This is a genomic window from Pseudoroseicyclus sp. H15 (assembly GCF_054353345.1).
In genome coordinates this window covers 216,753-646,887 of record NZ_JBTHJE010000005.1, presented here as the reverse complement: position 1 = coordinate 646,887, position 430,135 = coordinate 216,753, and the positions used below count along the sequence as shown (strand labels likewise).

Here is a 430,135-nt window from a genome sequence, read left to right as displayed (position 1 = left end):
TAATGTCGCGCTTGCCGATGGACCGCAGTGCGGCACTGATCCGGCGCTCCGTGTTGTCGGTCGCGGTCATCGGGTCCAGACCGATCTGACCGTAGATCGAGATCTCCGCGTCATCGCCCCGGGCGGCCGCGACGACGGTCGGATCGAACGCATCCACCGTGTCCTCCGGTGCCTCGAACACCAGCGCCTCGGATTTCTGGAACGCCTTGATCTCAGGCAGCTTGCGGAGGCTCATCGTCATTTCCTTTGGGAAGGGTGGCCGCGCTCAGGCGGGGCGGCAGGTTGTCGCTGTGCGGCAGGTCCAGCCAGCCGCGGACCTCGTCGACTTCGAGGAAGGGTTGGTGCCCGCCGGCGCCGAGACCCTTGGCGAAGAAATCGGCCTGGTCCTTCATCGAGCCGCGCAGAAGCGCACCGGCGTTGAACTTGGCCTCGTAGATCTCCTGCTCGTCCTCGGTGAGCAGGTCGCGTTCGATGGCCTGCTGCCAGGCCTCGAACCAGGGCGAGAGCCCGTAGCGCACGAAGAACTGGCCGAGCACATCGATGCCCGAGCCCCAGGACGTGTCGTCGACGGCCAGCAGCGGACGCGGCACACCGAAGGGCCGGGCGATCTCCTCGATCTGCAGCTTGCGCTGCGCGGTGGCTTCACTGTCCCGGCCGGACATCCCGCCCCCATCGAGCTCCATGCCCTCCTCGAGGATCTTGGTCCGGTGGGCGTTCGACGCGCCCTCGTGCTCGGCCATGCTGTCGCGCAGGCGCTCGAAGGCCTCGGGCGAGAGCTTGCCCGGGTGCCTTAGCACCTGGCCCGCAATCACCCCCTGCCGGAAGAGCCGCGCCGAGGCGCGCTCCGCCTGAAGCGCAAGACCGATGGCTTCGGCCGCCTGGCGCACGAGCGACAGGCCGGTGATGCCGTCCTCGCTCATCCCGTAGCGCAGGTGGAAGATGTCGCGGCCCGAGTAGACCGCCTCGCCCTGCCCGTCGCGGCGCACGCGGTATTCGAGGCTCCAGTCGGGCCGCTGCTTGACCGTCACGCGGGCATTGGCGATCGGCACCAGCTGGATCACACGGGGCCCGCTCATCACCTTCAGCGCAAAAGCGTCCCCATCGATGAGGGCGCGCTGCTGCATCAGCGAGCGGAACTCGAAGGCGGTCTGCCAGGCGTTGGGGCGGCGGTGCAGGAGGCGGAAGAGCGGATGGTCCGACGCCTTCTCGGCATCCGCCTTGCGGTGCAGGTGCAGCGGCAGCATGCCGACGGCGAAGCTGATGAGCGAGACGCAGCGCAGGACCGTGGTGTTGCGCAGCGCCGTCTTCGCGTTGACCGAGGCCCCGGATTGGGTCTGGGTCCCGGCCCCGCCACGGATGAACTCCAGCAAGCGCGGATCGTCGAGGCTCATGAACTCGCCGCCCTCGCCGGCCATGGCACGCGGGCCGGCACCGGGCGCTGCGGCTGTTGGAGCGGGCGCAGACTTGAAGAGACCTAGGAAGCCCACGTCGTCAGACCACCAGGATCCCGCGGGAGTCGTAGACGGAGGGGCCCTTCCCCACCGGATTGCGGGCCATCAGCTGGAAGGCGTTGAAGCCCGCAACGAGCGGGTCGATCTTGGCCTTGCCGGCCGCTTCCTTGGTCACCACGACGGCCGACCCCCTCTGTTCGGTTTTGGCATTGCCCAGCACCCAGTCCATCATCGGCTGCCCGTAGTGCCGGACTTTTTTGGCCTTCAGGGCCCGCTCCATCCCCCAGATCGCGGGCGAGAGCCGGTAGCCCTGCCCGATCGCGACCATCTGGCCGTCGGCGATGCCCAGGGCGTCGAGCTCATCGACGATGGCCGAGACGCCCGCCGGGTCGAGCCCGATCGCCGCCTTCTCGGGCAGCAGATCCGCATCGAGCAGCCGGCCCACGATCTCGGCGATCTCCTCGATGTCGCCGGCAGGATTGTCCGGCCCGAGTATGACCAGGTCGCCGTCCTTTTCGAAATCGAGGAGGCGGGCGGAGATTTCTTTGCGCCGTTCGAACACGTCGGACTGCGCCCAGGCCCGGAACCAGGCGATCCATTCGCTGGTCTCGCGATCGCGCCCGAAGACAGAGAGGCCGAGGAGGTCATCGAGGCCGCCGCCGTCGATGCCCACGACCGCCACCTCGACGCGAGCGATGAGCGCTTCGAGGGCGGCGAGCCCCGTCGGCGCATCCTCGGCACGGCCTCGGCCTGTGCCACAGAAGCTCGCGCCGGCCCAGTACTCGGCCCCGATCCAGCTGTCGCCCTTGAGGCCGACGCCCACCTCGACATTAAAATGCTGCGAGGCGAGCAGCGCCAGGGCGGCGGGGCCGTCTTCGGTTGCGGCGCGGAGTTGATCGGCCAGGAAGGTCCCGTCGACAGAGACGCCAAGATTGGGATTCACGAGGCCCCAGGTCTCGGGGTTGCGCCAATCCTCGGCGAGGTCCGGCGGCAGCTCGTAGAGCACCGGCAGGATCGGCAGCTCGATCTTTCCGTCGCGCACCGCCCGGGCCCGCGTCAGCTCCGCCTTGAAGACCCCCGCCGGCGGCTCCTTCGACTGCGTCGTGATCTGCATCAGGAAGCCATCGGGCCGGGAGGCGAGCGCGCCGCGGATCTCGATGAAGACATCCGCCGCCTTCGACTTCTTGGCGAACTCATGCGTCTCATCGATCAGCGTGTAGGTCGCCTTGCCCCCGGTGATAGCGTCGGTGTCCGCCGCCTTGATGGCAATTTCCGCGCGGCTCACCAGGTGGGTGATCGTCCGCATGTGCTCGCGGACATGGAAGAGTTTTTCAAGCTCGGCATCGGCCCGGATGATGCCCCAGGCCTGCTTGAAGGCAATTTTGGCGATCGTCATCGTCGGCGCGATCAGCAGCAGCTCCGCCTCGGGCCGCTCGTTGAGGATGGCCGCGGTCACGATGATCGCGGCCGCCATGGCGCTCTTGGCGTTCTTCTTGGGCACGAGGAGAAAAATCTCGCGCAGCATGCGCCGCTTGGTCTCGCGGTCGTAGGAACCGAAGATGGCCCGCACCAGGTCGAAGACCCAAGGCTCGCAGGCCTCGCCATTGGTCGGCATGCCCGGCACATCGGGGATGCGCAGCCGCTTGAAGATCCGCACCGCTCGCTCGGCCTCGGCGTCGAAGAGCGGCAGCTCCGGCATCGGCGTGCGCCGGTCCCGGATCATGTCTTGCCAGGCCGGGACGGCGGTGGCCCAGGCGGCGGAGCGGACAGGCGCGCTCATCAGTGCGGCTTCGCCTGGGGCCCGAGATGCCCGAGGAGATCATCGCCCCAGGCATCGCCGCCGGCGGACTTGGCCTCCGCCAGGCGCGCCGCCTTCTTGCCCGGCGCCACCGGCGCCTCCTCTTCGCCTTCGGCCTGGCGCTCGGCGATGTTGCGATCGGCGGCGAGGCGGGCGTCGCGGTCGAGCATGTCGCGGAGCTGGCGCATATGCGAGGCGCTACCTTCCTCCAGCGCGGCCCGGGCCGTCTTCGCGAAGATCGAAAGTTCGAGCCGCTCTCGGGCTGTGTCGCGGATCTTGAGGGTGGATCTAAAATACCGCTTCAGCGACGGCACCGAGATCCCCACCGCTTTTGCGATGCGCTCGTTCGCCCAGCCCCGCACCAGGGCTGCTTCCACCATGTCCCGGTCTTCCGGGGTGATCTCCAGAGCCGGCCGCCCACGCTTGCCGTGGCGGTCCCTGACGGGATTGCCGAAGAGGTCGGTCTCTCGATCGTCCGAAAACTTCGTCATGGCTCGAAAAAATTCTCCGCGTGGGGGAATGGTGCCGGTCTAGGCCGGAAGGCCCTCCGGACTTTTGCCCCCCCTCCCCCTCAGCGGCGGCGGCGGGAGGCGGCCTCTTCCCTCTGCTTTGCCCCGTCGTGGCAGGTCGTGCAGAGGCATTGCAGGTTGCCTTCATCCCAGAACAGCGCCTCGTCACCCCGATGCGGGATGACGTGGTCGGCGACGAGGAGCGAGGTGTCCGCCTCCAGTCTGTGGCACCGGCGGCAGGTGAAGAGATCGCGGGTCAGCACCTTCCAGCGAAGACGCTGCCAGCGGGCCGTCTTGTAGAGATGGCGCAGCGGGTTGGTCCGCCGCTCTTCCACATCTCTCGGCAGAAAGCCCAGGCGCGCCGGCGCGCGGCGCAGCTCGGGCTTGAGCGTCTTGAGCCGACCCATCAGGTCAGATCGCGATTCGGAATGTCAGGACATAGCTTACGCACTGGCGCTGCCGGGACCCTATCGGGGGAAGGCAGGCTGCGGGCACGACCGGCATCTAGGCCTGGTGCGACCACTACGTCGGACGTTTCCATCGCCGTAGCCCTCATGTCAAGCCCGGGCGGCACGGGCATGCAGAGGATCAAGGCGGACAGGAACCGAGCGCCCGAGCATTTTGACCTCGGCGACAAGGCGCATGTCCCGATCCTCTCCAGCATCGATGAGGCAACGGAAGGTGGCAAGGGAACCGGCGAAGCTGCCTCCCACGATGTCGAGCAGGTCACCCGGCTGGTACTCATCCACCCGCTCACCCGCACGGATCGCATTCATGCGCTCCGTGAAGTCGCGCTCGATCTGCGCCAGCTTCGGTCCGACCCGCGGGACATCCCGCCGAGGGATCGCCAGCATCGTGGATGCCATCAGAGGGTGGTCGACCACAGTGCGCCAGGTCTCTGTGGGCAGCTCCGGCAGGAACACATAGTTCGGCCAGACCGGGCGGCTGACCGGCTGAGGCCTGCGCCGCTTGCCGATCCGCCGTGCCTGGACCTCGCACGGCACCCGCGCATCGATGCCCGCCGCCCGCAGATCAGCCGCCACATCCAGCTCGCGGCCGGTCCGCGCATATCCGATCCACCACGTCACGCCGCAGTCCCCTTCTGTTTCGCCAGCTCGTCGATCAGGGCCTCCGCCCAGGCGCGCTGCGCCTTGTAGGCGCGGGCCCATGCCACGTCGTCATCTGTCAGCGACCAGCCGCCCGCCTCGCGCTCTTCGATCAGGGCAAGGCGCCGGCCATTCTCCTGCGCCCGCTCCAGGATCAGCTGCCGGTCGCCCGGCTTGTAGGGCGGCACGCGCTTGCGCTCGAAGAACTGCGCCGTCTCCACGAGCGTGCCCGCCGCCCGGGCGCGCGGCCCCTCAACCGAGGCGAACCAGCTGCGCAGGGCCGGCAGCTCGGCCAGCGGGCGGGGGCGGACGATCTGTGCCAGGCCCCGGAAGGTGGCCATCGAGGGCCAGATGTCGCGCTTGGCCCCATCGCCATGCACCTCGACCATCCGGCGCAGCGTCTTCAGATCGTCGTCGCTCAGATAGGCCAGGTCGTCGGCCAGACCGTCGAGAAGGCGGCCATGCGCCTCGGCATCTTCGCCGCGCTTCGTCCGGAAGCCGAGCGGCGCGTAAAGCAGGCGCCGCACCCGGTCGCGGTTGGATTCTGTCTCAGCCATGTCTTGCCCCTTTCTCAGCCGTCCCACCTCACCGCTCTCGCTCCCCGCAGTGTCCGGAGCGGAACGTCTTATTCTCATTTCTGATTCTGACTCTAGGAGCGGACTGTCCGGGAGTGTCCGGCGGAACGTCCTGGACAGTCCCGGACTGTCCAGCGGACACTAATTCACGAGCAATCTCAGCGCCTTGTCATCAGACCATCCGTCCAGCCTTCCCGTTGGGCCTTGTCGAAAGCGGCATCGAAGTGCTGCGCCATGCGCCGCCCCTTCACGTTGCCGATGAGCCAGGCATCGATCCGCTCGACGAGCGTGTCCGAGACGATCTCGGCTTCGGCGAAGCGCCGGGACTCGCGCATGCGGAAGCGAACGCGGTCGAGCCGCTTGCGCACCGCATCGTTGCCCTTGGCGACCTCCGCCGCCTCTCGCTTCGTGATCTGATCGAGCAGCACATCGAGCACCTTGTCGTGCATCAGCCGCCGGTCACCGCGGTCGCTCATGCAGGGCTCCCATCGCCAGAGCGGCGAGGGATCGCGCGCGCAGAGCGCCTGCCATTCGTCGAGACCGATGCGCAGAAGCCGGGCCTGCTGCAGCGGATCGACGGGCAGCGTGCCGAGCGGCGACTGGTGCTGCGCATGGAAGATCAGCTCCAGGTAGCAGGCCCGGACCTCGCGCTCCGCCCGCAGGTAGAACTCGCTGTTGAAATAGGTCTGTGTCTCGAAGCGCAGGAAGTACTGCCCTGGCAGCCGCTGCCCGGTGGGGATCGGGTAGGTCGGCAGATCGGTGGCAGAGGTGATGAGCGTGGGCCGGGCCGGAGTGCCGGTCATGCGGTCCTCCGATCCTGCGGTTCCTGCAGCACATCGAGGAGGGCCGCCGCTGCGCCGGGACAGCCAAGTTGCGCCTTGAGCCGCCCCGCCAGCGCTTTGCCGTCGAGACCGGCCAGCGACGCAACCAAATGGAAGTCGCCGCTCCCGATCCAGGACGGGCTGACCCCGTCAATTCCGAGCGCATGAGCCCGGGTGGTCATCGTCCGCCCGGCGGCGCGGTAGGCCACCGCAGTGATGCAGGCGCGTAGGACAGCGATCCAAAGACGGCGGCAGGCCTCAGGGTCCAGATCCGCCGCCGGAATGACGGGGCGCCCACTCTCGGGGTCCGCGAGGTGAGGCAGAGAGGCCGTCATCAATGATACCTCGCACCCCGAGGAACAAGCTCGGCCAGCGCCGCCCGCACCTGCTCCGGCGAGGCGAGCAGCTTACGCAGGCGCGCCATCAGCGCCGGGCCATCCAGCCCCGCCAGAGACGCAACCATGTGGAAGTCGCGCGAGCCGAGCCATCCCGAAGCCCCCACATGGCCGTCACCCAGCTCACAGCGAAACGCGTCGGCGATGCCCGCGCGCAGCACCTCCAGCCAGAGCGCGCGAAGAGGATCGCGGCGTTCCGGTGCCGCGCTGGCCACCTGGAGCGCCGTCTCGCGCAGGACCACGTTGCGCCCATGGATCATTCGCCCGCCTCCACCATCGCAACCGCGCGGCTGGCGCAGTCGATAAGGGTCCGCAGGCGGGCCGCGGTGGCGGCGCGCTCGGCTGGCGTCAGCGTCGCCCCGCCCGGGCCCCTGGGATTGATGGCGTCGATCAGCGCCGCCGTGGCGCCTCCGCCCTGCACGGCGAGGTCGCCGATCAGCTGAGGCAGCGAGACGTCGCGCCGGTGCTTGAACGGCGGCGGGTCGTCCAGTCGGCCAGCCGCCAGACGCGTGAACGGGAACTCCCCGAGCGCGTCCTCAACGACGATTAGTGCATCGACTGACACCGCGATCTGGCCGGAGGCCATGCGGCTAATGGTGGAAGTGGTCGTGGTGTGACCGCTGGCCTGGCAGACAGCCGCGGCAGCTTCCGCGCCGCCAAGCCTGCCAACCAGTTCGCGAAAGATGGCGGCATGGGCCAGAGGGACCGAGACCATGGCTAATCCCTTGATTGACAGTGATTTAGGTTGAGCGATGGCCGGCAGAGGCGGCGCCCGAGCTCTCCGGCCCGGTGCTCCGCCCCCTGCCCGCGCGCCCGCCCGTCGGCCAGGGCCGGCGCGATCTCATGCGAAAGCGGATTTCCTTCGCGGAGACTCGAAGGGGTGATGTGATGGGCACATGCTGTTGCGCACGAACTTACGCCCTCACCTGCGCCGAACAGCGAGCCGACCATCATGCGGCCCTCTCGCCTCGGAAGTCGGTGAGGGTGGGCGCATCCGGCTGGCGAGCGTGTGCGTTGGCAAGATCATCAGCCGTGACGTCCAGACCTCGCCTTCCGCTACCCGCAATCAGGACAGACCAGTACGCGGAAGGCACGCTGCGCCGCTGAAACCAGCGATGGATCGCAACCAATCCGAGCGAGGGATTGGCCGCGCGAGCGTCAGCCAGAATGGCTTGGCGATCAGGCCACATTTCGAGAAGTGCTATCACGTCGCGGTCACTCATAGCGCCCAGCTTTATGACCAATTAGGTCATTTTACAAGGGGCCAAATCGGTGATTGATGCCATTCCGGTCACAGAGGAGGTTCCGCTCATGACGGGCCTCCCCACTCAACGGCTCCCCCAAGAGCTACAGACAGCGATGCGGCCCGATCAGATCGGGAGGCGCCTCAAGCTGCTTCGAGAGGCCCACGGACTGCGCCCGTCAGAAATGTCCGACATGCTCGGGATCGAACGCACCTACTGGTCTCGCTTCGAAAACGGCAAGAGAGCGATAACCGACGCGGTTGCCGCCCTGCTTGTCGCGAGGTTTGGGGTCACGCTCGACTTTTTGATTCTGGGCCGCTGGGAAGGCTTGCCGCTTGGGCTAGCCCAGAAGATGCGCGCGCTGGACGAGAAGAACAGCTCATCTAGCGACTCACCGGTCTGAGACGCCCGCAGCGCCAAGTTGTACAGCCTTAGGTTCCCCCTCCAGTAACTCAACGGCACGACTCCCCTTCGAGAACAAAATAGAAACAAAACCGAATGGGGTTCGTCCAGTGCTAGAATTGACGCCCCTCAAATGACCATTTGGGTCACTTTTTAGATTGACTATGACCGATATGGTCACTAGCTAGCAGCTTCATCGGCCACCCGATGGAGCCTCACATGCCTTGCCTCGCCGCCCGCCCTCGCATCCGCCACCACTGGAGCCGCGCGCTGTTCTGCCGGCACCAGATGGTCTGGCGCCGCGACACCCTCGCAAAGATCGCTGACTGCCCGCGCTGCGGCGCGTCCTACTACCCGGAGGGCGGTTGGTTTCATCCGCAGATGCCGAGCTGGGTCTCCATGTCTCTCGCGATTGTTCCCGCGGCTGCCGTCCTGCTCTGCACGATCCTACTAGCGGTGCTGGCATGACCCGCGCCGACCCGCCCCGCGCCGTCATCGATGCGCGCGCCGTTCTGGCGGCGCCCGATCAGTACCACCCATCCCTTGTCGCCCTGGCGCGGCTGGTCACGGCCACCTGGTACGGCACCCGCCGCCGCCAGCTGCGCCCGAAGCTGCGGGTTATCGAAGGGGGGCGGGCATGACCGGCGCCCAGCCCTACGACCCCAACGAGGGGTTCACCCCCTCCGAGCGCGTCCAGCTCCGCGAAATGCGCCTCACTGCCGCGCAAGCCCTGCAAGATGGCATCGGCACGGCCGAGCGGGTCCTGCTCTCAGAGATGAGCCTGCTGCGCGACCTTGCCGCCGCGCGCGGGCTCCACCTCGCGCCGCCCATGCTCGCGCCGGTTCAGGGCGGCTGGCAGATCATCGACCTTCTCGCGATCGGCGCGCAGGGTGACAGCATCTCGGGCGCCATCGACGATTGGTGCGCGCGGGTGGATCGCCTCTACTGCGCGTCCCATGCAGGCGCGGCATGACCCAGCCTCGCACCATCATCCTGGCCGAGGCCAACCGCGCGGTGACCGTGGATCGCGCCGCCACGCACGGCTCGGCCGAGCAGAGCTTCGGCCAGCTCGCCGCGCTCTGGTCTGCCCTCACCGGCGCCGCGATCACCCCGGCCCAGGTGGCGCTCATGCTCGCGCAGCTCAAGATCGTGCGCGCCTGGAATAACCCAGGCCATGGCGACAACTGGGTCGACCTAGCCGGCTATGCCGGCCTCGGCGGTGAAGTCGCCGGCGCGCCGGTCCAGCGGGCACCCCGGCAGCAAGGCGGGCCGCCCGAGGGCCTCTTCATGCCCAGCGATGAATGAGCCCCGCCCCCCCTTCTCTCACCCCTCCCGAGGAGCCTCCCATGCCTGACGGCCAGATGAAATCCGACCCCGACTTCGACGCGGCTCAGAAGCCCGTCATCAGCGCCACCGGCGCCGAGCTGCGCGCCTTCATCGAGCGGTATGAGCGGCTCGACGCGGAGAAGAAGGACATCGCGGATGCGCAGAAGGAGGTGATGGCCGAAGCCAAGGGCCGCGGTTTCAACACCAAGGTCATCCGCAAGATCATCGCCCGCCGCAAGCGCGACGCCGATGACATCGCCGAAGAGGAATCCGTCATGGAGCTCTACCTCTCCTCGCTCGGCATGTGACCTCTTCCGAGTTGCGGCGATGCCCGGGTCTCCTCCACCCCGCCGCCCACCACTCACGCGTCCGGCGCGGGCATCCGCCGGCAGAGGAGTTCTCCCTATGGCAGACCTGCCCGCCTTCGCCCGCTTCTGGATGATCGCCCGCCAGCCCCGCCGGCAGGGCGACAAGACCGAACCCCGGCAGCGCTACAGCTCGCGCGCCGATGCGTTCGCCGCCGCCACGCGCCTGGCCGAGCAGAATGACGCGCCCTTCGTCCTCCTCGAGGCGGTCGAGGTCATCCGGCCCGGTGCGGCCCCCACAACGGGAGAGCTCTTCTGATGCACAAGATCTTCGACACGCTGACCCGCCTCTGCGACGAACTCGATCAGATGCCGGTGAAGGACATGCCCGAGCGGCTGGTCACCGAGATCCTTGAACAGGGCGGCCACTTTCCCCGTGCCGACTTCAAGGCGCTGGAGACAGGAGAGGTGCGGGCAATGGCGCAGTTCCACCTTCATGCGCTCACCGCAACCGCGCCCACCCCCATGCAGGCTGCCGATCTATGGCGTTGCGTCGCCCGCACCGCGATCGGCGGCTACGAGGCGCCGGCGAGCAACCTCACCGTTCGCCAGGCGCAGCTAAGATGGCTGGCAAGTACGCCACTGGCCCAGCTCGACCCCGACATGCGGCGTCGCTGGGCGACGCTCGCCCTCTCAATCAGCGAAGACTGGGTCACCCGGCGGCGCGCCGCCCAATTCATGAAAAAGGGAGCCGCAGCATGAAGCTCATCGATCGGAACATCGTCACCTTCGAAGGAAGCGTCGGCGACCACGCCATCCAAGCGAGGCTGACCGGTGAGAGCGTCCGGGCAGGCCTTGAATGCGCCCGGTCGCAGAGCGAACTGCGCGCCAGAGCTCTAGCTTGCTCGTGTCCCCTCGCCGGACCCTGCCATGCCTACGTACTGCGTCGCGTCGGAAACGAAGAGTAGAGCTTATGCCGTCGGCTACTCCGTCCAGAGCTCGCCTCACCAATGCCCTCGCAGCGTGGGCAGAGGCTGGCCTGCAGGTCGGGACGCTGCGTGTCAATGCGGACGGCTCCTTTCAGATCGAGACGCCCGCGCAAGAGCAGCCGGAGACGAAACTTGTTTCCGAATCGGACAACGTCGCGCACCCTCGCCCGAAGCAGTGGAAAATCAGGTGAGCGAGATGCGCGTCGACTTCCCGGGCCTGCTCATCGAGCGGCACCGAAACGGCAGCCTCCGATACCGCGTGCGGGTGGAGGGTCGGAAGAACGAACGCATCCATATCCCGGTGCCACCCGATCACCCCGACTTCGCGAACTACTACTACGCTGGCCGCGCGGGCGAGGTTTGGACACCGCCCCGCCCCAGAGCCGTCGAGAGATCACTCGACTGGCTCTGCGAGCAGTACCTGGCGTACCTAGAAGCGATGGTCGACGCCGGCCAGATGTCGGGCGCCACGTTGCGCCAGCGCAGGAGCGTGCTGACGCGCCTCTGCGACCACCAGGATGAAGATGGCGATCGCTATGGCGACTTCGATATGGATGCTCCCGCTGGCGCCTTCGTGCGCGTCCGCGATGCCTGGGCGCGTCGGCCCGGCGCCGCGGACAATCTGATCAAGTCGGTGCGGGCGGTCTACAAGTGGGCGATGGAGCGCGACGAAATAGGCCACAACCCGGCTGCCGGTATCGGCGTGATCAACACCAGCCCGAAGGGCGGCGCCAAGCCGTGGACACCTGCGGATCTCCGGAAGTTCAAGGAACACCACCCTCCAGGCACGACGGCGCACCTTTGGCTCACTCTTCAGGCTTTCACAGCCTGCAGGATCGGTGATGCCATCTGGCTTGGCCGGGAGCAGGAGGTGACACGGAACGGCCAGGTCTGGCTAGAATGGCAGCCGCGAAAGAAAGGCAGCGCGTTCGTCGCGATCCCAATGCTGCCGCCGCTCTTGGCGGCGACGCGGGCGGCGAAGGTCGTGGGGCCAACCTACCTCCTCCGGAGCACAGGCGCGCCTTTCACGTCGAGCGAAGCGTTGAGGGTGCAGGTACAGCGGTGGTGCGCCGCCGCAGGGATTCCGGCGCGATCATCGCACGGGGTGCGGAAGGCTGTCGCGGAGATGATGGCCGAGGCTGGATGTTCCCAGCATCAGATCATGGCTGTAATGGCGCATACGCAGGCGAAGACGAGCGAGGTATATACGAGAGGAGTAGCCAGACGCAGGCTCGCGGAAGACGGGTTGAGAACTTTGGTGGGGCTGGAATGGTAAGTACCCTCAAGCCAAACTCCCGATAACCAAATAGCTCACGGCTGGCAGACTCCTGACGTCTAAGAAGGAATCGTTTGGCAACTTCCCAAGGCAATATCCAAGTTCTTGATGCCTGAAAGTATTCAGAATTTTGCTCCGTGGAGGTTAAACGAAATATGTTCAAAATGGTAGAGTACTTCCAATTGAAAGGCGCAGACATGGCGAACCAAGTCACGTTAGAAATCCCAAGAGAAGATGTGGATGAGCTCAATGCTCTCAATCCAAGTTTGATCTCGACGCACAACATACAGGGACCGATGGAGGTCGTTGACCTTGTGGTCACACTTTCGGCTGCCGCCACACCGATCATCGCCGTCTTTTTGACAGGAAGATCCAAGTCGCCGACAGGGAAGAGACGCGTCGTTCTCGATGGCCAGCGTCGTGTTTTCGAGAACTACGAAGCTGAGGAAGTCGCTCGGATTTTAGAGAGCGCACGTGACGAACATTGACGATCTAGCGACGGCGTTTCTCGCGAAGCGCCCAGCCACTCGTCTAACCGGCTCCACTCGACGCATTGTCGAGCTGGGTATTGTTGAGCCGACAAGCGACAATGTCTCCCCGACGATCTTCGTATATGAGGTAAGGAGCGTTGAGGGTCGGACATTCACGACTCGGCTCTCCGGGCATCCGGTCATCTTTCTTGACAACACTGCTCTTGAAGATGCCCTGCACCTCTTTGACGCGGTTCACGCATCAGAACTGGAGAATGATAACACCAGTGATATTCTCCGAGAAGTTGCCCTGAAGCGCCTGTCCAGATCCCTTTTCGTGACAGGACATACCTACGAAGCGTTTGCGGCCGCGAGCATGGTCGAAAGCGGAGGAGAGGTATCGCTTTCGAGCTCAAAGAGCCCTCTCACCGCGTTCGTTGAACCACGCCGCAGGCAGCGGTTCGAGCAGAGGTTGCGGTCCTTTGTGATCAGCCATGAAGCCGCTCACACGCTACTAGAGACTGATCATCATACATCCGCGCGCCTAGATGAGCGCATACGAAAGCTGTCTCAGAAGCCTGGCGTTTTCTTCGACTCCGCATCTGTAGACACCAATCTGGCACATATGGTTTCGGAGCTGCCGATAGAGCCGCATCTAGCTCAAGAACTTGCTCTCTACCTTAAGTCCTCAGAGTTTGAGCGGTTCTACGGCGTCGGCCGCCGTGAGCTCTTGGCGGACCCGCAATTCATCGAAGAGGCACGATGCGATCTTTTCGCCTTTGAGGCGTCGAGGGACGGCAGCCAATCCCCCGAAGCTTCGGGCGACATCATTCTGGGTTCTGTAGCGAATTTTATGTCGCGGCATGCGCGCTTCGAAATGGACCTCCTCGACTTCCACGCAATCGATGCCGCGCCGCGGATCAGTAGGACAGACGTCGAGACGCACCTCGCCGCAAGTGGATCGCGCTTCTCCGACCTAGACAAGGGGCGTCATTCTACTGTCCAGGGGTTTCACGTCCGAACGATGCTGCTTAGCGAGGCCGTCCACGAGGCGGCAACCTACACTGGCTCCGCAGGCGAAATTACTGAAGGTCCACAGCTAGAAACTATGATCCCAAGGATTGTGCAGAGGATGATTGATATGACAGGCGGGCTATTTAGCTCGCCCGATCTACTACCAGTTGTTCTTGACGCTGCAGACAGGCTGCGAGACGGACTGCGAGCCCGCAACCATAGTGACACCGAAGTTGTGCGCGAGTTGCGCGAGCAGTATTTACAAATGGTCGGCTTGGACCGAACTAATTATTCTTAAATAGCAATAAGTACGAACTTCTCCTGGCTTTACGCTTAGAGCCATCTACAATCCAAGGACGCCACTCGGCTCGACCGATGCTAGCAGGCCACACGGATCGGCTATGCCTGGAGTGGATGGCAGTTCCGACACGAGGGAGCGAATTCGTCGCGGTCCCGATGCTCCCGCCGCACTTCGCGCAATGCTCGCGGCGAAGGTGCTCGCGTCAGCTGAATCCCTACTGTGTACGGCGAGCCGCTCACATACAGCGAGGCGCTCCGAGCTCAGGTTCAACTGTGATGCTACGAAGCTGGAAACCCTAGGCGATCTTTGTCCGGTGTGCGGAAGACCGTGACAGACCTGATGGCCGAGATCGGATGTTCGCAGCACCAGATCAAGGTGGTGTTGGCGCCCACACGGCAAAAACCAGCCAAGAATATACAGACTGCGCCGGCCTTAGGCTACTTGCGACCGACGGCACTAAGACACGCTCGCATCTCAAATGGCACAAATAGCGCATTCTCTTCTAAAAAGCTAGCTCCGCAAACCTTGGGACAAAACGAGAAATCCTTTCGAAATTCTCGAGCTCCTGCTCAGAAATACCAATCGACTTAAGCTTGCGAACATAACCTTCTCCAGTCTTCGTATCAGACTTCTCCATCAGCATCCTCTCCAATTGAGTGAAATTGAAATTTGGAATGCGGTAGAAGGAATCCCTGCCAGCAGGGCACATAGAACTCAATTGCGCATCTAACAACCGATCGAACCTTGGCCCGATCCGGGACCCTCTCTGCAGAAAACTGCCACCCACCGTAACCATCCAAGTGGAGTCTCGATAGATCACGCGAAACCTTGGTCGAAATTTTCCATCAGGCGCTCTAACCGCGAAAGCCGTCGAAAGCATGCCTGACAAGAGCTTTCCTACAGTCTCGGGGTAACGCTTCCCAGAAAAGTCAATCGGACGAAGCCGATTTATTAGCGACGACAAGGCGGGCAGACGACTGCGCAGCACCGACTTCTTATCACTTGAATTCTCAATCTTCCGCGGCATTTCACCGGAAAGAGAAACTACAAGTATATCGCCGCATTTAGACCTGTTGGCCACTGTGACTAGGTCCTCGTATACCTCAGAGTTCGGACCAGCCTCATAGTCTAGCCAAGATACGCTATTGCCCTCAAACTCGTCAACGGCAAGAAATTCCGAAAGGGGGCCGCGGTACAACGAAATCTCAGGAAATGGGCGATTGAAATAGCACCTCCTAAAGAGTGCCTCGTCACTCTCAATACTCTGGTAACTCTCAAAATCGAGATGATACTTCATCAATTGGAAGTCAACGAACTTTGTGCCGCCGAAGCCAAGATAGCGATAGTTCTGCAAATCAAGACCGGCCGCTCGGGCGGCCGTCAAATACTCAACTAGCCCACGTCGCTCCGTCTGCTTTGCCGGGCGCATATCATAAGCGATAAACCTTGCCGTCGAACCCGTCATTGATCGATCTCACTCTCGACAAAATAGTCCAGCAAATACTGACCAACTTCGGCATTCGACATGCTCCTTCTCCCAATAGCAGACTTCACCTTGGCGAGCAGTTTCTTATCCACCTTGAATTGAATTGAAGTTAAGGAGCTAGACTTGCTCCTTACAGGAGCAGCGAATGTCCGCGCCTCAAGAACAATGGACGGCCTCAGAAGAGTACTCTCCCCAATAGCATCCGAGAGCTCATCTTTCGTTATCACCGTTCCTTCTTCCTGATAGCGAGAGTCTAAGAACCGAGTTATTTGCCTTCCAATATCAGCCATCCTTCGAACACTGCGCTGCCACACAAGATTGTCCGGATTCACACCAAGCTTGGTAGTCGTCCAAGGAAGAAGCTCAGGATTCGCAGACGTGAAGAACACATTTCCAACGAAGGGTCTGTGCTTAGGCTGGAAGGATGGTAGCAACCCCTCCACCCCCCAACCTGTTAGAACGGACTTATCGGCAACTATGACGGCCCTCCCGTTGCAGAAGACGTTCCAACCTGCGGTTTCCGACGAGTATCGCTTCGAGCCGCCGGGCTCACCGAGACCAGCCGATATAGCCACCGAGACACCATACTCACTGAAAGACTCTGCAGCTGTGTTCGATCCGATCGAAGGGAGGCCACCTTCTAGCTCCTGATCGTTCAGAAAGACTCGAACGACCCGCCCCAAGAAGAAAGAATAGGCGTGCGATATGCGATTCGCGAGTTCAGTTTCGAAGGCTGCGCTCTGGAGGCGTGACTTGACGCTATCATACAGTTCTCCGATTTGAAGCTTAGTCTTGCCTGCCTTTGCCGGAGGTCGAGTCTCGATTTCAAACGTCCAACTATCTTCTGACCTAGCCTCCCACTCAGCGACGTCCAAATCTAGATCGAATCCCCCCGATGCGTGATCGGATATCATTCTGACTTTGTTGCCTAACTTGAACATCGCGCGCTTAAGCCCGATACCGTAAACGCTCAGCTTGTCCTCGAGATGAGAAGCGTCAGAGGCGCCGAATATGAAAACTTTCTCGGCTGCATCTGTGGCACTGATCCCTCCGCAATCGTCGGATACCGTGACAGAACTACTGCCAAAATTTATCGATATTGAGTGCTTTGGGACGCGGTCCTCATTGAGCATCTTCAAGTAGTCTTCGGAGGAATCGTCGGCCAGGCCCAATTGACGCAACGCCGCATTAATAGAATTATCGATTATGTCGAGAAACGCGTCAGCCAATCCAATGTCACGGGTGAGGAGAGAAATAAACAAGCGTTTCTGAGGATGCGCCGCCGCGATAACAGTCATGCAGTCTTCTCTCGTCTGTCAAAAGGATCCCGAGCCACAGCGCTTTTTTTGTCGGGCTGAGCCACTGGCCTCTCCAAAGGCCTAATTGCCAGCTCATTCGCCTGCGCTGATCGCCATCTAGATTCCGCGATGTTGCAATAGCTTGGATCAAGCTCCGCACCAATGAACCGTCTATTTGATATAGCTGCACCCACACCAGAGCTTGCAACGCCGCAGAATGGATCAAATACGAGTTGATTGTTTTGAGTTAGAGCCCGAATGAGGCGCTCGGCCAGCGCCACAGGGAATTGGCATGGGTGCGCAGTCTTTTCAACGTGGTTTGCCTTGACATTCGGAATGTCCCAGACGTCCCCAGGGTTCTTACCTAAAGGATTTCCGCTCCACTGCCCTTTTTTAGGTCCTTTATAGTGCCGTTTCCCCGGATATTTTTGCGGCACTCGCACTTCGTCGAGGTTGAAGGTAATTTCGTTCCCCTTGCTGTACCAGAGTACCGTCTCGTGTCGGCCACTGAATCTCTTCTGGGCGTGGGCTCCGTGTCCGAATGTCCAAACAATCCGATTCCTGAGTTTCAGATCGGCTTGATTAGAGAACACCCCGTGCGCGACAAAATCCAGCGGAGTCAGCTCACCGTTGAAAACGTAATTTCCTACTTGCCAAGCAAGATTGCCGCTCAGTTTCAGGATTCGAACCAGTTCAGGAGCGAGCGATTGGTGATCTGATATGAAGTCTTCGAGGCGAACTGATCGGTCATATGATTTCCCCATAAAGTACGGCGGAGAGGACAGAATAAGATCGACACTCTCCGGCCGCATTGCGCTGATGAGGTTTCGGCAGTCGCCGTTATAGATGACGAAAGGCTCTCCGGACGCAGCGGCGTCTCGTGCAAATACAGGATCTTTGGTTATCATGGTCTCGCGCCTACAGGTATAGACGAGAGTATAGCGCTTGTCGTCGCTGAGATCCATCGGAACCTGCTAAAGTTTACCGGCCAGCGCGTGTGCAGGCAATGGTGTCTAGGCTCCAAATCTGACTCCTTCTTGCTGGGAAGGAACAATGACGGCAGGTTTCGAATGAGTCACGCGTTATGTCGGGCGCGCACTAATTTTTCGCCGTCGTCAGTGACTGACGCTGAACTTCAAACATGTCGATGGCTAGCACGACGTCAAGTGGTACCGACGTGTCCCGCAGGTTTGCATCGCGGGACACATTCGTGAGCTTTTGTTTTCCCGATTCTTCTTGTCCCATCCCAGGGTCGCCCACCACTCCCCCATCTTTTCCGCTGCCAGGCAGGCCGTGATCCGACGCGCGGCGCTACGGCCCCGCCGCTCACCCCGCCTTCTGCGCGCGATCCAGCAGCATGGCCGTCATCGCATCGCGGTCGACGGCGCGGGAGAAGAGGTAGCCCTGGCCGAGCACGCCACCGATGGCCAGCAGGCGGCGGGCCTGCTCTTCGGTCTCGATCCCTTCGGCGACGACGCGCATACCCAGCTTGGCCGCGATGCTGAGAAGCCCCTCGATGATGGCCGCTCCGGAATCGGCGGGGACGAGGTGGTCAACGAAGCTCTTGTCGATCTTGATGATATCCACCGGCACCGTGAGAAGATGGGTCAGCGAGGCGAAACCGGTGCCGAAATCGTCGAGCGCGACGCGCAGGCCCTTGGCGCGCAGGTTGCGGATGGCCGATTGAACGCCGCGGTCGCCATGCCCGATGTAGACGGATTCCGTCACCTCGAGGATCACGTGCTGCAGCGGCACGTTCTCGGCCGAGAAGGCCGCCTCTAGCACCTTGTCGACATGGCCCTGCATATCGGCGGACGAGACGTTGATGCCGACATGCTGAAAGGCGATGCCCATATCGAGCCAGTGGCGCACATCGGCGGCCACGAGCGACATCATCCGTTCGGTCAGCGCGGTGGCCACGTGCACATCCGTCGTCGCCTCATGGAAGGCGGCGGCGGAGACGATTTCGTCGCCCACACGCATGCGGCAGAGCGCCTCCAGCCCGACGATCTCGCGGGAATCGAGCCGCACGATGGGCTGGTAATGGGCTTCTATGCGCCCCTCGCTCAGGGCAGCATCCACATCCTGGATGACCTTGAGCCGGCGCGTGATGTTGGTGCCGATGCCGGGCCAGTACAGCACGAAGCCGCCGCGGTGCGTGTCCTTGGCATGGTAGAGGGCCAGATCGGCGTTCTGGCGCACCCGGCTGGGGGAATTGTCGTCCTCCGACAGGATCGCGGCGCCGATCGTGGCGTTGGGTGACAGAACATGGCTGCCGCAATTGGCAGGCGCCGAAAGCACAGTGACCAGACGCTCCGCCAGCCCGTCGAGATCGTCGAGCGCGTCCTGCGATTTCAGCAGAACGGCGAACTCGTCGCCGCCGATGCGGTAGGTCTGGTCGGCGCCGGTGTGCTCGGCAATCAGCTGGCCCACCTTCACCAGCATGCAATCGCCGATGTGATGGCCGAAGGTGTCGTTCACCACCTTGAGGTTGTCGACGTCGATGGCCAGCAGCCCCCAGGCGCCCGGCGTGTCGCAATCGAGATCGGCCAGCGCCGCGTCGAAGGCGGCGCGGTTCGGCAGACCGGTGAGCGCATCGACAAAGGCGCGGCGGGAGGCCTCGATGTCGCGCATCTCGCGCTCGAGCGCGATGACGCAGAGATGCACGCTTTGCCTGACGATCTCGCGCTCCAGCTCGGTGGGGCCGCGCGGCTCGCCGTAATAGAAGGCAAAGGTCGCGATGGCATTGCCGCTGGCATCCAGGATCGGACTCGACCAGCAGGCCCGAAGGCCGAGCGGCAGGGCCAGATGCTTGTAATCCTTCCAGCGGTAATCCGTCTCGATATCCGTCACCGCGACTTCCTGGCGCGTGTAGGCCGCCGTGCCGCACGAGCCCACTTCGGGCCCGATCTGCAGCCCTTCGAACATCACCGCATAGTCGGGATCGAGGCTGGGCCCCGCCAGCGGATGCAACCGACCCTCGGGATCGACGGAGAGCATCGAGCACAGAACCCCGGGCGCCAGTCGCTCTACCTCGCGGCAAAGCTGGTCCGTCGTGCGCTCAAGGCTCTCGCCGGTGGCGATCATTTCGAGCACTTCGTTCTGAAGGCGCAACAAGGTTATGCTCATCCATCCTTTCGGGCTGAGACAGATCATCAGCCCATTACGGCGATTGCCAATCCCCGGCACGGTGTAAAAACCGCTGCCGGAGACTATAGTTCGCTTCAGTTTGTTCGAAATTTGACGCGGCGGCCTATTCTCGTGTTTGTCAAAAGACAACCACGAGTTGCGACAATCCGACCACACAAAACCGGGAGCGTGCGCTTTTGCCCTACCAGGGCGTAATGCCCTCGATCTGACGGGGCGGCGTGGACTGTGTCACAAGCTCTGGCCGGCGCCGCTCGTAGAAGGCATTGCCGCCAGCGACCAGCACGTAGTGTATGTTGTTGTAATCGGCGTGATAACTGGCGGCGTGGAAGAATTGGGCATCCGCGATGAAGGGGTGGCGCTCACCCCGCAGCACCGCGGCCGCCGCCTCGCGCACCAGCGGCATCGAGCTGTCGTTCATGCGGCTCGTCATGATGCCGGGCGCAAATTGGCCGCGCTGGCCGACCACCTCGCAGACCGTATCGGGATAGCTGGGCGATTCGACTCGGTTCATCACGACGCTGCCCACGGCGATCATCCCATCGCGGCTGGAGCGAATGGATTCGAAATACATGGCGCGCTCCATGCATTCCTGTTCGCTCTGCCGATTAAACAGCCCGCAGCCGGCGAGCGAGGCAAGGGCAGCGATGGCAAGGGCGCACTGCCGCGCCGAATGGGGGCGTGTCACTCTGGGATGTCCTGCTCGATCTCGTTTGTTTTGCCGGGAAGAATAGCAGGCAAAGCGGCCATGCGGCAACGATGATGCAAGGGGAGCGGCGCTGGGGCGCGGCGGGCGGCGAAATACCTTAACTTTGCCCCAAATGCCGGGCATTTGGATGGGCATGTCGGTGCAATCGGCCAAGGGCCAATCGTTCAACATTCTCATCGTCGCCCAGGCGGGGCGGCTGCAATACGAGGCGCTGCTCTTCGCCGCCTCGCTGCGGGCGATGTCGCCAGGCTTCACGGGCCGCCTCATCGTCGCCGAGCCGCAGCAGGCGGGCCTGTGGAAGGCAGAGACGGCCATCGCCCCCGACATCCACGCCGAGCTGGAGCGGCTGGGCGCCGAGATCCGCCCCTTCACGGCGCGGCTCTTTGGCCAGGCCTATCCGCAGGGCAATAAGATCGAGGCGCTGGCGCTGCTGCCCGAGGGCGAGCCCTTCGTCTTCTTCGACAGTGACACGCTGGTGCTGGGCGAGCTGGCGGAGGTGCCCTTCGATTTCGCGCGCCCCACGGCCTCGATGCGCCGCACCGGCACCTGGCCGGTGGAGGAGCTCTATTGGCCCGGCTACACGGCGATCTGGCGCTCGCTCTACGACAAGTTCGGGCTGGAGTTCGAGGGCTCGCTCGACCCCGCCCAGCCCGATGAGCATTGGGAGCGCTACCTCTATTTCAACGCCGGCTGGTTCCTCGGCCCCGACCCGGCGGAGTTTCACCGCCGCTTCGCCGACTGGGCGGTGGCGGTGCGAGACCATCCGCCGCCCGAGCTGGTCATCCAGCCGCTGAACCCTTGGCTGGACCAGGTGGTGCTGCCGCTGGTGATCCATTCCCTCGGCGGCGGCCGGCCGGGGCCTGAGCTGGCGGGGCTCGATGGCGATGTCACCTGCCACTACCGCCTGTTCCCCCTGCTCTACGCCCGCGAGAGCGACCGCGTGGTGCAGGTGCTGGAGGAGGTGGCAGCGCCGAACCGGGTGAAGAAGCTCCTCAAGCAGCACCCGCCGCTGCACCGCATGGTCTACCGCGGCCAGGGGGCGGAGGTGCGCGCGATGTTCGATCGCGCGGCCCTGCCGGCGGACGAAGCGGAGATCCGCAAGGCCATCAAGGAGGCGGGGTACTGGGTGCGTTGAGACGGCACGCGCTGCAGAGCGCATGTCTCCTCGCCAACCGCACCAACGGTGCCGCGCCGGGCGAGCGCCGGCCCGTGGGGTGGCGCAGCACCCTTTCCGCTTATGCGCTTTATGCTCGCCACGCCCCTCCCAGCGGCGGGCTAAGCGCTGCCGTCACCAGAGCGCCAGCCCGTGGGGACGGGCCGGCGCTCGCCCGGCGCCTTCGGCTTGACTCCGGGCGCGGTGAGGAGCGGTTAGGGAAGCACCCTACTCCGCGATCACCCAGGACATGGTCACCTGTGCCGTCACGCTCAGCTCGCCGGCGGCCACGGGCATGCCGCCCGCCGCGCTGTCCATCATGCGCATCTCGTTCATCGGCACGGGGTTGCCCATGCCGCCGCCCTCGGTGAAGGCCGCGATGGGGCCGAGCGTGATGCCCGCCGCCTCGGCATAGAGCTCGGCGGTGGCGCGGGCATCGGCCACGGCGTCGCGGCGGGCCTCTTCCAGCGCGGCGGCATTGTCCGACAGGCCGAAGCTGATTCCGAAGAGCTGGTTGGCACCCTCACCCACCAGCCCGTCGATCAGCTCGCCGACGCCCTCAACGTCATGCACCCGCACGCTCAGCGTCGAGCCGGCGACGAAGCCGACCTGCTCGGGCGGGTTCACCTCGTAATTCATGTCGGCATCCAGCCGCAGGCCGCTGGTCTGAATGTCGGCGGGGGCGATTCCATCGGCGCGCAGCGCCTCGATCACCGGGGCCAGCGCTTCGCTGACCGCATCGAGCGCGGCTTCGGCGCTATCGGCGCGGCGTTCGACACCGAGGGTGATGATCGCCATGTCGGGCTTGGCGGCAGCCTCGCCCTCGCCGGTCACGGTGAACAGATGCTCGGCACTCGCGGCGACCGGCAGGGCCAGCAGGCCGGCGGAAAGCAGCACGGGGCGAAGCAAAGAATGGGGCAAACGCATGGGATACTCCTGAAGGTTCTGCGTTACGTCTAACCATCTGACGCATCTCGCAAGCGCTGCCTTGGCGCACCCCCGCAAATAATCGTGTGCCGCCCTCCGCCGCCCCGGCCTTTGATCCGGGCGGAAAGTTGCTCTAAGCTCTCCCGGCGTGGTCGCGACCCTTTCCGCCTCGCTCTGCAGGATGATAATGGCCGTCCAATGAAGCCCGCATTTGCACTCTCGCTCACGGTGGAGGGAATCCGCCTGCTGCACCGCTCCGGCGGCACCTGGCACCTGGTGGGCGAGGTCAAGCTGGATACGGCCGATCTCGCCGCCGATCTCGCGACTCTGCGCAAGACGGCGCTGGCGCTCGATCCAAAAGGTCTGCGCACCAAGCTGCTGATTCCCAACGACCAGATCCGCTACATCGCACTCGATACAACGCGCGTGACGGTGGAGGACGTTGAAACCGCGCTCGACGGCGCCACCCCCTATGCGGTGGACGAGCTGGCCTATGATTTCTCGCGCGGCGGCGGGCGCACCTATATCGCCGCCGTGGCCCGCGAGACGCTGGACGAGGCCGAGGCCTTCGCGGTCGAGCATCGCTTCGCCCCCGTCTGCTTCGCCGCCGCGCCCGAGCCCTTCACCTTCAACGGCGAGCCCTTCTTCGGTGCCTCTGCCGCGGCGGCCGAGCTGCTGCCGGGCGGTGAGAGCCCCGAGCGTGACGACCAGCCGGTGGACCCCAAAACGCTGCGCGCGCCCCGCGCCCGCCTGCCCTGGGAGAAGACCGGCAAGATGCCGGCGCCGCCCCTCGCCGCCGGGCCGGGCCTCGCCTCCGAGCCGGAGGTCGAATTCGTGCCGGAACCGGAGGCTGAGCCTCAGGTCATGCCCGAGCCGGAGAACGTGCCGGAGCTGGAGACCGCGCCTGAGCCGAGTGTCCAGACCGAAGCGGAAGCAACGCCCGAGGTGGCGGTCGAACATGAGACCGAGCTGCCGGACAACGACCCGATTCCCGAGCCTGCCGAAGACGAGCCGCCGGTCGAGACACCGGTGCTCGATGAGGCCCCCGCCCCGGCCGAGCCGGTGGACCTGGCCGACGACGCACCCGACGAGGCCCCCCTCGGCGAGCCGGCATCAGACCCGCTGGCCGAGCCGGAAGAGGCAGAGCTGCCGGCGCCCACCGTCGAGCCAACGCCCGCCCCCGCGCCGGAAGAGCCGGCCTCCACCGACCCTGCACCCGAATCTGAAGAGCCGCCGGCCAGCTTCTCCACCCGCCGCCGCCGTCTTGGCGCTGCGGCAGAGCCCGCCCCGGCCCCGTCGCCCGACGCAACGCCGATGTTCGCCTCGCGCGCCCGCAAATGGGGCTCGGAGCCGCGCGCCGGGCTCGCGCCGAGTGCGCCGCCCGAGGCGCCCCAGATGCGCGCGCCAGAGCCGCCGCTCGCGGCGCCGGGCAGCGACACCCCGAAGCCCGCCAGCCCGGTGCCCCCGGCCAGTGCCAAGCCACCGCCGTTGAAGGCGCCCGTCCGCGCGCCTGCCCCGAAGGCCCCCGCCCCGGCCGCCAAGGACAGGCCGAAGCTCATGCCCACCGGCGCCAGCGCGGCGCTCGCAGCCGATCCGAGCCGTGCCCCGGGCGGGGTGCGCCCGGCATCGCCGGCCCAGGCCGGGCCGCTCCGGCCCGAGGCTCCGGGTGCAGCTGCGCCGCCGATCACCGGCCTGTCGCCAGAGGCAAAACCGGCCGGAAAGGTGAAGACCGAGATGCCGCCCGCCCTCGCCGCCGCCGTGCGCGCCAAGGCCGGCAGCCAGAGTGAGGGCGCCGAGAGCTACACCTCGCTCACCGTCTCAGCCCCCCGCAACTCGCCCGCCGTGACGCCGCCGCAGCCGGCCGCCACGAAAGCGCCCGCGGCCCGCCCGAAGACCGCCGCCCCGAGCGGCGCGATGCCGACCGCCGCCCCCGCGCCGGTCGACGATGGCGCCACGCCCGTGCGTTTCGAGACGGCGAAACCGGCGAAGACCGGCCTTCTCGGCAAGCGCCGCGCCCGCAAGGAAGCCGCGGCCACCACCGTCGCGGCCCCATCGACCCAGAGCGCCGCGCAGGCTGCCGACGAGCGCGCCCGCGCGCAGGAGCGCGAGCGGATGACCGTCTTCGGCGCCCGCGAGGCCGCGCCGCGTGCCGCGCCGAAATACCTCTGGCTGATCCTCACGGTCCTTCTGGTGCTCGTCATGTTCGCCGTCGCCGCCTTTGCCGCGCCGCGCGTTATCGCGGCGCTCTTCGGCCCGTCCGATACGGTTGAGAACACGCAGCTCGCCGCCGCGCCGGAGGATGCTGCGCCCGGCGATCTGGATGGCGCCATCGCCGCGACCTCCTCGATGATCTCCAGCGCCGCCGGCGAGCTGGAGACGACGCTCGACGAAACCGAGCTCGCCGCCCTCGAAGACCAGGTGCCAGGCTTCGACGAGAGCAATCTGCTGCCGCCCGAAGCCACGGCCAATGTGGCGGAGCCGCGCGGCGTGGTGCCCAGCCCGGCAGAGGCCGAGCGCTTTTATGCCGCCACCGGCGTCTGGCTGCGCGCGCCGCGCCTGCCGCTGCAGCCGCGCACCACCAGCCTCGACGAGCTGACCGTCGGCCTGGCCGAGACGGCGCCGGAAACGGCCGAGGCGCCCAGCCTTGCACGCTCCAGCCCCGACCCGCGCCTACCGACGCAGATGAACCCGCCGCCGCCCGGCGCCACCTTCCCGCGCGACGCCCGCGGCTTCTTCCTGGCGACCGACGAGGGCACGCTCACGCCGCAGGGCCTGCTCATCTACGCCGGCCGGCCCGACATCATGCCGCCCACGCGCCCCGGCACCGTCGCCCCCGACGAGCCGGTCTTCCCGGTCACCTACGCGCCTCTGTCGCCGCCGGAGACGCGCCTGCGCGCCCGGCCCGAAAGCGTCGAGGCCGCCGCGGTCGCCCTGCGCGAGGAAGAGGCCGCCGAAGACGCCCCCGCCGAACCGGAGGCGGCGGAGCCCGAAGCAACCGATGCCGCCGTGGCAGGCGCAGACGTGCCGGACGATCCAGCCAACCTGCCCGTGACGGCCATGGCCAGCGATGGCGCCACGCCCGGCGCGGTGGGGCTGGATGCGCTGGAGTCGGGGCAAACGGGCGACGCCGCCCTCCCCGCCGCCACGGCCGACGGCTGGACAGGCGCCACCCCCGAGCTGCGCCCCGATGATGCCGCCGGCAGCGAAGCCCGCGCCCTGCTGGAGCCGGGTACGCAGCTGGGCGCCGCAGACGACGCCAACTCTGAAACGCTGGGAGAGGCCATCGCCGAGGCGGCCGAGGGCGCGGCGTCTGACATCGAGCTTGCCTCCAACGAGGCGCCGCCCGAGATCCTCACCGCCCTGCCCGGCCCCGCGCCGCGCAACCGGCCCGAGGGGCTGGCGCCCGAAGAGGAAGAGGCCGCCGCTCTGCCCGCTGACGAGCCGCCTGCCGAGATTCTCAGCGCCTGGAACGGCCCCACGCCTGCCCAGCGCCCCGAGGGCCTGGCGCCGGACGATCTGCCTCAGGTCCTGACCGCTTGGGACGGCCCGGTGCCCGGCGTTCGTCCCGAAGATCTGGCCCCAGCGACCAGCGAAGAGCTGGCAGAGGGCACCGAAGGCGAAGATGCGCCAGCGCAAAGCCCCAGCCTCGCCAGCGCCCTCCTCGACATCACCGCCAATTCCACCAATCCGCTCGCCGGCGCCACGCAGCAGGCTGTCGCCGTCGCCCGCCGGCCCGACAGCCGGCCCGCCAACTTCTCACGCGTCGTTGCGCAGCAGCAGGCCCGGCAGCCCGCCGCCCCCGCCGCCTCTGCCCCCACGCAAGTTGCCAGCGCCGCCGTTCGGCCCACGGGCCCCGTGCCGGGCTCTGTCGCCAGTGCGGCCACGATCGAGGATGCGATCAACCTGCGCGATATCAACCTGATTGGCATCTACGGCAGGCCCGGCGACCGCCGCGCCCTGATCCGCATGCCCAACGGGCGCTACCTGCGCGTCGGCGTGGGCGACAGCCTCGACGGCGGACAGGTCACCGTGATTGGCGACAGCGCGCTGAACTACGTCAAGCGCGGGCGCACCCTCTCACTGCAGGTCGCCGAGGGCTGACGGGCCCTTCAACTCTCCGCTTCCCTCCTGCAGGCTGCGGCCTTATGTTGATATCAACATTAACTGGAGGGCAGCATGGCCGATCTCATCCTCACCACCTACGACTGGGTTCCCGACGTCCCCCGCGGCTATGTGCGCGATCTGCGCATCCGCTGGGCGCTCGAAGAGGCCGGCCTGCCCTACCGGGTGGAAAGCACGTCTTTCGAGGACAGGGGGCCGGAGCATCTTGTCCACCAGCCCTTCGGCCAGGTGCCCTGGCTGACCGATGGCGACCTGTCGATCTTCGAAAGCGGAGCGATCCTCCTGCACCTCGGCAGCCTCAGCCCGGAGCTGATGCCGCAGGATCCCGCCGGGCGCAGCCTTACAACGGAATGGGTGCTCGCTGCGCTCAACTCCGTCGAAGCGGCGAGCCTGCCCTGGTCGATCCTCGCCTTCTCCGGCATCGACGAGGGGCCGGCCCGCGAACGGCTGGACAGCTTTCTCACCGGCCGGCTCGACAGGCTGGAGCCGGTGCTAGCTGGCCGCGATTGGCTCGCCGGGCCCTTCACGATGGCCGACATCCTGATGTCAGACGTGCTGCGCCTGGTGAACCGGCTGGAAGGGCTGGCCGGCCATCCCGCCTGCCGTGACTACCTTGCGCGCGCCACCGCCCGCCCGGCCTTCCGGAAGGCCTATGACGACCAGATCGCCCATTTCGCGGCGGCGGATGCAGCGCGCGGCGGTTGAAGGCGCCGGCGCCTGATCTTCGCTCATCGCGCCTGGCCGAGAGGTGGCCGGGCGCCATGGCCTGTTGCCGTGCCGCGCCGGCGCTGTAACAGTCTCACCCATGGAATCCATGCTTCTTCAGGCCGTCATCTATCTCGCCGCCGCGGTGATCGCTGTGCCGCTCTCGGCGCGGCTCGGGCTCGGCTCCGTGCTCGGCTACATTACCGCCGGCATCCTCATCGGGCCGGTGTTCCACCTTGTGGGGGCCGAAAGCGAAGGGCTGCGCCATATCGCCGAATTCGGTGTGGTGATGATGCTCTTCCTCATCGGGCTGGAGCTGGAGCCGCGCGCGCTGTGGGACATGCGCCACAAGCTGATCGGCCTCGGCGGCCTGCAGGTCGGGCTCACGGCGGCGGCGATCGCGGGCGCCATGATCGCCTTCGGCCTGCCGTGGCAGCAGGGGCTGGCCATCGGCTTCATCCTGTCGCTCTCGTCCACCGCCATCGTGCTGCAGACGCTCGACGAGAAGAGCCTGATGCAGACGGCGGGGGGCCGCAACGTCTTCTCGGTGCTGCTGACGCAGGACATCGCGGTCATCCCGCTGCTGGCCCTCCTGCCGCTTCTGATGATGCGCGAGCTGTCCTTCGCGCCCAATGGCGCAATCGAGCCGGCCCAGGTGGAGGAGCTGCACACCACCGCCCATTTCCTCGAAGGCATGCCCGGCTGGGGCGTGACGCTGCTGACGCTCGGCATCATCGCCGCCATCCTGCTGGCCGGCATCTACGGGGCCCGGCCGGTGTTCCGCTACATCCACCAGGCCCGCCTGCCCGAGATGTACACCGCCCTCGCGCTGCTCATCGTCTTCGGCATCGCCGTGCTGATGCAGAGCGTCGGCCTGTCGCCCGCCCTCGGCACCTTCATGGCCGGCGTCGTGCTCGCCTCCTCCGAATTCCGGCACGAACTGGAAAGCGACATCGAGCCGTTCAAGGGGCTGCTGCTGGGGCTCTTCTTCATCACCGTCGGCGCCGGCTTCTCTTTCGACGCCTTCCTGGCCGAGCCGCTGCTCCTCATCGGGTTGACGCTGGGGCTGATCGCCGTGAAGGGCGCCGTGCTCTACCTGCTTGCCCGCATCTTCCGGCTGGAAAGCCGCGACCGCTGGCTCTTCACCCTGTCGCTGGCGCAGGCCGGCGAGTTCGGCTTCGTCCTCACCTCGTTCAGCCTGGCGCAGAATGTCATCCCGCCGGTCTATGAGCAGCGGCTGCTCATGGTCATCGCGCTGTCGATGCTGATGACGCCGCTGCTCTTCATCCTCTACGAACGCCTGGCGGATGGCATGCATGGCGAGGTCTCCCGCGAGGCCGACGAGGTGGACGAGGAAGGCCCCGTCATCATCGCCGGCATCGGGCGCTTCGGGCAAGTGGTGAACCGGCTGGTGCGCTCGGCCGGCTTCGACACTGTCGTGCTCGACAACAACCTCGCCGCCATCGAGACGATGCGCACCTTCGGCATGCGCACCTATTTCGGCGACCCCACGCAGCCCTCAGTGCTGAACGCCGCAGGGCTGATGAAAGCGCGGGTGCTGGTCGTCTCGCTAGATGACAGGGCGGCGGCACTGCGGCTGGTGCGCCACGCCCGCCGCCAGCGGCCCGACCTGCATATCGTGGTGCGCGCCTATGACCGGGTGCATGCCTACCAGCTCAACCATGCCGGAGCGGATGACATCGTGCGCGAGCTCTTCGACAGCTCGCTGCGCGCCGGGCGCTATGTGCTGGAGCAGATGGGGCTGAGCGACTGGGAGGCCTCGGAGGCCGAAATGACCTTCTACCACCACGACCGCTCCAACCTGCGCGAGCTGGCCGAGCTGTGGAAGCCCGGCGTACCGGTCGAGAAGAACGAAGAATACGTCTCCCGCGCCCGCGAGCTCAACGCCGAGATGGAGACCGCCCTGATGGCCGGCATCGCCGCGAACCGGGGCAGCGAAGAGCCCCCGCCCGGCTACCGCCCGAAGGGCAAGGTGCAGGTCGAGCGGCGGGGCTAGACGCCAACGTAGCGCGCGAAGGCCGGCGCGCCGGGCGCCAGCGCCGCGCGCGGTTCCAGTGCCCCCACTCCGCCGCCAGAGAGGAATGCCACCCTGTCTGCCACCTGCAGCACGGAATCGACCCGCTGCTCGACCAGCAGAACGGCCACGCCCTCGCCCTTCAGCCGCAGGATGACCTCGCGGATCTGCGCGATGATCGACGGCTGCAGCCCCTCCGTCGGCTCATCGAGCAGGAGCACGGCGGGCCGGATCGCCAGCGCCCGCGCGATGGCCAGCATCTGCTGTTCGCCGCCGGAAAGCGTGCCGGCGCGCTGGCCGAGCCGCTCCTTCAGGCGGGGAAAGAGCGTGAGGATTTCATCGCGGGTCGAGCGCGGCGAGCGTCGGGTCATCAGCCCGACCTCGATATTCTCTGCCACGGTCAGATCGCCGAAGAGCCGCCGCCCCTGCGGCACCCAGGCGATGCCGGCGCGGGCGGTCTCCTCCGGCCCGAGCTCGGTGAGGTCCTTGCCCTCCAGGCTCATCCGCCCCTCCCAGAGCGGCCGCACACCCATGATGGCGCGCAGAAGCGTCGTCTTGCCCACGCCGTTGCGGCCCATCACCGCCAGCACCTCGCCGGGCGCGACGGTGAGCGAGACGCCCTCCAGCACCCGCGCCTGGCCATAGCCCGTGCCGATGCCCTCCAGAACCAGCGTCATGGCGCCGCTCCCCCGATTTTCGCTCGAAAATCGTGCACGGAATTCGCGCGAATTCCGAGGCCCGGTGGCCGACGATATGCCCCGGCCCCGCTCATCCGCCCAGATATGCCTCTTGCACGGCCGGGTCAGCGCGCACCTCCGCCGGCGTGCCACGGGCCAGCACCTTGCCCTGGTTCAGCACCGTGATGCGCTCGGCCAGCTCCATCACCACCTCCATATTATGCTCAATGAGCAGCACCGTCGTCTCCGGCGCCAAGCTGAGCACCACCTTCTTGAACCCCGCGATTTCCGAGGCGGCGAGGCCCTGCGTCGGTTCGTCGAGGATCAGAAGGCGCGGCGCCAGCGCCAGCCCCATGGCCACCTCCAGCAGGCGCTGGTGCCCGTAACTCAGCGCGCCGGCCCGCACGCCTGTCTCACCCTGCAAGCCGACGCGGGCCAGCACTTCGGCGATCTGGGCTTTCGACGGGCGGCTGCGGAGACGGGATTGCAGGGCGAGCGCCACGTTCTCGCCCGAGGTCAGGGCCGCGTAGATCGAGGTGATCTGGAACGTATAGGCGATGCCACGCCGCACCCTGGCATGGGCCGGCAGGCGGGTGATGCGGTCGCCTTCGAGCTCGATATAGCCCTCATCGGGCATGAGCCGGCCGGAGAGGAGCGAGACCAGCGTCGTCTTGCCCGCCCCGTTGGGCCCGATCAGCCCGTGGATCTCGCCCGGCGTGATGGTGATATCGACGCCCGCCACCGCCTCGACGCCACCGAAGCTCTTCACGAGGCCCCGCGCCTCCAGGAGTGGGGCTGGTGTCTGGCGGACGTGGCTTACCGCAACCATGGCGCCCACCTGTCACGGACGGCGCCGAGGAGGCCCTTGGGCGCGAAGAGCACCAGCAGCACCAGTGCCGCGCCGACGACGAAGAGATAGGCGTCGGTCACCTCGCTGGTGAGATCGACGAGGTAGAACATGATGAGCGCGCCCAAGAACGGCCCCAACAACGTGCCGGCCCCGCCGAGCAGAACGTAGAGCAGCGGCAGGATGGAATACTGGATGCCCGCGAAGCCCGCGCCGATATAGCCGAAGCTCAGCGCCCACCCCGCCCCCGCCGCGCCGCAGATGAGGCCCGACGCGGTGAAGGCGGCGAGCTTGGTGGTGAAGGGGTTGTAGCCCAGCATGCGGCTGCGCTCTTCATTCTCGCGCATCGCCACCATGACCCGCCCGAACCGGCTCGCCACGAGTGCGTAGGCCGCCAGCATTGCCACGCCCAGAAGGATGAGCGCGAAAATATAGCGCGGCGCCTCCTGGGAAAGATCGAGCCCCGGCAGCTGGCGGGCAGCGGCGGGCAGCACCAGCCCCTCCTCACCGCGCGTGATGCGGGTGAAGTAGATGATGGTCAGGTAGCCCGCCTGCGCGAACATCAGCGTGACGATCATGAACGACACGCCCTTGGTGCGAAGCGCCAGCGCCCCCGTCACCGCCGCCACGAGCCCGCCCGCAGCGATCCCGGCCAGAAGAGCGGGCACAGCGCCCCAACCGAGGTGATAGGCCGGCAGCCCCGCCGCATACATGCCGGCGGCGAAGAAGAGCGCATGGCCGAGCGAGAGGAGGCCCGTGTAGCCGAAGGCGATGTTGAAGCCGACGGCGAAGGTCGCCAGCAGCATCACCCGCACCAGCGCCGCCAGCGGATAGGCCGGCAGCACGAAGAGCAGCGCCAGCAACAGCGCCAGAAGGCCGAGGATGAGCGCGCCGTTCCTCATGCCGCCTTTTTCCCGAACAGGCCCTCGGGGCGGAAGACCAGCACCAGCGCCACCAGCAGGGTGGCGAGGATCTTGGCCAGCGTCGGCGAGAAGAACATGCCGATGATCCCGTCCGACAGGCCGATAATCAGCGCCGCGACGAGCGTGCCGCGCAGGCTCCCCAAGCCGCCGATGATCACCACGATGAACGAGAGCAGCAGCGGGTCCTGCCCCATCAGGTAATGCGCTTGCTGGATCGGCACCACGAGCACCGCCGCCAGCGCCGCAAGGCCCGCGCCGAAGGCGAAGGTGCCGGCATAGACGCGTCCGGCGGAGATGCCGAAGGCCCTCGCCACGGTGGCATCCGCCTGCACGGCGCGCATCATCAGCCCCGCCTTGGTGCGAGTGAGCAGCGCCCAGACGGCGAGCAGAACGATCAGGGCGGCGGCGACCACGCAGAGCTTGTAGCCCGAGTAGCCGAACCACGGGAATTGCACGCGGAAGGAGAAGGGTTCCGGCACCGGCCGTGCGGCGGGGCCGTAGATCGTGAGCACCGCCTGCTCGATCATGTAGAGCAGGCCGATGGTGGCCACGATGGTGGCATCAGGGGCGTAGTTCAGCCGTCGCAGCACGGCGACGTCGGCCAGCGCCGCAATGGCGGCCACGAACATCGGCGCCAGCACCAGCGCGGCCACGAAGCCCACCGGCGCGCCCGCGAACCACTGGCTCACATACCACGCCGCCACTGCGCCCAGCATGAAGAAGGCGCCGTGGGCGACGTTGACCACCCGCATGATGCCGAACACGAGGCTCAGCCCCGTCGCCGTCAGCGCCAGAACGGCGGCGGAGACGAGGCCCTCCAGAACGGCGAGCAGAAGGAAGGGACCGAACCCCATGCCGCTGCGGGACCGCGCCCTAGAAGCTCATGGCGGTGTAATCCACCTCGTCGGGGTAGAGCCCCTCCTCGATGGAGGTCTGGTGCTTGCACACCAGCCGGCCGCCCTCGACCTTCGAGATGTATTGCACGCCGAACACCTGGTGCGTCTTGCCGTTGAAGAGCTTCGGCCCTTGCGGATGCTCCAGCCCGGCCGGAATGTCTGTCATCGCCTCCATCGCCTCGACAAAGGCCTGCCGCTGCGCCGGGCCCTGGTAATCGGCCGCCTCCATCGCGTCACGTATCGAGAACAGCGTCTCCCAGACCGAGAACATGTGCGAATAGGTGGAAATCTCGTTGGGATTGCCGATGGCGGCGCCCCGCTCGTCCACGCCCACAGCCTCGCGATAGGCCAGCTCGTAATCCGGCGCGTCGGGCTGCAGGTAGCGGCACTGGCCCTCCCAGAAATGTGTGCCTTCGAGGAATTCGAGGCCCGGCGAGGCGAGGTCGACGCCCTCGAGGCTGTCGATGAAGCCGAAGATCTCGGGCCGCGCGCCCGAGCCGTAGAACTGCCCCATCTCTTTCACGAAAGTCAGCACGGAGGGGCCGACCATGACGTGGTAGAGCACCTCGGTGTCGCGCGGGATGCGGGGGAAGTAGCGGGTAAAGGCCGTCTCTGTCGGCGGGATGGGCACGGTGGCCAGCACCTCGCCGCCGCCCGCCTCGACCGCGGCCGAGAAGAAATCGCGGTGATCGTAGCCGAAAGCGTAATCGGGATAGACGATGGTGACCTTCTTGCCGAGGTTCTCCAGCACGAAGGGCGCCATGCTCTGCACCTGGCTCTTCACGTCGGTAATGCCGGGCTGCAGCGTCCACCGGTTGAGCGCGCCGGAGGCGACATGGTGGCCCTCGGAGCAGACGACGTAAGGGATCTTCAGCTCACCCGCGCGCGGCGCGGCAGCCGTGACGACCTGGCTGAAGAGAGTGCCGAAGATCAGATCGACCTCGTCCTGGGTCGCGAACTTCTCCACTACCGAGGCGCCGCGCGCGGCGTCGGTACCGTCATCCTCGAACAGGATCTCCACGGGCCGGCCCATGATACCGCCCTGGGCATTCAGAACCTTCAGCGCCGCGCGGGCCGTGCGCTCGTACCAGAGCCCATAGGAGGCGCCGATGCCGGTGCGGTGCACCTCGAAGCCAAGGCGGATGGGCGCGGCACTCTGGGCATGGGCAAAGCGGGCCGGCAGGGTGGCCATCGCGGCGCCGGCGCCGGCCATGCCGAGAACGGAGCGGCGCGTGGGCCGGGTGAGCTTTGCAGTCATGTGGTGTTTTCCCTTCACTGAGCCCCTGGCAAACCCAAGGGCAAGATGCCGGGGGGAGCCGGCGGATGTCTATCGATATCGGCGGGCGCACCCGGATGGGCGCCGGCCCGCCTGTTCAGCCGCGCCGGGCGGCCACATGCGCCGCCGCCGCCTCGACCGCCGCCTCGATACTGAGCTCAGAGGTATCGAGCTGCAGCGCGTCGGGCGCGGGGATCATCGGCGAATGGGCGCGCTCGGCATCGCGGCGGTCGCGCTCACGCACATCTGCCAGCACCTGCACCAGCGGCATCTCGGCCCCCCGCTCGGCCAGCTCGCGCCAGCGCCGCTCGGCCCGCACCTCGGGGCTGGCGGTGACGAAGAGCTTGGCCTCGGCGCCGGGGCAGATCACCGTGCCGATATCGCGCCCGTCGATCACGGCGCCGCCCTCGCGCCGCGCGAAGCTGCGCTGGAACTCAACCAGCGCGGCCCGCACCTCCTGGATGGCCGCCACGCGGCTGGCCTCGGCAGAAACTTCGGCGGTGCGCAGCCCCTCTTCCGACAGATCGGCCGGCTCCAGCGCCTCCGCCGCCTCGATGGCGCCTTCGCCGCCGAGCACCCTGCGGGCGACGGCGCGGTAGAGCAGGCCGGAATCGAGATGTGCGAGGCCGAAGCGCCGCGCGATCTCGCGGCTGATCGTGCCCTTGCCGGCAGCGGCCGGCCCGTCGATGGCGACTGTAAACTGCATGCCTTCCGTGCTGCCCGCCTCCTGCGCCATTGTCAAATCCGGGCGCGGCTGCGGGGCATCAGCAGCAGGACCAGGCAGAACGTCATCAGCAGGAACTTCGTCGTCGTCGCGCGGCTGGTGGCGAGCACCGCGTCGGCCGTGATGGGTGCGCCCTCGATGAACTCCCGGATCATGATGTTCTCCGCCGTATCGACGCCGATCAGCATCCAGGCCGCGGCGGCAGCCAGCCCGCGCATGGCGCCCCAGCGGCAGCAGGCGGCGAGCAGCGTCACGCCGAAGGCGATGCTCGTGACCGTATTGAGCGGATGAACCCAGCGCACCAGCACCTCGCCCATGGGGCGGATCATATCAACGAAGGCCGTCATGTCGGCCACGTCATAGCCGAAGGGGAGCAGGGGCAGCGGCGTAACCGTGACGTCACCGATGCGGGTGGTGGTGATCCACGTCAGCAGCGCGAAGTTGACCGCGGTGAACAGCGCCAGCGACAGGATCAGCCCGCGCGGCATCCACGCCTGTGCCGCAGTCACCCACCTGGGCTCTGGCGGCACACTGGCCGTCACGCGTTGGCCCGCCCGATGCGCGCGCCGAGGCGGCTCATCAAGGGCTCGAAGATCGGGAAGGAGGTGGCGATCGGGCCGCCGTCATCGACACGCATGGGCTTCTCGGTGGCCAGCCCCATGACGAGGAAGGCCATGGCGATGCGGTGGTCGAGCCGGCTTTCCACCGTGGCGCCACCGGGCACTCCGCCCATCCCGCGGCCATGGACGATCCACCAATCCTCGCCTTCCTCGACCTCGACACCGGCGGCGCGCAGCCCCTGCGCCATCGCGTCAATGCGGTCGCTCTCCTTCACGCGCAGCTCCTTGACGCCGCGCATGACGGTAGGGCCGGTGGCGAAGGCGGCGACGACGGAGAGGACGGGGTACTCGTCGATCATCGAGGCGGCGCGCTCGGGCGGCACCTCGATGCCCTTCATGTTCGGCGAGAAGCGGGCGCGGAGGTCGGCGACGGGCTCGCCGCCCTCTTCGCGCTCATCCTCGAAGCTCAGCTCGGCGCCCATCTCGCGCAGGGTGGTGTAGAGCCCGGCGCGCGTCGGGTTGAGGCCAATGCCCGGCACCAGCACGTCTGAGCCCTCCGCCAGCAGCCCGGCGCAGACGGGGAAGGCGGCGGAGGACGGGTCGCGCGGCACAGCGATGCTCTGCGGCCGCAGCTCGGGCTGGCCCTGCAGGGTGATGACGCGGCCTTCGGGGCTGTCCTCGACAGAGAGCGTGGCGCCGAAGCCGCGCAGCATCCGCTCGGTATGGTCCCGCGTCGCCTCGGGCTCGATCACAATTGTCTCGCCTGGGGGGTTGAGGCCGGCGAGCAGTACGGCACTCTTCACCTGGGCAGAGGCGACGGGGAGGGTGTAGCGCACCGGCGCCGGATCGCGGGCGCCGATCAGCGTCAGCGGCAGGCGGCCACCGGCGCGGCCATGCGCTTCGGCGCCGAACAGAGCCAGCGGGTCGGTGATGCGGCCCATGGGGCGCGAGCGGAGCGAGGCATCGCCCGTGAAGGTCGCGGAGATCGGCGTGGTGGCCATGGCGCCCATCACCAGCCGCACGCCGGTGCCGGAATTGCCGTAGTCGATCACGTTCTCCGGCTCGGCGAAGCCGCCGGTGCCGACGCCATGGATCGACCACTCGCCCGGCCCGTGGCGCGTCACTTCCGCCCCAAAGGCGCGCATCGCCTCGGCGGTATCGAGCACATCCTGGCCTTCGAGCAGACCGGTCACCTTCGTCTCGCCCACCGCCATGGCGCCGAGGATAAGGGAGCGGTGCGAGATGGATTTGTCGCCCGGCACTTCCGCCACGCCAGAGAGCGCCGGCCCCTTCTGAGAGATCATCGGGATCGGGTCGCCGTGGGCGGACATAGGGGTACTCCTGCTGTGCCGAACGGTTCTAGACTGAGCCTGCAAAGCGGTAAATGTGGCAATCACGAGATCACAGGTGGTGTCGTCGCGCTGCCACCATTTCGCGGGGCGAAATTCGACCGCCTCAGGGCTTGCGGAACGTCATGTAATGCGGCGCCCGCCCCTCGCGCAGCGCCTTCTGCTCGTAGCGGGTGGAGAGCCAGTCGTCCCAAGCCTCGCCGATGGGATGCTCCTGCCGCCGCAGCCCGGCCTTGGGCACCTCCTCCAACGTCTGCGTGACGTAGGAGGGGATGTCGGTGGCGACACGAAACTCCGCGCCCGGCGCCAGTACGCGGTGCAGCCCCGCCAGATAGCCGGGCGTCACGAAGCGGCGGCGGTGGTGCCGGCGCTTGGGCCAGGGGTCGGGGTAGTTGAGGAAGGCCTTTTCGATGCTCCCCTCGGGCAGCACGTCGAAGAGGTCGCGCACGTCGCCGGGGTGGATGGCGAGGTTCTCCACCCCCGCCGCCCGGATCTTGCCCAGCAGCATGGCGATGCCGTTGACGAAGGGCTCGGCGCCGATGATCTGCACATCGGGGTAGCGCGCCGCCATATGCACCAGATGCTCGCCGCCGCCGAAGCCGATCTCCAGCCACACGGGCCGACCCGGATACAGCGCGGCGAGGTCCAGCAGAGCACGCTCCGGGTTCTCCTCGCGGGTCGCGCCCCGCAGCGTCAGCGGGCCGAGGTCGTTCTCCAGCGCGTCCTTCTGAGTGGCGCGGAGCGTCTTGCCATGGATGCGGCCGTAGAAATTGCGCCAGGCCCGGCCATCGGGGCCGGGCTCGTCCTGCTCATCCTGGGGGAGATCTTCGGGGTCACTCATCGCTGCGCCCTCTAGCAAGGGCGCCCGCGCCGGGCAATGGGCGGCGCGGGCGAGGACCCTGCCCCGCCCGCCCCGAAAGGCTCAGGCCCGGCCGTAGGCCTCGGCGATGGCGACCTGCAGGGCATCCTGCGGGGTGCGATCCGTCCAGCTGACGAGCTGGAAGGCCGGGTAGAAGCGCTCGCAGCTCATCACGGCGGCGCCGATCATGGTGTCGATCTGCTCGGCACTGGCGATCTGGTCGCCCGCGAGCACCAGCCCGTAACGCCAGACCATCAGGTTCTGCTCGCCCCACCAGGCAAAACCGCCGGCCCAGCACAGATCGTTGACGCGGTTGAGAAGGTCGTACATCTCGGGCAGCCGCGCCTCGGGCGGCTCCATCTCGAAGGTGCAGATGAGCCGCAGCGTCTGATCGTAGGCCGACCAGGCCAGCGTGATCGAATAGGTGCGCCACTGGCCCTCGACGGCCATGGCGATCTGATCGTCGGCAATGCGGTCGAACTCCCATTCGTGGTGCTCGGCCAGATGTTCGACGACGTCGATCGGGTCGATCTCGTCTGCCTCGAAATACTGCTCGGAAAGCGTCATGGCGGCCTCATTCCGTTGTAGCGCAGCGGCGGTGGCTCGCCTCTATCGCTATGTGCCTGCTCTACGGAGGGTGACATTGCGCATCCCCCATACGAGATATGGTGGGAGAGCATGACACGCCTGTAAAGGAGAAACTTGGGGAAAACTCTATCGCCGGGGCCGCTCCGCCTAATCCGTCACCGCCGTTAATGCGCCGCCGGGGCAGGCCGCCCCCTGCCTTGACGCCATGACCCTCGGGTGCAGGATCGCGCCAATCTCAGCAATCGAGGCTATTCCCATGAATATCGACCTGCTCAAGCGGCTTTGCGAAACCCCCGGTGTGCCCGGCCATGAAGAACGCGTGCGCGCCCTGATCGAAGCCGAGGCCAAGGACCTCTTCGACGAGATCCACACCGACCCGATGGGCTCGCTGCATTGCATCCGCCACGCCGCCAGCGAAGGCGCGCCCAAGGTCATGCTGCTCTGCCACATGGACGAGATCGGGTTTCTGGTGAACCACATCTCTGACAAAGGCTTCCTCTACGTGCAGCCCGTCGGCGGGTTCGACCCGCGCAACCTGTTCTCGCGCCGCGTGCTCGTTTGCACCGAAGAGGGCGACCTCAAGGCCGTGATGAACCCCGGTGGCAAGCCGGTGCACATCGCCTCGCCCGAAGATCGCAAGAAGATCCCCGAGATCGCCGAGTTCTTCATCGATACCGGCCTCGGCGAAGCGGCGAAGGAGAAGGTGCAGGTCGGCGATTACGTGGTGATGGACGAACCCTTCCTAGAGCTCGGCGACAAGGTGGTCAGCAAGGCCATCGACAACCGCGCCGCCTGCTGGCTGGGGATCGAGGCGATCCGCAAGCTTGGCGATGGCGGGCGCGGCGCCGAGGTGCATGTGGTCTTCACCACGCAGGAAGAGGTCGGTCTGCGCGGGGCCCGCACCGCCGCCCATCGCGTGCAGCCCGACATCGGCATCGGCGTGGACACGACGCTCTCCTGCGACACGCCCGGCGTGCCCGATCAGGACAGGACGACCGAACAGGGCAAGGGCTTCGGCCTGCATGTGCGCGACAGCAGCTTCATCGCCGACAAGGCGCTGGTGGCCGATTTCGCGAAGCTGGCGACCGAGAAGGGCATCCCCTTCCAGCGCACCATGCTGCGCGCCGGCGGGCAGGATGGCGCGGCGGCCCAGCAGGCAGCCAGCGGCGCGCGCGCGATCGGCATCGTCGTGGGCACCCGCTACATCCACACGGTGACGGAGATGGCCGACAAGGGCGATCTGGCGGCGGCGCGGGATGTGCTGGCGGCCTATCTGGACTCGCTCTGAGACGAGGGCCGCCCCGGGGCATGGCTCCGGGGCGGCCACTATAGCCGCGTCAGCACCACGCCTGCCGCGATCAGCCCCGCCGCCGCCCAGCGCCATGGCCCCACCGGCTCGCGCAGGATGAACGCGGCGATGAGCGTCGCGAAGAGGATCGACGATTCGCGCAAGGCCGCCACCAGCGCCAGCGGCGCTTGGGTGAAGGCCCAGACGGCGATCCAGTAGGCGCCGAGCGACATGGCCCCCGCCGGCACGCCGGTGCGCCATGCCGCCGTCAGCCCGCGGAAGGCGGCGCGGCCGGAGGTGAGCGCGGCGGCGGCGGCCATCAGCCCGGTGTCCACCAGCACCATCCACAGCACGAATCCAGAGGCCGTGCCGGCCAGCCGCGCCCCCACCCCGTCGGCCAGCGTGTAGCTCGCGGTGAAGCCAGCCGTGGCGAGCGCATAGAAGAGCGCCCGGCCCCGCAACGGCGCGCTCGCGCCTCGCAGCGCCATCAGCAGCACGCCGGCGGAGATCGCGGTGATGGCCGCCAGCTCGGCCGGGCCGAAGCTGGCGCCTAGCCAGAGGGCGGAGACGACCATCACGATCAGCGGCGCGGTACCGCGCGCCATCGGGTAGGCCATGCTCAGATCGGCATGGGCATAGGCCTGCGTCAGCATCAGCTTATAGCCCGCATGCAGCGCCCCGCCTGCCAGTACCCAAGGCCAGGCCTCAGTGGCGGGCAGCGGGACGAAGAAGAGCAGCGGCAGTGCGATGATGCCTTGCACCAGCGCCAGCAGCAGAATCGGTGCCTGACCGCCGGCGGCCCGCTTGATGACGGCATTCCAGCCGGCATGAAGGAGGGCCGCGGCCAGCACGGCGAAGAAGACATGCGGGGCCATGTCAGCGGCGCTTTCGGGAGAGGGTTTGTGTCATAGTGCCCTCCTCCCCCATTGCCGCGCCGATGAAAAACGAGGATATTCGCCAGCGTCTGTGAGGAAATCGCACATGAAGCGCGGCGCCATGCCTTTGAATGCCCTGCGCGCCTTCGAGGCGACGATGCGCCATGGCCAGATGGGGCTGGCGGCGGCGGAGCTGGGGGTGACCCACAGCGCCGTCTCCCGCCAGGTGCGCGGGCTGGAGGAGGTGCTGGGCGTCCGGCTCTTCGACGGCCCCCGCAACCGGCTGGTGCCGTCAGAGGCGGCGCGGGCGCTGCACCCGGCGCTGCAGGAGGGGTTCGACCTGATCGAGGCGGGCGTGGCCCGCACGCTCCGGCAGGAGCGGCAGGCACTGGACGTCTCCTGCACCTCGACGCTGGCGATGCGCTGGCTGATCCCCCGGCTGGTCGGCTTTCAGGTGGCGCATCCGGAGATCGAGATCCGGCTGACGGCGGCGGATGGGCCAGTGGATTTCGCCACCGCGCCCTTCGACCTCGCGATCCGCGTCGGCCCCGGGCCCTGGCCGGGTGCCGAGGTGACGGAGTTCTTCGCCGATTGCTGCGGCCCCGTCGCGAGCCCCGACCTGCTGGAGGGAGCGGAGACAAGGGACCAACTGCTCGCCCTGCCCCGCCTGCACACCAAGACCCGGCTCAGCGCGTGGAGCGAGTGGTGCCGGGCCAAGGGATGGCCGGAGCCCGGCCCCGAGGGGCGGCTCTTCGAACATTTCTATTTCATGCTGGAAGGGGCGCGCGCCGGCCTTGGCGTGGCCATAGCCCCCGAAGTGCTGGTGCGTGAGGATCTGGCCTCGGGCCAGCTTTCCGCCCCGTTCGGCTTTGCCGAAACCGGGCGGCGCTACGTCGTGCTCAGCCGGCCCGGCGCGCCGCGCGCGGCAACCACCTTCACCGGCTGGCTGGCGGCGGGCGCGGGCGCGCCCTGAGCCGCCGCTTATTCGCCGGCGTGCTTGGCTTCGAGCGCCGAGACGCGGGCTTTCAGCGCCTCGTTCTCTTCGCGGGCCTTCTGGGCCATGGCGCGCACGGCTTCGAATTCCTCGCGGGTGACGAAATCACGGTCGGCCAGCCAGCGGTCAACCATCCCCTTGAAGGCCGTCTCCGCCTCCGTCCGGGCGCCCTGTGCCACGCCCATGGCGTTCGACATCAGGTCGGAGAGGTCGTCGAAGATCTTGTTGCGGGTCTGCATATGGCCTCCTCGTGTGTGCCAGCCTTCATATGGTTCGCCCGGCCGCCTGCCGCAAGGGCGCCCGATTGACTCGGCCCCGCCGGCGATGGATGGAAGGGCCATGACCGGCATCCCATTCCCCGATATCTCGCCCGAGATCTTCTCGATCGACCTTGGCGGCTTCCACTTCGCCCTGCGCTGGTACGCGCTGGCCTATATCGTGGGCATGGTGATCGGCTGGCGCATCCTCGTCGCCGCCCTGCGCCGCCCCGCCCTTTGGGCGCGCAACACGCCACCTATGCGCCCCGAAGCGACAGAAACGCTGCTCACCGCCATCGTGCTCGGCGTCATCGGCGGCGGGCGGCTGGGCTATGTGCTGTTCTACCAGCCGGGCTATTACCTGAGCCACCCGCTTGAGATCATCCGCATCTGGGATGGGGGCATGTCGTTCCATGGCGGTTTTCTCGGCGTGGTGCTGGCCTGCGCGATCTTCTCGCGCCGCTACAAGGTGCCGCTGGCGCCGATCGGAGACATGGTGTCGATGGTGGCGCCGGTGGCGATCTTCCTCGTGCGCTGCGCCAATTTCATCAACAACGAGCTCTGGGGCCGCCCAACCGACCTGCCCTGGGGCGTGATCTTCCCCGGCAGCGCCGCCCAGGCCTGCGGCGACACGCTGCTGCTCTGCGCCCGCCATCCCAGCCAGCTCTACGAGGCTTTGCTCGAGGGGCTGATCCTCGGCACCATCCTGCTGCTGGCCGGCTTCCGCTGGGGCTGGCTGAAGCAGGGCTGGCGCATTCTGGCGACCTTCCTCATCGGCTACGGCCTCTCGCGTTTCATGCTGGAATTCGTGCGCCAGCCCGATGCGCAATTCGTCTCCGAAGGCAATCCGCTGGGGCTGGCGCTGCATATCGGCGGCTATGGGCTGACCATGGGGCAGCTTCTGTCGCTGCCCATGATCCTCTTCGGCCTCTGGCTGTTCGGCCATGCGCGCCGCCGGGCGGTGGCGCCGGCGTGACGCCGCTGGCCGAGCTGCTGGCGCGGCGCATCGCGCTGTCGGGGCCGATGAGCGTGGCTGAGTACATGGCCGAATGCCTCTTCCACCCGGCGCATGGCTACTACTCCACCCGCCCCGGCATCGGCAGCCGCGATTTCACCACGGCGCCGGAAATCAGCCAGATGTTCGGCGAGATGCTGGGCCTCTGCCTCGCCGCCACCTGGATGCAGCAGGGCCAGCCCGCCCGCTTCGTGCTGGCCGAGCTGGGGCCGGGCCGCGGCGCGCTGATGGACGACGCCCTGCGCGCCGCCCGCGCGGTGCCGGACTTCAGCGAGGCGGCGGAGCTTCATCTGGTCGAGGCCTCGCCCGTGCTGCGGGCCGAGCAGGCCGATCGTCTGCCGGGCGCGCAGCATCATGACGGGGTGGAGACGCTGCCCGAGGGGCCGCTCTATCTTATCGCCAACGAGTTCTTCGATGCGCTGCCGATCCGTCAGTTCGTCCGCCAGGGCGACGCCTGGGCCGAACGGGTGATAGGTCTGGCGGATGGCAAGCTGGCGTTCGGGCTGACCGAGGCCGCCGCCGTCGCCGCCCTTGAGCCGCGGCTTGCGGATACCGAAGACGGCGAGCTGGTGGAGCTTTGCACCGCCGCCAGCGCCATCACCGGGGAGATCGGCCAGCGCATCGCCGCGCAGGGCGGCGCGGCGCTGATCGTGGATTACGGCGGCTGGGTCTCGCATGGCGATACCTTTCAGGCGCTGGAGGGCGGCGCCCATGTGGGCCCGCTGGCCCGCCCCGGCATGGCCGACCTCACGGCACATGTCGATTTCGCCCCGCTCGCCGCCGCCGCGGCGCCGGCGCTGGCCACGGGGCTGGAGACGCAGGGCGTGTTTCTCGAACGCTTAGGAATCACCGCCCGCGCCCAGGCCCTTGCGGCCAAGGGCGACGGGGCCGCCGTGGCGGCCGCGCACCGCCGTCTGGTGCATCCGGACGAGATGGGCGGGCTCTTCAAGGTGCTCGGCCTCTACCCCGAGGGCGCCGCGCCGCCGCCGGGCCTGACTGCCGGGCAGTCTTGACCCCGCCCCCGGCCAGGGGCACCTCTGGTCCATGGCCGGTCTCGACATCATCACCTCCCCCGCCCTGCCCGTGCCGCACGGGTTTTTCGGGCGGGCTGGCGGGGCATCTTCCGGCATCTACGCCGGGCTGAATTGCGGGCGCGGCTCGGGCGATCTCAGCGAGGTCGTCGCGCTCAACCGCGCCCGTGCCGCCGAAGCCCTGGGCGCGGCGCCGGGCGAGCTGGCGGGCGTGCATCAGGTGCATTCGGCCCGCGTGGTGACGGTGAGTGAGGTGCCCGACACGCCGCCCGAGGCCGATGCGCTGGTCACAGCCACGCCCGGCCTCGCCTTGGCCATCCTCACCGCCGATTGCCAGCCCGTGCTCTTCGCCGATGCCGAAGCCGGCGTGATCGGCGCTGCCCATGCCGGCTGGCGCGGCGCTCTGGCGGGCGTGCTGGAGAACACATTGGAGTCCATGGAATCGCTCGGGGCTGAGCGCGGGCGCATCGCGGCGATCATCGGCCCCACGATCTCGCAGCCCGCCTATGAGGTCGGCCCGGATTTCGTGGCCCAGATCGAAGCGGAAGACGGCGAGGCCGCCCGGTTCTTCGCCCCCGGCGACGGTGACCGCGCATTCTTCGACCTGCCGGGCTATGGATTGTGGCGGCTCAAGCGCGCCGGAGTGGACCAGGCCGAGTGGACGGGCCATTGCACCTATGCAGACCCGGCCCGCTTTTATTCCTACCGCCGCGCCACGCATGAGGGCGCCGCCGATTACGGCCGGCTGATCTCTGCCATCCGCCTTTAGGGCCACCGCCCGTTCAGGAACCGGCAAGGTCAACGCGGTATTTCCATCATGATGCCGGTGACTGGCCGCAATCGCGCCGCTTTGCGCAGCGAGGCTAAGCCCGATCCAGAGCTGCTCAGGAGAGGCGCCATGAAGACCACCCCGCGTTGGATACTTGCCCGGCTGCGCGATGCAGAAACCCTTCGCCACCGCATGCCGTGGGAGCGTGGCCTGCGCCGCGCCGCCATGATCGCCCGGCGCAATGCGGCCGGCCCGGTGCCTGTGGCCCTTCCCGCCAGCGGGCCCCGCCCCGCCTATCGAAGGGCCGAGCGCGCCGCACATCGGTAACCCGGGGCATAAAGTGGCGCGGCGGATTGTGGCCCGCCCGTCAACGATAAGCCAGCGGGACAGAGACTAAACACGAAGGCGCAACTATGCACCAAGTCGTTGACAATACGCATCAAATCACGTCACAATAACTTTTACAGCAATTGCTTCAGCTGTTGTCGGTGGGGGCCGACAGGTGAGCCTTGAAGTAGGCAGAGCCATGACGATTTCCCTCCCCGCCCTCACGGCGGACGCCACGACAGCTGCGGCCCGGAGTGGCCGCGTGTCTCGCATCGACGGGCGACCTCAGCGCAGCACGCCTCTCTTGCGCAAGATCGAGGTCGCCTGCCTCGACGACCGCGGTGACATCGCCGATTTCACCCGACTCGTCCCCGCTCATCCGGTCTTCGACGAAGCGTTCAGCGCCGTCGCGCGCGGCGCCCTTCTGCAGACAGATCGCGGCACCGTCGCGATTGAGGATGTGCTGCCGGGCGACCAGATTCGCACGGCCGGCGGTGAGTTCCAGACTCTGCTCTGGAAGGGCTCCACCCTGATCCACGCCCATGCCAAGGGGCAGTCTCACGCCATGCGGCGGCTGATCCGCATCCCGGCAGACACGCTGGGCATCGCCAAGCCGATGACCGACCTCGTGCTCGGGCCGTCGGCCCGGATCGTGCGCAGCGGTGCCGGCATCCGCCGGCTTACCGGTCACGACCATGCCCTGATGCCCGCCAGCGATTTCATCGACGATCTGGGTTTCATAGAGCTGACCCCGCCGATCCCTGTGCCGGTGTTCCACCTTGCCTTCGAGCAGCACGAGCGCGTCGCGGTGAACGGGCTGGAGGTGGAGAGCTATCATCCCGGCGCCCTGCTCGGGCTTGGCCTGTCGAGCGAGCTGGAAGAGCTGTTCCTCTCCTGCTTCCCGCATCTGCGCAGCCTCGAAGGGTTCGGCCCCGCCGCCCTGCCCCGCCTCCGCCGGGCCGATCTGGATATGACCAACGTCGCCTGAGGCGGCGGCTCTCAGCTTTCGGTCGCCATGCGTGCTTCGAGCACATCGAAGGGCACGCCCGGCTCATCCTTGGCGTCGCGGATAACCAGCGACGTCTTGACCGAACCGACATTGGGCGCCGCCGTCAGCTCTTCCGTCAGGAAGCGCTGAAAGGTGCGCAGGTCGGGCGAGACGCATTTGAGCAGGAAATCGACCTCGCCGTTCAGCATGTGGCACTCGCGCACGAGCGGCCAGGAACGGCAGCGGTTCTCGAAAGCGCTCAGGTCGGCCTCGGCCTGGCTCAGCAGCCCGACATTGGCGAAAACGGTGACCTCGAAGCCCAGAAGACGCGGGTCGACATCGGCATGAAAGCCCCGGATATAGCCCTGCTCCTCCAGCGCGCGCACACGGCGCAGGCAGGGCGGCGCCGAAATGCCCACGCGGCTGGCCAGCTCGACATTCGTCATGCGGCCATCCGCCTGCAGCTCGGCAAGGATTTTGCGGTCGATCTCGTCCAATCGGCTGCCCGGCATGTGCTTTCCCAATTCTGATGTAAAGATCATACGCCGAACCCGCCGCTCGCGCAATAATATGTCGCAAGAGCGCAATTTCCGGCAAAGTTGCGTGCGGGCTGATCGCCCGGCCCGCGTGCCGGGTCAAGGGGTTTCCCCGCTGGAAGCGCGACACTATATCGGGTTTCACCTCTGCAAAGGAGCCCGTCATGGCCGACCCGACCCATACCCGCCTGCTGATCATCGGCTCCGGCCCCGCCGGCTATACAGCCGCCGTCTATGCCTCGCGCGCCATGCTCTCGCCGCTGCTGATCCAGGGGCTGGAACCGGGCGGCCAGCTGACCACGACCACCGATGTCGAGAACTGGCCCGGCGACCTGGAGCTGACGGGCCCCGGCCTGATGGAGCGGATGGAAGCTCATGCCAAGCAGATGGGCACCGAGATCGTCTCTGACATCGTGACCGAGCTCGACCTGCAGCACCGCCCCTTCACCGCCAAATGCGACAGCGGCGCTGTGGTGACGGCCGATGCCGTGATCCTCGCCACCGGCGCCCGCGCCAAGTGGCTGGGCCTGCCGAGCGAGGAGAAGTTCAAGGGCTTCGGCGTGTCGGCCTGCGCGACCTGCGACGGGTTCTTCTATCGCGGGCAGGAGATCGTCGTGGTCGGCGGCGGCAACACCGCCGTGGAAGAGGCGCTCTTCCTCACCAATTTCGCCAGCAAGGTGACAGTGGTGCACCGCCGCGACAGCTTCCGCGCCGAGCGCATCCTGCAGGATCGCCTGTTCAAGCACCCGAAGGTCGAGGTGATCTGGAACCACCAGCTCGACGAGGTCGAAGGCGCCGACAGCCCGCTGGGCGTCGAGAGCGTGAAGATCCGCCATGTCGAGACGGGCGAGATCACCGAGCTTGCCGCCAAGGGCGTGTTCATCGCCATCGGCCACGCCCCGGCGAGCGAATTGGTGAAGGACCAGCTGGTCACCCATAACGGCGGCTATGTGAAGGTCGAGCCCGGTTCGACGCGCACATCGATCCCCGGCGTGTTTGCCGCCGGCGACCTGACGGATCACGTCTATCGCCAGGCGGTGACCTCTGCCGGCATGGGCTGCATGGCAGCGCTCGATGCCGAGAAATTCCTCGCCGAGCACGAGGCCGACATCGACACGGCGCAGATCCCGGCGGACCCGCTGACCGCGGCGGAATGATCCGCCTGGAGGCGCCGGTCTGGCGCATCCTCTTTGCCGATCAGACCGATCCTTTGGCCCCTGTCCGCGGGCCGAAGGGCCGGTTTCACCACTCGGGCCAGCCTGCCCTCTACGCCTCTCTCAGCCCCGAGGGCGCCGCCGCGGCGCTGGCCCGCTACGTGCGGCCGGACGATCCGCCGCGGCTGATCCACCGGCTCGACCTCTCCATCGACGGCATCGTCGATCTGCGCGAGAACGATACGGCCCGCATTGCCTGGCATGAGATTGACGGCCCCGCGCCCACCTGGCCGCTCTCCGACGCGGCCCGTGCCTCGGGCGCCCACGGGCTACTCTACCGTTCCCGCACACGCCCCGACTTAGAGAACGTCGCGCTGTTCGATTGGGCAGGTGCGCTTCGAATTGCCGGTGTTCCGAACGTCTGGCCCGATCCGTCGGCATAAAGCAGCTATACATTTACTGCATTGCAGCATTCGTGGCAGCCCCGCTTGCGCAAAAAGTCCGCCTCACATAGGGACCAACGCGCAATCATTTCTCTGCAGGGCCGCACAATATGACGACCGTTTCGAACCTAAATCCCATTCCAGAACTCTACGTTTCTCATGACAGCGCCCAGAAACTGAAGGTCGAAGCTGCCGATCTGACCTCGTGGGATCTGACCCCGCGCCAGATCTGCGACCTCGAGCTTCTGATGAACGGCGGATTTTACCCGCTGAAGGGCTTCCTCTCCGAAGAGGATTACGACAGCGTCGTCGACACGATGCGGCTGAAGGACGGCTCGCTCTGGCCGATGCCTATCACGCTCGACGTCTCCGAGAAATTCGCCGGCACCATCGAGCTCGGCCAGGACATCGCCCTGCGCGACCAGGAAGGCGTCATCCTCGCCACGATGACCGTCACCGACAAATGGGAGCCGAACAAGGCGAAGGAGGCCGAGAAGGTCTTCGGCGCCGATGACAGCGCCCACCCGGCAGTGAACTACCTGCACAACCAGGCCGGCAAGATCTATCTCGGCGGCCCGATCACCGGCATCCAGCCGCCGGTGCATTACGATTTCCGCGCCCGCCGCGACACGCCCAACGAGCTGCGCGCCTTCTTCCGCAAGCTCGGCTGGCGCAAGGTCGTCGCCTTCCAGACGCGCAACCCCCTGCACCGCGCCCACCAGGAGCTGACGTTCCGCGCCGCGCGTGAAGCGCAGGCGAACTTGCTGATCCACCCGGTCGTCGGCCTCACGAAGCCCGGCGATGTCGATCACTTCACCCGCGTGCGCTGCTACGAGGCGGTGCTCGACAAGTACCCGCAGTCGACGACCACGATGTCGCTGCTCAACCTCGCCATGCGCATGGCCGGCCCGCGCGAGGCTGTCTGGCACGGGCTGATCCGAGCCAACCACGGCTGCACGCACTTCATCGTCGGCCGCGACCATGCCGGCCCGGGCAAGAACTCTGCCGGCGAAGATTTCTACGGCCCCTATGATGCCCAGGATCTCTTCAAGGAATATGAATCCGAGATCGGCCTCGAAATGGTCCCCTTCAAGCACATGGTCTATGTGCAGGAGCGCGCACAATACGAGCCGAATGACGAGATCGCCGACAAGGATGACGTCACCATCCTGAACATCTCGGGCACCGAGCTGCGCCGCCGTCTGGCCGAGGGGCTCGAGATCCCCGAGTGGTTCTCCTTCCCCGAAGTTGTGGCGGAGCTGCGCCGCACCCGGCCGCCGCGGTCGAACCAGGGCTTCACGGTGTTCTTCACCGGCTTCTCCGGCTCGGGCAAATCCACCATCGCCAACGCGCTGATGGTCAAGCTGATGGAGATGGGCGGCCGCCCGGTGACGCTGCTCGACGGCGACATCGTGCGGAAGAACCTCTCCTCCGAGCTCGGCTTCTCCAAGGAGCACCGCGATCTCAACATCCGCCGCATCGGCTACGTGGCGAGCGAGATCACCAAGAACGGCGGCATCGCCATCTGCGCCCCGATCGCGCCCTACGCCACGACGCGCCGCGCCGTGCGCGAGGACATCGAGGCCTTCGGCGCCTTCATCGAGGTGCATGTCGCCACCCCGATCGAGGAATGCGAGCGGCGCGACCGCAAGGGGCTCTACAAGCTGGCCCGCGAAGGCAAGATCAAGGAGTTCACCGGCATCTCCGACCCCTACGACGTGCCGGAGAACCCCGAGCTGCGCATCGAGACCGAGGGCACAGACGTGGACAACTGCGCCCATCAGGTGGTGCTGAAGCTGGAAAGCATGGGGCTGATCTCCGGCACTTGAGCCGGAAGACAGCGCTGAATAGCGAAAGGGCGGCCCGCGGGGGCCGCCCTTTTTGCGTTGTCAGGAGGCGCGTCAGCCCGCCTTAGAGGCCGGCATCATCGTGCGCAGAAGATGATCCTTCCGGATGAACTGGTGATAGAGCGCCGCCGCGATATGCAGGGTCGTGACAATCGCGAGAAGCCAGAACAGAACGCCGTGCAGTTCCCCCGCCGGCTCGATGCCACCCACCCATGCCATGAGGCCGACGACAGGAATCAGCAGCAGCAGAGCATAGATCGCCCAATGCGAGGCGTGCGCTGCCAGCCGCATCATGCCCGGCATCGGCGGTTCTTCCGGCGCGCCATGGCGCATTCGCAGGAAGAGGCGGATGAGCGTGAGCACGAGGATCGTCATGCCCGCGACGCGATGCACGATGCCCTCGGTCACCCAGGGGCCTGTCGCCTCCAGGTGGCGGAAGGCGTCTTCAATGGCGTCGTGGCTGAAGAACGACACGAGGATCACCAGAAGGGTGAGCCAGTGAAGGAGCACCTGTGCCCCAGTGAAGTGGTCGGCGGCTCGGGGCATCAGGATCTCCGTCTTGGTGGATGGTTTAGTGAATGGTCACCGGGACCATATCGTGCTCGCGCGCGAGATCGAAGGCAAGCTTCTGGTCGATCACGAGAGCCAGTTGGCGGCCTTCGGCATTGTGCACGGCGAAGAGCGTCTCGCGCCCCTCAGCCTGGGCCTGCACCTCTTCGGGCAGGTCAGAAACGGCGACCGGCTTGACGTAGACAACGTTCTTGCCGAGGCGGGCCAGATCGAACGGCGTGTTCATTGCACCCCTCCCTTCTTGATCTGAATGGTCTGCACAACGCTTTCCGGCGGCTTGCGGGTCAGGTCGATGTGCAGAAGTCCGTTTTCCATCAGCGCTTCGCCGATCTCCACGCCATCGGCCAGCACGAAACTGCGCTGAAACTGGCGGGCGGCGATACCGCGATGCAGGAAGACGCGGTCATCCTGGTCTTCGCCCTGGCGGCCGCGCACGATAAGAGACTTCTCTTCGAGCGTGATCGACAGGTCAGCCTCGCTGAAGCCGGCCACCGCAAGGGTGATCCGGTAAGAATGCGGAGACGTCTGTTCGATATTGTAGGGCGGGTAGCCATCCCCGGCCGATTTGGCGGTGCGCTCCATCAGCCGTTCGAGCTCTTCAAAGCCCAGAAGGTAGGGATGCGCCCCCAGCGAGATCTTGGTCATGCCGTTTCGTCCTCGTAAGCGACTGTCAGGCTGCGAGCCCCGTAAGCGGCGACCCGTCCTGCCAGAAATATGGGCGTCAAAGGCGTAGGTCGCAAGGGGCGGGGCTGGGATTGGCGCGGAGGTGACGATAGGATGGGCGCCAGCAGGCAGTGGCGGTGACGATAGCGATGAGCGGCTCTGAAAAACTCGACGAGATGGAGGTGCTCCAGATCGAGCTGGAGGTGATGCGCCGCCAGCACCGCGACCTCGATGAAGCCATCGCGGCGCTTGAAGAGCGCGGGCCGCTGGCCGATGTGCTGATGATCCGGCGGCTTAAGAAGCAGAAGCTTTCGCTGAAGGATCGCATGTCGCGCATTGAGGACAGGCTGACACCGGACATCATCGCCTGAGCCGCCAGGTGGCGACGGTTATCGCTCGCGCCTTTCCCAAGCCGCGTCTTTAGACCGGCCCCTCTCCTCAAGAGCTTTCGAAAATGCAAGCGCCCCGCCTTGAGGGCGGGGCGCTGGGAGAGCCGATGAGTGCGATCAGGCGGCGCGGCGGTTCGTTGCCTTGGGAGCCTGCCCCTGCGTGTTGCCGATCTGGAACTGCCCCACGAGCGAGGCCAGCCGGTCGGCATCGGAATAGAGCGTGTGCGCGGCAGCCGTGCTCTCTTCCACCATCGCGGCGTTCTGCTGGGTGACCTGATCCAGCGAGGTGACGCCCGTGTTGATCTCGTCCAGCGAGTTCGCCTGCTCCACCGTACCGGCGGCGATGTTCGTGACCAGCTCAGAGATGTGGCTGACCCGCTCGACGATGGAGTTGAGCGCTTCGCCCGCCTTGCCGACCAGATGCACCCCCTCGCCGACCTGGGCCGTCGAGCCGGAGATCAGATCCTTGATCTCCTTGGCCGCGTCAGAGGTACGCTGCGCCAGCACGCGAACTTCGCTGGCGACGACGGCGAAGCCTTTGCCCGCCTCACCGGCCCTTGCTGCCTCGACGCCGGCGTTGAGGGCCAGCAGGTTGGTCTGGAAGGCGATATCGTCGATGACGCCGATGATCTGGCTGATCTGTTCGGAGCTCTTCTCGATCTTGGTCATGGCGCCCACGGCGCTTTGCACCACCTCGCCGGATTTTTGCGCATGGGTGCGCGCGTCGGTGACGATGTTCTCCACCTCACGAGAGCCATCGGCCGCGGTGCGCACCGAGGCGGTGAGTTCGTCGAGCGCGGTTGCCGTCTCTTCCAGAGTCGCGGCCTGGTTTTCGGTGCGGCGAGACAGATCGTCGGACGAAGCCGAGACAGACCCGATGCCCTCGCGGATGGAATTGGCGGCGGTGAAGACCTGGCCGATGGCGGCCGAAAGGCGGTCGAGCGCGCGGTTGTAGTCGGCGCGGAGCTGCTCGTATTCGGCGCTGAAGGCCTGGTCGATCCGGTGGGTCAGATCGCCTTCGGCCAGCGCGGTCAGCCCGCGGCCCAGCCGCTGCACGACGGCGCTCTGCTCCTGCCGGGCGGCGTCGCGCTCGGCCTCGGCGAGGCGGGCGTCATGCAGTTTGCTGTCCAGCAGCTGCAGCGCGCGAGCGATCTCGCCCACCTCGTCGCTGCGGTCGGTCATGCCGATGTGGCAATCCTCTTCGCCATCGGAAACACTGACCACCGCCCTGGCGAGTTCGCTCAGAGGCCGGCCAACCATGCGGCGCGTGACCTCGGCCCCGAGAGCCACCAGCGCGAGGAAGACCACGAGAACAGCAAGCTGCATCGTGCGGCGGTCCGCCGCCAGTTCGGCCAGCATCGCCTCGGGCGACCAGACGATGGTGAGCACGCCGGTGGGGTTTTCGTCGTTGCCGAAATAGATCGGCTCGGAGACGATGAAGCCATCGGCGCTGATCACCGCCTCGCCGGTGCTGAGGGCCCGTGAGGCCATGCCGTCGGTTTCGGCATCGAGCGCATCGTCGACATCGCCCGCTTCAGCCAGCATCTGGCCATCGACACCGGTGACTTCGAGATAGACGAAGTGCTCGCCCGCGCGCTGGATGTGGTGATCCATCGCCAGCGCGATGGCCTCGGTATTGGCGAAGCGCACATGCCCGGCCAGGTTGAAGGCATCCGTCTGCGCGACTTCATACGCGAGCCGGCGCAGGCCGTCCTTGGCGACACGTGTCGTTTCCGATGTGGAAAAGATCGAGAGCGTGACCGCGACGATTGCGGCCGTCAGCGCCGAAAGTCCGGCGATCTTCAAAAATACCGAGCCTGTCAGAAAATGCAGGCCGCCAAACTTCTGTTTCAACGTCTTGACCTTTCACTCGTACAGCGGCGGCGCGGGCAGCCACCCGGGAAGCTCTGCGGGCGCGGTGCCAAAGCATCGCGCCCGGCGCGCCTCAGTTGATGACAGCCGCATCCACCCCGAAGGTGATGGCGCCGATGACTTCGCCCGTATCGGGGTCGCTGATCGCGAAGGACGCCTGCACCGCATACATCTGCGAGGATTCGTCGAACTCGATCTCGCTGAGGTGGTAGCCCTCCGGCCCGGCGCCGTAGCTTTCGGCATGCTTGGCCTCGTCGCCCTGCCAGTAATCAGAGGTGGCCCCGCTGGCAGCGACGTTGAGGCCCTGCGCGTCCATAATGAAGATCTCGGTGAAGAGGCCGCTCGATTCCGCCACCATCTGCGCGAGCTGCTCTCCCAGCGGCGAATGCAGCACGGCGTTGATCAGCGGCGCGTCGGCACGGCCGATCTCTGCCGCCCATTGCCTGTCGAGCGCGGCGATATCATCGGCCGTCAGGCCCACCGTCTCTGCATTCTGGGCGCGCACGGCGTCGATCACCATGGGCTGGGCCAGCAGCGGCACCACCGTTTCCTCATAGAAGGCCTGCGCTTCGGCGTTCATCTCAGAGGCAAAGGCGCCGGTGCCAAGGCACAGCAGGGCCATGGCGGGGAGGAGGCTACGAAATGTCATGTCGATCCTGTCCTGCAAAGGGCCGAGGCCCGGTTCAGGATGATCGCTTAGAGCACAGGTGCTGACAGAGCGTGAATCTGCCCTCGGTCCGCGGTGCCGGAGTGACTAGAATTGACGTTATATCCGGAAGAACCGCTGGGCCAGCCGCGGCACCATGCGGCGGAAGCGCAGGGGTGCATCGGCGGCGGCAAGGCAGATGCAGGTCTCGCCCGGCTCGGCAATCGGCTGGTGGCCGTCGTCTTCGGTCTCGACGGCGACGTCACCGGGGCCGAAGCGGCCTTCGGCATCGCTGTAGGCGCCCTGCAGCACCAGCGTCAGCTCAAGCCCGCCATGGCCATGCTCGGGCATCGCGGCGCCCGGCGCGATGGAGAGAAGCCGAACGCTGCCGGCCTCGCCATCGTCGATGATGCATTGCTTGGCGCCGCCGCCAAGGCTGCGCCAGCGCGGCGCCTCGCCGTTCAGCGCCTCCACCACCGGGGCCGGCAGGGGGCCGGAGCGCTTCCAGCTCGACTGGGGCATCTCAAGCTCATCCTGCTTCAGGGCGGCGAACAGGCGGCTGCGCAGTTCGGGCGAGATGGCGGTGGCACCGACCTCTTCCAGCACAGCGCCGCCGGCGGCCTCATGCGCGCCCAGCCGGGCACGGCATTCGTCACAGAGCGAGACATGGCTGGCAACGACGAGTTCATAGGCATAGCCCAGCGAGCCGCCGGCGTAGGCGGCGAGGATATCGTCGGGCAGGTGATGCGAGATGGTGCCCATGGCTATCTCAGGTCCTTCAATTCATGACGCAGCCGCTCCAGCCCCAGCCGGATCCGCGACTTGATGGTGCCGAGCGGCAGGCCCGTCTCGGCACGGATTTCGCTATGGCTCAGGTCGCCGAGATAGGCGCGCTCGATAACGGCGCGCTGATCGGCAGAGAGGGCCAGAAGAGCCGCACGCAGCGCCTCGGCCTCTTCCTCCAGAGCCAGGATGTCACCGGCGCTGCTGTCGGCCGATGTAGGCTCGGACGAAGCCTCGAGCATCTCGGGCTCGGGCCGCCGGTTGCGGCGGGCGATGTCGATCTGCCGGTTCCGCGCGATGCGGAAGATCCAGGCCGAGACCGGCGCGCGGGCCGGATCGTATTGGCCCGCCTTGCGCCAGATAGTGAGCATGACGTCCTGCACGATGTCTTCTGCAAGGGCAGAGGAAGCGCCGGAGCGCATCGCCATCGCCTTCAGCCGCGGACCGTAATGATCGAAGAGCTGCCCGAAGGCCGCCTTGTCGCGCCGGTCGCGCACTGCGAGCATCGCCCGGGTCTGCTCGCAGACGGCCGGGGCCGCCTGGTTTTCGAGCTTATCGTCCTGACCCACAGCTTCGCCCAATTTCGCTCTCTCCGCGCTGCTGGCCAATGCCAGCGCCCGGTTGAGTGTCGCAGCGGCTGGCGCATCGTTCAACATGTTCAGGATACGGCGGTGCGCGCTGGGTGGATCACATGCGCGCGTCAATTTTCGGGGGAGCGGTTGAGGGATGGAAAGGCTCTGCCGCTAAGGGTGAAAGAATGATCCGCCCTGCCCCGCCTGGCGTAGTTCTGTCAGTTGTTCCCCTTTCCGCCCCATGAGGCCCCATGTCGTTTGATGCAGCCCCGACCCGCCCGCAGAAGATTGCCGTTATCGGGGCCGGCGTCTCGGGGCTGGCGGCTGCCTGGCTGCTGTCGCCGTCGCACCGCGTGACGCTGTTCGAAGCCGAGCCGCGGCTGGGCGGCCATGCCCGCACCAAGATCGCCGGCAAGCGGGGCGACCAGCCGGTGGATACCGGCTTCATCGTGTTCAACTACGCCAATTACCCGCATCTGACGCGGATGTTCCACGAGCTCGACGTGCCGGTCGCCAAGAGCGACATGAGCTTCGGCGCCACGATCAACGGCGGCACGGTGGAATACGGGCTGCGCGACCTAGGCGCCCTGCTCGGCCAGCGCGGCAACATGGTGCGCCCAGGCTTTCTGCGCATGGTACGCGACATCTTCCGCTTCAACGCCGGGGCCGAGGCGGCGGCGCGCGACGGGCAGACCATCGGCGATCTGGTGGCCGAGCTGCGGCTCGGCAGCTGGTTCGAGCGCTATTACCTCATGCCGATCTGCGGCGCGATCTGGAGCACGCCGGCCACGCGCATCCGCGACTTTCCCGCGCGGGCGATGATCAATTTCTTCCGCAATCATGCCCTGCTCTCCGCCACCGGCCAGCACCAATGGTGGACGGTGGATGGCGGCTCGATCGAATATGTGCGCCGGCTGGAGGCGCATCTGCGCGCCACAGGCTGCGAGATCCGCACCGGCGCGCCTGTTCGCTCGGTCAACCGCAGCCATGGCCGGCCGCGCGTGCGGGCCGAGGGGGGCGTGGAGGAGACCTTCGATCAGGTGATCTTCGCCTCGCATTCCGACGAGACGCTGGCGATGCTCGCCGACCCCACGCCGGAGGAGCGCGCCGCCCTCTCCGCCGTACGCTACCAAGACAATCGCGCCGTGTTGCACGCCGATCCGGGCCAGATGCCCCGGCGGCGGGCCTGCTGGTCGTCCTGGGTCTATCAGGCCGACGAGAGCACACGGCCCGGCGAAGCTGCGCAGATCGGCGTGACCTATTGGATGAACCGGCTGCAGAACATCCCAGAGGACGACCCGCTCTTCGTGACTCTCAACCCCGCCCGCGAGGTGCGCGAAGAGCTGATCTACGACGAGACGACGTTCCGCCACCCGCTGTTCGACAGTGCCGCCGTTGCGGCGCAGGCGCGGCTGCGCGAGATGCAGGGGCAGCACGCGACCTGGTTCGCCGGCGCATGGACACGGCACGGCTTTCACGAAGACGGCTTCGCCAGCGCCGTGCGCATCGCGCAGGCCATGCAACCGCAACTGGCGGTGGCATGAAGCCGGAGCTGATCTTCGGGGCGACGACCCATGCCCGGCGCGGCGAGGTGGCCCATGCCTTTCGCTACCGGGTGGATTTCGTGCTGATCGACGTGGAGGAAACGCGCGCCCCCTGGCTGTTCTCTCGCCGCCGGCCCGGGCTCGTTTCCGTGCGCGATGTCGATCATGGCGGCGAGCGGGGCCGCGGGCGCGGCGCCGCCTGGGCGCGAGAGGCCTGCGCCGCCCGGGGGCTGGCGCTCGGCGAAGACGACCGGCTGCTTTTGCTGACGCAGCCGCGCTTCTTTGGCCGGGGGTTCAGCCCGGTGAGCTTCTGGCTGGTGCAGCGTGGCGGGGCGCTGGTTACCGCGATTGCCGAGGTGAACAACACGTTTGGCGACCGGCACTCCTATTTCTGCGCCCGTCCCGGCTTCGCGCCCATCCTGCCGTCCGACCGCATCACGGCCGACAAGGTGTTCCACGTCTCGCCCTTCCAGGAGATCGCCGGCGGCTACACCTTCGGCTTCGACATCGCGGAGGATCACATCGGCATCCTCATCACCCATCGGCGCGGCAACGAGACGCTGCACGCCACTCTCATGGGCCAGCGCCAGCCGATGACAAATGCCGGCCTGATGCGCGCCGCCCTGCGCCTGCCGTTCAGCGGCCTGCGCACCATCGCCCTGATCTACTGGCAGGCCCTGCGCCTGCGCCTGAAGGGCGCGCCCTACCGCCCCCGCCCCCTGCCCCCCGAAGAGGAGCTGACCTGATGCGCGGCGACGCCAAGCAATCCCGCCTTCTGGCCGCCTGCGAGCGGATCGGCGCTGGCCGGCTGCGGCTGATCACACCCGAGGGCGCAACGCTCGATTTCGGCCAGGGGCCGCGCGCAGCAGAGATTGAGATCTACGATTGGTCCGCCGCCCGGTCGCTGCTTCACCAGTCGCCCGAAGGCATGGCCGAAAGCTTCGCCCGAGGCCTCTGGAACAGTGAAGACCCCGAGGCGCTCGCCAGCCTCTTTGCGCTGAACCGGGCCGCCTTTCCCGTCGCCTGTGACCGGCGGTTTCTTTCCGGCTTGCGGCGCCAAAATGAGGCCAAGCTGCCGGGCACCGAGTTCTTCCAGCTCTTCCTCGACCCGGGCATGAGCTTCACCGGCGCCCTCTTTCAGACTGGCGACGACGATCTCGGCCGGGCGCAGCATCGCAAATACGACCGGGTGCTCGACCGGCTGGGCGATGCGCCGCGCCTGCTCGACATGAATTGCGGCTGGGGCGGGCTGGCCGAGCGGGCGGTGTCCCGTGGCCATGTCGTCACCGCCCAGGCGGCGCGCGCCGATCAGCGCGCCTTCGCGGATGCCCGGCTCGACGGGCGGGCGACGGTGCATCTGGCCGGGCGCGACAAGGCCGAGGAGGTGTTCGACGGCATCGCCGCGATCGAGCCGGCAGGCAGCGCCGCCCTGCCCGGAATGCTCGCCAGTCTGAAGGCCCGCCTTGCCGGCAGCGGCCGCGCCGTGCTGCAATCCGTCATCGAAGCGCCGGGCGACGAGACGCGCCTGGCCGCCGCCGCCCGCCATGCCGGGCTCGCCACCAGCGGGCGCTACGCCTTCGGCTCGGACTACGCGCGCACCCTGCGACAATGGAGCCACCGGCTGGAGGCCTCCGCCCCGCGCGCCCGCCGCCTGGGCTTCACCGAAGATGTGCTGCGGCACTGGCGCTGGCGCTTCAACAGCGCCGCCGCCGCCTTCGCGCTCGGCCATCGCGATGTCGTGCAGCTCGACCTTGCCCATGCCTGACCCATCCGCAGAAAGGAGCGCCCGATGACCCGTGATTTCAAAGGACGCCGATACTGGATCGTCGGCGCCAGCTCTGGCCTTGGCGCCGAGCTGGCCCGCGCGCTCGACAAGCGCGGGGCGAAGCTGCTGCTCTCCGCCCGCCGGGCCGAGAAGCTGGAGGAGCTGGCCGCCGAACTGCGCGATGCAGAGGTGCTGCCTCTCGACGTGACCGATGCCGCTTCGGTGGCCACCGCCGTAGCAGGCTCCGGCGAGGTGGACGGCGTTGTCTACTCCGTCGGCCTCTACGACCCGATGACAGCGAAGGACTGGGATGCCGACCTCGCCGAAGCGATGTGCGAGGCAAATTTCATGGGCGCCATGCGCCTGTGCGGCCGCATCGTGCCGCAGATGGCGCGGCGCAGCTCGGGGCATGTCGTGCTGATCGGCTCGCTCTCTGCCTTCCGCGGGCTGCCCGGGGCCATTGGATATTCCGCCCCGAAGGCCGCGATCATGTCTCTGGCCGAGAGCATGCGCTCCGACCTGCGCGGCACCGGGGTGGAGGTGCAGCTCGCCAACCCCGGTTTCATCAAGACGCGGCTGACGAAAAAGAACGACTTCAACATGCCGCAGATCATGGAGCCGAAGCAGGCAGCCGCCGAAGTGATGGCTCTGATGGAGAGCGACGCCTTCCGCCGCGACTTCCCCACGCCCTTCGCCTGGCTGTTCTCGCGCAGCTCGATGATCCCCTACCGGATCTGGGACCGGATCATGTGAGGCTCGGCACGGGCCTTTCCGCCCCCTCGGCCAGACTCCGCCGGGCCGATAGGCGGGAAACCGCATATTTTTCTCAATAATCCCGGGAAGATGCAGAGATCCGCTCAAGAACGTCGCGGCATCTCATCTGGCTGATCAGGGCCGGGAACCAAGCGCTGAGATGCGGTGTTGTGGGGTCATACAAGGCAGGCACACGAGCCAGCCGAGACCCATGCACTTGGAGATCGACATGAAAACCTCCCACTCCATTATCGCCGCGCTGGCCATTCTGGCCGGCCCCGCCGTGGCCCAGGAAACTGCGGACACGATGACCACGGCCGACCCGGCCCTGGTGGCAGAGGAAGATTATTCCGCCATCGAGATCGACCTCGGCAGCTTCGAATCCAGCGAGCTGGTCGGCAAGCGCGTCTATGTCGGCGAAGAAGGCTCTGACCTCACCGCCGGCCTCGACAACGGCTGGGACGATATCGGTGAAGTCGGCGACCTAGTCTTCAACGATGACGGCACGCTCGCCGCTGTGCTGATCGACGTGGGCGGCTTCCTCGGCATCGGTGAGAAGGTCGTGGCCACCCGGCTCGACGATCTGAGCTTCTATACCGAGACCGGCGGCGACGAGAACTTCTTCGTTGTCTACAAGGGCAGCGCCGAGGCCCTCGAGAACCAGGAAGAATGGACCGAAGGCTCTGTCGTTCCCGCCGCCGACACCGCGACGAATGATGGCGCGATGGCCGACGACACCATGTCTGACGACACGATGGCCGAAGACGACATGGCCATGGAAAGCGACGCGGAAGCCGACGTCACCGCCGAGCCGATGACCGACCAAGAAGTCGAGAACGCCGACACCGCCATCGACAGCACCGATGAGGCGCTGGAGAGCGAGCCGGCGGATGGCGCGATGGCCACCGAAGACGGCGCCGCGATGGACGACGAAGCGATGGCTGACGAGACCATGACGGATGACGCCATGGCCGATGATATGGCTTCCGACGACATGGCTGCCGAAGACAACGCCGACATGGCCACGGAAGACGACACCATCGAAGCCGACGGCGAGCTGATTGTCGAAGATGGCGCCATGGATGACGAGGCGATGGCCGACGACACCATGACCGACGAAGCCGTGGCGACTGACGACGCGATGGCCGACGACTCGATGGACGCCGCCGACGCCAACATGTGGACGGCGCCGACCATGGAAATGGAAGGCTACGCCAGCGTCGACGCTGCGATGCTGACGGTGGAAGACCTGCAGGGCGCCCCGGTGTTCGGCATCGATGAAGACCGGATCGGCGAAGTGGCCGAAGTCGTGCTCTCGGAGAATGGCGACATCGAATACGCCCTGATCGACGTGGGCGGCTTCCTCGGCCTCGGTGAAGATCGTGTGCAGGTTGCCTTCGACGAACTGCAGATCCTGCGGAACGACGCTGGTGACGACGTGCGTGTCTATGTCGACGCCACCGAAGATCAGATGGAAGAGCGGGCCGACGCTTACGAATAAGCTCTGCCCAGCTACCTGACCGACGGGGCCGCGCGATCAGCGCGGCCCTTTTCGTATCTAGCTAACGCAAAGGCCGCGCTTTATGGCGCGGCCTTTGCGAGTTGTTCGACTGGTGCGGAGCCTCAGACCATCGCTTCGGGCACGCCCGGCAAGCGCACAGAGGTTTCAACCGCCGCCGCCTCGTCATAGGGCACGAGAAAGCCGCGCCGTTTCTCGGGCGGCAGGCGGCCATTCTCTTCCACCCGGTCGGTCCAGTGCTGGAAGGCATCGTCGAGCGGGAACAGATCCGCCGGCTCGTTCAGCCAGAATTTTTGTATGCGGCGGCGCACCAGATCGACCTCGTTCTGCCCCGTCAGCTCGACCCCCGCCTCGGTATCCCAATGCAGCGAGCGCCCGTTGAGATTGGCAGAGGAAACGATGGCCGAGCGCCCGTCGAAGACAGAGAGCTTGGCGTGCAGGTAGATGATCGGCGCGCCGGCGATCTTGGCCCGCGGCGCGAGGCTGTCGCGCTCGTCCAGCTGGCGGGGCTGGGCGGGGCTGGCGATGAGCAGCCGCTCCGGCCCAAAGGCGCGGCGCACATGCTCGATGCACCAAAGCTGCAGATAGTCGCCATAGCGGCCGTCGAGATCAGGCGGCTCGTTGAAGGCCACCGTCTCTGGCGCGCCGGGCACCACGAGGATGAGCTTCAGCCCCGACATCTTCTGGGCCCGCTCCGCCAGCGCCCGGGCAAGGCCCCGGTCGCGGAAGAACTGCGTCTCAAGGTAGATGAGGTGGCTCGACTCGGCGATGCGCACGTGATGGCACTCTTCAATCTCTTTCAGCACCTCGCGGGGCGAGAAGCGGAAGAAATGCGACTTCTTGCGCCGGGCTGAGATCGTGCGCAGCAGCCCGGGCGCAGCGACCGGCCTGGCCCGCGCCTCTGTCACATCGTCGAAATTCATCAGATGTGCCCGGCCGGCCTCGGCCAGGGCGGGGTCGTCGATCAGCGCCTGGATATCGTGCCAGGTGCCTTCCGAACCCTGGTCATGGTCCAGCGTGTCCCACCGCCGCTCGTTCAGATCGAGGCCGCCGATGTACAGCCAGCGGCCATCGACCGAGGCGAGCTTCTGGTGGTGCGATACCGGCCAGCTTGGCATGCCATCGCCGAAGCGGCGCTTCAGCATCGCCCGCACGCCCGGCATCAGCGACAGGCCCCGGCTCTCGCCCTCCCGCGCTTCCTTCATCGCCTGCTTGGCGACGCTCGACAGACGCATGCGGATGATCGGCGAGAAGAAAAGCCGGGGCAATGTGCCAGGCCGGGCGGGGTGCAGACGCGGGTGGATTGTCAGGTTCTTGCCCGCCTCGCCCGCCATCTCGCGCACACCGCAAAGGATACGCACGGTGTTCCATGTAGAGATATGCAGGTCTGTCGCGGCGGCGGCGTCGAAATCCGAAAGCCACAGCGTGACACGCACCCCGCGGCGCAGGGCGTCGACGATAAGGTCGGACCAGGTGGTCCCGACCTTCTGCGCTTCGGGCGTGCGCAGCAGGGTGCGCGGGTCGAAGATGCGAAAGCCCATGACAACTTCGCGCTCGGCCCGCAGGATCAGCCGCTCGAAGGCCGGATAGGCCTCGGCGGCGGTGATGAGCAATTGCAGCCGGCCGGTCGTTTCCGGCACTGGCGGGAGATCGGCCATAAGTCCTCTCCTCAGGCGGCGTCTTGGAAGGCGGCGATCGGGAAGGTGATTATCGTTCTGTGCTGCGCGCCGTCGTTCGTTTCGTCGACAGTGCCCCCGACTTGCTGCGCAAAGGCACGGACGAGCTTCTCGCCCAGCCCGTCACCCTTCTGCGGCACCTCGTCGCCCGAGGGGGCGACCGAGTTGGAGATGTCGAGCACGGCGCTTTCCGAGCCTTCCATATAAAGGCGGATCTTGATCGTTGGAGTTTCCCCCTCGGGGGCGCCGATATGCTTGAAAGCATTCATCACGAGCTCAGACATGGCCAGCCCAACGGGCACGGCCTGGTCGGGATAGAGCACGACCTCGTCATAGCTCTGCGTGACATTGACCGCCGCGCCGTCTTGCAGGCTGGCGGCGGCTGTCTGCTCGACGATGGCGGTGAACAGCTCGTCGGCCCGCACCCGCTCTTCCGCCGAGGTCTCGTACAGCTTCTGATGCACCCGGGCGATCGAGGCGACGCGCTGCTGCAGCTCCATCAGCACCCGGCGTTCCTTCGGGTCCTTCATCTTGCGCATCTTCATGTTGATGATCGACGCGATGAGCTGAAGGTTGTTCTTCACCCGGTGGTGCACCTCTTTCAGCAGCACGGTCTTCTGGTGCAGCGAATTGTGCAGCTCGGCCTCGTCGCGCAGCACGCTTTCGGCCAGCATCTGCCAGGTCTCGTCCATATCGATGAGCTCCTGCGGCTCCCACGCGCTGAGCTTGCGGGGAATGATCCGGCGGTTGCGCATGAACATCAGCATCCGCGCGCGCAGGTTGCGCGTGGGCTTGATGACCATCGCCTGCACCGAGAAGAAGGCCACGGCCAGGCCGGCCAGCCACATGGCGGCGGGGAAGAGCAGCGAATAGGCGGCGTGCAGGCCGTCGGCCACCAGGCTGTCGGTGCGGTAATCCCACGAGCCGAGCGCATAAACGACGCCGGCCTCAATAGGCACGACCGCATAGAAGCGGCGGTCGCCCTCGGCGTTCTCGCCGATGAAGGCTGTGCGCCCGATGCGGGCAAGGTTGGCGAGCTCAGCATTGACCGGAAGCTGGGCCTCCAGCTCGTCGATATCCGGCGCCGAGGTGAGCACCTCGCCGGAGGAATTGAAGGTGATCAGATTGATCGGCCGCGTGCCGCCTTCAGTGGGGCCTGCCATGGTCTCGGCGAGCGCGCCATGCTCCAGCGACAGGGTGACGAAGCCGTTATAGGCGCCATCATCCGTCAGCACCGGCACACCGACGGCCACCACGGCGCGGCGGGCGATGACGGCATCGGGGATGACCATGGCCCGCTCGCGCGGGTTGGCGGCCATGTCGATCACGCTTGGCCGGTCAGAGACATCGGTGCCCTCGCCATCAGAAGCGCACTGAACAAGACCCTCGGCCGAGACATAGCCGACGAAGGCATAGGGCTCGGCTCGCTCGAGGAAACGCCGCAGCCCCTCTTCGCATTCGGGGCCGCGGTTGCGCATGAGCGGTGCGGTGGCGGCGAGCATGCGGGCTGCGCCGAAAGCGGCCTGAATCTGGTTTGCTTCGCGCCCGGCAGCTTCGGCCGTGCGCGCCATCAGATTGGCCGACGAGTTCTTGTCGGTCTCCTGCAGGAGCAGATAGGTCTGGTTTACCGAGATCAGGCCGATGGGCAGCAGGGCCAGCGCCATCAGCGCCCCGATACGGAAGGTGAGCGAGTGAGATCGTTCACGCAGCCGCGCGAGCTTTGTCCTCAAAAGGCCGCCTTTCTTGCCTGGCGCCCATCAGTGACAACGGCAAGCGTCGCCGAATCCGTCATTTCGAGCGGCTCGTCCTCGGACAACTGCAGGAGTTCCACCAGACGCGCCCTCCCGCGGAAGACCCGCGACTTGATCGTGCCAACCGCCACGCCGCAGGTCGTGGCTGCTTCTTCATAGGTCATGCCAGACGCGCCCACGAGCACCAGCGCCTCGCGCTGTTCGTCGGGCAGATGCGTGAAGGCCTTCTGGAAATCGTTCAGCGCAAGGCGCCCGTCATGAGACGGCTTCACCGAAAGCGTGGCGGCCATCGCCCCGTCGGCGTCGGCGACCTCGTACTTCATCTTCCGGCGGCCGGAATAGAAGGCGTTGCGCAGGATGGTGAACAGCCAGGCCCGCATGTTGGTGCCGGGCTTGAAGCTGTCGATCGCCCGCCAGGCGTTGACGATCGTGTCTTGCACGAGGTCGTCTGCCGCAGAGGAGTTGCGCGTCAACGAGACGGCGAACGCCCTGAGCGACGGGAGGTGATCGAGGATCTCGTCCCGAGGGTCCTTGTGCTCGCCTTCGGCGGGCTTGCGGGTTGTCATTCGGGGCTATCCTGCTCCTTGAGCTGCCGTAGCAGCTCGACAAATCGGTCAGGCAGATCGCGCTGAACCTCCTGCTGGAATACCCGGCGGAGGTTGCTGTCGATCAGCTGCTCGAGGTCGTTCTCTTCCTGCGGTTCAGGCATTGTCCCCTTCGGCATTCTGCTGCACCATTTTATGGTCTTCTAGATAATTTATCTCTGATAGCTGGAACCAAACGCTGTGGCGCACGTTCGGTTCCACGAAAAGGGACTAAAAGGGGTAAAAAATGTCGCAGGCCACTGAGCCTTCCTTCCTCTCCGTCGCTGTTGCGGATCTGCTGCCTTACCTGCGCCGCTATGCGCGCGCGCTCACCGGCAGCCAGACCAGCGGCGATAATTACGTGGCCGCTACACTTGAAGCACTACTGACAGACCGTTCCGTCTTCGATCAAGGGCTCAGCAAGAAGGTCGCGCTGTTCCGCGCCTTTCACCTGATCTGGAGCTCTTCAGGTGCCCCCGTCGGTGAAGGTGACAATGGCCTCGCCCGCCGGGCGCAGGCCCATATGTCGCGCCTGACCGCCAATACCCGCGAAGCGCTGCTGCTCTACACGATCGAAGAGTTCTCCGCTCAGGATATCGCGGTGATCATGGACGTCGAGGAAACCGAAGTCCGTATGCTGATCGAGACCGCGCGCCGCGAGATGGAAGAAAGCGTCACCGGGCGTGTCATGGTGATCGAGGACGAACCCATCATCGCGATGGACATTCAGGACATCGTTGCCGACATGGGCCACGCCATCACCGGCGTTGCCCGCACGCATACCGAGGCGGTCGATCTGTTCAAGAAAGAGCGCCCGGATCTCATCCTCTCCGACATCCAGCTAGCCGATGGCTCGTCTGGCATCGAGGCGGTGAACGAGATCCTTGGCCTCGCGGGCGATATCCCGGTGATCTTCATCACCGCCTTCCCCGAGCGCCTGCTCACGGGCGAGCGGCCCGAGCCGGCATTCGTCATCACGAAGCCCTATACCGAAGAGCAGGTGCGCTCTGCCGTCAGCCAGGCGAGCTTCTTCTCGTCCACCGAGACGCTGCACGCCTGATCTTCCAGCTTTGCCAGCGCCGCCCTCGCATCAGTCCTGCCGAGAGCGCTGACAGACAAGGCCCGCCGAGTGGAAACACCCGGCGGGCCTTTTTTAGTATGGGTTGCAGGCGATTGCTTGCGTTGGGCGGAGCGAAGGTCTGCCCCGCTTAAGCTGGTTCTCACATCTCGTCGCGCGCCACCGTCAAAGCGGGGGCTTGTCCCGCATCGCGCCGAAGAGGGCGGCGACGAGGAACAGCACGAGGAAGATGAAGAACAGGATCTGCGCAATGCCCGCTGCCGCAGCCATGACGCCGCCAAAGCCGAAGACGGCGGCAATAATGGCCAGGACAAGGAAGGCCAGAGCCCATCCAAGCATGGAGTTTCTCCTTGGTTCGTAGGATCTTGCAGCGCCGGGTGGCGCTGATTTGCCTGATCAACGCTGCCTTCTGCAGCGCAGTTCCGCCCCCGCAAAAAAGTGCAAAAAGATGGGAACCATGCCGGAACTTATGCGTTGCGCCAGTGAAGCCACCCAAATCGAGGAGCCACCCATGGCCCGAGGCACGACCAACGGCACGCAAGCCAACCTCAATGAATTCATGAAGCAATTCGAGTCGCTCAAGGCGGATCTCGCCGAGCTGTCCGAGACAGCGGCAGAGATCGGGTCGGCCCAGAAAGAGATGCTGAAGGCGAATGCCACCGGCACTGCGTCCGCCATTCGCGCGCGGGGTGAAGCCACCGTTGCCGAGCTGAGCGCCAGTGCCCGCCGTGCGGCGAGCGAAGTTGCGACCGAAGCCGAGGCGAAGGTACGCGAGAACCCGGCTGCTGCTGTTGGCATCGCGACCTTCATCGGCTTCCTCATCGGGCTGTTCATGACCCGCCGCCGCTGATGATGGATCGGCTGGCCCTCGCGGCCGCCGCCATCGCGCGCAATGCCGCGCTGGCGATAGCGGCGCTTGTCTGCATGTCCGTCGGGCTGGGATGCCTGACGGCAGCTGGCTGGATCGCCATTGCCGCCGTGCAGGGCCACCTTGTGGCGGCCCTGATTGTGGGCGGCGTATGGATGCTGCTCGGCGTCATCCTTCTTCTCATCCTCGCACGCCCTGCCCGCCCTGCCCCGGTGGTCGAACCGGCCCCCGTTGCCCCGCCCGTCCCCGGCAGCGTTGCCGCGACGCTGGCGATGGCCTTCGCGCAGGGCCTTGGCGCCGGCATGTCGGCGCGCCGGCGTCCCTGAAGTACGGTTGAGGGTAACCCCCTCGTTTCCCTCACTCTTTCGACATTGATTTGAAACTCTTCGCCGCCCGGAGGCGTTGCTTTTGCAACAAGTCCCGAACGAGGAGACTCACTCATGATCGGTAAGGCTCTCATCGCAGCGTTTGCTGTCACCGGCGTCGCCGCTGTCGCCATGCCTTCCACGCAGTTCACCGAAGCTGCGATGAACGAAACCTCCATTGCGGCCACCCCCGTGCCCGCCTCTGCCCTCACCTTTACCGGCATCAATGTCGACGAACTGGTCTACGCCCCGGTGCTCGATATGGCCAACCAGCGCGTCGGCGAAGTGGCCGAGCTGTTCATCGATGGCAGCGGCCGCATCGACGGCGCCGTCGTCTCGGTGGGCGGCATGTTCAGCAGCCACAAGGTCGCCCTCGACTTGGCTGACTTGGAGGTTCTGCAGGCTCCCGGCGAAGGCTTCGTGGTGCGCACGAACCTGTCCGAAGACAGCCTCACGGCGATGCCGACCTTCGAGAGCTGAACCCACCTTCGACCAAACGAAAAGGGCGGCTGCCAGATATGGCAGCCGCCCTTTTTGATGTCTCCGCCCGAGGCGTTACTTGCCAGCGGCCGAGCTGTTGTCTTCTGCCGCGAACAGCGGGCGCGGGTCGACCGCTCCGGCCTGGCCGGTCAGCACCACCAGCAGCCAGACGAGCAGCGGGATGGCGACGACGCCGCCGATGGGCCCCCAGATCCACAAGCCGAAGGTGACCGAGAGGAAGATCATCAGCGGATTGATCCGCATCTCGCGCCCAACGAGCGAGGGCGTGATGAACTGCCCCTCCATCATGTTGAGCAGGAAGAAGCTCGCGGCCGGCAGCAGCGAATACGGCCCGTCGAAAGCCGCGATACCCGCGATCAGCAGCGAGATGCCGAAAACCGCTGGCCCGAGGTAGACGACGAAGTTCATGAAGAACGCCAGCAGGCCCCATTGCAGCGCACCGGGCAGGCCCATCACGGTCAGTGCCGCACCAACGGCGACGCCGAGGCAGGTGTTGATGAGCGTGATCGTCAGGAAGTAATGCGCCACCCGGCGCTCGGCCCTGCGCAGATCGCTGATCTGCAGCCGCCGACCGTCATGGCCGGGCAGCACCTTGCGCAGGAGGGTATAGACCTCGTCGCGCGTCGCCACAAAGAAGAAGAGCGTACCTGCGAAAACGATGATCTGCGCGATGATCGAGGGCGCGAGCATGATGGCATCGCGCACATTGGGCACTTCAGACGCCGCGGCAGCGGCAGGCTCGGGGTCAACCGCGGCTGCGTCGGCGCCGGCTCCCGAGAGGGTCTCGGCCATGTTTTCCGACATGGTGGACAGGTCGCTGATCGTGCCGCGCAGGTTGCCGAGCGCATCTTCGAGATCTCGTGCCACCTTGGGCAGCGAGTCGATCAGCCGCATGGCGATGGGCTGCAGCGCCATTACCAGCGCCGCCACGAGGATCAGCGTCAGGAACAGGCTGATAAGGGCCGCAAAGGTGCGCCCCACGCCCCATTTCTCCAGCAAATCGGAGAGGGGCGACAGCACGATGCCGGCCACGAGGGCCAGCACCACCGGCGCGATGATCGCCTCGGCCGCCTGAAGGGTGTATCCAACGGCAATCGCCGCGATCACAACGATCGCGGCGTGCCCCATTCCCTCTGATTTTACCATTTACGCGGGCCGGGCGGCGCCGCGCGGCCCCGCGAAGAGCCAGATCAGGAAGCCCAGGAGGGGCAGCAGAACGACCAGTAGCGTCCACAGCACCTTAGAGGTTCCGGAGGCCGACGAGTTGAAGATCGAGACGATGGCCCAGATGTCGAGGGCCAGTAGAATGAGGCCACCAAGGCCCGAAAGTCCGAAGATGCCCATGGCTGTCTTCCCTTCTGTCCGTATATTGAAAGCGTAGCGGCAGGCCCATTTCGGGCGCCCTTTTCAGCTTAACGCTTCGTGAGTTGTAAGGTTCCCGCGCGCCTGCTTGGCCGCGGCGCCGCGTGTCAGCCCTGCTTCGGCGCGGCCCGCACCAGCGCTTCGCTGACGGCGCGGTTGAGCGCGAGGTCAGAGAACGGCAGCGGCAGCATCGCCCAGCGGTGATGCTCACCAGGCTCTTGGCCCTCGTCCGCCTCTTCAGCCTCGAGAATGACGATGGCGGTGTCGTGGGGGGCGAAGCGTTCGGCCGCTTTTAGCGGGCTGATGTCCTTCAGATCGTGCGAGAGTACGACAAGTTTAGGAACGGAACCTTCGGCCAGCGCGTTCAATGCGTCAGAGAACGAGCGAACAATGCGAACGGCATAATCCGGGAATCGGGCAACAAGGCTCTCCGATATGTCTTCAGCGACGAGGGAATCGCCGCCAATGATCATCAGATCTGCCAATCTATTGGTCCATGAATCGGGGGTTAACATGGCGGGACAGTCGCACGAGATGCAGCACCGGGCATTAAACTACGACATACGTAAATCCGGAATTTCCGGGACGTGCATCTTATCAAATGATATGGCGGCGGCGTGGCCGAGCCTGTGACCACACCCTGCACCCACTGCCCGCTCCGCAAGCGAGACATCTTCGTTGAAATGTCACGCGACGATGTCCGCCAGACCGAAGCGTTCAAGGCGGGCGAGCTGCACATTGATGCCGGCACCCATATGCTGATCGAGGGCGCGGGCTCTGCCCAGCTCTACACCGCGCTCGAAGGCATGGGCCTGCGCTACAAGAGCCTCGCCGACGGCAGCCGGCAGGTGCTGAATGTCATCTTCCCCGGTGATTTCATCGGCCTGCAGGCCGGCGTCTTCGGCGAGATGAAGCATTCCATCGTCGCCTCAACGCCGATGCGGCTTTGCGTCTTTGACCGGGCCGACTTCCTCTCCTTCGTGCGCGCCAGCCCCACCCGCGGCTTCGACATGACGTGGCTCGCCGCAGTCGAGGAGCACTTCCTCGGCGAAGCGCTCGCCACTGTCGGCCAGCGCGATGCGACCGAGCGGATCGGCTGGGCGCTGATCAAGATTTACCAGCGCGGCCGCGCCCTTGGCATGGTGAACAGCGCCGGGGCCATGCCCTTCCCCTTCCGCCAGCAGGATCTGGCGGATCTGCTCGGCCTCTCGCTGGTGCATACCAACAAGACCCTCGCCCGCCTGCGGCGCCACAACCTGGTGCGCTGGCAAGACGGCCAGCTCGCCATTCCCGGCATCGAGCCGCTGGCCGAAATGGTGGGGGTAGAGCTTGAGCCGCCGCAGCGCCGCCCGCTGATCTAGAGCGTCAGCGCCGCCTTCCCCTCTTCCTCGGAGAGGCTCCCCGGCGCCAACCCCTCGCGCGCCAGCCGGCCGCCCAGTGCGGCAGCCCAGGCATTGACCGGTGTGGGCACCCCATGCAGCCGGCCAAGCAGCGCGATCTCGCCGTTGAGGTAATCGCTCTCGATCGAGCCCGTCGCCCGCGCCAGGCTCTGGGTGGAGGACGAGCCGGTGCGCGAGACGCCCGGGATTTCGCCGACCTGCATGTTGGCGGCGCGGCGCGGGTCGCCCTGGCCAACGTCGACCGACGCAATGCCGGCAGCCTCCAGCACCGCCCGCCCCTCATCCATCAGCCGGTCGCAGAGCGCATCGCGCGTCTCGCCCTTTGGCAGGGCCGCGTCGGCGATGTTGCAGAGGTTGAGGATGAGCTTGCCGTATTTGCTCGCCATCACCTCTGGCGAGGTGCGCGCCACGAAATCGGCTGCGTTCAGCGCGGCGACCAGCGCCTCGTCAGCGGCATCGGTGCCGCCCGGATAGCGGCCGATATCGAAGATGCCGAGCTTGGGCGTGCCGAAGGCGGCAACGGTGCCGGGCGTTGCGTATTCGGCCGGCAGCATCACCGTCGCCGCATGCACATTGGGAAAGCGCCGAAGCGCGAGCCGCTCGTTCTCCACCCCGTTCTGGAAGCAGAACACTGGCTGGTCGCTCACCCCGGCGGCCTGAAGCTGCGCCAGCGCCGCCTCGGTATGCTGGGTTTTGGTGCAGAGCAGGATCACATCGTCTGGCCGGATCTCCGCCTCCGCCGGCGTGCTGAAGGCGGGGAACTTCGCCTGGCGCGCACCCGCGCAGGTTTGCAGCGTGAGCCCGCTCTGCTGCAGCGCGCTCAGCATCGGCCCGCGCGCGATGCCGACAACCTCCTGCCCGCTCAGCGCCAGCGACGCGGCCAAAGTGCCGCCGACGGCGCCGATCCCTTGAATGACGATGCGCATATCTATCCCCTTGCTGCTCAATGGCTTTGTCCCGCTGCGGCGTGGCGGTTGCAAGAGCTGGCTCAGCCCACGCGCCGGCCGCCCGACCAGACTCCCCGCACCATCGGCGTGCCGCCCGGCGCCCGGCGCAGGCGCACCAGATCGGCCCGCAGCCCGGGCGCGAGCCGGCCCCTGTCGCTCAGCCCCGCCGCCCGCGCCGGCGCCTCGGTGACGGTCGCCAGCCCGCGCGCCAAGTTGCCCCAGAGGTCACCCAGCATGAAGGCGCCGAGCAGCAGCGAGGCCGGCACGTAGTCGGAGGACAGGATGTCGAGCGCATCGGCCTCCGCCGCCTCGCGCGCCGCGACATTGCCCGAATGCGAGCCCCCCCGCACCAGGTTGGGCGCCCCCATGATGACGGCGATGCCCGCCTCGCCGCAGGCCCGCGCCGCCGCGAGCGTTGTGGGAAACTCCGCCATCGCCACGCCGTGCCGCGCGGAGGCCGCGACATGCTCGACCGTTGTGTCGTCATGGCTGGCAATCGCCGCACCCAGGCGGCGCGCCGCCGCAACGGCGGCCGCCTCATGCCGGGCGCCGTACTCGGCGGTCAGCTGCCGCTCCGCCGCGATCAGCCGCTCGAAATCGGCCTCACTCATCGGCCGCTTGCCCATGATGTAGTCGCGCACCCGGCCGATATCGGTGAACTGGCGCTGGCCCGGTGTGTGATCCATCAGGCTGACGATGCCGACGCCGTCTTCGGGCGTAAATTCCGCCAACTCCTCCTCCAGCGTCTCGGAGCAGATTTCGGCCCGCAGATGCAGCAGGTGGCTGATGCGCAGCATACCCTCAGCACGCATGGCGATGAGCTCGCTGGCGAGCGGGCGGGCATAGCGGCGGCTGGCCTCGCCCTCCCAGTTGAGAAAGCCCAGCCGCAGCGCGTCGAACACCGTGGTGATGCCGGTGGAGGCCAACTCGCCGTCATGCGCGGCGATGGCGGCGGCATGCGGCCAGTTGACCCCGGGCCGCGGCGTGATGTGCCGCTCCAGATTGTCTGTGTGCAGTTCGATGAGGCCGGGCGCGAGCAGGTCGCCCTCGCAATCGAGCGCGCCAGCGGGCACGGAGGAGCCGTCGAGCAGCTCGGCGATGCGGCCATCCACCACCCGCAGGCCGCCGAGGCGGACCTCGCCATCGGCCACGAGCCGCGCGTTTGCAATCGTCAGGGTCTCTGTCATGTCTGGGAGCATCCCGCCTTTCCGCTCCGGCCTCAACAGACGAATTCTCATGCGCTTCAGCCGCTTCGCCCTCTACTACACCCCGCCCCCCGGCCCCTTCGCCGACCTCGGCGCCGCCTGGCTCGGCTGGTCGCTGACGGGAGAGGCGCCCCCGGAGCCTGCCGGCCTGTCTCTCCCCCGCCCGCCCCGCGAACTGACAGAGGCGCCGCGCCGCTACGGCTTTCACGCCACGCTGAAGCCCCCGTTCCGCTTGGCTGAAGGCTGGACGGCGGAGGAGGTCGAGCAGGAGGCCCGCGCGCTCTGCGCCCGCCTGCCGCCGGTGTCGCTGGCGGGCCTGAGGCTCGCCCGGCTCGGGCGTTTCCTGGCGCTGGTGCCGGTGGGGGAGACGGCCGGTCTTGATGCGCTGGCCGCCAGGCTGGTCACCGGGCTAGACGCCTGCCGCGCGGCCCCCAGCGAGGCAGAGCTCGCCCGCCGCCGCACCGCTGGTCTAGCTGCCCGACAGGAGGAGTTGCTGGCTCGCTGGGGCTACCCCTATGTGCTGGAGGAGTTCCGCTTTCACATGACTCTGACCGGGCTGCTGGCCGAAGACGAGATCGAGCCGGTGGGGAACGTGCTCCGAGCACTCTTCGCGCCGCGCCTCGGGCTGATGACGATCACCGAGATCACGCTCGCAGGCGAGGACGAGGCGGGGCGCTTCCATGAGATCGTACGCTTGCCACTTCAGGGGGCACCGGAGGATCTTCCGCTGGTCTGATGTCGCGCCAAGGGAATTCTCGCTTCGATGCAGCGCACAGCTAAGCGGCCTCAGGTTGCTTTATGAAAAGTTCTGGGGGATTTCAGCCCTGATCTAGCCAGTTCAAATCGGAAACAGACAAGTCCGAACGCTCACGCCCTAGGGAAAACGCGCCCGTCAAACAGCTTCCGCGCCGTCCGAAGCGTCCCCGCCCGGACCACGCTGCCATCCTCTCCCCGCTCGATGACCAACTCCGCAGCCCCCGTCGGATGCTCCACCACGAAGGTTTCACCCTCCGGCAACACCGCCACCTCCGCCGCCGGCGACCCCTCCATCACCGCCGCCGTCGCCACCGAGACGGCGGCAAACACACCCACCGTCGCATGCACCCGGTGGGGGATGAAACTGCGGGTATGGATCGTCCCGCCCGCCCCCGGCGCGGAGACCAGGAACATCTTCGGCACGCTCTTCTCGGCCACGTCGCCAAGGCCCATCATCGGGCCGGCCTTCCGCCGGATCGCCTCCACCCGCTCCTTGAGCGCGCCGTTCCCCTCCAGCTCCTCGCGGCTCTCCTTGCCGGTCACCCCCAGCGCATCGGCGCGCATCACCACGCAGGGCATGCCGTTGTCGATGAGCGTCGCCGCCACGCCGTCGATCTCATCCACTACCCTGTCCGTCGGCAGCAGCGCCCCGCACATCGAGCCGGCGAGCTTCTCGAACATCAGCGGCACCGCCGCCGCATGGCCCGGCACCCCGTCGATGCGCGCCTCGCCGGCATAGCTCACGCGCCCGCCCGGCGTCGCGATCCGAGCCTCAGCCACCTCGCCGGTGTTAACCATGTGGATGCGCACCAGGGTTTCGCCCTCCCGCGCCGCCACCAGCCCCCGCTCGATGGCCGCCGGGCCGACGCCGGCAAGGATGTTGCCGCAGGCCTGAGCATCACTCACCAGCGGCTCGTCCACGTAGACCTGCAGGAAGAGGTAATCGACATCGGCATCGTCGCGGCTCGGCGGCGAAAGCACCGCCACCTTGCTGGTCAGCGGGTCGGCCCCACCGATGCCGTCGATCTGCCGCGCGTCGGGCGAGCCCATGATCCGCAGCAGCAGATCGTCCCGCGCCGCCGCCTCTGCCGGGAGGTCGCTCGCCAGAAAATACGCCCCCTTCGACGTGCCCCCCCGCATCCAGAGGCAGGGGATCCCGTCCTCAGACATAGCGCAGCCCCTTCTCCTCCAGCCGACCGCGCATGTCATAGATGTCGAGCCCCAGCTCGCCCGCCGCCAGCCGCGCGCGCTTAGCTTCTTCCGCCGCCAGTCGCGTCTCCGCCGCCGCCAGCACCTCCGCGGCCTCAGCCCGCTTCACGACCACCACGCCGTCGTCATCGGCCACGATCACGTCGCCCGCCTCCACGGCCTGCCCGGCACAGACGATCGGCACATTCACCGAGCCCAGCGTCTCCTTCACCGTGCCCTGCGCCGAGATCGCGGTCGACCAGACCGGGAAGCCCATCTCCCGCAGATCCTTCGTGTCCCTCACGCCTGCGTCGATCACTAGCCCCCGGCAGCCCCGCGCCATGGCGGAGGTCGCAAGCAGGTCACCAAAATAGCCGGTGTCGCAGGGTGAGGTGGGCGCCAGCACCAGCACGTCCCCGTCCCGCAGCTGCTCGATGGCCACATGCAGCATCCAGTTGTCCCCCGGCGGCGCCGAGATCGTTATCGCCGAGCCTGCAATCTGCGCCCCCTGCTGGATCGGGCGCATGTTCGAGGCGAAGCACCCACGCCGCCCCTGCGCCTCATGAACCGTCGCCACGCCCGCACGACCCAGCCCTTCGATCACAGACGCCTCGGCCCGCTCCACCTTCGTCATCACCACATTGTGCATCGCTGCCTCCCGGGGCGCCCCGCCCCTCCTTCATCTGGCCGAAAATACCTCGGGGTCCGGGGCAGAGCCCCGGGTCTCTCCACCCCGCGGCACCGTCAGTCTTTTTGCACCGGCGGCGTCCCATGCGTGTGGAACGTCGAAATGGTCTTCAGCCCCCAGGCCTGGCCCTTGGCGCGGTCGGCCTCTGTCCAGACCACCGGCTCCCAGTCGGGCTGCATCACCAGCCGCGCGCCGGCATTGGCGAGCTCGATCCTGTTGCCTGCCGGCTCCCAGGCGTAGAGGAAGAAGCTCCCCTGGATGGCGTGCTTGTGCGGCCCCGTCTCGATATGCACCCCGTTCTCGAGGTAGATATCAGCGGCCCGCAGGATGTCTTCGCGCGTGTCGGTCGCATAGGTCACGTGGTGCAGCCTTCCCTCGCCGCCGCCCCGCTCTTCCGAGCAGACCAGGTCGTAGCTCTTATTGTTGCAGGTGAACCAGCAGCCGCCCATGCGGCCGTTGTCGAGCTGGATGTATTCCGTCACCCGGTGGCCGAGGCAGGTCCCGACGAAATCACGAAACGCCGTCACGTCCTCGCCCAGCAGGTTCACATGGTCGATCCGCCGCGGGCTCACCCCCTGCGCGTGGTAGCGCGAGGAGAGGTTCTTGAGCGCCGAGGCATCCTCCGGCGGCGCCTCGTATTTCACCGTGTCCCAGTAGAGCTCGAAGACATGCCCGAACGGGTCTTCGAACTGGAACGCCCGTCCATGGCCAAGGTCACCCTCGACCCAACCCAAAGCCTTGTACTCGCTCGCCTCGATCGCGGCGACACGCCGCTCCAGCGCCTCGGGTGAGGTCACGCGGTAGGCGATATGGCCCACGCCGGTCCGGTCCGCCTTCGTCAGCTTGAGCGAGTGGAATTCGTAATCCTCCCATGCCCGCAGATAGGCGGAGGTCTCGTCCTGGCCCGAAAGCTTCAGCCCGTAGACGCGGGTAAAGAAGTCGAGGCTCTTGTCGAACTGGTCGGTATAGACCTCGACATGGCCCAGATGGGCGAGGTCGAAATTGGGGTTGGTCGGCTGGCTCATCTGTCTGTCCTCCCTGTTGGGGTCGGGCCGCACCGATGGTGCGACCCCTTCGTTGTCTCGGTGCCGGGCGCCCCTCCCAAGTCCGCCCGGCGGCCCTCCTCAGCCCTTGCGAGCTGCGTCGACCGACCAGGGGCCGGGGCCCGCGGCGGCGAGGTAGAGGAAGGCGAAGCAGTACAGCGCGGCGAGTTCGCCGCCGTTCAGGATCGGGTAGAAGCCCTGCGGCGCATGGGCGATGAAATAGGCCGCCGCCATCAGGCCCGACAGGATGAAGGCTGCGGGGCGTGTGAAGAGGCCGATGACGAGCAGCACGCCGCCCACAAGCTCCAGCACGCCGGCGATGCCGAACATGCTGAAGACCGGCGGCGTCATGCCGGTGGGCGGAAAGTCGAACAGTTTCGAGGTGCCGTGCTGCAGCAGAAGCAGCGCCGCCATGATGCGGAAGATCGACAGCAGCTGCGGCTGGTAGCGGGAGAGGAAGGACATATTGCGTTACCCTATGTTGGTCAAAGGGCTGGCTTATAACTCATCGACAGTCCGCGGAAAGATCGACTGGAACCCTTCCGCATATTTGCAGTCGCGCCCACCGGATTGCCCGCCGGAATTGCGCTTGAAGTGGTTCGCCCGCTGCTGCGCCACCCGGGTATAATACTCCCAAAGATGCTCCTGCCCGGCCATGCACTCGATGGCGGCGCGCTTCTTGTCCCAGACCGGCGTGATGTCGAGGAAGGTGTCGGGTTTCCAGCCCATCTGCTCGGTCTGGTGCGGCTCGAACAGGTAGAGCTGCGGCGCGCCCAGCACCTTCTCGCCGGGGTTGTGGCCCCAGGCCTGCGCGATCATGCGCGTCTCAAGTACGGCATTCGTCGTGTTCATATGGTCGGTGTTGTAGGGGTCGTACTGGCTGTGGCTGAGCATGAAGCTCGGCTGCACCTTCCGGATGACCTCGACCATCTTCATCTTGTTCTCGCGGGAGAAATCGAGCGGGTAATCGCCAAGGTCGAGCGTCACCAACTCATGCACGCCCAGCGCTTCAGCGGCGGCCTCGGCCTCGTCGTGGCGGGCCTGTTTGACGCGCTCCAGCGTCATGCCCTCCTGCTTCCAGAGCTTGGCACTCTCGCCGCGCTCGCCGTAGGAGAGGCAAAGCACGGTGACCTCGATGCCTTTCTCGGCGTGCAGCGCGATGGCGCCGCCGCAGCGCCAGACGAAATCTGCGGCATGCGCCGAGATGACCAGTGCGGATTTGGCCATGGTGTCCTCCCTCTTTTGCCGCCTTGTCCCACGAGCGCGCGGGCGCTGTCGAATCCAATCGGCGTTCCGCCCCATAAGCACATGCTATAGGCTTGGCGCATGATCGGGCAGAACCTCAGGCATTTGCGGCTGTTTCTTGCGGTGGCCGAGGCGGGCAGCGCAACGGGCGCGGCGATGCAGCAGGGTGTCTCGCAGCCCGCCGTCACGCAGGCCCTCGCCAAGCTGGAGACCGCCGCCGGGGCGCGGCTGTTCGAGCGCGGGGCAGAGGGGCTGAGCCTGACGCCGGCGGGCACGCTGCTGGCGGCGCGGGTAAGACGGGCGCTGGGGCGGCTCGACACCGCGCTGGCCGAGATCGCGCCGCGGCTGCGGCTGACGGCAACGCAGGCCCAGCTGAGGGCGCTCGTGGCGGTGGTGGAGGCGCGCAGCTTCTCGCTCGCCGCCCGGCAGCTCGGCCTGTCGCAACCCTCGATCCACCGAGCCGTGGCGTCGCTGGAGGCAGAGGCGGGCCGGCCGCTCTTGCGCCGCACCGGCCACGGGCTGGTGCCGACGCCCCGCGCCGCGGCGCTGGCGGTGGCCGCCCAGCTCGCCGGTGCCGAGATCGCGCAGGGCGAGGCAGAGCTGGCCGAGCTCGCCGGCGGCGAAGGCGGGCGCATCGTGATCGGCGCCCTGCCCCTCGCCCGCTCGCTGATCCTGCCGCAGGCGCTGATCGCCTTCCGCGCCAGGCGCCCGGCCCAGCCCGTGACCGTGATCGACGGCCCCTATGAGGAGCTGCTGGCCGGCCTGCGCCGCGGCGAGATCGATGTGATCGCCGGCGCCCTGCGCAGCCCCTGCCCGGCGGGCATCGCCCAGGAACGGCTGTTCGACGACCGCCTCGCCTTTCTCGCCGGCCATGGCCACCCGCTCGCCGGGCAGCCCGCCCTGCACCCTGAAGAGCTGGCGCGCTGGCCCTTCGTGGTGCCCCGCGTCGGCACGCCGGCGCGGGCGCACTTCGACGCGCTGTTCGGCGGGCAAGGCCCCGCCAGCCTTGTCGAGACCGGCTCGATCCTGCTGATGCGGCAGATGCTGCGGCAGAGCGACCACCTCGGCTGCATTTCCGCCGCGCAGGCCGGGGCGGAGCTGGCGCTTGGCCTGCTGGTCGAGCTGCCCGTCGCGGCGGAGGTACCGGGGCGGCCCATCGGCCTGGCCACCCGGCCCTCCTGGGTGCCGACGGCGGGTCAGGCGGCGCTGCTGGAGGAGCTCCGCCGGGCGGCGCGGCAGGAGACCTCCGCCAATCTCACGGGTCCGGGAACAAACGTGAGCACGTCTCGTTAACCTTCACGGGCAAACGGGGGCGCGTGTGAGAGCGGATGGCTGGCGAGGTCGGGCGACGAGGCGTGTCACGCTTTGCCTGACGCTTTGTCTACTCGCCGCTTGCACCGGTCGCCAATCCGCGCTGGACCCCGCCGGCGAGGATGCCGCCACGCTGGCGCAGATTTTCCTGACCATGTTCATCGCGGCGCTGGTGATCTGGCTGCTGCTCAACGGCATCTTCTTCGCCGTCACCCGCCTGTTCCGCCGCGAGATGAGCCGCAACCTCGCCAATGGCCTGGTGATCGGCGGCGGCATCGTGCTGCCCGTGCTGCTGATCGGCGCGCTACTCACCTGGGGCCTGTCGATCCTGCCCGATCACGACACGCCCGGCGACGGGCTGACCATCCGTGTCACCGGCGAGCAATGGTGGTGGCGCGTCGCCTACGAGACGGCGGAGGGCGATGTGATCACCGCCAACGAGATCCGCCTGCCGGTGGGCGAGCGGGTCGACTTCCGGCTCGATTCTCACCGCGTCATCCACTCCTTCTGGATCCCCGCCCTTGGCGGCAAGATGGACATGTTCCCCGGCCGCGAGACCCATATGTCGCTCCGCGCCACCGAGGCCGGCCTCTACCGCGGCCAATGCGCCGAGTTCTGCGGCGCCTCGCATGCCTGGATGGCCTTCGAGGTGGAAGCGATGGCGCCCGAGGCCTTCGCCGCCTGGCTCGCTGCCGAAGCGGCCCCCGCCGCGCCGCCGGCTGGCGAGGCGGCCCGCAGGGGCGAAGAGCTGTTCGCCCGCGAAGGCTGCGGCGGCTGTCACACCATCCGGGGCACGCAGCATCAGGGCCTCGTCGGGCCCGATCTCACCCATGTCGGCAGCCGGCACTCGCTGGGCGCCGGACGGCTGGGCGCCGGACGGCTGGGCGCCAGCCTTGAGGATTTCAGCTCCTGGATCGCCCATACCGACGATCTCAAACCCGAGGTCGAGATGCCCCCCTACGATCACCTCAGCCCCGATGAGCTGACCGATCTTGCCACCTATCTGAAGGGTCTGGAATGAGCGACCGGCCATACGATCCGCCCTTCGAGGGGCCGCACAGCGCCGAGCCGGCGCTGCAGGGCATCTATCCTCCGACGGAAGAGATGCTCTCCGAGCCGATGGACGAGGCCAAGGCAAGAGAGCAGGCCGACCGTCTGCGCCGCGCCTGGGCCACGCCCCAGGGCTGGCGCTACTGGAGCGCGGTAAACAATTCCGAGGTCGGCGTCTGGTACACGCTGACGGCGCTTTGCTTCATGCTGCTGGCCGGGCTGATGGCGCTGCTCATCCGCCTTCAGTTGGCGGTGCCCGAGAACGACCTGATCTCCGCCGATCTCTTCAACCAGCTCTTCACGATGCATGGCTCGGCGATGATGTTCCTCTTCGCCGTGCCGATGTTCGAGGCGATCTCGATCCTCATCCTGCCCAGCCTTCTCGGCGCGCGCGACATGCCCTTCCCGCGCCTGTCGGCCTTTGGCTACTGGTGCTTCCTGATCGGCGGCGTCTTCGTGATTGGCTCGATCTTCTTCAACGTCGCCCCCCGCGCCGGCTGGTTCATGTACCCGCCGCTGGCGACGCAGGATGAGGGGCCCGGCTCCGACATCTGGCTGCTCGGCCTCTCCTTCATCGAGGTCGCCTCCATCGCCGCCGCGGTCGAGCTGATCGTCGGCGCCCTGAAATGCCGCCCGCCGGGGATGCGGGTGAACATCATGCCGCTCTACGCCTGGTACGTGCTGGTCGTCGGCGGGATGATCCTCTTCGCCTTCCCGCCCCTCATCGCGGGCGACCTGCTCTTCGAGCTGGAGCGCAGCTTCGAATGGCCGTTCTTCGACCCCGCCAAGGGCGGCGACCCGCTGCTCTGGCAGCACCTGTTCTGGATCTTCGGGCATCCGGAGGTCTACATCATCTTCCTGCCCTCCATCGCCATCGCAGCCATGGTTGTGCCCACCGTCGCCCGGCGCCCAATCGTCGGCTACAGCTGGATCGTGCTCTCCGCCGTCGGCACGGGGTTCCTCAGCTTCGGGCTCTGGGTGCACCACATGTTCACCACCGGGCTCCCGAATATCTCGCTCGGCTTCTTCTCGGCGGCGTCGGAGGCGGTGGTCATCCCCACCGGCATCCAGCTCTTCGCCTTCGTGGCGACTCTGATGGTCGGCAAGGTCAGGCCCAGCCTGCCGCTGCTCTGGATCGCGGGCGGCCTCGCCATCTTCACCGCCGGGGGCCTCACCGGCGTGATGCTGGCCATCGCGCCCTTCGACTTTCAGGCGCATGACACCTACTTCGTCGTGGCGCACCTGCACTACACGCTCTTCGGCGGCATGGTTTTCCCGGTCATCGCCGGCGTCTATTACTTCATGCCGATCATCTCGAAGCGGCTGCTGAACGAGCGCCTCGGCAAATGGGCCTTCTGGCTCATCTTCGCCGGCTTCAACGTGACCTTCCTGCCCATGCACTTGACCGGCCTGCTCGGCATGCCGCGGCGGGTGTTCACCTATCCCGGCGGCCTCGGCTGGGACATCTGGAACATGGTCTCGACCATCGGCGCCTTCGTTATCGCGGCGGGCTTCGCCATCTTCGTCTTCGACCTCATCACCCATGTCCGCCGCGGCCCCGTCACGCCGCGCAACCCCTGGGGCGGCGGCACGCTGGAATGGAGCCATGACGTCCCGGCCGAGGCCTGGGGCGTGCGCTCGATCCCGCATGTCACCTCACGCTACCCGCTCTGGGACGATCCCAAGCTGCTCGAGCGGATGGATGCCGGGCGCTACTATCTTGGCGATTCAGTGAACGAGACGCGCGAGACCATCGTGACATCGGTCATCGACGCCAAGCCGCTCTATGTGCAGCCGATCACCGGGCCGACATGGAGCACCCATGTGGCCGCGGCCTTCACCGGCGGGGCGTTCATCTTCCCCACCTTCCACTGGTACGTGCCCTCGGTGATCTGCGCCGTCCTCGCCGTCGCCGCCATCATCACCTGGCTCTGGCGCGACACGGCCCGGCCGCCGAAGCACCACATGGCCGATGTCGGCCTCGGCCTGCGGCTGCCGACCTATGCCTCCGGGCCCAAAAGCGCCGGCTGGTGGGCGGTGTGGATCACCATGCTGGCCGATTCCACCGCCTTCGCCTCGCTGATCTTCAGCGTCTTCTACTACTGGACGGCCCATCCCGACTTCCCGCCCGAAGGCGCCACCCACCCGGTGGGCCTGCTGGTGGCGCTGGCGGCGCTCTGCGTCGCCCTCGCCTGGGCGGCGACCTATGGCGCCCGCGAGCTCAACGCAGCCGGCCGGCAGGGCATCGCCCGGCTGCTGCTGGGCGGCGGGGCGCTGCTCAGCGCCGCGGCGGCGGGGGCGATGGTGCTGTCGGTCATGGATCTGTCGCCGGGCACGCATAGCTATCCGGCCATCCTTTGCGCCCTCACAATCTGGATGGTGGCGCATTCCGGCCTCGGCGCGCTGATGCAACTCTACTGCCTGGCCGGCTCGATCTTCGGCAAGCTGACTCCGCGCTACGATGCCGATCTGCGCAACACCACGCTGTTCTGGCATTTCCACACGCTGGCCGCCCTGACCGCCGCCGCTGTCCTTGGCCTTGCCCCGCTGGTGCTGACATGAGCGAGAGATCCGATCAGGAGCAGCGCGAGTTCCGCGAAGAGGCCGAGAGCCTGTGGCGCATCGCCTTCGCGCCGACGATCTGGGCCGTGCATTTCGTGGTCTGCTACGGCTGGGCCAGCCTCGTCTGCGTCAAGTTCGGCGGCGACCCCGGCCCGATGCGCGCCGCGCTGCTGGGCCTGACCGCGGTGGCCCTGGCCGGCATCGGATGGCTGGGCTGGCGGGCCTTCCGGCAATGGGATGTGCGCAATACCGGCGAGTTCTCCAACCCCGAGGACGACGCCGAAGACCGGCACCAGTTTCTCGGCCACGCCGCCTTCCTGCTCGCCATCATCTCGGCGATCGGCGTGATCTACGTCTCCCTCCCCCTCATCGTGATCGGGAGCTGCCGATGAGCGCCGCCGCCACCCCCGTGATGCGCGCGCCCTCAGCTGCCACAGCGCTGTCGCTGGCCGCCGGGCTGGCGGTGCTGGCGGCAATCTGGCTGCTGCCGCTGGAGAGCTGGCTGCCCGACTTCCCCGCCTTCATGCTCCGCCACATGGGGCTGGTCGCGGTAGCCGCGCCGCTGCTGGTGCTCGGCCTGCCCCGGCTTTCGCCCCTCATCGCCATCAGCCCACTGATCGCGGCGGTGCTGGAGTTCCTGGCCGTCTGGGGCTGGCACCTGCCCCGCCTTCATGGCTTCGCCCGCACCAGCACGGCCGGGATGATCGTCGAGCAGGGCACCTTCCTTCTCGTCGGGCTCTTGGTATGGGCCGGGTGCCTGCGCGCATCGCAACCACTGGCCGGCGCGGGCGGGCTGCTGCTGACGACGATGCACATGACGCTGCTCGGCGCCCTGCTCACCCTCGCCCCGCGTGACCTCTATTTCGCCTTCTGCGGCACCTCGCCTGACCTCTCGGGCCAGCAGCTCGGCGGCATGCTCATGCTGGGCATCGGCACGCCGATTTATCTGACGGTGGGCCTGGTGCTGACGGCGCAGGCGCTTGGCGACAGGAGCCTGGCATGAAGAAGATCCTGCTCACCCTTGCCACCCTGGCTGTCCTCGGCCTCGCCGGGGCCGGGGCCGTGGTGGGCTTCGGCCTCTACAACGTCTCCGCCCAGACGGGGCACTTCCCGGGCGTCGCCTGGGTGCTGCACACGACCTTCAACAATTCCGTCGAGCTGCGCGCCACGCCGGAGGACGAGGTGCCCGACCTCTCCTCGCCCGATCTCGTCGCCCTCGGCGCCCGCCATTTCGAGACAGGCTGCGCCACCTGCCATGCGGTGCCCGGCGAGGTCCGCTCTGCCACCGCCCGCGCGATGCTGCCCGAGCCACCGCATATCACCGAGGCGGTGGAAGAGTGGCAGCCGGGCGAGCTGCACTGGATCGTCTACAATGGCGCCAAGATGACCGGGATGCCCGGCTGGCCCGCCGCCGGGCGCGAGGATGAGGTCTGGCCCGTCGTCGCCTATCTGATGGCGGTGAAGAGCGGGCTGGACGAGGCAGGCCAGCAGGCGCTGACCGCCCCGACCGAGGCGACAGATGCGCCGGCGGGTGCCGCCTATTGTTCCGGCTGTCATGAGGAGATCGCCAGCGGCGTGCCGCGGCTCGACATCCAGGAGGAGGGCTACCTCGTTCACACCCTCGCCGAGTACCGCGAGGGACTGCGCCGCAGCGGCATCATGCAGCAGGCCACCAGCCTGTTCGAGCCGGCTGCGCTGGAAGAGCTCGCCGTCTATTACGCCGCGCAGGACCCCTCCGGCACCGCCAGCGCGCCAGCGCCGGAGGGCGAGGCGCTCGCCCTCCGCGGTACCAGTGACGTGCCCGCCTGCATCGCCTGCCACGGCCCCGGCGCCACCGAAGCGCGCGAGGATTTCCCGGCCCTCGCCGGGCAGGACGAAGCCTTCCTCACCGCGCAGCTCCGCCTCTGGCGCTCGGGCGAGCGCGGCGGCTCGGAGCTGATGACACAGGCGGCACAGGACCTGACCGACGCGCAGATCGCGGCCCTCGCGGCGTGGTACGCCAGTATCGCCCCCGCCAAGGGGCCGGAGGCGGAGTAGCGCCAGAACGCCGCCCTGTTGCCGCTTTGGTAAGCAAGAATTCGCCGTTTCCGTGTAAAATCCGATGAAACAGGCATCCAAACCGGCCTTCACCCGTTGGTCCAACATGCCACCTGAGGAACCCAGCACGATGAGCGACAAGCCCCAACCGGACGCCGCCGCCCTCGCCGGGCAGGACGAAGAGGTCGTGGTGACCGAATTGCGAACCATCTCCGATGACGCCCCCGAGGCCCTCACCGAGGGCGAGATCGAAGAACTCGCAGCCTTCTACACCGCCCTTCCGCCTATCGCCGATACCGGCGAGGCGCGATGAGTCAGGCAGAAGCGGGCGGCTCAGAAGGCTCCGATCCCCGGTCAGTCGGCGACATCCTCGACCGGATGGAAAGCAGCGCCACCGGCGAGACGACAGCCCTGCGCGAAGTCGTCGAAGCCTTGGGCGATGCCTCCTACGTGCCGGTGCTGTTCGCGGCGGCGCTCGCGGTCGTCACCCCGCTTTCCGGCATCCCACTCTTCTCGTCGCTCTGCGGCATTCTGATCGTGCTCGTCTCGGCGCAGATGTTGCTGAACCGAGACCACCTGTGGCTGCCCGAAAAGCTGATGAAACGGGAAGTTTCCTCCGAGCGCCTTAAGAGCGCCGTCGACTTCATGCGCAAACCGGCAGGGTTCCTCGACCGCATCTCCAAGCCGCGGCTCAAGATCTTCGTGGTGCCGCCCTTCGCCTGGATCACACAGGCCGCCTGCCTGCTCTGCGGCGCCGTGATGCCCGCGCTGGAATTCGTGCCCTTCAGCTCGTCGATCATGGGCGCCGCCGTGGCCTTCTTCTCGATGGGCCTTCTGGTGCGCGACGGGCTCTTCTCGCTCATCGCGCTCTGCATCATCGGCGGCGCCGGCTACACGATCTACAGCTTCCTCACCTAAGGTCTTCGGGCAGCAGCGCCTCCGGCATCGCCTGATAGCAGACCGGCCGCAGGAAGCGGCGGATCGACAGCGTGCCAACGGAGGTGTGCCCGAAGTTGGTCGAGGCCGGGAACGGCCCGCCATGCACCATGGCATCGGCCACTTCCACGCCGGTGGGGAAGCCGTTCGCGAGGATGCGCCCCGCCTTGCGCTCCAGCACCGGCATCAGCGTCTGGCCAAGCGCGGTATCGCCGTCGTCCATCTGAAGCGTCACGGTCAACTGGCCTTCGAGGGCCTTGGCGACCTTCATCATCTCCGCCTCGTCAGAGACCTGCACAACCAGCCCGAGCGGCCCGAAGACCTCCTCGCCCAGCGCGTGGTTCGCCAGCCATTCAGCCCCCGTGGTCACGTAGAGATAGGGCGCCGCGCTCCGCCCCTCGCAAGGCGAGGCGAGCCGCTCGGAAACCCCCTTCGCCCCCGCCATGCGGGCCTGGCCCTTGCGGTAGGCCTCGGCGATGCCGTCGGTCAGCATGACCGCCGGGCCGACTTTGGCGAGCTCCGCCTCCGCCGAGCCGATGAAGGCCTCCGCCGCATCGCCTGCCAGCACAACGGCGATGCCGGGGTTGGTGCAGAACTGGCCGACGCCCATGGTCAGCGATCCCGCCCAGCCCGCGCCGATGGCCTCGCCGCGCGCGCTCATGGCCTGCGGCAGCACGAACATCGGGTTCACCGAGCCGAGCTCGCCGAAGAAGGGGATCGGTTCGTCGCGCATCGCGCACAGCTTGTAGAGCGCCCGCCCCGCGCCGAGCGAGCCGGTGAAGCCCACCGCCTTGATGAGCGGATGCGTCACCAGCGCCTCGCCCACGGCATGATCGCTGCCCTGCACCAGCGAGAAGGTGCCTTTGGGCAGGCCGCAGCTTTCCACCGCCGCCGCGATGGCGCCCGCGACCAGCTCGCAGGTGCCGGGATGCGCGGGGTGGCCCTTGACCACTACAGGGCAACCGGCGGCCAGCGCCGCCGCCGTGTCGCCGCCGGCGACGGAGAAGGCGAGCGGGAAGTTCGAGGCGCCGAAGACGGCGACGGGGCCGATCGGGCGCTGCACCATCTTTAGATCGGGCCGCGGCAGCGGCTGCCGGTCGGGCAGCGCCGCGTCATGGCGCCGGTCGAGGTAGTCGCCCGCCTCGATATGATCGGCAAAGAGCTTCAGCTGCCCCGTCGTGCGGCCCCGCTCGCCCTGCAACCGCGCTTCCGGCAGGCCGGTCTCGGCGCTGCCCATGGCGGTGATGTCATCGGCGCGCGCCTCGATCTCGTCGGCAATGGCGCGCAGCAGTTTCGCGCGGGTGGCGCGGCTCGTATAGCCAAACTCCCAGAACGCCTCTTCGGCGGCCTCACAGGCGCGGGCGACATCTTCGGCCGTGCCCATCGCGTAGGGCTGGCCCTCGCCCGTGGCGGGGGCAGAGGTGAAGGTGCTCTCTCCGCCCACCCAGTCGCCGGCGATCAGATGCTTGCCTTTGGGTTCATATCCCATGGTGATCTCCCTTGTTGTCCTTTGGTCTGCCGCGCGCGGCGGTCACTTGCCCCAGCGCAGCGAGATCAGATCCATCTCGCGGCCGAGCGACAAAAGCCGCTCCTTCGTCCGCGGGCTCATCGGGGCCTGCGGGTGGCGCACATGGTCAGACCTGATGACGCCCCCTTCCATATAGGCCGTCTTGCAGGCGCGCAGCCCGCATTGCCGGTTTTCATGATTGATGAGCGGAAGGCAGCGCTGCCATTGCGCCAGCGCGGCCTCCTTGTCGCCATTGAGGTAATCCATGACGATGGGGCGAATGTGCTCCGGCAAGAGGCCCGAGGTCATCGTGCCCGTCGCCCCGGCATCGAGATCGGCGAGCAGCGTCACCGCCTCCTCCCCGTCGAAGGGGCCGACGATGTCGCCCCCGCCCGCCTCGATCAGCGCCGCCAGCTTGTCGGCGGCAAAGGGGCATTCGATCTTGAAATAGCTGAGGTTCTCGATCTCGCGCGCCATCGTCGCCAGCAGCGGCACCGGCAGCGCCACGCCAGAGAGCGGCGCGTCCTGCAGCATGATGGGGATGGAGATCGCGTCAGAGACTGCGCCGAAATGCTCCATCATCTGCGCCTCGCCGGCGCGCAGGCTTGCGCCGTGATAGGGCGGCATCATCATCACCATCGCGGCGCCCATGGCCTCGGCCTCGCGGGCGCGGGCCACGGCGATGGCGGTGGAGAAATGGCTGATCGTCACGATCACCGGCACGCGGCCCGCCACATGCTCGAGCGACAGCTTGGTGAGCTGGGCGCGCTCGTCATCCGACAGAACGAATTGCTCGGAGTAATTGGCGAGGATGCAGATCGCATCCACCCCGCTGTCGATCAGGCAATCGAGCACGCGGGACATGCCCTCGGGGTCGAGCGCGCCATCGTCGAAGAAGGGGGTGGGCGCGACGGGCAGGATGCCGGTCAGGGGCGTGGTCAGGTCCATGGGGGCCTCGTTCTACCAGTGAAAGGGGGCGGTGATGCGCCGGTCGCCCAGCGTGAAGGCATCGGCGACATGGGTGAGCGGCGAGAGGTCGACCTCGCTCTCTCCCGCGGCGATGAGCTCGGCGAAGCGCGCGTAGAGGCCGGGATATTCGCGGTCGTCGCCGCCAGCGATCTCGGTGCCGCCCACGCTGAATCGGGCGCCGCCTTTTGAGAGGACAGCACTCTCGCCGCCCGCTTCGATATGGATATCCCATTCCGGCGGCCCCTCGTGCAGCCAGTCGAACCGCGCGGTGATCTCGGCGCCCTGCGGGTCGCGGAAGGTCAGGTCGGCGGCGCCCGGCGTGCCCCGGTTTTCGGGGAAGTCGAGCGTGGCCTCCGCCAGATGAACGGGCCGCGGCAGGATGGCGGTGAGCACCGAGAGCGCGTTGATGCCGGGGTCGAAGACGCCAAGCCCGCCCGCCTCCCACACCCAGTCCTGTTCGGGATGCCAGTGCCGCACATCCTCGCGCCAGCTGATGCGCACCGAGGTCACGTCCCGCTCCGACAGCCAGTTGCGGGCGGGCAGCACTGCAGCGGCCTCGCGCGAATGCCAGCTGGCGAAGAGCGTCACGCCCTGGTGCGCCGCCAGTGCCTCCAGCTCGTGCACCTCACTCAACGTCGCGCCCGGCGGCTTTTCCAGCATCACATGCTTGCCCGCCGCCAGCGCCGCGCGCGCGTCGGCATAGCGCACCAGCGGCGGGGTGCAGAGCGAGACGCAGCTCACCTCGGGCTCGGCCTCCAGCAGCTCGGCCAGCGTGGCATGGCGGGCCACACCCTCCACCCCCGCATTGCGGCTCGCCGTCGCGGCGAGTTCAAAATCGTCGCTGCCCGCAATCGCCGGAATATGCTGGTCACGGGCGATCTTGCCGATCCCCACCAGCGCCACCTTAAGGCTCATTCGCCTCTCCCTCTCTCACCACGGCTCGCATCTCTCGCCTGCGCCCCCTCCCTTCGACTTCCCAATATCCTCGGGGGGGCTGCCAACGGCAGCGGGGGGCAGACAGCCCCCCTCCGACGGAGATCGCAGGCGCGTGCCCCGCTCAATGCGAATCCTTCCCCACCGGCGCCCCGCGGCAGCCGACGAGAAAGTCGAGATCGGCCCCCGTATCGGCGCCCATCACATGGGTCTGGTGCAGCATCGCGTAGCCTCCGCCCACCGGCTTCGGCGGCGGGCTCCAGGCGGCCAGGCGCTCGGCGAGCTCCTCGTCGGAGATATCCAGATGCAGCCTCCGCTCGGGCACGTTCAGCTCGATCATGTCGCCATCCCGCACCACCGCCAGGGGCCCGCCCGCCGCCGCCTCGGGCGAGGTGTGCAGCACCACGGTGCCGTAGGCGGTGCCCGACATGCGGGCATCCGACAGGCGCACCATGTCGGTGATCCCGCGGCGCAGCACCTTGGGCGGCAGGCCCATGTTGCCCACCTCGGCCATGCCCGGGTAGCCCTTCGGCCCGCAGTTCTTCAGCACCATCACGCAGGTCTCGTCGATATCGAGATCCTCGTCGGCGATCTTCGCCTTGTAATCGTCGATATCCTCGAAGACGACAGCCCGCCCGCGATGCACCATCAGTTCGGAACTGGCGGCCGAGGGCTTGAGCACCGCGCCGCCGGGCGCGAGGTTCCCCTTCACCACGACGATGCCGCCCGAGCCCGTCAGCGCCTTGTCGGCCGGGCGGATGACATCCTCGTCGTAATTCACCGCGTCCTTCACCTCCTCCCAGACCGGCCCGCCGGAGACGGTGAGCGCCTCCTTGTGCAGCAGCCCCGCCTCGCCGAGGCGTTTGAGCACAACGGGCAGGCCGCCGGCGTAGAAGAACTCCTCCATCAGGTACTGGCCCGAGGGCATGAGGTTCACGATCGTCGGCACGTCGCGGCCGAGCCTGTCCCAATCGTCCAGCGTCAGGTCGAGCCCGACGCGGCCGGCCAGCGCCAGCAGGTGGATGACGGCATTGGTCGAGCCGCCGATGGCGGCGTTGGTGCGGATCGCGTTCTCGAATGCGGCGCGTGTCAGCACGTCCGACGGTTTGAGGTCGTCCTTCACCATGTCCACGATGCGCCGCCCGGTGAGCTGCGCCATCACGGCGCGGCGGGCATCGACGCCGGGGATCGCGGCGTTGCCAGACAGCGCCATGCCCAGTGCCTCGGCCATGCTGGCCATGGTGCTGGCGGTGCCCATGGTATTGCAGGTGCCAGAGGAGCGGCTCATCGCCTGCTCGGCCTCGAGGAACTCCGCCTCGCTCATCTTGCCGGCCTTGATGTCCTCGCTCATCTGCCAGAGCGCGGTGCCCGAGCCGACGCGCCGCCCCCGGTGCCAGCCGTTCAGCATCGGCCCGCCGGAGATAACGATGGCGGGCAGGTCGCAGGAGGCGGCGCCCATCATCAGGCTCGGCGTGGTCTTGTCGCAGCCGACCATCAGCACCACGCCGTCGACGGGCTGGCCTCTGATGGTCTCTTCCACCGCCATGGCGGCGAGGTTGCGAAACATCATCGCCGTGGGGCGGAAGGTATTCTCCGAAGCGCTGAACACCGGCACCTCCACGGGAAAGCCGCCCGCCTCCCACACGCCGGCCTTCACCTTCTCGGCGAGCCCGCGAAGATGCCCGTTGCAGGGCGTCAGATCCGACCAGGTGTTGAGGATGCCGATGACGGGCCGCCCGTCGAACAGGTCATGCGGGTAACCCTGATTCTTCAGCCAGCCGCGGTGATAGATCGAATCACGGCCGGTGCCGCCATACCATTCGCGGCTGCGCAGACGGCGGGGCCAGGGGGCAGGCGTGAAGCTCATGATTCGCCCTCCAGGCCCAGCCAGTCAGGCGTTTGAAGCATCGGGCAGGCCCGCGGGGCCACCGTTTTCTGCAAGGTCTTCAATGGTATCCCTCCCGCCTCTTTCCGCATCGTAAACAAGAGGCTTGCAATAAATACTACTGTATGACTTTTAATCAAGCAGCTCTTCGGAGCAAACGATTCCAGGGAGGAACACATGACAGCCAAAGCATTGATGGCCAGCGTCGCGTTTGCGGCTCTGGGCACGGCAGCCTCGGCCCAGACCGTCGGCTTCAGCCAGATCGGCTCTGAATCCGGTTGGCGCGCCGCCGAAACCACCGTGACGATGAACGAAGCCGAAGAGCGCGGCATCGACCTGCGCTTCTCCGACGCGCAGCAGCGCCAGGAGAACCAGATCGCCGCGATGCGCTCGTTCATCGCGCAGGGCGTCGATGCCATCTTCGTCGCCCCCGTCGTCGCCACCGGCTGGGACAGCGTGCTGGAAGAGGCCGCCGAGGCCGAGATCCCGGTGATCCTGCTCGACCGCATGGTCGACAGCGATTCCTCGCTCTACCTCACCGCCGTCGGCTCCGACCTCGTGCATGAGGGCGAAGTCGCCGGCCAGTGGCTGGTCGACGAGGTTGCCGGCGAAGACTGCCGCGTTGTCGAGCTGCAGGGCACCACGGGCTCCTCGCCCGCCATCGACCGGGCGACCGGCTTCCGCAATTCCATCGAGGGTGCGGACAATATCGAGATCGTGCGCAGCCAGACCGGTGACTTCACCCGCTCGGGCGGCAAGGAAGTGATGGAGAGCTTCCTGCAGGCCGAAGGCGGCGGCGCGGATATCTGCGCGCTCTACGCCCATAACGACGACATGGCCCTCGGCGCCATTCAGGCGATCAAGGAAGCCGGCCTCGACCCGGGGCAGGACATCCTGATCGTCTCGATCGACGCCGTGCCGGACATCTTCCAGGCCATGGCCGATGGCGATGCCAATGCCACCGTGGAGCTGACGCCCAACATGGCCGGCCCCGCCTTCGACGCGCTCGCCGCCTACATGAACGACGGCACCATGCCCGAGAAGTTCATCCAGACCGACAGCGCCCTCTATACGCCCGCCGACGACCCGATGGGCGAATACGAGGCGCGCAAGGATCTCGGCTACTGATAGCCTGATCAGAGCCCGCCCCGGCCAATGGGGCGGGCCCACGCGGCGCCGGGCAACCGGCGCCGCGATCTCACGAAGGCTGTGAGATGGGAGGGACGCCTTGCTGCTGACAATCGAGAACCTGACCAAGGATTTCCCCGGCACCCGCGCGCTCGACGGCGTGCGGTTCGATCTTGCCGCGGGAGAGGTGCATGCCCTCCTTGGCGAGAACGGCGCGGGAAAATCCACGCTGATCAAATGCATGACGGGCGTCTATCAGCGCGACAAGGGCGAGATCAGGCTCGATGGACAGATCATCGACCCCACCTCCACCTATCACGCCCAGGAGCTCGGCATCGGCACCGTCTACCAGGAGGTGAACCTTCTGCCGAACCTGACCGTCGCCGAAAACCTCACCTTCGGTCGCCAGCCGACGCGGCTGGGCATGGTGCAGGGCCGCAAGATGCGCGCGCTGGCCGAAGAGATGCTGGCGGGCTACGGGCTGGCCCATGTCAATGTCGCGCGTGAGCTTGGCACCTACTCCGTCGCCGTCCAGCAGATCGTCGCCATCGCCCGCGCTGTCGCGCTTTCGGGCAAGGTGCTGATCCTCGACGAGCCCACCGCCAGCCTCGATGCCCGCGAGACCGAGATGCTCTTCGAGGTCGTCCGCAACTTGCGCGACCGCGGGCTCGGCATCGTCTTCGTCAGCCATTTCCTCGATCAGGTCTTCGATCTGACCGACCGCCTCACCGTGCTGCGCAATGGCCAGCATATCGTCACCGCCGAGACGGCCAGCACGACGCGGCTCGATCTCATCCACCACATGCTGGGCCATGATCTGGAAGAGGCCGAGCACCACCGCGCCGGCCGCACAGCGGGCGCGCCCTTCCTGCATTTCGACGGCACCGGGCGGCGCGGCAAGGTCGAGCCCTTCCATATGGAGGTCCGCAAGGGCGAGGTGATCGGCATGGCCGGCCTGCTCGGCTCGGGCCGCACCGAGACCGCCGACGTCCTCTTCGGGCGCACCCCCGCCGATTGCGGGCAGGCGCGCGATGCCGAGGGCGAGCTGAAACTCTCCACCCCGCGCGAGGCCATCGCCGAGGGCTTCGGCTACGCGCCGGAAGACCGCAAGACCGACGGCATCATCGCCGACCTCTCGGTGCGCGAGAACATCGCGCTCGCCCTGCAGGCCCGCCGGGGCTGGGCCAAGCCCATCCCGCGGGCCGAGCAGAAGGCCCTGGCCGAGGAATATATCCGCCGCCTCGATATCCGCACCGACGGGCCGGAGAAGGCGGTGGGCGATCTGTCGGGCGGCAACCAGCAGAAGGTCGTGCTCGCCCGCTGGCTCGCGATGAACCCGCGCTTCCTGATCCTCGACGAGCCGACGCGCGGCATCGACGTGGGCGCCCATGCCGAGATCCTGCGCCTGATTGGCGAGGTCACGGCGGAGGGCATGTCTATCCTGATGATCTCGTCGGAGCTCGACGAGCTCGTCGCTGCCTCCGACCGCATCATCGTGGTACGCGACCGCGCCCATGTGGCGGAGCTTCTGGGCGACGATATCGAAACCGGCGCCATCGTGCGCGCCATCGCAGCGAGCGAGACGGATGCGCAAGCGTCCGGCGAGCGGCCGCTGGAGCCCGCGCAATGATCACGCTTCGCCGCATCGCCCCGCAGCTCATCACCCTAGTCGCCGTCGCAGCGCTGATTTCAATCTTTTTCCCCACCTTCCTGTCGGTCGACCTCGTCGATGGCCGCTTCGTCGGCTCCGCGGTCGACGTTCTCAAGCGCGGCGCCCCCGTCGCCCTGCTCGCCATCGGCATGACGCTGGTCATCGCAACCGGCGGCATCGACCTTTCCGTCGGCGCCGTCATGGCCATCTGCGGCGCCGCCAGCGCATGGGCCATCACCAGCGGATTCGGCCTGCCCGCCGCCCTCGCCATCGGCCTCGCCGCCGGCCTGGCCTGCGGGCTCTGGAACGGCGTGCTCGTCGCCTGGCTCGGCATCCAGCCCATCGTTGCCACGCTGATCCTCATGGTCGCCGGGCGCGGCATCGCGCAGATGATCACCGAGGGCCGCATCCTCACCTTCAGCCACGAAGGGCTGGCGTGGTTCGGCTCCGGCGACTTCCTCGGCATCCCGTCGCCCATCCTGCTCTGGCTCGGCGCCGGCCTTGTCATCGGTCAGCTCGTCCGCCGCACGGCCCTCGGCCTGCTCATCGAGGCCATCGGCATCAACCAGCGCGCCGCGGCGCTGGCAGGCGTCAACGCCCGCGTGCTCATCATCGCCGTCTACATGGCCGCCGGCCTCTGCGCTGCCCTTGCCGGCATCATCGTCGCCGCCGACATTCGCGGCGCCGACGCCAACAATGCCGGCCTCTGGCTGGAGCTCGACGCCATCCTCGCCGTGGTGATCGGCGGCACCTCGCTGCTGGGCGGGCGCTTCTCCATCGCCGCCTCGCTGATCGGCGCCATGATCATCCAGGCCATCGACACCGGCATCCTGCTCGCGGGCTTCCCGTCGGAATACAACCTCGTCATCAAGGCCGGCCTCGTCGTCATCATCCTTGTCCTGCAATCGCCGCGCTTCGCGCCCAAGCTCGGGGCCGCCATGGCGCGCCGCCGCGCCGGGGCCAGCACGGCAAGGGAGCCTGCCGAATGACCTCGCGCGCCCTGCCCCTTTTCGCCACCATCGCCATCTTCCTCGTGGCCTATGCCATCTGCTGGTGGCAGTTCCCGGCGATGCTCTCCACCCGCGTCATCGGCAACCTGCTGACCGACAACGCCTATCTCGGCATCGTCGCTGTTGGCATGACCATCGTCATCCTCTCGGGCGGCATCGACCTCTCCGTCGGCTCCGTCATCGCCTTCTCCGGCGTCTTCATCGCCGTGGTGCTGCGCGACACCAACCTGCACCCGCTGGTTGTCTTTCCGATGCTGCTCGCCATCACCACGCTCTTCGGCGGGGCCATGGGCGGGCTGATCCACGGGCTCGGCATGCCTCCCTTCATCGTCACGCTCGCCGGCATGTTCCTCGCCCGCGGCGCCGGCTACATGCTCACCATCGACAGCGTGCCCATCGACCATGAGTTCTACGACACGCTCCGCCGCATGTACTGGCTGATGCCCGGCAAGGGGAGGCTGACCCTCCTCGGCATCATCATGCTGCTCTCGGTGCTCGTCGGCATGATCCTCGCCCACCGCACCCGCTTCGGCACCTCCGTCTTCGCGCTTGGCGGCGGCACGCATACCGCGCGGCTCATGGGCGTGGCCGTGGGCCGCTCGACCGTGCTGATCTACGCCTTCTCGGGCTTCATGGCCGGGCTCGCGGGCATCGTCTTCTCGATCTACACCGCCTCCGGCTATCCGCTCGCCACCGTGGGGGTCGAGCTCAACGCCATCGCCGCCGTCGTCATCGGCGGCACGCTTCTGACCGGTGGCGCGGGCTATGTCTTCGGCACGCTGATCGGTGTGCTGACGATGGGGCTGATCCAGACCTACATCACATTTAACGGCACTTTGAGCTCTTGGTGGACGAAGATCGCCATCGGCGCGCTGCTTCTTCTGTTCATCCTGCTGCAAAAAGGGCTATTGCAGGTAGGACGACGCCGGTTGGAGAGCGTGGAGACCGCATGACGAAGCCTTGGCCAAAGGACCTTCTCGGCCCGGATGTCCGCGGCAGCCATGGCCAGGTCGTCGAGGGCGTCGGGCGCGACATCGTGGCGGGGCGTTTCCCTGCCGGTGCGCATCTGCCGCGCGACGAAGAACTGGCCGAGGAATACGGCGTCTCCCGCACAGTCCTGCGCGAAGCGATGAAGACGCTCGCCGCCAAGGGCATGATCGAGGCGCGTGCCCGCGTGGGCACCACGGTGCGCCCCAAGCCGAACTGGAACATGTTCGACGCGCAGGTGCTGCGCTGGCATCTCAATGGCCCGCGCAGCGACGATTTCTTCCGCAGCCTTTTCGAGATGCGCCTGTCGTTCGAGCCCTTTGCCGCCGGCCTCGCCGCCGAGCGCGCGACGCCCGAAGAGATCGCCCGCATGCGCCGCCCGGTCGAGGCGATGTATGCCGCCGAAGATGCGCAGGCCTTCGCCATTGCCGACCTTCAGCTGCATCTCGCGGTGCTGGAGGCGACCGGCAACGCCTTTTTCCATTCGGTAGGCGCGCTGATCGAAGCGGCGCTGCTCACAGCGCTGCGCCTGTCCTCGCCCGCGGCCAATGTCGAGCGCCGCGATGACAGCGCCCGGCGCCACCGCCAGATCGTCGATGCCATCGAAGCGCGGGACAAAGAGGCCGCCACCGAGGCGATGCGCGACGTGATCTCAGTCGGCTGGGAGAGGATCGAAGCCGCTGGCGGCTGACCCTCTTCCCGTTCCCTAACCTCGCTTGATCAGTCCTTCTTGCGCCGCGGCGGCTGCGCCCCGCCCTTGCGGGTGCCATCGGCCTTGCCCGGCGGCACGAAGCGCTTCGAGCTGTCGGTCGCATCGCCGTAAGCCGCAGCGCGCCCGCGCGGGGCTGCACCGGGCTTGCCCGCCGGCTTCCCACCAGGCTTGCCGCCGGCCTTGCCCAAGGGCTTGCCGAAATTCTTGCCGCCCGATTTACCCATCGGCGTGACACCCGGCTTCTCGTCGCGCTTGCCACCCGGCTTGCCGAAGGGCTTCGCCCCGGGCTTGGCACCCGACTTGCCGTAGGGCTTGCCCCCGGGCTTGCCCGCCGGTTTGCCACCGTCACGCGGCTTACGCTCGACCTGAGCGGGCGGCGCATCGCGGCGCGGCTCGGCCTTGTGGCGCGGTTTCTTCTCCTTCGGCTGGGCGTTCGCCGGGTCATAGGCCGGGGCGGCCTCGGCGGCGCGGGGCGCCTCCGGCTCGGCGCGCGGCCGGGGCGCTTCGGCCCGCGGCTTGCGGTCCGCCGGCTTGCCATGCGGCGCGCGGCTGTCGCGCGGCGCGGGGCGGCCGAACTCCGGCGCGCCGTCCAGCGCGGTGACGATCACGCCGTCTTCCAGCTTTCCATCGGCCCCGAGCGAGGCGAGGAAGCCCGGCGCCGCCGCCTCGGTCAGCTCGACGAAGGTCTCCTTGTCCTGCACGCGGATGGCGCCGATGGCCTGCTTGTCGAGCCCGCCAACGCGCAGCAAGAGCGGCAGCAGCCAGCGCGCCTCGGCCCGCTCCTCGCGCCCGACGGAGAGCGAGATCCAGCGGCTCGGCCCGAAGGGCGCGCGCTCCTTGCGGGGCGCCGGTGCGTCAGCATCCATCAGCTCCTCGGGGGCGGAGTGATGCTCGCGGTAGAGCCGCAGGTAAGCGGCGACGACCTGTTCGGGGCTGTGCCGGGCGAGCAACTTCTCGGCGAAGGCGGCCTCGTCCTCGCCGATCTCCTCGTTGAAGGCGGGGTCGTTCAGCAGGCGCTCTTCATCGCGGCGCAGGATGTCATCGGCGCTTGGCGGATACTTCCATTCCGCGGTGACCTTGGCTGTCTTCAGCAGGCGCTCGGCCTTTTTGGCGATCTTCTTCGGCACGATCAGCGCCGAGATGCCCTTGCGTCCGGCCCGGCCCGTGCGGCCCGAGCGGTGCAGGATGCCCTCGGCATTGCTCGGCAGCTCGGCATGCACCACCAGCGTCAGGTTCGGCAGGTCGATGCCCCGCGCCGCCACATCGGTCGCCACACAGACCTTCGCCCGCCCGTCGCGCATGGCCTGCAGCGCATGAGAGCGCTCGGTCTGGCTGAGCTCGCCCGAGAGCGAGACCACGAGGAAGCCGCGGTTGGCCAGCCGCGCGGTAAGGCGGGCGACCATGGCGCGGGTGTTGGCAAACACGATGGCCGTCTCGGCATCGTGGTAGCGCAGCACGTTGATGACGGCGCGCTCGGCATCCTGCTGCGCGACTTCGAGCACCTGGTACTCGATATCGGCATGCTGGCGGGTGCCGGTGAGGGTGGAGAGGCGCTTGGCATCGCGCTGGTAGGTCTTGGCGAGCGCCTCGATCTGCGGGGGCAGCGTCGCCGAGAACAGCAGCGTGCGGCGGCCCTGCGGCGATTGCGAGAGCATGAACTCAAGGTCTTCGCGGAACCCAAGGTCGAGCATCTCGTCGGCCTCGTCGAGCACGACGGCCTTCAGCTCGCTCAGCACCAGCGCGCCGCGCTCGATATGGTCGCGCAGGCGGCCCGGCGTGCCGACGACGATCTGCGGCCCGCGCTCCAGCGCCCGCCGCTCGGCGCGCGCATCCATGCCGCCCACGCAGGAGGCGATCTGCGCGCCGGTCTTGCCGTAAAGCCAGTCGAGCTCGCGCTTGACCTGAAAGGCCAGCTCGCGGGTCGGCGCCACGATCAGCGCCATGGGGGCGGAGGCGGCGGGCATCCGGCCATCGTCCTCAAGGAGCGTCGGGCCGATGGCGAGGCCGAAGGCGACAGTCTTGCCAGAGCCTGTCTGGGCGGAGACGAGCAGGTCGGAGTCGTTGAGGTCGGAATCGCTGACGGCCTCCTGCACGGGGGTCAGCGTGTCATAGCCGCGCTCGGCAAGCGCCTCGGAGAGGGTGTTAATCATCGGGCCACCATAAGGGAGGGGCGCCGGAGCCGGCGCAGAAAGCGCTTCCCTACAGGGAAGCGGGGGCAATGTATATGGGGTGCAATGCGGGGCAGCGATGCGCGGGGAGCATGGTTGTTCGCGTCTGGGCGCGCTCCATCGCCGCCTCTCCTCACGCGCTTTCCTTGCCCGGCGCCTTCGGCGCGAAGCGGGGGCGTCGGATGGCTAGACGATAGAACCCCCCTAGAAATGTCGGGCTTCACCGCGCCCTTAGCCATAGGGTGGGTTTTCAACCCACCGCCCCCCTCAAGTCCGTGACGCCTCGAACGCCGACCAGGCCTCCTTGAACGTCTCGAAATCGAAACCCGGCTGTCGCGCCGGCTCCAGGATCAGCCGCTCGCTCGCCAGCAGGCTCTCCACCGCCGCCGCCAGCTTCGGCACCACGGCGGGCGGGATAACCAGCGCGCCGTGGCGGTCGGCGTGGATGAGGTCGCCCGGGTTCACATCGAGCCCCAGCACCTTCACCGGTACGTCCAGCTCCGTCACGTGGACGAAGGCATGGCTCGGCCCCAGCGCGCCGGCGAGGATCGGGTAGCCCTCCGGCAAGTCGCCGAGGTCGCGCATGACGCCGTTCGTGACCGTCCCCGCGAGGCCCAGCCCCTTGTGCACCGTCGCGTTGATCTCTCCCCAGAAGGCGCCCACCGGGTGCAGGTCGGTGTCCTGCACCACCGCCACCCGGCGCTGCGGCCCCTCCGCCATCATCTTGTAATAGGCCATCCGCCTTTGGCGCACGACGGCGGGGTCGTCCTCCGGCCGGTCGGCGGCACGGATGCGGGCAGTGCGCGCGAAGCCGAAGAAGCTGCGCTCCGCCCCCCACGAGACCGGCGTCATCCGCGTGAACCGCGCAAAACCGCGCCCGCCCTCGGCCACCTCGATGGCATTGCAGATCGTGGGCGTGTCGACGCTTGCCAGCACCTCGGCCAACGCTTCGGAAATCTCGGGAAGCTCGGTCGCCATATCGCTCATGTCTCGCTCAGCCAGTTGGCCAGGGCGACGTTCACCGCCTCCGGCTGCTCCAATGTCGGCAGATGTCCCGCCTGCCGCACGATGACGAGCCGGGCGTGGGGGATCAACTCGTGAATGCGCGCGTGCCGGTCCATCGGGCAGAGGCGGTCGTCCTCCCCGGTGAGGATCAGCGTGGGCTGGCGGACGGCGGCCAGCACCTCCTGCGCATCGGCCCGGTCCCGAAGCGCAAGGCTCTGCCGCTCGAAGACATCCGGGCCGAGGGCGAGCGCCATCTCCTCGCAGAGATCGAGGAGGGCGGGGTCGCTCTCGGGGTGGAGGTAGTGCGGGAAGACCTCCCGCCGTAGCACCGGCGCCAACCCCTCCTCGCGCACCCGCGCCACCTGCGGGGCGCGGTTGGCCTGCACCTCTGGCAGCTCGGCGCGGGGGTTGGTGTCGAGGAAGGCCACCCGCTCGATGCGCTCCGGCGCCTGCCGCAGCATCTCCATGACGAGGATGCCGCCCATCGAGAGCCCGGCCAGCGCGAAACGCGGCGGCGCCTCGGCGAGCACCCGGGCCCCCAGCGCCTCCATCGTCTCGGCGTCGGTCAGTGCCGGCACCTGCACCGTCCGCCCGGCGGAGAGCGCGGCGATCTGCGGCGCGAAGAGCCGCGCGTCGCACATCATGCCGGGCAGAAGGAGGAGCGGCAGCGCGCCGCTCCCCCGGTCCGTCAGCCCTGCCATGTCGGCCCGGCCGGGTCGGAGGTGGCGATGACGTGGTAGAGCGCCGCCTCCCCCGTCATCGACGGGACGGCGGAATGGCCGAGGTTTTCCGGGATCGACATGGTGTCGCCCGGCGCCAGAACGGTCTCGCCGCCCTCCCAGGTGATCTTCCAGTGGCCGGTCACCGGCATCAGCACCGAGGGGAAGGGATGCTGGTGCATCTCCTCGCGCGCGCTGTCGCGGGTGATGAAGTCGATCTCGAAGCCGGGCTTGTCCTTGAGGACGCCCGTCTCGCCCAGCACCTTCGCGGGGCTCTTGCCGGCGAGGGACATGAGGTCCCAGTAGCGGGCCACGTAACCGGGCACGACATCGGCGGCGGCGAGCTCGGGGAAGGTCTTCAGCTCTCCCTCGCTCAGCAGCGGCATGGGCTGCACGCCATCCGGAAGGTGCTGGCCCTTCTTGCTGTCGTAGAGCTTGCCGTTCTCGCCGAGGACCAGCCCGTGATCCTTGGCATCCTCGATCACCTGCGGCGCCCAGATGACGCCGCCGCCGGCATCGTCACCGCCGAGTACGGCCATGATCATCCCGTAATCGGTGCCGATGTTCTCGAACCCGCGGAAGATGCCGGTGGGGATGTTGATGATGTCGCCCTCTTCCAGCACCACCTCGCCCGCATTGCCCCAGCGGCCCCAGAAGAAGCGCCAGCGCCCCTTGAGGACGAAGAACACCTCCGCCGTCCGGTGGGAGTGCAGCGAGTTCCGGCACTTCGGCGGCTGCCCGGCAGCCCCGATGTTGAAGCCATGCGGAATGGTGATGTGCACGTGCTGGTCGGCGCTCTCGGAGACGCCGCCGCCGATGATGGTGAAGTTCTCCTTCTGGTTCGAGCCCGGGGTATGGGCGTCGATGAAGGCGGTGCGGCAGGGCACGAGCTCGCCGTAGCGGACGATGCGGGCCTGCATCTCGTCAAGGGTCATAGAAGCTCCTGTGGTCATTCGGCGGTCCACCCGCCGTCGATGAGAAGATGCGTGCCGGTGACGAGCGCGGAGGCATCGGAGGCGAGGAAGACCACGCCGCCCATGATGTCCTCCACCTCGCCGACGCGGCCGAGCTTGATCTTGGAGAGCACCCAGTCCCGCGCCTGCGGGTTCTGCAGGGTCTGCTCGCCCAGCGGCGTGCGGATGAAGGTGGGGCAGAGCGTGTTCACGCGGATGCCCGACGGCCCCCATTCGATCGCCATGGCCTTGGTCATCCCTTCGAGCGCGTGCTTCGAGGCGGCATAGACCGAGCGGTCCGGCCCGCCGACATGGCCCATCTGCGAGGAGATGTTGATGAGCGAGCCGGGCTTGCCCGCCGCCATCAGCCCCTTGGCCACGGCGCGGGTGAGGAAGTGGGCGGCGCGCAGGTTCACGGCCATCACCGCGTCGTAGTCTGCCAGCTCCGTCTCCACCGCCGGCGCGTGGCGGGCGAGGCCGGCGGAGTTCACCAGCACGTCGAAGGGCCCCTCGGCCTCGACCGCCGCCTCTGTGGCGGCGATGTCGGTGATGTCGAGCGGCAGGGTGCGGGCGGTGAGGCCCTCCGCCGCCATCTCCTCGGCCAGCGCGTTCAGCGGGGTCACCGAGCGGGCGACGAGCGTCACCTCCGCCCCCGCCTCGGCCAGCGCGACAGCCGCCGCCCGCCCGATACCGGAGGAGGCGCCGGTGACGAGCGCGCGCTTGCCCTCCAGCCGGAAGGACGGTGTCTTCGGCAGGCTCACCGCCCCGCCCCCGGAATTCGCGCGAATTCCGTGCACGATTTTCGCGCGAAAATCGGCGCCCGGCTCATTCCGCCGCCTCCAGCGGGGCGGTGGCGGTGCCGTACTCGACGTTCCGCCCGCCGTAGCGGCGCACGCGCACGTTGCATTGCTCGGCATGGCCCACGAAGCCCTCCAGCATGCACAGCCGCGAGCCATAGGCGCCGATCTCCGCCGCCGCCTCGTCCGTCGTCACGCGCTGATAGGAGTGCGTCTTCAGGAACTTGCCGACCCAGAGCCCGCCCGTGTAGCGGCCGGCTTTCTTCGTCGGCAGCGTGTGGTTGGTGCCGATCACCTTGTCGCCGTTGGCCACGTTGGTGCGGGGCCCGAGGAAGAGCGCGCCGTAGGAGTGCATGTTCTGCAGGTACCAGTCGTCGCGGTCGGTCATCACCTGCACATGCTCGTAGGCCATCTCGTTGGCCACACGCAGCATGTCGTCGTGATCGTCGCAGAGGATGACATCGCCGTAGTCGCGCCATGAAACGGCGGCGGTCTCCTTCGTCGGCAGGATCTCCAGCAGCCGGTCGATCTCCTTCAGCGTCGCCTCGGCGAGCGCGCGGGAGGTCGTCAGCAGCGCGGCGGGCGAGTTGTAACCGTGCTCGGCCTGGCCGAGGAGGTCGGTCGCCACCATCTCGGCATCCACCGTGTCGTCGGCGATCACCATCGTCTCCGTCGGGCCGGCGAAGAGGTCGATGCCCACGCGCCCGTAGAGCTGGCGCTTCGCCTCGGCCACGAAGGCATTCCCCGGCCCCACCAGCATGTGCACCGGCTCGATGCTCTCCGTCCCCAGCGCCATGGCGCCCACGGCCTGGATGCCGCCGAGGCAGAGGATCTCATGCGCCCCGCCCATGTGCATCGCGGCGACGATGGCCGGGTGCGGCGCGCCCTTCACCGGCGGCGCGGAGGCGACGATGCGCGGCACCCCGGCGACAGCGGCGGTGAGCACCGACATATGCGCCGAAGCGACCATCGGGAACTTGCCGCCCGGCACGTAGCAGCCGACCGATTGCACCGGGATGTTGCGGTGCCCGAGGATGACGCCGGGCCGCGTCTCCACCTCGATATCCGTCATGGACGCTCGCTGCGCCTCGGCAAAGGTGCGGATCTGGTCCTGCGCGAAACGGATATCCTCCATGTCGCGGGTCGAGACCTTCTGCATCGCTGCCTCGATCTCGGAGGGGCTGAGGCGAAAGCTCTCCGGCGCGTAGCCGTCAAACTTTTCAGAGAGCTCGCGCACCGCCGCGTCGCCGCCCGTCTCGATCTGGGCGAGCGTCGATTCCACGATGCCGCGCACCTTGGCGTCATCTTCGGCGCGATCCGCCTCGGGCTTGCCGCTCTTCAGCCAGGTGGCCATGAGACTCTCCGTTTTGGTTACGTTTGCAAAAATGGTATCGGAAAAGCCGCGCCGCTGGCAAGACACGTTTGAACGCCGCATTTTCTCGCAGCCATGCGGCCCCGCCGCCTGCCCATGCATTCCCCGCTTGACCGGGGAAATTTTGGTGACGTATGCAAAGCAGCGACACCGCCCTTCTGGAGAGCCCCCATGTCTGACGATCTGCACGCCCGCCTGACCTTCCTCAAAGCGCCCACGCGCGATGCCGTGGGCGACACCGCCCCGGTGGCGGAGACGGTCGCCGGCATCCTCTCCGCGGTGAAGGCGCGGGGCGACGACGCGGTCCGCGAATTCTCGCTGAAGTTCGACAAGGCCGAGACGCCGACCCTTGAGATCACCATGGACGAGCGCGAGGCCGCCGTGGCCGAGCTCGACCCGCAGACGCGGGCCGACACGGAATTCGCCATCGCCAACGTGCGCAAATTCGCCGAGGCGCAGATGGGCACCATCGGCGCGCTGGAAACCGAAGTGCTGCCCGGAGTCCACGCCGGACACCGCGTGATCCCGATCAAGCGGGTCGGCTGCTATGTGCCCGGCGGGCGCTTCCCCCTCCTCTCCGCCCCGGTGATGACCATCGTGCCCGCCGTCGTGGCCGGCGTGCAGGAGATCGTCGCCTGCCTGCCGCCGAATGCGCACCGCGCCATGATCGCCGGCTGCCACCTCTCGGGCGCCACGCGCATCTTCCGCATCGGCGGGGCGCAGGCCATCGCGGCGATGGCGTTCGGGACGGAATCCGTGCCGCGGGTCAACAAGATCGTCGGCCCGGGCAATGCCTTCGTCAACGAGGCGAAGCGGCAGGTCTTCGGCCCCGTCGGCATTGACCAGCTCGCCGGCCCGTCGGAGATCTTCATCCTCGCCGACGAGACCGGCGACGCCGAGATGATCGCGACCGACCTGCTGGCCCAGGCCGAGCACGACGTGCGCACCCGCGTCGGCCTCATCACCACCCACGCGCCGCTGGCCGAGGCCGTGGTGGCGGAGGTCGAGGCCCAGCTGGCGACGCTGTCGACGGCAGAGGTCGCACGGCCGGCGTGGAACGATTACGGGCTGATCGCGGTGGCGGAGAGCGAAGAGGACATGATCGCCTATTCCGAGGAGATCGCGTCCGAGCACCTGCAGGTGCACACCAAGGACGCGCGCGACTTCGCCCTAAAGCTCGACAATTACGGCTCGCTCTTCATCGGCGAGAACGCCAGCGTGGTCTATTCCGACAAGTGCTCCGGCACGAACCACACGCTGCCGACGATGGGCGCGGGGCAGTACACCGGCGGGCTCTGGGTGGGCTCTTACGTGAAGATCGCGACGCACCAGTGGCTCGACGAAGAGGGCGTGAAGGCCGTCGCCCCGCCCGCCGCCCGGCAGGCCAAGTCGGAGACACTGGAAGGCCACCGCCGCGCAGCGCAGCTGCGGCTCGACCGGATGCAGGTGAAGGGCTAGAGCCCTCGCCGCTCCCTCCCCCGCGCGGAATCAAGGCCGTCAGGCCGCCGCGCGAGCGCCGGCCCGTCCCCGCGGGCTGGCGCTCTGGCCGATCTCGGCGCGTCGCGGGCCATGGTAGAGGGGCTTGGCGGGCATAAAGCACATCGAGGCAATGTCGGAGCGCCACCCCACGGGCCGGCGTGAGAGTGGAGCGAGGGGTGGCAGGCCGGCCGTGGCGGGCTCAACCCCGCCCTACAGCGGGGGCCGCTGCACCGAGAAATCCGTCGCCATCTCGAAGGCCTGCGCTGCCTGCACAAGCAGGTCCTCGCGCCCCTTCGGCGCGATGAGCTGGGCGCCGAGCGGCAGGCCGGCGTCGAAGCCGCAGGGCAGAGACAGGGCCGGATGGCCGGTCACGTTAAAGGCGATGGTGCGCATCGGCGTCCACACCGCCTTGCCGCCCGCGAAGGCGGCGACCTCGCTCGCGGGCGCCAGCGTCGTTGCCGTCAGTAGAACGTCGGCCTCCCCCAGCGCGGCATCGACATGCGCCGTCAGCCGGGGCACCAGTGCCAGCCCGGCAGCCAGATCCTCGGCCCCGAGCAGCGCGCCACCGAGGAGGCTCTTCAGCGCCGCCCGGCCATAGGTCGCGCCATGCGCCATGATGCGCGCCTCGTGCTCGGCCATCGCCTCGGCGGAGAGGATGACGGCGCCGGCATCGTCGAAGAGGCTGCGCTCCGGCAGGTCCAGCTCCACGATCCGCGCGCCCAGCAGCGAAAAGGTCGCCGCCGCGTCATCGAGCGCGCGCAGCATAGCGGGGGCCGTCTGGGTGTCCTCCACCCACGAGCGGAGGTAGCCGATGCGCAGGCCCCTCGCCCCCTGCCCCAGCCGCTCCGTCGCCCGCCCCCAGCCGGAGCCCGAGATCGCATCCAGCGTCAGCGCCGCCTCCTCCACGCTCGCCGCGAGCGGGCCGGCATGGTCGAGGCTGGGCGAGAGCGCCATGAGCCCGCCCCGCGAGACGCGCCCATAGCTGGGCTTCAGTCCGACGATGCCGCAGAAGGCCGCCGGGCTGCGGATCGAGCCGCCGGTATCGGTGCCGATGGCGGCGCGCATCAGCCCGCCGGCCACGGCGCTGGCCGAACCGGAGGAGGAGCCGCCGGTGATGTGCGCGGGGTTCCACGGGTTGACCGCCGGGGGCTCGGGCCGGCTGTCGTCGGGCCCGACCGTCGCGAATTCGTAGGTGGCCAGCGTGCCAAGCAGCACCGCGCCGCCGGCGGTCAGCCGCGCGACGACGGCGCTTTCGGCCGTCTCGGGCGCGGCCGGCACAGCCGAGCCGCCGGTGGTGGGCAGGCCCGCCACCCCGAAGAGCGACTTGACCGCGAGGGGGATGCCCATGAGCGGGCCATGGTCCTCTCCGGCGGCAAAGCCCTTGTCCGCCGCTGCGGCCCCGGCCCGCGCACGGGCCTCCGTCAGATGCTCGATGGCATGGAGCCGCGCGCCCCACTCGGCAATGCGCGCCAGATGCGCCTCCAAGAGCTCGGTGGCGGAGATGTCGCGGCGGCGCAGCCGGGCACCGGCCTCGGCGATGGACAGGTCGGCAAGGCTCACGTCGCGGCGCGCTCCGCCGCCTTCAGCCGCTCGGCGCTCTCCTTCAGGCGCTCGGCCCAGTCCAGCACCTGCGCGGCCTCGGCCTCGCTCAGGTGCACGCCGAGCTCGGCCAGCCGGGCCTGCATCTTATCGGAGAGGCTCATGCGGAATACTTGCGGGTCGAGCCGCGGATGACGAGCTGGCCGCTCAGCACCACCTGGCGCGGGGCGGCGAGCGGGTCGCCGAGGAGGATGGCGATGGTCTCTTCGACCATCTTCGCCACGTCCTGCCGGTAGGTCGTCAGGTCGTAGGCGCGCCAGGCGGCGGGGGGCACATCGTCGAAGCCGACGACGGAGACATCCTCGGGCACCCGCAGCCCCATCTCGAAGCGCAGCACATCCATCGCGGCGAAGGCCATGTGGTCATTGGCGACAAATAGCGCGTCGGGCCGGTCGGCCTTGGCGAAGATCTCGCGCGTCGCCGCCTGCGCCTCGGGGAAGCGGAAGTTGCCGACGGCGCGGGCGAAGAGCTGCTGGCCCGCCGCCTCCAGCCCCTCGCGGAAGCCCGCCTCGCGGTCGCGCTGCGTCGCCGCCTCCTCGAAACCGGCGATATAGGCGATGCGCTTGTGGCCGAGCGCGCAGAGGTAATCGGCCAGCGCCCGCCCGCCGGCGCGGTTGTCGGACGTGACGGCGGAGAGCTGCCCGCGATCCTGCCCGCGGTTGAAGAGCACCACCGGCACGCCGATGGAGAGGCACCGCTCGGCCAGATGCGACGACAGCGAGACCGAGGCGAGCACAATGCCGTCGACCTGGTAATCCATGAGCTCGGAGACGACGCGGTCGGTCTCGACTGCGGTGTTCTGCCCGATGAAGACGAGCACATGGTAGCCGGCCTTCTGCAGCTCCGACGAGATGCGCTCGACCATCTCGGGGTAGAAGTAATTCTCCAGATACGCGACCACGAGGCCGATGATGCGGCTCTTGCCCGATTTCAGCGAGCGGGCCAGCACGTTCGGCCGGTAGCCGAGCTGCTCGGCGGCGGCGCGCACCTTCTCTTCCGTCTTCTTCGAAACAGACGAGCCGGGCGTGAAGACGCGGCTGACGGCCGATTGGCTGACCCCGGCAAGGGCCGCCACCTGAAGCGAGGTCACCTTCTCGCTCACCATGCGCACTGCCCCCTTTCGCTCACCTGCGGGCATCTAGGCCGATCTTTCGGCAGCCGTCCAGCGACGGGGCGGGCGACACGCGGGTGGAGAGAGCGGGACCGGGGGGCCGGCCCCCCGGAGCCCCCCGGGATATTTGAAGAAAAGCGAGAGGGCGCATGTCAGAGGCGCTCGCCGGTACTGCGGTCGAAGAGGTGACAGATCGACGCGGGCACGCCGATATGGGCGGGGTCGCCGATTTCGGCGCGGTAGTCCTTGGCGGCCTTGACCGAGGCGATGGCTTCGCCGAGGCGCACGGCGATCATCGTGGCCTCGCCCAGAAGCTCCATCGTGTAGACGGGAGCCTCGATGGTGCCGCCGGGGGCGCCCTCTGGCAGGGGCTCGCCGGGGGCCAGGACCATGGCATCCTCGGCGCGGAAGCCGAGGGTGACGGGGCCGGACTGGGGGCTGTCCAGCCCCTCGACCCGCATGCCGGGGGCGGTGAAGGTGCCGCCCGCGATCTCGCCGTCGACGAGGTTCATCGCCGGCGAGCCGATGAAGCCGGCCACGAAGGTGTTGGCGGGGCGGTCGTAGATCTCCGTCGGCGTGCCGACCTGCTGGACGAGGCCGGCGCTCATCACCACCACGCGGTCGGCCAGCGTCATCGCCTCGATCTGGTCGTGGGTGACGTAGATCGTCGTCGTCTTGAGCGCGTGGTGCAGGTTCTTGATCTGCGCGCGGGTGCTGACGCGGAGCTTGGCGTCGAGGTTCGACAGGGGCTCGTCCATCAGGAAGGCGTTGGGCTCGCGCACGATGGCGCGGGCCAGCGCCACGCGCTGGCGCTGCCCGCCGGAGAGGGCGGCGGGTCGCCGGTCGAGGAAATCGCCCAGCTCGACCATGCCGGCGGCCTTCATCACCCGGTCATTATGCTCTGCCACCGGCACCTTCCGCACCTTCAGCGGGAAGCGGATGTTGTCGTAGACGCTCATGTTCGGGTAGAGCCCGTAGCTCTGGAAGACCATCGAGATGTCGCGGTCCTTTGGCTCGAGGTTGTTGACCTTCTTGTCGCCGATCCAGATTTCGCCCTCCGAGATATCCTCCAGCCCCGCGATCATGCGCATCGTGGTGGTCTTGCCGCAGCCTGAGGGGCCGAGCAGCACGAGGAATTCGGCATCGGCGATGTCGAGGTTGAAATCCTTCACCCCCACGACGGCGCCCCAGCGCTTGGTGACGTTGCGGATCGAGATCTGAGCCATGAATTATCCTTTCACCGCGCCGGCGGTAAGGCCGCTGACGATCTGGCGCTGGAAGAAGAGCACGAGGATGAAGAGCGGCACCGTGGCCGACACGACGGAGGCGACGGCGAACATCACGTTGCCCTCCGCCTGGATGGAGCCGAGGAAGCTGGCGATCTTGGGCACCATGGTCTGATTATCCTGGCTGAGCAGCATCGAGGTGACCGCGAAGTCGTTGTAGCCGAGCAGGAAGCTGAAGAGCCCGGTGGTGATCACCCCCGGCCACATGACCGGGATGATGACAAGCCGGAAGGCCTGAAAGCGCGTGCAGCCGTCGACCATGGCGCTCTCGTCGAGATCCTTTGGGATGCCGAGGAAGAAGCTGTGCAGCATCCACAGCGTGAAGGGCTGGTTGATGGCGACGAGCACGATGATCGTCGTCGGCAGGATACCCCAGATGTTCAGCTCGAAGAACGGCAGCATGTAGCCCGAGACCAGCGTGATGTGCGGCATGGCGCGGAAGATCAGCGCGGCGATCAGGATCCAGAAGGCGTAGTTCCGCCCCGAGCGGGCCAGCGCGTAGCCGCCGAGCGTGCCAACGAAGAGCGAGATGAAAGTGACGGAGATCGTGACGATCAGCGTGTTCAGCGCCGCGCGCCAGAACTCCCGCTCGATCCACGCGCCCTCGTAGCCGTCGAGGGTGAAGGCGCTGCCCGTCTGCATGATGGTGCGGGGCCCGGTGATGGCGTTCCACCATGACGAGCGCGAAAAGAAATCGGCCTCGACCTTGAAGCTGCCCCAGAGCGTCCAGAGGAAGGGGAAGGCCGCGGCGATGAACCAGATCGCCAGCAGCAGGCCGGTGATCAGCTTCAGCGCCGTCGGCAGGTTGCCGATCGAGCTGTTGGTGGCCGAAGAGCTCATCAGACCGCCTTTCTGTTGAAGTCGCGCCAGGTGCGGATCAGCACCGGGATCAGCAGCACGATCACGCCGAGGATGGTCATCACCGAGGTCGCCGCGGCCGAGCCGAAGGCCTGGGAATCCTGGCCGACGAGATCGTTGTAGACGAGCCAGCTGAGTGAGGTGGCATTCGCCTCGGCCGAGAAGCCGACGATGGGCTCGAAGACGCGGAAGTTGTCCATCAGCTGCACGAGGGCCACGAAGGTCGCCAGCGGCGCCAGATGCGGGATGATCACGTAGCGCACCCTCTCCCACCGGCTGGCACCGTCGATCATGGCGCTCTCCAGCGTGTCGCCCGGCACCGTCTGAAGGCCTGCGTAGAACACGACGAAGGAGAAGGGCCCGTTCGTCCAGATGCCGTAGATGATCAGCACGATCCATGTGAGCAGCGGCGAGGCCCTGAGGCTGAGCGTGGGATCATTGAAGATCGCCTGCAATGAGGCGCCGAGAATGCCCTGCGGATTGAACATCCAGAACAGGATCAGCGAGCCGATAAGCGGCGTGATGATCATGGGCAGGATCGACACGAAGATCGCCGGCCCCTTGAAGACGCGGGGCAGCGTGTTGACCCCGAGCGCGATGGAAAAGCCCAGCGCCATCGCAAAGGGCGTGACGAGGAAGCAATAGACCAGCGTGAAGGCCAGCGCCTTGTAGAACGGCAGGTTCAACGTGCGCGACCAGGCCTGGCCGAAGCCTTCCGACGTTTGCCAGATGTCGCGCAGCTGGTCGAAGGCGAGGTGGTTGCGGTTGATGTAATTCGTGGCGCCGGCAAAGCGGCCAAGCGGCTTTTCGGCGCGGATCTCTTCCGTCGCCGCGGTATCGACGCGGCGCTCGGTGGTGCAGCCGAAGGGAGAGCAGTTCTCCACCTCAACCATCACCTGCTCATGTTCAACGAAGAGCGATTGCACGACGACCGATACGATGGGCAGCGCGATGAACAGCACCATCGCCACGATGGCGGGCAGGATGAAGAGGGTGAATGTCTTGTGCGGCATGGCCGGTGTCCTGATCGCGAGCGAGGGTGGGCGCGAATGGCGGCCGGCGTGCCGCCCGTTCCGGGGGCGAGGGAGGGCCAGAGCCCTCCCCCGCAGCGCGTGTTACTGCATGAAGCCGGCGGCGGTGGCCGCGTCGTCATAAGCGGCCTTCACATCGGCCAGCGCCTGATCGGCATCTTCGCGGCCGGCGATGAAATCGGCCAGCTCGGTCGACAGCGCCGTGTGCAGCAGGCCCATGTAGGGCGTCATCGGATAGCCGCGGGCGCCGGCATTGGCGTTCGCGATCACGCCGACAGCGGCCTCGCCGGGCTCGTAGCCCTCGACCAGCCAGGTGGCGACCGTCGGGTTGGCGGCGACCGCCTCGGGCGAGATGCCGTGCAGCATCGCCTGGAACGAGGCGGCGGCGTCTTCATCCGAGATGTTCTTGGCGATGGAGAAACCGTCCCACCACAACGCGGCGGCCGGGATGGTGTTGTCGCCAATGGTCGGCGTCGTCGAGAAGGCGGTGTTGGCCGCAATCTCGGGGTCGGCATCGGGGCCGATGGCAGCACCGGCGAGCGAGCCCCACTGGTTCATCAGGGCGACCTGGCCGGCATCCCAGAGCTTGTTCAGCTCGGTGGCGTCGAAGGTCAGGTAGTCGGGGTCCATGTACTCGGTCATGGCGCGCATGGTGTCGAGCACCAGGTGGCCGTTCTCGTTGTCGATGGTCAGCTCGGCAGAACCGGGGGCGAAGAACTCGTCGCCCGTGCCAAGGTAGAGGTTCACGAACTCGGCGGCGAGATCCCAGCCCGGCTTCACCGAAGCGGCGAGCGGGTGCTCCATCAGGCCGGCATCCTGAATGGCCTGCGCGGCGGAGAGCATTTCCTCATAGCTGGTCGGCACCTCGACGCCGGCCTCTTCGAGGATGTCGCTGCGGTAGAACAGGTGCTGACCGTTACCCATGAAGGCAATCGCCATGGCTTCGCCGCCGGTCGAGATCACCTGGCTCGGCAGAAGCTGGTCGCCGTATTCGGCGATCAGGTCGTCGAGCGGCTGGATGAGGTCATCGTTCAGCAGCGGCACGATGGAGTTGTTGGCGATCACGGCGACGGTGTATTCCGCCGGGTCGATCGAGAGGGCCGGCCCCTGGATGTTCTTGTGTTCGGCCGTGGCATTCGCCTCGACGCTGACGGTATCCGAGGCGCAGTCCATGGCGCCGTCATTGATGTAGCGCAGCGCTTCGAAATCGTTCGACAGGATGCGGACAGAGCCCGCTTCGATGCCGCATTCGGCCGAGGCCGCCCCGGCAGTCAGCGCCGTCGCGCCCAGGGCGAGTGCCGCCTTCAACGTGAACTTCATGAGCTTTTCCCTTGTTGGCCCCGGCCGCGCCGAGCGTGGTTATCTGCCGGCCCGAGGGGGTGATCCCCGCGGCCGGCCGCATGTCATATTCAGGACGCTAGCCGTTTTGCATTCGTTTGCAAGAATTTTCTAAGCGCCCCCTGACCGGGCCAGAAAAAAGAGGCGACAACCGGGAGGTTGCCGCCTCTTTGAGCGAATGAGATCGCTCCTCGTGCTATTCGGAATCGCCGGGCGCCGGGGCAGCGGGGGCTGCCGGCGGGGCCAGCGGCGCGATCTCGGCGGCTGCGCTGTCGGCCATCTGGGCGAGGCGCACCTGGGTGAGCATCGACATCTGGTCGTAGACGCGCCACTCATCGACGATCTTGCCGTCCTTCACGTGAAAATGGCTCATCCCCATCACCTGCACGCGCTTGCCCGTGGGGTCGCCCAGCATATCAAGGATGCCGTAGCCAAGGTGGTGGCCTTCCATCACCCAGCGAATGGCCACCTTCTCGCCGCCCTCGTCGCAGGGGTTCGAGCAGACATGCTGCACCTCGAACACCGCGTCAGGCAGGCTGCCCACGAGGCCCAGCGATTGATGGATGACCGAGGCCTGGCCATAGAGCTCAGCCATCAGCGGCCCGTGATACTGGCAGTTCGGGGCATAGAGCTCGGCGATCCGGCCGAACATCTTGCGGTTGAAAACGTCGTGCAGCATGCCCACCAGCATCCGCTCGGTATCGGTGGAGGCCACAGAGTAATCGGGCTCGTCCGCCGGCGGGCGCTGCCCCACCATCAGGCGATTCTCGCCGATATCGAGGCTGACCTGGCCCCGCTCATGCGCCGCCCGGGCCAGCCGGGTGGCATAGCCATCCACGCTCACGCCGATCTGCTGCAGGATCGCGGTCGTGTCGGCCACCACCCATTCGCGGTAGATCTTGTTGGCGTAGATCATGCAGTCGGCAATGGTGCGGCTGACGAAGGGCTTGCCCGTCGCGCGGCCCAGATGGCCGTTCTGGCTGTGCCGGCCCGATCCGGTGACGAGATGCGAGGTATAAAAGCCCGCTTGGTCGTCTCCGCCCCAGACCACCTGCGTGCCCATGCCCCGCCGCTCAGGGAACGAGACGAGGCGCTGGATGGTATCGCGCACCACGTCCTCGCGGTTATAGATCGTGCCTGTCGTGCCGTAGAGCACGCAATTATGGGTGTAGTGGGTGTAGATCAGCCCGATATCGCGCTCGTCCCAGATGCGGTGGGTGCAGCGGATGATGTAGTCCACGATGTCGGTGTAGATCGGGTCGAACCCCTCCATCGGCTGATTGAGCTGTGTCGTCTCTGGCGCCAGATCGGGGTAATCGTGCCGCTCGACCTGCAGCACCTTACCCGTCACCTTCGCCGCCCCGTTGCCCTTGCTCTTGTCTGTCTCGGCCATGCCTTGTCTCACTCCTGTCGCCTTGCGCCCGCCCCCGGGGCGGCATGGGCCATAGTCGTGCGCCGGATAGCATACGTTTGCAAGAGCGGTCTCGCGTTTCGTTTTATCGGCCTCCCCACCCCGCCCAAACGCTCACCATCACCCCCCTCCCCCATGCACAGCAAAAGGGCGCCCCGCCAACTGGCGCGCGCCCCCTGTCTCCCTTCGACTTTCCAATATCCTCGGGGGGTCTGGGGGGCAGACAGCCCCCCAGCCTCTCCATTCATCCCCGCGGCCAGCCCCCTTGAGGCGCCGGCCGCAGGCAATCGTCAGTCGAAGCCGAAGAGCGCCTCGCCCTCGTCGGGCTTCTCCAGCCCCTCTTCGAAGTTGCGCTCCCACGACTGCGCCCAGGGGCGACCGTAGGTGTCTTCCACCGTGTATTCGATGGTCGTCCCCGGCGCGAGCGGCACCGGGCGGCCGTCGACGTCGAAGATGGTCTGCACGCAGCGGACATAGGCGTAAGGATTGCCCTCGCTCAGCCCGTCCTGCTTGACGAGGATGCGGACGGAGCGGACCGGCTCGACCAGGACGTCTTCGTCGTAGAAGATCGTCTCCTGCTGCAGGCCGATGAAGGTGCCGTCCACCTCGACCGGCGTCCAGATCTCGATGGTCTGCAGCTTGTTCGAGAACTCCCAGCTGGAATGGGTGAACCAGCCCTGGATGTTGCTCGTCCAGGTGATCAGGGCGTCGTCATCCCAATAGCCGATGGTCTCGCCATACCAGCGCGGCACGTCCTGGCCGAGGCGCGGCACCGCGCCCGACATATCGAACTCGCGGCCGAAGTTGACGTTCCGCACCACGTTGTCGGCGCCATCGGCGAGGATCTGCACCCGGTCCATGCTGATCATGATGTCGACATAGCCGAAGCCGGGCTCGGACCATTGGCGCATGAAGCCTTCCGGCCGGCAATACTGGGCCGACCATTGCGAGGCGTGGCTCTGCACCTGGTGGTACATCTGCTGCACCCAGCGCTGCTGGTAGAGCGGCGTGACGAGCTGCAGCATCGTCGACATCTGGGCGTTGAAGCCCATGATCCATTGCGGCGGCTCCTGGTACTCGTCGCGGAAGGTCACGTCGGGGTCGCGCCCGGTGCGCACGAGGAAGTCGAGCCAGATGTTGCGAAGATAGGTGCCGTTCCATTCGAAGGGCAGCTGGTCGGGCGTCATCTCGGTCGGCCCGCCGTTCGCCTCGGTCTCCTCCATCAGCGCGGCGTAATGCTCCGCCGCCGTCTTGAAGGGATAGGGCGAGAGCATGCTCTCGATCGGGTAGTCCGCATCGCAGGAGCCCCAGGCGCCCGTGGCCGGGTCGTCATTCTCGATGACAGCCGGGGTGCCCGGATAATCGCCCCATTGCGCATCGAGCGCGACCGGCGAGTTGCAGCGGAAGTAGCGCGGGTCGCTCCAGAGCTCGGTGTCCTGGTAGAAGTCGTCGGTGGTGAACAGGTCCACCGGCAGCGGCTCCACCCCCTCGGGGCTTTCTCCGCCAGAGGCCGCGATGTCGCCGGGCACGCCATGGATGCCCATGCCGATTTCCTGCACCTCCATATCGGCCACCGGCCAGCCGCGGCCGACGCTCTCGGGCTCCTCCTGCGCGAGGGCGCCGCCGGCGCAGAGCGCAAGCGCGGTGCCGAGGCGCAAAGCCCCGGCGAATGTCTGTCGTATCATCTGTCTCTCCTCCTCTTGGATTTAACCGCCCCTCCAGGCGGGGTCTCATGCGGGCCGGCAGCACCGGCCCGCATGGATTTCGTCACTCGAAGCCGAACAGCGCCTCGCCTTCGGGGCGCTCCATGCCGTCTTCGAAATACTCCTCCCAGATCGCGGCCCAGGGCCGGCCGAAGAGATCCTCCACCCGGTACTCGATGACCTGGCCGGGGCTCACCTGCGTGCCGCGCCCTTCCACCGGGAAGATGGTCTGGTTGCAGAAGGTCAGGTTGTTCGGCGGCACATCGTTGAAGTCGCCGACCCGGCTGAAGAAGCGCACCTGACGGATGGGCTCGACCAGCCCGTCCTCGTCGTAGAACACTGTTTCGTGCTCCAGTCCGATCAGTCTGCCGTCGTCGGCCTCGCGGGGCGTCCAGATCTCGATGGTCTGCAGCTTGTTCGAGTATTCCCAGCTCGAATGGGTGAACCAGCCCTGGATGTTCGACGTCCACATGATGAGGGCGTCGTCGTCCCAGAAGCCCACCGTCTCGCCCATCCATTGCGGCACGTCGGCGCCGAGGCGCGGCACGTCGCCAGAGGTGTCGAAGTCGCGGCCGATATGCACGTTGCGGATCGCGTTGCCCGAGCCGCCGAGGAACTGCACCCGCTCGGGCATCACCATGATGTCGAGGTTGCCGGGGCCGCCCGGGCCCGACCACCAGCGCATGAATCCCTCGGGCCGGCAGAACATCAGCGACCATTGCGCCGCGTGGTTGTGGCTCTGGTGGTAGAGCTGCTGGACGAGGCGGGTCTGGTATTCCTCGGTCAGCACCGAAAGCACCGTCGGCACCTGGTTGTACCAGCCGATCACCCATTGCGGCGGCTGGTGGAACTCCTCGGGCAGGTTCGGCTCTTCGCCGGCACGCATCTGGCCGAAGATGACGTTGACGTTGCGCGTGTAGCGGCCGTTCCAGTCGGGCGCGGGATTGTCGCGGCTGTACTCGGTCGGCCCGCCAGCGGCCTCCGTCTCCTCCATCAGCGCCGCGTAGTGTTCGGCGGCGGTGGTGAAGGGATAGGGGCTGACGATGTTCTCGCGGGCATAGTCGCGGTCGCAATGGCCCCAGGCGCCGACCGAGGGGTCGCCATCGACATATTTCGGCGCGCTGGAATAATCGCCCCACTGGCTGTCGAGCGCGATGGGCGAGTTGCAGCGGAAGTAGCGTGGGTCGCTCCAGAGCTCGCGGTCAGCGTAGAAATCGTCGCTGGTGAAGATGTCGCGCTCCAGCGGCTCGATGCCGTCCGGCGACGCGCCATCGCGGGCAGTGGCCTCGTCGAGGTTGTAGAAGGGCACGCCGGCACCGACGAACTCTCCCTCCTCCGCCATCGGCCAGCCGCGGCCCACGCTCTCGTGCTCCTCCTGCGCGGTCGCAGCGCCGGCCAGCAGGGCCAGCGCCGTGCCCAGGCGCAGGGCCCCGGCGAATTGCAATCGTCTCATCTCGTTCCTCCTGTTGGGATGAGCCCGCACCATGCGGCGCGGCAAGCGGCGCCCGCCCCGGCCCACAAAGGCGCCGAGGCGGGCATCGGGCGGCCTGGTGAGTCGCCAGGCCGCCCCTTGGAAGGTCGCGCGGTCAAAGGCCCCTACATACCCGCCGCGGACCGGCGCCCAGCCTAGAGGCGCCGCCGCCCTGCCACACCTCACAAGTGTTGGTCAGCGCACCGCCATTGCCCGGCGGCAGGGGCGTTGCTAGGCTCGTCCAATCCCGAGGAGGCATGCCGATGGCATGGGGAGGAGGAGACATGGCCCACCGCCAGGCGCGGGGCCGGCCGGCTGCCGAGGCGGCCGACCTGGTGGCGCTGCTCTACGATGCCGCGGCTGGCAGCAGCGGCTGGGACGAGGCAATGTGCCTCTTCAACCGCCGTTTCGGTCTGCACAACGTCGCCGTCTCGATCTGCGAGGAGGACGGCGCGCTCAGCCCCGGGCTGCACAGCGCTCCTCCCGCCCAGATCAACGATTACGTCGAGCATTGGTCGGGCAGCGACCCTCTGCTGCACCGCTTCCTCGCCCGCGCCCGCCAGCGTCCGCATGTGCTCTATTCCGAGCGCGAGCTGTTCTCGCAGGCCGAATGGGCGCGCCCGAACATCGGCGAGATCTACTTTCAGCAGGCCGGGCTCGGCGGCTTTCTGGGCTTCGGCGCGCCCGAGGGTGACCGGCTACATTGCTTCGTCACCCTGCTGGAAGAGGGGCGCGACCTGCCCGAGGCTGAGCGCGCCGATCTGCAGCGCTTCGGCAGCCATTTCATGCGCGCAGCCCGGCTCTACTGGAGCCGGCAGAGCAGCGAGGCGGCCCTGGAGGTACTGCTGGGCCTGCAGGGCGAGGCCGGGCGGGACATCGTGCTGCTCGATGCCGAGGGGCGTATCGGCGAGGCGAGCCCGGGGGCACTGGCCGCCCTGGGCGCCGCCGCCAGCCTCACCCGCGGCCGGCTGCGTCTGCAGGGCGCGCCAGCCTTCGGCGAGGCCGCCGCCACCCCGCGCCTGCTGGCGCTGCCGAGAGAGGCCGGCGGCCTGCCGGTGCTGGTGGAGATCCGCCGCGCTGAGGGCAGCGGGACGGGATCGGCGCCACCCGGCTGGGTGCTGATCGTCACCGACCCGGCCGCGCGTCTGGACTGCGCCAAAGCCCCGCTGCGGGCGCTCGGCCTGACGGCGGCAGAGGCGCGGCTGGCCGTACTGGCCGGCGCCTGCCAGACCTCCACCGAGGTGGCGGCGGCGCTCGGCCTCAGCCCGGCCACGGTTCGCTGGTCGCTCTCGGTGATCTACGGCAAGCTCGGGCTGAAGCGGCAGACGCAGCTGGCGCGGCTGACGGCCCGGCTTTCCCGCCCGGCGCCCGCCGCGTTGCATTGATCGCTCAGCCGGCCAGCCCCGACAGGCCGTGCCAGAGCACATAGATGCCGACGAGCGCGATCAGCCCGCCCGAGAGGTAAGGCGCCCGCGCCGCCACCTCATCGAGCCAGGCACTCCGCCGCCGCATGGCGCCCACACCTGCGGCCGCCACCACGCCAACGATGACCAGCGTCAGCGCCAGCCCGATCGAGAAGGCGAGCACCACGGCTGCGCCCAGCGCCAGACGGTCGACCTGCAGGCAGATCAGCAGAACGGTGATGGCAGCGGGGCACGGGATCAGCCCGCCGGTGAGGCCGAAGAGCACGATCTGGCCGGTGGTGACGGAGCCGCCATCGAAGCGGCGGCGGATATCTTCGGCATGGGCGCGCTGGTGGGCGTCGTCCATGTCCTCCGCCTCGATCTGCAGGCCCTCGGCGACGGGGTGGAACTCCGCGGCATGGCTGTGAGCCGGATGCGGATGCGGGTGGGCATGCGCGTGGTCGTGGCCGTGACTGCCCGCATGATCGTGGCTATGGTCATCCCCATGCGGATGGGCATGCCCGTGGTCATGCCCATGGCGCCGCCCTGCCCCGGTTCGCGCCATCATCCACAGCGCCAGACCAATGATGATCAGCCCAGAGGCGGCCTGAAAGTACGGCTCGGAGGCTTCGGGGTCGACGTCCTGCCAGATTAGCATGCCCCCCAGCGCCACCACCCAGACGATGAGCGTATGGCTGAGCGTGGCGGAAAGGCCGAGCAGCACCGCCTGCGGGATCGTGCCGCGCACGGCCACGATGAAGGCGGCCATCATCGTCTTGGAATGCCCCGGCTCCAGCCCGTGCAGCGCCCCCAGCAGCACCGCCGCCGGCAGGAAGGCCCAGGCGGCGGCGCCGCCCTGCTCCATCAGGCCGAGAAAGTCGAACATGGCGCCCTCACAGGTAGCGGGTCAGCTTGCGGAATTCGTCCAGCGTCTCCTCCAGCTCGCCGACATCGCGGCCGGGGGCGAGGCAATGGTCCATGTGGTCCTGGATCAGGGTTCGCTTGGCGCTGGCGACCGCCCTCTCCACCGCGTGCAGCTGTTGGGCGATGTCGGCACAGGGGCGGCCCGCCTCGATCATGGCGACGACGCTCTTCAAATGCCCATTGGCCCGGTTGAGCCGCTTGACGATCTCGGGGTGGCTGGCGTGACGCTCTGTCATGATTCGATCCTATCCTGGGGGATAGGATACCAGCGCGGCCAAAGCCGCGCCACTTCCCTCTGTCTCCCTCGCTTTTCTCAAAATATCCCCGGGGGGCCGCAGGCGGGGGGCAGCGCCCCCCTCTTCCCCTGGCCATGGGGCCCGGCCGGCGCCGCAACAGGGCGCCGGCCAGACGATTACTCCGCCGGGCTCGCCGCCGCCGTCGGGGCCGCAGCACTCCGCGCGGCCAGCTCTTCCGGCGACTTCCAGAACAGCGGGCTCGGCAGCAGCCGGGCCGAGTTCAGGATGAACGCCAGCTCGCTGATCGTGTGAACCAGCACCGCCTGCGTCGGCCCGATATAGCCGAGGATGGCCGCCCCGAGACCGAGCAGGTCGACCACGATGGTCCCCCAGAGGTTGAACCAGATGATCTGCCGGGTGCGGCGGGCGACGGTGACCGTCTCGGTGAAGCGGGCCAGATCGTTGCCGAGCAGCACGATATCGGCCTTCTCGCGCGCGACCTCGGTGCCGGAGCCCATTGCCACGCCCACGTTGGCGGCGGCCAGCGCCGGCGCGTCGTTCACGCCGTCGCCGACCATGGCGACGGGGCGTTTGGCATCGGCTGTCAGCGCCTGGATGCGGGCGAGCTTGTCCTGCGGCAGAAGCTCGGCCTCAACCTCGTCGACCCCCAGCTCCGCGGCCACGACCTCGGCGATTCGCCTGGTGTCGCCCGTCAGCAGCACGGTGCGGATGCCCATGGCGCGCAACCGGTCGATGGCGGATTTCGCCTCCGGGCGCACCCTGTCCTCCACGCGGATGGCGCCAAGGTAGCGCCCGCCCTCAGCCACGAGGATGGCCGAGCCGGCGCCCGCATCGGCGCTCGCGGCGTCGATGCCATGCTCGGCCATCCAACTGGGATTGCCGACATGGATCGTCCCGGCAGGCCCTTCGACCTCCACCCCTCGGCCCGGCTCGTAGCGGAAGCTGGTGGGTTCCACCGCATTCACGCCCTGCCCCTCGGCATAGGCGAGGATGGCCTTGCCGAGCGGATGCTCGGAGCGCAGCTCGGCGGTGATGGCGGCGGCGAGGAGGGCCTCATCGCTGACGCCCGGCGCCGGGTGCAGGCCGGCCACTTCGGGGGTGCCGTAGGTGAGGGTGCCGGTCTTGTCGAGCACGACGGTCTTGATGCGGCCCAGCGTTTCGAGATGCCGGCCGCCCTTGACGACGGCGCCCAGCTTGGCGCTGCGCCCGATGCCGCCCAGCAGGGCCAGCGGCGTGCCTGCGGCGACACCGCAGGCGCCCGCGACCACGATGGTCGAGATGACGGTGCTGATGTTGCCGCCGGAGTACCAATAGGCGAAGGCCGACATGGCGAGGGCGAAATACACGATCCAGGCCGCCAGCCTGTCGGACAGGCGCTGGATCGGCGCGCGGCTGCGCTCAGCCTTCTCCACCGCCTCGAGGATCTGCCCGTAGGATGTGGCGCGACCGATGCGCTCGGCCGTGATCTCGATGGCGCCCGATTGGTTGACGGTGCCGGCGTAGCAATAATCGCCCGCCACCTTCTCTACCGGCATCGACTCGCCGGTGATGCGGCTTTCGTCGATGAAGGAATTGCCCGAGGTCACCGGCCCGTCGACCGGCACGCGGCCACCGGGAGAGACCAGCACCGAATCGCCCGGCCGCAGCTGGCTGGCCCGGATGTTCGAGATGCCCCCCGGCCGGCGCACCGACACCTCATCGGGCAGCAAGTCCATCAGGTCGCGGATGGCCTTGCGGCCGCGGTCCAGCGTCATGCCCTCCAGCGCCTCGGCGACCAGCACGAAGAAGGTGATGAAGAGCGCCACGGTGAAATAGGCGGTGAACACGGCGGCCAGCAGCGCGATGGCCATTGAGAGCTCCATGGTCATCCGGCGGGCGAGGATGCTCTCCCACGCCTCACGCAGGATCGGCCAGGCGCCGAAGGTGAGGCCGACGAAGGCGTACCAGCCCCAGGGGATGTAGAGCTCGTTGGCGAAGTTCGCATAGGTGTGGTCGGGCAGGCCCAGCCATTGCGCCAGCGCACAGGCGCCGGCCACGGCGATGCGGATGCCCTCCATCACGCCGAAGGGGTGGTGATGGTGGCCACCGCCCTCTTCGCCATGGTCATGGTCGTGATCGTGGTCATGCCCCTCGGGCGCGTCGATCAGCCGGCCGAGCGATCCCTCGCGCCGCCGATGCGAGGCGCTGATCCAGGCCTGAATGGCCAGGGCCGCGAAGGTGACGAGCAGCGCCACGAGGAAGAGCCCGGTGAAGGCCGCAACCAGCGCCACGATTGCGGCCCAGAGCTGCAGCGTGGGCCGCATATGGGTGGCGGAGCGCCAGGCCTGCGCAAACATCGCGCCGCCGCCGAAGACGAGGCCGACAAGGCCGTACCAGCTGAACGGGATGGTCAGCATATCCATGAAGGAGACGGTGGGATGATCCGGCAGGCCGACGATCAGCGCCAGGGCGCAGAGGCCGGTGATTGCTAGGCGCAGCCCGTCGGACCAGTGAAAGGCGCGGGGGCCGTGATGATGGTGATGGTGGTCATGATCGTGGCCATGGTGGTGATGGCCGTGGTCATGCGGGTGATGATCGTGCGCGTGCCCATGGTCGTGATCGTGCCCATGGTCGTGAGCATGGCCGTGGTCGTGATGGTGCTCATGATCGTCATGCCCGTGCGCATGCCCGTCGTCGCCCGCCACATGGCCTGAGGCGATCGGGTTCGTCCGGTCTGAATGGTCATGCTTGTAATTGGCCGAGGCCGAAGGCGCGGTTGTGCGCGCTTCGGCCGCGTCGGCCAGCGGCTCGTCGCGGTTGCTCATCATGTCCTCCTCAAGGCGCGGCTGATCCTCCTCAGGGCCGCGCAATCAGTTTCCCCGGGCATGCCTCCCGCACACCCGCCCAGCTGATTCCCTTTTGTTCTGGCACCAAAAGGGCCACCGGGCAACGCGGCGCTTCACCGCTCTGCCGCCCCGGATGTCGCCGCCCTAAAATTTTAGGTCGCCGGAAGTTGTGCTGGCGCAGAAGGATCGGCAGCATATAGGTTCGGCCCCTGAGGAGGATCATCAGGCATGTCACACACGCGCAGAAACCGGGACCAGCTGCTCAATCGGGTGCGCCGCATCGGCGGCCAGGTAGAGGCCGTTGAGCGTGCCCTGCTTGATGAAGTCGAATGCGCAAAGATCCTTCAGCTCGTCGCCTCGGTGCGCGGCGCGACCAACGGGCTCATGGCCGAATTGATCGAAGATCACCTGCGCCACCACGTTCTGCAGCACGACGAACGCGCGCAGGATTCGCCCGAAGAAGCCGCGGAAGAGATCATGGCGATCGTCCGGGCCTATCTGAAATAGCCCCACCCCCTATGGCAGATTGCCGCAAGCCGCCCGCCCGGGCGGCTTTTTCATTTTGCGGGCTTGGCAAGCGGCGGGTGGCGCCGCTACCGTCCCCCAGCAACGCATTGAAACAGAAGGATAAATACCCCCACCCCCTATATCCAGCCAAGTCGTTGCCGCGGCTGGCGAAAGGGGCGGTGCATGGTGGCGGGGAGGTCGCCATGCAGAAAAGCCGAGGGGGAGCTGGACAACGAGTGGGAGGACCTGTCCGCATGATGACCAAGTTTTCGAAACGCGCCGCCACCTTCATGACCGCTGGCCTTGCCGTCACGGCCCTGCCGGCAGACGCGCATTTCCTGTCGATCTACACGCCGGAGACCAATCTCGCCGGGCCGACAACGGCGCCGGTGGAGCTGATCTTCTGGCATCCGCTCTCCGGCGGGCATGTGATGGACATGGGCGCCATGCCGCAGGAATTCTTCATGGTGCACCGCGGCGAGCGGACCGATCTGATGGAGAACCTCAGCGAGATCGCCTTCGAGAGCGCCGGCGCCAGTGGGCAGGCCTATACCAGCGAAGTCGAGTTCCGCTCGTCGGGCGATTACATCCTGACCGTCGTGCCCGAGCCCTATTACGAGCAGACGGAAGACATCTACATCCAGCAGATCACCAAGGCCTATGTGAACCGCGGCCAGCTGCCGACGGATTGGGCCGAGCCGGTGGGTCTGCCGACAGAGATCATCCCCCTCTCGCGCCCCTACAACCAGCTCGTGGGCAGCACCTTCACCGGCCGGGTCCTGACCGATGGCGAGCCCGCCGCCGGCGTGGAGATCGAGGTGGAATACATCGCGGCCACGCCCGACCCGGCCAGCCATTCGGCGGGCGAGGCGACCATCGGCGAGGCGCCCGGCGGCACCATCGCCCTGATCTCCGACGACAACGGCTACTTCACCTTCGGCCTGCCCCGCGCCGGCTGGTGGGGCTTCGCGGCTCTCGGCTCCGGCCCGGTCAGCGAGCACGAGGGCAAGGAGCTCAGCCAGGACGCGGTGATCTGGGTCACGGCGTCGGACTGGCAATGAGCCTGGGCGCCCGCCTCCGCAGGGCCTGTCTCGCCGCTCTGGCGGCGGGGCTCTGGCCTCTGGCGGCGTCTGCGCACAACCTCATTCTGGAAGCCTACGTGATCGGCGATGCAGTGGAGGGGGAGGTCTTCTTCTCCGACGGCACGATGGTGGGCGACGCCCCGGTCATGGTGCTTGGCCCCGACGGGGAGACGCTCGGCGAGGTGGTGACGGATGAGGGCGGCGCCTTCGCCTTCACCCCGACCGAGTCGGTGGACCATCTCTTCCGCCTCGACGCCGGCTCGGGCCATGTCGCCGAGGCCATGGTGGCCGCCGCCGACCTGCCCGGGGGCCTCGCCCCCGCAGCGGCAGGCGACGCCATGGCGAGCGCCGACCCGGAGGCCGCAACGGCAGCGCCCGGGCTCGACGCCGAGGCGACCGCCGTGCTGATCGCGCAGGCGGTGCGGGCGGAAACCCGCCCGATGCGGCAGGACTGGGCGCTCTATTCCGCCCATACCCCCCTGCCCGTGGCGATGGGCGGCATTGGCTACATTCTCGGATTGAGCGGATTGTGTTATTTCATTGTGGCTTGGCGCCGGAGGAGGAGATTCGGTGCCGGTGCGTAGCGGAGACGGTCGAGGAGGATTGGACCCCGTTGCGCTTGGGAGGAACGTGACATGCATATAGCGGACGGCGCCCTGTCGGGCGAAGTTCTGATCGGCGGAGCTGTGCTCGCCGTCGCCGGCACCGCCCTTGGGCTGCGCAAGCTCGATATGGAGACCATCCCCGTGACGGGCGTGCTCGCCGCCACCTTTTTCGTGGCCTCGCTGGTGCACATCCCGGTGGGGGTGACCAGCGTCCACCTCATCATGAACGGCCTCGCCGGGCTGGTGCTCGGCTGGGCGGCCTTTCCCGCCCTCGCGGTGGCGCTGCTCTTGCAGGCGGTATTCTTTGGCTTCGGCGGGCTGACGGTGCTGGGGGTCAATACCTTCAACATCGCGGCACCGGCGGTGCTGATGCACTACATCTGCCGCCAGGGCGTGATGAGCGCCAACCCAAAGGTTGCCGCGCTCTGGGGCGGCATCGCAGGCTCCGGCGCCATCGTGGCGACGACAGTGCTGGTGGCCCTGTCGCTGGCTCTGTCGGGCGACCAGTTTCTGCCGGCGGCGAAGCTGACCTTCCTTGTCCATATCCCGGTGATGATCATCGAAGGGCTGGTGAGCGCGGCGGCGGTTTTCCTTGTCTGGCGGGTGCGGCCCGAGCTGTTCGACAGCCTGACCCAGCTGAAGCGGGGGGTGGCCTGATGCGGCGCCTGGCCCTGGCCCTTGTTGCCAGCTTCGCCGCGATGCCGGCCGCCGCGCATAACCTTATCCTCGAGGCCTACGTCATCGGCGACAGCATCGAGGGCGAGGCCTTCTTCTCCGACGGTCTGCTGGTGGCGGACACGACCATCGCCGTTGTCGGCCCCGATGGCGCCGCGCTCGGCGAGACGGTGACGGATGAGGGCGGCGCCTTCGTCTTCATCCCGACCGAGGCGGTGGATCACCTCTTCCGCCTCGACGCCGGCTCGGGCCATGTCGCCGAGGCACTTGTCGCCGCCGCCGACCTGCCGGGTGGCCTCGCGGTCGCTGACGCGGCACCATCCGAGACCACCGTCGCCCCTGCCCCGGCCGAAGCGCCCGCGGCCGACGAGGCCACCGCCGCCGCCATCGAAGCCGCCGTGGCCCGCGAGCTTGCCCCGCTGATGGGCCAGCTCGACGCCTATCGCGAGCGGGCCGACTTCCTCAACATCCTTGGCGCCATCGGCCTCCTCTGCGGTGTCGCAGGGCTGGCCTTCTTCGCCGCCGGCGCCCGCATGGTGCGGGGCTTGCCGAAAGCGACGCCCGCAGGCCACGCCACCGGACAGGAGGCACGCGCATGACCTATGTGCTCGAAGGCGACGCCACTTCCCGGCCTGCCCGCTCTCCGGCGCTGACGCAGGTCGACCCGCGTTTCCGCATCCTCGCCGTGGTGGCCTTTGCCATCACCGTTGTCGCGCTGCACGATTTCGCCGCCCTACTCATCGCGCTGACCGTCTCGCTCGGCGCGCTGCTGCACGGGCGGCTGCCACTGTCGCGCACGTTGCGGCAGGTGATCACGGTGGATCTGTTCATGATCTTCGTGATCGTCTCGCTGCCCTTCACCACGCCGGGTGAGCCGATCTTCACGCTCTTCGGGCTGGAGGCCTCGCGCGAGGGGTTCGGCGATGCCTTCCGCATCGCGCTGAAAGCCAATGCCGTGGTGCTGATGATGCTGGTGCTGGTCGGCACGATCGGGCCGGTGAAGCTGGGCCACGCGCTGTCGCGCCTGAGAGTCCCGCCAATGTTCGTGCATCTGATGCTCTTCACCGTGCGCTATATCGAGGTGCTCAACACCGAATATCAGGGCCTGCGCACGGCCATGCGCACCCGCGGCTTCGTGGCGCGCTGCGACATGCACACGCTGCGCAGCTTTGGCTATCTCGTCGGCATGCTGCTGATCCGCGCCTTCGACCGGTCGGAGCGGGTGCTGCAGGCCATGCGCTGCCGGGGCTTCAACGGCGCCTTCCATGTGCTCGATGAAAGCCGCCCCGCCGGCTGGCGCGAGGCCGCCTTCGCGGCGGGCGCGGCGCTGGTGCTGGCCGCGCTGATCTATGTGGAGCTCGCGCATGGCGCCTTTGTTTCGGGTTGAGGGGCTTGGCTTCGCCTATCCCGGCCAACCGGCTGCCCTGAGCGATGTCTCCTTCGAGCTGCAGCCCGGCGAGCGGCTGTTCCTGACCGGGGCGAACGGCTCCGGCAAATCGACGCTGCTGCGCTGCCTCATCGGCCTGCAAAAGCCGCAGGAGGGGAGGATCATCGCCTTCGGGGCGGAGCCGAAGACGGAAGAGGAGTTCCGCCAGCTGCGGTGCCGCGCCGGTTTCGTCTTTCAGGACCCCGACGATCAGCTCTTCTCGCCGACGGTGTTGGAGGACGTGGCCTTCGGGCCCCTTAACATGGGGCGGCCACGGGCCGAGGCGATTGCCGACGCGGAGGCGGCCCTGGCGCAGCTGGGGCTGGAGGCCTTCCGCGACCGCATCACCTACAAGCTCTCCGGCGGCGAGCGGCGGCTCGTCTCGCTGGCGACGGTGCTGGCGATGAAGCCGGAAGTGCTGCTGCTCGACGAGCCGACGAACGCGCTCGACGAGGTGACGACGGACCGGCTGGCGGACATCCTGAACGGTTTGCCCCAGGCGATGATCGCGGTGAGCCATGACCCGCATTTCCGGGCGGAAGTGGGGACGCGGGAGATCTTCCTGCACCACGGGAGGATCGTTGAGGCGCGGCCGGAGGGGCACGCGGCGCGGCGGATGGAGGCGCCGGGCTGAAGCCCGGCCTACACCCGGCGGTTCACGGTAGGGCGGGCTTCAGCCCGCCGCCCACCCTGCCGCACCGGGCGGGCGCCGGGCCGTGGGGTGGCGCTCCCCCCGTACCGCTATTGCGCTTTATCTCCGCCAAGCCCCTCCCGGCGGTGAGCTTCGCGGTAGCTTCACCAGAGCGCCAGCCCGCGGGATGGGCCGGCGCTCGCCCGGCGCCTTCGGCGCGCCTACGGGCAGGGGAAGGAGCTGGAACGTGGCTCCCTACATCCCAGCATGTGCCGCGGCGTACTCAGCCAGCCGCTCCGCCACCTCCGCCGAGGGCGGTGCCGTCCGACGGGTTGAGAGGTCCACATGGAGCAGCAGCGACTCGACGGTCGCCACCTCCTCCTCGCCCCGCTTCAGCCGGTGCAGGAGGTGCAGCTTCTTGCCCTCGCCGCTCAGCACCTGCGTCGTCACCTCCAGCCGCTCGCCGATCTTCACCTCGGCGAGGTATTTCACCGTGTTCTCCACGGTGAAGTAGCTCATCCCGCCCGCGATATACTCGGCATCCGCGCCGATCATCGCCATGAAGGCATCCGAGGCGCGGCTCGCCAGCTCCAGATAATGCGTCTCGTTCATATGGCCGTTGTAGTCGGCCCAGGAGCTCGGCACCTGCTGCGCCGCCGTCACCGGCAGGTCGCCCGAAGGCGGCAGCGGCAGCGCCGCCTCATGCCCGAGGATCACGCCCCCTGCCCCGCTGCCAGTCTTCTTCAGCGCCCGCATCATGCCGACGAGGTTGTCGTCGCGCAGCCGCTCCAGCTCGCGGATGCTCAGGTGGCCGGACTGGGCGTCGGACTGGCCGGCGATCAGCTCGACCAGTTCGGGCGTGAAGGCCGGCACGTCCATCAGCTTGGTCCAGGGCCATTCGAGGGCCGGGCCGAACTGCTCCATGAAGTATTTCATCCCCGCCTCGCCGCCGGCGATGCGGTAGGTCTCGAAGAGGCCCATCTGCGCCCAACGCAGGCCAAAGCCCATGCGGATGGCCTCGTCGATCTCTTCCGTCGTGGCGATGCCGTCGGTCACCAGCCAGAGCGCCTCGCGCCAGACCGCCTCAAGGAAGCGGTCGGCGATATGGGCGTCGATTTCCTTGCGGACGTGCAGGGGGAACATGCCGATGGTCTTGAGGATGCCGGCGGCCCTCTCGCAGGCGCCGGCGTCTCCGACCAGCTCGATGAGCGGGAGGAGGTAGACCGGGTTGAACGGGTGGGCGACGATCGCCTCCGCGCCCTCGGCATTCAGCTCCGATGGCTTGAAGCCGGACGTGGAGGAGCCGAGCACCGCGCCCTCCGGCGCCGCCTCGGCGATCTGGGCGAAGACCTTGTGCTTGAGGTCCAGCCGCTCGGGCACGCTCTCCTGGATCCAGTCGGCGCCGGCGACGGCCTCGGCGAGGCTCGCGTGGTAGCTCAGCCGCCCCTCCGACGGCAGCGCCCGGTCGTAGAGGCCGGGCAGAGCGTGGCGGGCGTTGGCGAGCACCTCGCCGATCTTGCGCTCGGCCTCCGGGTCGGGGTCGAAGACCGCGACGTCCCAGCCGTTGAGGAGGAACCGCGCCGCCCAGCCGCCGCCGATGACGCCGCCGCCGATGATCGCTGCCTTCATATCGAACCCTCATGATCCGGGTCGCTCGGCGCGCCCTTGCCTGCCATCAAAAGGGCGAAGGAGACACCCCATGACCATTGCATTCCACGCACTTCCCACCGCTGTCGTCCGCGCCATCCGCGCCCAAGGGCAGGACGCCTATGGCAATCCCGTCGAGCGGCATCGCGCGGCAGAGCAAACCGGCCCCTGCCGGCATTGCCACGGCACCATTGCGGCCGGGGCGGAGTACCTGATCCTCGCGCATCGCCCCTTCCGCACCGACAATCCCTATGCCGAGACGGGGCCGATCTTCCTGCACGCGGAAGAGTGCCCGGCGGCCACGCCGGGGCCCGATATGCCCGCGGTGATGGACGCGCCGCAGTACCTCGTGCGGGGCTACGATGCCGATGAGCGGATCGTCTACGGCACGGGGCAAGTGGTGCCGCGCCCGGAGATCGCGAGCTATGCCGAAGGCCTGCTGGCCGAGGCGTGGATCGCCTTTGTCGACATCCGCAGCGCCAGGAATAACTGCTGGCAGGCGCGGGTGATGCGCTCATGAGGCCGGCGCGCGCTTCGTGAGGCCGAGCTTCTCGCGCACGCGCTCCGGCCCGATGATGGTCGCGCCCATGCTTTCGACGATCCCCGCCGCCTTCTCGACCAGCTGAGCGTTGGTGGCGAGGACGCCTTTCTCCAGCATAAGGTTGTCCTCCAGCCCGACGCGGACATTGCCGCCGGCCAGCACCGAGGCGGCGACATAGGGCATCTGGTTGCGGCCGAGGGAGAAGGCGGACCAGGCCCAGTCGTCGGGGACGTTGTTCACCATCGCCATGAAGGTGTTCAGGTCATCGGGCGCGCCCCAGGGCACGCCCATGCAGAGCTGCACGAGCGCGGGGGAGGAGAGGACGCCCTCGCGCACCAGCTCCTTGGCGAACCAGAGGTGGCCGGTGTCGAAGGCCTCGATCTCGGGTTTCACGCCGAGCTCGGTCATCATCCCGCCCATGGCGCGGAGCATGCCGGGCGTGTTGGTCATGACGTAATCGGCCTCGGCGAAGTTCATCGTGCCGCAGTCGAGCGTGCAGATCTCCGGCAGGCACTCGGCGACGTGGGCGACACGCTCCTCGGCGCTGGCCATGTCGGTGCCCTGCTGGACCGGCAGCGGCGAGGAGGTTGGCCCGAAGACCATGTCTCCCCCCATGCCGGCGGTGAGGTTGAGCACCACGTCGACCTCGGCGTCGCGAATGCGCTCCGTCACCTCACGGAACAGATCGACCCGGCGCGAGGGCGCGCCCGTCTCGGGGTCACGCACATGGCAATGCACCACCGCCGCGCCGGCCTTGGCCGCGTCGATGGCGGAGGCGGCGATCTGTTCCGGCGAGCGGGGCACGTGCGGCGAGCGGTCCTGCGTGGCGCCGGAGCCGGTGACGGCGCAGGTGATGAAGACCTCGCGGTTCATGGTGAGGGGCATGGGCTACTTTCCTTTCCAGACCGGGTCGCGCTTCTCGGCGAAGGCGCGGGCGCCCTCCTTCTGATCTTCCGAGGCATAGAGCGTGGCGACGGTGGGCAATTGGCTTTGGGTGACGCGGGCCAGCATGTCGTGGAACTTCTGATCCTCCGCCTCGCGCACGATCTCCTTCAGCGCGGCGTAGACGAGCGGCGGACCGGCGGCGATGAGGTCGGCCATCTTGCGGGCCTCGTCCATCAGGCTCGCGGCAGGGTGGATGCGGTTGACGAGGCCCCAGTGCTTCGCCTCCTCGGCATCGAACCAGCGGCCCGTTAGCAGCATCTCCATGGCGACATGGTAGGGGATGCGCTTGGGCAGCTTGATCGAGGCGGCGTCGGCGACGGTGCCGGAGCGGATCTCCGGCAGGGCGAAGGTGGCGTGGTCGGCGGCGAGGATGATGTCGGCGGAGAGGGCGAGTTCCAGCCCGCCACCGCAGCAGATGCCGTTGATGGCGGCGATGACCGGCTTGTTGAGGCCGGGCAGCTCCTGCAGGCCGCCGAAGCCGCCGACGCCGTAATCGCCATCGACGGCATCGCCGGAGGCGGCGGCCTTGAGATCCCAGCCGGGGCAGAAGAACTTGCTCCCGGTGCCGGTGACGAGGGCGACGCGCAGGTTCGGGTCATCGCGGAAGCCGGCGAAGACCTCGCCCATCTCGCGGGAGGTGGCGAGGTCGATGGCATTGGCGGGCGGCCGGTCGAGGCGCACCTCGAGGACATGGCCGCGGGTCTCGGTGTGGATGGGGCTCATGGGCCAACCTTTCGGATCAGCGCGTCGGCGGCGACGGCGCGGGTGGGCGTGCAGATGAGGGGGTTCACCTCAACCTCGGCGAGGGTGGCGGCGTTGTCCACCACGTAGGACTGGATCGCGAGGATCGCCGACAGGATCGCCGGGCGGTCGGCGGCGGGGGCACCCCGGTAGCCGGAGAGGAGCGGGGCGATGCGCAGGCTGCCCAGAGCGGCAGAGATGTCGGCCTCGGTGGCCGGGACGAGCAGCGAGGCGGTGTCGGAGAGCAGCTCGGTGAGCGTGCCGCCGGCGCCGAGGGTGAGGACGAAGCCATGCGCCGGGTCTCGGGTGACGCCGACGAGCAGCTCGGCGGCGGCGCCGGTGATCTGCTCCTCCACCAGGTAGGCGGGGGCGGCCATGGCCTCGGCGGCGGCGCGGATCTCGCCGGGGGCAAGGTTCAGGCTGACGAGGCCGGCCTCGGATTTATGGGCGGCGCCCTCGCCCTTGAGGACGAGGGGGGCAGGCCACTCATCCGCCCTGCGGGCGGCCTCGTCAGGGCTGTTGGCCCGGGCGGAGCGCGGGACGGCGAGGCCGTGGGCGGCGAGAGCCGCCTTGGCCTCGGCCTCCGGCAGGGTGACCGGGTCGCCGGTGAGAGGGCCGGAGGCGAGGATCGGGGCGGCGGGCGCGGGGTGGAGCTCTGCGGCCAGCGCGATGGCCTCCAGCGCTTCGGCGATGCCGAAGAAGGGGGTGATGCCGCGGGCCATGCAGTCGTCCGCGACCTCCTCGGGCATGTTCTCCGGCAGCGAGGCGATGAGGGCCATGGGGACGCCATGCGCGCGCCCCGCCGCCTCCGCCCCGTCGATGGCGCTCTGCCAGTCGGGCGAGGGGCCACAGCGGTCGGGCCGGGGGAAATCCAGCACGACGCAGCCGAGGGCGAGATCGGGGGTCATCATCGCCGTGAAGGTGCCCGCCATCGCGGCGGCGTCGCCCCAGATATAGGTGTGATAATCGAGCGGGTTGGCGAGGGCGACCTTCGGGCCGAGGGCCTCGCGGAGGGCGGTGCGCTGCCCCTCCCCCAGCGGCGGGAAGGTGACGCCGGTGCCGAGGGCGCTGTCGGCCATCAGGCTCGCCTCGCCGCCAGAACAGGAGAGCGAGGCGATGCGGGCATGGGGCAGCGGCCCGGCGGCGTGCAGGAGCTTCAGCGTCTCCAGCATCGCCGGCAGCGAGGTGGCGCGGCCGATGCCGAGGCGGGCCATCAGCGCGCGGGCTCCGGCGTCGGACCCCGCCAGCGAGGCGGTGTGCGAGACGGTCGCCGTGCGCGCCTGCTCGGAGGCGCCGACCTTCAGCGCGACGATGGGCTTTTTCAGGCGGCGGGCGTTGGCGGCGAGCGCCTCCATCCGGGCCGGGTCACCGAAGCCCTCGACATGCAGGCCAAGGGCGGTGACGCGCGGGTCTTCGAGGAGGGCGGCGCCGACCTCGGCCATGTCGGTCTTCGCCTGGTTGCCGACCGTCACGACATAGGCCAGCGGCAGGCCGCGGCGCTGCATGGTGATGTTGAGCGCGATGTTGGAGCTTTGCGTGATGATCGCCACGCCCCGCTCGGCGCGCACCAGCCCATGCTGGTCGGGCCAGAGGGCGGCGCCGTCGAGGGCGTTGAGGAAGCCGTAGCAATTGGGGCCGAGGATCGCCATGTCGCCGGCGGCCTGCACCAGCTCGGCCTGCAGATCGGCGCCGCCGGCGATCTCCGCCTCGGCCTCCTGGAAGCCGGAGGCGAAACAGACGGCGCCCCCTGCCCCGAGCGCGGCGAGAGCGCGCAGGACCGGGATGGTGGCCTCGCGGTTGACGCCGATGAAGGCGGCGTCGGGCGCGCCAGGCAGGTCACCCACGGAGGGATAGGCTGGGACGCCGGAGATCTCCGCCTTGCTCGGATGGACGGGCCAGAGCTCGCCGGCGAAGCCGATCTTGCGGCATTCGCGCACGACGCTGGCGCACCAGACACCGCCGCCGATGACGGCGACGGTGCGAGGCCGGAGGAGACGGTCGAGGCTCATCAGGCGCCGAGGGGCCGGAAGAGCTCCCGGCTGATGATGTGGCGCTGGATCTCGGAGGTGCCGTCCCAGATGCGCTCGACGCGGGCGTCGCGCCAGAAGCGTTCGATGGGCAGATCGTCCATCAGTCCCATGCCGCCGTGGATTTGCAGGGTGGCATCGGTCACGCGGGCCAGCATCTCGCTGGCGTAGAGCTTGGCGCTGGCGATCTCGCGGTTCGCCGGAAGGCCCTGGTCGAGCCGCCAGGCGGAAGAGAGCGTCAGCAGGTCGGCGGCGTCGATCTCGGTGATCATGTCGACGATCTGGAAGCTGACGCCCTGGAACTTCGCGATCGGCTGGCCGAACTGCTCGCGTTCGGCGGCATATTGCACCGCGTAGTCGAAGCAGCGCCGCGCCCGGCCGACGCTCATCGCCGCGACCGTAATGCGGGTGGCGTAGAGCCATTCGTTCATCACCGCGAAGCCGCCATCGACCTCGCCGAGCACCTGCGCATCGGAGAGGCGGCAATCGTCGAAGGTGAGGATGCAGTTCTGATAGCCCCTGTGGCTGACCGAATTGTACCCGGGGTGGACGTCGAAACCGGGCGTGCCGCGGTCGACGAGGAAGCAGGTGATACGCTTCTTGGGGCCGCGGGGCGTCTCGTCGACGCCGGTGGCGACGAAGACGATGAAGAAATCGGCATGCTCGGCGCCGGAGATGAAGTGCTTGGAGCCGTTGACGACCCAGTCGCCGCCCTTGCGCACGGCGGCACATTTCATGCCGCGCACGTCGGAGCCGGCATCGGGCTCCGTCATCGCCAGCGCGTCCATCTTCTCGCCGCGGACGGCAGGGAGGAGGTAGCGCTCCTTCTGCTCGCCCTCGCAGGCCATCAGGATGTTCTGCGGGCGGCCGAAGAAGTGGTTCAGAGCCATGGAGCCGCGCCCAAGCTCGCGCTCGACCAGCGCGAAATCGAGGTGGGAGAGGCCGGCGCCGCCGACTTCCTCGGGGAAATTGCAGGCGTAGAAGCCGAGCTCGATGGTTTTCTGCTTGATGGCCTCGGCCACCTCGGGGGGGACCTTGCCGGTGCGCTCCACCTCGGCTTCGTGGGGATAGATCTCCTTCTCCACGAAGCTGCGGACGGTGGAGACGATCATCTCCTGCTCGTCGGTCAGGCCGAAATGCATGGCGGGCCTCCTTGCTGCTCGGGCGGAAGGTGGCATAGGTCTGGGCGGGCCATTGTGCAGAACTGGCGACAGATCATGCAGGATACGAAAGAGATCGGGGTGCTGCTGTTCCCGCGCTTCTCCAACCATTGCCTCGCCAATGCGGTGGAGCCCTTGCGCGCCGCCAACATGCTGTCGCGCCGGGAGCTATATCGCTGGCGCTACCTGTCGGTGGATGGCGCCGGGCTCGCCAGCTCCTCCGGCCTGCCGGTGCAGCCGGTGAAGCTGGCCGATCACGGCGGCGACCGGCTGCTGGTGATGCCCTCCTACGGCTTTCGCGACTGGCTGGGGCCGGAGGTGCTGGCGGCGCTGCGCGAGGCCTCGCGGCGGTTCGGGACGCTGGCGGGGCTGGATACCGGCAGCTGGCTGCTCGCGGCGGCGGGGCTGCTGAACGGGCGGCGGGCGACGATCCACTGGGACGAGTTCGACGCCTTCGCCGAGACCTTTCCGGAGGTCGACGCGCGCGAGGACCGGGTGGTGATCGACGGCGACCGGCTCTCCTGCGGGGGGACGACGACGACGCTGGAGCTGATGCTGGCGCTGATCGAGCGCGACCACGGGGGGATGCTGGCGCTGGATGTGGCGGCGCTCTTCATGCACGGCGAGCGGGCGCCGCGGCTGGACCCGGCGATCCGCGTGCCGGCGAAGGGCATGGTGCAGGCGGCGGTGGCGCTGATGCGGCGCAACGTCGAGGCGCCGCTGCCGGTGGCGGAGGTGGCGCGGCGCCTCGGCTGCTCGCAGCGGGCGCTGGAGCAGCATTTCGCGGCGGCGCTGGGGCGGGCGCCCCGGGCTGTCTACAGCGCGGTGCGGCTGGGGGTGGCGCGGCGGCTGCTCGAACAGACGCGTCTGTCCGTGGCGGAGATCGCGGGGCGGGCGGGATATACCGATGCCTCGGCGATGGCGCGGGCGTTCCGGGGGGAGTTCGGGGAGAGCCCGAGCGCGGTGAGGAAGGCTGCCGGGGGCGCGGGTTGAGAGGCCGGGGGGCTGTCTGCCCCCCCGGACCCCCCGAGGATTTTCTTGGAGCAAAGACGAGGGGGGCCGTGGCAGGCCGCGCTCGGCTGAGGATCGAGGATGCGCGGACTGCAGCGATGCGGCGAAGGGGGGTTCGGGGGTGTCACCCCCCCCCGAAAAGCGCCGCAGGCTCCGCTCAGCCGAGGCCGATCAGGGCCTTGGTCTCGCAGAAATCGTGTATCGCCCAGTCGGCATATTCGCGGCCGTTGCCAGACTGCTTGTAGCCGCCGAAGGGCGCGAAGGTGTCCCAGTCCGGCCCGTTGATCTGGATCTGCCCGGCGCGGAGCTGGCGGGCGACACGCTCGACCTCGGTCATGTTGGTGCCCTGCACATAGGCGGCGAGGCCGTAGGGCGTGTCATTGGCGATAGAGATGGCCTCGTCCGTGCTGTCATAGGCGAGGATCGAGAGCACCGGCCCGAAGATCTCCTCGCGCGCGATGCGCATGTCGTTGGTGACGTCGGCGAAGACCGTGGGGCGCACGTAATAGCCGCGGTTGAGGCCCTGCGGCAGGCCGGGGCCGCCGGCGGCGAGCGTGGCGCCCTCGGCGATGCCGGCCTCGATGAGGCCCTGGATCTTGTCCCATTGCACCTGGCTGATGACAGGGCCCATCTCGGTGGCCTCCTCGCGCGGATCGCCCACGGCCTGGGCTTCGGCCACGCCGGCGGCGATGCGGGCGGCGCGGTCCATCTCGGCACGGGGCACGAGCATGCGGGTGGGCGCGTCGCAGGACTGGCCGGAATTGGCGAAGACGCCGGCCGCGCCCTCGGCCACGGCCGCCTCGAGATCGGCATCGGGGAGGATGATGTTGGCCGATTTGCCGCCCAGCTCCTGCGCGACGCGCTTGACGGTGGGCGCCGCGGAGCGCGCCACCTCGATGCCGGCGCGGGTGGAGCCGGTGAAGGAGACCATGTCGATCTCTTCATGGCTGGAGAGGACAGAGCCGACCTCGGCCCCGGTGCCGTTGACCAGGTTGAACACGCCCGCCGGCAGGCCGGCCTCGTGGCAGATCTCGGCGAAGAGCACGCCGGAGAGCGGCGCGATTTCGGAGGGTTTCAGCACCATGGTGCAGCCGGCCACCAGCGCCGGCGCGACCTTGCAGACGATCTGGTTCATCGGCCAGTTCCAGGGCGTGATCAGCCCGCAGACCCCGATGGCCTCGCGTACGATGGTGGTGGTGCCGCGCTTCTGCTCCCATTCGAAGCTCTCGGCGGCTTTCAGCGTCGATTCCAGATGCATCAGCCCCGCCCCCGCCTGGCTGTCGCGGGCGAAGGAGATGGGGGCGCCCATCTCCAGGCTGATGGCCTGGGCCATATCCTCGTAGCGGTCCTTGTAGGCATCGCGCACCCGGGCGAGCGCGGCGATGCGCTCGGCCACCGGCGTCGCCGACCAGGCGGCGAAGGCCTCGCGGGCGGCGAAGATGGCGGCCTCGGCATCAAGGCGCGTGCCCAGCGCCAGTTCGGCGATATCCTCGCCCGTCGCCGGGTCGGTCACGCCCATGCTGCCCGCGCCCGACTGCGGCGCGACCCAGGCGCCACCGATATAGAATTGCCCCAGATGGTCGTTCACAGCAGGCCCTCTTCGTTGAAGTGACGCGGAAAGAAAGCGGCGGCGCAGAGCATGACGGTACGCATCGCCTCTTCGTGGTCATAAGGATGGCGCATCGTCATAAGGTCAAGCCACGTTCCCTCGGTCGTCACGCGCAGCACGCGGGCGGCGCGGGCCGGGTGCAGATCGTAGCCGCCCTCTTCGATCAGGGCGCGGCAGACGCCCTCCTGCATCTCGATATATTCCTCGTCGAAGCCCGACGAGCTCTCCTGATAAAGCGGGCGCGATTGTGCCTCGCCCCAGAAAGCGCACCAGGCTGAGAGGCGCGCGGGCGTGGAGATCGCCGGCACGAAATCGGCGAGGATCAGGGCGTGCAGCCGCTCGGCCGGGCTGGGGCCCGCCGCCTGCAAAGCGCTGATCCAGTTGGCGCGGTATTCCTCCGACAGATAGGCGAGCGTGGCCCCCAGCAGCTTTTCCTTGCTGGCGAAGTGGAAGTTGACCAGCCCGTGCGAGAGCCCGGCGGTGCGGGCGACCTCTGTCAGCGTGGTGCGGGCAAAGCCGAACTTGGCGATGACCTCGATGGTCGCCTCGATGAGCTGCTGGCGCCGCGCCTCGGGCGCGAGCTTGCGCCGCCGCTTCTCCAGCCGGTCCCGCGTGCCATCCATCCACCATCTCCCGATCGCCGCTCCGTCAGGCATCTAGGCGGCATGCGGAGCGATGAAAAGACGCCCTGCGCCCTGCCGATGTGACTATTGCAAAATTCTGATTGACTATCCAGTCAGAATGAATCCACCATCGAACATCCGTTCAAGACGGCCGCTGCCCCGGTGGCGGCCCGGCGCCAGGCCGCTGCCGGCCGGCGCGCGTAGAGGAGCTGCTGCTGCATGAACGCCCCGGCCTTCCCCACCTCTGCGCCCTATGACGCGCTGATCGTCGGCGCCGGGCACAACGGGCTGGTCACCGCCGCCTATCTGGCGCGGGCGGGGATGCGCGTGGTGGCGGTGGAGAAGAACGACTGGGTCGGCGGCGCGGCGGTGAGCCGGCAGCTGGATGACGAGGTCACCTATTCCAACTGCTCCTATGTCTGCTCGCTGTTCCGGCCCGAGATCATGCGCGATCTGGAGCTGCCGAAGCACGGGCTGCAGATCCTGCCCTACGAGGCGGGCGTGGTGCTGAAGGAGGATGGCGACTACCTCGCCATGTATCGCAACCACGAGGTGCAGCGGCGCGAATTCGCCCGGCACAGCAAGCGCGACGCCGAGGCCTACGACCGCTACGCCCGCGACATCATGCGCCACTGCCGCTTCATCCGCCCGCTGTTGATGCGCACCCCGGCAGACCCGGTGAGCCTGCGACCACGCGACCTGGGCGAGCTGGCCTGGCTCGGCCGCAAGATGGTGGAGCTGTCGGAGAAGCAGATCACCGAGATGGTGCGCTTCTGGACCATGTCGATCAGTGATTATCTCGATGAGTATTTCGAGAACCAGACGGTGAAGGCCTATCTCGCCGTCTCGGCCATCATCGGCACGGCGCTGGGGCCGATGTCTCCCGGCTCGGCCTATGTGCTGCTGCACCACTACATGGGCGATGTCGACGGCAATGTCGGCGCCTGGGGCTATGCGCGCGGCGGCATGGGGGCGATTACACAGGCACTGAGGCGGAGCTTCGAGGCGGCGGGCGGCGAGGTGCGCACCGGTAAGGGGGTGAAGCGCATCCTCGTCGAAAGCGGCAAGACAACGGGCGTCGAGCTGGAGGATGGCGAGGTCATCCGGGCCACCCGCGTGATCTCTGGCATGGATGCCAAGCGGACCTTCCTGAAGACGATGGACGAGGGCGATCTGCCCGGGGAGTTCGTGCGCGACATCAAGCGGTTCAAGACGCGGGGTTCGTCGGGCAAGCTGAACATCGCGCTGGATTCGGCGCCCGTCTTCCCCGCCCTGCCCGAGGGCGCGCCGATGCTGAAGGGCGATCTGCATTTCACCGACAGCGTCGAGCGGATGGAGCGGGCCTATGACGACTGGAAGGACGGCCACTTCAGCGCCGATCCCTTCCAGGACACCATGATCCCCTCGATGATCGACCCGACGCTGGCGCCGCCGGGCAAGCATTTCATGTCGTGCTTCGTGCAATACGCGCCGCCGAAGATCGAGGGGCGCGACTGGACGGACGCCGATCGTGACGCCTTTGGCCAGACAGTGATCGACCAGATCGCCCGCTACTCGCCCGGCTTCAAGGATCGCGTGCGCCATGTCGAGGTGCGCACACCGCGCGAGCTGGAGGCCGAGGTGGGGCTGACCGAGGGCAACATCTTCCAGGGCGAGCTGACCTTCGACCAGATGCTCTTCAACCGCCCGGTGCCGGGTTGGGCGCAGTACCGCAGCCCGATCGAGGGGCTGTGGATGTGCGGCTCGTCGACCCATCCGGGCGGTGGCGTTATGGGCGCGCCGGGGCGCAATGCGGCGGCGGAAATCCTGAAATCGGCGAGGATGAGCCGGGCGGAGATGCGGGATGCCTATGCGGTTCTGTAGGATAAATCCGATCTGGAGAGGCCATCAGGTGGCGCTTGCGGCCGTAAAGCTTTCCAATTTACAACATTCGGGGGGATCTCATGGCGCGTGACATCCTCGTCATCGGCGGCGGTGCGAACGGGCTCGCCTGCGCCTTCCGGCTCGCCAGGGGCGGCGCCAAGGTCACCCTGATCGAGGCCTCGGACGAGGTGGGCGGCGGCGCGCGCACCACTGAGTTCGCGCCCGGCTTCCGCGTCTCCGGTCTCGCGCATCTCGTTCACGGGCTCGACGCCCGCGCCGCCAGGGAGATGGCTCTGGAGCGGCACGGCTTTGCCGCCAGCGCCCCGCTCTCCACCACCCTTCCCGGCGAGACGCCGCTGACTGTCTCACCAAGCGGCGAGGTCACCGGCGTCGACAGCGCGGAGTGGGATACGCTGACCGCCCGCCTCGCCCGCCACGCCAAGCGGCTGAAGCCCTTCCGCACGATGACCCCGCCCCGGGTGAAGGGCGGCAACGACTGGCTCGGCCTCACACCCGCCGCCCTTGGCCTCGGCCGCGCCGGGCGGGCCGATCTGCGCGACCTGATGCGGCTGATCCTCACCAATGTCGCCGACGTGGCGGAGGATGACCTGACCGACCCGCGCCTGCAGGGGCTGCTCGCCTTCGATGCCACGCTCGGCGCCTGGGCCGGGCCCCGCTCTCCCGGAACGCTGCTACTGTATCTCAACCGCCTCGCTATGGGCGACATCCGCCTGCCGATGGGCGGCATGGGCAGCCTTGCCGCCGCCATGCGCCGCGCCGTCGATGAGGCGGGCGTCACCATCCGCACCGGTACCCGCGCCGAGGCGCTGATCGTCGAGGGCGACCGCGCCATCGGCGCCCGGCTGTCCAGCGGCGAGGAGATCCGCGCCGGCGCCGTCGTCTCCGCCCTCTGCCCGCAGGCCACGCTGCTGGGCCTCGCCGGCGCCCCGGCGCTGGACACAGGCATCGTCCGCCGGGCAGCGAACATGCCGTTCCGCGGCGGCGCGGCGAAGATGCATCTGGCCGTCGAGGGCGACCCGGGCCTGGGAGACCTCCGCCACCGCATCGTCCTCGCCCCCTCGGTCGATCACGTCGAGCGGGCGTTCAACCCGGTGAAATACGGCGAGGTGCCGGAGCATCCGGTGCTTGAGATCACCTGCCCCACGGCGCACGACCCGTCGCTCGCGCCGGAGGGAAGCCATGTCCTCTCCATCGTCGCGCAATTCGCGCCGCATGCGCCGAAGGATCAGGCCGCCGCCCGCGCCTCCTTTGGCGAGGCCGTCTGGCGTGTGCTCGAAGCGGCAGCGCCCGGCCTGCGGGGCCGAACGCAGCACGAAGAGCTGCTGATGCCCTACGACATCGAGGCCCGCTACGGCCTGAAGGGTGGCTCGTGGCATCACGGCGATTTCGCGGTGGAGCGGATGCTCTTCCTGCGGCCCTTCCACGAGGCGGCCTCCTACGCCGCCCCCCTGCCCGGCCTCTGGCTTGCCTCCGCCGGCAGCCATCCGGGCGGCGGCGTCACCGGAACCGCCGGCTGGAACGCCGCCGAGCAAGTGCTGAAGGCGGCATGAAGGATACGCGCGACATCGACCGCCCCTGGGAGCAGCCACTGCGCCGCTCGCCCTTCCATCCCCGGATGGAGGCGCTCAACCGGCAGGCCGAATGGGCGCCGTGGAGCGACTGGCTCTCGGCCCCCTCCTTCGGCGACACCGAGATGGAGCTCAGCGCCATCCGCAACGGCGCCACGCTCTATGACCTCACGCCGATGGTGAAGTACCGCATCACCGGCCCCGGCGCCGAGGCGATGCTGAACCGGCTGACTTTGCGCGATGTGGCCAAGCTGAAGACCGGCCGCGTGCAATATACCGGCTGGTGCGACGATGACGGCAAGCTGCTGGACGACGGCACGCTCTTCCGCCTCGGCGCCGAGGAGTTTCGCCTCTGCTGCCAGGAGAGGCACCTGCCCTGGCTGCTCGACAGCGCCATCGGCTTCGACGTGGAGATCGAGGAGGTGACGGAGGAGATCGCGGCGCTGGCGCTGCAGGGCCCCTGCTCCGCCTCTGTCCTGCGCGCCGCCGGGTTCGACATCGAGGCGCTCAAGCCCTTCCAGCTGACCGAGCAGGATGGCGTGCTGATCTCGCGCACCGGCTTCACCGGCGATCTGGGCTACGAGCTGTGGACATCGCCCGAGGGTGCCCTGCCGCTCTGGGACTGCCTCATGGAAGCCGGCGCGCCCTGGAACCTGCGGCCCATCGGCAGCGTCGCTCTGGACATTGCCCGCATCGAGGCCGGCTTCATCGTGGCCGGCGCCGATTTCATCCCCGCCGAGCAGGCTCTGCGGGAGGATCGCCCGCTCTCGCCGCTGGAGCTCGGCCTCGGCTGGATGATCGACTGGGACAAGGGCCAGTTCACCGGCCGCCGCGCCCTGCTGGCCGAGCGGAAGGGCAAGACCTCGCGCTGGGCGCTGGTGGGACTGGAGGTGGAGGGCAACGTCGCCGCCGAGGGTGCCATCGTCTATCGCGGCAAGCGAAGGGAGGTCGGCACCGTCACCTCCGCCATCTGGTCGCCCACCACCAAGCAGAGCCTCGCGCTGGCGCTGGTGGAGGCGAAACATGCCGCCAGCGACGACCTCTGGGTCGAGATCTACGCGATGCGCGAGCTGCGCTACGCCAAGCTGATGATGCGGGCGCGCCCGGCCCCCCGCCCCTTTTTCGCCCCGCTCCGCCGCCGGGCCACGCCCCCGGGGGCTGTATGAGCTCTCCCCTTCTCGATCATTGCCCGCCGACGCTGCCGGCCGAGGCCTATCGCGGCGAGGCCTGGCACGAGCGCGAGCTGGAGGCGATCTGGCGCAGCGAATGGGTGGCTGTGGGGCGTGAGGAGGACTTCCCCGCCCGCAGTGTGCGGCGCCGCGAGGTCGGGGGCGCCGAGGTGATTGTGGTGAACGATGGCGCCGAGAGCCGCGCCTTCCACAACGTATGCCGGCACCGGGGCAGTGAGCTTTGCGCCGTCGACCGCCCTTTGGCCAAGCTGATCACCTGCCCCTACCACGCTTGGGCCTATGCGCCCGACGGGCGGCTCGTCTCCACCGCCTTCGCGACGCCGGCCGAGGATTTCGCCAGGGCGGAGCACGGGCTGCTGCCGCTGCACGTGAAGCTCTGGAACGGCATCCTCTTCCTCTCCGCCGCCGAAGAGGCGCCGCCCTTCGTCACCGATATCGGGGCGGACAAGCTGGACAGCTGGCCGATGGCGGAGCTGCGCCTCGGCCACCGGCTGGAGACAACGATCCGCTGCAACTGGAAGGTGTTCTGGGAGAATTACAACGAGTGCCTGCACTGCCCGGGCATCCACCCGACGCTGGTCGACATGGTGCCCGTCTACAAGCATGGCGTGATGGCCGAGGCCGAGCGCAGTGATGGTGGCCCCGCGCATACGGCCCTCAAGCAGGGCGCGCAGACATGGACAGAAACAGGCGCCCCCTGCGGACCCGTCTTCCCCGGCCTCAGCGCCGAGGAGCGGGCCGAGGGCTACCGGTTCGTCACGATCTGGCCGAGCGCCTTCGTCGTCGCCCATGTCGATTACGTCCGCCTCGTGCGGCTCACCCCCGTCTCGCCGACGGAAACGAAGCTGACCGCCGATTGGCTCTTCTCGGAAGAGACCCTCGCCCAGCCCGGCTTCGATGCTGCCGGCGTCGCCCGCTTCGCCACGCAGGTGCTGCAGGAGGATGCGGCGGCCTGCGAGATGAACCAGCGCGGCCTTGCCTCGCCCGCCTATCAGCGCGGGCGGCTGATGCCGCAGGAATACGAGATCGCCGCCTTCCATGCCTGGGTGCAAAGGCGGCTCAACCGCGATGGAGACGCTACATGACCGCCGATCCCAGCAGCCGCCACATCACCATTCCCAACGAATGGGACCGCCGGGGCCTCCCCGGCTGGACCTATCACTCGCCGAAGATGTTCGAGCTGGAGCGCGACCACGTCTTCCGCACGCATTGGATGATCGCGGGCCATGTCTGCGACATCCCCGCCGATGGCGACTGGATCGCCTTCGACATGCTGGGCGAGCGGGCCATCGTCATGCGGGGGCAGGATGGCGAGGTGCGGGCCTTCCACAACCTCTGCCGGCACCGCGGCGCCCGCGTGGCGGATGGCGAGAGCGGCCATTGCCGCGGCGCGCTCGTCTGCCCCTTCCATGGCTGGGTCTACAATACCGACGGCAGCCTGCGCGGCGTGTCGCGGCCCGAGAGCTTCGGCGAGTTCGACAAGGAACAGTTCGGCCTGAAGCCGGTGGAAATGGAGATCTGGAAGGGTTTCATCTTCCTGCGTTTTCTGCCCGGGCCCCAGCCCTCTGTCGCAGAGCTCTTCGCGCCCTTCGAAGCAGATTTCGACGCCTACAAATCCGAAGAGCTGCTGCCCGAGGGCGACGTGCTCTGGGAGACGACGCTGCCGGTCAACTGGAAGAGCATTCGCGACGTCGACAACGAGGGCTACCATGTCGCCCTCGCCCATCCCGGCCTGCAGGATCTTTACGGGCGCACCTATCGCGACGAGGCCTATACCCACGGCGTTTCGTTCAGCCACGGCCATTTCGGCGACAAGCCGGCGCGGCTTTGGTCGGTCAAGGAATACATCAAGGCCAGCCCCGAGCGGCCCGACCTGCCCGAGCATCTGCAGAAAGCGTGGACATATTACGGGCTTTTCCCCACCGGGGTGATCGCCTTCACGCCGGAATATGCCAATTTCTACCAGGACATTCCGCTTTCCGCCGGTGAGACGCTGCTGAAGGGCCGCACCTACCGAATGAAGGATGAAACCCGGCAGGCCCGCATGGCCCGCTACCTCGCCCAGCGCATCGACCGCGAAACCAGCGAGGAAGACCAGCAACTTTCCATCTGGTCCAATGAATCGATGAAGTCGTCCGCCTTCGAGGATTTCCACCTGTCCGACCTCGAATACGGGCTGAAGAACCACCACGACGAGCTGCGCAAACTGCTGCCGGTCATGCGGCTCGCAGAGGCGCCGCCCGAGGACAGGCTCGCGCAATCGAATGAAGAACTGGCTCTGGCCTTGAACGGCGCGGGATAATCTTCCGACAGGAGAGAAGGGAACGACATGCGATTCAATCGACGCACGACGCTGGGCCTGATGGGTGGCGGATTGGCCATGCCCTGGGTGCGCCCATCCTACGCCCAGGGCGGAACCGTCAATATCTACAACTGGGCCGATTACATCGGTGAGACGACGCTGGAAGATTTCGAAAACGAATTCGGAATCGAGACCGTCTACGACACCTATTCCTCCGCCGAGGAAATGCAGGCCAAGATGCTGGCCGGCATGACCGGCTACGACGTGGTTTTCCACGCCGGCATCGACATGCCCCGCGCCATCCAGGCCGGCATCTACCAGAAGCTCGACCGCAGCAAGCTGACCAACTGGGACAATCTCGATCCCTCGATCCTGACGATCCTGGCCGGCTGGGACCCGGGCAACGAGTATTCCATTCCCTACATGTGGGGATCCGTCGGCTTTACCTATAACGTCGACATGGTGCGCGAGCGCCTGCCCGATGCCGACCTGCAGGACATGTCGACGATCTTCGACCCGGAGAATGCGGCAGCGCTGGCCGATTGCGGCATCTCGATCCTGGATTCCCCGACCGACATCATGCTGATGGTGCTGAAGTACCTCGGCCTCGACGGCGATACGACGAATGTCGCGGATTACGACAAGGTGGTCGAGGCGTTCCAGCCGATCCGCCCCTATATCCGTACCTTCGACAATACCAACTACCTCAACGCCATTCCCAACGGCGAGCTCTGCGCCGTCAACAACTGGTCGGGCGACTATGGTGTGGCCGCGGGCCGCGCGGCAGAGGCGGGGCTGGACATGAACCTCGCGTATTACGTGCCGAAGACCGGCGCACCGGCGTGGTTCGATGTGATGGCGATGCCGTCGGACGCCTTCAACACCGAGAACGCCTATACCTTCATGAATTACATGCTGCGGCCAGAGGTGATCGCCGCCTGCACGAATTACACCTGGTATGCCAATGCCAATGCGGCGGCGGCGGAATTCGTCGATCCGGCGATCATCGATGACCCGGCTGTGTATCCGGATGAGGAGACGATCGGCCGGATGTGGGCGCCGCAGCCCTTCTCTGAAGAACAGGACCGGGCGATCAACCGGGCCTGGCAGCGCATCAAGGCAGGGTGAGCCCAATTGGCTGACGGCCCTTCCCCTGAACCCGTCGTCCCGGTGGCCAAGGCCACCGGGGCGCCCTTCGTCTCGGTGCAGGGGGTGACGAAGAAATTCGGCACCTTCCTCGCCGTGGATGACGTCTCCTTCGACATCGAGCGCGGCGAGATCTTCTCTCTTCTCGGCGGCTCGGGCTGCGGCAAGACCACGCTGCTGCGCATGCTCGCCGGCTTCGAAGAACCCACGCGCGGCCGCATCCTCATCGACGGCAAGGATGTGACCGACGCGCCGCCCTATGAGCGGCCCGTCAACATGATGTTCCAGAGCTACGCGCTGTTCCCGCATATGAGCGTGGAGAAGAACGTGGCCTATGGCCTCAAGCACGATAACCTCAGCAAGGCCGAGCGCGCCGACCGCGTGACGGAGATGCTGGAGCTGGTGCAGCTGCAAGATTTTCGCGCCCGCAAGCCTCATCAGATCTCCGGCGGCCAGCGCCAGCGAGTCGCCCTCGCCCGCGCCCTTGCCCGGGCGCCGAAGCTGCTGCTGCTCGACGAGCCGCTGGCGGCGCTCGACAAGAAACTGCGCGAGCACACGCAGTTCGAGCTCATGTCGATTCAGGAGCAAACGGGCGTGACCTTCATCGTGGTGACGCATGACCAGGAAGAGGCGATGACGCTCTCATCCCGCATGGCGGTGATGGAGAAGGGGCGCATCCGCCAGATCGGCAGCGCGACCGATATCTATGAGTTCCCGAAGAACCGCTTCGTGGCGGACTTCATCGGCTCGATCAATCTCTTCGAGGGGCGCGTCCTCTCGCTCGGCACCGACAGCGCCGAGGTGGAGGCCGAGGATCTCGGCCGCGTTACCGTCGCCCGTGAGCCCGCCCTCGTGGAGGGGCAGGAGGTGACGCTGGCGCTGCGCCCCGAGAAGCTGAAGCTCTCGCGAAACGAGCCGGAAGACGCCAACCGCCTGCCCGGCCAGGTGGAGAGCCTGGCCTATTTCGGCAAGGATTCCCTCTACCGCATCAAGCTGCCCTCTGGCCGGGTCATCAGCGCCAACGCCGTCAACTTCGCGCGCGCCGGCGAGGGCAAATGGGTGGCCGACTGGGAGGATGACGTCTGGCTGTCCTTCGCGCCCGCCGCCGCCATCCTGCTGACGGAGTAGCCCATGGCGTCGATATCCGACTCAGGCGAGGCGCAGGCGGGCCAGCTCTCCACCCGCGAGCGGCTGGGCCGCTGGTTCCACCGGCGCGGCTACATGCAGGCCATCATCGGCATCCCCTACATCTGGCTGGTGCTGTGGTTCCTAGTGCCCTTCATCATCATCTTCGCGATGAGCGGCGCCACCCGCACGCCCACCGCCCCGCCCTTCGGCTTCGGCGGCGAGCACCCATTGTTCAGCTGGGAGAACTACGCCCGGCTGTTTCAGGACGATCTCTACATCCGCGCCTATCTCACCTCCGTCTTCAACGCGACGGTGGCGACATTCCTGTGCCTGCTGATCGGCTACCCCGTCGCGCTCGGCATCGCGCGCGCCTCTTCGAGCTGGCGCTCGATCCTGCTCATGCTGGTGATCCTGCCGTTCTGGACGTCGTTTCTGCTGCGCGTCTACGCCTGGATCGGGCTGATGGGCACGAATTCATGGTTCAACCAGCTCGTCACCGGCGCCTGGAACGGCCTCGTGCCGCAGGCGTGGGAGCTGGCCTACATCCCGATGATGAACACCAATGGCGCCGTTATCCTGGTGACCATCTATTCCTACCTGCCCTTCATGATTCTGCCGCTCTACGCCAACCTCGAACGGCTCGATCTGGAGCTGGACGAGGCGGCGATGGACCTCGGCTCGAAGCCCACCCGCGTGTTCTGGGACATCACGGTCCCGCAAAGCGTGCCCGGCATCATCGCGGGCGGGATGCTGGTGTTCATCCCGGCCTGCGGTGAGTTCATCATCCCTTCGCTCGTCGGCAGCGCCTCGCGCCCGATGATCGGCGCCGTCATTTCCGATGAGTTCGGCTTCGCGCGCGACTGGCCCATGGCCTCGACCGTCGCCGTCGCCCTGCTCTTCCTGCTGGTCGTGCCGCTCATGGTATACACTTGGGCCGAACAGCGGGCGGAAGAGCGGGCCTTCAAGCGGGAGCAGCAGGAATGAAGCACCGCCCGTGGTTCCTCTACACGATGGTCGCGCTGGGGCTGGCGTTCTTCTACATCCCCATCATCTCGATGATCATCTACTCGTTCAACGCGTCGCGCCTCGCTACAGTTTGGGGCGGCTGGTCGACAAAGTGGTACGGTGAGCTGTTCCAGAACGAGCAGGTGCTGGAGGCGGCGCTGCTCTCGCTCAAGATCGCCGTCACCTCAGCCACCGCCGCCACGCTGCTCGGCACCATGGCCGGCATGGCGCTGGCGCGGTGGAAGCGCTTTCGCGGGCGCACACTGTTCTCGGGGCTGGTGACGGCACCGCTGGTGATGCCCGAGGTGATCACCGGCATCGCCTCGCTGATGCTCTTCATCCTGATGGCGCAATGGCTCGGCTGGCCGGCGCGGCGCGGCTTCACGACGATCACCATCGCGCATATCACCTTCAGCCTGGTCTTCGTCGCCACCATCGTGAGGGCGCGCATCCTGACGATGGACACGTCGATCGAGGAGGCGGCGATCGACCTCGGCTCGCGGCCCTGGCAGGTGCTGTGGGACGTGACGCTGCCGGTGATCTCCCCCGCCATCCTCGCCGGCTGGCTGCTCGCCTTCACCATCTCGCTCGATGACGTGGTCATCACCAACTTCACCACCGGGCCGGGCAACACAACGCTGCCCATCCTCATCTGGTCTAAGGTGAAGCTCGGCGTGACGCCCGACATCAACGCCCTTGCCACGATCACCGTCTGCGTCGTCGGCATCGGCGTGCTGATCGCCGGCATACTGCTCAACCGGGCCGAAAAGCGGCGGCTGAGGGACGAGGCGATGGCCTATCAGGAGAACACCTGATGGCCGCACCCGCTCTGCCAGAACCGCTGCCAGAGGAGATGGCCCGCGCGCTGCACGCCCCGCTCGGCCTGCCCGGCTCGGGGCGGCAGCGCTACGCGGCGGCCATGTGGTTCCACGCGCAGGGGCTGCTCAGCCCCCGGGCGCTGGAGGTCTACCGCATGCTCTCGCCCCGCGATGGCGACGATCCGGCGCCGCTCCTCGGCAACGAGCCGCGCCCGCCCGCGCCGGAGGGCTCGGCGCAGGAGGCACTGTCGGCACTCCGGCAGGAGCTGATCGCCCTCCTCCGCAGCCTCGACGGGCCGGGCATCGCGGAAACCCGCGCGGCCCTCGCAGCGGCTGGCGGCCCGGCCACGGCGCAGCTCCCGGCCTCCGGCCCCGCTGCCGAGGCGCTCCATCGCGACCTGCCCGCTGCTCTCGCCGCTCTGGCGGTGAGCGAGCCGGCCCTCGCCAGCTCCCTCGCGGAGGCGGCGGAGCATCTGGGCTGGCAAACCTACGATTACCCGCCCGGCGCCGACATCGGCGACTTCTTCCCCCGGTCGCACGCCTATTGCGCGCTGGCGGGAGAGGAGCGCGCCACCTGGCCCGCCGAAGGGCTGGATGTCGGCCTGCTCCTCGTCTCCCGCCGGGTCTTCTACCGCGACCACGCCCACCCTTCGCCGGAGCTCTACCTGCCGCTGACCGGCCCGCATGGCTGGCGCTTCCATCCCGGCGCCCCGATGGCCAGTGTCGCCGCCTTCGCCCCCATCTGGAACGAGCCGAACGCGCCGCATGCCATCCTCACCGGCAATGTGCCGCTCCTTTGCCTCTACGCCTGGCTGGCAGAGCCGCAGGCGCCCTCCACCCTTGTCCCCGCGCCCGACTGGGCCAGCTTCGAAGCCTGAACCCCGAGGAGCCGCTCATGGACGAACTCTACCAGGACAATCTCATCGACCTGCTCGAAAGCCTCTGGGGCGAGGGGTTCCTCTCGCCTGGCGGGCCGGAGGAGGTGGCGCGCGTGCTGGAGTGGCATGACATCACCGGCGCCTCGGTGCTCGACATCGGCTGCGGCGCCGGCGGCATCGACCACGCCCTCGTGCAGAACCATGGCGCGGGCTACGTCACCGGCATCGACGTGGAAGACGGCGTGCTCGGCCGCGCCCGCACGCTGGTGGAGGCCGCCGGGCTGACCGAACGGATCGGGCTGGTGAAGGTAGCGCCGGGGCCGCTGCCCTTTCCGCCCGAGACATTCGATGTCGTGTTCTCGAAGGATTCCATCGTCCACATCCCCGACAAGCACGCGATGATGAAAGAGGTCTCTCGGGTGCTGAAGCCCGGCGGCTGGTTCCTCGCCTCCGATTGGCTGATCGGCCATGACGACACGCCCTCGCCCGAGATGCAGGCCTACATGGCCGCCGAGGAACTCGATTTCGGGATGGCCTCCCCCGCCCGCTACAGCGACGCCTGCGCCGCCGCCGGGATGACGGAGGTGGAGACGCGCGACCGCAACCCCTGGTACCTGCAGGTGGCCAAGGACGAGCTGGCGCGCATGCAGGGCCCCTGGGCCGACGAGGTCGCCCACCGGCTCGGGCCCGACTTCGTGGCCAAGAACGTCGACATCTGGGAGAAGATGCTGACCGTGCTGGAGGCCGGCGAGCACCGGCCCACGCATATCCGCGCCCGCAAGCCCTGAGGGCACTCCCCAGGGCGGCCGAAAATCGCGCGATTTTCGTGCACGGAATTCGCGCGAATTCCGCTGCCGCGCCGCGCGGGCACAGCTAGCCCCTTGGCGAATCCCTCCGCTCCCCCACATCAGGGGGACGCGACGCACAGGGAGACACGATGACCATCCGCCAGCGCCTGACCCAGCTACTCGACCATCCCCTGACGAGCCAGGTGATCATGGGGGTCATCCTGTTCAACGCCCTGCTTCTGGGGCTGGAAACCTCCGGCCGGGTCATGGCCGCCGCGGGCCCCGTGATCATCGCGCTCGACTGGCTCTGCCTCGCCTTCTTCGTCGCGGAACTTGGCGCCAAGCTGATCGCGCGGGGGCGGAGCTTCTGGCGCAACGGCTGGAACATCTTCGACTTCGTCATCGTGGCGATGTCGCTCGTGCCCGCCAGCCACGGCTTTGCCGTGCTCCGCGCGTTGCGCATCCTGCGGCTGTTGCGCGTCGTCTCGGTCGCGCCGACGCTGCGGCGCGTGGTCGAGGGATTCATCTCGGCCCTGCCCGGCATGGGATCGGTCTTCCTGTTGATGGGCGTGATCTTCTACATCGCCTCTGTCATGGCGACGCGCCTGTTCGCCGCGACCTTCCCCGAATGGTTCGGCACGCTCGGCGCCTCGGCCTACTCCCTCTTCCAGATCATGACGCTGGAGAGCTGGTCGATGGGCATCGTTCGCCCGGTGATGGAGGCACATCCGCAGGCCTGGCTGTTCTTCGTGCCCTTCATCCTCATCACCACCTTCGCGGTGATGAACCTCGTCGTCGGTCTCATCGTGAACTCGATGCACGACGCCCATCAGGCCGAAAGCACCGCGGCGACCGACGATTACCGCAATCAGGTTCTGGCGCGGCTGGAGGCGATCGAGGCGCGGCTGCCGCAGGCCGAGCCGGGGCGGCGGCGCGAATGAGCAGGCGCTCCGGGCGCAGGGGCAACCTTGCCATCCCGCGCCGCGCGCCGCACCTTGCGGCCATGCGAGTGACAGGCCGAGGCGGGGCGCAATGATGATGCTGCTCTTCGATCATATTCTGGTGGTGTTGGGGGTGATCGCCTCGGCCATCTGCGTGATCTTCATCCTGCAGCAGCGCCGCACCCCGCAATCGGCGCTGTCCTGGATCCTCTTCATCGTTCTGATCCCCTATCTGGCCGTGCCGGTGTTCCTGGCGCTCGGCGTACGCAAGCAGGGCAGCCGCTTCCCGCCGCTGGCCTTCACCGACCCGCCCGCCGAAGAGCTGCCGGAATCGCCGCCCGCGCTGGCAGAGACCTTCCGCCGGCTCGGTGCCCCCGCCGCCGTACGCCAGAACACCATCTCGCTGCAGGACAAGCCGGAGGATGCCGAGGCCGCGCTCAACGAGGTGATCGACGGCGCCAAGACCAGCCTCGACATCACGCTCTACATCGTCGACCGCGACGAGTCCGGCCGCCGCTTCCTCACCCGGCTGGCCGAGCGGGCCCGCAACGGCGTTCGCGTGCGCCTTGTGCTCGACCGGCTCGGCTCGCTGCACCCGCCGCACAAGGAAATGCGGGCCTTCCGCGAGGCCGGGGGCGAGCTGCGCTGGTTCTCGCCGCTGATCCACCCGCCAGACAACGGCCACCTGAACCTGCGCAACCACCGCAAGCTCGTCGTCGCGGACGGGCTGCGCGCCTGGATGGGCGGGCGCAATGTGGGCGACGAGTACTTCGCCCCCGGCGGCTGGACAGATCTAGGCGCCACCCTCGAAGGGCCGGTCGTGCAGCATTTCTGGGATGTCTTCCACAGCGACTGGGACGTCACCGGCGGCGCCCGCGCCAGCGACCCTGCGGAGCCGCGCGCCTCGGACGGCAGCGCCATCCTTCAGCTCGTGCCCACCGGGCCGGATGACCCGGGCGATGCGCTGCACGAAGGGCTGGTGCAGGCCATCCATGCCGCCAAGCGCCGGGTGTGGATCGCCACGCCCTATTTCCTGCCCACCGAAAACCTCGCCCAGGCGCTGATCACCGCCACGCGCCGCGGGCTGGATGTGCGCGTGCTGGTGCCCCGCAAATCCAACAAGAGCACTACCGATTTCGCCCGCGGCGCTTATCTGCGCCAGCTCGACCGCTGGGGCAGCCGCGTGCTGCAGCACCCGGGCATGCTGCACGCCAAGGCCGGCATGATCGACGATGTCGGCTGGATGGGCTCGGCGAATTTCGACGTGCGTTCCATGCTGCTCAACTTCGAGATGGCGCTCTTCCTCTACGATGCCGACAGTGTCGCAAAGCTCGAGCTGTGGTTCGGCGAGCGCATGGCCGAGGCCGAAGAGGGCGTCGTGCGCCCCGGCTTCACCCGGCGCCTGCTGGAAAGCACCTTCCGCCTGGGGGCGCCCTTCCTGTGACAGAGCTGCGCGTCGCCACCTACAACATCCGCAAGACGCTCGGCACCGACCGCAAGCGCGACCCGGGCCGCGTGCTGCGGGTGATCGCCGGCCTCGGGGCCGAGGTCGTGGCGCTGCAGGAGGCCGATCTGCGGATGCAGCCGCGCCGCCCGGCGCTCGACCGGATGGAGATCCTCCAGCGCACAGGGCTCAGGGCCATCGAGTTCGACCATGGGCGCGAGAGCCTTGGATGGCACGGCAATGCCCTGCTGCTCGGCCCCGGTATCGAGGTCGAGGAGCGCAGCCACCGCGATCTGCGCAGCCTCGAGCCGCGCGGGCTGGTCGAGGCGGTGCTCTGCAAGGGCGGCCAGCGCTTTCGCGTCTTCGGCGTGCATCTGGCGCTTGCCCGCAGCGTGCGCCGGGCGCAGCTGACCCATCTGAACGACATGCTGGCGGAATCCGCCGAGGAGCTGCCGACACTGGTGATGGGCGACTTTAACGAGCGCAGCACCTCGGTCGGGCTGGGGCGTCTCGCCAAGCGCTTCACCATCCTCGCCGATACCCCCACCTTTCACGCCCGCCGCCCGATGTTCCCCCTCGACCGGATCGCCCATACCGGCGAGTTCCGCTCCGAGGGGCTGGAGGTCGCGGCGACGCCCGAAAGCCGCCTCGCCTCCGACCATCTGCCGCTGGTGGCGCGGCTGCGGCTGGCCTGATCAGTCGCGCCAGCTTGGGTCTTCGGCGTCGAGCGTGCCCTTGAGATAGGCGAAATGCTCGTCAGCCATGCCGCGATAGGCGACCCAGCCGTCTGCTGTGGCCTGCGCCACTTCATCCGACAGCACCGCCAGCGGCTGGCCGGTGGAGAGCGCCAGGATCTGCGTCTGCGCCGCCTTCTCGAAAAAGTAGAGGTCTTCAAAGGCCGCCGCCACGCTCTCCCCCGCCACCGACACACCGTGGTTGCCCATCACCAGCACGGAATTGCCGCGCATCGCCTCGGCCAGATGCGCCCCCTCCTCCGCGCTGTCAGAGATGCCGCCGAAGGCGAGGTCATAGCCCGTCCGCCCCCAGAAGCGGGCGGTGTTGTTGTCGAGCGGCAGCATCGTCGGGTCCTTCAGGCAGGCCAGCGCCGTGGCATAGGGCGCGTGGCAATGCAGGATCACCCGCGCCTCCGGCAGCTCGCGGTGCATGGTGCCGTGGATCGCCCAGGCGGAGGGGTCGGGCGCATCCGCCCGCTCCATCACGCCCGGATCGTCCGCATCGAGCAGAAGCAGGTCGCTGGCACGGAGGCTGGCGAAGTGCCGCCAGCGCGGGTTGAGCAGGAACCGCCGGCCGTCGGCGCTGACCGCCGCCGAGAAGTGGTTGCTGACCGACTCGCTCCAGCCGAAGCGGTGACAGAGCCGGAAGGCGGCGGCGAGGTCTTGCCGCAGGGCTGTTTCGCTGGCGATCTCGTCCTTCATTTGAAGCGCCCCTCGCTCACCAGCGCCCGGTAGGTCGAGCGCATCTCCGCCCGGTCGGCGTAGGTGCCGCGCAGGTAGCGCTCGCCCGAGGTGGCCGAATAGGCGGCGCGGCCATGCACGATCCGATGGTTGTCGAACACCATGCACTCGCCGGCCTTCATGGTGAAGCGCATCAGATATTTCTCCTCCTGCAGCATCCGCCCGAAGCGGCAGAACGCCGGGTACCAGCTGTCGAGCAGGCGCTGCGGCAGGTCGGAGATGTCGAGCATGTGCTGGCTGATCGTCAGGCCAGAGACCTCGCCATATTCATCCAGCTCGATGATCGTCTGGCGTGAGCGCATGTCGTAGGTGTCGTGCTCGCAGAAGAACGGCACCGGCGTCTCAGCCAGCAGGCGGAAGCCTTCGGGGTCGCGCGCGCGGAAATCGTTCGCCACGGCCACGCCATCGGCATAGAGGCTCTGCCCACCCTGCACTGTATTGGCGCGGCAGTGGAGGAACTGCACCCCCGGCGCCATCTCTTCCGCCGGCGTGTCGGTATGCAGCTCCAGCGCGCTGGCGGTATAGGCGGTGTTCGTCGGGTTGATATGGGTCTTCACGTCGAAATAGAGTCCGAAGAAGGTGGGCCGCACCTGGCCGATCAGTTCCACCAGCTCGGTGAGGCCGGCGTCGCTGTCGGGCATGTCGGTGACGATGGCGAGGCCTTCCATGATCAGCGCCTCGATCCAGTCGGCCAGCTTCGCCTTGTCGGCCAGCAGCTCGGGCTGCGAGAAGCGCGGCACATCGCCATAGTGATCGCCGTACCAGGCGCGGCGCGGCAGATCGGCCGGATCGGCCCGCTTTTCGCCCGTCGCATAGCGCGAGAGCATCGCGAGCGGGTAGCGCGAGATGTGCCCCTCCTCCGCCCAGCGGATCACCAAAGCGTCGCCCTCGACCGCCGCAGATTCTGCGACCGGCGCCCGGTGCAGGTGGAAGATGTCGAAGCTGCGCTCCCGCGTCGAGGCATTGAACGAGGTCAGGCAATTGTCGCGTAGCCAGAAGTAGTTGAAGTAGCTGCGCCCCTCGGGCAGGTCGATTTCGAGCCCGTTCTCGCCAAGGGCGACGGCATCGGCGGCAAGCATCATGTTCATCTCGGCGGTCCTTAAGTAAAACTGCAGGAAATTGGCTTTCGTGCAGCCTCGCACCACCGATTGGTGCAAAACAGGCCGATTGTGCTGAAGTAGACTTAACCCTAGGCTTAAGTCATGAGCCGCCTGCCGCCCCTTCGCCTGCTCGCCACTTTCGAGGCCGTCGCCCGGCTCGGCTCGATGCGCGCCGCCGCCGCCAGCCTCAACGTCACCCAGCCCGCGGTGACGCAGGCGCTCAAGGCGCTTGAGGATCACGTCGGCGCCCCCCTGCTCGACAGGGCAACCCGGCCCGCGCGGCTGACGGCGGCGGGCGAGCAGCTCGCCCGCGTCACCCGCGAGGGCCTCGGCGCCATCACGGCGGCCATCGAGGATATCCGCAGCCGCGCCGATCTGGCCGAGGCGCAGGTGACGGTCGCCTGCACGCTCGGAATGGCGACCTACTGGCTGATGCCGCGCCTGCCCGGCTTCTACGCCGCCCATCCCGACATCACCGTCAACGTGCAGGCCCCGCCGACCGACCTGCCGGCCCTCTCCCCCGGCATCGACGTGGCCCTGCGCTACGGCGCCGGCGACTGGCGCGACGGGGCGACACGCAAGCTCTTCGACGAAGAGGTCTGCCCCGTTGGCCGCCCCGACCTGATCACGCGGCTGACCGATCTCTCCACAGCGCCGCTCATCCATGTGCGCAGTGCCCAGAACCTGCATTGGGCGGGCTGGCCGGAATATCTCGCCGCCCGCGGCCTGCCGCGCGCCCGGCAGCCGGGCCAGAGCTTCGACAATTACGTGCAGGCCACGCAAGCCGCGCTCGACGGGCGCGGCGTGATGCTCGGCTGGCAGTCGATCACCGCCCGCCTGGTGGCCGAGGGGGCGCTGGCGCCCTGGCCCGGCGGCGCGATGGATCTCGGGACGGCCTATTGGGTGACAGAAGCGCCGTCTCTCTCCGCCGGGGCGCAGGCGTTCCTGGAGTGGTTGGCGGGCTTGGGCATGGCGGGCTGAACCCCGCCCTACAGTCGCGGCATGCGGCTGGCCGTAGGGCGGGCTTCAGCCCTCCTTCCCGCTCAACACCCGCCGCGCCGGGCGAGCGCCGGCCCGTGGGGTGGCGCCGCTTCCTTCCCGCTACAGCGCTTTATGCCCGCCAAACCCCTCCTCGCGGCGAGCTACTCGCTGCCTTCTCCAGAGCGCCAGCCCGCCGCAACGGGCAGGCGCTCGCCCGGCGCCTTCCGCTCGTTTCCGGGTGGGGAGCACAGTCGAAGCGTCGCAACACGCCCCCTTGCCCCCGCCCCGCCACCGATATTATACAAGCGTATGACTTCCACCACCGCCCCCCGCCGCGCCTTCACCCGCGAGCCTGCCGAGGATCGCCGCCGCGCGCTCATCGACGCCACCGTCTCGCTCATCGCCGAGGCGGGGCCGGAGGGGGCGACCGTCCGCGCCATCGCAGAGCGCGCCGGCATCACCCAGGGCATGATCCGCCATCATTTCACCGGCAAGGAAGCGCTGGTGAACGCCGCCTATGCCGCGCATATGGCTGCCCAGTCTGCCACCATCGAGGCCGAGGTCTCTGCCGCCGGCGCCTCTCCCCGCGCCCGGCTGGCCGCCATGATCCGCGCCTCCGTCACCCCGCCCGTCGCCGACGGCGCCGGCCTGTCGCTCTGGGCCGGCTTCATCCACATGGTGCGCCGCTCGCCCGAGATGGCGGAAACGCACGAGGCCAGCTACCTCGCCTATCGCGACCGCCTGCAGGCCCTGCTTACCGAAGCCCGCGCCGAGGCCGGCACGCCGCTGGCCCCGGCAGAGGCCCGCAGCCTCGCCATCGCCGCCAACGCCCTGCTCGACGGGCTCTGGCTCGAGGCCGGCGCCCTGCCCGCCGCCTTCGCCCCCGGCGAGATCACCTCCATCGCCCTCAATTCGCTCGGCGACCTCGCCGGTCTCGACCTTGCATCGGAGCACCCATGACCCGTCACGCCCCCATCCTCGACCGGCTCGGCGACCTCGGCGGCGCCAAGTGGGAGATCTACTTCCGCGCCCGCGAACTCGCTGCCGCCGGCCGCGAGATCATCGACCTGACCATCGGCAACCCGGATGTGCCGGTCGCGCCCGCCCTGCTCGATGCCGCCGAGGCCGCCATGCGTGCCGGGCGCACCGAATATTCCGACGGGCGCGGCGAGGCCGGCCTGCGCGCCGCCCTCGCCGCCCGCTACAGCGCCAGCACCGGGCGCGAGATCACGCCGGACCAGGTGCTCTGCTTCCCAGGCACGCAAACGGCGCTTTACGCCGTGATGATGGGCCTCGCCGAAGCCGGCACCGAAGTGCTGGTGGGTGACCCGATGTATGCCACCTACGAAGGCGTCATCCGGGCCTCCGGCGCCGAGCCTGTGGCCGTGCCGCTGCGCCCCGAGCGCGGCTTCCGCCTCTCCGCCGAGGATCTGGCGGCCCGCATCACGCCCCGCACCCGGGCTATCCTGCTGAACTCGCCGCAAAACCCCACCGGCGCCGTGCTGCGAGACGAGGACGTCGCCGCGATCGGCGCCCTCGCCCGCGAGCACGACCTCTGGATCGTGGCCGACGAGGTGTATGAAGAGCTGATCTTCGCCGGCGTGCCCTTCGCCTCTCCCCTCGCCCGGCCCGAGCTGGCCGAGCGGACGGTCATCGTCTCCTCGATCTCCAAAAGCCACGCCGCCCCCGGTTTCCGCTCCGGCTGGGCGGTAATGAGCGAGGCGCTGGCCGGGAAGATGCTGCCCCTGTCGGAGACGATGCTCTTCGGCGGCCAGCCCTTTATCGCCGATATGACAGAGCTTGCCATCTCGGCCCCGTCTGAGGCCGCCCGCGGCATGTGCGCCCGCTTCTCGGCCCGCGCGGCGCGGCTGGCCGAGCGGCTGGAGCGCGAGAGCCCGCTGCGCGTCAACCGCCCCGAGGCGGGCATGTTCGCGCTTGTCGACATCCGCCCCACGGGCCTCGACGACACCGCCTATGCCCATGCCCTGCTGGAAGAGACGGGCGTCGCCCTCATGCCCGGTAGCGTCTTCGGCCCCTCGATCGCCGGCTGGGTGCGCCTGGCACTGACGGTCGGCGACGAGCGGCTCGACGAGGCCACCACCTGCATCATCGCCCATGCGCGGGCGCTCACGGGAGCCGAGGCGTGAGCGCCTCCGGCAAGGGCCCCAGCGTCGGCGAGGCGCTGATCGCGGCGCTGCAGGCGCGCGGGGTGACCCATGTCTTCGGCATCCCCGGGGTCCATACGGTGGAGCTCTACCGCGGGCTGGCGGGAAGCGGCATCGCCCATATCACCGCCCGGCACGAGCAGGGCGCCGGCTTCATGGCCGATGGATATGGCCGCGTCTCCGGCCGGCCCGGCGTGGCGCTGGTCATCACCGGCCCGGGGGTCACGAACGTGCTCACCCCGATGGGCCAGGCCCGGGCCGACAGCTCCCCCATGCTGGTGATATCCGGCGTGAACGACCGCGCCTCGCTCGGCCGCGGCCTCGGCAAGCTGCACGAACTGCCCGACCAGCGCGGCACAGTCGCCTCCGTCGCCCTCACCGCCACCCGCGTGTCCGAGCCGGAGGAGCTGGGCCCCGCCCTCGACGCCGCCTTCGCCGCCCTGGAGACCGGGCGCCCCGGCCCGCATCACATCGAGGTACCGCTCGACGTCATGCCCCTGCCGGCTGCCGCACCCTCAGAACCGCTGCTGTCCCCCACGCCCTCGCTCCCGCCAGAGCTCACCGCCGCCGCCCGCCTGCTGGCCGGGGCCGAGCGGCCCGTGATCCTCGCCGGCGGCGGCGCCCGCTGGGCCGAGGCGGCGCTGCAGGCCGTCGCCAAGGCGCTGGACGCGCCGGTCATCCAGACGGTCAACGCCCGCGGCCTGATGCATGGCCATCTGCTCACCGTCCCCGCCTCCCCGAGCCTGGAGCCGGTGCGCGCCCTCGTCCGCGAGGCCGACGCGGTGCTGGCGGTGGGCACGGAGTTCGGCCAGACCGACTACGACATGATGGTCGACGGCGGCTGGCCCGCCCCCGCCCGCCTGGTGCGCATCGACATCTCCGAGGCGCAGCTGCGCCGCCACCCTGCCGAGATCACCTTGGCCGGCCACGCCGAACACCTCCTGCCCGCCCTCGCCGCCCGCCTCCCCGGCCGCTCCGGCGACGGCCCCGCCCGCGCCAAGACGGCCCGCGAGGGCGCCCGTGCCGGGCTGGACCGTGACATGGCCGCCTGCCTCGACGCGCTGGAGGCGATGCGCACCGCCCTGCCCGGTGCCATCATCGTCGGCGACAGCGCCCAGCCGGTCTATGCGGGGAACCTCTTCTACGATCACGACCGCCCCGGCGGCTGGTTCAACGCCGCCACCGGCTACGGCGCCCTCGGCTTTGCCATCCCCGCCGCCATCGGCGCCGCCCTTGCCGCGCCCGGCGCTCCCGTGATCTCGCTGAACGGCGACGGCGGCGCGCAATTCTCGATGGCCGAGCTGATGACGGCCGCCGAGGCGCGCCTGCCGATCACCTTCGTCATCTGGAACAACCACGCCTATCTCGAAATCGCCCGCGCCATGGAAGCCGCCGGGACCGAGATCATCGGCTGTCACCCCGCCCCGCCCGACTTCGCCCATCTGGCCCGCGCCTGCGCCCTGCCCTACCGGCAGACCACCGCCGACCCCAAAGAGGCCGCCGCCGCCTTGACGGAGCTGCGCCGGGAAGACGGCCCGACCTTGCTGGAAATCCGCACCGACGCCTGACCGCCCGCCCCGTCACCTCCGCCCGCAACAGGCACCGCCCCCGATCCCGGCCGAGCGCGGCCGGCCTCCCCCTGTCTTTGCTCCAAGAAAATCCTCGGGGGGCTGGCACAGCCAGCGGGGGGCAGACAGCCCCCCTCCGCCCTCAGAACGCCCCGAGATGCGGCTGCAGCAGTGCCCGGCACGCCTCCAGCGCCGTCTCCGCCGACATCGACTCCGGTTCGATGCAATGTTGGATGCCCAGCCCGTCGATCAGGCAGATCAGCACGCGGGCGAGCGGCTCGGCCTCGATGGGACGACCGTTGCCCTCGGCCGCCTCGGCGATGGCGCCCGAGACATCGGCCAGATAGGCGGCGTATTGCACGCGATGCTCAGCGCGCAGATCGGGGTTGATCGAGATCTGGCCCCAGAGGGTGAGCCAGATGTTATAGGCGTCGCGGTTGAAGATCTCGGGGGCGAAGAACGCCTCCAGCAGGGCAGACAGACGGGTCTGTCCGGGCGCCGGCGGGTCGGGCAGACGGGTCGAACCGAGGTACATCGAGGCATAGACGGCGGCGAGCAGCGCGTTCATCGAGCCGAAATGGTGGATGACGAGGCCGCGGCTCACGCCGGCCTCCTCACAGATGCGGTCGACGGTGAATTCCTGGATGCCGCCGCGCGCCATGCAGGCAAGGCCAGCCGCTACCAGCTGCGCGCGGCGCTCCACGCCCGACAATCGGCTGTACTTGGGGGCCCGCTTGACGGTCATCGCCTTCCGATCGGTGCGGTGGCGCCCGGGGATCGGGCGCCACCCGTGGAGGTCTTACTCCACCTTTTCGAAGCGTACCGGGTCGGGGTGTCCGTCGGCAAGGATCACCGGCTTCAGATCGGCATTGTGGATCGCAAGATAAGGATCGAAGGCGAGGAAAAGGAACGAGCCGCTCTCCTCCATCAGGTCTTCCATGCGGTTGAAGATCTCCTTGCGCCGGGTCTCGTCGAGCTCGACCAGCGCCTGCTGGTAGAGATCCTCGTATTCGGCGCTGTCGAAGAACGTCCAGTTGTAGACGCCGATCTGGTCGGGGCGGAACCAGACGAGGTTCTCCGTCGGGTCGACGCCGCCGGCGAAGCCTTGCAGCACCAGCTCCAGCGTCAGGTAGTCGTCGCCCGCCGTCTTGTCGCCGAGCGCCCAATAGGCGGCCTCTTCAGTGGGCTGGATCACCACGTTGATGCCGGCCTCCGACAGGCTGGCCTGGATGATCTGGGCGATGGTCTGCGAGGTGCTGTCCGTCTGAGCCACGAGGTTGAGCGTCAGCCCCTCGGCGCCGGCCTCTGCCAGCAGGGCGCGCGCCTGTTCGACATCGCGCTCGGCATAGATGTTGCTGTCGCGGGCGTAGGGCGAGGTCGGCGGGATCACCCCGGTGGCCCGACCGACGGTGCCGTCATAGGCGCCGTAGAGCACCGCCTCGCTGTCATAGGCGAGCTGGATGGCGCGGCGCACCCGCTGGTCCTGCAGGGCGGGGGCGTTCTGGTTGATGGTGAGCCAGGTGTAGGTGGTGCTGTTCGCCTCGATCAGCTCGGCGCCCTCGGGCATGTTGGCATGCAGCTGGCTGGCCGCGCTGGCGGCGACGCGGGTGAAATCGAAGCTGCCGGCCTCATAGGCGAGCAGGGCCGATTGATCGTCTTCCACCACGTAGAATTCGATGGTGGAGAAATCGGGCGTTTCGCCCTGCCAGTCGGGGTTGGCCTTCAGCGTGATCTTCTGCTGCTGCTCCCAGCTGTCGAAGAGGAAGGGGCCGCATTCCGCCGGTGCTTCGGTGGTATAGCTGCCACCCACCGCCTCGACCGCCGCCTTGCTCACCAGATGGCCGCCGTAATAGGGCAGCGCGGTGACGATGAAGGGCGCGAAGGGCTGCGTCAGGTGGATGATGCCCGTGCGCTCGCCGGTGACCTCGACATGGTCGAGCACCTCGAACTGGTAGGCCCACGCGCTGTCAGAGCCGGCGATGCGCTCGAAGGAATATTTCACATCCTCCGCCGTCACCGGGCCGTAGCCGTTCGTCCAGCTCAGGCCCTCGCGCAGGGTGAAGGCCAGCGCGGTCTCGCTCTGCCACTCCAGGCTTTCGGCGGCATAGAGCTCCCATTCCGAGCCCTCGCGCATGTCGGTGATGCGAACCAGGGTCACGGTGGTGCAGCGGTTGAGGATGTCGTCGAGCCCGCCGATCTCGGCCCAGGGGTCGATCACCTGAAAGTCGGCCGCCACGCGGATGCGCAGCGTATCCCCCTCTTGCGCCCAGGCGAAATTGGGGGCTGCCATGATGCCGGCGAGGCCGGCCCCGGCGGTCTTAAGAAAGCTGCGGCGATTGGTTGTCCAAGTCATATGTCGTCTCCCTGTCTAAGGTCTTCTCTTCAATGAGGTGGCACCGGGCCTGACGGCCCGGAGCGATGGTCCGCAAAACCGGCTCCTGGCTGCGGCAGATCGGCTGCGCGAGCGGGCAGCGGGTGTGGAATTCGCAAGCCGCGGGGCGGCGCAGCACGCCCGGGATCTCGCCCTGGATGGCCAGATCCTTGCGGCGGCGGCGCGGGTCGGGCTTCGGCTCGGCGGCGAGGAGGCTTTGCGTGTAGGGATGCGCGGGGGCGGAGAAGATCTCCGCCGTCGGGCCCGTCTCGACCAGCCGGCCGAGATAGAGCACCGCGATGCGGTCGGCGACATGGCGGATGAGCGCGAGATTGTGGGTGATGATCAGGTAGGACAGGCCGTGCCTGTCTTTCAGATCGGCCATCAGGTTGAGAATGTCGGCCTGCACCGAGACATCGAGCCCCGCCGTCGGCTCGTCGGCGATGACGAGATCGGGCTTCAGCGCCAGCGCCCGTGCCACGCCCACGCGCCGCGCCTGCCCGCCCGACAGCTCATGCGGGAAGCGGGCGGCGAATTGCGGCGGCAGGCCGACCTCCTCCAAGAGCTCGGCGGCGCGGTCGCGGCGGCGGCCCATGGGCTCGCCATGGATCACGAAGGGCTCGGTGATCGCATCCTCGACATTCATGCGCGGAGAGAGCGAGGCGGCGGCATCCTGGAACATCAGCGCCGAGCGGCGGCGGATGGCGCGGTAATCCGACCGGCTGGCCAGCGGTTGCCCGTCGAAGCTGAGGCTGCCGCCGGTGATCGGCTGCAGTCCGAGGATCGCGCGGGCCAGCGTCGTCTTGCCCGAGCCGCTTTCGCCGACGAGGCCGAGGGTCTGGCCCTTGGGCAGATCGAGCGTGATGCCGGCCAGGATGTTGAGCGCGCGGCCGCGGGACAGGAACCCGCCGAGGGGCAGATCGACGCGCAGGTCGTCCATGGTGAGGAGCGGGGTCATGCCGGCGCCCCGCTGCTGGCGGAGGTGCCGGTTGAGAGTGCGGGACCGGGGGCCAGCCCCCGGAACCCCCGGGATTTTTCTTGAGCAAAGACAGGGGGATTGGGGCGTCGCCCGGCCGGGATCAGGGGCGCGCCTTTTGTGAGGGGGTGACGGGTCATGGGGCCACCTTGTGGCAGAGCGCTTCGCGGCCAGATGACGGGCGGCGGCGCGGTGGCGGGCCCTGGCAGATGTCGGAGGCCTGCGGGCAGCGGGGGGCGAAGGCGCAGCCGGCAGGCGGCGCCGCCAGATCGGGGAGGCGGCCGCCGATGGTGGGCAGCCGGCCCGTGCCTTTCTCGATGATGGAGGGGTCGCAGGACAGCAAAGCCTGCGTGTAGGGATGCAAGGGAGCGTGGTAGAGATCGTCGACCGGCGCCACCTCGACCACCTGACCGGCATACATCACCGCGACGCGGTCGCAGAGCTCGGCGATGACGCCGAGGTGATGCGTGACGATGACGATGGCGCAGCCGACCTCGGCCTGCAGCTCGCGCAGCAGATGGATGATCTGCGCCTCCATCGTGACATCGAGCGCCGTCGTCGGCTCGTCGGCGATGAGGACGGCGGGGCGCATCAGCAGGGCGGCGGCGATGGCGGCGCGCTGGCGCATGCCGCCGGAGAGCTCATGCGGGAAGCGGCTCATCGCGAGATCCGGCTCCAGCCCGACCTTGGCGAGCATGTCCTTGGCGCGGCGGCGCTTCTCGCCGCGGCTGCAGCCGGCGTTGATCTGAAAGTCGATGAGCTGCTCGCCGATCCGCAACACCGGGTTGAAGGCGGTGATCGGGTCTTGAAAGACCATGGCGATCTCGCGGCCCCGGAGCGCCCGGCGCTTGCGCTCGGGCATCTCGCTCATCGCCTCGCCCTTCAGCCGCACCACGCCGCCGGTGATGGTGGCGCCGGCGCCGAGCAGGCTGATCATGGCGCTGGCGAGGGTGGATTTGCCGCAGCCGCTTTCGCCCGCGATGCCCAGCACCTCGCCGGGGCGGACGGAGAGGCAGACCTCGCGCAGGGCCTGCACGCCGCCGGTATATTCCAGCGAAAGATCGTCGATATCGAGCACCGGCTCCATCATGCGCCCCCTTTGACGAGCTTGGGATCGAGCGCATCGCGCAGCCCCTCGCCGAGGAAGGTGAAGCCGAGGGTGGAGAGCACCAGCGGCAGGCCGGCGATCAGCACCATATGCGGGGCGGACCGCAGCGAGGTGTAGCCGTCGTAGAGGATGTTGCCCCAGGAGGGCTGCGGCGGGCGCACGCCGAGGTTGAGGTAGCTGAGGCCCGCTTCGAGCATGATGACGATGGGCACATCCATGCTGAGGAGGATGACCAGCGGCCCCACCACATTGGGCAGGAGGTGCCGGAAGAGGATGCGGGCGCCCGAGGCCCCCATCGCCCGCTCGGCGGTGATGAAATCCGATTGCGCCATGCCCAGCGTCTGCGCCCGGATGAGGCGGCCATAGGCGGGGATCGAGACGACGACCACGACGAGGATCAGCGTGTCGGTGCCGGGGCCGATGACGGTGATCACGGCCAGCGCCAGCATGATCATCGGCAGCGACGAGACGGAATCGAAGATGAGCACGAGGATTCCATCCAGCCAGCGCGGCCCGTAGCCCGCGATCATGCCAAGGATCAGCCCCCCGAGCCCCGCCAGCCCGACCGAGGTCAGCGCGATGCCCAGCGCGGTGCGGGCGCCGTAGATGATGCGGCTGAGGAGGTCGCGGCCGAGTTGATCCGTCCCGGCCCAATGCTGCCAGGAGGGCGTCTGGAACTTGTCCATCACGCTCAGCTTGAGCGGGTCGTGGGGCGCGATCCAGGGCGCGAAAAGGGCCATCGCCACGAAGGTGAGCACCAGGATCAGGCCGAGGGCGCCCATCGGGTCACGCAGCAGCACCCGCAGCGACGAGCGGTGCACCAGCGCCCCGGCGGCGCGGCGCTCGCGGCCAGGCCGAGCCTCGGGCGTGGGGGCGGGGCTAGCGTCGGAAGGCATCGCGCACCCTTGGGTCGAGCCGGGCGATCAGCAGATCGGCGGCGGTGACGACGGCGAGGTAGAAGGCCGTCATGAACAGCACGCAGCCCATCACAACCGGGTAGTTCCGGTTCGAGACGGCGCCCGTCATCAGCGTGCCGATGCCGGGGCGCGAGAACACCGCCTCGACGAAGACCGCGCTGGAGAGGATCGAGCCGAGGCCCACAGCCAGCAGCGCGATCGTGGGGATGATGGCCACGCGCAGGGCATAGCGAAAGACGACCCGGCTTTCGGGCAGGCCGAAGGCGCGGGCGGTGCGGATATAGGTCTCGCCCATCACCTCGAGCAGCGAGGCCCGCACGAGCCGGGCGAGGTAGCCCACCCAGCCGATGCCGAGCGCGAAGGCCGGCAGGATCAGCGCGCGGATCTGGCTGCCCATGTCGCCGGGCGAGCCGGCGCCGATGGCGGGCAGCCAGTGCAGCCAGACAGCGAAGATGAGGATGGCATAGATCGCGATGACGAAGCTCGGCACCGAGATGAAGCTGACCGAGATCAGCCCCAGCAGCCTGTCGGTGATCGAGCCGCGCCAGACGACGGCGGCGGCACCGAGAAGGATGCCCAGCACCAGCGCCCAAAGGAGCGCGACGATGCCCAGCACCAGCGTCTTGGGGAAGAATTCGAGGATCAGGTCAAGCACCGGGCGGCGCGACCAGACGTCGTAGCCGAGATCGCCGGTCAGCGCATTGCGGAAGAACAACCAGATCTGCGTGAGCACCGGCTCATCCAGCCCCATGCGCTCGCGCAGCAGGGCCTTCAGCTCGGGCGTGGCGCGGGGGCCGAGCGCCAGAGTGGCGGGATCGCCGGGGATGAGAAACACCATGGCATACATGGCCAGCATCACCGTGAGCAGGATCACGACGGCGAGGCCGATACGCTTTGCGGCGTATCTCAGCATCGCGCCTGCCAGGGCTGCGACCGGAGCAAGGGCCAGGGCTGCTCAGACATGATCGCGCGGTATCCTTTCGTCCCATTGTCGCTCGAAGAGCACGTCGCCGTTCTCGGTGACGGCCAGCCGCATCTCGACGCGGAAATGCGTGGCATCGCAACTCAGACGGCCAGTGGAATGGTGGCCGCAGGTGGTGTCCTCGCGGCGGATCTCGACGTTGCACTCCGTCTCGGTAACCGCCGAAAGCGGGTCGCCGTCGGTGATGATGTAGCGGGCGAAGGCATCGGAGGTGACGGTCTGGCCGATGTCGGGCATCTCGGTGGAATAGGTCCAGCGTGGGAAATCCACGATGGTCTCGCCGGTCATCAGATCGCGGCGGACAGAGCGGCGCACCGTCGGCTCGGCGGGGTGGCTGATCGCGGGCGTGTCTTCGGCCATCTCCGGCGGGTCGAACTCGCGGAGGGTGGCATCCGCCTCCGAGGGCGGGCGCACGGGCAGGTCGAGCCAGCTGTCGCCGGTCACGACGCTCAGCGTGGCCAGCTCCGGCGAGGGCCAGCAGATCGGCCAGTAGGTGGTCGAGAGCGACACGGCGATGCGGTGCCCGGCCGGGAAGGCATGGGCGATATCGTCGAGATCGACGGTGACCTCGTAGGTCTCACCCGGCACCAGCAGCTCGGCATGCTCATGGTCCTGCCGGTGGGTGAGGTTGAGATAGCCCTGCGTGACCTTGGTCGACCGGCCATCGGGCATCACGTCGTTCAAGCGCACGGCCACCAGCGCCATCGGCTTGTCAGAGGAGAAGCGCAGGCGCAGCTGGGGCGCGCCGAGGATCTCGGTGCGCTCCGGCAGCGGCGGCGTGGTGAAGACGAGGCTGCCGCCGTCATCCTCGCGCTGGTCGGGCGCCCATTCGGCATCCTCGCCGTAGCGGCCCACCTCGCCCGCGGCGAGGCCCACCCAGAGGGGCGAGCAGATGGGAATGGGGCCGGAGGTTGCAGGCTCCGACCCCAGGCTCCCGCCGGCATTCAAATAGAGCGAGCGGTGCTCGATGCGCGGCGAGGGCCATTCGGCCTCTCCCACCCAGCGGCCGGGGCGGGAGAGATAACATGTCTGCGGCGGGACGCTCTCCTGCATCCAGACGCGATACATCGGCTCGTCCATGATGCCGGTGTCGGCGCCTTTCATCCAGTGATCGCACCAGCGCCGCACCTCCTGCAACCAGCCGATGGCGGGATGCACGGCAACGTCATGCGGGAAGGAATGCGCCCAGGGGCCGACGAGACCGAGCCGCGGCCCGGAGAGGCCGGCGAGGAGGCGCGGCACGGTCTCGCTGTAATTGTCGGCCCAGCCGGAGACGGCATAGACAGGGATGGTGATGCGGGAGAGATCCTCGCAGACCGAGCCCTGCTTCCAGTACGCGTCGCGCCGCTGATGGGCGAGCCAGGTGAGGATCCAGGGCTCGTTCGCCTCCATCCGCTTCGTCCAGGCCTCGCGCCAGCCGGGGCCGGAGAGCGCCGGGTCGGGCGGCAGGTCGTTATGGGCGAACATGGTGGAGGACCAGTCGAAATTGTCCTTGGAGAGGCACCCGCCCACCCAGTGGATATCGGTGGCATAGCGGTCATCGGTGCTGCCGACCGTGATGATCGTCTTCAGCGCCGGTGGCTGCAGCGCCGCGATCTGCAGCCCGTTGAACCCGCCCCAGGAGATGCCGATCATCGCCACCTGACCGTCGCACCAGCTCTGCTCGGCCAGCCAGGCGATGGCCTCCACCCCGTCGGCCTGCTCCTGCGGGGTGTATTCGTCGGTGATGATCCCCTCGCTGTCGCCAGTGCCGCGAATGTCGAGCCGGACGCAGGCATAGCCATGCCCCGCCAGCCAGGCATGCATGGCGTGATCGCGGGCGCGGGTGCCCTCGCGCTTGCGATAGGGCAGATACTCCAGGATCACCGGCACCGGCCCCGCCCCTTTCGGCCGCCAGACCTTGGCGGCCAGCCGCGTGCCATCGGCCAGAGGCACCCAGATGTTCTCTTCGATCTCGATCTGATGGGGGAAGTCGGTGACGATATTCATCAGTTCAGCGGCGCGCCGCCCTCCTCCGTGCGTTTGGCCACGAAGGCATCGAGCGCCTCGGCCCTGTCCTGCTCAAGCGGGGGCTGCTCGTAGGTGGTGAGCAGCTGCTTCCAGACACTGTTGGCGCGCGTGCGGGCATCGATGCTGCCCTTTTCCAGCCAGAGCGGGTGGTTGTCCCAGTTCGAGACGAGCGGCGTGTGGAAGGCGGTGGAATAGCGCTCCATCGTGTGGGCGGTGCCGAAGAAATGCCCGCCGGGGCCGGCCTCGGCAATGGCGTCGAGGGCCAGCGCCTCGGGGCTGGTGTCGAGCGGCTCGTAATAGGCATCCATCATCTGCAGCATCTCGGCATCGAGGATGAGCTTTTCGAAGCTGGCGGTGAGGCCGCCATGCATCCACCCTGCCCCGTGCTCCAGCAGATGCGCGCCGCCCATGAGCGCGCCCCAGAGGGAGAACATGCTCTCGTAGGCGGACTGGGCGTCGACCTCGTTCGCCGCGTTCACGTTGGAGGAGCGGAAGGGCACGCCGATATGCCGGGCCAGCTGGCCGGTGGCCTGCGCGGCCTTGATGTACTCGGGCGTCCCGAAGGCCGGCGAGCCGGAGCGCATGTCGACGTTGGAGGTGAAGCCGCCATAGAGCACCGGCGTGCCTGGGCGGACGATCTGGGTGAGCACGATGCCGGCGATGGCCTCGGCATGCTGCTGGACGAGCGCGCCGGCCACGGTGACAGGCGCCATGGCGCCGGCCAGCGTGAAGGGCGTGATGGCGACGGGCTGGCCATGCTCGGCCATGCAGATAAGCCCCTCGGCCATGGGAATATCGAGCTGCAGCGGCGAGTTGGTGTTGATGACGCCCAGCAGCGCCGGCGCCTCGATCAGCCCCTCGGGCGTGGTGCCGAGCGCGATGGAGGCCATCTCGATGCCGTCCATGGTGCGCTTTCGGCCGAGCGTTTGCGTCTGCCAGTTCTTGTCTAGCAGGGTGATCTGGGCGCGATAGATATCGAGATGCCGGGTGTTCGCCGGCAGGTCCATCGGCTCGAAGGGGCAGCCGCCCTCCTGATGGATGACGTTGAGCACCTGCACGAGGCGCAGGTAATCGCACATCTCCTCATAGGTGCCGTCGCGGCGGCCCTTGTCGTTGTCCATCACATAGGCCGGCCCGCCGACCGAGACATAGACGCAGAGATCGCCGCCCACCTGCAGGTTATGGGCGGGGTTGCGGGCGGCCAGCGTGAAGGTCGATGGCACCGTCGCCAGCCGCTCGGCGATGAGGCCGGGATCGAGCCGCACCGTGGGGCCGGAGACATCGGCGCCGGCAGAGGCGTAGCGCGCCCGGGCGCCGTCATCGAGCACCCGGAAGCCAGTGGTGGCGAGCAGCGTCAGCGCCGCCTGATGGATCGCCTCGAGCTGATCGGCGCTGATCACTTCGACCGGCGCATAGGGCCGGCGCCGCTGGCCGAAGGGCGCCTGCTGCGGTGGCTGCGGGCCAGTGGCGCGAGGCGCGCGGGCAGAGCCGCGGGTGCGGGTGCGGGAATTCATCGGCGGTGCTCCGCTGGGGCGGGGCGCGGGTTGGGGCGGAGCGAAGCGGGGGCCAGCCCCCGCACCCCCGAGGTATTTTTGGCCAGATGAAGGGGGGCGCGGGCGCGAGAAGGAGAGGTCATTCCGCCGCCTCCGCGTAAAGGCCCATGGGCGCGAAGGGAGCGTCGCGGCGTTCAAGCAGCGAGCCGGGGGCGCGGCCCACGGCGCGGGCGGTGCGATGGGCCTGATAGGTGGCATGCGCAATGGCGCCGGGGGCGAAGGCATCGCCGGTCAGATGCAGGGCGCCGGGCGCGGCGGCGCCCTTCAGGGCGTCGTGCAGAGACGTGTCGCCGACGCGCTGGCCGACGATGACGAGGCTGCGCACGGCGATCTCACGGCGCTCGGCGCTGAAGATCTGGCTGAGGCCCAGCGTCTCGCCGTCGAAATCTTCCACGATCTCCAGCGTCCGGTAGCCGATGCCGAGATCCTTGAAAGCGACATGCACCAGCGGCTGCTCGTTGGTCATCACGCCCCAGCTCTGCGCGGCGCCGGCGCTGGTGATATAGGTGACCTCCGCCCCCTGTCCGGCCAGATGCTCGGCAATGGCGGAGCCCATGTAGTAATTGTCGTAATCGAACACGGCCACCGGCCCTTCGATCTTCACCCCCGCCGCGATGTCATCGGGCGTATAGACGCGGGGGGCATCGAGCGGCCCGGCCGGGATCTCGTTGGCGCCGCAAAGATTGCGCGTCCACTTGGCGCCGGTGGCGAGGATCACATGGTCGGCGCCGAACTCGGCCAGATCGTCGGGCCCGAGCCGGCTTTCTGCATAGAGCGAGACGTTCGGCATTTTTTGCAGCTGACCCATCCGGTAGTCGATGACGCGGAACCACTGGCGCAGGCCCGGCAGTTTGCTCTCCCAAAGGAGGCGACCGCCGAACTCCGACGAGGCCTCGGCTACCGTCACTTGGAAGCCCCGGCGCGCCAGCGTCAGCGCCGCTTCCAGCCCGGCGGGGCCGCCGCCGACGATGACGGCACTCTCGTCGCTGTCGCTTTTCACCACCTCGGGATGCCAGCCGCGCCGCCATTCCTCGCCCGCCGTCGGGTTCTGCGTGCAGCGCACCCAGACGCCATCGTGCCAGGACGAGATGCAAATGTTGCAGCCGATGCATTCGCGGATGTCGTCTTCGCGGCCTTCCTCGATCTTCTTCGGCAGGAAGGGGTCGGCGATGGAGGGGCGCGCGCCGCCGATCAGGTCGAGCACGCCGCGTTTGACCATGCTCACCATCGTATCGGGCGAGGTGAAGCGGCCGACGCCGACAACCGGCTTGCCGGTGGTTTTCTTGACGAACTCGATCACCGGCTCGTGGCTGCCCTCCTGCACATAGCGCGAGGGGGCACAGTCGGTCGCCGAGTAATCCATCTTCACGTCGAAGAGGTCGGGCGCATCTTTCAGCAGGCCGATCACCTCATGCGCCTCGCTCTCGGCCACGTCGGAGTGCCGCGCCCGCAGCTCCTGCAGCGAGATGCGCAGGGCGACGGCGCAGCGGCCATGCGTGGCCTCGCGCACGGCGTCGATCAGCTGGGTGAGCAGGCGCACGCGGTTGGCGGAGGAGCCTCCGTAAGCATCGGTGCGGTGGTTATAATCGGAGAGGAGGAACTGGTAGGGCAGATAGCCCATGCCGGCATAGACGTAATGGATGTCGAAGCCCGCCTCTTCCGCCCGCACGGCCGCCTCGGCATGCCAGCGGATCAGGTCGCGGATGTCGGAGGCGTCCATCACCTTGGGCCGGGCGGAGGACATGAAGCCCACATGCGTCGCCATCCACGGCACGCCCGAGGGGGAGAGCGGCGCATAGCGGCTGGTGCGGTTCACCGCCGCCGCGCCGCCGTGCCACAGCTCCACCGCCGCCAGCGAGCCATGGGCATGAATCGCGTCGGTCGTCAGGCGGTGCGAGCGGATGTCGGCCTCGTCCCAGAGGGAAGCGAAGGGAAAGGGCGAATCGTCGGACGAGGGATGCACCGAGCAGGCGCCGGTCGAGACGACACCCCAGCCGCCCTCGGCCTTGGTGCCGCGAAAGGCGGCGCGCACATGCGGGTTGGCATTGGTCATGCCCGAGGCATGGGGCACCTGGTAGAACCGGTTCGGCGCCACCTTGGGGCCGATCTTCACCGGCTCGAACAGCACATCATATCGGGAAGCGCGCGCCATGCAGACCTCTTGTTGAACACTTGTTTAGTAAAGGTCAGCGCCGGGTGAGCTGTCAAGACTCTTTCGCTTTGGCACCGCAAGGCGGCCCCCGGGGCAGCGGCCAGTTGCATGAGCTTTGGGCAGTTTTTGCAGGGGTTCGGCGGCCTGCGCCTGGCGTCAGGCGCTCTTTTCGACCGGCGGGGTGCTCAGTGGCTGGCGGCGAACCGTTTCGGCGAAGACGAGGAATTCGTCGCATTCCAGCGGGCGCGAGAACAGGTAGCCCTGCCCCAGAAGCACGCCGCGCTCGATGAGGTATTCGGCCTGCGCCCTGGTCTCGATCCCTTCGGCGATCATGATGAGATCCAGAGAATGGCCGAGGTCGATGATATGCTCGACGACCGAACCGCGCGCCGCCTCAAGCCCGATGCCGCTTACGAAGCTCTTGTCGATCTTGAGCGTGTTGATCGGAAGGTTCTGCAGATACTGCAGGCTCGAATAGCCGGTGCCGAAATCGTCGATCGCCACGTGGTGGCCCGCGCGGCTGAGGGCGGCGAAGGTGTCATGGCTGGCCTCCGGCGCGATTAGGCCCCGTTCGGTGACTTCCAGCATCACCTTGTCCGCCGTCAGCCCCGTTCGGTCGAGCTCCGAGGCCAGGAAGGCCGGAAAGGCGCCGGAGGCGATATCGCCGGCCGAGAGGTTGATCGCGACATGGCCGCCCGCATCGCTTTTCAGATAGGGCGTCAGCTCCTCTATCGCGCGGGCCACCACCCAGCGGGTGATCTCGCCGATGATGCCGCGCTCTTCGGCCACGGGGATGAACTGGTCGGGCCGGATGTACTCGCCATCCGGCCGCTGCCAGCGCAGCAGCGCCTCGGCGCCGCGGCACTGGCCCGTCGAGAGGTCGATGATCGGCTGATAGACCAGCCGCATCTCGCCATGGCGCAGCGCAGAGAGGATCTCGCGGTCGAGCTTGAGCTGCCTGCGCGACAGCCAGATGATGTTGACCACGAGCAGCAGCGACACGATCAGCGCCGCCGGCAGCAGGATGCGCAGGAAGTTCTCGAACGTCCCCGCCCTGCCAACCTGCGGCGAGCTGGCGAGGGCGACCAGTCGGCCATTCACATTCGTGCGCGCGAAGGTCAGATCGGGCGGCACGTCTTCTGGCGCGATCATCTCCGGTGCATCGCTGCCCAGCCATTCCTCCAGCGAGGCTCCCAGCTCGGTGCCCGCGCCGCCGAGCAGATAGACCTGCCCCGACCGCTCGCGGTAGCCGAGGGCGAGCTCGATATCGTTGAACGTGGGCGTATCGGTCAGGCGGAAATGCGAGATCAGGACGTTGTGGTTCTGGTCTTGCAGAGCGATGGCCGGGCCGGACTCGCTGATCGCGGTGTCGATCTCGGGGCTGACGGCGATACCGTTCTCCAGCGTGAACGCGACGGGCGCCTGCCGGACACCGGGCTCGGCCATGCCCCAGGATGTGCAGGCCAGCTCGCCATTCTCGAAATAGCCGACCTCGTCGACGTAAGAGGACCCCATCACCAGATGGCGCATCGCCGCGATGTGGTCTTCGCTGCAGCCGCTGTAGCTGCGCATCTGCAGCAAGACCTCTTCCGCCTCGGCCAAGGCCAGCTCGGCGCGCGTCAGCGCAACTCCGGCCATTCCTTCCAGGAGGCGCCCATGGTTCCGAACGGACAGCTCACGGGCAATGTAGACGCTCAGCAGAACGGGAAGTACGGCAGCCAGGATGGCGCCGACAACCGTCAACAAGGCGATACTGGTCCGGCGCGAAAAGCGCCTTTTCGTCATCGGCTTTAATTGGGCGCCTGACTTGCGAATCATCCTGCCGAAAATTCATATTTTTTAAACGTCTTAAGCAAGGTGTCTCGGCAGAGAGTGGCCATTTTTGGGCAAAAGCTCACGGGCCGCGAGTCAGATTGTCGCGGCGGGATCAGCAGGCCGGGATGGCGCGGAAAGGACGGGCGTCAGCCCGTCCGATCGAGGAAGGCGGCGAGATTGCCCACATGGGTGGGCCAGCTTGCCTTGGCGCCGCTGTAGAACTGCCCCTGCCCCTCGCGGAAGCCCGCCTGCTCCATCCGCAAGAGAGTGCCGCCCGGCGTGGGCGTGAGTGTCCAGCTGACGGTGCTTTCCAGCCCGAAGGCGTTCCAGCTGTAGCTGAGATGCGACGGCGCCTCGGCCTCGAGCACCTCGCAATCGACGGCGCCCCACTCGCCGCTCATCTGGAACTTGTGGCCGGGCTCGGCGGCAAAGTCGTTCTTCATCAGCCATTCCTCGATGAAATGCGGCGTCGTCAGCGCGCGCCAGACCTTCTCTGGCGGATGCGGCAGCTCCCGCTCGACGACGACGGATTTGGGCTGAGGCGCGGGATCGGTCATTGGTCCATCCTTTTGAGCAGGGCATCCAGAACATCGAGCCGGCTCTCCCAGAAGCCCGCCATCTGGGCCGTCCAGTCGACGAGGGGCGAGAGCGCCTCGGGCCGGGCGGAGTAGTGCGTCTGCCGCCCCTCGGGCCGGGCAGTGACGAGGCCGGCATCGCGCAGCACGGCCAGGTGCTTGGAGACGGCGGGTTGCGAGACACCGGCCTGTGCCGTCAGCCGCACCACCGTCTGCTCCCCGTCGCGGCAGAGGCGTTCGAAGAGCGCGCGGCGGGTCGGGTCGGCGAGGGAGCGGAAGAGGAAGTCGGCGGTCATTTGATAACCCTGTGGCTATGGATAATCCATAGCCATGGAGGAATGGGTCTGTCAATGGGCCGTAGGGTGCGTGCTCGTCACGCACCTTTCGGGCCGCGTCCGCCACCGACCACATCGTCCGCAGGCCGGGGGAAGAGCGGCGGCGTAGCGAAAGCGGGCAGGCCCCCGCCCTACAGGCTCGCCCGCATCCGGTACCCCGGCGCATAGGTCAGCCGCACCGCCGTGATCGCCCGCCCGTCGTTCCACGTCGCCCGGTCGAGCGTGAGCAGCGCCGCCCCCTCCTCCGCCGCCAGCCGCGCCGCCGTCTCCCCTCCCGCCGGCTCGGCGGAGATCGAGAGGTCGCCCGTCGTGTAGGGCACATGCGCGAGGAGCCATTCGTTCGGGCTGGTCACGCGGAAGTCCACGTCCTCCGCCTCCGGCAAAGCCGCGAGGTTCAGCCAGCGGTCCTCCAGCAGGAAGGGCCGCTCGTCGGCGAGGTGCAGGGCCACCACGTGCAGCATCGGCGCCCGCGCCGGCAGGCGCAGCCGGGTGGAAACAGGCTCCGGCGCCGGCACCGCCTCGCGCTCCAGCAGGTGATGCCGCCAGGTGGCCCCCTGCCCCTCCACCTCCTTGCGGATCACCGGGATCGTCAGCACCGCCCGCGCCGGCGGATGCTCCGCCACCACCGTGCCGGCCCTCCGCTTTCGGTCCACCAGCCCGCGCTCGGCGAGGCCGCGGAGCGCGCGGTTTACCGTCGTGCGGGCGACGCCGAGCTCCACCGCCAGCGCGGTCTCGGCGGGCAACAGAGTCCCCGGCCGCCAGGCGCCGTCATTGATGCGCCCGATCAGCTCATCCTGAACCTCCTGCCAGCCCCGCCGGCTCACCTGAGGCCCGGCAGGTTCAGCCCGTGCTCCTCCGCGCAGGCGATGGCATCCTCGTAGCCCGCATCGGCATGGCGCATGACGCCGGAGGCCGGGTCGTTCCAGAGCACCCGCTCCAGCCGCTTCGCCGCCGCGTCGGTGCCATCGGCGCAGATCACCATCCCCGCGTGCTGGCTGAACCCCATGCCAACGCCGCCGCCGTGGTGGAGGCTCACCCATGTCGCCCCGCTGGCGGTGTTGAGCAGCGCATTCAGCAGCGGCCAGTCCGACACCGCGTCCGAGCCGTCGCGCATCGCCTCCGTCTCGCGGTTGGGGCTGGCGACGGAGCCGCTGTCGAGGTGGTCGCGCCCGATGACGACGGGGGCGGACAGCTCGCCCGACCGCACCATCTCGTTGAAGGCGAGGCCGAGCTTGTGGCGCTGCCCGAGCCCCACCCAGCAGATCCGCGCCGGCAGCCCCTGGAAGGCGATCCGCTCGCGCGCCATGTCGAGCCATTTGTGCAGGTGGGGATCGTCGATCAGCTCCTTCACCTTGGCGTCGGTCTTGTAGATATCCTCAGGGTCGCCCGAGAGCGCCGCCCAGCGGAACGGCCCGATGCCCCGGCAGAAGAGCGGCCGCACGTAGGCGGGCACGAAGCCGGGGAAGGCGAAGGCGTCGGTGAGCCCCTCGTCCTTCGCCACCTGCCGGATGTTGTTGCCGTAATCGAGCGTCGGCACGCCGGCGTTCCAGAAGTCGACCATCGCGGCGACATGGGTGCGCATCGAGGCGCGGGCGGCGGCCTCAACCTCCTTCGGCGCGCTCTCCTGCTTCGCCCGCCAGTCGGCGACGCTCCACCCCTGCGGCAGGTAGCCGTGCAGCGGATCGTGGGCGGAGGTCTGGTCGGTGACGATATCGGGGCGCGGGCCGCCGGCCTTCATCCGGGCGGCGAGCTCGGGGAAGATGTCGGCGGCGTTGCCGATGAGGGCGACGGATTTCGCCTCTCCGGCGGCCGTCCACTTGGCGATCAGGGCGAGGGCGTCGTCGAGGGTATGGACCTTCTCATCGACATAGCGCGTGCGCAGGCGGAAGTCGGCGCGGGTCTCGTCGCATTCCACGGCGAGGCAGCAGGCCCCGGCCATCACCGCCGCCAGCGGCTGCGCGCCGCCCATGCCGCCGAGGCCGGCGGTGAGGATCCACTTGCCGGTCAGGTCGCCGCCATAATGCTGGCGCCCGGCCTCGACGAAGGTCTCGTAGGTGCCCTGCACGATGCCCTGGCTGCCGATGTAGATCCACGAGCCGGCGGTCATCTGGCCGTACATGGCCAGCCCCTTCTTATCGAGCTCGTTGAAATGGTCCCAATTGGCCCAATGGGGGACAAGGTTGGAATTGGCGATCAGCACGCGGGGCGCGTCCGTGTGGGTGCGGAAGACGCCGACCGGTTTGCCGGACTGGACGAGCAGGGTCTCGTCGTCTTCCAGCTCCTTCAGCGCGGCGACGATCTTGTCGAAATCTTCCCACGTCCGCGCTGCCCGCCCGATGCCGCCGTAGACGACCAGCTCATGCGGGTTCTCGGCGACATCAGGGTGCAGGTTGTTCATCAGCATCCGCATCGGCGCCTCGGTGAGCCAGCTCTTGGCGCTGATCTCGGGGCCGGTGGGCGGGTAGACGTCGCGGAGGTTGTGGCGGGGGTTGGTCATCGGGAGCCCTCCAGAGTGCCGGCGAGGCCGGCCAGGGTTTGCAGGATGTCTTGAAGGTGGGTGCGGAGCGCCTCGGCCTTGGCCTCGTCATAGGCCCAGGGCGGGGCTTCCTCGGTGAGGTAATTGCGCTGCGCCAGCTCCATCTGGATGGCGTGGAGGCCCTCGGCGGGGCGACCGTAGTGGCGCGTCGTCCAGCCGCCCTTGAAGCGGCCGTTGAGGATGGAGGAGTAGCCGGGCGCGGCGGCGCAGATGCCCTGAACTGCGGCCTCGACCTGCGGCGCGCATGTGGTGCCGCCATCGGTGCCGATGTTGAAATCTGGCAAGTCTCCGTCGAAGAGATAAGGGATTTTCCCTCTGATTGAGTGGCAATCGTACAAGATCGCCACGCCGTGCCGCGCCTTCACCCGCTCCAGCTCGGCACTCATCGCGGCATGGTACGGGGCGTGATAGGCCTCCCGCCGCGCCTCGATCTCCGCCTCTCCCGGTGGATCGTCCCAGATCGCCTCGCCGTCGAAACCCTTCGTCGGCACCAGCCCGGTGGTGTTCTGCCCCGGGTAGAGCGAGACGCCGGAGGGGTCGCGGTTGGCGTCGATGAGATAGCGGTGGAACGTGGCGCGCACGGTCGTCACCCCCGGCAGCAGGCCGGCGTAGAGCCGGTTGATGTGCCAGTCGGTATCTGCGAGCGCCCTGCCCCGGTCGTTCAGCCTCACCCGCACGTCCTCCGGCAGCCAGGTGCCGGTATGCGGCAGGCCGAGCACCACCGGCCCGTCGCCGCGTGTCACCTCGACGGGCATCATGGCGCCAGCTCCGGCAGCTCCAGCCCGCCGGTCAGGCGGCCCTCTCGCACCAGCGCGGCAGCCCGCTCCAGGTCGGGCGCAAGGTAGCGGTCCTCGCCCAGCGCCGGCACGGCCTCACGGAGGCGGGCGATGACGGATTGCAGCGGCGCCGATGTCTCCAGCGGGGCACGAAAGCCGATACCCTGCGCCGCCGCCACCGCCTCGATGCCGAGGATCATCGATAGGTTGGCGTTCATCCGGGCGAGACGCCGGGCGGCGTGGGCGGCCATGCTCACATGGTCTTCCTGGTTGGCGGAGGTCGGCGTTGAGTCCGTCGAGCAGGGGTTGGCCAGATGCTTGTTCTCGCTCATCAAAGCGGCGCTCGTGACCTCGGCGATCATCAGGCCGGAGTTGAGGCCGGGATCGGGCGTCAGGAAGGGCGGCAGGTCGAAGGAGAGCGTCGGGTCGACCATCACCGCGATGCGCCGCTGCGCGATCGAGCCGATCTCCGCCAGAGCCAGCGCGATCTGGTCGGCGGCGAAGGCGACGGGCTCGGCATGGAAGTTGCCGCCGGAGACGATGCGCCCCTCCTCCACCAGCACCAGCGGGTTGTCGGTCACCGCATTCGCTTCGACCTCCAGCGTGCGGGCGGCGAAGGACAGAAGATCCATCGCCGCGCCCATCACCTGCGGCTGGCAGCGGATGCAATAGGGGTCCTGCACGCGGGTATCGCCTGTCCGGTGGCTCTCGCGGATCTCGCTGCCCTCCATCAGCGCCCGCTGCGCGGCGGCGAAGGCGATCTGCCCCGGCTGGCCGCGCAGCGCATGGATGCCGGCGAGCAGCGGCGCGGTGGAGCCCATGACGGCATCGGTCGACAGCGCGCCGGTCACGATGGCGGCGCGGGCATTGTCCCAGGCGCGCCAGAGCCCGGCGAGCGCGCAGGCGGTCGAGAATTGCGTGCCGTTGATGAGGGCGAGGCCCTCCTTGGGGCCGAGCGCGATGGGGGCGAGGCCGGCCTTCGCCAGCGCCTCGGCGGAGGGCATGCGGTGGCCTTCGTGCACCGCCTCGCCTTCGCCCATCATCGCCGCGGCGAGGTGGGCGAGCGGGGCGAGGTCGCCCGAGGCGCCGACGGAGCCTTGCTCGGGGATCACCGGCAGCACATCCGCCGCCAGCATCGCCTCGATCTGCTGGGCGGTGGCCCAGGCCACGCCCGAAGCCCCGCGCCCGAGCGAGAGCAGCTTCAGCGCCATCATCAGCCGGATGGTCGCGGCGTCGAGCGGTGCGCCGACGCCGCAGCAATGGCTGAGGATGAGGTTGCGCTGGAGCCGCGCCGTATCCTCCGCCTTGATGCGAACGGAGGCGAGCTTGCCGAAGCCGGTGTTGACGCCGTAGACGGCCTCCTCCCCCTCGGCAGCCTTGCGCACCAGAGCCTCGGCGGCTTCGACAGCCGGGCGGCAGACCGGGTCGAGCGCGGCGCCTTCGCCCTCCCAGACGGAGCGGAGCGTGGCGAGCGGGGTGGCGCCGGGGGTGAGGGTCAGCACTTGGTGCCTCCAAAAATGAGGGCGTAGAGGGGGTTCCAGCCGATGCGATAGGCGAGCTCCGCCGGGGTCTCGACGTCCCACACCGCGAGGTCGGCGCGTTGCCCGGGCGCCAGCGTGCCCCGGTCCGCCAGCCCCAGCGCGCGGGCGGCATGGGTGGTGGCGCCGGCGAGGGCCTCCTCCGGCGTCAGACGGAAGAGCGTGCAGGCCATGTTCATCGCCGTCAGCAGCGAGGCGAGCGGCGAGGAGCCGGGGTTGCAATCGGTGGCCACGGCCATGGGCACCCCGGCGTCGCGGAAGGCCTGCACCGGCGGGGCCTTGGTATCGCGGAGCGTGTAGTAGGCACCGGGGAGCATCACCGCGACTGTCCCGGCGGCGGCCATCGCGGCGGCGTCTTCGGCGGTCGCGTGTTCAAGGTGGTCGGCGGAGAGCGCGCCATGGCGGGCCGCCAACGCCGCGCCGCCCATGTGCGAGAGCTGCTCGGCGTGCAGCTTCACCGGCAGGCCGAGCGACGCCGCCGCATCGAAGACCCGGCCGATCTGGGCGGTGTCGAAGGCGATGCCCTCGCAGAACCCGTCCACCGCATCGATGAGGCCCCGGCCCTCGTGCATCACGGGGATCACGACCTCGTCCACATAGGCGTCCGGGCGGCCCTTGTACTCGGGCGGCACCGCGTGGGCGGCGAGGTAGCTGGTGCGGACGGTGACGGGGCGGAGCTCGGCGATGCGGCGGGCGACGCGGAGCATGCGCAGCTCCGTCTCCGGCTCCAACCCGTAGCCGGACTTGATCTCCAGCGTCGTCACGCCCTCGGCGATCAGCGCGTCGGCGCGGGTCAGGGCGCCCTCCAGCAGCGCCTCCTCCGACGCGGCGCGGGTGGCGCGGACGGTGGAGCCTATGCCGCCGCCGGCGCGGGCGATTTCCTCGTAGCTGGCGCCTTCGAGCCGCATCTCGAACTCGTCGGCCCGGTGGCCGCCGAAGACGATATGCGAGTGGCAGTCGATCAGCCCGGGGGTGACGAGCCGCCCGCCCAGATCCTCAGCCTCCTGGCCCTGCCATTCCGCCGGGAGCTCAGCCAGCGGCCCGGCGAAGGCGATGCGACCGTCCTCCACCGCCAGAGCGCCGTCCTCCACCAGCCCGTAGCGGCCGGGGGCGGCGAAGGTCGCAAGGCGGGCATGGGTATAGAGCATCGGGGCCTCTTGATCGGGAGCCGTCGCCCGTGATTATGTATGCACATATTCAGCTGTCAACGGGAGAGTGGGCCATGCAGGTGATCTGGGCGGAGCAGGCGCTGCTGGGGACGGGCTGGGCGCGCGACGTGCGCATCGAGGTGGCGGAGGGCCGGATCGCCGCCGTCACCCCAGGCGCCCCAGCGGAGGGCGAGCGGGTCGGCGTCCTCGTCCCCGCCCCTGCCAACGCCCATTCCCACGCCTTCCAGCGCGCCATGGCCGGGCTGACGGAGCGTAAGGGGCCGGCGCAGGACAGCTTCTGGACATGGCGACAGCTGATGTTCCGCTTCCTCGAGGAGATCACGCCCGAGCAGGTCCAGGCCATCGCCGCCTTCGTGCAAATGGAGATGGCCGAGGCGGGCTTCGGCGCGTCGGTGGAGTTCCACTACCTGCACCACGCCCCCGGCGGCGCGCCTTACGCGGACCTCGCCGAGATGTCCGGGCAAATCGCCGCTGCGGCGGAGACCAGCAGGCTCGGCCTGACCCTCCTGCCCGTCGCCTACCAGTTCGGCGGGCTCGACAGGCGCCCGCTCGGCCCCGGCCAGATCCGCTTTGGAAATGATCGCGAGCGTTTCGCCCGCCTGCATGAGGCCGCCGGCGCCGCCCTCACTCCCCTGCCCGACGATACGCGGCTCGGGGTGGCGCTGCATTCGCTTCGGGCGGTCGCGCCAGAAGACCTGCTGCCACTGGCCGGCCTCACCGACGGACCGATCCACGTGCACCTTGCCGAGCAGGTGGCGGAGGTCGACGAGGTGGAGGCCGCGCTCGGCGCCCGCCCCGTGGCCTGGGCCCTCGCCAACCTGCCGCTCGACGATCGCTGGTGCCTGATCCATTGCACGCAGATGACCCCCGGCGAGACCACCGCCCTCGCCGCCATCGGTGCCGTCGCCGGCCTCTGCCCGCTCACCGAGGCGAGCCTCGGCGACGGTATCTTTGACGGCGTGCGCTGGCTCGGCGCCGGCGGGGCCATGGCTATCGGCTCTGACAGCAACATCCGCATCAGCCTCGCCGAGGAGCTGCGCCAGCTCGACACCTCGCAGCGCCTGCGCGACCACTCCCGCGCCGCCCTCGCCACGCCTGAGCGCTCGACCGGGCGGCGGCTGATGGAGGATGCGGCGCTCGGCGGTGCCAAGGCGGCGGGGCGCGGCACGGGCCGCATCGAGCCGGGCGCCTGGGCCGACCTCCTCGCCCTCGATATGGCCCACCCGGACCTTGAGGGCCTCACCGGCGACACCGCGCTCGACAGCTTCGTCTTAGCTGGCGGCCCGGGGATGGTGGACCGGCTCTGGTCCGCCGGGCGGCCCCTCGTCACGGGCGGGCGGCATCACCGCCGCGACGAGATCACCGCTGCCTATCGCCGGGCGACCAGGGAGCTGCGCGCGCGGGCCTGACGCGCCGCGCCGGCTACCACATCGACTTGGCGTAGCTCTCCGACAGGTTGTCGTCCATGTCCGCCGGCGCCGTCTCCAGCGCGAGCTGGTCGTGGAGGATTTCACCCAGCGTCGGCATCTCCTTGCGGTCGGGCCATGTCTCCGGCGACCAGAGCTGCGAGCGCATGAAGGCCTTGGCGCAATGCATGTAGACCTCGGCGACCTTCACCACGAGCACCGCGATTGCCGGCCGGCCGTTCACGCCGAAGCGGGCGCAGAGCTCTTCATCCGTCGTTAGCCGGCCTGTACCATTGATGCGCAGCGTCTCATTCATGCCGGGGATGAGGAAGATCAGGCCGACCGCCGGGTTGTCGACGATGTTTTCCCAGCTATCGAGCCGGTTGTTGCCCGGCCTGTCGGGGATGGCGAGTGTGGTGTCGTCGAGCGGCACGGCGAAGCCCGGTTTGTCGCCCTTCGGCGAGACATCCGCCCTGCCCGCGCTGTCTTGCGTGCCGAGCAGCAGGAAGGGCGATTTCGAGAGCAGGTGCCGGGCATGCGCATCCAGGAACGGCAGTTGCTTCTTCAGCGCCACGTCGTGAACCGGCTTGTAATGGGCGCGCAACGCCTCGCGGCTATCGATGAATTCCATGGCTGCCTCTCTCCTCTCCGTCCTGATGCCGGCGCGGGCCGGCGCCATCACTCTCGCCAAGAGCGAGCCGGGCGCAACCCCGCGGCGACCGCCCGCTTGCGTGCGACTGTGGCCAGGCCCCGCATCTTGAGGCGCCTCAAAGTTGAACCGCACTGTGCTTGCCGCCGTTCTGCTATGACGTGCAAAGCCAGCAAACAGATTACCAAGAGGCCGGGACCCGCATTGTGAAACTTCCGCTCGACCGACTGCGCAGACTTTTCCAACCGAAGGACGCGCGCCGCGACATCGATTTTCGCGCCCTGACAGAGAACGCGGCAGATGTCGTGCTGCTCGTCAGCAGCGACCTGCAATTGCGCTATGCCTCTCCCTCGTCGAAGGCCGTGCTGGGGTGGGAGCCGGAGGAGATATTGGCCATGCAGCTTGGCATGGTCTACGAGCCCGACCTTCCCCTCGTTCATGAGACGGCCGAAAAGCTGCTGGCCAGCGGCGCCGGCAGCGACATCTCCCTCGTCTTGCGCGCCAACCATAAGGACGGCTCGCTGCGCTGGATGGAAGGCCACGGTCGCCTGCTCGCCAATGAAGATCCGCACCATCCCAACGACGTCGTCGTCACCCTGCGCGACGTCTCGGCGATGAAAGAGCTGCAAGAGCGGCTGAGTGCGCTCGCCATGGAAGACGGGCTGACCGGCCTCGCCAACCGGCGCGCCTTCGACGAGGCGCTGCACCGCGAATGGGACCGTACGCTGCGCGACCGCTCGCGCCTGTCGCTGGTGCTGATCGATCTCGACCTCTTCAAGGAGGTGAATGACCGCTTCGGCCATCAGGTGGGCGACGATTGCCTGCGCAGCGTCGCTGCCACCCTGCGCGGCGTGGCCCGCCGCCCCGGCGATCTGGCCGCGCGCTACGGCGGCGAAGAGCTGGCGCTGATCCTGCCGGACACGGACATGAACGGAGCGGAGCAATTGGCCGAAGAGCTGCGGCAGGCGATCTACGATCTCGACCTGTCCAATCCCGGCAATGCCGTGGGCGACCGGCGCATGACCGCCAGCATCGGCGTCGCCACCGCGCAATCTTCAATCGGCGGCACGATGAAGATGCCCGAGGCGTTGCTGCTGGCGGCGGATGCGGCGCTCTATCGCTCGAAGCACGAAGGGCGCAACCGCGTCACCTCTACCATGCTGCTGGTGCCGGAAGGCGAGGGCTAGCGTGCCTCAGGGATGGCCGCCGACGCCGGCGAGATCCTGCAGGATGGGGCAATCGGGCCGGTCATCGCCGTGGCAGCGCCGGACGAGTTGCCCCAGCGTGGCCTTCAGCCCCTGCAGCTCGGCGATCTTGCGGTCGATCTGATCGAGCCGCTCTTCGGCCAGCGCCTTCACATCGGCACTGGCCCGGCCCCGGTCTTCGTAGAGCGACACCAGCGCACGGCAATCGTCGATGGAAAAGCCCAGCGAGCGGGCGCGGGCGAGGAAGGCCAAGGTGGCCACGTCGGCCTCGCCGAAATCGCGGTAGCCATTGGCGCTGCGGGCCGGGTGCACCAGTCCGATCTCTTCGTAATAGCGGATGGTCTTGGCCGGCAGGCCGCTGATCTCTGCCACGTCCTTGATGTTCATTCCGGGGCTCCTGAAGCGTCCCATCAGATAAAGGTTCCAAAAACTGGAAGGTCAAGGCACGAGAGCCCTTGACCTTCCAGTGGCTGGAACGACTAGCTCTGCCGTCATTCGCTCCACACGCCCTCCCGGGAGGCCCAGATGACCGACGCAGCCCACATCCACGATGCCCCCGCCGGCGAGGTGATCCGCGACCCGGTTTGCGGCATGACGGTCGACCCCAGCAAGGGCAAGCCGACTGCCGAGCATGAAGGCCGGACCTTTCACTTCTGCTCCGCCGGCTGCCGCGAGAAATTCGTGGCCAGGCCGGAGGAGTACCTGACGGCGGAAGACCCGGTCTGCGGCATGAGCGTGGACCGCGCCTCGGCGAAGCACATGGCCAAGCACGAGGGGCAGCGGCTCTATTTCTGCTCGGCGGGCTGCATGGCGAAGTTCGAGGCCGACCCAGAGACCTATCTCGCCGGCCGCCCCACCCCCACGGCGCCGCCCGGCGCCAAATGGACCTGCCCGATGCATCCCGAGATCGTCGAGGATGGCCCGGCCGATTGTCCGCTCTGCGGCATGGCGCTGGAGCCGATGACGCCCAGCGCCGATGCCGGGCCGAACCCAGAGCTGGTGGATTTCACCCGCCGGCTCTGGATCGGCGCGCCGATGGCCGCCGTCGTGTTCATCCTGGAGATGGGCGACCACATCGGCCTGCCCTTCCGCGAGTGGATGGGGCCGGGGCCCTTCGTCTGGGTGCAGGCGATCCTCGCCACGGCGGTGCTCTGGCTCTGCCGGGTGTTCTTCAAGCGCGGCTGGAGCTCGATCCGCAACCGCAGCCCGAACATGTGGACTCTGATCGCCATCGGCACCGGCGCGGCCTGGATCTTCTCGGTGGTGGCGCTGCTGGCGCCCGGGCTCTTCCCCGCGCAGATGCGCATGAATGGCGCGCCGCCGGTCTATTTCGAGGCGACGGCGGTGATCCTGATCCTCGTGCTCGTCGGCCAGGTGATGGAGCTGCGCGCCCGTGAACGCACCGGCGATGCCATCCGCGCCCTGATGGACCTCGCCCCGAAGACGGCCCGGCGCGTGAAGGACGGCCGCGACGAGGACGTGCCGCTCGATGAGGTGAAGGCCGGCGACATCCTGCGTGTGCGCCCCGGCGAGGCCGTTCCGGTCGACGGCACGGTCACCGAAGGCAGCTCGGCCGTGGATGAGAGCATGGTCACCGGCGAGCCGATCCCGGTCGAAAAGACCGAGGGTGAGGCTGTCACCGGCGGCACGCTCAACCGCACCGGCAGCTTCCTGATGAAGGCCGAGCGCGTGGGCGCCGAGACAACGCTGTCACGCATCGTGGCGCTGGTGGCGCAGGCGCAGCGCAGCCGCGCGCCCATTCAGGCGCTGGCCGACCGGTTCGCCGGCTGGTTCGTGCCCGCCGTGGTGGCTGTCGCCGTGCTCGCCTTCCTCGCCTGGTGGCTGCTCGGCCCATCGCCCGCCCTCTCCTACGCCTTCGTCGCGGCGGTCAGCGTGCTGATCATCGCCTGCCCCTGCGCGCTGGGCCTCGCTACGCCGATGTCGATCATGGTGGCCACGGGCCGCGGCGCGCATGCCGGCGTGCTGATCCGCGATGCCGAGGCGCTGGAGCGGCTTTCGAAGGTGGATGTGCTCGTGGTCGACAAAACCGGCACCCTCACCGAAGGCCGCCCCTCGCTGACAGAGGTCGTCGCCGGCGCCCTGCCGGAGGCCGAGGTGCTCGCCCTCGCCGCCGCGCTGGAGCGCGGGTCGGAGCATCCGCTGGCCGAGGCCATCACGCGCGGCGCTGCCGAGCGGGGCGCGGAGGAGCTGCAGGCGAGCGACTTCAAGGCCGTCACCGGCAAGGGCGTGACCGGCCGTGTGGGCAAGCGCAGCGTCGCGCTCGGCAATGCCGCGCTGATGGCGGATGAGAGCGTGACCCTCGGCGAGCTGAAGGCGCGCGCGGCAGAGCTTCAGGCCGAGGGCCGCACCGCCATGTACCTGGCCGTCGATGGCCGGGCTGCCGGGCTGATCGCCGTGGCCGACAGGATCAAGGAGAATGCCGCCGAGGCGATCCGCGGACTGCACGAGGCCGGCCTGCGCATCGTGATGGCCACCGGCGATGCCGAGCCGACCGCCCAGGCCGTGGGCTCGGCGCTCGGCATCGACGAGATCCGCGCCGGCGTCAGCCCAGAGGGGAAGGGCCGGCTCATCGAGGCACTGCAGCGCGAGGGCCACAGCGTGGCCATGGCGGGCGACGGGGTGAACGACGCCCCGGCCCTCGCCGCCGCCGATGTGGGCATCGCCATGGGCACCGGCGCCGATGTGGCTGTCGAAAGCGCCGGCATCACACTGCTGCAGGGCGATCTCTCCGGCATCCTGCGGGCGCGGCGGCTGGCGGAGGCGACGATGCGCAACATCCGGCAGAACCTCGTCTTTGCCTTCATCTACAACACCGCCGGGGTGCCGATCGCGGCGGGCATCCTCTACCCATTCTTCGGGCTGCTGCTCTCGCCCATCATCGCCGCCGCCGCGATGAGCCTCAGCTCGGTCTCGGTGATCGGCAATGCGCTGCGGCTGCGAGGCGTGAAGCTGTAAGAGACAGAGCGCCGGTCAGATCGGGCCGGGCCGGCGCTCTTCGCTCAGCAGCACGTTCGCTTCCAGCGCGCCGACGCCGGGCAACGTCATGATCCGCCGGCGCAGCACCCGCTCGAAATCGGCGAGGTCGCGGGCCACCACCCGCAGGCGGAAGTCGTAGAGGCCGAGCACATGCTCCACCAGCTGCACCTCGCGGATCCCGCCCACGGCCCGCTCGAAATCGGCCAGGTTCACCTGCGCCTTGGCGGCCAGTTTCACGCCCAGAAACACCGTCACCCCAAAGCCCAGCGCCTGCCGGTCGAGCTTCAGCCGCCGCCCGGCGATCACCCCCGCCTCGCGCAGCCGCTTGAGGCGTCGCCAGGCGGCAGGCTGCGACAGGCCTAGGCGGCGGCCCAGCTCTGCCGTCGGCAGGGCGGCATCGGCGGTCAGCAGGCGCAGCATCTGCCGGTCGGTCTCGTCGAGGTCGAGGCTCATAGCGGCAGCGCCTCGTCGCGCTTCACTTCCGTCAGGGTCATCAGGCTTTCGATATCGGCGATATGCGGCAGGGTCAGGATGCGGCGCCGATAGATCTGCTGGTAATGGTCGAGGTCGCGCGCGATGACATGCAGCCGCACATCGACCCGGCCGAGGAAGGTCTGGATCTCGGTCACCTCGGGGATGGCGCGTGCGCCGTCGAGGAATTCCTCGAAGCCGCCGGGGACCGTCTTGTCGAGCGTCACCCGCAGGCTGACAGCGACCTCATAGCCCAGCGCCCGCCAGTCGATCACCGCCTCCTGGCCCAGGATCACCCCAGCCTCCTCCATCTTGGCCACGCGCCGCCCGGCCTTTAGCGCGCTCACACCGGCCCGCTCGGCCAGCTCGGCCAGCGAGAGTTCCGGCTCAGCTTGCCAGAGGCGCAGAAGACGGCGGTCGGTATCGTCGAGCATGGAAACCTCGCAATTTCCCAGACGCGCGCATGATTGCATCGCATGTTGATGGAAATACCCGCTCTTCTGCCCTCGCCGCAAGCCCGCCGGCCCGCTACACCGGCGCAGCAAATTCCAAGGAGGGACGAGATGCGCGTCTATTACGATCGCGATTGCGATGTGAACCTGATCAAGGACATGAAAGTGGCCATCCTGGGCTACGGCTCCCAGGGCCACGCCCATGCGCTGAACCTGCGCGATTCCGGCGCCAAGAACGTTGTCGTCGCACTCCGCGAGGGCTCGCCGTCGAAAGCCAAGGCCGAGGGCGAAGGCCTGCAGGTCATGGGCATCGCAGAAGCCGCCGCCTGGGCCGACCTAATCATGTTCACCATGCCCGACGAGCTGCAGGCCGAGACCTACAAGAAATACGTGCATGACAACCTGAAAGAGGGCGCGGCCATCGCCTTTGCCCACGGTCTCAACGTGCACTTCGGCCTGATCGAGCCGAAGAAGGGCGTCGATGTCATCATGATGGCTCCCAAGGGCCCCGGCCACACCGTGCGCGGCGAATACGTCAAAGGCGGCGGTGTGCCCTGCCTCGTCGCCGTCGACACCGACGCGACGGGCCGCGCCATGGAGATCGGCCTCTCCTACTGCTCCGCCATCGGCGGCGGCCGCTCGGGCATCATCGAGACGAACTTCCGGCAGGAATGCGAGACCGATCTCTTCGGCGAGCAGGCCGTTCTCTGCGGCGGCCTCGTCGAGCTCATCCGCATGGGCTTCGAGACGCTGGTCGAGGCCGGCTACGAGCCCGAGATGGCCTATTTCGAGTGCCTGCACGAGGTGAAGCTGATCGTGGACCTGATCTACGAAGGCGGCATCGCCAACATGAACTACTCGATCTCGAACACCGCCGAATACGGCGAGTATGTCTCCGGCCCGCGCATCCTGCCGTACGAGGAGACGAAGAAGCGCATGAAGGACGTGCTGACCGACATCCAGAACGGCAAGTTCGTGCGTGATTTCATGCAGGAAAACGCCGTCGGCCAGCCGAGCTTCAAGGCCACGCGTCGCCTGAACGACGAACATCAGATCGAGCAGGTCGGCGAAAAGCTCCGCGCCATGATGCCGTGGATCGGCAAGGGCAAACTGGTCGACAAGGCCCGCAACTAAGGGCTTAGACCAGAGCGACATGAAGGCGGCCCGGCAGCGATGCCGGGCCGTTTTTTGTCGGGGCGTCGAGTGGTGACCTGGCCCACCATTCCGATCCGAAATCCGAGACCACTTCGCACGCCGGCCCGTGGGGTGGCGCTATAACGGCGCCGCTATCGCGCTTTATGTCTGCAACGACCCTCCTCGCGGCGGGCTCTGCGGTACCGTCACCAGAGCGCCAGCCCGCGGGGAAGGGCCGGCGCTCGCGCGGCGGCCTGACGGCCTTGATTCCGCGCGGGGGAGGAGCGCTGGTGGCCGGGCAACGGCGGGGTGAACCCCGCCTCCCCTACGCCCGCAGCTCCGGCACGATCTCCCGCCGCAAAGCCGCCCAGGCCGGCAGCAGCGCCAGAACCGCCGTCAGCGAGACGAAGCCAGCCGCCATCTGCACCTCCGGCCAGGCCAGGGTCGCGCGCACCAGGATGTCCGTCCGCGCTGTCACCACCGCCGAGAGCGCCCAGGCGGCGCCGAAGCCCAATGCCAACCCCAGCGCCGTGCCCAGCGCCAGCAGACCCACGGCATAGCTCCACACCACCGCCGCCACGAAGCGGCCCGGTGCGCCCAGAGCCCGCAGCAGCGCCAGTGCCCGGGCGAAGAGCCGCACGAGGATGGCCAGTGCCAGCAACACCGCCAGCGTCACCAGCACCTGCGACGCCATGGCGAGCACGCTCATCGCCTCGCGCACATCGCCGAGCCGCGCCTGCAGCTGCGCCAGCACGGTGCCGGGGAAGAACGCCATCATGTCGTCCTGCCCGTAGCGCGAGAGGAGCTGGTAATTCGCCCCCAGAGTTGCGCCCCGCACGAGGATCGCGGGCGTGCCGGGGAAGTACTCCGCATCGAAGGGCGGACCGAGCTGCTCGCCGGCCTCCGGGGCGTGGCCATTGGCGAGGCCATGCACCTCCCACACCGCCTCGACCGGCACCAGCACCGCGCGGTCCCAGGGCGAACCGGTGCGCTCCATTACACCCACTACGCCGAAATGGTGGCCCGCGTGGGCATGCGCATCCGCGAAGTCGCCCACCCCATGCGCGGGTTCGATCTGGTCGCCGATCGCGAAGCCCGCCAGCGCGCCCACCACCGCCTCTTCATGGGCGGCGAAGGCGCGCCCCTCGGCCAGCTCGGGCGACATATGGGCCACGAACTCGGCCGTCGTGCCCACCACCGGCGCCGCGCCGGCGCTGTCGCCAAAAGCCAGCGGGGCAGCGAGAGCGACGGCGGGGTCGCTGGCGACCTCGGCATATTGAGCGCCGGTCAGCAGCGGCATGTCACTGGCCTGCAGGTAGACGGCAGCGAGCATGGCGGTCAGCTCGCTGCCCGGCGCCGCGATGATCAGGTCGAACGGGTCCGCCGCCCGGGCGGTGCCGGCGCGCAGCCCCCGCTCCGCCGCCAGAAGCCCGGCGCCGATGGCGATGGCAGAGGCGATGAGGGCGACGAAGGCGATATTGGCGAAGCGGAAGCGCCGGCCCATGTCGCGGATCAGCGGCAGCGGGGCGAACCCGCGCAGCAGCACCGCGCCTATGACAAGGGCGGGCAGCAGAAGGCCGAGCGCCCAGAGAAGATCCTGCACGCCGGTCGGCAGGCCATACCAGAGGTCACGCATGGGCCGGCTCCGCCATCTGGCCATCGCGGATCTCCAGCCGGGCGCCCAGCGCCGCAACCAGCCCCGCATCGTGGCTCACCGCCACCAGCGTGCGCTCGCCGGCCAGCGCGGCAAGGTCGGCGATCAGCCGGTCGGCGCTGGTACGGTCGAGGCTCGCCGTCGGCTCGTCGGCCAGCAGCACGGCCGGGTTGCCCGCCAGCGCCCGCGCGATGGAGACGCGCTGCCGCTCGCCGCCCGAGAGGGAGGCAGCGAGCTGGCCGGTCTTGTCGCCGAGGCCGAGCCGCTCCAGCCAATGCGCGGCCCCGGCACGCAGGGCGGCGCGCTCGGCGGGCGGGGCATAGGCGGCGCTGAGGGCGGCGTTGTCGAGGGCCGACATCTCGTCGAAGAGCTGATGGTCCTGAAAGACCAGCCCCACCCGCCCCCGGCGCCAGCGGGCGCGGGCGGCGGGGGACATCGCGGTGATCTCGTCCTCGCCCCAGACGATGTGCCCGCTCGTCGCTGGCACGAGGCCGGCGAGCGCGAAGAGCAGCGTCGATTTGCCCGCCCCCGAGGGACCGGTGATGGCGAGCGCTTGCCCGGCGGCGAGGTCCAACGCCGGAAGGGTCAGCAGGCGGCGGCCGCCGGCCTCGACCGTGAGGTCGCGCAGGGCGAGCGGGGCGCCGGCGGGGGCCGGCGCGGCAAAGGCGTTGGTCATGGCCCGTCAGGCGCGCGAGAAGCGGGCGTCGACCAGGCGCAGGCGGCTGACGAAGCCGGTGTCGGCCTCCGTCTCGGTGCCGAGCTCGAGGATGCCGGTGGTGTTGAGCCGCACATTGAAGGGCTGCACGTCGTAGACGCGGGCCGTGTGGATGGCGGCGATATCGTCGGGCCATTCCGCCTCGGTCTCGCAGAAGGGGCAGACGGCGAGCGGCATCTTGGTGAGCACGAAGAAGGTGGAATTGGCCTTCAGCGGCGGCGCCATGAAGCCTTCCAGCGTCACGGGCGCGCCTTCGAGCGAGAGGGCGAGGTCGGAGAAGGACATGTCGCGGTTGTAGAGGTCGCGCAGCTTGACCGGCTCGGTGGCCCCGGCGGCGGCGAGGGCCGGCAGAGGCAGGGCGGCTAGCGTGGCGCTGGCAAGAAAGGTGCGGCGCTTCATCGGAGCACTCCAATTTGGCGAGTCGCGGGTCGGGCTCGACAGGAGGATAATGGAAAGCGGGCCGCCCGCGAAGGACGGCCCGCCGGTGCAAGCTGAGCTGTTACTCGGCGTGCTGGGCGTAGTTCATGACGTGGAAGATCTCGTTCTGCTCCATCACGCCGTTGACGAGGTGCGCCCAGGGGCCCTTCGCGAAGATCGCGACGTCTTCGCCCGAGTGCGTCTCGGAGCCCATCGGGATCAGCGCCTGCTGCACGTAGTCGAGGTCGGTCGCCTCTTCTTCGGTCAGGTCGGGGCGCGTGCCCGAATAGGTGCCGTCTTCCTGCTCGACAAGCACCGAGCCGGCGCCGTTGAGGAAGCCCGCCACGGTGTAGGGCTTGCCGTCGGAGCCGAGGAGAGGCTCGCCGGTGTTCATCTCACCGGCATCGTCGGCATCCATGCAGAGGCCGAGGATGTCGGAGCCACGGCCGCAGTAGCCGTTGAACGCGATGGCATGCTCGTGGTCGGCGGTGACGATGATGAGCGTGTTGCTCTCATCGGTCATGTCGATGGCGGCCTGCACGGCTTCGGCGAAGGCCACACCGTCGCGCACGACGCGGGCGAGGTTGCCGGCGTGGTTGGCGTGGTCGACACGGCCGGCCTCGACTTCGAGGTAATAGCCGCCCTCATTGGCCGACAGCGTGTTGATGGCGAATTCGGTCATCTCGGCGAGCGAGGGCTCGTCGGAACGGTCGGCTTCGTATTCCATATGGCTGGCTTCGAAGAGGCCGAGGATCGGGCCGTTCTCGAGGGAGGCGTCGAGGCCTTCCAGCGTCTCGGCGTTCCAGGCGAACTGGCCGCCCATGTCGGTGATCTCGGCGACCAGGTTGCGGCCGTCTTCGCGGGTGCCGTTATAGCCTTCGTCACCGGTGACGTCGGACGGCATGAAGTAGCGGCCGCCGCCACCCAGGGCGAGGTCGATCGTGCCGGCTTCCATGGCGGCGATCATCTGGGCGGCGATGTCGAGCTGCTCGCAGCCCTCGGGGATGCCGGTGTCGTCTTCCCAGTTGCGGTTGGCGGTGCGGGCGTAGACGGCGGCCGGCGTGGCGTGCGTCAGGCGCGCGGTCGAGATGATGCCGACTGATTTGCCCATGTCCGTGGCGATCTCGGACATCAGTGTCAGCGGCTCGGCTTCGAGGCCGGCGGCGCAATCGTCGACGGCCACTTCGGCCGGCAGGTTGATGACGGTGTTGCGCTGCTTGACGCCGGTATTCATGGCGCCGGCGGTCGGGGCGGAGTCAGGCGTCTGGCCGTTGACCGAGTAGGTCTTGACGAGGGCCGAGTTCGGGAAGGCCTCGTAGGGCAGGACGTAATCGTCGCCCATGCCGCCCTCTTGCTGGCCGGCGAAGAGGCGGATGGCGTAGTTCGTGCCCACGCCCATGCCGTCGGCCACGAAGAGGATGACGTTGGTCGCGGTGTTGGTATTCGGCGTGACGCCGGCGCGGGCTTCGACGGCAGCAGCGCCGTTCGTGAACCACTCGCTGTCGGCCTGGGTGATGTCCTGGGCGAATGCGGGCGCGGCGAGGGCCACGAGGGCCACGCTCGCCTTGAGCGAAGATTTCATTGGGTTGCTCCTAGGGTTGCTCGTGCGGCGGGCATAGGAGCGGCGCGACTCCGTTCCGTGACAGACGGGTTAAGGTTTTGTGACCGACGCTAGGGCAAGGAGACGGGTGGTGGGCGCGAGCTGTGCGTCAGCTCGGCCCACCTCGGCGGTCCGCCCTCTAGAGATGAGGTTCTGCAGCCTACTGCCACCAGCGCCGTTCCGAACCCGGCCCGGAATCAAGCCGAAGGCGCCGGGCGAGCGCCTGCCCGTCCCTGCGGGCTGGCGGCGCTCTGGTGAAGGCAGCATCTAGCTAGGGGATGGGAGGGGTGTGGCTGACACAAGGCACAACAGCGGCAGCCGAGCTGCGCCACCCTACGGGCAGGCGCTCGCCCGGCTTCCGTTACGCCTCCACCGCCCCATTGCGGCAAGGTCGCGCGCCAGTATAGTGCCGCTTCCAAATCGAAGGGGGCATCCGAATGGCCGAGGTCGGCATCATCATGGGCAGCCAGTCCGACTGGCCCACAATGAAGGCCGCGGCCGAGGTGCTGGGCGAGCTGGGGGTGGAGGTCGAGACCAAGATCGTCTCCGCCCACCGCACGCCCGACCGGCTTTATACATACGGCAAGGAAGCTGCGGGCCGGGGCCTCAAGGTGATCATCGCCGGCGCCGGCGGCGCCGCGCATCTGCCCGGCATGATGGCGTCGAAGACCCGCCTGCCCGTCATCGGTGTGCCGGTGCAGACGAAGGCGCTCGGCGGCGTCGATTCGCTCTATTCCATCGTGCAGATGCCCAGCGGCTTTCCCGTCGCCACCATGGCGATCGGCGGCGGCAAGAACGCGGGCCTGATGGCCGCCGCGATCCTCGCCATCTCCAACCCCTCCCTCGCCCAGCGCCTTGATGCCTGGCGCGAGGCCCTCTCTGCCTCCATCCCCGATGAGCCCAGCGATGAGTGACCCCCTGCCCCCCGGCGCCCGCATCGGCATTCTCGGCGGCGGCCAGCTTGGCCGGATGCTCGCCATGGCCGCCGGCAAGATCGGCCTCGCCCCGGCGATCTATGACCCGACGCCCGGCGCCCCCGCCGGGCAGGTCGCCCCGCTCACCACGGCGGGCTGGGACGATGCCGAGGCGCTCGCCCGCTTCGCCGGCAGCGTCGATGTCGTGACCTACGAGTTCGAGAACATCCCCGAGGCGGCGCTCGACGCCATCGAGGCAGTGGTGCCCATCCACCCGCCCCGCCGCGCGCTCGCCATCAGCCAGGACAGGCTGACGGAGAAGGATTTCCTCACCTCGCTCGGCCTGACCGTTGCCCCCTACGCCAAGGTGGACAATGCCGGCGAGCTCGACCTCGCGCTGGCCACCATCGGCATGCCGGCGATCCTGAAGACCCGCCGCATGGGCTACGACGGCAAGGGCCAGGCCCGCATCATGAGTGGCGAAGACGCCGCCCCGGCGATCGAGGCCATGGCCGGCGCGCCCGCCGTGCTGGAAGGCTTCGTCGATTTCTCCCGCGAGATCAGTGTGATCGCCGCGCGCGGGCAGGACGGGCAGGTCGCCGCGTTCGACCCCGGTGAGAACCGCCACAAGGATGGCATCCTGCGCCACACCCGCGTGCCGGCGGAGATCTCCTCCAGCCTCGCCGCCGATGCGGTGCTGATGGCGGGGCGTATCCTGAATGCACTCGACTACGTGGGCGTCTTGGGGGTGGAGCTCTTCGTCACCAAGGCCGGGCTCGTGGTCAACGAGATCGCGCCCCGCGTGCACAACTCGGGCCATTGGACGCAGGCGGGCTGCCTCATCGACCAGTTCGAGCAACATATCCGCGCCGTGGCCGGATGGCCGCTGGGCGACGGCAGCCGCCACAGCGACGTGGAGATGGAGAACCTGATCGGCGACGACATGGCAAAGGTGCCGCAGATCATTGCCGAGGGGGCCGACCTGCATCTCTACGGCAAGGCCGAGACGCGCCCCGGCCGCAAGATGGGCCATGTGAACCGCCTGCTGAACTACCCCGGCTGAGCCAGAGAGCGGAAACCATATGGTTTCCGCCCGCGATTTCCATATGGAAATCGCCGCCCGGCTGCGGCGGCGAGCCACGGAAATCGCGCGATTTCCGTCACGATTTTCGCGCGAAAATCGGCCTGGCGGCGCGCTATCGCTTCTCCTCCGGCGGAACCACCGGCTCCTTGCCCACGCCGAACAGGCCCGTCAGCGCCCGGCTCACCAGGTTCGTCACCGAGGGTTTGCGCAGGGCCGTGAAGGGCAACGGGCGGCAGATCTCCATCGCCGCCACGCCCACGCGCGCCGTCAGCGCTCCGTTGACGATGCCCTCGCCGAAGCGCCGCGACAGCCGCGTCAGGATCGAGCCGCCGGCGACGGAGTGGATGAGGTCGTCCCCCACAGCCACCGCGCCCGTCGCCACTAGATGCGTCATCACCGCCCGCACCAGCCGCCAGGCTCCGAGCGTGCCGGAGCGGCCGCCGTAGATCTCGCCGATGCGGCGGATCATACGCATGTTGGCCGTCAGCGCCGTCACCACGTCGGCCAGCGCCAGCGGCACCAGCGCCGTCACCGTCGCCACCGAGCGGGCAGAGGCCTCGATCTCACGGCGGGCAGCGTTGTCGAGCGGCTCCAGCAGCGAGCGCTCCGCGAGGCCCAGAAGCGCGCCCGGGTCCATCACCTCGTCCTGCCGCTCCTTCAGGCGACCCAGGCCCCAGGCCAGATCCTCGCGCCCGTGGTAGAGCCGGCGCATGGAATCGGCCACGGCCCGCGCCTCGCTCAGCGTTGTCGCCGAGGCGGCGGCGGTTTGCAGATGCTCCAGCTTGCCGAGACGGGCGAAGGCCGCCAGCTCGCGCAGCGTGAGCACCACCAGGAACAGCACCGTGCCCGTCACCAGCACCGTCGCGATGAGGCCGAGCAGCGGATAGGCGAGGATGAGCCCCTCGATCCAGCGCCAGGTGGCGATGGAGGCGGCGAAGAGGATCAGCGAGCCGAGGAACGACAGGAACAGCCGCAGCACCGGCGAGGGCCGGCGCGCGGCCAGCGCGGCGGCGCGCTGCATCGCCGCGCCCTGCGGCAGCGGCTCGGGCACCGGCGGCGCGGTCTCCGGGCGGGCCTGTTCCGCCGCCTCTTCGAGCTCGATCATCACGGGGCCGCGGCTCATGGCTGTGCCTCCCAGGCGTAGCGGATGTCAGGCAGGCCTTCTTCGTTGTCACCGGGCGTGCGGCCGGCCTCAACGAAGCCTTCGCGCCGGTAGAAGGCCCGCGCGCGGTCATTGGCCTGGAAGGTCCATAGGGTGAGGCGGCGGCGCCGCGCCTTCGCGGCCTCCAGCAGCGCCCGGCCAAGGCCCCTGCCCCGCGCCTCCCGTGACACATAAAGGCTGCCGATCTCGTCCCCTTTGAGGGTGAGGAACCCCTCGACGGGATCGCCCGTCACCAGAACTTCGGCCTCTTCGACCAGACGATCGCAGAAGGCCCGATCCTCCTCGGCGCTGTGCAGGCGCGGCATCCACGGCGTGTCGCGCACCCAGGCGCCGAGGATGGCGGCCATGGCGGGCGCGTCGTCCGGCGTGGCGGGGCGCAGGGCGGTCACAGCTTGTCTCCGAAGAGGAACTCGGCGGCACTGTCGAGGCGGATATGCGGGGGCCCCTCGCCCGGCTTCAGCGTCAACCGCGCGGGCAGGAACTTGGCCGCCTGGTAGCCATCGTCGGCCCATGTCTCTGCCCCGCTGCGGGCGGGGTTGAGCAGGTGGCCGGGGTCGCTCGGCAGGGCGCCGGGGTGGAAGGCGGCCTGCTTGTCGCCGGCGACGCGCCCCTTCACCACGTCGAGCTCCTCGCCCTGCCAGGTCACCCGGTCCTCCACCGTGCAGCGGAGGCTGGCGATGGCCATGGCCGCCGTCGTCGCCCCGGCGAAATCGGCCCGGTCACGCGCCTCGCGCAGCATGGCGGCGGCGATATTGGCGAGCGCGGGGTGCTGGGAGTGGTGCAGGTGGTCCGCCTTGGTGGCGGCGAAGAGGATGCGCTCCACCCGCCGCCCGCCGAAGGCCCGCGTCAGCCAGCCGGCGCGGCCCGGGCGGAAGGCGGCGAGGATGTCGGCCATGGCGGTGCGCAGATCGTCAAACGCGCGCGGCCCCGAATGGAGCGCGCCCAGCACGTCGATCAGCACCACCTGCCGGTCGATCCGGGAGAAGTGGTCGCGGAAGAACGGCTTCACCACATGACGCTTGTAGCTCTCGAACCGCCGTTCGAATTCGTGCGCGAGGCTGCCGCGCGGCGCCGGGCCCTCGGGCAGCGGCGCGAAGGTCAGCACCGGCGAGCCCTCCATGTCGCCGGGCAGCAGGAACCGACCGGGGCCGAGATCGGCATAGCCCTCCTTGCGGGCCTCCTGCAGATAGGCGCTGAACGCCCCGGCGAGCGCCTTGGCATCGGGTTCCTGCAGCGGCTTGCCGGGATCGGCGGCGTCGAGCGCGGCCAGCCAGGGCTCGGCCACCTTGCGCTGGCGAGCGCGGGCGAGGACCTCGGCGGACCATTCGGCGAAGCTCTTCTCCATCAGGCCGAGGTCGAGCAGCCACTCGCCGGGGTAATCCACGATATCGAGATGCACCGTCTGCGGCCCGGCCATGCGGTTGAAGAACCCCGCCGGCTCGATGCGGAACGACAGGCGGAGCGTGCTGATCCGCCGCGTGCCCTCGGGCCATTGCGGGTTCGCCCCGGTCAGCCGGGCGCGGTGCTCTTCGTAATCGAAACGGGGCAGCGTGTCGTCGGGCTGGGGCTGCAGCCAGACGGAGCGGACCTCGCCCGATTCCGCTGCGCGGAGCGCCGGCATCCGGCCGCGGTCGAGCAAGTTGGCGACGAGCGAGGTAATGAACACCGTCTTGCCCGCCTCGCTGAGCCCGGTGACGCCGAGCCGCACGACGGGGTCGGAGAATGGCGCCGTGAGCCGGTCCGTCGCCCCCTCGACGCCGCGCAGCAGCCCTTCGGCCATGTTCGAGATGACCACGCCTGTTCCTTCCCACCGTTACAGCGCCTCAAGGTAGGGCCGCGCGGCGCCGGTGGGAAGGGCAAGCGCCCGAAAGGCCGGGCAGATCGGCCTCAGGCCGGGCCGCAGATGATGACCTCGGTCTCCTGGCAATTGCACTCGGCATCGCAGGAAACCTCGTGCGAGATGGTGCAGGTCTCGCCGCCCCGCTCTTCGGTGTATTCCTCCGAGTAGCTCTCGCAGGTCAGTCCTTCCGAGCCGGTGAAGCTGTCGAAGGTGACTTCCATGTCGCGCTGCCCCTCTTCCATGATGAGGTCGTAGGCATTGGACGCTTCGAGATCGATGGTGAAATCGGCCACGCGCTCTTCCAGGCAGGCGAGGTAGAGCTCGGCCCGCACATAGTCGCGCGCCTTCTGCGAGACGCGGGCGACCGAGCCGATCGGGTCTGGCAGCGCGATGGTGACGGAGCCGCCGACTGCGGCGCCCCCGACGGTGATGCTCTCGATAAGGCCGACGCCGGTGGCATCCGCAACGTTTTTCATCGTCTCTTCCCGGACGGTGGCGCGGAACTCCAGCTCGGCCACCTTCTTGTTTGCACGGGCATCGCAGAGTTCGGTCTTCGGCACGTTGTCGGTGCCGATGGGTCGCACCTCCGCCCCGTTCGGCCCGGTGCCGGGCGGCTCCGTGCCCTCCGGCGGCTCGGGCAGGGCGATATCGTCGAAACTGCCAGAGATGGTGAAGCTGGCCTCCTGCTCCTCCGCCGAGACGGTGCCATCGGGCAGCACGAAGCGCTCGGAGACCACCCACCACGCGCCGTCCGAGACATTCGACCAGCCATAGCCGTGGTTGCGCAGCTCCAGCGTGCCGACATCCACCCACAGGCCCTGCCCCTCGGCAATGGCCGTGCGCGGGCCTGCGGGCACCTGGATGCGGGCGGCGCGCTGGAAGAGCCAGCCATCGGCATCCTCGTGGTAGCCGTAGTCGAGCAGGAAGCGCCAGGCCAGGCGCGACCCAGCGAAACAGCGGGGCCGGGTGGTCTCGGTGGCAGCGATAGCGCCTGTCCCGGTGCCGCAGGGCACATCCGCCACCACCATGGTGGCAACGCCGAGGCGGGGATGAAAGCCGGTGAGCTCCATCACCGTGGCCGCCTCTTCACCCAAGGTCGGCAGGGGGGCGCCGGGCGCGGCGCGGCACCCCGCCCCGGCACAGGCGAAGTGGTCGATATAGTCGAACCCTTCTTCGGCAAGCATCTGGCGCGCCATTGCCTCTGTGGTGCGCCCGTCACCGAAGGGCAGGAGACGCCCGTGATCGCCGCGGAGGGCCGGGCCGGCGCCAACCGCCCGGCCGCCTTCAAGAACGGGCTGGGCCGCGAGGGGCTGCGAGAGCGAGAGCAGAACGAGGCCCGGCAGGGCAAACCGCCGGGCAAGGGAATGCAAGATCATGACAAAGCTCTTTCGAAAAAAGGTCACTTTAAAAGATGCCGCCAAAGGGCCCCCTCATGGCACGTGCGGGGGCCGCAATTGTAAAGTCAGGTTCTCCCGCCTATCAGGCCGCCATGCCCCGCTACGCCCTACGCATCGAATATCACGGCGCCCCCTTCGCCGGCTGGCAGCGCCAGAAGGAGCAGCGCTCCGTGCAGGGCGCCATCGAGGCCGCGCTAGCGAAACTGGAGCCGCGAGAGCACACCATCGCTGCTGCCGGGCGAACCGATGCTGGTGTGCATGCGCGCGGCCAGGTCGCCCATTGCGATATGGAGAAGGCGTGGGACCCGTTCCGCCTGTCAGAAGCGCTGAACCACCATCTCCGCCCCGATCCCGTTGCCATGACCGCCTGCGCGGCGGTGGACGACGAGTTCCACGCCCGCTTTTCCGCGATCGAGCGGCGCTACACCTTCCGCATCCTCGTGCGGCGGGCACCGGCGGTGCTGGCGGGCGGGCAGGTCTGGCGTGTGCCGGGGCCGCTGGATGCCGGGGCGATGGCGGCGGGGGCGGCTTACCTGATCGGCAAGCACGATTTCACCACCTTCCGCTCGTCGATCTGCCAGGCGGCCAGCCCGGTGAAGACGCTGGACACCTGCGATGTCGAGGAGGTGGCAACACCACTCGGCCCCGAGATCCGCCTGCATCTGCGAGCCCGCAGTTTTCTGCACAACCAGGTCCGCTCCATCGCCGGCACGCTGGAGCGGGTGGGCTACGGCGCCTGGCCGCCGGAGCGGGTGGGCGAGGCTTTGGCCGCGGCTGACCGCGCCGCCTGCGGCCCCGTCGCGCCGCCGGAGGGGCTGTGCATGACCGGCGTCGGCTATCCGGTCGATCCCTTCGCCTGAGCGGCGGAAAACTGGGCAGGAATTCGCAGGCCTGCAAAGAGTTGACTGGCCCTCCGCTGCCAAGCCGCTAGGGTCGTGCAAACGGATTTCGACGGGTGTGGGCATGAGCGGTTGCAGGACAGGGCGGGGGCAAAGCCGGGGTATCATCGGGGCGTGCCTGATGGCCGGCATCACGGCAGGCGCGCTCGGCCAGGCCGCCGCCGCGCAGGACGTGCAACTGATCCTGCCGCCGGGCGAAGACGATCTGCGCACGACGCTTGAAAACGCCTCGCTGCTCTTCGCCGTCGACGCCGCCGACGTGCCCGAATCCGGCCCGCCCTCGCCCGAGGATTACGTGGCCGCCGCCCGCGCCGATTACCGGCGCATTCTCACCGGCCTTTATGCCGAGGGGCGCTATGGCGGCACCATCTCTATCCAGATCGATGGGCGCGAGGCGGCGAGCCTTCAGCCGCTGGAATCCCCCGACAGCGTGCAGCGGATCACCATCACCGTCAGCCCGGGGCCGGAGTTCGTGTTCGGCCAGGCCGAGGTCATGCCGCTGGCCCCCGGCACCGAGCTGCCGGACGAATTCGCCACCGGCCAGCCGGCGCTTTCCGGCGCGGTGGTGGACGCCGTGGGCGCGGCGGTCGATGGCTGGCGCGAGATCGGCCATGCCAAGGCAGAGGCCGGTGAGCAGGACATCACCGCCGTCCACCCAGAAACCCGGCTCGACGTCAACGTCGCCATCCAGCCGGGGCCAGAGCTGCGCTTCGGCCAGCTCATCGTCTCGGGCAACGAGGATGTGCGGACGGACCGCATCGTTGCAATCGCCAACCTGCCGCAGGGCCGCACCTTCACGCCCGACGTGCTCACCCGCGCCACCCGCCGACTGCAGCGCTCCGGCGCCTTCTCGACCGTCGCGGTGACCGAGGCGGAGACGTACAACGCCGACGGCACGCTCGACGTGAATGTCGAGCTGGTCGAGGCACCGCCGCGGCATCTGTCCTTCGGGGCCGAAATCTCATCAGTCGAAGGGCTGGCGCTCACCACCGCCTGGCTGCACCGCAACCTGCTGGGCGGCGCCGAGAGCCTGGAGCTGCGGGCCGAGATCAACGGGATCAGCGGCTCGCAGGGCGATGCCGACTACATCCTCTCCGCCTCGTTCGACCGTCAGGCGACCTTCCGCCCCGATATCGACTTCTCGGCTGATGTGACACTGCAGCGCCTGCAGGAGCCGGGCTATTCGCTCGACAGTTTCGAGATCGAGACGGGGCTGACGCGCGAGGTCTTCATCGAAGATCTCATCTTCACCGCCGGCCCGGGCTACACCTACGCCCGCGAGCGCACGCCCTTCCGTGAGCGTGAATACCAGCTGCTCACCCTGCCCCTCGGGGCCGAATTCGACCGTCGCGACAATGCGCAGAACGCCACCGAAGGCTATTACATCGAAGCCTCCGTCACGCCCTTCTACGGGCTGACGGGCATCGGCTCGGGTGCGCGCACCTATGTCGACGGGCGCTACTACCGCGGCCTCGGCGACAAGCTCGTGCTGGCCCTGCGCGGTCAGGCGGGCGCCGTCTTCGGCGTCGGGCCGGAAGAGGCGCCGGCGGATTACCTGTTCTACTCCGGCGGCGGCGGCACCGTGCGCGGCCAGCCATACCAGTCGCTCGGCATCGAGACGGTCGCGGATTTCGGCGATGGCCCCGTCACCATCGAAACCGGCGGCGCGCTGTTCCTCGGCCTGCAATCCGAGGCGCGCTTCGCCATCAACGACAAGCTGGGCGCGGTCGCCTTTGCCGATGCCGGCCTTGTGGGCCGCGATCCGGGCAACCCGGACGACAACGACTGGCAGGCCGGCGTCGGGCTTGGCGTGCGCTACAACACCCCCATCGGGCCGATCCGCCTTGATGTGGCCACTCCCGCCACCGGGCCGGAGAGTTTTGGCCGGGTCGAGGTCTATGTCGGTATCGGTCAATCCTTCTGATGAGGTTTTCCTCTGTGTTCACCCGCCTCGCCCTCGCCCTGTCTTTCACCCTCGCCCTCTTCGCCGCCGCTCCGGTGGCAGCGCAGGATGACGATGGCCAGATGAGCCTGCTGGAGGAGGCAGCGCAGGCCACCTCCGATCAGGACTTCATCACCCGGCTCATCACCGGCGCCCTCTCCGATACGGGCCGCAACGTGGTGATCGAGGGCTTTGCCGGCGCCCTCTCATCCCGCGCCACCATCAATCGGATCGTGGTGTCGGACAGCGAGGGCGTCTGGCTCATCCTTTCCGGCGTGGTGATGGATTGGGACCGTTCGGCCCTGTTGCAGCGGCGCATCGAGATCGGCGAGATCAGCGCCGAGGAGATCCGGCTTGTGCGCCCGCCCGTCGCCTCGACGACGCCCAAGCCCGAGGCCACGCCCTTCCGCCTGCCGGAATTGCCCGTCTCGGTGCAGATCGAAGAGATCAGCGCCGGCTCTGTCGTGCTCGGCGAGGCCGTGCTGGGGCAGGAAGCCTCCTTCTCTCTCGACGGCTCGCTCAGCCTCGTCGGCGGCGAAGGCGAGGCGCAAATCGTGGCGAACCGCATCGGCGCCGCGGGCAGCTTTACCATCGACGCGTCCTATTCGAACGACACCCGCGTCCTCGGCCTCGACGTCTCGCTACAAGAGGGCGAAGGCGGCATCGTCGCCGGGCTGATCGGCCTGCCGGGCGAGCCTTCGCTGGAGCTCGATCTGAAGGGCACCGGCCCGCTCGACGATTACACCGCCGACCTGCGCCTCGCCACCGATGGCGAAGAGCGCGTGACGGGCACCTTCGGCCTCGTCACCGTGGATGGCGCCAGCCAGCTGCGCGCCGATGTCTCGGGTGACGTCACCCCGCTGGTGCCGCCGCAATATGTGGAGTTCTTCGGCCCCGACAGCCGCATCACCTTCCAGGGCCGGCGAGAGGCCGATGGCCAGCTCATCCTCGACACGCTCACCGCCGAGGCCGAGACGCTCAATCTCACCGCCAGCGGCGCGCTGGAATCCGATGGCTGGCCGCAGCGCCTGCAGCTCGATGGCAGCTTTGGCGCGGCGGATGGCCAGATGATGGTGCTGCCCTTCGGGGGCGGCGGCATCTCGGCGCGCTCCGCGCAGATCCAGCTCGATTACGACCAGGCCCAGGGCGACGCCTTCACGCTCACTTTCAACGCCCGCGACTATACGCAGGGCGACATCGCCGTCGGTGAGCTTTCGCTGGAGGGCAACGGTGCCATCTCGCCCGATGCCCAGACCTACAGCGCTGATCTGAGCTATGCCGCTACCGCCCTCGACTTCAGCGACCCCGCCCTCAGCCAGGCCGTCGGCACCGAGATCCGCGGCGATATCGCCTTCGCGCAGCCCGCCGAGGGGCCGCTGGAGATCAGCCAGCTCACGCTGGAGGGCCCCGGCATCGAGCTTTCCGGCAATGCCAGCGTCGATACGGGCAGCGACCGGCTGCAGAGCCGGCTCGACCTGGCGCTGACCGCAGGCGACCTGTCGCGTTTCGCCCCGCTGGCCGGCATCGACCTCACCGGCGGCGCCACGCTGAATATCGGCGGCGACTTCGCCCTGCTCGACCGCTCGGGCCGGCTGACGCTGGAAGGCGAGACCAGCGATCTCGGCCTCGGCATTCCCGAACTCGACGGCTTGCTCGCCGGCGACGGCCGCCTGAACATCACCGTGGCGCGCGACAGCTCCGGCACCCGCGTGGAAGACCTGCAGGTGCGCACCGATGGGCTGACGCTGATCGCCGATGCCAACATCTCCTCCGCCCAGGCCAACGGGGAGTTCTCGCTAACCCTGCCCGATCTGTCGCGCGCGGTGCCCGAGCTCAGCGGCCCCGGCACGTTCAACGGCACCGCCCGCTGGGGCAGCGCCAGCGGCGCCAGCATCGTGGCCACCCTCGCCGCGGATGCGCTGATGGCAGATGTCGACATCACCCAGAATGCCGATGGCTGGCAGGGCACCGTCGATGCCTCGGTCTCCGACCTCGCCCCCTTCTCGGGCCTGACCAGCTACGATCTGGACGGCGCCATCGACGTGAAGATCAAGGGCACTGCCGCCAGTGACCTGTCGCGCTATGACGTCTCGATCGACGGCACCACGCAGAACCTCGCCCTCGGCATCGACGCCGCCGACACCTTGCTCGCCGGCGAAGGCCGCATCAGCGGCGAAATCAACGGCGCCGACGGGGCGATCAGCTTCGAGAACTTCTCGGCCCGCACGCCGCAGGTCACGCTGCTGACCTCGGGCACGCTGGCCGGCAGCGATCTCGATGCGCGCTTCGACGCCAATCTCGCCGACGTGGGCCTGATTGCACCCGGGCTCGACGGGCCGGCCAATGCCACCGGCGAGGCCGTGCTGCAGGGCGGCGCTGTCGATGTGACGGCCAACATCACCGCTCCGGGCGGTCTCGGCGCCGATGTCACCGTTCAGCGCGCCGATGCCGACGCGCCGCTGAGCGTGGAGGCGACGGCCAGCGTGCCCGACCTTGCGCCCTTCTCCGACCTCGCGGGCCTGCAGCTTGGCGGCTCGGCCGAGATCAACGCCAGCGGCGCCATCCCCGCCGGCGGCGAGCGTCTGGTGATCGACCTCAGCGGCACCACGCAGGACGTGGCCATCGGCATCGCGCAGGTCGACGCCCTGCTCGCCGGGCCGGGCGAAATCTCCGCAACCCTCATCAGCGATCAGGGCCTGCTGGCGGCCGAGGATATCGACATCTCCACTCAGGCCGTCACCCTCACCGGCCGTGCTCAGCGTGGCGCCGATGGCGCGCTGGAAGCTGATCTGGATGCGACGCTCCTGCAGCCGGGTGCGCTCGTCTCCGGCGTCACCGATCCGGTGGATCTGGCGCTACAAGCCTCGCTCGCCGCCGACCGGGCGCTCGATGTCTCTCTCACCGCCAGCGCTGCCGGTAACCGCGTGAGCCTCACCGCCAATGGCCCCTGGAGCGAGGAGCAGGGCGACTGGCAGCTAACCACCAGCGCCCGCATCGACGCGCCGCAGCTCGCCGCCCTCGCCCGCCCGCTCGGCCTGCCCCTGTCGGGCGGTGTCAGCGGCACGGTGGAGGGTAGCGTGCAGCCCATGGCGCTGGTCTTCGAGCAGCAGGTCTCGGCCACCGCGCAGAACCTCGGCGTCGGCAACGAGCTGGCGAACCGCATCCTCGCCGGCACCGGCCGCATCGATCTGTCGATCGCCCGCCGCCCCGATGGCAGCCTCGTCTCCGACGGGTTCGATATCCGCTTCCCCAACATCACCGCGACTGGCGCATTGCGGCAGGCGGATGGCGGCGGCACCGCGAATTTCGACGTGCGGCTCGCCGATGTCGGCCTGCTGGCGCCCGGCTTCAACGGCCCGCTCAGCGCCAATGGCTCTGCCGAGCTGAATGGCGGCCAATGGACGGTGAGCACCGATATCGAAGGGCCCGGCGGCCTGGGCGCACGCGTCGCCGGCACCTATGGGCCGGGCAGCGCGATGAACCTCGGCGCCACCGGCCAGCTGCCGCTCGGGCTGGTCAATGCCTTCATCGAGCCGCGCCGGCTGGACGGCACCGCCGCCTTCGACCTCACCATCGCGGGCCCCTCGCTCGATGCCATCTCTGGCCAGGTCACCGTGAACGGCGCGCGGCTATCGCTGCCCACCCTCACGGAATCGCTGGAGGATATCTCCGGCACGATCACCCTCTCCGGAGGGCAGGCCAATGTCGCCCTGAACGGCAATGTCGCGACGGGCGGCACTGTCTCTGTCGGCGGCAATATCGGGCTGACGGGAGGCTACAATGCCGGCCTGCAGGTCTCTGCCAGCGGGCTCGTGCTGCGTGACCCGGCACTCTACGAGGCCACGATCAATGCCGCCCTCACCATCGAGGGGCCGCTGACCGGCGGCGGGCGCATTGCCGGCAACGTCAACGTCGAGCAGGCCGAGATCCGCGTGCCCTCCTCGCCCATCGGGCCGCTGGGCGACCTCCCCACCGTCTACCACATCAACCCCACCCCCGCCGTGCGCACCACGCTGGCGCGCGCCGACCTGAACCTCGCGGGTGAGGAGCTGGGTGGTGGCGGCAACGGCGGCTCGGGCGGCAGCGGCGCCTTCGCGCTCGATCTGACGCTTAACGCGCCGGGGCGCATCTTCGTGCGTGGCCGCGGGCTGGATGCCGAGCTTGGCGGGCAGCTGACGATCACCGGCACCACGGCCAATGTCATCCCCACCGGTGCCTTCAACCTGATCCGCGGCCGGCTTGATCTGCTGGGCCAGCGCTTCGACCTGTCCGAGGGCTCCGTCACCCTGCAGGGCAATTTCGACCCCTACCTGCGGCTCATCGCCCGCACCGAGGCGCAGAACGGCACGGTGGTGATCATCACCGTCGAAGGGCCGGCGCTGGAGCCGGAGGTCACCTTCAGCTCCGAACCGAGCCTGCCGCAGGACGAGGTGCTCTCGCAGCTACTCTTCGGCACATCGATCACCGATATCTCGCCCTTCCAGGCCGTTCAGCTCGCCTCCGCCGTCTCGACGCTGGCCGGGCGTGGCGGCGTGGGCGTGCTCGGGCGGCTGCGCATGGGGCTGGGCCTCGACGATCTGGATGTGCAGACGGATGACGAGGGCAACACCGCGGTGCAGGCCGGCAAATACATTAGCGAAAACGTCTATGCCGACGTGACGCTCGGCAACGACACCGAAGTCACGCTGAACCTCGACCTGACGGACAACATCACCGTGCGCGGCGCCGTCTCGTCCGACGGAGAATCGCGGCTCGGGGTGTTCTACGAGCTCGATTACTGAGGCCGGGGCATGGGCTTAGAGCCCGGGGGGCTGTCTGCCCCCCGGCCCCCCCTAGAGTATTTGCAAGAAAGCGAATGAAAGAAGGGCCGGCGGGAGATGTTCCACGCCGGCCCTTCTGCATTCAAGGCTGGAAACCTAGGAGGCGCGCAACTCTTCGGTGCCGAGCACCGAGTCATGCTCGGCAACGAAGTGGCCGGGCGCGATCTCGACGAGGCGCGGGCTGTACTGATCGGCCTCGGGGTCGTCCACCAGCTTCGACGGCATGAAGCGCAGCTGGGCGCGGCTGTCGAGCGGGCTGGGCAGGTCGCCCTCCAGACGCACCCGCTCGCGCTCGCGCTCGAAGCGCGGGTCTGGCCGCGGCACGGCGGAGAGGAGCGCGCGCGTGTATGGATGCGCCGGGTTTTCGTAGATGTCGCCGCCATTGGCGAGCTCCACGACGCGGCCGAGATAGAGCACCATGATGCGATGGCTCACCTCGCGCACGACCGACAGGTCGTGGCTGATGAAGATCATCGCCAGCCCCATGCTCTTCTGCAGCTCGATCAGCAGATCGACCACGCGGGCCTGCACCGACACGTCGAGCGCCGAGACCGCCTCGTCGCAGACGACGAGCTTCGGCTCGGTGATCATGGCGCGGGCGATGCCGACGCGCTGGTTCTGCCCGCCCGACATCTCGTGCGGGTAGCGGTTGATCATGTTCCGGTCGAGCCCGACCCGCTCCAGCATGTCACGTACCTTGGTGTCGCGCTCCTTGCGCGTCATTTGCGGGCGGTGAACCTTGAGCGGCTCGGCGATGGAATCGCCCACCGTCATGCGGGGGTCGAGGCTGGCCAGCGGGTCCTGGAAGACGATCTGCAGCTCTTCGCGCAGGTCGCGCATCTTCGAGCGGTCGGCGTTGGAAACCTCCTTACCGAGCCACACCACTTCTCCCGCTGTCGGTGGGATGAGCTGGAGCACGCCGCGCGCCAGGGTGGACTTGCCGCAGCCGGATTCGCCGACAACGCCGAGCGTCTGCCCGGGCTTGAGGTCAAAGGAGACGCCATCGACGGCGCGCAGCTGCCGGGTGCGCTTGAACAGGCCCTTCCGGTCGATCTGCACCGGGAAATGGACCTTCATGTCCTGCACCTTGAGGATCGGCTCTTCGCCCTCACCTGCATCGGCGTCGATCGAGGGGCGGTCGCCCCTGTCGAGCCGCTCCAGATGCGGCACGGCTTCGAGCAGCATCTTGGTGTAATCGTGGCTGGGTTCGTAGAAGATCTGGTCGGCGGTGCCGCGCTCGACGACCTCGCCGTGGCGCATGACGATGATGTTGTCGCTCATCCGCGCGACCACGCCCATGTCATGGGTGATCAGCGCGATGCCGGTATTCATCTCGCGCTGAAGATCCTGCATCACGTCGAGCACCTCGGCCTGCACCGTCACATCGAGCGCCGTTGTGGGCTCATCCGCGATCAGCAGTTTGGGCCGGCAGAGCAGCGCCATGGCGATCATGATGCGCTGGCGCATGCCGCCCGAGAACTCGTGCGGATACATGTTCAGCCGCGCCTTGGCGGCAGGGATGCGCACCATGTCGAGCAGGCGCACGGCCTCGGCCAGCGCCTCCTTCTTCGACTTGCCCTCGTGATGCTGCAGCACCTCGGCCATCTGGTCGGAGATGCGCATGTAGGGGTTCAGCGAGGTCATCGGATCCTGGAAGATCATGGCGATCTCCCGGGCCCGGATCTTGTTCATCTCGGCCAGCGGCATGCCGATGAGCTCGCGCCCGTCGTACTTGGCCGAGCCGGTGGCCTCGCCGTTCTGGGCGAGCAGGCCGACGGCGGCATAGGCCGTCTGGCTTTTGCCCGAGCCGGATTCGCCCACGATGGCCAGCGTCTCGCCGCGGTCGAGGGTGAAGTCGATGCCCTTCACGGCGTTGACGACCCCATCGTTGGTGCGGAAGTCGACGCGCAGGTTGTTGATTTCCAGCAGAGCCATGTCAGCGATCTTTCGGGTCGAGTGCGTCCCGCAGGCCGTCGCCCACGAAGTAGAACGCCGTCAGGATGAGCACGAAGAACGTCAGCGGGAAGTACAGCATCCAAAGCGTGCCATAGGCCATGTTCTGGGCGCCGAAGTTGATGAGCGCGCCGAGCGAGGTGTTCGGCTCCTGCACCCCGAGGCCGAGGAACGAGATGAAGCTCTCCGCCAGGATCATGCCGGGCACCAGCAGCGTGGCATAGACGATGACGATGCCAAGCAGGTTGGGCACGATGTGCCGCAGAATGATCGTCAGCGGCGCGACACCCGTGGCGATGGCGGCCTCGACGAATTCCTTGTTCTTGATCGACAGCGTCTGCCCCCGTGCGATCCGCGCCATGTCGAGCCACGAGATGAGGCCGATGCCGACAAAGAGCATCCCGATCGAGCGGCCGAAGATCACCAGCAGGATGATCAGCACGAACATGAAGGGGATCGACATCAGCACGTCGACGGTGCGCATCATCAGGCTGTCGGTCTTGCCGCCGACATAGCCGGCGATGGCGCCGTAGAGCGTGCCGACGACCACGGCGACCAGTGCGCCGAGCACGCCGACCATCAGCGAGATGCGGGTGCCCTGCACGGTGCGCGAATAGAGGTCGCGCTTGTCCTGATCGAGGCCGAAGTAATGCCCGTTCTCGATGCTGGGCTTGCCGATCTCGCGCAGGTTGCCGCCCAGCGAGAAGTCGATGAACGTCGGATTGTGCTCGTTCAGGTACTGCCCGAACAGCGCGAACAGCAGGATCAGGAACAGCACCACCATCGAGACGACGGCGGCCTTGTTCTGGAAGAAGCGGTGGCGCGCGTCAGCCCAGAGAGAGCGGCCGGCGACCTCCTGCAGGTTCTCAGAGGTTTCTTTGCTCACAAAGCTCATGCCGGCCCTCAGTAGCGGATCTTCGGGTCGATCCACGCGTAGAGGATGTCGACCACGAGGTTGAAGAGAATGGTGAGGACCCCGATCAGAATGGTGATCCCCATGATCACCGAATAATCGCGGTTGAACGCCGAGTTCACGAAGTACTGGCCGATGCCCCCGGTGGAGAAATAGACGTCGATGATGACCGAGCCGGTGATCATCCCCACGAAGGCCGGGCCGAGGTAGGAGAGCACGGGCATCAGCGTGGGCTTGAGTGCATGCTTCCAGATGATGCGGCGCATCGGCAGGCCCTTGGCCCGCGCCGTGCGGATGAAGCCGGTGTTCAGCACCTCCAGCATCGACGAGCGGGTGAGGCGCGCGATGGAGGCGAAATACGAGGTGGAAAGCGCGATGACCGGCATGATGATGTATTCAACCTGCCCGCCATTCCAGCCGCCGCCCGGCAGCCAGCCCAGCCACAGCGTGAAGATGAGAATGAGGATCGGCGCCAGCACGAAGTTCGGCAGCACCGAGGCGCCGATGGCCACGCCGACGGCGGCGTAGTCCAGCTTCGAATTGTGGCGGATCGCGGCGGCAATGCCGAGCGAGACACCGGCCACGACGGCAACGACGAACGACCAGAAGCCGTAGGTCAGCGTGACGGGAAAGCCCTGGCGGATGATCTCGGTGACCGAGAGATCCTTGTATTTGAACGAGGGGCCGAAATCGAAGTGCAGAACGATGTTCTTGATATAGTTGAATATCTGCACGACGTACGGCTGGTCGAGCCCGTAGCGCGCCTCGATATTCGCCAGCGTCTGCGGCGGCAGAGGCCTCTCCGAGTTAAACGGCCCGCCAGGAGCCGCGAACATCAGCACGAAGCTGATGATCACAAGGATGAGGATCGTCGGCACGGCAATCGCCAGACGGCGCAGGATGTAGTTGATCATGTGCGGCCCCGCTAAAAGCGTCTCACGCCCCACTTCCGAAGAAGTGGGGCGTGAAACCTGATCATGTCAGAACGTTACTCGGCCGAGGCGAGCGAGAGGTCTTTGACGTAGAAGTTGCCCTGGACGTTGTCGTAGGGCCAGCCCTGGATGTCGGGGTTCAGCATGAAGACCGACGTGTAGTGATAGAGCGGGATCACGGGCATGTCTTCGGCCACGATCTCTTCGATCTGCGTGTAGAGCGGCTGCGGGTCTTCAGCCGTCTTGGCTTCGTCGAGCATGCCATCGACATCCGCGTTCACGTAGGCGGCGTCGTTGTACCCCGAGTTGCTGTCCATCAGATCGAGGAACGTCGAGGCTTCGTTGTAGTCGCCGCACCAGCCGGCGCGGGAGACGTCGAAGTTGCCGTTGCCGCGCTCTTCAAGGAACGTCTGCCATTCCATGTTGGCGAGCGTGGCGGTGACGCCGAGGTTCTGCTGCCACATCTGCGACACAGCGACGGCGATCTGACGGTGACCCTCGGAGGTGTTGTAGAGGATCTCCACTTCGAGCGGCTCGCCATCGGGGCCGTAGCCGGCACCGGCGAGAAGCTCTTTGGCCATCTCGTTGCGCTCTTCCTGCGTCATGCTGGCGAAGGGCACATCCGGCACTTCGAAGCCGGCGGTGGCGCCGGGCGTGAAGGTGTAGGCCGGGATCTGGCCACCCTGCAGCACGTTGTCGACCAGCACGTCACGGTCGACGGCCAAGCTCAGAGCCTTGCGGACGTCGGCGTTGTGCTCCCACTCGGGGGCCGAGTCACGCAGGTTGAAGTTGTAGTAATAGGTGCAGAGCGACGGCACCGAGACGGCTTGATCCGGATATTCCTCGGAGAGGCTCGGGAACTGGCCGGTCGGCACTTCGGTCCGGTCGAGCTCGCCCGCGAGGTAGCGGGTCAGCGCGACGTTCTCGTCGTTGATGATGAGGAAGACGACCTCTTCGATCGAGGTGTTCTCGTTATCCCAGTACATGTCGTTGCGCTCGGCAACGAGACGCTCCTGCGGCACGCGCTCGGTGAGCACATAGGCGCCGTTGGAGACCATGTTGCCCGGCTCAACCCAGGAATCGCCCAGCTCGGCGATCACATGCTCGGGCACCGGGAAGGTCGTGGTGTGCGTCACCATCTGCGGGAAGTACGGCAGCGGCGTCGTCAGATGCACGACGAAGGTGCTGTCGTCGGGGGCTTCGACGCCCAGCTCCGACGGCTCGACTTCGCCGGCGATAACGGCCGAGGCGTTCTCGATCGACATCAGCTCGATGTACCAGGCGTAGGGCGAGGCGGTCTCGGGGTTGGCCGCACGCTGCCAGGAATAGACGAAGTCAGAGGCCTTCACCGGCTCGCCATCGGACCAGACGGCCCCGTCGCGCAGGTTGAAGGTGTAGGTGAGGCCGTCCTCAGACACCTCGTAATCGGTCGCGACGCCGGGGATCACGTTGCCCTCGGCATCCTGGTTCATCAGGCCTTCGAAGAGCTGGCGGGCGATGTCGGAGCCCGAGACGTCCTCGATGAGGCTGGGGTCGATCGACGGGGATTCGTCGAGCATCCGCATGGTGAAAGAGCTGTCCTGGGCGGCGGCTGCAGAGCCAAGGCCGAGGACGAGAGCAGCCGTGCCGCCCTTCAGAATGTTTTTGACTGTCATTGAAGTCTCCCTGTTCGGATAACGCGGTTGGAGATGTCCCTCTCCGGGCCGCAGATGACGAAGGCCGCGCGGGGAGCCGCGCGCCATGGGGCCGATCCTTTGGCCTGCGCAAGAAAATGGCAAGAGCCTTTCAAAGTAACACAGCGGCAAAACGGGGCGGCGGGGCCCGCTCTGCCGCATTGCTGCGATTTTTGTCGCTGCGTCGTCACTTTGATGTGGCTCGCCGGCGGTTTGCCGGTCACTTCGCAGGCAGAATGGCGCCGGGGTTGAGGATTCCCTCGGGATCGAGCGCTGTCTTGATCGCTAACATCGCGGCAAGTTTACCTTTGTCGCCGTATCGGGCCAGATCGCCAGTCTTCAGCCGCCCGATCCCGTGCTCTGCACTGATCGTTCCGCCCATCGAATGGGCAAGGTCGTGAATAGCGCGCGACAGCTTCGGCGCCTGCTCGCGATAGGCCGAACGATTCTCTCCCTGCGGGGGGAAGAGATTGTAGTGCAGATTGCCGTCGCCCAGGTGGCCGAAGCAATTGATCCGCAGCCCCGGCTGGATCGCCGCGACCTTCCCCGGCGCCTCCTCGATGAAGCGCGGCAGCTCAGAGAGCGGCAGCGCGATGTCGTGGCTGGCGATGGCGCCTATGCGCTTGTTCGCCTCGGGGATGGATTCCCGCAGCGTCCAAAGCGCCTGCCGCTGCCCCTCGGATGAGGCAATCACCCCGTCGCTTACCAGCTCCTCCTCCGCCGCCGCCTCGAAGAGTCGCGTGAGGATGTCTTCGGCATCGCCGCCCTCGGGCAGGCCGATCTCGGCCAGCACCATCCATTCCGGCGTCTCGGCGAAGGGATGCGTGACCTCCGGCCCGACCTCATCCAGAAAATCCGGCCCCTGCCGGTGGATCAGCTCGAAGGCCGAGAGCGTCTCGCCCGACAGCTCATGCGCCAGCGCCAGCAGTCGCAGCGCCGCTTTGGGCGAGGGCACGGCCAGCGCGGCGGTGCCCAGCACGGCAGGGCGCGGCACCAGCTTCAGCGCCGCCGCAGTGATCACGGCCAGCGTGCCTTCCGAGCCGATGATCAGGTCGCGCAGATCGTAGCCGGTGTTGTCCTTGCGCAGGCGGGTCAGCGTGTTGACGATGGTCCCGTCGGCCAGCACCGCCTCGATCCCCAGGCAGAGCGCCCGCGCATTGCCCCAGCGCAGCACGTTGATGCCGCCGGCGTTGGTGCCGAGGAGCCCGCCGATCCGCGCCGACCCCTCGCTGGCCAGCGTCAGGGGGAAGAGCCGCCCTTCGGCTTCGGCGGCGTCCTGCACCTCGGTCAGGATCGCACCGGCCTCGGCCACCAGCACGTTCTCTTCGGGATAGATCGCGCGGATTGCCCGCATCCGCTCCAGCGACAGGATCAGCGGCACCGGCCCGTCGGGCGCGATCTGCCCGCCCACCAGCCCCGTGCCACCGCCATAGGGCACGATCCCCACGCGCGCCTCGGCGCAGGCGCGCACGACTTCGGCCACCTCCTCCACCGAGGCCGGCGTCACCACCGGCCCCCGCCCCTGCCAGCGCCCGCGCGGGTCGTCATGATAGGGCGCCAGATCGGCACGGATGGCTGCATCGCCGAGGCTGCCCCGCAGGGCGGCAATCAGGCTGTCGGAGGCGTCGTTGAGGCTCATGACCCTGATGAAGCATGGCCCGGCCCGGGCGGCAAGATGGCCCGGTCGGCCAGGCTCTATTCGGCCAGGAAGGCCGGCTGCAGCACCATCAGCGTCGGCTCCCGCGGCAGCGTCTCGCGCGAGAGCACCAGCTCCGCCCCCTCCTGCGGTGCCACGGTGAAGCCGTGCTGCTCCATGCTGGCGGCGAAGCGCGCCACGTTGGCGGCGCCGAACCAGTGCATCGGGATCACCACGCGGGCCTGCCAGCGGTCCATCGCGCGCAGCAGCACCTCCTGCGGCAGGGTCAGCCCGCCATCGACGGGCACCATCACCACATCGAGCCGGCCGATCTGGGCGTAATCGTCCAGCGTCGGTTCATGATGCAGATGGCCCAGATGCCCGATGCAGAGGCCCCCGGCCTCGAAGATGAAGATCGAATTGCCATCGCGCACCACGCCGCCGCGAAAGCCGTCGAAGAACCGCACATCCGTCTGCACGTTGCGTATCAGCATCGGCCCGAGGTCGAGGTGATGGCTCACCGTCGGCTCGGTCTCTCCCCAGCCACGCAGCACATGGGGGATGGCCGGGTCGGGAAAGGGTGTCCAATGCGAGGAATGGGCGCGGTTCATGGTCACCACATCAGGCAGGAAATCGACATTGCCGATGTAGCCCGTGTAGTCGGTCACCGCGCTGATCCCGCCGGCCTGGATCAGGAACATGGCGTGATCGATATAGCTCAGCCGCACCTCATTCTCGGCCAGCGGCTCACGAAACCCCGCCTGCATCACCCGCTCAGGCCCCTCCGCAAAGGCCAGACAATGCGAGGGCAGCCGCTCCTGCGCGGCGGCAGGCGCAGCCAAGGCCAACAGAGCGAGAAGAGCGGCAAGGCGCATGCCCCCATGCTGCCACCACCCTCCCCTTCCCAAACGTCACTATCCCGTGAACCGCCCCTCCGAGCGCGCCTGCCCGGCGCCCTGCCCAACCCTTAATCTCGCTTTTCTCAAAATATCCCGGGGGGAGCGTCAGCGGGGGGCAGCGCCCCCCTCCACCCCTCAGCCCGCGCTCCCGTCTGAGCAGGGCGGCGCCGGGCGCGCCGGGGTGGGTGGGCGGGAGGCCGCCCGGCGCCGCCCTCAGCCAGCGCCGGTCTTGCCGCGGCGGTCGCTGCGCAGGTTGGCGTAGAGCACGTGGTTGCGCCAGCGGCCGTTGATCTGCAGGTAGCTCTGCGCGACGCCCTCGTACTTGTAGCCGCAGCTCTCCAGCAGCCCGCGCGAGGGCGCGTTTTCCGGCAGGCAGCCCGCTTCGATGCGGCTGAGGTCGAGCATGGTGAAGGCGTGATGCACCAGCGCGCGGATCGCCTCGCTCATGTAGCCCTGCCGCGCGAAGGGCTGGCCAATCCAGTAGCCGGTCGTCCCCGCCTGGGCCGGACCGCGGCGAATATTGTCCAGCGTGATGGCGCCGAGCAGCTGCTCGTCCTCGCGGCGGATCAGGAACAGCGGCAGCGCCGAGCCCTGGTTGATCGAGCGCTGCGCCCAGTAGACCCGGTTGGTGAAGCTCTTGCGGCTGAGGTGATCCACCGCCCAGGTCGGCTCCCAGGGCTTCAGGAAATCGGCGCTGCCCGCGCGCAGGGCGGTCCAGGCGCGAAAATCGGCATGCACCGGGGGGCGAAGCGTCAGGCGTTCGGTCTCCAGCCGCAGCCTGCGGCGAGACCCCAGCATCAGGCTGCCAGGCGCCGGCGCAGCGCCTCGAACTCCGGCGCCCGCTTGGCCGGGCCGTAAAGCGCCATCGCCATGTTGGCCTCGCCAAGCGCGCCGGCATGGGCCGAAATATCCGCCATCGTAACCGAGGAGATGCGCTCTTCCGATTCTTCCAGGGTCGGGATGCGGCCCCAGATCTGCAGCATGCGGGCCAGCCGCTCGGCACGGTTCGACGGGCTTTCCAGCCCCATCATCATGCCGGCGAGGATCTGTGCCTTGGCGCGGTTCAGCTCGGCCTCGTTCATGTCATCGGCAGAGCGGCGGATCTCGTCGATCGTCAGCTCGGCAAGCTGGCCGATCTCTTCAGCCGAGGTGCCGGCATAAACCGTCAGCATGCCGGTATCGGCATAGGCGCCAGCCTGGGCGAAGATGGTGTAGCACAGGCCCTTTTCCTCGCGGACCTTCTGGAACAGGCGAGACGACATGCCGCCCCCTAAAGCCATCGAGTAGACCTGCGCGGCGAAGACGCGGTCGTCGCGGTAATGCGGCCCCTCGATGCCGAGGGTGAAATGCACCTGCTCGAGCTTCTTCAATTCGCGCCGTTCGCCGGTGATGAAGCTGGCGGGCGAGGCCGCCTCCTGCGCTTCACTGGCGGGCAGATGGCCGAAGAGTCGCTCGGCCTCCTTGACGATCTCGTCGTGATCAACGGCGCCGGCGGCGCAGAGCATCATCTCGCCGGGGCGATAGCGCTCGGCCACGAATTGCTTGAGGTCGGCCTTGGTGAAGCCCGCCACCCGCTCGGCGGGGCCGAGGATCGAGCGGCCGATGGCCTGGCCGGGATAGGCCGTCTCCTGCAGCCAGTCGAAGATGATGTCGTCGGGCGTATCCAGCGCCTGCCCGATCTCCTGAAGGATCACGTGGCGCTCGGTTTCCACCTCGGCATCGTCGAACTTGGGCCGCAGCAGGATATCGGCGATCACACCCATGGCGAGCGGCACGTCGGCCTCCAGCACGCGGGCGTAATAGGCCGTCATCTCACGGCCGGTATAGGCGTTGATATATCCGCCCACATCCTCGATGGCCTCGGCGATCTGCAGGGCGCTGCGCGTCTCGGTGCCCTTGAAGGCCATGTGCTCAAGGAAATGCGCCACGCCGTTCTGCTCTTCGCGCTCATGCCGGCCGCCGGCCTGCACCCAGATGCCGATGGCGGCGGAGCGCATCGAGGGCATCAGCTCGGTGGCGATGCGCAACCCGTTGGAGAGCGTATGAACTTGAACGGTCACGAGCGGCGTTTCTCCCGAATGAGGCTTTGCAGGGCACCCAGATCGTCGGCCATCTCGGTCACCCGTTCCGGGCGGTCATACAGGTCTGCCATGTGCGGGGGAAGGGGCGGGCGGAGCCCGATGGCCTTCTCCACCGCGTCGGGGAACTTGGCCGGATGGGCGGTGGCGAGCGTGATCATCGGGTTCGCGCCCAGATGCTGCTCGGCCACGTGGTAGGCCACGGCACTGTGCGGGCAAAGCACCTCGCCCGTAGCCTCGCGGGCGCGGGCGATGGTGGCGAGCGTCTCTTCCTCGCTGGCGCGGCCAGAGGCGAAACGCTCCTGCAGCCAACCCCAGGCCCCCTGCCCCAGCGCGAAGCCGCCCTCATGGGCCAGCCCCTCCATCGCCGCCGTCACCGCGGCTCCGTCGTTGCCATAGGCCTCGAAGAGCACCCGCTCGAAATTGGACGAGACCTGGATATCCATCGAGGGCGAGATCGAGGGCGCGACGCCCTCCTTGCGCTGCTCACCGCTGCTGAGCGTGCGGTGCAAGATGTCGTTCTGGTTGGTCGCGATCACGAGCTGGCCGATGGGCAGGCCCATGCGCCGGGCGATATGGCCCGCGAAGATGTCGCCGAAATTACCCGTGGGCACGGTGAAATCGACCGCGCGATGCGGCGCGCCAAGCGCCGTGGCCGAGGTGAAGTAATAGACCACCTGCGCCAGCACCCGCGCCCAGTTGATCGAGTTCACGCCGGCCAGCCCGACCTCGTCGCGGAAGGCGTGATCGTTGAACAGGTCCTTCAGCCGGCCCTGGCAGGTATCGAAATCCCCCTCCAGTGCGATGGCATGCACGTTGTCATCCGCTGCAGTGGTCATCTGCCGGCGCTGCACCTCGCTAACGCGACCCTGCGGGAAGAGGATGAACACGTCGACATTGGCGAGGCCCTTGAACGCCTCGATGGCGGCCGAGCCGGTGTCGCCGCTGGTCGCGCCCACGATTGTGATGCGTTGGCCGGAGCGGGCCAGCGAGGCCTGCATCATCTGGCCGATGAGCTGCATGGCGAAATCCTTGAACGCCAGCGTCGGCCCGTGGAACAGCTCCAGCAGGAAGTGGTTCGGCGCCATCTGCACCAGTGGTGCCCGCGCGGCGTGGTTGAAGCCGGCATAGGCCGCCTCGATGAGGCCCATCAGCTCGTCGGTCGTGAAGGCCCCGCCGATGAACGGCTCCACCACCCGCAGCGCCGCCTCTTCATAGGGCAGCCCGGCCAGCGCGGCGATCTGCTCCGGCGCCCAATGCGGCACCTCTTCCGGCACATAGAGGCCGCCGTCGCGGGCGAGGCCGGTGAGCATCGCCTCTTCGAAGCCGAGGGAGGGCGCGCGGCCACGGGTGGAGATGTAGCGCATGAGGTCAGTCCTTGGCTCGAAGCGTGCGGCGAAGAAGGTAGATCGTCATCCCGGCCCAGACGAGCGCCATGCCGAACCACTGGATCGCATAGCCGAAATGATTGTTCGGGATGTTCTCGGTCGTCACGGGCAGCGGCGTGAGGCCCGGCAACGGCGGCTCGGCGGCGCGGGCGACGATGAAGAGCGGCTCCGCCTCTAGCGCTTCCGCCAGCCCATCCATCTGCCGCGCCGACCACGCGTTCGACTGGTCGAGCCGCAGTGGGCCGCCCTTTCCGGCGGGCGTGGCGATATTGCCGGTGATGGTGACCGGCCCCTCGGGCAGCGGCGGGGCGGCGGAGGAAAGCGGGCGTGCCTCGGCGAGCCCGAGGTCCACCATCACGCGGCGGCCATCGTCGGTCTCAACGGCGGCGACGATGTCTTCCTCGCTGCCGGAATAGATGAAGCGCAGCGCCGGCCCGGTAATCTCGCCCGTCACCTCGACGGGGGCGAACTCGGCCATCGTCTCGCCGGGTGCGGGCAGCGGGGTTGGCGCGGCGGCGATCTGGGCGCCGATTTCGGCCAGCAGGGCAGTCTTCCATTCCATCCGCTGCAATTGCCAGACCCCGAGCGCCACCAGCACGGCAAAGCCGGCGATGCCGAACAGGAGCGGAATGGCGATGCGCCGCAAGATGTCCTCCCAGAACGCGAGAGGCGCGCGAAGGGCAGGCCCCCGCGCGCCTCGATCAGCCTTGAGTTGGGGTCAGCCGCCCCAGATGTAGATCGACAGGAACAGGAACAGCCAGACCACGTCGACAAAGTGCCAGTACCATTCGGCCGCCTCGAAGCCGACATGGCTTTCGGGGGTGAAATGGCCGCGGTAGGCGCGGAACAGGCAGACGGCGAGGAAGATCGTGCCGATCACCACGTGGAAGCCGTGGAAGCCCGTCGCCATGAAGAAGGTGGCGCCGTAGATGTTGCCAGAGAAGCCGAAGGCGGCGTGGCTGTATTCGTAGATCTGAAAGAACGTGAACAGCAGGCCCAGCAGCACGGCGATCCACAGGCCGGTCTTCATGTCGCGGCGGTTGTTCTCATGCGTCAGCGCGTGGTGGGCCCAGGTGGCCGCGGCGCCGGAGCAGAGCAGGATCAGCGTATTGATCAGCGGCAGGTGCCAAGGATCGAAAGTCTCGATGCCGGCCGGCGGCCACTGGCCATCGACCATCGGGCTTTCCGGCCCCATCGGGTAGAGCGCGTTCTTGAAGAAGGCCCAGAACCAGGCGACGAAGAACATCACCTCGGACATGATGAACAGGATGAAGCCGTAGCGCAGGCCGATCTTCACGACGGGCGTGTAATCGACGCCGCTCTCGCCCTCGGCCACCGTGTCGGCCCACCAGGCGTACATCGTGTAGAGCACACCGACGAACCCGATCAGGCCCATGTAGGGGCCCGAGCCATGCATCCAGAGCACCGCGCCGAAGAGCATGATGAAGGCCGACAGGGCCCCCGTCAGCGGCCAGATCGAGGGGTTCAGAATGTGGTAATCGTGGTTCTTCGCATGGGCCATCTTTGCCGTCCCTCGATGGTTCTTCAGTAGGTGTCTATGGCGTCTTGCGCCGAGCCTGTCAAAGGCCCAGGCGCGATATCGACGGTGGCGGCAGCGTAATCCTCCGGCATGTCGATCTCGTAGAAGGTGTAGGACAGCGTGATCGTGTTCACGTATTTCGCGTCACGGTCATCCACGATGGCCGGATCGACGAAAAAGCTCACCGGCATCATCGCCGTCTCGCCCGGCTGCAGCACCTGTTCGGTGAAGCAGAAGCACTCGATCTTGTCGAAAAATCCACCGGCCTCGTAGGGGGTGACGTTATACGTCGCCTGCCCTGCGACCGGCCGGTCGGTCGGGTTGGTCGCCTCGAAGAAGGCCAGCCCGGTCTCGCCAATCTGCAGCTCCATCTCGCGCTGCGCGGGGCGGAACGTCCATGGCATCTCGCGGTCGAGCGACGCGTCGAAGCGGACCTTGATCGTCTGGTCGAGAATCTCGTCCGACCCGGCCGAGGCCACGCCCGTTTCACCGCCGAAGCCGGTGACGGCGCAGAACCACGAGTAGAAGGGAACGGCGGCAAACGAAAAGCCGACCATCGCAAAGGCCACGACGACGAGGCCCGCAGCCATTCTGCCCGGTGTCCACTTCATTGGCCTGTCTCCTCTGCCTCGTCTTGGGGAATCAGCGCGGGATTGGCGACATGGTCGAAGCTCTCGAAGGTGCGGATGTCGCCCAGGCGAGAGACCTTCACCACGGTCAGGCCGAAGACCAGCGCCACGAAGGCGATCAGGATGATCAGCAGCCCGTAGTTCCGGCCAGACCGGCGCTTGTGCAGTTCGTGTTCAACCCGAATCGCCATCAGAGCACACCCCAGGCGCGCAGGGCGCTTTGCACCAGCAGGGCGCCGAAATGGCCGAAGAGGTACCAGAGCGAGATCATGAACACGCGCTTCTCAGTGGCGAAATTGTCCGCCTCGGCCGCCGCAGTGTCGCGCCGCCACAGGGCGATCACGCCGATCAGGAACCAAACGTCGAGCGCTGCAGCGACCGCGAGGTAGACCCAGCCCCCGATAGAGGTGAAGCCAAGGCCCAAGGACACCGCGATCAGCGGCAGCGTGTAGATCAGCACCTGGTTGCGGGTGACCTTGGGCCCATGCGTCTCGGTCAGCATGGGCACGCCGGCATTGCCGTAATCGCCCTTCACGAACAGGGCGAGCGCCCAGAAGTGCGGGGGTGTCCACATGAAGATCAGCGCGAACATCAGCACCGATTCGAGGCTCACGCCGCCCGTCGCGACAGCCCAGCCGATCATCGGGGGGAAGGCGCCGGCGGCACCGCCGATGACGATGTTCTGCGGCGTGCGCCGCTTGAGGAACATCGAATAGACAACGGCATAGAAGAAGATCGTGAAGGCCAGCAGCCCGGCGGCCAGCGCATTCGTCGCCAGCCACAGCATCACCACGGCGAAGCCCGAGAGCGCCAGCCCCAGGCCCAGCGCATCCTGCGGGCGCACGAGGCCCTGCGGGATGGGGCGGCGCTGCGTACGGCGCATCTTCACGTCGATATCGGCATCCCACCACATGTTCAGCGCGCCAGAGGCGCCCGCGCCCACCGCGATACAGAGCACAGCGACGAAGGCAATGTAGGGATGCACCGGCACCGGTGCGACGAGCAGACCCACCAGTGCCGTGAACACGACAAGCGACATCACCCGCGGCTTCAACAGCGCGAAGTAATCGCCGAGACCAGCCTCAACCGGGCCGGGAGCGCTCTTGTCGAGGCTTGCCTCTTGCATGCTCATATCCTTGCTGGCGCCGCTTTTGGCAGCGGCGCCTCGCCCGGGGATCAGACCGGGAATTCTTCCTTCGCCATCGCGAGCCAAGCGTCATACGTCTCTTGATCGACGACCTTCACCACGATGGGCATGTAGGCGTGATCCTTGCCGCAAAGCTCGGAGCACTGGCCGAAATAAACGCCTTCCTGCTCGGCGGCGAACCACAGCTGCGCGAGGCGGCCGGGCACGGCGTCTTGCTTCACGCCGAAGGCCGGCAGGGCCCAGGAGTGAATCACGTCGGCACCGGTCACCGTCATCACCACGGTGGCGCCCACGGGCACAACCACGGCGTTGTCGGCGGCCAGGCGGAACTGCTCATCGCTGTAACCGTATTCGGCGAGCTGCTCGGAAACTTCCGGCGTTACGCCGCTGTTGCCCGAGCCGATCATGAAGGCGTCGAAGATCACGTCTTCATCGGTGTATTCGTAGCCCCAGAACCACTGGTAGCCCGTCACCTTGATGTTGATGTCGCCCTCGGGGAACGTCTGCTGGTTGAACAGGATCGGCAGCGAGAACGAGCCGATGAACACCAGGATGACGATGGGAACGATCGTCCACGTCACTTCGAGCGGCGAGTTGTGAGTGAACCGCTTTGGCACCGGATTCGCGCGCTTGTTGTAGCGCAGGATCACGAAGAGCAGCAGCGCCATCACGAGGATCACGATGGGAACGATGATCCACAGCAGCAGGTGATCGAGGAAGTGGATATCGCGCGCTACGCTGGTGACGGCGGGCTGCCAGTCGATACCGCCCGGCGTCGGCTGGCCGACGATCGGCAGATCACTGAGCAGCTCTTGCATCTCTGCGCTTTGCGCGAAGGCCGCAGTGGCGCTGAACATCGCTGTGGCGGCGGCGGCAAGCGCGGCGACCCCGCGCTGGATGAGACTGGACTGGCGCATCATGTCCCCTGGGTACTGGCGCGCGATGCCGCGCATCTTCATTTGGCGTCCGGCCCGTCCGTGACGGGGGGCCGATTGCGGATTGGCGCTCTATTCCCATATCCTGACGATCAGAACAAGAAGGCCGGTTGCGGCATTTGTGCCCCGAGAGCCGTTAACATTCCGCCCCCGACAGGAGAGCCCCATGGCCGATGCCCCCTTCCGCCCCTTCGAGACCCTGCTCGGCGAGGCCGAAGCGCTGGCCCGCCTGCGCGATGCCGTGGCCGGCGCCGACGACGGCGAGTTGTTCCTGGAACGGCGCTCGTCGGAGGTGCTGGGCTTCGATGACGGGCGGCTGAAGACGGCCAGCTTCGATGCGTCCGAGGGCTTCGGGCTGCGCGCGGTGCGCGGCGATGTGGCGGGCTATGCGCATTCGACAGAGATCAGCGAGGCCAGCCTGGCCCGCGCCGCCGCCACCGCGCGGCTGGCCGTGGGCGATGGCGGCGGCACCATGGCGCCGCCCCCGCCCGCCACCAACCGGCGGCTCTATAGCGACGTGAACCCCATCGACGGCGCCGCCTTTGCGACCAAGGTCGACCTTCTGCGCGAGATCGATGCCTATGCTCGCGACCTGGATTCGCGGGTCGTGCAGGTCTCGGCCAGCATGGCCGCCAGCCATCAGGAAGTCGTCATCCTGCGGCCCGAAGGCCACAGCGTCACCGATATCCGCCCGATGGCCCGCCTCAATGTGCAGGTGATCATCGAAGAGAATGGCCGTCGCGAGAGCGGCCATTCCGGCGGCGGCGGCCGGCACGGCATCGAGCTGCTGATGACGCCGGATGGCTGGAAGGGCCATGTCGCCGAGGCCCTGCGCATCGCGCAGGTCAACCTGGGCGCCGAGGCTGCGCCGGCCGGCGTGCTCGACGTGCTGCTCGGCCCCGGCTGGCCCGGCATCTTGCTGCACGAGGCGATCGGCCATGGGCTGGAGGGAGATTTCAACCGCAAGGGCTCCTCCGCCTTCGCCGGGCTGATGGGCCAGCAGATCGCCTCGAAGGGCGTGACGGTGCTGGACGACGGTACCATCGAGGGCCGCCGCGGCTCGCTGACGGTGGATGACGAGGGTACGCCATCGGGCAAGAACGTGTTGATCGAGGACGGCAAGCTCGTGGGCTACATGCAGGACCGCCAGAACGCCCGGCTTATGGGCGTGGAGCCCACGGGCAACGGGCGCCGCGAGAGCTTCGCTCATATCCCCATGCCGCGGATGACCAACACCTACATGCTGGCCGGCGATACCGAGCCGGGCGCCCTGCTGGGCGACCTCAAGGACGGTATCTGGGCGGTGGGATTCGGCGGCGGCCAGGTGGATATCACCAGCGGCAAGTTCGTCTTCTCGTGCACCGAGGCCTACCGGGTGAAGAACGGCGTGAAGGGCGCGGCGATCAAGGGCGCCACGCTCATCGGCGACGGCGCGACGGCCCTGCAGAAGATTCGCGGCATCGGCAACGATCTGGCGCTCGACCCGGGCGTGGGCAATTGCGGCAAGGCCGGGCAATGGGTGCCGGTGGGCGTAGGCCAGCCGAGCCTGCTGATCGGCGGGCTGACGGTGGGGGGCTGAAGAGGCGGGCGCCTGGCCTCTAAGCCACTGAAACCGGGTGGAAAATGAAGCGCGGGCGGCGTTGCTGCCGCCCCGTACTGCGGGCCGGAAGCCAAGCTTGTACCCGGCCCGTCAACGAACTGGAAAAGTACGTTATTCAATTCACCTATCATTAACCCCGAACGCCTAATCCTGAGTCTGCAACAGGACGAGGTCAGGATGGCCGGGGAAACCCCTTCTTCCACTCACCCCCCACTCCCACCCACCACGGAAGATGAACGGCTGTTCTGGCTTCGCCTGTTGCGCTCCCGACGTGTCGAGCCGCAGACATTCCACCGCCTGCTCCGCGAACACGGCACGGCGAAAGCCGCGCTGGAAGCGCTCCCCGCCCTCGCCCGCGCTGCCGGTGAGACGGACTACCAAACCTGCCCCGAAGCTGTCGCCCGCGCCGAGCTGAAGGCCGCGCGCCGGGCCGGCGCCTGGATGATTCCCTGGGGCGCGCCGGATTACCCCGCCGCCCTCATGGAGCTCGAAGATGCGCCGCCGCTTCTTTGGGCCGTCGGCAATACCGTCCTGCTCAGCCGCCCCGCCATCGCGCTCGTCGGCGCGCGCAACGCCTCGTCGCTCGGCCTGCGCATGGCGCGGCGGCTGGCGCAGGAGCTGGGGGAGGCGGGGTTCACCATCGTCTCGGGCCTCGCCCGCGGCATCGATGCCGCCGCTCATGCCGCCGCCCTGCCCACCGGCACCATCGCCGTCTATGCGGGCGGGGTCGACGTGATCTATCCGCCGCAAAACACCGATCTCGCCGCCGAGATCGCCGCAAATGGCCTGGTGCTCACCGAGCAGCAGCCCGGACTGCAGCCGCAGGCGCGGCACTTTCCCATGCGCAACCGCATCGTCTCGGGCCTCGCGCAGGCGGTGGTGGTGGTCGAGGCGGCGGCGAAATCAGGCAGCCTCATCACCGCCCGCGCGGCGCTGGATCAGGGGCGCGAGGTGCTGGTGGTGCCAGGCCATCCGCTCGATTCGCGGGCTTCGGGCTGCAACATGCTGCTGCGCGACGGTGCCACGCTGGTGCGCCATGCCGAAGACGTGATCGCAGCGCTGCCGCCGCTCGCCTCTTCCCGCGCTCAGGCGGAGCTGCCACTCGGCGAGCCGCCGGCCCCGGCCGACATCGCCGCCCTGCCCGCCGCCCGGCCCCGCCCGAAGGGCGAGCTGCGACATCTGCACGCTGCGATCCTCTCACGCCTCGGCCACGCGCCCCTGGCAGAGGATCAGCTACTGCGCGATCTCGGCACGCCGGCAGAGGCGCTGGGCCCCGCTCTCACCGAGCTTGAGCTGGGCGGCCAGATCCGCCGCGATGCCGGCGGCCTCTTGACCCGCGACGGCTGACGCCCCAATTGGCGCGGGGTCGCCGCCTGGGCTTCGGGTCATCCCGCCGGACGGCGCCACATTGACAAGCCGCACGGCGCGCCCGCATGGTCGCGCCCCAAAACGCCGGCCCGCCAGGCTGGCCCGCCCCATGGAGAGCCGGACCCCTCATGCCCGTTGTCGTCGTCGAATCCCCCGCCAAGGCCAAGACGATCAACAAATATCTGGGCAGCGATTACACCGTCCTCGCCTCTTACGGGCACGTCCGCGACCTGCCGCCCAAGGATGGGTCTGTCGACCCCGAGCATGATTTCGAGATGCAGTGGGAGATCGCAAGCGACAGCAAGAAGCACGTCAAGGCCATCGCCGACGCGCTGAAGACCGACCCCGCGCTGATCCTCGCGACCGACCCCGACCGCGAGGGCGAGGCGATCTCGTGGCACCTGCAAGAGGCGCTGACCGCCCGCAAGGCAATCAAGAAGGACACCGCCGTCAGCCGCGTGACCTTCAACGCCATCACCAAGGCCGCCGTGACCGAGGCGATGAAGAACCCCCGGCAGGTCGATGCGCCGCTGGTCGAGGCCTATCTGGCCCGGCGCGCGCTCGACTACCTGGTCGGCTTCAACCTCTCGCCGGTGCTCTGGCGCAAGCTGCCCGGCGCCAAATCGGCCGGGCGGGTGCAATCGGTCTGCCTGCGGCTGATCGTCGAGCGCGAGATGGAGATCGAGGCCTTCCGCGCGCAGGAATACTGGTCGGTCACCGCCAGGCTCGCGACGCCGAGCGGGCAGACCTACGATGCCCGCCTTGTCACGCTCGGCGGCAAGAAGCTCGAACGGTTCGACCTCGGCGACAAGACGGCCGCCGACATGGCCGTCAGCGCCATCGACAAGCGCGACCTCTCTGTCGCCAGCGTCGAGGCCAAGCCCGGCAGCCGCAACCCCTCGCCGCCCTTCATGACCTCGACCCTCCAGCAGGAAGCGTCACGCAAGCTCGGCATGGGCGCGCGGGCCGCGATGAGCACCGCCCAGCGCCTCTACGAGGCCGGGCTCATCACCTACATGCGGACGGACGGCATCGACATGGCGCCCGAGGCGGTCATGCAGGCGCGCGACGCGATCAAGGCGAAATACGGGGCGGAGTACATTCCCGACTCGCCTCGCATGTACAAGAACAAGGCCAAGAACGCGCAGGAAGCGCACGAATGTATCCGCCCGACGGACATGACGCTCTCGGCCGACCAGCTGAAGATCTCCGAGCCCGACCAGCGCAAGCTCTACGACCTGATCTACAAGCGCACCATCGCCAGCCAGATGTCCGCCGCCCGGCTGGAGCGGACAGAGGTGAACATCGCGTCCGCCGACAAGCAGGTGGGCCTGCGCGCCACCGGCCAGGTCGTGCTTTTCGACGGCTTCCTGAAGATCTACGAAGAGGGCCGCGACGACGCCCTCACCGATGATGACGACAAGCGCCTGCCGCAGATCGCGCAGGGTGAGGCCGCGAAGAAAGAGGGCATCACGCCCGAGCAGCACTTCACCCAGCCCCCGCCGCGCTACACCGAAGCGACACTGGTGAAGCGCATGGAAGAGCTCGGCATCGGCCGGCCTTCCACCTACGCCTCGATCGTCACGACGATTCAGGACCGCGAGTACGTCCGCAAGGACAAGAACCGCCTGATTCCGGAGGATAAAGGCCGGCTCGTGACGGCGTTCCTCGAGAACTACTTCCGCCGCTACGTGGAGTATGACTTCACCGCCGCGCTCGAAGAGCAGCTCGACAGCGTGTCCGCCGGTGACGCGCAGTATAAAGAGGTGCTCGCCCGCTTCTGGCGCGATTTCTCTGCCGCCATCGCCGAGACCAGCGAGCTGCGCATCACCGAGGTCCTGGAGAAGATCAACGAGGTGCTCGAGCCGCATCTCTTCCCGCCGAACGAGGATGGGACAGACCCGCGACTTTGCCCCAATTGCCACAAGGGCCGCCTCTCGATGCGCACCGCGCGCTCGGGCGGCGCCTTCATCGGCTGCTCGAACTACCCCGAGTGTCGCTACACCCGCCCCTTCGGCCCGCCGGGTGCGGAGGAGAGCAACATCCCCGCCGAGGGCAAGCTTCTCGGCCACGACCAGGGCGACCCGATCACCCTGCGCGACGGGCGCTTCGGCCCCTACGTGCAGCGCGGGGAGGTGACGGAGGAGATCCCCAAGCCGCCGCGCGCCTCGGTGCCGAAGAGCTGGGATGTCGAGGCGATGGATCTGGAGAAGGCGCTGCGCCTTCTGTCCCTGCCCCGCGAGGTCGGCAAGCACCCCGAGGATGGCGAGCCAGTTGAGGCCGGCATCGGGCGCTACGGCCCCTTCGTGAAGCACGGGCGGCTTTATGCCAACCTCAAGGAGGTCGACGAGGTCTTCGAGATCGGCATGAACCACGCGGTGGACCTGCTGGCCCAGAAGGCGGCGAGCCGCGGCGGTCGCGGCGCGGCGGCCAAGCCGCTGAAAGAGCTTGGCGAGCACCCCGATGGCGGCGCGATTGCCGTTATGCCGGGGCGTTACGGGCCCTACGTGAAGTGGGAGAAGGTCAACGCGACCCTGCCGAAGGACGTCGAGCCCGACGCGGTGACGCTGGATCAGGCGGTGGAGCTGGTCAACGAGAAGGCGGCGAAGAAGGGCGGCGGCCGCAAGAAGGCCGCACCGAAGAAAGCCGCTGCGAAGAAGCCGGCCGCCAAGAAGACCGCCGCGAAGAAGACCACCGCCAAATCCACGGCGGCCAAGTCCACGACCAAGACGGCGGCGGCCAAGAAGGCCCCCGCCAAGAAAACCGCCGCGGCGAAGACCGCCGAGACGGACGAGGCCGGCGACAGCTGAATATCCCCGGGGGCCGCGGAACTCCGCGGCCCCTGCGGCTTTATCCAGCATCCCGGTTGTGAGGACATGACAATGTTCACAGCTGCGCCTCGGCGCCCCTCCTCTTCTTCCCCCTTCGCCGCCCCCGGGCCGGCACAGTAGGATACGTCTGACTGCCCTGCAGCGCCCCGGCCCCGCCGGCGGCGCCGCGCGTCATTCCCCCCTTCAAGGACATCTGACATGGCTTCCATCGAGCCCGCCCTTGCGCGCACAGGCCGCCTGCGCGCCCGCTATGCCCGCTGGGCCGAGCGGCCCGCCCGCAGCCTCCTCGCCGGCTACCTCGCCTACATGACCATCGGCTGGGTGCTGCTGCTCCTGCCGATCTCCCGGAGTGAGGCCGTGGCGCCGCTCGATTCGCTGTTCATCGCCGCCTCCGCCGTCTCCACCACCGGCCTTGCGACCGTCGATCCCGGCTCCAGCTACTCGGGCTTCGGCGAGGCGGTGATCCTGTCGCTGATCCAGCTCGGCGGCCTCGGCTACATGACCATCGGCTCCTTCGCGCTGATCGCCGTGCAGCGCCGGCTCTCCAGCCACCGCGCCGCCAATGCCCGCGCGGCCTTCGAGCTGCCGGAGAGGATCGACCCGCGGCCGTTCCTGATGTCCGTCGTTCTCTTCACCCTGCTGGCAGAGGCAGCGGGCGCCGCGGCGCTCTACCCGATGTTCCGCGATGCCGGAGAGGAGGCGCCGCTCTGGGCCGCGATCTTCCACTCCGTCTCGGCCTTCTGCACCGCCGGCTTCTCGCTCTTTTCCAACAGCTTGGAGGATTACTCCGCCCACGCCGGGGTCTCGCTGGTCATCTCGGCGCTGAGCCTCTTGGGAGCCATGGGCTTTCTCGTCGTCGTCGATGTCTGGCGCTCGCTGCGCCGGCGCCGGGCGCGGGCCTTCTTCACCACGAAGATGATCGTTCGGATCACCGCCGCCTTCCTGCTGCTCGGCACCGCCCTCCTCGCCATCGACGACCCGACGATCGCCGCCCTGCCCCTTGGCGAACGGCTGCTCGCGGCCTTCTTCCAGACGATGACCGCCGCCACCACCGTCGGCTTCGACACCGTGCCGATCAGCTCGCTCGGCCCGGCCTCCGTCATGGGGCTGCTGGTCCTCATGGTCATCGGCGCCTCGCCGGCCGGCACGGGTGGCGGGCTGAAGACGACCTCCTTCGCCGCCCTCTTCGCGCTGGTGCGCGCCACCTTGCGCGGCGAGAGCGAGGTGCGCTTCGCCGGGCGCCGCCTGCCGGAGGAGAAGCTGCGCGCCGCCGGCGCCTCGCTGGCCTATTACGCCGGGGTCATGAGCATCGCCATGATCCTGCTCCTCTCCACCGAGAGCGCCCCCTTCGAGCAGGTGCTCTTCGAGGCCGTCTCGGCCGTCGGCACCGTCGGGCTGTCGCTGGGGCTGACGGGGGACCTCACCGCCGCGGGCAAGCTGATCGTCATCGTGCTGATGACGGCGGGGCGGCTCGGCATCCTAACCTTCGGCATCGCGCTGGCCCGTCACTCAGCGGCGGAAAATAGCGCTGATCCAAGGCCATGACGCCAATGTTATCGAATGACATAGCCCCCTACCCGCGTTGACTTTGCTGCACCTGCGCGCGAAAAACTCAGCGACTGGGAATGGGGAGGCATGACATGCAAAAGGTTTATGGTTCGGCGAGCGAAGCGCTCGACGGCCTGTTGTTCGATGGCATGCTCATCGCAGCGGGCGGCTTCGGGCTGTGCGGCATCCCCGAGCTGCTGATCGACGCGCTGGTCGAGAGCGGCGTGAAGGACCTGACGGTCGCCTCCAACAACGCGGGCGTCGATGGTTTCGGCCTCGGCAAGCTGCTGGAAACGCGGCAGATCAAGAAGATGATGAGCTCCTACGTGGGCGAGAATGCCGAGTTCATGCGGCAGTACCTTTCCGGCGAGCTCGAGCTTGAGTTCAACCCGCAGGGCACCCTGGCCGAGCGCATGCGCGCCGGCGGCTCCGGCATCCCCGGCTTCTACACCAAGACGGGCGTCGGCACGGTCATTGCCGAGGGCAAGGAGCACAAGGAGTTCCGCGGCGAGACCTACATCATGGAAGAGGGCATCTTCGCCGATGTCTCCATCGTGAAAGCCTGGAAGGCCGACGAGACGGGGAACTGCGTCTTCCGCAAGACGGCCCGAAACTTCAACCCGCCTGCCGCCATGTGCGGCAAGGTCTGCGTGATGGAAGTCGAAGAGATCGTGCCCACCGGCAGCCTCGACCCCGATAGCATCCACCTGCCCGGCATCTACGTGCACCGCCTGATCCAGGGCGAGCACGAGAAGCGCATCGAGCAGCGCACCACCCGGGCGGCCTGACCCATATGACGGAAGGCTTCAACTTCCCCATCCCGTCGGACGGCTTCAGCGATCGCGAGGCGATGGCGCTGCTCGACCATTCGAACATTTCGCTTCTGGTGACTGACCCTCGCCAGGACGACAATCCGATCGTCTACGTCAACGCGGCCTTCGAGAAGGTCACTGGCTACCGGCGTGACGAGGTGATGGGCAAGAACTGCCGCTTCATGCAAGGCATCATGACCGACCCCGAGGATGTCGATGCGCTCCGCCGCGCCATCGCCGAAGAGGTCGAGACGACGGTCGACATCCTGAACTACCGCAAGGACGGCACGACCTTCGTCAACCGGCTGGTCATGTCGCCGGTGCGCGAAAACGGCGAAGTCATCTACTTCCTCGGCGTGCAGAAACCGCTGACCCGGGCGGAACGGTTGCGCAGCGTGAACTTCGGCAGCCGGATGGTGCGCGAGCTGCAGCACCGGGTGAAGAACCACCTGGCCATGATCGCCTCGCTGGTGCGCATGGAAGGCCGCCGCGCCGAGGACCGTGACCCGTTCAACCGCGTGATCGAGCGCATCGCCGGCCTGCAGGCCCTGTACGAAGAGCTTTCCGACCCGGCGGGCGACCGCGCGGCCGACGAAGTCGCCCTCGGGCCGTTCCTGCGCCGTATCGCCGAGGCCGTCTCCCGCACCGGCGGGCATGACGATGTCGAGATCGTGGTGGATGTGGATGAGCATCTGCGCGTCTCTGCCCTCGTCGGCGGAAAGCTGGGCTTCGTCGCCTCCGAGGTCGTCACCAACGCGATGAAGCACGCCTATGTCGACCGCGAGGATGGCCGCATCACGATCACCGGCCGCCAGACCGAGCCGGGCGGGCTGACCCTGTCGTTCACCGATGACGGCAGCGGGCTCAAGCCGGGCACCGAATGGCCGCATTCCAGCTCTGTCGGCGGGCGGGTGCTCGCCGGGCTTCTGGCCGAGCTGGAAGCCGAGCTGAACGTCGAGACCGGCCCCGCCGGCACCACGATCACGATAGACATACCCGCCGCGCTCACCGCGGTGGACGTTTGAGGGAGGAGAGCCCATGCCCTGGGACCGTAATCAGATGGCCGCGCGCGCAGCCGAAGAGCTGGAAGACGGCATGTACGTCAACCTGGGCATCGGCATCCCGACGCTGGTGGCCAACTATGTGGGCGACAAGGAGATCACCCTGCAGTCGGAGAACGGCATGCTCGGCATGGGCCCCTTCCCCATCGAGGGCGAAGAGGATGCCGACCTCATCAACGCCGGCAAGCAGACAATCACCGAGCTGCCGAAGACGGCCTATTTCGACAGCGCGCAGAGCTTCGGCATGATCCGCGGCGGCAAGATCGCCGCTGCCATCCTCGGCGCCATGGAAGTGGCCGAGAACGGCGATCTGGCGAACTGGATGATCCCCGGCAAGCTCGTGAAGGGCATGGGCGGCGCGATGGATCTGGTGGCCGGCGTCGGCAAGGTCATCGTGGTGATGGATCACCAGAACAAGCACGGCGACAGCAAGGTGCTGAAGGAATGCAGCCTGCCGCTGACGGGTGCGGGGGTGGTCGACCGGATCATCACAAATCTCGGCGTGCTGGATGTGGTCGAAGGCGGCCTGAAGATCGTGGAACTGGCCGACGGGGTGACTGAAGACCAGATGCGCGACGCCACCGAGGCAACGATTGTCTGAGGGCGCACCCCAGGTTCTCTACGAAGAGGGCGGCGGCAAGGGCCGGTATCATATCGACACGCCTGAAGGCAGCGCCGAGCTGATCCTGTCGCTGTCCTCCCCGAAGCTGGTGATCGCCGAGCATACCGAGGTGCCAAAGGCGCTGGAGGGGCAGGGCTTTGCCAAGCAGCTGCTGCAGGCGCTGCTGGACGATGCGCGCGCCAAGGGCTTCAAGATCGTGCCGCTCTGCCCCTACGTGAACGCGCAGCGGCGCCGGCACCCCGAATGGGCCGAGCTCTTCAACGGCTGAAGCGGCCTAGAGGTTGTTCACTGTGAACACGCAGCCGTCCGAGAGCAGCTCGGGCGGCGTCTGGCAAAGGCTCCGGGCGGCACGCCAGGCGGCCAGCACCTTGGGCACATAAGCGCGGGTTTCGGCATAGGGCGGCACGCCGCCATTGTCGCGCACAGACCCTTCGCCGGCATTGTAGCCCGCCAGTGCCAGCACCGCGTCGCCCTGGAAGTGCCGCAGTAGCCAGTCGAGATAGGCGGTGCCACCTTTGATGCTCTGAATGGCGTCGAGCCGGTCGGCGACGCCGAAGCGGGTGGCCGTATCCGGCATCAGCTGCATGAGCCCCGCCGCGCCGGCATGACTCTCCGCCCCCGCATTGCCCGCGCTTTCCACCGCGATCACCGCCAGCACCAGCGCCGGCGACACCTCTGTGCCGATGGTGGCGGCGAGGATGTCGCGGCCATGCGCCTCGGCGATGGCCTGCAGGGTGGCGAGGCGGGGCGCGGCCACGCCCTCGCCTTCTGGCGGGGCGGCCAGCGCATCGAGCGCGGCTTTCACCCGCTCCGCCGAGCCCATGCCCAGCTCTGCGGGGACGATGGCCCAGAACCATTCGGCGCCGCTGAGCGGCGGCATCGGCACCATGCCCGCGGGCAGCAGCCCCGGCTCGGCGGCGAGGGGCACCGGCTCGCCGCGCTCATAGGCCGAATTGCCGGCGCGGATGGCGCTGGGAGCCTCTGGGTCGATCTGTACGGTGATGCGGGGAGCCGATCCGGGCGGCGGGGCCGACACGCGGCGGGCCGAGAAATCGGGCTGCAGGCGGGTGTCCTGGGCCAGGCCCGTGCCGGGCCCGAAGCTCGCACCAAGGATCACAAGCGCGGCCAGCGCCGCGCCTCTTGCCTGAACCATCTGCCTGCCTCCGGGGGCTTTGCCACCCTTGTCGTTGCGAGGCCCAATCTCTCATGGCGGTGGCGCTTTGCACAGCCGGCGAAGGCGAAGCGCCGCATTTCTGCGGATTTTAGGTGACGGCGGGGACAGAAATCCTTTTATTTCAATGCCTTGAAAATCCGCCCCTGCCACGGAGTTATACCATAAACGGACGAAAGCAGACAAATTCCCGCCCGATTTGGCCGGTCAATTGGGTGCACCTGAAACGGGGATCGGGCCATGAGAGGCCGGCCCGGCGTGATCCGTATCAGACCCTTTTAATGCGAGACACCCTGAGGAGGGTCAACATGCTCAACTTCATCAAGAACTTCCGTTCCGACGAGTCCGGCGCCGTCACCGTTGACTGGGTGGTGCTCACCGCTGCCATCGTCGGCCTCGGCATCGCCGTTCTCGGCTCGATCCAGACCGGTGCCGGCAACCTCGCCACCTCGATCGCTGGCGACCTGAACACGCAAGCCGGCATCACCACTCCGTAATTCCGGCTCTGTTCGAGAGTAGAAGGGCCGCGCGACTGGCGCGGCCCTTTCTCTTTTACGGACTGCGTGACGGGCTGGTGCAACTTCACCAAACCACCCTTCACACAACAGAGTTCCGCCACATTCACCGGCGATTCACACCCTAAGTGCAAGTTCTGACATGTAGACGAGGTGCTGACGTGCTTCAGGTTTTCACAAGGTTCGCACGCGATGTAAGCGGTGCGGTGACAGTGGACTGGGTCGTCCTGACGGCCACCGCCGGATTTCTCGCCATCGGAATCATTGCCGGGATTTCCACCGCGGCCACCGAGCCTGCCGAGGCCGTCGGCAATACGCTGACAGGCATGGCAGGCGACTGACCCTCCGCAGGCGGGGCACCCCCCCCTCCGCCGAGCAGAAAGGACCACGACATGCGCGCCGTTTTCGGACTCGTGCTGATGATTGGCCTCGGGCTTGCCGGCTTCGCCGTTTACACGGTGAAGGGCTATCTCGAGCAGCAACAGATCGCGCTGGCGACCGTGCGCGCGCAGGCCGCTCAGCAGGTGCCGACGGTCGAGGTGTATGCCGTGACCCGCGCCATGGCCTATGGCGATGTGCTGACGCCCGATGACGTGGCGCTTGTCCCCTATCCGCAGGCCTATCTGCCCGAAGGCGTCTTCCGCACCGCCGAAGAGCTTTTCCCCGAGGGCGAAGACAGCCTGCGCATGGTGTCGCAACGGCTGCTGCTCAACGAACCCGTCCTCGCCTCGAAGGTCACCGAGCCGGGGGAGGATGCCGGCATCACCACTCGACTGACGCCCGGCAAGCGGGCCTTTACCATCTCTGTCGATGTCGCCTCCGGCGTGTCGGGTTTCCTGCGCCCCGGCGACCGGGTGGATGTGTACTGGACAGGCACTGTCGCCCGCTCCGGCTCTACTGCCGGCCGGCAGGTGACGAAGCTGATCGAGACGGGCCTGCGCCTCGTCGCCGTCGACCAAACGGCGGATGCCACGCGCGCAGAGGTTTCCGTTGCCCGCACCGTCACCGTCGAAGTCGATCCGCAGCAGGTGGCCGCGCTGGCCCAGGCCCAAGCCTCCGGCAAGCTCTCGCTCTCTCTTGTCGGCTATTCCGACGAGACCGTGGCTATGGCCGTGGAGGTAGACCAGCGCGCCCTGCTCGGCATCGCCGAGGAAGAGCCCGTAGAGGTCGAGGAAGTCACGCCCCCGCCGGCGGAAGAGGTATGCACCATCCGTACGCGCCGCGGCTCGGACGTGGTGGAAATCCCGATCCCCTGCAGCAACTGACTGCTGCCGCGCCACCCGGCGTCGCTTGCCCAAATCGAACCTTCGGCCGGGTCCGGCCCCAATGTGGGCAGGCATGGTTGTTGCCCATTGCGCACATGAGCGTTGGCCTGCAACGCCCTGATTCTTGATTTGCGGGCACCTCGCTGTCAGGGTGACGCAAAGGCGGGCGCAAGACCCGCATGTCGGGTCGTGATCCGAGAGGCAGGTCACATGAACTTTCGAAAAGCTCTCAGGGTGGCCGGGTTCGCGCTGTTCTCTGGCATCGCTGCCTGCGCGCCGCTGCCTTCCATGGCGGAATCTTTGCAGGTTTTGCGGGGCCAGCCCAACTCTGCCCTGCAGGTGCCGATGAACCGCGCCGTGGTGGTGGAAAGCGACACCGCCTTCGCCGAACTCTCAATAGCCAACCCCGGCATTGCCGACATCTCGTCGCTCTCTGACCGCACGATCTATGTTCTCGGCAAAGAGCCGGGCCGCACAACGCTGACCATTCTCGATGCCGACGGGCGGCTCATCACCAATGTCGAGGTGCAGGTCACTCCCGATATCGGCGAGTTCCGCGAGCGGCTGGCACAGATCCTGCCCGGTGAGCCGGTGGAAGTGCGCACCGCCAATGACGGCATCGTCCTGTCCGGCACCGTCTCGTCCATCGTCGCGCTCGACCGGGCGCTGGAGCTGGCAGAGCGCTACGCGCCGGACCGGGTGAGCAATCTCATGGATGTGGGCGGCCAGCAGCAGGTGATGCTGCGCGTGCGCTTTGCCGAGATGCAGCGCTCCGTCGCCAAGTCGCTCTCGTCCTCGCTGACCCTGCAGGGCAGTGCCGCGGGCGGCAATCTTGGCCTGTCCGGCGGCGCCAACAGCCTCAACACGTCCGGCGCGATGGAGAACGCCTTCGGCGGCAACATCCCCGCTGCCAACCTCAACAACGGCGCCTTCCTCTTCGGCTTCAATGCCGGCGGCGTCGAAGTGGGCATGCTGCTGGAAGCGCTGGAATCGCGCGGCGTTGTCCGCACCCTGGCCGAGCCGAACCTCACCGCCCTCTCGGGGCAAGAGGCGCATTTCCTCGCCGGCGGTGAATACCCCGTGCCGATCAGCGACGGCAACGCCGTTTCGGTGCAATACAAGCCCTTCGGCGTCGAGCTGAACTTCACCCCCCGCGTGGTGGATGGCGACCTGATCAATCTGGAGCTCTCCGCCGCCGTCTCCTCCATCGACCCGACGAACGGCATCAGCGTCAACGGCTTCTCTGTCGACGCATTCCGCCGCCGCGAGACCTCCACCACCGTCGAAATCCGCGACGGCGAGAGCTTCGCCATCGCCGGCCTGCTGACCGACGATTTCCGTGACCTCAACGGCCAGGTGCCGTGGCTGGGCGACATTCCGGTGCTGGGCGCCCTCTTCCGCTCGGCCGAGTACCAGCGCGAGCAGAGCGAACTCGTCATCATCATCACGCCGCATCTCGTCACACCCACGCGGGGCGAAGCGCTCGCCCTGCCGACCGACAGGGTTCGCCCGCCGTCGGAACGCGATCTCTTCCTCTTCGGCCGGGTCTCTGGCAATGCGCCCACCACCGGCGCGGCCGGCGAGGTGGCGCGGCAAGACTTCTCCACCCCGTATGGCTACGTTCTCGATGACTAGGCAAAAGGCGGGCAAGGCGATGCAGCGACTGATCCCCATGGCGGCGATGCTCGGCCTGGCCGCCGGCTGCACGATGGACCCTGCGGGCAATGCGCTGAGCGACGCGACCTTCGGCGTCGCCACCGCCAACAATCTGGCCCTGCAGACCGGCGAAGCGGAATACCTCGTCGATTTCAACGCGCGTTTCGCCGAGGCCGTGACGACGACGATCACCTTCGCCTTCGATTCGGCCGTGCTCGATGCCTCGGCCCGCGCCATCCTGAATCAGCAGGCCGCCTTCATCGCGCAATTCCCCGAGGTGAGCTTTCGCGTCTATGGGCATACCGATCTCGTCGGCAGCGATTCCTATAACTACAACCTCGGCCTCCGCCGGGCGACGGCAGCCGTCAACTACCTGACAGCGCAGGGTATTTCACGCTCGCGCCTCGAAGCGCTCGTCTCGTACGGCGAGACGCAGCCGCTGATCTACACGACCGATCCCGAGCGGGCGAACCGGCGCACGGTGACCGAGGTCTCTGGCTTCGTCTCCGGCCATCCCAATGTTCTCAATGGCAAATATGCCGAGGTCGTCTTCCGCGAGTATGTCGCGTCCGCGACGCCGGCGCCCGAAGTGCAGACGGCGGGGCAGACCATCTCGGGCGGTGGCGGCGAAGCGGGTGCCAGCGGCGGCTGAGCGTATATCCCGGGGCAACAGGGTGCCCCGATCCACGCGATCGTCATCCCTGCCCCAACATTTCCAGATTTGAAGCCTGATTCCTGCCCCGATTGGTCCCCATTCCTTGGGGCCAGAGGCGCCGATTCCGTTCGGCCCCTTGGCGGCCCCTGGGCCGCCTGTCGCTCCATGCGACGAGAGAGTGAGGAACAGGCCCATGGGCAGTACTGCCGTCTTGCAGCCGGAACCGCAGCCCATCGTGGCCTGCACGGTCAGCCGGGACGTTCAGATTTTCGACCTGCTGATCGAGGATATGGAAGCCAGCCTCGGCGAGCGCTGGGGCGATCTGAGCTTTACCGACGCGCTGCTGTTCCTCGACCAACCTGAGGCCGAATCCCTCGATTTCATCGCGCTTGCTCTCGATTCCGAGGATGAGGACGAGCTGGCTCTGCTGATGGAAGTGATCACCTCTGCCAAGTCGCTGGGCATCAAGGTCATCATCATCGCCGAGGATGTCAGCCCTGCCGCGCTGCACCAGCTGCTGCGCGAGGGCGGCGACGAGTTCATTCCCTATCCCCTGCCCGAAGGCGAGCTAGACCGTGCCATCCGCCGCGTCTCTGCCCCCACCGAGCGGCAGGAGACGCCCCCTGCCCCGCTGCGCGCCAAGGACGACCGCTCGGGCGTTGTAATCCCGGTGCAGGGCCTGGCCGGCGGCACAGGCGCCACGACGCTGGCCGTGAACCTGGCCTGGGAGCTGGCGAATGTCGCTCCGCCGAAAGAAGGCACCCCGCGCGTCTGCCTGATCGACCTCGACCTGCAGTTCGGCTCGGTCGCCACCTATCTGGATATGCCCCGCCGCGAGGCGGTGCTGGAGCTTCTGTCGAACATCGACGCGATGGACAGCGAGAGCTTCATGCAGGCGCTGCTGCCCTACGAGGGCAAGCTGCAGGTGCTCACCGCACCGGCAGAGCTGGTGCCGGTCGACCTGCTCTCGCCCGCCGATGTAGACCGCATCATCGAGACGGCCCGGCTGAATTTCGACTACGTCATCATCGACATGCCCACGACCATGGTCGAATGGTCCGAGACGGTGCTGCAGGCGGCGCATGTGTATTTCGCGCTCGTCGAGCTCGACATGCGCTCTGCTCAGAACACCCTGCGCCTCAAGCGCGCGCTGCAGGGCGAAGATCTGCCCTTCGAGAAGCTGCGCTTCCTGCTCAACCGGGCGCCAGGCTTCACCGATCTGAACGGCAAGGCCCGCATCAAGCGGCTGGCCGAAAGCCTGGGCATCTCGATCGAGGTCAGCCTGCCCGACGGCGGCAAGCAGGTGGTGCAAATCAACGATCACGGCGCGGCGCTCGGCATCGGCGCGCCGAAGAACGCGCTGCGCAAGGAAATCCAGAAACTCGCCAAATCGGTTCACGATGTGAACATCGGCGAAGAGCGCGCAAAAGCCTGATGCGAAAGGCAGCCTGATGTTCTCGAAGTACAAAAAGCCCGAGGCGCGCCCGGCCGCCCGCAAGCCCCAGCCGGCTCCGGCCGCTGCACCCGCGGCCGTGGCCGAGGCGCCGCCGCGCAAGTCGTTGGTGCGAGGCACCCCGCCCAAGCCGGCTGAACCCGCGCATGCCGACAAGGAGAAGAAGCGCAAGGAGCGGCTGGGCGAGATCAAACTCGAGCTGCACAAGGCGCTTCTGGAAAACCTCAACCTCGCGGCGCTGGAAAAGGCCAGCGAGCAGGAGCTGCGGACGGAGATTCAGGCGATCTCGGCCGAGACACTCGAAGAGATGGGCATCGTGCTCAACCGCGAAGAGCGCGCGACGCTCACGCAGGATCTCTACTTCGAGGTCACCGGCCTTGGCCCGCTTGAGACACTGCTGAAAGATGACAGCATCTCCGACATCCTCGTCAACGGCCCGCAGCAGATCTTCATCGAGCGCGACGGCCGGCTGATGCTGAGCGATGTCACCTTCAAGGACGAGCGCCATCTGCAGCGCATTATCGACAAGATCGTCTCAGCAGTCGGCCGGCGCGTGGACGAGAGCAACCCCTACGTCGACGCCCGCCTCGCCGACGGCTCGCGCTTCAATGCCATGGTGCCGCCCATCGCGGTGGACGGCAGCCTCGTTTCGATCCGTAAGTTCAAAAAGGACAAGCTCGCCATCGACGATCTGGTGCGATACGGCGCCTTTTCCGAAGAGATGGCGGCATATCTGCAAGCCGCCGTGGCGACGCGGCTGAATATCATCGTCTCGGGCGGCACCGGCTCTGGTAAGACCACCACGCTCAACGCCCTCTCGTCGTTCATCGACAATTCCGAGCGCATCCTCACCATCGAGGACACGGCGGAACTTCAGCTTCAGCAAACCCATGTGGGCCGCATGGAAAGCCGGCCGGCCAACGTGGAAGGGCGCGGTGCCGTCTCGGCCCGCGACTGCCTGAAGAACGCTCTCAGGATGCGGCCCGACCGCATCATCGTCGGCGAGACGCGGGGCGAGGAAGTCATCGACATGCTGCAGGCCATGAACACCGGCCACGACGGCTCGATGACGACGATCCACGCCAACACCAGCCGCGATGCCATCAGCCGGCTGGAAAACATGATCGCCATGGCCGGGGTCGACATGCCGATGAAGGCCATGCGCAGCCAGATCTCCAGCGCCGTCAATCTCATCGTGCAGGCCAGCCGCATGCAGGATGGCTCGCGCCGCATGACCTCTGTCACCGAGATCACCGGGATGGAGGGCGACGTCATCTCGATGCAGGAAGTGTTCCGCTTCCAGCGCACCGGCCTGACGCCCGACAACAAGATCGTCGGCCATTTCACCGCGACGGGGGTGCGCAGCCACTTCTCCGAGCGCTTCCGCCTGTGGGGCTACGATCTGCCCGCGGCGATCTTTGAACCGTTCAACGGATAGCCATCATGATGCTCTCACCCGAACCGATCATCTACGGGCTGATCTTCGTGGCCGTGCTCGTGCTCGTCGAGGGCGTCTACCTTGTCGCCTTCGGCAAATCGATCAAGCTGAACAGCCGCGTGAACCGCCGGCTGGAGCTGCTGGAAAAAGGCGGCCGCCGCGAAGAGGTGCTGGAACAGCTCCGCAAGGAGATGACGCAGCACATGAAGAGCCAGAGCATCCCGCTCTACTCACTGCTCGCCGCCAAGGCGCAGAGGGCCAACATCGCCTTCACGCCCGTGCAGCTCATCGGCGTGATGGCCGCCCTCGCTGCCGTCGCCTACATGGGCCTGACCTACGCCACCGATGCCGCCACCCCCGTGCGCGTGCTCGTCGCCATCGTCATGGGCGTAGGCGGCGTCTACATGTGGATCAACAACAAGGCCAAGAAGCGCATGGCGCTGATCGAAGAGCAGCTGCCCGACGCGGTGGAGCTCATGGTTCGCAGCCTGCGTGTCGGCCACCCCTTCTCCAGCGCCATCAATATCGTCGCCAAGGAGGTGCCCGACCCGCTGGGCAGCGAGATGGGCGTCATCTCTGACGAGGCCGCCTATGGCCGCGACATGGGCGAGACGCTGAAGGCCATGGCCGAGCGGATCGACATGCAGGATCTGCGCTTCCTCGCCGTGGCGGTGACCATCCAGCAGCAGGCGGGGGGCAACCTTGCCGAGATCCTCGACGGTCTGGCCAAGGTCATCCGCGCCCGCTTCCGCCTGTTTCGCCGGGTGAAGGCGATCACGGCCGAGGCGAAATGGTCGGGCATGTTCCTGTCGGCCTTCCCGCTCGTGGCGCTCATCGCCATCAACGTGATGGAGCCGAACTACTACGACGAGGTGAAGCAAACCTCGGTCTTCATTCCCGCCTGCCTGGTCGTGGCCGGCTTTCTGGTGACGAACATCCTCGTCATGCGCTCCCTCGTGAACATCAAGGTCTGAGCCCCCTCAAGCTGCAAGGACGCATCTTCCCATGTTTCAGACCATCCAAGCCTGGCTGATCCAGACGCTCGGGCCCCTTGGCCCGGTGATGGCGCTCGGCGGCCTCGGCATCGTGCTTGCGTTGCTGATGCTGCCGGCCCTGATGCGCCGCAAGGACGATCCGCTCGACCGTCTTAAGCAGCAAAGCGCCGCGCCGGCCAAGCCCGTGCAGGGCGTCAAAGCCCAGGACAAGCTGCGCAGCCCCGCCACGCGAACCGACAAGCTGGAACGCTATTCCACTTTCCTCGAACCGCAGGACGAAGAGGAATATTCTGCCTCGCGGCTGAAGCTGCTGCAGGCCGGCTACACCAGCAAGAACGCTGTGCGCATCTTCCACTTCTCGCAATTCGCCATGGGCATCGGGGGGCTGGTGCTGGGGGTGCTCTACACCTTCTACCTCTCGGCCACGGGCGACCCCACGACGCGCGATCTGGTGCTCTTCGGCCTTGGCCCAGGCATCGTGGGCTACATGCTGCCGAAATACTGGGTGAGCCGCCGCCAGAGCGAGCGGCAGCAGGCCATCACCAACGGCTTTCCCGACAGTCTCGACATGATGCTCGTCTGCGTCGAGGCCGGCCAGTCGCTCGACCAGTCGATCATCCGCGTCGCCCGCGAGCTGCGCGTGGGCTTCCCCGATCTGGCCGGTGAATACGAGCTGGTCGCCTACGAGATGAAGGCCGGCAAGGACAAGCAGGCGGTGCTGCGTGACATGGCCGAGCGCTGCGGTGTGCCTGATGTATCCAGCTTCGTCACCGTGCTCATCCAGAGCCAGCAATTCGGCACCTCGATCGCCGAAGCGTTGCGCATCTACGCCGCCGAGATGCGCGACAAACGGGTGATGCGGGCCGAGGAGAAGGCCAACACGCTGCCCACCAAGATGACGCTGGCGACCATGATGTTGACCGTGCCGCCGCTTCTCATCATCCTTATCGGGCCGTCGGTCTGGGACATTTACCAGACGCTCGGCGGCGGTGGGGCGGCAAGAGCAACGGGCGTTGACGAAGGACACCAGGTCCAGGAGGCCGACGAGTAACTCCCGCGCCGGCGCGCTCATCGCGCTCGCCCTCGGGCTGGCGCTCGCCGGCTGCGGTGGCGGCGATCTCAACCAATCCGCTGGCGGCGTCTACGCACCGGGCCCGAGTGGTGAGCCGGATGTCGACGGGCTCATCATCGGCCACCGGCTGATGCAGGCCGGCGAATACGAGCTGGCCCTGCGCGCCTATACCCGCGCCGCCGTGGAAGACGGCCTGACCATCGACACGCTCTCGGCCATGGGCTCGGCCAATTTGCGGCTGGGGCGGCTGAACCAGGCCGAAGAGCTGCTGCGCCGCGCCGTGGAGGAAGACGCAAGCTTTCCGCCCGCCTGGAACAACCTCGGCGTCATCCTGATGGAGCGCGGCAAGGTCGCCGAGGCGGCTGAGGCCTTTCGTCGCGCCTATGCAACGGATAACGGCGACTCCGACCAGATTCGAGACAACCTGCGATTGGCGCTCGCAAGACGCGACGCGGCGCTCTATGTTGAGCCTCAAGAGAACGAAGAGTTCCAACTAGTGCGGCGTGGCCAGGGCGATTACCTGATCCTCGCGCCGCTCTGAGGCAGGCATAGCGAGGGCAGTTCCATGCTCCGGGCGATCCATATCTCCCTGTTGGCGGGGGCCGTTGGCCTTTCCGCCTGTTCCGAATCCGGTGACGACGTTGTCGACCGCGCCATGGCGGATGTGAACGTCGTGGATGAGACCAATCTCAACGATGTCATGCTCACGGTGGCCGACCCGGCCGAGGCGGTGAGCTATTTCTCCCGCGCTCTCAACGACAATCCCGGCCGGATCGACCTTGAGCGCGGCCTCGCCACCTCTCTCGTTCGTGCCGGGCGCGCGGCCGAGGGCGTGACCGCATGGAGCGCCGTCATCGCGCATCCCGAGGCCACCAGCGAAGACCGCGTGAACCTCGCCGGCGCCCTCATCCGCGCCGACCGCTGGGACGAGGCCGACCAGGCGCTCGACGCCATCCCGCCGACCTACGAGACCTATGAGCGCTACCGGCTGGAGGCCATCGTCGCCGACAGCAACGAGGAATGGCAGAAGGCCGATAGCTTCTACGAGATTGCCGTGGGGCTGACGACGACGCCGGCCAGCGTGTTGAACAACTGGGGCTTCTCAAAGCTCAGCCGCGGCGATTATCGCGCGGCAGAGGCGCTGTTCGAGGATGCGCTGCGGCAAGACCCGCAGCTCTTCACCGCCAAGAACAACCTCGTCATGGCCCGGGGGGCGCAGCGCATCTATGAGCTGCCGGTCATCCCGATGACGCAGATCGAGCGGGCGGAGCTGCTCTACACAGCGGCGCTGACGGCGATCAAGCAGAACGACATCAGCATGGGCAAGGGCCTGCTGCGCGAAGCCATCGACACCCATCCGCAACATTTCGAGGAGGCGGTTCGCGCCCTGCGCGCGCTCGAAGACAACGTGGCCTACTGACAATGCTCGCCGTGACGGCCCGTGAGGCCGCTTTCTTTCTGCCCCTCGTCATTCCGATCTGCCTCTATGTGGCCTGGTCGGACCTCTCCTCAATGAAGATCACCAATGTCGCGGTGTTGGCGCTGCTGGCGGTGTTCGCCGTGCTCGGCCCCTTCACGATGGAGCTGCCGGACTACCTCTGGCGCTACCTCCACCTCGCCGTTGTGCTGCTGATCGGCATGGTGCTGACGGCCGCCGGCGCGATGGGCGCGGGCGATGCCAAATTCGCCGCCGCCGCGGCGCCCTTCATTGCGCTGGCCGATCTGCGGCTGGTGCTGATGCTCTTCGCCGCCTGCCTGCTCGCCAGCTACATCGCGCACCGTGCCGCCCGCATGTCGCCCCTCCGCCGACTCGCCCCCGACTGGGCGAGCTGGGAGGCGGGGCGCAGCTTTCCCATGGGGCTGCCGCTGGCGGCGACGCTGGTCTTCTACCTGTCGCTGGGGCTGCTGCAGCCCTGACGTGGGGCTCAGCGCGGCCGGGACAGCACGAAGAAGAGCCGGCGGAAGGGGAAGAGCACCGTGCCGCCCCGCTCGGGCGGATAGGCTTCCGCCAGCGCCGCGTCATAGGCCGCGAGGAAGCGCTGGAGCTCGGCTGTTGTGAGGCGCTCGCTCACCGGCCGCATCGCGGTGGAGGCGGTGAAAGCACGCACGGGATGGCCCTCCTCCACGGGCTCCAGCACCTGCAGATACTCCGTCTCCCACAGGTTCAGCTGCCCGAGCGGGGCGAGCAGGCGGTGATAGGCTTCGGGCGCCGCGACGGGCGGCACAAAGGCGGAGAAGTCGAAGCGCTCCGGAAACATATCTGCCGCGACCTGGCGGATCAGGCTGTGCGAGGCGCCGCCAAACTGGCGGGGCATCTGCACCGCGAGCACCCCGCCGGGCGCGAGCAGCCCGGCCAGGCGGGGCAGCAGACGCTCGTGATCGGGCAGCCAGTGCAGAGCGGCGTTGGAGAAAATCAGCGCCGGCGGCTGGGCAGGCTCCCAGGCTGCGATGTCGGCCTCGCAGGTCTTGTCATAGCCGCGCGCCTTGGCCAGCATGGCAGGCGAGCTGTCCACACCGATGAGGCGGCGCTTGGGGTAGCGGCTGCGCAGGCTCTCCGCCGCCGCGCCGTCGCCGCAGCCAAGATCGACGAGGTCGCCCTGCGGGAGCGCACCTGCCTGCATCAGCAGGTCGAGCGCCGGGCGAAGCCTGAGCGCGCGAAAGCGGGCATAGGCCCCTGGGTTCCAATCCTCGGTCATCCGCCCCTCCTGCCCCAAAAAGAAAGGCCCCCGCGATCTCTCGCGGGGGCCCGATCTGTCAGATGTCGATCACGCGGTCGGCTCTGGCTCCAGCCCGCCGCCGTCGCCCTTGCGGCGCGGCTTGGTCTTGGGAACCACGGCCAGCGAGGGCGTCTTGGTGGATTCCGACGGCGCGTCATCGTCGCCATCATCGCCGCCAGGCGCTTCGCCGCGGATGACGCGCATCATGTCGGCGCCGGTGAGCGTTTCGTATTCCAGCAGGCCCTGGGCGAGATTTTCCATCTCGGTCCAGTTTTCCTTCAGGATGGTCTTCGCCCGCTCGTAGCCCTCATCCACCAGACGGCGCACCTCCTGGTCGATGATGGTGCGGCTCTCGGCGGAGGCATTGAACTGGCTCTGGCTGCCCAGATAGCTCTCCTGCGTCGAGGTGTAGTTGATGTTGCCGAGCTTGTCGGACATCCCCCACTGGCTGACCATCGAGGTGGCGATATTGGTGACATGCTGGATGTCGCTATAGGCGCCGTTGGTCACGTTGTCGGGCCCGAAGACCAGCTCTTCCGCCGCCTTGCCGCCCATAGCGGAGGCGAGCTTGCTGAGCGCACTCTCCTTGGTCATCGACAGCTTGTCGCGCTCCGGCAGGTAGAAGGTAACACCCAGCGCGCGACCGCGCGGGATGATCGTGACCTTGTGCACCGGGTCGTGCTGCGGAACGTGCAGGCCGACGATGGCGTGGCCAGCCTCGTGATAGGCGGTCAGCTTCTTCTCGTCTTCGGTCATGACCATCGAGCGGCGCTCGGGGCCCATCATGACCTTGTCCTTGGCCATCTCGAAATCGTCGAGCGTCACATGGCGCCGGCCGACGCGGGCCGCCATCAGCGCCGCCTCGTTGACGAGGTTGGCGAGGTCGGCACCCGAGAAGCCGGGCGTACCGCGTGCGATCACGCGCAGGTCGACATCGGGGCCAAGCGGCACCTTGCGGGCATGCACGGCGAGGATCTTCTCGCGGCCCTTGATGTCGGGGTTCGGCACGGTGACCTGACGGTCGAAGCGGCCGGGGCGCAGCAGCGCGGGGTCGAGCACGTCGGGGCGGTTGGTGGCCGCGACGATGATGATGCCCTCGTTGGCCTCGAAACCGTCCATCTCGACCAGAAGCTGGTTCAGCGTCTGCTCGCGCTCGTCGTTGCCGCCGCCATAGCCGGCGCCCCGCGAGCGGCCGACCGCGTCGATCTCGTCGATGAAGACGATGCAAGGCGCGTTCTTCTTGGCCTGCTCGAACATGTCGCGCACGCGGCTCGCGCCGACACCCACGAACATCTCTACGAAGTCGGAGCCGGATATGGTGAAGAAGGGCACGCCCGCCTCACCCGCGATGGCGCGGGCAAGCAGCGTCTTACCGGTGCCGGGGGGGCCTACGAGCAGGGCGCCTTTGGGGATCTTGCCGCCGAGGCGCGAGAATTTCTGCGGGTTGCGCAGGAACTCCACGATCTCTTCCAGCTCTTCTTTGGCCTCGTCGATGCCGGCGACATCGTCAAACGTGACGCGGCCATGTTTCTCGGTCAGCAGCTTGGCGCGGCTCTTGCCGAAGCCCATGGCGCCGCCACGGCCACCGCCCTGCATCCGGTTCATGAAGTAGATCCAAATGCCGATCAGCAGCAGGAAGGGCAGCAGCCCGATCAGGAAGGAGGCGAACGTGCTCTCTTCCTGCGGTTTGGCCGTCACCGGCACACCGCGGTCGATCAGCCGGTCGGTGATCTGCGCATCGGCCGGCATGACGGTGCTGTAGGTCTTCCCGTCCTCGCCCTGATACTGCACCTGCTCGCCATTGAGGGTGACACTGGCGACCTCGCCGTTGTCGACCGCCTCGACGAAATCGGAATAGCTGGTGGACTGGCTCTGAAGGCCGGCGCTGCCATTCGTGAAGATATTGAAGAGCGCCAGGATCAAGAGGAACAGGACGACCCAGAAGGCGATATTTCGCGCGTTGCCCAAACCATGGCTCCTTTGATGCGAAAATTCCGGGGCGGCTCCTCTGCGGCCTCGGTTGCTCCCTTAAAATAGTGGCCTGAGCGCCGTCTTCAATGCGATAATGCCGCGAGTGTAAAATGCGCGGCGAGCCGCGCGCCTCCGCCGCGCTCCGGCGCCGCGACCGGGGCCGCGAGAAGCGCTTCTCCCTGCCAGATCGCCGGCGTAGCCAGCAACGACTGGCGCGGAAGGCCCGTAGCCCGCCAATCGCCCAGTTCGGCCAGACCGGCATGACCCAGCGCACGTACCTCTGCCCCGGGGGGAAACGAACCGGTCACGATCCAGCGATTGTCCCACAGCGCATCGGGCGGGGCGCTGGCCCGGGCCACGGCGGCATACTCGCGGGTCAGGCGCACGGCCCCCTCCTCGGCCGGCGAGGCGAGTACCCCGGCCAGCGTCAGCGTCTCCCGGAGTGGCCCTGCGCGCAGCATCAGGTTGGCCAGAGCCGCCCGCCGGGGCGCATAGTCTCTGGAGCCGATCCACCGCAGCGCCGCGATCCACAGCCGGCGCTGGATCTCCTCCGGCTCCTCCCGCAGCCTAGCGGAGAGGATAACGTCGCCCCGATCCTCCTGCGCATGTGCGGCCAGCGCTACCTCGACTTGCCCGTCGAGCGCTTCCCTGGCCGAGCGGAGCTGCGCCGCCGTCTCCGCCAGCGTGGCAGCATCGATGCCCAGCGGAGCCAGAGCGGTGAGCACAGCGCGCGCCTGGGTGCGGGCATAACGAGGATCGTCATTGGAGGGATCATCGACCCAGCCCTGCCCCGCAGCGACGAGCGCCGCGCGCAACTCCGCCCTTGTGGCGGCCAGCAGCGGGCGGTGAAAGGTCACCCCGTGCCGGGTGACCTGCTCCGCCATGCCCGATAGGCCATCGACACCCGCCTCACGCGCAAGCCGCAGCAGAAAGGTCTCCGCCTGATCGTCCTGCGTATGAGCCAGCGCCACGCCGCCCAGGCCCCGGCGCTGCGCCCAGTCAGCCAGCAGCCGATAGCGGGCCGCCCGCGCGGCGGCGGGCACGTTGCCCTCAGGCGCGCTCTCCCAGCGCAGAACCTCCACCGGCAGCCCCAGTTCCGCGGCGCGGGTCGCCACCCCTGCCGCCTCCGCTGCCGCCTCGGGGCGCAAGCGGTGATCGACGCTGGCCACCTCCAGCGCCACCCCCCAATGCGCGGCCCAGGGCACGGCGATCTCCATCATCGCCCGGCTATCGCTGCCGCCCGAGACGGCAAGGCCGAGCCGCAACGGCGGCTCGGCCCCGAAATGCTGTTCCAGAAGCGTCGTCATGCCGGCCAGCCCGGCGGGCGGCCGGCTGCCTGTCAGGGGCACCCGAACTCGCCGCGCAGCGCAGCCGCGTCGGCCAGGAGCGGCGAGGTGGGAAAGCGCGTCGGCATCTCTGCCAGCGTCACGCAGGCATCGGCCGCCTGCCCCAGCCGTCCGAGCGACCGGCCAAGCCGGAAGAGCGCATCGTCAGCGAATTCGCCCGAAGGCGCGCCGCTGAAGGCGTCGAGATAGGCCCGCGCCGCCGCCTGCATGTCGCCCGTCTGCTCCAACGCATCGCCCCGCTTGTAGAGCGCGGCGGTGGAAAGCGGGCCGCCCGGATAGGTGGTGATGTATTGCTGATAAAGCTCTGCCGCTTCAGCGAAATTGCCGCTGGCGAAGGCCGCCTCGGCCCGGTCGAACGCCTCCTGCTCGCCCACGGCAAGCTCGGGGCCCTGGGCGGGCGGCGCGTTCGGCACCGGCACCTCGGCGGCGCTGTCGATCCCGCCAAGGCTGGGCGTATCGCCGAGGCTGCCGATGTCGCAATTCGGGTCGACATCGCAGACGCGGAATTCGAGGTCGCCGATCCGGTTCGTGCCATCCACCGTGATGCGGTTGATGCGGAACTCCAGCTCCTCCGTCTTCGCGGTCAGGCGCTGCAACTCGGCCTCGATGGCGTTCAGCCGGTCGAGCGGGGTGGCGCCCGCCACCCCGTCGGCCGGCAGACCGGTGGTGTTGAGCTCGCCCTTCAGCCGCTCCACTTCGACATAAAGCGTCGAGAGCTGCTGGCGGATATCCGCCAGCGTCTCGCCATCCTGCGCCTGCGCCGCCAGCGGCGCCGCCATCAGGCTGGCCGCCAGCGCCAGCGGGACCAGCCAGGCCTGGGCCAGCCCGCGCATCAGCTCAGCGCGCCCGCGGCGATCACCGTCACGGCGCGGCGGTTCTGCGAGTAACAGGCCTCGTCGGAGCAAACCGCGACGGGCCGTTCCTTACCGTAGGAGACGGTGCGGAGCCGCGTCGGCGCGATGCCGAGGCTGATCAGATATTCGCGCGCCGCATTGGCCCGGCGGGCGCCGAGGGCGACGTTGTATTCGCGCGTTCCCTGCTCGTCGGCATGGCCCTCGATCACCGCGAGGTACTCGGGATGCGATTGCAGCCACTGGGCCTGGCCGTTGAGCGTGGCCTTGGCAGCATCGGAAAGCGTCGACTGGTCGACGGCGAAGAACACCCGGTCGCCCACGACCTGGTTAAAATACTCGGGGCTGTTGGGGTCGCCCGGGCCGCCAGGCAGCGTGGTCACGCCGCCAGCGCCGGCACCACCGGCGCCCGCCATGCCATCGGCGCCCGCGCCGCCGAAGCGGTCGGGCCGGGTGCAGGCGGACAGGGCCAGCGCCGCCACCATCAGAATTACCGGAATGGTTTTCATCTCATCTCACCTGCTGCTCGTTTCGATCATTGTACCAAGGCGCCGCCCGTCCCGCCAGCGCGACGGCCAGCGCTGAAGCGTCACGGCTGCAACGGCCCCCACGACGGGTCCGAGGCGAAGCCCCCGGTCTGCACCTGCCGCAGGTTGCGGCCCGAGATATCCACCGAGTAGATCGAGGGCCCGCCAGAGGCGCCCTGCGTCTCCCGCGTGAACATCAGCACCCGCCCATTCGGCGCCCAGGTCGGGCTCTCGTCGAGGAAGCTCGCCGTCAGCAGCCGCTCTTCAGAGCCATCAGTGCGCATCACTCCGATATGGAAGCGCCCGGCATTCTGCTTGGTGAAAGCGATCAGGTCGCCCCGCGGGCTCCACACCGGCGAGCCGTAGCGGCCCTCGCCGAAGGAGATGCGCCGCGGCTCACCGCCACCTGCCGGCATGATATAGAGCTGCTGCTGCCCCGAGCGGTCGCTCTCGAAGACGATCTGGCTGCCATCAGGACTGAGGCTGGGCGAGGTTTCGATCGAGGGCGCATTGGTCAGCCGCGTGTGCTGGCCCGAGCCCAGGTCCGTCCGCCAAAGGTCGGTATTCCCGCCCGACGAGATCGAATAGATGATCTGGCTGCCGTCGCGGCTGAAGCGCGGCGTGAAGGCCATCTCGCCCTCCGCTGTCGGCAGTGCCTGCGTGCCGACAGAGGCGACCTGCAGCATGTTGATGCGCGGAAAGCCCGAGGCGTAGCTGGTATAGAGCAGCCGGTCGCCGGTGGGCGAGAAGCGCGGGCTCAGCACGAGGGAGGAGCTGTCGGTGAGGTACTGGATGTTGGCGCCGTCGTAATCCATCACCGCCAGGCGCAGGGCGCGGTTGTCCTTCGGTCCGCTCTCCGAGATGAAGGCGACGCGGCTGTCGAAATAGCCGCCCTCACCGGTGATGCGGCTGTAGACGGCATCGGCCACCTTGTGCCCCATCCGGCGCCAGCCCGAGGTGGTGCCGGTGAATTGCAGCCCGGCGCCGAGCTCGGCGCCGGTGAAGACGTCATACAGGCGAAACTTCACATTCAGATTGCTGCCGTTCACCGAAACAGCGCCGGTGATCAGCGCCTGCGCGTTGATTGCGCGCCAATCGGCATAGGCGACATTGCCGGCGAAGTCGGAGGTCTGGGTGATGTAGGCATCGCGCGGGATCAGCCGGAAGAGGCCTGTCCCGGTCAGATCCTCGGCGGCGAGCTGGGCGATGTCTGCCGCAAGCTGCCCCGCGCCGCCCTCGTCCTGGAACATCGGTACGGCAATCGGGATCGGCTCGATCACGCCTTCGGTGATCTCGATCCGCAGGGGGCCCTGCTGGGCGCTGGCGGGGGCCACCAGCCCCGCGGCCAGAACAAGGCCGAGCATTACGGTCAGAAGTCTCTTGAACATCGCTGAATCGTTCCCTCGTCCACCTGGCGGCCAGTTGCGCCGCTTGCGTGCTGTTAACGCCATTTGGTCCGTCATCCGTTCACATCAACAGGCGGCGGTCTCAGCCAGCCCTGCCAGCGCTGCCTTCCCGCCACACTTCCCGTCTCCCCGGCCCGCCGCAAGCACCGCCCCCGACCCTCTGCCGAGCACGGCCCGCCAAGCCCCCTTGTCTTTGCTCCCGAAAAATCCTCGGGGGGAGTCGCCGGCACGGCGACGGGGGGCAGACAGCCCCCCTCCAACCTCTCCACCAACACCACCCTCCCCAGGCTCGCGCCACACAAGCGCCGGGCGCGCGGGGTGGGAGGGCGAGAGCGTGCCCGGCGCGGGCAGACGGTCGCCTGTCATCGCGTGCGCATGTCATCGGGGTTGAAGGTCATCTCCACCATGCGCCAGCTGTCGTATTTCTCGGCCGGCAGCGGGTAGCCGCCCTCGCCCTGGCAGCGCAGAACGGCGCGGCGCGCGGCTTCGAAGGCGGAGTTGACGGCGTTCGGCGTGCCGCCAGAATTGCCGATCATCACCACCTGGTTGCTCTCCACCCGGCCCTCGCGGGTCAGGCCGAAGGCGACCGTCACGGTCACGCTCGCCGCCTCCGACCCCGGGTCGAGCACCCAGCAGCCCTGTACCGCGACGCGGAACGTATCCTGCTCGCTAGCGGTCAGCGGCTGCGATCCGCCCGCCGCTGCGCCGGTGTCGGCGCCGGCAGAGCCGCTGGTGGCCGCCGCCAGCGCTTCGGCCAGAGCATCTGCCTCGCTGTCGGCGCTGTCGCTGGCGGTCTCGGTCTCCGGCGCTTCGGTTTCGGGCGCGAAGCCGGCGCTGCCGCCGAGGTTGGCGGGGCGCGAGGGCGGCCGCATGGCACTGTCGACGGCGCCGGAGGGCTCTTCTGCCTCGGTGACGATCTCGGGGGCGGCCTCTGGCGGCGCGGTGGCCTCCTGCGGCTCTTCCTCCACCACCTCGGCCGGCGTTTCCGCCTCGGGCTCGACAGCCTCCTGCACCTCGGGCGCCTCGGCGGCCTCCGTCTCCGGCGCCGCTTCGGGCGAGATGCGCTCGGCCGGGCGCGGCTGCGGGCGCAGCGAGACATCGGGCGCCTCGGCCTGCGGCGGCGGGGCGACGACCGTCTGATCCGGTGTGATCTCCGGCTCGGCATCGGGGATTGGCGGCAGCACGGGCAAGTCGCTCGGGGCAGGCTCCGGCTCCGGCTCGGGGGCCGGCTGGGGCTGCGGCTCAGGCTCCGGGTCGGGCTGCGGGGGCAGATCGGGGATGTCCTGCGGCGGCGGGGTCACCTCTGCCGGCGCCTCGGGGGCTTCGGGCGGCGGTGCCTCGTCGACCGGCGCCTCAGGCTGCGGCTCGGGCTCGGCGGTTTCCACCGGCTCTTCGGCCTCAGGCTGGGCCGGAGGCGCCTCTTCCTCGACCGCCGGCGGTTCGGGCGCGGGCGGCAGATCGGCCTGGGCCTGCGGCGTGGTCGCGGCGACGATGGCCGCGTAATCGGCGGCCGAGACCATCGAGACCTCGGCGACCTCGAAATCCATCGGCTCGTGATCCAGCCCCCATCCGGCCAAGAGCCAGACGATCAGGGCGGCATGGCCGGCGCCTGAGAGATATCCGCCGACGCTCATGCCCGGCCTTACCCGTCCGAGCCGTCCAGCGCGGCTCCTGAACCCGGCACGACATCGGCCGGCACGGCCGCGCCGCTGCCTGCCCCCGCCCCCAGGCCGCCAGGCTCGCCGCCCAGCGTCGGCCCGCCGGTATCGGTCACGAGGCCGATGTTGGTAAAGCCGCCGGCATTGAGCGCGCCCATGATCTCGGCGACGCGCGCCCAGGCATTGGCGCCGTCAGCGCGCAGGAAGATGCGGTTCGACGTGCGCTCCGCCGCGATGGCGGCGAGGCGGGGGATCAGCTCCTCCGCCGGCACCTCAGTCGTCTGGATCAGCACCTCGCCATCAGCGGTGATCGTCACCGTCAGGGGCTCTTCCTGATCGCTCGGCAGGGCGCCCGCCGCCGTCTCCGGCAGCTCCACCGGCACGCCCACGGTCATCAGGGGCGCCGCCACCATGAAGATGATCAGCAGCACCAGCATGACGTCGACGAAGGGCGTGACGTTGATCTCGGCCATTGGCACGGCGCGGCCGCGCCTGCGCCGCCGCCCGCCTCCGCCCTCGGCCTTCTTCTGAACTCCGGCGCCCATGTCAGCTGTCCAGCTGGCGCGAGAGGATCGTGGCGAATTCGTCGGCGAAGGCCTCGTAGCCGGCGATGATCCGGTCGGCGTCGCCCGAAAGCTTGTTGTAGAAGATGACCGCCGGGATGGCGGCGAGCAGGCCCAGCCCGGTGGCCAGCAGCGCCTCGGAGATGCCGGGCGCCACGACGGCGAGGTTGGTATTCTGCGCCTCGGCGATCTCGATGAAGGCGTTCATGATGCCCCAGACCGTGCCGAAGAGGCCGATGAACGGCGCGGTGGAGCCCACCGTGGCCAGCACCGGCAGGCCGCGCTGCAGGCTCGCCGCCTCCTTGGCGATGGCGACATCCATGCTGCGGTCGATCCGCGCCTGGGCGCCGGCGATGAGCCCGCCATCCTGACGGTGGCTGCGCCGCCATTCCAGCATGCCGGCCACGAAGATCTTCTGGCTCTGCCCCGCGGGATTGGTGCCGATCTGATCGAAGAGCCCGTCGAGCGGCTCCCCCGACCAGAAGGATTCGTCGAAGACCTGCGCCTCGCGCCGGGCGCGGCGGTACTGCACCAGCTTGTCGATGATCACCGCCCAGCACCAGACTGACGCGGCCACCAGCAAAACCATCACCAGTTTGACGATGAGGGTCGCGCGGGCGAACAGCGCCCACATCGTGTAATCGGTGGCGATATCCATGCTCTGCTCTTTCTGCCTCGGCCGTCTGTTGGGCCGTTTGGCGGTGATTCTAGCGCAGGCGCGCGGGGAAATCCAACGTTGCCACGGTCACAGGCGCGTTTTTGCTGTGCTTCGCTCCGTCAGTTCGTCTTAGCTGCCGCCGCCTCGCGCAGCGCGGCCGGCAGCCGGGCCGGTGCGCCCGCCGGGCCGATGGCCACGATGGTGACGGTGGCGGCGAAAAGCAGCGCCTCGCCGCGGCGCACCTCCTGTCGCAGAACGGCGCGGGCGCCCCGCGCCTCCAGCGGCTCGGTGGTAACCTCCAGCACGTCGTCGTAGCGCGCAGGGATCAGGTAATCGGCCTCGATATGGCGCACCGCGAAGACGATGCCCTCCGCCTTCAGCGCCAGCTGGTCGATGCCCAGCGCCCGCACCCATTCCGAGCGGGCCCGCTCGATATAGCGCAGATAGTTGGCGTAATAGACGATGCCGCCGAGATCGACGTCTTCGTAATAGACGCGCGTGGTGAAGTGGTGGGCCATGCCGCCATCCTCGCGCCTCGGGCCGGGAATGGAAAGGCGCGCGACGCCCCGCGGCCCGGCAGATTTGTCGCCCTCGCTCCGCTGCCAAGAACCATTTCTTAAATCACCGACCCTATGCGGGATGTCAGCGCAAGCGGGGTGTCGTCCCGGGCGCTCACTCGATGCGGCAGCCGGGAGAATGCGACGTGACCGACATGGGCCAGACCCACCGGATGGAACCTCAGCGCGCCCAAAGCGGGGCCGACCCCTTGTACAGCTTCCTGAAGGAGGCGTCGGGCGGCAGCGCGGTGATCGACATGTCCGATGTGGGCCTGTGCGATTCGCAACGCCTGCAGATGCTGGTCAGCGCCAGCCGCCAGTGGCGTGCCGCGGGCGCATCGCTGCGTCTCAGGGGGGCCGGCGACGCCTTCATGCAGGGGCTGACGCTGTCGGGCCTCGACCCGGCGGAATTCGATTTTGAGGACAATTGAGCATGACCAAGGTTCTGGCGATCGATGACTCGCGGACGATCCGCAATCTCCTGCGCATGTCGCTCGAGAATGCGGGCTTCGAATATCACTGCGCCGAGGATGGGCGCCTCGGCGTCGATGCCTTCCCCAATGTGCGCCCCGACGTGGTGATCACCGACATCAACATGCCCAATCTCGACGGCTACGGCGTCATCGACGAGCTGCGCCGCGGGCCAAATGCCACGAAGGTGCCGATCATCGTGCTGACAACGGAAAGCTCCGACGAGCTGAAGGCCCGCGCCCGCGCCGCCGGCGCCACGGGGTGGATCGTCAAACCCTTCGACGATGCCTCGCTCATCTCGGTGCTCAAGCGCCTTACTGGGCACGCGGCATAAGATGGCTGCGCAACCCTCCATCCGCGATACCTTCTTCGAGGAATGCGAAGAGCTCCTCGAAGCCATGGTGGAAGGCCTCGGCATCATCGACGAGGGCTCCTACGATTCAGAGACGGTGAACGCCGTCTTCCGCGCGGTGCATTCCATCAAGGGCGGCGCGGGCGCCTTCGGCCTGACCGATCTGGTCTCCTTCGCGCATACGTTCGAGACGGTGTTCGACGAGGTCCGCTCCGAGCGGCTGCCCGTTACGCCCGAACTCGTGGCGATCCTCTTCCGCGCGGGCGACCAGCTCGCAACCCTGGTCGAGGCCGCCCGCGACGAGACTCAGATCGACCCTGTCCCGCGCGACGCCACGCTAAAAGAGCTGCAGAGCTATCTCGACGAGCCGGACGAGCCTGCGGGCGCCACCGCCGCGCCGGGCGAACCTCCGGGCGGCTTCCAGCCCATGACGCTCGATTTCTCGGCCCTCGCCCTCGCGCCGGCCGCGGTGCAGCGCAGCTTCGAGATTCGCTTCCAGCCCGACCGCGCGCTGATCGCCAATGGCCATGAGCCGATGCTGCTCATCAGCGCCCTGGCCGAGCTGGGCGACCTGCAAGTCACGGCCCAGGCCGACGAGCTGCCCGCCTTCGACGAGCTCGACCCCGAAGAATGCTACCTCAAGTGGTCGATGCAGCTGCAGACAGAGTCGGATCGCGCCGCGGTGGAGAAGATCTTCGAATTCGTCGAAGGTCTCTGCACGCTGGAGATCACCGAGGCAGGCGCTGAAGAGGCCGCCTCCGCCCCCAGCTTGCCCCCCCTGCCGTCACCGAGCGCGTCGCCCAGCGCCCCGGCTCCCGAAGCCCCGCCTCCGCCCGCTGCCCGCAGCCGCGAAGACGAGAGCAAGAAGGCCTCGGCCCAGAACCGCGCCACCCTGCGGGTGGAACTCGACCGGGTCGACCGGCTTATCAACACGGTCGGCGAACTCATCATCAACCAGGCGATGCTCAGCCAGCGCATCGCCGAGCTCGATCTGCCCAAGGGCGCCGATGTCGAGGTCGAGCTGGAGGATTACAAACTCCTCGCCCGCGAGATCCAGGAAGGCGTCATGGCGATCCGCGCCCAGCCGGTGAAGCCGCTCTTCCAGCGCATGGCCCGCATCGTCCGCGAAGCCTCCGCCGCCACTGGCAAATCGGCCCGTCTCGTCACCGTGGGCGAGGGCACCGAGGTGGACAAGACGGTCATCGAGCGGTTGTCCGACCCGCTGACCCACATGATCCGCAACTCGATCGACCACGGCCTCGAACGGCCCGAGAAGCGGCGCGAGGTGGGGAAAGACCCGGAGGGCGAGGTCCGCCTGTCGGCCTCGCAGCGCTCCGGCTCGATCTTCATCGAGATTGCAGATGATGGGGCAGGTCTCAACCGGCCCAAGATCCTCGAGATCGCCATCGCCAAGGGGTTGGTGCCGCAGGGCGCCGAACTCTCCGATGCCGAGATCGACAACTTGATCTTCGCCGCCGGCTTCTCCACCGCCACCGAGGTGTCGAACCTCTCGGGCCGAGGTGTGGGCATGGATGTGGTGCGCAACGCCATCCAGGCGCTCGGCGGCCGCGTTTCCATCACGTCGGAATCCGGCAAGGGCACCACGCTCACCATCATCCTGCCGCTCACGCTGGCGGTGATGGACGGCATGGTCGTCTCGGTGCAGGGGCAGACGATGGTCGTTCCCATCGCCTCGGTGCTGGAGACGATCCGTCCGACGGAGAGCGACACCCATAAGGTGGGCGCCGATGAAGAGGTCCTCTCGATCCGCGGTTCCTATGTGCCGATCATCGACGTTGCTAGCAGCCTCGGCATGCACGGCCAGTCGCGCCCGCTCACCAACTCGGTGCTGATCCTGGTTGAAACCGAGCAGCGCGGCCAATGCGCCCTCGCGCTCGATGCCATCCACGATCAGCGCCAGGTCGTGATCAAAAGCCTCGACCGCTCGTTCGGTGACATTCCCGGCGTCTCTGCCGCCACCATCCTCGGCGATGGCAAGATCGCCCTGATCATAGACCCGGACGGCGTCGCCCAGATCGCCGGCCGCCGCAACGAAGGCGGCGTCTCCCACATGCAAGCCATGGAGTTTTTCGATGAGTGAAGATTCGGCGAAGGCGATCTCCGGCAAGGAGCTGAAGTTCGTCACGTTCACGGTGGCTGGGCAGAACTACTGCCTCGACATCCAGCAGATCCGCGAGATCCGCCGCTGGCAGCCCGTCACCCCCCTGCCCCATGCCTCAAACGGCGTGCTGGGGGTGATGAACCTGCGCGGCGCGGTCATCCCGATCTATGACATGGCCTCTCGCCTCGGCCTCGGCCGCACCGACCCCAGCGAGCGCAATGTCGTGATCGTCGTCGCGATGGATGACAACCTCTTCGGTCTGCTCGCCGAGACCGTGCAGGAAATCCTCTCCGTCACCGAGGATCAGCTGCTGCCGACGCCCGATGTGAAGTCGGAAGCCACGCGCGAAGCGATCCAGGGCGTGATCTCGCTGGCCGATGACATGACGCGCATCCTCGATCTGCGGTTCATCACCGGCACCTTCTCGCGCGCAGTCGCCTGAGCCCGCCATGACCCACGCCGCGCCCGTGCAGCCCCCTCCAGCGGGGCGGGAATTCGTTTTGACGGATGCCGATTTCTCGGCAATCGCAAATCTGGCCTATCAGCATTTCGGCCTTCATCTGACGGCATCGAAACGCAGCCTTGTCTATTCCCGCCTGGCGCGGCGCCTGCGCGAATACAGGCTGCAGGATTTCGCCGCCTATGTCGCGATGCTGCACGGCCCGGAATGGGAGGATGAGCGGCTGAACTTTCTCACCGCCCTCACCACCAATACGACGCATTTCTTCCGAGAGGCCCATCATTTCACACGATTGGAGAAGGAAATCCTGCCGAAACTGGTCGAACGCGCCCGCAAGCGGGGCCGGGTTCGCCTGTGGTCGGCCGCCAGCTCTTCGGGGCAGGAGCCTTATTCCATGGCGATGAGCGTGCTGCGCGCCTGCCCTGAAGCGGGCAAGCTCGATATCAAGATCCTCGCCACGGATATCGACCCGGTCATCATCGCCAAGGCCAAGGCCGCCACCTACGTGGCCGAGGAATGGGAATCGATGCCGGCCGACATGCGCGCCGAATGCAGCCAACCCCGCCCGGGGCAATACCAGCTCAGCGCACGCGTCACCGGCCTTGTCACGTTCGGTGTGCTCAACCTGATGGACGATCTGCCCTTCCGGGGCCCGTTCGATGCGATCTTCTGCCGGAATGTCGCGATCTATTTCGACAAGCCGACGCAGGCCAAGGTCTGGTCGAAACTCACCAGCGTTCTCGCGCCGGGGGGTGAATTGTTCATCGGCCATTCCGAGCGTCTCTCGGGCGAGGTGAGCAATTGTTATGAAAACTCTGGCATCACCTCCTACAGGCGGCGCGCCGGGGCGGCGGAGCCGAAGCCAAGGAGCTTGAACACATGAGCCTCAAGGACTCGCTCAGAATCATGGTGGTCGACGATATGTCGACGAGCCGGGCGATCATTACCAACACGCTGGATGAGCTGGGGATCGTGCACAACTACGCCGAGAATGACGGCCAGGTCGCGCTCAGCAAGCTGGCGGCCAACCCCGTGCATCTCGTGCTGTCGGATTACAACATGCCGAAGATGGACGGGCTGCAGCTTCTGCAGGCCCTGCGCCAGAACCGCATGACGGCGCAGATCGGCTTCATCCTCGTCACGGGCCGCGCCACGCCAGAAATCGTGCAGACCGGCCAGCAGCTCGGCCTCAACAACCTGATCGAAAAGCCCTTCACCACGCCGCAGATGAAAGCCTGCATCGAACGCGTCGTGGGGCCTCTCTAGGCGATGGAGGATCATGTCCACCCCCTGCGCGAGATCCTCGGCAATGTCGCGAACGAGTTGCAGCGTGCAGACAGCGAGCTGCGCGACCTTGAGGAGATCGTCATCGACGCGCTGGCCAGGCGCAGCTCTGCCGGCGCCGACGATCTGGAGACGCTGCAAAGCTTCGACACGCTGTCGCAATGCCTTCTCGCGGTCGCCGGCTTTCTGCGCTCTGCCATGAACGGCCTGCCGGAGGATTACTGCATCGACGCCGCCGCCGCCTTCGGCGGGGTGCCGCTGCACGCCCTCGCCGCTCGCCTGGCCGGTGAGGCGCAATCGAGGGGCCCCGCCGTTCAGGCCGCGGAGGCCATCGAGCTGTTCTGACGTCCGGCTCGCCGGACAGGCGCCAGAAGCGCCGACACTGGAAAATAGCCGCCCTCACAGGCGGGGCCTGCGAACCGCGCGTTCGAGCCGGGCATCGGTGAAGGATCGAAGATGATGAAGAACACGAAAATTGCCGTGAAGATCCCCCTGGCGATCGGCGCCTTCACCCTGGCGTTGATGACCCTCTTCTGCGCCGTCTGCTATATGACCCTGCGCTCGGCGGCGATCGACGTCACCAGCGAGACCATGAAGACCATCGTCGAGCAACGCCGCGTTGACATCGAGAACTGGCTGGAGGCGATGGAGACCGACCTCATGGTTCTGGCCAGCAGCCCCTCGACGGCGGCAGCGATAGAGCGGTTCGGCAATGCCTTCCAAACCCTTGGTGAGACGGCAGAAGACTCGCTGCAGCGCGACTACATCACCGAGAATGTCTATGAGGCGGGCGAACGGCAGAACATGCTGCGGGGCGAGGCCCCGACGGCCTACAATCTCAACCATGCCGCCTTCCACCCTGGCCTGCGCTCAGAGCTGGATGGTCGGGGGTTCTACGACATCTTTCTGCTGAACACGGTCGGCGACGTCATCTATTCCGTCGCCAAAGAGCCGGACTTCGCCACGAATATCGAGACCGGCCCCTATGCCGACAGCGGCCTCGGCGAGGTTTTTCGAGCTGCCATGAGCGGCGAGGCCGAGCGCGCATACTTCGCCGATTTCGCCAGATACGCGCCGAGCAACGATGAGGCGGCGGCCTTTCTCGCCACCCAGGTTCGCGCGGCTGACGGCTCGCTCATCGGTGTCATCGCCATTCAGCTCTCGATCTCCGAGATCAACACCATGATCGGCGATCCACTTGGTCGCCCCGAAGGTGTGAGGCTGGCCTTGATCGGCGAAGACCTCACCTTCCGCAACAGCGACGCAGAGGGCGATTTCAACCTGCTCGAGCCCCTGCCTGCCGACAACGAGGTCAGCGGCGTGATCCGGGCTGCCAGTTCGGAGGGTGAAGGCAAGGTTGAGGCAGGCCTGACCGGGCTGCATCACGACGAGGTCCTCACCTATGCGGCACGTCTTGAATTCAAGGGTGTGGACTGGGTCGTCATGGCCGAGCAAGAGCAGGCGATGGCTCTGGCCACCGTTGCCCGCCTGCGCAATCTCTTCATTGCGGCGACAGCCGGGGTGAGCCTGCTGATCTGCGCAATCATCTATGGCGGGGTGATCTATATCACCCGCGGCATGACGCGGGTGCGGGAGGCCATGTCCTCCATAAGCGAGGGCAATTACCGCACGCAGGTGGAAGGTGCTGACCGGGGCGACGAGATCGGCGAGATCGCCCGCGAACTGGTCGATTTCCGCGACCGGCTCGCCCAGGCCGACGAGGTGCGCGAGCACAGCGCCAAGCGCGAGGCCGAGCAGGCGGCGGTTGTCGCCGCCCTCTCCGAAGGTCTCGTCGGCCTTGCTGCGGGGGATCTGACGGCCAGCATCGACAGCCCCTTCTCTGCCGAATACGAGGCCCTGCGCGAGAATTTCAACCGCACGCTGGCCAACCTCGCCTCTGTGATCGACCAGGTGGTCGAGACGGCGGGGTCGATCAACCAGGGCGCGGTCGAGATCAGCCAGGCGTCCGACGACCTGTCGTCGCGCACCGAAACGCAGGCCGCCACGCTGGAAGAAACGGCGACCGCCCTCGACGAGCTCACCACCTCTGTCGTGGCCGCAGCCGACAACGCCAAGTCGGTGGAGCATGTCGTGGGCGAAGCGACGGACGAAGCGCGCCAATCTCGCGAGATCGTGCAGAGCGCCGTCTCGGCGATGACCGCCATCGAGACCTCGTCCGAGCAGATCAGCCAGATCATCGGCGTGATTGACGATATCGCCTTCCAGACCAACCTGCTCGCCCTCAACGCCGGCGTCGAGGCGGCCAGGGCCGGCGAGGCGGGCAAGGGCTTCGCCGTAGTTGCCAGCGAAGTGCGGGCTCTGGCCCAGCGCAGCTCCGACGCCGCGAGGGAGATTAAGGATCTGATCTCGGGCTCGACGGTGCAGGTGGAAACCGGGGTGAAGCTTGTCGGCAAGACAGGGGAGGCTCTGGCTTCCATTGCTGAACGGGTGGCCAATATCTCCAAGCTTATCAGCCAGATCGCCTCTGGCGCCGTCGAGCAGTCAACGGGCCTGGGCGAGATCAATACCGGCGTCGGCCAGCTCGATCAGGTCACACAGCAGAATGCCGCGATGGTCGAGCAGTCCACCGCAGCCAGCCACATCCTGAAGCAGGATGCGCAGAACCTGAGCGGGCTGGTGCAGCGCTTCGTCACCCGCCGCGGCAGCGCCGACCTGTGGCACAGCGATGCAGACGCCTTCGCCGAGGAGGCTGGGTCGCCCCCTGCGACCGACAGGTGGGATATGCAGGCGCCCGAGCGCGCCGACCCTCCGTCGGAGGATCCCGACGAGGCGCCCCGCGGCCCGCGTGAGCTGACTGGCCATAGCGCGCAGGCCGAAATCAAGCCGTTGCCCATCGAGGCCGCCATCGCCGGCACCAACGATCAGGCTGGCATCTGGCAGAGTTTTTGACCTCGGGTGGGGGCCGCCCGCGGCCCTCCCCTTCCATGAACTCCGGCATCGCGGGGCGATATGTCACCTGTTCACATCATCATCGCCAGCCCCGACAGGGCCAGGCGCGCGCGGCTCTCCCAGCTGCTGGAGGGCCAGATCGAGGCCAAGATCAGCGAGGGCCACACGCTGCGCGACACGTTCAACCTGACGGAAGAGATTGAGCCCGCGCTCGTCATTGTCGACGACGCACTCGCCATTCTGCCGGAATTTCGCGCGCTGCAGATGCTGTTCACTGCCATCGACACGCGCTGGCTGACGCTATGCTCGCATCGGGGCGCGGGCCGGTCTGTGGTCGCCGGCAGCGCCTCCGGGCTGTTCTGCCTGGATATCGACGAGTCGCCGCGCCGCGTGCTCGAACAGGTGCGCGCAGTCATCCGCAACCCGAAGCATGTCGCGAGCGTCAAGTCGCCGCTGCCGGCGGCCGGCGCACAATGGGGGAAGCTCGCGCTGATCGGCTCGTCGACCGGCGGTATCGAAGCGCTGATCCGCATTCTGGCCGGCTACCCGGCGAATTGCCCGCCCACCGCCATCGTGCAGCATACCGGCCAGGGCTTCGGCCAGAGCCTGACAAAGCTGCTGGCCCGCAATTGTGCCGCCGAGGTGTGCCCCGCCGAGCCGGGGCTTGAGATGCGGCCCGGCCGCGTGATCATCGCCGCCGGCACGCCCAAACATCTGGAACTTGCATCAGGCGGCGCACCCACGCTGCGCTTCAGCCACGACGCGCCGGTCAGCGGGCACTGCCCTTCGGTCGACGCGCTGTTCCACTCCGCCGTGCCCAAGGCGCGCAAGGTCGTCGGCGTGCTGCTGACCGGCATGGGCTCTGACGGCGCGCAGGGCCTGCTGGCGCTGCGGCGCGCCGGCGCCATGACGCTGGCGCAGGACGAGGCCTCGTCTGTCGTCTACGGCATGCCGCGGGTGGCGTTCGAGCGCGGCGCCGTCTGCCAGCAGGTGCCGATCACCGGCATCGCCGCGGCCATCCTCAAATCAGCCGCCGCCTCACCAGCACGGGGAGCAAACGCATGAGCCACATTGCAACTGGCGGCAAAGCCGTCACAATTTTCCAGGGCGAGTTCCATGTGTCAGACGACCCCGCCGTCGTCATCAACACGCTGCTCGGGTCCTGCATCGCCGTCTGCCTGCATGAGCCGCAGCGGCGCATCGGCGGCATGAACCATTTTCTGCTGCCTGAAAGCCAGGGCGCCGGCTCGTCCAGCGACGTCAAGCAGGGCACCCATGCGATGGAGCTGCTGATCAACGAGATGATCAAGAAGGGTGCCATGCGCAGCAAGCTGACGGCCAAGGTGTTCGGCGCCGGGCGCATCACCCAGCGCTTCTCCTATGTCAGCGATTCCAACATCGCCTTCATCCGCAGTTTTCTGGCGGCGGAGGGCATTCAGTGCCTGGCCGAGAGCGTCGGCGGCGATTCCGCCCGGCGCATCCGGTTCGAGCCCTGGGCCGGCGAGGCGCGGCAGATGCTCGTGCCCCGCGGCGATGCGAAGGAAGAGCTGCGCCCAGTCCGCCCCGCGCCGCCGCCCGCCGCCAATCCGGTGGAGCTGTTTTGAGGCGGTCTGCAGCTAGAGGTCGAGCGCGGCCTGTCCCGGTGGCTCCAGCCCGAGGTGTCGCCAGGCCGCCATGGCCAGCGCCCGGCCGCGCGGCGTGCGCTGGATCAGGCCCTGCTGCAGCAGGAAGGGCTCGATGACCTCTTCGATGGCGTCACGGCTTTCCGACAGCGCGGCAGAGAGCGTCTCTACCCCTACCGGGCCGCCGGCATAGCTTTCGGCGATCAGGCGCAGATAGCGCCGGTCTGCCCCGTCGAGGCCCAGCGCATCGACGCCGAGGCGGGTGAGCGCATTGTCGGCCACGGCCCGGGTGATGCTGCCATCGCCCTCGACCAGGGCGAAATCGGCGACGCGGCGCAGCAGGCGCCCGGCGATACGCGGAGTGCCACGGGCGCGGGCGGCGATCTCTCGCGCGCCAGCCTCTTCCGTCGGCGTGTTCATCAGGCGGGCGGCGCGGCTGACGATCTGGTAGAGTTCGTCCACCCCGTAGAAGTTCAGCCGCGTCGGGATGCCGAAGCGGTCGCGCAGCGGCGTCGTCAGCAGGCCGAGCCTCGTGGTGGCGCCGACCAGCGTGAATGGCGGCAGGTCGATGCGCACGGTGCGCGCCGCCGGCCCTTCGCCGATCACCAGATCGAGCGCGAAATCCTCAAGCGCGGGGTAAAGCACCTCTTCGACGACCGGGTTCATCCGGTGGATTTCGTCGATGAAGAGCACATCGCGCGGCTCCAGATTGGTGAGGATCGCGGCGAGATCGCCGGCCCGCGCCAGCACGGGGCCGGACGTCATGCGAAAGCCCACGCCAAGCTCGCGCGCCACGATCTGCGCCAGCGTCGTCTTGCCCAGGCCGGGCGGGCCGTGGAACAGCGTATGGTCCATCGCCTGGCCGCGCCGCCGGGCGCTTTCGATGAAGACCGAGAGGTTGGCGCGGGCTTCGGCCTGGCCGATGAAATCGGCCAGCCGCTCGGGCCGGAGGGCACGGTCTTCGTCTTCTGGCTGCGCCTCGGCGCTGATCGCGCGGTCCATCCCTTACCTCCCGGGCGCCAGAAGCTTCAACGCCGCGCGCACCAGCGCGCCGGTGTCGGCCTCGGGGCTGGCGCCCGCCGCCTGCGCCACGGCACCCGCCGCCTCGCCGGGGGCGTAGCCCAGATTGCCCAGCGCCGACAGGGCCTCGGCCGAGGCGGAGGCTTGCGGCGCGCCGCCCTCGGGCGCCGCCGGGGCGGGCGCTGCGACCGGTTCGCCCTCGTCCTCCAGCAGTACCGGCGCGCTTGCCGCCTGCTGCGCCAGAGCCATCACCGTGGCCGCCTTGTCCTTCAGCTCCGCCGTCACGCGCTGCGCCAGCTTGGGGCCGACGCCCTTGGCCTTCGCCACCGCCGACCAGTCGCCGAGCGCGATGGCGCGGCCCAAAGCCTCTGGCCCCAGCGCGCCGAGGATCGCCATCGAGGCCTTCGCGCCGACGCCCTGAACGGAGGTCAGGTGGCGGTGCCATTCCTTCTCCATCAGGCTCTGAAAGCCGAAGAGCTGCAGCAGATCCTCGCGCACCAGCAGCTCTGTCCACAGCGCCGCGGCCTGCCCCACCGGCGGCAGCGAAGACAGCGCCCGCTCGGAGACATGCACCACATAGCCCACGCCGCGCACGTCGATCATCACGTGATCGGCGCCGCGATGCACGATCACACCAGCCAGCCGCCCGATCATCCGCCCGCCCTCGCGAGAGCCGCGGCCAGCGCGCCGCGCGATTGCAGGTGATGGGCGTGGCAGATGGCGACGGCCAGCGCGTCGGCCGCGTCGGGCCCGGCGAGCACGGCGCCCGGCAGATGCAGGCGAACCATATGTTCGACCTGGCGTTTCTCGGCGCGGCCGGTGCCGACGATGGCCTTCTTCACGGCGGTGGCGGCGTATTCGCCGACCTCCAGCCCGGCCTGCGCCGGCACGAGCAGGGCGATACCGCGCGCCTGACCAAGCTTCAAAGTGCCGACACCGTCGCGGTTCACAAAGGTCTCCTCCACCGCCGCCGCATCGGGCGCATGCTCGGCGAGGATGTCTGTCAGCTGGCGGTGCAGCGCCAGCAGCCGCAGCGCCAGCGCCCCCTCGCCCGACCGGCAGACGCCATTGGCGACGTGGCGGATCTTCGATCCCTCCACGTCGATCACGCCCCAGCCGAGCATCCTCAGCCCTGGATCAAGGCCCAATACCCGCATCTGCTTGCCCCGCTGCTCTCGCCTGTGCCTGGCCGGTTCCCGGCCTTTGGCCCATGGCTAGCACAAAAGGCGAACACGCGCCAAGCTTAGAGCTGCCCGGCGGCCCAGGTGCCAAAGGCAAGTGTAGCGTAGCAGCAAAATTTGCAGTGTATTACAGTGAAAGTTGCAGCAGCGCGGCTTGCCTATCGAAGCGGCCCTTGGGAGTGCGTTCACTGGCTGCACGAGGTTTCAGCCTCAGTCCAAGGATGCCTGCTCGCACGATCCGATGTAGCTTAGATCTGAAGCGCAAAGAATCGTGCGAGGGACGGCTTTGAAAAACACATCTCGCGGCCGCGGTTCCCATCTTCAGCCGATAAGTACTGGAGGTCTGAGTTAGTGTCTAAGGGATGGAGCGCGACGTTCGCACTTGGCTTGATCGTCGGAGGAGCACTCGCTGTATTCTCCCTCGTTGGTTTGGTTGGCCTCAACTACTGCCCTAACGACCCCTGCCGATACGGCAACGGAGAAAACAGCGATCCATACGACTACGCATACTGGGTGCCTCTAGCTGCGGGCCCTAACACCACTGCAGTTGTTGGTCCGGATGATGCTGAGAGCAGTCCTGATTACTATTCTCGCCAAGACCTCCGAGCTCAGGAGTCAATGGCGCGGGCTACCAACGCCATGGTCTATCTGGCACTATCCTCTTTCGTACTAAGCGTAATTGGTACAGCTCTGCTCCTCTGTACACTCTGGCAGAACGCAATGGTCAATAAAGCTGCTCTCGAGGCCAATCGCCTCATGAGACTTGGGCAGCGACCCTACCTGAGCTTTGGTGGCGTTCAGCTCAGATACATCGTTGCTACGCCCGATCCTTCCGGAGAAGACCCAGAGTTCGAGTTTAGCATCAGCATCAGGGTCAAGAACGTCGGGAAGCTCCCGGCGTTCGGCAACCCGCCCTCCGTGACTTTCGAGGGCGAAACCTATCTGAGTTCAATGGAGGATGGCTCGCAGTTCGGCTTGCCCCCTAACCAAGAAGATACGATCGTTGTGACGATCCCTGTCGCCTCCCTCCCTCCGCCGAAGCTTCTTCTTGAAGCTGAATATGAGTGGCATGGCTCCGAAGAGAACGAGGCAGGACGGACGATTGCCGCCTACCGGCTGAGGCCCACTACCGGAACCGGCGGTGCGACCGATGACGAGTGGATAGAAGCGACCATCCAGGACGGGGTGTTTGTGAACGACGCCGAACTGCCATCATTGGCCTTTTTTGCTGTCTACCAAGACTTCACTTGAGCTTGGTTTTTGAAGAACATCAATTCCCGCCGCCCGGTCTGCGCGCCACCCTGCACCGAATACGTCGTCTCCACCTCCTCGAGCTCGAACCCGGCGAAGCACTCCCGCACCTCCGGGCGATCGTTGATCGATAGGATGAAGCGGCCTTGAAGGCCCCTTAAAGCCCCCGCCAAACGCTCGTAATCGGCCCGCTCGAAGACGCCGGGGCCATAGTCGCTCTCGCCGCCCCAGTAGGGCGGGTCGAGGTAGAAGAGCGTCCCCGGCCCGTCGTAGCGACCGAGGAACGCCTCCCAGGGCAGGCACTCGATGACGACGCCGGCGAGGCGGCAATGCAGGTCCTCGAGCATGGGCTCCAGCGTGGAGAGGTTGAAGCGCGCCGTGCGGTCCTTCGAGACGCCGAAGTTGCGGCCGGAGATCTTCCCGCCGAAGGCGGTGCGCTGGAGATAGAGGAAGCGGGCGGCGCGCTCGAGGTCGGTCAGGGTCGCCGGATCGGTCGCCACCAGGCGCTCGAACTCCACCCGCGTCGTCAGCCCGAAGCGCAGCACTTCCAGGAACTGCGGATAGTGTCGCTGCAGGATGCGGAAGAGCGTGGCGATGTCTCGGCTGATGTCGTTGATCACCTCCGCCTTCGGCCGGGCGCGCCGGCGCAGGAACACGCCGCCCATACCCACGAACGGCTCGGCGTATAGCGTGTGCGGGATCGCCTCGATCCGGTCGCAGATGCGCCTGGCGAGGTTCTTCTTGCCGCCGAGGTACGGGGCAACGGGGCGGGCCGGGTCCACCGGCTGCATTTGGGGGCTATCGCCCATGGTCAGAATCGCTCCATGATCGCCGTCCTCGCGCGAGGGAGGGGGCGGCCTCAAGCTAAGCTAGGTCGGCGGGGAGGTTCGAAATCGCCCCGTGTCGAGGGGCGTTACAGCGCCCCTTGGCCCCCCCGAGGAGGGCGTGGCCTGAGATCAGAGCCCGTAGATCGTGGCCAGCTGATTGCCGGCCCATGTGCCGAAGGTCACGTTGCTGTCGGCATCGAAATGGAGCCCGTCGAAGAGCGTCAGTGCGCTGTTTTCGCGGTAGTAGACGTTGGCGTCGGCTGCCGCGATCGCCAGCATGTCGGCCTCGATGTCGGCGTCGTATTGCGAGCTGGCATGGCTGATCGTGCCGGAGATCACCGGCAGGTTCGGCACCCCGGTGAACTCGCGCACCTTGGCGAAGACGGCCTCCGTATCCGCGCGGAAGGTCGCCTTGCCAGACGCGGCGGATGCCTCGCCCTGGTGGTGAAAGAGCGCCGCCACTTCCACTTCGATCCCGCGGGCAGCGCACCAGGCGACGAGCGCTGCGTAGCGCTGCTCCAGGAGCTGCAGGAGCTTCGGGGTGCCGGCGGGGATCGCGTCGTAATCGGCATTCCAGGAGCCACGGGAATTGGCGGCCGTATCGACACGGGTGCCGCCTTCGGTGACGCGGCAGACGACGACGTTGCCGATGCCCTCGTCGAGGATCACCTTGTTGGCGACCTCAGCGAAGCTGAAGCAGCCCGCGGCGCCGGAGGTGGCGCCGGAGGTGGCGCCGGAGGTGATGAAACTCGCCCCACTGCCCTCTGGCCCGACCGGGTTGAGCCAGTAGGCGCCCTCGATCCTGCCCCCCGTCCAGGTGGCCAGCCCTTCGATGACGCCATCCTGCAGCCACGCCGGACCGTCGCCGATCACGGCGCGGCCGTCGGCGTTGGACTGCCCAGAGACGAGGATGACGTAGATCTTCCGCGGGGGCCGATAGCGGGCGAGGTTTAGGAAGTAGCTCGTCACCCGGTCGCGGACGGAGGCGGACACGGCCTGCTGCGCCACCCCTATCCCGTAGAGCCGCATTTTCTGCGGCGAGTTGACGACGTCCGTCCCGTCGATGCGGGCCCCGATTGCAAGGGCCCAGTCGACGTCACCGGTGCCGGCGCTGACGGCGGCGAGATCGCCCTCGCGGCCGAAGCTCCCGGTGCCGGCGCCACGGTCGACGCTCAGCACCGCGACCTTGTCGTGGGCGCCGGCGTCCATGACGTTGCCGGCATTGCCGCCCACGCGCAGGAAGTCGCCGGCTACGTTGGCCACCAGGCCGGTCGTGTCGGCCGTGAGGGGCCCGGCGTTCCAGACATAGCCGGCGGTGACGTCGAGCGGGCGGTAGGAGGCCCAGACGGCGCCGTCGAATGTGTCGAGGCCGATGCCGTAGATGTTGGCTTCGAGCGCATCGTCGATGCCGTCGAACTCTAGCCAGTGGAGGCTGCCATCCGTCCGGTAGGTCGGCCGGCGGGCGGTATCGGCGGTGGCGAAGCGCAGCCGGGTGTCGGCGCTGACCGCGACATTCTCGAAGTCGATCGTGCCGCTCGCCGAGAGGACCGAGAGGTGCAGGTAGACCGTCTCGTCGGCATCGGGCGTGTAGTCGAGTTCGAGTTCGCCCGAGGCGCCTGCCGCCAGCGACTGCGAGAGGATCAGCGCCGAGCTGTAGGCCGCGCCCTCCCGAAGAACGAGGCCGGCCGCGGCGGAGACGCCGGCAACCCAGGTGGCATCGGCCCGGAAGATGTAGCGGACGCCCTTAGTCAGGTTGAACGCCTGCTGGATCGAGGAGGTGGCGGAGGTGCGCGCGATCCGCGCCTTGCCGCCAGTGGCGCTCGCCGAGCCGTTGGCCACGGTCCAGCCCGTGAGGCTGGAGGCGAACGTCGCGTTGGCGACGGCCACGGCCGAGATGGCACCGCCGCCGACCTTCGCATAGGCCACCGCCACGGGGTCGCCGTCATCCTCGACAGGCACCGTCTCGGCCGCATCCTGGAAGAGCAGCGACGTGTCGTCGAAGACGAACACCGCAACCGGCAGCTCCGGCTGCCAGTTGCTGAGGATCGCCCGCGCCGAAGTTGTGGAGAGCAGCCGCTCGCCGATGTCGTGCCAGCCGGGCGGGACGTTGTCGAAAGCCGGGATCAGCACCTCCTGACCACGGAAGAAGGAGGGCGGCGGCAGCCAGCCTTCCTTGATCCGCCCGGCCCCGTCGGCGCGGGGCACCTTGGCGGCGGCAGGTTCAACGGTGAGTTCGTCGAATATCGCCTCGAAACTAGTCTGCAGCTCGGAGACAGCCGCCTCCCGTGCGCTGGCCTCGGCGCTGACGGCAGCCAGCAAGGGAGCGAGATCGCTCATCAGAACCGAGCTGATCGGGTCCGTTCCGAGCGTGAAGCTGCCCGCGTCCGCCACCACAAGCCCAAACGTCTTGCCCGAATAGGTGCCCTCCTCCACGTAGAACGTGGAGCCGGGGATCTCGGCGGCGCTGTTGGCATCGAAGACGCGGGTCCACGGGCCGCCGTAGTTGACGTTCCAAGCGCCGTATTCCGCCGCATCCGAGCGGCCGCTGCGCAGCAGGACGCGGGCATTGTCGGGAACGTCGATGCCATCGATGACGCCCGGATCGCCCGAGAGCGCCCCCGAATAGGTCAGCGTCGAAACGAGCACTGAGGCCCGAGGGTGGGTGCCCGCCGAGAAGCTGCTGATGAGGCTCTGGATGGCGGAACTGGCCGCGATCTGGGAGGCGAGATTGGCGATGGTGGCGACCGCAGTGCCATTGGCGCCGTTGCCCAGAACGCTCTGGAGCGGGGCCTCTGGCAGGTCTGTGCTTGTAAGTCCGTTGTCCGCCACGCGCTCTGCCCCCGGCCCGGTGTCATCAGGCGCAATTTGGGCGAAAGCGCCCGGCACAAGACACCCTCACCGGGGTGTGGGGGATGGCTGGCGGGAGACGGGGGATGGCTCCAGATCAGCACAGATCGCCGCCCCTCGTCAAACGTCGTGGACTTAGGGCGGCGTCGGGGCCGGCACGGTGACCGTGCGGATTGAGGTGTAGGCGCCATCCTCCGCCCCGCTCAGTGCCCTGGCGCGGATCTCCACCTCGTCGCCGGCATCGTAGCCGATGATCGTCGTGCCGCCCTCGGCTGCGGGCACCGTCTTCGTCAGCCAGGCGAGGTTGCCCGAGAGCCGGTGATCGATCTCGAAGGTGGTCACCAGCGCCGGCGTCCCCTTCCCAGGCGCCACCAGCACCTCGATCTCGGTCGGATAAGCCGCCAGCCGCAGGATGCGCGGCGCCGTGGGCGTCCCGGTATCGATGTCGAGGATCTCGCCGACACGGCCGTCCCAGGCCGGCGGCTCCTCGGCATCGGTCAGTGTGTCGATCTCGGGCGCATCGGCCAGCATGGTCAGCCGCGCCGCCATGCCCTCGGCCGGCTCGATGCCGCTGACGCGCACGGGCAGGCTCTCCTGCCCCATCACCCCGAAATGCACCAGGTGCCCCACGGGCGGAACGTCCGCCTCGTCCTCCAGCTCGATGACCTGGCTCACGCCCGCCCTGGTCACAACGCCGGCGACGATCGAGGTGCCGACCGGGTCTGACGTCGGCCAGGTGCGGAAGCGCAGCCCATAGCTGATGCCCGCCTCCATCTCGATCTCCTCGTCGAGCGTGGCGAAGGTGCCGGCGACGGAGCGGACACGGGCGGCGACTTGCGTCTCCTCGAGCACGTCTTGCGAGAGCATGACGAGGTCGCCGCGCGTGGCCACGCGGGCCGCGCCATCCTGCGTCGCCTCGAAGAGGTCGGGGCGATGGATCAGCTCGTACATGCGCCGGCGCGCCTCGATCCAGACCTCGTCGGGATTGGTCTTGCCGGGCAGATCGAGCGCCTCGGTGAGGGTCGGCTCGCCAGAGAAGCCCGGCCAGGGCACGATGCGCTCGGCCTGCTGCCAGTTGTTGGTCTCGTCGAAAAAGCGGACCCGGAAGCCTTCAGGCGGATCGAGATACTGGCGGCGCCAGCGGAAGTTGCCCGAGTTGCGCGGCGAGACGTGGTCGACCACGAGGCTCTGCGGCCGATCGACGACCACGGTCCAGCGCAGCCCATCGTGGCGGGGGGAGGCTCGGCCGGCCCCGCAGATGGCCCGCAGCTGGCGGGCGAGCGGCTCGGACTGGTCATGCACGGCGTTGTACTTGAGGCCCTTCGTCTCGCAGTAATTGAACCAGTCGGAAATGGCATCCATGTCGATGCCGCTCTCGGCCACCGGGAAGGGGTTCTGCGGCCCCATCAGGGCGGTGAGGAAGGCGCTGGCCGGGTTGCGGGTGAGCGCCGTCGTCCAGACCCCGCCATCGCGCACCATGCCCTTGCGCTGCACGATGGCGTTCAAGTTCTCAAGCGTGCCGTTGAGCTGGTAGGTCGCCCGCACCCGCACGGCCACCAGGGCCAGCCCCTTCTGCAGGGCGATCGGGTATTCGGGGCGGATCGACTGAAGAGCCGCGAGCACGGCACGATCGGAGACTTGCGTGTCGGTGCGCTCGTCGGTCATGCGCGTCACCTCCACCTCCCAGCGGCCGCGGCTCGGCGGCTCCCAGGTATAGGCGCGCACGAAGGCCTCGCGCTGGCGGGCGGAGATGTTGAGCGTGGTGACAGTCGTCCAGGTTGTCGTGCCGAAGGGGCGCTGGCGGATGCGCGTGTTGACGGCCAGCGAGACGATGTCGCCGTCGTCATTCACCCGAAAGAGGCCCGAGGGGAAGCCGATCAGCGCCGTGATTTTGGCAGTGTCGGCCGAGGTGACGCGCACAATCGGCGTCTCGATCGACGCCCCCTCTTCGACCTCGCCGAAATCATCGCGCGGCAGAGGCCGCACCAGCTCGACCGAGGCCGCCTCCTCGATCACCTGGTAGGGATAGAGGCTCACCGGTTCGTCGCCATCGGCACCGCTGCGCGTCTCGACCTCGACCTCGTCGAACTCGGAGATCGGCGTCTCGCCGATGCGGATGTCGGAGATGTCCAGCTCGCCGTAGCCGAAGGTGAAGAGGGCGCGGATGTAGCGCTCGTCGCCGACGATCTCGGTCCAGCTGCGCGCGGCGAAGGGCGGCGCGTAGCGCATGCGGCCGAGCACCAGCGGCACCGGCGCGCCGGGGCGGGTCTCGTTGCGCCAGCCGGCGAGCCCGTAGACCTGGCGGCCCCGGCCGGGCGCCTGCTCCGGCTCGGGCGGCGGCACCAGGGCGTTGACCAGGAGCCCGCCCGCCACGTTGATGCCAGCCGCGATGCCGGCCGCGAGCAGCGTCTGGCCGAGGCCGGCCGTCGGGATAAGCGAGGCGGCCCAGTACTGACCGAGCGAGACGGCTGCGATGGAGACGACGGCGAGCAGGACGGGGCGGAGGTTGTCCCCCGCCGGCACCGCCCGGATGACGATCGTGGTGCCGTCCTTCGGGCGCAGGCCCGCCCAGTGCGCCTGGGAGACGACGGCCGCCCCGCGGGCATTGACCAGCGTCACGCGCAGCGCCGCCGGATCGGCGCCAGGGCAAAGCTCGGCGACGATCGAGGCCACGGTGGCGCCGGGCGGCACCTCGATGGCCTGGCGGCCGGCGCCGGGATCGAAGAGCGGAGCGGAGAGGGCCTTTGCAGGCATGTTCAAACCCCCATTGAAGGGTGCCGGAAAGCCCCGGTGAAGCGTGGCGCCCAGCGGGGGCCGGTCGGGTCCACGATCTTGCTGCAGTCGGTCGAGGTCGCATGCAGCATGGCGCGGGGCGTCACGCAGATGCCGACATGGCTGTCGAAGTGGCTGCGGCGGAAGAGCAGGAGGTCGAAGGGCTGCGGATCGGCCACGGGCAGCCAGTCTTCGCGGCCGGCGCTGATCAGGCGATCGAGTTCGACCAGTTCATGCGGACTGACGTAGTCGCCGGCGTAGCTCGGCAGCTCGATGCCCAGCTCGAGCCCGTAGACCAGCCCCGCGAGGCCCCAGCAATCGACGCCGGCGGCGGTGCGGCCGCGCTCGAGCCACGGCAGGCCGACATAGGCCGAGGCGTTGGTGAAGGCGCGCATCAGAAAAGCCCCGGAAAGCGGTCGCGGGTGAAGCGATCCATGGGCACGTTCTCCTCCTCGATCGGGCGGCGGGACAGCTCGAGGCGGGTCTGGCTCGCATCGCCGCCGGCGGTGACCAGCTGCAGGCCGGTGTATTCGACCTCGACCACGTCGGGCGATGAGGCGAGCACCACCGCCACGCTGACGCTGGCCGGCGAGGTGAGGCCGCGCAGGATCTTCGGCAGGCCGGCGACCAGGTTGTCGATGACGAGTGTGGAGGCCGCTGGCACGTCCTCCTGGTCGCCCGGCAGCTCCACCGCGATCGGCAGGAAGAGGTAGGGCTCGTTGGCCGGATCGGCATCGCCCCAGCTCGACCTCGTGCCATAGCGGAGCGGCTCGGCCGAGAGGCGCGAGGTCGGATCGGTGGAGATCCGCAAGGGCGCGTCTAGGCTCGCATGCTCGATCTTGAAGAGCGCGATTTCCACCTCGGTCGCCGAGACCTCCTCGGCCGAGAGGCGGGCGGTGAGCGAGATCTGCCTCATGGCATCACCGACACCGAGAAGGCGACTTTGAACTGGTTTGCCACGGCGCTGCGCACCGGCGTCTCCGAGCCGAAGAGGCAGAGCCAAGTCGCTGCCAGAAGGATCGGCCGCCCGTCCCCGGCCAAGATCATCTGGCCGTCATCGGTGAGGAGCGGCCAGCCATCCGTCGCCGGGTCGGGCATGGTGAAAGGCTGGCTGCCGAAGAGGCAGGTGTCGCGCCAGAAGAGATCGAAGAGATGCAGCTCGCGGCGCGAGACGTCGATCGTCATGCGGCTCTGCAGAGCAGCTGCGCTGAAGCGGCGGCGGTAGCCGGGCGGGCCGGTGTCGGCGGGGCGGCGCAGGCGCGGATCGTCGCTGCGCAGATCGTAGCCATCGCGCAGGGGACGGGGCAGCTCGGAGGGCCAGCTCGGGACGCTCATCTCAGCGGCCCCGGCGGATCGATGCCGAACCGGCGCAGGACGCGCCGCCCGCCGCCGCCGGGCGTCGTCAGTCCCTCGCCCACGGCATCGGCGAGGATGAGGCGGGTGCGGCGCTGACCGGAGGGAGTGACCTCCTCGCGCTCCTCCCTCGTCACCCCCATGCTGGTGTGATCTTCGACCACCACGAGCGGCCCGCCGAAGCCGTCCGATGCCGGGCCGCCGCCCACCTGGCCGCCGGCGGCGAAGCGGCCCATCGCGGCGCCGGCATTGATGGCCTCCAGGAGCGGCAGGTTGCGCCGCGTGGCGCGGGCATTGACCACGAACTCCCCCGCAGAGGCCCAAACGGGCACCTTGTCAGCGGTGCCGTGCCCCTGCCCCCAGATCGGCCCACCCTCGGCACGGCGGAGAGCGGCAGCGATGCCTGGATCGGCGAGCGGTGCGCCGACAGAACCCGGCGCGGCGCCAGGCAGGATAGATGGCAGCAGGGCGCCGAGGAGCTGGTCGACCCAGCCGCTGCCGTTGGACGTGCCAAAGGTTCCGGCGAGCGGGCCCTCACCCAGGAGCGCCGCCTGCCAGACCGCGTCCTCGAGCACCTTTAGAAGGTTCAGCCCCGAGCGGGCGAGCCCGTCGAGGAAGTTCTCCCCCTGCTGGGGCCGCAGCTGGCTCACGAAATCCGCCGCGCTCTCACGCAGGAAGCTGAAGGTCTCCTGGGCGCGCTCCAGCGCGTAATTGCCGATGATCAGCTCCTGCACCTGGGCGCGCTGCTCGCGCGTCGCCTCCGAGAGGGCCTCGCGGTTGCGGAGCATCTCCTTCTGCACCGGGTCCAGCTCGCGCAGGATCGCTCGCTCATCCGTCAGCCGCTCGATCAGCTCCTGGGCCGCGTCGGTCTCCTCGGCCGCCGACGCCGCACCGCCGCCGCCGGCGGCGGCCGAGCCGACATCGATGCGGGAGGCGGCGAAGGGCGACACGGTGCCATATTCGAAGCCAAAGTTGCTCTCGCGGGCGGCGAGGCCGGCGTCATAGCGCGGATCGCGCGGATCGTAGATGACCTCGCCATTGCGATCGCGCCCAGGCAGCCGGGCGCCGGCATTCGCGAGCGCCTGGGCGGCCGAGAGGGCGATGCCGAGATTGCGCGCCAGCTGCGCCGCCTGGTTGGAGCCGGCGGCGATGGTCGAGGCGATGTCGGTCGACGCGAGGCCCTGGGCGGCGAGGGTCGACTGGACAATCTGGTCGACCAGCTCTGCCGCGTAGTTCTTCGCTTCGTACTCAGCGCGAACAGTCGCCTCGACGGCCGCTGCCCGCGCGCGCATCGCCTGGACGGAATTCGCGCCGTAGCGGGCGATGGCCTGGGTGACGTTCGCTTCGAGCTGGTTCTGCGCGACGATCTTCTCGCCCTCGGCCGCGCGGAGCTGGGCTTGCACCCGCGCCGCCGCCTCGGCCTGCGCCACCTCGCGCATGAGCCGGGCGCGGGCCTCGTTGCGGAAGGCATCGGCGCGGGCCTTCAGCTCGGCTTGCGGCCGCCAGAGCGCGCCCTGTGCCCGCTCGCGCTCGGCCGCCGCCTGGCGCGCCGCCTCGGCCGCCTCACGCTCGGCCTCCACCATGGTGCGGGCAGCCTGGACGCGGGCCTCGTTGCGGGCGATGTCGGAGGCGAGCGCCCAGTCGGGCCCTTCAGCCGCGCGCGTCTGGGCGTCATCCTCGGCGAGGATCTCGCGCAGCTTCGCCGCCTGCTCCTCCAGGATGGAGATCCGCGCCTGCTCGGTCGCGTTGATCTGGCCCGAATAGGCCGCCGCCGACCGATAGGCCTCGATCAGCCGCATGAAGGCCGCGTATTGGTCCTCGACCGAGCCGGTGCGCGCCGCGTCAAGGTTGCGCAGGCCGAGGTAGACGTCCGAGACCAGCCTCTCCTCGTCGCCGCGATCGATCCGCGAGCCCATGCCGAACATGTCTCGGAAGTTCGCGCTGTCGCGGGAGGTGATGCTGGTCGGGCTGCGCAGGTCGTAGATGCTGGTGATCTCGGCGATCACATCGCGCGCGGCCGCCACGCCTGCCCGGCGCCGATCCTCTGCCAGCCGCGCCGCCTGGGCCGCCGCCTCCTCGGCGAAGCGCCCTTCCTCCACCCGCCATTCGGCGGTGGAGCGGCGGGCGCGCTCGGAGGCCTCGACATATTCATCGACGCGGTCGTTCAGTGCTTCCAGCGTGTCATCGAGCGAGCGCGCCCCGCCCATGGAGCTGGTCAGCCACTGGATCATGGCGGCGCCGGCGGCGATCGACCCGATCGTGATCAGGTTGACCGGCGAGAGCATCGTCATGAAGGCAGCGCCGAGCGAGCGCACGGCACCGCCCGCACCCATCGGGCCGATCACCTGGGTGATCTGGGTGCCCTGCTGGACGGCGAGCTGCAGCGGGTTTTGCCCCGCCGCCAGCATGACGCCGATGTCGTTGAACTGGGCGCCGAGGTTGGCGACCGACCCGGCGGAGAGCTGCGTGGCAGCGTCCAGCTGGCGCGCCTGGCCGGCAGCGGTCGCCGAGGCTTGCCCGCGGGCACGGGTGCGCGCTGTCAGCGCCTCCTCGGCGCCGGCGGTGCTGCGCGACGACCGCCCCTGCTCATCGGTCGCCCGGCCGAGGTTGCGGACCTCGTCGCTCGTCCGGCGCACCTCGGCACGGGCGCCAGCGCCATCGACTTCGACCCGACCTGAGACAACGAATGTCACGTCTCCGCTCCCTCATTCAGGGCCCTTGTCGCCCCGGCTTCCACCAGCTGCAGCGCCGCCCAGAGATCGGGCGTCACGGCGATTGCGGCGGCGTCCAGGCCGTCCCTCGCCGCCGCATAATCGAGGCCGATCCAGAGCCGCCCGCCCATGCCTTCAGTCACCCGCCATTGATTGCAGACCCTGAGGAAGGCGCTGACGGCCTCGGCATTCTCCGGCCAGACACCCTCGCCCGCCTCCTCCTCGTCTTCGGCCATCGCCGCCAGCTCCGGCGGCAGCTCGAGGCCCATCTCGACGGCGTCGTCCAGGAAGGCGCTGAGGCCGGAGCTTTCGCCCGGCGGGGCAGCCATGAGCGTGCCGCGCGCCCAGGCCGCCCCGGCCCATCTCAGTTTCCCGCAGCGGCCTTCGAGACGGCTGCCACGTAGCCGGCGATGATGGCGGCGCGCGCATAGGTCTTGGAGAAGACCTGCTCCATCACCTCGGGGGTGCAGTCGAGCTTTTGGCCGTCCTCGCCCGCCAGATCGTCCAGCGAGACCGTGACAGCGCGCGCCATCTCGCTGTCGCCGTTGGCCGGGTTGTCGGCGTAGATCTGGGATAGTTCGGCGTCGGGCACGTAGCGGTAGCGCACCATCATCGTCTGGCTCTCATGGCCACCGTCCACTGGCACCTTCACGGTGACCTTGTGGGTGAACTGCGGCTCCTTCACGATCTTGAACATATTTGCCTCCTCAGGTGAGCGTCAGCGTCCACTGGTCGTTGCCGGCATCGAAGATCGGGACGCCCGAAAGCGGCCACTCGACGATGCCCTGGTTCTCGGTCGGCGCGCCCGGGCGCTGCATCTGCAACTGCGGCACGACGATCGTGGCGATGCGACCGGCCGCGGTGCCGTGGACGAGCTGCAGCTCGACCAGCGTCTCGCCGGTGGCGAGCGCATAGGGGTTGAAGGTGCTGAGCGGCACGGCCTCGACCACCGCAGAGATGGTCTCCTTGCGGTCGGTGATCTGGATGCTCTCGCCGCCGACCAGGAAGCGCGGCGCGACGGTGCAGCCGAGATCTAGCTCGAAGCTGCGCAGGACCATGTCGACCTCGTCGATCGTCGCCGTCGGCGTGTTGGCCGAGGTCGCGACCAGCGGCTTCTTGAAGGCGCTGAAATCGGGGGTGGCGAAGGCGGTGTCGGTTGGCTGCGACCAGAGCCCTGTAAACTCGAATTCCAGGTAGGGGATGGCCGAGGCGCCAATCGTGATCTTGGCCGTCCCGCGCGAGCCGCGCAGCTTGTGGAGCTGGCCGTCGAGGTTGAAGTAATGGCTCGCGCTCTCGAAGGAGCCCGAGACCGGGTTGTAGACGACCGACGTGTCGGCCGTGATCGTCTCGGCGCAGCCGCAGGCGCGCAGGAGCGGCCCCCATCCGGGGGCGACGCCGGCAGCGCCGGAGGGCTCCAGCTCGACCTTGAAGGTAATCTTGGCGTGGAGATCCGCAGGGATCGTTTCCTGCCCGCCGAGGAAGGGCGTCTCCAGCGGCCGCTCGACGTCCTGGCCTTCCATCGGCATGAGGCGGAAGTCATATGCCTGGATGGCGTTGAGGGCGCCGGTCGGCGTGGCGTCGGTGCCATAGGTGGCCTCGATTTTCGAGAGTAGCAGCTTCTTGCGCCAGAGCTTGGCCATCCTCAGCCCTCCTTCTTCTCATCGGCCGAGGCGGGCGCCGCCGCCTGGTCGGGTTTCTTCTGGGCGGGTTCAGTGCGGGCGACGAGCGCCGCCTTGCCGCCCTCGACGCGGTAAGAGCCGCCCTCGGTGGGCAGCGTCCGGCGCGCCGGCTTCTTCGGGGTCTTGGTCATGTGTCGATCCTCAGCTGATCCGTGATGGCCATCTCGATCTGGTAGGTGACGATGCCGTTCTGGACGGCGACGATGGCGGCGCGCCGAAGCGCGAAGACGCCGACGGTGTCATCAGGCGCCCAGCCGGCCAGGGCGGCGATGACCTGGTCGCGAAAACCGCCGAGATCCTCGAGCGCCGTGGCGGCGGTGGGATCGGTGATGCGGAACACCAGCAGCACCCCAATGACCTCCTCGGTCGCCTGGGTGTATGAACCGGCGGCCGACTGGACACCGGCGCCTCTCAAGCCCAACGGCAGCAGGATCGCCGCCGGCGTTTGCTGTGGCAGCGTATTCTGGCTGACCAGTGCCGCCAGCGTGCCCGCCGTCCCGATCGAGTGCAGGCCGGTGACCTCGGCCTGCAGACGCGCCTTGACCTCGGGCAGCATCAGATGAAGCCCTTCATCTTGGCTTCCGTCATCGGCCGCTCGCGATCGGTCAGGCGGGCGCCGGACTGGCCGGAGGTCTCGGGCTCGACGCCCTCCACATCGAGGCGGATGCGGCCGGCTGCGATGGCCTCGAGGCCCTTTATGGCCATCTTGTAATCGTCGGCGATCTTGGGGTTCGGCTCATAGATATGGAGCTTGTAGATCGCGATCTCGCCCGCGAGCGTCGCCACCAGTGCCGGCACATTGACGAGCGGCAGCTTGTAGCGGCCCTTCAGATACCCATCGATCAGGGCATCGGTGTCCTCGATCGCCTGGCCGATGACAGCGGCGTCTGGCGCGCCGGCAGGCGGGGTCGCACGATCGGCAAGCTGCAGAATTAGCTGCGCGCCGAAGCGGTCTTCCAGATCCTGAAGGCTCGTATAGGCCATGCGCCGGCATCATCCGTGAAAGGCCCGTTCAAAGGGCGTTGAAGAGAGATGCCGGCGGCGGCGCACCGCCGCACGGCAGACCGGGCGTCCCCGGCAAAACGGCCCCCCCGAGGGAAAGCGGGGGCCGGAAGGCTACTCGGCCTGGGCCCGGCCTTTCCGCAATCCCATGTCCCGCATCAGATCCAGCACCGTCCGTCGGGAGAGGTTGGACCAGTGCGGGTGGGACCGGCGGAAGGCGGAGGGCGACATGGTCACTCGCCGGGGGCGGCCGGGCGGACGAGCGCCACGAGCTTCGGCTCGGTCAGGATCGCGTCGAGATCGCCATGGCCGAGGTCGGCGACGCGGATCACCACGGGCGTCCGCCCAAACAGGCGCCCAGCACGGCGGAAGCCCTTCTCGGGGCCGACCACCTGGACCACCATCGAGGTCTCGTCAGCCGGCGTATCTGCTGACTTCGAAGCCGCGGCACGAGCGGCAGCCTCACGATCGGCAGCCGCCTTGGCCGCCACGGCCGTCGGCGCCTCGCCCTGGGGCGGGGGCGCGATCAACTGCTCGGCATCGGTCGCGTCCGACGTGTCGGCGGAGCCCGTGGGGCCGGGAGACGGCGGGCTCGGCGGCGCCGCCTGGCCCGGCTTGGTCGAGGCCGGACTGCTGTCAGCGCCGGTCGCCGGCGTCGTGCCATCAGCCGGCTTGGCCCCGCCCTGGGTGGTCGCCGGCTTCTTGTCGTCAGCCGGCTTCGTGTTGGTCGATTTCGCCATGGATCAGGTCTCCTTTCAGGCGAGCCAGGGAACGACGAGAAGCTCGGCCGTGCCCTTCCACTCGTTGGTCTCGCCACCGGCGGCCATCTCGTTGTTGAGGATCTTCATGGCCGCGCTCTCCTGCGAGGGCGGGACGACCAGGAGCGTCGGCCGGATGCCAAGCGGCGCGCCGTAATCGCCCTTGAAGCTGCCCATCGCGGCGCGGGCGGCGGCGTAGTTCGCGGCGGTCAGCGGCTGCTTCGAGCCATAGGCCATCTGCCAGAAGCCGTAGCCGACATTGCAGCGCCCGTCGGAGCCATAGAAGAATTGCTTCCGGCTGAAGACGTTCGGGTCGGTGGGCCGGTCCAGCGCCACCAGGTCGAAGGGCTGGCGGTTCTGGAAGATGATCGGCTTCAGCACCCGATTGGCGTCGATCAGGAACCAGGGGGCGCCGGAGCCGCCGCCGGTGTTGCTGACCGAGACGGCGACGCCATTCTCGTCCAGCACCGGATGGTCGCTGTCGAAGAAGTACTGGCCGTCATAGCAGAGGTTGGTGAAGCCGGCTTTCAGCGCCTCGACGAAGACGAGCTTGCTGGGCAGGTTCGCGGCCGCCTCGCCCAGGCCCTCGAACATCGGCCCATAGATGCCGAGTTCGTCGTCGAGGATCGAGTTGCGGTCGACGGCGACGGTGTCCTCGAAGTCGCGGTTGACGATCGTGTAGCCGTGCTCGGCGAGATTGCGGATGATGCGCTCGCCGATCCATTCCCGCATCTGCGGGAACTTGCCGAGCCAGCCGTAGGTGTTGGAGCCGGTCGAGGACGGCACCTCGGTGGCGATGCGCTTCCACTGATCCTCGGCGCGGCCGAGGCCGTTCTTGAAGCTGGCTTTGAAGCCGGTGCGGAGCGCGTCCAGGGCGGTCGCTGTGATAAGCATGGTTGGCCTCCTCAGGCGCTGGCGGTGGCGAGCGCTTCGTCGGCCACCATGGCCGCGCGCGTCAGCGCCTCGTCGAAGCGGACCCAAACGCCGGCGGCGCTCACGTCCTGGATGATGCCGGCGGGCGAGCGCGTACCCGTGCCGTCCGTCTTGGCGACCGTCTCGTCATCGACGATCCAGGCCACCTCGCCGATGTCAGCGATGGTGATGGCGTCACCCGAGGCGGAATTGTCGAAGAGGAAGACACCTTCCTCGAAATCGACGGCGAGATCGCCGGCGCTGCCGCCGCTATTGTCGGCGGTCTTGCTGATCCGGCCGACGCCGACGGAGCCGGTCGCGGTGGCACCGGGCAGCAGGTAGCCGGCGGCGTTGCGCATGAGCAGCGCACCGGCAAAGGCGAGGGCGCTGGCGGCAAGGGCGCCGTTGCGGATGCCGGCCATCTTCGCCGGCGTGTCGCGAGGGGTTGTGCGGGCCATCAGAGGACCTCCTTCTGCTCGTCAGCGAGGGCCTTTGCGAAGGCCTCGGTGGACATGCCCATCGCCTTGGCCGCAGCCTCCTGCTCGGCGTTGAGCTGGATCTCGCCCTCCTTCGGGGGCGTGACGATCCGGGGGTTGGCGCCGGGGGTGAGGATCGGCAGGCCTTCGACCAGCTCCTTGCCGGCGGCCGGGTCGCTCATGCAGAGCTCCACGTAGCGCTCACGAAGCGGCTTGAGGCCGACACGGCCCTTGGCGATCTCGGCGTCGACGAAGGCCTCGGCATTGCCGCGCTTGCCGTCGGCCTGCAGCTGGTTGAGCTGCGTCGCCATGGTGGTGATCTCCGCCTGCAGCGCCGCGATCTCGGCCGGCGCGGCGGCGCTCTTGGCCGCCGCCAGGATGTCGCCGCCGTCGGCCACGCCGAGCGCCTTGGCGATCTCGCCCAGCTGCGACTGCAGCTCGGTTTCCGCCGCAGGCTCGGCCGGCTTGGCGAACGCCTTTTCCGCAGCGGCGGTGATGTCTGCTTCGGTGGCGTCATCCGGCTGGCCAAGAAGCTCGGCCATGGTTTGCAGGAAGCCCATCGGCTCCTCCTCTTGTTCGAAGTTGAGAGCGGCCAGACCTTGCAGGTTCGGCCGATTGACGAGGGAGGCGCGCAGGATCGACACGATCCGCTTGCTGCCCTTGGCGGCCAGCCCGATCACCGGGCTGAGCATGCGATAGGAGCGCGAGGCGACCATCTGGCGGCCTTCGTCGGTCCATTCGACCCGGCCCCAGATGCCGTCGTCGCGCGCCTGCAGCTCCTTGATCCAACCGCGGGCGGGCGCTTCACCGCCCAGGGGCGCGGCAAGGTCGGTGGAGTGATTGACGTCGATGACCATGCCGCGCGGGCTGGCCATGCTGGCATCGACGATGGCTTGCAGGTCTTTGGCCTCGTAGGGCCCACGCGCGTCGAACGACTTGATCTGGCCATTCTCGCCAGCCGGCAGCAGATGCACCCAATCCGGCGCGTCGCCGGCGGGCAGATCGAAGCAGAGGGCTGTCGAGATGAGCTTGTTCATGCTGCAGACCATCGCCGAGCGGCGAAGGTCGAAACACCCACACCGGGGTGAGGGGCTTGATCGCAAAGGCAGGCAGGTGACCGTGGCAGGCCAACCAAAGTGGGTCAAGTAGGGCCTGTTACAGCCCCTTTAGCGGAGAACAAGCGATGCCATCTCTTGCGATTATCGCGGCATCATCGGCGGTCAGAGGTTGCGAAAACAAGTAGCCCTGACCGAGATCGCAGCCTCGGGCGCTCAGCCAGCTAGCTTGGGTCGTGTCTTCAATTCCTTCCGCGACGACGGTCAGGCCAAGGTTATGCCCGAGGTCTATGACAGCGGAGACGATGATATTGGTGTCCGTAGGCGAAAACGACGGGGCGAGAAAGCTCCGATCAATCTTGATCTTGTCGAGGGTGAGATTGTGAAGGTGGCGCAGGCCGGAATAACCGATACCGAAGTCATCCAGAGCCACACGAATGCCTGCCGCCTTCAGCCCTTTTATAACGTGCTGAGCTTGACCGAAGTCCTGTACGATTGAGGTCTCCGTGACCTCCAGCTCGAGCCGCTCAGGCGAAAAGTCCGTCTCACTCAACACGTGAAGCGTCTTTCTGACCAGATCTTTGTCAGCGAACTGGGCAGGCGATAGGTTCACCGAGATGGCGATCGCCTTATCCCATCCTCGTGCGGCGAGACATGCGCCCCTCAGCATCGCGAGGTAGAGCTGGTCCGCCATTCCGATATCCTCGGCCATGGTGGCGAAATCCTTTGCCTCGATGAGACCCCGCTGCGGGTGGTTCCATCGAGCGAGGACCTCAAACTGCAAAATGCGATTGGTCGCTAGCTCTAGGATAGGCTGAAAAAATGGGACGATCTCGCCGGTACCGTCGGAGAGAGCCACCTTCAGATCGCGCTCCAAAGCCTGTCGCTCTGCGATAGAATCTGCCAGCGTCTCATCGAAAACGGCGTATCGGTTCTTTCCCGCTGACTTTGCTTGATACAATGCGTGGTCGGCGTGCTTCGTGAGCACGTCTTCATCACTGCCGTCTGACGGGTACCGCGCCGCGCCGATGCTACAGGTTATTCCGACGTGGTACTGGCCGAATTGCATCGGCTGGCTGATCGCCGTGACCAACCGATCCAATATCCCGAAGAGAGCGTCATCCTTGTCGTTTCTGATGCTGAGGACCGCGAACTCGTCTCCGCCTAGGCGTGCGACCAGGTCACCATCCCGGACGTTTCTCCGGATCCGCGCTGCGACAGTGCGCAGCAACTCGTCGCCAGCCGCATGGCCGTAAAAATCGTTTATCGACTTGAAGCGATCCAAGTCGATCACCATCAAATTGAGCTCTTTGTTGAGGTCAGCTGCCGCGGAAAGCCTGTTCCGAAACTCGGCAAGGAACATGCGGCGGTTTGCCATGCCAGTCAGTGGGTCGAAGTTCGCAAGGATCGAGGCTTCATCTTCCGCCTCGCGCCGCATTGCGACCTCCCTTGCCAGCCGTCGTGAGCGGGCCGCCAAAATGATAGCCAGCGCTGGTACGGCAACGATGAAGAGGTTGAACAGCTCGTCGAGTTCAAGGTGCTCGTAGTGCCGAGACTCTTCATAGAGCAGGTCAAAAAAATCGATGTAGTGCAGGAAAACAAAGGCTAACGTGGCCAGCACCACGATGATCACATTGAACCGCACAGCCTTTTCCTCTTCGACCTAGGTCACCACCATTGCCGCACTGCCCGTGAACCACACAGCGCCTCCTTCCGTCACGTCTGGTTTATTGTCGAAAGATGGCCGGTTTGGGGCACCGGCCGACAACTCCAGAAGGACCGACACCGATTATCCTGCGTCGTCCGCTCCAGACTCGAGCCACTCCTCGATGAGCGCGACCATCGCGGTCTCGTCGTCGTCGGAGACGCCGATGAAGGGCCTGGCCGGAATGTTGCCCCAGGGGATCGGAGCGCCGCGACTGGTCTGGCCGAAGGCCCCCTTCTCGGCGCCGAACTGCATGATCGCCGCCTGGATCGCATTGGAACCCCATTCGACGAAGTCGGGGCCGCTGTCGTGGAAGAGGCCCCGGCGGAACATGCCCGATTGCCAGAGCGGCGAGCGCGAGACCTTCGGCGGGGTCGATTTGGCGTAGCGGTCGAGGGTGGTCTGCGCGAGCGTCGCGAAGGGGTTGCCGTCCACATCGACGCCGTTCTCGATGCGATCGCGCGCCGAGCCGGCGAGGTAGTCGCCGAGCTGGTTCATGACCGGGCTCTGGTCGGTCAGCCCGTCGTCCAGCGCATTCAGCGCCGCGAGCAGGTCGGCATCGTCGATCTCCAGCCGCATCAGGCAGCCCGGCCGATCTCTTCAGCGATGGCGGCCAGCAGCGCCTCGCCGATCGGCTTCGGCACCCGCGCCTTCACGGCAGCGGCGATGCGGTTCACGTCATCGGCCACATCGGCGCCGGGCGCATAGGCCCAGCCCTTGCCGACGCCCGCCGGCGCCCCGGTGCGCGGATCGATCTTGTTCCAGTCCTCGGGAAGTGTCTTGGTAAGATCGCCGCCCTGGATAACGGCGGACGCCAGGCTCATCGCCCCGCGCACCTCGCAGCCGCAGCCCCAGCCGTTGGGCGGGAAGTGGGTGGTCCAGAAGGGGTGGCCGGCCGGCAGCACCAGTCCGTCCCAGGAAAGGTGATCGAGGCGCGGCTCCACCGCCCCCGAGTGGCGGTACACCCAGAACTTGAAGCCGCCGGCCTTCAGCTGCGCAAAGCGGCCGGCCTGGTAGGAGGTGCGGATGTTGGTGCGATAGATGGTCCGCATCCGCCATTCCTCGCCGGCAGCCGTCCCTTCGCCCGTCCAGCCGTGCCAGCCGTTGTCCTCGACGATGCGGCGGAAATCCCTCTTGAACGTGTCGAAGGTCGTGCCCTGGGCGACCGCCTTCTCGATCGCCTCGGCGAGATCCGCCAAGAGGTCGGCCTTCGTGGCGCCGGCGACGGCGAAGGCGCGCTGGTGCTGCTCCTGCCACAGATCGTCCCAGGCGGCGGTGGGCACCAGATTGGCGGTGCGGAGCTTGAGCGCGATCAGCTGCTCGAGGAACGGTCGGCCGAAGATCCCGCCGAAGGCCGTCTCAGGCATCTTGCCCCTCCTCGTCTACCGCCACCCGGCCGGCCACGCTTGCCGCCATCATGGCCCGGCCGAGCACTTCGGCCAGGTCGGAATTGTCGATCGTGCCGAAGCCCGCATTCACCATCGCCATCAGCTCATCGAAGTCCGTCGCCTTGGCGACCATCGCCTCGATCTGCGCCAGCATCATCTCCATCGCCGGCCGAGCCTCTACCGCGAGTTGATCGGCCTGAGAGGCCACGGGGCTCAGAGGCGCTGTAAGGCCCGCTGAGGCGCCTTCTGCCTGGAGCGCCCCCGGTGTGCCCTCGGACCCGACCTGCTGTTTAATCGGCCCGGAAAACCGTTTAATTGGCGAAGTCGGTTTGACAGGGACCGCGGGCGGCGTGGTTCGGCGCACGGCAGGGTGCAAAAGGTCGTCTTTTTCGCCCGGATCGGGCAGGCCGAGCTTGTCACGCAGGTCCGAGGCCGAGACCCTGAAGCCGAGCGGTACCAGCCGGGCGACCGAGCGGGTGAGCAGGTCGAGATCCTCCGCCTCCGGCCGGGCGATGACGATCCGAGGGTAGCGCTTCTGCGGCCCATGCTCCAGCTGGACCCACGGGATGACCAGGTCGCGGTTGAGCGCGGCGGCGAGCGCCTTGGCATCGGCCCGCTCGATGTCCTCCTGCACCTGCCGATGCTCCTGCCCCACGGCATGGCCGCCGGCGATCGCATCGGTCGTGGCGGTCTGGCCGAGGACGGCCTTGGAGATCTGCTGATCAAGCCAATCCGCTCGCTCCTTGTAGAGCGCGGTGCTGGAGCCGACGTTGCTCGCCTCGACGAAGTCGATCGCCATGCTCTCGGGAATGATCGCCGCGCAATCGCCGGCGATGTTGGCCACGGCATTGAAGAGCGTATCCTTGTCGCTCTCGGAGGCGCCCGGCCCGAATTTGCCGACGCGAACGGGCTGGCCGTAGGTCTGGGTGAAGATGGCCCAGTCGCGCTGGGTGTAGGCCTTGAACATCCAGCCCCAGCTCGCAACGCGCGCCAGGCCGCTCCGCAGCGGCAGACCGGACTTCGCCTGAATGCGCGGCACGATGAACTTCCAGGGCTGCAGATCCTGCTCCTGCCCGTCATCGCCGATCATCACCGGCGTCACCAGATCGTCGCGGGAGAAGCGGAACCAGCGGGGGTCGCGGAATTCGAGCCGCTGGGGGCGCCACTGGCCCTCGGACACCTCCCAGATGATCTCGGTGAAGGAGAAGCCCTTGCCGATGGCATCGAGCACGTCGAAGAGTTCGAGGGTCAGCTCGTCGCGCTTCAGCCAATCGCGCACCATGTCGGCCAGCATCACGTCATGGGACGCGTCGCTCGCCGCCTCAACGGTGATCTCGATCTGGCTGACGGAGCGCTTCCTTGTGCCTAGCACGCCCAGGTAATGCGGGTCACGCTCCTCAATGACCTCTGCGAGCTCGAGATACTGGAGCGGGTCGCCCTGGTCGGCCGCGCGCAGGATCGAGGCAAGGCGCACCGGATCGAGCCCGTTCGCAGGGGTGCCGGCGATCGGCGAGCGGGCACTGCCGACGCGGGCGGCGGAGATCTCTTCGGACAGAACGGCGCGCTTCACGGGGCGGCCGAGGTGGTCAAGGAGTTGGGGTGTGCGGGCCATCAGGTTCTCCTCGTCATTCGTTCAGCCGCCACCGCGAACATCTGGCCTCGGACCTGATGCGAGATGGCGACCACTGTCGGGCCGGCGTCGCATAGGTAAGAAATCTCGCCGTCGGCGATGGCATGGCGCGCCTGCCCGCAGCGCAGGCACCACCCGGTGATCGGGTCGAAGCTGTGCTTCGTGTCGGCCATCAGATCGTCCCCCTGATCCGGGTGCCGAGCGGCGAGGCCATCGGGCTCCGGCGGCGCCTGTCGTCGTCATGGTGCCGCTGCATCTGCATACGGCCCGGCTCGGGCTCGCGGGTCACCGCCGGGCGGTAGCCGTACTCGCTCCAGCGCATGCGCGAGGCGTAGTGCGCGAGCGCCAGGGCGATCGCATAATCGCCGTGGCGGCGCTGGCCCTTCTCGCCCTCGCGAGTTTTAGGCAGCATCGGAATGCCGCGGATCACCTTCACCAGGCGGAGATCGCCGAGGTGGGCATCGTCGGGCGCGATGGCGATCGCGTTGTCCTCGAAGGCTGTCTTCAGCGGCGGCATGTTCACCCGGTACCAGTCTTGGGAAAACTTGATCGCCATCACCAGGCCCGAGCTGTCCTCGGTCTCGCGCAGGCCAAAAAGGCGGCCCATGTCCTCGGCCACGGTCCAGCCCATGCCGGTGGCATCGAAGGCCGCGCCAACAAGCCGGGCGCGCACATGACCGAGAATCGCTTTGACGATTGCCTTCTGCTCATCGCCGGGGACGCCGCGCAGCTCGAAGGAGAGCGCCTCGCGGCGTTTCAGCATCCGTTCAATGGCCAGCAAAGAGCCCGTTGAAAGGTCCGCCACGCGGCCGAAGTCGAAGCCGAAAGCGAAGTGAGGGTCGAGGTCGAGCGTCTCCAGCGCCGCCTCCAGCTCCTCCATGAAAGGCCGCACGAGCGAACGCCGCTCCAGCTCTGGCCGCTGCAGGAAGTCGGGTGGCAGGTCGAGACGCAGCACCGGCGCGTCGGCCGTCATGCGCGCTTCGATCAGCGGCGCCGCCAGCCAGGTACCGGAGCCCTGGCTCGGAATGCAGAAGAGTTCCTCGTCGGCGCCGTCGGCATAGAAGTCGATGATGTCCTGCCGCCAGGCGGCCTCGCCCTCGGCCGTCCATTCCCGGCCCGAGACGAGGCAAATGCGCTCATAGAGCCCCTCGCGCAGCGCCCGATCGAAGTCGATACGAAGGTGGGCGTATGGCAGCCGGCCCCCGAGGATGTCTTGGACCGTGGCATTGAAGGCGTTGTCCACGCCGTCATGCGTCGAGCAGACCACCACCTGGCCGCCCCACATGAGAAACGCCAGAGCGGCTTTCAGGAGCTCGGCCAGCGCATCGACGAAGGCGGCCTCGTCGATGATGACGACGCCCTGCTTGCCGCGCAGTCCGCGCGGAGCCGAGGAGAGCGCCATGATCTCGAAGCCGCTCGCGAAGCCGATGCGGAAGGCCTTGATGGACTTCTCGCCCTCGGCATCGCTGTCATCGAACAGCGTCTCGTCGACGGCGTAAGCGGCCGTGTTGAAGGCGCGCGCCCACATGGCGCAGGCGTCGATGAACTCCCGCGTCATCTCCTGGCTGTAGGAGATGTACATGACGTCCATGCCGCCGGCTTTGCGCTGCCGGCCGGCGCGCAGGACGGCATAGGCGGCCAGCCCCCAAGTCAGGCCGATCCGGCGGCTCTTCTCGACGAAGAGCACCTGGGTGGAGGCGCTGTCGAGCAGACCGACCGTCTTCTGCTGATAGGGCAGCAGCACCTTCGGCAGGCCGACCTCCTCGACGAGGCCGGGGATGACCTCGGTCGCCTCGCGCCTCTGGCGCTCCCATTCCGCTTTGCTGATCGGGGCGCTCATGCCTCACCCACCTCGCGCCAGTAGCCATTGCGCAGGTGCCCGTGCCAGTGACCCACCTGGTGGACGGAGGGCTCCAGTCCGGCCTCGGAGCGAGAGCCGTTCCAGGTCCAGCTGGCGCGCGTCCCTTCGGGCTTGAAGCCTTCTCCGATCAGGAGCGAGTTCCTGGTGCCACAGCCGCAGGGACAGAAGTAGGCCAGCTCGAAGAGGCCCGCCGCCTGGCGAGGGGTGATGCGGATGCTGCCGGGCGTCTTGTGCTGCTCGAAGCTCTCGACGCTGGAGAAGTGGATGGCGCGGATCATGCCCCCACCCCCAGGATCTCCGCCCTGATGGCCTCGGCCGCCTCGGCCGAGAGCCCCTTGGCCTTGGCGACGGTATCGACCGCATCGCCGACCCGTCTGTCGAATTCGGCGTTCACCTTCTGGCGGCGATCGGTGGAAATGCTCTGCGCCTGGGCCGCCTGCCGGAAGGCGGAGGCCAACTGCATGACGTCCTTCGTCTCCAGCCCCTCCTCGCCTTCAGAGAGCATATGCAGGACGAGGCTCTTGATCGTCTCGGCCGTCATGATGGTCAGATCATCGGCATCGCTGGCATCGAACGTGCCGCTAAGGCTGCGCACGATCTCTCGGGTCTGGTCGAGGCGACGCGACAGCCGCGCCAGCCGCATCGAGTGGCGGTTGAATGAGCTGAAGGCCGGGATGTCGAACTCAAGCTCGCCCCGGTGCTCGGCCATCAGGGCCTCGCAGCGCTCCACGAACTCGGCATATATCTCGGTCTGGGTCCGGTCGCGGCCGGACAGCTCGGCCGCGGCCCAGGAGAGTATGCCGTCACATTCGTCCGGCAGCCGGTCGAACGAGGAGAGCCTCCCCCGACCGCGGCTGCGCCCGCCCTTTGCCATGGCTCAGCCCCCCGGCCGGGACGGGCGCTGGATGCCCTCTACGGCAATCTCGCGCTCCAGGTGGCGCGCGCCGTCATGGGCGAGCGTCGCCACCTTCACGGTGCCAACCTGGCGCAGGGTGATGACGCCAACTTCGGCCATCCAGTCGAGCTGCAGGTGAAGCCAGGCGCGGTCCTTGCGAATGCCGAAAGGCTTCAGCTCCTCGCGCAGCAAATCACTGTTGAGCGTCTCGCCGGGGTCGGCCGCGAGGGCTTTCAGCACGATCAGCCGAGCTTGCTCGCGGATCAGGGTCTCCATGTCCTTCATTGCCCGTTCATCCTGACACCCTGGAGCATCATCTCCTGCAGCCGGTCGGAGATGGCCGCGATCGGCTTCATGCGCTCATCGAGCAGCTCGATATTGCCGGCCATCTTCGCCAGCGTTTCCTTGATGGCGCCGAGGTCACCGCTCCCCGGCATGTGCTGCATTCGCAGCTCGATGCTGGCGATCTTCAGCTCCAGCCTCGTCTCGGTCTCCCTGAGTTCTGCGATCTGAGCCGCGTTGCGCCGGGTCGGCCCAGAGACGAGCGTCCAGATCGTCGTGCCGAAATTGAGCAGGGTGCCGATGGCCAGCACCCAGACCACGATGGGCTGGAGGTCGAGGGTCGCAGCATCCATGTCAGATATCGGCGACTGCTCGGCGCGGCTTCGCCCGAAGCAGGTCGATCAGAGCGGCGATGCGCCCCACGATCCACGCCCAGGCGGTCACGAGAAACAGCGCGCCGAACAGAAAGGCGACGACAAGCAGGGCCATCCAGCGCCGCGCGACATGCGCCGGGTTGTCAGCCACGGTCGCCGCCTGTTCCCCGTCGCCGGCGCTCTCGCCCCGCTTCTTCGACCAGGGCCAGACCAGGCGGTAATTCGGTGCGCGCCGCTCGATCCACGCCCAGAAGCCGAGGACCAGCGGGGCGACCAGTTGCCAGGCGGCGACGACGCGGTCGCCAGTCTCGAGCACCGCTTCTTCGGTCCCGCCGGCGCCGATCTCGCCGAGCCAGCCGAGCACGTCGAAACCGACCAAAGTGCAGAGCACCACGACGACAGAGAGCAGCATCGCCCAGAAGGAGCGGGCCTGCCATGCCGGCAGATCGGGCAGCTCTGAGTTGTTGGACAGCTTGGGGAGCATTTCAGGTCTCCTGATTGGTGGGCTCAGACGAAAGCTCGTCGGTGTAGCGGGAAACGATCCAGCCCTCCTGGCCGGCGTAGACGACCTTCAGCCAGTGGCGCCCGTCGAAGGTGCCCTGCTTGACGACCGGAACGATGGCGGAGTGCGGGATCGAGGCGATAACGTTCGGATTGAAGCTCGGCCAGCGGCGCATGTTGAGGCTGTCGCCGGGCACATCGATGCGCGCGAAGCCATCGAGATCGAGGGCCTCCTCGTCGGCGGCGGCCTCTGCTGGCTCCTCGCGGCCGAGCACCTGGGACCGGATGTAGCCGAGCGGCGAGAGCGGATGGACGTCGATCTTGCGGCCGGGCGAGATGTACCAATGCGGCTGGATGTCCTGCAGCGTCTTCACCTGGGCGAAGAGCCCATGAAGGAGGCTCAGCGCCGAGGCGATCTGGGCCTCGGTATGCGGCATCCAGAGGCCGCGGCCGTGCTGGGGCGTCTCGCGCTCCTCGACGCCGAACTCGTCGCATTCCTCGGCCGTCCAGGTCTGACCCCACCAGGCGCGGGCGCCGCCCTGGGCGGTGCGCTCCATCTTACCGGGATTGACCATCTCGATCCCGATCGAGAACTCGTTGCAGCTGGGCCGCCCGTGATAGGTCGAGCGGCCGGCATGATTGGCGCCGCGGTCGATCGGCACCTGCTGCAGCGTGATGCCGTCGCGCTCGATGACGAAGTGGACGGAGACCTTGGCGGTGTTGTCGCGGAGGTAGGTGGCGACGTTGCCCTTAGTGAGCGGGCTGGCGGTGTCGTGGATCACCGCCAGCGTCGGCGTGATCTTTCCGTTGATCCAGCGGGCCTTCTGGTATTCGATGCCTTCGGCAAAGCCTCTCTTGAAGGTGACGATGTCGCGCATGGGGGCCTCCGATCTGCCCCCCGAACCTCACGCCTGCGGCGGATCGGAAACACCCACACGGGGGTGTGGTGGTCGTCAGCCGCAGATCGAGACGATCGCTCCGACGATGCCCCCAATGATCGACGATATCAGCGCGATCGCTCCACCAATCCACATCAGCTTTCGGGCTTCTGCCTGCGCGCGGCGCGAGAGTTCCTCCTCACAAAAAGCGACAGTCTTCTGATAGCTCCTTCCGGCATCGCTTGCGTTCGACGCGTCAACAGAGAACCTTGAAATGGTGAAATAGAGTTGCGCCGTTGAGACGGACTTCATCTCTCTTTTTGCAGCTTTGAGCGCTGCGCGATCCTCCCAGTCCAGGCCCTTCACAGTGTTGTAGATTTTCACGCTTCTCTCCCAGTCGCCGCAATGCAGCTGAGGCTAGCGGAGCAAGAGGGCTCGGAGAAGCTTCTCCTAGGTATCGTTGGAAATGCTGTCAGCACTGGGGTGCTGGGCGGTATTCTCCTCGAGCAGTAGCTGAGGAAGGTGATTCCAGTGGAATTGAACGCCATTTTGCAGTCGGGCCAGCAGCTGGTCGAACTCGTCGCAGGCAGCGCTGGCGCGGCGGCAAAGATCGGGGAGCTGGTCAAGCGCTCCGGCGGCGATGGGGAGAGGGTGAGGGAGGCGGCCGATCTGGCTGCGGAACTCACCAACCAGCTCCTCCAGGCGAAGTCGGCGCAGCTGACGCTGGTAAACCAGCTTCTGGAGCTTAAAGCCACGATGATAGAGGAAGATCGCCGCTTTGAGCTTCAGCGTCGATACGAGCCGGTGGAGACGCCCGCCGGGGCGCTGGTACTCCAACTCAAAACGGAGGAGAGCCGGGGCGAGCCGTCGCATTACATCTGCCCCGATTGCGCCGAGAAAGGGCTTCGGAGCTTCCTTCAGCCCCAAGGCACCGGAAAGCGCTGCAACCCCTGCGACAAATTCATCCCCTTCGAACCGGACCGACCCTATGAGCCGCCGCGGGTCCGAACTCGACGTATTGTCTGAATGCCTCTTGCGGACGCGCATCAGAACAATCTCCCCTGCCGCTCGTCCTCATCCAGCCCCCCGCCCTCGAAGGGTCGTTTCAGCATCTCGTAGACCGTCTTGTCGCTGACATGCAGCCGGGTGGCGATCTCGGAGATCGTCAAGTCGCGCGCGCGCCAGACACCGGCGATCCAGGGCTTCGGGATCGGCACTCGGCGCGGGAAGTAATCGGCGTTGGCGGCGATCGACCGAGCCGTCTCCTCGCCCATCTCCCGCACCAGCTTGGAGCGCTTGGTCGGCTTGCGGGCGATATAAAGCTCTGCCCCGCCGAAGGTCAGAAAGAAGCGGATCGCTTCGTCGACGCCGAGGAGCTCGACATAGCGCTCGATATGCGCCGGCGGGCGGGGCAGCTCCTCGGTCATTCATCCAGCTCCCTGCGCTGGATCGCGGAGACGCTTTCGGGGGGCGTGAGCTTCTTGGGGATAATGTTCGTGATCGTGCGGCCAGCGATGCGGTAGTCGGCACCGTCCCGCTCGGCGCGGGCGCTGATCTCGCGGCGGAGAGCCGCGATGTCGTGGCCAAGCACATGCTCCAGATAGCGGATGACGGCGCGGTCGGAGACGCGGAACCAAGGCTTCCTCACCGGCGCCTCTCCACCTTGATACCATGACGGCGGCACATGTCCCTGAGCGCCTGGGTGACGGCGGCGATCTTCTCGTGATCGCGCAGCATGTCGATGTCGGCCGGGACCGAACCCCACGTCGCCTCGAAGCGAGAGCGGATGAAGGTGTTGAGCCCTGGCCGCCCCGGCCGGGTCAGAACGCCCGCATCGCCGAGCATGCGCCAGAGGACGTGAATGAGCCTCAGATCGGCGCGCGGCGCAGGCGGGCGGCGCCCCTTTGAAGACGGCTTGAAGCCAGCCTTCTCCAGCTCCTTGGCGACGGCGGCGAGGTCGCCCTCGCTCATGTCGCGCATGGAGCCCTTGCCCGTCACGCGCAGCTGCAGGGCATGGCGTGCGTCCTCGTCTAGGCCGAGCTCGCGGCAGGCGAGATGGACCTTCCGCTGGAGGGTGCTCTTGCTCATGCAAAGCTCCTCCAGACCATCCAGCCGACACCGAGCCAAAAGGCGACGCCAAACACGGCAGCCGGAAAGATCCACCAGCCGACGCAGGGCTGGCAGGCTTCGCGAGCCACGGCGCTGGCCTTGGGAAGGATGCCGGGAGCTCTCATCGCTCAGGCCTTCGCCAGGTCGATGGTGATTGGCTGCCAGGGCCCATCAAAGCGCTCGCGGCGGTAGCAGCGCACATAGGTCTTGGAGCCGACGACGCGCATGGCATCGCGGATCGCCTCCATAGCCCTCTTCCAGCGCGCGTCCTCGATCTCCAACCGGAGGAGCATGAAGATCTCTGAGCGGTTGATCTGGCCCGCCTTGTCGGTGTTGAAGGCGCGCGTGACGATAGTGCGGATCTCCGAGCGGGCGTTCGACGCCCACTCGTTGAGGCATTCATCGACGAGGCCCTTGGCGGTCTGCAGCTCGGGACCGAAGTCGATATGGTCGGCAACCTGCACCTGGACCTTCATCAGCCCGTCATGGGTCTGGATGGTCATGTTGCCCTTCCGGCCGCCGAGCATGGCGCCGTACTCCTGCGCCAGCAGCGCCTCGAGCCCGCCGATGTCGCTGAAGGTGTGGTCCTTGAAGCGGGCGATCTGGGCGGACAGCTCGGTAGCGAAGTGGATGATCTTCCGCACCACCTCGTCCTCGAGAAGGTGCTGGGGCTTGATCAGCTCGACGGGGACGAGCCCGCCCTTGGCGTCGGCGAGGTAGTCGCGGCCGTCGATTGCCTGCCGGCCGTCGGGCCAGGCATGTGTCTCGGGGTGGTCGTAATCCATGGCTCAGGTCTCCTTCTGCTGTGGCGCCGGAGGCGCCGGCATGCGGTCTTGGGGTTTGGGGATCGCGCCGGAGATCGCGAGAACGGCCGCCATGGCTTCGATCTCCTCCATCGAGCAGAGCGTGGTGCCGCGCGGGCCGAGCAGGTCGACCTTCGAGACCCCGCTCTGCGCGAGCGCGTACATTTCTGCGGTGCTCCAGCGCGGGAAATCGGGCCAGTAGTCAGCCATGCTGGACCTCCATCTGCACCTGGGGAGCGCCACTCATGCTTCGGGCTCCCTCTTGAAGCGCGGGCAGCCGTGGCAGGCGCGGTACATGCGCACCCGCTGGCTGTTATGCCCTGAAAATTGCCGCGCCTTTTTGCGCCAGTCGGCACATTCGTTGGTGGGCAGCTCGCCCAGGGCCGGGCAATCGACGACGGCGCGCATGAGGGCGCCGCGGACGCGCTCCTCGACCGCGCTCATGTCGCCACGGTACCGCCGCGAAAGAACGCCGCTGATCACTGCGCCGGAATAGCCGACGCGCGCCGCCACCTTGTTCTGGCTGCTCGCCGCGCAAGCTTCGGCCAGCGAGACCACCCAGTCAGGCAACTCGGCGCCCCAGGCCTCGCGGGCTTTCTGCAGGGCCGCGCTCATGACGTGGGCTCCGGCAGATAGGTCCACTCGCCGGCATTCGGATCATAGATGCCCGTCACGCGGCGCTGGGCCGGCGGCTGCGGCCCTGAATTGCGGATCAGACGGTAGGAAGCCCTGCGTCGCCCCGGCACCTCGGTGTTGATGACTCGCAGGTAGCCGGCCCGAAGGAGCGCTTGGCAGTAGCTCTTGGCCTCGACCTCGCTGACATGCACCTCTTCGGTCGAGGCGTTGGCCGAGACGTCGAGGACGGTGAAGCTTCGCAGATGGCGCATGGCCGTCCACATGTTGCCCTTGGGGCTCTGCTCACGCGGCGCGGGCGCCAACTCGTAGGCTTCGGTGTCGGTTACCTCGAGGATCTGCGCCCTGCCCTCCATACCGGCCACCTTGAGCGTGTGAGCCTCAAGGAGCCGCTGCACGAAGGTGTCCACCGTCCAGGTGCCGAGGCCGGTTTCCTTGCGCAGCTCCGCGCGGGTGAATCGCTTAAGCTTGCGGCAGGACGCCCAGAGTGCGGGTTGGTTCGCCTGGGCGCCGAATGTGCGAGGATCGCTCATGCCGCCCCCCGCTTCGTGCTCTCGCTGAACCGGCGCGCTTCAGGTGCGGCGCCCGTGAAAAGCTCTCCAGCCCAATCCTCGACGCTGAGCGTGGTCTTGCCGAGGTTGCGCGCCCGCTCGGCCGCCCGGTCGAGGTTGACGCTGATCCGGCGGATAGAGCCTTTGGAGGCGGTCAGGATGCGCTGCTGCAGATCTCGCTCGACCTTGATGCCCTTGGCATAGAGCGCGGCGAGGTGGCCAACATCGGCGATGTCCGCAGGCTGGGCGGCCACCCAATCGAGCATGCGGCCATGCACCCGCTCCCATTTCATGAGGTGCTGGGGCAGGTTCTCCTCTCCGATGAGGATGACCGGCGCCTGGCTGCTCTCGTAGATGTCGCGCACGATCTCGATCATGCCGCGCTTCACAAGGAAGTCGGCCTCGTCGATGATGAGCGGCACGTCGGTCTGCGCGAGGTACATGCCGATCTGCTCGATCATCCGGCCGGTCGTCCGGTGCGGCTGCATGTTGGCCTCCGCGATGATGGCCTCGCAAAGGCTCTTCTGCGTCCATACTGACTTCACCTGGACGGTCACGGCCTGGAACTTGTTCGTCGCGTAGATACCGGCGGTACTCTTCCCCCAGCCTGACGGGCCATAGAACGTGCCCATGCCCGGCAGGCCGAGGCTGCGGCCTTTCAGCCGCCCGACCAGCGCTGCAAGGGCGGCGACGTTGCGCAGTGGTGCGATCGTGCCGAAACTTGTCTGCTCCATCTTCCCCTCCTTTTCTTGCGGCATCGGGTTACCCGAGGGCGCCGTCGCCGAAGTCGCGGACCATGTCCGCCCATGCCCGGTAGACGGGCGTCTTCTGGAAGCTCGCGAGCCAGAGCTGCTGCTCCTTGGTCACCGCCTCGCCCGCCGCGAGCCGTCGCTCGAGGTCGAGGGCGCGGCGGTAAAGCTCGCGAGGTTCCTCGGTGCCGGCATCCGCCTTCGGCTGCCGGGTTGTGAGATCGGCAATCACCGCCTGATGCGCGGCGGCCTCATCCGGCCGCTCCAGCGCAGGCTTATTGGCGCGGGTGGTGTTGAAGAGCGGGCGGATGACCTTGGCCTTCACCGGCTCGCCGACGGGCAGCGGCGTGGGCAGGGCATCTGCGACTTCGGCTGCCGTCATGCGCTCATAGGCGGCTGCTTCGGCCTTCGTCGCCTTCATCCACTCGCGGCGATTGCGGGCGTGGCTGCGGGCGTCGTCCATGTCAAAGAACCCCGCCTTCACCTGGCATTCGGCATGGCCAAGATAGGCGCCGGCGGCGTCATAGAGGTGCAGCCCGTCCCAGAGCGCCGCCCGGTCGAAGCGGGCCGTCACCCGCTGACCGCGGATGGCGATCATCCAGTCGGACCAGTAGCGGTTGCCCATGAAGTGGAGCTCACCGTTGCGGCTGTTGGCGCGGATGCCCTCTGCCCCCATGAGCCAGAGCCGGCGCTGCTCCTCCGTCGCCTTGCGGATCGGCGCGGTGGCGTAGCTCTCGTCGAACACCTCGGCGAAGCTGCGGCCCATGGCCACTTCGCTGCGGCGGTCGGGGCGCTGATTGTGCCGCTCGATCTCGTCCGTCAGCACCGCGGTGAACTCGGCAAGAGACACGGCCCGGCTGCCGTAATTCTCGGGCTTCGCGTCAGGCCGGTTGCCGGTATAGGCGCCCTCGAAGGCGGGATGCTTTGCCACCCGGTCGCAGAGGTCGCGGAAGGCGCGCTCGATCGGCTTCGACTGGCCCGCATAGGGTGTGGCCCAGTGGATCTTGCAGCCGAGGCTGGTCAGCAGGCCCGACATGTCGTCCTCGCGCACCTTGAAGCGAAACCGCGTCGGCGCGCCGCCGGTGATCACCTTGGCCGCGAACTCGCGCCCGTTGTCGAGGAGGACATGCTCGGGGATGCCCCAGCGCTTGATCATGTCGCCGATGCAGAGCTGCACGGCGTGGCTGTTGGCAGTGCGATCAAGGCGCCAGGCAAGCAGCCGGCCCGAATAGAGGTCCTGGAAGGCGACCATCTGCGGCCGCGCGATCTCCTCCCGCTGGCCGCCAGGGCCGGCCGGGAAGCGGACGAAAACGTCGAAGCGGTGGAAGTCGCCGTTGACGCCCTCCATCGCATGCAGGGCCGTCTTGTCGCGGGTCTGGGCAGGGTAGAGGCGCTTGAGGGCATCGTAGCCCTTGCGGCCCAACACCAGAGCCTCAGGCGTGATCTCGCGCTCGGCCCAACGGCGGATCGTGTGCAGCGGTACGGTCGGGATACCCTCGGCCTCGGCGATCCGGCAGGCCCGGTCATAGACCGAAGTCAGCGACGGTTGCGACGGGCGCAGGTAATCGGAGCGGATCAGCTTCGCGAAATCGGGATGCACGGCAGTGCGTCGCATCGATCGCTTTGCCGCCCGGTGGCGCGGGGCGAGATAGGGCAGACGGTCATCCTCGCGGACGCCGGCGATGGCGTCGAACCAGTTCCAGATCGTGCGAGCGCTGAGGCCCCGCTCCGTTGCTACCGCTTCGACGGCGCGGGACCGGGTCGCGCCGCCGCGCTCCAGCGCCTCGATCGCCTGGATGACGCCGAGCCGCTCAGCCGCCCTGGCGCGCGGTCCCTCGGGCAGCGCGTCGAAGGCGCCCCAGGCCTCGTCGCGGGACAGCGGCGCGGCGGGCTCGGCGGGCTCTTCGCGCTCGGCCTTCGCAAGGAGCGCCTGCTGGGCTCGGGACGGCAGGAGCGTCCAGTGGAACTCCCAGCCGCCGCCCTTGCCCTTGCGGCGACGCGCGCGTTGCGGGTCGGCCCCCCACCCTTCCCGCTCGGCGACCTTCGTCACACCGCGCTTGGTGGCCGGAAGATCCGGTAGCCGGGCATCGCCCAGCTCCGAGGGACTCCACCAGATCTGTGTCGGGGCGCGGCTCATGCGTCGTCGCCCTCGTCGGTATCGTGGTCGTCGAGAAGACCGCGAAGCTCTTCGGCATGGGTGGCGACGAACCGGCGCTTCGCTTCCAGCGGCGCGCGCGACCAGGGATTGAGAAGGGCGGCGAGGTGCTGCTCGACGTTGCTCTTTTTCGGGCCTTTAAGGCCCTGTTGTACGGCCCATTGATGGCGCCCTTCGGAGGCCTTCTTGCCCCCCGCCAGAGCGGCGAGGACGTGATAGCGCTCGGGCGCGTCACCGATCTTGGCGAGGGTCTGCAGATCGGCCAGGCCAACCGGGCGGGGCGCGGCGCGGAGCTTCTGCGCCTCTTCAGGGGCGATATGCTGACCGGCAGCGACGATCTTCCGAACCTGGCGCTCGGAGATTCCGAACTTCTCCGCTGTCGCACTAGCGAAGCTGCTAACGGAACTGAGTTCCGCTAGCTGACCATGGCGTGCCTTGCCGCCTGCATATCCACGCTTCGCCTCTGGGTGCAGCCGCTCGTAAACCTCCTTGCGGGTGGCGAGGAAGATGGCGGTGTCGAGCACCGTGAGCTCGCCGCCAGCAAGGTTGTCGTCGAGCTCCATCAGACGCGCCCAGTCGTCGGTGCAGTCGAAGATCTTCGCCGGGACGGTGCGTCCGATCTCGCGGCAGGCCTCCACCCGGTGGCCGCCGGCGATCAGCTTTAGCTTGCCACCCTGGTGCTTTACCCGCCGGACGATCACCTCGTCCTTCACCAGCCCCAGCTCCTGGATCGAGGCGATGAGGCTGGCGACGCCGGCCTTCGAGACCGGGCGGATGCGTCCCGAGACGTCGATCTCATCCGGCTCCAGGTCGCGGATCTCGAGGAGCGTGGGCTCACGCATCGTCTGGCGCCTTCGTCATGGTGTATTCGAACCGGAGGCCCCGGTGGTCGTGGGCTCGCTCGCAGGTGATGGTCGCGCCATGGGTCCGCAGCTCGGCCACCGCCGCGCTCACCGCCATCACCCGCGCCTCGCGCACGATCTGGCGGGTCGAGTGCGGCTGCCCGTCGCTCAGGACAGTCAGCACCCTCCGCAGGCGCGGAGACTGGAGGCCAGCGGCATGCATCAGTTACGCCCCTTTCCGCGGGGCATGCCGTCGTGAAAACTCACGGGGACGAGCATGCCGTCGTCGAGGCCGACACCACCGCGGCAGGGATTGCACATGCGGTTGCCCGGTCCCTCGGAGAGGAAGGGCCGGCTGCAGGTGATGCAGGGCCTCTCGGTGGCCTCGCTCTTCTTCTCCAGCCGCTCGGCGGCGGCAACGGCGCGATCGAAGTGGAGATAGCTGGAGGTCACCCGCTCCGCGCCACGATAGACGGCCCAGCCAGGGCCGAAGGTCTTCACTTTGAAGGTCATGCAGGCCTCCCGTAGGTGGTCGCGAGGAAGGCCTGGATGTCCTCAACCGCACCGCTCTCCAGCAGGTCGGCGAAGGCCAACACCGCTTCGAATTCGTGGGCATGGCGCTTCTGGGTGAGCACCAGAGATCGCTCGCTCTCTGGGTCGCGGCTGATCTGGTCATGCAGGGCGAGCGCGCGCGTCAGAGCCGCCGTCATCCGCTCGAAGGTCGCTTCGGGGCCGAGTTTCATGACAATGCCCACCCGATCAGAAGGAAGGCGTAGGCAAGGCCCAAGAGGCAGAGAGCGCAGAGCAGCTCCATCAGCAGTTCTGCGACCTCGCGAAGTTGGCGACGCCGATCCGGCGCCGGCCGGGATTGCCGGACGGTCATTGGACCTTCTCCTTGCTGGGACGGGGGATGTCGGACGGCCAAGAGGCGGGCTCGTCTTCTGGCCAGAGTTCAGCACAGCGCACCGTCACAGCATTCGCTCGGCGGAGCGTCATGCCGATGCCAGCCTGGAGCCGATTTACGGTGTCACCGCTGCCGCTCGCCATGCGCGAGGCGTGGCTAAGGCTCCAACCCTTGGCGTTAGCGAGCCCTTGGATGAGCCGTATGATTTGCTGCTCGTTCAACATGCTCAATGTTGTGCATAATGATGCACAAGCAGTCAAGCACGATCATGCTCAGACAATTGTTAGTAGGATTTCGTTTGTGATGTATTTCGGGGAGTGACGGGACATCACGGCTTCGCTATGTGCACGTTTGTGCACATGTCGGCTTCAGATGTGCTCCGCTCGGAGCTTTTGCGGCAGTTCAGGGAAAGCGGCCTGAGCCAGCGTGCCTTTGAGCAGAAACTCGGTCTCGCGCGCTGGTCCCTTCGAGGCATGCTCGATGAGCAGATGGCGCAGACGCCGAGGCTAGACAAAGCGGAGCAGATCTCGCGGGCCCTGGGGCTGGAACTGAGCTTCGGGTCCGCCGCTGAGCCACCTGGCGGAGAAATCGACGTCCAGGGAGCGGAATTCTCTACGCTGCCTCTCTACGCTGCAGAGGGGTCGGCAGGACCCGGCAGCTTCGATGACAAAGAGGAGGTCAGGGGGAGAATTGCCTTCCGCCTAGATTGGCTCAAGCGGCAGCAAATATCGCCGAGCCAAGCGGGCCTGATTTCGATCCGCGGAGATAGCATGGCCCCGACATTGGAAGACGGCGATGCCGCGATGTTCGACATGGCGAGATCTGACGTGCAGTCGGGCCGGGTTTACGCCTTCGTTGACACCGACGGCTCGTTCAGAGTGAAAAGACTTGAGCTGCCGAAAAAGCGGTTGGTGATCCTTCGCTCGGACAATCCAGCCTATCAGGTAGAGTTGCGTTCAGGAGTAGATGCGACTGCCCTGCGTATCCTCGGCGAAATACGTTGGTCGGCGCATACCTGGAACTAGGAGCTTTGTGATGAAGGCCTTCGTCTTACCAGTCATCTATCTGGTTTCAGTCTCCCCACCAGCTCTCTCCCAAGAAGCGGATTGCCCTGGCGTTTCCGGGATTGCAGAGGTGGTCATGCAGAACCGCCAGCGCGGCACCATGTCGATGGTGGAGCTTATGGATGGCCTGGGAAAATTCGCCGGCATCCGCCCGATGGTGATCGAGGCCTTCGAGCAGCCGCGCTACCAGTCGGAAGACGCGCAAGAGATCGCCACCGAGGAATTCACCAACGCCTGGGCGCTGCGCTGCTACCAGGGCGAGGTCGACCTGGCCACGTTCCAAGATGAGATCGACTGACCGGCGCGAACGGCCACTTCCGATGTTCGCCCGCCGGGTAGGCCAGCTCCTGGCAAATCCGTTCCCAGTTCCGCGGCGCCGGCGATTGCGCCTCGCTTTACCAAGTTGCTGTTTGTACGCCAGAATTCCCGTTCTGGGAACTCGAAAGCGAACTGGGAACGCCAGTTCCCAGTTCCGAGGGCCGCCCCAGGGAGAAATCGGCCCTCAGATCGCTCTTTTATGTCGTGTTTAACAACACTTAGGTTCGGCGGCTTCGAGCTGGCCAAAATCGGCCTCCAGCCGGCGAAACAGGCCATTTTCGCGCCTACTGAAAAACTAGAGCCCACACAGCCGCGGGACACTCCACCGCCTCTCAGGCCCCTGTTTTCCCGGCTGTTTTTACCTGTTCCCACCTAATCCCGGATCATCTCCAACAACTGCAGACTTAACTGTGCCCCTACAGCAAGTGCCCCCGCCGCATCGAAATGCAGCCCGTCGAAGAGGGTTTCGGCGGAGTTGTCGCGGTAGACGACCGCCGGGTCCGACGCTGCGATGGCCTGCATCGCCGCCTCAATGGCCGGCGCGTATTGAGCGCTCGCGTGGCTGACCGTTCCGGAGATCACGGGCAGCTCCGGCGCGCCGGTGAAGGCACGGATGCAGGCGAACACCGCTTCTGTCTGCGCCTGGAAGACGGCGCTGGAGGAGGCGGCGGAGGCCTCGCCCTGGTGCCAGAGCAGCGCCAGCGGCTCCACTTCGATGCCGCGCGCCCCCGCCCAGGCGAGCAGTGCGGCGTATCGGGCTTCCAGCGCCGCCAGCAAGCGGGGCGTGCCGGCGGGAATCGCGACGTCGTCGGCATGCCAGCTGCCGCGCGGGTTGATGCCCGGGTCTACCGCCGTGCCGCCTTCGGTAACGCGGCAGATGACGAGATCGTCCATCGCCGCCGCCAGCTCTTTCGCTGCGACGTCGGCAAAGCCGAAGCAACCGGCCGAGCCGCTGGTGACGAAGCTGGCGCCATTGCCCTCGGGCCCCGCGGGGTTGAGCCAGTAGCTCCCCTCCAGGCGCGTACCTGTCCAGCAGCTCACGCCGTCGACCACGCCGTCCTGTAGCCAGGCCGGCCCGTCGCCCAGGGCCACACGGCCGTCGGCATTGCTCTGCCCGCCCACCAGCAGCACGCGAAGGCGCCGCCCCGGCCGGTGGCGGCCCAGCGCCGCCACCCGCGCCGACGTGCGCTCGCGCAGGGAGGCGGGCACAGCGCCTTGCATTGTCGCCAGCCCGTAGAGCCGCATCGCCAGCGGCGAGGCCGGGCTGCCATTCAGCCGGGCGCCCACCACGAGCGCCCCCGGCGCGCTCTCGCTGCCGATCGCGGCCTCGGTCAGCGCCCCCTCGCGGCCAAATAGGCCGGTGCCGGCGCCCCTGTCCCACACCAGCGCTGCGGCCTTGTCGTGTAGGCCTGCATCCATGACGTTGCCCGCCTCGCCGCCGATGCGGAAGCTGTCGCCAGCCGCGGAGGCGGCGAGCGCCGTCGCGCTTTCGGTCAGCGCCCCGGCGCACCAGACGAAGCCGCCGGCGAGGCTGAGCGGGCGGTAGGCGGCCCAGAGGCCGCCCGCCGCATCCGCCTCGCCATAGCCCTGCAGGTTCAACTCGAGGCAATCGTCGATGCCGTCGAACTCCAGCCAGTGCCGCACGCCATCGCTCCGCCAGAGCGGGCGGCGGGAGGGCACATCGGTGACCATCTTCAAACGCGGATCGGCGGTGAGTGTGACGTCGTCGAAATCGACGACACCCGAAGCGGAGGTGATCGAGAGATGCAGATGCACCGGCCCGTCGGCGGCCGGCGTATAGTCCAGCACCAGCTGGCCCGAGGCGCCCGGGGCCAGCGCGACCGAGGCGAGGTTGGTCGTCGTCCACGCCTCCCCTGCGCGCAGCACCAGCGCCGCGGAGCAGGAGCCGCCAGACACCCAAGCCGCCTCCGCCATGATGCGGTAGCGCAGCCCGGCCTGCAGCGAGAAGCCCTGCGCCAGAGAGGCGGTGGTCGAGGTCCGCTGCACCCGCGCCTTGCCATCCAGCCAGACGGCGGTGCCATTGGCGACGGCCCAGCCCGCGAGGTCGCTGTCGAAGCCCGCATTGGCCACCGACAGCGGCGCAAGCTGCGGCCGGCCGGTGGCGTAGACGACGGCCACGGGGTCACCATCCGCGACGACCGGCTGCGTCTCGGCGGCATCCTGGTACATCAGCGCGGAAGGGCCGAAGACGAATAGCGGCACGGCCTCCGTCATGGCGGCGCGCGCGGCGGCGGGATCGAGACCAGGCCCGATCATGCCCGGCGCCCTTGTGCGGTTTGCTTCGATCTGTCGGCCATGGTGCCCCCGGGTTTGCTGCTCCGCCAGAGCATTCCGACCCCGTCCAAACGCCGCCCTAGCCCACCGCGCGCAGCCCCACGATTCGCCGCACCCGCCCGGATTCTCGCATCGCCCATCCTTTTGGCAGCCAGATCGGCCAGCCAGGCCTACTCCGCCCCGAATGGCCCGAAGCACCGCCGTCACCGGCCCGTCGCATTTCCGTCATCACCGGCGTCTGAAAGCGACACTCCATCGCCATGGAGCGGCAGCGGCGACCCCGAATTTTGGCTTTCATAACAGACATTTACGGCAATGTTCAGCCATGCTCGCCGCACATGAGACCCATGCGAATTTCGCATTTGTGCGCGCAGGGGCGAACCATTAGGTGCGGGATGTTCTCAAACCGCTCTGCAAATAAGCAGACCCGAACATGGAGATGGGCATATGGCCACTTCGACCACCAACGCCGCCCCGGTGGGCGGCTACTTCCGCGCTCCCCTGGCCTCGCTGGTCTCCGCCATCACCGGCTGGAACGACGAGCGCCTGACGCGCAAATCGCTCTCCGCCCTGACCGCGCGTGAGCTTGATGATATCGGCCTGTGCCGTGGCGACATCGATACGATCGCCCGGCTCGGCAGCCGCTATTGAGCGAGGCCTGAGGGGCGCGAAAGCCGCCCCCGGATGCGAACAGGGCCGCCCGAGGGCGGCCCTTTTTGTTGCGCATCGCTCCGGCCAAGGCCGGCCGCAAGTTCAGAAGATCTTGCCGAGCCCGGCCGCCAGCAGCTCCGTCACAGGGTCGGCCTGCATGATGAACGCGCCCACCCGCTCGGGCGTGGTGCCGGTGGCGAGCGATTGCAGCGTCTCGGCATAGGCCGCAGGCCCCAGGCCGGCGAGCAGCGCGGCCTTCAGGAGCAGGGCACCCACCACCAGATGCAGAACCACGCGCCAGGGAAACACCAGCCGCGTGCGCGGCTGCGCCGTCACCAGGCCCGACTTGTCCATATGCAGTTGGGCACCGTCGGCAAGGCGCAGATGGGTTTTCTTGATGCGCTTCAGGCGCGTCTGGAACTCATTGAACGATGCAGTGGTCATTGGCAGCTAACCGTTGTTCGGGCCCCCGCCCGGATGCGGTCAGAGGTGCTGCCGAATTGCGGCGAGATCGTGGCAAACGTTTAAAAACCTTCGATAACTCGACTAAACACTCACTCCTTCTGCAGAGTGAGGGTCGCCCAGTCACCAATGGCATCGGTCTGCTTCAGATTGATCCCGGCCTCGCGATAATGACGGGCCACATCCTCGGCCTGTTCATTCAAAAGCCCCGAAAGAATCACGGTGGCGCCGGGCGCGGCCCGCTCGGCCATGGCCGGGGCGAGGGCGCTCAGGGGCGCCGCGAGGATGTTGGCGAGGATCAGATCGTAGGGTGCGGCCGCCTCCAGCGCCGGCGCATCGAAACCCGCCGCCTCTGCCAGCTCCACGCGCCGCTCCAGCCCGTTCGCCACAAGATTGGCGCGCGCCACGTCCACCGCGACCTCATCGATGTCGCTGGCGATCACCGCCGCCTCCGGCCACAGCCGCGCCGCCGCCATGGCCAGCACGGCCGTGCCGCAGCCGATATCCGCGATGTTCGCAAAATGCCCGCCCGACAGCCGCTCCAGAGCCAGCAGGCAGCCCTTGGTGGTGCCGTGGTGGCCGGTGCCGAAGGCCATCGCGGCCTCGATAAGCAGCGGCTCCGTCCCCTCGGGCACCCGGCCCGCATCATGTGAGCCGTAAACGAAGAAGCGCCCTGCCTCTACCGGTGGCAGGCCGCGCTGCACGCGCGCGACCCAATCCTCATCCGGCACTTCGGAGATGATGAAATCGCGCACCCCATGCGCGGCGGCGATCAGCGAGAGGGCCACGCCATCGGGCTCCTCCTCCCAATGCGCGCCGATCTCATAGACGACGCTGCCGTCCTCGATCTCGAAATATCCCACGGCGCCAGGCTCCAGCGCTTCGAGATCCTCGACGAGCGCCTCGGCCTTCTCCAGGCCCTGCGCCTGTGTGATGGCGGACCATGAACTCATAGCGATATCCTCTTACTCGGCGGGCGCCGTCAGCAGCGGCCTCAGCCGCGTCTCATGCCCCGGCCCCGGGTGGCGCGGCACCAGCAGCGCCAGGCAGAACGAGATCCCGGCCATGCCGGCGGCGGCATAGAACACCGCACCCGGCCAGACCAGCCAGAGATAACCCAGGCCGGCGGGCAGGAAGACGGCGGCGATATGGTTGATCGTGAACGAGACGGCCGCCGTGGGCGCGATGTCGCTCGGGTCGGCGATTTTCTGGAAATAGGTCTTCAGCGCCAGCGCGAGGCCGAAGAAGAAATGGTCGAGCACGTAGAGCACCGCGGCCAGCACCACGCCCCAGCCGAAGGCATAAATGCCGGCATAGGCGAGGAAGATGAAGATCAGCCCGGTGTATTCGAACATGAGCGCCTTGCGCTCCCCGAAGACATGCACGGCTTTGCCGAGCAGCGGCGCCACGGCCATGTTGAGCACGAGGTTGATGAGGAAGAGCCCCGTCACCTGATCCACCTCGAAGCCGAAGCGCTCGACCATCATGAAGCCGGCGAAGACCACGAAGATCTGCCGCCGCGCGCCCGACATGAATTCGAGCGCGTAATAGAGCCAGTAGCGCCGGCGCAGCACCATGCGGTGCGTCTGCGGGTTCGGCGCCGAGAATTGCCGAAACGCCACGAGGCAATAGACCGCGATCGCCGCGCAGGCCCCGCCCGAGAGCCAGAAGACCAGGTTGTAGCTCAGATCGAAGCGCCGCCAGGTCAGAACGATGGCCACATAGGCCACCAGCGTCGCCGCCGAGCCCGCGGCCATCAGCCAGCCAAGCATCTGCGGCGCGCGTTTCTTGTCGATCCATTGCAGCTGCAATGAGGTCTGCACGGTCGAAAAGTAGTGGAAGCCGATGGAGGAGAGCAGCGTAATCGTCAGGATGCCGCCCATCGAAGGGAAATGCGCCGTCACCGCCGTCGACAGCCCCAAGAGGATCAGCGAGACGAGTATCAGCACCTGCTCGCGGATCACGATCAGCAGTGCGATCACCCCGATGGCCAGAAAGCCCGGGATCTCGCGCACCGTGTGCAGCCAGCCGATGTCGTGCCCGTCGAAGTCGGCTACATCGATGACGAAGTTGTTGAGCAGCGCCGACCATGTCGAAAAGGCCAGCGGCATGGCGATGGCCACGAGGAAGAGCAGCGCCTCGGGCCGCTTGAAAAACGGCAGGCTGCGCGCTTCTGACAGGGGAACGACGGGCTTCATCCCTCGCCCTTAGCTCCAAACCGTCGCGTCAACCAGACCTCTCGCGCCGCGCTCCCCCTGCTCGCGCGCCGCCCCCCATCTTTGACTTCCAAATATCCTCGGGGGGGCTGCCAACGGCAGCGGGGCAGACAGCCCCCTCCGACCTCACCAAAAGCTCTGCGGGTCGATGTCGATCGCCAGCCGGAAGTTCGCCGGCAGCTTCACCGGCGCCACCCAGTCGGCCAGCGCCTGTTGCAGCGGCGCCGTCTTCGCCGCCTTCACGAGCAGCCGCACCCGGTGCCGCCCCCGCACCCGCGCGATGGGCGCCGGCGCCGGCCCGTAGACCTCCGCCCCGATGGCGCGCAGCCCCTCGGCATGGCGGGCGAGGTGGTTGCCGATGTCGAAGGTCGCCTGCAGGTCGGGCGACGACAGCACGATGCCGGCCATCCGCCCGAAGGGCGGCGCCCCGGCGGCGCGGCGCTCGGCGGCCTCGGCGGCCCAAAAGCGCTCTTCCTCGCCCGAAAGGATCGCGCGGATCACCGGGTGCTCGGGCTGGAAAGTCTGCAGAAGCGCCTCGCCCGGCGCCTCCGCCCGCCCGGCCCGGCCGGCCACCTGCCGGATGAGCTGGAAGGTCTTCTCCGCCGCGCGCAGGTCGCTCCCCTGCAGGCCGAGGTCGCTGTCGATCACCCCCACCAGTGTCAGCAGCGGGAAGTTGTGCCCCTTGGCCACGAGCTGCGTGCCGATGATGATATCGGCCGCCCCCGCCGCGATCTGCTCGATGGCCTCCTTCAGCGCGCGGGCCGAGCCGAAGAGGTCGCTCGACAGCACGGCCAGCCGCGCCTTGGGGAAGCGCTCCGCGACCTCCTCGGCCAGCCGCTCCACGCCCGGCCCGATGGCGGCGAGCTTGCCCTCGACCTCGCAGCTCGGGCACTTGGTGGGCACGGGGATCGTTTCGCCGCATTGGTGGCACATCAGCCGCTTGAGGAAGCGGTGTTCCACCATCCGCGCATCGCAATTGCGGCAGGCAATTTGCTCGCCACAGGCCCGGCAGAGTGTCACCGGCGCGAAGCCCCGGCGGTTGAGGAACAGGAGCGACTGCTCGCCCGCCTCCATCCGCCCTTCGACGGCCCGTGCCAACGTGGGAGATATCCACTTCCCGCCCGGCAGGTCCTCCACCCGCATGTCGATGGCGCGCATCTTCGGCATCACTGCCGGGCCGAAGCGCGAGGTGAGGTCGAGCCGCTCGTATTTGCCCTGCTCCGCGTTCACCCAGCTCTCCAGGCTGGGCGTGGCGGAGGCGAGGATCACCCTCGCCCCGGCCAGCGAGGCGCGCAGCACCGCCATGTCTCGGGCGTTGTAGAGCACGCCATCCTCCTGCTTGTAGGAGGTGTCGTGCTCTTCATCGACGACGATGAGCCCAAGCTCGCGGAACGGCAGGAACAGCGCCGAGCGCGCGCCCACGACAAGCTGCGCGCCCCCCTCGCCGACCATTTTCCACAGCCGCCGCCGCTCCGTCATCGTGATGCCCGAGTGCCATTCGGCGGGCCTGGCGCCGAAGCGCTCCTCCACCCGCGCGAGAAAGGCGCCGGTCAGCGCGATCTCGGGCAGCAGCACCAGCGCCTCGCGGCCATTGGCGAGGCATTCGGCGACGGCCTCCAGATAGACCTCGGTCTTGCCAGAGCCGGTGACCCCGCGCAGCAACGTCGTGCCATAGGTGCTGCTCGCCACGCCCTCGCGCAGCCGCCCGGCGGCCATGGCCTGATCGCCCGTCAGCGCCTTGCCGGGCAGGCTGGCGTCGAGCCAGGGGAAGGGCGTGTCGCGCGGCGCGTCTTCCTCGCGGAGCGCCCCGGCTTTCACGAGACCCTTGACGACAGAGGTGCCCACGCCCGCCGCCTCGGCCAGTTCCTTCAGCGTGAACGAGGCGCCCTCGAATTCCTCCATCACCGCCAGCACCTGCTCGCGGGCCGGCGTCATGCGCGGCGGCGTCTCCTCCCCCAGCCGGTAGACGCGGCGCATCGCCGGCGGGTCGCCAAGGCCGGGGGCGCGGAGGGCCAGGCGCAGCATCGCCGAGGGCGGGGTGAGCGTGTAATCGGCGGCCCGGATGAGGAACTCGCGCATCACATCCGTCAGCGGCGCGGCATCGAGCACGCGCGCCACCGGCCGCAGCCGCGCGGCATCGAAGCCGCCCTCTCCCCGGCCCCAGACGATGCCGAGCACCCGGCGCGGGCCGAGCGGCACCTCCACCGCGGCACCCTCCATCACCCCGCCCTCGGGGGCGAGGTAGTCGAGCGGTCCCGGCAAAGGCTGGGTGGTGAGCACGGCGATCCGCTCGCCAGCCGGGAAGAACGTGCTCATCGCAGCTCGCCTCTCACAACCAATGTTCCCTACACCCGGGGTTTCGGAAGGCCGGCAATCGCGGTAGATCGAAGGGCAAAGCCAGCCAAGCCCGCGCCGGGCCAGCACAGGAGTGTGCCATGAAGTTCTTCGTCGATACCGCCGACATCGATGCCATCCGCGAACTCGCCTCTTACGGGATGGTCGACGGGGTGACCACCAACCCCTCGCTCATCATGAAGTCGGGCCGAGACATCAAGGAGGTCACGAAGGAAATCTGTGATCTCGTCCCCGGCCCCGTTTCGGCCGAGACGGTCGCGCTCGATGCCGACACCATGATCGCCGAGGGCCGCGAGCTTGCCAAGATCGCCGACAACATCACGATCAAGGTGCCGCTCACCTGGGACGGCCTGAAGGCCTGCAAGGTGCTCACCGACGAAGGCCGCATGGTCAACGTCACGCTCTGCTTCTCGGCCAACCAGGCGCTGCTCGCCGCCAAGGCCGGCGCCACCTTCATCTCGCCCTTCATCGGCCGCCTCGACGATCTGAACATCGACGGGATGGAGCTGATCGCCGACATTCGCGAGATCTACGACAACTACGGCTTCGAGACCCAGATCCTCGCCGCCTCGATCCGCTCGGCCAATCACATGAGCGAAGCCGCCAAGATCGGCGCCGACGTGGCGACCGCCCCGCCGTCGGTCATCAAGGCCATGGTCAACCATGTGCTCACGGACAAGGGCCTCGACCAGTTCCTGAAGGACTGGGAGACGACGGGTCAGAAGATCCTCTGAGGCCAGTCGCGAGACGAGATAGAAAAGGCCGGGCCCAGCGCCCGGCCTTTTGTTTTGTGGGGTGGCCGCCTGCCCTTGGTCTTGCAAAAGGGTGGGGTTCGAAAAACTACCTTTGACCGGCGCACTGGCGGTCACATCCTGAGAGGCTCCGCATGGATAAGCTGACAACCGGACAATGCCTGTGCGGCGCGGTGCAATTCCACATTTCGGGAGACTTCGAGAGCTTCTTCCTTTGCCATTGCGGGCGCTGCCGCAAGGACAGTGGCTCCGCCCATTCGGCCAACCTGTTTTCCTTCACGGCGAAGATCACCTGGGTGTCTGGCGAGGAGACCGCCAAGGAATTCAAGCTCCCCGGCTCACGACACGCGAAGTGCTTCTGCACCGAATGCGGCTCGGCGCTGCCCTTCTCTCAAGATGGCGTGCTCGTCGTACCAGCCGGGTCCCTCGACACCCCGATCGGCATCCGCCCCAGCGCCCATATCTGCGTCTCCAGTCGCGCGGATTGGGACAATGATCTCGCCTCCATCGACAGGATCGACGGGCTGCCCGGCTGAGCGGATCGGGCGGCGGGCCTGAGCAGAGATCGATAATGCGACAACCGTCTGCTAGAGCCTGCTCTGCAGAAATGGCATTCGGCATCACATGGACCAACGTGCGCGATGTGTCTGTGGCCTAATGATGTCTCTGAACAGTTGTATTAATACTTTGACTAAAAGACAAAACGCTCCGACTATCACGGAGTACTGCCGACGGGTTGCCCCATGCCAAGTGAGATCAATTTACTCAAGCATCTAGGGATCACGGGGTACTCTCTAAATTCCGCAATCCAGGTGGGCAACCTCTTCGTCCGGCCCAAAGAGCTTCAGAAACACTTGGGCCGCTACGCGCAGCGGTTTGTTAATTGCACCGATGACGATGTCTACCAGTTTCAGCACCTAGGCACCGCCACCGGCATACGGCATCAAGGGCGCCACTTTGTAATCTCAACTGAACATCAAAAAAAGCTAGGGACAAAAGGACAGCTTGGAATTGTATGCGAACCAGGAGAGTCGGTTATAACCCCTAGTCGGATGTGGGAAGTAAACTCGCCAGACGAAATAGAAAGAGATGATAATCTCGACTTTGTAATATACGAGTTTGAGCCATCCCAGTACCCAAGCCGAACGCTGAGTGCCCAATTCTTTGAGACCAGAGGGTTTAGCGGAGTCCCCGCAACCGTCGGGAAAATTGCTCTGAGTATTGGCTACCCGACACGGCTACAGAATGTAGACTACTACAGCGGCGAGGTTGATTTGCTCACAGTCTCCAGCTTCGTCGAGCTAGTTGGCCAGACGACCTCGGAAGACGTCTATACCTTTCGTACGGTTTCAGAAGACCGTTTCTTTGAAGACGGCATGAGCGGTTCGCCCGTATTCGAGGTAGTTCGAGAAGAAGGATCCTTCTATGTCAGGTGGCTCGGCATCGTGATACGCGGCGGTAACAAGTCGCGCTTTGGTCGCGTCATTAGCGCAGATTTCATTCTTCGCCAGATTTATCGAGTTGCTTTCTCCAGCAGCAGTTCCAGCGATGGGGATGATAAATCAATTGGCGAAACGATATAGCACAAACCGGCGCCCAGCCCCCGCCCTATTCAACCGGCGTCCCCAGCCCCGTGATCGCGAGGCCCAGCAGGCAGAGCGCCCCCCAGGCCCAGGGCCAGATCCGCTGCCCCGCCCGGCGGGCCTCGACGGCGGCGATGGCGGCCTGCAGGGCGTAGTAGAGCGCGAAGGCGCGGCTGGCCCAGGTGATGATGACGAAAACGTCGAGCCACCATGTCAGCCCCAGCCCCGCCGCCACCAGCACCGCATAGGCCGGCCGGGGGGTGATGCGACCGCCCGTCAGTTCCTCCACCAGCCCCCCGGCGCCGGAGGTGTCGGCCACGGCGGCGGAGAATTGCGCCGCCAGCGCCGCTACCACCAACATCGGCGGCAGGATGGCCGCGATCTGGCGCAACATGCCGATGATCGCCGCCTCATCCACCTCGGCCACATGCGGCGCGAAGAGATAGGCGAAGAGCCCGATGTAGACGAGGTAGATCAGCGTCGCGACGATCTGCGCCAGCCGCATCGAGCGGATACGCCGGCGGGCATCGTATTCCTCGCTGAGGTAGCGCGAGGTCTCGAAGCCCTGCACCGTCACCAGCAACCCGAAGGCCAGGAACAGCGCATCGGCGCCATGCACGGCGACCGGGTTGATATACAGCCCCTCGCCCGTCGCATCGGCACCGAAGGCCCAGGCCAGCCCCACGAGCAGCCCCGCGATGATGGCCAGCTTCAGGCCGACGGCGACCTGCTCCATCCGTTCGAGGGCAGAGAAGCCCTTCAGCCAGCCGGTGGCGAGGATCAGCAGGAAGATGGCGCTGGTCACCAGCCGGGCTTCGACCTCGCCGCGCCATGGCGTCAGTTCCACCGCGAAGGCACCGAAGAGGTTGAGGTAATAGGCCACCGCGATGACATAGGCGAAGGCCAGCACCCATTGGCTGGCACCCTCAAGCGCTGCCACGCTGCGGCCCCTGTCCTTCACCGCCTCGATGCTGGCGATATTGGTGCGGATGGCCGAGCCGAAGGCCCAGGCTACCACGCAGAGCGCGGCCATCACCGCCGGCGCCCAGGCGCCGTATTCGGCGTTGAGCACCGGGCCGAGGATCAGAAAGCCCGAGCCGATGATCGAAGCCAGCGGCGTGACCGTGGCGCGCCAGAGCGGGGCGCGAAACACCCTCGGCCAGAGAAGGATACCGCCGGTGACAACCACGGCGACGACGATAAGGGCGTTTTCCATGGCGCGACGCTAGACCTTTGGTGGCGACCTTCAAGGCTGCGATTTCCATATGGAAATCGTGCCCGGAAACCATATGGTTTCCGCCCGCCCGCGCCCCGGTGTTCCGCGAAATCCATAGCCGGGGCAATCCTCCGCCTGCCAGGGCATTTTTCCCTCCCCCCGCCGGAGGCTCTGCTATGCTCGGTCAAAATCACCGCAACGAGTGAGACATGAGCAGCAATCCCCTTATGGAGGCCTCCCTTCGGGACCGCCTTCTCAAAGACCCTGACCTTCTTCTCGACGACAAGGAAATCATGCGCGCCCTCGTCGCCGCCAATGAGCGGCTGATGGGCGGCAATATCGTCGACATGCGCGGCATCGCGATGGAGCGGCTGGAGGCCCGGCTCGACCGGCTGGAAGACACGCACCGCTCGGTCATCGCGGCGGCCTACGAGAATCTCGCCGGCATGCAGCAGGTGCACCGCGCCGTGCTGGTGCTGCTGGAATCGCCGAAATTCGAGACCTTCCTGCACGATCTCGGCGGCGAAGTGGCCGAGATCCTGCAGATCGACAGCGTGCGCCTGATCCTCGAGACGGCGGCTGACGACAAGAGCGGCATCGACCAGCTCAGCGGCATCCTGCGCGTGGCAGAGCCGGGCTTCATCGAGCATTATCAGACGCTCGGCCGCGGCGGCGCGGCGCGGCGGGTGATCCTGCGCCAGTACCGGCCCGAGGACGGGCAAGTCTATGGCGAGAGCGCGCAATACATCCGCTCCGAGGCGCTGATCCGGCTCGATCTCGGCCATGGCCGCCTACCGGGGATGCTGGCGCTGGGGGCGGAAGACCCGCACCATTACGCGCCGCAGCAGGGCACCGATCTGCTCACCTTCTTCGGCAGCGTCTTCGAACGGGTCATGCGGCGCTTCTTGGCGTGATCGGGCTTTCCGACGGAGCCGCCGATGCGCTCAGCCGCTGGCTGGACGAGCAATCAGCCCTCGCCGGCGCCTCGGCCCATACCATCACGGCCTACCGCCGCGATGTCGCCGCGTTCCTTGGCTTCATGGGCGGGCACCATGGCGGGCCAATGGGCGTGGCAGCGATCGCCGGGATCACCATCTCCGACATGCGGGCCTTTCTGGCGGCGGAGCGGGGGCGCGGCCTGTCGCCGCGCTCGCTGGCCCGGCGGCTGTCGGCCATCAAGAGCTTCTGCCGCTGGCTGGCCGACCGTGAGGGCTTTGAGCCCACCGCCGTGCTCGCCGCACGGGCGCCCAAGTTCCGCAAGACGCTGCCCCGCCCGCTCAGCGAAGACGCCGCTGCCACTTTGATCGACACGGTCGAGCTGCAGTCGGTGGAAGGCTGGCAGGCGGCGCGCGACGTCGCCGTCGTCACCCTGCTCTACGGCTGCGGGCTGCGGATCGGCGAGGCGCTCTCGCTCAAGGGCCGCGATGCGCCGCTGCCCGAAGTGCTGCGCATCTTCGGCAAGGGCGGAAAGGAGCGGCTGGTACCGGTGCTGCCAGAGGCGCGGCTGGCGGTACAGGACTACCTCGCCGTCTGCCCCCACCCGAAGGAAGGCGATGCCCCGCTCTTTCGCGGCGCCCGGGGCGGGCCGCTTTCGCCCCGCCAGGTGCAGAAGGCGACCGAGAAAGCGCGCCTGCAGCTCGGCCTGCCAGCCAGTGCCACGCCGCATGCGCTGCGCCATTCCTTCGCCACCCATCTGCTTGCGGCGGGCGGCGACCTGCGCGCCATTCAGGAGCTTCTGGGCCACGCCTCGCTTTCCACAACCGAGGGCTACACGGCAGTCGACGAGTCGCGGCTGATGCGCATCTATGAGGCGGCGCACCCGCGGGCGTGACCTCTGGCGCCTTGCCCCATGGCGCCGGCTCGTTCATGAACGCCCCATGACGATCAAGACCAAAGCCCTTTTCGTACACCTGTTCACTGCCACCGGCGCCGTTTTCGCCATGCTCTCGATGCTGGCCGCGGTCGAGAGCGACTGGCAGATGATGTTCTTCTGGCTCGTCGTGGCCTTCTTCGTCGATGGCATCGATGGGCCCCTCGCCCGCCGCTACCACGTGAAAAAGAACGCGCCGATCTTCGACGGGGTGCTGCTCGACCTGATTATCGATTATCTCACCTATGTCTTCGTGCCGGCCTATGCCCTGTTCAAATCGGGCCTGCTGCCGGGCTGGACGGGGTGGATCGGCATCATCCTCATCACCTATGCCTCGGCGATGTATTTCGCCGACAGCCGCATGAAGACGAAGGATTATTCCTTCTCCGGCTTCCCCGGCTGCTTCAACATGGTGGTGCTCGTGCTCTTCGCGCTGAAGCCGGATTTCTGGGTGATCCTCGGGCTGGTGACGATCCTGTCCGTCGCGATGTTCCTTCCCATCAAGTTCGTCCACCCGGTGCGCACGGCGCGCTGGCGGATGGTGACGCTGCCCATGGCGCTGGCGTGGACAGGCTTCGCTCTCTGGGCGGTGCTGGTGGATTTCCACCCCGAGAGCTGGGCGCATCTGGGGCTGGTGATCACCTCGGTCTACCTGCTCTGCGCCGGCGCCGCGCAGCAGATCGCCTACGGCAAGGACGGCTGAGGCGGCGGGGCTCACCTCCGTCATCCACCGCACTCAGATCAGCAACCCGCCAGCCCCTTCGAGGCGCAGGAGCGCCACCTTCGTCTCCACCCCGCCCGCGCCGGAATAGCCGCCGAGGCCGTTTGCGCCGAGCACCCGGTGGCAGGGCACGAAGATCGGCAGAGTGTTCGCCCCGCAAGCCTGGCCGGCCGCCTGGGCCGAGACGCCCAAGTCCGCCGCCATCTCGCCATAGCGCCGGGTCTCTCCATAGGGGATCGCGAGCAGCGCGGCGCGAAAGCGGGCGGCGAAGCCCTCCCCCGCGGCTATCGGCAGGTCGAACTTCTGGCGCTCGCCGGCCAGATAGGCGCCGAGCTGGCCCAGCGCTTCGTCCGCCAGCCCGCCTTCGGGCGTCGGGGCGGCGCCCCAGCCCGAGGCGGTGAGTTCGCCGTCGGTCACCTCGACCCAGACAGGGCCGAGAGCGGTGTCGGCGCCGGCCCTCAGACCTCGCGCGCCACGTACCATTGCGTGCCATCGGGGCTGCGGAAGCCGCCGCGGCGGTCGCCGTCGCCCTTCTCCATCATCGGCTGCAGCTCTTCGGCGCCCGCCTTCATCGCCCGGCCAAAGGCGGCATCGGGGTCGGCCATGTAGAGATGGAGCACGGCGGGCGGCCCGTCGTAATCGCTGACCATCAGCACCGTGTCGCCGATACGGCATTCGCCGTGCATGATGCGCCCGCCATCTTCCATGACGCGCAGGCGCTCGGCGCCGAAGACCTCCTCGCAGAATGCCAGGAATCCGCGCGCGTCAGGCACGTAGAGATAGGGGGCGAGGTCGGTATATCCGTCGGGCTTGTAGCGCATGGGGCCGAGCTTGCGCCCGGCCCCGGCTTTCCGTCAAGCGGGCACGTTCAGCTCGGTCAGCGCCTCGTCGCAGCGACCGCAGACGCCGGTATGCGAATGGCTGCCGACATCGGGCAGGATCTTCCAGCAGCGCTGGCATTTCTCGCCTTCCGCCCGCTCGAAGACGACGCCGATCCCCTCGACCTCCGGCATGCGGAAGGCTTCGGCCGGGGCGGGATCGGTGGAGATCTCGATGCCCGAGGTGATGCAAAGATCGTCGAAGGGCACGCTCTTCAGCGCCTCCGCCGTCGCCTCGTCGACATGCACCACAGGAGCCGCTTCGAGGCTGGCACCGATGGTCTTCTCGCGACGCGCCACTTCCAGCGCGCCGGTGACGACGCGGCGGGCGCGGCGGATGGCGGCCCATTTCTCGGCGAGCTTGTCGTCGCGCCAGCTCGCCGGCGTCTCCGGCATATCCACGAGGTGCACGGAGCTCTCGTCGCCCGGGAAGCGCTCCAGCCAGACCTCTTCCATCGTGAAGACGAGGATCGGCGCGAGCCAGGTCGTCAGCCGGTGGAAGAGCAGGTCGAGCACCGTGCGGGCGGCGCGGCGGCGGTTGGTGTCGCCGTCGCAATAAAGCGCGTCCTTGCGGATGTCGAAATAGACCGAGCTGAGGTCGATGGTGGCGAAATGGAAGACCGCCTGCCAGACACCTTGGAAGTCGAACGTTCGGTAGCCCTCGCGCACCTGCGCGTCGAGCTCGGCGAGGCGGTGCAGCACCCAGCGCTCCAGCTCGGGCATGTCCTCGGGCGCCACGCGATCTTCCTCGCGGAAATCGCCGAGCGAGCCGAGGAGGAAGCGCACGGTGTTGCGGAGGCGCCGGTAGCTGTCGGCCACGCCTTTCAGGATCTCCGGCCCGATGCGCTGATCGGCGGTGTAATCCGTCTGCGCGACCCAGAGGCGCAGGATGTCGGCGCCGTATTGCTTGGTCACATCGTCGGGCGCGATGGTGTTGCCCAGCGACTTCGACATCTTGTTGCCCTTGGCATCGAGCGTGAAGCCGGCGGTGACGACCTTGCGGTAGGGCGCGCGGCCGATGGTGCCGCAGGCCTGCAGCAGCGACGAGTGGAACCAGCCGCGATGCTGGTCGGTGCCTTCGAGATAGACATCGGCGATGCCGTCCTCGGTGCCATCGGCGCGGTCACGCAGCACGAAGGCGTGGGTGGAGCCGGAATCGAACCAGACGTCGAGGATGTCGAAGACCTGCTCGTAATCCTTCGGGTCGACCTCGCCGGCGAGGAAGCGCTCCTTCGCGCCCTCCTTGTACCACGCATCGGCCCCCTCGGCCTCGAAGGCCTCCACGATGCGCTGGTTGACCGTCTCCGACCGCAGCAGGAAATCCGGCTGGTCGGGCGTGGCGCCGATCTTGACGAAGCAGGTCAGCGGCACGCCCCACGCGCGCTGGCGCGACAGCACCCAGTCGGGACGCGCCTCCATCATCGAATGCAGGCGGTTGCGGCCTGATCGGGGCGTCCACTCCACCTTGTCGATGGCGGTGAGCGCCCGCTTGCGGATCGTCTCGCCCAGCGCGTCCTGCCCGTCGCCGACAGGGCGGTCGATGGCGGCGAACCATTGCGGCGTGTTGCGATAGATCAGCGGCGCCTTGGAGCGCCAGCTATGCGGGTAGCTGTGCTTGATCTTGCCGCGCGCGAGCAGGCCGCCATGGGCGACGAGCGTGTCGATGACGGCCTTGTTGGCGTCGCCCTCCTTGCCGTTCTCCTTGAGAATGCGGCGGCCGCCGAAGAGCGGCAGGTCGGCGCGGTAGGAGCCATCGGGCAGGACATTGTAGGTGATGACCTGCTCGAGCATCCCGAGGTCGCGGTAGAGCTCGAACTCCTCCATCCCGTGCGACGGCGCGCAATGCACGAAGCCCGTGCCCTCTTCATCGGTGACGAAGGGGGCGGCGCGGAAGTCGCGCGGCGCGTCCCACTCGCCCTCGGCGCCTTCGACGCCGGCCAGGGGGTGGGCGAGGCTCATCTGCTCCAGCGCCTCGACAGGCACGTCGGCCACGCGGCGCCACTGGCCCTCTTCCAGCCGGGCGCGGGCGAAGACGTCCGCCGCCAGCTTGTCGGCGAGCAGGAACTTGTCGCCCGGGGCCGCCCAGCATTGCTCGGGCGTCTCGGTGACCTCGTAGAGCCCGTAGGAGAAGTCGGCGCCGTAGACGACGGCCTTGTTGGAGGGGATCGTCCAGGGCGTCGTCGTCCAGATCACGACATTGGCGCCGTCGAACTCGGTGCCCTCCATGCCGAGCACCTTGAACTTCACCCAGATCGTGAAGCTCTCCTTGTCGTGGTACTCCACCTCGGCCTCGGCCAGCGCCGTCTCCTCGATGGGCGACCACATGACCGGCTTGCTGCCCTGGTAGAGCGTGCCGTTCATCAGGAACTTCATGAATTCCTCGGCGATGACCCGCTCGGCATGGAAATCCATGGTGAGATAGGGCTCGGCCCAGTTGCCGGTGATGCCGAGGCGCTGGAATTCATCGCGCTGCACGTCCACCCAGCCGGCGGCAAAGTCGCGGCATTCCTGCCGGAACTCGAGAACGGGAACATCGTCCTTGTCCTTGCCCTGCTGGCGGTACTTCTCTTCGATCTTCCACTCGATCGGCAGGCCGTGACAATCCCAGCCGGGGATGTAGCGGCTGTCATGCCCCATCATCTGGTGCGAGCGGACGACCATGTCCTTCAGCGTCTTGTTGAGCGCGTGGCCGATGTGGAGATGGCCGTTGGCGTAGGGAGGGCCATCGTGGAGCGTGAAGGGCGGGCGGCCCTCCTTCTCGCGCAGGCGGTCATAGACGCCGATCTGTTGCCAGCGCTCCAGCCACTCAGGCTCGCGCTTGGGAAGGCCGGCCCGCATGGGGAAGTCGGTTTTGGGAAGGTTCAGCGTGTCCTTGTACTCGGGCACGGTCACGTCGTCGGCGCACATCGGATGCGGCTCCTCGTGGAAATCGTTCGGATGGGGGAATAGTGTGCGTCGCGACGGCGCGCAACGTCTTGCCCGGCGGCTCTGGCTCAGAGCGCCGGGGTGCTAATTCGAAGGGCGCCGAGATGTGCCATGGGCCGGCTTATAGGTCCGGCGCGCCAAGGGGTAAAGGGACCGGCGAATGAGGATCGCGATTGCGGGCGCCGGTATCGGCGGGCTGGCGGCAGCAGCGCTTCTGGCGCAGGCCGGGCACGAGGTGACCCTCTACGACCGCTTCACAGCGCCCGCGCCGGTGGGCTCGGGTCTGGTGATCCAACCGGTGGGCCTTGAGGTGCTCGCACTGACCGGCGCGGCAGAGGCGGCGCTGGCGCAGGGGCGGCGGCTGACGCGGCTGCAGGGCCGCGAGGCCGCCTCGGGCCGCCGTGTGCTGGACGTGGGCTACGGGCGGGTGCCGGGGTTGGCGATCCAGCGGGCGAGCCTTTTCGATGCGCTCCTCGCCGCGGCGCTGGCGGCCGGCGCCAGGCTGGTGCCTGGGGCAGAAGTGACAGGTTCAGAGGTGACGGGCGCAGAGGCCGGCTGGCTGGCGCTCACCGGCGAGCGGCGAGAGGGCCCGTTCGAGCTGATCGTCGATGCCGCCGGCGCCCGCTCCCCCCTGTCGCCGCTCAAGGCCCGGCCCCTGCCCTTTGGTGCGCTCTGGGCCACGGTCGATTGGCCTGAGGGCTCGCCCCTGCCCCGCGACGCCCTCAGCCAGCGCTACCGCCGCGCCGACCGGATGGTGGGCGTGCTGCCCGTCGGCACCCCGCCCGGCGCGGCCGGTCAGAAGGCCACGATCTTCTGGTCGCTGCCGGCGACAGGCCATGCCGACTGGCTTGCCGCCGGCCTGCCCGCCTGGAGGGCGGAGGCCACGGCGCTCTGGCCCGACTTTGCCCCCTTCGCCGCTCAGGTGAGCGCGCCCGAGCAGATGGTCTTCGCGCGCTACAGCCACGGCCAGCTCCTGCGGCCTTACGGGCCGGGGCTCGTGCATATCGGCGACGCCGCGCATCGCACCTCGCCGCAGCTCGGACAGGGGGCAAACATGGCGCTGCTCGACGCTTTGGCCCTCACGCGCGCGCTGGAGAGGGCGACCGGCGAGGCGGCTCTGCGCCTCTACGCCCGCGCCCGCCGAGCGCACGTGCTGGCCTATCAGACGATGAGCGCCGCCTTCACCCCGCAATACCAGAGCGGCAGCCGGGTGCTGCCGGTGCTCCGCGATCACCTGCTGGCGCCACTCTCCTTCGTGCCGCCGCTGCCGATGATCCTGACACGGCTGGTCGCCGGGAAGCTGGTGCCGCCGCTGGGGAGCCTCGGGCGCCCTCAGTCACCGAAGAGCAGGTCGACCGCTGTCAGATCGTGATCGAAGGCGCCTGTGGAGAGGAAGGCCTCGACCTGCGCGATGACCATCGGGTTGTTCATCAGGAAGGTATGGCTAACGGGCATCACGATGAAATCGGTCTGCCCCGGCAGCCGGGCGGAATCGACCGAAACCTTGCCGTCATCCGGCCCGTCGATCAGCGCTGAGGAGAAGGGGTTAAGCGAGCCCGTGCCCGCGATCACCCCCACGGCGTAATCGGGCGGCGGCAGGCGGTTGGGCAGGGCATTGGCATCGGTGCCCAGCTCCTGCCCCGCCGGCCCGTAGATCCAGTCGAACAGTGCCAGATCGTCGAACGTATCCACCAGCTCCGAGCCGCCGTTCGGCGGCGCGAGCATCACGACGCGGCCTAGCCGGGGCAGATCGTGTCGCGCCAGCCAGAGCCGGGTGATGATGCCGCCCATCGAATGGGTGACGATGTCGATCCGCTCAGCATCGCCGCAGGCGTCAATATCGCGCGGCATGATCTTCTCCGACAGATCCTCGATCGGCGCCTCGGTGGAGGGGTAGCCGTTGTTGACGACGCTGTAGCCCTCGCGCTCCAGCATCTCCTGCATGACGAGGAAGCTCTGCTCGCCCCGGGCCAGCCCGTGCAGCAGGATCACGCATTCCTGCCCCGGCTCCATCGGCGCCAGGGTGGGCCGCTCGACCGGGCGCGGCGACGTTTCCGCCAGCGCAAGGCCGGCAGTGAAGAGCAGGGCGACAAGGGCCGAACGGAAGAGGCGGCGGGAGCTGTTCATGCAGAATATCTAGCGCTGGTTTTTCATGGCACTAGCCTCACTCTAGCGCGACCTTGCGTCCATCCCGCAAGACCCCCGGCCAGCCGCGGCCACTGACGCTGCGGCATCGTGCCACGCGCTGCGCAGCGTTGCGGCGGCAGTCTGGCCGCGCTCTATTCGCCGCAAGACATTAACAAATGGAGACCTTCGCCATGAAGCTTGCCCTCACCGCCCTGCCCCTCGCCCTGGCCGCCCTCGCGCAGCCTGCTTTTGCCGAGATCACCTCGGAGGATGTGATGATCGAGGGCAGCGAGCGCACGATCCCCGCCACCATCACCCTGCCCGAGGGCGACGGCCCCTTCCCCTTCGTCGTGATGTTCCACGGCACCGGCTCTGACCGCCACGAAGCCGGCGGCGGCTATGACATTCTCGCCCCGCGCCTTGCCGAGGCCGGCATCGCCTCCGCCCGGTTCGACTTCGCCGGCAATGGCGACAGCCCGGTGGATTACATCGAATACACCCCGAACAGCGGCCTCACCGATGGCGCCGATGTCATGGCCTACATGCAAGGGCTGGAGCAGATCGCCCCCGAACGGCTCGGCGTGATGGGCTGGAGCCAGGGCGGCATGATCGCCATGATGGCCGCCGCCCGGTGGCCTCAGGTGGAAAGCCTCGTCACCTGGGCCGGGGTGATGGACATGAGCCATTCGATGGACGAGCTCTACGACGAGGCGCAGGCCAACGGCTCTGCCGTGATGGAGTTCGACTGGCGTGAGCCGCTCAACCTTTCCGCCGAGTGGTTCGATGAGGTCCGCGCGCTCGATCTGGCCTCTGAGCTCGGCAATTTCGACGGGCCGGTGCTGGCGATCAACGGGGCGGAGGACACCGTCGTCGACCCCGCGACGGCCGATGAGATCGTCGCTGCCGCCGGCTCTGACCGGGCCGAGGTGCAGATCATCGAAGGCGGCGATCACACGTTCCAGATCTTCTCGGGCGACATGACCGTGTTTGACGAGCTCTCCGATATGACCGTGAGCTGGTTCGCCGACACGCTCTGATGCACCGCCGGCCGGCCGCCCCGGGGCGGCCGGTCAGGCCTGGGCTCGGGCCTGCAGGGCCTCCAGCGCAGCCACCGCCCGCTCCGCCTCGGCCTCCGGCACGAAGACATGATCGTGGTGCCTGGCGGCGACAACATTGGCCGGAATACCGGCCTCGGCCAGCGCGCCCGCCACTGCGGCCGTCAGGCCCACACCCTCCAGCGATGAGAAGACCTCCAGGGTGATCTGCCGCATGGCTGGTGTGGTGGACAGGCCCAGCTCTTCCGCCTGTGGCACGGGCAGGATCAGCGACATCCCCTCCGCCTCGGCGAAGAGACCGCGCGCATGCGGCAGCGCGGTGCCCAGCGCATGCGGATCGGTGATCGTGCAGAAGACGAAGGTGCCGGGCAGCAGGCGGGGTGTCATGCCCGCGATCATCTCGGCTTCGTCGGTGATGGGCTGAGTCATGGCGCGAGGCTAGGGGGCGGTGAGCCGGATGTCACGCCATGCTTCCGCGGGGCGATTGGTCGTACGCGCCACTGGGTGCCTTCGACCTGACGTTCGGCGGGACCCGTCACCACCCCAAGGGTCTGTTTCAATGATTGAGCAAGGCAATCGAGCGGACTAGAACAGCTCCGCCACCAAAGGAGATTGATGCACAGAGGCCTCGATTGACCGCGCATAGCGGCATCGCACCGGCACATCGCTGCCGGCCCTTTTTGCATAATTTCTGTGGAGTTCTCATGGAGAACGTAGACGTGACGATCCGGCCCTTCGATGCTGCGGCGGATCTGAAGACCCTCTCAAACATCTGGTTCGAAGCCTCCCTGCGGGCCCACCCCTTCATCGGAGAGAAACGGCTGACCAAACAGCGCCGGCTGATCGAAGATGAGTACCTTCCGAAGGCGGAGACGTCTGTCGCCTGTCTCGCCGAGGGGCCCGTTGGCTTCATCAGCCTGCTGGGCACCTTCGTCGGTGGGATCTTCGTCGCGCCAGGCCGGCAGGGTCTGGGCCTTGGGCGCAAGCTGATCGCACATGCGCTGGCTCGGAAAGGCGAGCTGACCCTTGAGGTCTATACGGCCAACGAGCAGGCCGTCCGCTTTTACGACGAGCTTGGATTCCGGGAGGTCTCGCGGCGCGACGTCGACGATTTTGGCTTTCCCTTCCCGAACGCGACTCTGCGGCTGACGAGCAAAGACTAGCGCCGGCAGGGGCGTCCGCATCCAATTGCGCACGACGCTGCACCCCAAACACAGAAAGGGGCGCCCCGAGAGGCGCCCTTCCCTTAAGTCCCGAATGACGGGGCAGCTTACATCATGCCGCCCATGCCACCCATGCCGCCCATGTCGGGGGCGCCGCCGTTGCCGCCGTCTTTCGACGGCTTGTCGGCAACCATGGCTTCGGTGGTGATGAGCAGACCGGCGATGGAGGCCGCATCCTCAAGCGCGGTGCGCACGACCTTCGCGGGATCGATGACGCCGAACTTGAACATGTCGCCATATTCTTCGGTCTGGGCGTTGAAGCCGAACTTCAGATCGCTCGACTCGCGCACCTTGCCGGCCACGACCGACCCGTCGACGCCCGCGTTCTGGGCGATCTGGCGAAGCGGCGCTTCGAGGGCGCGGCGCACGATCTTGATGCCGGCGTCCTGGTCGGCGTTCTCGCCGGCGAGGCCGTCAAGCGACTTGGCTCCTTGCACGAGGGCGACGCCACCGCCAACCACGATGCCTTCCTGAACGGCGGCACGGGTGGCGTTGAGCGCGTCATCGACGCGGTCCTTGCGTTCTTTCACTTCGACTTCGGTCATGCCGCCGACGCGGATGACGGCAACACCGCCGGCCAGCTTGGCCACGCGCTCTTGCAGCTTCTCGCGGTCGTAGTCCGAGGTGGTGTCCTCGATCTGCTGACGGATCTGGGCCACGCGGGCTTCGATCTCGGCCTTCTCGCCATGGCCGTCGACGATGGTGGTCTCGTCCTTGGTGATGGCGATGCGCTTGGCGGATCCGAGCATGTCGAGCGTGACATTCTCGAGCTTCATGCCAAGATCTTCGGAGATGACCTGGCCGCCGGTGAGGATCGCGATGTCCTGCAGCATGGCCTTGCGACGGTCACCGAAGCCCGGCGCCTTGACGGCGGCGATCTTCAGGCCACCGCGCAGCTTGTTCACGACGAGCGTCGGCAGGGCTTCGCCCTCGACGTCTTCGGCGATGATCAGCAGCGGCTTGCCCGACTGGATGACGGCTTCGAGCAGGGGAACCATCGGCTGCAGCGACGAGAGCTTCTTCTCGTGCAGCAGGATCATGGCGTCTTCCAGCTCGACAGTCATCTTGTCGGTGTTGGTGACGAAGTAGGGGGAGAGGAAGCCGCGGTCGAACTGCATGCCTTCGACGACTTCGGTCTCGGTCTCGAGGCCCTTGTTCTCTTCGACGGTGATGACACCCTCGTTGCCGACCTTCTGCATCGCGTCAGCGATCTGGCGGCCGATTTCCTTCTCGCCGTTGGCGGAGATGGTGCCGACCTGGGCGACTTCGTCGCTGTCGTTGACCGGGCGGGCGGCGGCCTTGATGGCCTCGACGACCTTGGCGGTGGCCATGTCGATGCCGCGCTTGAGGTCCATCGGGTTCATGCCGGCGGCAACCGACTTCATGCCCTCTTTCACGATCGCCTGAGCGAGAACCGTGGCGGTGGTGGTCCCGTCGCCGGCCTCGTCATTGGTGCGGGAAGCGACTTCCTTCACCATCTGGGCGCCCATGTTCTCGAACTTGTCCTCGAGCTCGATCTCCTTGGCGACCGTCACACCGTCTTTGGTGATGCGCGGGGCGCCGAAGCTCTTGTCGATGACAACGTTCCGGCCCTTGGGGCCGAGGGTCACCTTCACCGCGTCGGCGAGGATGTTGACACCCTTGAGCATGCGATTGCGGGCGTCGGTATCGAAACGTACGTCCTTAGCCATGTGGCTTGCTCCTTAAAGTCTGTGTTGTGCTGTAAACTGGCCGGGCCGGGCCGGCGCCGCGCGCTTGGCGAGCTGGGGCCGGCCGCGCGGCTCAGTCGGTGATGATGCCGAGGATGTCGCTCTCTTTCATGATGAGCAGATCCTCACCGGCCACCGTAACTTCGGTGCCCGACCACTTGCCGAACAGCACGCGGTCGCCGGCTTTCACGCCCATCTCGATGAGCTCGCCGGAATCCTTGCGGGCGCCTTCGCCGCACGCGACGATCTCGCCCTCGGCCGGCTTTTCCTTGGCGCTGTCGGGAATGATCAGCCCGCCCTTGGTCTTTTCTTCTGATTCGACGCGGCGAACCAGCACTCGGTCGTGCAGCGGCTTGAATGCCATCTTTGCAGCTCCCTGGCTCAAAGTTTCGTCCCAAGAGGCCCCCGCCCGGGCCATCTTGGCCCGCGCTGTGAGCGCCCCTTTAGCACTCGATGTAGGTGAGTGCTAACAATGGGGCAGATAGTCAGAGGACCGGGCTTAGTCAAGGCTGCAGATGGGGTATCGCGCGCCCGATTGCAAACGGATCGGGCGAGCCCTAAGGCTGCGCCTACCGCCGGGAGAGTTGCACGATGAGCCATCGCAGCATCCGCTAACGCCGGATCGCCATGCCTCCGGCCGTCTGGCCGCATCCCCCTTCGATCAGCAGGATCATCCCCATGCCAAAGAGCAAATCTCCCCGCGCCAAATCGCCCAAATCGGGCAAGCCCCAGGGCGCCGCGTCCGCCGCCAAGACACCGGCGCGACCCTCGCGCGTACCGCAGGGTCTGCCCACCCAGGGCGGCAAGGGCCGCGGCGGCGCCTATCAGCCGCAGCCGCCGCGCCCGGCCACCAGCAAAGACTGAACGAACGGAGGGGGCGGCCTCGCGCCCCCTCCCCGTCTGGCGCCGCCTCTGTGGCCTGGCGGCCATAGCTGTCGAAATCGTGTTTTTGACGCATTTAGAGGGTTGGCCGAATCACCTCCCCCGGCTATCTGCCGCGCAACGTCACATCCCGACGGAGGGCTCGCATATGATCAGGACTTACCTCATCGCGTCGTAAAGACGTCGCCAGCCCCACCGGGAGCTGATCGCTCCCCCATTTCCAACATTTGCCCGCATCGGCGCTACCGGCCCCAGGCCGTTTGTTGCCGCCAGTCGACTTGCGCCCTTTTGCGCCGGTCATGCGGCCCCGTTTCCTCATCTTCCGGCGCCGGAGCGCGCCGAAAGCCGGGGCAGCCATGCCTCATCACCCCCCAGGGGCCTATTTCGGCTCCGCAAACCTGAAAGGACGACAGGAATGCTCAACCCAACCTTCATCAGCGCCATCCGGCGCGCCGCAAAGGGCGCCATCCACCTCACCGATTGCTTCTGGTCAGAGCGTCCGCATGGCGCGGCCGCCGAATGGCCCGAACCTGAGATTTGTAAACACCGGCTGAACTGAAAATCACGCCGGAGGACATTCAAGGATACCAAGATGTTTCCTCCTATTCCTACGCTGCCCGCAGGTGTCTCGCGGGCCGATGTCTACCCCACCCAAGAGCGGCGCCATGTGCGCCGGTCGGCGCCGGAGCGGCTGCAATTCGAACCGCAGATCCCCGGTGCTCCTGTCGTCCCCCTTCTGCCTCTGGTGGATCTGCCGGCGCCCGAGCCGGCAAAGCCCCGGCGGCAGGGCTGGCTGCTTCGCTTCTGGCGCGGGCCGGCCTTCGCTCCTCAGATCTGATGGAGATCTGAGTGACCAACCCGGCGGGGCCGGCACCGGAATTGCCCGGTGCCGGCCCCGCCACCCCTCCCGCAGGCGTGAAGCCTCGGGCGCCGCGCCAGACTTCCGCAATCGCCTCAAGCTGCTAAGCAGAGTTGACCCAAAGGGAGACCCGCATGCGCCGCATCCTGACCACTCTGACGCTTCTCACCGGCCTCGCCGCCGCGCCGCTTCATGCCGCCTGCACCGCGCCGAGCCTGCTGGAGACGATGGATGCAGGTGACCGTGCCCGGCTGACGCAGATGGCGGCGGGAGAGGTCCACGGTGAAGGGGTTCTCTGGCAGGCCGAAAAGGACGGGCGCACCATCGTGCTCGCCGGCACGATGCACCTGCCCGACCCGCGGACCGACCCTGTCTTCTCCCGCATCGCCGATGCCATGCAGAGCGCCGATGTCGCCCTCTTCGAGATGACCCGCGCCGAAGAGGCGCAGATGACCGCCGCCCTCACCGACGACCCGCAGCGCATGCTCATCACCGAAGGCCCCGATCTGCGCGCCCGCCTCGATGCCGAAACCTGGCGCGTGCTGGCCCAGGCCGCCCGCGCCCGCGGCATCCCGCCCGCCTTCGCCGCCAAGGTGCAGCCGTGGTTTCTGGTGCTCACCCTCTCTGCCCCGCCCTGTCTGGCCGCCAACGCGATCGATTCCACGCTCGATCACCGGCTGATGGACAGGGCCACCGCCAATGGCGCCGAGGTTCGCGCGCTGGAGCCGTGGGACACGCTGCTCACCATCGTCGAGGCCGCCGACGCCCAGGACGAGCTCGACATGCTGCGCCTCTCGCTGCAATCGCCCGAGCTGCAGGAGCAGGTCTTCAACGCTGTGATGGATCTCTATTTCGACGAGCGCATCAGCGAGATCATGGCGCTCACCGCCATCGCCGCCGAGCTGTCGCCGGGCGTTGATGTGGACGAGGCGATGCAGATCAACGACATGGCCGAAGAGGCGCTGCTCTACGGGCGCAACGATGCCTGGATGCCAGTGATCCTGCAGGCCGCCGCCCAGAACGACGAGACCTTCGTCGCCGTCGGCGCCGCGCATCTGCCGGGCGAGCGCGGGCTGCTGGGCCAGCTCGAAGCGGCCGGCTGGGCGATCTCGCCGCGCTAGGAAAAACGCGCCCGATCCCGGCGTGACACGAGGGAAAGCCGCCCCTATAAGGCGCGCGACCTCCCAACCCTATCCGCAGGATCGCCCATGACCACGCTCGTATTCGGCCACAAATCGCCCGACACGGATTCCACCGGCTCGCCCCTCATCTGGGCCTGGTACCTGTCGGCCCATCGCGAAACGCCGGCCGAGGCGCGCCTGCTCGGCAAGCCCAACACCGAGGCCGCCTTCGTGCTGCAGCGCTGGGGCTTCGACGAGCCGCCGCTGCTGGAAGGCATGGACGGCCATGACATCGTCATCGTCGACACCAACAACCCGGCCGAGCTGCCCCAGGGCATCAACGATGCCAGCCTCGTGCAGATCATCGACCACCACAAGCTGACCGGCGGCATCGAGACGAAGGCCCCCATCGACATCACCATCAAGCCGCTCGCCTGCACGGCCACCATCATGCACAACCTGATGGGCCCCAATGCCGGCGACATGCCCGAGGGCATCAAGGGGCTGGTGCTGTCGTGCATCCTCTCCGACACGCTGGAATTCCGCTCGCCGACGACGACCGAGCAGGACAAGTCCCTGGCCGAGAAGCTCGCGGCTGAGTTGGGCGTGAACATCTCGGACTATGCCTCGGAGATGTTCGCGGCGAAATCCGACGTCTCCGCCTTCTCCGATGCCGAGCTGCTGCGCATGGACAGTAAGGAATACGAGGTCGACGGCACCTCCTTCCGCGTCAGCGTGCTCGAGACGACCTCGCCGGACACCGTGCTGTCGCGCAAGTCCTCGCTGATGGAGACGATGCCCACCGTCGCCAGCGAAGACGGCGTCGACCAGGTGTTGCTCTTCGTCGTCGACATCCTGCGCGAAGAGGCAACGCTGCTGGTGCCGAACGATCTGGTCAAAGGCGTGGCCGAGAAGAGCTTCGGTGCGAGCGTTGCGGGCGACAGCGTGGTGCTGCCCGGAGTCATGAGCCGCAAGAAGCAGATCATCCCCGCGCTGAAGGTCTGAGGGATCGGGGCGGCGCTGCTGCCCCCTCGGCGCTAGAGACTTGGGGCGGGGGTTAATTCCCGCCCCTTTTCCATTCCGGCGCTCCAACTTCAGGAGACGCCTGCCCACGGCGACTAGCTCACACGCCGTGGGGTGGCGTCACAACGGCACCGCTACCCTACTGTATGCCGGCCAAACCCCTCCCAGCGGAGAGCTAAGCGCTGCCTTCATCAGAGCGCCAGCCCGCCGGGACGGGACGGAGCGGGAAGGTCGCCTCAGGCCGCCGCCAGCGCAGGCCCACGCTCGCGGAAGGTCACCAGCACCAGCACCGCCATCGCTGCCAGCACCACGGCCATCACCTCGAAGGTGCCGGAGTAGCCGAAGGCGTCGATCAGCGGCTGGCTGACCAGCGGCGAGAGGAACTGGCCGAGGAACACGCTCGTCGTCACCGCGCCAGAGGCGAGGCCGCGCCGATGCGCCGGCACCACATCGAGCGCGATCGACAGGAAGGTGGGCCACACCAGCCCCGCCGCGAGGCCAAGCAGTACACCCGCCGCCATCACCAGCCCATAGCCTTGCGCGAAGCCGAACAGCGCGAAGCCGCAGGCGAAGAGCGCAAAGCCCAGCGTCGGCGTCAGCGCCCGGCCCAACCTTGCCCTCACCCGACCGTAGGCCAGCGACGACAGCCCGCCGAAGAGCGTGACCATGGCCACCACCTTGGCCGCCGCCGCCGGCTCGTCATGGCCGAGCGTGGTGAGGTAGTAGGGCAGCTGCGTCGGCAGCATGTAGAAGGCCACGAAGTTCAGCCCCGCCAGCAGGATCACGACTGCCAGCAGCATGACCCAGCCGCGCTGGCCGGCATCCGCCGGGTCCGCCCGCTCCTGCACCTCGCCCTTCGGCGGCTCGGTCAGCGCCATCCAGAGGAAGGGCAGATAGACCAGCCCGATCAGGTAGATGACGAAGGGCGCAAACGGCGACATGCCCGCCAACGCGCCCGCGATGAGCAGGAAGACGAAGCCCGAGAAGTTGGTCGCCGCGATCTGCACGCCCATGAACTGGCCACGCTTTTCGCCATGGAAGTAATCGCCGATCAGCGCCGTCTGCGCCGTCATGATCAGCGCCACGCCCAGGCCCAGCACCAGTCGGCTGGCGAGGATCAGCGGCAGCGTCGGCAGCCAAAGCCCGCCGGAGCCGGCCACGGCGAAGAGCGCGATGCCGATCAGGAGTTGCCGTTTGCGGCCGAAGCGGTCGGCCATCATGCCGGCGAAGGGCGCGAAGATCGCCACCAGCAGCGACGGCGCGGTGACGAGCAGGCGGGCCATCAGATCGGCATTCGGCGTCTCGGCGAAGCGGGCGCCGATGCCGGGCAGCGAGGGGCTGATGATCTGGTTCGACAGAATGGTCAGCGTCGCCGCCAGAAGCAGGGCGACAGCGCGGCGGTCGCGCAGAAGAGAGAGCATGCAGAAGGGCTTTCGAAAACGGCAGCACCGCCCTGCCCCGCCCCTCTGCATGTTCGCGAGAGCGAGCAGTCTGGATGGCTGGATGGCTGGACCGGAGCGGCCGGGAGGATTACTGGTTACAAAAAACGTAAGTTGTAGCTTCCTGGCCGTCAAGGCGAAGGAGATTTCGATGCCCCGCACGGGCCTGACAGCCGAAGAACTGCGCGAAAAAGCGACAGATGTTGCCCTGCAGCGCATGCGCGAGGTCGGCTATTCCAAGGTCCGCCTCACCGATGTCGCCGCGGCGCTCGATGTCTCTCATGCCGCGCTCTATGCGCATTTCTCCTGCAAGGCGGGGCTGCTCGACGCCGTCGTGCGCCGCTGGCTGCTGGAGACGGAAGAGGCGCTGGCCCGCATCGTCGCCGGCCCCGGCAGCGCCGAAGAGCGCCTGATCGACTGGGTGCTCACCCGCCACCGCATGTCGCGCCAGCGGGCCTTGCATGACCCCGAGCCCTTCGCCGCCTTCGACTTTGCCTCCGACAAGGCGCGCCCCGTCATCACCGCCCATCTTCAGGTACTGACGGGCCAGATCGCCGCCCTGCTGGCCGAGGCGGGGCTCTCGGGCGGGCCCGGCGACCACCCTGCGCAAGTGATGATGGAGGCCATGCGCGCCTTCCAGCACCCCAGTTTCGTCGCCCATCACGTGGCGGACGACCGCGAGCCTCTGATGCTCGAGGTCGTGCGCACGGTTCTTGCCGGCCTGCGCGCGGGCGGCGCCTCGCAATAAGCGCCCCACTGGCCCCGCCGCGCCTTTCCCGCTAAGGCAGAGGCGCAGCTTTTGGAGCCCCCATGACGCAGATCATCGACAGCTTCTCCGAGATTTCGGAGAATTACGAAGCCGCCCTCGTCGACCTCTGGGGATGCATGCACAACGGCGTCTCGGCTCATGCCGAGGCCGTCGCCGCCATGCAGGCCTTCCGCGCCAAGGGCGGCAAGGTGGTGCTGCTCACCAACGCGCCCCGCCCCCGCGCCCATGTCGCCCGGCAGATCGCCGAGCTCGGCATTCCCGAGGATTGCTACGACGTCATCGCCACCTCGGGCGACAGCGCCCGCGCCGCGATGTTCGAAGGCGTGGTCGGCTCCAAAGTGTTCTTCATGGGCGAGGAGAAGGACGAGACCTTCTTCAAGCCGATGGAAGTGATAGACGACCCCGAGCCGATCACCACCGTGCCGCTGCAAGAGGCCGAAGGCATCGTCTGCTGCGGCCCGTTCGACCCCTACGCGCCGCCCGAAGAGCTGCGCCCGCAGCTGCTGCTCGCCAAGACGCGCGGGCTGAAGCTGCTCTGCGCCAACCCCGACCTCGTGGTCGACCGGGGCGACAAGCGCGAGTACTGCGCCGGCGCCGTGGCGAAGCTCTATGAAGAAATGGGCGGCGAGGCGCTCTATTTCGGCAAGCCGCATCCGCCGATCTACGATCTGGCCCGCCGGCGGCTGGCGCATCTGGGCGATCTGCCCAGCGACGCGCGCATCATCGCCATCGGCGACGGCATCGGCACCGACGTGGCCGGCGCGCTCGGCGAGGATCTCGATTGCATCTTCATCACCGGTGGCCTCGCGGCGCAGGAGACGAAGACCGACCGTCAGCCCGATGCCGCGGCGCTCGATGCCTATCTCGGCGAGCACATGCTCTCGCCGACTTATGCCATGGGCTTTCTGCGCTGAGCGCCCCCGCCCGGATGACGCGGAGGCCTGGCCGCATGCCCCACCTTGCGCCTCCTCCGCGCCGGGGCTAGCCATTCGCCATGCGCATCTTCCGCGACAGCCTGTACCTTGAAGACGACGCCCGCGGCGCTGTCGTGGCCATCGGCAATTTCGATGGCGTGCATCTCGGCCATCGCGCCGTGATCGACGCTGCCCGCGACGAAGCCGAGAAACTCGGCGCGCCGCTCGGGGTGATGACCTTCGAGCCGCATCCCCGGCAGGTCTTCGCGCCCGACGCGCCGCCCTTCCGGCTGATGAGCCCCGAGGCGCGCGCGCACCGGCTGCGCAAGATCGGTATCAATTACCTCTACGAGCTGCCCTTCACCCGCCAGCTCGCCAGCCTCACGCCCAAGGCCTTCGCCCGCGACGTGCTGGGCGAGCAGCTCGGCATCAGCCATGCCGTCATCGGCGCCGATTTCCGCTTCGGTGCAGAGCGCGCCGGCAATGCCGAGATGCTGGCCGAGTTCGGCGAGCAGTACGGCTTCGGAGTCTCCGTGGCGCCGCTTCTGGAACTGGGCGGGCTGGAGGTATCCTCCACCGCCATCCGCAAGGCGCTCAGCGAGGGCCGCCCGCGCGATGCCGCCGCCATGCTGGGCCATTGGCACCGCATCGACGGCACGGTCATCCGGGGGGACCAGCGTGGCCGAGAGCTGGGCTATCCCACTGCCAACCTCTCCATCGCCGGGCTGCACCCGCCGCGCTTCGGCGTCTACGCCGTGAAGGTCAGCGTGCTGACCGGCCCGCATGAGGGCGAATACGACGGCGCCGCCTCTATCGGCGTGCGGCCGACCTTTGGCGTCAACGCCCCCAATTGCGAGACCTACCTGCTCGATTTCCGCGGCGATCTCTACGCCGCCGAGATCTCCGTCGCACTGGTCGAATATCTTCGCCCCGAGCTGAAATTCGACGGCGTCGACCCGCTGATCCTGCAGATGGACAAAGACTGCCAAGAGGCGCGGGCGATCCTGGCCGATGCCTGATCTGCGCCTGGAATTCTGGCGCCACTACCGGCTCGACCGGCTGACCCAGGCCGAGTGGGAAGCGCTCTGCGACGGCTGCGGCAAGTGCTGCCTCAACAAGCTGGAGGATGCCGAGACGGGCGAGGTCGCCCTCACCCGCGTCTCCTGCCGGCTGCTCGACACCGGCACCTGCCGCTGCAGCCATTACGAGAACCGGCGCGACTACGTGCCCGAATGCATCCAGCTCACCCCGAAGACCATCCAGAAGCACATGTATTGGCTTCCCGCCACCTGCGCCTACCGGCTCGTCCATGAAGGGCGCGACCTCTACGACTGGCATCACCTCAAGAGCGGCAGCCTTGAGGCCGTGCACGAGGCCGGCATCTCCATCGCCGGGCAGGCCGTCTCCGAAAGCGAGATTTCGGAGGACGATTGGGAGGACCACATCATCGAGGAACCCGGCACATGACCACGAGCTCCGACCTGAACTTCTCCTCCGACAACGCCGGCCCGGCCCATCCCAAGGTGATGGACGCGCTGATGCGCGCCAACGAGGGTCATGCCTCGGGCTATGGCGCCGATGCGCTGACCGAAGCGGTGACGGGCCAGATCCGCGAGCTCTTCGGGGCGCCGGAGGCCGCTGTCTATCTGGTGGCGACGGGCACGGCGGCCAATTCGCTGGCGCTGGCCTGCCTCGCCAAGCCCTGGTCGGGCATCTTCTGCGCCCCGACGGCGCATGTGCAGGTCGATGAATGCAACGCGCCGGAGTTCTTCACCGGCGGCGCCAAGCTGATCCCGGTGACGGGGCCCGACGGCAAGATCGGCGCGGCCTCGCTGGAGGCGGCTATCCTGAAGGAAGAGACCCGCGGCGTGCACGGGCCCCAGCGCGGACCGGTCACGCTGACGCAGGCGACCGAGACGGGCACCACCTACAGCCAGACCGAGCTGGAGGCGATCGGCGCCGTTGCCGGCCGCTTCGGCCTGAAGCTGCACATGGACGGCGCCCGCATCTCGAACGCGCTGGCCGCCTCGAACCGCTCGCCGGGCGAGATGGTCGAGCAGGTCAGCGCGCTCAGCTTCGGGGGCACCAAGAACGGCCTTCTCGGCGCCGAGGCGGTGGTGCTGTTCGACCCCGAGCTGGCCTGGGAATTCGAGCTGCGCCGCAAGCGCGCCGGGCACCTCTTCTCGAAACACCGCTACCTCGCCGCGCAGTTCAACGCCTATCTCACCGATGGTCTGTGGATGGACATGGCCGCCCGCGCCAATGCCGCCGCCGCGCGCCTGAGCACGGGGCTGGTGGCGCAGGGCTACCAGCTGGCCTGGCCGACCGAGGCGAACATGGTGTTCTTCCGCGCCCCGCGCCAGGTGCATGAGGCGGCGATGGCGAAAGGGGCCGTCTACCACATGTGGGACGATGCCACCGAAAGCCCGGATGCGCCGATGACCGCCCGCCTGGTCTGCGACTGGTCGAAGACCGACGAACAGATCGACAGGTTCCTGGAGCTGCTGTCCTGAAGTCCTGAGGCCGGGCGAGCGGCGGGCAACCCCCGCCGCCTCAATCCTTAGATCGCTTCGCCGGTGCAGGCGCCGACGAGGCTGGCGTATTGCGCCTGGAACCAGCCCAGCGCGCTCTCGGGGTTCTGCTCGGCAATGGTGCCGGTCAGGCGGCCGAACACGGCGGCAGCGCGGCTGTCATCCACCATGGGCACCGACTGGGCCGACAGCACCGTCTCGTAGACGAAGAAGGCCACGGCGCAGAGCAGGATGCCGCGCGCCACGCCAAAGAGAAAGCCCAGGCCCTGATCCACCCCGCCGAGCGCCGAGCGCTGCACAAGGCTGGAGAAGAGCGGCGTGAACAGCGAGAACACGATCAGCGCCAACGCGAAGACGGTGAAGAACGCCGCGATCACCGACAGCTCGCAGCTGTCGCCGATGAAATCGCCGACAACGGGGATCTGCTCGACCAGCGGGCGCACCTCATCGGCGAAGATGAAGGCCAGAATGGCGGCGCCGACCCAGGCTGCGATGGCAAGCGCCTCGCGCACAAGGCCGCGGGAATAGGCCAGCAGGGCCGACAGGATGATGACGATCGCCACCACGCCGTCGATCAAGGTGAAACCGTCCATCAGTTCTCCTGCTCTGGCCCATCGCCAGGATGGTCGCCGCTCAGATCTGTGCCGAAGGTGTCAGTCACAAAGCCGGCGATCTCGTCACTTTCCATGAGCCGCATCTCGCTGCGACCCGCGGCGCCCCGGCCTCTCAGCCTTGGCAACGCCGCCGAGGTGAAACCAAGTTTTTTGGCTTCTTTCAACCGATTTTCGGTCTGCGGCACCGGACGCAGGGCGCCGGAGAGGCTGATCTCGCCAAAAAAGACACAAAGCGAGGGGAGCGCGCGGCCCTGAAGAGCCGAGAGCAGCGCCGCCGCGATGGCCAGATCGGCCGCGGGCTCGGTGATCCGCAGGCCGCCGGCAACGTTCAGATACACGTCCTGCCCGGCGAAAGAGATGCCCGCCCGCGCCTCCAGCACCGCCAGCAGCATGTTGAGCCGCCCGGAATCGAGGCCGAGCACCGAGCGACGCGACTGGCCCGGAGGCGCCGGCGCGACAAGGGCCTGGATCTCGCAAAGCAGCGTGCGGCTGCCCTCGATCCCGGCGAAGACGGCAGAGCCGGGCACTTCGGCGCCCCGGTCGGAGAGGAAGAGGGCCGAGGGGTTCTTCACCTCCGCCAGCCCCTTGCCGGTCATCTCGAAGACGCCGATCTCGTCGGCAGGGCCAAAGCGGTTCTTCACCGCACGGAGGAGGCGGAAGGCATGGCCGCGCTCGCCCTCGAAATAGAGCACGGTGTCGACGAGGTGCTCGATCACGCGAGGGCCGGCGAGCGCGCCCTCCTTGGTGACATGGCCGACGAGCACGATGGCGCTGCCCCGCCGCTTGGCGAAACCCACCAGCTCCTGCGCCACGGCGCGCAACTGGCTGACAGAGCCGGGCGCGGCATCGAGCCCGTCGTGCCAGATCGTCTGGATCGAATCGATGATGACGAGGCCCGGCGGGTTGGCATCGAGCGTGGTGAGGATGTCGCGCAGGTTGGTGGCGGCGGCGAGCTTCACCGGGCTCTCGGCCAGCCCCAGCCGCTGGGCGCGCAGCTGGATCTGCGCCGCCGATTCCTCGCCGGAGACATAGAGCACATCCAGGCCTCCCCGCGCGAAGCGGGCCGCGGCCTGCAGCAGCAGCGTCGACTTGCCGATCCCTGGATCGCCGCCGAGCAGGATGGCCGAGGCCGGCACCAGCCCGCCGCCGAGCACCCGGTCGAGCTCTGCCACGCCGGCGGCGCGGCGCGGCTCATCGACGGCGGTGGCGGCCAGATCGGTCAGCTCGATGCGGTTGCCGCGAGAGGCGAGCTTCTTCGCCCCCGGCCCGTCGGACAGGGCGCCCTGCTCGACAAGCGTGTTCCAGGCCCCGCAGGCATCGCACTGGCCCGACCATTTGGCATGGGCGGCGCCGCAGGCGGAGCAGATGAAGGGGGCATCCTTGGCCATGCGCCCTTTTGGCAGGCAGGCGCGGCGGCGTCCATCGGGGGCGGTGAGTTGGGGGCGCCGCCGCCATCTCGCCCTCCACCCTGCACGACGGCTGCGCGCCGGGCGAGCGCCTGCCCGTGGGGTGGCGTCCTGCCCTTCCCGCTGCGGCGATTTATGCTGGCCACACCCCTCCCCAGCGGCGGGCTAAGCGCTGCCTTCACCAGAGCGCCAGCCCGCGGGGACGGGCAGGCGCTCGCCCGGCGCCTTCGGCTTGGCTCCGGGCGGGGTGAGGAGCGGCACAGTCGGGTGGAAAGACCTTCGCCCCGCGGCGTCCCGCCTCACCCTCCTTTCATTAGGGTCACATCCCGGCCCCGTGCTACCGTCCCCCCGTACAAGTGTGAGGATGTCATGGTAGACGAGGCAGACGAGGCAGAGCGCCCGCCGCAGGGCGGCGACATGGTCTACCGCCACCGGATCTCCACCCGGCTCTGGCACTGGGTGAATGCCGTCGTTCTGATCGTCATGCTGATGAGCGGGCTGATGATCTTCAACGCCCATCCCGCCCTCTACTGGGGCCAGTACGGCGCCAATCCCGACCCATCCTGGCTGCAGATCGGCACGACCGATGGCGAGGGCTACCTGCGCATCGGCAACCTCCAGCTCCAGACCACCGGCGTCCTCGGCCTCTGGTCCGACGCCGAGGGCGAACTCCGCGCCCGCGCCTTCCCATACTGGGCCACGATCCCCTCGCGCTATTCGCTCGCCGATGCCCGGCTCTGGCATCTGACCTTCGCCTGGATCTTCGGCACCTCGATCGTGCTCTATCTCGTCTGGTCGCTCATCAACCGGCACCTGTGGCGTGACATCGTCCCTCGCCTTGCGGAGCTTCGGCCCTCCCATGTCTGGGGCGCCATCAAGCACCACGCCATGCTCCGCCTGCCGCGCGGCGAAGAGGCACGGCACTACAACGTGCTGCAGAAGATCAGCTACGTGCTGGTGATCGTTATCCTAATCCCCACCATGGTGCTCAGCGGGCTGACGATGTCGCCCTCGATGAATGCCGCCTGGCCCTGGCTGCTCGACCTCTTTGGCGGCCGGCAATCGGCGCGCTCGGTGCATTTCATCGTCGCATGGATGCTGGTCGCCTTCATCATCGTGCATCTGCTGATGGTGCTGCTCGCCGGACCGATCAACGAGATCCGCTCGATGATCACCGGCCGCTACCGACTGCCGAAGGAAAAGCCATGACCCGCCTCCTCACCCGCCGCCGCCTGCTCACCGTCGCGGCCCCGGCCCTGCTGCTGGGCTGCGACCGGCTGAACGCCGCGCCGAGCTTTCGCGAGTTCCTGGGGCTGGGCGAAAAGCTCTCCTATGGGGCGCGGAGGCTGTTCAATGGCGACAGCCTCGTGCGCGAGTATAGCGAGGCCGAGATGTCGCCCGACTTCCGCACCAACGGCACCACCATGCCGCAGGGCGCCGAATACCGTCGCTGGATGGAGACCGGCTTTGCAGACTGGCGCCTGAAGGTGGGCGGGCTGGTCGATGAGCCCTACGAGTTCTCGCTGGACGAGCTGCGCGCCCTGCCCGCCCGCACCCAGATCACCCGCCACGATTGCGTCGAAGGGTGGAGCGCCATCGGCCAGTGGACGGGCCCGCAGCTCTCCGAAGTGCTCTCCCGCGTCGGCCTGCAGGACGAGGCGCGCTACATCGTCTTCCGCTGCGCCGACAGCTTCGGCCTCGCGCCCTATTACGAGAGCATCGACCTGAACGACGCCTTCCATCCCCAGACCATCCTCGCCTACGGCATGAACGGCGCCGACCTGCCCGTCGGCCATGGCGCGCCGGTGCGGCTGCGGGTCGAGCGGCAGCTCGGCTACAAGAACGCCAAGTATCTGGTGGGGATCGACGCGGTCGCCAGCCTCGCCGAGGTCGGCGGCGGCAACGGCGGCTATTGGGAAGATGCTGCCAACTACGAATGGTTCGCCGGCATCTGAGCAAGCGGCAGGGCCCGCGCCCCGCCGCCGCTACTTCAGAGCTTGCCGGCGAGGTAGTCGTCGAGCTGCTCCAGACGGTCCTGCCCCCAGAACCGCTCGGTGCCGTCGACAACGAAGAACGGCACGCCCACGGCACCGGCAGAGACCGCCTCTTCGCCGTTCTTTGCGTAGGTCTCCGCCCCGGCCAGCAGGCCCTTGTCGGCGAGGCTGGGGTCGAAGCCGCCCTCCTGCAGCGCCGCGCGGATCACCTCGTCCTCTGCTATGTCCTTCTCTTCGGCCCAGCTGGCGCGGCTGATCGCCGCAAGCGCCTTGGCCACATCGCCGCTGCCATCCTCCTGCCCCGCGATCAGCGCGTAGGAGGCGGGGGCCGCATTCGTGGGCCAATGTGCGGGAGCCGGGTTCAGGGGCACACCGGCGCGCTTGGATTCGCGGCGCAGCTCCTGCCCGCGCAGCTCACGCCGGTTAACGTGCCGCTCCTTCATGGGAACGGCCCCGACCGCCCCGAACAGGCCGGAGATATCGAGCGGCTTGTAGGTGATCGTGGCGCCGTGTTTCGCGGCGATCTCGGCCGGGCGGGTGCCCGCGAGATAGACGAATGGCGACAGCACAGACAGGTAATAGTCGATATGGGCCATTGGGGTCCTCCTCCCACTCACTGGTTTGCGGGACGGTAGGCTTGTGTTAGGCGGTGTCAACGACACGAATCTGTTGCGTTGCCGCCAAGGTTCGCCCCCCGAGAGGTCTCTCCCCATGCCAGCACTGCACGAACCCAAGCTGATCGCGGGCAACGCGAATCAGCCCTTGGCCCGATCCATCGCACGCCGAATGTCGATGCACCGAGGCATGAGCGTGGGTTTGGTGGAGGCGCGGGTCGAGCGCTTCAACGACCAGGAGATCTTCGTCGAGGTCTACGAAAATGTCCGCGGCGAGGACATGTTCATCATCCAGCCGACCTCGAACCCGGCCAACGACAACCTGATGGAGCTGCTCATCATCGCCGATGCGCTCCGCCGCTCCTCCGCCAGCCGCATCACCGCCGTGATCCCCTATTTCGGCTATGCGCGGCAGGATCGCCGCACCAAGGCGCGCACGCCGATCTCGGCCAAGCTGGTGGCCAACCTCATCCACGAGGCCGGCATCGAGCGGGTGCTGACGATGGATCTGCACGCCGCGCAGATCCAGGGCTTCTTCGACATTCCCGTCGACAACCTCTACGCCGCGCCGATCTTCGCGCTCGACATCGCGCATAATTTCCGCGGCCGCCTGCAGGACGTGATGGTCGTCTCGCCCGACGTGGGCGGCGTGGCGCGGGCCCGTGAGCTGGCACAGCGCATCGGCGCCCCGCTGGCCATCGTCGACAAGCGCCGCGAGCGCGCCGGCGAAGTGGCCGAGATGACAGTGATCGGCGATGTGAGCGGCAAGAGCTGCATCATCGTCGATGACATCTGCGACACCGCCGGCACGCTCTGCAAGGCCGCCGAAGTGCTGATGGAGGGCGGCGCCAGCGAGGTACACGCCTATATCTCGCACGGTGTGCTGAGCGGCCCGGCTGTGGAGCGGATCGAGAAGTCGGTGATGAAATCGCTGGTAATCACCGATTCCATCGCGCCGACCGAAGCGGTCGCCGCCTGCCCCAACATCCGCATCGTGCCGACAGCGCCGATGTTCGCGCAGGCCATCCTGAACATCTGGAACGGCACCTCGGTGAGCTCGCTCTTCGACCATGAAACGCTGACGCCGATCTACGAAGGCATGTACTCGGCAGCCTGAGCCCGCCGGCGACCTCTTATCCCCGCACCAGCGCCCGGGCGCCGGGCGGGGGCGGAGCGGAGCGGAGATGGGCCGCCCGCGAGGTCGACCGCCCCTAGTCCTCCACGTCCCACATCTCACCGTCAGGCACCTGGCCGATGGCCTGCCAGGCGGCATGGACGCGGGCGATCCTGGTGTCGCCCCATGTCTTGAAGACAATGACGAACCCGTCCGTCCCCACATCCACCGCCCGGATCTCGGCCCTCAGATTGGCCCCGGAATCGAAATCCCAGAGCGCGATGGAGCAGGTGACGGAGGGCGGTGTCAGAAACGGCCGGCTGAAGGCGACGTCGCGGCGCACCTCGCGCGGCCCCTGCCCGGCCCACATCGGCCCGTTGTCGCTGAAATCGGAGAACAGGCTGCAATCGCCCTGATCCACCGCCACAAGGCCGGTGCCCAATATCTTCATGGCGCTATCCCCTTCTCCGCACTCGAATATCGGCGGAGGGGGCGCCGCAATGCAAGAGGGCCCCGCCAAGGGGGCCCTCTGCAATCACATCAGACAGGCTGGCTCAGGCGCTGACGCCAAGCTCCCGGCCGACGGCATCGAGATCGGCGAGCGTCTTGTTCGCCTCGTCGGTGCTGTCGCCCTGGCCCTTGGCCTGCTCGAGCGTGACATTCGCACTCTCGCGCAGGCGACCCATCAGCTCGCTGTCCACCTCGGCGCGCGGCGCCGCCATCTCGGCGAGCACCGAAACGCTCTTCGCCGTGATCTCGGCAAAACCGCCGGAGACGAGATATTCATCGACCCCGCCGCTGTGGTGAACCTTCAGAAGGCCCGGCCGCAGCGTGGTGATCGTCGGCGCATGGTCGGCCATGGCCGTCATGTCGCCATCGGCGCCCGGGATGTCGACGGAGGTGGCCTCAAGCGAGGCCAGCCGCCGCTCCGGGCTGACGAGATCGAACTGGACCGTATCGGCCATCGTTAGTCCTCCTTAGGCCGCGGCGGCCATTTTCTCGGCCTTGGCGACGGCGTCCTTGATGCCGCCGACCATGTAGAAGGCGCCTTCGGGCAGGTGATCGTACTCACCGGCGACGACGGCCTTGAACGAGGCGATGGTGTCTTCCAGCGGCACCTGGATGCCCGGGGAGCCGGTGAAGACCTGCGCCACGTCGAAGGGCTGCGAGAGGAAGCGCTGGATCTTCCGGGCGCGCGCCACGGTCAGCTTGTCCTCTTCCGAGAGCTCGTCCATTCCGAGAATGGCGATGATGTCCTGCAGCGACTTGTAGCGCTGAAGGATACCCTGCACGTCACGGGCGACGTTGTAGTGCTCTTCGCCAACGATCTGCGGGTCCATCAGGCGCGAGGAGCTGTCGAGCGGGTCCACGGCCGGGTAGATGCCGAGCTCGGAGATGGCGCGGGAAAGCACCGTCCGGGCGTCGAGGTGGGCGAAGGTGGTGGCGGGCGCCGGGTCGGTAAGGTCGTCGGCGGGCACATAGACGGCCTGGATCGAGGTGATCGAGCCGTTCTTCGTCGAGGTAATCCGCTCCTGCATCGCGCCCATGTCGGTCGCCAGCGTCGGCTGGTAGCCCACGGCAGAGGGGATGCGGCCCAGAAGGGCGGACATCTCGGAGCCGGCCTGCGTGAAGCGGAAGATGTTGTCCACGAAGAACAGAACGTCGGTCCCGGTCGAGTCGCGGAACTGCTCGGCCAGCGTCAGGCCGGTCAGGGCAACGCGGGCACGGGCGCCGGGCGGTTCGTTCATCTGGCCGTAGACCAGGGCGATCTTCGATTCCGGCAGGTTCTCGGTGTTCAGAACGCCGGATTCGATCATCTCGTGGTAGAGGTCGTTGCCCTCACGGGTGCGCTCACCCACGCCGGCGAACACGGACAGGCCCGAGTGCACCTTGGCGATGTTGTTGATGAGCTCCTGGATGAGAACCGTCTTGCCCACGCCGGCACCGCCGAAGAGGCCGATCTTGCCGCCCTTGGCGTAGGGGGCGAGCAGGTCGATGACCTTAATGCCGGTCACGAGCACTTCAGCCTCGGTGGACTGGTCTTCGAAGTTCGGCGCCGGCGCGTGGATGGCGCGGGTCTCTTCGGCCTCGATGGGGCCCTTCTCGTCGATCGGCTCGCCGATCACATTAAGGATGCGGCCCAGCGTGGCGGTGCCCACGGGCACCGAGATCGGCGCCCCGGTGTCGGTGACGGCGGCGCCGCGCACGAGGCCTTCGGTGGCGTCCATGGCGATGGTGCGCACGGTGCTCTCGCCAAGATGCTGGGCCACTTCGAGCACCAGCTTCTTGCCGTTGTTCTCGGTGGTCAGCGCGTTGAGAATGGCCGGCAGCTCATCGTCGAACTGCACGTCCACCACGGCGCCGATGACCTGGGTAATCTTGCCCTTAGATTCAGCCATGATTGCGTCTCCGGTTCTTGGCCGCCCCTTGCGTCGTGGGCGCCTGATGTTGTGGCCGGCGCGGGGTTAGGCCCGCGCCGATGGGTCGTCAGAGCGCTTCGGCGCCCGAAATGATCTCGATCAGCTCGTTGGTGATGACGGCCTGACGCGAGCGGTTGAACTCGATGGTCAGCTTGTCGATCATCTCGCCCGCGTTCCGCGTGGCGTTGTCCATCGCGCTCATCTGCGCGCCGTTGAACGAGGCGTTGTTTTCCAGCAGAGCCGTGAAGATCTGCGTGGCCACGCCGCGTGGCAGCAGGTCGGCAAGGATCGCCTCTTCCGACGGCTCGTAATCGTAGAGCGCGCCAGAAGACCCCTCGTCCCCTTCTTCTTCCTCGAAGGCGGCGGGGATGATCTGCTTGGCGGTCGGCACCTGCGTCACGACGTTCTCGAAGACGGCGTAGAAGATCGTCGCCACGTCGAACTCGCCATTGGCGAAGCGGTCGAGAATGTCGCGCGCGATCTCCTGCGCGTTGCCATAGCCGATACGCTTGACGTCGGAGAGGTCGACATGGCCCACGAAGAGATGGCCCAGGTCGCGGCGCATCATATCGCGCCCCTTCTTGCCGACGGTGAGGATCTTCACCTCTTTGCCTTCGGCCAGCAGCTCTTCGACCCGAATCCGCGCTTTGCGCGCGATCGAGGCGTTGAAGCCGCCGCACAGGCCCCGCTCTGCCGTCATCACAACGATCAGATGGGTCTTGTCGCTGCCCGTGCCGGCCAGAAGCTTCGGCGCGCTGTCGCTGTCACCCACACCGGCCGCCAGCCCCGCCATGACGGCATTGAAGCGTTCGGCATAGGGGCGCGCGGCCTCGGCTGCTTCCTGGGCGCGGCGGAGTTTGGCCGCCGCGACCATCTGCATGGCCTTGGTGATCTTGCGCGTCGATTTGACGGACTCGATCCGGTTCTTGAGGTCCTTCAGAGAGGGCATGCCCTGTCCTCCTTATGGTTCCGGATCAGCTGAAATCGCGGGCGTATTCGTCGATCGCGGCTTTCAGCTTTTCCTCGGCCTCGCCTTTGATCTTCGGGTCTTCGCGCGTGATGTAATCAAGCACGTCCGACTTCTGGCCGCGCATGAACTTCAGCAGCCCGGCTTCCCAGCGCGACACGTCGCGCACGGCGACCTTGTCGAGGTAACCGTTCACACCGGCGTAGATGACGCAGACGATCTCGGCGTTGGTCAGCGGCGAATACTGCGGCTGCTTCATCAGCTCGGTCAGGCGGGCGCCGCGGTTCAGCAGGCGCTGCGTCGAGGCGTCGAGGTCGGAGCCGAACTGCGCGAAAGCGGCCATCTCGCGGTACTGCGCGAGCTCCAGCTTCACGGGGCCGGCGACCGACTTCATGGCAGAGGTCTGGGCCGACGAGCCGACGCGGCTCACCGAAAGGCCGGTATTCACGGCGGGGCGGATGCCCTGGAAGAACAGCTCGGTCTCAAGGAAGATCTGGCCGTCGGTGATCGAGATCACGTTGGTCGGGATGAAGGCCGAGACGTCGCCGCCCTGCGTTTCGATGATCGGCAGCGCCGTCAGCGAGCCCGAGCCGTGGTCTTCGTTCAGCTTGGCAGACCGCTCCAGCAGGCGGGAGTGCAGGTAGAACACGTCGCCCGGGTAGGCTTCACGGCCCGGCGGGCGGCGAAGGAGCAGCGACATCTGGCGGTAGGCGACGGCCTGCTTGGAGAGGTCATCGTAGATGATGAGCGCGTGCTTGCCGTTGTCGCGGAAGTACTCGGCCATGGCCGTCGCGGCATAGGGCGCGATGAACTGCATCGGCGCCGGGTCAGAGGCGGTCGCGGCCACGACGATGGAGTATTCCATGGCGCCGGTCGCTTCGAGACGCTTCACCAGCTGCGCGACGGTGGAGCGCTTCTGACCGATGGCGACGTAGATGCAGTAGAGCTTGTCGCTCTCGTTGTCGCCGGCGGCGTCGTTGTACGTCTTCTGGTTGAGGATCGTGTCCATCGCGATGGCGGACTTGCCGGTCTGACGGTCACCGATGATCAGCTCACGCTGGCCACGGCCGATCGGGATCATGGCGTCGACCGATTTCAGGCCGGTGGCCATCGGCTCGTGCACGGATTTGCGCGGAATGATGCCCGGCGCTTTCACGTCGGCGACGCGGCGCTCGGAGCCTTCAACGGCGCCCTTGCCGTCGAGCGGGTTGCCAAGGCCGTCGAGCACGCGGCCGAGCAGGCCCATGCCGGCGGGGACGTCCACGATCGAGTTCGTCCGCTTGACCGTGTCGCCTTCCTTGATGTCCTGGTCAGAGCCGAAGATCACGACACCGACGTTGTCGGTTTCGAGGTTCAGCGCCATGCCGCGGATGCCACCGGGAAACTCGACCATCTCGCCGGCCTGGATGTTGTCCAGCCCGTGGACACGGGCGATGCCGTCCCCAACGTTCAGCACGCGGCCAACTTCGGCGACTTCGGCTTCCTGGCCGAAGTTCTTGATCTGGTCCTTGAGGATCGCGGAGATCTCCGCAGCTTGGATCGCCATTACCGGGCCTCTTTCATGGAATTCTGCAGGGAGGAGAGCTTCGAGGAGATCGAGGTGTCGATCATCTTCGAGCCCAATTTCACTATCATGCCGCCGATGAGGCTTTCATCGACAGAGGTTTTCAACTTCACGGTCTTGCCGGATTTTTCGGCCAGCGTCTCGGACAGGCGCGTCTGCTGCGCCTCGCTGAGCGGCTGGGCCGAGGTCACTTCGGCCGTCACTTCGCCCTTTTCGTCGGCGATGCGGGCACGCAGCGCGTCCAGAAACTCCGGCAGCACGAACAGGCGGCGCTTGGCAGCCATCAGGCCAAGCACGTTGCGCATGGTCTCGGTCAGGCCCATGGCGCTGGCCAGGGCGGTGATCGCCTTGCCTTGCGCATCGCGCGAATAGATCGGCGAAGAGATCAGATCGGAAAAATCAGCACTTTCTTCCAGAGCGGTGTCGAGCGTGTCGACATCGGATTCAAGCGCGGCGATACCGCCTGCCTCGCTAGCGAGGTCATAGGCGGCAGAGGCATAGCGAGCGGCGATACCTACTGAAACTGAATGAGATTCGGACACGTCCCCTCTTCCGATGCGCAGGCCCGTTCGCCCCCTCCCAAAGGGCGCGAGTCGGGCATCCGGGAAAGGCCCGGCAAAGGTGCCCGGCCGTCAAATCAAGGCGCGTTTAGCAGTTGGAACCGGGTGCCGCAACAGGGTTGCCCAAAGGTTTCTTGGCCAAGCCATGCGCTTTCGTCATGGCTTTCCGCAAAGACCTACCGGTAGCGCGCATCTGGCGCTGAACGGCGGGCCGGTTCGGGCTGCGCGATGCCTTCCAACACACGCAGCGGCCGCCGCACAGCCTCTGGCAGGCCGGGCCGCGTGGGCTGGCTCGTCTGCTTGGTGGCTTCGACGATCAGCACGCCGCCCGCGGCGAAAACGGGGATGTGCCGGCCGGCGCTTTCCAGAAAGTTCGCCGCCTTGCGCCAGTTCCGCCGCACGCTCGGCGGCTGGTATAGTGTAGACAGCGACCTGCCCGGCTCGAATTCATGCGCCCGCAGCATTGCCTCGAGCTGGCCGATCGAGAACGGCCGCCCGTAGCCGAAGGGCGTGGCATCCGAGCGCGACCAAAGCCCCGCGCGGTTCGGCACGATGAACACCGCCCGCCCGCCAGGGCCAAGCACGCGCCAGGCTTCTTCCAGCAGCGCCGTCGGGCGCTCTGACGTCTCCAGCCCGTGCAGCAGCACCAGTTTGTCGACGGCCCCCGTTTCCACCGGCCAGAGCGATTCCTCGCAAAGAACAGAGACGTTTGGCATGCCAGCGGGCCAGTGCATCACGCCCTGCGGCGCCGGCATCAGCGCCATGACCCGCCGCGCGTCTTGCAGGTAGGGCCGCAGCAGCGGCGCGGCGAAACCGAAGCCGAGCACATACTGGCCCTTGGCCTCGGGCCAGAGCGTCTGCAGCTCGCCCCGCACGACCTTCTGAGCCGCGCGGCCGAGAGCCGAGCGATAATAGAAGTCGCGCAGGTCGGTCACATCCAGGTGCATTGAAGCCGCGGCCACTCTCCCTCACTCTTGAGGAAACATAAGCAAGCCCGGAGCCGAAAACCATGCCGATGACCATCACCACCCTTCCGGCCCGCAGCGACAACTACTTCTACCTTCTGCATGACGAGACCTCTGGCCGCACCGCGCTCGTCGATGCACCCGAGGCCGCGCCCATCCGCGCGGCGCTGGAAGAGCGCGGATGGGGGCTCGACGATATCCTCATCACCCATCACCACGGCGATCATACCGAGGCGGTGGACGAGCTGCGCGAGGCCTATGGCGCCCGCGTGACCGGGGCCGCACAGGATTCGCACCGCCTGCCCAAGCTCGACCGCTCGGTCGCGCCGGGCGAGACCTTCGATCTCTATGGAGAAGAGGTGCAGGTGATGGATGCGCCGGGCCACACCGTCGGCCATATCGCCTTCTACATGCCCGGCCCCGGCGCGCTTTTCTCGGCCGACAGCCTGATGGCGCTGGGGTGCGGGCGGCTGTTCGAGGGTACGCCAGAGCAGATGTGGGAGACGCTGCAGCGCTTTGCCGCGCTGCCGGAGGAGACGATGGTCTACTCGGGCCATGAGTACACCGCCGCCAACGCAGCGTTCGCGATGTCTATTGAACCGGACAATCGCGACCTTATCTCTCGCAAGCAGCGGGTCGACGAGGCCCGCGCCGCGGGCCGTGCCACCGTTCCTTCCCTTTTAAAGGAAGAGCTTGCGACAAATCCGTTCCTGCGGGCCGGCGCACCGCAGATCAAATCCTCACTCGACATGGCGGATGCAACCGATGTCGAGGTGTTCGCCGAAATCCGCCGCCGTAAGGATCGGTTCTAACCACCCGGTCGCCCCTTCAACCCGATGCCGAGAAACTGTGCCTTTGCACCCCCGCTCACCAATCGTGAACTGCCGAGTCTAAATTTTCTCTTGAAGATGCGCCGAAAGAACCGAACCTTAAACCTTGAAGGCCACGGTCAGGACGGGCCCTACCCCCATCCAGGCCCCGAGCAGAGGAGCACGTAACCTGTGCCGTCTTTTTCGACAACGCTTGAGCAATCCATCCATGCCGCCCTCGCCCTCGCGAATTCGCGCCGGCACGAGCTGGCCACGCTGGAGCATCTGCTCCTCGCCCTCGTAGACGAGCCCGACGCTGCCCGCGTGATGCGGGCCTGCAGCGTCGACCTCGAAGATCTTCGCAAGACGCTCGAAGACTTCATCGAGGACGATCTCTCCACCCTTGTGACGGATGTCGAAGGGTCCGAGGCCGTGCCCACGGCCGCGTTCCAGCGCGTGATTCAGCGCGCCGCCATCCATGTTCAATCCTCCGGCCGCACAGAGGTGACCGGCGCCAACGTGCTCGTCGCGATCTTCGCCGAGCGTGAGTCGAATGCCGCCTACTTCCTGCAGGAGCAGGAGATGACGCGCTATGACGCGGTGAACTTCATCGCGCACGGCGTCGCCAAGGATCCGGCTTTCGGCGAAAGCCGCCCTGTCACCGGGGCCGATCCGTCCAAGGAAGACGAGCGCGAGAGCGCCTCGTCCTCCTCCAGCGATGAAAAGGAGAGCGCGCTGGCCAAATATTGCGTCGACCTGAATGCCAAGGCCACCAAGGGGGATGTCGATCCCCTCATCGGCCGCGCGCATGAGGTGGAGCGTTGCATTCAGGTGCTCTGCCGCAGGCGCAAGAACAACCCGCTGCTCGTGGGCGACCCGGGCGTCGGGAAAACGGCGATTGCCGAAGGTCTGGCCTACAAGATCGTGCGCGATGAAGTGCCCGAGGTTCTGTCGGGCGCCACCATCTTCTCGCTCGACATGGGCGCGCTTCTGGCCGGCACCCGCTACCGCGGCGACTTTGAAGAGCGGCTGAAGGCCGTGGTGACGGAGCTCGAAGAGCATCCCGACGCCGTGCTCTTCATCGATGAGATCCACACGGTCATCGGCGCCGGCGCCACCTCCGGCGGGGCCATGGACGCCAGCAACCTCCTGAAGCCCGCGCTTCAGGGCGGCAAGCTGCGCTGCATGGGCTCCACCACCTACAAGGAGTTCCGCCAGCACTTCGAGAAGGACCGCGCGCTGAGCCGCCGGTTCCAGAAGATCGACGTGAACGAGCCGAGCGTGGAAGACGCGGTGAAGATCCTTCAGGGCCTCAAGCCCTATTTCGAAGAGCATCACGCCATCCGCTACACCTCCGATGCCATCAAGACGGCGGTGGAGCTTTCGGCCCGCTACATCAACGACCGCAAGCTGCCCGACAAGGCGATCGACGTGATCGACGAAGCCGGCGCGGCCCAGCACCTGCTGGCCGAAAGCAAGCGCCGCAAGACCATCGGCACCAAGGAGATCGAGGCCGTCGTCGCCAAGATCGCCCGCATCCCGCCGAAGAACGTCAGCAAGGATGACGCAGAGGTGCTGAAGGATCTCGAAGGCAGCCTGAAGCGTGTGGTCTTCGGCCAGGATGACGCCATCGTGGCGCTCTCCTCCGCGATCAAGCTGTCGCGGGCGGGCCTGCGCGAGCCGGACAAGCCGATCGGCAACTACCTCTTCGCCGGCCCGACCGGCGTGGGTAAAACCGAGGTGGCCAAACAGCTGGCAAGCACGCTGGGCGTCGAGATGCTGCGCTTCGACATGTCGGAATACATGGAGAAGCACGCTGTCTCGCGCCTCATCGGTGCCCCGCCCGGCTATGTGGGCTTCGACCAGGGCGGTCTTCTAACGGACGGCGTCGACCAGCACCCGCATTGTGTGCTCCTGCTCGACGAGATCGAGAAGGCGCACCCGGATGTCTTCAACATCCTCTTGCAGGTGATGGACCACGGCACGCTGACGGATCACAACGGTCGCTCTGTCGACTTCCGCAACGTGATCCTGATCATGACGTCGAACGCCGGCGCGCAGGAGCAATCGAAAGAGGCCATCGGCTTCGGCCGTGACCGCCGCGAGGGCGAGGATACCGCCGCCATCGAGCGGACGTTCACGCCGGAATTCCGCAACCGTCTGGATGCGGTGATCTCCTTCGGCCGCCTGCCGCAGACGGTGATCGAGCAAGTGGTCGAGAAGTTCGTGCTGCAGCTCGAGGCCCAGCTGATGGACCGCAACGTCCATATCGAGCTGACGCCGGAAGCCGCCAAATGGCTGGCCGAGAAGGGCTACGACGACAAGATGGGCGCCCGCCCGCTGGGCCGGGTGATTCAGGAGCACATCAAGAAGCCGCTGGCGGAAGAGCTTCTCTTCGGCAAGCTGCAGAAGGGTGGCATCGTCACGGTCACCATCGAAGACGGCAAGATCGCCCTCGTCTACGAGGCGCCGGAGAACAAGCGCCTCTCGGGCAACAAGCCGCCGCTGCTGACGGCGGAGTGAGCCAGACCAAGCGACATGAAACGGGGCGGGAGGAAACTCCCGCCCCGTTTGGATTCAGCCATTCAGCTAGAAGCACCGGCTGAAATCTGGCGGCTTAGAAAAAGAACGTCGTGTCGTCCTCGTCGCCCTGCTGCCCCGGCTCTTTCCGGCCTGGCGATCTCAGGCCTCCCAGAACAGCCACCCAGAGAGCGGCAGCCCGGTCATCGCCGGCAGAAGTCGCGGCGGCGAGGGCCCGCTCCGCACGGGCCAGCCGCATGTCATCGAGACCTGAGCGATCCTGCCTGCAGAACTGCCGGTAGAGTGCAATCCGCACGGCCCGCGCCGCCGCCTCGCCTGTCTCTCGGGCTAAGGCCGGAAGCGCATCGTCCTGCAGCCAGAACAGCGCCTGCCGGTCACTGGCGGGGATGCCCGGCTCTTCGCGAGTGCCGACAATCTCCACCTCGCTGAGGCCGCATTCCGACAGTGCTTCGCCGGCGCCGCTCGTATTCAAATCCCACAGCCAGTCCGCCTCTTCGACGAGATAGCGCAGGCGTGCAGAGGGCGCCGGCATCTCGGCTAGCAAGCCGGGATAGAGCGCCTCCGCGATCTCACGGGGATTTTCCCCCTCGATAATCTGGCATGGGATCGAGACGCCCGCGATCTGCTCCTTCGTCTCGGCCTCTGCAGCGCGGGCATTGGCGGCAGCGAGACGCTCGGCCGCGCTCTGTAGCCCGGTCGCGGCACGACGCATGGCGGCGTCCTTCCGCACTCCTCTGAACACACCCTTCTCAAGGGCGAGCACCAGCACATCGGCCGCACCGACAATCTGCTCGTTGAAGCTGAAGCCGCGCAGCTCGTAGGCCTTGGCCGCGGTGACCGCGCCGGCCACCGCGTGAGCGTCTTCGAGCAGCACCGCAACCTCGGCTTCATCACGCCCGACATCCAGCAGCGCACCGTGCAGCGCCGTGTGGAAGGTCGCTTCGCGCCGCTTGTCGCCCCACCAGGTGGGGGCATCGAAATTCCCCGAACTCAAGGTGGCTAGCGCATCAGCCTGAGCGGCTTCGTAGCGCAACTTCGTGCGATGAGCATGGTCGCTCAGGCGACGCCGGAGCGACCGACCTAGACCGAACACGCCGACATCCAAGATTTGTGCAAGTCACCCGTCGCCATTGCGCCCCCTCCTCCTGATCGCACCACCTCGCTGGCAAGGCCCGAGGGGCCGCCCCTACCGCTCCGTCAGCTTCAGCTCGATGCGGCGGTTCAGCGCGCGGGCCTCGTCGCTGTCGCCCTCGGCGATGGGCTGGAATTCACCAAAGCCGTTGGCAGACAGGCGGTTGGGGGCGATGCCCTCTTCGTTGATGAGGTAGAGCACCACCGACAGGGCGCGCGCCTGGCTCAGCTCCCAGTTGCTGGCATAGGTGCCGGAGATCGGCGTGTTGTCGGTATGGCCATCGACGCGGATCACCCAGTCGATCTCGGGCGGGATCTCGTCGGAGATGCGGCGCAGGATCTCGGCGACGGCGGAAATGTCTTCCTCGCCCGAGGCCGACAGCTCGGCCGAGCCCGGCGGGAACAGCACCTCGGAGTTGAAGATGAAGCGGTCGCCGACGATCTGCACCCGGTCGACATCTTCGAGGATCGAGCGGAGCCGCCCGAAGAATTCCGATCGGTAGGAGGCCAGCGTCGTCGCCTCTTCCGCCGACAGGCGTGCCTCATCCTCCAGCCGCTGGCGTTCGTTCTCTTCCAGCGTCTCCCTGCGCTGCGCCTCCAGCGCGGCGCGGGCGAGGGCGGCGTTGAGACGGGAGCCGAGGTTCTCGATCTGCGCCGCCGAATCCTCCGCCTCCTGCTCCTTCAGGTCGAGCGCGGTGGAGAGCTGTGAAAGCTGGGCGCGCAGCGCGGCGACCTGCTCGTTGAGTGCGGTCACGCGCAGCTGGCTTTCCTCCGTCAGCTGCTCCTGATTGCTCAGCTCCTCGCGGGCCTGGGCGAGCAGCCTGTCCTGGCGCTCGGCCTCGCTGAGCTGCGTCTCGGCCTCTTGCTGCGCGGCCAGTGCGGCCGACAGGCGGGCCTGCAGCGCGGCGCGGTCTTCCTCGGCCTGGGCCTGGTCCTGCGTCAGGTTTGCCACCTGGTCGCGCGTGTCCTCCAGCTCCAGCAGCGCGGCGCGCAGGCGGTCTTCCAGCGAGGCCTGCGTCTCGCCAAGTTCGCCGCGCGCGGCCAACTCGGTCTCCGCCGCCTGGCGGGCGAGGATAGCGGCGGCCAGACGCTCCTGAATGTCGGCGCGCGCGGCCTCGCCCTCTGCCAGCGCCGCTTGCAGCGCTTCCTCAGCGGCAGCGAGGTCGCCCTCGGCGGTTTCGCGCGAGGCAATGGCGGCGGCGAGGCGGGTCGTCAGATCGGCGCTCTGCGCGTCGGAGGCTTCAAGCGCGGCCTCGGCGGCCTGCAGCTGCGCGTCGGTGCTGTCCTGCACCTCCAGTGCCGCGAGCAGCCTTGCATCCAGTTCGGCCTGCTCATCCTGCGCGGCCGCGGCGGCCTCTTCCGCCTGAGTGCGGGCGAGGATGGCCTCGGCGAGGCGGGTGTCGAGATCGTCGCGGGCAGCGCGGGCGGCGGACAGCAGGGTGAGCGTCTCCTCGGCCTCGCGGCGCTGCTCTTCCAGCGCCAGCGACATCGCGGTCAGCTCGGCATCGGCATCTTCGAGCCGCTGACGAAGGGCTTCGGCGGCGGCGGCCTCGGCGAGGCGGGCCTCCTCCTCGTCGGTCAGCGCCTCGGCATTGCGGGCGGCGGCGGCGAGCAGATCCTCGATGCGCGCATCGGCCTCTTCGCCCTCGGCGCGCAGGCGGGCCAGCTCGTCCTCTGTCGCCGCGTCATCCTCCAGCAGGGCCGCGATGCGGGCGGCGGCATCTTCCTTGTCGGCCTCGAGCTGGGCGATGGCATTGGCGGCCCGGGCGGCTTCGTCGCTGAGATCGGCATTGGTGCTCTGCAGATCGGCGATCTGCGTCGTCGCCGCGTCCTGGCTTTGCTGCAGGTCGGCGATCAGCGCCTCCATCGCCTCGCGGCGGGCGGCGGCGAGGCGGGCATTCTCATCCGCCTCGGAAATCTCGTCGCGCGCCTGGGCCAGCGCCAATTGCAGCGCCTCTTCCTCGGAGATCAGCCGCGCCTGCGCTTCTTCGAGATCGGCGATGCGGGCGGCGGTGCCCTCGGCCTCGTCCTGCAGGCCGGCGATGGTGGCGGCATCCTCTTCGCTGCTGCTGCGCAGCTCGGCGATCAGCGCCTGGTTCTCGCTGCGCTGGGTCAGCAGGCCCGCGACCTGCGCCTCGAAGCCGGTGATGCGGTTCTCGGCCTCTTCCAGCGCGGCCTCGGCGCTGTCGCGATCCTGCGTTAGGCTGGCGATCAGCGCCGATTGCTGCGCGATCTGGGCGTTCTGATCGTCAAGCGAGGCGTTCAAGGTGCCGACCTGATCGGTCAGCTCGGCATTGCGGTCGCGCGCCAGGCCCAGCGCATCCGTCAGCGAGGCGACCTCCAGCGACAGGGCATCGAGCTCGCTCTCCTGGCCGGTGATGGTGTCGCGGAGCACGAATTGCACGACGGTGAACACCGTCAGCACGAACATCAGCACCAGCAGAAGGCCGGTCATCGCATCCACGAAGCCCGGCCAGATATTGGCGTTGAAGCGCTGGCTGCGACGGCGAAGCGCCATCAGCTCTCATCGCCCGAGGCGCGCGGCACCTCGCGCAGCGGCCTGTTCTGCTGGCGGAGCGCCCTTGTGAGGCTGGAGATATCGGTGCGCAGCTCCGACATCGTCTCCTGCCGGCCGGCGACCATCTCTTCGAGGAGCCGCAGCAATTGCACGTCGATCGAGCGCAGGCGCATGCGGCTCTCCGGGTCCATGCCCTCGCCGGCATCGCCGAGCCGCTCCAAGAGCTTCTCCTGCGCCTCGGCCACGCGGGCCAGCGGAGCGGAGGCATCCTGGCTTTCGATGTTCTGCGCGAGCGCGCCGATCACGGTGGTCAGCTCGGCGAGGCGCCTGTCGGTATCGGTGCGGGCGATATCGGTGGCGGTGAACACCTCCTGCAGCGCCTCGATCTGCTCGGCGAGCCGGTCGGCCACCTGGCTCATCACGGCCACATCGCCGCCGCCCTGCTCATCGTTGCCCGCAAAGCCGATGCGGGTGATCGAAGACATCCACTCTTCGAGCTCGCGGTAGAAGCGGTTCTGCCCATGCGTGGTGAAGAGCTCCAGCAGGCCCACGATCAGGCTGCCCGCAAGGCCGAGCAGCGACGAGGAGAAGGCCGTGCCCATGCCGCCGAGCTGCGCCTGCAAGCCCGCCTGTAACCGCTCGAAAATGTCGGTGCCGCTCTCCCCCTCCTGCGGGCTGAGCGAGCCGATGGTGTCGACCAGCGCCGGCACCGTGGTGGCGAGGCCGTAGAATGTACCGAGAAGGCCGAGGAAAATCAACGTGTTGCCGAGATAGCGGGTGATCTCGCGCTGCTCGTCGATCCGCTGGCCGATGGAATCGAGGATCGTCTGCGACGAGGCGGTCGAAAGCTGCAGCACCCGGCTGGCCCGGCTGCGCAGCAGCGTTGCCAGCGTCGCCAGCAGCGAGGGCGGCTGGCCGACCTGGTGGCGCGTATTGGCGAAATCCTCGATCCAGCGGACAGAGAACATCAGCATGATGACCTGCCGGAAGCAGGACAGCACGCCAAGTACGAAGACCAGCGCGATGACGCCGTTCAGATAGGGGTTGGCATCGTAGATCGCCAGAAAGGTCGGCAGGGCCAGCCAGCAGCCGGCGCCGACGACGACGATCGCCGCGACCATGGCCACGATCTGGCGCAGGGGCTGCGTGAAATGCGGCTCTGCCTCGGGCTCGCGGGGGGCACTCAAAACGTCTCTGCCTCGTTCATACTACAGGGCATCGGGTTGCCCCTCGGCATTCACGCCGACATTACGGGGCCGGCTTGCGGATACCAAAGCGAAAAGCCGTGAAATGGCAAGGCTAGTGCCCGGCGCCGCCAGCATCCGAGGGAGGTGTGGCACTCAACTGGCGCACCTTTTCGGCCAGCGCGTCGAGCGCCGGGTCTGCCAGGCCGATTTCGCCCAAGTGTGCGGCGGTATTGAAAAGGTACTCGCTGTTGGGCCCGCGCCCGCCTTTGGCCCGGGCGATCATCTCGACCTGCACCGCGGCATCGTAGCGGCAGTACTGCCGGTGCGTCCGGTCAACCACGTAAGTCACTGCGGTGACGACGCGCCCGTCCTCCAGCACCAGCGGCAGGTGCCGCTCCTGATAGGCGCTGGAGATCAGCTCGCGCTCGCGCAGGGCAGCGAGCACCGGCTCCTCCTCCGCGGCCGGCACCTTCAGGGCCAGGCCGTGGCAGGTGCTGCCGGGGGTCTCGTCGAGCGCGAGCACGAGGCCCGGCTCTTCCTCGCTGCCGCGATGGTGGATCGAGAGCATGCAGAAGCTGCGCTCGAACCCGTCGAGACGCGCGATCACCGCCTCTTCCGGCGTGAAACCGGGATTCCAAAGCAGCGATCCGTAGCCGAACACCCACAAGCTCATCTGGCCCTCCATGGCGCGCGCTTGTAAGGGAGCGGCAGGCAAGACGAAAGGCGAGCGATGCGGTTTCTCACAGGTCTGGTCCTCGTGCTCGCGGCGCTCTACGCCGGCTACTGGGTTGTCGGGCGCACAGGCGTGACGCGCGGCGCCGAGGCGCTGCAGACCAACCTCGCCGAAGAGGGTGTGGCGCTGGAGTGGGACGAGCTGCGCGTGCGCGGCTTCCCCTCGCGCTTCGACACCATCCTGACGGAGCCACGGGCCGAAGACCCGGAGGCCGGCATCGCCTGGTCCTCGCCCTTCCTGCAGATCATGGCGCTCTCCTACCGCCCCAACCGCGTCATCGCCGCCTTCGCGCCCGAGCAGAGCATCAGCACGCCCGGCGGCGACATCGAGATCACCAGCGAGGGCATGCGCGCCTCGGCCGGTGTGCGCCCCGCGCTCGACGTGCCGCTCGACCATGCAACGCTGGAGGCCACGTGGGTGCAGCTCGATGGCGGCGGCGCCCTCGGCAGCTGGCAGGCGCGGGCCGACGATCTGCTCTTCGCCTTCCGCGAGGGCGCAACGCCGGAGGAGGGGGATGGCGCCGCCTATGACGTCTACCTCACCGCCACGCCGCTCGCCCTGCCCGCAGAGCTGCTCCGCCAGCTCGACCCGGCGCAGCGGATGCCGGACGAGATCGCCTCGCTCCGCGCCGATGTCACGCTCGGCCTCTCCGGCCCCATCGCCGCCCGCGCCAGCGCCGAGCCAGAGGTGGAGAGCGCCAGCCTGCGCGAGGTCGAGATCGTCTGGGGCGAGGCCAGCGCCGCGGCCAGCGGCACCGTCACCATCCGCCCCGACGGGCGGCCGGAGGGGCGGATCGACCTGGTGCTCACCAACTGGCCCCTCGCGCTCGACCTCGCCACCGATGCCGGGCTCGTGGACGAGCGCCTGAAAGGCACCTGGGAAGCGGCGGCCCGCGCCCTGGCGCAGGGCGACGAGAGCCGGCTGGAGGTGCCGCTGGTCTTCACGAACGGGCGGATGAGCATCGGCCCCCTGCCCGCCTTCGCGCCGGCGCCGGTGCTGTTTCCGCCCCGCTGAGGCGGGATCTCGGGCAGGCGGATGTGCCTGGGGGCGCTGCCCCCAGACCCCCGGGATATTTGGAGAAAAGCGAGAGGGAAGAGGGGCGCGCCTTACTGTTGGACGCTGTGCGGATGAAGTTCGGACATGCGGGTCATCTGGGCGTTTCTGGAGCGCCCTGCCTTTACCGGTCGCTGCGCGCGGGCTGAGAAAGGTCGGCTACGCGGGACGGAGCGGGCTTTCCCAGGGGAGGTATCGACGTTCGTCTCTTTGGCACGGGCTGCTGCTGACGATGCCCACCGGCCCACCGGCCAGCGGGGGATGCATCCATGCCATTCAACGCTCTCAGCGACCGCGCCGTTCGCAAACCGCTTGTCCGGCGGCCCATCCCGAAGACCACGCCCATTGGAAATTATAGCCTCCGAGCCAGCCCGTGACATCGACCGCCTCGCCGATGGCATAGAGCCCCGGAACCGCCTTCGCCTCCATCGTGCGCGACGAGAGCGCGTCGGTTGAGATGCCGCCCGCCGTGACCTCGGCCTTGGCATAGCCCTCGGTGCCGGTCGGATGGAAGGTCAGCTGCTGCAGCTCTGCGGCAACGCGCCCGATGTCCTGATCGGACGCGTTGCCCATCTCCGTCTCCAGCCCGATGCGCGCGGCCAGAACCTCCGCCAGGCGGTTCGGAAGATGGTCGCTCAGCACGGAGCGCAGCCGGCTGCGCGGCGAGTGCCGCCGCGCCTCGCGCAGGATCTCTTCGGCCTTCTCGAGCACGGTCAGCACGAGCGGCGCCCCGGGCGTCCAGTAAGAGGAGGCCTGAAGGATGGCCGGCCCCGAGAGCCCACGGTGTGTGAAGAGCGCGGCCTCGGAAAAGGCGGCCCCGCCGGTCCTTGCCGTCACCGGTGTCGACACGCCGGAAATCTCGCGGAAGGCCTGCGCGTCCGGCCCCAGTGTCATGGGCACGAGGGCCGGCCTTGGCGGCACGACAGGCAGGCCGAAGCGCCCGGCGATCTGGTAGGCGATGCCGGTGGCCCCCATCTTCGGGATCGAGGGGCCGCCGGTTGCGATGACCAGCTGCCGGGCCGACGCGCCGGCCACGCGGAAGAGCCCGTCGCCATGGCCGATTTCCCCGATTTCGGTCGACAGGCGGATCTCGACATGGCCCCGGGCGCATTCCTCCAGAAGCATCGCCACGACCTGCCGCGCGGAGCCATCGCAGAAGAGCTGCCCCAGCGTCTTCTCATGCCAGGCGATCCCGTAGCGGTCGATCAGCCCGAGGAAATCCCACTGCGTATACCGGGCGAGCGCGGATTTGGCGAAATGCGGGTTCTGTGAGAGGAAGCAGTCTGCCTCGACGCCCATATTGGTGAAGTTGCAGCGGCCGCCGCCTGAGATCAGGATCTTCTTGCCTGCCTTGTCGGCATGATCGAGCAGGAGCACCCGGGCCCCGCCCTGCCCCGCTGTCGCGGCGGCCATCAGACCGGCAGCTCCGGCGCCGAGCACAATCAGATCGTATGTCATGGCGGTCCCCTACGACAGGCTGCCGGACAAGAAAATGGCGCGCACGGCGCTTGTGCTTGCGGACGCCGAGCTTCCTCGCAGCAGGTGTTGCAGGCTCTGCCTCAGTCCTGACACCCGCCTGTCAGCGGCAATAGCTGCCGGAGCGGTAGCGGGCCGTGTCGAAATGGAAGTGATCGCGGTGCGCCGCATTCGCCGTGGGGCCGAGGACGGTGCCGAAGATTCCGCAGGCATTGCTGTGCAGGGCCCGCAGCTCGCTGCCGAACGACGAGCCGCCCCAGTTGCGCAGCACCGAGATCGAGGTGCCGTCGCGCAGGGTGAACCCGCCGATGTCGATCGCATGGCCGAAGGCATGTTCCGACAGGCGGGCGCTCGGGTCGCCATTGCGGCCCCGGCAGGAATAATCGCCCATGATCGACAGCCCCGCCAGCCCGCCGCCCCGGCCAGATAAAGTGGGGATGGCGACGCGCTGCACCCAGGCGTTGAGCGTCTCGGCGGTGCGGCAATCCATCGTGGCGGGATAGGAGAGGCGGATGCCACCGACGGAGCGCACCTGCACCGCATCGGTCACGCCGCAGGAGCCGGGGCCGGGCACATTGCCCAGCCGGTCGCCCTGGATGTCGACATTGCCGCAGACGGCGCCGCGCTCGCGCAACGCCCGCTGCTCCAGCGCAACGCGGGTGATCTCTGCCGGGCGCTCGGGCGGGCGATAGGCCTTGGCGACGGCAAGGGCCGAGAGCTCGGGCATGGCCGGGGCAGGCTCGCCGTTCGGCAGCTCGGCGGGCATCTCCGGGTCGGGCAGCGGCACGGCGGCCAGCGCCCGCTCGGGCCGAAGTTCGGGGCGGCCGGGGGCACTGGCCATGGGCTGTTCGCGCGGCTCGGGGCGCTGATGCGGGCCGAAGGGCACCTCTTCGAGGCCAGGAGCGCGGAGGGCGAGCTCTTCCAGCACCGGATTCTGCGGCGGCTCGGCCACCGGCGCGGGCACGAGCGTGACGAGGGGCGCATCGTCTGCCCGGGCCGCCGGAGCGGGGGCCGGAGAGAGCTGCGGGGCGGGCGCGAGATCGCCGGTGGGGGCGAAGAAGGTCTCGCGCCGCTGATAGGGCGCGTTGGCGACGCCGTGGGCCAGGTCCTCGGCCGCCGGCTCGTCGAAGAACTCCGCCTCTGCCGCGAGCTGGGCGGGGGCCGGGACGGGCACCTCTGCGATCAGCGCCGGGTCGATGGCGGGGTTGGCCGGGGCGGCTTCTGCGGCGGGCGCGGGTTGCTCGGCCGCGGCAGCCTGCGCCGCGCGCCGCTGATCGTCCGCCAGGGCGGCCAGCGGAATTGCGGCGCGCATGGCGGAGACTGGCGCCTCTGCCTCATCCGGGCGCGTGGCCGGGCGGGCCGGCGGCTCGGGCGCGGGGCGCTGTTCGGGGCGGAGCGCGGCCTGCGGGGCCAGCTGGCTCTCCTCCTGGGCGGCTGCCGGATGGGCGGCGAGCAGCATGAGGGCCAGCAGCGGGGCGAGGCGCGTCATCCCGCGGTCCCGTCCTTCTTCGAGGGCGTGCGCCCGAAGTTCGGCGCGGCGGTATCCTGGCCGGCATCGATGATGCCGCGGCGGATGGCGCGGGTGCGCGTGAAGTAATCGTGCAGCAGCTCGCCGTCGCCGGTGCGGATCGCGCGCTGCAGGGCGAAGAGCTCCTCGGTGAAGCGGCCGAGGATCTCCAGCGTCGCTTCCTTGTTGGTGAGGAAGACATCGCGCCACATCGTCGGGTCGGAGGCCGCGATACGAGTGAAATCGCGGAAGCCGGCGGCGGAGAACTTGATGACCTCGCTGTCGGTCACGCGGCTGAGGTCATCCGCCACGCCGACCATCGTGTAGGCGATGAGGTGCGGGGTGTGGCTCGTCACGGCCAGCACGAGGTCGTGGTGGGCGGCGTCCATCTCTTCGACATTCGCGCCGAGGCCTGTCCAGAACCGCTCCAGCCGGTCTGCGGCGGCCCGGTCGGCACCTTCGGGGACGAGGATCGTCCAGCGGTTGTCGAAGAGCTCGGCGAAGCCGGAGCGCGGGCCGGAATGCTCCGTTCCGGCCAGCGGGTGGGCAGGGATGAAATGCACGCCCTCGGGGATATGCGGGCCGACGGCGGCGATCACCGCCTGCTTGACCGAGCCGACATCGCTGACGGTGGCGCCGGGCTTCAGCACCGGCGCGATTTCTTCGGCCACGGCCCCCATGGCGCCGACAGGCACGGCGAGGATGACGAGGTCGGCGCCCTCGGCCGCCTCCGCCGCCGTCTCGGCGACCTCGTCCACCAGCCCGATCTCGCGGGCGGTGGCGCGGGTTTCGGGCGAGCGGGCATAGCCGGTGATGGTGCCGGCGAGGCCGGCGCGGCGCATGGCATGGGCCATCGAGCCGGCGATCAGGCCGAGGCCGATCAGCGCGACCTTATCGTAGATGACGCTCACGCCTGCCTCCAATCCGTCAGGGCCGCGATCACCCGGCCCGTGCCCGCCTCGTCGCCCACCGTGATGCGCAGCCCCTCGGGGAAGCCGTAGCCTGCCACCCGGCGCACGATGATGCCCTCGGCCTGCAGCGCGGCATCGGCAGAGACGGCCTCTTCGGCGCTGGCAAAGCGGGCCAGCACGAAATTGGCGGCGCTGTCGTCGGCGGCCAGGCCGAGCTGACGCAGCGCGCCAGTCAGCCGCGCCCGCTGAGCGGCGTTGAGGGCGACGCAGTCTTCCACCCAGGCGCGATCACGCACGGCGGCCTCGGCGGCGGCGAGCTGGATGCCGGAGAGGTTGAAGGGCTGGCGGATGCGATTGAGCACGTCGATCATCTCCGCCGCCGCATAGCCCCAGCCGATGCGCAACCCGCCGAGCCCGTAGAGCTTGGAGAAGGTGCGCGTGACCAGCACGTTGGGCCGGCTGGCGGCAAGGCTCATGCCGCCGTCATGGCCGCCGGCATATTCGATATAGGCCGCGTCGAGCACGAGGATCACATCCTCCGGCAGGGCATCGGCCAGCTCGGCCAGCTCCTCCTCCGGCAGCAGGGTGCCGGTGGGGTTGCCGGGGTTGGTCAGCAGCACGATGCGGGTGCGGGGCGTGATGGCGGCGAGGATGGCGGCAGGGTCGACCCGCCGCTCGGTCTCGGGCACGCAGACGGGCGTGGCGCCGGCCATGCGGGCCAGGATCGGGTACATCGAGAAGCCGTGCTCGGTGTGGATGATCTCGTCGCCCGGCCCTGCATAGGCTTGCGTCACGAATTGCAGCACCTCGTCAGAGCCGACGCCGCAGATGATGCGGGCGGGGTCGAGCCCGTGCACCTCGGCGATGGCGGCGCGGAGGGCAGCGTGATCGGTCGGCGGATAGATGTGCGCGCGGGCGGCGGCGGCGGCGATGGCCTGCTGCGCCGAGGGCGGGGGGCCGAGCGGGTTCTCGTTGGACGACAGTTTGAGCACGTCGGAGCGCCCTGCAATGGCGCTCTGGCCGCCCTGGTAGAGGGCGATCTCCATCAGGCCGGGCTGCGGCTGGGCGGGCATGGTACGATTCCTCAAAGCTCCGCGCGTCTTAACGCCGGGGCGGAGGGCTGGCCAGTGCCGAGGATGCGGTGGAGCGGGGGATGGCCGGGCGCGCTGGTCGGCCTGGCCCCGGCGCGGCACCGTAGGGCGGGCTTCAGCCCGCCGCGCCCTCTCTGCCCCGCAGAGCGGGCAGCCCACTAAGACAAAACGGCGAAGCTGGGCATGTCCCACTCTCATCCCCCCGCCCCGGCCCGCACGCGGGGCGAGCGCCGGCTCGTGGGGTGGCGCTCCCACGGCTCCGCTACCGCGCTTTATGCCCGCAACGCCCCGCCCCGCGGCCCGCTCCGCACCCAGCTCAGCCAGAGCGCCAGCCCGCGGGACGGGCCGGCGCTCGCCCTGCGCCTGCGGCGCGCACCGGGCTGGGCGCATAGCGGTGGCCGCGGGAGCTCGCGCAACATCCTGCGCCTTCCGCCTGAATGAATAGGGCACGAGCGGAGAGAGCGGCGGCGCGACGCCCGCCCCTCCCACCGCTTGCGCCCCGGCCCCCAAGGGTTAGAGAGACCCCATGGAAGCCTTCCTCGGAGTGTCGTCGTCGCTGTCGGGCCGGCCCTGGGCGGGGCCGGACGAGATGTCGCGCCGGGCCGCCGAGACCCTCGCCCAGGCGCATGCCCTGCCCCTGCCCCTCGCCGCCATCCTCGCCCGCTGCAAGGTGCCGGCCGAAGAGGTGCCAGGCTTCCTCGACCCCAAGCTGCGCGACCTCATGCCCGACCCGCGCCTGATGAAGGACATGGAGCGCGCCGCCGCCCGGGTGAACCGCGCCGTCACCGCCGGCGAGCGCATCGCCATCTTCGCCGATTACGACGTCGACGGCGCTGCCTCTGCCGCCCTGCTCCTCGTCTGGCTGCGCGGGCTCGGCCGCGAGGCCACGCTCTACATCCCCGACCGCATCGACGAGGGGTACGGCCCCAACGAGCCGGCGATGGAGCGCCTCGCCGCCAATCACGACCTGATCGTCTGCGTCGATTGCGGCACGCTCAGCCATGGCCCGGTCGCCGCCGCCGAAGGCGCCGATGTCGTCATCCTCGACCACCACCTCGGCGGCGAGACCCTGCCCGAGGCGCTGGCCGTCGTGAACCCCAACCGGCAGGACGAGAGCGGCGATCTCGGCCATCTCTGTGCCGCCGGGGTGGTCTTCCTGATGCTGGTGGAGGCCCGTCGCCAGCGGCGCGACGCGGGCCTGCCGCCCGGCCCCGACCTCATGGGCCTGCTCGACCTCGTCGCGCTGGCCACGGTGGCCGACGTGGCGCCCCTGATCGGCGTCAACCGCGCCTTCGTGCGCACCGGCCTGCAGGTGATGGCCCGCCGCGAGCGCCCAGGCCTCGCCGCGCTGGCCGATGCCGCCGGGGTGGCGACGGCGCCGACGGATTATCACCTCGGCTACGTGCTCGGCCCCCGCATCAACGCTGGCGGCCGCGTCGGGCGGGCCGATCTGGGTGCCCGCCTCCTCTCCACGGAAGATCCCGCCGAGGCCGCCGCGCTCGCCGACCGGCTCGACGGGCTCAACCGCGAGCGCCGCGAGATCGAGGCCGCCGTGCGCGCCGCCGCCCTCGCCCAGGCCGAAGCGCGTGGCCTGGAGGCGCCGCTCGCCTGGGCCGGCGGCGAGGGCTGGCATCCCGGCGTCGTCGGCATCGTGGCGGCCCGGCTGAAGGAGACGGCGGACAGGCCCTCTGTCGTGATCGGCTTCGACGGCGACGAGGGCAAGGGCTCCGCCCGCTCGGTGCCCGGCATCGATATCGGCGCCGCCATGCAGCGCCTCGCGCAGGAGGGGCTGATCGCCCGGGGCGGAGGCCACCGCATGGCCGCCGGCCTCACGCTCAGCCGCGAGCAGCTCGAGCCGGCCATGGCCCGCCTCACCGAGCTGCTGGCCGCCCAGGGCGCCGGCGCGCAAGGCCCCCGCCTGCTGCGACTCGACGGGCTGGTATTGCCCACCGCGGCGACGCCGGAGCTGATCGCCCGCCTCGCCGGTGCCGGCCCCTTCGGCGCCTCGGCCCCTGCCCCGCGGTTCGCCCTGCCCGATTGCCGCATCCTCGATGCGCGCCAGGTGGGCGACGGGCATCTGAAGCTGACAATCGGCGAGGGCAACACGCGGCTCGGCGCCATCGGCTTCGGCCAGATCGACAGCAACCTCGGCCTCGCGCTCATGCGTCATGCCGGTCAGCGCTTCCACCTCGCCGGGCGGCTAGAACTGAACCATTGGAACGGCCGCACCAGCGCGCAGCTCATGCTCGATGACGCTGCGCCAGCGTGAACCGATTTTTCCGCGAAACCCTCTTGCGGAGGCAAAACGCTTTAGCTAGATCACGCCGCACGCCAAACGTGGCCCGTTCGTCTATCGGTTAGGACGCCAGGTTTTCAACCTGGAAAGAGGGGTTCGATTCCCCTACGGGCTGCCACTGGTGTTTCCCCACATACCAGGCTCACCGGCACTACAGCGAATGACCCGCTATTCCGCCGGAACGAAGTCCACCGTCACCCGCGTGCCGCCCTCGCCTGACTGAACGTCTAGGCTGGCACCAAGCGTCTGGGTGAGCGCCGTGATGATGCTGCCGCCCACGCCCGAATGGCCGTGGTGGCCGGTCGTGTCGAGCGTGCCGCCCTCGCTTTTGGCCTGCTCGCGCTGCGCGGCGACGCTGCGGGCATCGAAGGGCCAGTTGCTGCCCTCGGGCAAGCCGATGCCGTCATCCGCCACGACCAGTCGCACCCCGCCCTCCGGCAGCTCATGGAACTCCACAGACACGCTGCCACGGTCGCGGCCCGCGAAGGCATGTTCCAGCGCGTTGGTCAGCAGCTCCGAGAGCAGCAGCCCCAGCCGCGCCGCCTGATCGACCGGCAGGTCGACCTCGTCGCAATCGACATTGACGCGGATCGCGCTGCCACCCTCCAGGCCGGTGACGACGGCCACGATACGGCTGAGATAGCCGCCGACATGCATCAGCTCCCCCGGCCCCGTCCGGGTGCTGGCTGCGAAGAGCTCCTCATAGAGCAGCGCCAGCGCCTCGACCCTTCGGCCCACGGCGCGCAGCGAATCCGGTGTCACCTTCCGGCTCGCCTGCACGCGGATCATCGAGACGACGAGGCCGAGGTGGTTCTTCACCCGGTGCTGCAGCTCGCGCAGCAGGGCGAGCGAATCCTCCGCCGACGCATCGATGTCGCTGGCCTCAGGCGGCGGGCCGATATCCCGCTGGACGCTGAAATAGGCCGTGACCTCGCCATCGGCGCCCTTGATCGGTGCGATCAGAAGCTGATTGCGAAAGACCGTGCCATCGGCCTTGTGATTGGTGATGGTGGTCTGAAATTCCTCGCCCCGTCGCAGCCCCTCGCGCAGAGCCTCGACCTCTTCGGGTTGGGTCTGGTCGCCCTGCAGAAAACGGCAATTCCGCCCCAGCGCGAATGCGCGGCTGTAAAGCGTCATTCTCTGAAAGGCGTCGTTGACGTAAGTGATCGGATCGTCGTCGAGATTGGGGTTGGTCATGACGATCGAGAATGGCGCCTGGTCGATTTCCTCCGACCCCATGGCACTCGGTTGATCGTTCATTTTCCTTCCCCCGCATCGGTCACAAGACAAAGAATATCGGCGCGAAACGCCAGTTCGCAACCTCCTGCTGTGAAACATTTCATGTATCTGGCGCCGCGCGGCTACGTCACAGGACGCAGAAATTCTGCCTGCACCGGTCAATATCTTCGGCAGAGAATTGTGAATGATGACATGCTGCAGAATCTGCCATTCCAAGGCGCGACGAGAATAGGCGGGATGCATCTTCAAGATGAGCTCGCCGGAAACGCCGGAGCGCGCAATCGCCATCATCCAGAGCGCGGCAAGAATGAGCAGGCTGATTTGCCGGCCTCGTGAATGCTCCGCTCAGATGATGACGAGCGGAAAGAGGGAGGCCCGATCAGAAACTTAGCCGAGCGCGACGACCGTCAGCACCAGCCCGCCGCAAAGCGCATAGCTGAACGGCAGCACCCGCTCGCCGTGCAGCGGGTCTGCGCCCGGCCCGAGCGTGACACGGGGCGGGGCAAAGGCGACCCGCGCGTCGGAGAAGTTGAGGAAGCTGCCGTTGGTCGGCCAGAAAGCCTTGAACACGGCCTCCTTGGCGCCGAAGCGCAGGGTTTCGGTCTCGATGCCCTTGGGGCTGAGCAGTTTGCCCTCTTCCGGGTTCGGCAGCTCGCCGGCGGCGCGAATGGTGAAGGCGATGTCTTCCGTCACCCGCCCGTTCACCTCGATATCGAGCCCCAGTGACCGGCCCCGCCCGGCGGGGCCGACGATGGCGGCAGCCCAGCCCGCGGCATGGGTGATCGAGCCGATGACGCCCTCCGGCCAGACAGGCGCGCGATGGGCGCCGACGGGGATCGCAACGGGCCCGTGCCCGAGCCGAGCCAGCGCCTTGCGCGCCGCCGTGCGGCCAGCGGCGAACTCCGCGCGGCGCGACGCGACGGCCCGGACGACGTAGGAGCTCTCGTTGTCCATCAGCGGCTCGGCGTGTTCGATGGGCACGGCGGCGACGGCAGCCCAGGGCGGGGCGAGCCGCGCCAACGCATCATCGAGCTCCGCCTCGGTCGTCTCGACGGCGCATTCCGGTTGATCGATGAGGTAAGACACGTTCCGCTCCCGTTTGCGGCAAGCTAGTGCAAAGCCCAAGGCTCTGTCACCGGCTGAAACGATAGTGGTTGCCGGGTGCGTCAATCTCGCCCAGGTGGCCTGGTCAGCCGCCAGTTTTCGCCAGGATCGATGACGTCGGCGGCAGGGCGACCGAGGAGCTGCGCGAGCCCGACCTGCCCGATCAGCTCCGCCGGTACGGTGACAGCCATCCCCAGCGCCACCGCCGCCACGCGGCCGTCGAAGTCGCGCGGGGTCTCCCTCCGCGCCACATCGACACGCGCCCAGGCGGCATCGAAGATCTGCGTGTCGATCTTGCTGCCGCCGAGGTCGCCCCCGGCGGCCATCATGCCCGGATGCCGCTCATGCCTGCCGCCCGGCCCGCCTCAGCGCGCCGCCGTCACGATGAACTCGACGAGGTAGTCCGGCGTCGCCAGCTTGGATTCTCCCGTGGCGCGCGCCGGCGGGTTCTCCGGGTCGATCCAGGCATCCCACACCGCGTTCATGGCGGCGAAATCGGCGATGTCGGCCAGCCAGACGGTGACCTGCAGCAGCTTGTCCTTGCCGCTGCCCGCCTCGCCCAGCAGCCGCTCGACATTGGCGAGGGCCTGCTTGGTCTGCGCCGTGATGTCGGCGCCGGCTTCGCCCACCTGGCCGGAGAGATAGACCGTATCTCCATGCACCACCGCGTGGCTCATGCGGGGGCCCTTGTGCAGCCGTTCGATCGTCATGTCGTCTTCCTCGAAGTTGCGTCTGCCCTCTCCTGCCCCGGCGCCGCGGCAAAGGGAAGCTTTCCCCCGCTGGCCGCCGGGCTACCTGAACCGGGCAGGTCAACGGAGCATCGCCATGATCGACATGTGGTACAAGAACGCCGTCATCTACTGCCTCGACATCGAGACCTTCATGGATGGCAATGGCGACGGCATCGGCGACTTCGCCGGGGCCATAGAAACCCTCGATTACCTCGAAGCGCTGGGCGTCGACACGATCTGGCTCAACCCGTTCTACCCCACACCCAACCGCGACAACGGCTATGACATCTCGGATTTCTACGGCGTCGATCCGCGGCTGGGGCATCTGGGCGATTTCGTCGAATTCATGCACGGCGCCCGCAACCGCGGGCTGCGCGTCATCATCGACCTGGTGGTGAACCATACCTCGATCGATCATCCGTGGTTCAAATCGGCCTGCGAGAGCAAGTCGTCGCCCTATCGCGACTGGTACGTCTGGTCGAAGGAGAAGCCCGACGACATCACCGAGGGCATCATCTTTCCCGGCGTGCAGGAGGCGGTGTGGACATATAACCGCCAGGCCCAGGCCTGGTACATGCACCGCTTCTACAAGCATCAGGCCGATCTCAACATCGCCAACCCGGCGGTGCGCGAAGAGATCCTGAAGATAATGGGCTTCTGGCTGGCACTCGGCGTGGCCGGCTTCCGCATCGACGCGGTGCCCTTTCTCATCGAATACAAGGGCCTGAAGGACGAGCCGGATCGCGACCCGCTGCTGCTCCTCTCCGAAATGCGCGACTTTCTCGACTGGCGCAGCGAGGGCGCGCTGATGCTCGCCGAGGCGAATGTCGAACGGAAGAAGGTGCCCGATTACTTCGGCGGCCGCCAATATGGCACCGACGAGCGGATGCACATGATCTTCGACTTCCCGCTCAACCAGTACCTCTGGCTCGGCTTCATCCGCAAATCCGCCGGCCCGGTGGTGGGCGCCCTGAAGACGCGGCCTGACCTCATGCCCGCCAGCGGCCAATGGGCCACCTTCCTGCGCAATCACGACGAGCTCTCGCTCGACAAGCTCAGCAAGGATGAACAGCAGGAGGCTTTCGCGGCGCTCGGGCCGGAAAAGGGCATGACCATCTACGACCGGGGCGTCCGCCGCCGCCTGGCACCCATGCTGGGCGGCGACGACAGCCGCAACGCGCTGGCGCAGGCGCTGCTCTTCGGCCTGCCGGGCACGCCGGTCATGTGGTACGGTGACGAGATCGGCATGGGCGAGGACCTTGATCTGGAAGAGCGCTGGGCCGTGCGCACCCCGATGCAATGGTCGTCCGAGCCGCAGGGCGGTTTCTCCTCCGCCACGGGTGAGCTGCCCGTGCCGCCGGTCGAGGATGGCCCCTTCGGCTATCCCAAGCGCAATGTCGAAAGCCAGGAGCGTCAGCGCGGCTCGCTGCTGCGCCGTGTGCAGGGCATGGTGCGGGCGCGGCGCTGCTGCCCCGAAATCGGCTGCGGCAGCTGGGAGCTGATCGAGGGCCTGCCGGAGCAGGTGCTCGGGATCGACTACCGCCACGGCGAGCGGCGGCTCTTCGCCCTCTTCAACTTCAGCGACAGCGCGCTGGAGGTGGCGGTGCCCTGCGAGACGCGGCGCTGCAAGGTCGAGCTGAGCGCAGATGACGAGGCGGGGCCCGAGGTGGACCTTGGTGAGATCGTCCTCGGGCCGCACGAATACCTCTGGCTGAGGCCCCGCGCCTAGAGCAGCGCCGCGCCCAGCCCGAAGGCCGCCGCCAGCCCGGCGACGGCCAGCCCACCGGCCACCCCAGCCCGCGCCGCCGGCGACCAGAGCCGCGGCGCCCTTTTCTCCTGCCGGTCACCGAAGCGGCCATGCGCCGCCCAGTCGCCCGGCACCGAGCGGTAAAGGTTGTTCGGCCGGCCCGGATCGTCGGGCGCGTCGGTCGTCTGATCTTCATAACCCACGCGCGCCAGCATCCTGTCGCCGATCCACGGGGCGATCCGCTGGCTGGCGATGGCCTTCACGGCGGGAAAGCCCAGCCAATATTCGCGGCGCGGCACGTCACTGGCCCTGGCGATTTGCTCGCCGACAAGATCGGGGTCGAAAATCGGCGGCACAGGCTGCGACTTGCGGCCCATCCGGTTGAGCGACCAGTCGAATTGCGGGGTATTTACCGCCGGCAAGTGCACGACCGTCAGATCTAGCGAAATCGCCTCATGCAGCAATTCACAGCGCAGGGAATCGGTGTAGCCCACTACCGCCGCCTTCGCCGCGCAATAGGCCGATTGCAACGGAATCGCCCGGTAGCTGAGCGCCGAGCCCACCTGCAGCACCTGCCCCCGCCCACGCGGTCGCATCCGCGCCAGAGCGGCTTGCGTGCCATGCAGCGTGCCGAGGAAGGTGACGTTCATGACGCGGGCGTAATCCTCCGCCGTCATGTCATGCGCGGGCACCATGGCGGTGACCATCGCGGCGTTGATCCATAGATCTATCGGCCCGATGACATTCTCAAAGCGCTCCGCCGCCGCCTCGACAGCAGCGGGATCGGCCACGTCGAGCGGCATCACCAGGACTCGCCCGCCGCCGGCTTCGACCTCTTTGGCCGCCGCCTTCAGCCTCTCCTCGCCCCGCGCGATCAGGCCAATATTGGCGCCACGGCGTGCGAAGGCGCGGACGATTCCTCGTCCGACGCCGGCAGACGCGCCGGTAATCACCACGTTTGTCATTGCAGTTCGTCCCCCCACCTGCGTCGCTGTGGCGCACCGCTGGAACTCGAACGCTACGTTGTGCGGGCCCTTCCATGCAACAGTCCAAATGCCGCTATAGTTTCAACCTATGGCAGAACGTCACGTTGCGGAAAGGGCCGGGTGGCGAGCGCCCTATTCCGTATCGATGACGGAGAAGCTGAAGCTGGAGACACCACGCGTCCGTTCGGAGAATTCGAAGGGCCGGTTGACGGGCGGATAGGCCCGCGAGGCGCAGTTCGGCCGCTCGCAGAGGTAGCAATTCACCCCGATCTCGGTGGGCCGCACAGCCGCCAGATCGAGGTTCCGGGCATAGATCAGCCGGGGCGCATAGGAGATGTCGCAGCCCAGCCCGATGGCAAAGCGCGGGGCGGGGTTGGCATGCGTGCCGCCGTGGCGCGTGACCGTGCGGGCGATCGAGAAATAGGTGGTGCCGTCGGGCATGGCGATCACCTGCGTCTGCACCCGGCCCGGCACCTCGAAACAGCTATGCACGTTCCAGAGCGGGCAGGAGCCACCGAACTTGCTGAAGTGGAAGCGCCCGGCGCTGAACCGCTTCGAAACGTTTCCCGCCCCGTCCACCCGCACGAAGAAGAACGGCACGCCCCGCGCGTCGGGCCGCTGCAGCGTGGTCAGGCGATGCGCCGTCTGCTCGTAGCTGGTGCCGAAGCGCTGGCAGAGCATCTCCAGATCGTAGCGCTCGCGCTCTGCCGCCTTCAGGAAGCGCTCGTAGGGCATCAGCAGGGCGGCGGCGAAGTAATTGGCGAAGCTGGTGCGGGCGAGCGGCAGGGTTTCGGGGGAGACGCCGGCCTCGCGCGTCTCAGTGTCGATCAGCTCTTCGTATTCCAGCCGGGCGAGCTGCACCGCGATCTGGAAGCGCCGGCCCGGCTGATCCAGCCGCTCGGAGAGGTTGAGATGCCGCCGGTGCGGATCGCGCATGGCGAGCTGATCGGGCATCACATCCTGCGGCAGGATGCGCACGCGGTAGCCGTGCCGCTGGTGCAGCCGTTCACTGAGCACGATCTGCGGCTCGTCGCGCCCCAGCTCCAGCTCGGCGGCCAGCGCCTCTGCCGCGCGGTCGATGGCATCGACGTAGTTCTGCCTTGCGTGCAGATGAGCGCGCATCTCCTCCACTGGCTGGGCCGTCTGCTCCAGCAGCTCTACCTTGTCACGGTCCGACAGCGGGCTTTCCGCCGCGCTCGTGGCCATCACCATCGCCTGGTAGCGCTCGTGCAGGCGCAGAAGGCCGCGGGCGAGGGCGGGCGAGAGGTTGACCATCTCCTCGATCTCGGCGCGGGGCACCGCTTCGCCGAACACCGGGTCTTTCAGCGCCGCCTCGACCTCGCCCTGCAGTTGCAGATCGCCGCTGCCCGCGATGTCCCCAAGCGAGAAGTCGTAGACCTGGCTCAGCCGCACCAGCAGCTTGGCGCTGACCGGGCGCTGATTGGCCTCGATCAGCGTGATGTAAGAGGGCGAAACGCCCAGATCCTGCGCCATCTGCGCCTGCGTCAGGCCCAGCGTACGCCGCAGCCGCCTCAGCCGGCCCCCGATGATCAGCTTCTCGCCCCGCGCCGCCATGACAACCCTGACAATACATTTCGTCACACACTGACAAACATGACCTGCTGACCCGTTCGCCGTGGAAGGCAGCTTCACATGACCGGCCCCACATTACTAGCCTTACACAAACGGCAAGAGGGCGCGGCGGCATGCCTGCCGGGCGCCGGTGTTGGAGGAGCAAGAGTGATGACCGAGAGAAAAACCTATGCCGAGCTGCGCGACGAGGCCCTTGCGCGCTACCCGTCCGGGCAGACGCCGGGCGGGGTGACGATCGACGATATCGTGCAGCTGAAGATGCAGAACACCTGGCCCACCCATCTGCAGATCGCCCGCAAGATGGCCACGCTGATGCGGCAGGACATGGCCGCCTATGACGAGGATTCCAGCCGCTTCACCCAGTCGCTCGGCTGCTGGTCGGGCTTTCACGCCCAGCAGATGATCAAGTCGGTCAAGCGGATGCGGGGCACGGCGCGGGGCACCTACGTGTATCTCTCCGGCTGGATGGTCGCCGGCCTGCGCAACCGCTTCGGCCACCTGCCTGACCAGTCGATGCACGAGAAGACCGCCGTCGCCGACCTGATCGAAGAGATCTACGTCTCGCTCCGCCAGGCCGACGAGGTGGCCCTCAACGATCTGTTCACCGCGTTGAAAGCGGCGGGCAGCGAGGACGAGCGGGCGGAAATCATCGCCGAAATCGACGGGTTCGAGACCCATGTGGTGCCGATCATCGCAGATATCGACGCCGGCTTCGGCAATGAGCACGCCACCTACCTGCTGGCCAAGGAGCTGATCAAGGCGGGCGCCTGCTGCCTGCAGATCGAGAACCAAGTCTCCGACGCCAAGCAATGCGGCCATCAGGACGGCAAGGTCACCGTGCCGCGCGAGGATTTCATCGAAAAGCTGCGCGCCTGCCGCCTGGCTTTCGAGGAGATGGGCGTCGATGACGGCGTGATCGTCGCCCGCACCGACAGCCTCGGCGCCGGCCTTACCCAGAAGGTGCCGGTCAGCCAGGAGCCCGGCGATCTGGCCGCCGAGTACATCAAGTGGCTGAAGACCGAACCGGTCACGGACATGGCGCCCCTCGCCGAAGGTGAGCTGGCGCTGATGCTGGACGGCCAGCTCGTGAAGCCCGCCCGCCTGCCGAATGGCCTCTTCCCGTTCAAGGAAGGCTCCGGCCGCGCGCGGGTGATCGAGGATTGCATCGCGAGCCTCACGCAAGGCGGCGCAGACCTGCTCTGGATCGAGACCGACACCCCCAACGTCGCCGAGATCGCCAGCATGGTGGCCGAGGTGCGGCGGGTCGTGCCCGACGCCAAGCTCGCTTACAACAACTCGCCCAGCTTCAACTGGACGCTGAACCTGCGCAAACAGGTGCGCGCCGAATGGGTCGCCGAGGGGCGCATCGAGGCCAGCCAATATCCCGACGGCAACGAGCTGATGAAGGCCGGCTATGACGACAGCGACCTCGGGCGCGAGGCCGATGCGCGGCTGCAGCGCTTCCAGACCGATATCTCGGCGCGGGCCGGCGTGTTCCACAACCTCATCACGCTGCCCACCTTCCACCTCACCGCCAAGTCGGTGGACGAGCTGTCGATGGGCTATTTCGGCGAGGAGAAGATGCTCGCCTATGTGAAGACGGTGCAGCGCGCCGAGATCCGCCGCGGCATCTCTGCCGTCAAGCACCAGCACGAGGTCGGCTCGAACCTTGGCGACACGTTCAAGGAGATGGTCTCCGGCGAGCGGGCGCTGAAGGCGGGCGGCCATGCCAACACCATGAACCAGTTCGCCGCCGAGTGAGCGCCCCGCCGCCCTGGCCGGGCGGCGGCACACCCCAATTCAAGGAGAGAGCCATGATCAATTCCCCCGATTTCGAGCGTATCGACCGGCCTGAGAGCGACGCCCAGACCCGCGCCATCCACCGCGTCGCCGACAGCGTGCATCGCCTGAACGAAGCGGTGCAGCGCGCGGTGGCCGAGGGCATCTCGGTCGAGCTCATCCGTGTCTCACGCCATCACAGCGGCAAAGGCGCCTGGGGCGACCAGCTGGTGCCGACGGTGCGTGAGACGGCCAAAGCGACGACCGCCGCCTGAGGGCGGAACGTGGGGGCGTGGAGTAAACCCGCGCCCCTCTGCCACCTTGCCGCCCGGGTGGCCGCGCCCCTACCCTGCCCCGGCAAGCAGGAGGCGCGGGATGCTGATACATGTGGGCGGCGAGCGGACGGTGGCCATCGACCTGCGGCTGGCCATCTGGCTGGCGCTGGCGGCCGGGGCCATCAACGCGGCGGGCTTTCGCTCGCTCGGCTATTTCTCCGCCAACATGACGGGCAATGTCTCGACGATCTCTGACATGCTCGCCTTGGGCAACTGGCGCAGCGCGCTGCTCTTCGCGGCGCTGCTGGTGGCCTTCGTTCTTGGCGCCTTCGTCTCGACCCTGCTGATCGAGGCAGGCCGGCAGCGGCAGATCCACGGGATCTATGCGTTCAGCATCGTGCTTGAGGCGCTGCTGCTTCTCGGCCTTGCCCTTCTCGACCTATCCCTGCCGCCGGAGTTCGCCGACTGGACGATGTTGCTGGGCCTCAGCCTTCTGATGGGCCTGCAGAACGCGGCGACGACCCATATCTCCGACGCGCGGGTGCGCAGCACCCATGTCTCGGGCGTGGCGACGGATATCGGCATCGAACTCGCCATGCTCACCGGTCGCGGCGACAAGGCGCGGGTCGGCCCGCGCCTTAAGCTGCACGGCGCTACCCTCGCCGCCTTCCTACTCGGCGGTATCGCCGGCGTCTGGGGCTACGAGCAGGCGGGGCCCCTGGTCTTCGTCGCCGTCTCTGCCCTGCTGGCCGGGCTGGCCGTGCCCCAACTGGCGCGGCGCTGAAGGGGCGTCTAGAGCGCGCCTCCCTCAGCCCATGAACAGGGCCCGGCGGATAGCCGCTGGCATGAACGGCGATGTGCAGGCGCCGAGGGCCGTCAAACCGCCGCGGCGCAGGTCGGAGAAGAAGCCGCGCGGGCTTTTTCTTATACCGGCAAAGGTCAGGCGCATGACGACGCCGGCCGAGGCTCCCGCGCGCAGGGCGCTGCGGGCGCGATGGCGCAGGTAGATCGCTTCCGACCGCGCGTCGGCATGGTAACCGAAGCAGGCCGCGGTGCGCAGTGCCTTCCGGCGCCCGGCTTCCATCGCCTCGATATCGGCGGAGAGGCCCGAGCCGGTGGTGCGGCAATAGACGAGCGTCTCGTCGACGCCCTTGATGTACAGGCCCTTGGCCACGGCGCGGACAAGCCACTCCAAGTCTTCGTTATACGACATCGTGGGATCGAAGCCGCCGGCGCGGTCGAAGGCGGCCGTCCGCACCACGAGGTTCGACATCGTGCAGACGGGGTTTTCCGCAAGCAGCGCGGGCACGGTCAGCGTCTCTTCCGTCACAGTCGTGGTGCGAAAGGTGCGTTCGCCGGAGAAGAAGGTGACGCGGCCATAAGCGCCATCGACGCGCTCATCTTCCAGCACCTCGGCCATGCGGGCGAGCTTGTCGTGGGGCCATATGTCATCGGCATCGCAGAAGGCGAAGATCTCGCCGCGCGCCGCCACCGCACCGCCGTTGCGCGCCCAGCCCAGGCCCTTGCCCTTGTTGATGAGCACGCGCACCCGCGGGTCGGCCGCGGCGCGCTGAAGCAGCTCATGCGTCGTGTCGGTCGACCAGTCGTCGATGCAGATCAGCTCCCAGTCGGTATAGGTCTGCAGGATGATGCTTTGCAGCGTCTCCTCCAGCGTTTCGGCGGCGTTGAAACAGGGCAGGATGATGGAAAAGCGGGGCATGTCAGAAAGCCTCTTTCAGGGCGGGGCGGGGGGCGGGGGCGATGACGGCCAGCCAAGGGGCCTTCGCCGCCGCACCGGAGAGGCCGGATCCCGGCAAAGGCCGGTCGAGGAGGCGGATCTTGGCGGCGAAGGTCATTGGCGGGTCGTCCATCTGGCGGGAGCGGGAAGCTCCTTTGCTACTTGATGGTTAAAGGTCCCTGTCCCGCCCGTCGCGCGCCCGGCAGGACAGGCACATGGCGCGACAGGAGAGCGTCATACCCGAAGGGATAGGTTTCGGATGCTGGACGGAGATTGGCGCTGAGTGCGGAAGGCTTGCCCCGGCCCGGCCCGGCGATGCAATCGCCCGCTAGAGAGGCGGCGTCACAAGCTCGACGCCCTAAATGGCGTCAGCCCTAATCCGTGAGAGCCTGCTCGCTCCGCCAGGCCTCCAGCGCCTGCCGGCTTTCCGCCCAGAGCGCGGGCAGCTGCGCGAGATCGCTTTCGCTGACCTCGCCGCGCTTTGCCGCCGTCTCCACCCGGCCCAACAGCTGGCGCAGCGCCGTGAGGCCGAGCGTGGCGCAGGAGCCGGCGCATTTATGCGCCAGAGCCACCAGCTCGGCGGGCGAAAGGTCGCCTGCAGTCAAGCTGGCCACGCCCGCGTCCATCTCGGTTAGGAACCTGCCCAGCAGCCGCCGGGCATCGGCGGGGCTCACCGTCTGGGCCAGCTCGCCCAGCTGCGCACGGTCGATCAGCTCGCTGCCCGGCTCGTCCATCGTGACGGAGCCACCGGAATAGCCCGCCGCGATGCCGCGGAGCAGGCCGGAGAGCACCTTGCGGTCGATGGGTTTCGACAGGCAATGCTCCATTCCCGCCTCGCGGAAGCGCTCCACCTCCTCCGGCAGGGCATGGGCGGTGAGGGCGATGATGGGCGTGGTGGCGGAGAGGCCAGTGCCGGCCCGGATCTTCCGCGCCGCTGTCTGCCCGTCCATCACCGGCATCGAGATATCCATCAGGATCACGTCGAAAGGATGGGTCTCTGCCCATGCCACGCCAGCGCGCCCGTCTACGGCTTCCGTCACCTTGTGGCCCTCCGCTTCCAGCAGGCCGCGGGCGACGAAGCGGTTCATCTCGTTGTCTTCTACCAGAAGCACGTCGAGTGGCCGCACCGGAAGGGAGGCGTTGCCCCCCTGCCCCGGCAGCGACGCCTCTTCCGCCTCGGCGGGCGGCAGGGAGAGACGCACCCAGAAGAGGCTCCCCTCCCCCGGCTCGCTCTCCACCCCGATCTCGCCGCCCATCACGCCGACGAGGCGCCGCGCGATGCCAAGGCCAAGCCCCGTGCCGCCGGCCTGCCGCGAGTAGGAGCTGTCGAGCGTCTCGAAATCCTGGAAGATCCGTTCCAGCTGCTCATCGGCGATGCCGATGCCGGTGTCGGCCACGCGGAACTCCACGAGGTGCCCCTCACCCGGCAGCCGCTCGACCTCGATGTCGATGGAGCCGGCGCGCGTGAACTTTACCGCGTTGCCGACGAGGTTGAGCAGCACCTGCCGCAGCCGCCGCGAGTCGCCATGCACGATATCGAGCCCCGGCGAGAGCTGCCGCCAGCGCAGGCTGTTGCCGTTGTTCGCGGCCAGCGTCGCCGTCGTCTCGACCACCCCGTCGAGCAGGGCGGGGACAGAGAAGGGCCGGCGTTCGGCGCGCAGCTTGCCGGCCTCGAACTTGGCGAGGTCGAGCACATCGTTGACGAGGCCGAGGAGCAGCCGGGCCGAGCTGTGCATCCGGTCCAATAGCTCGCTCTGCCGCTGGCTGAGGCTGTGATCGCGCATCAGCTGCATGGTGCCCATCAGGCCATTGAGCGGCGTGCGCATTTCGTGGCTCATCACGGCAAGGAATTCCGCCTTGGCCCGCTCGCCCGCCAGCGCCTTGTCGCGGGCGACCATCAGCCCTTCTTCGGCCTGCTTGCGGCGCGCGATATCACGGATGAAGGCCACGTAGATCGGGTCTGTCTCGTCCGCCGTGCGCGCGATGGCGACCTCGACGGGAAAGCGGCGCCCAACGCGGGAGATGGCTTCCGTCTCGAAATGCAGGATCGTCTTGCCGGCGCCGCCGCCGGTTTCGAAGTAATCCAGCGTCTCCTCCCGCAGGCCAGGCACCACGTCGGGCGGGTAGATCGTCTCCAGCGCCAGGCGGCCGATGGCATCTGTGCGGCTATAGCCGAACAGTTCGACGGCGGCGCTGTTGGTATCGAGGATGGCCCCCTCACGATCGCAGACGAGGATCGCATCGGCCGCCGTTTCGACAATGGCACGCATCCTGTCGCCCACCCGCTCCATCGCCTGGGCCTGCTGGCGCGAGACGCGGTAGAGCCGCCGGAACGAATTGGTGAGAAGTGCGAACCCGCCGAGCAGAAGCGCCAGCACCCCCACCATCTGGGCGAGGGTGCGCCGCACCTTCTCTCGCCGCTCGTCGGAGGTTTCGGCGAAGGTGGTCAGCCCGGCGAGCGACAGGGCGCGCACCAGCGGAAGCAGCTCCTGCGCCTCGTCCGACAGGGCGGGCAGCGCCGCTAAGAGCACCTCGTCGGAGCTGTCGATGAGAGGCACCGCTTCGTCGAGGAAGGCCGCAATCTCGTCGTTCGCTGCGACGAACTCGGCAGACGCGCGGATGTCGCTGTAGGTTGAGGCCGTTTCGAAGGTGCCGACGCGGCTGTAGAACACGTCGAACCGCTGGCGCACGGCATCGAGGCTCGCGCCCTCCTCATCGGCGCGCTCGACGGCGAGTTGGAATTGCAGAAACTCCACCTCGGTCTGCGCGAGGCTCCATTGGTCATTGTCGGAATTGGCGGTGCCGAGATCCTCGATCTCGCGCAGGACGAGCCAGCCCATCCCGACAGCCACGCCGAAGCAAAGCAGCAGCAGCATGAGCCAGATGATCGTTCGCGGCCCCGGCACGTCTTCCGCGCGGCCAGAGTCTTGCGACACGTCTCGGCTCAGCTCATCCATCCGCAAACGCTACTCCGCAACGGTGATCCGGTCCAATTGCCAGATACTCCGCGAGTAGATGACCTCGGTCCGATACGCGTCATTGGTATCGTAGGGATAAACGACCCAGAGCGGCCCTTTTTCGCGCAGGGGCATCTCTTCGCCATTGCGCAGGTAGGCCACGATCGGGCCGCCCTCAACCCAATCTTCGCGGGGGATGTCGATGGCATAATCGTTGACCGCAGTGGCGGTGAGGCTGTCGCCGGTGGCGCCCACAGCCTCCAGCAAGGTCGCCAGCTCGATGCCCGTGAAGGTCTGCACGCCGTCTGTCCATGTGGTCGTGGTCTCGAAGGTCACGGGGCCCAGCTCTTCCAGCATCGCGCGGTCGAAGATGGCACGTCCATCACCGTTGGTTTCGGTGATTGCGCCGTCGATGGTGAGAAGGATGTCTCCCTCCGGCATGCTCAGCTCCTGCGCGGCAAGCGGCAGGGCGGCGAAGGCGCAGAGGGCGGCAGCAGTGAGGCGGCGCAGGATGTGCATTGGCGTCTCTCCAATCTGGCTGGACGCCGTATCTCACGAGACGGGCACTCCGTGCAGGTGGGCATCAGAAGAGGTCACCTACCCTTTTGGATAGGTGGGCCCCTCAAGGCGCCTTTATGGTGCCATGCCCGCCGGTCACCGCCTTCGCCGCGATGCCGGAAGTGGCATGGCGCGCAGCATTGAGAGGCAAACCTTTCAAAATCGTTGCCAAGGGCGTGCCGCATGGAAGCCCCCGCCGCAACGTGGCGGCAGGCGAGGGTCTGGTCCCGCCCGGACAGCCCACCTTCGTCGGCCGGGTGGCGCCCTACCCCATCGGGCGGTGTCACGCATCCGAGCGGGTAGATGGCTTGCCCCGCATGCCCTGCTATTGACACTATCGTAGGTAGATTGAGGCCGGGCCGCGCGCCGCCCCCGGCCTGGGCGGCCAGACCGGCCCGGGACGAGTGACCGGCGCTAGCGGCACTTTGCGACGAGGGAGACGAGAGCCATGCGCATCTTGATTGCCGACGATCATGACCTTCTGCGCGACACGCTGGTGATGTTCCTCGCGAACGAGGCCGATCTGGAAACGGAGACGGCCGCCAACTTTCCCGAAGCCGAGAACCTGGTCGCCGAGCAGTCGTTCGACCTCGTGCTCCTCGACTACGCCATGCCGGGCATGAACGGCCTTTCGGGCCTCTCCCGCATCATGGAGATGCCGGGCGAGCACCACGTCGCCATCATCTCCGGCACCGCCGACCGCGAGGTGGCCGAGCAGACGCTGGCCGCCGGCGCCGCTGGGTTTCTGCCGAAGACGCTCTCGGCCAAGTCGCTGGTTAACGCGATCCGCTTCATGGCAATGGGCGAGCAATACGCGCCGCTCGACTTCCTGCGCGCCACGGAAGAGACGGTCGCCAACCCGCTCGCCGAGAAACTCTCGCAGCGCGAGATCGAGGTGCTGCAGGGGCTGACGGAGGGCAAGTCGAACAAGGAGATCGCCCGCGATCTCGACATCCGCGAGCCCACCGTGAAGCTGCATATGAAGACGCTCTATCGCAAGATCGGCGCCAGCAACCGCACGCAGGCCGCCATGATCGCGCGAGATCAGGGCCTGTTCTGACGACATCGCGAAAGTCCCCATCGCGCTCGGGCCAGCCGAACGCGATGGGGTGAGAGCCCTGCCTCAGGCCCGCGAGACCGACACCTGCGACGAGCCGCGCAGGGTGTTCGAGATCGGGCACATGACATCGGCCGTGGCGACCACGTCGTCGGCTTCCGCCTCGGTCAGGCCCGGAAGGTTCACCTTCAGCGCGACGTCGAAGATGTAGCCCGGGCCCTTGTCATCCTTCACCAGCGCGCAGGTGCAGGACAGCTCGGGCTCGCCGCTCAGGGTCAGCCCCTTTTCCTTCGCGACCATCATCGACGTGCCCGAGAAGCAGGCGATGTAGGCGGCCGCGAAGAGTTGCTCGGGGTTGGTGCCCGAGACACCGTCGCCGCCCATTTCGACCGGCAGGCCGAGGGGCGTTTCGAGTTGCCCGTCGGGGCTTTTCACGGCGCTCGGCGTGCCGGAAACTTCAGCGGTATAAAGCGATTTGCTCATTGGTTTTTTCCTCCATGGTACTTCAGTGGTCGTCGGTCGTGATGGTTGGGGCCGCCCAAAGGCGCCCCTGGCCGCATCAGCCCGCGAAGGCTGCGGCAAGACGGTCGATCGCAATGTCGAGCTGGGCGCGCGGCGTGGCGAAGTTGAACCGGATGAATTGCTCGCCGCCCGGCCCGAAGGCGGTGCCGGGGTTCACGCCCACGCGCGCATCGTCACGGCAGCGGCTGAGAAGCTCGTCGGGTGTGAGGCCCAGCTGCGAGAAATCCACCCACGAGAGGTAGGTGGATTGCAGCGGCAGCGAGCGCGCCAGCGGGATCTCTTCGGCGAAGCGCTTGTCGAAATGGTCGCGGTTACCCGCCAGATAGACGAGCAGCGCATCGAGCCATTCGGCGCCGCCGGCATAGGCCGCCTCGGTGGCGATCATGCCAAAGAGCGCATGGTGCTGCAGCCCCGAGGCCGCTGCGCGGGCATCGAACCGCTGGCGCAGGCTCTCGTCGGCGATGATCGTCTCGGCGATATGGGCGCCGGCGAGGTTGAACGTTTTCGTGGCCGAAGCGCAGGTGATCAGGCGATGGCTGATCTCGGGCATGGCGATGGCCGTGGGCACATGCTTGGCGCCCTCGAAGACCAGATCGTGGTGGATCTCGTCGGAGACCAGCAGCAGGTCATGCGCCTCGCAGAACGCGCCCAGCGCGCGCAGCTCGTCAGGGCTCCAGACGCGGCCGGTGGGATTGTGCGGCGAGCAGAGCAGGACCACCTTGGCATTGTCAGGAAGGCTGCTCTCAAGCGCCTCAAGATCCATCTCGTAGCGGCCCTGCACCAGCTTCATCGGCGCGTAGAAGGGCACGCGGCCGGTCATGTTGGTGATGCCGGTGAAGCCCGGATAAATCGGCGAGAACATGACCACGCTGTCGCCGGGGTCGGAGAACTCCTGCAGGATCAGGCCGATGGCGCTGATGACGCCGGCAGTGGGCGTGAGCCAGTCGGGCTGGATCTCCCAGCTATGGCGGCTGGCCATCCAGGCGGTGATGGCGCTGCGCCAGCCCTCGTCGCCGGCGTAGTAGCCGTGCACACCGCGCGTGACCTCGGCGGACAGAACCTCCGTCACCGAGGGCGGCGCGCGGAAATCCATGTCGGCCACCCACATGGCGATGCCGTCGTCGCCCTTCACCCCGCAATAGGTGCTGAGCATGTCCCATTTGGCGGAATGGGTGCCGCGACGGTCAATGATCTCGTCAAAGTCGAAAGGCATGGGTCGGATCCTCGGATGTGTCAGGTGCTGGGCTGGCTGCGGTCTTGCGCAGCGGCGGCGACATAGTCGCGCAGTGCGGTGCCGACGCGCGTCATGGCGTCCTGCACCTCGGTGAAACAGGCGGTTTTGGCGCGGCTCGTCTCGTCCATGTAGAGGCGGCGGTTGATCTCGATCTGCACCGAATGGCGGCCCTGCGAGGGGTCACTGTAGCGCTTGACGAGCTCGGCCCCCTTGAAGGGGTCGTTGCGCGAGACCGAATAACCCATGGCCTCGATCGTGGTGCAGATCACCTCGGTCAGCCCCGGCTCGCAGCTTTGCCCGTCGTAATCGCCGATGACGAAATCGGGGCGCACGGTGCCCGCCGGGTCGGGCGAGAGCGCATGGCCCACCGCCGGCATCGAGTGGCAGTCGATGTGGTAGACGAAGCCGAAGGTCGCATGGGCCCGGTCGAGCAGCGCCTTGAGGCGGTTGTGATAGGGCCGCCAGTAGGTATCGATCCGGGCCTCCATCTCGGCGACGCTGAGCTTGGTGTCATGCATCAGCGTGTCGCCCCAGGCATAGCGCCAGGTCAGCCCCATGCCGCGCTTGGTGGCGGCGTTCTCCCGCACGGGATGCGGCCAGTCGCCCTCGACCATCTCAAGATCGACGTCCTGCTCGGAGCGGTTCACATCGAGAAACGAGCGCGGGAACAGAGCGCGCAGAAGCGGGGCGCCCATGTCGGGAGCGCTGAGGAACAGCTCGTCGACATAGGTGTCGGAGGCGAGACGCACCATTTCGGGCGAAACGGAGGGGTGGAAATCCGCCGGCAGCTCAAGACCGCTGTGCGGGCTGTCGAAGACGAGGCCGTTTTCGGCGCTGCGCGGCGCGTCGACGCTGAGAACGCCGTCGATGGGGGCGAGAAGCTCTTGCGGATACATCAGACGGCCCTCCCCAGGGCGGCCGCATGCGCGGCGGGGTATGAGATGTCGGGCATGCCGATGAAGGTACCATCCTGCCGGCCGATCATCGCCGGCGAGGCGAAGGGCCGGTGCATGACCTCGGCCTGAGCCGGGCGCACGGGGGCGATCTCTTCGAGCGCGGCGATCTCCTCGTCGGACATGTCGACATTGGCGATGATGCCGGGGCCGGCGCCGGCATCCATGCGCGGGCGGTTGAGGGCGGCTTCCACGCCGAGCCCGGCGCAGAGGTGCAGCGCGGTGATCTGCGCCAGCGCGGGCACGATCATGTTACCCCCCGAGGCCCCCATGACGGCGTGGCTCTGGCCCGGCCGGGTGATCGCTACGGGGCACATGTTGGAATGCGCATAGGCCTTGGGCGTCATGCTGGCGGCGAGGCCCGGCCGCGGGTCGTACCAGGCCATGCCGTTGTTGAAGAGCACGCCGGTACGCGGCGACAGCGCATAGGCGCCGAAGCGGTTGAACAGGGTGAAGGTGATCGCGACCATCCGGCCCGAGGCGTCGACGGTGTTGATCTGCGTGGTCGAGCCCTTGCTGTCGCTCTCGGCCGGCGGCGCGAGCGGCTTGTCGCTGGCATAGGCCTCGCGCAGCGCGCGCGCCATCTCGGCGAAGAAGGCCGGGCCATCGGGGCCGGCACCGTGACGCTCTTCGAACATGCCCAGCGCCGCGCGCAGGCGATGCCCGCCGCTGGTATGGCCGGGCGTGTGCACGACGTGGCCAGCGAAGTCGAACGGCACCGCCGGATAGATCAGCGGCTGGTAATCGGCCATGTCCTCCAGCGTGATGCCATTGCCGTTGGCCTGCAGGTCGGCGACGAGATCGCGGGCGATCTGGCCGGTGTAGAAATCCTCCGGCCCCTCTTCGCTCAGGCGCTCCAGCGTCTTCGCGAGCTGCGGCATGGCAAGACGCATGCCGGGCCAGGGGATCTTGCCGTTCGGCTGGAAAATCTCCCGCATGCCCTCGTCGCGACGCATCTCGCCCTGCCCGAACGCAATGGTGAGCGCGGTGTGCCAGTCGACCTCCATCCCCTCGCGGGCGCGCTCCAGCGCGGGCTTCAGGGCGCGCGAGAAGGGGATCGTGCCGTGCCGCTGCAGCGCTGCCGAGAACCCGCGAACGCAGCCGGGGATGGCGACCGAGAGGAAGCCGCTGATATTGGCGTTGTTCTTCGAGATGGCGTTGCCGTTGAAGAAGGTGCTGCCGTCGCCCTTCTCGGCATAGAGGTCCATGTCGAGCTTGGCGGGTAGCCGGCCGGTGAACTCGATGCATTCCACCTCGCCCGTGGGCTCGACCACCATCATGTAGCCGCAGGCCCCGAGGCCCGACATCCAGGGCTCGGCGGTTTGCAGCGTGAGCGCGGTGGTGACAGCGGCATCCACCGCGTTGCCGCCCTCTTCGAGCACAGCGATGCCGGCCTGGGTGGCGGCGAAATGCTGGCTGGTGACGACGCCCCTGTCGCTCACGGCGGGGCGCTTGCGGCGGTCCCAATACTCGTGGCGCGCCTTCTCGACGACAGACCTATCCATTGTTCTGACCTTTCAGGGCTTCTTCCACAAATCGAATGGCCGGCGAGGGGCCGACGGCGAGATCGCCAGCCTCCAGGCGGCGCATCATCTCTTCGGTGCGCCTCTGCCGCTCGACGGCCGCGTCGCAGATCGCCTCGGCCTCGTCGGGCGGCAGAACGATGACGCCCGTCTCGTCGAGCATCACGATGTCGCCCGGCAAAACCGGCACGCCGCCCACCGACACCGGTTTGTTGAACGCCCCGCCGCCGTCGCGGACGCGGGTGGTGACGCTGGAGAGGCCGGTGGAATAAACGGGCAGCCCCAGTTCCCTGATCTCGCCGGGGTCGGTGCAGGGCCCGCCGATGATGGCGGCCTTGCCGCCCTTGCGGGCGATACCGGCAGCGACGCCGCCCCCGATGCAGGCATGGCGCGTGTCGCCCAGACGGTCGACGACCAGAATGTCGCCCTCGCGCAGCTTGGAGATCGCGTATTGCAGCATGGTGCTGTCCATGCCGGGGATCGCGACGGTCACCGCGGTGCCGGTGATCGTGCCCGGCGTCGGCGTGAGCGGCCTGATCGAGGCATCCATGAAACCGCGGTCGACGAAGTGGCCGATGGTGGCCAGCTCGACCTCTTCAAGCCGTTTCAAGAGCACAGCAGGAGCCTGCGGTGCCGAAGCCCCGATCATGTATTTGGGGTACATTTGAGCGTCTTTTCCTTGTTCAAACCGGCCCTTTGGCGGGGCCCTGGCTTGCCTTCACTTGGTCGCGAACCGGTTCACGCCTGTCCTGGAACGGCGGAGAGAAGTTCGCGGGTGTAATCGTCCTTTGGCTGCTTGAAGAGGTCGATGGGCTCGCCCATCTCGACGAGCCGCCCCTTCCGCATCACGGCGATCCGGTCGCAGATGCGGGAGGCGACACGCAGATCGTGCGTGACGAAGAGAAGGCCGAAGCCGAGCCGCCCCTGAATGTCGTGCAGCAGATCGAGGATCTGGCGCTGCACCGAGACATCGAGTGCAGAGACGCTCTCGTCGGCGATGAGCAGGGCCGGTTCCAGCGCCAGCGCGCGCGCGATGCAGATGCGCTGTCGTTGGCCGCCCGAGAACTGGTGGGGAAAGCGCTGCGCGGCCGAGGCATCCAGCCCCACGGCCTTCAGCAGCTCTTCGGCGCGGGCGCGGGCCTCGGCCTTTGGCACGCCGTGGATGACCGGACCTTCGGCAATCGCCTCGCCAACCCGCTGGCGCGGGTCGAGGGCGGTGTTGGGGTCCTGGTAGATGATCTGCACGCTGCGCCGCGCCTGGCGCAGAGCGCGGGTCTTCAACGTGTGCAGCGGGATACCATCGATGATGATCGACCCGGCATCGGGTTCGACCATGCGGATGATGCTCTGCGAGAGGGTCGACTTGCCCGAGCCGCTCTCGCCGACGAGGCCGAGTGTTTCGCCCCGGCGGAGCGTGATCGACACATCGTCCACCGCCTTCAGCTCTGTCCGCGGCCCGCGGCCGGGCTTGATGGTGAATGTCTTGCGCATCCCCGAGGCGTTGAGGATTTCCTCGCCCAGATCGGTGCGCGCGGCGCGCGGCTCCAGCGTGGGCACGGCGGCGAGCAGCTTTTGCGTGTAGGGGTGCTGCGGGTTCTTCAGCACATCATCGGCGGTGCCGATCTCGACCAGGTTGCCATGCTGCATCACCGCGACCCTGTCGGCGATTTCGGCGACGACGCCGAAGTCATGGGTGATGAACATGATGCCGGTGCGGTGGTTCTCCCGCAGAGCCAGCATGAGCTTCAGGATCTGCGCCTGGGTGGTCACATCGAGCGCGGTGGTCGGCTCGTCGGCGATCAGAACCGCCGGTTCCAGAGCCAGCGCCGAGGCGATCATCACGCGCTGGCATTGCCCGCCCGAGAGTTCATGCGGATAGGCGCGGAAGATCCGCTCGGGGTTGGGGAGCAGCACCTCGTCGAAGAGCGCGAGCACGCGTTTGCGGATCTCGGAATTGGGCATGTCGGTGTGAACCGAGAAGGTCTCCGAGACCTGGTCGCCCACCCGGTAGAACGGGTTGAGCGAGGCCATCGGCTCTTGAAAGATCATCGACAGCTTGGCGCCAACCAGCTTGCGGCGCTCCTGCTCGTCGATCTCCAGAAGGTTGCGACCCATGAAGTCGATCCGCCCCGAGGGCGTGAGCGTCTGCCGGTCGAGCAGCCCCATCGTGGAGAGCGCGGTCAGAGACTTGCCCGAGCCGCTTTCGCCCACGACACAGAGGATCTCGTTGGGGTTGAGGCTGAGCGACAACCCGTTGATCGCGAACTCCCTGTCCATCGCGGGGGGCAATCGCACGCTGAGGTTGTCATAGGTCAGCAGCGCCTCAGACATGCGCGGCCTCCGCCTGGGCGGGCGCATCCATCGAGGTGGGGTCGCAGGTGGCGAAGAACTCCGCGAAAGCCGCGATCTTGGCGGTGATCTTCTCGACGATCATCGCGCCCGCCTCGGCGCTGGAATGGGTGGCGGCGCCGCCCATCATGCCGTCTTCGTTGAACTCCTTCGCGGTGAACGGCATGTTCACCATGCTGCCCTCGAATGCGATGCCGGCCGGGCCGCGCATCGGATGCCCGAAGGCCGTATTGTCCGGCCCCTTGCGCATCAGGTCGGGGCGCAGCAGGTCGGGGAAAAGGTGCATATAGGCGGAGGTGACCGGGTCGCCGCCATGGCCGCGCGCTGCGGCGACGTTGTCCCCGTGGATCTCGGCCCAGTCCTCAGTGCTCAGGCATTGCCAGATGTTGATCGAGGCCATGATGACACCGCGTTCGCGGCGCAGCTTGCGCATGACCTCGTCGATCAGGAAGGCGTTGGTCGTGTGGCCGTTCACGATCACCAGCCGGGTCAGCCCATGATCGAGAAAGTTGGCCGCCACATCCTCGACCACCGCCTTGAAGGTGGTCGAGCGCAGCTGGATTCCCCCCGCGAAGGCGCGGAAGAAATCTGCATAGCCGAAGGGTACGGTGGGGGCGGCAATCGCCCCCGACCGTTGCGCCGCCATGCCGGCGATGGCGTCCGCCAGCATGTAATCGCCCATCGGCGCATGCGGGCCCTGCTCTTCGTGGCTGCCGAAGGGCAGGAGCATCACGGGGTTGCTCTTGGCCCGAGTGGCAAACTCGTCGAACGTCATCTGTGACAAGAGGTGCTTTGTCTCCGGCACGGGCTGCGCCCTCCTCAGTTTGCGGTCAGGTAGGGGGCGTAGAGGCGCATCTCGCCGCTGGTCGCCGTCCAATCGAGATCGGACCGCACTGCGTAGGTCGCGAAGAGCTTCCACAGGTAGTAGCCGGGCGTGACGCGCTGCCACTCGGCCGAGAGGGCCTTGTAGGCGGCGTTGCGCTCTTCGAAATCGACGGCGTTCACGAACTCTTCGCCAAGGCGGATGTACTCATCCGTCGGGTCCCAGACCTTCCAGTCGGCGCTGGCGCGCGTCGAGCGCGGGTTCCAGTCAAGCCAGAGCGGCTGGTAGGGGTCGCCGGGGATGAAGCCCGAGCCGTTGGAGAAGTTGATCAGGTGGTAGGGCCGCTCGTAGACGAGCGAGAAGTTGTCCAGCACCTGCATCTCGACGTTGATGCCGACCTCGCGCCACATCTCCACCATCACCTCGGCGGCGAGCTCGTAGTTGGGGTAGTAGCCGCGGGTGATGTGCCAGAGCAGCGGCTGACCGTCGTAATCGGTCTCTTCCACAAGCTGGCGGGCCCGCTCGGGGTCGTAGGGCAGCCGGACTTCCGCATCGGGGTCGTAGTACGGCCCGTATTCGGGGAAGTTGAACGGCACATCGGGGTGGAAGGTGAGGTCACCGAAGAGCGCCTCGACGATGGCGTTCATGTCGATGGCCTGGACCATGGCGTAGCGCAGCCGCTCATCGACCAGCGGGTTGCCCTCGGGATCGTTGCGGGTGTTGAAGCCGAAGGCCGTGTAGCCGGCGACCGGCACGTTCTGCACCTCGACATTGTCGTAGGAGGCGATCTGATCGAGCTGGTCGGGGGGAATGCCGACCATCATGTCGTATTCGCCCGACACCACGCCGGCCATGCGGCCCGCGTATTCCGGCACGATGCGCCATTCGACGGTCTCGTACGGGGCCGGCTCGCCCCAGTAATCGTCGAAGCGCTCCATCACCAGGATCTCGCTGGAGCGGAAGGTGGTGACCTTGTAGGGGCCGGTGCCGATGGGGTTCAGGCCGAACTCGTCGACGCCGACTTCGAGGTAGTAATCCTTCGGAACGATCATGCCGACGGGCCCCGTCAGCTTGGCCGGCACGTTCGGGTCTTCCGTCGCGGTTTCGACCTCCAGGGTGTAGCGGTCGATGGCCTCGACGCGCACGAAACCTTCGGAGTAGATCGCGCCGCGGGGCTCGTAGGCATCATCGGCGCGCAGGCGCTCATCCGACAGCGTGAAGGCGGCATCCTCGGCCGTCATCTCGACGCCATTGTGGAACATCACCCCCTCGCGCATCTTGAAGGTCCAGACCTTGCCGTTGCGCTCGTAGGATTCCGCCAGAACCGGGGTGACGGTCGCGCCGCTGGGGTCGGCGATGTAGTCGAGCTCGCAGAACCGCTCGTAGAAATTTGCGTAGATCCGGCCCGAGGAGGTCGAGATGCCGTTGATCGGGCTCATGTTCGGCCAGAGCGCATCGACGGCAACCCGGAGTGTGCCGGTCTCCTGCGCGCGGGCCGCGCCGCCGACACCTGCCAGGCTCATCGTGCCGGCCCCGATGATCATCTTGTGGACGTCTCTGCGTGTTACCATAGTCAAGGTCTCCTGTTCGGTTGCGCCTGAGCGGGAGGAGGAGGAACTGTCAGGCATTGCGGGACTTGAGGGTCGGGTCGAACCGGTCGCGCAGACCGTCGCCGATGATGGAAATCGACAGCGTCATCAGGAAGATGATCACGCCCGGGAAGACGGCGATCCACCAGGCTGTCGTGAGGTATTCGCGCCCTTCGCCAAGGATCTGACCGAGGCTCGTATTGGGCGACTGGATGCCCATGCCGAGGAAGCTCAGCGAGCTTTCCAGCAGGATGATGCCGGGCACCGTGAGCGTGACCTGCACGATCAGGGCGCTGACGATATTGGGCAGGACATGGCGCAGATAGAGCCGCACGGGCGACGCCCCGAGCGCGACCACGGCGCGGGCATAGGTTTGCCGCTTGGTCGACATCACCAGGCCGCGGGCAAGGCGGGCGTAGGTTTCCCACCCGAACAGCCCCATGAGCACGATGAAGAGCGCCAGCGAATTGCCGAAGAAGGCCAGCAGCGTCAGCGCGATCATGATGAAGGGCAGCGACAGCTGGATATCGACGATCGACATCAGGATATCGTCGACCAGGCCCTCGAAATGGCCGGCGATGAAGCCGATGATGGTGCCCGCGACGGCGCCGATGAAGGTGCCGATGAGAGCGACGCCGATCGACATGCGCATCGCCACGATCAGGCGCGCCCCCATGTCACGGCCCAGCCGATCCGTACCCAGCCAGTGATCCCAGCTGCCGCCATCGGTCCACACCGGGCCTTGCAGGCGCGACAGCAGGTTCTGCTTCGACGGGTCCTGCGAGATGAGCGGCCCGAAGATCACCAGAAGCGCGAAGATGGCGAGGATCAGCCCGGCAAGGACGATGACGGGGTTGTTCAGAAACCGCTTCACGATTTGCTCCGGCTGCGGGGGTCGAGCAGTCGGTAGGACATGTCGACCGCGAAATTGGCGAGGACCATGGCGAAGGCGATGAACACCACCAGCGCCTGCACAACAGCGAGATCCTTGGAGGAGACCGCGTTGATCAGCAGCCGCCCGACCCCGGGCCAGGCGAAGACCGTCTCCACCACCACGGTGCCGGCCACGAGCTGGCCCAGCATCAGGCCTAGGATGGTGACCACCGGAATGGCCGCATTGGGCAGCGCATGGGCCATGGTGCGGCGCATCTTGCTCACGCCCTTCGCCTCGGCGGCGCGCATGTAAAGCTTCGAGAGAGTCTCGAGCATGGCCGAGCGGGTAAACCGCGCCAGAATGCCGGCGAGCGTGAGCGAGAGCGTGGCGGCCGGCATGATGAAATGCTGCCAGCTTGATGCCCCGGCGCTTGGCAGCACCTGCAGCGTCATCGAGAGGATCAGGATCAGCAGGATGCCGAAGAAGAAGTTCGGCAACGCGAAGCCCACGACCGAGAAGACCATGATGAGGCGGTCAAACAGCGAGCCGCGCTTCAGCGCCGCGAGAATGCCCGCCGGTACGCCGATGAGAATCGCCAGCGCGTAGGAGACGAGCCCCAGCTCCAGCGTTTTCGGGATGCGCTCGAAGATGACATCCAGCGCCGGCCGGCCATCGCGGAACGAGTAGCCGAAGTCACCTCTCAGCGCATTGCCGACATAGGTGACGTATTGCTGCAGCAGCGATTGATCGAGATTCCATTTGGCCCGGAAGATCTCGATCTCGCGCAATGTGGCGTCGGGGCCGAGCATCGCCTGAGCCGGGTCGTAGGAGAGGCGCAGGGCGATGAACGTGAACGTCACGACCGCCAGCAGCGTCAGGACCATCCGCAGAAATTTCGTGAGAATAAAGTTCCAGGACAAGGGCTTACTCCACATCGCCGGCCGTCGGTGGCCAAGCGATAGGGGTATACAAGCACCGGATATTAAGACAATATATAGATGAGTGAAGCTAAGTTTCATAGGTCTTACGTGACAAATGGCATCGAAATTAGGCACCTGCGCTACTTCGTTGTGCTGGCGCAGGAACTGCATTTCGGCCGGGCCGCCGAGCGGCTGCACATGGCACAGGGGCCGTTTTCGCAGCAGATCAAACAGCTGGAAGGCCGGGTCGGCACGCCCCTCTTCCACCGCACAACCCGCAAGGTGCAGCTGTCAGAGGCCGGGCACCGATTTCAGAGCTATGCCCAGGAGGTTCTGTCCAATCTCGACGAGGGGGTGCGCTTCGCACGCGCCACCGCCAGCGACGAGGCCGGGCAGATTCGCGTGGGCACGATCTCTGTGGCGTCGGCGCTGGTGATGCCCAAGGTGATGCGGCGGTTCCGCGAGCTTCATCCCGCGGTTCTGGTGACGCCGGTCTCGGAAACCACAGCAGAGCTCGTGAACATGCTGATGGAAAACGAGATCGACATCGCCCTGATGCGCCCGGCGAGCTGGCCGAGCTACCTGATGGGCGATGTGATCTGTCGCGAGAGCATGTGCGTCGCGATGAGCGATGACCACCCCCTGGCCGAGCGCGACAGCCTGACGCCCGAAGACCTGGCCGACCAGCCGTTGATGCGCTTCGCGGCGAAGATCGGCACCGGCTTCGGGCCGGTCATCAACAAGGTTCTGGCCGGAGCCGGCGTTCGCCCGGCCCCAGGCGCCGAATACAACGACACGCAGGCCGCGCTTTGCATGGCCGCGGCGGGCCCGGGCCTGGCCATCGTGCCGCGATCCACGGGGGTCTACGCCTATCCGGGCATCACCTACTTGCCGATCGAACTTGGCGGAGAAGGCGCAGAGGTTTGCATGGTTACCCGGGCCGGCTCACGCGACCGCAAGATCGAGGACCTGTGTTCCTTGATCCGCGACTATTGCGGCCCGGGCGGCGAGCTGCACCGGATGGGGTATATCTGCTGAAGGGCCGGGCCCACTGCGTTCAACACACCAAGAACACGGAAGACAGAGGCCCGCCTATTCGCGGAACATTCTCTCTCATTCGAGATAGCTCTTCTCGTATTTCGATACGGTCTCGAAAGACCCGCGATTTCGGATCCACCGCCCGTCTGCTCGCCTTCCCACAGCGAAGCCCGAGGGTTCAGAACCCATCCTTGATGGTCAGATGGCTGTGCCGGTGCGGCTTGCCGCTGCCGTGCTGGTGGACTTCCTGCACATCTTCCACAGGCACCAGCGACAGATGGCCGTGCCGGATGCCGCGTTCGGCGAAGAGACCGTGCGCGTAGTCCTCCACATCTGCCACCCGGCCGCGCATCACGGTCACCTCCATGGCATTGGTGTGGTCGAGCGGCACCGACAGGGCCGCGACGGCCTGGTCGTGACGGGAGTGGCGGGTGTGGGGCACGCGGCGCCCCAGATCACGCGTGGCGAGGTCAAGGGCGTAGCTGACGACGCCGATGCAATCCGCATCCTGCGGCGCGTCCCGCGTCAGGGCGCGGCGCAGAAGGTCGCGGATCGCCTCCGACCGGTTGGTTGCGCCGGATCGCTCCATCTGCCGGTCGAGCTCAGCCAGCAGGTCGTCTTCAATGGCTATGGTAATCCGCTGCATGACCCTCTCCCTGCTGCTTTGCTAAGCATCCGCGTTCGCCAGTCGCACCGCAACCGCGCGTCTGCGCTTTACACCCCCGACGAGAAAAGTATGAAATACGACTCGAGAATTCATACGACGAGGTTCTGCATGCTCTGCCCGCTGTCCACCGCTGCCGTCGCCCTCTCCTTGCTGCTGCCGGCGCATGCCGAGGCGCGCGCCCTGGTGCTGGCGATTGGCGGAGAGCCCGACGGCGGGTTCGACCCGATCATGGGCTGGGGCCATTATGGCAACCCGCTCTTCCAGTCGACCCTGCTGCGCTACGACGCAGACCTCAATCTGGTCGGGGATCTCGCGACCGAGTGGAGCCTGTCCGAAGACGGGCTCGTCTGGCGGCTGACCCTGCGCGACGACGCCATGTTCTCGGACGGAACGCCCCTGACGGCTGAGGATGTCGCCTTCACCTACAATGCGGCCAGTAAAGCCGGCGGGCTCGCCGACCTGACCGTCTTGAAGGAGGCCCGCGCCGTGGATGCCACGACGGTCGAGCTGGAGCTGACCGAGCCGCGGATCACCTTCGTCTCACGCCTCGCCACGCTCGGCATCGTGCCGGCGGCGAGCTATGGCGAGGGCTATGCGCGGCAGCCTGTCGGCTCCGGCCCGTTCCAGATGATCGAGTGGCGCGAGGGCGAGCAGCTTGTCGTCGAGCCGAACCCCTATTGGCACGGCGGCGAGATCGCCTTCGAGCGGGTCAGCTTCGTCTTCGGTTCGGAGGAGGCCGGGCAGGCGCTGGCCCGCACCGGCGCGGCAGACATGGTGGCCGTGCCGCCCTCGATGGCCGATGCGGCTCCGGCGGGTCTGGAGGTGCTGCATGTCGAGACGGTGGACAACCGCGGGCTGGCCTTCCCGATGCTGCCGAGGGCGGGCGAGACCACCGAGGCGGGCACGCCGATCGGCAACGACGTGACGGCGGACCGGGCGATCCGGGTGGCGATAAATGAGGCGCTCGACCGCGAGGCGCTGGTGGCGCTGGCGCTGAACGGCCACGGTCGCCCCGCCTTGGGCCCGGCGGACGGGCTGCCCTGGGACAACCCCGAAGCTGCGATCCCCGGCAACGACCCGGCCGCCGCAATCGCGACGCTGGAAGCCGCCGGCTGGACGGACAGCGACGGCGACGGCATCCGCGAGAAGGCGGGCCTGACCGCGGCCTTCCAGGTGCTCTACCCGGCCAGCGACAGCACGCGGCAGGCCCTGGCCCTCGGCGCCTCGCAGCAGCTGCGCGCGATCGGCATCGACGCCCAACCCACCGGCAGCAGCTGGGACGAGATCGGCGCCCTGATGCACTCCCAGGTCGTCGTGCTGGGCTGGGGCGCCCATGACCCCTCGGAGATCTACTACCTGCATCATGGCGATTACGCCGGCATCGACTATTACAACACCGGCCATTACGCGAACCCGGTGGTGGATGCGCATCTCGACGCCGCCGAAGCCGCGCCGGGGTTCGAGGCCTCCCTCGCCGACTGGCAGGCCGCGGCATGGGACGGCGAGACGGGGTTCGGCCCGAAGGGCGATGCGACCTGGGCGTGGATGGTGAACCTCGACCATTCCTACTGGGTGTCGGAGTGCCTGGATCTCGGGCCCTTGCAGGTTCATCCGCACGGGCATGGCTTCCCGATCACCCATGACCTGCCATCCTGGCGCTGGACCTGCGAATGACGGCATGGCTTCCGGCCCTTCTGGCCGGACGGATGATCCGGCTGGCCTGGCTGCTGCCGCTGGCGGCGGTCGGGCTCTTCGCGCTGATCTCGCTCGCGCCCATCGACCCGGTGCAGGCCTATGTCGGCGGCCGCACCTCGCAGATCGGCCCGGAGCAGAGGGACGCCATCGCCGCCGCCTGGGGGCTGGACCGGCCGGCGCCCGAACGCTTCGCCAGCTGGCTGGCTCAGCTGGCGCGGGGGGACCTCGGGCAATCCATCACCTTCAACGCGCCGGTGATGCAGGTGATCGCCACCCGGCTGCCGGCGTCGATGGCGCTCGTCGGGCTGGCCTTCGCGCTGTCCTTCGTGCTGGGCACGCTGCTGGGGCTCACGGCGGGGGCGACGCGAGGGCGCTGGCCCGACCGGGTGATCCGCACCGTCGCCGTCGTGCTGGCTGCCAGCCCGGGCTTCTGGGTAGCGATCCTGCTCGTCGCGCTCTTCGCGGTCGGCCTCGGCTGGCTGCCCGCCTGCTGCGCGACACCGCCCGGGCAGCTGGCCTCGGAGGTCACGCTCGCGGACAGCTTGCGCCACATGGTGCTGCCCGTCGCCACACTCTCGGTCGTGGGCATCGCCCCGCTCGTGCTGCATACCCGCCAGAGCCTGATCGCCTTCCTCCACAGCCCCGCGGCGCGGCACCTCTCCGCCCACGGGGGCTCGCCCCTGCGGCTGGCCTTCGGCCCCGGCCTGCGCCACGCGGCGGGCGTGGCGCTGACGCTGCACCTTGCCAGCGCCGGCGAGCTCTTCGGCGGCTCGGTGCTGGCCGAAACCGTCTTCGCCTGGCCCGGTCTCGGGCAGGCGACGGTGCGCGCGGCGACGGGGGCGGACGCGCCGCTGCTGATGGGGATCGGGCTGGCAACGCTGCTCTTCGTCTTCGCCGGCAACCTGCTGGCCGACATCGCCGCGCGCCTGGCCGACCCGCGCCTGAGGAGGCCGGCATGAGCGGCGCGGTCGACCCAACCCTGCCGCTGCCCGCCCGCCGCCGGCATCCGCGACGGCGCGCCACGCGGCACGGGGTGGTGGCGCTGGCGCTGCTGGGTGCCGTGCTCGTCGCCGCGCCGCTGCTGCCCGAGGGCGCCCTGTCGGTCGACCCGGCCGCCCGGGCGCTGCCGCCGGACCCGGCGCATCCCATGGGGACCGACATGCTAGGCCGCGACATCGCCGCCCGCACACTGGCCGCCCTCGCGCAAAGCGTTGAAGTCGGGCTGCTGGCAGCGGCGGCCTCGACCCTCGTCGCCGTGGTCCTCGGCCTGGCGGCGACCTTCGGGCGCACCGCGGATCACGTCGTGGGAGTGCTGACTGAACTCGCCCTCGGCCTGCCGCATTTCGTGCTCCTCATCATGATCGCCTTCGCCATGGGGGGCGGCACGACAGGGGTGGTCGTCGCCGTGGCGCTGACCCACTGGCCGCGCCTGTCGCGCATCCTGCGGCACGAGGCGCAGGGGATCGCCGCCTCGGATTACGTGGCCATTTCGCGCGCGCTCGGGCGGTCACGGCTCTGGGTGGCCCGGCACCATCTGGCGCCGCACCTCGTGCCGCAGATCATCGCTGGCTTCATCGTGATCTTCCCCCATGCGATCCTTCACGAGGCCGGGCTCAGCTTCATCGGCCTCGGGATCGAACCGCATCTGCCCTCTATCGGCGTGATGCTGTCGGAAAGCCTGAGGGAGATCATGGCAGGTCACTGGTGGGTCGCCGCCGCCCCCGGCCTTGGCCTGATGCTGATCGCCCTCGCCTTCGAACGGTTCGGCGAGGCGCTGCGCCAGCTGTCGGGCCCGGCGGGGGAGACGGCGTGACCCTGAAGGTCGAAGACCTGTCGGTGGCCTTCCCGACCGGACCCGTGCTGGAGGGGATTTCGCTGGCGCTGGAGCGGGGCGAGGTCGTCGGGCTGACCGGCACCTCCGGCGCAGGCAAGAGCCTCGTCGCCGAGGCACTGGCCGGCGCGCTCCCGGCGGATGCCACGCGAACCGGCCGGATCACCGTGGACGGGGCGCCCGCCCCTGCCCGATCTGTCGCGCTGGCCCCGCAGCGCCTGGATGCGCTCGACCCGCTGGCGCAGGTCGGTCGCCAGATCGACCGGTTCGCCCGCCTCGCAGGCCGATCCGCCGATGTGCCGGGCGCCCTCGCAAGCGTCGGTCTGACAGCGGCAACGGCCCGGCTCTATCCGCATGAACTCTCGGGCGGCATGGCGCGCCGCGTGCTGCTGGCCACGGCCCTCGCCACGGGCGCGGACTGGATCGTCGCCGACGAACCGACGGTCGGGCTGGACGAGGTGGCAGCGGCCCGCATCCTGTTCCTGCTGGCTGACCTCGCCGCTTCCGGTCGCGGCGTCATCGTGATCTCGCATGACCTGATCGGGCTGGCGCGGATCGCGTCGCGCGTCGTCATCCTGCGCCAGGGCCGGCACGTCGAAACGGCACCGGCGCGCGCGTTCACGGGCCCGGGCTCCGGCCTGCGCGAGGACTTCTCCCGGGCTCTGTGGCAGGCCCAGCTTGCACCGGACGCGCCATGCTGACGGCCCGCGCCCTCTCCCTCGCCTATGGCGACCGGCAGATCCTGAACGGAGTCGATCTCGACATCGCCGAGGGCGAGGTGATCGGGCTCGGCGGGCCGTCGGGCACCGGCAAGACCACTCTGGGCCGGATCCTTGCAGGTCAGCTGGTGCCCGATCATGGCGAGGTCCTGCTGGAGGGAGCGAAGGTGGCACCGGCCATGCCGGGGCACCCGGCCCGGGTGCAATACGCCCCCCAATCACCCGAGCTCGCGGTCGACCCCCGCTGGCCCGTGCGCAAGATCCTCGCCAACGGCATGGCGCCGGACCCGGAGGTCCTGGGGGCCCTCGGCATCCGCGATGCCTGGGCGGATCGCCTGCCGGCGCAATTGTCTGGCGGCGAGCTGGCGCGTGTCTCTCTGGCCCGCCTGTTCCACCCGAACCTGCGGCTGCTGATCTGCGACGAGATCACCAGCCAGCTGGACGCCATCGAGCAGGATCTGCTGCTGCGGGCCCTGGTCGATCTGACCGGTCGGCGACGGATCGCCATGCTCCTCGTCTCTCACAGCGCTGCGCTGAGGTCGCGGTTCTGTCGTAGGAGTTTGCTTCTGGACCGTCAGGAACGCAGCTAGTCCCTAGGTGAAAGTTCGTTTGTGAATGATGCAACGAGCGACGGCTCTCCGCCGGCCCGGTCGTTCATCGTCACGACCTGCCGTAGCCGCTCCAGCGTCGAGCCTCGAGCCTCAGTTAGCAGCGCCAAGCGACGCAGGTCATAACAGCTCCTTCAGCTCCTGCTCCGCCCGGTCCAGCCGGTCCGTCAGGCCCGGCTCGGGCGTGGCCAGCCAATCCACGGTGACGTGGGCGAAGACGGCCATTCCGATCTGCGCGGCGAACGCCGCCCTGTCCTCCGGCACGCCGCGCGCCCGCAAGGCGTCCGCAAGAGCCGCGGCGAGAGCGGCCGTCTTCGCCAGCTCGCGTTCCTGCAGAGCCGGCGTCGCCGAGATCACCGCCTGCCGGGGCTCGGAGAAGGGTCGATTGGCGTCGAGGAGCGGGCAGACCGACCGGAAGGCCCGGAACAGGGTGCCCAGCGGCGGCACATCGCGCGGGATGTCGTCGATCGCGGCAAAAAGCGCCTCCAGAAGCACCGCCTGCCCGTCGAACAGGACTTCACGCTTGTCGGCGAAATGCCGGAAGAAGGTACGCTCCGTGACGCCGGCACGGGAGGCGATCTCGGCAGCCGTGGTGCTGTCGAACCCCCGTTCGCCGAACAAGTCTACCGCCGCCTGCTGAAGCCGCGTCCGCGCCGTATCCGCCAAAACTCCGATCTCCCCTGTCAGTCACTGACGTTCTTTCTTGTCAGTCACTGACATCGCCTCTATGTCAGTGACTGACAGGGATCATAGGATCCCCTCCACCATGCGCAAGGAGGTCAATCATGCGTGTCTTTCTGACAGGGGCGAGCGGCTGGATCGGCTCGAAGATCGCGGCGGAGTTGCTGGCCGCGGGCCATAGCGTTACCGGCCTCACGAGCATGCCGGCCAAGGCCGCCACGCTGAGCGTCGCGGGCGTGACACCGCTCGTCGGGACGCTTCAGGATATCGACGTCCTGCGCCGCGGCGCCGAGGAGGCGGACGGGATCATCCACACGGCCTTCGGGCTCGATGTCTCGAAGATCGCCGAGCTGGCGGCCGAGGACAGCACCGCCATCGAGACCTTCGGCGACGTCTTCGCCGGGTCGGCGCGACCGATCATCGTTACGGACGGCTTTCTCCACCTGACGGGCGAGAAGGCCATGGAGACGGACCGGCCCGAGGTGATGCCGGCGTTCCCCCGTGCCTCGCAGCAGACGGCGTTCGCGCTGGCGGACAGCGGCATCCACGCCAGCGTCGTCCGCAACCCGCGGTCGGTGCATGGCAAGGGAGAGAAGCACGGCTTCGTGCCGATGCTGGCCGCCGTCGCGCGCGAGAAAGGCTTCTCCGCCTATATCGGCGAGGGGCAGAACATGTGGCCCTCCGTCCACCGCCTCGACGCCGCGCGCGTCTACCGGCTGGCACTCGAGCGTGGCGGCCAGGGCGAGGCCTATCACGCCGTCGCGGAGGAAGGCGTGCCATTTCGGGACATCGCCGAGGCGCTCGGCCGCCAGCTCGGCCTGCCGGCCAAGTCGCTGACGCCCAATGAGGCCGAGGCGCATTTCGGGCCGCTGGCGATCTGGGTTGGCAACGACGGCCCCGCCTCGAACGAATGGACGCGGGAGACGCTCGGCTGGCAGCCCGAACAACCCGGCATCGTCGCCGATATCGAGCAGCCGGATTATCAGGGTTGATGGTCTTGCGGATGCCGATGCTCTTACCGGATTGCTTGACTGGCAGTGAAAGATCATCTGGTCGAACATCGGGCAGTCGATCCTCACACTTGCTGGAACAGCTCCACCAGCATTCCCTCGTTGTCGTGGATGAAGGCGAAGCGGGATCCGCTGCCGTCGGGCACGTCACGGGGCGGGGCGACGATCTCCACCTCCCGGTCCCGCAGACCGGCCAGAGCGGCGTCGAGATTGGCCACGCCCAGCGCGACATGGCCGATCCCGCCGATGCGCAAGTTGGTGTCGGGCCGGCGCCTGTCGTCTGCCATTGGTTCGGCCGCCTCGTCCTGGAACAGCTCGATCCGGACGGCGCCGCGACCGATGAAGGCTGCGCGGACGCCGGGCCAGCCGTAGGTCGAGAGGAGCTCGAAGCCGAGCGCCTCGCGATACCAGGCGATGCTGGCGTCAAGGTCGCCGACGGTGGCACCGACATGGTGAAGGCCGGTGAGGGCGATGGGGGGCGTCATCTTGTGATCTCCATTTAGACAAGCGTTGGTCGGAAGTGGGGCGGTCCGGGCGTCATCGCGGGGCCACGGGATCATCCGCCCCTTGTTCGGCGCCAATCCCAGCCCGTGCGAGCACATCCCGCATCGGCACCGGGTCTCGACCGAGCAGGCGGGACAGCGTCGGATCCGGGCGGTCGAACTCACCTGATCGCGCCGCGTGGAAGTAGCCGCGCATGACCGCGAGGGCGCCGCCGGGCATGCCGCCCTCCCGTGCGCGGCGCTCCATCTCCTCGTCCGACACCACCTCTCGCGTCACGGAGCGCCCGGTTACCTCCGAGGCGAGCCGAGCTAGACCCGCGAGGTCGAGCGTTTCGATTCCGGTCAACGGCGGCGTCGCGCCGTCGATCGTGTCTTCACCCGCGAGAACGCGGGCATCGGCTTCGGCAAGGTCGTCATGGGTGGTCCAGGCGACGGGGCCGTCCTCGGGGCCGGTGAGCGTCCCTGCCGCGAAGCCGCGGGCGTTCATCTGCAGGGCACTGGCCGCGTAAAAGCCGTGGCGCAGAGCCGTCCAGGGCATACCGGAGGCGGCGAGCATCGCCTCGGTCGCCGCGTGGTCGCGCCCGGGCGGGAAGCGGGAGTCCGGCGCGGCCGAGATCTGGCTGGTGTAGAGCAGACGCCGGGTACCGACCTCGCGCGCGGCGTCGATCGCCGCGCGATGCTGGGCCAGAGGATCGCCTCCGCTCGCGGCGGCGTTCGAGGACACGAGCAGCACGCGCTCCGCTCCCTCCCAGGCATGGAGGAGGCTTGCCGGTTCGTCGTAGTTGCCACGCCGGACGCGGATGCCGGCCTCGGCAAGGTCGGACGCCTCATCAGGGTTCCGGGTGCTGACGCCGATGCGCTCAGCAGGCACGAGGGTTCTCAGGTGAGCCACGACCTTGCGACCGAGCTGTCCCGTGGCGCCGGTGACGATGAGCATGGGTGTCTCCTCACGTTTGATCGGCGCCGAAGGATCCGGCGCCGCCTTGACGAGGACATGACTGTTCTGATTAGGAAAGACTACGCCCCGTTTTTTGACTAACGTGTTCATCATGCAGAACAATGACTCCCTCGACGACCTCGCCGTCTTCCAGGCCGTTGTCCGCGAAGGCGGGTTCCGCGCCGCCGCCCGGACGCTGGGCGTCGCTCCGTCCAAGGTCAGCACGACGGTCGCTCGGATGGAGGCGTCCCTTGGCGTGCCGCTGCTGCGGCGCACCACGCGTAGCATGACCGCCACCGAAGCCGGGCGCGCATTGTTCGACCGGATCGGCCCCCTGCTCGCCGGGCTCAACGCGGCCTGCGCCGAGGCGCGCGAAACTGGCGACGTCGTTCGCGGCCGGCTCAGGCTCAACGTGCCGGGTGCGGTCATGCCCGACGTGCTGCCGCAGCTCATCGCTGCATTTCACGCCCGCCACCCGGAGGTGGAGGTAGAGATCGTGGTCGAGAACGACATCGTAGACATCGTGGCGGCCGGCTGCGACGCCGGCATCCGCTACGACGAGGTGCTGGCAAAGGACATGGTGTCGGTGCCCATCGGGCCCCGAACGCAGCAAATCGCCATCGCCGCCTCGCCGCGCTACCTGGATGAAAAGGGCGCGCCTGCGGCGCCGCGTGAGCTGACGGACCACCAAGCGATCCGCTATCGCCTCCCCGGCGGCCCGCTCCTGCCCTGGCAGCTCGTGGAGGGCGGTCGGACGATCACGGTCGAGCCGATTTCGCGCCTGATCCTCGGGGTGAACGCGATCAACTCCGGGCTGGGCTTCGCCCGCGCCGGCATCGGCATCATAGGGACGTTCCGCAACTGGCTGGAAGGGGATTTCGCGGCAGGCTGCCTCGTCCCGGTCCTGCCAGACCACTGGCCCAGCCGGAGCGGCCCGCGTCTTTACTACCCCAACCGCAACGCCCCCCGGCCCCTGCGGGCCTTCATCGAGCTATGCCGGCATCGCCGGTAGTCGGGATCGGCCTCCCCTGCACTTGAGATGGTAGGCCGGATCCCTGTCGTCCGCCGATTGGGAAAGCAAGTCAGGCCCCCAGTCAGGCCTCCAGAACCTGTCGGAGCGCGGCGTCGGCCCCCGTGATGCGCTCGCTCATGCTCGGCCGCGGGCGGTGAGCCACGCGCCGACGGCGGGAACCAAGGCGCCGAGGCCGGTCCGGCCTCCGGCGGCACCCATACCATACCGGGTCGAACCAACTCGTCAGGCGGCGACGCTGCTTCGGCGCTTCGTTGTAAGCCCGCCAATTGCAGCTCGGCGGGATGGGACTGCTCATGAAGAGGTGCTACGATTTTGGATTCACGAGATGAATCGCTCAAGCACCCTTTGCGCGACAAAGCCCGGCGAAAGGCCTAGCCTGATCATCAGCCGAAGTGCGCAACAGCGCCGATATCGTGCGCCATACACGAAAAGCGAGCGATAGACCGGTCGCCGAGGGTCTGCTAAGCGGAGAACTTCCGCAGGCGGCTGCCTGCGGAACTTAGGCCTCAGGAAAAGAAGAATTAGAGTTATCAGATGAGGCTACGCCGTCCGAACTTCCTGATCATCGGTGCACAAAAGGCGGGCAGCGCATGGATCTATGATCGCTTGCGCACCCATCCTGAGATTTTTCTGCCTGATGCGGTCGAGCTGGCGTACTTCAATCGTCTGGACTGCCAAAATCCGGAAAACATTGAGAAATATCTGCAGAACTTTTACGGCGCGGACGATCGTCAGCGTCTGATTGGCGAACATACGCCGTCTTATTTCTGGACAGCGACGCAGCCCCGGATCGATGGGCAACCGCCGCCGAGCCATAACCTCCAAATCCCAGAAAGTGTGCGTCAGGTTCTGGGGGCTGATCTGCGGCTGATCGTGTCGCTGCGTCATCCGGTGTGGAGGGCGATCTCGGCCTATGGGCACCATGGCGCGCGCAATCGCATCGCTCCGACCCAGAACCTGACATCGGTCGCGCGCCGTTTCGGCATCCTCGACATCGGTTTTTACGACGATCATCTTGCAGCCTGGGAGAAGGTGTTCGATTCCGACCGGATCGAAACGCTGATCTACGAAGAGGACATCAAGGCCAGTCCAGGGGCTGGCTTGAAGCGGCTTTATGACTTTTTGGGAGTGACAGCCCCAGAAATGACAGAGGGCATCGAGACACCATCGAACGATGAACCGGCATCCTGGGCCGAAGGCGGGCAAATCGATCTTGGAATTAAGGATCTGCAACCAGTCCAGAAGGAAGACGTGCGCTTTTTGCTGGAGCAGTATGACGCGACCCTGAAGGCGCTTGAGCAGCGCTTTGGTGCACGTTTGGATTGCTGGCGCTCCGAGACCGAAGTGTTGCGGGAGTTTGCCTCCGAACAGCGCAGAACTTCTTCGCGTCCGCGGCCCGTCCATCTTGCCGCAGGGGGCCTGACCCGCGAGAGTTTGATTCATCTGGGTTGGGAGGCGCACCCGGCGGCCGTACCTCAACACGCCGCTGGCCTGACAGTTGAACCACCGGCACGCAGCTCAAAGACAACTTTTCGCGGGACCTGCTCGGTCGGAGCGTTTTCTTACACCGTGGACGGCACGATCTATACTACCGACATCGGCCGATACTGCTCCATCGCTAAGAGTACCAATATTGGGCAGGCGGATCACCCAATGAGCTTCCTGTCGACCAGTCCGGCGGTGTTCGAGAAATCGTTCCGGATCGCCACCGGTGAAAAGTTCCCCTTCAAGGCGGCCTATGATGCCGACACTGTGCCCGATCATGTGTCAAAGGCCGCGACTGACGCTGTCTCAGGCCGCACAATGATCGGCAATGATGTCTGGATCGGCTTCGGAGCGGTCATCATTGCAGGCGTCACCGTGGGCGATGGCGCCGTTATCGGGGCCGGGGCAGTAGTGACCCGAGATGTCCCACCCTATGCGATCGTCGGCGGCGTGCCCGCCCGCATCATCCGTAAGCGATTTGACGAGGATACCATCGCTCGCCTGCTTGCAACGAAATGGTGGGATTTCGCCATTTGGCAACTGCGTCATCTGGATCTGAGCGACTTAGCCAGATGTCTTGACGGCGTAGAAGAGATGCGCAGACAAGGCGAGGATGTATATCTGCCGGCCCGCATCGAGATCAGGGCCCCCAGCTGAAGCCATCGTGCTCAATTCGGCCTTGCTCGAGCGCGATCCAAGACGGGCACGCGGGCGGTGATGACACGAAGCCGGTGGGTTGGCTGTACGAGATCAAACGGTTTCGGCGTTAACTGAGCTGTCCTGTCCGCCAAGAGAGACGGCAGGGGGCGGCTTGACCGCCCAGGACGTCAGCTCCTGGCGGCTTTCTGACCATTTCTTCCCGCGATCGCTGGCCCGCGCGCGGCAAGGCGATCCAGATCGCCAGGCCGTGCTAAGCTTTGCAGCAGTGCATCGTAGTCAGCCAGACTCGCCATCAGCCCGTGTTCCGAGAAAACCCAATCGCGGATGGCAGCTCGGTCGACCTGGCCCTCACGCGCTGCCGCGATGGCGCGCCTGATTGCCTTGTGCCAGGCGCTAGGATGATCACCAACCAGCTCCAGCCATGGCATCTGACCATGTAGGTCGCGATAGACCCGCATGTCGGACGCCAGAACCGGCAGGCCAAGCGCGCCGCAATCAAGAGCCTTGAGGTTGGATTTCGACCGGTTGAACGGGGTGTCTAGCAATGGGGCCAAGGCGAAATCGAAGCGGGTCGACTGATGGCGCAGCCAGGGCACGAAATTTGAATAACTCTTTGCCGCTCCCGGGATGTCGATCCGTTCGGCCCAGTGGGGTAGGTCATCGGTCTGAATGCCGATAATAGCCACCCGAAAGTTCGGGTCTTCTGCCAGCATCGCCTTGAGTGCGGGAGCGATGAGCTCAAAATCCGCCTGATGAGTTACTGTCCCCATATAAAGAGCTCGCACGAGCCCATCGGGCTCGCGTTTCGGCAACGGGCCGCGCCATAGCCGCTCGCTCAGCCGGTTTGGAACAAGGATGGTTGCTGGGTTCAGGGCGGTCAATTTGTGCCGCAGCGGCTCGGTCGTGGTTGTAACAACAGCGGCGGATCGGGTGACCTGCTCCAGCAGCGGCGAGTAGGCTGCATATCTTCCAAAGGGGTCCTTGTCGGCGGGCACGTCGAATAGGTCATCATCCAGATCGAGCAGGTAGCTTATGCCCGCCTCGGCCACAGTGTTCAGGAAAGGTGTGACCATGGTCGGAGGCAGCGCATTTCTCTGCACGATGACCCCGTCGACAGTGCCTTCCCGGATATTAGCAAGAACCGTGTCCGGGGCCATACGTACGAAGACGCAAGACCGGTCGGACCTGTTGATGGTGCGTTCCCAGACCCGGATCTCGGTCGAGGCATTGGCGTGTAACAAATTAGGCTGTGCGGGGCTCACAACCGCGATCAATGGTCGTGAGGATGACTGACCGGATGCATTCCGGTAAACCTCGCGGTAGGCGGCGGCCATAACTCGGGTTGTGCGACCCACGCCATAGCCCTCCTGCCACTTGTGCACTGCAGCCTCTGCCCGGGTCTGTTCTTCAACATCAGAACCGAGCCGGACAAGCTGGTCATAAAGAACTGCAATATCATCGTGCGGAACCACCCAACCTGCCCCGGTGTCGCGGACTCGAGTTGCGACGGTCGGGAAATCGAACACCACAGCTGGCAGCCCGACGGACCACAACTCCGTCAGCGTATGGCAATAGGTTTCGTTCCAGATCGAAAAGATCGCCCCCAGATGTGGCCTGATCGTTGCCACTCGCTTGGCGAAATCATCACGGGGGTAGGTTCCGTGGAGCACAATGTTGGGGGATATTTCCCAGGCTGCAGCGTCCTTCATGTTCCCCAGAATATGAAACTGCAAAAGCCCTGCGCGGTCGTGCCTAGCAAGCGCAGTAATAATATCGCGCCCTTTGGCCGCATTTATGTTTCCCGGAACCAATATGCGGATCGGTTCTCCCTGTCTGCGGCGACTGCGCAACTGCAGCATGTCAGCGAAGTTGCGACCGTGCGGGATGACGAAGAACCTATCTTCATCTAGGTCGAAATGGGCGAGGATCTGGGTTCTGGCACTTTCAGATGTAGTGACGAAGATATCGCAGTCTTGCAGGACCTCGTTGAACCGCTCGCGCCAGACGTGAACCCAGGCGTTCTTAAGCTTTGGCATACTGTCTGCCGCCCAAAGTTCGACTTTACAATCGCCCTCGGTTTTAGTGCAGTTTCCGCCACAGTAGACATTCTGCTCGTCCAGCAATTTGACCGTGGGGCAGATTGCATAAAAATCATGGAACGAGAACACGACCGGGCAGGAGCGCGCCTTTGCCAGACGCGGCAATGACAGGCTGTGCCAAGCCAAGTGCCGGATATGGACCATACGCGGGTCCACTAAATCCAGCCAGTTGGCGACTACCGCATCATATTCTCCTGACCTATGCGTAACGGGATCTACAGGTTCGACCAGATCATGGGTCTTGACGTCGACCAGCTGACCGCCCTCCAGCCGTTGGAGGGTCAGTCGCCTGCTGTTGCACTGCAGAAGCCAGGGCTGCATTTCATCAGCGATCTGCTGCATCAGATCCATGTTGGTCTGGGGTGTGCCACCAGTCTGGGTAGATACGACGTAAAGGATCGCAGGCAGCGCGGCGCTTGGGCTGCTGCAGTCCTGCAGGGCCTGCGCTGCACGGAATCGCGCCAGACTGATTTCTGCACCAGTTGAAAAGACGCGGATCGCGGCCTTGTATTCGGGATAGCGGTCGTCAATGACGCGTCGGCCCGCATCCATCAGCTCTGTCTTTGCAGAGCCGAAACTCTTCGAGCGATCATGGAACACATAAGTGCAATCGTCGATCAGGTTCGACCAGCCCGCCCGGCCGGCCCGCATGCAGAAATCGTTTTCCTCGCCATAGCCTCGCGGAAAGGCTTTGTCATCGAAGGGGCCGATGTCATCGATGCAAGTGCGGTTGACGAACATGCAAAAGCCGTTGCCGGTGGGAACAAGCGGATAGAGTCCCAGCGAGCGCTGGCGGAAGGCACGGGCGTAGACGTCCTCCGCTACACCGGCGGGCAGCGGGTTGTCATTTCCGATGGTGGGGGCCGAAAAGGCGCCCGCCCGGTCGGACATTGCCGTAACGGTGGCGACCATCGGGCGTGAACTTGCGGCGCGCAGCAGGCCATGCACCCACCCCGGCGTCACCCGTGCATCGCTGTTGAGTAATATCGCATGCTTGCGACCGATTTCCGCTAGCCCGCGATTGACGGTCCGGGTGAAGCCCAAATTGGTTGCGTTGCGCAATGTGCGAAATCTGGGATGTTTCTGCGCTTCGGCAAGGAGCACCTCGATCCGCGGGTCCGACGAGGCATCGTCGATCAGCACGATATCGATATCCTTCGGCGTATGCTCCAACAGGCGTTCGATACAGGTCATCACATCCTCGGCGGCATCATAGATCGGCACGATGATAGCCGTCTGCGAGGGCAATATCTTTGCGACACCCGCATTGAGAGGGTAGCGAAGGGTATTCTCCTTGATTTCGATCTCTTTCTGGATCCGATTTCCGTCAGGCAGCCCAATTGTCACAATGTGCTTGCCCGTCTCGAGATAGCCCAACAACAGCCGATGCTCGAACCCGCCGACACCTTCGGATTTGCCCAACTTTTCTAGATCGCTGCGGCGCTTGTCATTGCTGACTTGGGCAAGCAGTACGCCATCGACAAACAGGTCGATCGTGAAAACATTACCCGGATGGTTGGTATTGACCGCCCAGCCCCGTATGAGGGTTTCGCTCAAGACATCTATCCGGCATTCATAGGCCGCAGGCCCGTCGGCTTTGCCAGACACATTGCCTGATGAAGAGTCTGAGCCTATGACAGCTCCTGCGGCGCGGGCAGGCATTTCTGGCGGAACGGTCTTGCTTAGAACAACTGTGTCATCGCCAGCTAATCGGATATCCAGACGCTGCCCGGCCAGGGAAATTCCTGCGGGGAGATCGTAGGCGAACCCGTACCAGCCCGTGCCAAATCCTGCCCCCTCGACATCGCGGCGATACTTGTCTGCAGGGATCGCTTCAGCCAAAAGAACATTGTCGGCAAAAACGTCCAGGATCAACGTTTCTGCGTCATTAGGCCCCCTGACCCAGCCCTTGAGCACATTGTTCCTTATACGGTCTATGCTGCCTGTGAACCCCGGAGCGCAGTACATTTTCCCCTGAGTACCCGTAGCGGATTCGCCTTGCACCTGGGTGGCAGAGGGGGACATAGTCTTGGCGGGTGCCGCAGTCCTGTCTGGCCCCGCATCGTTGGGCGCTAGAGCTTCGCCCACAGCCGGGTCCGTCTGCGTGGCGGGGCGGGGGCGCTCCGCCATCATGGCCGCCGTGATGACTTCGCTCAGCAAGACCGTGCTCGCGCCTGCCGGACGCAGCTCTAACCGCCCACCCAGAGGGGACATTCCTTCGGGCACAGGGCAGGAAAACCCGTGACGGCCAGAGCCGTACCCCGCTTGCTCGACATCTTTACGGTAGCGGTCCGCAACGATCTCCCTAGCCAGAGGCGTGTTGTCCAAGAAGACATCCACCGTCAATGCAGCGTTGTCCGCCAGGTCTTTGACCCAGCCTTCGATTAGGCCGTCTGCAACCATGTCGATATTGCCGACCGCCGTCTTTTCCGCCGGCAAGTGGCCGGGCACGGATTTGTCCGCTCCCACCTTCACAGGTTTTGCAAAAATTGATCTCAGCGCTGGCTTTTGCTGCGAATTTTTTGACATGAGAGCCTGCATTTACTGAGAGAGGGGATAATCCCTTAGCGCGACAGATAAAGCAGAACAATAAGGTTTTCCACGGCCCTGATGGGCTCCGTTGCGCAAAGGACGTTACGCCGCACTTCACGATTTCTCGGGCGCAGTTACCCCATGGGCTCGCTGACAGGTCGCCCAAGGACGGTGTAGCGGTGCGACACGGCGGCGCGGTCTTGGAGTTCTGCGACCTGGCGATCGAAGTCACGTACTATGAGGCTACGCCCCAGTAGCTTGACCCAGTGCATCTTCGTCTCGGCGCGGCTTCGGCGGTGGTATCCGCTCCATCGTCGCCAGTTTGCGCGGCCGGGAAATCTCGATGTGCGCAGCGCCTCGTTGCGCGGAGCTGCGCCTGAGATCGATGGCTTCCGCGGTTTGGCGTTCTTGCGGGGCGGTATGACAGCATCAGCACCGCGGTCGGCGGCGTCCTCATGGCACTTGCGAGTGTCATAGGCACGGCGATGACCGAGCTAATTCCCACATCATCGGGGATTTGGTGAAAAATCACGGACCAGGGGGGTGGGCGGCACGCGCCACCTCAACATCGTGTCGACAGCTAGTACCATCGGTTCGGCTTGGTGTCAGCACCGATGCCGTCTGGTTCCTTCAGAGCAAATTGCCTCTCCGATTGCCGTATAGGTCCTGCTGGTCTGAGGCGCAGCGATTGCCTTCCTTGGTCTTCGGGACTGGCAACCGTCTCCAATTAAACGGATCGCTCCCCCGTCGTCCCGACAACCACCGTTTGACCTATCCATGGTGAAGAGAACTGAACGATCTGGGCGACGCTCGCAACGATGCTACGCCTGATAACGCTCCGCACCCGGTGCGCATCTTTACGCAATCCATAGCCAAAAGGTGGACAGGAGGGTGGATGCAGAATGGCAAAGCCACATAACTTGGCTGCTTCGTAAGATGAATCTGATGTTGTGGTGCCCGGGGGCGGAATCGAACCACCGACACGAGGATTTTCAATCCACTGCTCTACCCCTGAGCTACCCAGGCACCGGGTGAGGCAGCTCTGCCGCCTCAGGGTGGCGCGTTCTTAGGAAATGGCGGCGGGAGTGTCCAGCGGGTTTTGAGGGCTGCGTGAGGAACTTGGCGGCAGTCCACCGGTGCCCCGCCCGCAGCCCGCATCGGGCGGCCGGGGTGGGTGGGCGGGAGGCCGGCCGATGCGGGCCTCCGCGCTCCGAAGGTCAGCTTGCCAAGACGTTGCGAAAGGCCCAGGGCTCGCTCTCGTCGATATCCTCAGGAAACAGCTCCCAGCGGTTCTGAATCGGCGTCCAGTCGGTGTAATGCGCCTCGACCGGGCCGAGATAGGGGCGTTGCACCTCGAGGCAGCGGGCGTGGTCCATCTCGTCGGTCTCCACGATGCCCGCCTCGGGGTTCTCCAGCGCCCAGACCATGCCGGCCAGCACCGCACTCGTCACCTGCAGGCCGGTCGCGTTCTGGTCGGGGGCCAGCGCCTTCGTCTCTTCGTTGGAGAGGCGCGAGCCGAACCAGAGGGCGTTCTTCTCGTGCCCGAAGAGCAGCACCCCCAGCTCGTCGATCCCCTCGACGATCTCGTCGACGTCGAGGATCTCGTGGCGCGACTGCGTTACTCCGCCGCCGAACATCTCGTGCAGGCTCAGCACCGCGTCGTCGCAGGGATGGTAGGCGTAGTGGCAGGTGGGGCGGAACTCCGGCGCGGCGGGGTCGCCGACGGTGTAATAGTCCGAGATCGAGATCGCCTCGTTATGCGTTACGAGGAAGCCGAATTGCGGCCCCGGCGTCGGGCACCAGGTGTGCACGCGGGTGATGGCGCCGGGGCGCTCGAGCCAGATGCCGGCCTGGCAGCCTTCCTCATAGCCATGCGCATTCTCGGGGAACCACGGCTCATGCGTGCCCCAGCCCAGCTCTGCCGGCTGGAAGCCTTCCGAGATGAAGCCCTCGACGCTCCAGGTGTTGACGAAGGTGCCGCGCGGGCGGGGCGTGGCGCGGGCCTGGGTGTCTCGCTCGGCGATATGCACACCCTTCACGCCCAGCTGCTGCATGAGCGCCGCCCAGCCTTCGCGGTTGTCAGGCGCCTCCACCTTGCGGCCGGTATCCTTGGCCAGCGTCAGCAGCGCCTCCTTGACGAACCAGCTCACCATGCCGGGGTTGGCGCCGCAGCAGGAGACGGCGGTCGTGCCGCCGGGGTTCGCCGCCTTCTCGTCGCGCACCTTCTGGCGGAGCGCGTAATTGGTGCGCTGCGCGTTGTCCGTCGTCTCGAAGTAGAAGCCGGCCCAAGGCTCGACCACCGTGTCGATATATAGGGCGCCGAGCTCGCGGCAGAGCTTCATCAGGTCGAGCGAGGAGGTATCGACCGAGAGGTTCACACAGAAGCCGCCGCCCTTCAGCAGATCGGTGAGGACAGAGCGGTAATTCTCGGGCGTCAGCGCCACGCCCATATGGGGGATGCCGCGCTCGGCGAGCAGCGCCTGCCCTTCGGGGGAGGGCTCGATCACCACCATCTTGTCGCGGTCGAACTCGAAATGCCGCTCGATCAGCGGCAGCGTGCCGCGCCCGATAGAGCCGTAGCCGATCACGACGAGCCGGCCGTCGATCCGGCCATAGGTGGGGTGGGTGCTCATGGCGCTCTCCGTTCCGTGCTTCCGCGCGGAGATAGGGGAGCGGGGCCGTCGGGTCAAACTGCGGGGAGCCGGCTGCGCCGTCACGAGAGCGCCAGCCCGCCGGGGCGGGAAGGCCCCCTGGCCCACGCAGGCGTGACAGCCCGGCGCTGGACTTCCCGCGCCCGGAACATAAGATGAACGCCATGCCCCTGACCCTGCAAGACAAGCTCGAGATCCTGTCCGACGCCGCGCGGTACGATGCCTCTTGCGCGTCGTCCGCCACCACCAAGCGTGACAGCTCCAAGGGGGGCATCGGCAGCACCACGGGCGCCGGCATCTGCCACGCCTATGCGCCCGACGGGCGGTGCATTTCGCTCTTGAAGATCCTGATGACGAATTTCTGCATCTTCGACTGCGCCTATTGCGTCAACCGGGTCTCGTCGAACGTCAAGCGGGCGCGATTCAGCCCCGAAGAAGTGGTGAATCTCACGCTGGAATTTTACCGGCGCAACTATATCGAGGGGCTCTTCCTCTCCTCCGGCATCATTCAGAGCCCCGACAAGACCATGGAAGACATGGTGCAGATCGCGCGCCTGCTGCGCGAGCGCGAGGGCTTCAAGGGCTACATCCACCTCAAGACCATCCCCGATGCGTCGCCGGAGCTGATCGCGCAGGCCGGGCTTTATGCCGACCGACTGTCGATCAATGTCGAACTGCCCACCGACAGCTCGGTGCGCACCCTTGCACCCGAGAAGAAGCCCGAGACCATCCGCGGCGCCATGGGCGATGTGAAGCGGCATGTGACCGCCTCGAAGGACAGAACGCATACCGGCAAGCGCCCGCCCAAGTTCGCCCCCGCCGGGCAATCGACCCAGATGATCGTGGGCGCCGACACCGCGAATGACGCGACCATCCTCGGCCAATCCTCGCGGCTCTACGGCAGCTACGGGCTGCGGCGGGTCTATTACTCGGCCTTCTCGCCCATCCCCGATGCCACCGCCAAGCTGCCGCTCATCAAGCCGCCCCTGGTGCGCGAGCACCGGCTTTATCAGGCCGACTGGCTGATGCGGTTCTATGGCTTCGATGTGGGCGAGATCACCGCCGCCCGGCCCGAGGGCAATCTCGACCTCACCATCGACCCCAAGCTCGCCTGGGCGCTGGCCAACCGGCACCACTTCCCGCTCGACGTGCAGCGGGCCGAGAAGGAGATGCTGCTGCGCGTGCCCGGCTTCGGCACCAAGACGGTGCAGCGCATCCTCTCCACCCGCCGTCACCGGCATCTGCGCTACGAGGATCTGCGGCGCATGGGCGCGAACCTGAAGAGCGCCAAGGCCTTCATTTCGCTGACCGACTGGTCGCCCGGCGGCCTTGCCGACATGGCCAATCTTCAGGCCCGCTTCGCCCCGCCGGCCGAGCAGCTGAGCCTCTTTTGAGCGCCGTGCAGCGCGTCACCCTGCCCCGCATCGGCACGGCGCGCGCCTGGCGCGCGGCGGCGCGCGGGCTTCTCGCCGCGCACGTTCCGCCGCAAGAGGTGCTGTGGGAGATGGACGGCGAGGCGCAGAGCGACCTCTTCGCCGCCCCGCCCGCCACCGCACAGGCGAACGGCGGGGACATCACCGTGCCGAAGACCTTCCTGCCGCTGGCCGAGAGCGTCTGCTGGCATAGCCAGCCCGCGCGCTTTGCCCGGCTCTACAGCTTTCTCACCCGCCTGCCCCGCCAGCCGGGCCTTATGAGCGACCGGGGCGACCCCGCCCTCGCCGAGTTGCGCCAGATGGAAAAGCAGGTGCGCCGCTGCGCCCACAAGATGACGGCCTTCGTGCGCTTTCGCGAGCTGCCGGGCGAGAGCGGCCCGCGCCGCCGCTTCGCCGCGTGGTTCGAGCCCACGCATCACACGCTGGAGCCCACGGCCCCGCATTTCGCCAAGCGCTTCGCCGACATGGACTGGGCGATCTTCACGCCCGAGCTTTCGGCGCATTTCGAGAATGGCGCGCTGCGTTTCGCCGAGGGCGCGCCCCGCCCCGAGCTGCCGGAGGATGCGGCGGATGAGCTCTGGGGCACCTATTTCCGCAACATCTTCAACCCGGCCCGCCTTAAGGTGAAGGCGATGACCAGCGAGATGCCCAAGAAATACTGGAAGAACCTGCCCGAGGCCCGGCATATCCCCGAGCTGATCGCGACGGCAGAGGCCCGGGCGAGGCAGATGGCCGCCGCCGCCCCCACCCTGCCCCCGGCCCGCGCCGCGCGCATCCTTGAGCGGCTGCACGGGCAGCAGAAGGTGAGCTGGGAAGAGCTCGCGCTGCGCGCTGAGGAGGAGAACCGCACCCGGCCAGAGGGCTACGGCCGCTTCATCCTGGGCGAGGGGCCGCAGGAGGCCCGGCTCGTCATCGTGGGCGAGCAGCCCGGCGACATCGAAGACGCGCTGGGCCGCCCCTTCGTCGGCCCCTCGGGCCAGCTGCTCGATGCGGCGGCGCAGGCCGCGGGGCTCGACCGGTCCGGCGCTTACGTGACGAATGCCGTCAAGCGGTTCAAGTTCGTGCAGCGCGGCAAGCGGCGCCTGCACCAGACCCCCGATCGCAGTGATATCGAGCATGCCCGCTGGTGGCTGGCCCGCGAGATCGACCTCGTTCAGCCACAGCTCATCCTCGCCCTCGGCGGCACGGCGGCAGAGATTCTGACAGGCACCCGCGCCGGCCTTCTCAAGCGGCGGGGCAGCATCGAGGCCACGGATTACGGCCCCGTCCTGATCTCGCTTCACCCCGCCTACATCCTGCGCCAGCCCGATGCCGCCGCCCAGGCCGCCGCCCGCGCCCATCTTGAAGCCGACCTTGCCGACGCCGCCCGCCGGATCGCCGCATGACGCTCGTCGACCGTCTGCGCCTGCAGCCCCGGCCCCTGCGTATCGCCATCGACGGGCGGAGCGGCAGCGGCAAGTCGACCTTGTCCGCGCTCCTCGCCAAGGATCTCGGCGCCACGCTGATCGAGGGGGATGCGTTCTACGGGGGCGGCACCGCCCTGCGCGACGAGCCGCCCGAGGCGCTGGCCGCGCGCTGCATCGACTGGCGCCGTCAGCGCGCGGTTCTGCAAACCCTCACCGCCGGTCGCACCGCCCATTTCCGCCCGTTCGACTGGGAGGCCTTCGACGGCTCGCTTGGGATGGAGACGCTGCTGCCGCCTGCGGAGATCATCATCCTCGAAGGCGTCTATTCCGCCCGGCCCGAGCTGGCCGACCTCATCGACGTCGCCCTTCTCGTCACCGCCTCCCCCGCCAGCCGCGAGGCGCGCCTGCTGGCCCGTGAGGGCGAGATCACCGCGTGGGAGCGGCAATGGCACCGGGCAGAGGACTGGTACTTCGCCCATGCCGCCCCACCCGAGCGCTTCGACCACATCATCGAGACCTGACGGCAGTCAGTTACCCAGGTAGCGCGCTATCAGGAGCCCGGCCATCTCCTCGACCGTGGCGCGAGCAGCCTGCCGGTCCGCCCTGGCCACATCCAGCAGGCCGATCAGGGCTTCGGTGCCCGTCGCCGCCGTGAGCCCCCGCACCAGCGCCGCGGCGTCGGCGGTGCTCAGCCCGGCGCGATCCTCGCCCAGCGCCCGCTCGAACATCTCCACCCGCCGCGCCCCCCGCGTCGGGCCGCTGCCTGCCGCCCAGGCGTCGAGCCAGCGGGCGAGGAAGTGGCGGAAGGCGGCCTCGTGCTCGGCCGCGAGGTCGAACATGTAGAGCGACACCGCCATCAGCCGCGCCCGCGGCCCCTCCGCCCCTGCCACGATCTGCTCGTAGGGCGCCACGGCGACATCGAGCCCCGCCTCCGCCGCCAGCACCGACGGGTCGGAGAAATAGCGGTAGGCCGTGGCGCGCGAAACGCCCGCGGCCTCCGCCACCGCCGGCACGCTCAGCGCCTGCCCGGCCGCCGCCAGCTCCCTCGCGGCGGCGAGGATGACATCGCGTGTGCGGCTCTTCTGAGATTGCCTGGCCATCCTCACCCTCATGAGACTATTGTCTCATTATGAGACCCGTGTATCATTTACCTGCAAGATCATTTTCGACTCAAGGAGTTTTCCCATGACGAGTGACCCCCGCCCGCGCCGGTACGAAACGCTGGGCATCCTGATGACCTTCCATGCCTTCCCCGACGAGGTGATGGGCAAGTTCTGCCTCATCGAGGCCGTCGTGCCGCCCGGCCTTGGCGCGCCGCCCAACACCCATGCAGGCGAGACGGAGAGCTTCGTCGTGCTGGAGGGCGAGGTCGACTTCATGATCGAGGGCGAGGTGACCCGTGCCGGCGCCGGCGAGAGCGTCATCATCCCCGATGGCGCCGCCCATGCCTTCTCCGCTGTCGGCGAGAGCCCGGCGCGCCTGATGATCCTCAACGCGCCCGGCCAGATGCATGAACGCTTCTTTACAGAGCTCGGCGTGCCGGTGACGGATGATCGGCAGCAGCCCGCCCCGATGGACGGCCCGCCCGACGTGGCCCGCGTGGTTGCCGTGGCGCAGGAGGCCGGCATGACCATCCTGGCCCCAGCCGAGGCCTGAACGGGTCCTGAGCCCCCCCCCCCAAACGCAAAAGGCCGCCCCGAGGGGCGGCCTTCCGAACCGATCGAAAAGAGATCAGTTCTTGGCGTAGAATTCGACCACGAGGTTCGGCTCCATCACCACGGCGTAGGGCACGTCGCCCAAGCTCGGGGTGCGCACGAAGGTGGCGGTCATCTTGTTGTGGTCGGCTTCGATGTAATCGGGCACGTCGCGCTCGTTGAGCGAGACGGCTTCCAGCACGGCGGCCATCTGCTTGGACTTCTCGCGAACCTCGATCACGTCACCTTCCTTCACGCGGTAGGAGGGGATGTTCACGCGGACGCCGTTCACGAGCACATGGCCGTGGTTCACGAACTGGCGGGCGGCGAAGACGGTCGGCACGAACTTGGCGCGGTAGACGACGGCGTCGAGGCGGCGCTCGAGCAGGCCGATGAGGTTTTCACCGGTGTCGCCCTTCACACGCTCGGCTTCGGCGAAGATGCGACGGAACTGCTTTTCCGTCAGGTCACCGTAATAGCCCTTCAGCTTCTGCTTGGCGCGCAGCTGCGTGCCGAAGTCGGAAAGCTTCTGCTTGCGGCGCTGGCCGTGCTGGCCGGGGCCGTATTCGCGGCGGTTGACGGGGGATTTGGGGCGGCCCCAAATGTTCTCGCCCATGCGGCGGTCGATCTTGTACTTGGCAGACGTGCGTTTGGTCACGGCTGGTCTCCTTCGTTTTGTGTGGCGCGCAGCTTGGTCCGAAAACCGGTAGCCACTTTTCGGGCTGCGCTTAGTCGAAGGGCGTTGTCCTCTCCCCGGATTTTGCCGGGTCGACAGGCTTCCCCTCGCGGGGGCCACCAACACCAATGAATTCGGGGCCTATAGGCAGGGCCGGGGCGGGAGTCAACGGCTGTTGCCGTGCTCAGGTGTCGCCCTCCTGCAGGATCGTGCCGTCGTCCTGCTCCAGCCGCCAGCGGGGCGGCTCGTGGTAGAGCGTGTTGCCCTCGTCGGGGTAGCGCACGTTATCGACCTCGGGGTTGGTGCCGAGCACCAGATAGGTGACGGGCGCGTCGGACGTGTTGAGCACGTGATGTGCATTCTCCACCCCCGCCGGCCAGCAGCACACATCGCCAGGCAGCAGCGGTTGCGGGCCGTTGTCATCCACAAGCGTCGCCTCACCGGAGACCATGTAGAGAAACTCGTCCTCGTTCTGGTGCCAGTGCCGCCGGGCCGAGCGGTCGCCCGGCTGCAGCGTGACGAGATTGGCGCCGAGCCGCATGCCGGCGGCCTCGCCGAAGCGCACTTCCATGCGCGGGGCGGAACCTTCGACATGCGTGGCCGCGAGGCTGCCGGATTTTATGAGCATGGGCGTGACCCTCTGTTTGATGCCGGCGATGCTAGCCGATCCGCCGCGAGGATGCAGCCAGTCTCAGGCGCTCGCCAGAATGGCGGCCTCGCTGGCGGAGAGGATGCGGCGGGCATAGGGGCCGTAATCGTCGGCCGTGGGGAGCTGCACGCTCATGCCGTGCAGACCCTCACCGGTGCTGTCCTTGTCCGCCGTGGCGGGGTGGAAGCTTTCGGTCTCGACGCCGTTGGCGAAGACGATCTCATGCGCCGGCAGCAGCAGGTGGATGTAGGTGACATCGCCCCGCCCCCGCTCGCGCAGTACCAGCCGGTCGTCGACGAGATCGGCGGCGGCGACCAGCACCTCGTCCTCGCCGAAGAGCCGCCGGGCGCGGGCGCCCTTCATCAGCAGCCGGTGATCGGGCGAGACGGTCAGCCCGGCATCCGGCACGCCGTCGCCCAGCGCATGGGGGCGCAGGCGAACGGGGGCGAGCCAGGGCATCGCGGCGATGCGGGCACCGGTCAGGCGGCGGTGGCCAAGCCAGAGCACGGGCTGGAAGCCGTTGTCCTTGGTCTGCACCCGGCTACCCTCGCGTAGCCGCTCAACCGGCATGGGGCCGCGATCGGTGCGGATCATCGTGCCGGGCGTGAAGCAGACAACGCCGCCGGCGCGGGCTTCGGGGCGCGCGCCCGGCGCCTGCCGGTGCCGCACGATCCAGAGCTCGCCGGTCTGCGGCGGCACATGGCCGGTGAAGGCGAGCAGCGGGTCGCGGCCAGGGCGAGATGCGATCAGGCGACCGGCCCAGCTCCGCCGGCCATCGGTGACGATGAGCGCCTCGGCCTCATCGCTGCCATCGTCTTCCGCCTCAATCGGCGCACCGCGCACCGACAGGGCGGCGCGGCGGCGCAGCGCCTCGGCGCCGGAGGCCGGCCCGAGCGGCAGGATATCGGCGGGGCCGTCGACGCGAAGGGCATGGCCGGACCAGCCGAAAGGCAAGCCGGGGCGCAGGTTCGCAATGCTCGGCGCGCGCGCGCCATCCACCCGGATCTGCGCCCAGGATATCACGTAGATGCCGCCGTGGTCCTGCATCATGCGGGGGCTGCCTGCTTGCTCGGCCCGGTCGTGGCGCCGGGTTCTTGCGCCATCCTAGCCAGCCGCAGGCCGGCCGGGCAAGTTTTCCTGATATTTCGGGAGCCTCTGTTGCGCCGCCGCTGCGCCTAGAACCGCAAGGTGAGGCTGAGCGAGCCGACGAGCTGCCCCTCTCTCTGCCCCTCGAATTCGGGCGACAGCCAGGTCAGGCCGTAGAACAGCCCTGCCCCGCTCTCCGCCCGCCAATGCAGCCCGGCCCGCGCCCGCCACGGCACCTCTGCCGGGGCCGGGCCGCCCGGCGGCAGGAAGGCGCTGTCTGCCAGCGTGCCGATATCGGCGCCGACGGTCAGCGCCAAGCCGGGCGCGGTGCCATAGGCCGGCAGCAGCTGGCCCGTCACCTCGTCGCGCACCAGCATGGCGCCGCTGAGCGCCGGGCCGAGCACCAGGTCTCCGCCGACACGCAGCCGCTCCTCTACCCCCGTGCGCCCCGCCGCAAAGGGGCGCAGCGTCGCGCCGCCCACCGCCTCACCGAGCGACAAGGGCCAGGCCGCCTCGACCAGCGCGCCGAAGTGCGACTGGTCCGGCAGCTCGCTCGTCGCCCCGCGCGGCGGGGCAAAGCCGAAGCGCTCGTGAAAGGCGATCTGCCCATCGGCGAGGCCGGTCGACGGGCCCATCCGCGTCGCCTCCACCCCATACGAGAGCGCCAGCGGCCCCGCCGCCTGATGCGCGATGACGGCGGCGGAGAGCGCGGTGGCATAGGGCCGCTCGACAGCGCCGATCCACGGCATGACGATCTGGCTGCGCAGACGCCATTCCAGCAGCCGGCCTGGCCGCTCCTGCAGGGCAGGGCCGGCACCAGTGAGGGCGGAAAACGTATAGGCGCCGCTCTGCCAGCGGTCATGCCCGTCGCCGATGTAATCGTTGGTGAAGGCATGGGCGTAGCCCAGCGTCTGCCACTCCGCCGCCTGAGCGGCGGGGGCGGCGAAAAGGAAAAGAGCGAGCAGCCAGCGCATGGCGCGACGCTGCGCGGAAGCCGCCGGCCCGGTCAAGCGGAAGATTGCCCCTGCGGCCCGGCGGGCTAGCATGAAAGGCAGACCAGCAAGGAGATCCCCATGGCCGCCACACCGCCCACCTGCGATTTCGGCTGGAAGGCCGTGCCCTTCACCCTCGTCGGCACCGATGGCCGCCCGCATGCCTTGCAGGGCCTGACCGGGCCGAAGGGCCTTGTGCTGATGTTCATCTGTAACCACTGCCCCTATGTGCTCGGCGTGCTCGACCGGCTGAAGAATGAGGCCGAAGCGCTGCAGGCCATCGGCATCGGTGTCGCGGCCATCTGCGCCAACGATGCCGAAGCCTATCCCGCCGACAGCTTCGAAAAGATGAAGGAGATGGCCGAGCGCGAGGCGTTCCCCTTCCCCTATCTGCATGACGAAACGCAGGAGATCGCCCGTGTCTACGGCGCCGCCTGCACGCCGGATTTCTTCGGTTTCAACGCCGATCTGGAGCTGCAATACCGCGGCCGGCTCGACAGCGCCGGCAAGGACAAGGCTGGGCCCGACACGCGCCGCGAACTCTTCGAGGCGATGAGCCAGGTCGCCGAAACCGGCGAGGGCCCGCGCGAGCAGACACCCTCCATGGGCTGCTCGATCAAGTGGAAGGCGGCCTGAGGGCAGCCCGGCCCCACCTGCGCGCCCCATCGTCGCGCCCCATGCGAAATACGCCGCGGCCTCTTGCGGGCGGCGCCCTGCTTGGGCGAAGTGGCCCCGCAGGTGCAGGCTGGAGGGCCGGCGCCGGCGGGAGGATTTCATGACCAGGGAGGAGCGGTAGCCATGGCCGACATCAATACAGACGTTCTCATCATCGGCACGGGCCCGGCCGGCTCGGCCACTGCGGCGCTGCTGTCATCCTACGGGATCGAGAACATGGCCGTGAACCGCTACCGCTGGCTCGCCAACTCTCCCCGCGCCCATATCACCAACCAGCGGGCGATGGAGGTGCTGCGCGACCTCGGCCCCGCGGTGGAGGAAGAGGCCTACCAGCAATCGACACATCAGGATCTGCTGGGCAACAACGTCTTCTGCGAAAGCCTTGCCGGCGAAGAGCTGGGCCGCATGAAGAGCTGGGGCAACCACCCGCTCAGCCGGGCCGAGCATCAGCTCTCGTCGCCCTGCCACATGAACGACCTGCCGCAGACCTATATGGAGCCGCTGCTCTTCAAGACGGCCTGCTCGCGCGGCACGCAGGCGCGGATGAGCACCGAATACCTTAGCCACGAACAGGATGCCGAGGGGGTGACGACCACCTGCCTCGACCGGCTGACGGGCAAGGAAATCACCATCCGCTCGAAATATCTGGTCGGCGCCGATGGCGGCAATTCCAAGGTTGCCGACAATTGCGGCCTGCCCTTCGAGGGCGAGATGGCTGTCGACGGCTCGATGAACATCGTCTTCCGCGCCGACCTAACCAAATACGTCGCCCACCGGCCCAGCGTGCTCTACTGGATCATGCAGCCCGGCGCCGATGTCGGCGGCATCGGCATGGGCGTGGTGCGCATGGTGCGCCCGTGGAACGAATGGCTGATCATCTGGGGCTACGACATCAACGAGCCGCCGCCCAAGGTCGACGAGGCGATGGCCACCAAGATCGCCCGCCAGCTCGTCGGCGACCCCGAGCTCGAGATCGAGCTGCTTTCTGCCAATACCTGGACGGTGAACGACCGCTACGCCACCAAGATGCGCGACGGCCGGGTCTTCATCATGGGCGATGCCGCGCACCGGCACCCGCCGTCGAACGGCCTTGGCTCGAACACCTCGATTCAGGACGGGTTCAACCTGGCCTGGAAGCTGGCGGCGGTGCTGAAGGGCCAGGCCGGTGAGGGCCTGCTGGAAAGCTACGATGCCGAGCGCACGCCCATCGCCAAGCAGATCGTCACCCGCGCCAACCAGTCGCGCGGCGAGTTCGGGCCGATCTTCGAGGCGCTGGGCATGGGCGGCGGCGTCTCTGCCGAGCAGATGCAGGCCAACATGGATGCCCGCGCCGCCTCGACTCCCGAGGCCGAGGATCAGCGCGCCAAGCTGCGCGCCGCCATCGCCTTCAAGAAATACGAGTTCGACGCGCATGGCGTCGAGATGAACCAGCGCTATCGCTCCTCCGCCATCGCTTCTGACGGCACCGAAGAGCCGGCGTTCGAGGCCGATCCCGTGCTGCATTTCCAGCAGACCACCTGGCCCGGCGCCCGCCTGCCGCATGCCTGGCTCTTCGATGCCTCCGGGGCTCAGGCCTCGACGCTGGATCTCTGCGGTCATGGCGAATGGACGCTGCTCACCGGCCTTGGCGGCGAGCCCTGGGCGGCGGCGGCAGAGGCCGTGGCAGCCGAGCTGGGCGTGCCGCTAAACGCGCATGTCATCGGCCCGCGGCAGGAGTGGCAGGACCATACCGGCGACTGGGCCCGCGCCCGCGAGGTCGGCGATGCCGGCTGCGTGCTGGTGCGGCCCGATCACCACGTCGCCTGGCGCTCTGCCGGGCTGGCGGACGATCCGCAGGCTGAGCTGACGCGCGTCATGCGCAGCGTCCTGTCGCTCTGATGGCGCTGGGCGGCGGCTGGCGCGACGAGGCGACGCGCTTCGTCGCGCTCCGCCTCGTGCCGGGGCAGGATCTGCGCGCCGAGGTCGAGGCCGCGTTCGCCGCCGCAAGGGAGGAATGGGAGGCGACGGCCGGCTTCGTCGCCTCCTGCGCGGGCAGCCTGCACGACGCCCTCATCCGCCCCGCCGACCGCGACGAGCCCCTGCGCGTGGCCGGCCCGCTGGAGATCGTCTCGCTCTCCGGCACCCTCTCGCCCGACGGGCCGCATCTGCACATTGCGGTGGGGGATGCGGAGGGCAGAATGCACGGCGGCCACCTGCTGGGGGGCTGCGAAGTGCGCACGACGGCAGAGCTGGTGCTCGGCCTGACCGACGCCGTGCGGTTCCACCGCGAGCTCGATGTGCGCACGGGCTGGCGCGAGCTGGAGATCGACTGAGGGGCGGGTGGCCGCGTGGCGGGCTGAAGCCCACCCTTCAAACCGCGGCTCCGGATGCGCTCTCTCGTAAGGCCTGTTTCAGCCCGCCACCTCGTGACTCAACCGCATGATCCTCATGAAGATTACGGGCCCCGCCCGCCGTTGACCGCCACCCCAGCGCCGCCGATATCTCACCCTCCCGCCCTAACCCGGAAGGCCCTCCCATGCCCAAAGCTCCGCATCGCGCCGACCATGTCGGCTCTCTCCTGCGCCCCGCCGCCGTGGCCGAGGCCCGCGCCGCCGGCCTCAAGGGCGAAGCTCTCCGCGAAGTCGAGGACGCCGGCATCCGCGATCTCGTCGCCCTCCAGGCCTCCACCGGCATCAAGGTCTTCACCGATGGCGAGGCGCGCCGCGCCTTCTGGCATTACGACTTCATGGGCATGCTGAACGGGCTCGACATCAAGCCTGCCACCCGCTCGCTGCCCTTCCAGACAGAGCACAAGACCCCGCCGATCGAGCCGCACCTGACGGGGCCGCTCTCCTTCCCCGCCGATCACCCGATGCTGGAGCACTTCCGCTACCTCGCCTCGCTGACCCCCGCAGGCGCCGTGCCCAAGATCTCCATCCCCGGCCCCTCCGCCACGCATTTCCGCACGCCCCCCGAGAACATCGACCACGCCGCCTACCGCGACCCCGAGGCGATGTTCGAAGACCTGATCACCACCTACAAGTCGGCCGTGCAGGCCTTCTACGACGCCGGCTGCCGCTACCTGCAGCTCGATGACATCTTCTTCGCCTATCTAGGCGACGAGACTCAGCGCGAAGAGCGCCGCGCCATGGGCCAGGACCCAGACTGGCTGATCGACCGCTACGCCTGGATGCTGGGCGAGGCCATCAAGGACCGGCCGGACGACATGGTCATCGGCATGCACATGTGCCGCGGCAACTTCCGCTCGGCCCATGTCGCCTCGGGCGGCTATGACGCGGCGGCGGATGCGATCTTCAACAAGACCTCTGTCGATGTCTATTTCATGGAATACGACACCGACCGCGCCGGCGGGCTTGAGCCGCTGCGCCTGCTGCCCAAGGGCGACAAGCGCGTCATGGCCGGCTTCATCACCACCAAGACGCCCGAGCTGGAAAGCCTCGACTGGCTGAAGCAGAAGTTCGACGAGGCGTCGAAATACGTCGACCTCGATCAGCTCGGCATCGCCCCGCAATGCGGCTTCGCCTCCACCGAGCACGGCAACCTCGTCAGCGAAGACGACGAGAAGCGCAAGCTGGAGCTGGTGGTGCAGACGGCGGAGGCGATCTGGGGCGAGGTGTAGGGCCCGCCGCGCCGGCGCATGGCCGCCGGCGCGATATCGCTTCTTAGTCAAAGCCTCCCGATCCGCGCCGCAGGCGCCGGGCGGACGCCCCGCCCGTCCAGGCGACCTCACATGTCGAGAGCAACGCGGGGGGCACCGCATCGCGCCGAAGCCTACGGCATGACAGGGCGCCGCCCCCTCACCCGCACTTGCTGAACCCACAATTCCCACATGTCAGGCAGCCTTCCTGCATGTGCAGCTCATAGCTCCCGCATGACGGGCAGGCCTTCCCCGGCCGCCCGCCCGTCAGCAGCTCCGCCTGCGGGTCGCTCTTCAGGCCCGAGCCCGCCGCCTCGAGGAAGCCGATGGCGACCATGTGCTCCTCGATCACCCCGCCGATGGCGGCGAGGATCGAGGGGATGTACTTGCCCTTCATCCACGCCCCGCCGCGCGGGTCGAACACCGCCTTCAGCTCTTCCACCACGAAGCTGACGTCGCCACCCCGCCGGAAGACGGCGGAGATCATCCGCGTCAAAGCCACCGTCCAGGCGAAATGCTCCATGTTCTTGGAGTTGATGAAGATCTCGAACGGCCGCCGGTGGCCGCCCACGATCACGTCGTTGATCGTGATGTAGATGGCGTGCTCGCTCTCCGGCCATTTCAGCTTGTAGGTGTTCCCCTCCAGCGTCGTCGGCCGCTCCAGGGGTTCGGAGAGGTAGACGACCTCGCCCCCCTCCTCGGCCACCAGCGCCGGGGCCGGCGCCTCCTGGCTGACGGAGAGGACCGAGCCGGTCACGTCGTTCGGGCGATAGGTCGTGCAGCCCTTGCAGCCGGTCTCATAGGCCTGAAGGTAGACCTCCTTGAACGCCTCGAAGCCGATATCCTCCGGCACGTTGATCGTCTTGGAAATCGAGCTGTCGACCCATTCCTGCGCCGCCGCCTGCATGCGCACATGCGCGGCGGGGCTGAGCGTCTGCGCGTCGATGAAGGCCGGGGGCAGGCCCTCGCCGCCTTGCGCGCGCCAGATCTGGAGCGCGTAGTCGACGACCTCCTCCTCGGTGCGGGAGCCGTCTTTCTGCAGCACCTTGCGGGTGTAGGCAGCGGCAAACACCGGCTCGATGCCCGAGGAGACGTTGCCCGCGTAGAGCGAGATCGTCCCCGTCGGCGCGACGGAGGTGAGGAGGGCGTTGCGGATGCCGTGGGTGCGGATGGCCTCGCGCACGTCGTCATCCATCTGCGCCATGGTGCCGGAGGCGAGGAAGGGCTCGGCGTCGAACAGCGGGAAGGGCCCCTTCTCCTTGGCGATCTCGACAGAGGCGAGATAGGCCGCCCGCGCGATGGCTTTCATCCAGGCCCGCGTCTGGGCGACGGCGCCCTCGGTGCCGTATTCCAGCCCCAGCATCACCAGCGCATCGGCGAGCCCGGTGACCCCGAGGCCGATCCGCCGCTTCGCCTGCGCCTCGGCGCGCTGCTCTTCCAGCGGGAAGCGCGAGGCGTCGACGGTGTTGTCCATCATCCGCACCGCATCGCCGACCAGCTCCGCCAGCTCCGCCTCGTCGATGCGCGGCGCCTCGCCGTAGGGGTCGCGCACCAGCCGGGCGAGGTTGATCGAGCCGAGGAGGCAGGCGCCATAGGGCGGCAGGGGCTGCTCGCCGCAGGGGTTCGTCGCCGCGATGGTCTCCGCGTAGGCCAGGTTGTTCATCTTGTTGATGCGGTCGATGAAGATCACGCCTGGCTCGGCGTAATCGTAGGTCGCCTTCATGATCCGGTTCCACAGGTCGCGCGCCGGCAGCGTCTTGTAGACGCGGCCATCGAAGACCAGCTCCCACGGGGCGTCGGCCTTCACGGCTTCCATGAAGGGGTCGGTCACCAGCACCGAGAGGTTGAACATGCGCAGGCGCGCCGCGTCGCTCTTGGCCTCGATGAAGGCCTCCACATCGGGGTGATCGCAGCGCAGCGTCGCCATCATCGCGCCGCGGCGCGAGCCGGCGGACATGATGGTCCGGCACATCGCGTCCCACACATCCATGAAGCTCAGCGGCCCCGAGGCATCCGCAGCCACCCCGTGCACCGCCGCGCCCTTGGGGCGGATGGTGGAGAAATCGTAGCCGATGCCACCGCCCTGCTGCATGGTCAGGGCCGCTTCCTTCAGCGCATCGAAGATGCCGCCCATCGTGTCGGGGATGGTGCCCATGACGAAGCAGTTGAAGAGCGTCACGCTCCGCGCCGTCCCGGCCCCGGCGGTGATGCGCCCGGCGGGCAGGAAGCGGAAATCTTCCAGCGCCTTGGCGAAGCGCCCCTCCCAGGCCGCGGGCTCCGTCTCCACGCCCGCCAGCGCGGCCGCGATGCGGGCCCAGGTGGCCTCGACGGAGGCGTCGACCGGCGTGCCGTCCGCCTCCTTCAGGCGGTACTTCATGTCCCAGATCTGTTCGGCGATGGGCGCGGCGAAGCGGGTCATGGGTGAGGCTCCCGTCTGACGGAATTGCGAAGGGTGATGACTGGCAGAATCGGGGGGACCGATCTACCTACCACATGTGGGGGTGCATTATGCCGAAGTCTACCAGCTCAGGGCCAGCCCTGCATCTGATAAAACTCTCCGTCGGCACCGATGACGTGACCGACCTCGCCACCTGGCAGAAGCTCTACAAGGCGCAGACGGATGACGGCCAACCGCGCCATGTGACCCGCATGTGGCCGAAGCGCTCGGACGAGCTGCTCGCCGGCGGCTCGATCTACTGGGTGATCAAGGGCTTCATCCAGGCGCGCCAGCGCATCATCCGCCTCGACGAGGTCGACCGGGGCGACGGCATCCGCCGCTGCGCCATCGTGCTCGACCGCGAGCTGCACCGCACCGCCGCCGTGCCCCGCAAGCCCTTCCAGGGCTGGAGATACCTCCAGCCCGGCGACGCCCCGCCAGACCTACCCCCCGGCCGCGAGGCCGAAGAGGCCCTGCCCCTCGAACTCAGCCGCGCCCTCGCCGATATCGGCGTTCTCTAGCCGCGCGCTCTCCGCCCTGCCCCCTCGTCTTTGCTCCAGCAAAATCCTCGGGGGGTGAATTGGCCAAAGGCCAAGAGGGGGGCAGACAGCCCCCCAATCGCCCTCTCAGCCCACGCTCCCGCCGAAATACCTCTCGGCCCCCAGATAGCCCGCCAGCCGCCCGGCCTCGGCCCAAAGCCGCTCCTCGCCGGTGTCGCCCACCAGTACGCAGGCATCACCGGGCCGCCCGCCAAGGGCCTCTCCCATACGTCCCCGCATCTCGCCCCAGCCCGCGAAGGGGCGGGGGGCGGGATGCGCGGCGTCCAAAAGCGGTAGAAGCGCCTCCGGCAGCACCGGCGCCCGGGCGAGGCCGATGCGGGCGGCGCCTTCGATCTCTTCGAGTTTTTCGGCCACCTCTTCCGGCGGCGCGGCACCGGCCTTCAGAATCCGCAGAGCGTTGGTGGAAAACAGAAAGCCGATCACGTCGCGCCCGGTCGAGGCGCGGATGCCGGCATAGGTCTTGTAGGGCAGCCCCAGCTCCCCGGCGCGGGCCACGCGGCGGCGCACCACCTCCAGCGGCAGCGTGGGAAGCAGGTCTCGCCGGGCCTTCGCCCAGGCATGGCGCCGCCACGTGAAACCGGCATCCAGGCTCGGCCCGCCATTGTGGCCGAGGCCGCCCGGCAGGGCGGACGAGGCGCCCGCGCCGCTCATTCCCACTCCCTCAGCCGCGCCACGTAACGGGCCATGGTATCGACCTCCAGGTTGATCGCATCGCCCTCTTTGGCGCGCCCCCAGGTCGTGACCTCCTTGGTATGCGGGATGACGTTCACACCGAACAGCGCCCCATCCACCTCGTTCACCGTCAGCGACGTGCCGTTCAGCGCCACCGAGCCCTTCGGCGCGATGAACTTGGCCAGCTCCTCCGGCGCCCGAAAGGTCATCCGGGTCGAATCGCCCTCGTCCCTCAGGCTCACCAGCTCGGCCACACCATCGACATGCCCCGCCACGATATGGCCGCCCAGCTCGTCGCCCACCTTCAGCGCGCGCTCCAGGTTCAGGATCTGCCCCTGCTCCCAGCCATTCCGGCCGATATTCGTCTTCGACAGGGTCTCGGCGCTCACCTGCACCTCGAACCACGGCTTCGGCTCGCTGCCCTTGGTCACCACCGTCAGACACACGCCATCGCAGGCGATCGAAGCACCGATGGCGATGCCGTCCACGTCGTAGCTGCAGCCGATGCGGGCGCGCATGTCGCCCTCGGCGCGAACCTGCAGCACCTCGCCCAGATCCGTGATAATGCCCGTAAACATGATGGCCCTCCTGGCTCTGACCCTCGATTTCGCCCGGCCGCGCCCCGCGGGACGGCC

The 430,135-nt window shown here is 67.6% G+C and carries 424 protein-coding genes, 2 tRNA genes and 4 pseudogenes; 176 read left to right on the top strand and 254 right to left on the bottom strand.

Annotated elements, in window-relative coordinates:
* The 12 genes from ACXN5S_RS13920 to ACXN5S_RS13865 form a co-directional block, all read right to left on the bottom strand.
* Positions 1–235 (bottom strand): hypothetical protein (locus ACXN5S_RS13920; protein ID WP_458606040.1); only part of this gene is annotated, 235 nt, incomplete at its 3' end.
* A complete protein-coding gene (locus tag ACXN5S_RS13915; protein ID WP_458606039.1) occupies positions 213–1,415 on the bottom strand; it encodes a phage portal protein in 1,203 nt (400 codons plus the stop codon). The genes ACXN5S_RS13920 and ACXN5S_RS13915, both read right to left, overlap by 23 nt.
* A 76-nt stretch (positions 1,416–1,491) precedes the next feature.
* A complete protein-coding gene (locus ACXN5S_RS13910) occupies positions 1,492–3,231 on the bottom strand; it encodes a terminase large subunit (protein WP_458606037.1) in 1,740 nt (579 codons plus the stop codon).
* On the bottom strand, positions 3,231–3,740 hold the full coding sequence (locus ACXN5S_RS13905) for a hypothetical protein (RefSeq protein ID WP_458606035.1): 510 nt from the start codon (positions 3,738–3,740) through the stop codon (positions 3,231–3,233). The genes ACXN5S_RS13910 and ACXN5S_RS13905 overlap by 1 nt, the downstream gene beginning before the upstream one ends.
* Positions 3,741–3,820: 80 nt before the next feature.
* Positions 3,821–4,165 (bottom strand): HNH endonuclease, encoded by a 345-nt coding sequence (locus tag ACXN5S_RS13900; RefSeq protein ID WP_458606033.1) that lies wholly within the window; start codon positions 4,163–4,165, stop codon positions 3,821–3,823.
* A gap of 150 nt (positions 4,166–4,315) precedes the next feature.
* Positions 4,316–4,846 carry a transcription termination/antitermination protein NusG gene (gene nusG / locus ACXN5S_RS13895; protein WP_458606032.1) on the bottom strand — a complete coding sequence of 177 codons (531 nt, stop codon included), beginning with the start codon at positions 4,844–4,846 and terminating at the stop codon, positions 4,316–4,318.
* Positions 4,843–5,421, bottom strand: coding sequence for a hypothetical protein (locus ACXN5S_RS13890; protein ID WP_458606031.1), 579 nt, complete (start codon positions 5,419–5,421; stop codon positions 4,843–4,845). Before ACXN5S_RS13890 ends, nusG begins: the two co-directional genes overlap by 4 nt.
* Positions 5,422–5,597: 176 nt before the next feature.
* Positions 5,598–6,242 carry a hypothetical protein gene (locus ACXN5S_RS13885; RefSeq protein WP_458606030.1) on the bottom strand — a complete coding sequence of 215 codons (645 nt, stop codon included), beginning with the start codon at positions 6,240–6,242 and terminating at the stop codon, positions 5,598–5,600.
* Positions 6,239–6,469, bottom strand: coding sequence for a hypothetical protein (locus tag ACXN5S_RS13880; protein WP_458606029.1), 231 nt, complete (start codon positions 6,467–6,469; stop codon positions 6,239–6,241). Before ACXN5S_RS13880 ends, ACXN5S_RS13885 begins: the two co-directional genes overlap by 4 nt.
* Positions 6,470–6,594: 125 nt before the next feature.
* Positions 6,595–6,915: a hypothetical protein gene (locus ACXN5S_RS13875; protein ID WP_458606028.1), complete on the bottom strand. Its 321-nt coding sequence runs from the start codon at positions 6,913–6,915 to the stop codon at positions 6,595–6,597.
* Positions 6,912–7,370, bottom strand: a complete 459-nt coding sequence (locus ACXN5S_RS13870) for a hypothetical protein (RefSeq protein ID WP_458606027.1) — start codon at positions 7,368–7,370, stop codon at positions 6,912–6,914. Before ACXN5S_RS13870 ends, ACXN5S_RS13875 begins: the two co-directional genes overlap by 4 nt.
* A 235-nt stretch (positions 7,371–7,605) precedes the next feature.
* Positions 7,606–7,878 (bottom strand): hypothetical protein, encoded by a 273-nt coding sequence (locus ACXN5S_RS13865; RefSeq protein ID WP_458606026.1) that lies wholly within the window; start codon positions 7,876–7,878, stop codon positions 7,606–7,608.
* Between the two features lie 88 nt (positions 7,879–7,966).
* Here ACXN5S_RS13865 and ACXN5S_RS13860 point away from each other — a divergent pair, with 88 nt between their 5' ends.
* The 11 genes from ACXN5S_RS13860 to ACXN5S_RS13810 all read left to right on the top strand — a co-directional run bounded on the left by ACXN5S_RS13860 (position 7,967) and on the right by ACXN5S_RS13810 (position 13,979).
* Positions 7,967–8,302, top strand: coding sequence for a helix-turn-helix domain-containing protein (locus ACXN5S_RS13860; protein ID WP_458606060.1), 336 nt, complete (start codon positions 7,967–7,969; stop codon positions 8,300–8,302).
* A gap of 218 nt (positions 8,303–8,520) precedes the next feature.
* Positions 8,521–8,769, top strand: coding sequence for a hypothetical protein (locus ACXN5S_RS13855; protein ID WP_458606025.1), 249 nt, complete (start codon positions 8,521–8,523; stop codon positions 8,767–8,769).
* A complete protein-coding gene (locus ACXN5S_RS13850) occupies positions 8,766–8,942 on the top strand; it encodes a hypothetical protein (RefSeq protein WP_458606024.1) in 177 nt (58 codons plus the stop codon). Before ACXN5S_RS13855 ends, ACXN5S_RS13850 begins: the two co-directional genes overlap by 4 nt.
* Entirely contained in the window at positions 8,939–9,274 is a 336-nt protein-coding gene (locus ACXN5S_RS13845; protein ID WP_458606023.1) for a hypothetical protein, read from the top strand. The genes ACXN5S_RS13850 and ACXN5S_RS13845 overlap by 4 nt, the downstream gene beginning before the upstream one ends.
* Complete coding sequence (locus ACXN5S_RS13840; RefSeq protein ID WP_458606022.1) at positions 9,271–9,606, top strand: DUF6378 domain-containing protein; 336 nt, start codon at positions 9,271–9,273, stop codon at positions 9,604–9,606. The genes ACXN5S_RS13845 and ACXN5S_RS13840 overlap by 4 nt, the downstream gene beginning before the upstream one ends.
* Before the next feature lie 56 nt (positions 9,607–9,662).
* Positions 9,663–9,935, top strand: coding sequence for a DUF2312 domain-containing protein (locus tag ACXN5S_RS13835; protein WP_458606059.1), 273 nt, complete (start codon positions 9,663–9,665; stop codon positions 9,933–9,935).
* Positions 9,936–10,032: 97 nt separating this feature from the next.
* Entirely contained in the window at positions 10,033–10,251 is a 219-nt protein-coding gene (locus ACXN5S_RS13830) for a hypothetical protein (RefSeq protein WP_458606021.1), read from the top strand.
* Positions 10,251–10,694, top strand: a complete 444-nt coding sequence (locus ACXN5S_RS13825; RefSeq protein WP_458606020.1) for a hypothetical protein — start codon at positions 10,251–10,253, stop codon at positions 10,692–10,694. Before ACXN5S_RS13830 ends, ACXN5S_RS13825 begins: the two co-directional genes overlap by 1 nt.
* A 423-nt stretch (positions 10,695–11,117) precedes the next feature.
* On the top strand, positions 11,118–12,197 hold the full coding sequence (locus ACXN5S_RS13820) for a tyrosine-type recombinase/integrase (protein WP_458606058.1): 1,080 nt from the start codon (positions 11,118–11,120) through the stop codon (positions 12,195–12,197).
* A gap of 164 nt (positions 12,198–12,361) precedes the next feature.
* Positions 12,362–12,685: a hypothetical protein gene (locus ACXN5S_RS13815; RefSeq protein WP_458606019.1), complete on the top strand. Its 324-nt coding sequence runs from the start codon at positions 12,362–12,364 to the stop codon at positions 12,683–12,685.
* Positions 12,672–13,979 carry a hypothetical protein gene (locus ACXN5S_RS13810; protein WP_458606018.1) on the top strand — a complete coding sequence of 436 codons (1,308 nt, stop codon included), beginning with the start codon at positions 12,672–12,674 and terminating at the stop codon, positions 13,977–13,979. Before ACXN5S_RS13815 ends, ACXN5S_RS13810 begins: the two co-directional genes overlap by 14 nt.
* Before the next feature lie 505 nt (positions 13,980–14,484).
* Here ACXN5S_RS13810 and ACXN5S_RS13805 read toward each other — a convergent pair.
* From ACXN5S_RS13805 to ACXN5S_RS13785, 5 genes are all read right to left on the bottom strand, one after another.
* Positions 14,485–15,447 carry an O-methyltransferase gene (locus ACXN5S_RS13805; protein WP_458606017.1) on the bottom strand — a complete coding sequence of 321 codons (963 nt, stop codon included), beginning with the start codon at positions 15,445–15,447 and terminating at the stop codon, positions 14,485–14,487.
* Complete coding sequence (locus tag ACXN5S_RS13800) at positions 15,444–16,766, bottom strand: ATP-binding protein (RefSeq protein ID WP_458606016.1); 1,323 nt, start codon at positions 16,764–16,766, stop codon at positions 15,444–15,446. The genes ACXN5S_RS13805 and ACXN5S_RS13800 overlap by 4 nt, the downstream gene beginning before the upstream one ends.
* A complete protein-coding gene (locus ACXN5S_RS13795) occupies positions 16,763–17,731 on the bottom strand; it encodes a DNA-methyltransferase (RefSeq protein ID WP_458606015.1) in 969 nt (322 codons plus the stop codon). The genes ACXN5S_RS13800 and ACXN5S_RS13795 overlap by 4 nt, the downstream gene beginning before the upstream one ends.
* A gap of 361 nt (positions 17,732–18,092) precedes the next feature.
* On the bottom strand, positions 18,093–19,895 hold the full coding sequence (locus ACXN5S_RS13790) for a putative bifunctional diguanylate cyclase/phosphodiesterase (RefSeq protein ID WP_458606014.1): 1,803 nt from the start codon (positions 19,893–19,895) through the stop codon (positions 18,093–18,095).
* A 202-nt stretch (positions 19,896–20,097) separates the two neighbouring features.
* Positions 20,098–20,601: a cell wall hydrolase gene (locus tag ACXN5S_RS13785; RefSeq protein ID WP_458606013.1), complete on the bottom strand. Its 504-nt coding sequence runs from the start codon at positions 20,599–20,601 to the stop codon at positions 20,098–20,100.
* Between the two features lie 133 nt (positions 20,602–20,734).
* On the opposite strand from ACXN5S_RS13785, the gene ACXN5S_RS13780 reads away from it, so the two are divergent.
* Positions 20,735–21,757 carry a hypothetical protein gene (locus ACXN5S_RS13780; RefSeq protein WP_458606012.1) on the top strand — a complete coding sequence of 341 codons (1,023 nt, stop codon included), beginning with the start codon at positions 20,735–20,737 and terminating at the stop codon, positions 21,755–21,757.
* 246 nt (positions 21,758–22,003) lie between these two features.
* On the opposite strand, the gene ACXN5S_RS13775 is transcribed toward ACXN5S_RS13780, so the two are convergent.
* On the bottom strand, positions 22,004–22,702 hold the full coding sequence (locus ACXN5S_RS13775; protein WP_458606011.1) for an SIMPL domain-containing protein: 699 nt from the start codon (positions 22,700–22,702) through the stop codon (positions 22,004–22,006).
* 198 nt (positions 22,703–22,900) lie between these two features.
* On the opposite strand from ACXN5S_RS13775, the gene ACXN5S_RS13770 reads away from it, so the two are divergent.
* From ACXN5S_RS13770 to ACXN5S_RS13760, 3 genes are all read left to right on the top strand, one after another.
* Positions 22,901–26,803 carry a hypothetical protein gene (locus ACXN5S_RS13770; protein ID WP_458606010.1) on the top strand — a complete coding sequence of 1,301 codons (3,903 nt, stop codon included), beginning with the start codon at positions 22,901–22,903 and terminating at the stop codon, positions 26,801–26,803.
* Positions 26,804–26,878: 75 nt separating this feature from the next.
* Positions 26,879–27,529 carry a glutathione S-transferase family protein gene (locus tag ACXN5S_RS13765; protein WP_458606009.1) on the top strand — a complete coding sequence of 217 codons (651 nt, stop codon included), beginning with the start codon at positions 26,879–26,881 and terminating at the stop codon, positions 27,527–27,529.
* 100 nt (positions 27,530–27,629) lie between these two features.
* Positions 27,630–29,546, top strand: coding sequence for a monovalent cation:proton antiporter-2 (CPA2) family protein (locus ACXN5S_RS13760; RefSeq protein ID WP_458606008.1), 1,917 nt, complete (start codon positions 27,630–27,632; stop codon positions 29,544–29,546).
* Here the strand turns inward: ACXN5S_RS13760 and ACXN5S_RS13755 are convergent.
* From ACXN5S_RS13755 to ACXN5S_RS13710, 10 genes are all read right to left on the bottom strand, one after another.
* The gene (locus ACXN5S_RS13755) at positions 29,543–30,241 is read right to left on the bottom strand and encodes an ABC transporter ATP-binding protein (RefSeq protein WP_458606007.1); all 699 of its coding nucleotides are present in this window, start codon (positions 30,239–30,241) and stop codon (positions 29,543–29,545) included. The two genes, ACXN5S_RS13760 and ACXN5S_RS13755, sit on opposite strands and share 4 nt — an antisense overlap.
* Positions 30,242–30,332: 91 nt before the next feature.
* Positions 30,333–31,070: an ABC transporter ATP-binding protein gene (locus tag ACXN5S_RS13750; protein ID WP_458606006.1), complete on the bottom strand. Its 738-nt coding sequence runs from the start codon at positions 31,068–31,070 to the stop codon at positions 30,333–30,335.
* Positions 31,058–31,990, bottom strand: coding sequence for a branched-chain amino acid ABC transporter permease (locus ACXN5S_RS13745; protein ID WP_458606005.1), 933 nt, complete (start codon positions 31,988–31,990; stop codon positions 31,058–31,060). The genes ACXN5S_RS13750 and ACXN5S_RS13745 overlap by 13 nt, the downstream gene beginning before the upstream one ends.
* The gene (locus ACXN5S_RS13740; RefSeq protein WP_458606004.1) at positions 31,987–32,865 is read right to left on the bottom strand and encodes a branched-chain amino acid ABC transporter permease; all 879 of its coding nucleotides are present in this window, start codon (positions 32,863–32,865) and stop codon (positions 31,987–31,989) included. Before ACXN5S_RS13740 ends, ACXN5S_RS13745 begins: the two co-directional genes overlap by 4 nt.
* A gap of 19 nt (positions 32,866–32,884) precedes the next feature.
* On the bottom strand, positions 32,885–34,165 hold the full coding sequence (locus tag ACXN5S_RS13735; protein ID WP_458606003.1) for an ABC transporter substrate-binding protein: 1,281 nt from the start codon (positions 34,163–34,165) through the stop codon (positions 32,885–32,887).
* Positions 34,166–34,280: 115 nt separating this feature from the next.
* Complete coding sequence (locus ACXN5S_RS13730) at positions 34,281–34,889, bottom strand: (d)CMP kinase (RefSeq protein ID WP_458606002.1); 609 nt, start codon at positions 34,887–34,889, stop codon at positions 34,281–34,283.
* A gap of 32 nt (positions 34,890–34,921) precedes the next feature.
* The gene (locus ACXN5S_RS13725) at positions 34,922–35,416 is read right to left on the bottom strand and encodes a hypothetical protein (protein ID WP_458606001.1); all 495 of its coding nucleotides are present in this window, start codon (positions 35,414–35,416) and stop codon (positions 34,922–34,924) included.
* Between the two features lie 29 nt (positions 35,417–35,445).
* Positions 35,446–36,798 (bottom strand): 3-phosphoshikimate 1-carboxyvinyltransferase, encoded by a 1,353-nt coding sequence (aroA, locus tag ACXN5S_RS13720; RefSeq protein ID WP_458606000.1) that lies wholly within the window; start codon positions 36,796–36,798, stop codon positions 35,446–35,448.
* A 124-nt stretch (positions 36,799–36,922) separates the two neighbouring features.
* Entirely contained in the window at positions 36,923–37,657 is a 735-nt protein-coding gene (trmB, locus tag ACXN5S_RS13715; RefSeq protein WP_458605999.1) for a tRNA (guanine(46)-N(7))-methyltransferase TrmB, read from the bottom strand.
* A gap of 81 nt (positions 37,658–37,738) precedes the next feature.
* Complete coding sequence (locus ACXN5S_RS13710; RefSeq protein WP_458605998.1) at positions 37,739–38,242, bottom strand: type III secretion system chaperone family protein; 504 nt, start codon at positions 38,240–38,242, stop codon at positions 37,739–37,741.
* 277 nt (positions 38,243–38,519) lie between these two features.
* Between ACXN5S_RS13710 and ACXN5S_RS13705 the strand changes: the two genes are divergently transcribed.
* Positions 38,520–39,551, top strand: coding sequence for a M42 family metallopeptidase (locus ACXN5S_RS13705; protein WP_458605997.1), 1,032 nt, complete (start codon positions 38,520–38,522; stop codon positions 39,549–39,551).
* Positions 39,552–39,589: 38 nt separating this feature from the next.
* On the opposite strand, the gene ACXN5S_RS13700 is transcribed toward ACXN5S_RS13705, so the two are convergent.
* Entirely contained in the window at positions 39,590–40,426 is an 837-nt protein-coding gene (locus tag ACXN5S_RS13700; RefSeq protein ID WP_458605996.1) for an EamA family transporter, read from the bottom strand.
* Positions 40,427–40,547: 121 nt separating this feature from the next.
* Between ACXN5S_RS13700 and ACXN5S_RS13695 the strand changes: the two genes are divergently transcribed.
* Complete coding sequence (locus ACXN5S_RS13695; protein WP_458605995.1) at positions 40,548–41,399, top strand: LysR substrate-binding domain-containing protein; 852 nt, start codon at positions 40,548–40,550, stop codon at positions 41,397–41,399.
* Positions 41,400–41,407: 8 nt separating this feature from the next.
* On the opposite strand, the gene ACXN5S_RS13690 is transcribed toward ACXN5S_RS13695, so the two are convergent.
* Entirely contained in the window at positions 41,408–41,659 is a 252-nt protein-coding gene (locus ACXN5S_RS13690) for an accessory factor UbiK family protein (RefSeq protein WP_458605994.1), read from the bottom strand.
* A 100-nt stretch (positions 41,660–41,759) separates the two neighbouring features.
* Here ACXN5S_RS13690 and lgt point away from each other — a divergent pair, with 100 nt between their 5' ends.
* From lgt to ACXN5S_RS13665, 5 genes are all read left to right on the top strand, one after another.
* On the top strand, positions 41,760–42,653 hold the full coding sequence (gene lgt / locus ACXN5S_RS13685; RefSeq protein WP_458605993.1) for a prolipoprotein diacylglyceryl transferase: 894 nt from the start codon (positions 41,760–41,762) through the stop codon (positions 42,651–42,653).
* Positions 42,650–43,705 (top strand): class I SAM-dependent methyltransferase, encoded by a 1,056-nt coding sequence (locus tag ACXN5S_RS13680; RefSeq protein WP_458605992.1) that lies wholly within the window; start codon positions 42,650–42,652, stop codon positions 43,703–43,705. The genes lgt and ACXN5S_RS13680 overlap by 4 nt, the downstream gene beginning before the upstream one ends.
* Before the next feature lie 31 nt (positions 43,706–43,736).
* Positions 43,737–44,492 (top strand): peptidoglycan editing factor PgeF, encoded by a 756-nt coding sequence (pgeF, locus tag ACXN5S_RS13675; RefSeq protein ID WP_458605991.1) that lies wholly within the window; start codon positions 43,737–43,739, stop codon positions 44,490–44,492.
* Between the two features lie 129 nt (positions 44,493–44,621).
* Positions 44,622–44,819, top strand: a complete 198-nt coding sequence (locus ACXN5S_RS13670) for a hypothetical protein (protein ID WP_458605990.1) — start codon at positions 44,622–44,624, stop codon at positions 44,817–44,819.
* Positions 44,820–45,018: 199 nt separating this feature from the next.
* On the top strand, positions 45,019–45,807 hold the full coding sequence (locus ACXN5S_RS13665) for a Hint domain-containing protein (protein ID WP_458605989.1): 789 nt from the start codon (positions 45,019–45,021) through the stop codon (positions 45,805–45,807).
* 11 nt (positions 45,808–45,818) lie between these two features.
* Here the strand turns inward: ACXN5S_RS13665 and ACXN5S_RS13660 are convergent, their stop codons facing one another.
* The gene (locus ACXN5S_RS13660; protein WP_458606057.1) at positions 45,819–46,319 is read right to left on the bottom strand and encodes an Lrp/AsnC family transcriptional regulator; all 501 of its coding nucleotides are present in this window, start codon (positions 46,317–46,319) and stop codon (positions 45,819–45,821) included.
* A gap of 188 nt (positions 46,320–46,507) precedes the next feature.
* Between ACXN5S_RS13660 and trxB the strand changes: the two genes are divergently transcribed.
* From trxB to ACXN5S_RS13645, 3 genes are all read left to right on the top strand, one after another.
* Positions 46,508–47,500 (top strand): thioredoxin-disulfide reductase, encoded by a 993-nt coding sequence (gene trxB / locus ACXN5S_RS13655; RefSeq protein WP_458605988.1) that lies wholly within the window; start codon positions 46,508–46,510, stop codon positions 47,498–47,500.
* Positions 47,497–47,940 (top strand): RES family NAD+ phosphorylase, encoded by a 444-nt coding sequence (locus ACXN5S_RS13650; protein WP_458605987.1) that lies wholly within the window; start codon positions 47,497–47,499, stop codon positions 47,938–47,940. The genes trxB and ACXN5S_RS13650 overlap by 4 nt, the downstream gene beginning before the upstream one ends.
* A gap of 110 nt (positions 47,941–48,050) precedes the next feature.
* Positions 48,051–49,769 (top strand): bifunctional sulfate adenylyltransferase/adenylylsulfate kinase, encoded by a 1,719-nt coding sequence (locus ACXN5S_RS13645; RefSeq protein WP_458605986.1) that lies wholly within the window; start codon positions 48,051–48,053, stop codon positions 49,767–49,769.
* Positions 49,770–49,841: 72 nt separating this feature from the next.
* Here ACXN5S_RS13645 and ACXN5S_RS13640 read toward each other — a convergent pair whose 3' ends face one another.
* Genes ACXN5S_RS13640 through ACXN5S_RS13630 form a run of 3 tightly spaced genes read right to left on the bottom strand, consistent with a single transcriptional unit; the run spans position 49,842 to position 51,002 of the window.
* Positions 49,842–50,333 (bottom strand): cytochrome b, encoded by a 492-nt coding sequence (locus tag ACXN5S_RS13640; protein ID WP_458605985.1) that lies wholly within the window; start codon positions 50,331–50,333, stop codon positions 49,842–49,844.
* Between the two features lie 25 nt (positions 50,334–50,358).
* On the bottom strand, positions 50,359–50,583 hold the full coding sequence (locus ACXN5S_RS13635; RefSeq protein WP_458605984.1) for a DUF1150 family protein: 225 nt from the start codon (positions 50,581–50,583) through the stop codon (positions 50,359–50,361).
* Positions 50,580–51,002: an Hsp20 family protein gene (locus ACXN5S_RS13630; protein ID WP_458605983.1), complete on the bottom strand. Its 423-nt coding sequence runs from the start codon at positions 51,000–51,002 to the stop codon at positions 50,580–50,582. The genes ACXN5S_RS13635 and ACXN5S_RS13630 overlap by 4 nt, the downstream gene beginning before the upstream one ends.
* 167 nt (positions 51,003–51,169) lie before the next feature.
* On the opposite strand from ACXN5S_RS13630, the gene ACXN5S_RS13625 reads away from it, so the two are divergent.
* The gene (locus ACXN5S_RS13625) at positions 51,170–51,391 is read left to right on the top strand and encodes a YdcH family protein (protein WP_458605982.1); all 222 of its coding nucleotides are present in this window, start codon (positions 51,170–51,172) and stop codon (positions 51,389–51,391) included.
* A gap of 135 nt (positions 51,392–51,526) precedes the next feature.
* Here the strand turns inward: ACXN5S_RS13625 and ACXN5S_RS13620 are convergent, their stop codons facing one another.
* From ACXN5S_RS13620 to ACXN5S_RS13605, 4 genes are all read right to left on the bottom strand, one after another.
* Complete coding sequence (locus ACXN5S_RS13620; RefSeq protein WP_458605981.1) at positions 51,527–53,263, bottom strand: methyl-accepting chemotaxis protein; 1,737 nt, start codon at positions 53,261–53,263, stop codon at positions 51,527–51,529.
* 91 nt (positions 53,264–53,354) lie between these two features.
* Positions 53,355–53,930, bottom strand: a complete 576-nt coding sequence (locus ACXN5S_RS13615) for a PDC sensor domain-containing protein (RefSeq protein WP_458605980.1) — start codon at positions 53,928–53,930, stop codon at positions 53,355–53,357.
* 117 nt (positions 53,931–54,047) lie between these two features.
* Positions 54,048–54,689, bottom strand: coding sequence for a ChrR family anti-sigma-E factor (locus tag ACXN5S_RS13610; protein ID WP_458605979.1), 642 nt, complete (start codon positions 54,687–54,689; stop codon positions 54,048–54,050).
* A gap of 2 nt (positions 54,690–54,691) precedes the next feature.
* A complete protein-coding gene (locus ACXN5S_RS13605) occupies positions 54,692–55,279 on the bottom strand; it encodes a sigma-70 family RNA polymerase sigma factor (RefSeq protein ID WP_458605978.1) in 588 nt (195 codons plus the stop codon).
* Between the two features lie 254 nt (positions 55,280–55,533).
* On the opposite strand from ACXN5S_RS13605, the gene ACXN5S_RS13600 reads away from it, so the two are divergent.
* The 5 genes from ACXN5S_RS13600 to ACXN5S_RS13580 all read left to right on the top strand — a co-directional run bounded on the left by ACXN5S_RS13600 (position 55,534) and on the right by ACXN5S_RS13580 (position 60,845).
* Positions 55,534–56,826, top strand: coding sequence for an NAD(P)/FAD-dependent oxidoreductase (locus tag ACXN5S_RS13600; protein WP_458605977.1), 1,293 nt, complete (start codon positions 55,534–55,536; stop codon positions 56,824–56,826).
* The gene (locus ACXN5S_RS13595) at positions 56,823–57,572 is read left to right on the top strand and encodes a DUF1365 domain-containing protein (protein WP_458605976.1); all 750 of its coding nucleotides are present in this window, start codon (positions 56,823–56,825) and stop codon (positions 57,570–57,572) included. Before ACXN5S_RS13600 ends, ACXN5S_RS13595 begins: the two co-directional genes overlap by 4 nt.
* Entirely contained in the window at positions 57,572–58,591 is a 1,020-nt protein-coding gene (locus tag ACXN5S_RS13590) for a class I SAM-dependent methyltransferase (protein WP_458605975.1), read from the top strand. Before ACXN5S_RS13595 ends, ACXN5S_RS13590 begins: the two co-directional genes overlap by 1 nt.
* Positions 58,592–58,615: 24 nt before the next feature.
* The gene (locus ACXN5S_RS13585; RefSeq protein WP_458605974.1) at positions 58,616–59,344 is read left to right on the top strand and encodes an SDR family NAD(P)-dependent oxidoreductase; all 729 of its coding nucleotides are present in this window, start codon (positions 58,616–58,618) and stop codon (positions 59,342–59,344) included.
* 229 nt (positions 59,345–59,573) lie between these two features.
* Complete coding sequence (locus ACXN5S_RS13580; protein ID WP_458605973.1) at positions 59,574–60,845, top strand: PRC-barrel domain-containing protein; 1,272 nt, start codon at positions 59,574–59,576, stop codon at positions 60,843–60,845.
* 122 nt (positions 60,846–60,967) lie between these two features.
* Here the strand turns inward: ACXN5S_RS13580 and ACXN5S_RS13575 are convergent, their stop codons facing one another.
* From ACXN5S_RS13575 to ACXN5S_RS13560, 4 genes are read right to left on the bottom strand one after another with little or no spacing between them, the layout of a single operon-like run.
* Positions 60,968–62,521: a phospholipase D-like domain-containing protein gene (locus tag ACXN5S_RS13575; protein WP_458605972.1), complete on the bottom strand. Its 1,554-nt coding sequence runs from the start codon at positions 62,519–62,521 to the stop codon at positions 60,968–60,970.
* Positions 62,522–62,532: 11 nt separating this feature from the next.
* On the bottom strand, positions 62,533–64,269 hold the full coding sequence (locus tag ACXN5S_RS13570) for a sensor histidine kinase (RefSeq protein ID WP_458605971.1): 1,737 nt from the start codon (positions 64,267–64,269) through the stop codon (positions 62,533–62,535).
* Complete coding sequence (locus tag ACXN5S_RS13565; RefSeq protein ID WP_458605970.1) at positions 64,266–64,856, bottom strand: RNA polymerase sigma factor; 591 nt, start codon at positions 64,854–64,856, stop codon at positions 64,266–64,268. Before ACXN5S_RS13565 ends, ACXN5S_RS13570 begins: the two co-directional genes overlap by 4 nt.
* Positions 64,853–64,999 (bottom strand): NepR family anti-sigma factor, encoded by a 147-nt coding sequence (locus ACXN5S_RS13560; protein ID WP_458605969.1) that lies wholly within the window; start codon positions 64,997–64,999, stop codon positions 64,853–64,855. The genes ACXN5S_RS13565 and ACXN5S_RS13560 overlap by 4 nt, the downstream gene beginning before the upstream one ends.
* A gap of 122 nt (positions 65,000–65,121) precedes the next feature.
* Here ACXN5S_RS13560 and ACXN5S_RS13555 point away from each other — a divergent pair, with 122 nt between their 5' ends.
* Positions 65,122–65,934: a response regulator gene (locus ACXN5S_RS13555; RefSeq protein ID WP_458605968.1), complete on the top strand. Its 813-nt coding sequence runs from the start codon at positions 65,122–65,124 to the stop codon at positions 65,932–65,934.
* Between the two features lie 183 nt (positions 65,935–66,117).
* Here ACXN5S_RS13555 and ACXN5S_RS13550 read toward each other — a convergent pair whose 3' ends face one another.
* Complete coding sequence (locus tag ACXN5S_RS13550; RefSeq protein WP_458605967.1) at positions 66,118–66,291, bottom strand: DUF1328 domain-containing protein; 174 nt, start codon at positions 66,289–66,291, stop codon at positions 66,118–66,120.
* Positions 66,292–66,463: 172 nt separating this feature from the next.
* Here ACXN5S_RS13550 and ACXN5S_RS13545 point away from each other — a divergent pair, with 172 nt between their 5' ends.
* From ACXN5S_RS13545 to ACXN5S_RS13535, 3 genes are all read left to right on the top strand, one after another.
* The gene (locus ACXN5S_RS13545; protein ID WP_458605966.1) at positions 66,464–66,802 is read left to right on the top strand and encodes a DUF883 family protein; all 339 of its coding nucleotides are present in this window, start codon (positions 66,464–66,466) and stop codon (positions 66,800–66,802) included.
* Positions 66,802–67,146, top strand: a complete 345-nt coding sequence (locus ACXN5S_RS13540) for a phage holin family protein (RefSeq protein ID WP_458605965.1) — start codon at positions 66,802–66,804, stop codon at positions 67,144–67,146. Before ACXN5S_RS13545 ends, ACXN5S_RS13540 begins: the two co-directional genes overlap by 1 nt.
* A 114-nt stretch (positions 67,147–67,260) precedes the next feature.
* The gene (locus ACXN5S_RS13535; RefSeq protein ID WP_458605964.1) at positions 67,261–67,665 is read left to right on the top strand and encodes a PRC-barrel domain-containing protein; all 405 of its coding nucleotides are present in this window, start codon (positions 67,261–67,263) and stop codon (positions 67,663–67,665) included.
* 75 nt (positions 67,666–67,740) lie between these two features.
* Here ACXN5S_RS13535 and ACXN5S_RS13530 read toward each other — a convergent pair whose 3' ends face one another.
* The 3 genes from ACXN5S_RS13530 to ACXN5S_RS13520 form a co-directional block, all read right to left on the bottom strand.
* Positions 67,741–68,814: an AI-2E family transporter gene (locus ACXN5S_RS13530; protein ID WP_458605963.1), complete on the bottom strand. Its 1,074-nt coding sequence runs from the start codon at positions 68,812–68,814 to the stop codon at positions 67,741–67,743.
* An 18-nt stretch (positions 68,815–68,832) separates the two neighbouring features.
* Positions 68,833–69,030 carry a PLDc N-terminal domain-containing protein gene (locus ACXN5S_RS13525; protein WP_458605962.1) on the bottom strand — a complete coding sequence of 66 codons (198 nt, stop codon included), beginning with the start codon at positions 69,028–69,030 and terminating at the stop codon, positions 68,833–68,835.
* Positions 69,031–69,155: 125 nt separating this feature from the next.
* Positions 69,156–69,533: a hypothetical protein gene (locus ACXN5S_RS13520; protein ID WP_458605961.1), complete on the bottom strand. Its 378-nt coding sequence runs from the start codon at positions 69,531–69,533 to the stop codon at positions 69,156–69,158.
* 198 nt (positions 69,534–69,731) lie between these two features.
* Between ACXN5S_RS13520 and ACXN5S_RS13515 the strand changes: the two genes are divergently transcribed.
* Positions 69,732–70,409: a Crp/Fnr family transcriptional regulator gene (locus ACXN5S_RS13515; protein WP_458605960.1), complete on the top strand. Its 678-nt coding sequence runs from the start codon at positions 69,732–69,734 to the stop codon at positions 70,407–70,409.
* On the opposite strand, the gene ACXN5S_RS13510 is transcribed toward ACXN5S_RS13515, so the two are convergent.
* Together ACXN5S_RS13510 and ACXN5S_RS13505 are read right to left on the bottom strand one after the other, a co-directional pair.
* Positions 70,406–71,374 (bottom strand): ketopantoate reductase family protein, encoded by a 969-nt coding sequence (locus ACXN5S_RS13510; protein WP_458605959.1) that lies wholly within the window; start codon positions 71,372–71,374, stop codon positions 70,406–70,408. The genes ACXN5S_RS13515 and ACXN5S_RS13510 overlap by 4 nt on opposite strands.
* A gap of 62 nt (positions 71,375–71,436) precedes the next feature.
* Positions 71,437–72,582, bottom strand: a complete 1,146-nt coding sequence (locus ACXN5S_RS13505) for an alpha-D-ribose 1-methylphosphonate 5-triphosphate diphosphatase (protein ID WP_458605958.1) — start codon at positions 72,580–72,582, stop codon at positions 71,437–71,439.
* On the opposite strand from ACXN5S_RS13505, the gene ACXN5S_RS13500 reads away from it, so the two are divergent.
* Positions 72,581–73,336 (top strand): DUF1045 domain-containing protein, encoded by a 756-nt coding sequence (locus ACXN5S_RS13500; RefSeq protein WP_458605957.1) that lies wholly within the window; start codon positions 72,581–72,583, stop codon positions 73,334–73,336. The two genes, ACXN5S_RS13505 and ACXN5S_RS13500, sit on opposite strands and share 2 nt — an antisense overlap.
* Before the next feature lie 131 nt (positions 73,337–73,467).
* Here ACXN5S_RS13500 and ACXN5S_RS13495 read toward each other — a convergent pair whose 3' ends face one another.
* The 5 genes from ACXN5S_RS13495 to ACXN5S_RS13475 all read right to left on the bottom strand — a co-directional run bounded on the left by ACXN5S_RS13495 (position 73,468) and on the right by ACXN5S_RS13475 (position 77,502).
* Positions 73,468–74,526: a 4-oxalomesaconate tautomerase gene (locus ACXN5S_RS13495; protein ID WP_458605956.1), complete on the bottom strand. Its 1,059-nt coding sequence runs from the start codon at positions 74,524–74,526 to the stop codon at positions 73,468–73,470.
* On the bottom strand, positions 74,519–75,193 hold the full coding sequence (locus ACXN5S_RS13490) for a 4-carboxy-4-hydroxy-2-oxoadipate aldolase/oxaloacetate decarboxylase (RefSeq protein ID WP_458605955.1): 675 nt from the start codon (positions 75,191–75,193) through the stop codon (positions 74,519–74,521). The genes ACXN5S_RS13495 and ACXN5S_RS13490 overlap by 8 nt, the downstream gene beginning before the upstream one ends.
* 95 nt (positions 75,194–75,288) lie before the next feature.
* On the bottom strand, positions 75,289–76,257 hold the full coding sequence (locus ACXN5S_RS13485; protein ID WP_458605954.1) for a VOC family protein: 969 nt from the start codon (positions 76,255–76,257) through the stop codon (positions 75,289–75,291).
* A gap of 99 nt (positions 76,258–76,356) precedes the next feature.
* Positions 76,357–76,740, bottom strand: a complete 384-nt coding sequence (locus ACXN5S_RS13480; RefSeq protein WP_458605953.1) for a DoxX family protein — start codon at positions 76,738–76,740, stop codon at positions 76,357–76,359.
* Positions 76,741–76,773: 33 nt separating this feature from the next.
* Entirely contained in the window at positions 76,774–77,502 is a 729-nt protein-coding gene (locus ACXN5S_RS13475; RefSeq protein WP_458605952.1) for a PIG-L deacetylase family protein, read from the bottom strand.
* Positions 77,503–77,601: 99 nt separating this feature from the next.
* Here ACXN5S_RS13475 and ACXN5S_RS13470 point away from each other — a divergent pair, with 99 nt between their 5' ends.
* From ACXN5S_RS13470 to ACXN5S_RS13435, 8 genes are all read left to right on the top strand, one after another.
* The gene (locus ACXN5S_RS13470) at positions 77,602–78,813 is read left to right on the top strand and encodes a LysR family transcriptional regulator (protein ID WP_458605951.1); all 1,212 of its coding nucleotides are present in this window, start codon (positions 77,602–77,604) and stop codon (positions 78,811–78,813) included.
* A gap of 25 nt (positions 78,814–78,838) precedes the next feature.
* Positions 78,839–79,852: a cytochrome c oxidase subunit II gene (coxB, locus tag ACXN5S_RS13465; RefSeq protein WP_458605950.1), complete on the top strand. Its 1,014-nt coding sequence runs from the start codon at positions 78,839–78,841 to the stop codon at positions 79,850–79,852.
* Positions 79,849–82,443: a cytochrome c oxidase subunit I gene (ctaD, locus tag ACXN5S_RS13460; protein WP_458605949.1), complete on the top strand. Its 2,595-nt coding sequence runs from the start codon at positions 79,849–79,851 to the stop codon at positions 82,441–82,443. The genes coxB (ACXN5S_RS13465) and ctaD overlap by 4 nt, the downstream gene beginning before the upstream one ends.
* Complete coding sequence (locus ACXN5S_RS13455) at positions 82,440–82,835, top strand: hypothetical protein (RefSeq protein WP_458605948.1); 396 nt, start codon at positions 82,440–82,442, stop codon at positions 82,833–82,835. The genes ctaD and ACXN5S_RS13455 overlap by 4 nt, the downstream gene beginning before the upstream one ends.
* Complete coding sequence (locus tag ACXN5S_RS13450; RefSeq protein ID WP_458605947.1) at positions 82,832–83,446, top strand: cytochrome c oxidase assembly protein; 615 nt, start codon at positions 82,832–82,834, stop codon at positions 83,444–83,446. The genes ACXN5S_RS13455 and ACXN5S_RS13450 overlap by 4 nt, the downstream gene beginning before the upstream one ends.
* On the top strand, positions 83,443–84,480 hold the full coding sequence (locus ACXN5S_RS13445; protein ID WP_458605946.1) for a c-type cytochrome: 1,038 nt from the start codon (positions 83,443–83,445) through the stop codon (positions 84,478–84,480). The genes ACXN5S_RS13450 and ACXN5S_RS13445 overlap by 4 nt, the downstream gene beginning before the upstream one ends.
* A 130-nt stretch (positions 84,481–84,610) precedes the next feature.
* Complete coding sequence (locus ACXN5S_RS13440) at positions 84,611–84,793, top strand: hypothetical protein (protein WP_458605945.1); 183 nt, start codon at positions 84,611–84,613, stop codon at positions 84,791–84,793.
* Positions 84,790–85,398 carry an exopolysaccharide biosynthesis protein gene (locus ACXN5S_RS13435; protein ID WP_458605944.1) on the top strand — a complete coding sequence of 203 codons (609 nt, stop codon included), beginning with the start codon at positions 84,790–84,792 and terminating at the stop codon, positions 85,396–85,398. Before ACXN5S_RS13440 ends, ACXN5S_RS13435 begins: the two co-directional genes overlap by 4 nt.
* Here ACXN5S_RS13435 and ACXN5S_RS13430 read toward each other — a convergent pair.
* The 4 genes from ACXN5S_RS13430 to araD form a co-directional block, all read right to left on the bottom strand.
* Positions 85,391–86,905, bottom strand: coding sequence for an aldehyde dehydrogenase (NADP(+)) (locus tag ACXN5S_RS13430; protein WP_458605943.1), 1,515 nt, complete (start codon positions 86,903–86,905; stop codon positions 85,391–85,393). The genes ACXN5S_RS13435 and ACXN5S_RS13430 overlap by 8 nt on opposite strands.
* A gap of 42 nt (positions 86,906–86,947) precedes the next feature.
* A complete protein-coding gene (locus ACXN5S_RS13425) occupies positions 86,948–87,865 on the bottom strand; it encodes a dihydrodipicolinate synthase family protein (RefSeq protein WP_458606056.1) in 918 nt (305 codons plus the stop codon).
* An 18-nt stretch (positions 87,866–87,883) separates the two neighbouring features.
* Positions 87,884–88,807 carry a Gfo/Idh/MocA family protein gene (locus ACXN5S_RS13420; RefSeq protein ID WP_458605942.1) on the bottom strand — a complete coding sequence of 308 codons (924 nt, stop codon included), beginning with the start codon at positions 88,805–88,807 and terminating at the stop codon, positions 87,884–87,886.
* Positions 88,808–88,949: 142 nt separating this feature from the next.
* Positions 88,950–90,692 (bottom strand): L-arabinonate dehydratase, encoded by a 1,743-nt coding sequence (araD, locus tag ACXN5S_RS13415; protein ID WP_458605941.1) that lies wholly within the window; start codon positions 90,690–90,692, stop codon positions 88,950–88,952.
* Between the two features lie 195 nt (positions 90,693–90,887).
* On the opposite strand from araD, the gene ytfQ reads away from it, so the two are divergent.
* The 5 genes from ytfQ (at position 90,888) to ACXN5S_RS13390 (ending at position 96,177) form a co-directional block, all read left to right on the top strand.
* Positions 90,888–91,838, top strand: coding sequence for a galactofuranose ABC transporter, galactofuranose-binding protein YtfQ (ytfQ, locus tag ACXN5S_RS13410; RefSeq protein ID WP_458605940.1), 951 nt, complete (start codon positions 90,888–90,890; stop codon positions 91,836–91,838).
* 100 nt (positions 91,839–91,938) lie between these two features.
* Entirely contained in the window at positions 91,939–93,468 is a 1,530-nt protein-coding gene (locus ACXN5S_RS13405) for a sugar ABC transporter ATP-binding protein (protein WP_458605939.1), read from the top strand.
* Positions 93,465–94,478 carry an ABC transporter permease gene (locus tag ACXN5S_RS13400; RefSeq protein WP_458605938.1) on the top strand — a complete coding sequence of 338 codons (1,014 nt, stop codon included), beginning with the start codon at positions 93,465–93,467 and terminating at the stop codon, positions 94,476–94,478. Before ACXN5S_RS13405 ends, ACXN5S_RS13400 begins: the two co-directional genes overlap by 4 nt.
* Complete coding sequence (gene yjfF / locus ACXN5S_RS13395; protein ID WP_458605937.1) at positions 94,475–95,452, top strand: galactofuranose ABC transporter, permease protein YjfF; 978 nt, start codon at positions 94,475–94,477, stop codon at positions 95,450–95,452. The genes ACXN5S_RS13400 and yjfF overlap by 4 nt, the downstream gene beginning before the upstream one ends.
* Positions 95,449–96,177 (top strand): FadR/GntR family transcriptional regulator, encoded by a 729-nt coding sequence (locus ACXN5S_RS13390; RefSeq protein ID WP_458605936.1) that lies wholly within the window; start codon positions 95,449–95,451, stop codon positions 96,175–96,177. Before yjfF ends, ACXN5S_RS13390 begins: the two co-directional genes overlap by 4 nt.
* 29 nt (positions 96,178–96,206) lie before the next feature.
* Here ACXN5S_RS13390 and ACXN5S_RS13385 read toward each other — a convergent pair whose 3' ends face one another.
* The 6 genes from ACXN5S_RS13385 to hisD (ACXN5S_RS13360) form a co-directional block, all read right to left on the bottom strand.
* Positions 96,207–98,348 (bottom strand): DEAD/DEAH box helicase, encoded by a 2,142-nt coding sequence (locus ACXN5S_RS13385; protein WP_458605935.1) that lies wholly within the window; start codon positions 98,346–98,348, stop codon positions 96,207–96,209.
* A gap of 285 nt (positions 98,349–98,633) precedes the next feature.
* Positions 98,634–99,323, bottom strand: a complete 690-nt coding sequence (locus ACXN5S_RS13380) for an RraA family protein (protein WP_458606055.1) — start codon at positions 99,321–99,323, stop codon at positions 98,634–98,636.
* A gap of 26 nt (positions 99,324–99,349) precedes the next feature.
* Positions 99,350–100,072, bottom strand: a complete 723-nt coding sequence (locus ACXN5S_RS13375) for an alpha/beta fold hydrolase (RefSeq protein WP_458605934.1) — start codon at positions 100,070–100,072, stop codon at positions 99,350–99,352.
* Complete coding sequence (locus ACXN5S_RS13370) at positions 100,060–101,025, bottom strand: cupin domain-containing protein (RefSeq protein ID WP_458605933.1); 966 nt, start codon at positions 101,023–101,025, stop codon at positions 100,060–100,062. Before ACXN5S_RS13370 ends, ACXN5S_RS13375 begins: the two co-directional genes overlap by 13 nt.
* A gap of 14 nt (positions 101,026–101,039) precedes the next feature.
* On the bottom strand, positions 101,040–101,804 hold the full coding sequence (locus ACXN5S_RS13365; protein ID WP_458605932.1) for an SDR family NAD(P)-dependent oxidoreductase: 765 nt from the start codon (positions 101,802–101,804) through the stop codon (positions 101,040–101,042).
* Positions 101,805–101,868: 64 nt separating this feature from the next.
* Positions 101,869–103,194, bottom strand: coding sequence for a histidinol dehydrogenase (gene hisD / locus ACXN5S_RS13360; RefSeq protein WP_458605931.1), 1,326 nt, complete (start codon positions 103,192–103,194; stop codon positions 101,869–101,871).
* Between the two features lie 189 nt (positions 103,195–103,383).
* Here hisD (ACXN5S_RS13360) and hisD (ACXN5S_RS13355) point away from each other — a divergent pair, with 189 nt between their 5' ends.
* Complete coding sequence (gene hisD, locus ACXN5S_RS13355) at positions 103,384–104,670, top strand: histidinol dehydrogenase (protein ID WP_458605930.1); 1,287 nt, start codon at positions 103,384–103,386, stop codon at positions 104,668–104,670.
* A 231-nt stretch (positions 104,671–104,901) separates the two neighbouring features.
* Here hisD (ACXN5S_RS13355) and ACXN5S_RS13350 read toward each other — a convergent pair whose 3' ends face one another.
* The 10 genes from ACXN5S_RS13350 to ACXN5S_RS13305 all read right to left on the bottom strand — a co-directional run bounded on the left by ACXN5S_RS13350 (position 104,902) and on the right by ACXN5S_RS13305 (position 116,481).
* The gene (locus ACXN5S_RS13350) at positions 104,902–106,251 is read right to left on the bottom strand and encodes an amidase (protein ID WP_458605929.1); all 1,350 of its coding nucleotides are present in this window, start codon (positions 106,249–106,251) and stop codon (positions 104,902–104,904) included.
* Positions 106,248–106,394, bottom strand: a complete 147-nt coding sequence (locus tag ACXN5S_RS13345) for a hypothetical protein (RefSeq protein WP_458605928.1) — start codon at positions 106,392–106,394, stop codon at positions 106,248–106,250. The genes ACXN5S_RS13350 and ACXN5S_RS13345 overlap by 4 nt, the downstream gene beginning before the upstream one ends.
* Positions 106,391–107,395, bottom strand: a complete 1,005-nt coding sequence (locus ACXN5S_RS13340) for a LacI family DNA-binding transcriptional regulator (protein ID WP_458606053.1) — start codon at positions 107,393–107,395, stop codon at positions 106,391–106,393. Before ACXN5S_RS13340 ends, ACXN5S_RS13345 begins: the two co-directional genes overlap by 4 nt.
* 158 nt (positions 107,396–107,553) lie before the next feature.
* Complete coding sequence (locus ACXN5S_RS13335) at positions 107,554–108,627, bottom strand: ABC transporter ATP-binding protein (RefSeq protein WP_458605927.1); 1,074 nt, start codon at positions 108,625–108,627, stop codon at positions 107,554–107,556.
* Between the two features lie 3 nt (positions 108,628–108,630).
* The gene (locus ACXN5S_RS13330; RefSeq protein ID WP_458605926.1) at positions 108,631–109,527 is read right to left on the bottom strand and encodes a carbohydrate ABC transporter permease; all 897 of its coding nucleotides are present in this window, start codon (positions 109,525–109,527) and stop codon (positions 108,631–108,633) included.
* Positions 109,527–110,558, bottom strand: coding sequence for a carbohydrate ABC transporter permease (locus ACXN5S_RS13325; protein ID WP_458605925.1), 1,032 nt, complete (start codon positions 110,556–110,558; stop codon positions 109,527–109,529). Before ACXN5S_RS13325 ends, ACXN5S_RS13330 begins: the two co-directional genes overlap by 1 nt.
* Before the next feature lie 102 nt (positions 110,559–110,660).
* A complete protein-coding gene (locus ACXN5S_RS13320) occupies positions 110,661–111,896 on the bottom strand; it encodes an ABC transporter substrate-binding protein (protein ID WP_458605924.1) in 1,236 nt (411 codons plus the stop codon).
* A 214-nt stretch (positions 111,897–112,110) separates the two neighbouring features.
* Positions 112,111–113,307, bottom strand: a complete 1,197-nt coding sequence (locus ACXN5S_RS13315) for a nuclear transport factor 2 family protein (protein WP_458605923.1) — start codon at positions 113,305–113,307, stop codon at positions 112,111–112,113.
* 308 nt (positions 113,308–113,615) lie between these two features.
* Positions 113,616–115,010 (bottom strand): hypothetical protein, encoded by a 1,395-nt coding sequence (locus ACXN5S_RS13310; protein WP_458605922.1) that lies wholly within the window; start codon positions 115,008–115,010, stop codon positions 113,616–113,618.
* An 82-nt stretch (positions 115,011–115,092) separates the two neighbouring features.
* Complete coding sequence (locus ACXN5S_RS13305; RefSeq protein WP_458605921.1) at positions 115,093–116,481, bottom strand: hypothetical protein; 1,389 nt, start codon at positions 116,479–116,481, stop codon at positions 115,093–115,095.
* A gap of 302 nt (positions 116,482–116,783) precedes the next feature.
* Here ACXN5S_RS13305 and ACXN5S_RS13300 point away from each other — a divergent pair, with 302 nt between their 5' ends.
* Positions 116,784–117,884: a helix-turn-helix transcriptional regulator gene (locus ACXN5S_RS13300; RefSeq protein ID WP_458605920.1), complete on the top strand. Its 1,101-nt coding sequence runs from the start codon at positions 116,784–116,786 to the stop codon at positions 117,882–117,884.
* A gap of 4 nt (positions 117,885–117,888) precedes the next feature.
* Here the strand turns inward: ACXN5S_RS13300 and ACXN5S_RS13295 are convergent, their stop codons facing one another.
* From ACXN5S_RS13295 to ACXN5S_RS13285, 3 genes are all read right to left on the bottom strand, one after another.
* Positions 117,889–118,788, bottom strand: coding sequence for a nickel/cobalt efflux transporter (locus ACXN5S_RS13295; RefSeq protein ID WP_458605919.1), 900 nt, complete (start codon positions 118,786–118,788; stop codon positions 117,889–117,891).
* Between the two features lie 7 nt (positions 118,789–118,795).
* Positions 118,796–119,062, bottom strand: a complete 267-nt coding sequence (locus tag ACXN5S_RS13290; RefSeq protein WP_458605918.1) for a metal-sensing transcriptional repressor — start codon at positions 119,060–119,062, stop codon at positions 118,796–118,798.
* Positions 119,063–119,238: 176 nt separating this feature from the next.
* On the bottom strand, positions 119,239–121,485 hold the full coding sequence (locus ACXN5S_RS13285) for a heavy metal translocating P-type ATPase (protein WP_458605917.1): 2,247 nt from the start codon (positions 121,483–121,485) through the stop codon (positions 119,239–119,241).
* A gap of 105 nt (positions 121,486–121,590) precedes the next feature.
* Between ACXN5S_RS13285 and ACXN5S_RS13280 the strand changes: the two genes are divergently transcribed.
* From ACXN5S_RS13280 to ACXN5S_RS13245, 8 genes are all read left to right on the top strand, one after another.
* Complete coding sequence (locus tag ACXN5S_RS13280) at positions 121,591–121,776, top strand: hypothetical protein (RefSeq protein WP_458605916.1); 186 nt, start codon at positions 121,591–121,593, stop codon at positions 121,774–121,776.
* 360 nt (positions 121,777–122,136) lie between these two features.
* Positions 122,137–122,415, top strand: coding sequence for a metal/formaldehyde-sensitive transcriptional repressor (locus ACXN5S_RS13275; protein ID WP_458605915.1), 279 nt, complete (start codon positions 122,137–122,139; stop codon positions 122,413–122,415).
* A 254-nt stretch (positions 122,416–122,669) separates the two neighbouring features.
* Complete coding sequence (locus tag ACXN5S_RS13270) at positions 122,670–123,476, top strand: DUF4198 domain-containing protein (protein ID WP_458605914.1); 807 nt, start codon at positions 122,670–122,672, stop codon at positions 123,474–123,476.
* On the top strand, positions 123,473–124,081 hold the full coding sequence (locus tag ACXN5S_RS13265) for a cobalt ABC transporter permease (RefSeq protein WP_458605913.1): 609 nt from the start codon (positions 123,473–123,475) through the stop codon (positions 124,079–124,081). Before ACXN5S_RS13270 ends, ACXN5S_RS13265 begins: the two co-directional genes overlap by 4 nt.
* 51 nt (positions 124,082–124,132) lie before the next feature.
* On the top strand, positions 124,133–124,759 hold the full coding sequence (gene cbiM, locus ACXN5S_RS13260; protein WP_458605912.1) for a cobalt transporter CbiM: 627 nt from the start codon (positions 124,133–124,135) through the stop codon (positions 124,757–124,759).
* Positions 124,759–125,376 (top strand): cobalt ABC transporter permease, encoded by a 618-nt coding sequence (locus ACXN5S_RS13255; RefSeq protein ID WP_458605911.1) that lies wholly within the window; start codon positions 124,759–124,761, stop codon positions 125,374–125,376. Before cbiM ends, ACXN5S_RS13255 begins: the two co-directional genes overlap by 1 nt.
* The gene (cbiQ, locus tag ACXN5S_RS13250; RefSeq protein WP_458605910.1) at positions 125,373–126,164 is read left to right on the top strand and encodes a cobalt ECF transporter T component CbiQ; all 792 of its coding nucleotides are present in this window, start codon (positions 125,373–125,375) and stop codon (positions 126,162–126,164) included. The genes ACXN5S_RS13255 and cbiQ overlap by 4 nt, the downstream gene beginning before the upstream one ends.
* Positions 126,142–126,837, top strand: a complete 696-nt coding sequence (locus ACXN5S_RS13245; RefSeq protein WP_458605909.1) for an energy-coupling factor ABC transporter ATP-binding protein — start codon at positions 126,142–126,144, stop codon at positions 126,835–126,837. The genes cbiQ and ACXN5S_RS13245 overlap by 23 nt, the downstream gene beginning before the upstream one ends.
* A gap of 252 nt (positions 126,838–127,089) precedes the next feature.
* Here the strand turns inward: ACXN5S_RS13245 and ACXN5S_RS13240 are convergent, their stop codons facing one another.
* Positions 127,090–128,463: a carnitine 3-dehydrogenase gene (locus ACXN5S_RS13240; protein WP_458605908.1), complete on the bottom strand. Its 1,374-nt coding sequence runs from the start codon at positions 128,461–128,463 to the stop codon at positions 127,090–127,092.
* Between the two features lie 70 nt (positions 128,464–128,533).
* Here ACXN5S_RS13240 and ACXN5S_RS13235 point away from each other — a divergent pair, with 70 nt between their 5' ends.
* Positions 128,534–129,001, top strand: coding sequence for a DUF1203 domain-containing protein (locus ACXN5S_RS13235; RefSeq protein WP_458605907.1), 468 nt, complete (start codon positions 128,534–128,536; stop codon positions 128,999–129,001).
* Here the strand turns inward: ACXN5S_RS13235 and ACXN5S_RS13230 are convergent.
* Genes ACXN5S_RS13230 through ACXN5S_RS13215 form a run of 4 tightly spaced genes read right to left on the bottom strand, consistent with a single transcriptional unit; the run spans position 128,996 to position 133,877 of the window.
* Positions 128,996–129,907, bottom strand: a complete 912-nt coding sequence (locus tag ACXN5S_RS13230; protein ID WP_458605906.1) for a beta-keto acid cleavage family enzyme — start codon at positions 129,905–129,907, stop codon at positions 128,996–128,998. The genes ACXN5S_RS13235 and ACXN5S_RS13230 overlap by 6 nt on opposite strands.
* A 3-nt stretch (positions 129,908–129,910) precedes the next feature.
* Positions 129,911–130,690, bottom strand: a complete 780-nt coding sequence (locus ACXN5S_RS13225) for a carnitinyl-CoA dehydratase (RefSeq protein WP_458605905.1) — start codon at positions 130,688–130,690, stop codon at positions 129,911–129,913.
* Positions 130,687–132,717, bottom strand: a complete 2,031-nt coding sequence (locus ACXN5S_RS13220) for an acetate--CoA ligase family protein (protein WP_458605904.1) — start codon at positions 132,715–132,717, stop codon at positions 130,687–130,689. Before ACXN5S_RS13220 ends, ACXN5S_RS13225 begins: the two co-directional genes overlap by 4 nt.
* On the bottom strand, positions 132,717–133,877 hold the full coding sequence (locus ACXN5S_RS13215) for an acyl-CoA dehydrogenase family protein (RefSeq protein WP_458605903.1): 1,161 nt from the start codon (positions 133,875–133,877) through the stop codon (positions 132,717–132,719). The genes ACXN5S_RS13220 and ACXN5S_RS13215 overlap by 1 nt, the downstream gene beginning before the upstream one ends.
* 75 nt (positions 133,878–133,952) lie before the next feature.
* Here ACXN5S_RS13215 and ACXN5S_RS13210 point away from each other — a divergent pair, with 75 nt between their 5' ends.
* The gene (locus ACXN5S_RS13210; RefSeq protein WP_458605902.1) at positions 133,953–134,888 is read left to right on the top strand and encodes a GlxA family transcriptional regulator; all 936 of its coding nucleotides are present in this window, start codon (positions 133,953–133,955) and stop codon (positions 134,886–134,888) included.
* Positions 134,889–135,063: 175 nt separating this feature from the next.
* Here the strand turns inward: ACXN5S_RS13210 and ACXN5S_RS13205 are convergent, their stop codons facing one another.
* Both ACXN5S_RS13205 and ACXN5S_RS13200 read right to left on the bottom strand, forming a co-directional pair.
* Positions 135,064–136,494 carry an aldehyde dehydrogenase family protein gene (locus tag ACXN5S_RS13205; RefSeq protein WP_458605901.1) on the bottom strand — a complete coding sequence of 477 codons (1,431 nt, stop codon included), beginning with the start codon at positions 136,492–136,494 and terminating at the stop codon, positions 135,064–135,066.
* On the bottom strand, positions 136,491–137,138 hold the full coding sequence (locus ACXN5S_RS13200; RefSeq protein ID WP_458605900.1) for a TetR family transcriptional regulator C-terminal domain-containing protein: 648 nt from the start codon (positions 137,136–137,138) through the stop codon (positions 136,491–136,493). Before ACXN5S_RS13200 ends, ACXN5S_RS13205 begins: the two co-directional genes overlap by 4 nt.
* Positions 137,139–137,357: 219 nt before the next feature.
* Here ACXN5S_RS13200 and ACXN5S_RS13195 point away from each other — a divergent pair, with 219 nt between their 5' ends.
* The 14 genes from ACXN5S_RS13195 to ACXN5S_RS13130 all read left to right on the top strand — a co-directional run bounded on the left by ACXN5S_RS13195 (position 137,358) and on the right by ACXN5S_RS13130 (position 152,925).
* Positions 137,358–139,001, top strand: coding sequence for a phytoene desaturase family protein (locus ACXN5S_RS13195; RefSeq protein WP_458605899.1), 1,644 nt, complete (start codon positions 137,358–137,360; stop codon positions 138,999–139,001).
* A gap of 80 nt (positions 139,002–139,081) precedes the next feature.
* Positions 139,082–140,572, top strand: coding sequence for a phytoene desaturase family protein (locus tag ACXN5S_RS13190; protein WP_458605898.1), 1,491 nt, complete (start codon positions 139,082–139,084; stop codon positions 140,570–140,572).
* A complete protein-coding gene (locus ACXN5S_RS13185; RefSeq protein WP_458605897.1) occupies positions 140,569–141,756 on the top strand; it encodes an aminomethyltransferase family protein in 1,188 nt (395 codons plus the stop codon). Before ACXN5S_RS13190 ends, ACXN5S_RS13185 begins: the two co-directional genes overlap by 4 nt.
* Positions 141,753–142,865 carry an aromatic ring-hydroxylating oxygenase subunit alpha gene (locus ACXN5S_RS13180; protein WP_458605896.1) on the top strand — a complete coding sequence of 371 codons (1,113 nt, stop codon included), beginning with the start codon at positions 141,753–141,755 and terminating at the stop codon, positions 142,863–142,865. Before ACXN5S_RS13185 ends, ACXN5S_RS13180 begins: the two co-directional genes overlap by 4 nt.
* Positions 142,862–144,082 carry an aromatic ring-hydroxylating oxygenase subunit alpha gene (locus tag ACXN5S_RS13175; RefSeq protein WP_458605895.1) on the top strand — a complete coding sequence of 407 codons (1,221 nt, stop codon included), beginning with the start codon at positions 142,862–142,864 and terminating at the stop codon, positions 144,080–144,082. Before ACXN5S_RS13180 ends, ACXN5S_RS13175 begins: the two co-directional genes overlap by 4 nt.
* 27 nt (positions 144,083–144,109) lie before the next feature.
* Complete coding sequence (locus ACXN5S_RS13170) at positions 144,110–145,210, top strand: polyamine ABC transporter substrate-binding protein (protein ID WP_458605894.1); 1,101 nt, start codon at positions 144,110–144,112, stop codon at positions 145,208–145,210.
* A gap of 42 nt (positions 145,211–145,252) precedes the next feature.
* A complete protein-coding gene (locus tag ACXN5S_RS13165) occupies positions 145,253–146,356 on the top strand; it encodes an ABC transporter ATP-binding protein (RefSeq protein WP_458605893.1) in 1,104 nt (367 codons plus the stop codon).
* A gap of 3 nt (positions 146,357–146,359) precedes the next feature.
* Complete coding sequence (locus tag ACXN5S_RS13160) at positions 146,360–147,340, top strand: ABC transporter permease (protein ID WP_458605892.1); 981 nt, start codon at positions 146,360–146,362, stop codon at positions 147,338–147,340.
* Positions 147,337–148,176 (top strand): ABC transporter permease, encoded by an 840-nt coding sequence (locus ACXN5S_RS13155; RefSeq protein ID WP_458605891.1) that lies wholly within the window; start codon positions 147,337–147,339, stop codon positions 148,174–148,176. Before ACXN5S_RS13160 ends, ACXN5S_RS13155 begins: the two co-directional genes overlap by 4 nt.
* Positions 148,176–149,057 carry a dimethylsulfonioproprionate lyase family protein gene (locus tag ACXN5S_RS13150; protein ID WP_458605890.1) on the top strand — a complete coding sequence of 294 codons (882 nt, stop codon included), beginning with the start codon at positions 148,176–148,178 and terminating at the stop codon, positions 149,055–149,057. Before ACXN5S_RS13155 ends, ACXN5S_RS13150 begins: the two co-directional genes overlap by 1 nt.
* Before the next feature lie 17 nt (positions 149,058–149,074).
* Positions 149,075–149,845: a methyltransferase domain-containing protein gene (locus ACXN5S_RS13145; RefSeq protein ID WP_458605889.1), complete on the top strand. Its 771-nt coding sequence runs from the start codon at positions 149,075–149,077 to the stop codon at positions 149,843–149,845.
* Between the two features lie 149 nt (positions 149,846–149,994).
* Positions 149,995–150,786: an ion transporter gene (locus ACXN5S_RS13140; protein WP_458605888.1), complete on the top strand. Its 792-nt coding sequence runs from the start codon at positions 149,995–149,997 to the stop codon at positions 150,784–150,786.
* Between the two features lie 91 nt (positions 150,787–150,877).
* Positions 150,878–152,230 (top strand): phospholipase D-like domain-containing protein, encoded by a 1,353-nt coding sequence (locus ACXN5S_RS13135; RefSeq protein WP_458605887.1) that lies wholly within the window; start codon positions 150,878–150,880, stop codon positions 152,228–152,230.
* On the top strand, positions 152,227–152,925 hold the full coding sequence (locus ACXN5S_RS13130; protein WP_458605886.1) for an endonuclease/exonuclease/phosphatase family protein: 699 nt from the start codon (positions 152,227–152,229) through the stop codon (positions 152,923–152,925). The genes ACXN5S_RS13135 and ACXN5S_RS13130 overlap by 4 nt, the downstream gene beginning before the upstream one ends.
* Here the strand turns inward: ACXN5S_RS13130 and ACXN5S_RS13125 are convergent, their stop codons facing one another.
* Positions 152,926–153,666 carry a class II aldolase/adducin family protein gene (locus ACXN5S_RS13125; protein ID WP_458605885.1) on the bottom strand — a complete coding sequence of 247 codons (741 nt, stop codon included), beginning with the start codon at positions 153,664–153,666 and terminating at the stop codon, positions 152,926–152,928.
* Positions 153,663–154,793 (bottom strand): TauD/TfdA family dioxygenase, encoded by a 1,131-nt coding sequence (locus ACXN5S_RS13120; RefSeq protein WP_458605884.1) that lies wholly within the window; start codon positions 154,791–154,793, stop codon positions 153,663–153,665. The genes ACXN5S_RS13125 and ACXN5S_RS13120 overlap by 4 nt, the downstream gene beginning before the upstream one ends.
* A gap of 114 nt (positions 154,794–154,907) precedes the next feature.
* Here ACXN5S_RS13120 and ACXN5S_RS13115 point away from each other — a divergent pair, with 114 nt between their 5' ends.
* The 4 genes from ACXN5S_RS13115 (at position 154,908) to ACXN5S_RS13100 (ending at position 159,519) form a co-directional block, all read left to right on the top strand.
* Positions 154,908–155,786 carry a LysR substrate-binding domain-containing protein gene (locus tag ACXN5S_RS13115; RefSeq protein ID WP_458605883.1) on the top strand — a complete coding sequence of 293 codons (879 nt, stop codon included), beginning with the start codon at positions 154,908–154,910 and terminating at the stop codon, positions 155,784–155,786.
* Between the two features lie 309 nt (positions 155,787–156,095).
* Positions 156,096–156,746 (top strand): TetR family transcriptional regulator C-terminal domain-containing protein, encoded by a 651-nt coding sequence (locus ACXN5S_RS13110; protein WP_458605882.1) that lies wholly within the window; start codon positions 156,096–156,098, stop codon positions 156,744–156,746.
* Positions 156,743–157,933, top strand: coding sequence for a pyridoxal phosphate-dependent aminotransferase (locus tag ACXN5S_RS13105; RefSeq protein WP_458605881.1), 1,191 nt, complete (start codon positions 156,743–156,745; stop codon positions 157,931–157,933). The genes ACXN5S_RS13110 and ACXN5S_RS13105 overlap by 4 nt, the downstream gene beginning before the upstream one ends.
* Entirely contained in the window at positions 157,930–159,519 is a 1,590-nt protein-coding gene (locus ACXN5S_RS13100) for a 5-guanidino-2-oxopentanoate decarboxylase (RefSeq protein WP_458605880.1), read from the top strand. Before ACXN5S_RS13105 ends, ACXN5S_RS13100 begins: the two co-directional genes overlap by 4 nt.
* Positions 159,520–159,661: 142 nt before the next feature.
* Here the strand turns inward: ACXN5S_RS13100 and ACXN5S_RS13095 are convergent, their stop codons facing one another.
* The 17 genes from ACXN5S_RS13095 to hutI form a co-directional block, all read right to left on the bottom strand.
* Positions 159,662–160,264 (bottom strand): TetR/AcrR family transcriptional regulator, encoded by a 603-nt coding sequence (locus tag ACXN5S_RS13095; RefSeq protein WP_458605879.1) that lies wholly within the window; start codon positions 160,262–160,264, stop codon positions 159,662–159,664.
* Positions 160,265–160,318: 54 nt separating this feature from the next.
* A complete protein-coding gene (locus ACXN5S_RS13090) occupies positions 160,319–161,872 on the bottom strand; it encodes an ABC transporter substrate-binding protein (protein WP_458605878.1) in 1,554 nt (517 codons plus the stop codon).
* On the bottom strand, positions 161,838–162,848 hold the full coding sequence (locus ACXN5S_RS13085) for an ABC transporter ATP-binding protein (protein WP_458605877.1): 1,011 nt from the start codon (positions 162,846–162,848) through the stop codon (positions 161,838–161,840). The genes ACXN5S_RS13090 and ACXN5S_RS13085 overlap by 35 nt, the downstream gene beginning before the upstream one ends.
* A 154-nt stretch (positions 162,849–163,002) precedes the next feature.
* Entirely contained in the window at positions 163,003–163,956 is a 954-nt protein-coding gene (locus ACXN5S_RS13080) for an ABC transporter ATP-binding protein (protein WP_458605876.1), read from the bottom strand.
* Positions 163,953–164,870 carry an ABC transporter permease gene (locus tag ACXN5S_RS13075; RefSeq protein WP_458605875.1) on the bottom strand — a complete coding sequence of 306 codons (918 nt, stop codon included), beginning with the start codon at positions 164,868–164,870 and terminating at the stop codon, positions 163,953–163,955. Before ACXN5S_RS13075 ends, ACXN5S_RS13080 begins: the two co-directional genes overlap by 4 nt.
* Complete coding sequence (locus ACXN5S_RS13070) at positions 164,854–165,804, bottom strand: ABC transporter permease (protein WP_458605874.1); 951 nt, start codon at positions 165,802–165,804, stop codon at positions 164,854–164,856. Before ACXN5S_RS13070 ends, ACXN5S_RS13075 begins: the two co-directional genes overlap by 17 nt.
* Before the next feature lie 42 nt (positions 165,805–165,846).
* Positions 165,847–167,862, bottom strand: coding sequence for a CocE/NonD family hydrolase (locus tag ACXN5S_RS13065; RefSeq protein ID WP_458605873.1), 2,016 nt, complete (start codon positions 167,860–167,862; stop codon positions 165,847–165,849).
* Positions 167,862–169,397 (bottom strand): trimethylamine methyltransferase family protein, encoded by a 1,536-nt coding sequence (locus ACXN5S_RS13060; RefSeq protein WP_458605872.1) that lies wholly within the window; start codon positions 169,395–169,397, stop codon positions 167,862–167,864. Before ACXN5S_RS13060 ends, ACXN5S_RS13065 begins: the two co-directional genes overlap by 1 nt.
* Before the next feature lie 118 nt (positions 169,398–169,515).
* Complete coding sequence (locus tag ACXN5S_RS13055) at positions 169,516–171,588, bottom strand: oxidoreductase (RefSeq protein WP_458605871.1); 2,073 nt, start codon at positions 171,586–171,588, stop codon at positions 169,516–169,518.
* Between the two features lie 156 nt (positions 171,589–171,744).
* Positions 171,745–173,226 (bottom strand): EAL domain-containing protein, encoded by a 1,482-nt coding sequence (locus ACXN5S_RS13050; RefSeq protein ID WP_458605870.1) that lies wholly within the window; start codon positions 173,224–173,226, stop codon positions 171,745–171,747.
* A 323-nt stretch (positions 173,227–173,549) separates the two neighbouring features.
* Complete coding sequence (locus ACXN5S_RS13045; RefSeq protein ID WP_458605869.1) at positions 173,550–173,960, bottom strand: SRPBCC family protein; 411 nt, start codon at positions 173,958–173,960, stop codon at positions 173,550–173,552.
* Positions 173,957–174,274: an ArsR/SmtB family transcription factor gene (locus tag ACXN5S_RS13040; protein WP_458605868.1), complete on the bottom strand. Its 318-nt coding sequence runs from the start codon at positions 174,272–174,274 to the stop codon at positions 173,957–173,959. The genes ACXN5S_RS13045 and ACXN5S_RS13040 overlap by 4 nt, the downstream gene beginning before the upstream one ends.
* A gap of 170 nt (positions 174,275–174,444) precedes the next feature.
* Positions 174,445–175,137 carry a GntR family transcriptional regulator gene (locus ACXN5S_RS13035; RefSeq protein WP_458605867.1) on the bottom strand — a complete coding sequence of 231 codons (693 nt, stop codon included), beginning with the start codon at positions 175,135–175,137 and terminating at the stop codon, positions 174,445–174,447.
* The gene (gene hutU, locus ACXN5S_RS13030; protein ID WP_458605866.1) at positions 175,134–176,810 is read right to left on the bottom strand and encodes a urocanate hydratase; all 1,677 of its coding nucleotides are present in this window, start codon (positions 176,808–176,810) and stop codon (positions 175,134–175,136) included. The genes ACXN5S_RS13035 and hutU overlap by 4 nt, the downstream gene beginning before the upstream one ends.
* Positions 176,807–177,607 (bottom strand): N-formylglutamate deformylase, encoded by an 801-nt coding sequence (hutG, locus tag ACXN5S_RS13025; RefSeq protein WP_458605865.1) that lies wholly within the window; start codon positions 177,605–177,607, stop codon positions 176,807–176,809. Before hutG ends, hutU begins: the two co-directional genes overlap by 4 nt.
* Complete coding sequence (gene hutH, locus ACXN5S_RS13020; protein ID WP_458605864.1) at positions 177,604–179,127, bottom strand: histidine ammonia-lyase; 1,524 nt, start codon at positions 179,125–179,127, stop codon at positions 177,604–177,606. The genes hutG and hutH overlap by 4 nt, the downstream gene beginning before the upstream one ends.
* Positions 179,121–180,311: an imidazolonepropionase gene (gene hutI / locus ACXN5S_RS13015; protein ID WP_458605863.1), complete on the bottom strand. Its 1,191-nt coding sequence runs from the start codon at positions 180,309–180,311 to the stop codon at positions 179,121–179,123. Before hutI ends, hutH begins: the two co-directional genes overlap by 7 nt.
* A 74-nt stretch (positions 180,312–180,385) precedes the next feature.
* Between hutI and ACXN5S_RS13010 the strand changes: the two genes are divergently transcribed.
* Positions 180,386–181,741, top strand: coding sequence for a formimidoylglutamate deiminase (locus ACXN5S_RS13010; protein WP_458605862.1), 1,356 nt, complete (start codon positions 180,386–180,388; stop codon positions 181,739–181,741).
* Between the two features lie 13 nt (positions 181,742–181,754).
* On the opposite strand, the gene ACXN5S_RS13005 is transcribed toward ACXN5S_RS13010, so the two are convergent.
* On the bottom strand, positions 181,755–182,369 hold the full coding sequence (locus ACXN5S_RS13005; protein ID WP_458605861.1) for a pyridoxamine 5'-phosphate oxidase family protein: 615 nt from the start codon (positions 182,367–182,369) through the stop codon (positions 181,755–181,757).
* A 224-nt stretch (positions 182,370–182,593) separates the two neighbouring features.
* Here ACXN5S_RS13005 and ACXN5S_RS13000 point away from each other — a divergent pair, with 224 nt between their 5' ends.
* Positions 182,594–183,574 (top strand): sensor domain-containing diguanylate cyclase, encoded by a 981-nt coding sequence (locus ACXN5S_RS13000; RefSeq protein WP_458605860.1) that lies wholly within the window; start codon positions 182,594–182,596, stop codon positions 183,572–183,574.
* A gap of 6 nt (positions 183,575–183,580) precedes the next feature.
* Here the strand turns inward: ACXN5S_RS13000 and cueR are convergent, their stop codons facing one another.
* A complete protein-coding gene (gene cueR, locus ACXN5S_RS12995; protein ID WP_458605859.1) occupies positions 183,581–183,979 on the bottom strand; it encodes a Cu(I)-responsive transcriptional regulator in 399 nt (132 codons plus the stop codon).
* A 138-nt stretch (positions 183,980–184,117) separates the two neighbouring features.
* Here cueR and ACXN5S_RS12990 point away from each other — a divergent pair, with 138 nt between their 5' ends.
* The gene (locus ACXN5S_RS12990; RefSeq protein WP_458605858.1) at positions 184,118–186,568 is read left to right on the top strand and encodes a heavy metal translocating P-type ATPase; all 2,451 of its coding nucleotides are present in this window, start codon (positions 184,118–184,120) and stop codon (positions 186,566–186,568) included.
* A 15-nt stretch (positions 186,569–186,583) separates the two neighbouring features.
* Here the strand turns inward: ACXN5S_RS12990 and ACXN5S_RS12985 are convergent, their stop codons facing one another.
* A complete protein-coding gene (locus ACXN5S_RS12985) occupies positions 186,584–187,042 on the bottom strand; it encodes an Lrp/AsnC family transcriptional regulator (protein ID WP_458605857.1) in 459 nt (152 codons plus the stop codon).
* Positions 187,039–187,494, bottom strand: a complete 456-nt coding sequence (locus tag ACXN5S_RS12980; RefSeq protein ID WP_458605856.1) for an Lrp/AsnC family transcriptional regulator — start codon at positions 187,492–187,494, stop codon at positions 187,039–187,041. The genes ACXN5S_RS12985 and ACXN5S_RS12980 overlap by 4 nt, the downstream gene beginning before the upstream one ends.
* A 129-nt stretch (positions 187,495–187,623) precedes the next feature.
* Here ACXN5S_RS12980 and ilvC point away from each other — a divergent pair, with 129 nt between their 5' ends.
* A complete protein-coding gene (ilvC, locus tag ACXN5S_RS12975) occupies positions 187,624–188,646 on the top strand; it encodes a ketol-acid reductoisomerase (protein WP_458605855.1) in 1,023 nt (340 codons plus the stop codon).
* Positions 188,647–188,971: 325 nt separating this feature from the next.
* Here ilvC and ACXN5S_RS12970 read toward each other — a convergent pair whose 3' ends face one another.
* From ACXN5S_RS12970 to ACXN5S_RS12955, 4 genes are all read right to left on the bottom strand, one after another.
* Positions 188,972–190,282 (bottom strand): ABC transporter permease, encoded by a 1,311-nt coding sequence (locus tag ACXN5S_RS12970; RefSeq protein ID WP_458605854.1) that lies wholly within the window; start codon positions 190,280–190,282, stop codon positions 188,972–188,974.
* On the bottom strand, positions 190,275–190,976 hold the full coding sequence (locus tag ACXN5S_RS12965) for an ABC transporter ATP-binding protein (RefSeq protein ID WP_458605853.1): 702 nt from the start codon (positions 190,974–190,976) through the stop codon (positions 190,275–190,277). Before ACXN5S_RS12965 ends, ACXN5S_RS12970 begins: the two co-directional genes overlap by 8 nt.
* A gap of 6 nt (positions 190,977–190,982) precedes the next feature.
* Positions 190,983–191,414, bottom strand: a complete 432-nt coding sequence (locus ACXN5S_RS12960; protein ID WP_458605852.1) for a hypothetical protein — start codon at positions 191,412–191,414, stop codon at positions 190,983–190,985.
* Positions 191,415–191,514: 100 nt separating this feature from the next.
* Entirely contained in the window at positions 191,515–193,014 is a 1,500-nt protein-coding gene (locus tag ACXN5S_RS12955; RefSeq protein WP_458605851.1) for an alkaline phosphatase, read from the bottom strand.
* A 455-nt stretch (positions 193,015–193,469) separates the two neighbouring features.
* Between ACXN5S_RS12955 and purE the strand changes: the two genes are divergently transcribed.
* Together purE and ACXN5S_RS12945 are read left to right on the top strand one after the other, a co-directional pair.
* Positions 193,470–193,946 (top strand): 5-(carboxyamino)imidazole ribonucleotide mutase, encoded by a 477-nt coding sequence (purE, locus tag ACXN5S_RS12950; RefSeq protein ID WP_458605850.1) that lies wholly within the window; start codon positions 193,470–193,472, stop codon positions 193,944–193,946.
* Positions 193,939–195,009 (top strand): 5-(carboxyamino)imidazole ribonucleotide synthase, encoded by a 1,071-nt coding sequence (locus ACXN5S_RS12945; RefSeq protein WP_458605849.1) that lies wholly within the window; start codon positions 193,939–193,941, stop codon positions 195,007–195,009. Before purE ends, ACXN5S_RS12945 begins: the two co-directional genes overlap by 8 nt.
* A gap of 133 nt (positions 195,010–195,142) precedes the next feature.
* Here the strand turns inward: ACXN5S_RS12945 and ACXN5S_RS12940 are convergent, their stop codons facing one another.
* From ACXN5S_RS12940 to ACXN5S_RS12925, 4 genes are all read right to left on the bottom strand, one after another.
* Entirely contained in the window at positions 195,143–196,153 is a 1,011-nt protein-coding gene (locus ACXN5S_RS12940) for a YcjF family protein (protein WP_458605848.1), read from the bottom strand.
* Entirely contained in the window at positions 196,150–196,581 is a 432-nt protein-coding gene (locus tag ACXN5S_RS12935; RefSeq protein ID WP_458605847.1) for an N-acetyltransferase family protein, read from the bottom strand. Before ACXN5S_RS12935 ends, ACXN5S_RS12940 begins: the two co-directional genes overlap by 4 nt.
* Positions 196,578–197,987, bottom strand: a complete 1,410-nt coding sequence (locus ACXN5S_RS12930) for a YcjX family GTP-binding protein (protein WP_458605846.1) — start codon at positions 197,985–197,987, stop codon at positions 196,578–196,580. Before ACXN5S_RS12930 ends, ACXN5S_RS12935 begins: the two co-directional genes overlap by 4 nt.
* Positions 197,988–198,079: 92 nt before the next feature.
* Positions 198,080–199,408, bottom strand: coding sequence for a hypothetical protein (locus ACXN5S_RS12925; RefSeq protein ID WP_458605845.1), 1,329 nt, complete (start codon positions 199,406–199,408; stop codon positions 198,080–198,082).
* A 113-nt stretch (positions 199,409–199,521) separates the two neighbouring features.
* Between ACXN5S_RS12925 and truA the strand changes: the two genes are divergently transcribed.
* The 3 genes from truA to ACXN5S_RS12910 all read left to right on the top strand — a co-directional run bounded on the left by truA (position 199,522) and on the right by ACXN5S_RS12910 (position 207,051).
* Positions 199,522–200,289 carry a tRNA pseudouridine(38-40) synthase TruA gene (gene truA, locus ACXN5S_RS12920; protein WP_458605844.1) on the top strand — a complete coding sequence of 256 codons (768 nt, stop codon included), beginning with the start codon at positions 199,522–199,524 and terminating at the stop codon, positions 200,287–200,289.
* 160 nt (positions 200,290–200,449) lie between these two features.
* Positions 200,450–202,252, top strand: a complete 1,803-nt coding sequence (locus ACXN5S_RS12915) for an autotransporter assembly complex protein TamA (RefSeq protein ID WP_458605843.1) — start codon at positions 200,450–200,452, stop codon at positions 202,250–202,252.
* Positions 202,252–207,051, top strand: coding sequence for a translocation/assembly module TamB domain-containing protein (locus ACXN5S_RS12910; protein WP_458605842.1), 4,800 nt, complete (start codon positions 202,252–202,254; stop codon positions 207,049–207,051). Before ACXN5S_RS12915 ends, ACXN5S_RS12910 begins: the two co-directional genes overlap by 1 nt.
* Before the next feature lie 135 nt (positions 207,052–207,186).
* On the opposite strand, the gene ACXN5S_RS12905 is transcribed toward ACXN5S_RS12910, so the two are convergent.
* From ACXN5S_RS12905 to coxB (ACXN5S_RS12835), 15 genes are all read right to left on the bottom strand, one after another.
* Complete coding sequence (locus ACXN5S_RS12905; protein WP_458605841.1) at positions 207,187–209,025, bottom strand: ABC transporter ATP-binding protein; 1,839 nt, start codon at positions 209,023–209,025, stop codon at positions 207,187–207,189.
* Position 209,026: 1 nt separating this feature from the next.
* Positions 209,027–209,938 carry an ABC transporter permease subunit gene (locus ACXN5S_RS12900; RefSeq protein ID WP_458605840.1) on the bottom strand — a complete coding sequence of 304 codons (912 nt, stop codon included), beginning with the start codon at positions 209,936–209,938 and terminating at the stop codon, positions 209,027–209,029.
* Positions 209,939–209,946: 8 nt separating this feature from the next.
* Entirely contained in the window at positions 209,947–210,870 is a 924-nt protein-coding gene (gene oppB, locus ACXN5S_RS12895; protein ID WP_458605839.1) for an oligopeptide ABC transporter permease OppB, read from the bottom strand.
* Positions 210,871–210,944: 74 nt separating this feature from the next.
* Entirely contained in the window at positions 210,945–212,543 is a 1,599-nt protein-coding gene (locus ACXN5S_RS12890; protein ID WP_458605838.1) for a peptide ABC transporter substrate-binding protein, read from the bottom strand.
* 238 nt (positions 212,544–212,781) lie between these two features.
* Positions 212,782–214,200 carry an FAD-binding oxidoreductase gene (locus tag ACXN5S_RS12885; protein WP_458605837.1) on the bottom strand — a complete coding sequence of 473 codons (1,419 nt, stop codon included), beginning with the start codon at positions 214,198–214,200 and terminating at the stop codon, positions 212,782–212,784.
* A gap of 56 nt (positions 214,201–214,256) precedes the next feature.
* Positions 214,257–215,072, bottom strand: a complete 816-nt coding sequence (locus tag ACXN5S_RS12880) for an MBL fold metallo-hydrolase (protein WP_458605836.1) — start codon at positions 215,070–215,072, stop codon at positions 214,257–214,259.
* Between the two features lie 237 nt (positions 215,073–215,309).
* Positions 215,310–215,894 carry a GNAT family N-acetyltransferase gene (locus ACXN5S_RS12875; protein ID WP_458605835.1) on the bottom strand — a complete coding sequence of 195 codons (585 nt, stop codon included), beginning with the start codon at positions 215,892–215,894 and terminating at the stop codon, positions 215,310–215,312.
* A complete protein-coding gene (locus tag ACXN5S_RS12870) occupies positions 215,894–217,156 on the bottom strand; it encodes a M16 family metallopeptidase (RefSeq protein ID WP_458605834.1) in 1,263 nt (420 codons plus the stop codon). Before ACXN5S_RS12870 ends, ACXN5S_RS12875 begins: the two co-directional genes overlap by 1 nt.
* Positions 217,153–218,541: a threonine synthase gene (thrC, locus tag ACXN5S_RS12865; RefSeq protein WP_458605833.1), complete on the bottom strand. Its 1,389-nt coding sequence runs from the start codon at positions 218,539–218,541 to the stop codon at positions 217,153–217,155. The genes ACXN5S_RS12870 and thrC overlap by 4 nt, the downstream gene beginning before the upstream one ends.
* Before the next feature lie 4 nt (positions 218,542–218,545).
* Positions 218,546–219,208 (bottom strand): SURF1 family protein, encoded by a 663-nt coding sequence (locus ACXN5S_RS12860; protein WP_458605832.1) that lies wholly within the window; start codon positions 219,206–219,208, stop codon positions 218,546–218,548.
* A gap of 72 nt (positions 219,209–219,280) precedes the next feature.
* The gene (locus tag ACXN5S_RS12855) at positions 219,281–220,084 is read right to left on the bottom strand and encodes a cytochrome c oxidase subunit 3 (protein ID WP_458605831.1); all 804 of its coding nucleotides are present in this window, start codon (positions 220,082–220,084) and stop codon (positions 219,281–219,283) included.
* Positions 220,085–220,107: 23 nt separating this feature from the next.
* Positions 220,108–220,692 carry a cytochrome c oxidase assembly protein gene (locus tag ACXN5S_RS12850; RefSeq protein WP_458606052.1) on the bottom strand — a complete coding sequence of 195 codons (585 nt, stop codon included), beginning with the start codon at positions 220,690–220,692 and terminating at the stop codon, positions 220,108–220,110.
* Between the two features lie 17 nt (positions 220,693–220,709).
* Positions 220,710–220,922, bottom strand: coding sequence for a hypothetical protein (locus ACXN5S_RS12845; RefSeq protein WP_458605830.1), 213 nt, complete (start codon positions 220,920–220,922; stop codon positions 220,710–220,712).
* Positions 220,922–221,857 (bottom strand): heme o synthase, encoded by a 936-nt coding sequence (locus tag ACXN5S_RS12840; protein ID WP_458605829.1) that lies wholly within the window; start codon positions 221,855–221,857, stop codon positions 220,922–220,924. Before ACXN5S_RS12840 ends, ACXN5S_RS12845 begins: the two co-directional genes overlap by 1 nt.
* 50 nt (positions 221,858–221,907) lie before the next feature.
* Positions 221,908–222,735, bottom strand: coding sequence for a cytochrome c oxidase subunit II (gene coxB / locus ACXN5S_RS12835; protein WP_458606051.1), 828 nt, complete (start codon positions 222,733–222,735; stop codon positions 221,908–221,910).
* A gap of 244 nt (positions 222,736–222,979) precedes the next feature.
* Between coxB (ACXN5S_RS12835) and ACXN5S_RS12830 the strand changes: the two genes are divergently transcribed.
* The 8 genes from ACXN5S_RS12830 to ACXN5S_RS12795 all read left to right on the top strand — a co-directional run bounded on the left by ACXN5S_RS12830 (position 222,980) and on the right by ACXN5S_RS12795 (position 232,923).
* Entirely contained in the window at positions 222,980–224,392 is a 1,413-nt protein-coding gene (locus tag ACXN5S_RS12830) for a TldD/PmbA family protein (RefSeq protein WP_458605828.1), read from the top strand.
* A 198-nt stretch (positions 224,393–224,590) separates the two neighbouring features.
* A complete protein-coding gene (dprA, locus tag ACXN5S_RS12825) occupies positions 224,591–225,760 on the top strand; it encodes a DNA-processing protein DprA (RefSeq protein WP_458605827.1) in 1,170 nt (389 codons plus the stop codon).
* 149 nt (positions 225,761–225,909) lie between these two features.
* Positions 225,910–228,591: a type I DNA topoisomerase gene (gene topA / locus ACXN5S_RS12820; RefSeq protein ID WP_458605826.1), complete on the top strand. Its 2,682-nt coding sequence runs from the start codon at positions 225,910–225,912 to the stop codon at positions 228,589–228,591.
* A 219-nt stretch (positions 228,592–228,810) separates the two neighbouring features.
* Positions 228,811–230,157 (top strand): TrkH family potassium uptake protein, encoded by a 1,347-nt coding sequence (locus ACXN5S_RS12815; RefSeq protein WP_458605825.1) that lies wholly within the window; start codon positions 228,811–228,813, stop codon positions 230,155–230,157.
* A gap of 95 nt (positions 230,158–230,252) precedes the next feature.
* The gene (locus ACXN5S_RS12810; RefSeq protein ID WP_458605824.1) at positions 230,253–230,948 is read left to right on the top strand and encodes a CoA transferase subunit A; all 696 of its coding nucleotides are present in this window, start codon (positions 230,253–230,255) and stop codon (positions 230,946–230,948) included.
* A 5-nt stretch (positions 230,949–230,953) separates the two neighbouring features.
* Positions 230,954–231,997 (top strand): PAS domain-containing protein, encoded by a 1,044-nt coding sequence (locus ACXN5S_RS12805; RefSeq protein ID WP_458605823.1) that lies wholly within the window; start codon positions 230,954–230,956, stop codon positions 231,995–231,997.
* 13 nt (positions 231,998–232,010) lie between these two features.
* The gene (locus tag ACXN5S_RS12800) at positions 232,011–232,634 is read left to right on the top strand and encodes a 3-oxoacid CoA-transferase subunit B (protein ID WP_458605822.1); all 624 of its coding nucleotides are present in this window, start codon (positions 232,011–232,013) and stop codon (positions 232,632–232,634) included.
* Positions 232,627–232,923 (top strand): GNAT family N-acetyltransferase, encoded by a 297-nt coding sequence (locus tag ACXN5S_RS12795; protein ID WP_458605821.1) that lies wholly within the window; start codon positions 232,627–232,629, stop codon positions 232,921–232,923. Before ACXN5S_RS12800 ends, ACXN5S_RS12795 begins: the two co-directional genes overlap by 8 nt.
* A 6-nt stretch (positions 232,924–232,929) precedes the next feature.
* Here the strand turns inward: ACXN5S_RS12795 and ACXN5S_RS12790 are convergent, their stop codons facing one another.
* A complete protein-coding gene (locus ACXN5S_RS12790; RefSeq protein WP_458605820.1) occupies positions 232,930–233,808 on the bottom strand; it encodes a lytic transglycosylase domain-containing protein in 879 nt (292 codons plus the stop codon).
* 326 nt (positions 233,809–234,134) lie between these two features.
* Between ACXN5S_RS12790 and ACXN5S_RS12785 the strand changes: the two genes are divergently transcribed.
* The 12 genes from ACXN5S_RS12785 to ACXN5S_RS12730 all read left to right on the top strand — a co-directional run bounded on the left by ACXN5S_RS12785 (position 234,135) and on the right by ACXN5S_RS12730 (position 244,792).
* The gene (locus ACXN5S_RS12785) at positions 234,135–234,323 is read left to right on the top strand and encodes a hypothetical protein (RefSeq protein ID WP_458605819.1); all 189 of its coding nucleotides are present in this window, start codon (positions 234,135–234,137) and stop codon (positions 234,321–234,323) included.
* Between the two features lie 230 nt (positions 234,324–234,553).
* Complete coding sequence (locus ACXN5S_RS12780) at positions 234,554–234,682, top strand: hypothetical protein (protein ID WP_458605818.1); 129 nt, start codon at positions 234,554–234,556, stop codon at positions 234,680–234,682.
* Between the two features lie 51 nt (positions 234,683–234,733).
* On the top strand, positions 234,734–235,606 hold the full coding sequence (gene cpaB, locus ACXN5S_RS12775; RefSeq protein WP_458605817.1) for a Flp pilus assembly protein CpaB: 873 nt from the start codon (positions 234,734–234,736) through the stop codon (positions 235,604–235,606).
* Between the two features lie 210 nt (positions 235,607–235,816).
* Positions 235,817–237,241, top strand: coding sequence for a type II and III secretion system protein family protein (locus ACXN5S_RS12770; RefSeq protein ID WP_458605816.1), 1,425 nt, complete (start codon positions 235,817–235,819; stop codon positions 237,239–237,241).
* 19 nt (positions 237,242–237,260) lie between these two features.
* Entirely contained in the window at positions 237,261–237,914 is a 654-nt protein-coding gene (locus tag ACXN5S_RS12765) for an OmpA family protein (RefSeq protein ID WP_458605815.1), read from the top strand.
* A 196-nt stretch (positions 237,915–238,110) separates the two neighbouring features.
* The gene (locus ACXN5S_RS12760; protein WP_458605814.1) at positions 238,111–239,352 is read left to right on the top strand and encodes an AAA family ATPase; all 1,242 of its coding nucleotides are present in this window, start codon (positions 238,111–238,113) and stop codon (positions 239,350–239,352) included.
* Positions 239,353–239,368: 16 nt separating this feature from the next.
* Positions 239,369–240,808, top strand: coding sequence for a CpaF family protein (locus ACXN5S_RS12755; RefSeq protein WP_458605813.1), 1,440 nt, complete (start codon positions 239,369–239,371; stop codon positions 240,806–240,808).
* A gap of 5 nt (positions 240,809–240,813) precedes the next feature.
* A complete protein-coding gene (locus tag ACXN5S_RS12750) occupies positions 240,814–241,782 on the top strand; it encodes a type II secretion system F family protein (RefSeq protein WP_458605812.1) in 969 nt (322 codons plus the stop codon).
* A 31-nt stretch (positions 241,783–241,813) separates the two neighbouring features.
* Positions 241,814–242,854: a type II secretion system F family protein gene (locus tag ACXN5S_RS12745; protein WP_458605811.1), complete on the top strand. Its 1,041-nt coding sequence runs from the start codon at positions 241,814–241,816 to the stop codon at positions 242,852–242,854.
* Positions 242,817–243,416, top strand: a complete 600-nt coding sequence (locus ACXN5S_RS12740) for a tetratricopeptide repeat protein (protein ID WP_458605810.1) — start codon at positions 242,817–242,819, stop codon at positions 243,414–243,416. The genes ACXN5S_RS12745 and ACXN5S_RS12740 overlap by 38 nt, the downstream gene beginning before the upstream one ends.
* 24 nt (positions 243,417–243,440) lie before the next feature.
* Positions 243,441–244,295 (top strand): tetratricopeptide repeat protein, encoded by an 855-nt coding sequence (locus tag ACXN5S_RS12735; RefSeq protein ID WP_458605809.1) that lies wholly within the window; start codon positions 243,441–243,443, stop codon positions 244,293–244,295.
* Positions 244,296–244,297: 2 nt separating this feature from the next.
* Entirely contained in the window at positions 244,298–244,792 is a 495-nt protein-coding gene (locus tag ACXN5S_RS12730) for a prepilin peptidase (RefSeq protein ID WP_458605808.1), read from the top strand.
* Between the two features lie 8 nt (positions 244,793–244,800).
* Here the strand turns inward: ACXN5S_RS12730 and ACXN5S_RS12725 are convergent, their stop codons facing one another.
* The 10 genes and pseudogenes from ACXN5S_RS12725 to ybgC all read right to left on the bottom strand — a co-directional run bounded on the left by ACXN5S_RS12725 (position 244,801) and on the right by ybgC (position 255,090).
* On the bottom strand, positions 244,801–245,571 hold the full coding sequence (locus ACXN5S_RS12725) for a methyltransferase domain-containing protein (protein WP_458605807.1): 771 nt from the start codon (positions 245,569–245,571) through the stop codon (positions 244,801–244,803).
* A gap of 69 nt (positions 245,572–245,640) precedes the next feature.
* Complete coding sequence (gene ftsH / locus ACXN5S_RS12720; RefSeq protein WP_458605806.1) at positions 245,641–247,560, bottom strand: ATP-dependent zinc metalloprotease FtsH; 1,920 nt, start codon at positions 247,558–247,560, stop codon at positions 245,641–245,643.
* 86 nt (positions 247,561–247,646) lie between these two features.
* A complete protein-coding gene (gene tilS / locus ACXN5S_RS12715) occupies positions 247,647–248,870 on the bottom strand; it encodes a tRNA lysidine(34) synthetase TilS (RefSeq protein ID WP_458605805.1) in 1,224 nt (407 codons plus the stop codon).
* Positions 248,871–248,902: 32 nt separating this feature from the next.
* Positions 248,903–249,742 carry a tetratricopeptide repeat protein gene (locus tag ACXN5S_RS12710; protein WP_458605804.1) on the bottom strand — a complete coding sequence of 280 codons (840 nt, stop codon included), beginning with the start codon at positions 249,740–249,742 and terminating at the stop codon, positions 248,903–248,905.
* Positions 249,742–250,269, bottom strand: a complete 528-nt coding sequence (pal, locus tag ACXN5S_RS12705) for a peptidoglycan-associated lipoprotein Pal (RefSeq protein ID WP_458605803.1) — start codon at positions 250,267–250,269, stop codon at positions 249,742–249,744. The genes ACXN5S_RS12710 and pal overlap by 1 nt, the downstream gene beginning before the upstream one ends.
* A gap of 80 nt (positions 250,270–250,349) precedes the next feature.
* Complete coding sequence (gene tolB, locus ACXN5S_RS12700; protein WP_458605802.1) at positions 250,350–251,675, bottom strand: Tol-Pal system beta propeller repeat protein TolB; 1,326 nt, start codon at positions 251,673–251,675, stop codon at positions 250,350–250,352.
* A gap of 380 nt (positions 251,676–252,055) precedes the next feature.
* Positions 252,056–253,327 (bottom strand): hypothetical protein, encoded by a 1,272-nt coding sequence (locus tag ACXN5S_RS12695; RefSeq protein ID WP_458605801.1) that lies wholly within the window; start codon positions 253,325–253,327, stop codon positions 252,056–252,058.
* Between the two features lie 98 nt (positions 253,328–253,425).
* Positions 253,426–253,896: pseudogene (locus ACXN5S_RS12690) on the bottom strand (ExbD/TolR family protein); the annotation flags it as partial.
* Position 253,897: 1 nt separating this feature from the next.
* Positions 253,898–254,572, bottom strand: coding sequence for a protein TolQ (gene tolQ / locus ACXN5S_RS12685; RefSeq protein WP_458605800.1), 675 nt, complete (start codon positions 254,570–254,572; stop codon positions 253,898–253,900).
* Positions 254,573–254,691: 119 nt separating this feature from the next.
* On the bottom strand, positions 254,692–255,090 hold the full coding sequence (gene ybgC, locus ACXN5S_RS12680) for a tol-pal system-associated acyl-CoA thioesterase (RefSeq protein WP_458605799.1): 399 nt from the start codon (positions 255,088–255,090) through the stop codon (positions 254,692–254,694).
* Between the two features lie 194 nt (positions 255,091–255,284).
* Here ybgC and ACXN5S_RS12675 point away from each other — a divergent pair, with 194 nt between their 5' ends.
* From ACXN5S_RS12675 to ACXN5S_RS12630, 10 genes are all read left to right on the top strand, one after another.
* Complete coding sequence (locus tag ACXN5S_RS12675) at positions 255,285–255,560, top strand: STAS domain-containing protein (protein WP_458606050.1); 276 nt, start codon at positions 255,285–255,287, stop codon at positions 255,558–255,560.
* Positions 255,561–255,562: 2 nt separating this feature from the next.
* Positions 255,563–255,934, top strand: a complete 372-nt coding sequence (locus ACXN5S_RS12670; RefSeq protein WP_458605798.1) for a response regulator — start codon at positions 255,563–255,565, stop codon at positions 255,932–255,934.
* A gap of 1 nt (position 255,935) precedes the next feature.
* Positions 255,936–258,053, top strand: coding sequence for a chemotaxis protein CheA (locus tag ACXN5S_RS12665; RefSeq protein WP_458605797.1), 2,118 nt, complete (start codon positions 255,936–255,938; stop codon positions 258,051–258,053).
* Positions 258,046–258,516, top strand: coding sequence for a chemotaxis protein CheW (locus ACXN5S_RS12660; RefSeq protein ID WP_458605796.1), 471 nt, complete (start codon positions 258,046–258,048; stop codon positions 258,514–258,516). Before ACXN5S_RS12665 ends, ACXN5S_RS12660 begins: the two co-directional genes overlap by 8 nt.
* 7 nt (positions 258,517–258,523) lie before the next feature.
* Positions 258,524–259,417: a CheR family methyltransferase gene (locus ACXN5S_RS12655; protein ID WP_458605795.1), complete on the top strand. Its 894-nt coding sequence runs from the start codon at positions 258,524–258,526 to the stop codon at positions 259,415–259,417.
* Complete coding sequence (locus tag ACXN5S_RS12650; RefSeq protein WP_458605794.1) at positions 259,414–259,800, top strand: response regulator; 387 nt, start codon at positions 259,414–259,416, stop codon at positions 259,798–259,800. Before ACXN5S_RS12655 ends, ACXN5S_RS12650 begins: the two co-directional genes overlap by 4 nt.
* A gap of 3 nt (positions 259,801–259,803) precedes the next feature.
* The gene (locus ACXN5S_RS12645; RefSeq protein WP_458605793.1) at positions 259,804–260,163 is read left to right on the top strand and encodes a hypothetical protein; all 360 of its coding nucleotides are present in this window, start codon (positions 259,804–259,806) and stop codon (positions 260,161–260,163) included.
* Between the two features lie 114 nt (positions 260,164–260,277).
* Positions 260,278–262,728, top strand: coding sequence for a methyl-accepting chemotaxis protein (locus ACXN5S_RS12640; protein ID WP_458605792.1), 2,451 nt, complete (start codon positions 260,278–260,280; stop codon positions 262,726–262,728).
* A gap of 60 nt (positions 262,729–262,788) precedes the next feature.
* Positions 262,789–263,793, top strand: coding sequence for a CheB methylesterase domain-containing protein (locus ACXN5S_RS12635; RefSeq protein ID WP_458605791.1), 1,005 nt, complete (start codon positions 262,789–262,791; stop codon positions 263,791–263,793).
* Positions 263,790–264,332, top strand: coding sequence for a chemotaxis protein CheD (locus ACXN5S_RS12630; protein ID WP_458605790.1), 543 nt, complete (start codon positions 263,790–263,792; stop codon positions 264,330–264,332). Before ACXN5S_RS12635 ends, ACXN5S_RS12630 begins: the two co-directional genes overlap by 4 nt.
* A gap of 12 nt (positions 264,333–264,344) precedes the next feature.
* On the opposite strand, the gene ruvB is transcribed toward ACXN5S_RS12630, so the two are convergent.
* The 3 genes from ruvB to ruvC are packed head-to-tail and all read right to left on the bottom strand — an operon-like array spanning position 264,345 to position 266,527.
* The gene (ruvB, locus tag ACXN5S_RS12625; protein WP_458605789.1) at positions 264,345–265,352 is read right to left on the bottom strand and encodes a Holliday junction branch migration DNA helicase RuvB; all 1,008 of its coding nucleotides are present in this window, start codon (positions 265,350–265,352) and stop codon (positions 264,345–264,347) included.
* Positions 265,353–265,355: 3 nt separating this feature from the next.
* Positions 265,356–266,024 (bottom strand): Holliday junction branch migration protein RuvA, encoded by a 669-nt coding sequence (gene ruvA, locus ACXN5S_RS12620; protein WP_458605788.1) that lies wholly within the window; start codon positions 266,022–266,024, stop codon positions 265,356–265,358.
* Complete coding sequence (gene ruvC / locus ACXN5S_RS12615; protein WP_458605787.1) at positions 266,021–266,527, bottom strand: crossover junction endodeoxyribonuclease RuvC; 507 nt, start codon at positions 266,525–266,527, stop codon at positions 266,021–266,023. Before ruvC ends, ruvA begins: the two co-directional genes overlap by 4 nt.
* A 642-nt stretch (positions 266,528–267,169) precedes the next feature.
* Here ruvC and ACXN5S_RS12610 point away from each other — a divergent pair.
* Complete coding sequence (locus ACXN5S_RS12610) at positions 267,170–267,802, top strand: hypothetical protein (RefSeq protein WP_458605786.1); 633 nt, start codon at positions 267,170–267,172, stop codon at positions 267,800–267,802.
* Here the strand turns inward: ACXN5S_RS12610 and ACXN5S_RS12605 are convergent.
* The 30 genes from ACXN5S_RS12605 to ACXN5S_RS12460 form a co-directional block, all read right to left on the bottom strand.
* The gene (locus tag ACXN5S_RS12605; RefSeq protein WP_458606049.1) at positions 267,784–268,593 is read right to left on the bottom strand and encodes a DNA adenine methylase; all 810 of its coding nucleotides are present in this window, start codon (positions 268,591–268,593) and stop codon (positions 267,784–267,786) included. The genes ACXN5S_RS12610 and ACXN5S_RS12605 overlap by 19 nt on opposite strands.
* A 165-nt stretch (positions 268,594–268,758) precedes the next feature.
* Complete coding sequence (locus tag ACXN5S_RS12600; protein WP_458605785.1) at positions 268,759–271,458, bottom strand: sialate O-acetylesterase; 2,700 nt, start codon at positions 271,456–271,458, stop codon at positions 268,759–268,761.
* Positions 271,459–271,611: 153 nt separating this feature from the next.
* A complete protein-coding gene (gene gpJ / locus ACXN5S_RS12595) occupies positions 271,612–274,230 on the bottom strand; it encodes a TipJ family phage tail tip protein (protein ID WP_458605784.1) in 2,619 nt (872 codons plus the stop codon).
* 2 nt (positions 274,231–274,232) lie between these two features.
* Positions 274,233–274,643 (bottom strand): C40 family peptidase, encoded by a 411-nt coding sequence (locus ACXN5S_RS12590; protein ID WP_458605783.1) that lies wholly within the window; start codon positions 274,641–274,643, stop codon positions 274,233–274,235.
* A complete protein-coding gene (locus ACXN5S_RS12585; RefSeq protein WP_458605782.1) occupies positions 274,643–275,164 on the bottom strand; it encodes a hypothetical protein in 522 nt (173 codons plus the stop codon). The genes ACXN5S_RS12590 and ACXN5S_RS12585 overlap by 1 nt, the downstream gene beginning before the upstream one ends.
* A complete protein-coding gene (locus tag ACXN5S_RS12580) occupies positions 275,161–275,583 on the bottom strand; it encodes a hypothetical protein (protein ID WP_458605781.1) in 423 nt (140 codons plus the stop codon). The genes ACXN5S_RS12585 and ACXN5S_RS12580 overlap by 4 nt, the downstream gene beginning before the upstream one ends.
* Positions 275,580–278,294 carry a phage tail length tape measure family protein gene (locus ACXN5S_RS12575; protein WP_458605780.1) on the bottom strand — a complete coding sequence of 905 codons (2,715 nt, stop codon included), beginning with the start codon at positions 278,292–278,294 and terminating at the stop codon, positions 275,580–275,582. The genes ACXN5S_RS12580 and ACXN5S_RS12575 overlap by 4 nt, the downstream gene beginning before the upstream one ends.
* Entirely contained in the window at positions 278,291–278,641 is a 351-nt protein-coding gene (locus tag ACXN5S_RS12570; protein ID WP_458605779.1) for a DUF1799 domain-containing protein, read from the bottom strand. Before ACXN5S_RS12570 ends, ACXN5S_RS12575 begins: the two co-directional genes overlap by 4 nt.
* A 35-nt stretch (positions 278,642–278,676) precedes the next feature.
* Positions 278,677–279,009 (bottom strand): hypothetical protein, encoded by a 333-nt coding sequence (locus tag ACXN5S_RS12565; protein ID WP_458605778.1) that lies wholly within the window; start codon positions 279,007–279,009, stop codon positions 278,677–278,679.
* Between the two features lie 10 nt (positions 279,010–279,019).
* A complete protein-coding gene (locus ACXN5S_RS12560) occupies positions 279,020–279,952 on the bottom strand; it encodes a phage tail tube protein (protein WP_458605777.1) in 933 nt (310 codons plus the stop codon).
* A gap of 2 nt (positions 279,953–279,954) precedes the next feature.
* The gene (locus ACXN5S_RS12555; RefSeq protein ID WP_458605776.1) at positions 279,955–280,122 is read right to left on the bottom strand and encodes a hypothetical protein; all 168 of its coding nucleotides are present in this window, start codon (positions 280,120–280,122) and stop codon (positions 279,955–279,957) included.
* The gene (locus ACXN5S_RS12550) at positions 280,119–280,547 is read right to left on the bottom strand and encodes a phage tail terminator protein (protein ID WP_458605775.1); all 429 of its coding nucleotides are present in this window, start codon (positions 280,545–280,547) and stop codon (positions 280,119–280,121) included. Before ACXN5S_RS12550 ends, ACXN5S_RS12555 begins: the two co-directional genes overlap by 4 nt.
* The gene (locus ACXN5S_RS12545; protein ID WP_458605774.1) at positions 280,547–280,975 is read right to left on the bottom strand and encodes a gp436 family protein; all 429 of its coding nucleotides are present in this window, start codon (positions 280,973–280,975) and stop codon (positions 280,547–280,549) included. The genes ACXN5S_RS12550 and ACXN5S_RS12545 overlap by 1 nt, the downstream gene beginning before the upstream one ends.
* A gap of 251 nt (positions 280,976–281,226) precedes the next feature.
* Positions 281,227–281,733 carry a hypothetical protein gene (locus ACXN5S_RS12540; protein WP_458605773.1) on the bottom strand — a complete coding sequence of 169 codons (507 nt, stop codon included), beginning with the start codon at positions 281,731–281,733 and terminating at the stop codon, positions 281,227–281,229.
* A gap of 15 nt (positions 281,734–281,748) precedes the next feature.
* Positions 281,749–282,645: a Mu-like prophage major head subunit gpT family protein gene (locus tag ACXN5S_RS12535; protein WP_458605772.1), complete on the bottom strand. Its 897-nt coding sequence runs from the start codon at positions 282,643–282,645 to the stop codon at positions 281,749–281,751.
* A gap of 11 nt (positions 282,646–282,656) precedes the next feature.
* The gene (locus ACXN5S_RS12530; protein WP_458605771.1) at positions 282,657–283,121 is read right to left on the bottom strand and encodes a hypothetical protein; all 465 of its coding nucleotides are present in this window, start codon (positions 283,119–283,121) and stop codon (positions 282,657–282,659) included.
* Complete coding sequence (locus tag ACXN5S_RS12525; RefSeq protein ID WP_458605770.1) at positions 283,121–284,176, bottom strand: phage protease; 1,056 nt, start codon at positions 284,174–284,176, stop codon at positions 283,121–283,123. The genes ACXN5S_RS12530 and ACXN5S_RS12525 overlap by 1 nt, the downstream gene beginning before the upstream one ends.
* 118 nt (positions 284,177–284,294) lie before the next feature.
* Positions 284,295–285,839, bottom strand: coding sequence for a putative bifunctional diguanylate cyclase/phosphodiesterase (locus tag ACXN5S_RS12520; protein WP_458605769.1), 1,545 nt, complete (start codon positions 285,837–285,839; stop codon positions 284,295–284,297).
* A gap of 144 nt (positions 285,840–285,983) precedes the next feature.
* Complete coding sequence (locus ACXN5S_RS12515; RefSeq protein WP_458605768.1) at positions 285,984–286,478, bottom strand: phage virion morphogenesis protein; 495 nt, start codon at positions 286,476–286,478, stop codon at positions 285,984–285,986.
* A complete protein-coding gene (locus tag ACXN5S_RS12510) occupies positions 286,478–287,266 on the bottom strand; it encodes a phage head morphogenesis protein (RefSeq protein ID WP_458605767.1) in 789 nt (262 codons plus the stop codon). Before ACXN5S_RS12510 ends, ACXN5S_RS12515 begins: the two co-directional genes overlap by 1 nt.
* Positions 287,259–288,899 (bottom strand): DUF935 domain-containing protein, encoded by a 1,641-nt coding sequence (locus ACXN5S_RS12505; protein ID WP_458605766.1) that lies wholly within the window; start codon positions 288,897–288,899, stop codon positions 287,259–287,261. Before ACXN5S_RS12505 ends, ACXN5S_RS12510 begins: the two co-directional genes overlap by 8 nt.
* On the bottom strand, positions 288,899–289,090 hold the full coding sequence (locus ACXN5S_RS12500; RefSeq protein WP_458605765.1) for a hypothetical protein: 192 nt from the start codon (positions 289,088–289,090) through the stop codon (positions 288,899–288,901). The genes ACXN5S_RS12505 and ACXN5S_RS12500 overlap by 1 nt, the downstream gene beginning before the upstream one ends.
* On the bottom strand, positions 289,090–290,757 hold the full coding sequence (locus ACXN5S_RS12495) for a terminase large subunit domain-containing protein (RefSeq protein ID WP_458605764.1): 1,668 nt from the start codon (positions 290,755–290,757) through the stop codon (positions 289,090–289,092). The genes ACXN5S_RS12500 and ACXN5S_RS12495 overlap by 1 nt, the downstream gene beginning before the upstream one ends.
* Positions 290,754–291,056: a DUF6527 family protein gene (locus tag ACXN5S_RS12490; RefSeq protein ID WP_458605763.1), complete on the bottom strand. Its 303-nt coding sequence runs from the start codon at positions 291,054–291,056 to the stop codon at positions 290,754–290,756. Before ACXN5S_RS12490 ends, ACXN5S_RS12495 begins: the two co-directional genes overlap by 4 nt.
* Positions 291,053–291,652 (bottom strand): phage protein Gp27 family protein, encoded by a 600-nt coding sequence (locus ACXN5S_RS12485; protein WP_458605762.1) that lies wholly within the window; start codon positions 291,650–291,652, stop codon positions 291,053–291,055. The genes ACXN5S_RS12490 and ACXN5S_RS12485 overlap by 4 nt, the downstream gene beginning before the upstream one ends.
* A 3-nt stretch (positions 291,653–291,655) precedes the next feature.
* Positions 291,656–291,949, bottom strand: coding sequence for a VpaChn25_0724 family phage protein (locus ACXN5S_RS12480; RefSeq protein ID WP_458605761.1), 294 nt, complete (start codon positions 291,947–291,949; stop codon positions 291,656–291,658).
* A 5-nt stretch (positions 291,950–291,954) separates the two neighbouring features.
* Positions 291,955–292,308 carry a hypothetical protein gene (locus ACXN5S_RS12475; protein ID WP_458605760.1) on the bottom strand — a complete coding sequence of 118 codons (354 nt, stop codon included), beginning with the start codon at positions 292,306–292,308 and terminating at the stop codon, positions 291,955–291,957.
* A gap of 1 nt (position 292,309) precedes the next feature.
* Positions 292,310–292,813 carry a hypothetical protein gene (locus ACXN5S_RS12470; RefSeq protein ID WP_458605759.1) on the bottom strand — a complete coding sequence of 168 codons (504 nt, stop codon included), beginning with the start codon at positions 292,811–292,813 and terminating at the stop codon, positions 292,310–292,312.
* Position 292,814: 1 nt separating this feature from the next.
* The gene (locus ACXN5S_RS12465; protein ID WP_458605758.1) at positions 292,815–293,708 is read right to left on the bottom strand and encodes an N-acetylmuramoyl-L-alanine amidase; all 894 of its coding nucleotides are present in this window, start codon (positions 293,706–293,708) and stop codon (positions 292,815–292,817) included.
* Positions 293,709–293,783: 75 nt separating this feature from the next.
* Positions 293,784–294,092, bottom strand: a complete 309-nt coding sequence (locus tag ACXN5S_RS12460; RefSeq protein ID WP_458605757.1) for a hypothetical protein — start codon at positions 294,090–294,092, stop codon at positions 293,784–293,786.
* A gap of 147 nt (positions 294,093–294,239) precedes the next feature.
* On the opposite strand from ACXN5S_RS12460, the gene ACXN5S_RS12455 reads away from it, so the two are divergent.
* The gene (locus tag ACXN5S_RS12455; RefSeq protein ID WP_458605756.1) at positions 294,240–294,734 is read left to right on the top strand and encodes a hypothetical protein; all 495 of its coding nucleotides are present in this window, start codon (positions 294,240–294,242) and stop codon (positions 294,732–294,734) included.
* Between the two features lie 20 nt (positions 294,735–294,754).
* Here ACXN5S_RS12455 and ACXN5S_RS12450 read toward each other — a convergent pair whose 3' ends face one another.
* The 13 genes from ACXN5S_RS12450 to ACXN5S_RS12390 all read right to left on the bottom strand — a co-directional run bounded on the left by ACXN5S_RS12450 (position 294,755) and on the right by ACXN5S_RS12390 (position 302,293).
* Positions 294,755–295,135, bottom strand: coding sequence for a helix-turn-helix domain-containing protein (locus tag ACXN5S_RS12450; RefSeq protein ID WP_458605755.1), 381 nt, complete (start codon positions 295,133–295,135; stop codon positions 294,755–294,757).
* Positions 295,132–295,356 carry a hypothetical protein gene (locus tag ACXN5S_RS12445; RefSeq protein WP_458605754.1) on the bottom strand — a complete coding sequence of 75 codons (225 nt, stop codon included), beginning with the start codon at positions 295,354–295,356 and terminating at the stop codon, positions 295,132–295,134. Before ACXN5S_RS12445 ends, ACXN5S_RS12450 begins: the two co-directional genes overlap by 4 nt.
* Positions 295,353–295,796, bottom strand: coding sequence for a phage protein GemA/Gp16 family protein (locus ACXN5S_RS12440; protein WP_458605753.1), 444 nt, complete (start codon positions 295,794–295,796; stop codon positions 295,353–295,355). Before ACXN5S_RS12440 ends, ACXN5S_RS12445 begins: the two co-directional genes overlap by 4 nt.
* A gap of 149 nt (positions 295,797–295,945) precedes the next feature.
* Positions 295,946–296,602 (bottom strand): DUF3164 family protein, encoded by a 657-nt coding sequence (locus ACXN5S_RS12435; protein WP_458605752.1) that lies wholly within the window; start codon positions 296,600–296,602, stop codon positions 295,946–295,948.
* A 3-nt stretch (positions 296,603–296,605) separates the two neighbouring features.
* Positions 296,606–296,830: a hypothetical protein gene (locus ACXN5S_RS12430; RefSeq protein ID WP_458605751.1), complete on the bottom strand. Its 225-nt coding sequence runs from the start codon at positions 296,828–296,830 to the stop codon at positions 296,606–296,608.
* A gap of 33 nt (positions 296,831–296,863) precedes the next feature.
* Positions 296,864–297,235 (bottom strand): hypothetical protein, encoded by a 372-nt coding sequence (locus ACXN5S_RS12425; protein ID WP_458605750.1) that lies wholly within the window; start codon positions 297,233–297,235, stop codon positions 296,864–296,866.
* The gene (locus ACXN5S_RS12420) at positions 297,232–297,786 is read right to left on the bottom strand and encodes a hypothetical protein (RefSeq protein ID WP_458605749.1); all 555 of its coding nucleotides are present in this window, start codon (positions 297,784–297,786) and stop codon (positions 297,232–297,234) included. The genes ACXN5S_RS12425 and ACXN5S_RS12420 overlap by 4 nt, the downstream gene beginning before the upstream one ends.
* Entirely contained in the window at positions 297,783–298,538 is a 756-nt protein-coding gene (locus ACXN5S_RS12415) for an AAA family ATPase (RefSeq protein ID WP_458605748.1), read from the bottom strand. The genes ACXN5S_RS12420 and ACXN5S_RS12415 overlap by 4 nt, the downstream gene beginning before the upstream one ends.
* A 28-nt stretch (positions 298,539–298,566) precedes the next feature.
* Positions 298,567–300,690: a transposase domain-containing protein gene (locus tag ACXN5S_RS12410; RefSeq protein ID WP_458605747.1), complete on the bottom strand. Its 2,124-nt coding sequence runs from the start codon at positions 300,688–300,690 to the stop codon at positions 298,567–298,569.
* Positions 300,687–301,550, bottom strand: coding sequence for a ParB/RepB/Spo0J family partition protein (locus ACXN5S_RS12405; RefSeq protein WP_458605746.1), 864 nt, complete (start codon positions 301,548–301,550; stop codon positions 300,687–300,689). The genes ACXN5S_RS12410 and ACXN5S_RS12405 overlap by 4 nt, the downstream gene beginning before the upstream one ends.
* Positions 301,543–301,734 carry a hypothetical protein gene (locus ACXN5S_RS12400; protein ID WP_458605745.1) on the bottom strand — a complete coding sequence of 64 codons (192 nt, stop codon included), beginning with the start codon at positions 301,732–301,734 and terminating at the stop codon, positions 301,543–301,545. Before ACXN5S_RS12400 ends, ACXN5S_RS12405 begins: the two co-directional genes overlap by 8 nt.
* 38 nt (positions 301,735–301,772) lie before the next feature.
* On the bottom strand, positions 301,773–302,063 hold the full coding sequence (locus ACXN5S_RS12395; RefSeq protein ID WP_458605744.1) for a hypothetical protein: 291 nt from the start codon (positions 302,061–302,063) through the stop codon (positions 301,773–301,775).
* A complete protein-coding gene (locus tag ACXN5S_RS12390; protein ID WP_458605743.1) occupies positions 302,060–302,293 on the bottom strand; it encodes a hypothetical protein in 234 nt (77 codons plus the stop codon). Before ACXN5S_RS12390 ends, ACXN5S_RS12395 begins: the two co-directional genes overlap by 4 nt.
* 520 nt (positions 302,294–302,813) lie before the next feature.
* Between ACXN5S_RS12390 and ACXN5S_RS12385 the strand changes: the two genes are divergently transcribed.
* Positions 302,814–303,479, top strand: coding sequence for a LexA family transcriptional regulator (locus tag ACXN5S_RS12385; RefSeq protein ID WP_458605742.1), 666 nt, complete (start codon positions 302,814–302,816; stop codon positions 303,477–303,479).
* A 115-nt stretch (positions 303,480–303,594) separates the two neighbouring features.
* Positions 303,595–303,816, top strand: a complete 222-nt coding sequence (locus ACXN5S_RS12380; RefSeq protein WP_458605741.1) for a hypothetical protein — start codon at positions 303,595–303,597, stop codon at positions 303,814–303,816.
* A 392-nt stretch (positions 303,817–304,208) separates the two neighbouring features.
* On the opposite strand, the gene ACXN5S_RS12375 is transcribed toward ACXN5S_RS12380, so the two are convergent.
* The gene (locus ACXN5S_RS12375) at positions 304,209–306,113 is read right to left on the bottom strand and encodes a sialate O-acetylesterase (RefSeq protein ID WP_458605740.1); all 1,905 of its coding nucleotides are present in this window, start codon (positions 306,111–306,113) and stop codon (positions 304,209–304,211) included.
* 465 nt (positions 306,114–306,578) lie between these two features.
* On the opposite strand from ACXN5S_RS12375, the gene ACXN5S_RS12370 reads away from it, so the two are divergent.
* Positions 306,579–306,782, top strand: a complete 204-nt coding sequence (locus ACXN5S_RS12370; RefSeq protein WP_458605739.1) for a DUF1127 domain-containing protein — start codon at positions 306,579–306,581, stop codon at positions 306,780–306,782.
* A 102-nt stretch (positions 306,783–306,884) separates the two neighbouring features.
* Here ACXN5S_RS12370 and ACXN5S_RS12365 read toward each other — a convergent pair whose 3' ends face one another.
* The 4 genes from ACXN5S_RS12365 to ACXN5S_RS12350 all read right to left on the bottom strand — a co-directional run bounded on the left by ACXN5S_RS12365 (position 306,885) and on the right by ACXN5S_RS12350 (position 311,776).
* Complete coding sequence (locus ACXN5S_RS12365) at positions 306,885–307,226, bottom strand: hypothetical protein (RefSeq protein WP_458605738.1); 342 nt, start codon at positions 307,224–307,226, stop codon at positions 306,885–306,887.
* Positions 307,227–307,336: 110 nt separating this feature from the next.
* Positions 307,337–308,197, bottom strand: coding sequence for a 50S ribosomal protein L11 methyltransferase (locus ACXN5S_RS12360; protein ID WP_458605737.1), 861 nt, complete (start codon positions 308,195–308,197; stop codon positions 307,337–307,339).
* Positions 308,198–308,209: 12 nt separating this feature from the next.
* Positions 308,210–309,442 carry an MFS transporter gene (locus tag ACXN5S_RS12355; protein ID WP_458605736.1) on the bottom strand — a complete coding sequence of 411 codons (1,233 nt, stop codon included), beginning with the start codon at positions 309,440–309,442 and terminating at the stop codon, positions 308,210–308,212.
* Positions 309,443–309,586: 144 nt separating this feature from the next.
* Positions 309,587–311,776, bottom strand: coding sequence for a primosomal protein N' (locus ACXN5S_RS12350; RefSeq protein WP_458605735.1), 2,190 nt, complete (start codon positions 311,774–311,776; stop codon positions 309,587–309,589).
* A gap of 119 nt (positions 311,777–311,895) precedes the next feature.
* Here ACXN5S_RS12350 and fsa point away from each other — a divergent pair, with 119 nt between their 5' ends.
* The 3 genes from fsa to ACXN5S_RS12335 all read left to right on the top strand — a co-directional run bounded on the left by fsa (position 311,896) and on the right by ACXN5S_RS12335 (position 314,150).
* The gene (gene fsa / locus ACXN5S_RS12345) at positions 311,896–312,549 is read left to right on the top strand and encodes a fructose-6-phosphate aldolase (protein ID WP_458605734.1); all 654 of its coding nucleotides are present in this window, start codon (positions 311,896–311,898) and stop codon (positions 312,547–312,549) included.
* 152 nt (positions 312,550–312,701) lie between these two features.
* Positions 312,702–313,103, top strand: a complete 402-nt coding sequence (locus tag ACXN5S_RS12340; RefSeq protein ID WP_458605733.1) for a GFA family protein — start codon at positions 312,702–312,704, stop codon at positions 313,101–313,103.
* 207 nt (positions 313,104–313,310) lie between these two features.
* On the top strand, positions 313,311–314,150 hold the full coding sequence (locus tag ACXN5S_RS12335; protein WP_458605732.1) for a hypothetical protein: 840 nt from the start codon (positions 313,311–313,313) through the stop codon (positions 314,148–314,150).
* A gap of 25 nt (positions 314,151–314,175) precedes the next feature.
* Here ACXN5S_RS12335 and ACXN5S_RS12330 read toward each other — a convergent pair whose 3' ends face one another.
* Entirely contained in the window at positions 314,176–315,366 is a 1,191-nt protein-coding gene (locus ACXN5S_RS12330) for a hypothetical protein (RefSeq protein ID WP_458605731.1), read from the bottom strand.
* Between the two features lie 209 nt (positions 315,367–315,575).
* Between ACXN5S_RS12330 and ACXN5S_RS12325 the strand changes: the two genes are divergently transcribed.
* Genes ACXN5S_RS12325 through ACXN5S_RS12315 form a run of 3 tightly spaced genes read left to right on the top strand, consistent with a single transcriptional unit; the run spans position 315,576 to position 317,939 of the window.
* Entirely contained in the window at positions 315,576–316,280 is a 705-nt protein-coding gene (locus ACXN5S_RS12325; RefSeq protein ID WP_458605730.1) for a DUF484 family protein, read from the top strand.
* Positions 316,277–317,197, top strand: a complete 921-nt coding sequence (locus tag ACXN5S_RS12320; protein ID WP_458605729.1) for a tyrosine recombinase XerC — start codon at positions 316,277–316,279, stop codon at positions 317,195–317,197. The genes ACXN5S_RS12325 and ACXN5S_RS12320 overlap by 4 nt, the downstream gene beginning before the upstream one ends.
* Positions 317,198–317,243: 46 nt before the next feature.
* On the top strand, positions 317,244–317,939 hold the full coding sequence (locus ACXN5S_RS12315) for a CDP-alcohol phosphatidyltransferase family protein (RefSeq protein ID WP_458605728.1): 696 nt from the start codon (positions 317,244–317,246) through the stop codon (positions 317,937–317,939).
* A gap of 33 nt (positions 317,940–317,972) precedes the next feature.
* Here the strand turns inward: ACXN5S_RS12315 and ACXN5S_RS12310 are convergent, their stop codons facing one another.
* The 3 genes from ACXN5S_RS12310 to ileS are packed head-to-tail and all read right to left on the bottom strand — an operon-like array spanning position 317,973 to position 321,742.
* On the bottom strand, positions 317,973–318,440 hold the full coding sequence (locus ACXN5S_RS12310) for a methylated-DNA--[protein]-cysteine S-methyltransferase (protein ID WP_458605727.1): 468 nt from the start codon (positions 318,438–318,440) through the stop codon (positions 317,973–317,975).
* The gene (locus ACXN5S_RS12305) at positions 318,416–318,778 is read right to left on the bottom strand and encodes a VOC family protein (protein ID WP_458605726.1); all 363 of its coding nucleotides are present in this window, start codon (positions 318,776–318,778) and stop codon (positions 318,416–318,418) included. Before ACXN5S_RS12305 ends, ACXN5S_RS12310 begins: the two co-directional genes overlap by 25 nt.
* A gap of 33 nt (positions 318,779–318,811) precedes the next feature.
* On the bottom strand, positions 318,812–321,742 hold the full coding sequence (gene ileS / locus ACXN5S_RS12300; protein WP_458605725.1) for an isoleucine--tRNA ligase: 2,931 nt from the start codon (positions 321,740–321,742) through the stop codon (positions 318,812–318,814).
* Between the two features lie 178 nt (positions 321,743–321,920).
* Between ileS and ACXN5S_RS12295 the strand changes: the two genes are divergently transcribed.
* A complete protein-coding gene (locus ACXN5S_RS12295) occupies positions 321,921–323,132 on the top strand; it encodes an FAD-dependent oxidoreductase (RefSeq protein WP_458605724.1) in 1,212 nt (403 codons plus the stop codon).
* Here the strand turns inward: ACXN5S_RS12295 and ACXN5S_RS12290 are convergent.
* Entirely contained in the window at positions 323,093–323,887 is a 795-nt protein-coding gene (locus ACXN5S_RS12290; protein ID WP_458605723.1) for an alpha/beta hydrolase, read from the bottom strand. The genes ACXN5S_RS12295 and ACXN5S_RS12290 overlap by 40 nt on opposite strands.
* Positions 323,888–324,078: 191 nt before the next feature.
* On the opposite strand from ACXN5S_RS12290, the gene ACXN5S_RS12285 reads away from it, so the two are divergent.
* Positions 324,079–324,924 (top strand): alpha/beta hydrolase family protein, encoded by an 846-nt coding sequence (locus ACXN5S_RS12285; RefSeq protein ID WP_458605722.1) that lies wholly within the window; start codon positions 324,079–324,081, stop codon positions 324,922–324,924.
* Between the two features lie 33 nt (positions 324,925–324,957).
* On the opposite strand, the gene ACXN5S_RS12280 is transcribed toward ACXN5S_RS12285, so the two are convergent.
* Positions 324,958–325,371, bottom strand: coding sequence for an ACT domain-containing protein (locus ACXN5S_RS12280; protein ID WP_458605721.1), 414 nt, complete (start codon positions 325,369–325,371; stop codon positions 324,958–324,960).
* A 275-nt stretch (positions 325,372–325,646) separates the two neighbouring features.
* Here ACXN5S_RS12280 and ACXN5S_RS12275 point away from each other — a divergent pair, with 275 nt between their 5' ends.
* The gene (locus ACXN5S_RS12275; RefSeq protein WP_458605720.1) at positions 325,647–326,105 is read left to right on the top strand and encodes a GNAT family N-acetyltransferase; all 459 of its coding nucleotides are present in this window, start codon (positions 325,647–325,649) and stop codon (positions 326,103–326,105) included.
* Positions 326,106–326,212: 107 nt separating this feature from the next.
* On the opposite strand, the gene groL is transcribed toward ACXN5S_RS12275, so the two are convergent.
* Positions 326,213–327,856 (bottom strand): chaperonin GroEL, encoded by a 1,644-nt coding sequence (gene groL, locus ACXN5S_RS12270; protein WP_458605719.1) that lies wholly within the window; start codon positions 327,854–327,856, stop codon positions 326,213–326,215.
* A gap of 91 nt (positions 327,857–327,947) precedes the next feature.
* Positions 327,948–328,238, bottom strand: a complete 291-nt coding sequence (locus ACXN5S_RS12265; RefSeq protein ID WP_458605718.1) for a co-chaperone GroES — start codon at positions 328,236–328,238, stop codon at positions 327,948–327,950.
* 314 nt (positions 328,239–328,552) lie between these two features.
* Here ACXN5S_RS12265 and ACXN5S_RS12260 point away from each other — a divergent pair, with 314 nt between their 5' ends.
* From ACXN5S_RS12260 to ACXN5S_RS12240, 5 genes are all read left to right on the top strand, one after another.
* Entirely contained in the window at positions 328,553–328,738 is a 186-nt protein-coding gene (locus ACXN5S_RS12260) for a hypothetical protein (protein WP_458605717.1), read from the top strand.
* A gap of 433 nt (positions 328,739–329,171) precedes the next feature.
* Positions 329,172–329,315: a hypothetical protein gene (locus ACXN5S_RS12255; RefSeq protein WP_458605716.1), complete on the top strand. Its 144-nt coding sequence runs from the start codon at positions 329,172–329,174 to the stop codon at positions 329,313–329,315.
* A gap of 33 nt (positions 329,316–329,348) precedes the next feature.
* Positions 329,349–329,594: a hypothetical protein gene (locus ACXN5S_RS12250; RefSeq protein ID WP_458605715.1), complete on the top strand. Its 246-nt coding sequence runs from the start codon at positions 329,349–329,351 to the stop codon at positions 329,592–329,594.
* Positions 329,595–329,749: 155 nt separating this feature from the next.
* Positions 329,750–330,736, top strand: coding sequence for a TraB/GumN family protein (locus tag ACXN5S_RS12245; protein WP_458605714.1), 987 nt, complete (start codon positions 329,750–329,752; stop codon positions 330,734–330,736).
* Positions 330,737–330,823: 87 nt separating this feature from the next.
* Positions 330,824–331,741, top strand: coding sequence for a manganese-dependent inorganic pyrophosphatase (locus ACXN5S_RS12240; protein ID WP_458605713.1), 918 nt, complete (start codon positions 330,824–330,826; stop codon positions 331,739–331,741).
* Between the two features lie 254 nt (positions 331,742–331,995).
* Here ACXN5S_RS12240 and ACXN5S_RS12235 read toward each other — a convergent pair whose 3' ends face one another.
* On the bottom strand, positions 331,996–333,180 hold the full coding sequence (locus tag ACXN5S_RS12235; RefSeq protein ID WP_458605712.1) for an MFS transporter: 1,185 nt from the start codon (positions 333,178–333,180) through the stop codon (positions 331,996–331,998).
* Between the two features lie 169 nt (positions 333,181–333,349).
* Between ACXN5S_RS12235 and ACXN5S_RS12230 the strand changes: the two genes are divergently transcribed.
* From ACXN5S_RS12230 to ACXN5S_RS12210, 5 genes are all read left to right on the top strand, one after another.
* Complete coding sequence (locus ACXN5S_RS12230; RefSeq protein ID WP_458605711.1) at positions 333,350–333,946, top strand: TetR/AcrR family transcriptional regulator; 597 nt, start codon at positions 333,350–333,352, stop codon at positions 333,944–333,946.
* A 62-nt stretch (positions 333,947–334,008) separates the two neighbouring features.
* Complete coding sequence (locus ACXN5S_RS12225) at positions 334,009–334,881, top strand: TIGR01459 family HAD-type hydrolase (protein ID WP_458605710.1); 873 nt, start codon at positions 334,009–334,011, stop codon at positions 334,879–334,881.
* A gap of 80 nt (positions 334,882–334,961) precedes the next feature.
* Positions 334,962–335,900, top strand: coding sequence for a bifunctional riboflavin kinase/FAD synthetase (locus tag ACXN5S_RS12220; RefSeq protein ID WP_458605709.1), 939 nt, complete (start codon positions 334,962–334,964; stop codon positions 335,898–335,900).
* A complete protein-coding gene (locus ACXN5S_RS12215; RefSeq protein WP_458605708.1) occupies positions 335,893–336,348 on the top strand; it encodes a YcgN family cysteine cluster protein in 456 nt (151 codons plus the stop codon). Before ACXN5S_RS12220 ends, ACXN5S_RS12215 begins: the two co-directional genes overlap by 8 nt.
* A 14-nt stretch (positions 336,349–336,362) precedes the next feature.
* Complete coding sequence (locus ACXN5S_RS12210) at positions 336,363–337,394, top strand: threonine aldolase family protein (RefSeq protein WP_458606048.1); 1,032 nt, start codon at positions 336,363–336,365, stop codon at positions 337,392–337,394.
* A gap of 47 nt (positions 337,395–337,441) precedes the next feature.
* Here the strand turns inward: ACXN5S_RS12210 and ACXN5S_RS12205 are convergent, their stop codons facing one another.
* Both ACXN5S_RS12205 and radA read right to left on the bottom strand, forming a co-directional pair.
* The gene (locus ACXN5S_RS12205; RefSeq protein WP_458605707.1) at positions 337,442–338,005 is read right to left on the bottom strand and encodes a CvpA family protein; all 564 of its coding nucleotides are present in this window, start codon (positions 338,003–338,005) and stop codon (positions 337,442–337,444) included.
* Positions 338,005–339,414, bottom strand: a complete 1,410-nt coding sequence (radA, locus tag ACXN5S_RS12200; protein WP_458605706.1) for a DNA repair protein RadA — start codon at positions 339,412–339,414, stop codon at positions 338,005–338,007. Before radA ends, ACXN5S_RS12205 begins: the two co-directional genes overlap by 1 nt.
* 387 nt (positions 339,415–339,801) lie before the next feature.
* On the opposite strand from radA, the gene ACXN5S_RS12195 reads away from it, so the two are divergent.
* Positions 339,802–340,641: a cytochrome b/b6 domain-containing protein gene (locus tag ACXN5S_RS12195; RefSeq protein WP_458605705.1), complete on the top strand. Its 840-nt coding sequence runs from the start codon at positions 339,802–339,804 to the stop codon at positions 340,639–340,641.
* On the top strand, positions 340,638–341,387 hold the full coding sequence (locus tag ACXN5S_RS12190; protein WP_458605704.1) for a molybdopterin-dependent oxidoreductase: 750 nt from the start codon (positions 340,638–340,640) through the stop codon (positions 341,385–341,387). Before ACXN5S_RS12195 ends, ACXN5S_RS12190 begins: the two co-directional genes overlap by 4 nt.
* Positions 341,388–341,422: 35 nt before the next feature.
* Here ACXN5S_RS12190 and ACXN5S_RS12185 read toward each other — a convergent pair whose 3' ends face one another.
* Positions 341,423–342,022 carry a DsbA family protein gene (locus ACXN5S_RS12185; protein WP_458605703.1) on the bottom strand — a complete coding sequence of 200 codons (600 nt, stop codon included), beginning with the start codon at positions 342,020–342,022 and terminating at the stop codon, positions 341,423–341,425.
* A gap of 115 nt (positions 342,023–342,137) precedes the next feature.
* Between ACXN5S_RS12185 and ACXN5S_RS12180 the strand changes: the two genes are divergently transcribed.
* A complete protein-coding gene (locus tag ACXN5S_RS12180) occupies positions 342,138–343,157 on the top strand; it encodes a ribose-phosphate pyrophosphokinase (protein WP_458605702.1) in 1,020 nt (339 codons plus the stop codon).
* A 94-nt stretch (positions 343,158–343,251) separates the two neighbouring features.
* Here the strand turns inward: ACXN5S_RS12180 and ACXN5S_RS12175 are convergent, their stop codons facing one another.
* The 7 genes from ACXN5S_RS12175 to ACXN5S_RS12145 all read right to left on the bottom strand — a co-directional run bounded on the left by ACXN5S_RS12175 (position 343,252) and on the right by ACXN5S_RS12145 (position 349,612).
* Positions 343,252–343,605, bottom strand: coding sequence for an H-type lectin domain-containing protein (locus tag ACXN5S_RS12175; RefSeq protein WP_458605701.1), 354 nt, complete (start codon positions 343,603–343,605; stop codon positions 343,252–343,254).
* A 103-nt stretch (positions 343,606–343,708) separates the two neighbouring features.
* Positions 343,709–344,119, bottom strand: a complete 411-nt coding sequence (locus ACXN5S_RS12170; RefSeq protein WP_458605700.1) for a F0F1 ATP synthase subunit epsilon — start codon at positions 344,117–344,119, stop codon at positions 343,709–343,711.
* Between the two features lie 12 nt (positions 344,120–344,131).
* Positions 344,132–345,553: a F0F1 ATP synthase subunit beta gene (gene atpD, locus ACXN5S_RS12165; RefSeq protein WP_458605699.1), complete on the bottom strand. Its 1,422-nt coding sequence runs from the start codon at positions 345,551–345,553 to the stop codon at positions 344,132–344,134.
* An 88-nt stretch (positions 345,554–345,641) separates the two neighbouring features.
* The gene (locus ACXN5S_RS12160) at positions 345,642–346,523 is read right to left on the bottom strand and encodes a F0F1 ATP synthase subunit gamma (RefSeq protein ID WP_458605698.1); all 882 of its coding nucleotides are present in this window, start codon (positions 346,521–346,523) and stop codon (positions 345,642–345,644) included.
* Between the two features lie 25 nt (positions 346,524–346,548).
* Positions 346,549–348,087, bottom strand: coding sequence for a F0F1 ATP synthase subunit alpha (gene atpA, locus ACXN5S_RS12155; RefSeq protein WP_458605697.1), 1,539 nt, complete (start codon positions 348,085–348,087; stop codon positions 346,549–346,551).
* Positions 348,087–348,647 (bottom strand): F0F1 ATP synthase subunit delta, encoded by a 561-nt coding sequence (locus ACXN5S_RS12150; RefSeq protein WP_458605696.1) that lies wholly within the window; start codon positions 348,645–348,647, stop codon positions 348,087–348,089. The genes atpA and ACXN5S_RS12150 overlap by 1 nt, the downstream gene beginning before the upstream one ends.
* A 194-nt stretch (positions 348,648–348,841) precedes the next feature.
* On the bottom strand, positions 348,842–349,612 hold the full coding sequence (locus ACXN5S_RS12145) for a methyltransferase domain-containing protein (protein ID WP_458605695.1): 771 nt from the start codon (positions 349,610–349,612) through the stop codon (positions 348,842–348,844).
* Positions 349,613–349,674: 62 nt separating this feature from the next.
* Between ACXN5S_RS12145 and gloB the strand changes: the two genes are divergently transcribed.
* Together gloB and clpA are read left to right on the top strand one after the other, a co-directional pair.
* Complete coding sequence (gloB, locus tag ACXN5S_RS12140) at positions 349,675–350,442, top strand: hydroxyacylglutathione hydrolase (RefSeq protein ID WP_458605694.1); 768 nt, start codon at positions 349,675–349,677, stop codon at positions 350,440–350,442.
* Between the two features lie 189 nt (positions 350,443–350,631).
* Positions 350,632–352,962: an ATP-dependent Clp protease ATP-binding subunit ClpA gene (gene clpA / locus ACXN5S_RS12135; protein WP_458605693.1), complete on the top strand. Its 2,331-nt coding sequence runs from the start codon at positions 350,632–350,634 to the stop codon at positions 352,960–352,962.
* A 94-nt stretch (positions 352,963–353,056) separates the two neighbouring features.
* On the opposite strand, the gene ACXN5S_RS12130 is transcribed toward clpA, so the two are convergent.
* The 4 genes from ACXN5S_RS12130 to ACXN5S_RS12115 all read right to left on the bottom strand — a co-directional run bounded on the left by ACXN5S_RS12130 (position 353,057) and on the right by ACXN5S_RS12115 (position 358,489).
* Positions 353,057–354,013 carry a hypothetical protein gene (locus ACXN5S_RS12130; RefSeq protein WP_458605692.1) on the bottom strand — a complete coding sequence of 319 codons (957 nt, stop codon included), beginning with the start codon at positions 354,011–354,013 and terminating at the stop codon, positions 353,057–353,059.
* A gap of 153 nt (positions 354,014–354,166) precedes the next feature.
* Complete coding sequence (locus ACXN5S_RS12125) at positions 354,167–356,629, bottom strand: peptidoglycan -binding protein (RefSeq protein ID WP_458605691.1); 2,463 nt, start codon at positions 356,627–356,629, stop codon at positions 354,167–354,169.
* Complete coding sequence (locus ACXN5S_RS12120; protein WP_458606047.1) at positions 356,629–357,750, bottom strand: biopolymer transporter ExbB; 1,122 nt, start codon at positions 357,748–357,750, stop codon at positions 356,629–356,631. The genes ACXN5S_RS12125 and ACXN5S_RS12120 overlap by 1 nt, the downstream gene beginning before the upstream one ends.
* Positions 357,751–357,928: 178 nt before the next feature.
* On the bottom strand, positions 357,929–358,489 hold the full coding sequence (locus ACXN5S_RS12115) for a gamma-glutamylcyclotransferase (protein ID WP_458605690.1): 561 nt from the start codon (positions 358,487–358,489) through the stop codon (positions 357,929–357,931).
* 57 nt (positions 358,490–358,546) lie between these two features.
* Between ACXN5S_RS12115 and ACXN5S_RS12110 the strand changes: the two genes are divergently transcribed.
* Positions 358,547–359,563, top strand: a complete 1,017-nt coding sequence (locus tag ACXN5S_RS12110; RefSeq protein WP_458605689.1) for a DUF2125 domain-containing protein — start codon at positions 358,547–358,549, stop codon at positions 359,561–359,563.
* Positions 359,564–359,887: 324 nt separating this feature from the next.
* Here ACXN5S_RS12110 and ACXN5S_RS12105 read toward each other — a convergent pair whose 3' ends face one another.
* The 4 genes from ACXN5S_RS12105 to hisC form a co-directional block, all read right to left on the bottom strand.
* Positions 359,888–361,060 (bottom strand): BaiN/RdsA family NAD(P)/FAD-dependent oxidoreductase, encoded by a 1,173-nt coding sequence (locus ACXN5S_RS12105; RefSeq protein ID WP_458605688.1) that lies wholly within the window; start codon positions 361,058–361,060, stop codon positions 359,888–359,890.
* Positions 361,061–361,181: 121 nt separating this feature from the next.
* Positions 361,182–362,567 carry an extensin-like domain-containing protein gene (locus tag ACXN5S_RS12100; RefSeq protein WP_458605687.1) on the bottom strand — a complete coding sequence of 462 codons (1,386 nt, stop codon included), beginning with the start codon at positions 362,565–362,567 and terminating at the stop codon, positions 361,182–361,184.
* Positions 362,564–363,496 carry a prephenate/arogenate dehydrogenase family protein gene (locus tag ACXN5S_RS12095; protein WP_458605686.1) on the bottom strand — a complete coding sequence of 311 codons (933 nt, stop codon included), beginning with the start codon at positions 363,494–363,496 and terminating at the stop codon, positions 362,564–362,566. Before ACXN5S_RS12095 ends, ACXN5S_RS12100 begins: the two co-directional genes overlap by 4 nt.
* Entirely contained in the window at positions 363,493–364,569 is a 1,077-nt protein-coding gene (gene hisC, locus ACXN5S_RS12090) for a histidinol-phosphate transaminase (RefSeq protein ID WP_458605685.1), read from the bottom strand. The genes ACXN5S_RS12095 and hisC overlap by 4 nt, the downstream gene beginning before the upstream one ends.
* 544 nt (positions 364,570–365,113) lie before the next feature.
* On the opposite strand from hisC, the gene recJ reads away from it, so the two are divergent.
* On the top strand, positions 365,114–366,856 hold the full coding sequence (gene recJ / locus ACXN5S_RS12085) for a single-stranded-DNA-specific exonuclease RecJ (protein ID WP_458605684.1): 1,743 nt from the start codon (positions 365,114–365,116) through the stop codon (positions 366,854–366,856).
* Between the two features lie 70 nt (positions 366,857–366,926).
* A tRNA-Glu gene (locus tag ACXN5S_RS12080) sits at positions 366,927–367,001 on the top strand.
* A gap of 50 nt (positions 367,002–367,051) precedes the next feature.
* On the opposite strand, the gene ACXN5S_RS12075 is transcribed toward ACXN5S_RS12080, so the two are convergent.
* Positions 367,052–368,143 (bottom strand): PAS domain-containing protein, encoded by a 1,092-nt coding sequence (locus tag ACXN5S_RS12075; RefSeq protein WP_458605683.1) that lies wholly within the window; start codon positions 368,141–368,143, stop codon positions 367,052–367,054.
* Positions 368,144–368,212: 69 nt separating this feature from the next.
* Here ACXN5S_RS12075 and ACXN5S_RS12070 point away from each other — a divergent pair, with 69 nt between their 5' ends.
* Complete coding sequence (locus ACXN5S_RS12070; RefSeq protein WP_458605682.1) at positions 368,213–368,458, top strand: hypothetical protein; 246 nt, start codon at positions 368,213–368,215, stop codon at positions 368,456–368,458.
* A gap of 51 nt (positions 368,459–368,509) precedes the next feature.
* Here ACXN5S_RS12070 and ACXN5S_RS12065 read toward each other — a convergent pair whose 3' ends face one another.
* From ACXN5S_RS12065 to ACXN5S_RS12055, 3 genes are all read right to left on the bottom strand, one after another.
* A complete protein-coding gene (locus tag ACXN5S_RS12065; RefSeq protein ID WP_458605681.1) occupies positions 368,510–369,208 on the bottom strand; it encodes a 4'-phosphopantetheinyl transferase family protein in 699 nt (232 codons plus the stop codon).
* An 80-nt stretch (positions 369,209–369,288) separates the two neighbouring features.
* Positions 369,289–369,555, bottom strand: coding sequence for a hypothetical protein (locus ACXN5S_RS12060; RefSeq protein ID WP_458605680.1), 267 nt, complete (start codon positions 369,553–369,555; stop codon positions 369,289–369,291).
* A 36-nt stretch (positions 369,556–369,591) separates the two neighbouring features.
* On the bottom strand, positions 369,592–369,936 hold the full coding sequence (locus ACXN5S_RS12055) for a RidA family protein (RefSeq protein WP_458605679.1): 345 nt from the start codon (positions 369,934–369,936) through the stop codon (positions 369,592–369,594).
* Between the two features lie 115 nt (positions 369,937–370,051).
* Between ACXN5S_RS12055 and ACXN5S_RS12050 the strand changes: the two genes are divergently transcribed.
* Positions 370,052–371,686, top strand: coding sequence for an alpha-amylase family protein (locus ACXN5S_RS12050; protein ID WP_458605678.1), 1,635 nt, complete (start codon positions 370,052–370,054; stop codon positions 371,684–371,686).
* Here the strand turns inward: ACXN5S_RS12050 and ACXN5S_RS12045 are convergent.
* Complete coding sequence (locus tag ACXN5S_RS12045) at positions 371,683–372,669, bottom strand: SDR family oxidoreductase (protein ID WP_458605677.1); 987 nt, start codon at positions 372,667–372,669, stop codon at positions 371,683–371,685. The genes ACXN5S_RS12050 and ACXN5S_RS12045 overlap by 4 nt on opposite strands.
* A gap of 153 nt (positions 372,670–372,822) precedes the next feature.
* Entirely contained in the window at positions 372,823–374,265 is a 1,443-nt protein-coding gene (locus tag ACXN5S_RS12040; RefSeq protein ID WP_458605676.1) for a helix-turn-helix domain-containing protein, read from the bottom strand.
* 168 nt (positions 374,266–374,433) lie between these two features.
* On the opposite strand from ACXN5S_RS12040, the gene ACXN5S_RS12035 reads away from it, so the two are divergent.
* From ACXN5S_RS12035 to ACXN5S_RS12025, 3 genes are all read left to right on the top strand, one after another.
* Positions 374,434–376,044 (top strand): isocitrate lyase, encoded by a 1,611-nt coding sequence (locus ACXN5S_RS12035; RefSeq protein WP_458605675.1) that lies wholly within the window; start codon positions 374,434–374,436, stop codon positions 376,042–376,044.
* Positions 376,045–376,097: 53 nt separating this feature from the next.
* Positions 376,098–376,337 (top strand): SMc00767 family acetate metabolism repressor, encoded by a 240-nt coding sequence (locus ACXN5S_RS12030; protein WP_458605674.1) that lies wholly within the window; start codon positions 376,098–376,100, stop codon positions 376,335–376,337.
* A gap of 100 nt (positions 376,338–376,437) precedes the next feature.
* On the top strand, positions 376,438–377,121 hold the full coding sequence (locus ACXN5S_RS12025; RefSeq protein ID WP_458605673.1) for a YoaK family protein: 684 nt from the start codon (positions 376,438–376,440) through the stop codon (positions 377,119–377,121).
* Between the two features lie 24 nt (positions 377,122–377,145).
* On the opposite strand, the gene ACXN5S_RS12020 is transcribed toward ACXN5S_RS12025, so the two are convergent.
* From ACXN5S_RS12020 to ACXN5S_RS12005, 4 genes are all read right to left on the bottom strand, one after another.
* The gene (locus ACXN5S_RS12020; RefSeq protein ID WP_458605672.1) at positions 377,146–378,057 is read right to left on the bottom strand and encodes a glycosyltransferase family 2 protein; all 912 of its coding nucleotides are present in this window, start codon (positions 378,055–378,057) and stop codon (positions 377,146–377,148) included.
* A gap of 1 nt (position 378,058) precedes the next feature.
* Complete coding sequence (locus tag ACXN5S_RS12015) at positions 378,059–378,208, bottom strand: hypothetical protein (RefSeq protein ID WP_458605671.1); 150 nt, start codon at positions 378,206–378,208, stop codon at positions 378,059–378,061.
* Between the two features lie 241 nt (positions 378,209–378,449).
* Positions 378,450–381,011 carry a hybrid sensor histidine kinase/response regulator gene (locus tag ACXN5S_RS12010; RefSeq protein WP_458605670.1) on the bottom strand — a complete coding sequence of 854 codons (2,562 nt, stop codon included), beginning with the start codon at positions 381,009–381,011 and terminating at the stop codon, positions 378,450–378,452.
* A 30-nt stretch (positions 381,012–381,041) separates the two neighbouring features.
* A complete protein-coding gene (locus ACXN5S_RS12005) occupies positions 381,042–381,551 on the bottom strand; it encodes a putative pterin-binding protein (RefSeq protein ID WP_458605669.1) in 510 nt (169 codons plus the stop codon).
* Between the two features lie 487 nt (positions 381,552–382,038).
* Here ACXN5S_RS12005 and ACXN5S_RS12000 point away from each other — a divergent pair, with 487 nt between their 5' ends.
* Positions 382,039–382,650 (top strand): response regulator, encoded by a 612-nt coding sequence (locus tag ACXN5S_RS12000; protein WP_458605668.1) that lies wholly within the window; start codon positions 382,039–382,041, stop codon positions 382,648–382,650.
* Positions 382,651–382,713: 63 nt separating this feature from the next.
* Here ACXN5S_RS12000 and ACXN5S_RS11995 read toward each other — a convergent pair whose 3' ends face one another.
* From ACXN5S_RS11995 to ACXN5S_RS11950, 10 genes are all read right to left on the bottom strand, one after another.
* Entirely contained in the window at positions 382,714–383,130 is a 417-nt protein-coding gene (locus ACXN5S_RS11995; RefSeq protein WP_458605667.1) for an Ohr family peroxiredoxin, read from the bottom strand.
* 76 nt (positions 383,131–383,206) lie between these two features.
* Complete coding sequence (locus ACXN5S_RS11990; RefSeq protein WP_458605666.1) at positions 383,207–384,382, bottom strand: MalY/PatB family protein; 1,176 nt, start codon at positions 384,380–384,382, stop codon at positions 383,207–383,209.
* Between the two features lie 20 nt (positions 384,383–384,402).
* A complete protein-coding gene (locus ACXN5S_RS11985) occupies positions 384,403–385,299 on the bottom strand; it encodes an N-formylglutamate amidohydrolase (protein ID WP_458605665.1) in 897 nt (298 codons plus the stop codon).
* Positions 385,299–386,861 (bottom strand): gamma-glutamyltransferase, encoded by a 1,563-nt coding sequence (locus ACXN5S_RS11980; RefSeq protein ID WP_458605664.1) that lies wholly within the window; start codon positions 386,859–386,861, stop codon positions 385,299–385,301. Before ACXN5S_RS11980 ends, ACXN5S_RS11985 begins: the two co-directional genes overlap by 1 nt.
* Positions 386,854–387,495: an RraA family protein gene (locus tag ACXN5S_RS11975; protein WP_458606046.1), complete on the bottom strand. Its 642-nt coding sequence runs from the start codon at positions 387,493–387,495 to the stop codon at positions 386,854–386,856. Before ACXN5S_RS11975 ends, ACXN5S_RS11980 begins: the two co-directional genes overlap by 8 nt.
* A gap of 122 nt (positions 387,496–387,617) precedes the next feature.
* Positions 387,618–389,210, bottom strand: a complete 1,593-nt coding sequence (locus tag ACXN5S_RS11970) for an ABC transporter ATP-binding protein (RefSeq protein ID WP_458605663.1) — start codon at positions 389,208–389,210, stop codon at positions 387,618–387,620.
* Positions 389,203–390,003: a creatininase family protein gene (locus tag ACXN5S_RS11965; protein WP_458605662.1), complete on the bottom strand. Its 801-nt coding sequence runs from the start codon at positions 390,001–390,003 to the stop codon at positions 389,203–389,205. Before ACXN5S_RS11965 ends, ACXN5S_RS11970 begins: the two co-directional genes overlap by 8 nt.
* Before the next feature lie 44 nt (positions 390,004–390,047).
* Complete coding sequence (locus tag ACXN5S_RS11960) at positions 390,048–391,622, bottom strand: ABC transporter substrate-binding protein (protein ID WP_458605661.1); 1,575 nt, start codon at positions 391,620–391,622, stop codon at positions 390,048–390,050.
* Positions 391,623–391,671: 49 nt separating this feature from the next.
* The gene (locus ACXN5S_RS11955; RefSeq protein WP_458605660.1) at positions 391,672–392,514 is read right to left on the bottom strand and encodes an ABC transporter permease; all 843 of its coding nucleotides are present in this window, start codon (positions 392,512–392,514) and stop codon (positions 391,672–391,674) included.
* The gene (locus ACXN5S_RS11950) at positions 392,511–393,449 is read right to left on the bottom strand and encodes an ABC transporter permease (RefSeq protein ID WP_458605659.1); all 939 of its coding nucleotides are present in this window, start codon (positions 393,447–393,449) and stop codon (positions 392,511–392,513) included. The genes ACXN5S_RS11955 and ACXN5S_RS11950 overlap by 4 nt, the downstream gene beginning before the upstream one ends.
* 93 nt (positions 393,450–393,542) lie before the next feature.
* Here ACXN5S_RS11950 and ACXN5S_RS11945 point away from each other — a divergent pair, with 93 nt between their 5' ends.
* Entirely contained in the window at positions 393,543–394,472 is a 930-nt protein-coding gene (locus tag ACXN5S_RS11945; protein WP_458605658.1) for a LysR family transcriptional regulator, read from the top strand.
* Positions 394,473–394,650: 178 nt separating this feature from the next.
* On the opposite strand, the gene nikR is transcribed toward ACXN5S_RS11945, so the two are convergent.
* On the bottom strand, positions 394,651–395,118 hold the full coding sequence (nikR, locus tag ACXN5S_RS11940; protein WP_458605657.1) for a nickel-responsive transcriptional regulator NikR: 468 nt from the start codon (positions 395,116–395,118) through the stop codon (positions 394,651–394,653).
* Between the two features lie 129 nt (positions 395,119–395,247).
* Between nikR and ACXN5S_RS11935 the strand changes: the two genes are divergently transcribed.
* From ACXN5S_RS11935 to ACXN5S_RS11915, 5 genes are read left to right on the top strand one after another with little or no spacing between them, the layout of a single operon-like run.
* A complete protein-coding gene (locus tag ACXN5S_RS11935) occupies positions 395,248–396,813 on the top strand; it encodes an ABC transporter substrate-binding protein (protein WP_458605656.1) in 1,566 nt (521 codons plus the stop codon).
* On the top strand, positions 396,810–397,793 hold the full coding sequence (locus ACXN5S_RS11930; RefSeq protein ID WP_458605655.1) for an ABC transporter permease: 984 nt from the start codon (positions 396,810–396,812) through the stop codon (positions 397,791–397,793). The genes ACXN5S_RS11935 and ACXN5S_RS11930 overlap by 4 nt, the downstream gene beginning before the upstream one ends.
* Entirely contained in the window at positions 397,790–398,647 is an 858-nt protein-coding gene (locus tag ACXN5S_RS11925) for an ABC transporter permease (protein ID WP_458605654.1), read from the top strand. The genes ACXN5S_RS11930 and ACXN5S_RS11925 overlap by 4 nt, the downstream gene beginning before the upstream one ends.
* Complete coding sequence (locus ACXN5S_RS11920; RefSeq protein WP_458605653.1) at positions 398,644–399,366, top strand: ATP-binding cassette domain-containing protein; 723 nt, start codon at positions 398,644–398,646, stop codon at positions 399,364–399,366. Before ACXN5S_RS11925 ends, ACXN5S_RS11920 begins: the two co-directional genes overlap by 4 nt.
* Positions 399,360–399,974, top strand: coding sequence for an ATP-binding cassette domain-containing protein (locus ACXN5S_RS11915; protein ID WP_458605652.1), 615 nt, complete (start codon positions 399,360–399,362; stop codon positions 399,972–399,974). The genes ACXN5S_RS11920 and ACXN5S_RS11915 overlap by 7 nt, the downstream gene beginning before the upstream one ends.
* A gap of 138 nt (positions 399,975–400,112) precedes the next feature.
* Here the strand turns inward: ACXN5S_RS11915 and ACXN5S_RS11910 are convergent, their stop codons facing one another.
* Entirely contained in the window at positions 400,113–400,658 is a 546-nt protein-coding gene (locus ACXN5S_RS11910; RefSeq protein WP_458605651.1) for a TetR family transcriptional regulator, read from the bottom strand.
* 119 nt (positions 400,659–400,777) lie between these two features.
* Here ACXN5S_RS11910 and ACXN5S_RS11905 point away from each other — a divergent pair, with 119 nt between their 5' ends.
* A complete protein-coding gene (locus tag ACXN5S_RS11905) occupies positions 400,778–401,665 on the top strand; it encodes an SDR family oxidoreductase (RefSeq protein WP_458605650.1) in 888 nt (295 codons plus the stop codon).
* Between the two features lie 83 nt (positions 401,666–401,748).
* Here the strand turns inward: ACXN5S_RS11905 and ACXN5S_RS11900 are convergent, their stop codons facing one another.
* Together ACXN5S_RS11900 and ACXN5S_RS11895 are read right to left on the bottom strand one after the other, a co-directional pair.
* The gene (locus ACXN5S_RS11900) at positions 401,749–402,168 is read right to left on the bottom strand and encodes a VOC family protein (protein WP_458605649.1); all 420 of its coding nucleotides are present in this window, start codon (positions 402,166–402,168) and stop codon (positions 401,749–401,751) included.
* A gap of 52 nt (positions 402,169–402,220) precedes the next feature.
* Complete coding sequence (locus ACXN5S_RS11895) at positions 402,221–403,123, bottom strand: SDR family oxidoreductase (protein ID WP_458605648.1); 903 nt, start codon at positions 403,121–403,123, stop codon at positions 402,221–402,223.
* A gap of 112 nt (positions 403,124–403,235) precedes the next feature.
* On the opposite strand from ACXN5S_RS11895, the gene ACXN5S_RS11890 reads away from it, so the two are divergent.
* From ACXN5S_RS11890 to ACXN5S_RS11880, 3 genes and pseudogenes are all read left to right on the top strand, one after another.
* Complete coding sequence (locus tag ACXN5S_RS11890) at positions 403,236–404,135, top strand: LysR family transcriptional regulator (protein WP_458605647.1); 900 nt, start codon at positions 403,236–403,238, stop codon at positions 404,133–404,135.
* Positions 404,136–404,690: 555 nt separating this feature from the next.
* Positions 404,691–405,284, top strand: a pseudogene (locus tag ACXN5S_RS11885) (sulfotransferase domain-containing protein); the annotation flags it as partial.
* Between the two features lie 666 nt (positions 405,285–405,950).
* Positions 405,951–406,169, top strand: a pseudogene (locus ACXN5S_RS11880) (CatB-related O-acetyltransferase); the annotation flags it as partial.
* 299 nt (positions 406,170–406,468) lie between these two features.
* Here the strand turns inward: ACXN5S_RS11880 and ACXN5S_RS11875 are convergent.
* The 4 genes and pseudogenes from ACXN5S_RS11875 to ACXN5S_RS11860 all read right to left on the bottom strand — a co-directional run bounded on the left by ACXN5S_RS11875 (position 406,469) and on the right by ACXN5S_RS11860 (position 413,565).
* A complete protein-coding gene (locus tag ACXN5S_RS11875) occupies positions 406,469–410,929 on the bottom strand; it encodes a glycosyltransferase (protein WP_458605646.1) in 4,461 nt (1,486 codons plus the stop codon).
* A gap of 137 nt (positions 410,930–411,066) precedes the next feature.
* Positions 411,067–411,411, bottom strand: a pseudogene (locus ACXN5S_RS11870) (transposase); the annotation flags it as partial.
* 472 nt (positions 411,412–411,883) lie between these two features.
* Positions 411,884–411,958 (bottom strand) — tRNA-Phe (locus ACXN5S_RS11865).
* Between the two features lie 191 nt (positions 411,959–412,149).
* Positions 412,150–413,565 carry a homospermidine synthase gene (locus tag ACXN5S_RS11860; protein ID WP_458605645.1) on the bottom strand — a complete coding sequence of 472 codons (1,416 nt, stop codon included), beginning with the start codon at positions 413,563–413,565 and terminating at the stop codon, positions 412,150–412,152.
* A 173-nt stretch (positions 413,566–413,738) separates the two neighbouring features.
* Between ACXN5S_RS11860 and ACXN5S_RS11855 the strand changes: the two genes are divergently transcribed.
* Genes ACXN5S_RS11855 through ACXN5S_RS11845 form a run of 3 tightly spaced genes read left to right on the top strand, consistent with a single transcriptional unit; the run spans position 413,739 to position 416,943 of the window.
* The gene (locus tag ACXN5S_RS11855) at positions 413,739–414,977 is read left to right on the top strand and encodes a putative DNA modification/repair radical SAM protein (protein WP_458605644.1); all 1,239 of its coding nucleotides are present in this window, start codon (positions 413,739–413,741) and stop codon (positions 414,975–414,977) included.
* A gap of 5 nt (positions 414,978–414,982) precedes the next feature.
* Positions 414,983–416,401, top strand: coding sequence for a UdgX family uracil-DNA binding protein (locus tag ACXN5S_RS11850; protein WP_458605643.1), 1,419 nt, complete (start codon positions 414,983–414,985; stop codon positions 416,399–416,401).
* The gene (locus ACXN5S_RS11845; protein WP_458605642.1) at positions 416,398–416,943 is read left to right on the top strand and encodes a uridine kinase family protein; all 546 of its coding nucleotides are present in this window, start codon (positions 416,398–416,400) and stop codon (positions 416,941–416,943) included. The genes ACXN5S_RS11850 and ACXN5S_RS11845 overlap by 4 nt, the downstream gene beginning before the upstream one ends.
* Before the next feature lie 6 nt (positions 416,944–416,949).
* On the opposite strand, the gene ACXN5S_RS11840 is transcribed toward ACXN5S_RS11845, so the two are convergent.
* Positions 416,950–417,522, bottom strand: a complete 573-nt coding sequence (locus ACXN5S_RS11840) for a TetR/AcrR family transcriptional regulator (RefSeq protein ID WP_458605641.1) — start codon at positions 417,520–417,522, stop codon at positions 416,950–416,952.
* 85 nt (positions 417,523–417,607) lie between these two features.
* On the opposite strand from ACXN5S_RS11840, the gene ACXN5S_RS11835 reads away from it, so the two are divergent.
* A complete protein-coding gene (locus ACXN5S_RS11835) occupies positions 417,608–418,078 on the top strand; it encodes a cupin domain-containing protein (protein ID WP_458605640.1) in 471 nt (156 codons plus the stop codon).
* A 75-nt stretch (positions 418,079–418,153) separates the two neighbouring features.
* Here the strand turns inward: ACXN5S_RS11835 and rpsD are convergent, their stop codons facing one another.
* The 4 genes from rpsD to ACXN5S_RS11815 all read right to left on the bottom strand — a co-directional run bounded on the left by rpsD (position 418,154) and on the right by ACXN5S_RS11815 (position 421,501).
* Positions 418,154–418,774, bottom strand: a complete 621-nt coding sequence (gene rpsD / locus ACXN5S_RS11830) for a 30S ribosomal protein S4 (RefSeq protein ID WP_458605639.1) — start codon at positions 418,772–418,774, stop codon at positions 418,154–418,156.
* A 202-nt stretch (positions 418,775–418,976) separates the two neighbouring features.
* Positions 418,977–419,420: a cupin domain-containing protein gene (locus ACXN5S_RS11825; protein ID WP_458605638.1), complete on the bottom strand. Its 444-nt coding sequence runs from the start codon at positions 419,418–419,420 to the stop codon at positions 418,977–418,979.
* Positions 419,421–419,483: 63 nt separating this feature from the next.
* Positions 419,484–420,491 (bottom strand): Hint domain-containing protein, encoded by a 1,008-nt coding sequence (locus ACXN5S_RS11820; protein ID WP_458605637.1) that lies wholly within the window; start codon positions 420,489–420,491, stop codon positions 419,484–419,486.
* Between the two features lie 125 nt (positions 420,492–420,616).
* Positions 420,617–421,501 (bottom strand): lipid A-modifier LpxR family protein, encoded by an 885-nt coding sequence (locus tag ACXN5S_RS11815; RefSeq protein ID WP_458605636.1) that lies wholly within the window; start codon positions 421,499–421,501, stop codon positions 420,617–420,619.
* Between the two features lie 99 nt (positions 421,502–421,600).
* On the opposite strand from ACXN5S_RS11815, the gene ACXN5S_RS11810 reads away from it, so the two are divergent.
* From ACXN5S_RS11810 to ACXN5S_RS11795, 4 genes are all read left to right on the top strand, one after another.
* Positions 421,601–422,155, top strand: coding sequence for a thioredoxin family protein (locus ACXN5S_RS11810; protein ID WP_458605635.1), 555 nt, complete (start codon positions 421,601–421,603; stop codon positions 422,153–422,155).
* A gap of 162 nt (positions 422,156–422,317) precedes the next feature.
* Positions 422,318–424,072 carry an FAD-dependent oxidoreductase gene (locus tag ACXN5S_RS11805; RefSeq protein ID WP_458605634.1) on the top strand — a complete coding sequence of 585 codons (1,755 nt, stop codon included), beginning with the start codon at positions 422,318–422,320 and terminating at the stop codon, positions 424,070–424,072.
* Positions 424,072–424,506: a PPC domain-containing DNA-binding protein gene (locus ACXN5S_RS11800; protein WP_458605633.1), complete on the top strand. Its 435-nt coding sequence runs from the start codon at positions 424,072–424,074 to the stop codon at positions 424,504–424,506. The genes ACXN5S_RS11805 and ACXN5S_RS11800 overlap by 1 nt, the downstream gene beginning before the upstream one ends.
* 203 nt (positions 424,507–424,709) lie before the next feature.
* Positions 424,710–425,813: a 5-methyltetrahydropteroyltriglutamate--homocysteine S-methyltransferase gene (locus tag ACXN5S_RS11795; RefSeq protein ID WP_458605632.1), complete on the top strand. Its 1,104-nt coding sequence runs from the start codon at positions 424,710–424,712 to the stop codon at positions 425,811–425,813.
* A 178-nt stretch (positions 425,814–425,991) separates the two neighbouring features.
* On the opposite strand, the gene ACXN5S_RS11790 is transcribed toward ACXN5S_RS11795, so the two are convergent.
* On the bottom strand, positions 425,992–428,250 hold the full coding sequence (locus ACXN5S_RS11790) for an adenosylcobalamin-dependent ribonucleoside-diphosphate reductase (RefSeq protein WP_458605631.1): 2,259 nt from the start codon (positions 428,248–428,250) through the stop codon (positions 425,992–425,994).
* Positions 428,251–428,339: 89 nt separating this feature from the next.
* Here ACXN5S_RS11790 and ACXN5S_RS11785 point away from each other — a divergent pair, with 89 nt between their 5' ends.
* The gene (locus ACXN5S_RS11785) at positions 428,340–428,789 is read left to right on the top strand and encodes a DUF1489 family protein (RefSeq protein ID WP_458605630.1); all 450 of its coding nucleotides are present in this window, start codon (positions 428,340–428,342) and stop codon (positions 428,787–428,789) included.
* Positions 428,790–428,894: 105 nt separating this feature from the next.
* On the opposite strand, the gene ACXN5S_RS11780 is transcribed toward ACXN5S_RS11785, so the two are convergent.
* Positions 428,895–429,479: a hypothetical protein gene (locus ACXN5S_RS11780; protein WP_458605629.1), complete on the bottom strand. Its 585-nt coding sequence runs from the start codon at positions 429,477–429,479 to the stop codon at positions 428,895–428,897.
* Positions 429,476–430,078 carry a riboflavin synthase gene (locus ACXN5S_RS11775; RefSeq protein ID WP_458605628.1) on the bottom strand — a complete coding sequence of 201 codons (603 nt, stop codon included), beginning with the start codon at positions 430,076–430,078 and terminating at the stop codon, positions 429,476–429,478. The genes ACXN5S_RS11780 and ACXN5S_RS11775 overlap by 4 nt, the downstream gene beginning before the upstream one ends.
* Positions 430,079–430,135: the final 57 nt, after the last annotated feature.

Coding starts and splice junctions, on each gene's coding strand:
- ACXN5S_RS12260 (WP_458605717.1), top strand. CDS start 328,553: ATGCCAAAGAGCAAATCTCCCCGCGCCAAATCGCCCAAATCGGGCAAG.
- hisD (WP_458605930.1), top strand. CDS start 103,384: ATGTCTGACGATCTGCACGCCCGCCTGACCTTCCTCAAAGCGCCCACG.
- ACXN5S_RS13285 (WP_458605917.1), bottom strand. CDS start 121,485: ATGGATATGCTGACCATCCCGTTCAGCTGGTACGGCCTTGTCGGCCTC.
- ACXN5S_RS12035 (WP_458605675.1), top strand. CDS start 374,434: ATGACCGAGAGAAAAACCTATGCCGAGCTGCGCGACGAGGCCCTTGCG.
- ACXN5S_RS13080 (WP_458605876.1), bottom strand. CDS start 163,956: ATGATGGAGCCGGTGCTCGATATCGACGATCTTTCGCTGGAATATACC.
- ACXN5S_RS13875 (WP_458606028.1), bottom strand. CDS start 6,915: ATGATCCATGGGCGCAACGTGGTCCTGCGCGAGACGGCGCTCCAGGTG.
- ACXN5S_RS13830 (WP_458606021.1), top strand. CDS start 10,033: ATGGCAGACCTGCCCGCCTTCGCCCGCTTCTGGATGATCGCCCGCCAG.
- ACXN5S_RS13750 (WP_458606006.1), bottom strand. CDS start 31,070: ATGGTTGCGGTAAGCCACGTCCGCCAGACACCAGCCCCACTCCTGGAG.
- ACXN5S_RS13555 (WP_458605968.1), top strand. CDS start 65,122: ATGTCGCAGGCCACTGAGCCTTCCTTCCTCTCCGTCGCTGTTGCGGAT.
- hutI (WP_458605863.1), bottom strand. CDS start 180,311: ATGCTCTATACCCATGCCCGCCTTGCGACCTTCGCCGCCCCCGGCCGC.
- ACXN5S_RS12255 (WP_458605716.1), top strand. CDS start 329,172: ATGCTCAACCCAACCTTCATCAGCGCCATCCGGCGCGCCGCAAAGGGC.
- ACXN5S_RS12635 (WP_458605791.1), top strand. CDS start 262,789: ATGTCACCTGTTCACATCATCATCGCCAGCCCCGACAGGGCCAGGCGC.
- hisC (WP_458605685.1), bottom strand. CDS start 364,569: ATGCCCGCCCAGCCGCAGCCCGGCCTGATGGAGATCGCCCTCTACCAG.
- ACXN5S_RS13085 (WP_458605877.1), bottom strand. CDS start 162,848: ATGACCCCGCTCCTCACCATGGACGACCTGCGCGTCGATCTGCCCCTC.
- ACXN5S_RS12020 (WP_458605672.1), bottom strand. CDS start 378,057: ATGCCCCGCTTTTCCATCATCCTGCCCTGTTTCAACGCCGCCGAAACG.
- ACXN5S_RS12220 (WP_458605709.1), top strand. CDS start 334,962: ATGCGCATCTTCCGCGACAGCCTGTACCTTGAAGACGACGCCCGCGGC.
- ACXN5S_RS13690 (WP_458605994.1), bottom strand. CDS start 41,659: ATGCAGACCCGCAACAAGATCTTCGACGACCTCTCCGACCTGATGTCG.
- ACXN5S_RS12475 (WP_458605760.1), bottom strand. CDS start 292,308: ATGGATGCTGCGACCCTCGACCTCCAGCCCATCGTGGTCTGGGTGCTG.
- ACXN5S_RS12745 (WP_458605811.1), top strand. CDS start 241,814: ATGTTTCAGACCATCCAAGCCTGGCTGATCCAGACGCTCGGGCCCCTT.
- ACXN5S_RS12375 (WP_458605740.1), bottom strand. CDS start 306,113: ATGATCGGGCCTGGTCTCGATCCCGCCGCCGCGCGCGCCGCCATGACG.
- ACXN5S_RS12185 (WP_458605703.1), bottom strand. CDS start 342,022: ATGGCCCATATCGACTATTACCTGTCTGTGCTGTCGCCATTCGTCTAT.
- ACXN5S_RS11875 (WP_458605646.1), bottom strand. CDS start 410,929: ATGTCAAAAAATTCGCAGCAAAAGCCAGCGCTGAGATCAATTTTTGCA.
- ACXN5S_RS13115 (WP_458605883.1), top strand. CDS start 154,908: ATGAGCCGCCTGCCGCCCCTTCGCCTGCTCGCCACTTTCGAGGCCGTC.
- trxB (WP_458605988.1), top strand. CDS start 46,508: ATGGCCGACCCGACCCATACCCGCCTGCTGATCATCGGCTCCGGCCCC.
- pal (WP_458605803.1), bottom strand. CDS start 250,269: ATGAAAACCATTCCGGTAATTCTGATGGTGGCGGCGCTGGCCCTGTCC.
- ACXN5S_RS12970 (WP_458605854.1), bottom strand. CDS start 190,282: ATGCGTGACCTCTGGTATGGCCTGCCGACCGGCGTGCAGGATCTTCTC.
- ACXN5S_RS13500 (WP_458605957.1), top strand. CDS start 72,581: ATGTCTGGGAGCATCCCGCCTTTCCGCTCCGGCCTCAACAGACGAATT.
- nikR (WP_458605657.1), bottom strand. CDS start 395,118: ATGCAGCGGATTACCATAGCCATTGAAGACGACCTGCTGGCTGAGCTC.
- ACXN5S_RS13090 (WP_458605878.1), bottom strand. CDS start 161,872: ATGACTTGGACAACCAATCGCCGCAGCTTTCTTAAGACCGCCGGGGCC.
- ACXN5S_RS12285 (WP_458605722.1), top strand. CDS start 324,079: ATGAAGCTTGCCCTCACCGCCCTGCCCCTCGCCCTGGCCGCCCTCGCG.
- ytfQ (WP_458605940.1), top strand. CDS start 90,888: ATGACAGCCAAAGCATTGATGGCCAGCGTCGCGTTTGCGGCTCTGGGC.
- ACXN5S_RS13060 (WP_458605872.1), bottom strand. CDS start 169,397: ATGAATTCCCGCACCCGCACCCGCGGCTCTGCCCGCGCGCCTCGCGCC.
- ACXN5S_RS12465 (WP_458605758.1), bottom strand. CDS start 293,708: ATGCGCGACATCGTCACCTTCAAGAGAGGCTTTGCCGAAGGCATCGAA.
- ruvC (WP_458605787.1), bottom strand. CDS start 266,527: ATGCGGGTATTGGGCCTTGATCCAGGGCTGAGGATGCTCGGCTGGGGC.
- ACXN5S_RS13635 (WP_458605984.1), bottom strand. CDS start 50,583: ATGAACACGCCGTTCGATCTGGCCCGCCTCGGCAAGAACGTTGTCTAC.
- ACXN5S_RS13375 (WP_458605934.1), bottom strand. CDS start 100,072: ATGGCAGGGCTGACGGACCGGGGGAGCGGCGCGCTGCCGCTCCTCCTT.
- ACXN5S_RS11780 (WP_458605629.1), bottom strand. CDS start 429,479: ATGAGCGGCGCGGGCGCCTCGTCCGCCCTGCCGGGCGGCCTCGGCCAC.
- ACXN5S_RS12410 (WP_458605747.1), bottom strand. CDS start 300,690: ATGAGCCGCGCCCCGACACAGATCTGGTGGAGTCCCTCGGAGCTGGGC.
- ACXN5S_RS13195 (WP_458605899.1), top strand. CDS start 137,358: ATGAACGCCCCGGCCTTCCCCACCTCTGCGCCCTATGACGCGCTGATC.
- ACXN5S_RS13650 (WP_458605987.1), top strand. CDS start 47,497: ATGATCCGCCTGGAGGCGCCGGTCTGGCGCATCCTCTTTGCCGATCAG.
- ACXN5S_RS13385 (WP_458605935.1), bottom strand. CDS start 98,348: ATGATTAACACCCTCTCCGAGGCGCTTGCCGAGCGCGGCTATGACACG.
- ACXN5S_RS12355 (WP_458605736.1), bottom strand. CDS start 309,442: ATGAAGCCCGTCGTTCCCCTGTCAGAAGCGCGCAGCCTGCCGTTTTTC.
- ACXN5S_RS11930 (WP_458605655.1), top strand. CDS start 396,810: ATGACGGCATGGCTTCCGGCCCTTCTGGCCGGACGGATGATCCGGCTG.
- ACXN5S_RS12440 (WP_458605753.1), bottom strand. CDS start 295,796: ATGAGCAAGAGCACCCTCCAGCGGAAGGTCCATCTCGCCTGCCGCGAG.
- ACXN5S_RS13265 (WP_458605913.1), top strand. CDS start 123,473: ATGAGCCTGGGCGCCCGCCTCCGCAGGGCCTGTCTCGCCGCTCTGGCG.
- ACXN5S_RS12040 (WP_458605676.1), bottom strand. CDS start 374,265: ATGGCGGCGCGGGGCGAGAAGCTGATCATCGGGGGCCGGCTGAGGCGG.
- ACXN5S_RS12405 (WP_458605746.1), bottom strand. CDS start 301,550: ATGCGTGAGCCCACGCTCCTCGAGATCCGCGACCTGGAGCCGGATGAG.
- gloB (WP_458605694.1), top strand. CDS start 349,675: ATGCCGATGACCATCACCACCCTTCCGGCCCGCAGCGACAACTACTTC.
- ACXN5S_RS13535 (WP_458605964.1), top strand. CDS start 67,261: ATGATCGGTAAGGCTCTCATCGCAGCGTTTGCTGTCACCGGCGTCGCC.
- ACXN5S_RS12250 (WP_458605715.1), top strand. CDS start 329,349: ATGTTTCCTCCTATTCCTACGCTGCCCGCAGGTGTCTCGCGGGCCGAT.
- pgeF (WP_458605991.1), top strand. CDS start 43,737: ATGGCCGGTCTCGACATCATCACCTCCCCCGCCCTGCCCGTGCCGCAC.
- ACXN5S_RS13815 (WP_458606019.1), top strand. CDS start 12,362: ATGGTAGAGTACTTCCAATTGAAAGGCGCAGACATGGCGAACCAAGTC.
- ACXN5S_RS13435 (WP_458605944.1), top strand. CDS start 84,790: ATGAGTCAGGCAGAAGCGGGCGGCTCAGAAGGCTCCGATCCCCGGTCA.
- ACXN5S_RS13710 (WP_458605998.1), bottom strand. CDS start 38,242: ATGACGCTTTCCGAGCAGTATTTCGAGGCAGACGAGATCGACCCGATC.
- ACXN5S_RS12610 (WP_458605786.1), top strand. CDS start 267,170: ATGGCGCGGGCTACCAACGCCATGGTCTATCTGGCACTATCCTCTTTC.
- truA (WP_458605844.1), top strand. CDS start 199,522: ATGCCCCGCTACGCCCTACGCATCGAATATCACGGCGCCCCCTTCGCC.
- ACXN5S_RS13495 (WP_458605956.1), bottom strand. CDS start 74,526: ATGTCTGAGGACGGGATCCCCTGCCTCTGGATGCGGGGGGGCACGTCG.
- ACXN5S_RS13790 (WP_458606014.1), bottom strand. CDS start 19,895: ATGAGCATAACCTTGTTGCGCCTTCAGAACGAAGTGCTCGAAATGATC.
- ctaD (WP_458605949.1), top strand. CDS start 79,849: ATGAGCGACCGGCCATACGATCCGCCCTTCGAGGGGCCGCACAGCGCC.
- ACXN5S_RS11960 (WP_458605661.1), bottom strand. CDS start 391,622: ATGGTAACACGCAGAGACGTCCACAAGATGATCATCGGGGCCGGCACG.
- ACXN5S_RS12470 (WP_458605759.1), bottom strand. CDS start 292,813: ATGCTCCCCAAGCTGTCCAACAACTCAGAGCTGCCCGATCTGCCGGCA.
- ACXN5S_RS13330 (WP_458605926.1), bottom strand. CDS start 109,527: ATGAGCTCTTCGGCCACCAACAGCTCGATCGGCAACCTGCCGACGGCG.
- ACXN5S_RS12695 (WP_458605801.1), bottom strand. CDS start 253,327: ATGAGCGTCGGCGGATATCTCTCAGGCGCCGGCCATGCCGCCCTGATC.
- ACXN5S_RS12630 (WP_458605790.1), top strand. CDS start 263,790: ATGAGCCACATTGCAACTGGCGGCAAAGCCGTCACAATTTTCCAGGGC.
- ACXN5S_RS12415 (WP_458605748.1), bottom strand. CDS start 298,538: ATGGAGCAGACAAGTTTCGGCACGATCGCACCACTGCGCAACGTCGCC.
- ACXN5S_RS13595 (WP_458605976.1), top strand. CDS start 56,823: ATGAAGCCGGAGCTGATCTTCGGGGCGACGACCCATGCCCGGCGCGGC.
- ACXN5S_RS13160 (WP_458605892.1), top strand. CDS start 146,360: ATGGCGTCGATATCCGACTCAGGCGAGGCGCAGGCGGGCCAGCTCTCC.
- ACXN5S_RS13730 (WP_458606002.1), bottom strand. CDS start 34,889: ATGCAGTTTACAGTCGCCATCGACGGGCCGGCCGCTGCCGGCAAGGGC.
- ACXN5S_RS12235 (WP_458605712.1), bottom strand. CDS start 333,180: ATGCTCTCTCTTCTGCGCGACCGCCGCGCTGTCGCCCTGCTTCTGGCG.
- ACXN5S_RS11890 (WP_458605647.1), top strand. CDS start 403,236: ATGCAGAACAATGACTCCCTCGACGACCTCGCCGTCTTCCAGGCCGTT.
- ACXN5S_RS13325 (WP_458605925.1), bottom strand. CDS start 110,558: ATGCCGCACAAGACATTCACCCTCTTCATCCTGCCCGCCATCGTGGCG.
- ACXN5S_RS13300 (WP_458605920.1), top strand. CDS start 116,784: ATGGCCCACCGCCAGGCGCGGGGCCGGCCGGCTGCCGAGGCGGCCGAC.
- ACXN5S_RS12585 (WP_458605782.1), bottom strand. CDS start 275,164: ATGAGGCAGATCTCGCTCACCGCCCGCCTCTCGGCCGAGGAGGTCTCG.
- recJ (WP_458605684.1), top strand. CDS start 365,114: ATGGAAGCCTTCCTCGGAGTGTCGTCGTCGCTGTCGGGCCGGCCCTGG.
- ACXN5S_RS11935 (WP_458605656.1), top strand. CDS start 395,248: ATGCTCTGCCCGCTGTCCACCGCTGCCGTCGCCCTCTCCTTGCTGCTG.
- ACXN5S_RS13235 (WP_458605907.1), top strand. CDS start 128,534: ATGACCATTGCATTCCACGCACTTCCCACCGCTGTCGTCCGCGCCATC.
- ybgC (WP_458605799.1), bottom strand. CDS start 255,090: ATGGCCCACCACTTCACCACGCGCGTCTATTACGAAGACGTCGATCTC.
- ACXN5S_RS12245 (WP_458605714.1), top strand. CDS start 329,750: ATGCGCCGCATCCTGACCACTCTGACGCTTCTCACCGGCCTCGCCGCC.
- ACXN5S_RS13335 (WP_458605927.1), bottom strand. CDS start 108,627: ATGGCTCAGATCTCGATCCGCAACGTCACCAAGCGCTGGGGCGCCGTC.
- ACXN5S_RS12540 (WP_458605773.1), bottom strand. CDS start 281,733: ATGGCGAAATCGACCAACACGAAGCCGGCTGACGACAAGAAGCCGGCG.
- ACXN5S_RS13885 (WP_458606030.1), bottom strand. CDS start 6,242: ATGACCGGCACTCCGGCCCGGCCCACGCTCATCACCTCTGCCACCGAT.
- oppB (WP_458605839.1), bottom strand. CDS start 210,870: ATGATCAACTACATCCTGCGCCGTCTGGCGATTGCCGTGCCGACGATC.
- ACXN5S_RS12205 (WP_458605707.1), bottom strand. CDS start 338,005: ATGGACGGTTTCACCTTGATCGACGGCGTGGTGGCGATCGTCATCATC.
- ACXN5S_RS13055 (WP_458605871.1), bottom strand. CDS start 171,588: ATGGCGCGCGCTTCCCGATATGATGTGCTGTTCGAGCCGGTGAAGATC.
- atpA (WP_458605697.1), bottom strand. CDS start 348,087: ATGGCGATCCAAGCTGCGGAGATCTCCGCGATCCTCAAGGACCAGATC.
- ACXN5S_RS12665 (WP_458605797.1), top strand. CDS start 255,936: ATGGCTGCGCAACCCTCCATCCGCGATACCTTCTTCGAGGAATGCGAA.
- topA (WP_458605826.1), top strand. CDS start 225,910: ATGCCCGTTGTCGTCGTCGAATCCCCCGCCAAGGCCAAGACGATCAAC.
- ACXN5S_RS12530 (WP_458605771.1), bottom strand. CDS start 283,121: ATGGCCCGCACAACCCCTCGCGACACGCCGGCGAAGATGGCCGGCATC.
- ACXN5S_RS12770 (WP_458605816.1), top strand. CDS start 235,817: ATGAACTTTCGAAAAGCTCTCAGGGTGGCCGGGTTCGCGCTGTTCTCT.
- ACXN5S_RS11800 (WP_458605633.1), top strand. CDS start 424,072: ATGGCGCTGGGCGGCGGCTGGCGCGACGAGGCGACGCGCTTCGTCGCG.
- purE (WP_458605850.1), top strand. CDS start 193,470: ATGGCCGAGGTCGGCATCATCATGGGCAGCCAGTCCGACTGGCCCACA.
- ACXN5S_RS12075 (WP_458605683.1), bottom strand. CDS start 368,143: ATGAACGATCAACCGAGTGCCATGGGGTCGGAGGAAATCGACCAGGCG.
- ACXN5S_RS11805 (WP_458605634.1), top strand. CDS start 422,318: ATGGCCGACATCAATACAGACGTTCTCATCATCGGCACGGGCCCGGCC.
- araD (WP_458605941.1), bottom strand. CDS start 90,692: ATGAGCTTCACGCCTGCCCCCTGGCCCCGCCGTCTGCGCAGCCGCGAA.
- ACXN5S_RS13740 (WP_458606004.1), bottom strand. CDS start 32,865: ATGGGGTTCGGTCCCTTCCTTCTGCTCGCCGTTCTGGAGGGCCTCGTC.
- ACXN5S_RS13610 (WP_458605979.1), bottom strand. CDS start 54,689: ATGGGCACCATCTCGCATCACCTGCCCGACGATATCCTCGCCGCCTAC.
- ACXN5S_RS13445 (WP_458605946.1), top strand. CDS start 83,443: ATGAAGAAGATCCTGCTCACCCTTGCCACCCTGGCTGTCCTCGGCCTC.
- ACXN5S_RS12580 (WP_458605781.1), bottom strand. CDS start 275,583: ATGAGCGTCCCGAGCTGGCCCTCCGAGCTGCCCCGTCCCCTGCGCGAT.
- ACXN5S_RS13110 (WP_458605882.1), top strand. CDS start 156,096: ATGACTTCCACCACCGCCCCCCGCCGCGCCTTCACCCGCGAGCCTGCC.
- ACXN5S_RS13670 (WP_458605990.1), top strand. CDS start 44,622: ATGAAGACCACCCCGCGTTGGATACTTGCCCGGCTGCGCGATGCAGAA.
- lgt (WP_458605993.1), top strand. CDS start 41,760: ATGACCGGCATCCCATTCCCCGATATCTCGCCCGAGATCTTCTCGATC.
- ACXN5S_RS12980 (WP_458605856.1), bottom strand. CDS start 187,494: ATGCTCGACGATACCGACCGCCGTCTTCTGCGCCTCTGGCAAGCTGAG.
- ACXN5S_RS12790 (WP_458605820.1), bottom strand. CDS start 233,808: ATGGTTCAGGCAAGAGGCGCGGCGCTGGCCGCGCTTGTGATCCTTGGT.
- ACXN5S_RS12230 (WP_458605711.1), top strand. CDS start 333,350: ATGCCCCGCACGGGCCTGACAGCCGAAGAACTGCGCGAAAAAGCGACA.
- ACXN5S_RS12650 (WP_458605794.1), top strand. CDS start 259,414: ATGAGCCTCAAGGACTCGCTCAGAATCATGGTGGTCGACGATATGTCG.
- hutU (WP_458605866.1), bottom strand. CDS start 176,810: ATGACCAACCCCCGCCACAACCTCCGCGACGTCTACCCGCCCACCGGC.
- ACXN5S_RS13220 (WP_458605904.1), bottom strand. CDS start 132,717: ATGAGCCTCGACCGTCTCCTCCGGCCTCGCACCGTCGCCGTCATCGGC.
- ACXN5S_RS12325 (WP_458605730.1), top strand. CDS start 315,576: ATGAGCAGCAATCCCCTTATGGAGGCCTCCCTTCGGGACCGCCTTCTC.
- ACXN5S_RS12050 (WP_458605678.1), top strand. CDS start 370,052: ATGATCGACATGTGGTACAAGAACGCCGTCATCTACTGCCTCGACATC.
- ACXN5S_RS11905 (WP_458605650.1), top strand. CDS start 400,778: ATGCGTGTCTTTCTGACAGGGGCGAGCGGCTGGATCGGCTCGAAGATC.
- gpJ (WP_458605784.1), bottom strand. CDS start 274,230: ATGCCTGCAAAGGCCCTCTCCGCTCCGCTCTTCGATCCCGGCGCCGGC.
- ACXN5S_RS13485 (WP_458605954.1), bottom strand. CDS start 76,257: ATGAGCCAGCCGACCAACCCCAATTTCGACCTCGCCCATCTGGGCCAT.
- aroA (WP_458606000.1), bottom strand. CDS start 36,798: ATGTCCGCCCACGGCGACCCGATCCCGATGATCTCTCAGAAGGGGCCG.
- ACXN5S_RS11820 (WP_458605637.1), bottom strand. CDS start 420,491: ATGATGCAGGACCACGGCGGCATCTACGTGATATCCTGGGCGCAGATC.
- ACXN5S_RS12885 (WP_458605837.1), bottom strand. CDS start 214,200: ATGAGCCTCAACGACGCCTCCGACAGCCTGATTGCCGCCCTGCGGGGC.
- ACXN5S_RS13755 (WP_458606007.1), bottom strand. CDS start 30,241: ATGACGCTGGTTCTGGAGGGCATCGGCACGGGCTATGGCCAGGCGCGG.
- ACXN5S_RS13225 (WP_458605905.1), bottom strand. CDS start 130,690: ATGAGCCCCATCCACACCGAGACCCGCGGCCATGTCCTCGAGGTGCGC.
- ACXN5S_RS13770 (WP_458606010.1), top strand. CDS start 22,901: ATGAAGCCCGCATTTGCACTCTCGCTCACGGTGGAGGGAATCCGCCTG.
- ACXN5S_RS12900 (WP_458605840.1), bottom strand. CDS start 209,938: ATGAGCTTTGTGAGCAAAGAAACCTCTGAGAACCTGCAGGAGGTCGCC.
- ACXN5S_RS13370 (WP_458605933.1), bottom strand. CDS start 101,025: ATGACCCTTGACGAGATGCAGGCCCGCATCGTCCGCTACGGCGAGCTC.
- ACXN5S_RS13295 (WP_458605919.1), bottom strand. CDS start 118,788: ATGTTCGACTTTCTCGGCCTGATGGAGCAGGGCGGCGCCGCCGCCTGG.
- ACXN5S_RS12055 (WP_458605679.1), bottom strand. CDS start 369,936: ATGACGATCGAACGGCTGCACAAGGGCCCCCGCATGAGCCACGCGGTG.
- ACXN5S_RS13345 (WP_458605928.1), bottom strand. CDS start 106,394: ATGAGCCTCTCCGATAAGATGCAGGCCCGGCTGGCCGAGCTCGGCGTG.
- ACXN5S_RS13870 (WP_458606027.1), bottom strand. CDS start 7,370: ATGGTCTCGGTCCCTCTGGCCCATGCCGCCATCTTTCGCGAACTGGTT.
- ACXN5S_RS11855 (WP_458605644.1), top strand. CDS start 413,739: ATGAACGCCATGCCCCTGACCCTGCAAGACAAGCTCGAGATCCTGTCC.
- ACXN5S_RS13510 (WP_458605959.1), bottom strand. CDS start 71,374: ATGCGCATCGTCATTCAAGGGATCGGCGCCGTCGGCGGCACTTTGGCC.
- ACXN5S_RS13865 (WP_458606026.1), bottom strand. CDS start 7,878: ATGAGTGACCGCGACGTGATAGCACTTCTCGAAATGTGGCCTGATCGC.
- ACXN5S_RS12340 (WP_458605733.1), top strand. CDS start 312,702: ATGGATAAGCTGACAACCGGACAATGCCTGTGCGGCGCGGTGCAATTC.
- ACXN5S_RS12225 (WP_458605710.1), top strand. CDS start 334,009: ATGACGCAGATCATCGACAGCTTCTCCGAGATTTCGGAGAATTACGAA.
- ACXN5S_RS13585 (WP_458605974.1), top strand. CDS start 58,616: ATGACCCGTGATTTCAAAGGACGCCGATACTGGATCGTCGGCGCCAGC.
- ACXN5S_RS13125 (WP_458605885.1), bottom strand. CDS start 153,666: ATGAAGGACGAGATCGCCAGCGAAACAGCCCTGCGGCAAGACCTCGCC.
- ACXN5S_RS13600 (WP_458605977.1), top strand. CDS start 55,534: ATGTCGTTTGATGCAGCCCCGACCCGCCCGCAGAAGATTGCCGTTATC.
- ACXN5S_RS13470 (WP_458605951.1), top strand. CDS start 77,602: ATGATCGGGCAGAACCTCAGGCATTTGCGGCTGTTTCTTGCGGTGGCC.
- ACXN5S_RS13315 (WP_458605923.1), bottom strand. CDS start 113,307: ATGGCCGAGACAGACAAGAGCAAGGGCAACGGGGCGGCGAAGGTGACG.
- ACXN5S_RS13795 (WP_458606015.1), bottom strand. CDS start 17,731: ATGGATCTCAGCGACGACAAGCGCTATACTCTCGTCTATACCTGTAGG.
- ileS (WP_458605725.1), bottom strand. CDS start 321,742: ATGTGCGCCGACGACGTGACCGTGCCCGAGTACAAGGACACGCTGAAC.
- ACXN5S_RS12490 (WP_458605763.1), bottom strand. CDS start 291,056: ATGATCCGCGCCATCCACTTCTCCAGCGTCGAGAGCTTCGAGCAGCAC.
- ACXN5S_RS12550 (WP_458605775.1), bottom strand. CDS start 280,547: ATGCTGCCCGAGGTCAAGGCGCGTCTGCAGGCCGAGGTCACCGGCCTG.
- ACXN5S_RS13835 (WP_458606059.1), top strand. CDS start 9,663: ATGAAATCCGACCCCGACTTCGACGCGGCTCAGAAGCCCGTCATCAGC.
- ACXN5S_RS12910 (WP_458605842.1), top strand. CDS start 202,252: ATGAGGTTTTCCTCTGTGTTCACCCGCCTCGCCCTCGCCCTGTCTTTC.
- ACXN5S_RS12190 (WP_458605704.1), top strand. CDS start 340,638: ATGACCCGCCTCCTCACCCGCCGCCGCCTGCTCACCGTCGCGGCCCCG.
- ACXN5S_RS13855 (WP_458606025.1), top strand. CDS start 8,521: ATGCCTTGCCTCGCCGCCCGCCCTCGCATCCGCCACCACTGGAGCCGC.
- ACXN5S_RS11775 (WP_458605628.1), bottom strand. CDS start 430,078: ATGTTTACGGGCATTATCACGGATCTGGGCGAGGTGCTGCAGGTTCGC.
- ACXN5S_RS13255 (WP_458605911.1), top strand. CDS start 124,759: ATGCGGCGCCTGGCCCTGGCCCTTGTTGCCAGCTTCGCCGCGATGCCG.
- ACXN5S_RS12425 (WP_458605750.1), bottom strand. CDS start 297,235: ATGAGCGCGGCCCTGCAGAAAGCCCGCGAGGCCTGGGGCGCCGAGTTG.
- ACXN5S_RS12570 (WP_458605779.1), bottom strand. CDS start 278,641: ATGGCTGCCCCGCCGGGCGAAAGCTCCGGCCTCAGCGCCTTCCTGGAC.
- ACXN5S_RS12810 (WP_458605824.1), top strand. CDS start 230,253: ATGCAAAAGGTTTATGGTTCGGCGAGCGAAGCGCTCGACGGCCTGTTG.
- ACXN5S_RS12195 (WP_458605705.1), top strand. CDS start 339,802: ATGGTAGACGAGGCAGACGAGGCAGAGCGCCCGCCGCAGGGCGGCGAC.
- ACXN5S_RS11860 (WP_458605645.1), bottom strand. CDS start 413,565: ATGAGCACCCACCCCACCTATGGCCGGATCGACGGCCGGCTCGTCGTG.
- trmB (WP_458605999.1), bottom strand. CDS start 37,657: ATGAGTGACCCCGAAGATCTCCCCCAGGATGAGCAGGACGAGCCCGGC.
- ACXN5S_RS13705 (WP_458605997.1), top strand. CDS start 38,520: ATGAATATCGACCTGCTCAAGCGGCTTTGCGAAACCCCCGGTGTGCCC.
- ACXN5S_RS11845 (WP_458605642.1), top strand. CDS start 416,398: ATGACGCTCGTCGACCGTCTGCGCCTGCAGCCCCGGCCCCTGCGTATC.
- ACXN5S_RS13040 (WP_458605868.1), bottom strand. CDS start 174,274: ATGACCGCCGACTTCCTCTTCCGCTCCCTCGCCGACCCGACCCGCCGC.
- cbiM (WP_458605912.1), top strand. CDS start 124,133: ATGCATATAGCGGACGGCGCCCTGTCGGGCGAAGTTCTGATCGGCGGA.
- ACXN5S_RS12560 (WP_458605777.1), bottom strand. CDS start 279,952: ATGGCCAAGCTCTGGCGCAAGAAGCTGCTACTCTCGAAAATCGAGGCC.
- ACXN5S_RS12925 (WP_458605845.1), bottom strand. CDS start 199,408: ATGATCTTGCATTCCCTTGCCCGGCGGTTTGCCCTGCCGGGCCTCGTT.
- ACXN5S_RS12845 (WP_458605830.1), bottom strand. CDS start 220,922: ATGGCGATTCGGGTTGAACACGAACTGCACAAGCGCCGGTCTGGCCGG.
- ACXN5S_RS13580 (WP_458605973.1), top strand. CDS start 59,574: ATGAAAACCTCCCACTCCATTATCGCCGCGCTGGCCATTCTGGCCGGC.
- cpaB (WP_458605817.1), top strand. CDS start 234,734: ATGCGCGCCGTTTTCGGACTCGTGCTGATGATTGGCCTCGGGCTTGCC.
- tilS (WP_458605805.1), bottom strand. CDS start 248,870: ATGACGACGCTTCTGGAACAGCATTTCGGGGCCGAGCCGCCGTTGCGG.
- ACXN5S_RS13075 (WP_458605875.1), bottom strand. CDS start 164,870: ATGCCTTCCGACGCTAGCCCCGCCCCCACGCCCGAGGCTCGGCCTGGC.
- ACXN5S_RS12450 (WP_458605755.1), bottom strand. CDS start 295,135: ATGACCGAGGAGCTGCCCCGCCCGCCGGCGCATATCGAGCGCTATGTC.
- ACXN5S_RS12005 (WP_458605669.1), bottom strand. CDS start 381,551: ATGCACATCCTGCGCCGCCTCACTGCTGCCGCCCTCTGCGCCTTCGCC.
- ACXN5S_RS12985 (WP_458605857.1), bottom strand. CDS start 187,042: ATGAGCCTCGACCTCGACGAGACCGACCGGCAGATGCTGCGCCTGCTG.
- ACXN5S_RS12435 (WP_458605752.1), bottom strand. CDS start 296,602: ATGGATTACGACCACCCCGAGACACATGCCTGGCCCGACGGCCGGCAG.
- ACXN5S_RS11835 (WP_458605640.1), top strand. CDS start 417,608: ATGACGAGTGACCCCCGCCCGCGCCGGTACGAAACGCTGGGCATCCTG.
- ACXN5S_RS12145 (WP_458605695.1), bottom strand. CDS start 349,612: ATGCACCTGGATGTGACCGACCTGCGCGACTTCTATTATCGCTCGGCT.
- ACXN5S_RS13340 (WP_458606053.1), bottom strand. CDS start 107,395: ATGGTGAGCGAGAAGGTGACCTCGCTTCAGGTGGCGGCCCTTGCCGGG.
- ACXN5S_RS13400 (WP_458605938.1), top strand. CDS start 93,465: ATGATCACGCTTCGCCGCATCGCCCCGCAGCTCATCACCCTAGTCGCC.
- ACXN5S_RS11915 (WP_458605652.1), top strand. CDS start 399,360: ATGCTGACGGCCCGCGCCCTCTCCCTCGCCTATGGCGACCGGCAGATC.
- ACXN5S_RS12555 (WP_458605776.1), bottom strand. CDS start 280,122: ATGACCAAGACCCCGAAGAAGCCGGCGCGCCGGACGCTGCCCACCGAG.
- ACXN5S_RS13515 (WP_458605960.1), top strand. CDS start 69,732: ATGTCACGCGACGATGTCCGCCAGACCGAAGCGTTCAAGGCGGGCGAG.
- ACXN5S_RS13120 (WP_458605884.1), bottom strand. CDS start 154,793: ATGAACATGATGCTTGCCGCCGATGCCGTCGCCCTTGGCGAGAACGGG.
- ACXN5S_RS13805 (WP_458606017.1), bottom strand. CDS start 15,447: ATGACGGGTTCGACGGCAAGGTTTATCGCTTATGATATGCGCCCGGCA.
- ACXN5S_RS12275 (WP_458605720.1), top strand. CDS start 325,647: ATGGAGAACGTAGACGTGACGATCCGGCCCTTCGATGCTGCGGCGGAT.
- ACXN5S_RS12480 (WP_458605761.1), bottom strand. CDS start 291,949: ATGGAGACCCTGATCCGCGAGCAAGCTCGGCTGATCGTGCTGAAAGCC.
- ACXN5S_RS13010 (WP_458605862.1), top strand. CDS start 180,386: ATGCAGGTGATCTGGGCGGAGCAGGCGCTGCTGGGGACGGGCTGGGCG.
- ACXN5S_RS12420 (WP_458605749.1), bottom strand. CDS start 297,786: ATGAGCGATCCTCGCACATTCGGCGCCCAGGCGAACCAACCCGCACTC.
- ruvA (WP_458605788.1), bottom strand. CDS start 266,024: ATGATCGGGCGGCTGGCTGGTGTGATCGTGCATCGCGGCGCCGATCAC.
- ACXN5S_RS13475 (WP_458605952.1), bottom strand. CDS start 77,502: ATGGCCAAATCCGCACTGGTCATCTCGGCGCATGCCGCAGATTTCGTC.
- ACXN5S_RS12915 (WP_458605843.1), top strand. CDS start 200,450: ATGGCCGGCATCACGGCAGGCGCGCTCGGCCAGGCCGCCGCCGCGCAG.
- ACXN5S_RS12280 (WP_458605721.1), bottom strand. CDS start 325,371: ATGACTCAGCCCATCACCGACGAAGCCGAGATGATCGCGGGCATGACA.
- ACXN5S_RS13480 (WP_458605953.1), bottom strand. CDS start 76,740: ATGTCCTTCCTCTCCCGCTACCAGCCGCAGCTGCTGTCGATCTTCCGC.
- ACXN5S_RS12905 (WP_458605841.1), bottom strand. CDS start 209,025: ATGGCTCTGCTGGAAATCAACAACCTGCGCGTCGACTTCCGCACCAAC.
- ACXN5S_RS13045 (WP_458605869.1), bottom strand. CDS start 173,960: ATGACCGATCCCGCGCCTCAGCCCAAATCCGTCGTCGTCGAGCGGGAG.
- ACXN5S_RS11810 (WP_458605635.1), top strand. CDS start 421,601: ATGGCCGCCACACCGCCCACCTGCGATTTCGGCTGGAAGGCCGTGCCC.
- fsa (WP_458605734.1), top strand. CDS start 311,896: ATGAAGTTCTTCGTCGATACCGCCGACATCGATGCCATCCGCGAACTC.
- ACXN5S_RS13625 (WP_458605982.1), top strand. CDS start 51,170: ATGAGCGGCTCTGAAAAACTCGACGAGATGGAGGTGCTCCAGATCGAG.
- ACXN5S_RS13845 (WP_458606023.1), top strand. CDS start 8,939: ATGACCGGCGCCCAGCCCTACGACCCCAACGAGGGGTTCACCCCCTCC.
- ACXN5S_RS12890 (WP_458605838.1), bottom strand. CDS start 212,543: ATGACAGTCAAAAACATTCTGAAGGGCGGCACGGCTGCTCTCGTCCTC.
- ACXN5S_RS13185 (WP_458605897.1), top strand. CDS start 140,569: ATGAAGGATACGCGCGACATCGACCGCCCCTGGGAGCAGCCACTGCGC.
- ACXN5S_RS13155 (WP_458605891.1), top strand. CDS start 147,337: ATGAAGCACCGCCCGTGGTTCCTCTACACGATGGTCGCGCTGGGGCTG.
- ACXN5S_RS11815 (WP_458605636.1), bottom strand. CDS start 421,501: ATGCGCTGGCTGCTCGCTCTTTTCCTTTTCGCCGCCCCCGCCGCTCAG.
- ACXN5S_RS12495 (WP_458605764.1), bottom strand. CDS start 290,757: ATGAGCGCCCCGATCAGCAAAGCGGAATGGGAGCGCCAGAGGCGCGAG.
- ACXN5S_RS13695 (WP_458605995.1), top strand. CDS start 40,548: ATGCCTTTGAATGCCCTGCGCGCCTTCGAGGCGACGATGCGCCATGGC.
- ACXN5S_RS12350 (WP_458605735.1), bottom strand. CDS start 311,776: ATGAGCACGTTCTTCCCGGCTGGCGAGCGGATCGCCGTGCTCACCACC.
- ACXN5S_RS13140 (WP_458605888.1), top strand. CDS start 149,995: ATGACCATCCGCCAGCGCCTGACCCAGCTACTCGACCATCCCCTGACG.
- ACXN5S_RS13505 (WP_458605958.1), bottom strand. CDS start 72,582: ATGACAGAGACCCTGACGATTGCAAACGCGCGGCTCGTGGCCGATGGC.
- ACXN5S_RS12945 (WP_458605849.1), top strand. CDS start 193,939: ATGAGTGACCCCCTGCCCCCCGGCGCCCGCATCGGCATTCTCGGCGGC.
- ACXN5S_RS13765 (WP_458606009.1), top strand. CDS start 26,879: ATGGCCGATCTCATCCTCACCACCTACGACTGGGTTCCCGACGTCCCC.
- ACXN5S_RS13850 (WP_458606024.1), top strand. CDS start 8,766: ATGACCCGCGCCGACCCGCCCCGCGCCGTCATCGATGCGCGCGCCGTT.
- ACXN5S_RS12565 (WP_458605778.1), bottom strand. CDS start 279,009: ATGTTCAAGATCGTGAAGGAGCCGCAGTTCACCCACAAGGTCACCGTG.
- ACXN5S_RS12655 (WP_458605795.1), top strand. CDS start 258,524: ATGACCCACGCCGCGCCCGTGCAGCCCCCTCCAGCGGGGCGGGAATTC.
- ACXN5S_RS12510 (WP_458605767.1), bottom strand. CDS start 287,266: ATGCCTGAGACGGCCTTCGGCGGGATCTTCGGCCGACCGTTCCTCGAG.
- ACXN5S_RS13640 (WP_458605985.1), bottom strand. CDS start 50,333: ATGCCCCGAGCCGCCGACCACTTCACTGGGGCACAGGTGCTCCTTCAC.
- tolB (WP_458605802.1), bottom strand. CDS start 251,675: ATGTTCAAGAGACTTCTGACCGTAATGCTCGGCCTTGTTCTGGCCGCG.
- yjfF (WP_458605937.1), top strand. CDS start 94,475: ATGACCTCGCGCGCCCTGCCCCTTTTCGCCACCATCGCCATCTTCCTC.
- ACXN5S_RS12675 (WP_458606050.1), top strand. CDS start 255,285: ATGGGCCAGACCCACCGGATGGAACCTCAGCGCGCCCAAAGCGGGGCC.
- ACXN5S_RS13735 (WP_458606003.1), bottom strand. CDS start 34,165: ATGACTGCAAAGCTCACCCGGCCCACGCGCCGCTCCGTTCTCGGCATG.
- ACXN5S_RS12815 (WP_458605825.1), top strand. CDS start 228,811: ATGGCTTCCATCGAGCCCGCCCTTGCGCGCACAGGCCGCCTGCGCGCC.
- ruvB (WP_458605789.1), bottom strand. CDS start 265,352: ATGGACCGCGCGATCAGCGCCGAGGCGCAGCCAGAAGACGAAGACCGT.
- ACXN5S_RS13775 (WP_458606011.1), bottom strand. CDS start 22,702: ATGCGTTTGCCCCATTCTTTGCTTCGCCCCGTGCTGCTTTCCGCCGGC.
- ACXN5S_RS13245 (WP_458605909.1), top strand. CDS start 126,142: ATGGCGCCTTTGTTTCGGGTTGAGGGGCTTGGCTTCGCCTATCCCGGC.
- ACXN5S_RS13645 (WP_458605986.1), top strand. CDS start 48,051: ATGACGACCGTTTCGAACCTAAATCCCATTCCAGAACTCTACGTTTCT.
- ACXN5S_RS11990 (WP_458605666.1), bottom strand. CDS start 384,382: ATGCCTTTCGACTTTGACGAGATCATTGACCGTCGCGGCACCCATTCC.
- ACXN5S_RS12485 (WP_458605762.1), bottom strand. CDS start 291,652: ATGGCAAAGGGCGGGCGCAGCCGCGGTCGGGGGAGGCTCTCCTCGTTC.
- ACXN5S_RS12940 (WP_458605848.1), bottom strand. CDS start 196,153: ATGAGCCGCGGCCCCGTGATGATCGAGCTCGAAGAGGCGGCGGAACAG.
- ACXN5S_RS13290 (WP_458605918.1), bottom strand. CDS start 119,062: ATGACAGAGCGTCACGCCAGCCACCCCGAGATCGTCAAGCGGCTCAAC.
- ACXN5S_RS11840 (WP_458605641.1), bottom strand. CDS start 417,522: ATGGCCAGGCAATCTCAGAAGAGCCGCACACGCGATGTCATCCTCGCC.
- ACXN5S_RS12160 (WP_458605698.1), bottom strand. CDS start 346,523: ATGCCCTCTCTGAAGGACCTCAAGAACCGGATCGAGTCCGTCAAATCG.
- ACXN5S_RS11785 (WP_458605630.1), top strand. CDS start 428,340: ATGCCGAAGTCTACCAGCTCAGGGCCAGCCCTGCATCTGATAAAACTC.
- ACXN5S_RS13890 (WP_458606031.1), bottom strand. CDS start 5,421: ATGGCTGAGACAGAATCCAACCGCGACCGGGTGCGGCGCCTGCTTTAC.
- ACXN5S_RS13065 (WP_458605873.1), bottom strand. CDS start 167,862: ATGAATATCGTCACCGACTTCCCCCATCAGATCGAGATCGAAGAGAAC.
- ACXN5S_RS13240 (WP_458605908.1), bottom strand. CDS start 128,463: ATGAAGGCAGCGATCATCGGCGGCGGCGTCATCGGCGGCGGCTGGGCG.
- cueR (WP_458605859.1), bottom strand. CDS start 183,979: ATGAACATCAAGGACGTGGCAGAGATCAGCGGCCTGCCGGCCAAGACC.
- ACXN5S_RS12105 (WP_458605688.1), bottom strand. CDS start 361,060: ATGACATACGATCTGATTGTGCTCGGCGCCGGAGCTGCCGGTCTGATG.
- ACXN5S_RS13050 (WP_458605870.1), bottom strand. CDS start 173,226: ATGGCCGGAGTTGCGCTGACGCGCGCCGAGCTGGCCTTGGCCGAGGCG.
- ACXN5S_RS13170 (WP_458605894.1), top strand. CDS start 144,110: ATGCGATTCAATCGACGCACGACGCTGGGCCTGATGGGTGGCGGATTG.
- hisD (WP_458605931.1), bottom strand. CDS start 103,194: ATGGCCACCTGGCTGAAGAGCGGCAAGCCCGAGGCGGATCGCGCCGAA.
- ACXN5S_RS12525 (WP_458605770.1), bottom strand. CDS start 284,176: ATGAACAAGCTCATCTCGACAGCCCTCTGCTTCGATCTGCCCGCCGGC.
- ACXN5S_RS13760 (WP_458606008.1), top strand. CDS start 27,630: ATGGAATCCATGCTTCTTCAGGCCGTCATCTATCTCGCCGCCGCGGTG.
- ACXN5S_RS12660 (WP_458605796.1), top strand. CDS start 258,046: ATGAGTGAAGATTCGGCGAAGGCGATCTCCGGCAAGGAGCTGAAGTTC.
- ACXN5S_RS13615 (WP_458605980.1), bottom strand. CDS start 53,930: ATGACATTTCGTAGCCTCCTCCCCGCCATGGCCCTGCTGTGCCTTGGC.
- ACXN5S_RS12390 (WP_458605743.1), bottom strand. CDS start 302,293: ATGAAACTCGGCCCCGAAGCGACCTTCGAGCGGATGACGGCGGCTCTG.
- ACXN5S_RS12370 (WP_458605739.1), top strand. CDS start 306,579: ATGGCCACTTCGACCACCAACGCCGCCCCGGTGGGCGGCTACTTCCGC.
- ACXN5S_RS13745 (WP_458606005.1), bottom strand. CDS start 31,990: ATGAGGAACGGCGCGCTCATCCTCGGCCTTCTGGCGCTGTTGCTGGCG.
- ACXN5S_RS13320 (WP_458605924.1), bottom strand. CDS start 111,896: ATGAAGTTCACGTTGAAGGCGGCACTCGCCCTGGGCGCGACGGCGCTG.
- ACXN5S_RS13105 (WP_458605881.1), top strand. CDS start 156,743: ATGACCCGTCACGCCCCCATCCTCGACCGGCTCGGCGACCTCGGCGGC.
- ACXN5S_RS12965 (WP_458605853.1), bottom strand. CDS start 190,976: ATGACCAACGCCTTTGCCGCGCCGGCCCCCGCCGGCGCCCCGCTCGCC.
- ACXN5S_RS12015 (WP_458605671.1), bottom strand. CDS start 378,208: ATGGACGACCCGCCAATGACCTTCGCCGCCAAGATCCGCCTCCTCGAC.
- ACXN5S_RS13915 (WP_458606039.1), bottom strand. CDS start 1,415: ATGGCCGGCGAGGGCGGCGAGTTCATGAGCCTCGACGATCCGCGCTTG.
- ACXN5S_RS12840 (WP_458605829.1), bottom strand. CDS start 221,857: ATGCAAGAGGCAAGCCTCGACAAGAGCGCTCCCGGCCCGGTTGAGGCT.
- ACXN5S_RS12215 (WP_458605708.1), top strand. CDS start 335,893: ATGCCTGATCTGCGCCTGGAATTCTGGCGCCACTACCGGCTCGACCGG.
- ACXN5S_RS13450 (WP_458605947.1), top strand. CDS start 82,832: ATGAGCGCCGCCGCCACCCCCGTGATGCGCGCGCCCTCAGCTGCCACA.
- ilvC (WP_458605855.1), top strand. CDS start 187,624: ATGCGCGTCTATTACGATCGCGATTGCGATGTGAACCTGATCAAGGAC.
- ACXN5S_RS13780 (WP_458606012.1), top strand. CDS start 20,735: ATGCCGGGCATTTGGATGGGCATGTCGGTGCAATCGGCCAAGGGCCAA.
- ACXN5S_RS12175 (WP_458605701.1), bottom strand. CDS start 343,605: ATGAAGATATTGGGCACCGGCCTTGTGGCGGTGGATCAGGGCGATTGC.
- ACXN5S_RS12030 (WP_458605674.1), top strand. CDS start 376,098: ATGATCAATTCCCCCGATTTCGAGCGTATCGACCGGCCTGAGAGCGAC.
- ACXN5S_RS13545 (WP_458605966.1), top strand. CDS start 66,464: ATGGCCCGAGGCACGACCAACGGCACGCAAGCCAACCTCAATGAATTC.
- ACXN5S_RS13525 (WP_458605962.1), bottom strand. CDS start 69,030: ATGGGCATCTTCGGACTTTCGGGCCTTGGTGGCCTCATTCTACTGGCC.
- ACXN5S_RS11995 (WP_458605667.1), bottom strand. CDS start 383,130: ATGAGCAAATCGCTTTATACCGCTGAAGTTTCCGGCACGCCGAGCGCC.
- ACXN5S_RS11825 (WP_458605638.1), bottom strand. CDS start 419,420: ATGCTCATAAAATCCGGCAGCCTCGCGGCCACGCATGTCGAAGGTTCC.
- ACXN5S_RS13070 (WP_458605874.1), bottom strand. CDS start 165,804: ATGCTGAGATACGCCGCAAAGCGTATCGGCCTCGCCGTCGTGATCCTG.
- dprA (WP_458605827.1), top strand. CDS start 224,591: ATGGCCGGGGAAACCCCTTCTTCCACTCACCCCCCACTCCCACCCACC.
- ACXN5S_RS13305 (WP_458605921.1), bottom strand. CDS start 116,481: ATGAGACGATTGCAATTCGCCGGGGCCCTGCGCCTGGGCACGGCGCTG.
- ACXN5S_RS13905 (WP_458606035.1), bottom strand. CDS start 3,740: ATGACGAAGTTTTCGGACGATCGAGAGACCGACCTCTTCGGCAATCCC.
- ACXN5S_RS12590 (WP_458605783.1), bottom strand. CDS start 274,643: ATGCGCGCCTTCACCAACGCCTCGGCCTATGTCGGCCTGCCGTGGCTC.
- tolQ (WP_458605800.1), bottom strand. CDS start 254,572: ATGGATATCGCCACCGATTACACGATGTGGGCGCTGTTCGCCCGCGCG.
- ACXN5S_RS12100 (WP_458605687.1), bottom strand. CDS start 362,567: ATGACGCGCCTCGCCCCGCTGCTGGCCCTCATGCTGCTCGCCGCCCAT.
- ACXN5S_RS12535 (WP_458605772.1), bottom strand. CDS start 282,645: ATGCTTATCACAGCGACCGCCCTGGACGCGCTCCGCACCGGCTTCAAA.
- ACXN5S_RS12725 (WP_458605807.1), bottom strand. CDS start 245,571: ATGACCGAGGATTGGAACCCAGGGGCCTATGCCCGCTTTCGCGCGCTC.
- ACXN5S_RS13490 (WP_458605955.1), bottom strand. CDS start 75,193: ATGCACAATGTGGTGATGACGAAGGTGGAGCGGGCCGAGGCGTCTGTG.
- ACXN5S_RS13660 (WP_458606057.1), bottom strand. CDS start 46,319: ATGCCGGGCAGCCGATTGGACGAGATCGACCGCAAAATCCTTGCCGAG.
- ACXN5S_RS13005 (WP_458605861.1), bottom strand. CDS start 182,369: ATGGAATTCATCGATAGCCGCGAGGCGTTGCGCGCCCATTACAAGCCG.
- ACXN5S_RS12850 (WP_458606052.1), bottom strand. CDS start 220,692: ATGGCTGCGGGCCTCGTCGTCGTGGCCTTTGCGATGGTCGGCTTTTCG.
- ACXN5S_RS13175 (WP_458605895.1), top strand. CDS start 142,862: ATGACCGCCGATCCCAGCAGCCGCCACATCACCATTCCCAACGAATGG.
- ACXN5S_RS13455 (WP_458605948.1), top strand. CDS start 82,440: ATGAGCGAGAGATCCGATCAGGAGCAGCGCGAGTTCCGCGAAGAGGCC.
- ACXN5S_RS12710 (WP_458605804.1), bottom strand. CDS start 249,742: ATGCGCGGGCTGGCCCAGGCCTGGCTGGTCCCGCTGGCGCTGGCGGCC.
- atpD (WP_458605699.1), bottom strand. CDS start 345,553: ATGGCTGAATCTAAGGGCAAGATTACCCAGGTCATCGGCGCCGTGGTG.
- ACXN5S_RS11950 (WP_458605659.1), bottom strand. CDS start 393,449: ATGTGGAGTAAGCCCTTGTCCTGGAACTTTATTCTCACGAAATTTCTG.
- ACXN5S_RS12990 (WP_458605858.1), top strand. CDS start 184,118: ATGACCGACGCAGCCCACATCCACGATGCCCCCGCCGGCGAGGTGATC.
- ACXN5S_RS12755 (WP_458605813.1), top strand. CDS start 239,369: ATGTTCTCGAAGTACAAAAAGCCCGAGGCGCGCCCGGCCGCCCGCAAG.
- ACXN5S_RS13575 (WP_458605972.1), bottom strand. CDS start 62,521: ATGGCCGATCTCCCGCCAGTGCCGGAAACGACCGGCCGGCTGCAATTG.
- ACXN5S_RS11795 (WP_458605632.1), top strand. CDS start 424,710: ATGCCCAAAGCTCCGCATCGCGCCGACCATGTCGGCTCTCTCCTGCGC.
- ACXN5S_RS13550 (WP_458605967.1), bottom strand. CDS start 66,291: ATGCTTGGATGGGCTCTGGCCTTCCTTGTCCTGGCCATTATTGCCGCC.
- ACXN5S_RS12545 (WP_458605774.1), bottom strand. CDS start 280,975: ATGGCCTATACGAGCCTTCAGGATCTGGAAGACCGCTTCGGCGCGCAG.
- ACXN5S_RS12500 (WP_458605765.1), bottom strand. CDS start 289,090: ATGGCCGACACGAAGCACAGCTTCGACCCGATCACCGGGTGGTGCCTG.
- groL (WP_458605719.1), bottom strand. CDS start 327,856: ATGGCTAAGGACGTACGTTTCGATACCGACGCCCGCAATCGCATGCTC.
- ACXN5S_RS12760 (WP_458605814.1), top strand. CDS start 238,111: ATGGGCAGTACTGCCGTCTTGCAGCCGGAACCGCAGCCCATCGTGGCC.
- ACXN5S_RS12110 (WP_458605689.1), top strand. CDS start 358,547: ATGCGGTTTCTCACAGGTCTGGTCCTCGTGCTCGCGGCGCTCTACGCC.
- ACXN5S_RS13900 (WP_458606033.1), bottom strand. CDS start 4,165: ATGGGTCGGCTCAAGACGCTCAAGCCCGAGCTGCGCCGCGCGCCGGCG.
- ACXN5S_RS13135 (WP_458605887.1), top strand. CDS start 150,878: ATGATGATGCTGCTCTTCGATCATATTCTGGTGGTGTTGGGGGTGATC.
- ACXN5S_RS13700 (WP_458605996.1), bottom strand. CDS start 40,426: ATGGCCCCGCATGTCTTCTTCGCCGTGCTGGCCGCGGCCCTCCTTCAT.
- coxB (WP_458606051.1), bottom strand. CDS start 222,735: ATGTTCAGCGCCACTGCGGCCTTCGCGCAAAGCGCAGAGATGCAAGAG.
- ACXN5S_RS13630 (WP_458605983.1), bottom strand. CDS start 51,002: ATGACCAAGATCTCGCTGGGGGCGCATCCCTACCTTCTGGGCTTTGAA.
- ACXN5S_RS13530 (WP_458605963.1), bottom strand. CDS start 68,814: ATGGGGCACGCCGCGATCGTTGTGATCGCGGCGATTGCCGTTGGATAC.
- ACXN5S_RS12385 (WP_458605742.1), top strand. CDS start 302,814: ATGTCGGCTTCAGATGTGCTCCGCTCGGAGCTTTTGCGGCAGTTCAGG.
- ACXN5S_RS12265 (WP_458605718.1), bottom strand. CDS start 328,238: ATGGCATTCAAGCCGCTGCACGACCGAGTGCTGGTTCGCCGCGTCGAA.
- ACXN5S_RS12505 (WP_458605766.1), bottom strand. CDS start 288,899: ATGGCCCGCACACCCCAACTCCTTGACCACCTCGGCCGCCCCGTGAAG.
- ACXN5S_RS13180 (WP_458605896.1), top strand. CDS start 141,753: ATGAGCTCTCCCCTTCTCGATCATTGCCCGCCGACGCTGCCGGCCGAG.
- ACXN5S_RS12290 (WP_458605723.1), bottom strand. CDS start 323,887: ATGAACAGCTCCCGCCGCCTCTTCCGTTCGGCCCTTGTCGCCCTGCTC.
- ACXN5S_RS13275 (WP_458605915.1), top strand. CDS start 122,137: ATGTCACACACGCGCAGAAACCGGGACCAGCTGCTCAATCGGGTGCGC.
- ACXN5S_RS13230 (WP_458605906.1), bottom strand. CDS start 129,907: ATGCCCCTCACCATGAACCGCGAGGTCTTCATCACCTGCGCCGTCACC.
- ACXN5S_RS12805 (WP_458605823.1), top strand. CDS start 230,954: ATGACGGAAGGCTTCAACTTCCCCATCCCGTCGGACGGCTTCAGCGAT.
- ACXN5S_RS12360 (WP_458605737.1), bottom strand. CDS start 308,197: ATGAGTTCATGGTCCGCCATCACACAGGCGCAGGGCCTGGAGAAGGCC.
- ACXN5S_RS12115 (WP_458605690.1), bottom strand. CDS start 358,489: ATGAGCTTGTGGGTGTTCGGCTACGGATCGCTGCTTTGGAATCCCGGT.
- ACXN5S_RS12830 (WP_458605828.1), top strand. CDS start 222,980: ATGGCCGATGCCCCCTTCCGCCCCTTCGAGACCCTGCTCGGCGAGGCC.
- ACXN5S_RS11980 (WP_458605664.1), bottom strand. CDS start 386,861: ATGGATAGGTCTGTCGTCGAGAAGGCGCGCCACGAGTATTGGGACCGC.
- ACXN5S_RS12240 (WP_458605713.1), top strand. CDS start 330,824: ATGACCACGCTCGTATTCGGCCACAAATCGCCCGACACGGATTCCACC.
- ACXN5S_RS12335 (WP_458605732.1), top strand. CDS start 313,311: ATGCCAAGTGAGATCAATTTACTCAAGCATCTAGGGATCACGGGGTAC.
- ACXN5S_RS11985 (WP_458605665.1), bottom strand. CDS start 385,299: ATGTATCCGCAAGAGCTTCTCGCCCCCATCGACGGCGTTCTCAGCGTC.
- ACXN5S_RS12785 (WP_458605819.1), top strand. CDS start 234,135: ATGCTCAACTTCATCAAGAACTTCCGTTCCGACGAGTCCGGCGCCGTC.
- ACXN5S_RS12380 (WP_458605741.1), top strand. CDS start 303,595: ATGCAGAACCGCCAGCGCGGCACCATGTCGATGGTGGAGCTTATGGAT.
- ACXN5S_RS12640 (WP_458605792.1), top strand. CDS start 260,278: ATGAAGAACACGAAAATTGCCGTGAAGATCCCCCTGGCGATCGGCGCC.
- ACXN5S_RS12880 (WP_458605836.1), bottom strand. CDS start 215,072: ATGCGCCTTGCCGCTCTTCTCGCTCTGTTGGCCTTGGCTGCGCCTGCC.
- ACXN5S_RS12170 (WP_458605700.1), bottom strand. CDS start 344,119: ATGGCCGATACGGTCCAGTTCGATCTCGTCAGCCCGGAGCGGCGGCTG.
- ACXN5S_RS11790 (WP_458605631.1), bottom strand. CDS start 428,250: ATGACCCGCTTCGCCGCGCCCATCGCCGAACAGATCTGGGACATGAAG.
- ACXN5S_RS13800 (WP_458606016.1), bottom strand. CDS start 16,766: ATGACTGTTATCGCGGCGGCGCATCCTCAGAAACGCTTGTTTATTTCT.
- ACXN5S_RS12125 (WP_458605691.1), bottom strand. CDS start 356,629: ATGGCGCTTCGCCGTCGCAGCCAGCGCTTCAACGCCAATATCTGGCCG.
- ACXN5S_RS12060 (WP_458605680.1), bottom strand. CDS start 369,555: ATGATGGCCGCCGGGGGCGACCTCGGCGGCAGCAAGATCGACACGCAG.
- ACXN5S_RS12800 (WP_458605822.1), top strand. CDS start 232,011: ATGCCCTGGGACCGTAATCAGATGGCCGCGCGCGCAGCCGAAGAGCTG.
- ACXN5S_RS12025 (WP_458605673.1), top strand. CDS start 376,438: ATGCTGATACATGTGGGCGGCGAGCGGACGGTGGCCATCGACCTGCGG.
- ACXN5S_RS12365 (WP_458605738.1), bottom strand. CDS start 307,226: ATGACCACTGCATCGTTCAATGAGTTCCAGACGCGCCTGAAGCGCATC.
- ACXN5S_RS12605 (WP_458606049.1), bottom strand. CDS start 268,593: ATGCAGCCGGTGGACCCGGCCCGCCCCGTTGCCCCGTACCTCGGCGGC.
- ACXN5S_RS11900 (WP_458605649.1), bottom strand. CDS start 402,168: ATGACGCCCCCCATCGCCCTCACCGGCCTTCACCATGTCGGTGCCACC.
- ACXN5S_RS13440 (WP_458605945.1), top strand. CDS start 84,611: ATGAGCGACAAGCCCCAACCGGACGCCGCCGCCCTCGCCGGGCAGGAC.
- ACXN5S_RS12430 (WP_458605751.1), bottom strand. CDS start 296,830: ATGGCTGACTACTGGCCCGATTTCCCGCGCTGGAGCACCGCAGAAATG.
- ACXN5S_RS12315 (WP_458605728.1), top strand. CDS start 317,244: ATGACGATCAAGACCAAAGCCCTTTTCGTACACCTGTTCACTGCCACC.
- ACXN5S_RS12310 (WP_458605727.1), bottom strand. CDS start 318,440: ATGGTACGTGGCGCGCGAGGTCTGAGGGCCGGCGCCGACACCGCTCTC.
- thrC (WP_458605833.1), bottom strand. CDS start 218,541: ATGCGCTACATCTCCACCCGTGGCCGCGCGCCCTCCCTCGGCTTCGAA.
- ACXN5S_RS12750 (WP_458605812.1), top strand. CDS start 240,814: ATGATGCTCTCACCCGAACCGATCATCTACGGGCTGATCTTCGTGGCC.
- hutG (WP_458605865.1), bottom strand. CDS start 177,607: ATGATGCCCGTCGAGGTGACACGCGGCGACGGGCCGGTGGTGCTCGGC.
- ACXN5S_RS13420 (WP_458605942.1), bottom strand. CDS start 88,807: ATGAGCCTTAAGGTGGCGCTGGTGGGGATCGGCAAGATCGCCCGTGAC.
- ACXN5S_RS13665 (WP_458605989.1), top strand. CDS start 45,019: ATGACGATTTCCCTCCCCGCCCTCACGGCGGACGCCACGACAGCTGCG.
- ACXN5S_RS12955 (WP_458605851.1), bottom strand. CDS start 193,014: ATGAAATCTTCGCTCAAGGCGAGCGTGGCCCTCGTGGCCCTCGCCGCG.
- ACXN5S_RS12120 (WP_458606047.1), bottom strand. CDS start 357,750: ATGGTCGCGGCGATCGTCGTCGTCGGCGCCGGCTGCTGGCTGGCCCTG.
- ACXN5S_RS11965 (WP_458605662.1), bottom strand. CDS start 390,003: ATGACGTTCGACGAGTTTGCCACTCGGGCCAAGAGCAACCCCGTGATG.
- ACXN5S_RS12180 (WP_458605702.1), top strand. CDS start 342,138: ATGCCAGCACTGCACGAACCCAAGCTGATCGCGGGCAACGCGAATCAG.
- ACXN5S_RS13270 (WP_458605914.1), top strand. CDS start 122,670: ATGATGACCAAGTTTTCGAAACGCGCCGCCACCTTCATGACCGCTGGC.
- ACXN5S_RS13095 (WP_458605879.1), bottom strand. CDS start 160,264: ATGACCGTCAAGCGGGCCCCCAAGTACAGCCGATTGTCGGGCGTGGAG.
- ACXN5S_RS12735 (WP_458605809.1), top strand. CDS start 243,441: ATGCTCCGGGCGATCCATATCTCCCTGTTGGCGGGGGCCGTTGGCCTT.
- ACXN5S_RS12305 (WP_458605726.1), bottom strand. CDS start 318,778: ATGCGCTACAAGCCCGACGGATATACCGACCTCGCCCCCTATCTCTAC.
- ACXN5S_RS12000 (WP_458605668.1), top strand. CDS start 382,039: ATGCGCATCTTGATTGCCGACGATCATGACCTTCTGCGCGACACGCTG.
- ACXN5S_RS12730 (WP_458605808.1), top strand. CDS start 244,298: ATGCTCGCCGTGACGGCCCGTGAGGCCGCTTTCTTTCTGCCCCTCGTC.
- ACXN5S_RS13590 (WP_458605975.1), top strand. CDS start 57,572: ATGCGCGGCGACGCCAAGCAATCCCGCCTTCTGGCCGCCTGCGAGCGG.
- ACXN5S_RS13210 (WP_458605902.1), top strand. CDS start 133,953: ATGCAGGATACGAAAGAGATCGGGGTGCTGCTGTTCCCGCGCTTCTCC.
- ACXN5S_RS12960 (WP_458605852.1), bottom strand. CDS start 191,414: ATGAAGCGCCGCACCTTTCTTGCCAGCGCCACGCTAGCCGCCCTGCCT.
- ACXN5S_RS13430 (WP_458605943.1), bottom strand. CDS start 86,905: ATGGGATATGAACCCAAAGGCAAGCATCTGATCGCCGGCGACTGGGTG.
- ACXN5S_RS13215 (WP_458605903.1), bottom strand. CDS start 133,877: ATGCATTTCGGCCTGACCGACGAGCAGGAGATGATCGTCTCCACCGTC.
- ACXN5S_RS12330 (WP_458605731.1), bottom strand. CDS start 315,366: ATGGAAAACGCCCTTATCGTCGTCGCCGTGGTTGTCACCGGCGGTATC.
- ACXN5S_RS13560 (WP_458605969.1), bottom strand. CDS start 64,999: ATGCCTGAACCGCAGGAAGAGAACGACCTCGAGCAGCTGATCGACAGC.
- ACXN5S_RS12645 (WP_458605793.1), top strand. CDS start 259,804: ATGGAGGATCATGTCCACCCCCTGCGCGAGATCCTCGGCAATGTCGCG.
- ACXN5S_RS13825 (WP_458606020.1), top strand. CDS start 10,251: ATGCACAAGATCTTCGACACGCTGACCCGCCTCTGCGACGAACTCGAT.
- ACXN5S_RS13565 (WP_458605970.1), bottom strand. CDS start 64,856: ATGACAACCCGCAAGCCCGCCGAAGGCGAGCACAAGGACCCTCGGGAC.
- cbiQ (WP_458605910.1), top strand. CDS start 125,373: ATGACCTATGTGCTCGAAGGCGACGCCACTTCCCGGCCTGCCCGCTCT.
- ACXN5S_RS13840 (WP_458606022.1), top strand. CDS start 9,271: ATGACCCAGCCTCGCACCATCATCCTGGCCGAGGCCAACCGCGCGGTG.
- ACXN5S_RS13540 (WP_458605965.1), top strand. CDS start 66,802: ATGATGGATCGGCTGGCCCTCGCGGCCGCCGCCATCGCGCGCAATGCC.
- ACXN5S_RS13145 (WP_458605889.1), top strand. CDS start 149,075: ATGGACGAACTCTACCAGGACAATCTCATCGACCTGCTCGAAAGCCTC.
- ACXN5S_RS12395 (WP_458605744.1), bottom strand. CDS start 302,063: ATGACCTTCAAAGTGAAGACCTTCGGCCCTGGCTGGGCCGTCTATCGT.
- ACXN5S_RS13200 (WP_458605900.1), bottom strand. CDS start 137,138: ATGGATGGCACGCGGGACCGGCTGGAGAAGCGGCGGCGCAAGCTCGCG.
- ACXN5S_RS13150 (WP_458605890.1), top strand. CDS start 148,176: ATGGCCGCACCCGCTCTGCCAGAACCGCTGCCAGAGGAGATGGCCCGC.
- ACXN5S_RS12855 (WP_458605831.1), bottom strand. CDS start 220,084: ATGGCCCATGCGAAGAACCACGATTACCACATTCTGAACCCCTCGATC.
- radA (WP_458605706.1), bottom strand. CDS start 339,414: ATGGCCAAGGATGCCCCCTTCATCTGCTCCGCCTGCGGCGCCGCCCAT.
- ACXN5S_RS12515 (WP_458605768.1), bottom strand. CDS start 286,478: ATGCGGCTGGAGATCGACGATGCCGACCTGCTCGCGGCGCTGAATGCG.
- ACXN5S_RS12875 (WP_458605835.1), bottom strand. CDS start 215,894: ATGCTGGGGTCTCGCCGCAGGCTGCGGCTGGAGACCGAACGCCTGACG.
- ACXN5S_RS11925 (WP_458605654.1), top strand. CDS start 397,790: ATGAGCGGCGCGGTCGACCCAACCCTGCCGCTGCCCGCCCGCCGCCGG.
- ACXN5S_RS12670 (WP_458605798.1), top strand. CDS start 255,563: ATGACCAAGGTTCTGGCGATCGATGACTCGCGGACGATCCGCAATCTC.
- ACXN5S_RS13390 (WP_458605936.1), top strand. CDS start 95,449: ATGACGAAGCCTTGGCCAAAGGACCTTCTCGGCCCGGATGTCCGCGGC.
- ACXN5S_RS11895 (WP_458605648.1), bottom strand. CDS start 403,123: ATGCTCATCGTCACCGGCGCCACGGGACAGCTCGGTCGCAAGGTCGTG.
- ACXN5S_RS13860 (WP_458606060.1), top strand. CDS start 7,967: ATGACGGGCCTCCCCACTCAACGGCTCCCCCAAGAGCTACAGACAGCG.
- ACXN5S_RS13910 (WP_458606037.1), bottom strand. CDS start 3,231: ATGAGCGCGCCTGTCCGCTCCGCCGCCTGGGCCACCGCCGTCCCGGCC.
- ACXN5S_RS12045 (WP_458605677.1), bottom strand. CDS start 372,669: ATGACAAACGTGGTGATTACCGGCGCGTCTGCCGGCGTCGGACGAGGA.
- ACXN5S_RS13820 (WP_458606058.1), top strand. CDS start 11,118: ATGCGCGTCGACTTCCCGGGCCTGCTCATCGAGCGGCACCGAAACGGC.
- ACXN5S_RS13310 (WP_458605922.1), bottom strand. CDS start 115,010: ATGATACGACAGACATTCGCCGGGGCTTTGCGCCTCGGCACCGCGCTT.
- ACXN5S_RS11970 (WP_458605663.1), bottom strand. CDS start 389,210: ATGTCTGAGGCGCTGCTGACCTATGACAACCTCAGCGTGCGATTGCCC.
- ACXN5S_RS12765 (WP_458605815.1), top strand. CDS start 237,261: ATGCAGCGACTGATCCCCATGGCGGCGATGCTCGGCCTGGCCGCCGGC.
- ACXN5S_RS12295 (WP_458605724.1), top strand. CDS start 321,921: ATGAGGATCGCGATTGCGGGCGCCGGTATCGGCGGGCTGGCGGCAGCA.
- ACXN5S_RS13190 (WP_458605898.1), top strand. CDS start 139,082: ATGGCGCGTGACATCCTCGTCATCGGCGGCGGTGCGAACGGGCTCGCC.